This window comes from Desulfovibrio desulfuricans, assembly GCF_004801255.1.
GTDB classification, from domain to species: domain Bacteria; phylum Desulfobacterota; class Desulfovibrionia; order Desulfovibrionales; family Desulfovibrionaceae; genus Desulfovibrio; species Desulfovibrio desulfuricans_C.
The window spans coordinates 2,899,045-3,251,440 of sequence record NZ_CP036295.1; the positions used below are offsets into that span (position 1 = coordinate 2,899,045).

Annotated in this window: 299 protein-coding genes, 9 tRNA genes, 3 pseudogenes and 1 riboswitch (1 of these 312 cut by a window edge); of the genes and pseudogenes, 161 read left to right on the plus strand and 150 right to left on the minus strand. The window is 58.8% G+C overall.

What is annotated here, in order from left to right; all coding sequences use genetic code 11:
• The 3 genes in view from DDIC_RS12185 to DDIC_RS12195 are tightly spaced (at most 15 nt apart) and all read left to right on the plus strand, a layout consistent with a single transcriptional unit that may run on beyond the window.
• Positions 1 to 970, plus strand: the 3' portion of a protein-coding gene (locus DDIC_RS12185; protein WP_136400693.1) for an MBOAT family O-acyltransferase. The gene continues 650 nt to the left of window position 1, outside the view; 970 of the gene's 1,620 nt are visible here — the last part of the coding sequence; the start codon falls outside the window, past its left edge; the stop codon is at positions 968 to 970.
• A 15-nt stretch (positions 971 to 985) separates the two neighbouring features.
• A complete protein-coding gene (locus DDIC_RS12190; protein WP_136400694.1) occupies positions 986 to 2,218 on the plus strand; it encodes a hypothetical protein in 1,233 nt (410 codons plus the stop codon).
• Between the two features lie 11 nt (positions 2,219 to 2,229).
• Positions 2,230 to 3,834, plus strand: a complete 1,605-nt coding sequence (locus tag DDIC_RS12195) for a tetratricopeptide repeat protein (protein ID WP_247647478.1) — start codon at positions 2,230 to 2,232, stop codon at positions 3,832 to 3,834.
• 21 nt (positions 3,835 to 3,855) lie between these two features.
• Here the strand turns inward: DDIC_RS12195 and DDIC_RS12200 are convergent, their stop codons facing one another.
• Complete coding sequence (locus DDIC_RS12200) at positions 3,856 to 4,734, minus strand: LysR family transcriptional regulator (RefSeq protein ID WP_211088879.1); 879 nt, start codon at positions 4,732 to 4,734, stop codon at positions 3,856 to 3,858.
• A 102-nt stretch (positions 4,735 to 4,836) separates the two neighbouring features.
• Here DDIC_RS12200 and DDIC_RS12205 point away from each other — a divergent pair, with 102 nt between their 5' ends.
• Entirely contained in the window at positions 4,837 to 5,859 is a 1,023-nt protein-coding gene (locus tag DDIC_RS12205) for a TDT family transporter (RefSeq protein ID WP_136400695.1), read from the plus strand.
• Positions 5,860 to 6,051: 192 nt separating this feature from the next.
• Positions 6,052 to 6,807 carry a sulfite exporter TauE/SafE family protein gene (locus DDIC_RS12210; RefSeq protein ID WP_136400696.1) on the plus strand — a complete coding sequence of 252 codons (756 nt, stop codon included), beginning with the start codon at positions 6,052 to 6,054 and terminating at the stop codon, positions 6,805 to 6,807.
• Positions 6,808 to 6,872: 65 nt separating this feature from the next.
• On the opposite strand, the gene DDIC_RS12215 is transcribed toward DDIC_RS12210, so the two are convergent.
• Complete coding sequence (locus DDIC_RS12215; protein ID WP_136400697.1) at positions 6,873 to 7,373, minus strand: AbrB family transcriptional regulator; 501 nt, start codon at positions 7,371 to 7,373, stop codon at positions 6,873 to 6,875.
• Positions 7,374 to 7,497: 124 nt separating this feature from the next.
• On the opposite strand from DDIC_RS12215, the gene ggt reads away from it, so the two are divergent.
• The 6 genes from ggt to DDIC_RS12245 all read left to right on the plus strand — a co-directional run bounded on the left by ggt (position 7,498) and on the right by DDIC_RS12245 (position 15,206).
• A complete protein-coding gene (gene ggt, locus DDIC_RS12220) occupies positions 7,498 to 9,255 on the plus strand; it encodes a gamma-glutamyltransferase (protein WP_247647479.1) in 1,758 nt (585 codons plus the stop codon).
• A 746-nt stretch (positions 9,256 to 10,001) separates the two neighbouring features.
• A complete protein-coding gene (locus DDIC_RS12225; protein WP_136400698.1) occupies positions 10,002 to 11,171 on the plus strand; it encodes an ABC transporter substrate-binding protein in 1,170 nt (389 codons plus the stop codon).
• Between the two features lie 377 nt (positions 11,172 to 11,548).
• Positions 11,549 to 12,463, plus strand: coding sequence for a branched-chain amino acid ABC transporter permease (locus tag DDIC_RS12230; RefSeq protein ID WP_136400699.1), 915 nt, complete (start codon positions 11,549 to 11,551; stop codon positions 12,461 to 12,463).
• 12 nt (positions 12,464 to 12,475) lie between these two features.
• Complete coding sequence (locus DDIC_RS12235; protein WP_136400700.1) at positions 12,476 to 13,639, plus strand: branched-chain amino acid ABC transporter permease; 1,164 nt, start codon at positions 12,476 to 12,478, stop codon at positions 13,637 to 13,639.
• A gap of 74 nt (positions 13,640 to 13,713) precedes the next feature.
• Positions 13,714 to 14,484, plus strand: coding sequence for an ABC transporter ATP-binding protein (locus tag DDIC_RS12240; protein WP_136400701.1), 771 nt, complete (start codon positions 13,714 to 13,716; stop codon positions 14,482 to 14,484).
• Positions 14,484 to 15,206 (plus strand): ABC transporter ATP-binding protein, encoded by a 723-nt coding sequence (locus DDIC_RS12245; RefSeq protein WP_136401133.1) that lies wholly within the window; start codon positions 14,484 to 14,486, stop codon positions 15,204 to 15,206. Before DDIC_RS12240 ends, DDIC_RS12245 begins: the two co-directional genes overlap by 1 nt.
• Positions 15,207 to 15,434: 228 nt before the next feature.
• Here the strand turns inward: DDIC_RS12245 and DDIC_RS12250 are convergent, their stop codons facing one another.
• Complete coding sequence (locus tag DDIC_RS12250) at positions 15,435 to 16,097, minus strand: flavodoxin family protein (RefSeq protein WP_136400702.1); 663 nt, start codon at positions 16,095 to 16,097, stop codon at positions 15,435 to 15,437.
• Between the two features lie 121 nt (positions 16,098 to 16,218).
• Here DDIC_RS12250 and DDIC_RS12255 point away from each other — a divergent pair, with 121 nt between their 5' ends.
• Positions 16,219 to 16,650, plus strand: a complete 432-nt coding sequence (locus DDIC_RS12255) for a winged helix-turn-helix transcriptional regulator (protein ID WP_136400703.1) — start codon at positions 16,219 to 16,221, stop codon at positions 16,648 to 16,650.
• Between the two features lie 15 nt (positions 16,651 to 16,665).
• Here the strand turns inward: DDIC_RS12255 and DDIC_RS12260 are convergent, their stop codons facing one another.
• Complete coding sequence (locus DDIC_RS12260; RefSeq protein ID WP_136400704.1) at positions 16,666 to 17,697, minus strand: DMT family transporter; 1,032 nt, start codon at positions 17,695 to 17,697, stop codon at positions 16,666 to 16,668.
• A gap of 152 nt (positions 17,698 to 17,849) precedes the next feature.
• Between DDIC_RS12260 and DDIC_RS12265 the strand changes: the two genes are divergently transcribed.
• Positions 17,850 to 18,767, plus strand: a complete 918-nt coding sequence (locus DDIC_RS12265; protein ID WP_136400705.1) for a LysR family transcriptional regulator — start codon at positions 17,850 to 17,852, stop codon at positions 18,765 to 18,767.
• A gap of 77 nt (positions 18,768 to 18,844) precedes the next feature.
• Positions 18,845 to 19,780, plus strand: a complete 936-nt coding sequence (locus DDIC_RS12270) for a TIGR01777 family oxidoreductase (RefSeq protein ID WP_136400706.1) — start codon at positions 18,845 to 18,847, stop codon at positions 19,778 to 19,780.
• On the opposite strand, the gene DDIC_RS12275 is transcribed toward DDIC_RS12270, so the two are convergent.
• Both DDIC_RS12275 and DDIC_RS12280 read right to left on the minus strand, forming a co-directional pair.
• The gene (locus DDIC_RS12275) at positions 19,777 to 20,550 is read right to left on the minus strand and encodes an ABC transporter permease (protein WP_136400707.1); all 774 of its coding nucleotides are present in this window, start codon (positions 20,548 to 20,550) and stop codon (positions 19,777 to 19,779) included. The two genes, DDIC_RS12270 and DDIC_RS12275, sit on opposite strands and share 4 nt — an antisense overlap.
• A 2-nt stretch (positions 20,551 to 20,552) precedes the next feature.
• Positions 20,553 to 21,176 (minus strand): ABC transporter ATP-binding protein, encoded by a 624-nt coding sequence (locus DDIC_RS12280; RefSeq protein WP_136400708.1) that lies wholly within the window; start codon positions 21,174 to 21,176, stop codon positions 20,553 to 20,555.
• 278 nt (positions 21,177 to 21,454) lie between these two features.
• Here DDIC_RS12280 and DDIC_RS12285 point away from each other — a divergent pair, with 278 nt between their 5' ends.
• Positions 21,455 to 23,323: a DEAD/DEAH box helicase gene (locus DDIC_RS12285; protein ID WP_136400709.1), complete on the plus strand. Its 1,869-nt coding sequence runs from the start codon at positions 21,455 to 21,457 to the stop codon at positions 23,321 to 23,323.
• A 529-nt stretch (positions 23,324 to 23,852) separates the two neighbouring features.
• Here the strand turns inward: DDIC_RS12285 and DDIC_RS12290 are convergent.
• Both DDIC_RS12290 and DDIC_RS12295 read right to left on the minus strand, forming a co-directional pair.
• Positions 23,853 to 23,928 (minus strand) — tRNA-Lys (locus DDIC_RS12290).
• A gap of 94 nt (positions 23,929 to 24,022) precedes the next feature.
• A complete protein-coding gene (locus tag DDIC_RS12295; RefSeq protein ID WP_136401134.1) occupies positions 24,023 to 25,741 on the minus strand; it encodes a glutamine--tRNA ligase/YqeY domain fusion protein in 1,719 nt (572 codons plus the stop codon).
• Between the two features lie 226 nt (positions 25,742 to 25,967).
• Between DDIC_RS12295 and DDIC_RS12300 the strand changes: the two genes are divergently transcribed.
• Positions 25,968 to 26,062, plus strand: a tRNA-Ser gene (locus tag DDIC_RS12300).
• A gap of 192 nt (positions 26,063 to 26,254) precedes the next feature.
• On the opposite strand, the gene DDIC_RS12305 is transcribed toward DDIC_RS12300, so the two are convergent.
• The 3 genes and pseudogenes from DDIC_RS12305 to DDIC_RS14005 all read right to left on the minus strand — a co-directional run.
• On the minus strand, positions 26,255 to 26,803 hold the full coding sequence (locus DDIC_RS12305) for a hypothetical protein (protein WP_136400710.1): 549 nt from the start codon (positions 26,801 to 26,803) through the stop codon (positions 26,255 to 26,257).
• Positions 26,804 to 27,008: 205 nt separating this feature from the next.
• On the minus strand, positions 27,009 to 27,590 hold the full coding sequence (locus DDIC_RS12310; protein ID WP_136400711.1) for a DUF4755 domain-containing protein: 582 nt from the start codon (positions 27,588 to 27,590) through the stop codon (positions 27,009 to 27,011).
• A gap of 141 nt (positions 27,591 to 27,731) precedes the next feature.
• Positions 27,732 to 28,037 (minus strand): annotated as a pseudogene (locus tag DDIC_RS14005) (transposase); the annotation flags it as partial.
• A 282-nt stretch (positions 28,038 to 28,319) separates the two neighbouring features.
• Here DDIC_RS14005 and DDIC_RS13835 point away from each other — a divergent pair.
• Positions 28,320 to 28,499: a hypothetical protein gene (locus DDIC_RS13835; protein ID WP_168732550.1), complete on the plus strand. Its 180-nt coding sequence runs from the start codon at positions 28,320 to 28,322 to the stop codon at positions 28,497 to 28,499.
• Positions 28,500 to 28,692: 193 nt separating this feature from the next.
• Positions 28,693 to 29,115 (plus strand): YbhB/YbcL family Raf kinase inhibitor-like protein, encoded by a 423-nt coding sequence (locus tag DDIC_RS12320; RefSeq protein ID WP_247647604.1) that lies wholly within the window; start codon positions 28,693 to 28,695, stop codon positions 29,113 to 29,115.
• Positions 29,116 to 29,513: 398 nt separating this feature from the next.
• Here DDIC_RS12320 and DDIC_RS12325 read toward each other — a convergent pair whose 3' ends face one another.
• The 4 genes from DDIC_RS12325 to DDIC_RS12340 form a co-directional block, all read right to left on the minus strand.
• Positions 29,514 to 31,025, minus strand: a complete 1,512-nt coding sequence (locus DDIC_RS12325) for a diguanylate cyclase (protein WP_168732552.1) — start codon at positions 31,023 to 31,025, stop codon at positions 29,514 to 29,516.
• An 853-nt stretch (positions 31,026 to 31,878) separates the two neighbouring features.
• On the minus strand, positions 31,879 to 33,501 hold the full coding sequence (locus tag DDIC_RS12330) for an ABC transporter permease (RefSeq protein ID WP_168732553.1): 1,623 nt from the start codon (positions 33,499 to 33,501) through the stop codon (positions 31,879 to 31,881).
• A gap of 32 nt (positions 33,502 to 33,533) precedes the next feature.
• Complete coding sequence (locus tag DDIC_RS12335) at positions 33,534 to 34,697, minus strand: ABC transporter ATP-binding protein (protein WP_136400715.1); 1,164 nt, start codon at positions 34,695 to 34,697, stop codon at positions 33,534 to 33,536.
• 89 nt (positions 34,698 to 34,786) lie between these two features.
• On the minus strand, positions 34,787 to 35,776 hold the full coding sequence (locus DDIC_RS12340; protein ID WP_168732554.1) for an ABC transporter substrate-binding protein: 990 nt from the start codon (positions 35,774 to 35,776) through the stop codon (positions 34,787 to 34,789).
• A gap of 675 nt (positions 35,777 to 36,451) precedes the next feature.
• Between DDIC_RS12340 and DDIC_RS12345 the strand changes: the two genes are divergently transcribed.
• A complete protein-coding gene (locus DDIC_RS12345) occupies positions 36,452 to 37,687 on the plus strand; it encodes an EAL and HDOD domain-containing protein (protein ID WP_136400717.1) in 1,236 nt (411 codons plus the stop codon).
• Between the two features lie 121 nt (positions 37,688 to 37,808).
• On the opposite strand, the gene DDIC_RS12350 is transcribed toward DDIC_RS12345, so the two are convergent.
• Positions 37,809 to 39,110, minus strand: a complete 1,302-nt coding sequence (locus tag DDIC_RS12350) for an HD-GYP domain-containing protein (protein WP_348769727.1) — start codon at positions 39,108 to 39,110, stop codon at positions 37,809 to 37,811.
• A 321-nt stretch (positions 39,111 to 39,431) separates the two neighbouring features.
• On the opposite strand from DDIC_RS12350, the gene DDIC_RS12355 reads away from it, so the two are divergent.
• A complete protein-coding gene (locus DDIC_RS12355; protein WP_136400719.1) occupies positions 39,432 to 39,890 on the plus strand; it encodes a VOC family protein in 459 nt (152 codons plus the stop codon).
• Positions 39,891 to 39,991: 101 nt separating this feature from the next.
• Here DDIC_RS12355 and DDIC_RS12360 read toward each other — a convergent pair whose 3' ends face one another.
• The gene (locus DDIC_RS12360) at positions 39,992 to 42,304 is read right to left on the minus strand and encodes a methyl-accepting chemotaxis protein (protein WP_136400720.1); all 2,313 of its coding nucleotides are present in this window, start codon (positions 42,302 to 42,304) and stop codon (positions 39,992 to 39,994) included.
• Between the two features lie 275 nt (positions 42,305 to 42,579).
• On the opposite strand from DDIC_RS12360, the gene DDIC_RS12365 reads away from it, so the two are divergent.
• Both DDIC_RS12365 and DDIC_RS12370 read left to right on the plus strand, forming a co-directional pair.
• Entirely contained in the window at positions 42,580 to 44,223 is a 1,644-nt protein-coding gene (locus DDIC_RS12365; protein ID WP_247647481.1) for a DUF6056 family protein, read from the plus strand.
• A 22-nt stretch (positions 44,224 to 44,245) separates the two neighbouring features.
• A complete protein-coding gene (locus tag DDIC_RS12370; RefSeq protein ID WP_136400721.1) occupies positions 44,246 to 45,214 on the plus strand; it encodes a glycosyltransferase family 2 protein in 969 nt (322 codons plus the stop codon).
• Positions 45,215 to 45,267: 53 nt separating this feature from the next.
• Here the strand turns inward: DDIC_RS12370 and DDIC_RS12375 are convergent, their stop codons facing one another.
• The 10 genes from DDIC_RS12375 to nifH all read right to left on the minus strand — a co-directional run bounded on the left by DDIC_RS12375 (position 45,268) and on the right by nifH (position 55,335).
• Positions 45,268 to 46,329: a DUF6765 family protein gene (locus tag DDIC_RS12375; protein WP_136400722.1), complete on the minus strand. Its 1,062-nt coding sequence runs from the start codon at positions 46,327 to 46,329 to the stop codon at positions 45,268 to 45,270.
• A gap of 197 nt (positions 46,330 to 46,526) precedes the next feature.
• Positions 46,527 to 48,101, minus strand: coding sequence for a sigma-54-dependent Fis family transcriptional regulator (locus DDIC_RS12380; RefSeq protein WP_247647482.1), 1,575 nt, complete (start codon positions 48,099 to 48,101; stop codon positions 46,527 to 46,529).
• A gap of 106 nt (positions 48,102 to 48,207) precedes the next feature.
• Positions 48,208 to 48,675 (minus strand): pyridoxamine 5'-phosphate oxidase family protein, encoded by a 468-nt coding sequence (locus DDIC_RS12385; protein WP_136400724.1) that lies wholly within the window; start codon positions 48,673 to 48,675, stop codon positions 48,208 to 48,210.
• A gap of 284 nt (positions 48,676 to 48,959) precedes the next feature.
• On the minus strand, positions 48,960 to 49,538 hold the full coding sequence (locus DDIC_RS12390) for a gamma-glutamylcyclotransferase family protein (protein WP_136400725.1): 579 nt from the start codon (positions 49,536 to 49,538) through the stop codon (positions 48,960 to 48,962).
• Positions 49,539 to 49,835: 297 nt separating this feature from the next.
• The gene (anfK, locus tag DDIC_RS12395; protein ID WP_136400726.1) at positions 49,836 to 51,224 is read right to left on the minus strand and encodes a Fe-only nitrogenase subunit beta; all 1,389 of its coding nucleotides are present in this window, start codon (positions 51,222 to 51,224) and stop codon (positions 49,836 to 49,838) included.
• A 215-nt stretch (positions 51,225 to 51,439) separates the two neighbouring features.
• On the minus strand, positions 51,440 to 51,793 hold the full coding sequence (gene anfG / locus DDIC_RS12400) for a Fe-only nitrogenase subunit delta (protein ID WP_136400727.1): 354 nt from the start codon (positions 51,791 to 51,793) through the stop codon (positions 51,440 to 51,442).
• Between the two features lie 42 nt (positions 51,794 to 51,835).
• Positions 51,836 to 53,386, minus strand: coding sequence for a nitrogenase iron-iron protein, alpha chain (anfD, locus tag DDIC_RS12405; RefSeq protein WP_136400728.1), 1,551 nt, complete (start codon positions 53,384 to 53,386; stop codon positions 51,836 to 51,838).
• A gap of 20 nt (positions 53,387 to 53,406) precedes the next feature.
• Positions 53,407 to 53,778: a P-II family nitrogen regulator gene (locus DDIC_RS12410; RefSeq protein ID WP_136400729.1), complete on the minus strand. Its 372-nt coding sequence runs from the start codon at positions 53,776 to 53,778 to the stop codon at positions 53,407 to 53,409.
• Between the two features lie 103 nt (positions 53,779 to 53,881).
• Complete coding sequence (locus DDIC_RS12415) at positions 53,882 to 54,199, minus strand: P-II family nitrogen regulator (RefSeq protein ID WP_136400730.1); 318 nt, start codon at positions 54,197 to 54,199, stop codon at positions 53,882 to 53,884.
• 308 nt (positions 54,200 to 54,507) lie between these two features.
• Positions 54,508 to 55,335 (minus strand): nitrogenase iron protein, encoded by an 828-nt coding sequence (nifH, locus tag DDIC_RS12420; RefSeq protein WP_136400731.1) that lies wholly within the window; start codon positions 55,333 to 55,335, stop codon positions 54,508 to 54,510.
• Positions 55,336 to 55,889: 554 nt separating this feature from the next.
• Between nifH and DDIC_RS12425 the strand changes: the two genes are divergently transcribed.
• Positions 55,890 to 56,594: a Fe-only nitrogenase accessory AnfO family protein gene (locus DDIC_RS12425; protein ID WP_136400732.1), complete on the plus strand. Its 705-nt coding sequence runs from the start codon at positions 55,890 to 55,892 to the stop codon at positions 56,592 to 56,594.
• Between the two features lie 52 nt (positions 56,595 to 56,646).
• Here the strand turns inward: DDIC_RS12425 and DDIC_RS12435 are convergent, their stop codons facing one another.
• A complete protein-coding gene (locus DDIC_RS12435) occupies positions 56,647 to 58,221 on the minus strand; it encodes a sigma-54-dependent transcriptional regulator (RefSeq protein ID WP_247647483.1) in 1,575 nt (524 codons plus the stop codon).
• Positions 58,218 to 59,690: a sensor histidine kinase gene (locus DDIC_RS12440; RefSeq protein WP_136400733.1), complete on the minus strand. Its 1,473-nt coding sequence runs from the start codon at positions 59,688 to 59,690 to the stop codon at positions 58,218 to 58,220. The genes DDIC_RS12435 and DDIC_RS12440 overlap by 4 nt, the downstream gene beginning before the upstream one ends.
• Before the next feature lie 259 nt (positions 59,691 to 59,949).
• Here DDIC_RS12440 and DDIC_RS12445 point away from each other — a divergent pair, with 259 nt between their 5' ends.
• From DDIC_RS12445 to DDIC_RS12455, 3 genes are all read left to right on the plus strand, one after another.
• Positions 59,950 to 60,363 (plus strand): hypothetical protein, encoded by a 414-nt coding sequence (locus DDIC_RS12445; RefSeq protein ID WP_136400734.1) that lies wholly within the window; start codon positions 59,950 to 59,952, stop codon positions 60,361 to 60,363.
• A gap of 75 nt (positions 60,364 to 60,438) precedes the next feature.
• The gene (locus DDIC_RS12450; protein ID WP_136400735.1) at positions 60,439 to 61,509 is read left to right on the plus strand and encodes a sulfite exporter TauE/SafE family protein; all 1,071 of its coding nucleotides are present in this window, start codon (positions 60,439 to 60,441) and stop codon (positions 61,507 to 61,509) included.
• A gap of 197 nt (positions 61,510 to 61,706) precedes the next feature.
• The gene (locus DDIC_RS12455; protein ID WP_136400736.1) at positions 61,707 to 63,317 is read left to right on the plus strand and encodes a diguanylate cyclase domain-containing protein; all 1,611 of its coding nucleotides are present in this window, start codon (positions 61,707 to 61,709) and stop codon (positions 63,315 to 63,317) included.
• Between the two features lie 147 nt (positions 63,318 to 63,464).
• Here the strand turns inward: DDIC_RS12455 and DDIC_RS12460 are convergent, their stop codons facing one another.
• From DDIC_RS12460 to modA, 3 genes are all read right to left on the minus strand, one after another.
• Entirely contained in the window at positions 63,465 to 64,223 is a 759-nt protein-coding gene (locus DDIC_RS12460; protein WP_136400737.1) for an ATP-binding cassette domain-containing protein, read from the minus strand.
• Positions 64,223 to 64,900: a molybdate ABC transporter permease subunit gene (gene modB / locus DDIC_RS12465; RefSeq protein ID WP_136400738.1), complete on the minus strand. Its 678-nt coding sequence runs from the start codon at positions 64,898 to 64,900 to the stop codon at positions 64,223 to 64,225. Before modB ends, DDIC_RS12460 begins: the two co-directional genes overlap by 1 nt.
• A gap of 135 nt (positions 64,901 to 65,035) precedes the next feature.
• Complete coding sequence (modA, locus tag DDIC_RS12470; protein ID WP_136400739.1) at positions 65,036 to 65,803, minus strand: molybdate ABC transporter substrate-binding protein; 768 nt, start codon at positions 65,801 to 65,803, stop codon at positions 65,036 to 65,038.
• Between the two features lie 154 nt (positions 65,804 to 65,957).
• On the opposite strand from modA, the gene DDIC_RS12475 reads away from it, so the two are divergent.
• On the plus strand, positions 65,958 to 67,082 hold the full coding sequence (locus DDIC_RS12475; RefSeq protein WP_136400740.1) for a TOBE domain-containing protein: 1,125 nt from the start codon (positions 65,958 to 65,960) through the stop codon (positions 67,080 to 67,082).
• Between the two features lie 358 nt (positions 67,083 to 67,440).
• Here DDIC_RS12475 and DDIC_RS12480 read toward each other — a convergent pair whose 3' ends face one another.
• A complete protein-coding gene (locus DDIC_RS12480) occupies positions 67,441 to 68,388 on the minus strand; it encodes a TIGR01212 family radical SAM protein (RefSeq protein WP_136400741.1) in 948 nt (315 codons plus the stop codon).
• A 226-nt stretch (positions 68,389 to 68,614) separates the two neighbouring features.
• On the opposite strand from DDIC_RS12480, the gene DDIC_RS12485 reads away from it, so the two are divergent.
• The 9 genes from DDIC_RS12485 (at position 68,615) to fumC (ending at position 78,233) form a co-directional block, all read left to right on the plus strand.
• Entirely contained in the window at positions 68,615 to 69,655 is a 1,041-nt protein-coding gene (locus DDIC_RS12485) for a rod shape-determining protein (RefSeq protein ID WP_136400742.1), read from the plus strand.
• A gap of 266 nt (positions 69,656 to 69,921) precedes the next feature.
• Positions 69,922 to 70,812: a rod shape-determining protein MreC gene (gene mreC, locus DDIC_RS12490; RefSeq protein ID WP_136400743.1), complete on the plus strand. Its 891-nt coding sequence runs from the start codon at positions 69,922 to 69,924 to the stop codon at positions 70,810 to 70,812.
• Positions 70,809 to 71,279, plus strand: coding sequence for a hypothetical protein (locus tag DDIC_RS12495; protein WP_136400744.1), 471 nt, complete (start codon positions 70,809 to 70,811; stop codon positions 71,277 to 71,279). Before mreC ends, DDIC_RS12495 begins: the two co-directional genes overlap by 4 nt.
• Complete coding sequence (gene mrdA, locus DDIC_RS12500) at positions 71,263 to 73,179, plus strand: penicillin-binding protein 2 (protein WP_136400745.1); 1,917 nt, start codon at positions 71,263 to 71,265, stop codon at positions 73,177 to 73,179. The genes DDIC_RS12495 and mrdA overlap by 17 nt, the downstream gene beginning before the upstream one ends.
• Before the next feature lie 84 nt (positions 73,180 to 73,263).
• Positions 73,264 to 74,370, plus strand: a complete 1,107-nt coding sequence (gene rodA, locus DDIC_RS12505) for a rod shape-determining protein RodA (protein ID WP_136400746.1) — start codon at positions 73,264 to 73,266, stop codon at positions 74,368 to 74,370.
• 22 nt (positions 74,371 to 74,392) lie between these two features.
• On the plus strand, positions 74,393 to 74,734 hold the full coding sequence (locus tag DDIC_RS12510) for a bactofilin family protein (protein ID WP_136400747.1): 342 nt from the start codon (positions 74,393 to 74,395) through the stop codon (positions 74,732 to 74,734).
• Positions 74,735 to 74,917: 183 nt separating this feature from the next.
• Positions 74,918 to 75,472 (plus strand): GAF domain-containing protein, encoded by a 555-nt coding sequence (locus tag DDIC_RS12515; RefSeq protein ID WP_136400748.1) that lies wholly within the window; start codon positions 74,918 to 74,920, stop codon positions 75,470 to 75,472.
• A gap of 184 nt (positions 75,473 to 75,656) precedes the next feature.
• Positions 75,657 to 76,673 (plus strand): type I glyceraldehyde-3-phosphate dehydrogenase, encoded by a 1,017-nt coding sequence (gap, locus tag DDIC_RS12520; RefSeq protein WP_136400749.1) that lies wholly within the window; start codon positions 75,657 to 75,659, stop codon positions 76,671 to 76,673.
• Between the two features lie 96 nt (positions 76,674 to 76,769).
• Positions 76,770 to 78,233: a class II fumarate hydratase gene (gene fumC, locus DDIC_RS12525; protein ID WP_136400750.1), complete on the plus strand. Its 1,464-nt coding sequence runs from the start codon at positions 76,770 to 76,772 to the stop codon at positions 78,231 to 78,233.
• 117 nt (positions 78,234 to 78,350) lie between these two features.
• Here fumC and DDIC_RS12530 read toward each other — a convergent pair whose 3' ends face one another.
• Genes DDIC_RS12530 through queA form a run of 5 tightly spaced genes read right to left on the minus strand, consistent with a single transcriptional unit; the run spans position 78,351 to position 82,156 of the window.
• Positions 78,351 to 78,893, minus strand: a complete 543-nt coding sequence (locus tag DDIC_RS12530; protein WP_136400751.1) for a 2-oxoacid:acceptor oxidoreductase family protein — start codon at positions 78,891 to 78,893, stop codon at positions 78,351 to 78,353.
• Entirely contained in the window at positions 78,886 to 79,689 is an 804-nt protein-coding gene (locus DDIC_RS12535) for a thiamine pyrophosphate-dependent enzyme (RefSeq protein WP_168732555.1), read from the minus strand. Before DDIC_RS12535 ends, DDIC_RS12530 begins: the two co-directional genes overlap by 8 nt.
• A 2-nt stretch (positions 79,690 to 79,691) precedes the next feature.
• The gene (gene vorB / locus DDIC_RS12540; RefSeq protein ID WP_136400753.1) at positions 79,692 to 80,798 is read right to left on the minus strand and encodes a 3-methyl-2-oxobutanoate dehydrogenase subunit VorB; all 1,107 of its coding nucleotides are present in this window, start codon (positions 80,796 to 80,798) and stop codon (positions 79,692 to 79,694) included.
• Entirely contained in the window at positions 80,795 to 81,019 is a 225-nt protein-coding gene (locus DDIC_RS12545; protein ID WP_136400754.1) for an indolepyruvate ferredoxin oxidoreductase subunit alpha, read from the minus strand. Before DDIC_RS12545 ends, vorB begins: the two co-directional genes overlap by 4 nt.
• 39 nt (positions 81,020 to 81,058) lie before the next feature.
• Complete coding sequence (gene queA / locus DDIC_RS12550) at positions 81,059 to 82,156, minus strand: tRNA preQ1(34) S-adenosylmethionine ribosyltransferase-isomerase QueA (RefSeq protein ID WP_136400755.1); 1,098 nt, start codon at positions 82,154 to 82,156, stop codon at positions 81,059 to 81,061.
• Positions 82,157 to 82,275: 119 nt separating this feature from the next.
• Between queA and DDIC_RS12555 the strand changes: the two genes are divergently transcribed.
• The 6 genes from DDIC_RS12555 (at position 82,276) to DDIC_RS12580 (ending at position 86,951) form a co-directional block, all read left to right on the plus strand.
• A complete protein-coding gene (locus tag DDIC_RS12555) occupies positions 82,276 to 82,896 on the plus strand; it encodes a hypothetical protein (RefSeq protein WP_136400756.1) in 621 nt (206 codons plus the stop codon).
• Positions 82,893 to 84,146 carry a bifunctional phosphopantothenoylcysteine decarboxylase/phosphopantothenate--cysteine ligase CoaBC gene (coaBC, locus tag DDIC_RS12560; protein WP_136400757.1) on the plus strand — a complete coding sequence of 418 codons (1,254 nt, stop codon included), beginning with the start codon at positions 82,893 to 82,895 and terminating at the stop codon, positions 84,144 to 84,146. Before DDIC_RS12555 ends, coaBC begins: the two co-directional genes overlap by 4 nt.
• Positions 84,128 to 85,066 carry a hypothetical protein gene (locus DDIC_RS12565; RefSeq protein ID WP_136400758.1) on the plus strand — a complete coding sequence of 313 codons (939 nt, stop codon included), beginning with the start codon at positions 84,128 to 84,130 and terminating at the stop codon, positions 85,064 to 85,066. Before coaBC ends, DDIC_RS12565 begins: the two co-directional genes overlap by 19 nt.
• Positions 85,067 to 85,161: 95 nt before the next feature.
• On the plus strand, positions 85,162 to 85,494 hold the full coding sequence (locus DDIC_RS12570) for a LysO family transporter (protein ID WP_136400759.1): 333 nt from the start codon (positions 85,162 to 85,164) through the stop codon (positions 85,492 to 85,494).
• Positions 85,491 to 86,090 carry a lysine exporter LysO family protein gene (locus tag DDIC_RS12575; protein WP_136400760.1) on the plus strand — a complete coding sequence of 200 codons (600 nt, stop codon included), beginning with the start codon at positions 85,491 to 85,493 and terminating at the stop codon, positions 86,088 to 86,090. The genes DDIC_RS12570 and DDIC_RS12575 overlap by 4 nt, the downstream gene beginning before the upstream one ends.
• A 168-nt stretch (positions 86,091 to 86,258) precedes the next feature.
• Complete coding sequence (locus DDIC_RS12580) at positions 86,259 to 86,951, plus strand: DVU0298 family protein (protein ID WP_136400761.1); 693 nt, start codon at positions 86,259 to 86,261, stop codon at positions 86,949 to 86,951.
• A gap of 174 nt (positions 86,952 to 87,125) precedes the next feature.
• Here the strand turns inward: DDIC_RS12580 and DDIC_RS12585 are convergent, their stop codons facing one another.
• Complete coding sequence (locus DDIC_RS12585; protein ID WP_247647484.1) at positions 87,126 to 88,967, minus strand: carbon starvation CstA family protein; 1,842 nt, start codon at positions 88,965 to 88,967, stop codon at positions 87,126 to 87,128.
• Between the two features lie 812 nt (positions 88,968 to 89,779).
• Here DDIC_RS12585 and thiS point away from each other — a divergent pair.
• The 4 genes from thiS (at position 89,780) to thiF (ending at position 92,734) form a co-directional block, all read left to right on the plus strand.
• Positions 89,780 to 89,980, plus strand: coding sequence for a sulfur carrier protein ThiS (gene thiS, locus DDIC_RS12590; protein ID WP_136400762.1), 201 nt, complete (start codon positions 89,780 to 89,782; stop codon positions 89,978 to 89,980).
• Between the two features lie 60 nt (positions 89,981 to 90,040).
• On the plus strand, positions 90,041 to 90,829 hold the full coding sequence (locus DDIC_RS12595; protein WP_211088880.1) for a thiazole synthase: 789 nt from the start codon (positions 90,041 to 90,043) through the stop codon (positions 90,827 to 90,829).
• A gap of 75 nt (positions 90,830 to 90,904) precedes the next feature.
• Positions 90,905 to 92,023, plus strand: a complete 1,119-nt coding sequence (gene thiH, locus DDIC_RS12600; RefSeq protein ID WP_136400764.1) for a 2-iminoacetate synthase ThiH — start codon at positions 90,905 to 90,907, stop codon at positions 92,021 to 92,023.
• Positions 92,024 to 92,119: 96 nt separating this feature from the next.
• Positions 92,120 to 92,734: a sulfur carrier protein ThiS adenylyltransferase ThiF gene (gene thiF, locus DDIC_RS12605; protein ID WP_136400765.1), complete on the plus strand. Its 615-nt coding sequence runs from the start codon at positions 92,120 to 92,122 to the stop codon at positions 92,732 to 92,734.
• A gap of 103 nt (positions 92,735 to 92,837) precedes the next feature.
• Here the strand turns inward: thiF and DDIC_RS12610 are convergent, their stop codons facing one another.
• The gene (locus tag DDIC_RS12610; RefSeq protein WP_247647485.1) at positions 92,838 to 94,376 is read right to left on the minus strand and encodes a methyl-accepting chemotaxis protein; all 1,539 of its coding nucleotides are present in this window, start codon (positions 94,374 to 94,376) and stop codon (positions 92,838 to 92,840) included.
• Between the two features lie 457 nt (positions 94,377 to 94,833).
• Between DDIC_RS12610 and rimP the strand changes: the two genes are divergently transcribed.
• The 23 genes from rimP to ureG all read left to right on the plus strand — a co-directional run bounded on the left by rimP (position 94,834) and on the right by ureG (position 120,313).
• Positions 94,834 to 95,568 carry a ribosome maturation factor RimP gene (gene rimP / locus DDIC_RS12615; protein ID WP_136400766.1) on the plus strand — a complete coding sequence of 245 codons (735 nt, stop codon included), beginning with the start codon at positions 94,834 to 94,836 and terminating at the stop codon, positions 95,566 to 95,568.
• A gap of 108 nt (positions 95,569 to 95,676) precedes the next feature.
• Complete coding sequence (gene nusA, locus DDIC_RS12620; protein ID WP_136400767.1) at positions 95,677 to 96,990, plus strand: transcription termination factor NusA; 1,314 nt, start codon at positions 95,677 to 95,679, stop codon at positions 96,988 to 96,990.
• A 49-nt stretch (positions 96,991 to 97,039) separates the two neighbouring features.
• The gene (locus tag DDIC_RS12625; protein ID WP_348769742.1) at positions 97,040 to 97,237 is read left to right on the plus strand and encodes a YlxR family protein; all 198 of its coding nucleotides are present in this window, start codon (positions 97,040 to 97,042) and stop codon (positions 97,235 to 97,237) included.
• On the plus strand, positions 97,230 to 100,214 hold the full coding sequence (gene infB / locus DDIC_RS12630) for a translation initiation factor IF-2 (RefSeq protein WP_136400769.1): 2,985 nt from the start codon (positions 97,230 to 97,232) through the stop codon (positions 100,212 to 100,214). Before DDIC_RS12625 ends, infB begins: the two co-directional genes overlap by 8 nt.
• A 201-nt stretch (positions 100,215 to 100,415) precedes the next feature.
• A complete protein-coding gene (locus tag DDIC_RS12635; RefSeq protein WP_168732590.1) occupies positions 100,416 to 100,706 on the plus strand; it encodes a DUF503 domain-containing protein in 291 nt (96 codons plus the stop codon).
• Positions 100,693 to 101,709, plus strand: a complete 1,017-nt coding sequence (locus DDIC_RS12640) for a DHH family phosphoesterase (RefSeq protein ID WP_136400771.1) — start codon at positions 100,693 to 100,695, stop codon at positions 101,707 to 101,709. Before DDIC_RS12635 ends, DDIC_RS12640 begins: the two co-directional genes overlap by 14 nt.
• A gap of 193 nt (positions 101,710 to 101,902) precedes the next feature.
• Positions 101,903 to 102,838 (plus strand): tRNA pseudouridine(55) synthase TruB, encoded by a 936-nt coding sequence (truB, locus tag DDIC_RS12645; protein WP_247647606.1) that lies wholly within the window; start codon positions 101,903 to 101,905, stop codon positions 102,836 to 102,838.
• Positions 102,839 to 102,862: 24 nt separating this feature from the next.
• Entirely contained in the window at positions 102,863 to 103,132 is a 270-nt protein-coding gene (rpsO, locus tag DDIC_RS12650; RefSeq protein WP_136400772.1) for a 30S ribosomal protein S15, read from the plus strand.
• Positions 103,133 to 103,301: 169 nt separating this feature from the next.
• On the plus strand, positions 103,302 to 105,539 hold the full coding sequence (gene pnp, locus DDIC_RS12655) for a polyribonucleotide nucleotidyltransferase (protein WP_136400773.1): 2,238 nt from the start codon (positions 103,302 to 103,304) through the stop codon (positions 105,537 to 105,539).
• Positions 105,540 to 105,606: 67 nt separating this feature from the next.
• A complete protein-coding gene (locus tag DDIC_RS12660; protein WP_136400774.1) occupies positions 105,607 to 106,590 on the plus strand; it encodes a hypothetical protein in 984 nt (327 codons plus the stop codon).
• A 360-nt stretch (positions 106,591 to 106,950) separates the two neighbouring features.
• The gene (locus tag DDIC_RS12665) at positions 106,951 to 108,519 is read left to right on the plus strand and encodes a sigma-54-dependent Fis family transcriptional regulator (protein ID WP_247647486.1); all 1,569 of its coding nucleotides are present in this window, start codon (positions 106,951 to 106,953) and stop codon (positions 108,517 to 108,519) included.
• A 357-nt stretch (positions 108,520 to 108,876) separates the two neighbouring features.
• Entirely contained in the window at positions 108,877 to 110,163 is a 1,287-nt protein-coding gene (gene urtA, locus DDIC_RS12670; protein ID WP_136400775.1) for an urea ABC transporter substrate-binding protein, read from the plus strand.
• A 114-nt stretch (positions 110,164 to 110,277) separates the two neighbouring features.
• Positions 110,278 to 111,960, plus strand: a complete 1,683-nt coding sequence (urtB, locus tag DDIC_RS12675) for an urea ABC transporter permease subunit UrtB (protein ID WP_136400776.1) — start codon at positions 110,278 to 110,280, stop codon at positions 111,958 to 111,960.
• Complete coding sequence (gene urtC, locus DDIC_RS12680; protein ID WP_136400777.1) at positions 111,961 to 113,112, plus strand: urea ABC transporter permease subunit UrtC; 1,152 nt, start codon at positions 111,961 to 111,963, stop codon at positions 113,110 to 113,112.
• Positions 113,109 to 114,005: an urea ABC transporter ATP-binding protein UrtD gene (gene urtD, locus DDIC_RS12685; protein ID WP_136400778.1), complete on the plus strand. Its 897-nt coding sequence runs from the start codon at positions 113,109 to 113,111 to the stop codon at positions 114,003 to 114,005. Before urtC ends, urtD begins: the two co-directional genes overlap by 4 nt.
• A 71-nt stretch (positions 114,006 to 114,076) precedes the next feature.
• Complete coding sequence (gene urtE / locus DDIC_RS12690; RefSeq protein ID WP_136400779.1) at positions 114,077 to 114,772, plus strand: urea ABC transporter ATP-binding subunit UrtE; 696 nt, start codon at positions 114,077 to 114,079, stop codon at positions 114,770 to 114,772.
• A 28-nt stretch (positions 114,773 to 114,800) separates the two neighbouring features.
• On the plus strand, positions 114,801 to 115,856 hold the full coding sequence (locus DDIC_RS12695; protein ID WP_136400780.1) for an urease accessory protein UreD: 1,056 nt from the start codon (positions 114,801 to 114,803) through the stop codon (positions 115,854 to 115,856).
• Between the two features lie 92 nt (positions 115,857 to 115,948).
• The gene (gene ureA / locus DDIC_RS12700) at positions 115,949 to 116,251 is read left to right on the plus strand and encodes an urease subunit gamma (RefSeq protein WP_136400781.1); all 303 of its coding nucleotides are present in this window, start codon (positions 115,949 to 115,951) and stop codon (positions 116,249 to 116,251) included.
• A gap of 60 nt (positions 116,252 to 116,311) precedes the next feature.
• Positions 116,312 to 116,653: an urease subunit beta gene (locus tag DDIC_RS12705; RefSeq protein WP_136400782.1), complete on the plus strand. Its 342-nt coding sequence runs from the start codon at positions 116,312 to 116,314 to the stop codon at positions 116,651 to 116,653.
• Positions 116,650 to 118,371, plus strand: a complete 1,722-nt coding sequence (gene ureC / locus DDIC_RS12710) for an urease subunit alpha (protein ID WP_168732556.1) — start codon at positions 116,650 to 116,652, stop codon at positions 118,369 to 118,371. The genes DDIC_RS12705 and ureC overlap by 4 nt, the downstream gene beginning before the upstream one ends.
• Before the next feature lie 20 nt (positions 118,372 to 118,391).
• Entirely contained in the window at positions 118,392 to 118,835 is a 444-nt protein-coding gene (gene ureE / locus DDIC_RS12715; RefSeq protein WP_136400783.1) for an urease accessory protein UreE, read from the plus strand.
• The gene (locus DDIC_RS12720) at positions 118,807 to 119,679 is read left to right on the plus strand and encodes an urease accessory protein UreF (RefSeq protein ID WP_168732557.1); all 873 of its coding nucleotides are present in this window, start codon (positions 118,807 to 118,809) and stop codon (positions 119,677 to 119,679) included. The genes ureE and DDIC_RS12720 overlap by 29 nt, the downstream gene beginning before the upstream one ends.
• A gap of 4 nt (positions 119,680 to 119,683) precedes the next feature.
• Positions 119,684 to 120,313 carry an urease accessory protein UreG gene (ureG, locus tag DDIC_RS12725; RefSeq protein WP_136400785.1) on the plus strand — a complete coding sequence of 210 codons (630 nt, stop codon included), beginning with the start codon at positions 119,684 to 119,686 and terminating at the stop codon, positions 120,311 to 120,313.
• A 105-nt stretch (positions 120,314 to 120,418) separates the two neighbouring features.
• Here the strand turns inward: ureG and prfA are convergent, their stop codons facing one another.
• The 3 genes from prfA to rpmE all read right to left on the minus strand — a co-directional run bounded on the left by prfA (position 120,419) and on the right by rpmE (position 122,913).
• Positions 120,419 to 121,489, minus strand: coding sequence for a peptide chain release factor 1 (gene prfA / locus DDIC_RS12730; protein WP_136400786.1), 1,071 nt, complete (start codon positions 121,487 to 121,489; stop codon positions 120,419 to 120,421).
• A 127-nt stretch (positions 121,490 to 121,616) separates the two neighbouring features.
• Entirely contained in the window at positions 121,617 to 122,531 is a 915-nt protein-coding gene (locus DDIC_RS12735; RefSeq protein WP_136401143.1) for a DUF1385 domain-containing protein, read from the minus strand.
• A gap of 169 nt (positions 122,532 to 122,700) precedes the next feature.
• On the minus strand, positions 122,701 to 122,913 hold the full coding sequence (rpmE, locus tag DDIC_RS12740) for a 50S ribosomal protein L31 (protein ID WP_136400787.1): 213 nt from the start codon (positions 122,911 to 122,913) through the stop codon (positions 122,701 to 122,703).
• 265 nt (positions 122,914 to 123,178) lie between these two features.
• Here rpmE and DDIC_RS12745 point away from each other — a divergent pair, with 265 nt between their 5' ends.
• Complete coding sequence (locus DDIC_RS12745) at positions 123,179 to 123,943, plus strand: TlyA family RNA methyltransferase (protein WP_136400788.1); 765 nt, start codon at positions 123,179 to 123,181, stop codon at positions 123,941 to 123,943.
• Between the two features lie 33 nt (positions 123,944 to 123,976).
• Here DDIC_RS12745 and DDIC_RS12750 read toward each other — a convergent pair whose 3' ends face one another.
• The 6 genes from DDIC_RS12750 to DDIC_RS12775 all read right to left on the minus strand — a co-directional run bounded on the left by DDIC_RS12750 (position 123,977) and on the right by DDIC_RS12775 (position 131,879).
• Positions 123,977 to 125,239, minus strand: a complete 1,263-nt coding sequence (locus tag DDIC_RS12750; RefSeq protein WP_136400789.1) for a DNA polymerase IV — start codon at positions 125,237 to 125,239, stop codon at positions 123,977 to 123,979.
• Between the two features lie 337 nt (positions 125,240 to 125,576).
• A complete protein-coding gene (locus DDIC_RS12755; protein ID WP_136400790.1) occupies positions 125,577 to 127,265 on the minus strand; it encodes a cation:proton antiporter in 1,689 nt (562 codons plus the stop codon).
• A gap of 57 nt (positions 127,266 to 127,322) precedes the next feature.
• Positions 127,323 to 127,736, minus strand: coding sequence for a secondary thiamine-phosphate synthase enzyme YjbQ (locus DDIC_RS12760; RefSeq protein ID WP_136400791.1), 414 nt, complete (start codon positions 127,734 to 127,736; stop codon positions 127,323 to 127,325).
• Positions 127,737 to 127,743: 7 nt separating this feature from the next.
• Positions 127,744 to 128,931 (minus strand): ATP-grasp domain-containing protein, encoded by a 1,188-nt coding sequence (locus DDIC_RS12765; RefSeq protein WP_136400792.1) that lies wholly within the window; start codon positions 128,929 to 128,931, stop codon positions 127,744 to 127,746.
• Positions 128,928 to 130,277: a homoserine dehydrogenase gene (locus DDIC_RS12770; RefSeq protein WP_136400793.1), complete on the minus strand. Its 1,350-nt coding sequence runs from the start codon at positions 130,275 to 130,277 to the stop codon at positions 128,928 to 128,930. Before DDIC_RS12770 ends, DDIC_RS12765 begins: the two co-directional genes overlap by 4 nt.
• Positions 130,278 to 130,697: 420 nt before the next feature.
• Complete coding sequence (locus DDIC_RS12775) at positions 130,698 to 131,879, minus strand: aminotransferase class I/II-fold pyridoxal phosphate-dependent enzyme (RefSeq protein WP_136400794.1); 1,182 nt, start codon at positions 131,877 to 131,879, stop codon at positions 130,698 to 130,700.
• Between the two features lie 334 nt (positions 131,880 to 132,213).
• Here DDIC_RS12775 and mtnA point away from each other — a divergent pair, with 334 nt between their 5' ends.
• From mtnA to mgtA, 4 genes are all read left to right on the plus strand, one after another.
• Positions 132,214 to 133,302 carry an S-methyl-5-thioribose-1-phosphate isomerase gene (mtnA, locus tag DDIC_RS12780; protein ID WP_136400795.1) on the plus strand — a complete coding sequence of 363 codons (1,089 nt, stop codon included), beginning with the start codon at positions 132,214 to 132,216 and terminating at the stop codon, positions 133,300 to 133,302.
• Positions 133,303 to 133,310: 8 nt separating this feature from the next.
• On the plus strand, positions 133,311 to 135,299 hold the full coding sequence (locus DDIC_RS12785; protein ID WP_136400796.1) for a TIGR04326 family surface carbohydrate biosynthesis protein: 1,989 nt from the start codon (positions 133,311 to 133,313) through the stop codon (positions 135,297 to 135,299).
• The gene (locus DDIC_RS12790; protein WP_136400797.1) at positions 135,299 to 135,772 is read left to right on the plus strand and encodes a C-GCAxxG-C-C family (seleno)protein; all 474 of its coding nucleotides are present in this window, start codon (positions 135,299 to 135,301) and stop codon (positions 135,770 to 135,772) included. The genes DDIC_RS12785 and DDIC_RS12790 overlap by 1 nt, the downstream gene beginning before the upstream one ends.
• 278 nt (positions 135,773 to 136,050) lie before the next feature.
• Positions 136,051 to 138,813, plus strand: a complete 2,763-nt coding sequence (gene mgtA / locus DDIC_RS12795) for a magnesium-translocating P-type ATPase (protein WP_211088881.1) — start codon at positions 136,051 to 136,053, stop codon at positions 138,811 to 138,813.
• A 129-nt stretch (positions 138,814 to 138,942) separates the two neighbouring features.
• Here the strand turns inward: mgtA and DDIC_RS12800 are convergent, their stop codons facing one another.
• The 6 genes from DDIC_RS12800 to DDIC_RS12825 form a co-directional block, all read right to left on the minus strand.
• A complete protein-coding gene (locus tag DDIC_RS12800) occupies positions 138,943 to 140,145 on the minus strand; it encodes an alpha/beta hydrolase family protein (protein WP_136400798.1) in 1,203 nt (400 codons plus the stop codon).
• Between the two features lie 147 nt (positions 140,146 to 140,292).
• A complete protein-coding gene (locus DDIC_RS12805; RefSeq protein WP_136400799.1) occupies positions 140,293 to 142,335 on the minus strand; it encodes a methyl-accepting chemotaxis protein in 2,043 nt (680 codons plus the stop codon).
• 442 nt (positions 142,336 to 142,777) lie between these two features.
• Positions 142,778 to 144,793, minus strand: coding sequence for a methyl-accepting chemotaxis protein (locus tag DDIC_RS12810; protein ID WP_247647487.1), 2,016 nt, complete (start codon positions 144,791 to 144,793; stop codon positions 142,778 to 142,780).
• 282 nt (positions 144,794 to 145,075) lie between these two features.
• A complete protein-coding gene (gene thrC / locus DDIC_RS12815) occupies positions 145,076 to 146,521 on the minus strand; it encodes a threonine synthase (protein WP_168732559.1) in 1,446 nt (481 codons plus the stop codon).
• Between the two features lie 157 nt (positions 146,522 to 146,678).
• Positions 146,679 to 147,293: a glycerol-3-phosphate 1-O-acyltransferase PlsY gene (gene plsY / locus DDIC_RS12820; protein ID WP_136400801.1), complete on the minus strand. Its 615-nt coding sequence runs from the start codon at positions 147,291 to 147,293 to the stop codon at positions 146,679 to 146,681.
• 158 nt (positions 147,294 to 147,451) lie between these two features.
• Positions 147,452 to 149,602 (minus strand): ribonuclease catalytic domain-containing protein, encoded by a 2,151-nt coding sequence (locus tag DDIC_RS12825; protein WP_136400802.1) that lies wholly within the window; start codon positions 149,600 to 149,602, stop codon positions 147,452 to 147,454.
• A gap of 209 nt (positions 149,603 to 149,811) precedes the next feature.
• Here DDIC_RS12825 and DDIC_RS12830 point away from each other — a divergent pair, with 209 nt between their 5' ends.
• From DDIC_RS12830 to DDIC_RS12845, 4 genes are all read left to right on the plus strand, one after another.
• Positions 149,812 to 151,653 carry a triose-phosphate isomerase gene (locus DDIC_RS12830; RefSeq protein WP_136400803.1) on the plus strand — a complete coding sequence of 614 codons (1,842 nt, stop codon included), beginning with the start codon at positions 149,812 to 149,814 and terminating at the stop codon, positions 151,651 to 151,653.
• Positions 151,654 to 151,667: 14 nt separating this feature from the next.
• The gene (gene icd / locus DDIC_RS12835) at positions 151,668 to 152,810 is read left to right on the plus strand and encodes an NADP-dependent isocitrate dehydrogenase (RefSeq protein ID WP_136400804.1); all 1,143 of its coding nucleotides are present in this window, start codon (positions 151,668 to 151,670) and stop codon (positions 152,808 to 152,810) included.
• A 266-nt stretch (positions 152,811 to 153,076) separates the two neighbouring features.
• Positions 153,077 to 153,757, plus strand: coding sequence for a LysE family translocator (locus tag DDIC_RS12840; protein ID WP_136400805.1), 681 nt, complete (start codon positions 153,077 to 153,079; stop codon positions 153,755 to 153,757).
• A 233-nt stretch (positions 153,758 to 153,990) separates the two neighbouring features.
• Complete coding sequence (locus tag DDIC_RS12845) at positions 153,991 to 156,282, plus strand: hydratase (protein ID WP_136400806.1); 2,292 nt, start codon at positions 153,991 to 153,993, stop codon at positions 156,280 to 156,282.
• 270 nt (positions 156,283 to 156,552) lie between these two features.
• Here DDIC_RS12845 and DDIC_RS12850 read toward each other — a convergent pair whose 3' ends face one another.
• The 8 genes from DDIC_RS12850 to DDIC_RS12885 all read right to left on the minus strand — a co-directional run bounded on the left by DDIC_RS12850 (position 156,553) and on the right by DDIC_RS12885 (position 163,741).
• Positions 156,553 to 157,218 carry a hypothetical protein gene (locus DDIC_RS12850; protein WP_136400807.1) on the minus strand — a complete coding sequence of 222 codons (666 nt, stop codon included), beginning with the start codon at positions 157,216 to 157,218 and terminating at the stop codon, positions 156,553 to 156,555.
• On the minus strand, positions 157,211 to 157,348 hold the full coding sequence (locus DDIC_RS12855; protein WP_136400808.1) for a CcmD family protein: 138 nt from the start codon (positions 157,346 to 157,348) through the stop codon (positions 157,211 to 157,213). The genes DDIC_RS12850 and DDIC_RS12855 overlap by 8 nt, the downstream gene beginning before the upstream one ends.
• A gap of 47 nt (positions 157,349 to 157,395) precedes the next feature.
• On the minus strand, positions 157,396 to 158,079 hold the full coding sequence (locus tag DDIC_RS12860) for a cytochrome c biogenesis protein (protein ID WP_168732560.1): 684 nt from the start codon (positions 158,077 to 158,079) through the stop codon (positions 157,396 to 157,398).
• Positions 158,079 to 158,756 carry a heme exporter protein CcmB gene (locus DDIC_RS12865; protein WP_136400809.1) on the minus strand — a complete coding sequence of 226 codons (678 nt, stop codon included), beginning with the start codon at positions 158,754 to 158,756 and terminating at the stop codon, positions 158,079 to 158,081. Before DDIC_RS12865 ends, DDIC_RS12860 begins: the two co-directional genes overlap by 1 nt.
• Complete coding sequence (locus tag DDIC_RS12870; protein WP_136400810.1) at positions 158,744 to 159,451, minus strand: ABC transporter ATP-binding protein; 708 nt, start codon at positions 159,449 to 159,451, stop codon at positions 158,744 to 158,746. The genes DDIC_RS12865 and DDIC_RS12870 overlap by 13 nt, the downstream gene beginning before the upstream one ends.
• Before the next feature lie 16 nt (positions 159,452 to 159,467).
• Positions 159,468 to 161,381, minus strand: a complete 1,914-nt coding sequence (locus DDIC_RS12875) for a heme lyase CcmF/NrfE family subunit (protein WP_136400811.1) — start codon at positions 161,379 to 161,381, stop codon at positions 159,468 to 159,470.
• A gap of 217 nt (positions 161,382 to 161,598) precedes the next feature.
• A complete protein-coding gene (locus tag DDIC_RS12880) occupies positions 161,599 to 162,009 on the minus strand; it encodes a cytochrome c maturation protein CcmE (RefSeq protein ID WP_136400812.1) in 411 nt (136 codons plus the stop codon).
• A 694-nt stretch (positions 162,010 to 162,703) separates the two neighbouring features.
• The gene (locus DDIC_RS12885; protein WP_136400813.1) at positions 162,704 to 163,741 is read right to left on the minus strand and encodes a hemolysin family protein; all 1,038 of its coding nucleotides are present in this window, start codon (positions 163,739 to 163,741) and stop codon (positions 162,704 to 162,706) included.
• A 668-nt stretch (positions 163,742 to 164,409) separates the two neighbouring features.
• Here DDIC_RS12885 and DDIC_RS12890 point away from each other — a divergent pair.
• From DDIC_RS12890 to DDIC_RS12920, 7 genes are all read left to right on the plus strand, one after another.
• A tRNA-Met gene (locus DDIC_RS12890) sits at positions 164,410 to 164,486 on the plus strand.
• A 121-nt stretch (positions 164,487 to 164,607) separates the two neighbouring features.
• A complete protein-coding gene (drt3a, locus tag DDIC_RS12895; protein ID WP_168732561.1) occupies positions 164,608 to 165,879 on the plus strand; it encodes an antiviral reverse transcriptase Drt3a in 1,272 nt (423 codons plus the stop codon).
• On the plus strand, positions 165,872 to 167,773 hold the full coding sequence (drt3b, locus tag DDIC_RS12900) for an antiviral reverse transcriptase Drt3b (RefSeq protein ID WP_136400815.1): 1,902 nt from the start codon (positions 165,872 to 165,874) through the stop codon (positions 167,771 to 167,773). The genes drt3a and drt3b overlap by 8 nt, the downstream gene beginning before the upstream one ends.
• Positions 167,774 to 168,246: 473 nt before the next feature.
• Positions 168,247 to 168,657, plus strand: coding sequence for a hypothetical protein (locus DDIC_RS12905; protein ID WP_136400816.1), 411 nt, complete (start codon positions 168,247 to 168,249; stop codon positions 168,655 to 168,657).
• Positions 168,658 to 169,104: 447 nt separating this feature from the next.
• Positions 169,105 to 169,779, plus strand: a complete 675-nt coding sequence (locus tag DDIC_RS12910) for a hypothetical protein (RefSeq protein ID WP_136400817.1) — start codon at positions 169,105 to 169,107, stop codon at positions 169,777 to 169,779.
• The gene (locus DDIC_RS12915) at positions 169,746 to 170,879 is read left to right on the plus strand and encodes a methyl-accepting chemotaxis protein (RefSeq protein WP_136400818.1); all 1,134 of its coding nucleotides are present in this window, start codon (positions 169,746 to 169,748) and stop codon (positions 170,877 to 170,879) included. Before DDIC_RS12910 ends, DDIC_RS12915 begins: the two co-directional genes overlap by 34 nt.
• A 115-nt stretch (positions 170,880 to 170,994) precedes the next feature.
• Positions 170,995 to 172,248, plus strand: coding sequence for an MFS transporter (locus DDIC_RS12920; RefSeq protein WP_247647488.1), 1,254 nt, complete (start codon positions 170,995 to 170,997; stop codon positions 172,246 to 172,248).
• A gap of 282 nt (positions 172,249 to 172,530) precedes the next feature.
• On the opposite strand, the gene DDIC_RS12925 is transcribed toward DDIC_RS12920, so the two are convergent.
• The gene (locus tag DDIC_RS12925; protein ID WP_348769728.1) at positions 172,531 to 174,057 is read right to left on the minus strand and encodes an outer membrane homotrimeric porin; all 1,527 of its coding nucleotides are present in this window, start codon (positions 174,055 to 174,057) and stop codon (positions 172,531 to 172,533) included.
• Between the two features lie 364 nt (positions 174,058 to 174,421).
• Here DDIC_RS12925 and dcuS point away from each other — a divergent pair, with 364 nt between their 5' ends.
• Both dcuS and DDIC_RS12935 read left to right on the plus strand, forming a co-directional pair.
• Entirely contained in the window at positions 174,422 to 176,056 is a 1,635-nt protein-coding gene (dcuS, locus tag DDIC_RS12930; protein ID WP_136400819.1) for a DcuS/MalK family sensor histidine kinase, read from the plus strand.
• On the plus strand, positions 176,053 to 176,733 hold the full coding sequence (locus tag DDIC_RS12935; protein ID WP_136400820.1) for a response regulator: 681 nt from the start codon (positions 176,053 to 176,055) through the stop codon (positions 176,731 to 176,733). Before dcuS ends, DDIC_RS12935 begins: the two co-directional genes overlap by 4 nt.
• Positions 176,734 to 176,779: 46 nt before the next feature.
• On the opposite strand, the gene DDIC_RS12940 is transcribed toward DDIC_RS12935, so the two are convergent.
• The 11 genes from DDIC_RS12940 to DDIC_RS12985 form a co-directional block, all read right to left on the minus strand.
• Positions 176,780 to 177,784: a triphosphoribosyl-dephospho-CoA synthase gene (locus DDIC_RS12940; RefSeq protein ID WP_136400821.1), complete on the minus strand. Its 1,005-nt coding sequence runs from the start codon at positions 177,782 to 177,784 to the stop codon at positions 176,780 to 176,782.
• Positions 177,772 to 178,413 carry a citrate lyase holo-[acyl-carrier protein] synthase gene (locus DDIC_RS12945; protein ID WP_247647607.1) on the minus strand — a complete coding sequence of 214 codons (642 nt, stop codon included), beginning with the start codon at positions 178,411 to 178,413 and terminating at the stop codon, positions 177,772 to 177,774. The genes DDIC_RS12940 and DDIC_RS12945 overlap by 13 nt, the downstream gene beginning before the upstream one ends.
• Before the next feature lie 65 nt (positions 178,414 to 178,478).
• Positions 178,479 to 179,885, minus strand: coding sequence for a citrate lyase subunit alpha (gene citF / locus DDIC_RS12950; protein ID WP_136400823.1), 1,407 nt, complete (start codon positions 179,883 to 179,885; stop codon positions 178,479 to 178,481).
• A gap of 13 nt (positions 179,886 to 179,898) precedes the next feature.
• Positions 179,899 to 180,753, minus strand: coding sequence for an HpcH/HpaI aldolase/citrate lyase family protein (locus DDIC_RS12955; RefSeq protein ID WP_136401149.1), 855 nt, complete (start codon positions 180,751 to 180,753; stop codon positions 179,899 to 179,901).
• Positions 180,753 to 181,025: a citrate lyase acyl carrier protein gene (gene citD / locus DDIC_RS12960; protein WP_136400824.1), complete on the minus strand. Its 273-nt coding sequence runs from the start codon at positions 181,023 to 181,025 to the stop codon at positions 180,753 to 180,755. Before citD ends, DDIC_RS12955 begins: the two co-directional genes overlap by 1 nt.
• 76 nt (positions 181,026 to 181,101) lie before the next feature.
• Positions 181,102 to 182,211: a [citrate (pro-3S)-lyase] ligase gene (locus tag DDIC_RS12965; RefSeq protein ID WP_136400825.1), complete on the minus strand. Its 1,110-nt coding sequence runs from the start codon at positions 182,209 to 182,211 to the stop codon at positions 181,102 to 181,104.
• Positions 182,212 to 182,315: 104 nt separating this feature from the next.
• Positions 182,316 to 183,653, minus strand: coding sequence for a 2-hydroxycarboxylate transporter family protein (locus DDIC_RS12970; RefSeq protein WP_136400826.1), 1,338 nt, complete (start codon positions 183,651 to 183,653; stop codon positions 182,316 to 182,318).
• 204 nt (positions 183,654 to 183,857) lie between these two features.
• Entirely contained in the window at positions 183,858 to 184,034 is a 177-nt protein-coding gene (locus DDIC_RS13840) for a hypothetical protein (protein WP_168732563.1), read from the minus strand.
• A complete protein-coding gene (locus DDIC_RS12975; protein WP_136400827.1) occupies positions 184,004 to 184,603 on the minus strand; it encodes a sulfite exporter TauE/SafE family protein in 600 nt (199 codons plus the stop codon). The genes DDIC_RS13840 and DDIC_RS12975 overlap by 31 nt, the downstream gene beginning before the upstream one ends.
• Before the next feature lie 215 nt (positions 184,604 to 184,818).
• Positions 184,819 to 186,198: an MFS transporter gene (locus tag DDIC_RS12980; protein ID WP_136400828.1), complete on the minus strand. Its 1,380-nt coding sequence runs from the start codon at positions 186,196 to 186,198 to the stop codon at positions 184,819 to 184,821.
• A gap of 11 nt (positions 186,199 to 186,209) precedes the next feature.
• Positions 186,210 to 187,043: an amidohydrolase family protein gene (locus DDIC_RS12985; protein WP_136400829.1), complete on the minus strand. Its 834-nt coding sequence runs from the start codon at positions 187,041 to 187,043 to the stop codon at positions 186,210 to 186,212.
• A gap of 709 nt (positions 187,044 to 187,752) precedes the next feature.
• Between DDIC_RS12985 and hpsG the strand changes: the two genes are divergently transcribed.
• The 4 genes from hpsG to DDIC_RS13005 all read left to right on the plus strand — a co-directional run bounded on the left by hpsG (position 187,753) and on the right by DDIC_RS13005 (position 193,616).
• On the plus strand, positions 187,753 to 190,248 hold the full coding sequence (gene hpsG, locus DDIC_RS12990) for a (2S)-3-sulfopropanediol dehydratase (protein ID WP_136400830.1): 2,496 nt from the start codon (positions 187,753 to 187,755) through the stop codon (positions 190,246 to 190,248).
• Positions 190,249 to 190,310: 62 nt separating this feature from the next.
• Positions 190,311 to 191,252 (plus strand): (2S)-3-sulfopropanediol dehydratase activating enzyme, encoded by a 942-nt coding sequence (hpsH, locus tag DDIC_RS12995; protein ID WP_136400831.1) that lies wholly within the window; start codon positions 190,311 to 190,313, stop codon positions 191,250 to 191,252.
• Positions 191,253 to 191,277: 25 nt separating this feature from the next.
• On the plus strand, positions 191,278 to 192,678 hold the full coding sequence (locus DDIC_RS13000; protein WP_136400832.1) for a sigma-54 interaction domain-containing protein: 1,401 nt from the start codon (positions 191,278 to 191,280) through the stop codon (positions 192,676 to 192,678).
• A gap of 212 nt (positions 192,679 to 192,890) precedes the next feature.
• On the plus strand, positions 192,891 to 193,616 hold the full coding sequence (locus DDIC_RS13005) for a DMT family transporter (protein ID WP_247647490.1): 726 nt from the start codon (positions 192,891 to 192,893) through the stop codon (positions 193,614 to 193,616).
• A gap of 77 nt (positions 193,617 to 193,693) precedes the next feature.
• On the opposite strand, the gene slyA is transcribed toward DDIC_RS13005, so the two are convergent.
• The 5 genes from slyA to DDIC_RS13030 all read right to left on the minus strand — a co-directional run bounded on the left by slyA (position 193,694) and on the right by DDIC_RS13030 (position 198,218).
• Positions 193,694 to 194,137 (minus strand): transcriptional regulator SlyA, encoded by a 444-nt coding sequence (gene slyA, locus DDIC_RS13010; RefSeq protein ID WP_136400834.1) that lies wholly within the window; start codon positions 194,135 to 194,137, stop codon positions 193,694 to 193,696.
• 348 nt (positions 194,138 to 194,485) lie between these two features.
• Positions 194,486 to 195,463 (minus strand): lipoate--protein ligase, encoded by a 978-nt coding sequence (locus tag DDIC_RS13015; protein WP_136400835.1) that lies wholly within the window; start codon positions 195,461 to 195,463, stop codon positions 194,486 to 194,488.
• A 235-nt stretch (positions 195,464 to 195,698) separates the two neighbouring features.
• Entirely contained in the window at positions 195,699 to 197,003 is a 1,305-nt protein-coding gene (gene larA / locus DDIC_RS13020) for a nickel-dependent lactate racemase (RefSeq protein WP_136400836.1), read from the minus strand.
• 145 nt (positions 197,004 to 197,148) lie between these two features.
• Positions 197,149 to 197,883: a sulfite exporter TauE/SafE family protein gene (locus tag DDIC_RS13025; RefSeq protein ID WP_136400837.1), complete on the minus strand. Its 735-nt coding sequence runs from the start codon at positions 197,881 to 197,883 to the stop codon at positions 197,149 to 197,151.
• 23 nt (positions 197,884 to 197,906) lie between these two features.
• A complete protein-coding gene (locus DDIC_RS13030) occupies positions 197,907 to 198,218 on the minus strand; it encodes an antibiotic biosynthesis monooxygenase (protein ID WP_136400838.1) in 312 nt (103 codons plus the stop codon).
• 250 nt (positions 198,219 to 198,468) lie between these two features.
• On the opposite strand from DDIC_RS13030, the gene DDIC_RS13035 reads away from it, so the two are divergent.
• Positions 198,469 to 199,173: a DUF554 domain-containing protein gene (locus DDIC_RS13035; RefSeq protein ID WP_136400839.1), complete on the plus strand. Its 705-nt coding sequence runs from the start codon at positions 198,469 to 198,471 to the stop codon at positions 199,171 to 199,173.
• A 101-nt stretch (positions 199,174 to 199,274) separates the two neighbouring features.
• Here DDIC_RS13035 and DDIC_RS13040 read toward each other — a convergent pair whose 3' ends face one another.
• Positions 199,275 to 200,273 (minus strand): Ldh family oxidoreductase, encoded by a 999-nt coding sequence (locus DDIC_RS13040; RefSeq protein WP_168732564.1) that lies wholly within the window; start codon positions 200,271 to 200,273, stop codon positions 199,275 to 199,277.
• A 435-nt stretch (positions 200,274 to 200,708) separates the two neighbouring features.
• On the opposite strand from DDIC_RS13040, the gene DDIC_RS13045 reads away from it, so the two are divergent.
• Complete coding sequence (locus DDIC_RS13045) at positions 200,709 to 201,983, plus strand: DUF4910 domain-containing protein (RefSeq protein WP_136400841.1); 1,275 nt, start codon at positions 200,709 to 200,711, stop codon at positions 201,981 to 201,983.
• A 108-nt stretch (positions 201,984 to 202,091) separates the two neighbouring features.
• On the opposite strand, the gene DDIC_RS13050 is transcribed toward DDIC_RS13045, so the two are convergent.
• Positions 202,092 to 202,868, minus strand: coding sequence for an L-2-amino-thiazoline-4-carboxylic acid hydrolase (locus tag DDIC_RS13050; RefSeq protein WP_136400842.1), 777 nt, complete (start codon positions 202,866 to 202,868; stop codon positions 202,092 to 202,094).
• A gap of 343 nt (positions 202,869 to 203,211) precedes the next feature.
• On the opposite strand from DDIC_RS13050, the gene DDIC_RS13055 reads away from it, so the two are divergent.
• The 4 genes from DDIC_RS13055 (at position 203,212) to DDIC_RS13070 (ending at position 206,480) form a co-directional block, all read left to right on the plus strand.
• On the plus strand, positions 203,212 to 203,700 hold the full coding sequence (locus tag DDIC_RS13055) for a GyrI-like domain-containing protein (RefSeq protein WP_136400843.1): 489 nt from the start codon (positions 203,212 to 203,214) through the stop codon (positions 203,698 to 203,700).
• Positions 203,701 to 204,066: 366 nt separating this feature from the next.
• Entirely contained in the window at positions 204,067 to 204,867 is an 801-nt protein-coding gene (locus DDIC_RS13060; RefSeq protein ID WP_211088883.1) for a DODA-type extradiol aromatic ring-opening family dioxygenase, read from the plus strand.
• A gap of 54 nt (positions 204,868 to 204,921) precedes the next feature.
• A tRNA-Ala gene (locus DDIC_RS13065) sits at positions 204,922 to 204,997 on the plus strand.
• A gap of 403 nt (positions 204,998 to 205,400) precedes the next feature.
• Positions 205,401 to 206,480: a DNA cytosine methyltransferase gene (locus DDIC_RS13070; protein WP_136400844.1), complete on the plus strand. Its 1,080-nt coding sequence runs from the start codon at positions 205,401 to 205,403 to the stop codon at positions 206,478 to 206,480.
• Here the strand turns inward: DDIC_RS13070 and DDIC_RS13075 are convergent.
• The 3 genes from DDIC_RS13075 to DDIC_RS13085 all read right to left on the minus strand — a co-directional run bounded on the left by DDIC_RS13075 (position 206,472) and on the right by DDIC_RS13085 (position 209,698).
• Entirely contained in the window at positions 206,472 to 207,302 is an 831-nt protein-coding gene (locus tag DDIC_RS13075) for a hypothetical protein (protein WP_136400845.1), read from the minus strand. The two genes, DDIC_RS13070 and DDIC_RS13075, sit on opposite strands and share 9 nt — an antisense overlap.
• Before the next feature lie 462 nt (positions 207,303 to 207,764).
• Positions 207,765 to 208,358 (minus strand): tyrosine-type recombinase/integrase, encoded by a 594-nt coding sequence (locus DDIC_RS13080; protein WP_136400846.1) that lies wholly within the window; start codon positions 208,356 to 208,358, stop codon positions 207,765 to 207,767.
• Between the two features lie 1,016 nt (positions 208,359 to 209,374).
• Positions 209,375 to 209,698 carry a helix-turn-helix domain-containing protein gene (locus DDIC_RS13085; protein ID WP_136400847.1) on the minus strand — a complete coding sequence of 108 codons (324 nt, stop codon included), beginning with the start codon at positions 209,696 to 209,698 and terminating at the stop codon, positions 209,375 to 209,377.
• A 196-nt stretch (positions 209,699 to 209,894) separates the two neighbouring features.
• Between DDIC_RS13085 and DDIC_RS13090 the strand changes: the two genes are divergently transcribed.
• Both DDIC_RS13090 and DDIC_RS13095 read left to right on the plus strand, forming a co-directional pair.
• Entirely contained in the window at positions 209,895 to 210,224 is a 330-nt protein-coding gene (locus DDIC_RS13090) for a hypothetical protein (protein WP_136400848.1), read from the plus strand.
• Between the two features lie 48 nt (positions 210,225 to 210,272).
• Positions 210,273 to 211,859, plus strand: a complete 1,587-nt coding sequence (locus tag DDIC_RS13095) for a DUF5906 domain-containing protein (RefSeq protein ID WP_136400849.1) — start codon at positions 210,273 to 210,275, stop codon at positions 211,857 to 211,859.
• A gap of 23 nt (positions 211,860 to 211,882) precedes the next feature.
• On the opposite strand, the gene DDIC_RS13100 is transcribed toward DDIC_RS13095, so the two are convergent.
• Together DDIC_RS13100 and DDIC_RS13105 are read right to left on the minus strand one after the other, a co-directional pair.
• Positions 211,883 to 212,905, minus strand: coding sequence for a tyrosine-type recombinase/integrase (locus DDIC_RS13100; protein ID WP_136400850.1), 1,023 nt, complete (start codon positions 212,903 to 212,905; stop codon positions 211,883 to 211,885).
• Positions 212,905 to 213,117 carry a helix-turn-helix domain-containing protein gene (locus DDIC_RS13105; protein WP_136400851.1) on the minus strand — a complete coding sequence of 71 codons (213 nt, stop codon included), beginning with the start codon at positions 213,115 to 213,117 and terminating at the stop codon, positions 212,905 to 212,907. The genes DDIC_RS13100 and DDIC_RS13105 overlap by 1 nt, the downstream gene beginning before the upstream one ends.
• Before the next feature lie 345 nt (positions 213,118 to 213,462).
• Between DDIC_RS13105 and DDIC_RS13110 the strand changes: the two genes are divergently transcribed.
• Entirely contained in the window at positions 213,463 to 214,044 is a 582-nt protein-coding gene (locus DDIC_RS13110; RefSeq protein WP_168732565.1) for a CHC2 zinc finger domain-containing protein, read from the plus strand.
• A 120-nt stretch (positions 214,045 to 214,164) separates the two neighbouring features.
• Here DDIC_RS13110 and DDIC_RS13115 read toward each other — a convergent pair whose 3' ends face one another.
• The gene (locus DDIC_RS13115) at positions 214,165 to 214,830 is read right to left on the minus strand and encodes an outer membrane protein (protein WP_136400853.1); all 666 of its coding nucleotides are present in this window, start codon (positions 214,828 to 214,830) and stop codon (positions 214,165 to 214,167) included.
• 143 nt (positions 214,831 to 214,973) lie between these two features.
• Between DDIC_RS13115 and DDIC_RS13120 the strand changes: the two genes are divergently transcribed.
• Together DDIC_RS13120 and DDIC_RS13125 are read left to right on the plus strand one after the other, a co-directional pair.
• Positions 214,974 to 215,291: a helix-turn-helix domain-containing protein gene (locus DDIC_RS13120; RefSeq protein ID WP_168732566.1), complete on the plus strand. Its 318-nt coding sequence runs from the start codon at positions 214,974 to 214,976 to the stop codon at positions 215,289 to 215,291.
• Between the two features lie 1,108 nt (positions 215,292 to 216,399).
• Entirely contained in the window at positions 216,400 to 216,993 is a 594-nt protein-coding gene (locus tag DDIC_RS13125) for a tyrosine-type recombinase/integrase (protein WP_136400846.1), read from the plus strand.
• Positions 216,994 to 217,238: 245 nt separating this feature from the next.
• Here DDIC_RS13125 and DDIC_RS13130 read toward each other — a convergent pair whose 3' ends face one another.
• The 4 genes and pseudogenes from DDIC_RS13130 to DDIC_RS13145 all read right to left on the minus strand — a co-directional run bounded on the left by DDIC_RS13130 (position 217,239) and on the right by DDIC_RS13145 (position 220,254).
• Positions 217,239 to 218,090: a reverse transcriptase family protein gene (locus DDIC_RS13130; RefSeq protein ID WP_168732567.1), complete on the minus strand. Its 852-nt coding sequence runs from the start codon at positions 218,088 to 218,090 to the stop codon at positions 217,239 to 217,241.
• Positions 218,091 to 218,094: 4 nt separating this feature from the next.
• Positions 218,095 to 218,385 (minus strand): helix-turn-helix domain-containing protein, encoded by a 291-nt coding sequence (locus tag DDIC_RS13135; RefSeq protein ID WP_136400856.1) that lies wholly within the window; start codon positions 218,383 to 218,385, stop codon positions 218,095 to 218,097.
• Between the two features lie 1,046 nt (positions 218,386 to 219,431).
• Positions 219,432 to 219,713 (minus strand): annotated as a pseudogene (locus DDIC_RS13140) (tyrosine-type recombinase/integrase); the annotation flags it as partial.
• A gap of 31 nt (positions 219,714 to 219,744) precedes the next feature.
• Positions 219,745 to 220,254 (minus strand): hypothetical protein, encoded by a 510-nt coding sequence (locus tag DDIC_RS13145; RefSeq protein WP_136400857.1) that lies wholly within the window; start codon positions 220,252 to 220,254, stop codon positions 219,745 to 219,747.
• A 260-nt stretch (positions 220,255 to 220,514) separates the two neighbouring features.
• On the opposite strand from DDIC_RS13145, the gene DDIC_RS13150 reads away from it, so the two are divergent.
• From DDIC_RS13150 to DDIC_RS13180, 6 genes are all read left to right on the plus strand, one after another.
• Positions 220,515 to 221,192, plus strand: a complete 678-nt coding sequence (locus DDIC_RS13150; RefSeq protein ID WP_136400858.1) for a hypothetical protein — start codon at positions 220,515 to 220,517, stop codon at positions 221,190 to 221,192.
• 744 nt (positions 221,193 to 221,936) lie between these two features.
• On the plus strand, positions 221,937 to 222,425 hold the full coding sequence (locus DDIC_RS13160; protein WP_136400859.1) for a hypothetical protein: 489 nt from the start codon (positions 221,937 to 221,939) through the stop codon (positions 222,423 to 222,425).
• An 8-nt stretch (positions 222,426 to 222,433) separates the two neighbouring features.
• A complete protein-coding gene (locus tag DDIC_RS13165; protein WP_136400860.1) occupies positions 222,434 to 222,814 on the plus strand; it encodes a hypothetical protein in 381 nt (126 codons plus the stop codon).
• Between the two features lie 11 nt (positions 222,815 to 222,825).
• Entirely contained in the window at positions 222,826 to 223,224 is a 399-nt protein-coding gene (locus DDIC_RS13170) for a hypothetical protein (protein WP_136400861.1), read from the plus strand.
• 655 nt (positions 223,225 to 223,879) lie between these two features.
• Entirely contained in the window at positions 223,880 to 225,352 is a 1,473-nt protein-coding gene (locus DDIC_RS13175) for a DUF1254 domain-containing protein (protein ID WP_136400862.1), read from the plus strand.
• Between the two features lie 312 nt (positions 225,353 to 225,664).
• Positions 225,665 to 226,312, plus strand: coding sequence for a L,D-transpeptidase family protein (locus DDIC_RS13180; protein WP_136400863.1), 648 nt, complete (start codon positions 225,665 to 225,667; stop codon positions 226,310 to 226,312).
• A gap of 187 nt (positions 226,313 to 226,499) precedes the next feature.
• Here the strand turns inward: DDIC_RS13180 and DDIC_RS13185 are convergent, their stop codons facing one another.
• Positions 226,500 to 226,817: a DMT family transporter gene (locus DDIC_RS13185; protein WP_136400864.1), complete on the minus strand. Its 318-nt coding sequence runs from the start codon at positions 226,815 to 226,817 to the stop codon at positions 226,500 to 226,502.
• 141 nt (positions 226,818 to 226,958) lie between these two features.
• A complete protein-coding gene (locus DDIC_RS13190) occupies positions 226,959 to 228,131 on the minus strand; it encodes an HD-GYP domain-containing protein (RefSeq protein WP_136400865.1) in 1,173 nt (390 codons plus the stop codon).
• A gap of 590 nt (positions 228,132 to 228,721) precedes the next feature.
• On the opposite strand from DDIC_RS13190, the pseudogene DDIC_RS14010 reads away from it, so the two are divergent.
• Positions 228,722 to 228,985: pseudogene (locus tag DDIC_RS14010) on the plus strand (tyrosine-type recombinase/integrase); the annotation flags it as partial.
• A 321-nt stretch (positions 228,986 to 229,306) separates the two neighbouring features.
• Here the strand turns inward: DDIC_RS14010 and DDIC_RS13200 are convergent.
• The 5 genes from DDIC_RS13200 to DDIC_RS13220 all read right to left on the minus strand — a co-directional run bounded on the left by DDIC_RS13200 (position 229,307) and on the right by DDIC_RS13220 (position 234,686).
• A complete protein-coding gene (locus DDIC_RS13200) occupies positions 229,307 to 231,241 on the minus strand; it encodes an AAA family ATPase (RefSeq protein WP_136400866.1) in 1,935 nt (644 codons plus the stop codon).
• Positions 231,238 to 231,783: a hypothetical protein gene (locus DDIC_RS13205; protein WP_136400867.1), complete on the minus strand. Its 546-nt coding sequence runs from the start codon at positions 231,781 to 231,783 to the stop codon at positions 231,238 to 231,240. Before DDIC_RS13205 ends, DDIC_RS13200 begins: the two co-directional genes overlap by 4 nt.
• Positions 231,780 to 233,024 (minus strand): dsDNA nuclease domain-containing protein, encoded by a 1,245-nt coding sequence (locus tag DDIC_RS13210; RefSeq protein WP_136400868.1) that lies wholly within the window; start codon positions 233,022 to 233,024, stop codon positions 231,780 to 231,782. The genes DDIC_RS13205 and DDIC_RS13210 overlap by 4 nt, the downstream gene beginning before the upstream one ends.
• 293 nt (positions 233,025 to 233,317) lie before the next feature.
• Positions 233,318 to 233,393: transfer RNA gene (locus tag DDIC_RS13215), tRNA-Ala, on the minus strand.
• Positions 233,394 to 233,495: 102 nt separating this feature from the next.
• On the minus strand, positions 233,496 to 234,686 hold the full coding sequence (locus tag DDIC_RS13220; RefSeq protein ID WP_136400869.1) for a pyridoxal phosphate-dependent aminotransferase: 1,191 nt from the start codon (positions 234,684 to 234,686) through the stop codon (positions 233,496 to 233,498).
• Between the two features lie 90 nt (positions 234,687 to 234,776).
• Here DDIC_RS13220 and sfsA point away from each other — a divergent pair, with 90 nt between their 5' ends.
• The gene (sfsA, locus tag DDIC_RS13225; protein ID WP_136400870.1) at positions 234,777 to 235,592 is read left to right on the plus strand and encodes a DNA/RNA nuclease SfsA; all 816 of its coding nucleotides are present in this window, start codon (positions 234,777 to 234,779) and stop codon (positions 235,590 to 235,592) included.
• Positions 235,593 to 236,257: 665 nt separating this feature from the next.
• Here the strand turns inward: sfsA and DDIC_RS13230 are convergent.
• Both DDIC_RS13230 and DDIC_RS13235 read right to left on the minus strand, forming a co-directional pair.
• Positions 236,258 to 236,776 (minus strand): methylated-DNA--[protein]-cysteine S-methyltransferase, encoded by a 519-nt coding sequence (locus DDIC_RS13230; RefSeq protein WP_136400871.1) that lies wholly within the window; start codon positions 236,774 to 236,776, stop codon positions 236,258 to 236,260.
• Positions 236,773 to 237,957: an MFS transporter gene (locus DDIC_RS13235; RefSeq protein WP_136400872.1), complete on the minus strand. Its 1,185-nt coding sequence runs from the start codon at positions 237,955 to 237,957 to the stop codon at positions 236,773 to 236,775. Before DDIC_RS13235 ends, DDIC_RS13230 begins: the two co-directional genes overlap by 4 nt.
• Positions 237,958 to 238,093: 136 nt before the next feature.
• Between DDIC_RS13235 and DDIC_RS13240 the strand changes: the two genes are divergently transcribed.
• From DDIC_RS13240 to DDIC_RS13255, 4 genes are all read left to right on the plus strand, one after another.
• Complete coding sequence (locus DDIC_RS13240; RefSeq protein ID WP_168732568.1) at positions 238,094 to 239,122, plus strand: asparaginase; 1,029 nt, start codon at positions 238,094 to 238,096, stop codon at positions 239,120 to 239,122.
• A gap of 101 nt (positions 239,123 to 239,223) precedes the next feature.
• Entirely contained in the window at positions 239,224 to 240,504 is a 1,281-nt protein-coding gene (locus DDIC_RS13245; protein ID WP_136400874.1) for a phenylacetate--CoA ligase family protein, read from the plus strand.
• Positions 240,505 to 240,506: 2 nt separating this feature from the next.
• Positions 240,507 to 240,920: a hypothetical protein gene (locus DDIC_RS13250; RefSeq protein ID WP_136400875.1), complete on the plus strand. Its 414-nt coding sequence runs from the start codon at positions 240,507 to 240,509 to the stop codon at positions 240,918 to 240,920.
• Between the two features lie 239 nt (positions 240,921 to 241,159).
• The gene (locus DDIC_RS13255; protein WP_136400876.1) at positions 241,160 to 241,735 is read left to right on the plus strand and encodes a hypothetical protein; all 576 of its coding nucleotides are present in this window, start codon (positions 241,160 to 241,162) and stop codon (positions 241,733 to 241,735) included.
• Between the two features lie 123 nt (positions 241,736 to 241,858).
• On the opposite strand, the gene DDIC_RS13260 is transcribed toward DDIC_RS13255, so the two are convergent.
• Positions 241,859 to 242,815, minus strand: coding sequence for a sirohydrochlorin cobaltochelatase (locus tag DDIC_RS13260; RefSeq protein WP_247647491.1), 957 nt, complete (start codon positions 242,813 to 242,815; stop codon positions 241,859 to 241,861).
• A gap of 31 nt (positions 242,816 to 242,846) precedes the next feature.
• Positions 242,847 to 243,063, minus strand: a riboswitch (cobalamin riboswitch).
• A gap of 215 nt (positions 243,064 to 243,278) precedes the next feature.
• On the opposite strand from DDIC_RS13260, the gene DDIC_RS13265 reads away from it, so the two are divergent.
• On the plus strand, positions 243,279 to 244,991 hold the full coding sequence (locus tag DDIC_RS13265) for a 30S ribosomal protein S1 (protein ID WP_136400877.1): 1,713 nt from the start codon (positions 243,279 to 243,281) through the stop codon (positions 244,989 to 244,991).
• Positions 244,992 to 245,229: 238 nt separating this feature from the next.
• Here the strand turns inward: DDIC_RS13265 and DDIC_RS13270 are convergent, their stop codons facing one another.
• Positions 245,230 to 246,066 carry a DMT family transporter gene (locus DDIC_RS13270; protein WP_136400878.1) on the minus strand — a complete coding sequence of 279 codons (837 nt, stop codon included), beginning with the start codon at positions 246,064 to 246,066 and terminating at the stop codon, positions 245,230 to 245,232.
• A gap of 377 nt (positions 246,067 to 246,443) precedes the next feature.
• On the opposite strand from DDIC_RS13270, the gene DDIC_RS13275 reads away from it, so the two are divergent.
• The 4 genes from DDIC_RS13275 (at position 246,444) to nspC (ending at position 251,146) form a co-directional block, all read left to right on the plus strand.
• On the plus strand, positions 246,444 to 247,550 hold the full coding sequence (locus DDIC_RS13275) for a linear amide C-N hydrolase (RefSeq protein WP_247647492.1): 1,107 nt from the start codon (positions 246,444 to 246,446) through the stop codon (positions 247,548 to 247,550).
• A gap of 29 nt (positions 247,551 to 247,579) precedes the next feature.
• Positions 247,580 to 248,371 (plus strand): hypothetical protein, encoded by a 792-nt coding sequence (locus DDIC_RS13280; protein ID WP_247647493.1) that lies wholly within the window; start codon positions 247,580 to 247,582, stop codon positions 248,369 to 248,371.
• 256 nt (positions 248,372 to 248,627) lie between these two features.
• Positions 248,628 to 249,872: a GGDEF domain-containing response regulator gene (locus DDIC_RS13285; RefSeq protein WP_168732569.1), complete on the plus strand. Its 1,245-nt coding sequence runs from the start codon at positions 248,628 to 248,630 to the stop codon at positions 249,870 to 249,872.
• 53 nt (positions 249,873 to 249,925) lie between these two features.
• Entirely contained in the window at positions 249,926 to 251,146 is a 1,221-nt protein-coding gene (nspC, locus tag DDIC_RS13290) for a carboxynorspermidine decarboxylase (protein WP_136400881.1), read from the plus strand.
• 174 nt (positions 251,147 to 251,320) lie between these two features.
• Here nspC and DDIC_RS13295 read toward each other — a convergent pair whose 3' ends face one another.
• Complete coding sequence (locus DDIC_RS13295; protein ID WP_136400882.1) at positions 251,321 to 252,355, minus strand: polysaccharide deacetylase family protein; 1,035 nt, start codon at positions 252,353 to 252,355, stop codon at positions 251,321 to 251,323.
• A gap of 306 nt (positions 252,356 to 252,661) precedes the next feature.
• Between DDIC_RS13295 and DDIC_RS13300 the strand changes: the two genes are divergently transcribed.
• Positions 252,662 to 252,737, plus strand: a tRNA-Val gene (locus DDIC_RS13300).
• A gap of 11 nt (positions 252,738 to 252,748) precedes the next feature.
• Positions 252,749 to 252,825: transfer RNA gene (locus DDIC_RS13305), tRNA-Asp, on the plus strand.
• A 183-nt stretch (positions 252,826 to 253,008) separates the two neighbouring features.
• Here DDIC_RS13305 and DDIC_RS13310 read toward each other — a convergent pair.
• Entirely contained in the window at positions 253,009 to 253,356 is a 348-nt protein-coding gene (locus DDIC_RS13310) for an ArsR/SmtB family transcription factor (RefSeq protein WP_136400883.1), read from the minus strand.
• Positions 253,357 to 253,582: 226 nt separating this feature from the next.
• On the opposite strand from DDIC_RS13310, the gene DDIC_RS13315 reads away from it, so the two are divergent.
• Together DDIC_RS13315 and DDIC_RS13320 are read left to right on the plus strand one after the other, a co-directional pair.
• On the plus strand, positions 253,583 to 254,563 hold the full coding sequence (locus DDIC_RS13315; protein WP_136401153.1) for an MBL fold metallo-hydrolase: 981 nt from the start codon (positions 253,583 to 253,585) through the stop codon (positions 254,561 to 254,563).
• 156 nt (positions 254,564 to 254,719) lie between these two features.
• Positions 254,720 to 255,316 (plus strand): adenylyl-sulfate kinase, encoded by a 597-nt coding sequence (locus tag DDIC_RS13320; protein ID WP_136400884.1) that lies wholly within the window; start codon positions 254,720 to 254,722, stop codon positions 255,314 to 255,316.
• 142 nt (positions 255,317 to 255,458) lie between these two features.
• On the opposite strand, the gene DDIC_RS13325 is transcribed toward DDIC_RS13320, so the two are convergent.
• Positions 255,459 to 256,808 carry a deoxyguanosinetriphosphate triphosphohydrolase gene (locus DDIC_RS13325; RefSeq protein ID WP_136400885.1) on the minus strand — a complete coding sequence of 450 codons (1,350 nt, stop codon included), beginning with the start codon at positions 256,806 to 256,808 and terminating at the stop codon, positions 255,459 to 255,461.
• A 158-nt stretch (positions 256,809 to 256,966) separates the two neighbouring features.
• Here DDIC_RS13325 and DDIC_RS13330 point away from each other — a divergent pair, with 158 nt between their 5' ends.
• Both DDIC_RS13330 and DDIC_RS13335 read left to right on the plus strand, forming a co-directional pair.
• Complete coding sequence (locus tag DDIC_RS13330) at positions 256,967 to 257,545, plus strand: D-sedoheptulose-7-phosphate isomerase (protein WP_136400886.1); 579 nt, start codon at positions 256,967 to 256,969, stop codon at positions 257,543 to 257,545.
• Positions 257,546 to 257,634: 89 nt separating this feature from the next.
• Positions 257,635 to 259,308 carry an acetolactate synthase large subunit gene (locus DDIC_RS13335; protein ID WP_136400887.1) on the plus strand — a complete coding sequence of 558 codons (1,674 nt, stop codon included), beginning with the start codon at positions 257,635 to 257,637 and terminating at the stop codon, positions 259,306 to 259,308.
• A gap of 90 nt (positions 259,309 to 259,398) precedes the next feature.
• On the opposite strand, the gene cysK (DDIC_RS13340) is transcribed toward DDIC_RS13335, so the two are convergent.
• From cysK (DDIC_RS13340) to DDIC_RS13355, 4 genes are all read right to left on the minus strand, one after another.
• The gene (cysK, locus tag DDIC_RS13340; protein WP_136400888.1) at positions 259,399 to 260,355 is read right to left on the minus strand and encodes a cysteine synthase A; all 957 of its coding nucleotides are present in this window, start codon (positions 260,353 to 260,355) and stop codon (positions 259,399 to 259,401) included.
• A 214-nt stretch (positions 260,356 to 260,569) separates the two neighbouring features.
• Positions 260,570 to 261,007 carry an RrF2 family transcriptional regulator gene (locus DDIC_RS13345; RefSeq protein ID WP_136400889.1) on the minus strand — a complete coding sequence of 146 codons (438 nt, stop codon included), beginning with the start codon at positions 261,005 to 261,007 and terminating at the stop codon, positions 260,570 to 260,572.
• 67 nt (positions 261,008 to 261,074) lie between these two features.
• Positions 261,075 to 261,761: a metal-dependent hydrolase gene (locus DDIC_RS13350; RefSeq protein ID WP_136400890.1), complete on the minus strand. Its 687-nt coding sequence runs from the start codon at positions 261,759 to 261,761 to the stop codon at positions 261,075 to 261,077.
• Between the two features lie 84 nt (positions 261,762 to 261,845).
• Complete coding sequence (locus DDIC_RS13355) at positions 261,846 to 262,436, minus strand: UbiX family flavin prenyltransferase (RefSeq protein ID WP_136400891.1); 591 nt, start codon at positions 262,434 to 262,436, stop codon at positions 261,846 to 261,848.
• Between the two features lie 165 nt (positions 262,437 to 262,601).
• On the opposite strand from DDIC_RS13355, the gene DDIC_RS13360 reads away from it, so the two are divergent.
• Together DDIC_RS13360 and DDIC_RS13365 are read left to right on the plus strand one after the other, a co-directional pair.
• Positions 262,602 to 262,678: transfer RNA gene (locus tag DDIC_RS13360), tRNA-Arg, on the plus strand.
• A 658-nt stretch (positions 262,679 to 263,336) separates the two neighbouring features.
• Entirely contained in the window at positions 263,337 to 263,801 is a 465-nt protein-coding gene (locus tag DDIC_RS13365) for a hypothetical protein (RefSeq protein WP_136400892.1), read from the plus strand.
• 69 nt (positions 263,802 to 263,870) lie between these two features.
• Here the strand turns inward: DDIC_RS13365 and DDIC_RS13370 are convergent, their stop codons facing one another.
• From DDIC_RS13370 to hisH, 13 genes are all read right to left on the minus strand, one after another.
• Complete coding sequence (locus DDIC_RS13370; RefSeq protein ID WP_136400893.1) at positions 263,871 to 264,107, minus strand: hypothetical protein; 237 nt, start codon at positions 264,105 to 264,107, stop codon at positions 263,871 to 263,873.
• A gap of 451 nt (positions 264,108 to 264,558) precedes the next feature.
• Positions 264,559 to 265,569 (minus strand): glycosyltransferase, encoded by a 1,011-nt coding sequence (locus DDIC_RS13375; protein ID WP_136400894.1) that lies wholly within the window; start codon positions 265,567 to 265,569, stop codon positions 264,559 to 264,561.
• Between the two features lie 118 nt (positions 265,570 to 265,687).
• Positions 265,688 to 266,863, minus strand: coding sequence for an iron-containing alcohol dehydrogenase (locus DDIC_RS13380; protein WP_136400895.1), 1,176 nt, complete (start codon positions 266,861 to 266,863; stop codon positions 265,688 to 265,690).
• 74 nt (positions 266,864 to 266,937) lie between these two features.
• A complete protein-coding gene (locus DDIC_RS13385) occupies positions 266,938 to 267,879 on the minus strand; it encodes a glycosyltransferase family 2 protein (RefSeq protein WP_136400896.1) in 942 nt (313 codons plus the stop codon).
• Complete coding sequence (locus DDIC_RS13390; protein WP_136400897.1) at positions 267,876 to 268,931, minus strand: glycosyltransferase family 10 domain-containing protein; 1,056 nt, start codon at positions 268,929 to 268,931, stop codon at positions 267,876 to 267,878. Before DDIC_RS13390 ends, DDIC_RS13385 begins: the two co-directional genes overlap by 4 nt.
• A 211-nt stretch (positions 268,932 to 269,142) precedes the next feature.
• Entirely contained in the window at positions 269,143 to 269,892 is a 750-nt protein-coding gene (locus DDIC_RS13395; protein ID WP_247647494.1) for a hypothetical protein, read from the minus strand.
• A gap of 151 nt (positions 269,893 to 270,043) precedes the next feature.
• Positions 270,044 to 272,197 (minus strand): L,D-transpeptidase family protein, encoded by a 2,154-nt coding sequence (locus DDIC_RS13400; RefSeq protein WP_136400899.1) that lies wholly within the window; start codon positions 272,195 to 272,197, stop codon positions 270,044 to 270,046.
• Positions 272,198 to 272,312: 115 nt separating this feature from the next.
• A complete protein-coding gene (pyrE, locus tag DDIC_RS13405; protein ID WP_432612321.1) occupies positions 272,313 to 272,894 on the minus strand; it encodes an orotate phosphoribosyltransferase in 582 nt (193 codons plus the stop codon).
• A gap of 9 nt (positions 272,895 to 272,903) precedes the next feature.
• Entirely contained in the window at positions 272,904 to 274,220 is a 1,317-nt protein-coding gene (gene purB, locus DDIC_RS13410) for an adenylosuccinate lyase (protein ID WP_136400900.1), read from the minus strand.
• Between the two features lie 7 nt (positions 274,221 to 274,227).
• On the minus strand, positions 274,228 to 274,611 hold the full coding sequence (locus DDIC_RS13415; RefSeq protein ID WP_136400901.1) for an FmdB family zinc ribbon protein: 384 nt from the start codon (positions 274,609 to 274,611) through the stop codon (positions 274,228 to 274,230).
• Between the two features lie 395 nt (positions 274,612 to 275,006).
• Entirely contained in the window at positions 275,007 to 275,864 is an 858-nt protein-coding gene (locus DDIC_RS13420; protein ID WP_136400902.1) for a PP-loop family protein, read from the minus strand.
• 46 nt (positions 275,865 to 275,910) lie between these two features.
• The gene (hisF, locus tag DDIC_RS13425; protein ID WP_136400903.1) at positions 275,911 to 276,690 is read right to left on the minus strand and encodes an imidazole glycerol phosphate synthase subunit HisF; all 780 of its coding nucleotides are present in this window, start codon (positions 276,688 to 276,690) and stop codon (positions 275,911 to 275,913) included.
• Entirely contained in the window at positions 276,680 to 277,318 is a 639-nt protein-coding gene (hisH, locus tag DDIC_RS13430; RefSeq protein ID WP_136400904.1) for an imidazole glycerol phosphate synthase subunit HisH, read from the minus strand. Before hisH ends, hisF begins: the two co-directional genes overlap by 11 nt.
• A gap of 267 nt (positions 277,319 to 277,585) precedes the next feature.
• Between hisH and DDIC_RS13435 the strand changes: the two genes are divergently transcribed.
• From DDIC_RS13435 to hepT, 6 genes are all read left to right on the plus strand, one after another.
• The gene (locus DDIC_RS13435; protein ID WP_136400905.1) at positions 277,586 to 278,506 is read left to right on the plus strand and encodes a sulfite exporter TauE/SafE family protein; all 921 of its coding nucleotides are present in this window, start codon (positions 277,586 to 277,588) and stop codon (positions 278,504 to 278,506) included.
• A gap of 153 nt (positions 278,507 to 278,659) precedes the next feature.
• Positions 278,660 to 279,508, plus strand: coding sequence for a glutamate racemase (gene murI / locus DDIC_RS13440; protein WP_136400906.1), 849 nt, complete (start codon positions 278,660 to 278,662; stop codon positions 279,506 to 279,508).
• 348 nt (positions 279,509 to 279,856) lie between these two features.
• Positions 279,857 to 280,132 carry an HU family DNA-binding protein gene (locus tag DDIC_RS13445; protein ID WP_022659096.1) on the plus strand — a complete coding sequence of 92 codons (276 nt, stop codon included), beginning with the start codon at positions 279,857 to 279,859 and terminating at the stop codon, positions 280,130 to 280,132.
• Between the two features lie 132 nt (positions 280,133 to 280,264).
• Positions 280,265 to 280,354: transfer RNA gene (locus tag DDIC_RS13450), tRNA-Ser, on the plus strand.
• 162 nt (positions 280,355 to 280,516) lie between these two features.
• Positions 280,517 to 280,909: a type VII toxin-antitoxin system MntA family adenylyltransferase antitoxin gene (gene mntA, locus DDIC_RS13455; RefSeq protein WP_168732570.1), complete on the plus strand. Its 393-nt coding sequence runs from the start codon at positions 280,517 to 280,519 to the stop codon at positions 280,907 to 280,909.
• A complete protein-coding gene (gene hepT, locus DDIC_RS13460; RefSeq protein WP_136400908.1) occupies positions 280,909 to 281,334 on the plus strand; it encodes a type VII toxin-antitoxin system HepT family RNase toxin in 426 nt (141 codons plus the stop codon). Before mntA ends, hepT begins: the two co-directional genes overlap by 1 nt.
• 153 nt (positions 281,335 to 281,487) lie before the next feature.
• On the opposite strand, the gene DDIC_RS13465 is transcribed toward hepT, so the two are convergent.
• The gene (locus DDIC_RS13465) at positions 281,488 to 282,972 is read right to left on the minus strand and encodes an L-serine ammonia-lyase (protein WP_247647495.1); all 1,485 of its coding nucleotides are present in this window, start codon (positions 282,970 to 282,972) and stop codon (positions 281,488 to 281,490) included.
• A gap of 17 nt (positions 282,973 to 282,989) precedes the next feature.
• Positions 282,990 to 284,738, minus strand: a complete 1,749-nt coding sequence (locus tag DDIC_RS13470; RefSeq protein WP_136400909.1) for a dipeptidase — start codon at positions 284,736 to 284,738, stop codon at positions 282,990 to 282,992.
• A gap of 338 nt (positions 284,739 to 285,076) precedes the next feature.
• On the opposite strand from DDIC_RS13470, the gene DDIC_RS13475 reads away from it, so the two are divergent.
• A complete protein-coding gene (locus tag DDIC_RS13475; protein ID WP_136400910.1) occupies positions 285,077 to 287,893 on the plus strand; it encodes an FAD-binding and (Fe-S)-binding domain-containing protein in 2,817 nt (938 codons plus the stop codon).
• Positions 287,894 to 287,979: 86 nt separating this feature from the next.
• On the opposite strand, the gene mutL is transcribed toward DDIC_RS13475, so the two are convergent.
• Positions 287,980 to 290,043 (minus strand): DNA mismatch repair endonuclease MutL, encoded by a 2,064-nt coding sequence (mutL, locus tag DDIC_RS13480; RefSeq protein ID WP_136400911.1) that lies wholly within the window; start codon positions 290,041 to 290,043, stop codon positions 287,980 to 287,982.
• A gap of 192 nt (positions 290,044 to 290,235) precedes the next feature.
• On the opposite strand from mutL, the gene DDIC_RS13485 reads away from it, so the two are divergent.
• From DDIC_RS13485 to DDIC_RS13515, 7 genes are all read left to right on the plus strand, one after another.
• On the plus strand, positions 290,236 to 290,541 hold the full coding sequence (locus DDIC_RS13485) for a hypothetical protein (RefSeq protein WP_211088884.1): 306 nt from the start codon (positions 290,236 to 290,238) through the stop codon (positions 290,539 to 290,541).
• 325 nt (positions 290,542 to 290,866) lie between these two features.
• The gene (locus tag DDIC_RS13490; RefSeq protein WP_136400912.1) at positions 290,867 to 291,637 is read left to right on the plus strand and encodes a DeoR/GlpR family DNA-binding transcription regulator; all 771 of its coding nucleotides are present in this window, start codon (positions 290,867 to 290,869) and stop codon (positions 291,635 to 291,637) included.
• A 28-nt stretch (positions 291,638 to 291,665) separates the two neighbouring features.
• Positions 291,666 to 292,997 (plus strand): four-carbon acid sugar kinase family protein, encoded by a 1,332-nt coding sequence (locus tag DDIC_RS13495; RefSeq protein ID WP_136400913.1) that lies wholly within the window; start codon positions 291,666 to 291,668, stop codon positions 292,995 to 292,997.
• Positions 292,998 to 293,043: 46 nt separating this feature from the next.
• Positions 293,044 to 294,039 (plus strand): 4-hydroxythreonine-4-phosphate dehydrogenase PdxA, encoded by a 996-nt coding sequence (gene pdxA / locus DDIC_RS13500; protein WP_136400914.1) that lies wholly within the window; start codon positions 293,044 to 293,046, stop codon positions 294,037 to 294,039.
• A gap of 149 nt (positions 294,040 to 294,188) precedes the next feature.
• The gene (locus DDIC_RS13505; RefSeq protein ID WP_211088885.1) at positions 294,189 to 295,550 is read left to right on the plus strand and encodes a gluconate:H+ symporter; all 1,362 of its coding nucleotides are present in this window, start codon (positions 294,189 to 294,191) and stop codon (positions 295,548 to 295,550) included.
• A 98-nt stretch (positions 295,551 to 295,648) separates the two neighbouring features.
• The gene (locus DDIC_RS13510; protein ID WP_136400915.1) at positions 295,649 to 296,809 is read left to right on the plus strand and encodes a glycerate kinase; all 1,161 of its coding nucleotides are present in this window, start codon (positions 295,649 to 295,651) and stop codon (positions 296,807 to 296,809) included.
• A gap of 4 nt (positions 296,810 to 296,813) precedes the next feature.
• A complete protein-coding gene (locus DDIC_RS13515; RefSeq protein WP_136400916.1) occupies positions 296,814 to 297,116 on the plus strand; it encodes a hypothetical protein in 303 nt (100 codons plus the stop codon).
• 117 nt (positions 297,117 to 297,233) lie between these two features.
• Here the strand turns inward: DDIC_RS13515 and DDIC_RS13520 are convergent, their stop codons facing one another.
• Both DDIC_RS13520 and hemW read right to left on the minus strand, forming a co-directional pair.
• Positions 297,234 to 297,917, minus strand: coding sequence for an Mpv17/PMP22 family protein (locus DDIC_RS13520; protein ID WP_136400917.1), 684 nt, complete (start codon positions 297,915 to 297,917; stop codon positions 297,234 to 297,236).
• Positions 297,918 to 298,300: 383 nt separating this feature from the next.
• Positions 298,301 to 299,590, minus strand: a complete 1,290-nt coding sequence (hemW, locus tag DDIC_RS13525; protein ID WP_136400918.1) for a radical SAM family heme chaperone HemW — start codon at positions 299,588 to 299,590, stop codon at positions 298,301 to 298,303.
• Between the two features lie 529 nt (positions 299,591 to 300,119).
• Between hemW and DDIC_RS13530 the strand changes: the two genes are divergently transcribed.
• From DDIC_RS13530 to sdhE, 7 genes are all read left to right on the plus strand, one after another.
• Positions 300,120 to 301,622, plus strand: a complete 1,503-nt coding sequence (locus tag DDIC_RS13530; RefSeq protein ID WP_136400919.1) for a leucyl aminopeptidase — start codon at positions 300,120 to 300,122, stop codon at positions 301,620 to 301,622.
• On the plus strand, positions 301,622 to 303,139 hold the full coding sequence (gene cobA, locus DDIC_RS13535) for a uroporphyrinogen-III C-methyltransferase (protein WP_136400920.1): 1,518 nt from the start codon (positions 301,622 to 301,624) through the stop codon (positions 303,137 to 303,139). Before DDIC_RS13530 ends, cobA begins: the two co-directional genes overlap by 1 nt.
• A 3-nt stretch (positions 303,140 to 303,142) precedes the next feature.
• On the plus strand, positions 303,143 to 303,817 hold the full coding sequence (gene purN / locus DDIC_RS13540) for a phosphoribosylglycinamide formyltransferase (protein ID WP_136400921.1): 675 nt from the start codon (positions 303,143 to 303,145) through the stop codon (positions 303,815 to 303,817).
• 137 nt (positions 303,818 to 303,954) lie between these two features.
• Positions 303,955 to 304,158: a hypothetical protein gene (locus DDIC_RS13545; protein WP_136400922.1), complete on the plus strand. Its 204-nt coding sequence runs from the start codon at positions 303,955 to 303,957 to the stop codon at positions 304,156 to 304,158.
• A 91-nt stretch (positions 304,159 to 304,249) separates the two neighbouring features.
• Positions 304,250 to 306,082 carry an 8-methylmenaquinol:fumarate reductase flavoprotein subunit gene (gene sdhA / locus DDIC_RS13550; RefSeq protein ID WP_136400923.1) on the plus strand — a complete coding sequence of 611 codons (1,833 nt, stop codon included), beginning with the start codon at positions 304,250 to 304,252 and terminating at the stop codon, positions 306,080 to 306,082.
• A complete protein-coding gene (locus DDIC_RS13555; RefSeq protein WP_136400924.1) occupies positions 306,082 to 307,041 on the plus strand; it encodes a succinate dehydrogenase/fumarate reductase iron-sulfur subunit in 960 nt (319 codons plus the stop codon). Before sdhA ends, DDIC_RS13555 begins: the two co-directional genes overlap by 1 nt.
• A 4-nt stretch (positions 307,042 to 307,045) precedes the next feature.
• Positions 307,046 to 307,900: an 8-methylmenaquinol:fumarate reductase membrane anchor subunit gene (sdhE, locus tag DDIC_RS13560; RefSeq protein WP_136400925.1), complete on the plus strand. Its 855-nt coding sequence runs from the start codon at positions 307,046 to 307,048 to the stop codon at positions 307,898 to 307,900.
• A 175-nt stretch (positions 307,901 to 308,075) separates the two neighbouring features.
• Here sdhE and DDIC_RS13565 read toward each other — a convergent pair whose 3' ends face one another.
• Together DDIC_RS13565 and cysK (DDIC_RS13570) are read right to left on the minus strand one after the other, a co-directional pair.
• A complete protein-coding gene (locus DDIC_RS13565; RefSeq protein ID WP_136400926.1) occupies positions 308,076 to 309,017 on the minus strand; it encodes a chemotaxis protein in 942 nt (313 codons plus the stop codon).
• Positions 309,018 to 309,208: 191 nt separating this feature from the next.
• Positions 309,209 to 310,120, minus strand: a complete 912-nt coding sequence (cysK, locus tag DDIC_RS13570) for a cysteine synthase A (protein ID WP_136400927.1) — start codon at positions 310,118 to 310,120, stop codon at positions 309,209 to 309,211.
• Between the two features lie 172 nt (positions 310,121 to 310,292).
• Between cysK (DDIC_RS13570) and DDIC_RS13575 the strand changes: the two genes are divergently transcribed.
• Complete coding sequence (locus DDIC_RS13575; RefSeq protein WP_136400928.1) at positions 310,293 to 310,748, plus strand: nuclear transport factor 2 family protein; 456 nt, start codon at positions 310,293 to 310,295, stop codon at positions 310,746 to 310,748.
• A 192-nt stretch (positions 310,749 to 310,940) separates the two neighbouring features.
• Here the strand turns inward: DDIC_RS13575 and DDIC_RS13580 are convergent, their stop codons facing one another.
• The 3 genes from DDIC_RS13580 to DDIC_RS13590 form a co-directional block, all read right to left on the minus strand.
• A complete protein-coding gene (locus DDIC_RS13580; protein ID WP_168732571.1) occupies positions 310,941 to 311,456 on the minus strand; it encodes a YceI family protein in 516 nt (171 codons plus the stop codon).
• 233 nt (positions 311,457 to 311,689) lie between these two features.
• On the minus strand, positions 311,690 to 312,172 hold the full coding sequence (locus DDIC_RS13585; protein WP_136400930.1) for a DinB family protein: 483 nt from the start codon (positions 312,170 to 312,172) through the stop codon (positions 311,690 to 311,692).
• Positions 312,173 to 312,346: 174 nt separating this feature from the next.
• Positions 312,347 to 312,856, minus strand: a complete 510-nt coding sequence (locus DDIC_RS13590) for a peptidylprolyl isomerase (protein ID WP_136400931.1) — start codon at positions 312,854 to 312,856, stop codon at positions 312,347 to 312,349.
• Between the two features lie 110 nt (positions 312,857 to 312,966).
• Here DDIC_RS13590 and mutY point away from each other — a divergent pair, with 110 nt between their 5' ends.
• Positions 312,967 to 314,196 (plus strand): A/G-specific adenine glycosylase, encoded by a 1,230-nt coding sequence (gene mutY / locus DDIC_RS13595; protein ID WP_136400932.1) that lies wholly within the window; start codon positions 312,967 to 312,969, stop codon positions 314,194 to 314,196.
• 109 nt (positions 314,197 to 314,305) lie between these two features.
• On the opposite strand, the gene DDIC_RS13600 is transcribed toward mutY, so the two are convergent.
• The 3 genes from DDIC_RS13600 to DDIC_RS13610 all read right to left on the minus strand — a co-directional run bounded on the left by DDIC_RS13600 (position 314,306) and on the right by DDIC_RS13610 (position 317,211).
• A complete protein-coding gene (locus DDIC_RS13600; RefSeq protein WP_136400933.1) occupies positions 314,306 to 314,593 on the minus strand; it encodes an HdeA/HdeB family chaperone in 288 nt (95 codons plus the stop codon).
• A gap of 671 nt (positions 314,594 to 315,264) precedes the next feature.
• Entirely contained in the window at positions 315,265 to 316,668 is a 1,404-nt protein-coding gene (locus DDIC_RS13605; RefSeq protein ID WP_136400934.1) for an L-serine ammonia-lyase, read from the minus strand.
• An 81-nt stretch (positions 316,669 to 316,749) separates the two neighbouring features.
• Positions 316,750 to 317,211 carry a MarR family winged helix-turn-helix transcriptional regulator gene (locus tag DDIC_RS13610; protein WP_136400935.1) on the minus strand — a complete coding sequence of 154 codons (462 nt, stop codon included), beginning with the start codon at positions 317,209 to 317,211 and terminating at the stop codon, positions 316,750 to 316,752.
• Positions 317,212 to 317,476: 265 nt separating this feature from the next.
• Here DDIC_RS13610 and DDIC_RS13615 point away from each other — a divergent pair, with 265 nt between their 5' ends.
• From DDIC_RS13615 to DDIC_RS13635, 5 genes are all read left to right on the plus strand, one after another.
• Positions 317,477 to 318,601, plus strand: a complete 1,125-nt coding sequence (locus DDIC_RS13615) for an MFS transporter (protein ID WP_247647496.1) — start codon at positions 317,477 to 317,479, stop codon at positions 318,599 to 318,601.
• A 104-nt stretch (positions 318,602 to 318,705) separates the two neighbouring features.
• Complete coding sequence (locus DDIC_RS13620; protein WP_136400937.1) at positions 318,706 to 319,446, plus strand: tetratricopeptide repeat protein; 741 nt, start codon at positions 318,706 to 318,708, stop codon at positions 319,444 to 319,446.
• A gap of 121 nt (positions 319,447 to 319,567) precedes the next feature.
• On the plus strand, positions 319,568 to 324,616 hold the full coding sequence (locus DDIC_RS13625) for a response regulator (protein WP_136400938.1): 5,049 nt from the start codon (positions 319,568 to 319,570) through the stop codon (positions 324,614 to 324,616).
• 30 nt (positions 324,617 to 324,646) lie between these two features.
• Positions 324,647 to 325,069 (plus strand): universal stress protein, encoded by a 423-nt coding sequence (locus DDIC_RS13630; protein ID WP_136400939.1) that lies wholly within the window; start codon positions 324,647 to 324,649, stop codon positions 325,067 to 325,069.
• A 58-nt stretch (positions 325,070 to 325,127) separates the two neighbouring features.
• Positions 325,128 to 326,591 carry a phospholipase D-like domain-containing protein gene (locus tag DDIC_RS13635; RefSeq protein WP_348769729.1) on the plus strand — a complete coding sequence of 488 codons (1,464 nt, stop codon included), beginning with the start codon at positions 325,128 to 325,130 and terminating at the stop codon, positions 326,589 to 326,591.
• A 222-nt stretch (positions 326,592 to 326,813) separates the two neighbouring features.
• Here DDIC_RS13635 and DDIC_RS13640 read toward each other — a convergent pair whose 3' ends face one another.
• The 11 genes from DDIC_RS13640 to DDIC_RS13690 form a co-directional block, all read right to left on the minus strand.
• Positions 326,814 to 327,500, minus strand: coding sequence for a cytidylyltransferase domain-containing protein (locus DDIC_RS13640; protein ID WP_136400940.1), 687 nt, complete (start codon positions 327,498 to 327,500; stop codon positions 326,814 to 326,816).
• Positions 327,501 to 327,522: 22 nt separating this feature from the next.
• On the minus strand, positions 327,523 to 329,208 hold the full coding sequence (locus DDIC_RS13645) for a cytidine 5'-phosphate N-acetylneuraminic acid synthetase (RefSeq protein WP_136400941.1): 1,686 nt from the start codon (positions 329,206 to 329,208) through the stop codon (positions 327,523 to 327,525).
• Positions 329,209 to 329,298: 90 nt separating this feature from the next.
• Entirely contained in the window at positions 329,299 to 330,486 is a 1,188-nt protein-coding gene (locus tag DDIC_RS13650) for a DegT/DnrJ/EryC1/StrS family aminotransferase (RefSeq protein WP_136400942.1), read from the minus strand.
• A gap of 96 nt (positions 330,487 to 330,582) precedes the next feature.
• Complete coding sequence (locus DDIC_RS13655) at positions 330,583 to 331,662, minus strand: iron-containing alcohol dehydrogenase family protein (protein WP_136400943.1); 1,080 nt, start codon at positions 331,660 to 331,662, stop codon at positions 330,583 to 330,585.
• Positions 331,663 to 331,803: 141 nt separating this feature from the next.
• Complete coding sequence (locus DDIC_RS13660) at positions 331,804 to 332,244, minus strand: DUF805 domain-containing protein (RefSeq protein WP_136400944.1); 441 nt, start codon at positions 332,242 to 332,244, stop codon at positions 331,804 to 331,806.
• Positions 332,245 to 332,264: 20 nt separating this feature from the next.
• Positions 332,265 to 333,122, minus strand: a complete 858-nt coding sequence (gene folD / locus DDIC_RS13665) for a bifunctional methylenetetrahydrofolate dehydrogenase/methenyltetrahydrofolate cyclohydrolase FolD (RefSeq protein WP_136400945.1) — start codon at positions 333,120 to 333,122, stop codon at positions 332,265 to 332,267.
• Between the two features lie 182 nt (positions 333,123 to 333,304).
• On the minus strand, positions 333,305 to 334,606 hold the full coding sequence (eno, locus tag DDIC_RS13670) for a phosphopyruvate hydratase (protein WP_136400946.1): 1,302 nt from the start codon (positions 334,604 to 334,606) through the stop codon (positions 333,305 to 333,307).
• A gap of 191 nt (positions 334,607 to 334,797) precedes the next feature.
• Entirely contained in the window at positions 334,798 to 335,613 is an 816-nt protein-coding gene (locus DDIC_RS13675; protein WP_136400947.1) for a type III pantothenate kinase, read from the minus strand.
• A 496-nt stretch (positions 335,614 to 336,109) separates the two neighbouring features.
• Positions 336,110 to 337,939 carry a glutamine--fructose-6-phosphate transaminase (isomerizing) gene (gene glmS / locus DDIC_RS13680; protein ID WP_136400948.1) on the minus strand — a complete coding sequence of 610 codons (1,830 nt, stop codon included), beginning with the start codon at positions 337,937 to 337,939 and terminating at the stop codon, positions 336,110 to 336,112.
• Positions 337,940 to 338,155: 216 nt separating this feature from the next.
• Positions 338,156 to 340,075, minus strand: a complete 1,920-nt coding sequence (locus DDIC_RS13685; protein ID WP_136400949.1) for a SurA N-terminal domain-containing protein — start codon at positions 340,073 to 340,075, stop codon at positions 338,156 to 338,158.
• A gap of 129 nt (positions 340,076 to 340,204) precedes the next feature.
• Positions 340,205 to 341,830, minus strand: coding sequence for a sigma-54-dependent Fis family transcriptional regulator (locus DDIC_RS13690; RefSeq protein ID WP_136400950.1), 1,626 nt, complete (start codon positions 341,828 to 341,830; stop codon positions 340,205 to 340,207).
• Between the two features lie 330 nt (positions 341,831 to 342,160).
• Between DDIC_RS13690 and DDIC_RS13695 the strand changes: the two genes are divergently transcribed.
• The 6 genes from DDIC_RS13695 to DDIC_RS13720 all read left to right on the plus strand — a co-directional run bounded on the left by DDIC_RS13695 (position 342,161) and on the right by DDIC_RS13720 (position 348,671).
• Positions 342,161 to 342,445, plus strand: a complete 285-nt coding sequence (locus DDIC_RS13695; protein ID WP_136400951.1) for a UxaA family hydrolase — start codon at positions 342,161 to 342,163, stop codon at positions 342,443 to 342,445.
• A gap of 4 nt (positions 342,446 to 342,449) precedes the next feature.
• A complete protein-coding gene (locus tag DDIC_RS13700; protein WP_136400952.1) occupies positions 342,450 to 343,610 on the plus strand; it encodes a UxaA family hydrolase in 1,161 nt (386 codons plus the stop codon).
• A gap of 120 nt (positions 343,611 to 343,730) precedes the next feature.
• On the plus strand, positions 343,731 to 345,011 hold the full coding sequence (locus DDIC_RS13705; RefSeq protein ID WP_136400953.1) for an MFS transporter: 1,281 nt from the start codon (positions 343,731 to 343,733) through the stop codon (positions 345,009 to 345,011).
• A 94-nt stretch (positions 345,012 to 345,105) separates the two neighbouring features.
• Positions 345,106 to 346,362, plus strand: coding sequence for a nickel-dependent lactate racemase (gene larA / locus DDIC_RS13710; protein WP_136400954.1), 1,257 nt, complete (start codon positions 345,106 to 345,108; stop codon positions 346,360 to 346,362).
• A gap of 211 nt (positions 346,363 to 346,573) precedes the next feature.
• Positions 346,574 to 347,908: a C4-dicarboxylate transporter DctA gene (dctA, locus tag DDIC_RS13715; RefSeq protein ID WP_136400955.1), complete on the plus strand. Its 1,335-nt coding sequence runs from the start codon at positions 346,574 to 346,576 to the stop codon at positions 347,906 to 347,908.
• Between the two features lie 91 nt (positions 347,909 to 347,999).
• On the plus strand, positions 348,000 to 348,671 hold the full coding sequence (locus DDIC_RS13720) for an RraA family protein (protein WP_136400956.1): 672 nt from the start codon (positions 348,000 to 348,002) through the stop codon (positions 348,669 to 348,671).
• 94 nt (positions 348,672 to 348,765) lie between these two features.
• On the opposite strand, the gene DDIC_RS13725 is transcribed toward DDIC_RS13720, so the two are convergent.
• The 3 genes from DDIC_RS13725 to DDIC_RS13735 form a co-directional block, all read right to left on the minus strand.
• Positions 348,766 to 350,265, minus strand: coding sequence for a sigma-54-dependent transcriptional regulator (locus DDIC_RS13725; protein WP_136400957.1), 1,500 nt, complete (start codon positions 350,263 to 350,265; stop codon positions 348,766 to 348,768).
• Between the two features lie 101 nt (positions 350,266 to 350,366).
• Entirely contained in the window at positions 350,367 to 350,591 is a 225-nt protein-coding gene (locus tag DDIC_RS13730; protein WP_136400958.1) for a hypothetical protein, read from the minus strand.
• Between the two features lie 87 nt (positions 350,592 to 350,678).
• Complete coding sequence (locus DDIC_RS13735) at positions 350,679 to 352,244, minus strand: M23 family metallopeptidase (RefSeq protein ID WP_348769731.1); 1,566 nt, start codon at positions 352,242 to 352,244, stop codon at positions 350,679 to 350,681.
• Positions 352,245 to 352,396: the final 152 nt, after the last annotated feature.

A 352,396-nucleotide genomic window follows, 5' to 3' on the forward strand; every position in this document is an offset into this window, starting at 1 on the left:
GTCAGAAAACCTGGCGCAGGGCTTTACGCTGTTTACCATCGGCATGGTCAAAAAGGTTCTGCTGGCCGACAGCATCGCCATGTATGCCGACTCTGTTTTCAATGCGGCGGAAAAGGCCTTTCCCCTCAGCGGGGCTGAAGCGTGGCTGGGGTCGCTGTGTTATACCTTCCAGCTGTATTTTGACTTTTCGGGTTATACCGACATGGCCATCGGCCTTGCCCTGATGCTGGGCCTCAAGCTGCCAGAAAACTTTGATTCCCCGTACAAATCCACCGGCATTGTGGATTTTTGGCGGCGCTGGCACATCACGCTCAGCTCGTGGCTGCGCGACTTTTTGTACATCCCCCTGGGCGGCAACCGTCAGGGGCGGCTCATGCAGTACCGCAACCTGTTTCTGACCATGCTTATCGGCGGCGCGTGGCACGGAGCGGGCTGGACATTTATTGTCTGGGGCGCGCTGCACGGCATGATGCTGAGCATCAACCACTTTTTCCGCGCCTGCATCAAGGGCAAAACCCTCGAGCGGGTTCTGGCCCTTGCGCCGTTCAGGCTGTGCTCCATCCTGTTTACGTTCTTTTGCATCAACCTCTGCTGGGTTGTGTTTCGGGCGCTGACCATCGAGGGCGCGGGGCGCATGTTCAAGGCCATGTTCACCGGGCCGTTTACGCGTGAGGCTGCCGGCCTGAGCGCGACAACCGACGGGCTCGCGGGCTTTGCCGCCCTGGCGGCCCGCTGGCTGCCCAACAACTACATTCAGGGCTGGATTCCCTTTGCCCTGCTGCTGACAAGCTTTGCGGTGGTGTGGGCGCTGCCCAACAGCCGCGAGATGCTGCACGGCAGGCGCGACGGCTCACACCCCCGGCTCAGCTGGCGGCCTACAGCCGCCTGGGCTACAGGGCTGGCTGTCATGGCCTTCCTGACCCTGATTCTGGTTTCGCGCAAGGCGACCTTTTTGTACTTCCAATTTTAACCACGCGTGAACGCCATGAACAACACCACAGAAACCGCCTTCTTGAAGCGTTATTTTCTTGTGCTGCTGGGCCTTGTCCTGGCGGGAGGCCTGCTGGCCGTTCCCTACACCGCGTGGTGGCTGCGCAGCAGCGGCGACGTGGCCGTGGAGCGCGCAGTCGCCTCGCAATCCAAGGGCAACTTTGCCGTTTTCGGCTCTGGCGTTTCGCAAGATTTTGTGGACTACAAGCTCCAGCTCTACGCCAAGGTCAAACCTGAAATCGCCGCCGTGGGCTCCTCGCGCGTCATGCAGTTCAGAGGCGCGTACTTTCGCAAGCCTTTTCTGAACGTGGGCGGCACGGCGGGCAACCTGCCCGTGCTGCGCTCCACCATCGACGCCATGCTGCGCGTCCACAAGCCCGATGCCATCATTATCGGCCTTGATTTCTGGTGGTTCATGCCGCAGTGGAATGCCGACCCCTTCAAGGAAGAGCCCCCCACCAGCGGCTCGTACAACTACGGCTTCGACAGCCTCAAAAAGCCCTGGACATGGCTGCTTGAGGGCAAAATATCGGCCAGGGACTTTATCGCTCCCCTGCTGCCCCAGTCCATGGGCGGATTCCGCGACAACCGTTACGGCATCATGGCCCAGCAGTACAACGACGGTTTCGGCACTGACGGCTCGTGGTACTACACGGGCGAAAGCACCGGCCAGAAGCGCCCCTTCGACTACCAGTTCGAGGATACGCTCAAGCAGGTGCGCTACGGCACCAAGGCCTTTTTTCACGCCAAGCCGCTGGCTGACAGCCGCGACGTGGGCGGCATAAGTTCCGCGCATCTCGACGCCTTTGCCGAAATATACTGCCGCCTCAAGGCGCGCGGTATCGCCACCTTTGTTTTTATTTCGCCCCTGTCGGTACGGGTGCTCGACGCCATACGCGAACGCGAGGGCGACTACCCGCACCTCTTCCGCCTGCGCGACGCCCTGCTGGCCCGCGGCATAGATGTTATGGACTTTACCGACCCGCGCACCTTTGCCTCCAGCGACTGCGAATTCTTTGACGGATTCCACGGCGGCGAGGTAACCTACGCCCGCCTGCTGCGCGATATGGCCGACCGCTGGCCCGCCTTGCTGGCGTATGTAAATATGGATAAGATAAACGCCACACTGCGCGACTGGCGCGGCTATGCGCTGGTTCCTGACGAGCGTCTCACGAGCCGTCCGGAAGTGGACTTTATGAACTTTAATTGCCCCAAACGTAAACCGTAAGGAACACTGACATGTTTCTTCGATGGGGCGCGGCCTGCTGCCGCGCCCATCTTGTTTCAGCATGGCGGACCGCGCTTGTGTGCTGCCTGTCTGGCGCGCTGGCGCTGCCCCATGGGCTGGCTCTTGCGGCGGCGGATTCCGTATTTGTACACGGCACCGGCGCGGCCAGTACAGCCACGCCTGCAGGACAGGCAAACCCCGGGTTTGCCGCCCCCGCGCTCGCACCCGGCGTGCAGACACCGACCGTGCAGACTCCGACGGTGCAAACGCCTGGCGTGCAGGTTCCCACTGCGCCTGCAGCGCAGCAGATCAGCCCGCTGACCATGCCGGGCGTGCCCGCACCAGCGCAAACGGCCCAGCCGAAGACCGCGCCTGTTCAGGGCGCCGCGGCAACCCCGGCCCCGGCCCAGCCCTCGCAGCCGGGTCAGCCGGTGCAACCATCCGCCGAAGCGCCCAAAAAGCCGGAAGCTCCCGCCAAGGAAAAAAACGCCAAAAGCCGCAAGGATAAAAAATCAAAAAAAGGCCGTAAGGTAGACGCCGAACAGCAGGAAAAAACCGCTCCCGCCAGTGAAGCGCCTGTGCCCATGCCCTCGGCTGCCGCCCCGCAAAAGCAGGTTCCGCCCACGCAGGCGGAGGAGGCCGCCATGGCCTACGCCAAGGGCGACTACGCCACGGCCGAGAGCATCTGGCGCAAGCATGCGGAGGCAGGCGACGGGCAGGCCATGAACAACCTTGGCGTGCTGTACGATCTGGGGCAGGGGGTGGAGCCAGACCTGGGCCGCGCCCTGCACTGGTTTGCGGAGTCGGCCAAAACCGGCCATCCTTCGGGCATGAGCAACTACGGGCGGATGCTCGAGCAGGGGCGCGGCATAGAGGCCAACCCCGAGGAGGCCGCCCGCTGGTTTGACCTGGCTGCCCGTCAGGGTCAGCCCGAGGCCCAGTACAACCTGGGCATGCTGTACGAGCTTGGCCGGGGCGTGCCGCAAGATTACAAGGCGGCAGCTGCATGGTACAGCCGTGCGGCGGCCCAGCAGCAGACCGAGGCCCTGTTTCGCCTTGGGCATTTTTACCGCATCGGGCAGGGCGTGACCAAAAACCCGGCGCGCGCGGTGCTGCTGCTCTATGCGGCGGCTATGAACGGCGACACCAACGCCATGAAGGATCTGGAAGACATGGCCCGCGCCGAACCCTCCCGCCCCGACGCGGTGCTCTTCGGCCAGCGGCTCGACAATACCGACAGAACTTCCATGCGCGCGGCCCTGCAGCAATACGGGGCCACCGCCACCCGCGAGGACAACGCCTACATCTGCGACCTCTACGACGCGTCCAAGGTCGCCCCCGGCGCGCGCCAGATGGCCATTTGCTACGGACCGGGCGACCCGGCCCCGCTGGGATTTCTTGAACTGGATTACGCCGCGCCCGACAACAGGGTCGAGGGCCTGATTCTCAAGATGGTCACAGACCGGTTTGGCACGCCTTCCGCCGGGGAGGGCGAGGACGCGCACCTGTGGAACCTCGGTTCGGTGGTGGTGGCCACACGCTATGAGCCAACGCGCGGGCAGCTCAGCCTCATGTACATGGTGCCCCGCGTGTACCACCTGACGCGCCAACGCTAGGCCGCGCCCGCAGACGCGCCGCTACTGGTTGGTCGGCGACCATTCGCGGCAAAAACGGATAAAACTGTCCATGCTGGCGGAATGGTATTTGGCTTTGTGCCAGCAGAGTGAAAACGTGCGCGAAAACGACTGCGTCAACCGGATAATGGAAAACCTGCTGCTGAAGCCCGGCAGCTCGGCTACGAGCCGCGAGGCAAAGGTAATGCCAAGCCCGCGCTCGACCGTGCCAAGCACCGCCTCGGTGGAGCTGAGGCTCAGGGCCACGCTGTAGGGCGCAATGAGCGCCCCCAGGGTATGCTCAAAATACGCCCGCGTGCCGGAATTGGGCTCGCGCAGTATCCAGCGCTGCCCGGCCAGCTCCGCAGGGGCATGTGCAACCCCGTCGGCCAGGGCATGCCCCCTGCATGCCACCACGGCCATCTCGTCCTGCAACCACTCCTCCGCCGCCATCTGGGGTCTGTGCTGCTCGCCCTCAAGCAACACCACGTCCAGTGCATACGCTTCCGCCAGTTCAAGCAGGCGGCCGGTATTGGCGATCTGCGCCCTGGGCAGCCAGCCGTACCGTCGCTCAAAATCGTGCAGCAGCTGGGGCAGCAGATAGTTGCCAATGGTCTTGCTGGCCCCCACGTTCAAAAAGCAGGCTCCGCCTGCCTGAAACAGGCGCTCGATGGCCTCTCCGCGCTGCAGCATTTCGTCCGCCAGCGGCCATAGCTGCGCGCCCTCGTGGTTCAGCCGCAAATGCGGGTGCACCCGGTCGAACAGCCGCACGCCAAGATGCCGCTCAAGCTCCTGCAATGCCTGCGAAACCGCCCCCTTGGTGAGAAACAGGGCCTCGGCGGCCTGCCCGAGATTCTGATACCGGGCCACGGCCAAAAAAACCTGCAGCTGTTTAAGCGTCATGATGTTGTTCAATTATTTTATACGTTGCGTTAAAATCATTTCGATTTTTTTAATGCCAGTTTCGTGGCAATCAGGCAAGCAGATCACCACGGGAGTATAATCATGTTGCAGAGTATTCGCAGTTTTTTCCGCGCGGTTCCCACGCCGCTTGCCGGTCTGGCCCTTGGCATCGCCAGCCTGGGCATGGGGCTTGAAAAAAGCCTGCCCCTGCACAACCTTGGCCAGGTGCTCGGAGCGCTTACCTCCATGACGCTGACCCTGCTGCTTGCGGGCAAATTTGCCTTCAACCCCGGCCTGCTGGTTGAGGAACTGCGCCACCCGGTGCTGGGCAGCATTTTGCCCACCACCGCCATGGCGCTTATGCTGCAATCCAAAAGCCTGAGCATTGTCGACGCGCGGGCGGCCCAGTACCTTTGGCTGTTTGCCGTAGCCCTGCATCTCTGCCTGCTGCTGGCTTTTGTACGCTTCAGGATCGGGCAGTTTCGCCTGCACCAGATGGTGCCCAGCTGGTTTGTGCCATTTGTGGGCATAAGCGTTGCGGCCATGACCGTTCCCGGCCCGGCATATTACAGCCTGGCTTACGGCCTGATGCTTTTTGGCATGGTCAGCTACGCCGCCCTGCTGCCCGTTATGTGGTACCGGCTCATTTTTGCCAGCCAAATCGACGACGCGTTCAAACCGACCATCGCCATCCTCGCCGCGCCCGCCAGCCTCTCGCTGGTGGCCTACCTGAGCCTCGAGCCTGCGCCTTCGCTGCTTTTGTGCAGCCTGCTGCTTGGCATTGCCGTGCTGATGACCAGCATTATCTACGTGGCTTTTTTCAAGCTGCTGCGGCTGCCTTTCAGCCCCGGGTTTGCGGCCTACACCTTTCCCATGGCCGTGGGGGCCAGCGCCCTGTACAAGGTATCGGATCTGCTGGCGGCCTACCCGGCTGCCCTCGAATACAGCCTGCAGCTCAAGTTTTTTGCCGTGCTTGAGATGATTGTGGCCACCCTCGTGGTTGCCTATGTGTGCTGCCGCTACCTGATTTTTTATGTGCGGGCGTGGGATACGCTTTCGCGCGCACAGAAGGCCGCGCGCATTCATGTTGCTTCAGCCCGCACCGCGAGGGCCGCGCACGTCTGAATTGCCCTCGGGCACGCCACGCAGCCGCGCAGATCTGAACTTGGTGGGGTTGCTTGCAAAAATCGGCTTGCGCCGTACGCCCAGCGGCGCTAGCGTGCACAAATGCATGCCGGGGGCTGTCCGCGACATGTTCGCAACTGTACCCCTTATGCCGCGACGAGCGGCCATGTCTTACAGTATTACAGGTGAGTTATGCTTGTTTTTGCCGCCATGCTTTTGTTGGGAACGCTGCTGGGCTTTGTGGGCGCGGGCGGCGCAGGGGTTATGATCACCATGCTCAGCGTGGGTTTTGACATTCCCATGCATGTGGCGCTGGGCACCTCGCTGGCGGCCATGGTTTTTACATCGCTTTCCGGCTCCATAAGCCACTTTCGCGAGGGCAACGTCAACCGCCGCCTGGGCCTGCTCATGGGCGCTTTTGGCGCTGTGGGGGCCTTTTGGGGCGCACACGTCTCGTCATCCCTGTCCTCCGCCACGCTCAAACCGCTCACCGGCGTTGTGCTGATGGTTTCGGCCCTGCTCATCTATCTGCGCGTTTTTCATCCCCAGCACCCGATGTTCAGCATGCGCTGCAGCAACACCAAGGGCGCACGCTTCTGGCTGCTCACGGTCATAGTGGGCATGTTCAACGGTCTTGTTTCCGGGGCCTGCGGCGTGGGGGCCACGCCCTTTATCCAGCTGACGCTGCTGATCATCTTTAATGTGCCGCTCTACCAGACGGTGGGAACCACCATGCTGGTCATCCTGCCCATAGCGGCGCTGGGCAGCCTGGGATTTCTGGCGGCTGGGCACCTTGACCTTACGCTGTTTGTGCAGGTGCTGGCCGGGCAGATCATCGGCGCGTACGTTGGGGCCAAGTTTACCCGCATGGCTCCGCAGCTGCTGCTCAAAAGCTGCATGGTGTTGCTGCCCGCGCTGGGCGGCATAATCCTGCTGCTGGCCCGATAAAAAAGCCCCCGCCGAATTTCGACGGAGGCTTGCTGCGCCCGTGGGCAACGCCGTGGCGTGCCGGGTTATTTAACAAAAGATTCAAGCATCTTGGCGACAAAGGGCGAAAGCAGCACAATGGCGTAGATGCGCACCAGATGGTAGACCATCACCATGGGAGCCTCCGCCCCTGTGCCGCCCGAAAGCGCGACCACCGCGTTAAAGCCGCCCGGGCTTGTGGCCAGATACGCCCCGCCCACCGAAAGCCCGCCCCAGCGCACCGCTATCCAGGTGCACAAAAGTCCCGCCATAAGGATGATGCAGGTCGAAAGCAGCATCATGGGCCATGTGTCCCGCACGGCGTCAAGCATGCCGGGGTTGTACATGTTGCCCACAATGACACCCACGCAGCCGTAAACCAAAAAGCGCACCCAGTGCGTCATGTCTGGTGCGGTGATGGAGCCGCAACTTTTAAAAATGACCACGGCAATCATGGCTCCGGTCATGGCCCCGCCGGGCAGGTGAAAGCGGTCAAAAACAAAACTTCCCGCCAGCCCCACGGCAAACAGCATTATCGTTGTACCCATGCAAATATCCTTCGCGCCGCGCCGGGCGCGGCCGCATGCTCTGTCTATCGCCGCTGCGCAGCGGCGCACCCACTGCTTACGCTTTTTTCTCCGGGCTCTCAATAAGCGCCGCCGACGCAAAATTATGGAAAAAGGGGCGTTTTTTCTGCTGTTTGACGCGCGCAAAACCTCTCGCTACTCTGCTCTGGTTACCCCTGACGTTTACCAAGAGGACACCATGCACTTTACGCCCAGCCCTTATGCGGAGACGGAATCGCGCAGCCTTGACCCCATGACCACGCGGGGGATGGTCTCCTCGCCGCACTACCTTGCCACCCAGGCAGGCGTGGACATCCTGCGCAAAGGCGGCACGGCTCTGGATGCGGCCATTGCCGTGGCCGCAGTGCTGGCCGTAGTTTATCCGCAGATGTGCAGCATCGGGGGCGACAACTTCTGGCTGGCGCACGAGGCGGCCACAGGCGCGCTGCACGGCATCAACGCCAGCGGGCGGTCGGGCGAAAAGGCCACGCTTGGATATTTTGCCCAAAAGGGCCTTGCCGCTATCCCCCTGCGTGGGCCGCTGGCGGCCTGCACTGTCCCCGGCGTAGTGTCCGGCTGGGACGCCGCCCACGCCCTCAGCCGCTTGTGGGGCAGCCAGCTTTCGCTGGCCGATCTGCTGCAGGAGGCCATAGACCTTGCTGCTGAAGGCTTTGCCGTGACGCCGTCGCTGGCTTTCTGGCTGCATGAAGACTGCAAAAAAGACAGCACGGGCTATCGCGAGCTGCAGCGCCTGCCCGGCTTTGCCCGCACCTTTTTGCCCACGGGCTCGCCTGCGCGGGCGGGCGAACGGATGCGCCTGCCCGACCTTGCCGCCACGCTGAGCCTGATTGCGCAGGAAGGCCCCCGCTCGTTTTACGAGGGCGACCTGGCCCAGCGCATGACCAGCTGGCTGCAGGCCAACGGCGGTCTGCTGACGGCAAGGGACTTTGCCGAGCACCAGGCCGAGACCGTCGAGCCGCTGCGGGTACGCTACCGAGGCCTTGAGGCGTGCAACCTGCCCCCCAATACGCAGGGCGTGGCCTCCCTGTCCATACTCAACATCCTTGAACATATGGATGTAGCCAGCCTTGGCGAGGGCAGCGCCGACCATATCCATGCCGTTGTCGAAGCCACCAAGCTGGCCTTTGCCGAGCGCGACGCCCACGTCACTGATCCCGATTTTGCCGAGATACCTGTCGAATATATGCTGTCGCCCGCGCACGGACGCGATCTGGCAGGCCGCATCGACATGCGCCGCGCGCTTGCCCCCAACGCCCCGCTGGAGCCAAAGGGCGACACCTGCTGGTTTGGCGTTGTGGATGCCGTGGGCAACGCTGTTTCGGCCATCCAGAGCATATTTCACGACTTTGGCGCGGGCATTGTAGCCGGGGATACGGGCGTATTGCTGCAGAACAGGGGCAGCTTTTTTTCGCTGGATGCCGGGCACATCAACGCGCTGGCCCCGCTCAAGCGAACCATGCATACGCTTAACCCGCCCATGCTGCGCAAGGACGGCAAGCCATGGCTTGTCTACGGCACCATGGGCGGCGAGGGACAACCCCAGACCCAGGCCGCCATTGTGACCCGCATGGTCGACTTTGGCCTCAGCCCGCACGATGCGGTTGCCGCGCCCCGCTGGCTGTACGGGCGCAGCTGGGGCCTGCCTGCCAACAACCTGCGCATCGAGGGCCGCTTTGCCCCCCAGGTGGCCGCAAGCCTGCGCCAAAGGGGGCATGACGTGCAACTTACAGGGGGATATAGCGACCTTATGGGGCATGCAGGAGCCATTTTGCGCGACCAGGGCACGGGTGTGCTGTATGGCGCAACCGACCCGCGCAGCGACGGCCTGGCCGCTGGTTATTAACACCGCAACCCACTGCCGCGCCTGCAAAACACCGTGAGGCATTTTGTGTAGCCATTGGTGTAAAATCGTGGTTATATACAGCAGGTTTTTTTGCTGGCAGGCCTCGCCCGTGCCCGCACCTGCGCCGCTGCAAAGGCGAAGTTTCTCTTTTTGTCATTCTGGGGCTTTCACCCAATACAAAAAATACAAATTCGTAGAAAATAAAAATGCTCACGAATACAGAGTGTTAATACATTTTTTTACAGCAAACAGAGCCTTGCCCGCCGCCTCCGACCAATAAATCTACAGAACAGTATATTCTGTGGAAAATTATTTTTTTGCCTTTTTAATCAGGTAGTTGTAAACATTTTTTACCTGCATGCCGTCGACTGGCTGCTGACCGTGACTGCAAAAAGATTTATTTTTTGTTGTCGTCACGTTGAACCTTTTACAATAAAGTCTTTATTTTCAGCATCTTGATTGCGCTGTGAGGCGGGCGTTGCAGACCTGCCCGTCCACGTGGTATCATATTTGACTAACGATACCGCATATGCGACAAGGTTCATGCTCTGACAACCAATTTGCTTTTCACTAAGTTGTAGAGATTATAGCTCTTAAAGCTACCAAAACGTATTTTTTACGGTCGGCAACTTTTTAAATAGTTAGTTTTTACTGATAGTTAGCAAAAAGGAATACTTCTTGCTTAATCTTGACTTACCGTAATTTGGTACACCCCTGTAACTGCACATAAAACTCGGGAGGCCTTCATGAATTTGCTGAAAGTAGCGTCAGTCTGCGCCCTGTCTCTCTTTGTGGGGCAAGCGGCCATGGCCGCGGAAGCTCCGATTAAAATCGGGTTCCCCATCCCGCTCACCGGTGAAATCCCCAAAGTGGGCGAAGGATCCAAGTACGCGGCTGAGATGCTCAAGGAAGAGATCAACGCCAAGGGCGGGCTGAAAGTGGGCGACAAAATGTACCCGCTTGAATTTATTTATGAAGACAATGAATCCAAACCCGAATCGGCCGTTAACGTTACCCTCAAGCTTATCGAGCGCGACAAGGTTATGGCCATTGTAGGCCCCCAGTCTTCGCGTCAGGCGGTGCCTGCGGGCGCTGTCGCCAATGACGAACAGGTTCCCATGATCACCCCCTGGTCCACCAACCCCGACGCCACCAAGGACCGCCCCTGGGTATTCCGCGGGGCCTTCCTTGACCCCTTCCAGGCTCCTGTGGCCGTGGACTTTACCACCAAAAAGTTCAACGCCAAAAAAGCCGCCGTACTCTTTGAAGTTTCCAACGACTACTCCAAGGGACTTGCCGACAACTTCAAGGAATCCTTTGAAAAAACTCACGGCAAGGGTTCTGTTGTGGCCATGGAATCGCACGGCCCCAAGGATCAGGATTTCTCTGCCCAGCTTACCAAAATCATCGCGGCCAAGCCCGACTTTATCTTTGTGCCTGAAAACTACAGCTTTGCGGCCCTTATCGTGCCGCAGGCCCGCGACCTTGGCTACAAGGGCCCCTTCATGGGTTCTGACGCCTGGGGTTCCGCCGAACTGTTCAACCTTTGCGGCAAAGACTGTGTAAACCAGTTCTTCTCCACCCACTACACCGCTGAAGGCGCCACCGGCAAGACCAAGGAATTCATCGACAAGTACAAGGCCAAGTACGGCTACGTGCCTGACGACGTTGCCGCCCTGACCTGGGACTCCATCAACATCGTGCTTCAGGCCATCCAGAAAAACGGCAAGATCGACCCCGACCTCAAAAAGGAACGCAAGATCATCCGCGACAACATGGCTGGCATGGAAAAGTTTGACGGCATCACCGGCAGCATGAAGTTTGACGAAAACCGCGACCCCATCAAGTGCGCCGTTATCGTGCGCGTGACGGAAACCGGCGCATTCGCCTTTGTTGAATCCGTCTGCCCCAAATAGCAGACTACAGGCTCTGCCGCGCGGCCCAACCCACAGGGGGCCGCGCGGCGGCATGCTGTTTTGACGTTTTGCAGCATGCGCTGCGTTGGCTGGCGTGTTTTGCCTCCGATCAGCCAGCCCCTGCAAATCAGTAATGGTTTTTTACGCGGCTTTGGCATATAAGCACGAGCTGCAATGTCTCGCCTGCCGCAAAGGCTGCCCGCCGGCAAGCTGCCGGGGGCATGAACAACGATTTTTTTTGCAGATCGCTTCGGCCCCGCTTGAGCCAAACATGCTCGCGACCGTACGTTTTTTGCTTTATCACCGCCCAATGGGCGGGAACGACGCCGACTGACACAGACTACGCACACTGTAACCGCCAGCTTTTGGGTAGCCCTATGGACTTTTTGCTGCAACAGACCCTCAACGCCTTGCAATGGGGCAGCTTTTACGCCCTCATCGCTCTGGGCTACACCTTGGTTTACGGGGTGTTGCGCCTCATCAACTTTGCCCACGGCGATATTTTTATGGTCGGGGCCTACATCTCCTTTTTTGTCGCCACGTACCTCTTATCTTCCGACGGGCTGGGCCTTTCGCCGCAAAACACGCTGTGGCTGACCATCGTGCTGACCATGGTGCTTACGGCGCTTGTAGGCGTGACGCTTGAGCGCATCGCCTACCGCCCCTTGCGCCGCAAGGGCGCGCACAGGCTGTACGTGGTTATTACCGCCCTGATGTGCGGCCTTATCCTCGAAAACGGCAACCTGGCGCTGCTGGGCGCAACCAAGCGCAAGTTGCCCGAGCTCATCGACAAAACGGTGTATTCCATCGGGCCGCTGGTGATAACCAACCTTAAGGTTTGGGTTATCGTGGCGGCCGTGCTGGTGTTTCTGTTCTTGCAGATCATGGTCACGCGCACCAAGGTCGGCATGGCCATGCGCGCCGTGTCGTGGGACCGCTTTGCCCTGCCGCTCATGGGCATTCCGCTTGACAGCGTCATTGTGGTCACCTTTGTGCTGGGGTCGGGCATCGCCGGTCTTGGCGGCATGCTGTTTGCCATGTGCTACCCCAACCTTGAGCCGTACATGGGCGCCATGATCGGCTGGAAGGCCTTTATCGCGGCGGTTGTGGGCGGCATCGGCGACATACGCGGCGCATTTGTGGGCGGCTTTTTGCTGGCCTTTGTCGAAATCATGGTGGTAGCCTTTTTGCCGTCCACCTACATGGATCTGTTTTCATTTACCATTCTGCTGCTCATCCTGTGGGTGCGGCCCACGGGCATTTTCGGCATGCCGCAAACGACCAAAATCTAGCCGGAGTGTCTGATGCTGCCTCTTTTTGTTCAAACGGTTCTTGTCATTCTGGGTGTGCTCTGCATCGGCTATGCCATTAAGCGCGTCATCAAGCAGAAAAAAATAGACTGTCTTGTGTTTCTGCTTGGCGGACTTGTGCTCATCTTTGCCGAATACTTTGCGTGGATCGACGGCTACTGGCTGTCGGTCATCAAGTTCATGGGCCTCAACATCATATTTGCCACCAGCCTGAACCTCGTGAACGGCTACATGGGCGAATTTTCATGTGGGCACGCGGGCTTTATGTGCGTGGGCGCATACGTGGGCGGGTTTATTTCCATCATTCTGTTTACCAAAAACAAAATGCTGGGCGCGCCTCTGCTGCCGCCCGAGCTTGCTCCGCTGCTGTTTCCCTTTGTCCTCGCTGTTGCGGGCGGGGTGGCGGCGCTGTTTGGTCTGCTGGTGGCCCTGCCCTCGTTCAAGACGCGCGACGACTACCTGGCCATCATTACCATCGCCGCCAACTACATTATTATTTCGCTCATTATTAACATCGACTTTGTGGGCGGCCCGCGCGGCCTCACGGGCATGCGCGGCGTTGTACGCGCCATGGAGGGCGTGGCAGACATACCCTGGATGATGATCTGGACACTGCTGGGCGTGATGGTCACAACCATGATGCTGTACCGGCTGGTCAACAGCACCCTGGGCAAGGGCATACCCGCCGTATGTCAGAACGAAGTGGCCGCGGAGATCATGAGCGTCAACACCAAGAAGGTAAAACTTGTGGCCTTTATGGTCTCGGCGGGCATTGCGGGCGTGGCGGGCGCGCTGTACGCGCACATGTTCAGCTCCATCTACGCCAACAGCTTTGGCATCATGAAGTCCACTGAAGCCATGGTCATGGTCTATCTGGGAGGCATGGGCTCGCTCTCCGGCTCGGTGCTCGCAGCGATCATGTTTACCCTGCTCATCGAACTTTTGCGCTTTGCTCTGCCTGCCATGAACGACCTGGCGCACATGCTGCCCTTTGTGCCCAATTCATTCAATATCAGCCAGGAATGGAAGTGGGTCATCATCCCGCTTATTCTTATCCTGCTCATGCAGTTCAGACCCGAGGGCCTGCTGGGCAACCGGGAACTGACCGACGCCTTTCCCAAACTGAAACGGCTGATAAGCTTCGGCAAGCGGCCCTAGAACGGCTGCCCCAGGACGGCGCGTCCCAAATGCGCCATTGATGCAGATACAACCAGAACGAGTGGGGGCTGACCTTGGCACTGCTTGAAATGAAAGAAGTCACGCAACGCTTCGGCGGGCTGATTGCGTTAACGGATTTTTCCATCGCTGTGGACGACCACACGCTGGTGGGGCTAATCGGCCCCAACGGCGCGGGCAAAACCACGGTTTTTAATCTGGCTTCGGGCTTTTACCATGCCACAGAAGGGCAGATTATCTTTAACGGGCAGACATACGACAAGAGTCTTGAACCGCACCAGGTCACGACCATGGGCATGGCCCGCACATTTCAGAACATCCGCCTGTGGAACGACATGACCGTGCTCGACAATATCTGCGTGTCGCAATACCACAGGCTGGGCTATGGCCTGATTGACGCGTGGCTTTGCAACGAGCGCTACAGCCGCGAAGAAAAGCGTGTACGCCAAAAGGCCGCAAAGATTCTTGAAATCATGGAACTGGGCGACGTGGCCAACGAGTTTCCCAAAAACCTGCCCTACGGCCTGCAACGCCGGGTAGAGCTGGCCCGCGCCCTGTCCACCGACCCCAAGCTGCTGCTGCTCGACGAGCCCGCCGCCGGTCTGAACTCTTCAGACGTGGACGGCCTGATCAAGCACATCCGCTGGATATTTGACGAATTTAAAATCGCCATCTGGATGATCGAGCACCAGATGAAGGTGGTCATGTCGCTGTGTCAGCACATTACCGTGGTTGAATTTGGCAAAACCATTGCCAAGGGCACACCGCAGGAAATTCAGTCCAACCCCGATGTCATCAAGGCCTACTTGGGCGACGAGAACGTGTGATGCTACTGGAAGTTGAAAATCTCTACGCCGGCTATGGCAAGATTGAAGCCCTTCACGGCATTTCATTTCACGTGAACAAGGGCGAAATAGTCACCCTCATCGGGGCCAACGGCGCGGGCAAGTCCACCACGCTCAAGGCCGTCATGCGCCTTACGCCGCCGGAATCGCCCACGGTCATCAGCGGCGACATCCGCTTTAACGGCGAATCCATCCTCAAGACCGAGCCGCACCATGTTGTGGCCCGCCTCAAGATGGATCTGGTGCCCGAAGGCCGCCATATTTTTGGCAACCTCACGGTGAGCGAAAATCTCAAGCTGGCCACCTGGACCCGCAAGGACAACAATATCCAAAAAGACGTGGACAAGGTCTTTGAACTTTTTCCGCGCCTCAAGGAGCGCATGCACCAGCGCAGCGACACGCTCTCTGGCGGCGAGCAGCAGATGCTGGCCGTGGGGCGGGCGCTCATGACCAACTGCTCGGTGCTGCTGCTGGACGAACCTTCCATGGGCCTTTCGCCCCTGCTGATGTACGACATGTTCCGCACGCTCAAGCAGCTCAACAGCGACGGCCTGACCGTTGTGGTTGTGGAGCAGAACGCCCGTCTGGCCCTGCAGGTGGCAGACCGGGGCTACGTGCTCGACACCGGAGCCATTGTGGCCGAGGGCACAGCCGCGCAGCTGGCCGACACGCCGGAAATCAAGGCGGCCTACCTCGGCGCGTAACCGCCGCAGTGCCGTAACCCGCAATACCGATGCAAGGCAAAGCCCCCGTTGAAAAACGGGGGCTTTGTAGTACCTGCGAGGGCCGTATTGCTGCAGCGGCTGAGGCGCGTGGGGCTGCTTCCACGGGCAAGGAGGGGATGCCCGCGTTTTGTCCGCAATTTCACGCCAGCATTTCCCTGTCGGCAGCTATCTGGTAGCAGCTATCTGGCCTCAGTTATCTGGCCGCAGTTATCTGCCAGCTGTCACCATGGACTCGCCCATAAGCCGGGCCGCTTCCATATCTTTGGGGAACTGCGCGGCGCGGTAAACGGCTTTTTCCGATTCCGAAAACCGTTCGCACTTGTACTTGCTGTAGTCCTCGAACTGGTAGGTATTGAAGGCGTGCAGCACCTGAGGCTCCCCAAACAGACGGCCCGCAAACATTTCCATGCCCTGGAGGTTCTGGCGGTAGCCATGCTGCTGCATCTCTGCAGCGGTCACGTTCATGGTGTAGATAAAGCCCGTGGGCATGCGCTTGGGGGCCAGCGAGCTGTAATTGGCGTCGTAGACAAAGTAGGCGAACATCAGGCGCTCAAAAAAGCTGCGCAGCTTGCCCGTGATATTGCCAAAATAAATGGGGCTGCCAAAGATTACGCCGTCGGCCTGCGACAGTTTTTCCAGCACCGGAGCCAAATCGTCCTTTGCCGCGCAGTGGCCGTAACTTTTACCGCCGATTTTTTTGCAGGCAAAACAGCTCACGCAGCCATTGTAGGCAAGATCATACAGATGAATCATCTCTGTTTCCACGGGTTCGCCGCAGGGGGCGGCGGCTGCGCCGTCCAGCGCCGCCTGCAACAGCTGCGCGGTATTGTGCTTCTTTCTGGGACCGCCGTTTATGGCAAAAATTTTCATTGTATTCTCCTTGAGTAGGGTTGGTGGCAGTGGGAACCTCTTGACCACCATGTATACCTGCTATAAAAATATTTTCGCAAGTACGCATATTTTTCTTCCCTACTTTTTTTGCGAGCGCCCCATGACAAAATCCCCCGCCTGCGCATCCAGCGGTCTGTACGACGACAAAAGCCAGTGCCCCATACTGCATGTTTTCAAACGCATAGGCGGCAAGTGGAAGCTGCCCATACTGTGGCATCTGGCAGACCGGGAAACCGTGCGCTACAACGAGCTCAAACGCAGCGTGCGGGGCGTCACCAACATGATGCTGACCAAGTGCCTGCGCGAGCTTGAAGACTACGGGCTTGTGCACCGCAGGCAGTACAACGAGGTTCCCCCACGGGTGGAATACTCCCTCTCCGAGCGCGGCAAAAAGCTGCTCCCGGCACTGGAAGCGCTTTACGCCTGGGGCCGGGAGCAGCTGGATTTTGAAAAAAAAGCGGGAAATGAGGACGCCACGGGCTGCGACAGCCGGCCGCCTGACCGGCTGTTGCCTGACCGGGCTGCTGTCTGACCGGGCTGTGACCGGTCAACGGGCTGACGGACCGGAATCCTGCTCTGCGGACAGAGCTGCAGCCAGAGCTGCAGCCTGGGCTGCAGCTGGGGGTGTAGCCTGACAAGGGGGCATGGCGTCTGGCTCCCGTTGCCCGGAGCTGCGCCTGTTTTCGGCCACGATGCCGCTGATGATCAGCACCCCGCCCAGCAGTGTGGCCAGGGTCATCCGCTCGTCCAGCAAGGCCGCGCCAAACAGCACCGCCGCCAGCGGATTAAGAGCGATAAAAACCCCCGCGCGGGCCACGCCGATCTTTTGTATGCCGTCGTAATACCAGATATAGGCCACGGCAGACCCCACAATACCCAGATAGAGCAGGCTGGATACCTCCCAGGCGCTGAAGCGCAGCACGGCGTCGACATCGAGCACGCCAGAGGCGGCGGCATAGGCCACAAGCATGACGGTTCCCGCATAGATGGAATAGGTCACCGTGTGCAGCGGCCCCAGCTGGCGCACCACTGACTTGCAAAATACGCTGTAGGCGCTCCAGCTCAGCACGCAGCCGCCAATAAGCGCCTCGCCGACCCAGCCGGGCGCGCCCGTAGCGCTCCCCGCGCGCTGCGGATCGCCCCCGCCCACCACCAGCGCCACGCCGCAAAAGCACAGCGCGATGCCCAGCACCTTGAGGGACGTCACGTGCTCCCGGTAAAACAGGTAGGCGATAAGCGTCATCACTGCCGGGTTGAGCGCCACAATCAGGGCCGCCCGCGAGGCGCTGATGTGCTGCAGCCCGCTGAAAAAGAAAAAGCTGTACGAAAATATGCCGCAAAAGCCCAACAGGCTTACCACCAGCGCCTGTCTGGCCGTCACCCGCCTGAACCCCTTGCCCGAAATAACAAGGAACAGACTCAGCGCCGCCGAGGCCAGCAAAAAACGCAGACAGGCCGAAAACATGGGCGCAACCCCGGCCAGGCTTCTGCCCGCGATAAAGGTTCCGCCCCAGGCCACAGCCACCAGCGCCAGCCTGGCATAGACCGCCGTATCCTTTCCACCCTTATTCATTGCCATTGTGCCCTGCCTGATTGCGCTTGCGTTTTGCGACCCTGCGCCGGGACATACCCGGGGCGCGGGCCGCGCCATTGCCCTTGCGAGCATACAGGCATATATTTACGCCCATGTTTATTCATGGTGAAATGAGCAAATACTCATGGTAAAACCCAATGACGCTTAGCCAGCTTGAAATATTTTCTGCCGTTGCCGCGTGCCGGGGCTTTACAGCCGCCGCCATGCAGCTGGGCATTTCGCAGTCGGGGGTGTCGCACGCCATCGAGTCTCTGGAACAGGAATTTGGCGTCAGCCTGCTGCGCAGGGGCAAATACCCGGAGCTGACCGATGTGGGCGCGCGCCTGCTGCGCCAGGCGCAGGCCATGCTGGGGCTGGCCGAATCCATGCGGCAGGAGGCCTCGGACGCGCGCGGCATGAAGCGCGGCACGCTGCGCATAGGCTCCTTTGGTCCCACTGCTTCGCTGCGCCTGCTGCCCCCGGTGCTTGAAAAATACCGGGCGGCCTTTCCCGGCATTGAAATTCATGTGGACGAAGGCCCCGACGGCGAGGTTGCCCAGTGGATTGCTGATTACCGCGTGGACGTGGGTTTTGTAACCCTGCCCAACGACCGGTTTGAGACCTTTGCCCTCATGCGGGACCAGCTGGTGGCCCTGCTGCCCCAGGGGCATGCTCTGGCGGGCAAACGCGCAGTGACGCTGGCCGAGCTGTGCGCCAGCCCCTTTGCCATGACAAGGGCGGGGTCGGAGGACATCATCCGCCAGCTGTTTCAGGCGGCGCACGTGCAGCCCAATATCCGCTGCCGCTCGCTGCAGCTGGTGAGCACCATCGCCGCCGTGACGCGGGGCGATGCCGTCAGTATTGTGGCGGAATCAGCCCTGCCGCCCGAAGGTACGCCCGCCTATGTAAAAAAGCCCCTGCGCCCGGCAGCCGTGCGGGAGGTGGCGCTGGCCGTGCCCGACCGCGCACGCATATCCCCGGCCACGCGTGAATTCATACGCATTGCGCAGCAGGTATTTGCCCCGGCGAGCAACCACAAGGGCAAAGCCACACAAAAATTGCCTATTGGCGGATAATCGGTATAGTCTGAATCAGACGAAGGATACGCACTTAAGGTTCGCACAACCGTTTCGCACATCAGAGGGGGCTTAGCATGCATGTTCTCATTCTGGGCGGCACTGGCTTTGTGGGGCGATATCTTGCCGGAGCGCTCCTGCGCGAAAACCATACGGTCAGCGTCGCGTCGCGCAGCGCGGGCAAGGGGGGCAACGGTCCCCGGCGCGTGGTGTGGAACGGCTGGGACGGAGCGGCTCTGGCGGGCCTGCTGGACAGCGTGGACGCCATTGTGAATCTGCAGGGCGAAAATATCGGCGGCGGCCGCTGGACCGCCGAGCGCAAGCAGGCCATCGTCAGCAGCAGGGTTGAAACCGGGCAGGCGCTGTGCGTTGCCCTGCGCATGCGCAGGGAGCAGGGCCATACCCTGCCCGCAACGCTTTTGCAGGCGTCCGCCAGCGGTTACTATGGCCTGTGGCGCGAGACCGCGCCGCCCTGCGACGAGGGCGCTGCCTCCGGTCAGGGATTTCTGGCGGATACCTGCCGCCAGTGGGAGCAAAGCACCGTACCCGTTGAGGCCCTTGGCCTGCGCCGCTGCGTGCTGCGCTTTGCGCCCGTGCTGGGCAAAAAGGCCAACGGCACGCCAGGCGGATTTATCGAACGCATGCTGCCGCCCTTCCGCATGCATGTGGGCGGCCCGCTGGGTTCAGGCCGCCAGCCGTTTTGCTGGACGCACCTTGAGGACGTAGCCGGGGCCGCGTCCCTGCTGCTGCAGCGCACGGACCTTGCGGGGGCTTTTAACATCTGCGCCCCGCGTACCCCAAGCATGAGCGAATTTACCCGCGCCCTTGGCAGGGTTTGCGGCAGCCCCTCGTGGCTGCCCGTGCCAGGTCCCCTGCTGCGTCTGCTGCTGGGGCAGATGGCAGACGAGCTGTTGCTGGCCGGGCAAAACCCCACGCCGCTGCGACTGCAGGCTGCAGGTTACGCCTTTCGCCAGCCGGAGCTGGAGCAGGCCCTGCAAAGCGTGCTCGCCTAGAAGGTCAGCTGCTTCTGGGTATTCCACAAGGTTCTGTAGCCGAAATACAGCGAGCAGAAACAGCACAGGCACACGCAGGCGCAAATGGCCACCATGATGGTTATCTGGTACAAAATGGCCGTGGTGGGCGCTGTGCCGGAGAGTATCTGACCGGTCATCATGCCGGGCAGCACCACTATGCCCATGCCCAGCATGGAGTTGAGCGTGGGCACAAGGGCTGTTTCCAGCGCCTGACACACAAAGGGAAAGAGCACCTTTTCCGGGGTTGCGCCGATGTTGAGCAAGGCCTCCACGCGCGCACGCTGCCCTTCAAGGCCGTTCCAGAACGACTTGAGCCCCAGCGAAACGCCGGTCAGCGCATTGCCCATGAGCATGCCGCTGATTGGTATCATGTACTGCGGGTCAAACAGGCTCTGCCCCACAATGCAGGTCACAAAAAACACAATAACGCCCAGTCCGCAACAGGCGATGGATACGGATACTACCAGCCTGAAACGCGGGTTAAGCCTTTTGTTGCGCGACAGCACCAGATAAATGGTAAAAAACACCAGTATGGTCAGATAACCCATGGTGAGCAGGGGGTGCGGATGCTCAAAAAGAAAGGTCAGGGCATAACCCGCAGCAATGAGCTGCAGGGTCATGCGCGCGCTGGCCAGCACCAGCAGCTTTGTCTGGTTGATGCGGCACTTTTTCATGACGGCCAGCACCAACAGCAGCAGCACATAGACGAGCAAAAACGAGCCTAACTGGATCTGGGCAACGCCGTTCATAGCTATTCCGCCTCTGCCCGCAGGCTGATGATGTTTTGCGCGTGCCGCGCGGTAAGGGCCGGGTCATGGCTCACGGCCACAACGGTCATGCCGCGCTCGCGGCAATAGGCCAGCACCTGCGACATGAAGCGCTCGGCCGTGTCCTGATCGAGCGCCGAGGTTGGCTCGTCCAGCAGCAGCACCCTGGGCAAAAACGAAAGACAGACGGCAAGGAACACGCGTTGACGCTCGCCGCCTGAGAGGTGCACGCAAGGGGCGTCCAGCGGAAAGTTGGCGCAGCACAGACGCAAAAACGTCTGCTTGTCCTCGGCGGACAGCGGCGCGGATTCTCTGGCCTCGCAGTAGGCGTCAAAGTTGTCGCCCACGCTGCCGTCAAAAAGAAACACAGACTGCCCGGCCAGCAGCACCTCGCGCCGCAGCGCTATACTGTCGAGACCGGCCGTGTCCTGCCCGTTGTAAAGAACCGTGCCCGCCGTAGGCGCAAGGGTTTTATTGAACAGCCGCAGCAGGGTGCTTTTGCCGCTGCCGCTGGCTCCGCTGATAAAGGTGGCCCTGCCGCCCTCGATGTCCAGGTCGTTGTAAACAATCTGGCCGTAGGCAAGGCCGCGCGTCTGTATGCAGGACATGGTTTTTCCCCGTTGCTGGCAAAGTGCTGGCCGATCTGGCTTGCGACATACTACAGGCGTTTGCTGTCAGGTCAACCGCTGGCGCGGTCAATACGCGGCCATGCGGAAATTTTTTTATTTGTCTGCCGCCAAGCGAGCCCTTGCACGGGGCCGCTTGCGGCCATGATTTTTTCCTTTCAACCGCCGCTGGCCGACATCTGGGGCTACAGAGGCATTGTGCATTGGCGTGTATGAGGCTATGGTACGCTACCAAGTAATTTTTTATGTACAGGAACAGCATGTCTCCATCGTTCGAAGATTTTAATTTGTCCCCGGAATTGTTGCAGGGCGTCAAGGATATGGGCTTTGAAGAGCCCTCTCCCATTCAGGTTCTTGCCGTGCCCTTTTTGCTGACCGGCCGCGATGCGGTAGGCCAGGCCCAGACAGGCACAGGCAAAACAGCCGCCTTCGGCATGCCCATTCTGGAAAAGCTCACCCCCGCAAAGGCGGTGCAGGCGCTGGTGCTTTGCCCCACGCGCGAGCTTGCCATTCAGGTTGCCGAAGAACTCAGCAAACTTGCGGCCCGCAAGCGTGGCGTGGCCATTTTGCCCATCTACGGCGGTCAGGCCATTGAACGGCAGCTGCGCGCCCTGGAGCGCGGCGTGCAGGTGGTGGTGGGCACCCCCGGCCGCTTGATGGACCATCTGCAGCGCGGAACCCTGCGCCTCAACGCCGCCACCACCGTTGTGCTCGACGAAGCAGACGAAATGCTCGATATGGGCTTTCGCGAAGATATAGAAGCCATTCTGGAGCGTATGCCCGCCGACTGCCAGCGCGTGCTTTTTTCGGCCACCATGCCCCCGGCCATCCTGCAGCTGAGCAAGCGCTTTCTGCGTGACCCGGAGATGCTGGCCATCGCGCAAAAAACCCTGACCGTGCCCGCCATTGAGCAGGTCTATTACGAGGTGCGCCCGCACCAGAAGATGGACGCGCTCTGCCGGGTGCTGGACGCGCAGGGCTTTCGCAAGGCGCTGGTTTTTTGCTCCACCAAACGCAGTGTGGACGAAGTAACGGCCCACCTGCAGCAGCGCGGTTACCAGAGCGACGGTCTGCACGGCGATCTGGCCCAGTCGCAGCGCGACAGGGTCATGCAGCGCTTTCGCGGCGAGGGGCTCGATATTTTGATCGCCACCGACGTGGCCGCGCGCGGCATTGACGTGGACGACGTGGACGCCGTGGTCAACTACGACATTCCCCACGACGCAGAGCGCTACGTGCACCGCATAGGCCGCACGGGCCGGGCTGGCCGCGTGGGCAAGGCCTTTACCTTTGTGACCCTGCGCGAGCAGCACAAGCTGCGCGACATCATCCGCCACACCAAGGCCCGCATCCAGCAGGAGCGGCTGCCCTCGCTGCGCGATGTGGCCAATATCCGCACCTCGCGGCTGCTGGATGAAGTGCGCGCCACCCTGACTGCCGGCGCCCTCGAAGCCTGCATGCAAATGGTTGAGGACTTTCTGTCCGAGCAGTTTGCCGACGATGTCATCACCAGCCGCGACGTGGCCGCCGCCCTGCTCAAGCTGCTGATGCAGCGCGACTTTGGCGACGCCAGCAACGTGCCCGATGAAGACCCGCTGTCCGACGCGCCACGCCGTCCCAGCCGCGATGGCCGAGACGGCCGAGACGGCCGAGACGGATTCCGCCAGGGCGACCGCGACGGGGGCCGCCCCCGCCGCAACGACGCCCCCATGACGCGCCTGCACATCAATGTGGGCCACGCCCACAAGGTTTCGCCCGGTGAAATGGTGGGCGCCATCACGGGCGAGTGCGGCATCCCTGGCCGCAGCATCGGGGCCATCAGCATCCAGAATCACTTCAGCCTTGTGGAAGTGCAGAGCGACCTGGCCGACGACGTGCTGACCGTGCTCAACCGTGGGGTGTTTATCGCCGGGACACGGGTGACCGCCAAGCAGGATTCCGGCGCAGGCGGCCCCTTCCAGCGCAAAAGCTTTGGCCCCGGCGCACGCGCGCCCCGCGGCCCCCGCCCCGGCTACCCCGCCCGCAACCCGCGCGAAGGCGGCAACGCCGCAGCCGGCGGCAAGCGTTTTTCGCACCCTGACAAATGGGGCAGAAAGCCTCGCGGCGCGGAAGACGACAGGGAATCATAACCAACCGCCATCGTTTATACAGCGGCCCGCCCGGCTACCCAGCCGGACGGGCCGTTTTGGTTACAACGCCTGTCTGAGCCACTGCCCCCACTGCACGCATCCATGTGCACGCCGCCCGGCTGCATCCTGACGCGTCGCTGACGCCTGACCCTACTATACACTGCCGTGCGGCCTCCATATGGAGGGCCGGTGGAATCCTATTGCGGAGCGCCCACGGCCCCGTCTTTGGTGTAGAGCCAGGCTTGCCCCCGTCTTTGAGGTAGAGCCGTTTTGTGCTGCTGAAATGGCTGGGGAATAGATCAGAAACCTGTCGGAAAAACTGCCCGCTGAAGGGGCTTGCCCCCGTCTTTGGTGTAGAGCCCAAAAATGTTGGTACCAGCTTTCAGGATACGAAAGATACCAACAGATATACCAACACTATGTTGGTATGTACAGGTAGGGAGTGAGAACTAGTGAGAAGTCGAAATGGCGGAAAAGCTAAGCCCCGCAAGGCTTTTAAGGCTTTGCGGGGCTTTATGAGAAAAAAATTTGGTGGGTCGTGCGGGGATCGAACCTGCGACTCTCTGCTTAAAAGGCAGATACTCTACCTACTGAGTTAACGACCCGTAGAGACGCGGAATATAGCGACAGCCCCGGCGACTGTCAAGCGCGTCATGCGGCAAAATACCGATCAAACCTCAATTTTTTTGCCCCAAAAAGCTACGCGCCCTTTTTTTCCAGCTTGGCCCAGGTGTCGCGCAGGGTTGTGGTACGGTTAAACACAGGGCGCGCATCGGTGCTGTCCTTGTCCTTGCAGAAGTAGCCAAGGCGTTCAAACTGCATCTTGTCGCCAGCCTTAAAGGTTGCCAGCGCCGGTTCAAGCTGGGCCTGCACAACCTTGAGCGAGTCGGGGTTAAGGTAGTCCAGAAAGGTCTTGCCGTCGGCGGCGGCATTGGGGTTTTCCGCCGCGAAAAGCTGCTCGTACAGCCGCACCTCGGCGGGCACGGCGTGCGCCGCCGAGACCCAGTGGATGGTTCCCTTGACCTTGCGGCCATCGGGGCTCTGCCCGCCCTTGCTTGCGGGATCGTATACGCAGCGCAGCTCGACCACATTGCCCGCGTCGTCCAGCACGGCCTCGCGGCAGGTGATAAAATAGGCGTAGCGCAGGCGCACTTCCGCACCGGGAGCCAGCCGGTGGTACTTTTTGGGCGGCTCAAGGCGAAAGTCGTCCCTGTCGATATACAGCTCGCGCGAAAACGGAACTTTGCGGCTGCCAAACGAGGCGTCCTCGGGGTGGTAGGGCATGTCGAACTCTTCCACCTGCCCTTCGGGATAATTTTCAATCACCACCTTCACCGGGTCCAGCACGGCCATGACGCGGGGGGTGTGATCGTTGAGGTATTCGCGCACGCAAAATTCGAGCATGGAGTAATCCACGGTGGAATCAGCGCGGGCAAGACCGATGCGGGCGCAAAACTCGCGCAGGGCCTCCGGCGGAATGCCCCGGCGGCGCATGCCGCTCAGGGTGGGCATGCGGGGATCGTCCCAGCCTGTGACGTGGCCTTCCTTGACCAGCTGGATGAGCTTGCGCTTTGACAGCACCGTGTAGGTGACGTTGAGGCGCGCAAATTCGATCTGCTGCGGGCGGTACGCGCCCAGGGTTTCTAGCACCCAGTCGTACAGCTCGCGGTTGTTGATAAATTCAAGCGTGCACAGCGAGTGGGTGATGCCCTCGATAGAGTCTGACAGGCAGTGCGTGTAGTCGTACATGGGGTATATGCACCACTTGTTGCCTGTGCGGTGGTGCTCTGCATGGCGGATGCGGTACAGCGTGGGGTCGCGCATGACCACATTGGGCGAGGCCATGTCGATCTTGGCGCGCAGTACCTTTTGACCATCGGCAAATTCGCCCGCGCGCATGCGCCGGAACAGGTCGAGGTTTTCCTCCACGCTGCGGTTGCGACAGGGGCTCTCACGGCCGGGCTGGGTCAGCGTGCCTCGGTACTCGCGTATCTCTTCGGCCGAGAGGTCGTCCACATAGGCCTTGCCCATGCTGATGAGCTGCTCGGCGTAGGTATAGAGCTTCTCAAAGTAGTCGGAAGCGTAAAATTCGCGGTCATCCCACACGCCGCCGAGCCAATGCACGTCTTCGCGGATGGAATCGACGTATTCCGTCTCTTCCTTGGTGGGGTTGGTATCGTCAAAGCGCAGGTTGCACTGGCCGCCAAATTCTTTGGCAACGCCAAAGTTGAGGCAGATGGATTTGGCATGCCCCAGATGCAGATACCCGTTTGGCTCAGGGGGAAAACGCGTGTGCACGAGGCCGCCAAAACGGCCCGAGGCGTTGTCTTCGGTAATGCGGGTGCGGATAAAGTCGAGACCGACTTTTGCTGCTTCGCCAGTGGGTTCGCCTTCTGCTGCCAGAGGGGCGGCGGGCATCGTATCTTTTTCGGGGGCCATAATGCGCTCCAATAGTTCCATTTAATGGGTAGTCCATAAAATTACGCCAAGGCGCGGGCATGGTCAATGTGTGGATGCTCTTGCTGGTCAGCCTTGAATAAAGAACATTTACGCAATACGGCAGAACATTCTTGACAGGTGCCCCTGTCTGGGCTAGCTTGCTTTTCTGCATTTGGGTTAGCTATCTGGCAGACCTGATGCACGCGGAGAGGTGTCCGAGCCGGCCGAAGGAGCTCGCCTGCTAAGCGAGTATACGGGCTTAAACCTGTATCGAGAGTTCAAATCTCTCCCTCTCCGCCACATACGCAAGTAAAACGGCGAGTTACTGTCAAAGGTAACTCGCCGTTTTTGCGTTCTAGCGGGGTAAAATTCTGGGCGGCGCGGGTTGGCGTGCATACCGCCATACATACTTTTGGGGAATCTGCGGGGAAATTTCTGGCACCCAAAGGCACCCACAGACCTTCAACTATCCAAGCAGAATTCAGCATGCACCTAATATGCTGGTGGATTTTTCAATCGTGGGATTGCATACTTGACGAAATCATTACAAATTTTATCGCCATCCTGGCGCACTATCTGCTCAATTTGCTTTAAATCGGCTGGCATGTCTGCGCTTTGCGTATCAAACGTTTTTATATATCTATTCGCAAACGCATCATCAAATTCAGGATTTATTCCTGCCTTTTCAGCATCTGCACGCATCTTATCAATATATACAAGTGAAACAGTATTGCGACCGTTTTCACGCGTGATGCGTGCTGCGACACCAGGATCTTTTTGGTGATATGGGCCTTGAACAGTGTATTCACCTGAATATGCTATCTGAGGGAATTTTCCCTTGACCTTGCAGCTATATTGCAAGCCAGCATTTTTTTTGGGAGCGGCGAACAAGACTTTTCCGTCAAAAGTCATATAAACATTTTCGTCATTAACCATCTTAAAAACTTCTGGCAGGTTTCCTCCAGGGCGCGAAGCGTGAACGGGCGACAGCCATGCCCCCAATAGTAATAAAAAGATGACACCAGAAATCAAAGGTTTCATGAGTCCTCCTTACCGCAACTATAACAATAGCAATCCGTATACCTTTTTGCCAAATCCAATACGTTGTGATAATTTTTATATGGTTGCCCTCGCCATGACCAATAATTATGAAAGTGGTGAAGGAAATCCATTGCTAACCCCAATAAAGGGCCAATATTTTAAACCGCGTTGCTATTAAGCGCTTGCTAATCATATTGGCTAATTTTCATCCCCTATTTACCGCCTGTTGCATAATTTCCATCCACCTCTCTAGTTCAATCTTCAAATCTTTTTTTTCTTGAAATTTTACAAACCACACAGGGAAGTCTATATCGGCAACTGACACCCAAAAGCCGGTCTTTTCCCTTGTGATCACTTCATTCGCTGTTTCAACGGCCACACTTGCAAGCCGATTATCACGCCCATATTTCTGAACGGAATGTAATTCATAGCCCCACTCTCTAACATCAGAAAGACAATATGACTTCGATTCTTGTTTATCAGAAAAATAACCAGCTAAAAATATTTTGTTATTTTGAAGGTCGACAGCAATACCAGTGCCATCCCATGCATAACTATAATCTTTATTCTGTATTGAATTTAACCAGTCATCCATGGGCACTCGCCCAACATTAGAAAGTTTTCCGACAAAAAAAACCAGTAGAGCAACGCCTATAACTAATGAAAGTATACCTGCCACTATTGATTGATTTAAAAGTGCAATAAATATTGCACCCACAAAGACTGCAATCGTACCAATATACATAGATACACCTTCAATAGCTGCCCTTCCCCCGACACTTTTCATATGCCCTCCTAGTGTCTAATACAATACATGATTTTTTATTTGATCTCATGACTGCAAGCCTTCGTCAATTTTTTTTTTAATAATACTTAAATGATAATATTTGCATTCTATAACTAGATAGTGTTGTCGAATTGTTTTCGACCACAGTGAAATGTTCCTGATTTGAACTGCGGCAAGAAATGAACTGTTCCGCTTCGCATAGCGCGTTGCAGTCCATCGCAATCGCTTGAGATGTAGAAATGCATTCTCAACAAGATGCCGTCATTTGTACACATACTTGTCATACTCGCGCTGGACTTTACGGTTCTTTATGGGTGAAATAATAGCCTTCATCGCCGCGTTGACAGCCATTTAAACGATTTCATCAGGAGCATACCCGCGATCCGCTAAAAATGCTTCCGCGCGCAACCCATCAATCAAGGCACGGGCTTCTTTGCAATCAGACCTGGCACATTCTTGTCCCCCCCCCCATTAAACGCAAAAAAGCGAGCTGCCGTAAAGCAACCCGCCCCTTCTCCTCACACAGCCAAGCCTACCCTTCCACCTCAGTCCCGTCCCTGTGGATAGCTACATCCCCAACCACCCCTTCAATGACCCCGGCTAAGCGGTCAAGGTTGGGGGCAACACTACGCAGGTAAATATCCGTTGTGGTGGGCCTCTGGTGGCCCAAAAGCGGATGTCCGTTATCTGCGATTTGACCAGACTGACGGCAAAATAGTGGCGTATGGCATGGAACCCGAATGGGGCTACCCCCGCCTTTTCGCAAAGCCGTTTCAGCATCAGTTTCACGGGGGCTTCCACCTGCCGCATTACATGCAACAGGGCAACCACGCCCAGTGTAACGCTGGCATTGATGCATCCCTGATCTTTGACCGTAAAGAGGCCTGGCTTGGGGCGATTTTGCACTAGCTGGGCTGCTGTCGATGCTTGCGCCTGCTAGCAATGCTGGCCGATGGCATCTTGTTGCCTTGCGAAAACAACAAACATAAATATCTATTATACGATAAAGTTAACAACTCACAGTGCTTCAACTCATTGACCCGCAATGGAATCGAACGTATATATAGTAACCTTTTATAACCTACACAGGAATGGTGAAGTGATGAAAAAATGGAGCATGCATTGTTTTGCAGTATTTTTTTGCGCATCCATCATGCTCTCGCTAGGATGCGTTAAAAAAGCTGACAATTATCAGCAGTTTGCTGTAAATTTTGAGTGGGCAGGCGGGGGGCTTAGTTCTCCCAATCCCGAGATCATAATTACTAATCCTCCCGCAGGAACAGGCTTTTTCAAGGTCCAGATGACTGATCTGGATATGACCAGTTTTGACCATGGCGGGGGCATTGTACCGTGCACCGTCAAAAACGGCACAGCGACCATCGCGCAAGGCTCTCTCAAGGGATACCGCGGCCCAGAACCGCCAATGTCGCAACGCCATCAGTACATGATAAAAGTTTTTGCTCTGAACATGGACCAAACGTTGGTGCTTGGAGAGGGCAAAGCTGTTCGCAGCTACCCCCACTAGCACAGCATCCTGCAGCACATTCGATCAGCAACTTTGAAAAAGGTTGCTGATCTTTTTTGTGTATTGTCGCGAGGATGTCTACGCGTGAGCCGATTCTGGAATGATTGCTTGCCCTCACACGACTGAAGGCTATCGGCCGTTCGAACCCCTGCATGCCGCATACATTCTTTGTCGATTTACATGAACCGACTGCGGAGTATGCGGGCTTAAACCTGCAGCGAGGGTCCAAATCTCTCCCACACCGCACCATGCGCAAACACGGCGAGTTACTGTTAAAGGTAACCCGCCGTTTCTTGCGTCTGAGTGGGGTGAAATTCGGGGCGGCGCGTGGTGGCGTGCATACCGGCATCAGGCCTTTGCGGGATCAGCCAAAAGCCGCCCACTGCGTCCTGTGCCACTTACTGTGAAGAGGCCTCAATTCCCTTTAAAAAAGCAAAATATTTACCGTCTTCCTTAACCATGTGGTTCAGCACAAGGTCGTGTATTATGCATTGCAGCATCTGCACTGAAGACACGGGATTTTCAGCATTCTGCCCGAGCAGGCCCGCGCACTTTTGCAGCAGTTCTTTGTGCCGGGCTGCATGCTCGTCGACCTCCGGGTATCCGCTGTTGCGCAGCACCGCTTCTTCGTCATTAAAATGCTTTTCCACAATATGGCACACGTCGTTAAACCGGGAATTGAGGTCAAGGGCATCTCCCTCTGCAAGTACACGCTCAAGCAGGCCGTTCACGATTGAAACCAGCTCAATGTGTTGCCCGTCAAGCTCCGCGTTGCCAGAAGCGTGCTCGCTGTTCCATACAACTTTCAGTCCCCAGCTGTTCCCGCTATGCATCTGAACATACAGGCCGTCGTCATCTGACCGGAATTTAACGCAGTTGCGGCCTTCATTCTTTGCCAGATAAAGCTGCTCATCCGCGCGCTGCACAATCAGCTCTGGAGTAGTGGACTCCTGACAGGTGCATGACACCACCCCGATACTGACCGTCACCACGCTGGCAGCCCTCGATGCCGCATGGGGAATCCCGCACTGCATGACCGCCTTGCGTATGCTCTCGGCCAGGCTCACCGCACCAAGAACATCGGTATCGGGCAGCAGGCAGACAAACTCCTCTCCACCGTATCGCGCTGCCAGATCTGTAGGGCGCTTAAGACAGTGCGCCACGGTCTGCGCAACAGCCTGAAGACATTCATCACCCTTCACATGGCCGTACGTGTCATTGTATTTTTTGAAAAAATCTATGTCCAACATGATGAGCGAAAGCGTTGCCCCGGAGCGGGCATGACGATTGCGCTCATAGGCGAGCATGGCGTCAAAATGCCGCCTGTTGGAAATCTTTGTCAGGCCATCCTCGTTGGTCATCAACTCGAGTTTGTGGTTGGATTCCGCAAGGGCAATCTCTGCAAGCTTACGCTCCGTGATGTCTTCGTGCGCTACCACAACCATGCGCGGCCCCTCGCCGCGAAAAGGATTGACCCTGCCCAAAAACCAGCGCTTGCGCTCTGGCGAATGACAGCCATACTCCATTGAGAACGTCTCAAGCTTGCCGTCAAGAACATCCCTTATGCCCTGCGCAAATGAATTGGCTTCCCCAGCATTATCAACGCACACGCCTTCACAGACACGCAGATAGTTTACCCCTTCAGAAACAAATTCCTGCGAAATGCCATTCGTACCAGCAAATTCGCGCCAGGCCTGATTGACCAGCACTATCTCGCCCGCGGCGTTGATAAGAGCGATATTGGCAGAAAGGCCGTTGAGCGTGGACTCAAGAAACAGCGTGGATGAGCGCAACTGGTCGGACAGCCTCTGGCTCACCAGCATGATGAGCCCAATTGTCAAAAAGGTGCTGGTGGTCATAAGAAGAAAATACGTTGCCGCCAGAGGCGAAGGGCTTGTAAACATGGGCATTCCCGGCCCTCCCCACCAGGGAAGAACGGCGAAAACAAAAAGCCACAACGTATTAAAGATAAATACGTATTTTAAAAATCTGGCAGGCAGCGCATGCTTACAGTTGCCACCGGAAACTGTAATGGCTGCAAACAGCGAAAGTATGGAGCATGAAAAAGAAAGGAGTGTACGCCGTAAAAAGATACTGCCATCAATAAACACCAGATAGCTCAGCGCAATCAGGGTAATGCCAACTATAAACAGCACTGGCCGCAGCAGTTTTCTGTTTTCTACAAATTCCGCTAGGCCAATGTAGATGCACAAAAAGCAAAGTAAAAAAGAAGCAGTATAAATAAAAATCACTATGCCGGATAGTGACTCTACACTTCTGAACGCGTTCATGAAAAAGCCAAAAACCATCAAGACGCTGCCCAGTATCCACCACTGTATCCCCTGCCCGACCTTGTTAATCCGGTATTGCAGCAGAAAGGCAACAAGCTGGGTGCAACAGCACAAACCATAGCAAATAACTAATGTTTTTATCTCAACAAAATCAGCCATATTGATGCACTCGCGGTTGAGGGATCACCCACTTCGACGCGCATACATCAACACAGGGCTGCCTGATTGTAAACAGCATTGTTTGCACGCACAGACAAGGCAAATGGCATGGAGCTTCACTAACCGACTGTGGCAGGATGAATTTTTTCAGCTAACTGACGGGGATCGCCTGCCAAGAGAACATACAGGCTCAAACCCGCGTTGGGCCAAACAAGGCAAAGCCGCCCGGCATCATAGTGCGGAGCGGCTTTGCCAAACGCCCTTAAACTGGGCATCCGTAACCCGATGCAAAAGCGTGGAATTTGCGTATGCGCTAAAGCGCGGTGGTCAGATCCCGCCCCAGAAACCTGCTCAGCAGAAACAGCGGGGCCAGTACGGAAACGATCAAAATAGCACCGTAGGCAGAGGCAGGGCCAAAATCTCCGCTGCCAATATACTGAAAAACCTGAACGGTCATGGTGCTCCACGGGCCATAGTACAACACGATGGTAGAGCTCAGCTCCGCCAGTGTTGTAACCCACATGATGATGGCCCCGGCCACCACCCCCGGCAGCATGGAGGGCACAACCACCTTGAGGAACGTCGTAAACGGCGGAACGCCCAGACTGATGGAAGCTTCTTCCACCGACACTTCAATCTGGTGCAGCAGGGCCGAGGTTGTTTTGACGGAAAACGGCGTCTTGCGGATAAAATAGGCCAGCACAATAATCATCCATGTGCCGGTGAGCACCACTGGCCCTTTATTATATGACGCGGCCAGCGCAATACCCAACACAGAACCGGCTATGACCAGCGGCAGCATCATGGCCAGATCAAGAACATAGCCAGCCACCCCGCCTTTGCGCACCACCAGATAGCTTACGGCCAGACCAAATACCATACCGATAACCGTGGCCGTTGTGGATAGAAAGAACGAATTGAGAATAGGCCGCGGCGCCACCTGAAGGGCAATCAGCAGGTTATCGAGTGTAAACTGCCCGTAGTACATGACCGGCCCGTTTGTTTTCGTAACAGCAGCCACCATGACCACGGCAAACGGCGCCAACGAGATAAAGACAATACCGGCGCAGAACGCCCAGGCCAGCTTTTTGCCCAGGGGAGACAGGGTTTTTATTTCAGGGGGCCGCAGTGACGACATGGCATAGTTTTTTCGCTCTACCCACACTTTTTGCAGTACGGTCAGAATCAGCGTCACGACCACCAGCACCGTACTGAGCGTGCCCGCCATTGAGGGGTTGCCCCCCATTTCGCTGACAAACTCGCTATATGCCTGCTCAGCCAGCACCTTATAATCATTGCCGATAATAGTTGGCACACCAAAGTTTTCAATAGACATGCAAAAAACAATCAAGGCCCCGGATGCAATGGCGGGGGTAACCACCGGCAGCGTTACCGTACGAAAAACCCGCCATGGCGATGCCCCAAGATTGCGGGCAGCTTCTTCCAGCGACCTGTCCACAGAATTGATCGCTGCGGAAACCATCAGAAATACAAAGGGGAAAAACTGCAGGGTAAAAACCAGCACAACCCCCTGCCAGCCGTAAATACTGGGGATATGCAGGCCAAATTCCGCAAGCTGGCGGGTGACGATGCCATTGCGGCCAAGTAATAGCAGCCACGCTTCCGCCCCAATAAAGGTCGGCAGAATAAGGGGCAGCGTGGCCAGCGTGCGCAGCGTGGTAGCGCCGGGCAGCCTGTAGCGCGTGGTAAAAAAGGCAAACGGCACGCCGATAAGCACGCTAAATACCGTGGAAAGGCCACTCATGAACAGGCTATTGCCCAGACAGCGCCGATAAAAGGGGGTGCTGAAAACGCTGGCATAATTATTCCACGTAAACACGCCAGTGTCAGGGTCAAGCAAGCTGGCCTGAAAAATGGCGGACATGGGGTAAACTACGAGCAAAACAAGCGTCAGCAGGGCAAGCAGCAGAACCATGTTCCATGCGGAAAAAAGTTTTCGCAAGCACATCACACGCCCACCTTGACCGGACTGGTCGGCGAAAAGCAGAGCGTAATGGCATCGCCAACTTTTTTGAAATCTCCGCAGTGCAGCGCGGGAACATCCACCCGCAGCAGCGTGCCAAGAGCGGCAACCTGATACACCACCACTGTGCCCAAAAACATGACCTCATGAACATGCCCGGTAAAAACATTCTGCGCAGCAGAACCGGGCGTTACCTCGTGTATCCAGTCCGGGCGCAGCATTACGCTCATTGGCTCATGCAGCCGGGGTTGCACAGGGGCTTGGTCCTGCAACTCTCCATGGCTGACGCCATGGAAATTGCGCATGCCCACTTCAAACTCCTCCCCGCCGCAGAGCATACGGGCTAGGCCCTGAGCGGCATTCCAGGACAATGGCGTCATTTCCAGAATATTGCAGGAACCCATGAATTCTGCCGTAAACCTGTTGGCAGGCGAAAAATATATACCCTGCGGATCAGCCACCTGCTGCAGGCTACCGCCATAAAAAATGGCCACCCTGTCTGATACGGCCATGGCTTCTTCCTGGTCATGCGTCACATATATGGTCGTTATACCAAGGTGTTGCTGAATATGGCGTATTTCTTCACGCATGGTGACGCGCAGCTTGGCATCAAGGTTGGACAGGGGTTCGTCCATCAACAGCACGTCAGGGCGAATAACCAGGGCACGGGCCAGGGCCACGCGCTGCTGCTGCCCGCCGGAGAGCTGGCGGGGGTATCTGCCGCGTAGATCAAGCAGCTGTACAGAGTCAAGAATATCCATGACCCGCTTGTTGATAGTATCGCGCGGCAGTTTTCTGGCCTGCATGCCATAGGCCACATTGTCAAAAACCGTCATATGCGGAAACAGGGCATAGTTCTGAAAAACCATGCCCGTATTGCGACGGTGGGCAGGCAGCGAAAGAACGGACTTGCCCCCAAAAACGATATCCCCGCTGTCGGGGTCGTTAAACCCGGCAATCATGCGCAGCAACGTAGTTTTACCACAACCGCTGGGCCCCAGCAGGGTAAAAAACTCACCGTCGTCAATGGTCAGATTGACCTTGTCCACAACCGTGAGAGAGCCAAACTGCTTTACAATATCAATAAGTTCTATACGCACAAAAATATCCTTGTCTGCAAGGTCAACCTGCTTGCTGCCGCCAGCCATGGAGCAACCAGACCCAGGCGGGCAACAAAGCCTTACGGCAAGTCTCCGGCCATAAAAAAGGCGCGGAAGGGACCGCGCCTGAATGATCGCTACTGCTTTTGCAAAACCAGCTTTTTCCACTTGGCGAGCATGTCTTTTTCCAGAGCGTTGGCTTCAGCAGGATCAAAATCCTTGAGCATATTGAGCTCTTTCAGCGAGGGCATGCCCTCTACCGCTGTTGCGTCGGGCCGTGCAGGGCGACGAAAATACTTCTGGAATATGGCCTCCACCACAGGCCGGGAAAGCAAATAGTCCGTGAGGACCTTGGCTTCTTCGGGATGCTTGCAGCCGGCTACTATGGCGACTCCTTCAGGAGCGGCAATGACGCCGTCGGCGGGATAAATAACCCGCACGTTCTGCGCGCCGCCAGCCACATAGCGGTGAGCGGCGTATTCCATGGTTATGCCAAGGGCAAATTCGCCTTCGGCGGTTCCTTTGTAGACAAGGCTTGAGCTATCAAGGATTTTAACATTGTTAATGAGTTTTGTCAGACCTTCCCAGCCGTACAGCTTGTACAGGCCATACACCTGCGCATAGGCAGACCCGGATTTGAGCGGATTGGCCATGACCACCTTGTCCTTCCACTTGGGATCAAGCAGGTCGCTCCATGTTTTGGGCAACTCTGCAGCAGGCACAAGCTGGGTATTGGCCATGACGACCATCAGATGCATGTTGGCCGCCGTCCACTTGTGGTCCTTTTCGATGAATGAGACTGGCAGGCTGGCGGCTTCCGGCGAGGTGTAGGGCATGAAGTTGGCTTTGGCGTTGTCCAAAACGGCCACATCCCCACTCCAGAACACATCGCACAGGGGGTTGGCTTTTTCGGCTTCAATACGCTTCATGGCTTCGCCGGTGCCCATGCGGACCACGGTGAGCTTGATGCCCGTTTTGCTTTCAAAGTCCTGCGAAATGGCGTCCAGCATGTCCGGCTGGTTGGAAGAATACAACACCACTTCTTTTGCAGAGGCACGCATCGACGTGCCCAAAAATATGGCAAACAACACCAGTACAAAACACAGACGTTTGAGACAGGCCTTCATACTTCCCCCAACATGCAGCGATTCAACAAATAAACGTGCCGTCAACCACACCCTATCCTCAATCATGCCAGGACGGTATCCCCCCGCTGGCTGGTGGTCAAGGCAGGCAGACGGTTGCTTTGTCCGCCACGGTGCTGGCTGTGGCCCTTTTTGGACATGATCGCGGCAAGAGCGAGGCGACGCAGGAACCATATCAGGGACGGTAACGGTTCAATGGCGTACTTTCCAGGGGGGAGGCAGCAGGCCTTTGTCTACATGGGCGCTCATTGGCCCAACTTCGTTCCATTGGCGGCATGGTTGCATGGAATGGACTCAGGCGCCAAATTTTATGACGCGAAACGTCTATCCTGCAACTCGACTTTTTGCGGGGTTTCATCTGCCGTGCAGCGCAAAAAAACTTGTTCACATTGGAAGCAATTCAAGCCATGATTTTATCAACTCGTATATAGAACCATGCTCTGCATTTCTCTTCAAGCCACTAGGTATTCGCCGCACAAATCCTCTTGCGGCTGAGAACCATTAAATACCCTAAAAGCCATTTTTTATACAACACCAGAATTTTGCTGAATAAAATCCTTCAGCCCTTGCTATTGACTATGGACACTGATAACTTATGCAGTAGGTCGATGCACCTACTCGATCAATCCTCAGACAGACTTGGCCGCAAGGAAAAGCATGCTCAACAATTTTTTTGTAGCAAGACAGCCCATCTTTGATAAAAAGGGCAAGCTTTGGGGCTTCGAGCTGCTTTTTCGCACGGGGCTTTCTGAAAACTCGGCCACCATCAACGACCCTGATGCGGCGACGCTGCTTGTTGCCTCCAACGGCTTTTTGCGGGCAACCGCCGGCCTGCCCGACGACGTCAAAATATTTATCAATTTTACGGAAGACCTGATTTTCAAGCGCTTTCCGCTGGCGCTGCCGCCCCGGAACACGGTTGTGGAAATACTGGAAAACATCCCGGTCAGCCCGCAGCTCATAGAGCGCCTCAAGGAACTGAAGTCCGAAGGCTACGTCATTGCTCTTGACGACTTTGTGGGCGACACCGCATACAAGGACATCTTTCCCTACATCGACATCATCAAGCTTGACTGTCTGGGCCGTAGTATCCCCGAGATACTTGAAATCAAAAAAAACTTTTCCAATACGCCCTGCCTCTTTCTGGCCGAAAAAGTCGAGTCCGAGGCCGCGTTTCTGGCCTTTAGGGAACAAAAGATATCCTTTTTTCAGGGCTACTATTTTGCAAAGCCCCAGATTCTCTCAGGAAAGGAGCTTACCAGCTCCACAGCCTCGCGGCTCAAAATAGCTGCGGAGATCGAAAAAGAAGACCTGAATACCGCAACAATACTTGAAGCCGTGCAAACTGACGTTTCGCTCAGTTACAGGCTGCTGCAGTACATCAATTCTGCCGCATTTTCGTTCAAGGAAAAAATCACGTCCATCCGCCAGGCTTTGGGCCTGCTGGGCACAGTCAAAACCCGGCACTGGCTGCGCCTGGTGCTCTATTCTGACATGCTCAGCCCCGAGTCCAATCGCGAGGCGCTCCGCATGGCGCTGCAGCGTGCGCATTTTCTGGATGCGCTGGGCAAGGCGACAAAAATCTCCGCAGCAGAAAACGAAAGCCTCTTCCTCGTGGGCATGCTTTCACTGCTTGAAGTCATACTGAATATCCCGATGGAAAAAATTCTCAAGGAACTGCCCCTGAGCAATGAAATAAAAACCTCGCTCCAGGGAGAAGGCGGTATTTATTCAGATTACATCGCGCTTGCCAAATCCATAGAAAATCTTGAATTTGAGCGTGCCAAGAGCCTGTCCACATCGCTGAACATCCCCGAAGACGTAGTGTCGGAGTCTTTGCAGCATGCCATTGAAATGTCAGACAAAGCCATGAACCAGATTGCCACCGTATAGGGGCGTCCCTACGGCCAGAATCTACGTCAGGGGCAGGCCGCCACTGACCAGAAGCAAAAACTGCGCGTTGCCACAGGGCGACGCGCAGTTTTTGCTTGCAGCAGTCAGCTGTTTTAAAAAATCAGCACCAGGTTTCTGGCTTGTATTCGTTCAAAATATTTTCGTGGCATTGATGCACGATGGCATCAATCTGCTGCTTGTGTTGCGCAATGACATCAAACATTTCTGTAGAAATTTTTGCGGCAATCCTGTCGCGCAGTATTTCAAAAGCCGTGTCTATGGACAGGCTTTTTCTGTATGGCCTGTCTTCCATAAGCGCGGCAATCACGTCCGAAAAGGCAACAATCTTGCAACCCAGATCAAGGTTTTCGCTTTGCAGCGCATAGGGATACCCCGAGCCGTCCGCTTTTTCATGATGGTTCTGGGCCCAGGGCACAATTTCGTTAAACCATTCCGAGTTGCTGAGGCTGCTTAAAATCTGCCCGGTGTAGTAGGTATGCAGTTTTACCAGATCAAATTCGTCATCGGTGAGAGGGCCGTTTTTTTCTATCAGGCCGGGGTCTATGCCTATTTTGCCTATGTCATGCAGGTAGCCGCTGATCTTCAGCTTAAGGCAGCGCTCGGGCGAAAAGCCAAATATTTTGCCCAGCTCATAGGCAATATTGGCAACGGTATACGAGTGGGAGGCTGTAAAATGGCTTCTGAAATCGATAATACGCGAAATGGTCAGGGCAAACTCAAGGATATTGTCCAGACTGAGAATAAAATTCAGCGACGAATCGACCCGCCTGAAGAGCATATCAATCTCAAGATTGTTGATTTCTATCCAGAAGATGTCGGGGATGCAGGCCGCCGCAAAGGCGTCAAAAACCTTGGGGTGAAAAATACTGCCCACGTTTGACCGTATTTTTTCTACAACGGTCGCCTTTTGCTTTAAAATAAAAACATCGGGATTGATGACCACATCCACCCTGTCGGCAAGGTGCAGGATATGGCTTTCTAGCGGAACCTCGCCTTCTGCCATGCCCAAAAAATCGTCATAATGGATGTGGTGATATTTGATAACGCGGGCAACACCCTCAAACGGCCCGAATGAAGACAACATTCGGGAGCCCATTTCGCAGTGGGGACGAGGGGTGAGCACGTCCTCCTTGATGAGGGAATCGCGCTCCTGAACAGACAGGGCCCCGACATCGTGAATGGCGGCGGAAATGACCAGCCTGAAAAGCTGATCCTGCTCCAGACCCATTTTTTTACCAATGTGATAGGCAATAACAGCTGTTCGCCGATGATGCGACTTTAACAGATAATTACAACTATCGATGGCCTTTATGATCGGAACAGCCAATTCTTTTAACGACAGCTTTTCCATAGTGGCGACCCTGCGTTTAAAAGGCAAAGATAGCTGATTCAAACAGAGCATGAGCTTAACAAGATAGCCAGCACATGAAAAGAATATATTTTCAAATGCTGCTTTGCACAGGTTAATGCCAACAGGTTTTATTTCGTCCGCAATTTTCTGTATATTTTTTTTGATAGCTGCACCACTGAATTTCTCAAGCCCTGCCGCCGTGGAGGGCGCTCTGCCGTATCCGGGGCAGCACGCCCTCGGTGCACAGCGCGGTTGAAAAGTAGCGCGCGCGAGCCTAAAATCAGTTTGTACGCCGTCTGGGGTGCACGTAGGCCATGAGGCCCCCGCAGCTTCAGCGCCCCGCGCACGCACCCTCCAACGTCAGGAGCCCGCATGCTTCGTTATGTACACACCAACATTATTGCCCGCGATGCCGCACGGCTCATAACCTTTTACAAACAGGTACTGGGCTGCAAAAGCATCGGGCAGGCGCGCGACCTGCGCGGCCCGTGGCTGGACCGCCTCACCGGTTTGCCCGATGCCCACATCACTGGCGAGCACCTGCTGCTGCCCGGCTACGGCGAATCCCACCCGACGCTTGAAATATTTTCGTACGACGGCCCGCACAGTTCGCTGCCGCCGCAAATCAACCGCCCCGGCTTTGCCCACATCGCTTTTGAAGTGGACGATGTGAAAAAAAACCTGGCCGAAGTGCTCGCCGCTGGCGGCGGACAGGTGGGAGAAGTTGTTACCGCCGCCTATCCTGACGGGATGGAAGCGGTTTTTGTATACGCCAGCGACCCCGAGGGCAACATCATAGAGCTGCAAAGCTGGCGAAAAACCCGCGCATAAGGGTTTCCCCAAGTCCTCCCACACGCAAGGCAGCCCCTGTCGCTCCCTGTGGAGCGGCAGGGGCTGCCGCAAAAAAACACCGCCCTTTGCGGGCAAGCCAGTTAGCTTGTGCGCAGGGCCGCTATGAGCTGTTCAAGCTTTTTGGTCTGCTCTACCAGGGCGTCCACTGCTTCGGTGGACTGGGCCATGGCGCTGTCGGTTTCAGACGCAATCGCGCTGATGGAGCTTACCGCCCGGTTGATTTCCTCTGACGTGGCGGACTGCTGCTCGGCCGCGGTGGCGATGGAACGCACCTGGTCGCCCGCCAATTCGACCATATCCACAATTTCAGACAGCGCCTCTCCCGAGCGCTGCGCAAGCACCATGGCTGCAGCCACACGGTCTGCGGCGGCATCCATCTGTGCAGCGGCAGTGTTGGTTCCGCCCTGTATGCCGCTTATGGCCGTGCGCACCTCAGTGGTGGCGTGGGCGGTTTTTTCCGCCAGCTTACGTACTTCGTCAGCCACCACGGCAAAACCGCGCCCGGCGTCTCCGGCCCGTGCAGCCTCAATGGCCGCGTTGAGCGCCAGCAGGTTGGTCTGGTCGGCAATGTCGGAAATAACGCCCATGATGGCTCCGATGCCATGGGCCTGCTCGCCCAGACCACGCATGCTGTCGGTCATCTGCCCGGCTTCGTCGCGTATGCTCTGCACTGCTGCGCCCACTTCTTCCACCAGCCGGGCTCCGTCCTGAGCCTTCTGCTTGGCTTTTTCCGCATTTTCAGAAGTGGAGGAGGCGCTTCTGGCCACCTCAAGAATTGTGGCGTTCATCTCTTCCACGGCATTTGCCGTGTCGCTGACGCGCCCGCTTTGGTCGCGCGCGCCCTGGCTGGAATGCGCAATCTGGCGCGAAAGCTGCTGCGAGGCGGCGGAGATGTTTTCAGCCACCTGCGAAACCTCAACCGCAGTTTGGGCAATGGCGGCGTTTTGCGCTTCAATGCGGGTCTTCTGCCCGTAGATTTCCGACAGGTCTGTCCAGAAGGTTATGGAGCCCAACAGGCCGCCGTCCAGATCGTAAAAAGGCGTCGTCTGCACGGTCACGCGCAGTTGCTTGCCCGACTGCGCAGCAAAATCGTATTCGCGGCTCAGGGCCTTGCCCTCATTGATGGAGGTGTCGGAGAGCGTTTCGTGGTTGGCATCGCCGCGCGTAAACTGACCGGAGCGCAAACCAAGATAACTTTCCTTGGGGCCGGGCTTGCCCAGCAGGCCGCACATCTGATCATTGAGCCAGGTGACCTTAAAGTCGCTGTCAATGATAAAGCATGGCGTGGGAATACCGTTGAGTACGCCCTGCGCAAAACCCAGGCGTTTTTTCAGCTCGTCCACCATGGTGCACAGGTTGCTGGCAAAGCGCTGCATTTCCGCGCGGTATCTGCCCGCAAGCTCGGCTTTGAAGTTGCCTCCGGCCACTGCCTCGGTAAAATCGGAGAGACGCTGCAAGGGGCCAAAAACAAGGCGGGCGTTGACAAACCTGATAACCAGGGTCAGCAGAATAACCGCGCACACGCCCACCAGATACAACACCGTACGCTGGTCGGCAGCAGGGGCCGTAAGCTCGGCATCGTATGCGCTCATGCACACCAGCCAGCCCGTGAGGGGAATCCTGGCCACAGACATAAACTTGTCTTCGCCCCGCCACTCATAGCGAAACGTGCCGTTGCCCGTGGCAAGCGCGTCCTGGATAAATTTTTCTTTGGAATAATCCTGCAGCAGCAACTTTTTGTCCATGCTGTGGGAGATAAAGCGCCCCTCCTTGTCGAGGGTAAAGCCATAGCCGCGCCGCCCGAGCCGGATGGGGTCAATGGTTTTAGCGGTAAAGTCCGTCCAGCGGGGGCACACGGCCACAGCGCCAAGCAAAGCGCCGTCCTTGCCGCGCACGGCCCTGGCCGCCACATATATGAGCACGTCGCCGGTTGCGGCCTTCATCACGTTTTCACTCAGGGCCACATCCTTGCCGCTGAAAATCTGCTTGGCGTAATCCCTGTCGCCCCGCTCGCCCCCGGTCAGGTCGCCCATGTCGGCATTCACCCCGGCCAGAATACGCCCCTTGAGGTCAAAAAGTAGAAAGGACCAATACCCCGGCAGCACCTTTACATAACCGCGCATCAACTCCTGCGCGGCTTGCGGATGACCGGAAAAAGCCTCGAGAACCGCGTCCTGACGGGCAAGCATGCTGGCCACGTCAATGGATTGGTTGATGTATATCTCGGCCGAACGCGCCACAATTTTGCTGGCCTCGTCTAGGGCTTCCGTCTGCACGCCTGCCACCATGCGGTACGACGAGGTAGACACATAAATGACAAGCACGGTGATCACTGCAACGATGGCGGCCGTTACAGACAGGGTGCAGATGCTGTTGATGCTGACTTGACGCATGTGGGGTACTCCGATGGCAAACGTGAACCGGCTTACGGCAGCGAGGTGTTGGCGCTGAAAAACCCTTTATATTCAATCCCTACCAGTATTGCTGCTTAACGACAATACTGGCGCAAGCATTAGGGGGTTTTGTCCATATCAGACAAACAATAATGACCGCAGCCCCGCATAAGGCCGTTGACACCGCAATATTTTTGCTCATAGATATCTGCTGCAGAAATATAGTAAAATGTTTGTCACCAATCCCCCCAGTATCCGCCGCAGGATTTTACGTAATGAAACACCCAAGCTCCAGTTCCGCACCCCGCCAGGCATCCCGTTGCGCCGCTCTGCGGCGCAACCGCATCATGCTCGCAAGCATTGTCATCCTGGCGGTGATGTCGTGGTTTTGCGCCATGACGCCATGGGTCAGCGACGATTATGCTTTTTCAAAAAACGAGGCTGGCCTGTGGGCAACCCAGGCCAAGGAATATATGGAGTGGAGCGGCAAGTTTGTTGGGCACTTTATGGCCCGCGTGCTGCTTTCCGGCCCCGAATGGGTACACCCGGTGCTCACCCCCATCATGTTCATGCTGCTTGTTGCGGGCGGCGCACTGCTGGCGCTGGGGGCGCAGTGGCGCGAGCGGCTCTGCGCATGGCACCTTGTGGTGGTGGCCGGTCTTGTCTGGATAGCCTTACCCGCCTTTGGCACAGTTTTTTTCTGGCGCACGGGTACGCCCGATTACGGCTACAGCCTGGTCTGGGCCACGCTGTTTCTTGTGCCCTACCGCATGTGGGCCGACCGGGCTGACTTTCGCCTGCCGGGCGGCGCGCTCTTTGTTTTTTCCGGAATCCTGGCGGGCTGGAGCAACGAAAATGTGGGCATGCTGGCCCTGCTTGGGGCTGCGGGCGTGACGCTGTACCGCTGGCGCACGTCGGGCCGCACGGCACTGTGGGCCATGGCCGGCATGGCGGGCGCGGCGCTGGGCTGGGTCATGATGATGGCCTCGCCTGGCAATGCCATTCGGCTGGCAGCCGTGGGCGGCGCAGAAAAAATACCGCTGCTGTCCACAAAGGCACTGCTGCGCTTTTTGCAGTTTTGGGGCACGGAACAGATTGAAATGCTTCCTTATTTTGCGGCGGCCCTTGTGCTTGCGTGGATGCTGCGCCGACGCGGACGGTTAAACCCCGCCGCATGGATCCCCGCTGTGGTCTTTTTTCTTATGGCGCAGGCCAGCCTGGCGGCCTTTGTCATGAGCCCCTCAACGCCCTACAGGGCCATGAGCGCCACCCTTTTTTTCGCCGCGCTGTGCCCTTTTTGCCTGCTTGCGGCCCTCAACCCCGCAAGCTTCAAGGCCAGGGCTCTGTTTATCTTTTTTTGCGGGCTGCTGCTCTCAAGCGTACTGCTTGAGGCACGTGTTTTTCTTATGGCGCGGCCCATGTTTGCCGAACAGCCAAGTCAATCCCTGCGCGACATGGACTACCCCGAAACCGACAAGTATTTCTTTCCCGGTTATGACATCCGGCAGGTGAACCTTTTTTCACCTGTTTGGCGCAGCAACGTACCCTGGAATGAATCCCAGACCCTGCGCATTTACGGCGCGCCCGATGTCCGGGCGCTGGTGGCGTGCAATATCGTGTTTCTGGACAACCTGCCCCAGGGCGAGGTGCATGTGGCCGCGCGGGTGCGCACCGCCACTGCCGCGAGCTGGCTGCAGCAGGCCGCACGCGCCCTGACCCCCGCCGATCAGGGCGTTGTTTCCGCCCAGGCAGTGGGCCTGCGGTACTTTTCCGCTTCGGCCGAGGTGACCGACGACGGCAAGGCTGCCGTGTTTATCCCCGGCATCAAATCAGTGGACGACATCGCCTGCATAGCAGTAAAACAGGGCGACGCGCCGCTGGTCTGGCGCAGTGTAACCGTCTCCCGATCACAGAACTGAGCCCGCCTTGCGCAGGCTCCGCATGGAGGAAGCAGCATTGTCCCGTCCCGCCCCACTGTTGGCCCTGGTGGTTCCCTGCTACAACGAAGAGGAAACCCTGCCGCGCACGCTTGACGCCCTTGCCGGCCTGCTGAACGACCTCAAACAGCAGGGACGCGTGCACGCCGACAGCTTTGCCCTGTACGTCAACGACGGCAGCCGCGACCGTACCTGGGAAATTCTGGAGCAGCGCCACGCCGCAGATCCCTTTTGCCGGGCAGTGGGCTTTGCGGCCAACGCCGGGCACCAGAACGCCGTATGGGCGGGCATGATAACTGCCCGCGACTGGGGCGTGGACTGCATCATCAGCCTTGACGCCGACCTGCAGGACGACATCGCCGCCATCCCCGAAATGATCGCCAGCTATGCCGCAGGCAACGAAATTGTCTACGGCGTGCGCAACGACCGCAGTACCGATACGGCCTTCAAACGCCGCACGGCCCACATGTTTTACGGTTTTATGCGCTGGCTCAAGGTTCCGCTTATTCCCGACCATGCAGATTACCGGCTGGTGGCCCGTCCCGTGCTGGAGGCTCTGGACGGCATTCAGGAGCAAAGCCTGTTTTTGCGCGGGCTGTTCCCGGCCATGGGCTTCAAGAGCGCGCAGGTCTACTACGTGCGCCAAAGCCGCATGGCGGGCGAGAGCAAGTATCCCTTCTGGAAGATGGTTTCATTCGCATGGAAGGGCATCACCGCCTGCAGTGCTGCGCCATTGCGCATCGCGGGCCTCATGAGCATGCTCTGCATGGTGGCGGCGCTGTCCTTCAGCGGCGTTTCACTGCTCAAATACGCCATGGGCGAAACCATTCAGGGCTGGACATCACTGATCATTGTGGTGCTGCTGCTGGGGGCGGTGCAACTTTTCTGTCTGGCGCTGGTGGGCGAATATCTGGCCAAGGTTTTTACCGAAGTGCGCCACAGGCCGCGCTACATCATCGCCAAAAAACTGTAGACGCAAGCAACACGAAAAATTCCTGTCACTTGCGCCTCATATATCAATATACATCAATATACAGCGATTCCGCGACTTGGAAGCATGTCTTTCAATACGTGATATCGATGGTACGCGGCGGCTTGGTGAAACCTGTAGGCGTGTGTTGCTATTCCATCGCTCGACGAATTTCTATATACGAATCTTTTTTTATCATTCTCCCATTCCTCCGGGTCGTAGTCAGCAACCCCGGCAGTCAGGCCTGACGCCTTCCAGTAGGCTTCGCGCTCTTCAAGCTCTCCTTTATACTGCAGCAACCCAACAAGCTCAGTCCGCATTTCTTCAAAAGGAATCAGGCACTTTGCCCCATAATATTTGTCGGCAAACTGCATGAAATAGCCATATACTTTTTCGCAATATTCCAGGTAGGTTTCGTAATTTTTCCTACTGCTATCCGAGTCTCTGCTCGGACAATCTACCTCATAGGAAAAACTCCATTCTTCAAAGGGCCTGTCAGGCAAATCTGACACTGGTCCATGACCGAGAGCATCCGTAAATTTTTCTGCGCCTCCCCCAATTATGCAGTCTTTTACAACGTCATAGGCATGAGACAGTGTGGAAAGTATACCTTTTTTGGAGGCATATTGCTCACCCAGAGAATCCTGGTCTACCCGATTATACGGGGAGCACATTCCCGAAAATCCGTAGTGCGAAAAAGTATCCGCATACACATGCGACGAAATTCCTAACAGTTCCAGGCAATAATCTTTAGTTAAGGCGACAGAAAGATTGTTTTTGAACATTTCGTTTGCAAGATCACCGTTCTTAACGCATATGATTTTTTCTCGAAAAGTCGTGCCCTTCCCGCCAGGAAAAAAGTGGAAGGGAACCCAAACCTTCCGCTGATCTTCAAACTTCGAAAGATGATCACGAGGGCTCCTAACTAGCGCCTCTAGTGGAGAATGCGCTGTTGTTATGCCAAACAGCAATCCTCCATCTTCATGTACTTTGCTATCATACCTTGTAGAATCATCAACAAATTGAGATGCATAGGCGACGGTATTTGCATCGACAGCGGGAATCCCCGATGCCCGTGCCATCGCAAATGTGCAAAAATAGTGCATATCTTTTTGCATTTTTCACCCCCCGGTGTTTTGCACACGTTACATCATGCCGTCTTTTCAAGATAGTATTATTTATATAATAGCAGTTTGCTATTTTTTTATACGCAAATACCTCATAAATTCCGTATAAATTCAAAATGCCCCCGGAATAATCCAGAGGCACAATGGAAAATATTTGGTGAACAAGGGGGTTAGGAGAAGCTTAAGTCTTACCCCTCTCCCCGAAACTGCCTGAAGGTCAGGTTGAACTTTTTCATGCGCAGGCCCATGCTGCGGCGGGTCAGACCGAGGCCTTCGGCTGCCTTGCTGGTATTGCCGTGGCAGCGGCGCAGGGTCTCGACCAGCATGTCGTACTCCATGGCTGCCAACCGGGCCTCCAGACCCGCCGGTTGCGCCGCCTGCGGAGTCTCCGCCTGCTGCAGGCCCAACGGCAGGTCATACACGTGCACAACGCGGCCCTCGGCCAGAATCACGGCCCGGTGGATGACGTTTTCAAGCTCGCGCACGTTGCCCGGCCAGCTGTGCCGCATGAGCAGATCCATGGCCGCGGGTGAAATGCCCGAAAGGTTCTTTTCCGTTTCCGCCGCGTAGTGGGCCACAAAATGCTCGGCCAGGGCCACCATGTCGTCGCCCCTCTCGCGCAACGGGGGAATCAGGATGGGGAACACGTTGAGCCGGTAAAACAGGTCCTCTCTGAATGCGCCGGCTGCCGCCATCTCTGCAAGATCCCTGTTGGTGGCGGCGATAATGCGTATATTTACGGCGATGCTGCGGTTGCCGCCCACGCGCTCAAAGCGGCGCTCCTGCAACAGCCGCAGCAGCTTGGCCTGTACGCCCAGGGGCAGCTCGCCCACCTCGTCCAGAAATATTGTGCCGCCGTCGGCCTCTTCAAAACGCCCTTTGCGAAAAGACGCGCCGGTAAACGAGCCTTTTTCGTGACCAAAAAGCTCGCTCTCCACTATGCTTTCGGGCAGGGCTGCGCAGTTGCACTTGATAAACGGCCCGCCCGGCGCAAGCCCGCCGTAGTGCAGGGCGTTGGCCACCATCTCCTTGCCCACGCCGCTCTCGCCCAACAACAGCACTGTGGTGCGCGTGGGCGAAACCTTACGGATAAGCTCGTACACCTCCTGCATGGAGCGAGAAATGCCGATCATGTTGGAGGGGTGGAACCGTTCCTTGAGATCGCTGAGCAGCAGACGGGTGCGTTTTTCCCATTCCACCTTGTCGACGTTTTCCACAAGGTACAGCTCCACCGCATGGGCAAGTATCTGCGCCATGACGCTGAGCACGTCGACATGCTGCTGCAGGGCAGACTCCGTACTGTAAAGGCGGCTGGCGCTTATGGCCCCCAGCACCTTGCGGCCATGGCGGATGGGCACGCAGAGAAACGACATATCCTTGTCACGCTCAAGGGCCAGACTGCCCGTGCGGTTCAAAAAAGCCGGTTCGCTGCCTATTCTGCGCACAATGATGGGTTCGGCGCTTTCCACCACCCTGCCAGTGATGCCCTCGCCCACATGGTAGACGCCCCTGTCCTGCTCGGACGGGGTCATGCCCAGGCTGCGGTACACAAACACATGCCCCGATTCGCGGTGCAGCAGGCTTATCATGCCCCGCGCCATGCCCATCTCCCGGCGCATGTAGTCCAAAAGGCAATCCAGCGCGGCTACGATGTCGTTTTTTTCAGAAAGCAACCTGCCCACATGGAGCAAGAGCGCAATAATCCTGCCCCGGCAGGGTTCGGCTTCGCACTCGTGCAACAGGTCTGCGGCATTGGAATTCATGGGGAACCAAACCATTGTTCAGAATCTGCACCGGCTGCGCCGGCAGGGACAGCCCGGCTATGCGCCGGGCAAAAATCCCTGATTCCAATCTACCCCATGCGCCTGCTCACGCATAGTATTTCCCGGTGATTTCATGAATGGTGATTTCAACCACAGCCGTCATTTTGAGCATGTTGGCGGGATACCCCGCCCCGCTATGCCGCGGGGTATACTTGGCCACGATTGCGTCCAGGGCGGCGGTCTTGGCGGCCTCGTCCTCCACCACAGCAGCGCTGCCCAGGATGATCACGCTCTGGTAGGCCGTATTGGTGTCGCAAGGTTTGTCGGCCTGGATAAACGAATGCGGGCCGGTCACCTCAAAACAGACCTTGGGGTTGGCGCGCAGGTTTTTCAGCTTTTGCCCCGCCGCAAGACCGTGAAAATACACGCGGTCATTCATGTGCGCAAAGTGCAGGGGGGTGACGTAGGGGAAGCCGTTGTCGCCCTGCGTGGCCAGATGCCCCACCTGGGCTGCGCCCAGCAGGCAATTGATCTGTTCAGCGGTCAGGGGATGTTCTTTCATACGGGCCTGCATGGCTCCTCCTTGGGTATGCGGATACGGTACATGGTCTGCAAAAAAGGCACAGATGCGCCTGGCTGTCATGGGTCGCCATTATTGCCCGGCGGCCAGCGCACTGAAAAAACGCGGGTTACGGCGTTTTCCATAACACCTTTTTATTTCATCCATGCATTATTTCAAAGTAAAATTATGAGAGCACCACGGTTTTTGGCTTCGCGTCGGCCGGGTGCAGAAATAACCGCCGGGCGCAAACGGCCTGCCCAATGAGGGCGCGCCGGACAGAACCGGACCATCCGGCCCTATCCGGCGCACTCTGCGCAGGTAGACTCGTGCAACACGCCCCTGAGCAGCGCCTCCCTGCTGGGTACGGGATAACGCGCGGGCGCGCTCTGCAAATTTTTGAGCCAGTCCACATAGGCGGCGGGCAGGTTGTTGGCCGCCGCGCCTGCAAGTATGCGGGCGAGGTATTCGCTGCTGGGCGGCACGGCATGCCCCAGCACGTCTTTTTTGTACAGCACCGCCGTATGCTCGCGGCCCCCGGCATCCTGCACCAGCACAGGATAGTGAAAATACGCCCCTCCGCCGTCCAGCCGCGCGCCGCACCACATATCAAGGCTGGCCGCGTCGCTGAAGGCAAGCTCGTACAGCACGCCCCACGTATCTTGCCCCGAGGCCTGCACCACGGTTTCCATACCGCCGTCCCACATGCGGTTGCGACCGTAAAATGCCAGCCTGTGCCCGCGCAGGCAGGCCGCGCACACCACTCGGGGGACAGCGCACCGCTCGCCAATCTGTTCGGGATGCATGTTGGAGCCGTAGGCAAAATAATATTGCCGGTCCTTGCGCCCGTAGTGATCAAACCCGGTAGTGATGTTCATGACGCATGCCTTTTGCAAAAAAACGTTGGTTCGTTAACCGCTGGCAACAGCGCTCCGCCTCCCCCCATGCCGCCGGAGGCCTGCCGCGTTTTTTGTTTCCGGCAAGAAAGGCGGGTATCATGCCGGGGGGGGGCGTACGCGCCCTGGCCGCCGCAGCAGGGAGCCTTGCTGGCGCATCTTCAAGCTCTGCGGGTAAAGGCTGCATGGCCAGATACTGACAACGACCACGGAGCGTATGCCGCTTGACCGGAATAAAAAGGCTGGCCTGACGCCGCCGGAAGCAAAAACCGCACAGCGCTACCAGACGTTAAGTATCCATTCCTTGTTTTTCTTGTATTCCATGTCGGCAAACAGGGTATTGGCCATGTTCTCAGCCAGCCACATGGCCCCGGCGTACCCCATGACCGGGTAGCGGTAGAGCCCCGCCCGGTCGTAGGTGGGAAAGCCCACGCGCAGCATGGGTATGTTGTTGTCCATGGCGGCCCAGCGGCCCTTGGAGTGCCCAAGGATAAGGTCCAGCTCAATTTCCTTGCGCTTCAGGCGACCGTCGAGATCCCACAGGTCGGCGTTGGTGACCACTTCCATCTTCCAGTTGACCTTTTCGACCATTTCCGTGAGGCGCGGGTCCGCGGCATAGCGTTGGTTGTCGTCGCCAAGCAGCAGGAGCTGGGGCTTCATTTCAAGGTCGATGCAAAACTGCGCCAGGCCAATGGCCAGGTCGGGGTTGCCGTAGATAGCCACCTTTTTGTCCGCCAGAAACATGTGCGCCACGTCGGTGATGGCGTCCAGGGCAATGCCGCGCTCGTGCACCAGCTCCTTGGTAAGGGGCTTGCCCGTGAGCTGTGAGACCTGCTTGAGAAAGATATCCGTATTGCGGATACCGATGGGCGAGGGGCCTACAATTGTGGGGATGTCAAATTCCTTATGCAGATATTCCGCAGCCTTGCCCCCCTCATAGCGGTTCAGGGCAATGGTGCCCAGGGCGTTGGCGGTGTCCTTGAGGTCGGCAATGGTGGTGCTGCCGTGCGACTTGCCCGTGCCGTCGGGCAGCAGCGGCGAATCGAAGCTCTCAATCTCAAACAGCACGTTGGCGTCCACATCCATGAGCTTGAGCAGGTGCTTGAGCTCCTTGACGTCGCCGGGGTTCACCCAGCCGGTAAAGAGATTGAGCCTGCCGTTTGGTTCGCCCTTTTCGGCGAAGTGGGTGATGATGTCGCGTACCGCCACGTCGTAGCCGCTGATCATGCTGCCCACAAAGCTGGGCGTGTGGATGGCGACAAGGTGCACCTCGCGGCCCGCGTATTTTTCCTTGAGCAGGCCGTTGTTGAGCTTGGTGACCACGCCGTCGATGTCGTCGCCGATAACCTCGGTGGAGCAGGTGGAGATGATGGGCACCACCTTTACCTCGGGGTAGCGCATCAGCAGAACGTCCACGGCTTCTTCCACGCGGTTGGTCGCGCCAAAGACCGCGCCGTCCTCGTGCACCGACGAAGAGGCGATTTCAAAATTGTCCTTGAAATGCTGCGAAAAAAGCAACCGCACGAACATGACGCAACCCTGACCGCCATGAACAATGGCTATGCAGTCCTTAATGCCTATGCTCGCGTACTGCGCACCGCAGGGCTGACAGGTGAATATGGGATTGATGACCCCTGCCCTTTCTTTTTCCATTATTTCGCAAGACATGGCATTTCCTTTTCTGAGGCCGGGCTGTGCGCTGCCGCAGGCTCCGGCGCTTGGGCTGTTTGTAAAAGCAGTCGTTACACTCCTGACAAGGAACATGCCCTTTCAGGCCACCCCGCATGTTGCCGCCAGCAATGCCGTAACCGGCCTTGCGCGCCGCGCTGGCGCCCCCTGCGCCCGGCAGACATGCTCGTCGGGCCGGACGCGAGGGCGCACGTCTAATACTTGGGGTCCGTCAGCTCCAGGTTCAGCGAACCGTGGATAGTCAAAAAGTCCAGCCTGGTTTTGGCTGCGGTCATAAGCTCGCGGATGTCATCCTTGCCCATGGCGGCAAGCCAGGGATTTTCGCTGGTCAGGCCACGGGCCATCATTACGGCGTCCACCCAGTAGCAGCGGTTTTCGGGCGATTCGACATCCGGCTGCTCGCCGCAGAGAATCTGCGTGGTCTGGGTCATGATGCCCTGGTTTTGCCGTTCCCTGTCCCATGCGCGGGAGTGGAACTGCCAGAGGCATTTTTTCATGATATAGTCGATGACGGCTTCTACATTTTCGCTCAGGGTTCCGGCACTCATGCTGCTCCTCCGCAATATAGGTCTTGGGCTGCGCCTCGGGGGCTATACCGCCTGCAGAAGCGGCTCGGGATAGGGCGGATATTCCTTGCTGCGCAAATGGGTTACGCAGTCGTACCCGCCGGAGTATTCGCGCTGGCCTTCCTCGTCCCTGATGTCGCGCCCGCAGACCATCTCCTGGGTCATAAAGCCACGGTCCAGCGAAAACTCGTCCCTGGTGATGTCGATTTTTGCCAGCTGGTGGATGGGCGAATACACCGCGTTGTAAATATCGCGGGCAAAGCGCACCCATCCTTCAAAGCCTTTCCATGGCCCGTTGTGGTAGGCGTGGGCGTTGAGGTAGGGAACCAGCACCTTTTTGGCCACCTCGCCGGGGCGCTTGCCGGTAAAGATGATGTCGGCCTTCCAGTCTTCCATGGCCTCCAGGCCTTCCAGCTCGTTGGGATCGTCGATGGCGAGCGTGCCCACCTTGACGCGGGCTATGCCCTTTTCAAAGTCGCCCTGGTGGCCGAACTTGGAGTAGATGGAAACAACATCCAGGCCCATTTCCTTTTCAATAATATGCGCCCAGTGCCACAGTTTTGAGCCGCCGGGCCACAAGCAGACCTTCACGCCCTTGAGACGCCTGGCATACCAGTCGAGCTCGGGCCGCCAGCGGGCGGTTTCTTCATCAATGATGGCCTGGGCCTCTTTTTCCAGCCCAAAGAACAGCCCTATCTTGAGCAGCGATTCGCTCACCATCTCGTGGCCGAAGCCGTCGATGTCCAGACGCGGCGTGCCATAGCGCACGCGCAGCTCGTTGCAGATGTATTCCGCCGAGCGGGCGCACTCGAGCACGTTGAGCTGGGCCTTGTGCATGGCGCGCAGGTCGTCGTACTTGCCGTTGCCGGTAAAGACCGAGAGCACCTGAATGCCCATGCGCCGAAAGTAGTCGCACATGATCTCCACATCGCCCTGGATGTTGTAGTCGCCCACGTAGTTGATGACGTAGCGGCTCTTGATTTCGGGCTCGACGGTGCCCACCTTCTGGTTGATCCAGGCGATGTTGATCTTGTGGTGCCCGCCCGACTGGCTGGGGCCGGCAAAACCGGGCGAGTTGCACACAAAGATGTCCACATCGGGCATTTCTTCCATGATTTCCTGGGCCAGAGCGTTGATGTCGTCGCCGATGAGGGCCGAGGCGCAGGTCTGGTAGATGGTCATGCGCTTGATGTGCGGAAAAGCCTTGAAGGCCTCCTTGATGCTGTTGCGCAGCTGGTCTTCCGCGCCAAAGACCACGTGCTTTTCCTTCATGTCCGTAGCAAAGGTGTACTTGAGCTGAAAGTTGCCGTCGTCGCTGATGTAGCGTTTGGTCTGCCAGGTGTCGTAGGTGCAGCCCACCGGGCCGTGGCTCAGGTGGATCACGTCCTTCATGGGCGTGCCGATCACGTGCTTGGCCCCGCAAAAGGCGCAGCCGCGCTCGGAGATGCTGCCGGGGATGGTGTTGAGGTACCCGAGGGGCAGGCAGGTGGAAAGGTCGTCGTTTTCACCCTTGACCACGGCGTGCTTTTCCCGCTCGGGGATACATTCGCTGCATTTAAAAAGATGGTATGGCATGTCAGTATCCTTTACGCGGCTTACAGAATGGCCGCCGTGCCCTTTTCGCCGGTGCGCACGCGCAGGGCCTGTTCAACCGGACAAACAATAATTTTGCCATCGCCGATGCCGCCCGTCTGGTTGATCTTGACGATGGTGTTTACAACCCTGTCCAGCATGTTGGCGGGCACCACAATGGAAAGCAGCCGCTTGGGCACGTACATCATGCCCTTGTAGCTGCCCATGCCGCGCACGATGGGGCTTATCTCCACCGAGACCTCATCGGCGATGCCCTTTTGCTTGCCCCGCCCAAAAACGGGGATGACGCTCATGCCCGGAAAGCCCATGCGATCAAGGGCTTTTTTTGTAGCCGTCACCTTGTTGGGGCGAATGATGGCGATAATCTCCTTCATGGCGAGCTCCTAAGCGTGTAGCCTCATAGTGTGTACATGCCGCCCGTAGCGGCGCAAAAGCAGCGCCTCTCAACTCTGCCCAGGGCCAGGCGGGCGGTTGCGCCTAAATGCCGTTCTGCCCGGTGCGGATGGTCAGCACACGCTCAACCGGCGTGACAAAGACCTTGCCGTCGCCAAAGTTGCCCGTCTTGGCATAGTCTTGCACCAGATGCAGCACCTGATCCACGTGCTCGTCCTCTACCACCATCATGAGCAGATTTTTGGGCAGCTCGTCGTAGTGGACGCTGCCGCTGTCCAGCCCTTTCTGTTTGCCGCGACCAAAGGCCTGAATCTTGGTCAGGGCCACAAAACCGGATGCGGCAAGCCCTTCCACCACGTTTTCGGTGCTCTCTGGGCGAACAATGGCTCGTACCATTTTCATTGGCGGCTCCTTTGGAGTTGTTGAAACTGTCGTTTACGCTCAAATTTTCTCATGTCCCTTGCAGGAAAATGTCCGTCTTGCTCTTCAGACCGCGTTGGGCATTTGATCTTGCCAAAAGCGTATTTTGTTTCCTGGCAAAGAAAATGTCCGCTTCAGGCTTCAGGCCGCGTTGGGCATTTGATGCATTTTTGCTTTCCTGCAAGGATGGCGAGCCTTTTATGCAGGGAGTGTACTCTCATGGTACTCGACCGGAATAAAAGGCGAGCCAGACGCAGCAGGGAACGAAAAGGCGCGAATGCCCGCGCGGCCTAGTCGGAGATGCCGTACTTGACCACCATCGCCTCCAACTGGTCCATGGACAGCGGCTGGGGAATGACAAAGTTCTGGTTGTTGATGATCTTTTCTGCCAGCGCGCTGTATTCCTTGGCCTGGTTCTGGGTTTCGTCGTATTCGGTAACGGTCTTTTTGTTGAACTCGGCCTTCTGCACGATGTTGTCGCGGGGCACAAAATGGATCATCTGCGTGCCGATGGAAGCCGTAAATTCTTCAAGGAATTCCTTTTCCCTGTCCACGTTGCGGCTGTTGCAGATGATGCCGCCAAGGCGCACGCCGCTCTGCTTGGCGTACTTGAGCAGGCCCTTGCAGATGTTGTTGGCGGCGTAAATGGCCATCATTTCACCAGAGGCCACGATGTAGACTTCCTGCGCCTTGCCGTCGCGGATGGGCATGGCAAAGCCGCCGCACACCACGTCGCCCAGCACGTCAAAAAACACAAAGTCCAGATCGTCGGTGTAGGCCCCCTGATTTTCCATCAGGTCAATGGCGGTGATAACGCCGCGCCCGGCACAGCCCACGCCCGGCTCGGGGCCGCCCGATTCCACGCAGAGGATGTCGTGAAAGCCCTTGCGCACCACCTTGTCGAGGGTCACCTTTTCCGCACCCACGGCGCGCAGGGTATCCATGAGCGATTCCTGCGGCTTGCCGCCCAGAATCAGGCGGGTGGAGTCGGCCTTGGGATCGCAGCCGTGGATGAAAATCTTTTTGCCGTGAAAATGGGCCATGGCCGCAGCCGTGTTCTGGGTTGTGGTGGACTTGCCGATGCCGCCCTTTCCGTAAATGGCTATCTTACGAGGCATAACGCATTCTCCCGCCGGTCTTCCGGCTGTTTTGACCAGGGACAAGGCGTCTCTGGCAACGTGTATGCCTCCCCTTGTGCATCGGCCGTGCCATTGCTGGGAAAAACTACTTTTTTCTTTTAAAACAGATAATTATAAAATAAATCTATCCTCACGCTTTTGCCAAAGCGTACACAAGCGTACAAAACACCGATTTTTTGAACATTTTGGTACATTTTTCAATTAAACAAATAATTACGGTATATTATAAAATCACTCTTTTCTGTTTTCTCGTGACTCCATAAAAAGATAAATTCATTAACACTATGATTTATTTATGTTTATAAAATACTGATAATTTATCCCGTTTATTTTTCAGGACACCACTGTGTACGTTTGCGTCACGCGCAGCGCCTTACTCGCCCCTCCCCACAGGCTCAGCGGCTGGATACTGAATAATATTTCAATAAAAACAGTATAATATATAAATAGCCGCGCAAGCGCATGGATATTGCAGACGCTGCTCCATCAAGGCAGCGCCGCTTGCAGGCCCTGCCGCAACAGACGGAGCGCGTATGCAAGGGTTACTCGACGGGTCGCGGATTGCGGTGTTTCATGATGCTCAGGGGGCGCTGGCCGCGCCAACTGCGGCCAGCGCCGTGGCCGTATATGTGCGGAGCGAAAACGACTGGAGCGAGGACAAAAGGCACGTATTCAGCCTGACCGACGGCGGGGGCCTTGCCCAGCTGCGCGAGCAGATGCACGCGCTGGCCGAAAATCTGGGGGCCTGCCGCATTGTGGTGGGGGCCGAGGATCACGGCGCGCCCTACGGCGTGCTCGACAAGCTGGGCTTTTACATCTGCATGATGGACAGGTTTGAGCCAATGGCGCTGGAGGGCGTGCGCAAGGGCGTGCTGGCGGCGGTGCAGCAGACGACAAAGCCCCAGTGCGGCATGCTGCCCGGCAGCAGACCGCGCGAGATCGCGCCGGGGCGTTTCTTTTTGGACATGTGCGAGGCCAAGATCACCGACCCCCTGTTTACAGCCAGGGAGTCCATACTGGTGTTTGTGGAAACCAAGCCCTTTGTGCAGCTGCAGGTCAGGTGCGAGCACGAACCGCGCTGGCTACCCAGTTTTGCGCTGGTAACAGGGCTGGAAATTACCAGGGAAGAGCTGGAATCGGGCCTCAAACTGATAACGGTACGCCAGCCCGCCGACCGCGATGCCGACGCCCTGCTGGGGCAAAAGTGGTTTGACGGCACGGGCTGTTCCTGCGGTTAGGGCAACCTGGCCGCTACGGGCCGCCAGCCCGGCAAACCTGAAGACTCAGGGGCTAGACGCCGTATTCCCGCAGTTTGCGCCACAGGGATGAACGGCTGATGCCCAGCATGTCTGCCGCCAGGGTGCGGTTGTCGCCCGCCAGCTCAAGGGCATGCAGGATATGCTGCTTCTCCATCTCGGCCAAGGGCACGAGGTGCGCGGACGCATCCTGGCCCGCTGCATGCCCTGCTGCCAGAGGTTGTGCCGTTATCTGCGTCGTTGTTTGGAGCTGCCCGCCAGCCTGCGGTTGCGACGTGGCAAGGGCCTCCTGCGGGTCTGTGCCCATGGCCACGGGTGGTGCCTGGCGAGGGGGATTTTCGCGTACTTCTGGCGGCAGGTGCGCAAGGCCGATGCTGCCGCCCGGCGGGCAGAACACCGCCGCCCGCTCCAGAATATTGGCCAGCTCGCGCACATTGCCGGGGAAGGGATACCGCCTCAGGGCATCCAGGGCGCTGTCGTCAAGGTCAAGCGGCACGCCGCCGCCCTGCTCCGCCAGTCGCGCCAGAAAGAACCGCGCCAGCAGGGGCACGTCCTCGGCGCGGCTGCGCAGGGGCGGCAGCTCCTGCGTGACCACGGCCACGCGGTAATACAGGTCGCGGCGAAATCGCCCGGCCTCCACCTCTTCCTTGAGGTAGCGGTTAGTGGCGGCAATGATGCGCACGTCCACGGGGATGTCCACAGTGCCTCCCACGCGGCGCAGGTTCTGCTCCTGCAGCACGCGCAGCAGTTTGACCTGCATGCCTTGCGGCATCTCGCCTATCTCGTCCAAAAACAGCGTGCCGCCGCTGGCGGCCTCAAAAAGCCCTTCCTTGCGGCGCACCGCGCCGGAAAAAGCCCCCTGCTCGTGACCAAACAGCTCGCTTTCGAGCAGTTCGGGCGACAGAGCGCCGCAGTTGACCGCCAAAAAACGCCGCCGGGCACGCTGGCTCTGGGCGTGCATGGTGCGTGCGGCCAGCTCCTTGCCCGTGCCCGTCTCGCCCTGCAGCAGCACGGCCACATCGGTGGGGGCAAGGCGCATGAGGGCCTGACGCAGACCGCACATGGCGGGCGATGCGCCCACCATCTCGGGCACGGAGCCGCTGGCCTCAAGCTGGGCGCGCATCTGGACGACCTGCTGCCGCAGGCGTCGCTTTTCCAGCGCACGAGCCACCAGCATGCGGGCCTCCTCCAGCGAATAGGGCTTGGCCAGATAATGGAACGCCCCGAGCCGCATGGCCTCCACGGCGCTTTCAATCATGGGGTAGCCGGTGACCATGATCACTTCCACATCAGGCTTGCTGCCGCGCACGGCCTTGAGCACTTCCATGCCGTTCATGCCCGCCATGGCGATGTCGGTGATGACCACGTCAAAATCCTGCTCGGCCAGCAGCTTCAGGCCTTCCTCGCCGCTGCCCGCCTGGGCCGACTCGTGCCCGCCGCGTTCCAGCGCCCGCGCCAGATTGGCCCGGGCCATGCGCTCGTCGTCAATGATCAGCAACCGACCGCCCTTGCGCGGCGCGGCCTCGCGATCGCGCCACTCCAGGGGCTTGGCACCGGAATCCGCGTCTGTCGCGGGCTGATCTGCAAGACGAAAGCGATCTGTCGTCATACATCCGCTCCTGAAACATCGGCAGCCTGTCGCGCCGCCAGGGGCAAGCGCACGGTAAAACAGGCCCCTTCTCCGGGTTTGCTCTGCACTTCAAGGGTTCCGCTGTGCTTGCCCACAATGCCAAAGGCGATGGACAGCCCAAGCCCGGTACCCTCGCCCACAGGCTTGAGGCTAAAAAACGGGTCAAAAATGCGGCCAATATACTGCGCCTCAATGCCCTTGCCGCTGTCGCTCACGCGCAGCTCGACCATACCGGCAGGCTTGTCCGCGTGCGCCGTTATGCGCACCAGCCCTTCGCCGTTCATGGCCTGCGCGGCGTTGAGCAACAGGTTGATGAGCACCTCCTGCATACGCTGGGCGTCCATGGGCAGCCGCAGGCCCTCTGGCACGTCTACCTCTATGCGCACGCCCGCGCCCATGTCGTGCCGCACCAGGGCCACAGCCCTGCGCACCACCCCGCCAAGCTCATGCAGTGCCACGCTGAACGGCCGGTCGCGGGCAAAATCAAGCAGGCCGCGCACGATATCGCGGGCGCGCACCACCTCGGCCTGAATTTCATTGAGCTGCGCGGTTACGTCGTCCGCCGTGGGCATGGGACGCACGCCCTGGCGCGCGTCGTTGACGTCCTCGCCCAGCAGCTGACAGCCCATGGAAATATTGTTCAGCGGATTATTGAGCTGGTGAGCCACACCGGAGGTCAGCACGCCAAGCGAGGCCAGCTTTTTTTCCTGCAGCAGCAGGGAGTGGCGTTTTTCAAGCTCGGTCGCCATGCCGTCCAGGGTCTGGAGCACATGGCGGGCCTCCGCCTCCAGCTGCGGCGGCGGCGACGGCAGCGGAATGCCCGCGCCCACATTGCGGGCGGCGCTTTCGATGGCGCCGAGCGCGCGCATGATGTGCCTGCCGATCTGCCAGGCAAAGGCCACGCCGCAGGCCAGCAGGGCCGCAATGGCCGCCAGCAGCTGGGTGCGCAGGTCGCCCACGGCGGTAAAGATGCCCTGCCGCATGCGCCGCACCGCCGAATCGGCCAGCTCGCTCAGCCGCTGCCCCTGATCGGTCAGAGCCGCGCCGTCGGAGGGCGCGTCTTCAAGCAGGGCCTCGTAGGTTCCGATGCCTTCAAGCAGCAGGTCGAGGGTACGGTGCGCCCCGTCGCCCACGCGGCGGCCCATGGCGGCATTATACCCCTGCCCGACCGACGTGGCCCGCTCCCGCGCAAGCTCCACAAAGCTGCGCAGAGCAGCCAGGTCGCCCTGTCTGCCGGGGAAAAGCTGCAGGTTTTTTTCGTACCTGCGCATTTCAAGCACGTCGCTGCGCAGGTCGTCCACCATATCAATAAGGCGGGCCGCCCTGTCGATGCGCCCCAGATCGTAACAGGCAATACCGCCCAACAGCAGCAGCATGGCCAAAAACAGGCCCGTGCCGATGGCGATTTTGCCGCGTATTGTATGCCAGACAAAAAAATGCGGAAGCATGCTCCACCCCCGCAGGCGCAAGGATTCAATCCCGCGCCCGTCTCTGTTTCAATTTGCAACAGCGTACAGAAATAGAACATCGCTGACAAGGCTTGCCCAGCAACAATTTGCGACCCCATGCCTGGGCGTACATGTCATAATGCAACAGTCGAGGGACGGAGGACATGCGCCGGTCTAAAAAATATATTATTAAAAAACGGCATGTTATCATTTGATCTTTTTGGCACAATAGTTGTAACTGCCCGAGCAGGAGGCCGACATGAACACCCTGCAAAAAACAATGGAAAACTGGTTTACAGCAGTTGCTTATGCCGATGCCGGACAGCCCGGCTGGACGGACGACTTATGGACGGTCAGCGGCAAGGCACAGAGTCCGGCGCTCAGGCAAACCCTGCAGTACGGCGCTGGCAGCATCATCATTTACGTGCTGGCGTTTTCCAACACCGACGCCTTTGCCGCCTTGTGCGCAAAGGGCGGGTTGTGGACGGCCCTGCCCATCGCCTCGGTACTGCTGCTCTCGTATGTGCACGGGCATTTTGCCGGTGCGCTCTGGGAGCTGTGCGGCATCACCGGCGTGCAAAAGCAGGCCGCCAAGGCCGTTCAAAAGCCCGCCGTACGCAAGACGTCCGCGCCTGCGCCCAGGCTGGACGCCACAGCTGCGGCTCACGGCTAGACCCGTATTTTTTGCAGGGCCGGGCCGCGTGCCCGGCCCGCGCACGCCAGACATAATGTCCGTCGGAGGTAACCAATGGATCTGCTCAGTCTTGACCCGTCGCAGTTTATAACACTCACGCCCGTATCCGTGGCCTTTTTGCTGGCCGTGGGGTTTGTGGGCGGGCTTGTGAGCGGTTTTATCGGCTCCGGCGGCGCTTTTATTCTCACACCGGGCATGATGGGCCTCGGCGTACCAGGCGCGGTGGCCGTGGCCAGCAACATGTGCCACAAATTCCCCAAGGCCATGGTGGGCGCCATCAAGCGTTACCGCTTTGGTCAGGTGGATATCAAGATGGGCATGGTCATTGCCGCCAGCGCAGGCGTGGGGGTGCAGATCGGCATACGCATCCAGCGTTTTGTTTTGGAAAACTGGGGGCAGGCAGGGTCCGACCTGTATGTCAGCGTTTCCTTTGTGGCAGTGCTGGTTGTGGTGGGCAGCTACATTCTCAAGGACGCCCTGCGCTCCAGCCATGCGGGCCTGGAGGATGATGAAGCCACGCCGCCTCTGGCCAAAAAACTGCAATCCATCAATCTGCCGCCCATGATGTCGTTTCCCAAGTCCGGCCTGCGCATCTCGCTGTGGTTTACGCTGCCCGTGGGCATCGCCACCGGCATGCTGGCCGCCACCATTGCCGTGGGCGGATTTGTGGGCGTGCCGGGGCTCATCTACGTCATCGGCGTACCGGGGCTGATCGCCTCCGGCACCGAGCTTGTAACCGCCTTTGCCATGGGCCTGTGCGGCTCGGTCAACTGGGCCATGCACGGCATGATAGACATCCGCCTGGTTTTCATCATCCTGGCCGGATCCCTGCTGGGCGTGCAGCTGGGAGCCATCGGCACCACCTACGTCAAGCCGATCATGATCAAATACGTCATGGCGGCCATCATGCTCATCGTGGCGGGCAGCCGCATCGTCGCCCTGCCGGGCTACCTCACCGCCCTGGGGATTATCCAGATGGGGCCGGGCATGCTTTATATTTGCAAGGTGGTCAGTTTTGTGACCATGTGCGCCGGTCTGCTCGTGGGTGCAGGCATGATTCTTGGCGCCATGTGGCGCGGCCAGCAGCGCGCCCGCAAGGCTACGGCGCTGGGCAGCGCGGCCTAACTAAATCTCTTCTCCTCAAACCCTATAGCCAAGGGGGGGGTGCATTGCGTCTGCACCCCCCTTTTTTACGGTCAACCGCTGACTACCAAGCCGGAAAAAACCCATCGCCCATTGCATATTTTTCACATTCCTGTATTTATCCATAATCGACACAAAGAACCATTGTCTTTTTTCGTCATGCACCCGCAGGAGGCGTCATGCGCATGTTCACGCGCAGCCTCAAGGCGCAATTCATTGAGGCCTTCACGCTGCTCATCCTGCTTTCCTCCTGTTTTCTTGCGGCCATAACTGGGCGCGAGGCCAGTAGCGAAGCCCGCTATGAACGCGGCCTACTTCTGACCAACCGCGTGCAGTCGCTGGCTAAGGCTCTTGACCAGTCCATGTGGTTTTGGATCAAGGAAGTGGACACCCTGCGGCATACCGTGGGCCTGCTCGGCCCGGACATGAACAAAATTTCAGTGGCAATCAACCGCCTGCAGGACACCATGCCCACCTTTGCCTGGATCGGGCTCATGGACTCCAAGGGCTATGTTGTGTCCGCCACAGACGGGGTGCTGCAAGGCACAGACCTTTCTATCTGCGCCATTTTTCGCCAGGGCAAAAACGGCCTGTTTGTGGGCGATGTGCGCAGGGCCAACCTGCTGGGACAGCTGCTGCCCCACCCGGAGGGTATCCCCCTCAAGTTCGTGGACATAAGCATGCCCATTGGCCAAGGCGAACTTAAGGACTGGGTTATTGTAGCCCATCTCAGCTGGACCTGGGCCAGAGAGGTGGAGGAATTTATCCTGTCCGGCGAGGGCTCGGACACAAACACAAAAATCACGGTCCTCAGCGAGGACGGAATCCCCATCCTTGGCGGCGACAGCACTACGGAACCGCTGGCCCTGCCTCTGCTGCAACAGCTGGAGAACTCCCCTTCGGCATGGGCGGTAGAGCCGTGGCCCGATGGCACTTCCTACCTGACCGCCGCTGTAAGATGCAGCGGTTTCAAGGATTATGACGGTCTTCAGTGGAGCGTGGTGGCCCAGCAATCGCTTGAAGCCGCCTACGCACCCGTGCGCAGGCTTGTAACCCGTATTCTGGTGGCAGGGCTGGCGCTGGCCGTGCTGTTTGCGCTGGTTGCCAGCTACATTGCCCAGCGGGTCATTGCGCCGCTCAAAGCCCTGAGCGTTGCGGCCGACAAGCTGAGCAAGGGCGAACGAGTGTCCATCCCGCGCAAGCAGGACATACGAGAAATCGAAGTGCTTTCCACATCGTTGTCGACCCTGGTTGACAACCTCACCCGCACGGAAAAAGACCGCAACCGCATACAGCATACTGCGGAACGCGACGCCCTCACCGGCCTGCTCAACCGGCACGGGCTTGCTGCGCGCATTGAAGAGGCCATGCCTGATCTGCAGCAGCATCATGGTATTGTTGAACTGTTGTATATGGATCTTGACGGCTTCAAGCCGGTCAACGACACCTACGGGCATCATGTGGGCGACTCGGTGCTGACCATTCTGGGGCAGCGCCTCTCGGGCTGTCTGCGCAAGGACGACGTGCTTGTGCGCCTTGGCGGCGATGAATTTTTGGCGCTGCTGAGCCACCGTAACGGAACGCCCGACATATTGCGCACAGTACGGCGCATCCGCGAGACAGTAGGCGCGCCCATCTCTACCGAGGGGCTGCTGCTGCACATCGACATCAGCATTGGGCACGCCACATGGCACTGCACGCAGGAATCTGTTGAAGACGCCCTGAAAAGGGCCGACGGGGCGCTGTACATGGCCAAGAAAACCGCAAAAGGCCCTTCAGACGCGCCCTGACCAGCCCGCGTCATGCGGTGCACGCAGGCGGGATTCTGCCGCGCCTGTCAATGTCAGCCCGTGTGCGGACACCCTCCAAGGCAATAGCAGAATACCCCCACTCCTTGCCAGACCTTGCACCACTGATCGCTGCCCGGCAAAAACGGCTCAGGCTTCTGCCTGCCCGCCCTGCTCCTGCAGGTAGCGCAGGCACTTGCCCGCAGTGGCAAAACCGCTGCGCAGCCCGGCATAGTCGGCAACCGTCCGGGCGCCGCCCTTGTCGTACAGCACAAGCCCCCCGGCAAAGGTATCCACATCGTCCGGGTCGTGGCTGATAATCACCGCAGGGATGGTCAGGTCGCTGATAAGTTCAAGCAGTTCTTGGCGCAGCCGCTCGCGCAGCAAAGGATCAAGGGCCGAAAAAGGCTCGTCGAGCAACAGCAGCAGAGGGTCGGCGTTGAGCGCCCTGGCCAGCGCTGCGCGTTGCCGCTGACCGCCCGAAATCTGCGAGGGCAGGTGCGCGGCCAGATGCCCTATGCCCAGCCTCTCCAACATGGCCTGCGCCTTGTGGCGCTCGTCTCCGCACACTCGCCAGGGCCAGCAGCCGGTGCGGGGGTAAGCGACATTCTGCAGCAGGTTTAAATGCGGAAACAGCGCGTAATCCTGAAACATGTAGCCGATGCGCCTTTTTTGCACAGAGACGGAGACGTTTTGCGCACTGTCGTACAGCGTGCAGCCGCCCACGCGGATGTACCCCGCATCGGGGCGGATCAGACCCGCCAGACACTGCATGGTCAGGGACTTGCCGGAGCCGGAAGGCCCGAAAAGCACGGCGCACTTGTGCTCGTCGCCAATGTCGTAGCGCACGTCGAGGGTGAACGGCGTTACCCCGTTACGGAACTTTTTTTCCAGACGCAACGAGATCATCAGCGCCGCCTCTTGAGTTTTACAAGCAGCTCGGCCGCCATCAGCAGGCCCACGCACACGGCGGAGGTAACCGCCACAAGCCACGAGGCCTGAAGGTCGTTGCCCGCCTGAAAGGCGTCGTAAATGGCCAGGGCCAGCGTCTGCGTCTTGCCAGGGATATTGCCCGCTATCATCAGCGTTGCGCCAAATTCGCCCATGCCGCGCGCAAAGGCCAGCATTATGCCGGCAAAAATGCCCTTCCAGGCCAGCGGCAGCGAGACGCTTATGAACACCCGCCATTCCGACGCGCCCAGCGTGCGGGCTGCATCCTCCAGGTGTTTGTCCACCTGTTCAAGCGCGGCGCGCGCCGATTTGTAGATGAGCGGAAACACCACCACCGTGGCCGCCACCACGGCTCCCTGCCACGAAAATATCAGGTTGATGCCAAGCTCAGCCAGCCCCGGCCCCAGCACGCCGCGCCGCCCCACCAGCAGTATGAGGTAATACCCCAGCACTGTGGGGGGCATCACCAGAGGCAACGAGCATAGAGCGTCAAGCAGGGCTGGCATGGGGCCCCTTTTGCGGGCCAGCCGCCAGGCCGCCAGCGTCGCCACGATGAAGGAGATGGCCGTTGCCGCACCGGCAACGCGCAACGAAAGCTCCAGGGGGCTCCAGATAAACGCAACATCAAAATCCATATCCATCCCCCCTGCCGACTGACGCCTCGCTTCTGCAAAATCCAGGCGGTTGCCGTCTCTGCCAAAACGGCAACCGCCTTTTAATTCACGCCCGCTCCACTCGTCCTTTTGGGGCGAGTGCCGGGCCAGCCCAGGTTACGGCTTGGAAAAACCGTACTTGGCAAGCACTGCCTGCCCCTCGGGGGACAGCACAAAGTTCAAAAATTCCTGCCCCATCTTGGCGTCCTTGCCGGTGGTTGCCACAGCAATGGGGTAGCTCACGGGGTCGTGGCCTTCAACTATCATAACCACGTCCACCTTGTCGGCAAGCTGCTTGGCGTCGGTACGGTACACAAAACCGGCGTCGACCTCGCCGCGCGCCACATAGTCCAGCACCTGCCGCACGCTGTTGCCGAGGATAAGCTGGGGCTGCACGCCCTCCCAGAGTTTGGCCGTATTGAGCGCATCCTTGGTGTAGCGCCCGGCGGGCACTGAATCGGGGTTGCCGGTGGCAATGCGCTTGTAGGCCTTGATGTCCTCAAGCTTGGCCGGTTTTTTGGCCCCGGCGGGCACGATGAGCACCAGATCGTTGAGGGCAAAGTTTTTGCGGGTAGCAGGGTCGACAACCTTGGCGGCCACTGCCTTATCCATGGTGGCCTGGTCGGCGGAGGCAAAAACGTCCACCGGCGCGCCTTCCTGAATCTGCTTGAGCAGCGGGTTGGAAGCCGCATAATTTGTGTTCACCGTCAGCCCGGCGTGCTTTTTTTCAAACAGGCCCTTGATCTCGGTAAAGGCGTTGGTGAGGCTGGCAGCTGCGGAAACGGTCATTTCCGCAGCCTGGACAGGAAGGCTGAACAGGGTCGCGCAGGCCAGTGCCAGTACCATGCGGCCCAATGCCCCACGAGCATATGCAGTCGTTTTCATGAAGTTCCTCCGTGCGCCAGAAGCGCTGTTTGTACGTTCACAGTACAGAAGCCGCCCATGCGAGCAATGCAGTCGCGTTTTTTTGTAAAACCGTGAACACTGTACAACAAAGGAGTTTTATTTGTATAAGATCAGAAAACTGACGGGAAGAAGCATGGAAAAAAACAAAAACCGTGAGGAAATGGCCGCGCTTTTGCGCTCGCTCTCTTCTGCAGACAGAGCATGGCTGCGTCAGCGGCTTATGCGCCGCGACTCGGCGGCGCTGCTGCAGGACACAGGGCGCATCAGCCCGCGCGAGCTTCTGGCCGCAGAAACATGGCTGTGGGAGCGGGCCAGCGCCGCCCGCGGCCCGCGCGAAAAACGCCCTCGCCTGCGCATGTGGCTCATCTTCATGCTGCTGCGCTATGCGGCCCTGCGGCTTGTGGAAATTTTTGACATCATGCCCTCGCATCTCGATTTCCAGGAGGGCGTCATCCACGTACCCGGCACCAATGACAATCCCGGACGCGAGGTTCCTCTGCCGCTTACCATCAGCCGCCGCCTCAAACGGGTGCTTGAAGACCCGACGCTGTTTCCCGAAACGCGCGAGCTTATGCGCTGCGACGCGAGCTACGTACGCCGCTGCCTGCAGCAGGTAGGCGCGGCCTGCGGCCTGCCCAAGGGTCTGCTGAGCGCGCGTGCGCTACGTCACACCCGCGCCCTCGAGCTGGGTCGGCAGGGGCTGCCGCTGCCGGTGGTGGATATTTTTTTGGGCAGGCGCTCGGCGCCGGGCCAGAGCGGCATTGTCCGCTGCGACCCGCAGGAGGCCAAGCGCCTGCTGCGCGAACAATTACAAAGGGAGCGACCCATGAAAACCAGTGCCCGAAATGTTTTTCAGGGACGCATCACCTCATTGCGCCAAAGCGGCCTGCTGGTGGAGGTAGTACTGCGCACCGCAGGCGGATTGCGCGTTTCTTCGCTTATTACGGACGAAAGCTACAAAACCCTGGGTCTCAATGAGGGCAAACTGGTTAATGCCAGCATCAAGGCCCCCTGGGTGCTGGTGCAGGCCGGGGAGATGTCGCCCAAAAGCTCGCCCCCGGCGGAAAACTGCTTTACCGGCGTGGTCGAGCGCGTGCGCGAAGACGAAATGGTGGCCGAAATTCTGGTGGCTCTGGGCGAAGGCAGTCAGGTGTGCGCCCTGCGCAACCGTGGGCCCGAAAACCCCATCAACCTGACCGCCGGGCAGACGGTTACGGTATTTTTCAAGGCTTTTTCCGTTATTCTTACCGTGGACTAGGCCCCGCAGGGGCTACCAGATGCACGGCAAAAAGCCGCGCCGATCGCAAATACGGATCGGCGCGGCTTTTTGCATGGTTGCCCTGTCAGCGTAATTTTTGACCACGCGGAGCCCTCCCAGCGAGGTTCAGGCCCAGCGGGCACGGTTTGCTCCATAAACAGCGGCAATAACCTCAATGGCCCGTGCGATGTCCGGGAGCCCGCCCCACTGCAGGTTGTCAGCCGCAGATGATCATTGCCCATACCCCTGACCAGCAGGCCCAGAGGCGCGAGCTGCTGCCCGAACCACCCAGACGGCATGCCCGAAGCGCTTATGCCAAACATGACGATATTGGTCTGCGCTGGCGTCAGCTAACTCGTCATGGGCCGCCAGCGCCCAAAAAGACCGCCGGACACGCCACAGGGCAATCACAGGCCTTGCCCTGCCACAAATCCCGCGCGCCCAACGCCCGGCGCAAATCGCCCAGCAGGCCGCGCTTGTCGCTGGCCCAGGCCGGGGCAAGCAGCTCGCGGGGGGCGGGGTCGCTTTGCAGGCGATGGATGACGATGTTTGAGGGAATACACGGCAGGGCGGCGCAGAGCATATCCACATACTCGTCGCGCCAGAGGGGGTGGTACTGCCCGGAGGCGTAAAGCCCGGCCAGCGCAGTGCCCCTGGGAACGTACACATTGTGCAGCTTGAGACCGCGTATGGGCAGGGAAAGCGCCCAGTCGACGCTCTGCATGAAATGGCGCTCGTCTTCGCCGGGCAGCCCGACCATCAGGTGGGCGCATACGGCTATGCCGCGCTCGGCAGCCATGCGGACAGATTTTTCTGACGCGGATGCATTGTGTCCACGGTTTATGAGGGTTAGGGTTGCGTTATGGACGGTTTGCAGGCCCAGCTCCAGCCACAGGTCGCAGTCAAGAGCCGCAAGCAGATCAAGCTTTGGGGCATCCAGACAGTCGGGGCGGGTTGCCACGGCCACGCCAAAGCAGTCGGGCAGGCCGCGCGCGGTCTGGAGCAGTTGTTGCAAGCGTTTCTGTGGGCCATAGGTATTAGAGAAAGATTGCAGATACGCAATAAAGCGCGTATTGGGGTCGTCCCGCAGATAAACGGCACGCTTGGCATTCCACTGCTGCAACAGGGAATCGCCCAGTTTTGCACGCCCGGAGCCCGAACCGTCGGCATTGCAAAACGTGCAGCCAGAACGCGAAATCGTGCCGTCGCGGTTGGGGCAGGAAGCCCCGGCATCAAGTGGAATTTTTTGCACCCGGCAGCCGTACAGATGATTATAATGTGCGGCCAGAGTATGCCAACGCTGCATGTTTACATGCCTTGGGGGCTTATATCCGCGCCTGCGGACGGGACAAATATTTTAACCCTGCGTCCACCGTCTTGACTTCATGCCGGTTTTAGCAGAACAGTTTTCAGCCTGACGTTACCAATTCCAACAGCGCCCCCGCTCCAGGCCTCTTCGCCTCGCCGGGCGTGGATGCTGTTTCAACATGACGGTAAGGTAGCACACCAGCACAGCGAGGCAAGTTAGAGTAATGTCCAAAATTCTGGATTTCGCACTAGGATTGTTTTCCAATGACCTGGCCATCGACTTGGGCACGGCCAATACCTGCGTCTACGTAAAAGGACAGGGAATTGTGCTGCGCGAGCCCTCTGTGGTTGCGGTCAAAAAAGACCCGCGCGGCAACAACGTGGTTTTGGCCGTTGGGCATGACGCCAAGCGCATGCTGGGCAGAACCCCCGGCAATATCTGGGCTATCCGTCCCATGAAAGACGGCGTTATCGCCGACTTTGAAGTTACCGAGGCCATGCTGCGTCACTTTATCGCCAAGGTTCACAACTCGCGGCGTCTTGTGCGCCCGCGCATCATGATCTGCGTGCCCACGGGCATCACCCAGGTGGAAAAACGCGCGGTGAAAGAATCGGCCCAGTCCGCCGGTGCGCGTGAGGTTTACCTCATCGAGGAGCCCATGGCGGCGGCCATCGGCGCCGACCTGCCCATTCAGGAGCCTACCTCCAACATGGTGGTGGACATCGGCGGCGGCACCACAGAAGTGGCGGTCATCTCCCTTTCGGGCATTGTGTACTCGCGCTCTGTGCGCGTGGGCGGCGACAAGATGGACGAAGCCATCATGACCCACGTCAAGCGCAAGTATAACATGCTCATAGGCGAATCGTCCGCTGAAGAAATCAAGATCAAGATCGCTTCTGCCTATCCGCTTGATCCGGAGCAGCAGATCGAGGTCAAGGGCCGCGACCTTGTGACGGGTATTCCGCAAAATATCATCATTACCTCCGAAGAAGTGCGCAAGGCCATTTCCGAGCAGGTAGACAGCATTGTACAGGCTGTGCGCATCGCCCTGGAACAGACCCCGCCGGAACTGGCGGCGGATATTGTGGACAGGGGCATTGTGCTGACGGGCGGCGGCGCGCTGCTCAAGGGTCTTGACCAGTTGCTGCGTGAAGAAACCTCGCTGCCCATCACGGTTGTGGACGATCCCTTGTCCACGGTTGTCATGGGCACCGGCAAGGCGCTGGACAATCTGCACATTCTCAAAGAAGTGTGCATCGACTAGAACCGACTGTCCTCGCGCCCCTGTGCGGTTGACGCAATGCCGGAACTCGGTTCCGGCTCTGCGTCTCCGGCGCAGGGGCGCGGTTTATTATGCACCGCTTTAAGAGCGTTGCGCACGTTAAAACGCCCCGGCAGGGCTGCGCGAGCCGCCTTGCGCCACGTAACCCCAAGGCTCGGCATCCGCGCGGCCTGACGGCGAAGTGAGCGTGACTTTCACCTCTGAACGTGCAACGCTTCATAGGTAATCTGCTCTAGGAGCTTCGGCCAGTGACATTGCGGCGTCTTCTCCTCCTCGCGGGCACTTTGCTCATCCTGTTTCTGGGTATGTATTCCTGGAACCAGCGGACGCGTTTTCTGGACGATTTGGCCGCAAAACTGGGGCTGGAAATCACCGGCGCGGTGCTCACCCCCATCCGCTCCGCGCAGGACACTGCAGAAAGCATGTGGGACCGCTATTTTGACCTGGTGAGCGTGCGCGAAGAAAACGAGGCCCTCAAGCAAAATGTAGCCGAGCTCGAAGCCCGCCTGCTCGCCAACGGCGAGGATCTGGCCGAGCTCAAACGCCTGCGCGCCCTGGTGCAGTTGCCTGTAGACCAGACCTGGCGTCCGCTTGGCGCGCGCGTACTCTCGGGCCGCATGGGGCCCAACGCCGTTCTTGACAGCATCACCATCAGCCGTGGCTACAGCACGGGCGGGCGGCCCGGCACACCGCTGGTCACCCATCTGGGCCTTGTGGGCCGCGTGCTCAAGGCCAGCGCCCACAGCTCCATCGTGCTGCTGCTCACCGACCCCAGCAGCCGCATTGCCGTTTTTTCGCAGGAGACCCGCGCTCCCGGCATCCTGGTTGGCATGGGCACAGGCCAGAAGCTTGAAGTCAACTTTGTGCAGCGCGACGCCAAGGTAAAACCCGGCGAGATCCTCATCACTTCCGGCCTGGACGGCAAGTATCCCAAGGGCATACCCGTGGCCAAGGTTCTCAAGGTCGCCCCCTCGGACTACACCCAGTTTATGGCCATCAAGGCCGACCCGCTGGTCGATCTGCAGCACCTTGAAGAAGTGCTGCTGCTGGAACCCACCGGCGCGCCGCGTCCGCTGGACCTGGGCGACGCGCCCAAAGAATTCGTCGGGCCGCCCGCGCCCAAAAGCGCCACGCCATGAACAAGTTCAGCAGCACTGCATGGTGGCTTTGTTTTATGGCCGGGGCCATTATTTTGCAGGCGGCCGTGCCGGGGCTTGATGTGCTCACGGTGGGGCTGATCATCCTGCTGCAGGAGCGCGACTACAAAAACATGCTCTGGCTGCTGCCCCTGTTTATCCTGCTGCAGGAGGGCATGGGCACGCGCCCGTTTGGCGCGGTCATCGTCTGGTATGCGGCGGTGATAGTGCTGTTCAAGATGGGCCGCTGGCTTTTTGAAGTGGAAAACTTCATCTTTGTCTTTTTACTTTCCGCCTGTCTGGGCGCTGCATACTACGCGGTGGCCTGGCTTATGGCCCCCTTGCAAAACCTGCCCCTCGACGTGCAGGGAACCCTGGACCGAAGCCTGATTCAGGCTATCTTTGTGCCTTTCGCCTGGCGGCTGTTGGTGGCCACCCGCCACTGGAACCCCCATGATCAGGAAAACTGACAACACCTCCCTGCTCGCGCACAGCGACAAAGGCTCGCACAAGGGCATACGTTCCTGGCTCAAAATTCAGGTTGAGAGCGAGGGCTATCAGCCGCCGCGCGCTGGCGCCATCCTGCTGCAGGTCATGGTGGGACTGATGTTTTTTGTGCTGGTGGTGCGCTTTTGGTATCTGCAGGTGCACCGGGGCGAGGAGTTTGCCCGTCAGGCGCAGGACAACCGCCTGCGCATCGAGCGCATTTTTGCCCCGCGCGGGCGTATCCTGGACGACAAAAGCAGGGTGCTGGCCGACAACCGCACGGCCTACGGCCTTTCCATCGTGCGCGAAGACTGCCACGACATACCCGCCACGCTGGCCCAGATCAGCGAGTGGTCGGGCATACCCCTGCAGCAGATCTGGGACAAGTTCCGCCAGGACCGCTTTAAAGTTAAGCCTTTTGAACCGCTGTTGCTCATCACCGACATTGATTTTGATCTGGTGGCGCGCATCGAATCCGAAATCCACGAGTGGCCGGGGCTGGAAATTGTGGTGCGCACCAAGCGCAGTTACCCCGAGCGCGAGCTTTTTGCCCATATTCTGGGCTACGTGGCAGAAGCCAACGAACAGGAAATGGCCGCAGACAGCGCCCTGGCCATGGGCGACCTGGTAGGCAAGCAAGGGCTGGAACTCGAGCTGGAAAAACAGCTGCGGGGCCGCAAGGGCCTGTATGATGTGGAGGTGGACGCCCACGCCCGAGTGCTTGGCAAAACCCTGCGCGAAGAACCGCGCGGCGGCCACGAAATACACCTTTCGCTCGACGACGGGCTGCAAAAGGCCGCATGGGACGCCCTGGGCGGCGAGGCTGGTTGCATCGTGGTCATGGAACCCGACAGCGGCAAGCTGCGGGCGCTGGTAACCTCGCCCGCCTACGACAACAACCTTTTTGCCGCCGGCATCTCGCAACGCGACTGGGACGCCCTGCGCACCAACAACCGGTTTCCGCTGCAGAACCGCGTCATCCAGAGCGTTTACCCCCCGGGCTCGGTCTGGAAGCTGATTATGGCCACCATGCTGCTGGAAAAAGGCGTCAACGCGCGCGAAAGCGTGTTCTGCCCCGGTCAGGTCAAACTGGGCAACCAGATATTCCGCTGCTGGAAAAAAGGCGGGCACGGGTCAGAAGACCTGGTGCACGCGCTCATAGACTCGTGCGACGTCTACTTCTACCAGATGGGCGACCGTCTGGGCATTGACAAGATCGAGGAATTCGCCAAGGCTTGCGGTTTCGGGCGGCCCACGGGCATTGACCTGCCGCACGAAAAATCTGGCCTCGTGCCCTCGCGCGACTGGAAGCGGCGGCGCTTTGGCCGCCCCTGGACGCGCGGCGAAACCTACAACGTGTCCATCGGCCAGGGCTACACCCTGGTTACCCCGGTGCAGGTGGCCGTGTTTGTGTCGGCCCTGCTCAACGGCGGGGAGCTGCTCAAACCCCAGCTGGTCGACGACGCCACCCGCGAGGTGCGCGGACGGGTTCCCGCCAAGCCGGAGACGCTCAAATTTGTGGTCGAAGCCATGCGCCGCACCGCCAACGGCGGCACGGCCAAGGTCGTGGGCCGCAAGGACGCCGACATTGGCGGCAAAACCGGCACGGCCCAGGTGGTCAAGCTCAAGATGACCACTGGCGACCGCCGCCTGAAAACCTCGGAGATGGAATACGCCCAGCGCGACCACGCCTGGATAGCCACCTGGGGCTCCAAGGAAGGCAAGACCTATGTGGTTATCGTCATGGTGGAGCACGGCGGCGGCGGTTCAAGCGTGGCCGGTCCTATAGCCCGCAAGGTGTACGATTATCTTTTTGGCCCGGACCCCAACGCGCCCATGCTCGCCATGCCTGCCCCCCCCCCGGCGGTCGATCACCCCGAATAGCCGGCAAGGCGACGGCCCCGCCGCATCAGGCAATATTTACTATGAAACCTGCAACCACACAGCATCAGCAAGCGAACACGCAGCATGGATAACCGTCTGTACAGCTATATTAACTGGGGCCTTCTGGCCTGCATGATGCTGCTCTATCTTGTGGGCGTGGGCAATCTGTATTCCGCCAGCGGCACGCGGGTCGAGTCGGGCCTTGCCTTCAACTCGTTTTACCAGCGCCAGCTGGTATGGGGCCTGTGCGGCGTGGCGTGCATGCTGCTGGCCATGCTGTTTGACTACCGCCAGCTGCGCAACCTTGCCTGGCCGTTCTTTCTCATAACCGTATTTTTACTGCTGCTTGTGCCCATTGCCGGCAAAACGGTTTACGGGGCCAAACGCTGGATATCGCTTGGCTTCATGAGCCTGCAGCCCTCGGAGATGGCCAAGCTTTCGGTGCTTGTGCTGGTGGCCCGCCTGCTGGCCCGCGACAGCCGCCCCCTGGGTTGGAAGCACTTTTTCAGCGTGCTCTGCGTCGGGCTCATACCGTGCGGGCTTATCGTCATCCAGCCCGACCTTGGCACTACCCTGCTGATACTGCTGATCATGGGCGGCATGATCCTGTTCCACGGGCTCAAGGGCTATGTGCTCAAAACATGCCTGCTGGCCGCGCCTGCCGCGGTGGCCCTCATGTGGGTTGTGGGCATGCACGATTACCAGCGGCAGCGCATCCTGACATTTCTTGATCCGGGCAACGACCCGCGCGGCACGGGCTACCACATCATCCAGTCGCGTATTGCCATCGGCTCGGGCGAGCTGTGGGGCAAGGGATTTCGCGAGGGCACGCAAAGCCAGCTGCGCTTTTTGCCCGAACGCCATTCGGACTTTGCCGTGGCCGTTTTTGGCGAAGAATGGGGATTTGTGGGCTGCGTGGCGCTCGTTACCCTTTTCTGTCTGTTTCTGCTCTCCATCTTTTCTTCGGCGGTGCAGGCCAAAGACCGTTTTGGCAGCACCCTGGTGGTGGGCGTATTTTTTTACTTTTTCTGGCAGATATTCATCAACATGGGCATGGTGATCGGCCTTATGCCGGTGGTGGGCATTCCCTTGCCCTTCATCAGCTACGGCGGCAGCGCCACGGTGGTCAACTTCACCCTGTTGGGCATAGTTCTTAACGTGTCCATGCGCCGATTCATGTTTAAGAGCTGACAGCAAGTCAAAGGGGAACAACGTGGCAAAGGACGAAATCGCCTACCTCGGCTCCGACACCGTGTATGAAGGCAAGCTTCACTTCAAGGGTACCGTGCGTATCGAAGGCCGCTACACCGGTGAAATTGTCAGCGACGGAACCCTCAACGTGGGCAAGGACGCCCAGGTGCAGGGCACCCTTGATGTGGGCGAGCTGCTGCTTTCCGGCCGCTTTAGCGGCGAGGTGACCGCCAAGCGCCGCGTGGTGGTGTACAGTTCCGGCGTACTCGAAGGCCAGCTGGCCACCCCCAACCTGCTGACGGAAGAAGGCGGCATCATCGAGGGACAGATCAGCATGAAAGGTCCGGCCAAGCCCAAGGCCTGACAACAGCGCCAGACAGACCCTCCCCGGCATGCGTGCCCGCTGCCGGGCCATTGGGGGGGGCCATATTTGCCTGATGCAGGAAAATAGCGCATAGTTGGTCTTGGAATACGTGTTACAAACCAGATCAACAACACTGCGCGACAGGCCTGAAAACCTGTTGAGCGCTTTCCTCAGGAGGCACCTATGGCACACGATTATTTCCGTGCGCTCAGGGATGTGGCGCTGGTTATCAATTCCAGCCTTGAGCCCCGCGAAGTTCTGCACAAAATCACCGAGCAAACCGCTGCAACCATGGGCTGCAAGGCAAGCACAATACGCCTGCTTGACAGCACGGGCCGTTTTTTGCTGCCCAGCGCCGCTTACGGCCTTTCCTCCACCTACATGCGCAAAGGCCCTGTGGAAGTAAAACGCAGCGGTCTTGACGGCGAAGTACTCTCCGGCAAAACCATCCATCTCAAAGACGCCACCGCCGACGGACGTTTTCAGTATCCCGAGTCCGCCAAATCCGAGGGTCTGGTCTCCGTGCTTTCGTCGCCCCTTATGGCCGACGGCAAGGCCATTGGCCTTATCCGCGTGTATTCGGACGTGGAGCGCGAATTCAGCGCCGACGAAGAAACCTTTATGGAAGCCGTGGCGGCCATCTCTGCCCTGGCCATCGAGAACTCGCGCCTGCACGAAGCCCTGCGCAACAACTACGAGCTGATGGCCAAACACGCCTACTCGCTTTACGAAGACTAGGACGCGTCTTCAGACGGTTTTACCGCTTCCGGCCTGTGCTGCAGGCCTGTGCTGCAGGCCGTGCGCCGCAGACGGCGCGGCGCAACTCGCTGGCGCATCCGCAGGCCGCTCCCGCAGACAGCGCCCCATTACGCCTGAAGGTCAGTCATCCGCCATTTCCCTCTACGTTATGAGGATCTTGCATATGAACAAAATCAAAGTTGGCATTAACGGTTTCGGCCGCATCGGCCGGCAGGTTTTCCGCGCCCTGCACCAGAGCTACCGCGACCGTGTGGAAGTGGTCGCCATCAACGATCTCTTCGACGCGGAATCCAATTTTCATCTGCTGGAGTACGACTCAGTCTATGGCCGCGCCTACCTCGACGCCAAGGTCGAGGGACAGGACGCCAGCGTGGGCGACTGGAACATCCACTGCTTTGCGGAGCGCGACCCCAAACAGCTGACCTGGGGCGCGTACGATGTAGACATCGTGGTGGAAAGCACGGGCATCTTCCGCTCTGCCACCCAGGCCGCCGTGCATATTGAAAACGGCGCCAAAAAGGTCATCATCACCGCCCCGGCCAAGGAAGAAGACATTACCATCGTCATGGGCGTAAACCACGAGCAGTACGACCCGGCCAAGCACCATGTGGTCTCCAACGCCTCGTGCACCACCAACTGCCTTGCGCCCGTGGCGCTTGTGCTGCAGCGCAAGTTTGGCATCGAGATGGGCAACATGACCACCATCCACTCCTACACCAACGACCAGCGCATTCTCGACATGGCCCACAAGGACCCGCGCCGCGCCCGCGCCGCCGCCTGCAACATCATCCCCACGTCAACGGGCGCCGCCCAGGCCGTGGCCAAGGTTATCCCCGAGCTCAAGGGCAAATTTACCGGCTACTCGCTGCGCGTGCCCACGCCCACAGTTTCGGTGGTGGATTTTTCCGCCATCCTGGAAAAATCCACTGATACCGAAGGCCTGCTCGGCGAGCTCAGGCAGGCTTCGGAAACCTACCTCAAAGGCATCCTGGCCTACAACGAAAAGCCGCTGGTCTCCATGGACTTCAAGGGCGACCCGCATTCCTCCATCCTTGAGGCTCCCTACACCACGGTGCAGGAAGGCCGCCTGGTCAAGATCGTGGCCTGGTACGACAACGAATGGGGCTACTCCAACCGCGTGTGCGACCTCGCCTGCCTCATGGGGGCCAAGGGGTTTTAGCCTCGCCGTCTGACAACGGATAAAACCGATCAGGCCCCCGGTTTACGCTCCGCACGGTGCGTACCGGGGGCCTTTGTCGCAACAGGGAGCGTGTTTATGGGCGGTTCGGCACAGGGCAAAGCCCCGCACATTCTGGACGTGCCGGTGGGCATGGACGCCGTGGGCGAAAGGGAAGAATTTGACAGCATGGGGCGGGTCATGGTGCCCGCCGACCGATACTGGGGAGCGCAAACACAGCGCTCGCTCGAGCATTTTGCCATCGGCGATGACAGAATGCCCATGGAGATCTGCCGCGCGCTCTGCCTGATAAAAAAGGCCAGCGCGCTGGTCAATGCCCGTATGGGCAAACTGCCTCCATGGAAGGCGCAGGCCATAGACCGCGCCGCGCAGGAAGGCATGGACGGTCTGCTGGACGGGCATTTTCCCCTTTTTGTCTGGCAGACGGGTTCGGGCACGCAGACCAACATGAACGTCAACGAGGTTTTGTCCAACCGCGCCATACAGTTGCTGGGCGGCGTCATGGGCAGCCAGAAACCCGTAGGCCCCAACGACGACGTCAACATGAGCCAGTCGTCCAACGACGCCTTTCCCACGGCCATGCATCTGGCTGCCGTGCTGAGCTGCGACGCCAGGCTGCTGCCGGAGGTGGAGGCGCTGGCCCAGGCAGTTGAGCTCAAGGCTGCCCAGTGGATGGATGTGGTAAAGATAGGCCGCACCCACCTGCAGGACGCCGTTCCCCTGAGCGTGGGGCAGGAGTGGTCGGGCTACGCCGCCCAGCTGCGCGCCTGCATGGAGTACCTGTGCGCGGCCCGCAACGGTCTTTACCCGCTGGCCCTGGGCGGAACAGCCGTGGGCACGGGCCTCAACGCGCCTGCGGGCTTCAGCGAGGCAGTCGCGCACGAGCTGGCGGTTATTACGGGCAAGCCCTTTGTCACGGCCCCCAACAAGTTTATGGCGCTGGCGTCGCAAGACGCGGTGGTGCGCTTCAGCGCCGCCCTGCGCGGGCTGGCCGTGGCGCTCATCAAGATAGCCAACGACATGCGCTGGCTTGCGGCAGGGCCGCGTTGCGGGCTGGCCGAGCTGCAGCTGCCGGAGAACGAACCCGGCTCATCCATCATGCCCGGCAAGGTTAACCCTACCCAGTGCGAGGCCCTGATCATGATCGCCATACAGGTCATGGGCAACGACAGCGCCGTTGCCCTGGCCGGAAGTCAGGGCAACTTTGAACTCAACGTCATGCGCCCGGTCGCGATCAAAAACGTCCTGCACTCCATAACCATTCTGGCCGACGGCTGCCGCAAGTTCCGCCAGCATTCCGTGCAAGGCACCGAGCTCAACAGGACCAGAATAGACTTTTTTGTCAACAACTCCCTCATGCTGGTTACGGCGCTTTCACCGGTTATCGGCTACCAGCAGGCGGCAAAAATTGCGGAAAAAGCCTCCGCAGAGGGCCTTACCCTCAAAGAGGCAGCCCTGGCGCTGGGCGCGGTAACTGCGGAGCAGTTTGACAGCATCGTGCGGCCAGAAACCATGATCGGGCACGGCCTGGCCGGGGCCTGACAGACTGGCCGCGCAGCTGGCCCCCTCAGGTCGACAGCTGAAAAATCCGGCAGGGGAGCAACCCCTGCCGGATTTTTCAGCTGTACCAATCCGCGTTCCGCCGCCAGGCGGGCCGCGCTAGGCGAAGTTGTAGCCCTGCTCCAGCGCCTTGGCGTTGGCAGCGATCAGCTTGGCGTAGTGCGCGCTGACCACGTGGTTCAGGGCTTCCTGCACCACGTTGAGGGGCAGAGCGCCGGTGGCCTTGAGCCACGCGCCCAGCGCCACCATGTTGGCCATCTTAACATTGCCCAGCTCGTGCGCCATGTCGTTGACGGGGATATACACCGTGCGTTTGGCGGCATCGAGCAGGTTTTCGTCCACCAGCGAGGCGTTGACAATCTGCACGCCGTCCGCAGCCAGCCGGGGCTGGAACTTGTCGAGCGAAGGCCCGTTGAGAATGATGGTGGACATGGGCTCGCGAACCAGGGGCGAACCGATGGGGTGCTCGTCGAGCACCACCGTGCAGTTGGCCGTACCGCCGCGCATCTCCGCCCCGTACACGGGGATAAAGCTCACTTCAAGCCCGTGCTCCATGCCCGCCTGGGCCAGCAGGTTGCCAATAAGCATAACGCCCTGGCCGCCAAACCCGGCCATGATCACATCCTGATATACGCTAGGCATGGTCGGCCTCCCCATTGGCGGTCATGTCCTTGTACACCCCAAGGGGAAATACGGGTATCATGGCCTCGGCAATGCGTTTGTTGGCGGCAATGGGGTCCAGGTGCCAGTTGGTGGGGCAGCCCGAGAGCAGCTCGATAAAGCCAAAGCCCAGACCCTGCAACTGCACCTCAAAGGCCTTGCGCAACGCCTTTTTGGACTCGCGCACGTGCTTGACCGAATCCAGCGAGCAACGGGCGGAGTATGCCACACCGTCCAGCTGGGCCATAATTTCGGCCATACGGATAGGCCCGCCCTCGTTGCTGACCGAGCGCCCCTGCCGCGAAGTGGTGGTCTTTTGCCCCACCAGCGTGGTGGGGGCCATCTGACCGCCGGTCATGCCGTACACCGTGTTGTTGATGAAGACGGCGGTGATCTTTTCGCCACGGTTGGCCGCGTGCATCGATTCGGCCATGCCGATGGCGGCCATGTCGCCATCGCCCTGATAGGTGAACACCACAGAGTCCGGACGGGCGCGGCGCACCCCTGTGGCCACGGCGCAGGCGCGGCCATGCGGGGCCTCAAGGCCGTCCACGTTAAAGTAGTCGTAGGTAAAGGTGGCGCAGCCCACAGAGGCCACCAGAATGGTGCGCTCGGCCACGCCCAGCTCGTGCAGCACCTCGGTCACCAGCCTGTGGGCAATGCCGTGGTGGCAGCCGGGGCAATAGTGGGTGGGGCGCTCGTTGAGCACGGGGTTGGTATCAAAAACCAGGCTTTCGCCCTCGGCGGGACGCAGGGCGTCCAGTTCCTGAGCTTGCATGATCAGTTCTCCTTGAGGGCCTGCAGCATGGGGTCGCGCAGGGCATCAGCGCCGATGAACAGCCCCGGCATAACGCCGTGCCACAGCACGGATGCGGGCGATACCCCCGGCTGGCCGAAAAGGGACAGGCGGACGTCTTCCACCATCTGCCCCGTGTTCTGCTCCATAACCAGAAAACGCCGTCCAGGCGCAAGGGCGCGCAGGGCTTCTTCCGGAAAGGGAAACAGCGTAATGGGCCGGAACAGACCAATCTTGTGCCCTTCGGCACGCAACTGGCGTATGGCGCTGCGGGCGATGCGGGCAATGGAGCCAAAGGCCACCACGATGAGTTCCGCATCGTCGGTGTCCACGCATTCAAAGGCGCAGTCGGCCTTCATGGATTCGTACTTGCGCATGAGCATGCGGTTGCGCTCGGCCAGCGCGCCTTCGGCCAGATATACCGACTTGAGCAGTCGCGGCGCGGCATTGGGGCCGCGACGGCCAAAGCCCTCCATGCGCCAGGGCGCGGCAAGGGCGGCCAGATCTTCGGCGGGCACGGCGTCCTTGGGCGGCACGCGGCGCACGGGTTCCTTGATCTGGCCAACAATGGCGTCGCCCAGCACCATGACCGGGTTGGCGTATTTGAACGCCAGGGCAAAGGCCCTGAACATGAAGTCGTAGCACTCCTGGGCTGTGGAGGGGGCAATCACCAGATTGCGGTGGTCGCCGTGGCCGCCGCCCTTGACGGCCTGAAAATAATCGCCCTGCGAGGGGCCGATGTCGCCAAGGCCCGGCCCGCCGCGCTGCATGTTGACGATGACGCCGGGTATCTGGCTGCCCGCCATGTACGAAATACCCTCCTGCATCAGCGAGATGCCGCAGCTGGAGGACGACGTAAGCGCGGGTATGCCGCAGGCGGCTGCGCCCAGCACCATGTTGATGGCGCTCACCTCGCTCTCGGCCTGCACAAACTGCCCGCCGTTTTCGGGCAGCAGTGAGGAGAGGGCCTCGGGCACTTCGTTTTGCGGGGTGATGGGATAACCAAAATAGCAACGGCAGCCCGCGTCAATGGCGCCAAAGGCCACAGCCTCGTTGCCCTTGATGAGCATGCGTTCAGTAGTGGCGCTCATGCCTTGTCCTCCCTGGTTTTCGCGCTTTTAAACACGCGTATGGCCACATCGGGACACATGACCGCGCACGAAGTGCAGCCCGTACATTGGCCGTCCATTTCCATCACTTCATAACCGTGACGGTTAAACCGGCCCGAAGGTTTAAGGATGTGCACCGGGCAGACTTCCACACACAGGCGGCAGCCTTTGCAGCGCTCTTCCATGAATACAACTCTTGACATTTCAGCTCCTTGGAATTCCATACCCGCCTTGTGAAACACTCAGCGAATAAGCATGGCATCCCCATATGAAAAGAACCGGTATCCCCTTTTCACGGCCTCGGCGTATGCCGCAAGCACACGCTTGCGCCCCGCCAGGGCAGAAACCAGCATGATCAGGGAAGATTCAGGCAAATGGAAATTGGTCAGCAGACCGTCAACAACGCGAAAGGGCCTGCCGGGATACAGGAATATGTCTGTCCAGCCGGTAAAGGGTTGCACCCTGCCGCACAGTTCGGCCACGCCTTCCAGAGAGCGCAGGCTTGTGGTGCCCACGGCAATCACGGGCCGTCCCTGTTGCTTGGCCTCGGCAATGGCCCGCGCCGTCGCCTCGGGAATTTCCACATATTCCCTGTGCATGCGGTGCCCGCGTATGTCGGCGCTGCGCACAGGGCTAAAGGTTCCGTACCCCACATACAGGGTTACGTCTGCCCACTGAAAGCCTCTGGCTTTCAGAATTTCACGCATTTCGGGGGTAAAGTGCAGCCCAGCCGTGGGCGCGGCCACAGACCCCGTCTTGTCTTCGCGGGAATAGATGGTCTGGTAGCGGCTCAGGTCTTCCTCCGCATCAGACCGCTTGATGTAGGGCGGCAGCGGTATGTGCCCGGTGGCGGCAAAGGCCCTGGAAAGGTCGCCGTCCCAGGCCAGGCGCACGCGGCGGTGGCCAAATTCGCCCGATTCAAGCACGGTTACGCTTATGCCCGCGCCAAATTCAAGGTGCTCGCCGTCGCGTATGCTGCCGCCCGAACGGATGAGCCCTTCGACCTCGGCGCTGTAACCGCCAAGTTTGTCAGGCCGTGCCCGCTCAAGCACGAGCGGCAGCGGCGTGAGCAGCAAAAACTCCACCTTGCCGCCGGTAGAGCGCGTGCCCAGCAGCCGCGCCTGCAATACGCGCGAGTTGTTGGCCACCAGCAGCGCCCCCTTGGGCAGGCAGTCGGGCAGGTCGCTGAACTGCCGGTGCTCAAGGTCAAGCGCGCCCTCGCGCGGCATGACCAGCAGGCGGGAAGCCCCGCGTTCCTCTGGCGGAAACTGGGCTATCTGTGATTCCGGCAGTTCAAAATTATAGCTTTCGAGAAAAAAATCCGCTTCCTCAGTGGGCATGATACATGGGCCTCGTTAATGCACCCCCCGTACCGCGGGCTTGTCAGCATGCGGTTGAGGGGCTAGTGTACTTGGGTTGCTTCCGGGGCGTTACGCGCCGGGAGGAGGAGATTATAGCCATGCAACGCCCGCTTGTCATCCTTGCAGTAAGCCTGCTTGCCGCCCTGATAGCGGGCTGTACCTCTATGGAAATAAGCAATCCCTTTTCCAACGACCCCCTTACGGGCGGAGTCGATACGGGCAAAAGCCAGCTTTTGGGAGTATCCATTCCTGCTGGCATGCAGAAGTTTCCCACCCACGGCTACCAGACCTCCGGCGCCGGTGGCGCACAGGGGCTTGAAATATTTCGCGGCGATGCCGACATGGGCTTTGTAGCCCAGATCATGTTTACCGGCCTGCAAGGCCAAGGCTGGCATCTGCGCATGGCCCAGCGCAAGGGCGTGCGCGCCGTATACGTGTACGAACGCGGCTCTACCCTCGCCACCCTGACAGTGGAGAGGGAGGCCGTGGGCACGGTGCTGGCCATCTGGGTTGCAGACCGCATGCCCGACGGGGCCACCCTGCCCATGCAGGAAAACACCGGTTCCAGCGGCTACGGCGGCAGCAACGGCAGCAGTGGAGGCACGGGCGGCTACAGCGAAAGCACGGGCGGCGGAGGCATGAACACCACCCCAAAACCCGGTTTTACCGAAACCTGGGGGGGCGGCAACAAGGGCGGCCTGCAGGAGCGCAACCTATGAGTGAAGCAAAAAGTGGTCTGAACACCCCCTTTGACCAGAGCACCCACTTTGAACGCAAGCGCCTGCACCTTGGCGTGTGCGGTTCCATTGCCTGCTACAAGGCCGCCGACCTGCTGCGCGCCTGGACGGGAATGGGCATCCATGTTTCCGCCACGCTCACGCCCGGCGCACGCCGTTTTGTGACGCCCCTGCTGTTTGAGTCGCTGGGCGCCCTGCCCGTATACGAAGACATGTTTTCGCCGGGGCAGGATGTTTTTTCGCACCTTGAGCCGGGGCAGCACGCCGAGGCCATGGTAGTTGCCCCGGCCTCGGCCGACGCGCTTTTTCGTCTGGCGCACGGCGCTGCCAGCGACATGCTGGCGGCGCAGGCTCTGGCCTTTGACGGGCCGCTGATCATCGCCCCGGCCATGAACCCCCGCATGTGGAGCAACCCTGCAACCCAGGCCAACATAGACATTTTGCGCCAGCGCGGCGCACGCGTCGTGACCCCGGCCTGCGGCGGCACGGCCTGCGGCGAGCAGGGCGAGGGACGGCTGGCCCCCCTGCACGACATTTTTCTTGCCGCCTTGCGCGCGCTTGCCCCGCAGGACATGGCCGGCAAGCGCGTCATGGTCACGCTGGGCCCCACCCGCGAGGCCTGGGACGGCGTGCGCTTTTGGTCAAACCCCTCTACCGGCCTTATGGGCGCGGCGCTGGCGGTATGCGCGTGGCTGCGCGGCGCGGAGGCGACGGTTGTCAGCGGCCCCGGCGTGCGCGTGCGCCTGCCGCGCGAGATAGCGCGCGTGGACGTGGTAAGCGCACGCGACATGTTCGAGGCGGCCTCCGGCCTTTGGCCCAACATGGATATGGGCATGTTTACCGCTGCGGTGGCGGATTTTTCGCCCCAGCCCTTTGGCCCGCACAAATTCAAAAAAATCGATGCCCCCGACGGCCTCACTGTGGCCTTTACGCCCAACCCCGATATTTTGCGCACCCTCGCCCATGGCCGCAAACCCGGACAAAAAGTGCTGGGCTTCGCCGCCGAGACGGCCCCCGACATGAAGGCCCTGCTGCCGCTGGCCCATGCCAAGCTACAAGGCAAAAAGGCCGATGTGCTGGCCGCCAACCGCATTAATTCCACCGACAGCGGCTTTGGCACGCCCACCAACGCCATGGCCGTCGTGGACGCCGCAGGGCATGAAGAAATCTGGCCCACCCAAAGCAAGGCCGATGTGGCCTGGGAACTGTGCTCATGGCTTTTGCGTTCGTAAACCCTATCAGCGCACTGTGGCAGCGCCGGGGGCTTACCACCCTGCTCATGCCCGAAGGCTACAACGCCTTTGCCGCCCCACAGCAGGAACACGCCCGCGCCGTGCACGCCAACGGTCAGGCCGCGCCGCGCCCAGGGCAAGCGTATTCGGCGCAACCGCGCGCGGGCCAGCCCGTGCGCGAGCGTCAGCCGTGGCCGCAAAGCGCCCCGCAATCCGCAGCGGGAATGCACGGCGGAGCCAATCAGGACACGCCGCCCCGGCAGCGGCCCCAGACCGCAGGGCAACCCGCCCCGCAGGCGGCTGCGTCGCAACATGCCGCCCAAAAGCCGGACCAGCGGAGCGCCGTACAGCCCCAGAGCAATGAACCCCGTCAAAGCGCGGACCAGCCTGCTGGTTCTTCGTGGCTGCCGCTGCCGCCTCACGTGTGGCCAGCGCCCTGGCAGACGCGGCTCACGCAAACCCGCCCCGGCCCCGTGCTGTGGACATACTGGAACCTGGGCCCCGACCTGTGCGACCCGCAGACCCCCGGCAGGCTTGAACGCCGACTTTTTTTGCAGCGCCTGCTGCAGGATCTGGGGCACCCGGCGGGCACGCATACCTTTTGGCCTTCGTGCCTGCCGCCGGATCCCGCCGCTTTGCCCGCACCAGATGCGGCCGGAGTGGATCAGCCCTATGCGGCCAACCCCGATGTTTTCTGGTCCGGAGCCATGCAGCTCAAAGCCAGGGGCGTTGTGGTCATGGGTTCCGCAGCGGCCAACGCGGTGGCGCTGCCCGGCGGGCTTCGCCCCCCGCAGCAGATCCGTCACAGGGGCAAGCTTGTGTGGGTGCTGTGGGACGTGGACAACCTGCTGCGGTCTGACCAGCGCTACGCCTCCATGCTGGCCCTGTTGCGCGAAGCCCTGCGCCATATTTTGCGCTAGCTGACGCCTCACCTTTATGCGCCGCGCGCCAGCCGCAAACGCTGACGCCAGATTCCGCCGCGCCATGGACGCGGTGCTCAGGAGAATGTTCTCTCATGTTTATCGCGCTTGGACTGACCTTTCTTGGTATGGCCCTGGGCTTTTTGCTGCGCGGGCAGCCATGGATTACCTGGCTGATCCGTTGCGTCACCCCCGCCATCATGCTGCTGCTTTTTGCCCTGGGCATCTCTGTGGGCGGCAATGAAACGCTCATGCAGTCCCTGCCCCGCCTTGGCGGCGCCGCCCTTGCCCTCACGGCGGCGAGCATCCTGGGCTCCTTTGCCTGCATGGCGCTCGTAAACCGCTTTTTTCCCCAGTCTCCAGCCCCCGCGCCGCTGACGGGCAAGCCTGATGCCAGCAAGAGCACCAAACCGGAGCAGCAGGCATGAAGGGCAGCCTCATTATCCTGTTTTTTTTCTGCTCCGGCGCGGTGCTGTCCCGTCTGGGGCTGATACCGGCATATCTGCTGGAGCACGACTGCACGGTGTACGCCCTGTGGCTGCTCATGCTGCTTGTGGGCATTTCAATCGGTTCAGACCGCAGGCTGGGCGAGATTTTGCGCACCCTGCGCCCGCGTGTGCTGCTGCTGCCCCTGGCCACCACGGCAGGAACCTTTGCGGGCACGGCCCTGGCGAGCCTGTTTCTGACATACAGCGTGAGCGAATGCATGGCCGTTGGGGCCGGTTTTGCCTACTATTCGCTGTCGTCCATCTTCATCTCGCAGTACAAGGGCGCGGAGCTTGGCACCATCGCGCTTATCAGCAACATCGCCCGGGAGCTCGCCACCCTGCTGCTCACGCCGCTGCTGGCGCGTTACCTTGGCCCGCTCATGCCCATCGCCTGCGGCGGGGCGTCCACCATGGATACCACGCTGCCTGTCATTACCCGTTACTGCGGCAAGGAATGGATATTTGTTTCCATTGTCCATGCCATGATACTTGATTTCAGCGTGCCCTTCTGGGTGATTTTTTTCTGTACGCTTTAGGATGCCAGATCCGCGCTGCGGCAAAGCCGCACCTGCCCCTCCACCCGTGCCCATCCTGCTGCGCGCGGGCGGACGAGACCCCGCCCATCGGCGCAATACCTTGCCAGATCGGCCAAAAGCGCTCACTATGAACGCAAGCCTGAAAACAGACCGTTGGAGGAACTGCTCATGGCTCGCATGCGCTCAGCAAAACAAAAACTCAGAGAATGTCTTTTAAGCCAGCAATGGCGCGAACACCTTGACGAAATTTCCCAAGGCGGCCTTGAAAACGTGGGCCCGCTCTTCTCCTTTTTGCTGCTCGGCCCACTGACCATGCACCGCGCCGCCGTCGCCCTCGGGCAGATAACGGCGCTGTTGGCCAAGGATCAGCCGGAAACGGCCAAGAACATCGTCCGCCGCCTCATGTGGCACCTCAATGAAGAATCCGGCAACATAGGTTGGGGCATACCCGAGGCCTTTGCCGAAATTCTCGCCGCCAGCGAACCCCTGGCCAAGGATTTTCACCGCATCCTTATCAGCTACATCATTGATTTGGGCCGCGACGACAACTATTGCGACAACGACACCCTGCGCCGCTCCTGTTACTGGGCCATTGGCCGTCTGGCTCAGGCCCGACCGCAGTTGTGCCTCTCCGCCCGGCAGTGGCTTCTCAAGGGGCTGGAAGACGTGGATATGGTCTGCCGGGGCATGGCCGCATGGGCGCTTGCCCAGCTGCCGCCCGACCTCATGGACGCTCCGGCCTTGCGCCGCCTGGCCGAATCGGGCAACACCGCACCCTGCGAACTGTTTGACGGTGAGGAAGTCTACGAAAAAACCGCCTGTCAGATCGCTGCCGAAGCCCTGGCCCGCAGCCAGAAATAGCGCCAGGCCTCTGCGCTCCGCAAACCCCGGCGCGCAGCTGTCGCACACGGGCCGTGCCCGTACCGCAGAAGCTGCGACGCAGACGACATTGACAACATTTGAAAAACAAAGCTCCCCCGGAATCACGATTCCGGGGGAGCTTTGTTATGTCAGCCGCCAGAGGCAGCCGGTCAGTTACTCTTCGGCCAGAGCGCGCACGGGGTCGCCGTAGGCGTCCTTAACCAGTTCCTTGGTGTTCATGAGTTCGATCCAGCGACGGATGGTGCCCACAAGCACAAAGACCATCAGCACCATGACCAGGCAGGCCAGGAAGGCAAGCAGATACTTGCCGCCGGGGACGTAGGTCTGGGTGACCTGCAGATAGCCGGCCCAGAAGGTCACGGCGGTCAAAAACACGCCGGGGATGGCCGTAACAAGGCTGAGCTTGCCACGGTTCATGCGCAGCAGCATGGACGTGCAGACGATCAGGGCGCAGCCGGCAAGCAGCTGGTTGCTCAGACCGAACAGAGGCCAAATGTTGCTGATGTTGCCTGTGTACATCAGGTAGCCCCACATGGACGTGAAGATAAAGCTGGTGATGTACACGCCGGGGGTCCAGTTCTTGTCGCCAAAGGGCGCGTAAACCTTGCCCAGCATTTCCTGCAGGAAGAAGCGGCCCACGCGGGTACCGGCGTCGATGGCGGTCAGGATGAAGACGGCTTCAAACATGACGGCAAAGTTGTACCAGTACGCCATCAGGTGGTCCATGTAAGGGATCTTGTGGAAAATGTGGGCCATGCCCACGGCCAGGGAGACCGCGCCGCCGGGACGGGCGTGCAGGTTCAGGCCGATCTTTTCTTCAAAGAAGCCCAGGTCCACGGTGTTCAGCGCGGGGTGCGCGGCAACCAGCGCGCTGAACTTTTCGGGGGTGGCGTTGATGGCAAAATAGTCGCCGGGCATCAGGGTGCAGGCGGCGATCAGGGCCATGATGGCCACAAAGCCTTCGGTAAGCATTGCGCCGTAACCGACAAAAAGGATGTCGCGCTCGTTGCCGATCATTTTAGGCGTGGTGCCGGTGCCGATGATGGCGTGGAAGCCGGACATGGCGCCGCAGGCAATGGTAATAAAGATAAAGGGCATGGCCGGGCCGCCGATCACTGGGCCGCCGCCGTTGAAAAAGGGCGTAACGGTGGGCATGAGCAGGGTGGGCTGTACAAAAACGATGCCCACGGCCAGCATGAGGATGGTGCCGATCTTAAGGTAGGTCGACAGGTAGTCGCGCGGAACCAGCAGGAACCACACGGGCAGAACGGAAGCCAGGAAGCCGTAACCGGCAATGGCCAGGGCCACGGTGTTGCGGTTCCAGTCAAAGGCCCAGCCGAGCACATCCTTTTGCATGAGGTCATGGCCGCTCAGAATGCCGACAACCAGCAGCACCAGACCCACAAGGCTGGCCAGCAACACGCTGTTCTGCTTGAAGCGCATGATCAAACCCATGATCATGGCGATAGGCATGGTGATGACCACGATAAACAGCGACCAGGGCGCGTTGTGCATGGCGCTGATGCAGGCCAGCGAAAGACCGGCCAGAGTCAGAATAAGAATACACAGAACGGCGATGCCCGCCACGGTACCCGTAACGGGGCCCACTTCGCGCTGGGCGATGGACGAAAGGCTCTGCCCCTTGTGGCGCACAGAGGCAAACAGCACCACCATGTCGTGCACGGCGCCGCCGAGCACGCAACCGATCAAAATCCACAGAGCGCCGGGCAGGTAGCCAAACTGCGCGGCGAGCACGGGACCCACCAGCGGGCCGGCGGCGGCGATGGCGGCAAAATGGTGGCCGTAAAGCACAAATTCGTTGGTTTTAACGTAGTCGTGGCCGTCAGCAAAACGCACGGCCGGTGTAATGCGGCCAGCATCCAGTTTAAGTACCTTGTTTGCCAAAAAGATGCCGTACACGCGGTAGGCGATGGCAAATATGCACAATGCCGCAAATACAAGCGTCAGGGCATTAATGTGCTCCAAACTTTCCATCGTTTTTCTCCCTGTTTTGTTCTTCGGGCCGCAGCCAGACAGCCCGTTCCAGAGTCACTCAGCTGCTGCCTCCGACAAATTCTGCTGAATTTAGTAGGACGACGCACAGTCTGCTTCCTCCTTGCCAATGCGTCGCGCAGTAACAAAGGCGACCGACCAGCAACCCCCTGTTTGCTGGTCAACATTGCTAATCATAGGTTTTCCTACTTCTCGAACTACCTCGAATACACCCCTGTGTCCATACAAATGTCCCCAAGAGGGTCGCGTCACGTTTCCTGTAAAATAGCAATCCGTAAAAATTCTGCGTGGTTTACACAAAGGCAGTTCTACCCCGGTGCCATTATGCAGTGTAATCCGCAACTATCGAAGAACGCCGACATTCATTCACTGCCCCCCAGCAGCGATGTGAAAATTTTCACTCTTTTCGTGAATTCACGCAAGTGTTTTTGTTGTGTGTGCACACAACCGGCAATCCGTTTTTTTGCGCACAAAAACGCGGGGCACGGCGCCGTTTTACTTGCATTCCTTTGGGACAGGGCCTACTCTATAAAAACCGGCTGGGGGAGCCTTCAAAGGCTGAGAAAGGGTGAAAGCGCCCTGACCCCTAGGATCGCACAGAAAAATGCGATTCTGCACCTGACGCGGATAGTACCGACGAAGGGAAGCTGGCCAACCTGCTTTGTTGCAGGATTGTGCTCGCCCGCAGCCGTAATGGTTTTGCGGGTATTTTTTTGCCGTTTGGCATCCCCGCAAATCCATTACAACCTCAAACTTGGAAAACGCCCCTTGGGTGTTTTCTTCTGGAGGCGCGTATGGAAGTCACAATCAACGGGGAAACAGAATCCTTTGCCAAGCCGTGCAGCGTAGCCGACATGCTGGCCGCGCGCGGGCATGACGCCCAAAGGGTTGTCGTCGAGCGCAACGGCAGCATTCTGCCACGCGAGCTTTTTTCCCAAACCGTGCTCTGCCAGGGCGACAGCCTGGAAATAGTGCACTTTGTGGGCGGCGGTTAACCGCGTCCCACACTTGACGGCGCACCATTTATTATCAGCACATTCCAGATGGAGAGCACAATGAACGATTCTTTCATTCTCGGCGGCGTTACCCTTGCGAGCCGTCTTTTTATCGGCACAGGCAAATACGGCACAGACAGTCTTATCCCCGCCGTGGCTGAGGCCAGCGGCGCGGAGGTCATCACTGTGGCCATGCGCCGCGTGGACAAGCAGGCCGGCGAGCAGCAGACGGCCCAGGGCATCATGGGGCACATCCCCTCGCATATGCGCCTTTTGCCCAATACATCCGGCGCTCGCACGGCTGACGAAGCCGTGCGTCTGGCCCGCCTGGCCCGCGCTGCCGGGTGCGGCGACTGGATCAAGATTGAAGTCATCTCCGATACCCGCCACCTGCTGCCCGACGGCTACGAAACCGCCAAGGCAACGGAAATTCTGGTCAAAGAGGGTTTTACCGTGCTGCCCTACATCAACCCCGACCTGTACGTGGCGCGCGCCTGCGCGGCGGCTGGCGCAGCCGCGATCATGCCGCTTGGCGCGCCCATAGGCACCAACCGGGGCCTGCGCACCACGGAGATGGTAGGCATCCTGATTGAAGAGATCGAGCTGCCCATTATAGTAGACGCAGGCATTGGCCGTCCCTCGCAAGCCTGCGAGGCCATGGAAATGGGCGCGGCCGCCTGCCTTGTCAACACGGCCATCGCTTCGTCCAGCGACCCGGTTGCCATGGCCCGCGCCTTTGGCGCTGCGGTCCGGGCCGGGCGCGATGCATGGCTTGCCGGGCCGGGCGCGGTACGGGCGCAGGCCCAGGGGGCCGAGGCATCCTCGCCGCTGACGGGGTTTCTCCGTTAACGTTCGCAATACATAGCCATGTTGACAGCCAGCCTTGCCGCTGGCAAGCCGACCGCTTATTTATAAGGATTACACATGGAAACTTTTCAGGAATATCTGCAGGCCTGGCCGTCAGCCCGCAGGGCCGAGGGAGCCGCGCGCGCCACTGAGGACGACGTGCTGGCCGTGCTGCAAAAAGAACTTCTGCAGCCCGCCGACTTGCTCACCCTGCTCTCGCCGGCCGCTGCGCCGCACCTTGAGGCCATGGCCCGCCGCGCGCGCGATCTGACCCTGCGTTTTTTTGGCAGGGCGGTGAACATCTTCACGCCGCTCTATATCTCCGATGTCTGCACCAACCAGTGCCGCTACTGCGGCTTTAGCGCCAAAAACAAGCAACCCCGCCGCCATCTGAGCATAGACGAGGCCGCCGCCGAAGCCGATGCCATTGCGGACAAGGGTTTTCAGCACATTCTGCTGCTCACTGGCGACGCGCGGCATTTGTCCTCGCCGCAATATATCGCCGACGCGGCTCACCGCATCAAGCCCCGCTTTGCCTCGGTGGGCGTTGAGGTGTACTCCCTCACTACCGAAGAATATCAGCTGCTTGTAAAGTCCGGCGTTGACAGCATGACCATGTTTCAGGAGACCTACAACCCGGACCTCTACGCATGGCTGCACCCGGTCGGCCCCAAGCACGACTACGGTTTCAGGCTCAACGCACCGCAGCGTGCGGCAGAAGGCGGCATACGCTCCATCGGCGTGGGTGCGCTGCTTGGGCTTGAATCGTTCGAGCAGGATGCCTTTGCCACCGGCCTGCATGCATGGTGGCTGCAAAGACGCTACCCCGGCGTGGACATAAGCGTTTCCATACCGCGCATCTGTCCGCACGAGGGCAATTTTGACGTGCAGCACGCCGTGGACGACCGCCATCTGGTGCAATACGTGACAGCCATGCGCTGCTTTTTGCCGCGTGCGTGCATCACCTGTTCCAGCCGCGAAAGCGCGTTCATGCGCGACCATCTCGTCCCCATCGGCGTAACAAGGGTTTCCGCAGGGGTTTCCACGGCCGTGGGCGGCCGCGCCACGCAGGACATGCACAACCCCGGCCAGTTTGAAATCACCGACCACCGCAGCCTGGAAGAAATGACGGCGTCCCTGTCGGGCATCGGCTATCAGGCCGTACTCAAGGACTGGGAACACCCGGTAGCCGTTTAGCCTGTCCCCCCGCCACGCGGCCCGCCGGAGCAAACCCGGCCCGCCGCGTGGCGGGGGCTGGCACGTCCGCAACAGTCGCGATACAGAGGTATCCGTATGCAAAACGCACTTCATACCGGGCTTGCCCGCTATCTCAGCCCCGCCCAGCTGGAGACGCTGCACGCCGCGCGCATCGGCGTTGCTGGCGCAGGCGGTCTTGGCTCCAATGCCGCGTTGATGCTTGCCCGCTGCGGCATCGGCAACCTGCTGCTGGTGGACGACGACGTGGTGGACGCCTCGAACCTCAACCGCCAGCAATACTGGCCCAGGCATGTGGGCCGTCCCAAGGTCGAAGCCCTTGCCGAACTGCTGCTGGAACTCAACCCCGATATGACTGTCGAAACCCGGCGCATGCGTCTTGACCAGCGCAACATACCCACGGTGCTCTCCGCGTGCCCCATCTGGGTAGAGGCCTTTGACGGCCCGGACGACAAAACCCTGCTGGTTGAGGCCGCCCTGCTCGGGGGCTACCGCATCGCCAGCGCTTCGGGCCTGGGCGGATGGGGCGGCAAGGCGATGAGCAAACGTCAGCTTGGCAACCTTGTGCTTGTGGGCGACTTCAGCACCGATGTACTGCTGGCCCCGCCTCTCGCCCCCCGCGTTACCGAGGCTGCGGCCCTGCTGGCCGACGCCGTGCTTGAAATGGTGCTTGGCGCGCAAGAGACGGTCTGAGCAGCGCATTGCTGCACCGACAAAAAAAACAGTTCCGGCCTGACGGCGGCGCAGTCTGCGCCCTGCCAGGCCGGAACTGTTTGTGCGGATGCCCGCAACCGCGCTACACTTTCAGTTGCGCGGTCAGATCTTCAAGCTTGCCGGTCAGCTCCTGCAGCTTGCCGGTTTCCATATTGGCCTGGCCCATGGATCCGGCGGCATCAGCCACCATGCTGTTGACCTGATCAATAGTGTGGGTAATCTCCTCGCTGGCGGCGGACTGCTCATCGCTGGCGGCGGCAATGGCCTTGACCTGCCCCACGGTATCTTTCACCGTGCCCACGATATCATCAAGAGCTTCGCCCGACTGTTTGGCGTAATCGGTAGCCTGCACGACCTGCTGCACGGCATTGTCCATGGAAGACATGCTTTTGGCTGCGCTTTGCTGGATGGCATCGATGGCGCGGCCCACATCGGTGGTGGAGGCCATGGTCTTTTCAGCCAGTTTGCGCACCTCGTCGGCCACCACGGCAAAACCCCGACCGGCCTCGCCAGCGCGGGCCGCTTCAATGGCGGCATTGAGGGCCAGCAGGTTGGTCTGGTCGGCAATATCCGAAATGACGTTCATGATTTCGGTAATGGCGCGGGCGTGCGATTCGAGCTGGGCCATGTCCTGACGCAGGTCGAGAGAAACCTTGTGTACGTTTTCGATGCCGTGCAGGGCGTTTTGCACCACTTCCGCGCCGGTGGTAGCCTTGGTCATGGTATGGGCGGAGGCTCCGGCGGCCTTGTCGGCGCTGATGGCCACTTCCTGCACCCTGGCGTTCATGTGCCCCATGGCCGAGGCCGCCTCGCCAAGCTGGCCGGCTGCCAGCGCGGCATTTTTGTCAGACTGCCGGATGCTGCCGGTGAGGGCCTCAACAATTTTGGCCAGCTCGTCCATGGTGTCTTCCAGCGCCTGGGCCACACCGGCCATGCGCTGGTTCTTTTCGGTAATTTCGCGCTGGGCGTTGTTAAGGGCGGTCATGTCAACATACACGCACATGCCGCCGATGCATTCACCCTCGGAGTTGTAGATGGGAAACACATTGGCCAGCACATTGACCTTGCCGCCCTTGTGCCCGCCGATGGTCACCTCGAGGTTTCTAAAACACTCGCCCGTGGACATGCTTTTGCCCACAGCGGTCTTGCGGGTGGGGTCATTGTAAAACAGTTCGGCCAGGGTTTTGCCAAGACAGGACTCAATGCTGCCGTCTATTTCAAGCATATTGAGGCATTCCCTGTTGGTGCTGAGCGCACGCTCTTTGGGGTCGACCAGCAAAAAAGGCATGGGCAGGCCGCGCAGGATGCCCTGCTTGTACTCCTTGTCGTATTTGTAGACCTGCCGCAGGTCGTCAAGGCTTGCAAACAGGGGGGCAAGGGCCGGATCCACCGATTGCACTGCGCTGCCCGGTTTGGCAGCAATGGCGCATGCAGCGTCAATCGATTCACGCACCGCTCCGCTCCAGAGCACTCGCCCGGCGGCAAAAGCCCCCAGAGCTGCTGCGAGGCCGCATACCGCCAGGCCCAACACCAGCAAACCGCTTAACTGCGCTGCGCCAAAACCCAAACACGCGGCAAGCAGCGCCGCCAGGCAACAGTACAAAAGAAACTTGAGATTCACAGAACTACCTCTCTTTCAAACATATTCAAGCCGTGCACGCAGGCGGCCCTGCGGCTGCCTGCCAACATCTGCAAAACTGACGCAACAGGTAGAAGAAAAAGCTGCGTCAACATTACTATCTCAGTCTGTACTTCGGCAGTTTTTATAAAAAAATTAGATTTCCGAAAAAGATTGCGTCTTTTTTGTCATTTTACGATATCAATACTCCATCAATCAAGCTGCGGCAACGCACCCTTGCCATATATTGCCAGTATCTCACAAACATCTTGACAATTTTTTGGGGCCAAGATACTGAAACCCATTCAAAGCAGTTGGCGTTCGCGTCGCTGCTACATCCTGATGCGGAACGCAGTTCCTGCGGGGTGGCCTGAATGGGCCCCCTTTTTTTTGTCCTTACGACAGGGCGAACCCGCCAGGTAAGCGCACCTGAAGCGCAAAGGAATGCTCTAAGAAACGAATGACCGACGACGCACTCAAAGAAACCATCGCTCGCCTCGCCGAACCCTTGGCAACCTCACTGGGTCTGGTTATCTGGGGGGTGGAGATCGTCCGCGCCGGACGCACCTTGGTTCGGCTTTTTGTGGACGTGCCGTTCAACACGACGCCTGACCCGCAGGCCGACACCGCCCTCAGCGCGAACGACGACACCGATGCGCCTGCCCTGGTCGCGCTTTCCGCCACGCTGGACCAGTGCGAAGAAATTTCGCGTCATATTGGTCTTGCCCTTGAGGTGGAAGACACCATTCCTGAAGCATATGTGCTGGAGGTTTCCACCCCCGGCCTCACGCGCCTTTTTTTCAGCCTTGACCAGATGCGCCACTACATGGGCGATGTCGTTGAAGCCCGCCTGCTCAGGGCTGTGGCCATCAACGAGAGCTCGCCGGAAGGTCCCAACCCCTCGCACGGCGGCCCCCGCCGTCTGTGGCGGGGCGAACTGCTTGCAGTGGAAGACGCGTCGTTTACCCTGGCCCCTGCCATCATCTCGGCGGAGGGCGAGGTAACCCCCGAAGCCCTGCCCCCGGTGTGCATTCCCTGGGACGCGGTACGCAGGGCCAGCCGCATGTATATTTTCAGGCAGCCGCAAAAACCGGGCAAGAGCCGCGCCAACACCCCTGCCAGCAAGGGCAAGGCAGCAGACAAACCCGGCAAGACAAAAAAATCAAAATCCAGTGGTTCTGAAGAGAACCCGTAAAACCTGACGCAACTGCACGCTCGCTCGATGAGGTCAGAGGCCCTGACCCCCCGCGAAAAGCAGAAACCAGAGATATTTACGCCGCAGCGCCAGCAGCCGGAGGCACCCATGAATCTTGAACTCAAAAAGGCCATTGACCAGATCAGCAAAGACAAGGGCCTTGACCGCAATATGCTCATCGACACGCTCGAAGACGCCGTGCGCACCTCGGTGCTGCGCCGCTTCAGCGAAGATATGGACGTTGAAGTAACCTACAATGACGAAACGGGCGACATTGAGGTCTATCAGTTCAAAATCGTCATGGACGACGACGACGTTGCCAACCCCGACACGCAGATCGAGTATTCCGAAGCGATCAAGCACGATCCTTCCGTGCAGGTCGACGACGAAATGGGCTTCCGCGTCAAGGTGGAAGACCTGGGCCGCATTGCCGCCCAGTCGGCCAAACAGGTGATCATCCAGCGCATGCGCGATGCAGAGCAGGAGATCATCTATACGGAATACAAGGACCGCGTGGGCGAGATCGTCTCCGGCATCGTGCAACGCCGCGACAAGGGCGGCTGGGTAGTGAACCTGGGCCGTACCGAAGCCATTTTACCCCGCGAGGAGCAGATTCCCCGCGAGCACTACAAGCGCGGCGACCGCGTGCAGGCCCTCATCATCGAGGTGCGCCAGGAAGGGCGCGGCCCGCAGGTGGTTGTCTCCCGCTCGCACCGCGACTACATGGCGGCGCTCTTCCGCCGCGAGGTGCCCGAAGTGGACGACGGCGTGGTGCAGATCATGGGCGTCGCCCGCGACCCCGGCTCCCGCGCCAAGGTCGCCGTGCTCTCGCGCGAGCGCGATGTGGACCCCGTGGGAGCGTGCGTCGGCGTGCGCGGCTCGCGCATCCAAAATATTGTGCAGGAGCTGCACGGCGAGCGCATCGACATCGTCGTCTGGAGCCCCGACATAGCCACCTATGCCCGCAACGCCCTGGCCCCGGCCCTGGTTTCGCGCATTGTGGTGGATGAAGAAGAAAACCTTCTGGAAGTCATCGTGCCGGACGACCAGCTTACCAACGCCATTGGCCGCAAGGGCCAAAACGTCAAGCTGGCCGCCCGTCTGCTGGGCTGGAAGGTCGATATATTTACAGAGACCCGCTACAACGAGGCCAATGCCATCGGTCACGGCCTTGAGCAGGTGGCCAGCGTGGCGGAAGTTTCCATCGAGGCGCTTCTGGCTGCGGGCTACAGCTCGCTGGACAATCTGCGCGAGGCCACGGACCAGGAACTCTCCGACAAGCTCACCATCAGCGCGGCCCGCATTGCCGACCTGCGCTCGGCCATCAACTTCCTGGCCCCGATTGTAGAAAGCACCCCCGAGTCCTCGGCGGTGGAGCTGGCTAAGCCCACCGCTACGGAAAGCGGAGATGCAAAAGAATAACGCTGCGCCCGTTGAAGGCGGGGAGCAGGCCTGTGATGGGCCGGAGCGCATGTGCGTCATCTGCCGCCGCCGCTTTCCCAAGGCCGACCTCGACCGTCATGTGCTGGCGGAGCAGGGAATTTTGACTTTAGACGCAGAAAAAACCAGACCGGGCAGAGGCTGGTATATATGTTCCGATCCTGAATGCGCGGCAAAGTTCGCCAAATTCAGACCCGGAACACGGCGCAAGGGGGGAAAACATGTCTGATGATAAGATAAAAATTAAGGATCTTTGCGGGGATATCTCGCAGGACTCCAAGGATGTACTGCGTGCCGCGCGTGAGCTCGGCCTGCCGGTAAAATCCGCTACCGGTTCCGTCACCTCAGAGGAGGCCACTCGCTTGCGCGATTACTTTGCCGAACAAAAACAGGTTGATGCGGAGCGCACCGGTTCGCACCCCAGCGTTATAGTACGCCGCCGCCGCAAGGACTCCCCGCAGGAAGCGGAATCCGCAGCGCAGGCGGCCCCCGCTGCCGCGCCGGTCAAGCCTGACGCCCCCAAGGAAAATACCTCCGTGGCCGAGCCCGTGGCCGAAGCCGCCCTCGCCGCTCCGGTGGAAAAGCCCGTTGCGCCCAGGGCGCAGGTTGCAGAAGCACAGGCCGCCCCCGCTGCCGAGCCCAAGGCGCGCATCGTCAAACCTGCCAAGGTTATTTCGCCCGCCCGCGTCATCAGCCGCCCCAGCGACCGCACAGAAGCCGAGGCCGAAGCCCCGGTCGCGCCTGCTGCCCCGGTTGTCGAAGCCCCCGCGGCTGCACCGGCCGCCGTTGCGGAAACCCCGGTGGAAAAATCCCAGGCCGACAAGGCTGAACAGCAGGACAAGGCCGCCAAGGCCGCCCGCGTGGCGCGCCCCGACGCCTCGGCCATGCCCGAAGGTTCCTCCGCGCCCACGCTGCCGCAGCGCGCGCCCGAGTCCCGCGTTACCGAAGCTGGCAACAGCGACGACGGCGCGGTTGTCCGTCGCGCTCCGCGCGGCGAGGCCCCCTCGGCCCCGCAGGTTCGCATCATTTCCCGCCCTGTGCCCGGCGCCGCTCCCCAGCAGGAAGCCCGCCCCGCACGCACGGGCGACAGCCGCCCCGGCGGCTATGGCGCGCCCAGAGACGGCGCAGGCAGACCGCCCCGTCCCGGCGGCTTCCGTCCCGGCGGCGATGGACGCCCCGGCGGCGCTCCGCGTCCGGCTGGCGGCCCCCGTCCCGCTGGTCCTGCTGGCGGCTTTGGGCAGCAGGCTGCGCCTGCCTCGCCCTCTGACACCCGCGACGGACAGAGCAAAAAGAAACGCCTCAAGGGTCGCCGCACCGTTGATTTTCAGCAGGGTGATTTCGGTCGCCGCACCGACGACGACGACAGCGGTCGTTTGAACAGGGGCAAGGGGCGTCGCAAGACCGGCCGTTCGGCGGTCGTGCCGCAGTCCACCCAGCCCCTCAAGGCGGCCAAGCGCAAGATCCGCATTACCGAAGCCATCCGTGTCGCCGACATGGCCCACCAGATGGGCCTTAAGGCCAACGAGATCATCAAGGTCCTGTTTGGTCTCGGCATCATGGCCACCATCAACCAGACCCTGGATATCGACACCGCCACGCTTGTGGCCGCCGAGTTTGGGTACGAAGTTGAAAAAATCGGCTTTTCTGAAGACGATTATCTGGTGCCCAAGGAAGTGGACGCGCCCGAAAGCCTCAAACCGCGTCCGCCTGTGGTCACCATCATGGGTCACGTTGACCACGGCAAAACCTCGCTGCTCGACGCCATACGCAAGTCCAACGTCACCAGCGGCGAAGCCGGCGGCATCACCCAGCACATCGGCGCATACCACGTAAAGACCAAGCGCGGCGAAATCGTGTTTCTTGACACTCCCGGCCACGAAGCCTTCACGGCCATGCGCGCCCGTGGCGCTCAGGTGACAGACCTTGTTATTCTTGTGGTTGCCGCCGACGACGGCGTCATGGAGCAGACCCGCGAAGCCATCAACCACTCCCGCGCCGCCAATGTGCCTATCATGGTGGCCGTGAACAAAATGGACAAACCCGGCGCCGACCCTGACCGCGTGCTGCGCGAGCTGGCCGAGCTGGGCCTGCAGGCCGAAGAATGGGGCGGCGACACCATTGTGGCCAAGGTTTCGGCCAAGAGCCGCATGGGTCTCGACGAGCTGCTCGAAATGGTTGCCCTGCAGTCCGAAATCATGGAACTCAAGGCAAACCCCGACAAGCCCGCCCGTGGTCACATTGTGGAAGCCAAGCTCGACAAGGGCCGGGGACCCATCGCCACGGTGCTCATTCAGGAAGGTACGTTGCGCCAGGGCGACAGCTTTGTGTGCGGCACCTTCTCTGGCCGCGTGCGCGCGCTCATGAGCGACCAGGGCAAAAAGGTCAAGGATGCAGGCCCCTCGCTGCCTGTTGAAGTGCAGGGTTTTGAAGGCGTGCCTGAAGCCGGTGAGGAATTCTTTGTGGTCACCGACGAAAAGGTCGCCCGCCGCATCGCCGATTCGCGCGCCGTCAAGCAGCGCGAACGCGACCTTGCCTCCGAGTCGCGCGTCACCCTTGAGACCTTCCTGTCGCAGCGCAAGTCCGATCAGGAGACCCTGACCCTCAACCTTGTGGTCAAAGCCGACGTGCAGGGCAGTCTCGAAGCCATTACCGAGGCCCTCAACAAGCAGAGCACCGACAAGGTGCGCATCAACGTGGTGCACGGCGGCACAGGCGCTATCACGGAATCCGACATTCTGCTGGCCTCCGCCTCGCAGGCCATCATCATCGGCTTCAACGTGCGGCCCACCTCCAAGATCAAGGATGTGGCCGACCACGAAAACGTGGATATCCGCTTTTACGAAATCATTTACAAGCTCGTGGACGATATCAAAAGCGCCATGGCGGGCATGCTTGCCCCTGTGCAGCGCGAGGTGTACCTGGGTCAGGCCGAAGTGCGCGATACCTTCAGCGTGCCCAAAGTGGGGCTTATCGCCGGTTCGTATGTGGCCGACGGCAAAATCGCCCGCAATGCCGGTGTACGCCTGCTGCGCGACGGCGTGGTTGTCTACACGGGCAAGATCTCGTCGCTCAAGCGCTTCAAGGATGACGCCAAGGAAGTCGTCAAGGGCAACGAATGCGGCGTGGGTCTTGAGAACTTTAACGACGTAAAGATCGGCGACATCATCGAAGCCTTTGAAACTGTCGAAGAGGCCGCCACTCTCTAACACCGAGATATACGGAAGGGAGGCCGCACCCCCGGCCTCCCTTCCTCTTTTGGCAGCCTGCCCGCCGGCAACGTCAGGCATGGCCCAAGTATCTGCATCTGGCCGCGCTCGGCTACGGTTTCAAGGCACTGTCGCCGCCTCCCCCCGCAGCGCGACAATCCTGCAAACGCCTGCCGCCCGGCGGGAATCCAGCCTATGACCATGTTTATGGCGGTTCTTACCGTAGAATTCAGCCTGAACGGCAACGACAACCTCAAGGCAAAACGCCGCGTTGCCAACAGCCTGAAACAGAAAACAAGAAACAAATTTAATGTCGCCATTGCCGAAGCGGGAACAGAAGACAGCCTGACCCTGCTGCGCTTGGCGGTAGTGTCCATTTCAAACAGCGAAACGCATCTGCGCAGCCGCATGGACAAGTGCGCGCTCATGATGGAAGCGGTTTGCCCCGAAGAAATGGTTGACAGCCAGGTGGAGATATATGCAGCCGACTGAACTTATTCCCCAGTGCTTCCGCCAGGGAGCGGAGCGTATGGCCAGGGCCTTTGGCGAGCTGGATCAGGTCATTGTGGCCGCCCATGTGAATCCCGACGGCGACGCCGCTGGGGCCGTGGCGGCTGCATGCCATGTGCTGCGCTCCATGGGCAAGGAAATAATGGCCTACGCACAGCCCGGACTGCCCGGCTACCTCGATTTTTTCCCCATGCCCGTCGTGGTGCACACCACGCTGGAGCACCCGCCCTTCACGCCCCGCTGCGCCCTGCTGCTTGACTGCGGCGAGCCCGACCGCCTTGGCCGCGAGCTGGCGGCGCGACTGCCCGGGCTTGTGACCGTGAACATCGACCACCATCTCGGCAGCGACGGCATGGGCAGCGCGGCCAACTGGGTTGAACCCCGCGCGGCGGCAACTGCCCAGCTTATGGCCTACGTGGCCCTTGCCGCTGGCCTGCCCCTCACGGGCGACCTGGCCACAGCGGTGGCGCTGGGCATCATTACCGACACCGGCGGGTTTTGCCACGGCAACACCAGCGCCGACGTACTCTACCTTACGGCCCACATGGTTGAACACGGCTGCGATATCGCCCTGCTGCGCGAACGCCTTGAAAACACCTGGAGCCGAGGCCGCCTGACCCTTTGGGGGCAGCTGCTGCAACGGGCGCGCCTTGAGCGCGGCGGCAGCGTGTGCTTTTGCCCCGTGTATCTTGAAGACCTGCGCAAATGCGGGGCCCTCAAGGAAGACCTTGAAGGCTTTGTGGAACAGCTGCGCCGCCTGCGCGGCGTGCATGTGGCGGCCGTTCTGCGCGAGGATTCGCCCGGCAGCTGCAAGTTCAGCCTGCGCTCATACGGCTCGGTGGATGTACGCGCGGCGGCGGCCCGGCTGGGCGGCGGCGGCCACCGCAACGCCGCTGGCGGCACGGTGCGCTCGCCCATGGATGCTGCAAGCGTGCATCTGCTGGACGCCATTGCCGCCGAGCTGGACGAAGAAGGCGTGGCCTGACCAGCCGGATAACGGACAATTGCCCGCATGGCGTTTTTGGGGTCTGCCCAGAAAGCTTTGACGACGATATTTTTTTGACTTATGCCCGCTCTGCGGCTAAGGTAAGAACTTGCGTATGAGTATGACCAAAGCGGCTGTTGCCGCACCCAGCACCACAGACCGGCAGCCGGAAAAACGCTCCGGGGCGGCCCAGTTGCCCCAGCAGCACGGCATCCTGGTGTTGCGCAAGCCCTCCGGGCCCTCGTCGGCCCGCTGTCTCACCGCCATCAAGCGCCTGGGACAAAAAAAAATAGGGCATGCGGGCACGCTCGACCCTTTGGCGTCGGGCGTACTGCTGGTTCTGCTTGGGCAGGCCACCAAGCTTTCCGGCCATTTGCTGGCCGGGGGCGGCAAGGTGTACAGCGGTACCCTGCGGCTGGGCCAGACCACCGACACCTGGGATATTGAGGGCAAGGTGGTGGCCGAAGCGCCGTGGCAGCATGTGAGCGAGGCTGACGTGCGCCGTGAGATAGCTGCATGGCTTGCGCTTACCGAACAGCCCGTTCCGCCGTATTCGGCGGCCAAGCATGAGGGGCAGCCGCTGTACAAACTGGCGCGCAAGGGCGTGGACGCCCCTGCCAAGGTCAAACGCATGCAAATTTCACTGGCGGAAACCCTCGATGTGAGGCTTCCGCTTGTGAGCTTTCGGGTCGCTTGTAGTTCTGGCACCTATATACGCTCCCTGGCCCACAGCTTGGGGACGCGCTTAGGGTGCGGAGCCGTGCTCACAGAACTGACCCGGGAGTATAGTCACCCCTTCGGCCTCGACGTGGCCCGCGACCCTGCGGACTTCACGGCTGACCCCGCCCTGTTGCCAGGTTGCGTGCGCCCCATTGCAGAGGCGCTGCCCCACTGGCGCAAGGTTGAGCTCACGCCGGATGAAGCGGCTCGCGTGCGCAATGGCATTGCCGTGCCCTGCCGCCCCGATGCGCCCGCCAACGCGGATGCACCGGAGCAAGGCGCAACGGCTGCCGAGCCTGTGGAAGGCTTTGCGCTGCTGCTGGAACAGGGCACTGCCCTGGCCCTGGCGCAGCTCGAAGCCACGCCTGCGGGACCATGTTGGACCGTGTTGCGGGGACTTTGGAACTAACCCCGACTATCAAGGAGTACTGCTGTGGTAATGGATGCCAGCGACAAGAAAGCCGTTATTGATGCCCACGCCAAACACGAGGGCGATACCGGTTCTCCGGAAGTTCAGGTGGCCCTGCTCACCGCCCGTATTGAAGACCTTACCGGTCACTTCAAAGAACACAAAAAGGACTTCCACTCGCGCACCGGCCTGCTCAAGCTGGTTGGTCGCCGCCGTAACATTCTGAACTATCTGAAGAAAAAAGACGTTCAGCGTTACCGCGCTCTTATCGAAAAGCTCGGTCTGCGCAAGTAAGACTGTGTCGCGCAAGGGGGAGCCAGCGCTCCCCCTTGTTGCTTGAATCAACACCCCCAAAGGGTACAAACGCGAAGAAGGGGGGTCCGGGAAAATCAGGCAGAGGCCAAAGGCCGAGGATCTGCCCGCTTTTGCCGGAATCCCCTTCGCACTACGCAAAGGAATTTTTATGTATCAAGATATTTTTACTCCCACTAGGGTTACCGCCCAGGTCGGCGGCAAGGAAGTCATCCTTGAAACAGGCCGCATGGCCAACCAGGCCCACGGCGCAGTATGGATCCAGTGCGGCGGGACTGTGGTGCTGGTCACCGTATGCTCGCAGCCGCTCGAATTCGACAAGGGTTTCTTTCCCCTTACCGTTGAGTACTCCGAAAAGATGTACGCCGCCGGTCGCATCCCCGGCAGCTTTTTTCGCCGCGAGATCGGCCGTCCCTCCGAGCGCGAGACCCTGGTTTCGCGCCTGATCGACCGCCCCCTCCGCCCGCTGTTCCCCAAAAAGGGCCTGAACGAAGATGTGCAGGTGCTGGCCAGCGTTATCTCCGCCGACCAGGAAAACGACTCGGACGTGCTGGCGCTTACGGGCGCTTCGGCAGCAGTCATGCTGTCGCCCCTGCCTTTTGACGGCCCGGTGGCCGGTGGCCGTATCGGCCGCGTCAACGGTCAGTTTGTGCTCAACCCCACCTTTGAGCAGCAGGCGCAGAGCGACCTCAACATCGTGTTTGCCGCCTCTGCCGACGCCCTCACCATGGTCGAAGGCGAAGCCACCTTTGTGCCCGAAGAAGTCATCATCGACGCGCTTGAATGGGGCCGCCAGCAGATTCAGCCTCTGGTCGCCGCCCAGCTCAAGCTGCGCGAACTGGCCGGCAAGCCCAAGATGGAATTTACGCCTCACGCCGAAGACCAGGTCTTGGCTGCCCGCGTAAAAGAACTGGCCCTTGCCGCCGGTCTGGAAGATGCCCTGCGCGTGCCTGAAAAGATGGCCCGCAAGGACGCCCGCAAGGCCGTTAAAGAAAAGGTCATGGAAAACCTCAAGAACGACCCCGCCTGGGCCGAAAACGACGCCCTCAAAAGCGTGGGCGACATGCTGGGCGACCTAGAAAAGAAGCTGGTGCGCGCCCGCATCGTCAACGAAGGCACGCGCATCGACGGCCGCGACACCACGACCGTGCGTCCCATCCAGATCCAGACCGGCCTGCTGCCCCGCGCCCACGGTTCGGCCCTGTTCCGCCGCGGCGAAACCAAGTCCATGGTGGTAACCACCCTTGGTTCGTCCACCGACGAGCAGCGCATGGATTCGCTGACCGGCGACGTGACCAAGCGCTTTATGCTGCACTACAACTTTCCGCCCTTCTCTGTGGGCGAGGTCAAGCCCGTGCGCGTGTCGCGCCGCGAAATCGGCCACGGCGCGCTGGCGGAAAAGTCGCTGCGCCCCGTGCTGCCCGCTGACGCCGCGTTTCCCTTTACGCTGCGCGTAGTGTCCGAAACCCTCGAGTCCAACGGTTCTTCTTCCATGGCTGCCGTGTGCGGCGGTTCGCTGTCGCTCATGGACGCGGGCGTGCCCATCAGCGCTCCCGTGGCTGGCGTGGCCATGGGTCTGATCAAGGAAGGCGACAAGTTTATCGTGCTCACCGACATCCTCGGCGACGAAGACGCCCTCGGCGACATGGACTTCAAGATTGCCGGTACTGCGGAAGGCGTGACCGGCGTGCAGATGGACATCAAGATCACCGGCCTCACCACCGAGATCATGCGCGCCGCCATGAAGCAGGCCCACGAAGGCCGTCTGCATATTCTGGACGAAATGGCCAAGGCCATCGCCGAACCGCGCAAGGAGCTTTCGCGCTTTGCCCCGCAGCACGCCGAAGTGTTCGTGAACCCGGACATCATCCGCCTCATCATCGGCCCCGGCGGCAAGAACATCAAAGCCATCACCGCAGCCACGGGCGCCTCGGTGGACATCGAAGACTCCGGCCGCGTTTCCATCTTTGCCCCCACGGCAGAAGCTCTGGAAAAAGCCCGCGAAATGGTTTCGTACTACGACCAGCGTCCCGACCTGGGCAAAAACTATCTGGCCAAAGTGCGCAAGATCATGGAAATCGGTGCCATTGTGGAAGTGCTGCCCAATGTGGAAGCCCTTGTGCACGTTTCGCAGCTTGACATCAACCGCGTGGAACAGCCCGGCGACGTGGCTCGCCTTGGCGAAGACATGATGGTCAAGGTCATCGAAATCAACGGCGACCGCATCCGCGCCAGCCGCAAGGCCGTGCTGCTTGAAGAACAGGGCCACCCCTGGAACCCCGAAGAAACCGCCCGTCCCCCCCGTTCCGACCGGGGCGACCGCGGCGACAGAAACGGCCGTGGAGACCGTGGCGGACGTGACCGCCGCGACCGTGGCGACAGGCGCTAATATGTTTTGCATGCCGGTCGGAGGCTCTCCGGCTGGCATGCCGACCGCGCGATGAAAGGACTATTTCATGGCCAAAAAAGCTGAAAACAAAATTCCAACCCCCGAACACGAATCCGAAGAGTGGGTTCGCGTGGACAGCAACGGCAAACCTCTGGCCGACCAGGCTCCTTCCGCCGAAGAGCTGGAGGCCCAGCTGGCTGGCGCCAACCGCGCCCACACCGAGACCCTCGGCGACGCTTGGGCTGTGCTTACGGGGCAGAACCCGGCCGCCATCATGGGGCAGATCGCCGCTACGGTCATGCACGAGGGCGGCACGCGTCCCGCGTGGCAGTGGAAGCGCGGCGGCAAGGACCACATCCTGCTGGCCTGGCCGCAGGAGCAGCCCGTGAGGGCTGGCGTGCTTGTGGCAGGCGTTGAGGGCGAAAAGCTCGCCCCCGTCACGGCCACCCCCCTGCTTGAGGGCCTGCCCAACGACCTTACGGTTGAAGAGGTGCACCCCTGGCAGACCGGCGTGGAAGCCAACGTGGCCGTCAGCATGCTTGAGGGCAAAAGGCCCATGTGGTTTTACGACCCGCTCTACAGCCGCGACAAGGACGACCTTACCCCCGGCATCACGCATACGTTTTTGCTGGCCGGTCTGGCCTTTGGCCTGCGCAAGGCCCTGCTTGACGAGATCACCATCACCCAGGGCGCGCGCTACGAGGCCTACGCGGAAGCCTGGCTTGCCGACAACCCCGGCACGACGCGCCTGGACGTCCCCCCCCTCAAGGTGAATGTGAGCAACCGCCACATGATCATGCCTGGCCGCAACTTTTGCGAATACCAGATGCGCGCCACCATTGAGGAAGTGCAGGACTGCCAGCTTGAAAAAATGCCGGTAAAAGTGCTGTACGTGAGTTTTCCGTTTGACGACCGCGAGCCATTGCGCCTGCCGGTGTACGTCTCCAAAATGGTTTTGGGCGATTATGAGCCTGAAGTCGGGCACGAGGTCGATGCCTATGTGTGGCTGCAAGGCCGCATCATTGACATGGACCAGGGTCCGCAGCAATAATATAAAGAAGGGCCGCGCCCCCCGCGCGGCCCTTCATCTTCTGCCGCCAGTCCGTCCTGCCGCCAGCATTTGCGGCGGCCTGCGGCAGAAAGCCCTACGGGGCAAACGGCACTGTTGTACAGGCAACAACCTTGCAGCTGCCACACAGGTTCAGGCCTGATCAATCTCTCCCCCCTCAGTCTGCACCCGCGCGTATCATCCGCCGTGATGTTTCAGCTTTGCCGCCTTGCCGGTCAGAGCGCGGCACTTAACGGCATTATCGTCCATATCAGGCAGCATCCGGCTGCATGCAGCTATGGACAAAGCCCGGCAACTTAGCAAAACTAGCGCCGTACCAACACCGCGTTGAGCAGAGGACATATGCAAGAAGCCCACTTTGCAGCGCCCTTCATGGGCACGGGGCAGTGCCTTGATACCCTTAACCGGGTCTTGGCCGCCCTATCGCCGGGCCATTCGTTTCACGATTCGTTGCGCGAACTGCTGGCGGCACTGGCTGAAGACATGCACTTTGACCGCCCCCACATCGTGGTGCAGGACCCGGAAAGCGGCGAACTCAAACTCTCGCTCTCTTATGGCCCGGCAGACGCGCCCGAGGCGGCCTACGAGCCGGGTTCGGGCATTACGGGGCAGGTTTTTGCCGAGGGCAGACCCATTATTGTTTCCTGTATGCAGGGACGCCCCGACTTCCAAAACCGCCTGTTTGGCCGCAGTCAGGAAGAAATGTCGCGGCTGGCGTTTATCAGCGTGCCCGTGCGCGTTGAAAACGCCGACCAGAGCGAGGTTATCGGCACGCTGAGCGCCGACACCCCCACAGCGCCCGATACGGAGCTCGACCTGCGCTGCCGGTTTCTTGAAACCGTGGCAACCCTTGTGGGGCGTCAGGTGGCGCGCCTGCAGGAAGAAATGGCCCGACAGCACTTTTGCATGCTGCCCGACGAACCCCTCGTCAGCGGCATGCCCGCCTCGGTTATCGCCACTTCCAAAAGCCTGCGTCACGTGCTGCGCCGCCTCACTCAGGCCGGGGCCAGCCGGGCCACAGTACTTTTGCGCGGCGAGTCGGGCGTAGGCAAAGAGCTGATGGCCCAGGCCCTGCATTCCGCAAGCCCACGGCGCTCGCAGCCTCTGGTCATGCTCAACTGCGCCGCCCTGCCCTCAGAACTCATCGAAAGCGAGCTTTTTGGCTGGCGCAAGGGCGCATTTACCGGCGCGGTACAAAACCGTGCAGGGCTCTTCCGCCAGGCGGACAAGGGCACGCTGTTTCTGGATGAAATCGGCGACCTCTCCACAACAGCGCAGGCAAAGGTGCTGCGCGCCCTGCAGGAAGGCGAAATACAGCCTCTGGGCGACGAACGGCGCTACAAGGTGGACGTGCGCCTGGTCTGCGCCACCAACCGCCCGCTCGAAGAACTGGTGGAGCAGGGGTTGTTTCGCGAGGACCTGTACTACCGTATCAACGTCTTCCCCGTGTTTATCCCGCCGCTGCGCGAGCGGCCGGAGGACATTCTGCCCCTCACCGAGCATTTTTTGGGCATGTTCAGCAAGGAATACGACCGCCCGGTGCGGCGCATCTCCACGCCCGCCATCGACCTTTTGCTGCAGTACCACTGGCCCGGCAACGTGCGCGAGCTTAAAAACGTCATGGAACGCGCCGTGCTCATCTGCGAGGATGCAGTGCTGCGGGCTCACCACCTGCCAAGCACCCTGCAAAGCGCCGAGAGCAGCAGCACAGGCCCCACCGGCGGCGGTCTGGGCTTTAACGAAACCATCGCCCGCGTGGAACAGGAATTTATCGTGGACGCCCTCAAAAACGCCCGGGGCAACATCCATCAGGCGGCGCGTGACCTTGGTATAACATACCGTATTATTTATTATAAAATGAAAAAATACGGTATTGACCATCGCCGTTTCGCGCCCTCCTCGCCAACCTAGCAATCCACGGCCCACGCCGGGCTATAGGCATTGTCCCCCAATATAAAGACCCCGGTCAGACAGCTGCAAACCTGTCTGGCCGGGGTCTTTTTTCTGTTGTTTTTAGCAGCAACGCCCGCAAATACCGCCTTCGGCAGAGCAATTATACAAAATTGTTTTAAAAATACGGCAATTTTACAAAATTGTTTTATAGACAACCGGGGCCTGCAATTTTTAATAAATAATTATAATGATTTATATACAAACGCCCTCTGGTACGGCTCTTGCTTATCTGTGAAGTGAAGCAAGTAGCGCGCGGCAACCATGGGGGTGCGCCGCGTGAAAGACAAATGACAGAACGGTCCAAGGAGGCTTTACATGTTCAAGAAAACATTGGCGGCGTTTGCTCTCATGCTCGTCACCCTGTGCGGCGCGGTACACGCCAAGGCAGCGGACGACACCATCAAGGTCGGCATTCTGCATTCGCTCTCCGGAACAATGGCCATCAGCGAAACCACGCTGAAAGACGTCATGCTCATGCTCATTGACGAGCAGAACAAAAAAGGCGGCCTGCTGGGCAAAAAGCTGGAGCCCGTGGTGGTGGATCCCGCCTCCAACTGGCCCCTGTTTGCCGAAAAAGCCCGCGAGCTGCTGAGCAAGGACAAGGTCGCCGCCGTTTTTGGCTGCTGGACCTCGGTTTCGCGTAAATCCGTGCTGCCTGTGTTTGAAGAACTCAACGGCCTCCTTTTTTACCCCGTGCAGTACGAGGGTGAGGAATCCTCGCGCAACGTCATCTACACCGGCGCGGCCCCGAACCAGCAGGCCATCCCCGCTGTGGACTACCTGATGAACGACCTCGGCGTTAAACGCTGGGTTCTGGCCGGTACGGACTACGTGTTCCCCCGCACCGCCAACAAGATCATCGAAGCCTACCTGATTTCCAAGGGCGTGAAAAAGGAAGACATCCTTATCAACTACACCCCCTTTGGCCATTCCGACTGGCAGTCCATCGTTGCTGAAATCAAAAAGTTCGGCAATGCGGGCAAAAAGACCGCCGTGGTCTCCACCCTCAACGGCGACGCCAACGTGCCTTTTTACAAGGAACTTGCCAACCAGGGCATCACTGCCGCCGACATCCCGGTCATGGCTTTCTCCGTGGGCGAAGAAGAACTCTCCGGCATAGACACCAAGCCTCTGGTGGGCCATCTGGCCGCCTGGAACTACTTTATGAGCGTGGACAACCCTGCCAACAAGGCCTTTATCAAAAAGTGGCACGACTTTACCAAAAACCCCAAGCGCACGACCAACGACCCCATGGAAGCCCACTACATTGGCTTTAACCTGTGGGTGAAGGCTGTGGAAAAGGCCCAGAGCACCGACGTGAACAAGGTTCTGAAGGCCATTGTGGGCCTTGAAACCCCCAACCTCACCGGCGGCATGGCCAAGGTTCTGCCCAACCACCACATCACCAAGCCCGTGCTGATTGGCGAAATCCAGGCCGACGGACAGTTCCAGGTTGTCTGGGAAACCCCCTCCGTGGTTCCCGGCGAGGCATGGTCGCACTACCTGCCCGAATCCAAGGACCTGATCGGCGACTGGACCGACCCCATCAACTGCGGCAACTACAACACCAAGACCAAGAAGTGCGGCGGCGCTTCCAAATAGCCGCCACCGTCTGAACCTGTCGCGGGGGCCCGCGTGGCCCCCGCAATTCCCCCCACGGCAGGCCTTTCGGGTCAGCGGCAGCGACCCGGCAGACCAGAAAAAAAGGATATGCTCATGCGCACGGCGCTTTTGCTCTGCAGCCTCATACTGTTCAGCCTGCCTTCGGCAGTGCTGGCGTCCGGCCCGGAACCGGACGAGAATGCCGGGGGCGCGGTTTCGACTCCTTCCGCGTCCCCGGAGCAAATTTTATCATCCATCCTCCCTGCCGATCTGCTCAAGGTGCTGGTAAGCCCCAAGGTTCTGGACAGGGATGCGGCCATTGCCGCGCTGGAAAAGGATGACAGCAGTATTGCCGCGCCACTGCGCGAAAAACTGCTGGAGGCCCTGCTACGCAATACCCTGCTGGCCGACGCCGCCGCCGGAACGCTCTTTGTGGGCGACGATGCCGGTCAGGCGCGCCAGCTTGACGCCACCGGCAACCTGGGCGCGGCCCGGCCTGCCGACAGCCTGCGCAAAGTGGGCACGAGCAACCGCCAGCGCCAGCGCATTACGGACATCCTCAACGCCCAGGCCCTTACCTCCACAGACACGGCAAAGCGCCGTCTTGCCTCTGCGGCCCTGATGGAAGGCGCAACCCCGCCGCTCAAGGCCGAGGCCCTGCACACGCTGCTGGCTGCGGAAAAGGACGAGGCCGTGCGCGCCAACCTTGAGGCGGCCCTGGCCCTCTACGTAGCTGCCGACCCCGCCGCCGTGCGCTCCGACCAGCTTGCAGCCGTAAACGCCCTGAACCGCAACGGCAGCCCCGCCGCCCTCAACGCCCTGCGCGGCCTTGCGGGCACGCCGGACAGCGCCGTGGCCAAGGCTGCGGACGACGCCCTGTATGCACAGCGCGTTTCCGCCCAGTGGGGGCAATTTTTTGAAATGCTCTTCTTCGGCATGAGCCTGGGGTCCATTCTTGTACTGGCGGCCATTGGCCTTGCCATCACCTTTGGCGTCATGGGCGTCATCAACATGGCGCACGGCGAGCTGATCATGCTTGGGGCCTACACGGCCTGGGGCATGCAGCAGCTTTTGCCGGGGCAGCCGGGGCTTGCCCTTATTCTTGCCGTGCCCGCCGCCTTTCTGGTGAGCGGCGGCATGGGCGTGCTGCTCGAAAAAACCGTCATCCGCTTTCTCTATGGCCGTCCGCTCGAAACACTGCTGGCCACCTTTGGCATCAGCCTTGTGCTGCAACAGGCCGTGCGCACGGTTTTCTCTCCCCTCAACCGCGCCGTGCAAAACCCCGACTTTATGAGCGGCGTGTGGCAGATTACCCAGCATTTCAGCCTGACCTGCAACCGCGTGTACATCATCCTGTTCTGTCTTGCCGTGTTTGCCCTCATCCACATGGCCATGCACCGCACCCGTCTGGGGCTTGAGGTGCGCGCCGTGTCGCAAAACAGGGCCATCGCCCGTTGCATGGGCGTGCGCGCCTCGCGCGTGGACGCGCTGACATTTGGCCTTGGCTCGGGTGTCGCCGGCATGGCTGGCGTTGCCCTGAGCCAGGTTTCCAACGTGGGGCCCAACCTGGGCCAGACCTACATTGTGGATTCGTTCATGGTGGTGGTGTTTGGCGGCGTGGGCAACCTGTGGGGCACGCTTACCGGCGGTCTGGCGCTGGGCATTGCCAACAAGTTTCTGGAGCCCGCCAGCGGGGCCATGCTCTCCAAGATCATCATTCTGGTCTGCCTTATCCTGTTCATCCAAAAGCGCCCGCGCGGATTGTTTCCGCAAAAGGGCCGCGCGGTGGAGGCGTAAATGGCGACCGACATCTTTGAACGCGAAAGGCTGCTCAACGCGCCCACACGCAATTTTCTGGCTGTCACGGCGGTGCTCTCTCTGGCAATTGTTGCCGGCAGCCTGCTGCCCGCAACCAACGCCCTGCACGTACCGGGCTACATGGTAACCCTGCTGGGCAAATATCTTACCTATGCCCTGCTGGCGCTTTCCGTTGATCTCGTCTGGGGTTTTATGGGCGTGCTCAGCCTTGGACACGGGGCCTTCTTTGCCTTGGGCGGCTACGGTTTTGGCATGTACCTTATGCGGCAGATCGGCGCGCGCGGCGTGTACGGCAACGCCAATCTGCCGGACTTCATGGTGTTTTTAAACTGGAAGGAACTGCCGTGGTTCTGGCTGGGCAGCGAGCATTTTGTGGTGGCCCTGCTGCTGGTGGTTTTGCTGCCGGGGCTGCTGGCCTATGTTTTTGGCAGGCTGGCCTTTGGCTCGCGGGTTTCGGGCGTGTATTTTTCCATCATGAGCCAGGCCATGACCTACGCCCTCATGCTGGCCTTTTTTCGCAACGAAATGGGCTTTGGCGGCAACAACGGTCTTACGGATTTCAAGACCCTGCTGGGTTTTGAACTGCAGAACGACGGCATGCGCACAACGCTGTTTGCCTGCTCGTCCATCGCGCTCATGGCGGGCTACTGCCTGTGCCGGGCAGTGACGGCATCGCGCCTTGGCCGCGTGTGCGTGGCCGTGCGCGATGCGGAAAGCCGCGTGCGCTTTATCGGCTACCGGGTGGAGAGGTATCAGGTGGCGGTGTTCACGCTGTCGGCCATACTGGCGGGCATTGGCGGCGCTCTGTATGTGCCGCAGGTGGGCATCATCAACCCCGGCGAATTTTCACCCCTCAACTCCATTGAAATTGTGGTCTGCGTGGCCCTTGGCGGGCGCGGACGGCTGTACGGAGCCGTGCTTGGCGCGTTTGCGGTCAATGCCTTCAAAACCTGGTTTACGGCTGTGCTGCCCGAAGCCTGGCTGTTTGCCCTGGGCGGCATGTTTGTGCTGGTGACCATCTTTTTGCCGCAAGGGCTGGCCGGGCTGCCCGACCAGTGGCGCAACCGCGCCTCACGCGGCGCCGCGCCAGATTCCCCAGCCGGTTCCGCAAACGAAGGAGGCGCGGCATGAAGACCCAGCAGGATATTTTGCATGGCCGCAGCCTTGAGGACGTAGCCGAAGCCGCGCGCGCCTATGAAGAATCGCACTCCCCCTTTGACAAGCGCCCCATGAAGATGCGCGCACGCCCACCGCGCAACATGATGTCCAAGCCCGACATCGCGCTGTACCTCGAAAAAATCAGCGTGAGCTTTGACGGCTTCAAGGCGCTCAACGACCTGACATTCTATGTGGACAAGGGCGAACTGCGCTGCGTCATCGGCCCCAACGGGGCGGGCAAAACCACCATGATGGACGTCATCACCGGCAAAACCCGGCCCGATACCGGCTCTGCCTGGTTTGGCCGCACCTGCAACCTGCTGCAGATGGACGAGGTGGCCATTGCCCAGGCGGGCATAGGACGCAAATTTCAAAAGCCCTCGGTCTTCGAGGCGCTCAGCGTGCTGCAAAACCTTGAGCTGGCGCTGGCTGGCGACAAGCGGGTATGGCCCACCTTCCGCGCCAGGCTTTCTGGCGGCGACAAGACATTTATCGAAGAAGTGCTGCAACGCATCCGTCTTACGGAGCTGGCCCGCATGCAGGCGGGCAAACTCTCGCACGGGCAAAAGCAGTGGCTCGAAATCGGCATGCTGCTCATGCAGAAGCCCCAGTTGCTGCTGCTGGACGAGCCCGTCGCGGGCATGACCCCGGAGGAAATGGACCGCACCATCGAGCTGCTGCACGACCTTGAGGGCGAGCAGAGCATCATGGTAGTGGAGCACGACATGGAATTTGTGCGGGCCATTGCCCACAAGGTCACCGTGCTGCATCAGGGCAGCGTGCTGGCCGAGGGAACCATGGACGAAATGCAAAACCATCCCGCCGTGGTCGAGGCCTATCTGGGCGAACCCCTGGACGCGGCCTAGCAACGGCCAGACCACTGGCAAGACAGCCGCAACCAGCCAATTTTCGAGCCACATGCTCCAGGAGGAGCGTAATGCTGCAAATTACAGGTCTCAACCAGTTTTACGGCGAAAGCCATATCCTGCGCGACGTCAACCTTGAGGTAAAGGCCGGTTCGTGCGCCTGCCTCATGGGGCGCAACGGCGTGGGCAAAACCACGCTTTTGCAATGCATCATGGGCGTGCTGCCGTCGCGCTCGGGGCATATCTTTTTGGAAAAAACAGATTTGCTTCCGCTGCCTGTGGAGCAACGCGCGGCCCTGGGCGTGGGTTACGTCCCGCAGGGCCGCCAAATATTCCCCCTGCTGACCGTGCGTGAAAACATGGAGCTGTCGCTGCCCATGCGCAAGGACAAGGCCGGGGCAATCCCCTCATTCATCTTTGACTTTTTTCCCGTGCTGGGCGAAATGATGCATCGGAGGGGCGGGGATCTTTCGGGCGGGCAGCAGCAACAGCTGGCCATCGCCCGCGCCCTTGCGCTTGAGCCGCGTCTGCTCATCCTGGATGAACCCACCGAGGGCATCCAGCCCAACATTGTGCGCGATATCGCCACAACTATCCGCAGGCTCAACGAAGAAATGGGCCTCACCGTGCTGCTGGTGGAGCAAAAGGTTCCCTTTGCCCGCCGCATGGCCGATACCTATATGATCATGGATCGCGGGCATATCGTTTCGCAGGGCGACATGCACGGCCTGGACGACGCCACGGTCAAGGCTTTTTTGAGCGTCTAGCATACACCGCAGCCCAACGGGAAACAGCATGTCCAACGCCCCCGTCCACAACGCCGCTCAGGCTCTCCACGGCCACTGCTTTACGCCTGACCGGCGCTGGAGCGCGCGCATGGAGCTCGCCTTTGCGGTGCGGCAGGGGCGCACCACGCTTACAAAAATGCGGTTCAACGGGCCGCTGCGCGTGCAGCGGCCCTTCTACCCAGAGGCCGCGCCCGCCAGCGCGCCGGGCAGGGGCGCACCATCCCAGCCCTGCCACTGTTGCCTGCTGCACCCGCCGGGTGGACTTGTGAGCGGCGACGACCTGTGCCTTGACGTGCGGCTGGAGCAAGGAACGCATGCCCTGCTTACCGCTCCCTCGGCCTCCAAATTTTACGCAGCCGATTCGTGCAACGTGGCCCAACGCCAGACCAATAACCTGCGGGTTGAGGGCGGCGTGCTTGAATGGCTGCCGCGCGAAACCATCATCTACGACGGCGCGCGGGCCGAAATGCGCACCACAGTTGACCTGGATGCCGCCAGCGCCTGCATCGGATGGGAAATGATCTGCCTGGGCCGCCCTGCAGCGGGTGAAACCTTTGCCGGGGGCAGCGTACGCCAGAGCCTCAACCTGAGCCGTCAGGGCGCGCCCCTGCTGCACGAGCTGCTGCGGCTTGATGGCGGCGACGCCCTGCAGAACGGGGCTTGCGGGCTGGGGGCGCAGCCGGTATCGGCCACGCTGTTTGCCGTCGGGCGCGGGGCGGATGCCGACGGCTCCACAGAGCAGGCCGGGCGCGATCTTGAGGCGCTCGACGCCTGCTGCGCAACCCTGCAAGACATGCTTTCGCCCAACCGTGATTTTGACGATGCGCCTGAGGGACAACCCCCCGCCGCAAGTGCCGTTTCTGCCCAGGCGGCAGTTGCCCTGCCCGCCCACATGGGGCAGCGCGCCGGGGCTACCGTGCGCGGCGGCGTGCTTGTGGTGCGCTATCTCGGGCCGGATATGGAAGAAGCCCGCAGCCTGCTGCTCACAGCCTGGGGCCTGCTGCGCCCTGCCCTTGTTGGCTGCCCGCCGCACATGCCGCGCATCTGGTACGGGGCTTTTTAAGGGTATTTGCGCAGCCATGGATCTTTGCAGCCAAGCTGTAACCATAGTGTTTTAAGGAAATATTGCGGCATACCGCACACACTGGAGGCATCATGGAACTTTTGCCCAGAGAAAAAGACAAACTGCTGCTTTTTACCGCCGGCCTGCTGGCCGAGCGGCGCAAGGCGCGCGGCCTCAAGCTCAATTATCCCGAGGCCGTGGCCTACATCAGTCTGGCGGTTCTGGAAGGCGCACGCGACGGGCAGACCGTGGCCGAGCTCATGGGGTCGTGCCGCAACCTGCTCACGCGCGAGGACGTCATGGATGGCGTGCCCGAGATGGTTCATGAGGTACAGGTTGAGGCGACATTTCCCGACGGCACAAAGCTTGTGACCGTTCACGACCCCATCCTGTAGCCCGCGCTGGACGCGGACACCCCACACTTGGCAACCGTTGCGCAAACGCAAGGGGGACGCATGATTCCCGGTGAATATCACATCGCGGAGGGCGACATAGCCCTCAACGCGCTTTCTGAAGGGCAAGAAGTGGTGCTGGAAGTTTCCAACACGGGCGACAGGCCCATCCAGGTGGGCTCGCACTACCATTTTTATGAAGTAAATCCCGCCCTGACCTTTGCCCGCGAATCCGCACGCGGCATGCGCCTGGACATACCAGCCGGAACCGCCGTGCGCTTTGAGCCGGGGCAAAAACGCGAAGTGCGCCTTGTGCCCTACGTGGGCTCGCGCCGCGTGTTCGGCTTTCGCGGTCAGATCATGGGCCCGCTGGACGCCAGCGCCCCAAGGGAGGAAAAAGCATGATCCGCATTCCCAGAAGCCAGTATGCCGAGCTTTACGGCCCCACCACGGGCGACCGCATCCGCCTTGCCGATACGGAGCTGTGGATTGAGATCGAACGCGACCACACCGTCTACGGCGACGAGGTCTGCTTTGGCGGCGGCAAGGTCATCCGCGACGGCATGGGCCAGAGCCAGATCAGCAACGCCGACGGCGCCATGGATACGGTCATCACCAATGCCGTCATCATGGATGCGGCGCTCGGCATCATCAAGGCCGACCTTGGCATCCGCGACGGGCGCATTGCCGCCATCGGCAAGGCCGGCAACCCCGACGTGCAGCCCGATGTGGACGTGATCATCGGCCCCGGCACAGAAATTATCGCGGGCGAGGGCAGCCTGCTTACTGCTGGCGGCATGGATTCGCACATCCATTTTATCTGCCCGCAGCAGGTGGAGGAGGCCCTTGCCAGCGGCATCACCACCATGCTTGGCGGCGGCACCGGCCCGGCCACGGGTACCAACGCCACCACCTGCACCCCTGGCCCCTGGCATCTGGAGCGCATGCTGGCGGCAACCGACTCTCTGCCCATGAATTTTGGCTTTTTGGGCAAGGGCAACGCCGCTATGCCCGACGCCCTGCGCGAACAGCTCGAGGCCGGGGCCTGCGGTCTTAAACTGCACGAAGACTGGGGCACCACTCCGGCCGCCATTGATACCTGCCTCAGCGTTGCGGACGAATACGACGTGCAGGTGGCCATCCATACCGACACGCTCAACGAGGGCGGCTTTGTGGAAGACACTCTGGCCGCCTTCCGGGGCCGCACCATCCACACCTACCACACCGAAGGCGCTGGCGGCGGCCATGCCCCCGATATTCTGCGGGCCTGCTCCCTGCCCAACGTACTGCCCTCGTCGACCAACCCCACCCGGCCCTACACGGTCAACACCGTGGACGAGCATCTGGACATGCTCATGGTCTGCCACCACCTCAACCCCTCCCTGCCCGAGGACGCGGCCTTTGCCGACTCGCGCATCCGGCGCGAAACCATCGCAGCAGAGGATATTTTGCAGGACATGGGCGTTATTTCCATGATTTCGTCCGACTCGCAGGCCATGGGCCGCGTGGGCGAGGTCATTATCCGCGCATGGCAGACCGCCCACAAAATGAAGGTGCAGCGCGGCCCCCTGCCCGAAGACCGGGGACACGGCAACGACAACTTCCGCGTGCGGCGCTACCTGGCCAAGTACACCTGCAACCCTGCGGTCACGCACGGTCTTTCTCACGCCATCGGCGCTGTGGCTCCCGGCCTTTTGGCCGACCTTGTACTGTGGAAGCCCGCCTTTTTTGGCGTCAAGCCTTCGCTGGTCATCAAGGGCGGACAGATTGCCGCCGCCCCCATGGGCGACGCCAACGCCTCCATCCCCACGCCCCAGCCCATGCACTACCGGCCCATGTTCGGCGCGCTGGGTCAGGCGGCTGCGGCGGCCAGCCTGAGCTTTGTTTCCCGCGCCTTCATGGAAAACGGCGGCGAGGGACGCCTGCGCGAGCTGGGCCTGCTGCGGGGGCTCTCGTCCTGCCGGGGCACGCGCACCCTGTGCAAGAGCGACCTGCTGCTCAACAGCGCAACTCCGGCTATTTCCGTAAATCCGCAAACGTACGAGGTCCGCGCCGACGGCGAAATTCTTACCTGCGCCCCGGCGGAGGTGCTGCCGCTGGCGCAGCGGTACTTTCTCTTTTAGGCAAAACCCAAGGAGCGGCCATGCTGGAATTTACCGAAAACATGGGACAGCGCACCAATCTGGAGCCTGCGGCCACCCTCACCCTCACATGGGAGCAGCGCGGCAAATGCCGCCAGCGGTTGCGTCTGGATAACGGCGAAGAGGCCGGGCTGTTTCTCACACGCGGGCAGGTTCTGCACGACGGCGATATTCTGCGGGCTGGCGACGTGCTGGCCGTGGTGCGCAACTGCGCGGAACCCGTGATAACGGGCATTGCCCCCAACTGGGAGACCCTGGCCCGCGCCTGCTACCATCTTGGCAACCGGCATGCCGCCCTGCAGCTGGGGCATAAGTGGCTGCGCTTCATGCCTGACCATGTGCTTGAAGAACTGGCGGAGAACCTTGGCCTGCGACTGCGCCGCGAAACCCTGCCCTTTGAGCCTGAAGGCGGAGCCTATGGCGGGCACGGCCACAGCCATGGCTGAACAGCAAGAGCCTTCAGCAGCGGCCCCGGCAGCGTGTCCCGCGCAGATGCAAGCGGACAGGGCCTCTTTTGTCGAGGCAGCCGCAACCTTGCAGCCCGGGGGCCGCGCCTGCAGCGCCGCCTCATGGCACGGGCCTGACTTTGGCCTGACGGCCCTGCTCTATCTTGCTGGGCAATCACTGCCGGTGGGCGGGTTTGCCTGGTCGCAGGGGCTGGCGGCCGCTGTGGAACGCGGACACGCGGGCACAGCCGAAGGCGTGCGGTGCTGGCTGTGGGGCGTGCTGCGGCTGGGGCTTGCCCGCAATGATCTGCCTCTCCTGCTGCGCATGCACGCCGCGGCTAGCAGCGCCGATGCCGAGGCGCTGACCCGCTGGAACGCCCTTATGCTGGCCGGGCGCGAGAGCCGCGAGCTGTGGCAGGAAGAACTGCAGATGGGCCGCGCCCTGCGCCGCGTTTTGCATGATCAGAACATGCTGCTCGCCTGGCCGCTGCCGCAGGACGCGGGCTACACGGCCTGCTTTGCGGTTGCCGCCGTCATGCTTGACCAGCACGCCCGCAGCATGCAGCCCTTTTGCGACCCTGCCGCCCAACTGCGCGCCGGGGCGGATGCGGCCTGCGCCTATGTGTGGAGCTGGCTGCAAAACCAGGTGGCCGTGGCCTGCAAAACCGTGCCGTTGGGGCAGACTGCGGCGCAAAAACTGCTGCTTGAATTTATGCCCGCAGTGCCGCAGATTGTGGCGCAGGCGGCGGCCCTGCCCGATGACGAAGTGGGCTCAAGCCTGCCGGGCCTGGCCCTGTGCAGCGCAGGGCACGAACGGCAATATACCCGACTTTTCAGGAGTTGAAGTCATGACCAACAGACCCTGCCTGCGAGTGGGCGTCGGCGGCCCTGTGGGCTCCGGCAAAACGGCCCTCTTGCGCCACCTGTGCATGCGCCTGCGCAAGCACTACAACATGGCCGTCGTCACCAACGACATTTACACCCGCGAAGATGCGGAATTTTTGCTGCGGCACAACGCCCTTGAGGCCGACCGCATCATCGGCGTGGAGACGGGCGGCTGCCCGCACACCGCCATACGCGAAGACGCCTCCATGAACATACAGGCCATCGAGGAACTTCAGGCCCGCCATCCCGGCCTTGAGCTGGTGCTGGTGGAGAGCGGCGGCGACAACCTTTCCGCTACTTTCAGCCCGGAGCTGGCCGACCTGACCATCTACGTCATCGACGTGAGCGGCGGCGACAAGATTCCGCGCAAGGGCGGCCCCGGCATCACCAAGTCTGATCTGCTCATCATCAACAAGGTTGACCTTGCGCCCATGGTGCACGCCTCGCTGGACGTGATGGAGCGCGATACCCGCCGCATGCGCGGCGAACGGCCCTATGTGCTCACCGAAATGCTTTCGGGCGCTGGCATCGAGGCCGTCATTGCCTTTATCATCCGCGAGGGCATGCTGCGCCAGCCGGAAAAGACCGTGTAGCACCGCTTACGGCGCGGCTGGGCCGACTGGACCGGCTGCCGACGCAAAAAGCCCGCATGACAATTTCATGCGGGCTTTTTTACTGATGTATACTTTTGCAGGCTGCTAGTCTGTGGCCTGGGCTTTGAGGGCATCCGCCTGGGCGGCGGTGCTCAGCGCCACCACCAGAGACTCGATTTCGCCTTCCATGATGCGGTCCAGAGAATACAGGGTCAGGTTGATGCGGTGATCCGTGCAGCGCCCCTGTGGAAAATTGTAGGTGCGGATACGCTCGGAGCGGTCGCCCGAACCCACCTGCGACTTGCGGTCAGCTGATATTACGGAATCGTGCCGTTCACGCTCTGCGGCCAGGATGCGCGAGACCAGCACCTTCATGGCGCGGGCCTTGTTTTTGTGCTGCGAGCGTTCGTCCTGACAGGTCACCACGGTGTTGGTGGGCAGGTGCGTGATGCGCACGGCCGATTCCGTCTTGTTGACGTGCTGGCCGCCAGCGCCGGAAGCGCGGTAAATATCGATGCGCAGGTCATCAGGGCGTATCTCCACGTCCACTTCTTCCGCCTCGGGCATAACGGCCACGGTGGCGGCGGAGGTGTGGATGCGGCCCTGCGCCTCGGTGGCGGGCACACGCTGCACGCGGTGAGTGCCTGCCTCAAACTTGAGGTGGCTGTACACCCTGTTGCCGCTGATAAGGCAGATGACTTCCTTGAGGCCGCCCGATTCGGAGGCCGACTCGCTCAACATTTCCACCTTCCAGCCCTTAATTTCAGCATAGCGCGTATACATGCGGAAAAGGTCGGCGGCAAACAGGGCCGCTTCTTCGCCGCCTGTGCCAGCGCGAATTTCAAGGATGGTGTTTTTTTCGTCCAGCGGGTCCTTGGGCAGCAGCAGGAGCTTGAGCTCCTGCTCAACCTCCGGCAGTTCGGCTTCGATACGGCGCAGATCTTCCTGCGCCAGTTCGCGCATTTCGGGGTCTTCGTCGCGCAGCAGCAGCTTGTTTTCAGCCTGCTCCTGCATCAATGCCCGGTGGCGGCGAAACATTTCCACTATTTCACGCAGATCGGCATGGGCCTTGGTGAGCTTGCGGTAGTGTTCCTGATCGTTGAACACATCCGGCTCGGCCAGAGCGTGCTCCAGCTCCATGAACTTTTTTTCCAGACCTTCCAATTTGGCGAACATATGGTGTCTCCAACACGCTGTGGACGGAAAACGAAAAAAGACGCGTCGCTGTCAGCCCAAAAGGCCGCCCGACGTGGCCGCACTGCCGCAAGCAGCGCCGCCGGGAGCGCTCAGCAGGACGGCTGCGCTATTGCGCGGTGTAGGCTACGGTGTGCACCCTTGCGCCGTCGTCGGGACCAAGGGCCTCGCGCAGGGCCACTACCGCCACCTCAAGCTGGCTTTCGTCAGGCTCGTAGGTGGTCAGCCGTTGCAGGGCAAGCCCGGGCGCACGCAAAATGGTCGCCCAAAAACCCTCGCGCAGCCTGGCCGCATAGCGGATAAGCTCGTAGGCCAGCGCACTGATGGGCACCATCAGCAGCAGCTTGACCGCAATGGTCAGGGCGTGCTTGGCCACCTCGCCCTGCGGCGTGTAGAAGTGCAGCATCAGGGGAACCAGCACCGCGTGCAGCAATATGGAAATGCTGATCACAAACAGCAAAAACGTGGTTCCGCAACGCGGGTGCAGGCGGCTTTTGCCCATGGCATTTGCGGCATCCACATCGCCACCGGCCTCGTAGGCATGGATGGTTTTGTGCTCTGCCCCATGGTACTGAAAAACACGGCGGATATCAGGCACATACGAGATAGCCTTGATATACCCCATGAAGATGCAGCACTTGAAAAAGCCGTCCCAGAGATGGAACGAAAGCCCTTCCACATCTCCGCCCACTCGCAGCCACATCATGCCCAGCGAAAGCAGATGCGGCACGACGACAAAAAGTCCCACCGCCATCAGCAGGGCCATGACCAGCGTCAGCACCAGATGCCAGCCGGAGATTTCCTCCTGCTCGCTCTGGGCCGCCGCCTCAACCGAGCGGTTGAGCGCCTTGATGCCGTTGACGAGGGTTTCGAGCAGCACAGGAAACCCGCGCAAAAAAGGTTTTTTGAGCAGCGGGTTGCTCGTGAGCGAAAACCACGGGCAACGCATGGCGCGAATGCCGCCGTCGGCCTGGCGCACCGCCAGCCCGTAGACGTCCCCGTGGCGCATCATCACGCCTTCCATGACGGCCTGACCGCCCACCGGGGCGCACTCCGCAGTCAAAAGAGCGAGGGCAAGCCGCAGCACACCGCTGGCGCACATGGTGCGTGGCGCGATTTGCCGCAAGCCTGCCCGCCGCGAACTTTCGGGCGTCATGCCAGAGCTGGAATCCCGGTAAAGGCCCGACCCTTGCTTACTTCTGGTCAAACTTAGCGTACTTCTTGCGGAAGCGGTCGATACGACCAGCGGTATCAAGAAAACGCTGCTTGCCGGTGAAGAAAGGATGGCAAGCGGAGCAAACTTCCACGTTGACCTGTTCGCCCTTGGTGGAGAGCACGTGCTCTTCATTGCCGCAAGCGCAGGTAATGGTGGCGTTGAACACTTTGGGATGGATATCGTTTTTCATGACAGCTACCTCGTGAACGCGGCATAATCCGGCTTGTTGAGCATTTCGGACGCCCGCGCGTTTTACCCTTGGCGCGACATAGTGCCGCACAAGGGCAAGCTATATAGCGCTCTTTTACTTCTTTGGCAAGTGCGGCGCACAGGCTTGGGCATAAAACGGTTTTGCGGGCTTGCCGCAATTTTTTTGCGGCCCCGTCGCACTCCCTGCGGGGACGTCTCACCATACCCTTCTTGTGGTTGCGCCGCCAAGCAGATATAAGACCTCCATGCCAAAATCACCCAGACAACGCGCCGACCAGCTCGTCTTTGAGCAGGGTCTTGCCGAAAGCCGCGAGCAGGCCCGCCGCCTTATCATGGCGGGCAAAATCATTCTTGAGCAAACCGTGCCCGGCGCGCCGCCGCAGGTTGTTCCCAAGCCTGGGCATCCTTTTGCCGCCGACACGGTCTTTGCCCTGCTGGAGCCGGAGCGCTACGTGAGCCGGGGAGCCTACAAGCTTTTGACCATCCTTGAACACTTCAGGCTGGATGTGTCCGGCTTTGTGTGCCTCGACGCCGGGGCCTCCACCGGGGGCTTTACCGACTGCCTGCTGCAAAGGGGCGCTGCACGGGTCTACGCTGTGGACGTGGGCAAAAACCAGCTGCACGAACGCCTGCGCGCCGACGGGCGGGTGATCAACCTTGAGGGCGTCAACCTGCGCCACGCGGACCAAAGCCTCATACCCGAGATGGTCGATCTGGTGGTTGCGGATGTTTCCTTTATTTCGCTCACCCTGGTGCTGCCCTCGTGCATGCCCTGGCTCAAGCCCGGCGGCATGCTGGCCACGCTCATCAAACCGCAGTTCGAGCTTGGGCCCGGCGAGACCGTCAAGGGCGTTGTGCGCGACGAGGCCGCCCGGCAGCGCGCGGTGGACAAGATACTGCTGTTTACCCAGGCCAATCTGGGCCTTGCCTGTCAGGGGGTGCTGCCCGCAGCCATCAAGGGCCCCAAGGGCAATCAGGAATACATGGCCCTGTTTGCGCGGCAGGGCTAGCGCAGGGGAGCGACTCGCCGCCCGCAGGGCAGGCTAATCATTATCCGTCAGAGGGTCGCTGTCTGACGCGGCGCCGTCCTCTTCATCAGGCTGGGCGGGCGTGGCGACGCTTTTTTTTACCGCAGGCGTAAACAGCCGCCCGCGCTGCACGGCCTTGCTGCCAAACCTGCCGCGCAAATCGTCCAGGGCCGCGTCCAGCTTTTGCCGCCGGGCTTCAACCTGCGGGTCCAGCCCCTGCGTGGCGGGCTTGACCGCGCCCGGCAAAAGCAGCTGGGCCACCGGCGCGTCAAAGCCGGAAACCCCAAGCCCGATGAGCCGCACCGGCTGGGGCAGCTGCAGCTCGCGCAGCAGTGCGCAACCAACATCAAAGATGGTTTCCGTGGCGTTTATGCCTTCCGGCAGGCTACGCGAGCGGGTGATCTGCCTGAAATCCGCAAACTTGACCTTGAGCGTCACCGTGCGCCCCCTATACCCGTGCCGCCGCAGCGAGGCCCCCACACGTTCGGCATGCGCCAGCAGCATGCGTTGCAAAAACTTGCGGTCGCGCGTGTCCTCCGTAAAGGTGCACTCCGCGCTTTCGCTCTTGGCGGTCCGCTCCGTCTCCACCCCGCGCGGATCGCGCCCGTGCACGCGTTCATACAGCACCCCGCCCCACTTGCCGTATTTGCGCACCATAAAATCCTGACTGTAGCGGCGCAGCTGCCCCACAGTACGCACGCCCAGCCCTTGCAGGCTCTGCACCATGCGCTTGCCCACGCCGGGTATTTTGCCCACCGGCAGGGTAAACAAAAAATCGTCCACATCCTCCTGCCGCAAAATATACACGCCGTCGGGCTTGTTGATGTCCGAGCATATCTTGGCCAGAAACTTTACCGGGGCCACCCCGGCGGAGCAGGTCAGCCCGCCCGTGACCTCGCGCACGCGAGCCTTCATGCGCAAAACAAGCTCCTCCAGCGAGCCAAAAAGGCGCTCAAGCCCTTTGCCGTCCACATAGGCCTCGTCCACGCTGGCCTGCTCCACAAGAGGCGAAAACTCCCCCAGCGCGGCCATGATGGCCCGCGAGAGCTCTGCATAGCGCTCATAACGGCCACGCACCACGATGGCCTGCGGGCAGAGCCTGCGGGCCGTGGCCATGGGCATGGCCGAATGCACGCCAAAGACCCGCGCCTCGTACGAACAGGTGGAAACCACGCCCCGCTGCTCACCCCCCACAATCACGGGCTTGCCGCGCAGGGACGGTTCGTCCATCTGCTCTACCGATGCAAAAAAGGCATCCATGTCTATGTGGATGATCATGGCAATATTCCAGGGCTGGCTTCACTGCGAGGTAAGGCGAGCTTTTACAGGCTACTTTTTTATTTCGTCAATACAGGTTTAAAAGATGGATTTTGCCCTCCGGCAAGGGAAAGGCCCGTTTCAGGACAGCAACCCGCAATGATGGCAGTCGCAGCTCACCTAAGAGAGATTTTGCCCTCCGGCAAGGAAGAACTGTTTTTTACGCAATGAGTGTACTCGCGTTAGTCGTTGCGACGCAGGAAGCTACGAATAAAGACAGCAACGATTTATGGTACACTCCTCGCAAAACACCGTTCTGACGCAGCCGGAGAACAAAAGAGCCTTATGTGAACCGCGACTAGTCGAGCTTTTCGCGCACGCGTGCCAACTCAGACTGCACATAAACCTCAGGCGCGCCCGCCGTGCGCAGCAAGTGTTCCGCCATGGCCAGCGCCACCTCGCGCTCGCCGCTGAACACGGCGTCCACGCCCTGCCCGCGCAGCGACCGGGCCTCGCTCACAAAGGCCGTGTGGGCCAGTACGGGCACGTGCGGGTTTACGGAGCGGGCAATGTGGGTCACTTCGCCCGCAGCAATACTGACGGAGGTCAGCAACAGGGCCTCGGCCTTTTCCAGACCCGCCTTGCGCAGCACCTCGGCCTGCATGGCGTCGCCGTGCACCACGGGCAGCCCTTCGCCCAGCAGCTGCCGCACGGTGTCGATGTTCATCTCCACCACCACAGGCAGCATGCCGCCGTGCCGCAAGATGCTGCAACAGCTACGCCCCACCGGGCCGTAGCCCACTACCACCACCAGCGCGCGGTCGCCCTCGCCCGGCGCAACCAGACAGGCGTCATGCTCGGCATGGTCGCCGTGCTTGCGGTTTTCCCATTTTTGGGCCAGCTCCTTGGCCTTGCGGTAGAGCATGGGGTTGAACGTGATGGAAATGATGGCCGCCGGAATAAGGGCGTTGTTCACCCGCTGGTCAAAAACCCCCAGGCTGATACCAAGCCCGGCAAGAATGAACGAAAACTCGCCCACCTGCGCCAGCGATGCGGCAACGGGCAGTCCCAGTCTGGCGGGTTTGCGAAACAGGTTTGTCATCAGCAGCGCCCCGAGAGGCTTGACCACCATAATCACCAGCAGGGTTACCAGCATGAGGGGCCAGTCTTGCAACAGCGAGGCAGGGTCAAACAGCATGCCCACAGAAACAAAAAACAGCACGGCAAAGGCGTCGCGCAGGGGCAGGGCCTCGGCGGCGGCGCGAGCGCTGAACTCGGACTGCCCCACCACCATGCCCGCCAAAAACGCGCCAAGCGCCATGGACGCCCCAAAAAACTGGGCTGCCGCCACGGCGATGCCCAGGGCCAGAGCCAGAACCGCCAGGGTAAACAGGTCGCGGGTTCCCGTGCGGGCCACATAGCCCAGAAAAAGCGGAATCAGCTTTTGCCCGGCCACCAGCGTAAAGACCGAGAGCGCCCCCAACTTGAGCAGGGTCATGCCCAACGCGCTCCAGAACTGACCGCCGGGCGACAGCACCGAGGGCAGCAACACCAGCAGCAGGATGGTAAAAATGTCTTCCACCACCAGCCAGCCAAGAGCCACATGCCCCGTGGGATTGTGCAGGTCGTGGTTGTCTGCCAGCACGCGGGTGAGCACAACGGTGCTGGCGACGGCGATGGCCATGCCGTACACCGCGCCCGACAGCAAATCAAAACCCAAAAGATGCAACAGCCCCATGCTGGCCGCGGTAGCCATGGAAATCTGCACCACGGCTCCGCCGGTCGCAATGAAGCCCACGGCCAGCAGGTCCTTGAGGTGAAAATGCAGACCCACGCCGAACATCAGCAGGATAACGCCAATCTCGGCGCACTGGGCCGCTGTGGAGGCGTCGGCCACAAAACCGGGCGAATGCGGCCCCACGATGATGCCCGCCAGCAGATAGCCCACCAGGGGCGAGAGGCGCAGTTTCTGGGTGATAAAACCAAGAACCAGAGCGGCGGAAAGCCCTCCGGCAAGCGTAAGGATAAGATTTACGTCATGGGGCATGGATGGTGCTCCTTTGGGGCCATGCAAAGGCAGGCCGCAAGCAGCTGAACGCCCTCGCTACTCGTCGGACTTCAGCCACTGCAGCCACAGGGTGCGGCGGCGGGGGCCATCCCCCTCGCACAGATAAACAGACTGCCACGTGCCAAGGCGCAGCTCGCCCTTTTCCACAATCAGCAAGAGGGACGGCCCGTGCAGCGTGGTTTTGATGTGTGCGTCGCTGTTGCCCTCGGCATGGCGGTAATCGCCGTGCTCCGGCGCAAGGCGGCTAAAGAAGGACAACATGTCGCGCTTTACGTCGGGGTCGGCCCCCTCGTTGACCGTAAGGCCGCAGGTGGTGTGCGGGCAAAACAGGGCCAAGGCCCCGCTCTGCCAGTGACCGCCGGTTGTCTTGCCGCGTACCAGGGCGCGCAGCTCGGCGGTGATGTCGATCATTTCACAACGGCTGCGTGTGGTTATTTCAAGATGTTCCACAACTGCCTCAGCGTGTAAATTCCAGCAGGTCCGAGCTTGCTATGCGGTCCAGCTCCTGCCGCGCATTTTCTGGTGTTTCGGTAAACAGAAAACCAAACAGGCCGTAGCGCGTAAAGTCGCTTTTGCGCACGTGCAGCACGCGGGCAAAACCCTGGCTCAGCGCGTCGTAGTCAAAACTGCGCACGGGCGGGCAGTTTTCGGGCTTGTTGAGCACAATGAGGGTGTACAGTTTGCCCTCGCGCCCGGCCAGGGCCTTATCCCAGTCTGGCCGCCGCCCCTCCAGAAAACAGCCGTAGGTGTGGAACCCCCAGGCAAACAGGGTCACGTCGGTGCAGCACCAGCCCGCAAAGCGCAGGGCGTTGAATTCAATGGGCCGGATGCGTCCATGGGCGTCGCGGCGCAGCTCCACGTGCGTGGGAAAGTTCCGCAGGCCCAGCAGGGCGTTGACCCGGTTGAACCAGCCTTCAAATTCCGCAAGATGCGCGCGCACGACCAAAGCGCCCGTGTAGTACAGGCGGTCGCTCACGTCCGAGGCCGAGGCAAACTCGTGCCGCAAAACATTGCAGATAACTGCCTGCCCCTGCTCGTCAAAATACACGTCCACGGCAAATTCGTCGCCGTCGATGTATTCTTCAATAAGCCAGTCTTCACTGTCCACCACGCTGTCGGGGTACTGATCGCGCCAGTGGACGGCCTCCTGTTCAATGGCGGCCAGCGCGGCGAGCCAGTCGGCCCGGTCGCGCACAATGCGCACGCCAAGGCTGAAAAAACCCACCGCAGGTTTGACCACGCAGGGCAGGCGCAGCTCTTCAAAGGGCAGATGCCGCAGGGCGTCAAGGCTGAGCCTGCGGTAAAAATAGTCGTCGTAAAGAGGCCGCAGCAGCTCGCGGGTCAAGGCTTTGTTTTTGAGTTTTTCGATGCTGCCCACAAGCTGGGGGTTGTCCACATGGGCGCTGACCCAGGCCAGTGAATTTTCTGAGCAGGTGTAGATGCGCGGGGGCGCGCCGCCCGCTGCGTCCGCCCGGCACAGTGCGGCAAAGTCGGCCTCCGCAACCAGATTCAGGGGCGCGGCCCCTGAAAGAGCGCGGGCGCGGGACAAGTCCCGCGCCACGGCATTGTCGAGCACCGGTTCCCGCCGGGCTGCCGCGTATTCCTGCAGCTCCGGCGAGACATATGGTTCGTCAAAAATTATCATGCGCCTCCCAACACGCGGAAGTACACCGCGGATTCTTTGAGCAGCCCCGCGTCCATGGTGCGCTGCAGGGCGTCGCTCATGGCGCGGGCCGTGGTTTCGTGGGTCATGAAGACCAGGGGCACGCCGTTGCCCTCGTCGCTCTTCTGGATAACCTGGGCCATGCTGATGCCCTCTGCGGCCATGCAGCCCGAGAGGTCGCGCAACACGCCGGGGGCGTCCTGCACCATGACGCGCACATAGTAGCACGAGCGCCATTCTTCGGGCGGCACAATGGAGGCCTTGGGCAGCTCCTTGCAGACAAAGCCGGTATTGTTGGGCCGCTCGTCGCGGGCAACGGCCAGCAGGTCGCCCAGCACGGCCCCTGCGGTGGGCAGGTCGCCCGCGCCGCGCCCGTGGAAAAACAACGGGCCGGAGGCGTTGGCGTCCACACGCACGGCGTTGTACACGCCGCCCACGCGGGCCAGCAAAAACTTGTGGTACACAAGGGCGGGGAACACCCCGGCCTCAAGCCGGATATTGCCCTCGCCGCAGCTGTCGTCGCCCTGTTTGTCCTCGGGGCAGGGCACCTCGCGCACCTGACCAATGAGCTTGATACGGTAGCCAAACTCGCGCGCAAGGCGGATATCCATGCCGGAAAGCCCGCGAATGCCGCGCACCGAGAGCGCCGTATAGGGATAATGCACCCCATAGGCCAGACGGATGAGCAAAATAAGTTTGTGGGCGGCGTCGTGGCCGTCGATGTCCAGCGTAGGGTCGGCCTCGGCGTAGCCCAGCTGTTGGGCCTGCTTGAGCGCAACGTCAAAATCCATGGCGTTGCTGGTCATTTCAGACAGAATATAGTTGCTCGTGCCGTTCAAAATACCCATGAGCGACTCGATACGGTTGCCCGTGAGGCTTTCTTTCAGCGTTTCGACAATGGGGATGGCCCCGGCCACGCTGGCCTCGTAGCGCAGGATGCGCTTTTTGCGGTCGGCCTTCTGGAACAGGGCAAGGCCTTCTTCGGCCAGCAGGGCCTTGTTGGCGGTGACAATGTGTTTGCCCTGGTCAAGAGCGCGGTCGATGATGGTGCGGGCGTTGTCGATGCCGCCGATAAGCTCCACCAGCACGTCGATTTCGGGGTCGTCCGTAAGGGCGCGATAGTCGGTGGTCAGCTCGGTTCCTGCGGGCAGCTGGGCGCTGCGGGCCTTGGTGGCGTTGCGCACCAGAACCTTTTTGAGCACGATGCCGCGCCCGCAGCGGCGGCGGATAAGATCGGCATTTTCGTCAAGCAACCGCACAAGGCCGCCGCCAACGGTACCAAAGCCCGCAAGGCCTACCACCAGGGGTTTGTCGCTGTTCTTTGTCATGTCGTCTCCCAATCTGCTGCCTAACCCCGGTGTGTCCGCCGCGGGCCTGCGCGGTTGTTGGCCATGTGCGGCCTTATGGTTGCGGCGGCGGGGCCGGAACTAGTCCCGACCCCGCCGATTTCAGTTATTCTGGCCTCGTCTCATCCCGTCCGAAAACCGGTTTTTGAAAGCGAGCTTTTGTTCCCTGGCAAGAAAACGGCCCGTTTCAGGCCAAGGATAGTAAGCTGGTGCATACCTGGACTGAAACGGGCCGTTGACGCTGTCCAGGGGGCAAAAGATGCTTGCAAAACCTGCTTTCCATCCTGCGAATTTTTGCTTTCCGGCAAGGGCGGCGGGCTTTTTATGCAGGAAGTGTACTCTTACGACTCCACCGGAATAAAAAGACCGTCTGACGCCGCCGGAAGCAAAAAGGCGCGGAGGCTAGTCGGAGACTCCCGACAACAGCCGCCGCATGCTGCTGATAGCCTGCCGCGTGCGGTGCTCGTTTTCAATCAGGGCAAAGCGCACAAATTCGTCACCGTACGAGCCAAAGCCCAGACCCGGCGACACGGCCACGTGGGCCTCCTGCAGCAGCAACTTGGAAAATTCCACGGAGCCCATCTTGCGGAAGGGTTCGGGAATATGCGCCCACACAAACATGGTTGCCTTGGGCGAGGGGGTTTCCCAGCCGATGCGGTTCAGGCCTTCAATGAGGCGGTCGCGCCGTTCCTGGTACACGTCGCGGATGTGGTGCACGCAGTCTTCCGGGCCGTTGAGGGCCACGGTAGAGGCGATCTGGATGGGCTGGAACATGCCGTAGTCAAGGTAGCTCTTGATGCGGGCAAGGGCGTGGATAAGGTTTTTGTTGCCCACGCCAAAACCCACGCGCCAGCCGGGCATGGAGTAGCTCTTGGACAGGGAGTAAAATTCCACGCCCACTTCCTTGGCGCCCTTGGCCTGCAAAAAGCTGGGGGCCTTGTAGCCGTCAAAGACCAGATCGGCGTAAGCCAGATCGTGCACGACCCAGATTTTGTTTTCTTTGGCGAACTCGACGATCCTCTGGAAAAATTCCAGGTCCGTCACTTCCGTGGTGGGGTTGTGCGGATAGCAGAGAAACAGAACCTTGGGCTTGGGCCATGCCTGACGCATGGCTGCCTCAAGGTCTTCAAAAAAGTTGCGGCCATGACCGATGGGCACGCTGCGCACATCTGCGCCGGCAATGATAGGCGCATACTTATGGATGGGGTAGGTCGGGTCGGGGGCAAGCACCACGTCGCCGGGCTCAAGAATGGCCAGCGAAAGGTGGGCGAGGCCTTCCTTGGAACCCAGGGTCACAATGGCTTCGCTGTCGGGGTCGAGCTGCACGCCGTAGTGGCGGGCATAGCGATCACATATGGCTTTGCGCAGGTTCGGAATACCGCGCGAAAGCGAGTAGCGGTGATTCACCGGCTTTTGTGCTGCCTCAACAAGCTTGTCGACGATGGGTGCGGGCGTTGCTATGTCCGGATTGCCCATGCTGAAGTCCACGATGTCGATATTCTGCCGACGCAGCCGCATTTTCAGGTCTCCCACCACCGCAAAAACGTAGGGGGGGAGGCGGCGAATCCGCGAAAACTCTTCCATGTCTGATAGCTCCTCATTTGATCGACATGCAGTCTTTCCTGCAGTGCCGCGACAAGGTCACGCCCGCACCGTGCGGGCATGGACTCCGCCCTGCCGCGCAGCCTCACAGGAAGCCAGTGCGCCCTCAACGCGCTCACAACACGTTGAAGACGATTTTGTCATACCACAGCATAGCCAGCCGTGCGCATGTTTGTAAAGCATTGCGGGGCATCGAACTCCTTGGCGCGGCATGTTTTTTGTGCCGTTATCGGCGCAAGGGCGCTTGTCGCGCTTTGCCTTCATGGCGTACTCGTGTATCTTCGAAAAATACATTGCACTTATGCGGAGGAACCCCATGGAAGACCACATTCGCTTTGACAGGCAAAATATCGCGCTGCATCTGCTTGACCAGCGCCTCTTGCCGGAACAAGAAGCGGACGTGGTTTGCCGCAGCACAGACGACATCGTGCACGCGCTGCAAACCATGGTTGTGCGCGGAGCGCCCGCCATAGGCGTCACCGCCGCCTGGGGCTGCGCGCTGGCCCTCAACGAAACCAGCGGGCCAGACTGGGCCACCCAGCTTGAGGAACTCCTCGACCGACTGGCAAACGCCCGCCCCACCGCCGTAAACCTGCGCTGGGCCGTGGACCGCATGCGCAAATGCTGGTGGAGGGCCATAAACAACGGCGGCGGCAACCGCGAATCGCTGCTGACGGTTTTTCTTGACGAGGCGGCCAGAATGCAGGCCGAAGACGTGGAAGCCTGCAAAACCCTGGGCCGCTTTGGCGCGGACTGCCTCAAGGACGGCGACACCGTGCTTACCCACTGCAACGCCGGGGCCCTGGCCACGGCGGGCTACGGCACGGCGCTGGGCGTTATCCGCGGGGCCGTCGAGCAGGGCAAACGCATCAAGGTGATTGCCGATGAAACGCGCCCCTTTTTGCAGGGCGCCCGCCTGACCGCCTGGGAACTGCACAAGGACAACATCCCCGTTACCGTGGCCTGCGACAACGCCTGCGCCCTGCTGATGAGCAAGGGCCTTGTGCAGCGCGTGGTGGTAGGCGCGGACCGCATTGCTGCCAACGGCGACGCGGCCAACAAAATCGGCACATATGGCGTGGCTCTGCTGGCCAGGCATTTCAATATTCCTTTTTACGTGGCCGCGCCGCTCTCCACCATCGACCCAAGCACCCCTGACGGCAGCGGCATCCCCATCGAGCAGCGCCCCGAGCGCGAGGTCACCCATGTGGGCGACAAGCGCCTTACCCCTGTGGATGTGCCCGTGTACAATTTTGCCTTTGACGTGACCCCTGCGGCGCTCATCACCGGCATCATCACCGAAAAAGGCGTGCTGCAGCCGCCCTACGGCCTTGCCATCTGGGCGGCCCTCAACGAGGCCAGCGCAGCGTCCGAAGCCGAAAACTCCGCAACCGAGGAGCGTTAGGGGCCTGTATGAAGGAGCTTGTTCTTGTCATAGGCCCGGCCCTGCCCGAAGCTGCGCGAGCCCTGTGCACCGCGCCCGGTTACGGGTCCGGCGGCAAGCCGGAATCCGCAACCGGCGGCCCCCTGCCCGAGCGCGTCGTCGCGCATTGGGACGGCTGGGAGGCCCCTGCGGGCGAAATTTCGCTTTCGGCCCGACTGCGCGGCGAGCTCAAGGCCATCCGCGCCGAGCATGTGACCTGGGGCCACGATATGGGCCGTCTGCCCATCGCGGGCCGCGAAGTGCAACACTGGCTCCGGGGCGGCGAAAGGCTTTCCATGTGGTGGTGCTCGCTCCTGTACGAGCGTCACCCCAAGATGACCCCCGGCCTCTACACTGTTTACAAACTGCGCGCTCTTGAACGCCTGATGGATGAAGGCTGCTTTGCGTCCCTGCGGGTTTTTGGCGGGGACGACGCCCTCAGACGTGCGCTGGCGCAGATGTGCCGCACCGGCCACCGCCTGTACGCGCAAAGCTGCGACGCCCCCACGCCGCCAGCCCCGGCCAAAAGCCTGTTGCGCAGGCTCTACGAGGCCACGCCCCCGCCCCTGCGCGCGCTGGCCCGCTACGCCCACTGGTGGTGGACAGTACGCCGCCTCCTGCCGCAGACGGCTACCCGGCAGGCGCTGCCGCCCGTTACAGGGCAGGCGGCCACCATTGTGACCTACTTTCCCAATGTGGACATGAAGGCGGCGGAAAATGGCCGCTACCGCAGCCGCTACTGGGAGAATCTGCACGACGCCCTCAACCAGACCGCCCAGGCGGAAACTGGGGCCCGGAGCGGCGGCGGGCATTTTGTGCGCTGGCTTTTTATACGCTTTCCCGCGCCGCAGCTCAGCCTGCCCCAGTGCATTGCCCTACGCGACCGTTTTCGGCACGAAGGCAAGGACGGCGCAAGCTTTCATTACCTTGAAGAATTTTTGACCACAGGCGATCTTGTCGCCGCGCTGTTCCGCTACGCGCGCCTGAGCCTGACCAGCCTACGCATCGAAAAGCAGGCCCGCGCGGGTTTTCACTTTTCCGGCTCGCATCTTGATTTCTGGCCGTATCTTGGCCCCTACTGGGCGGAATCGTTCCGTGGCTGGCGCTGCCTTGAGCGCTGCCTGCAGCAGCAGGCCTTCAAGCGCTATGAGGCGCTGGCCGGGCCGCAGCGCTGGACGCTGTTTCCTCTGGAAAACTGCCCCTGGGAGCGCATGCTCACCCAGGCCGTCCACGCGGCGGGCAACGGCCCGGTCATCGGGGCCCAGCACTCGACCATACGGCCCACGGACTTTCGCTTTTTTGACGATCCGCGCACCTTTACGGGCGAGCTGGCGGCCTTTCAGCCCGATGCCGTGCGCGGCAACGGCGAGTCGGCCTGCGTGCAGTGGCGCGAGGCAGGGGTTCCTGCCGACAGGCTGGACGGGGTCGAGGCCCTGCGCTACCTCTACCTTGTGGACAACAGCGCGCAACCGCCGCAAGCCAGCGACGCCGCGCACCGGCAGCTGCTGGTTGTGACCAGTTTTTTTGCGGACGAAACCGAAGCCCATCTGGCCCTGCTTGCCCGCTCGCTGCACGCGGGCCTGCTTGAGGGCTGGAGCATCCGGGTCAAGCCGCACCCCTATCTGCCAGTGCAGGAGCGGCTTAACTCCCTGCTGGGCCGCCGCGCAAGCGAGGTAATGGTTGTGGACGGCCCCATTGCCGACCAGCTCGTGCCGGGCGTGGTGGTGTGGGCCTCCAACTCCACCACGGTCACGCTGGAGGCTGCCATCAAGGGGCTGCCCGTTATTGCCATGCTGCCCACAGACGACTTTGATCTTTGCCCCCTGCAAGACGTAGACAGCCTGCCGCGCACCGGCGGCGTGGACGATGTGGCCCGCGCCCTGCAGACAGCAGCGCCGCTGCGCCTTGCGCCAGCATATTTGGACCTGGACGTAGATCTGCCCAAATGGAAAACACTTTTGCACCTGAGAGACAAGTAATGAATACGCACGACAGAATGGCCGCCCTTGTGCGCCACTATTACTGGGACAGGGATCTCAACTGCGCGCGCACCACGCTGCGCTGCCTTGAAAGCATGCTGCAGGAACCTCTGCACCCGCAGGTGTACGCCGCCGCTGTGGGCTGCCACGGCGCTGGCGGCACGGGCGGCCAGTGCGGCCTGATGGAAGGCGGCTTGCTGCTGATCGGGCTGCGCGGCGCAGAGCTTGGCAAGGATGAAGGAGATATCGTTGATCTGTGCGCCCGCTACGCGGCCCTTTTTACCGAGCGTTTTTCCAGCCTTGCCTGCAAGGATCTGCGCCCCGGCGGCATCCACCCCAACGACCCGCCCCATCTGTGCGAATCCATTTCTGTAGACGCCATATGTCTTTTGCATGACTTTCTTGACGCGATGGCGCTCTCGGCTGAGCCCAATCGCAGAATTTCGGCTTCTGAAGCCGGTGGCGGAGAATAAGGGGGGCATAATGCCCCACTTTGACAAGACCGCCCGTAACGAATAGGTTGCGCCCAGGCATGGTTTGCAACAGCCCTGCCCATGCAACACGCCTGCCGCCTGGCGGGCTTTCACCCTCAACCCTAGTGGAAGGAGCATCCTTCATGTCGTCCGACAGTTGCCACAGTTCCCCTTCGGAACCTGACAGTTTACGTCGCACCACTCTTTCCACGCCCGCCCGTTCCCGCCGCTGATAATCTTCCTGCGGGCAACGCCGCGTGCGTGCCCCAGGAGATTTTATGGTTCTGCGCTCTTCTTTGCCGCATGGCATGACCGCGCCGTTTGGCCGGTTTTTTTCCTCCCGTAAAGGGCACGGCGTCGCTTCGCCGTCTGTCGCGGATCTGGTGCGCCAGGCCGCAGTCCGCATGCTTGACGCCGCACGTGTTGATCCCGACGAGGCGCTGCAGTCGTTCAGTTCTTCGCCTGACGGGCTCTCGCGGCATCAGGTGCATGGCATGCGCCACAAGTTCGGCGCCAACATCATCGCATCCAAGGGCAAGGACAGCCTGCCCAAACGCCTGGTTACCTCGTTTATCAACCCCTTCAGCGTTGTACTGCTGCTGTTGGCCTGCATCTCGTTTTTTACCGATTACCTGCTGGTCGCCGCGGATGAAAAAGACCTCACCGCCGTCATCATTGTGGCGGTCATGGTCTGCATCAGCGGCGTGCTGCATTTTGTGCAGGAATCCCGCTCAGGCAACGCCGTGGCCCGCCTTGAATCGTTGGTCAAGACAACCATAGAGGTCGTGCGCGAGGGCGAGGGCAAGGAGCTGCCCATCACCTCGCTGGTGGTGGGCGACGTGGTGCGCCTGGCCGCAGGCGACATGATACCTGCCGACATGCGCATTTTGCGGGCCAAAGACCTTTTTGTCAGCCAGTCGTCACTCACGGGCGAGAGCGAACCGGTGGAAAAATTTCCCCACGCCCTGCCTGCCGACGTGGCGGCAACTTCGCCGCTGGACTGCAACAACCTGGCCTTCATGGGCAGCAACGTGGTCAGCGGCGCAGCTTACGGTCTTGTGCTGGCTGTGGGCGGCGCAACGCTTTTTGGCTCGCTGGCCCGCCAGATCGCCGCCACCTCCGCGCCCACCAGCTTTGAAAAAGGGGTCAACTCCGTTTCGTGGCTGCTGCTGCGCTTTATGGCCTGCATGACTCCGGTGGTTCTGTTCGTCAACGGCTTTTCCAAGGGCGACTGGGTGGAGGCGGGGCTTTTTGCCCTTTCCGTGGCTGTGGGGCTGACCCCCGAAATGCTGCCCACGGTGGTCTCGGCCAATCTGGTGCGCGGCGCCGTGTTTATGGCCCGCAAAAAGGTCATTGCCCGCAGGCTTAACGCCATCCAGAATCTGGGCGCCATGGACGTGCTGTGCACCGACAAGACGGGCACGCTCACCCAGGACAGGATTGTGCTCGAATATTCGCTCGACATCCACGGCACGGAAGACGCCCGCGTGCTGCGACACGCCTTTTTGAACAGCTGGTTTCAGACCGGCCTCAAAAACCTGCTGGACGCGGCCATTGTCAATCACGCCGACGAGCTGAGCATGCAGCCCCTGCGCAAGGAATACCGGCTGGTGGACGAAATACCCTTTGATTTCAGCCGCCGCCGCATGAGCGTGGTTGTGGCCGACACCACGGGTAAAACCCAGATCATCACCAAGGGCGCGCTGGAAGAAATGCTGACCGTCTGCGCCTATGCCGAATACCACGGGCAGGTGGAGCCGCTCACCCCTGAGCTGCAGAGCGAAATACTGGAGCGCGTGCGCCGCTACAACAGCGACGGCCTGCGCGTGGTGGGCGTGGCGCACAAAACCATGTCCGCGCCGGGCGGCGTTTTTTCTGTAGCGGACGAAAAAGACATGGTGCTGCTTGGCTATCTGGCTTTTCTTGATCCGCCCAAGGATTCTGCCTCAAGGGCTCTGGCCGCCCTCAGCGAGCACGGCGTACGCGTCAAGGTGCTCACCGGCGACAACGACGCCGTGACCCGCAGCGTGTGCCGTCAGGTGGGCCTGCCCGGCAAAAACATTCTGCTGGGTGCGGACATTGAGGGCATGGACGATGCGGCGCTCAAGGAAGCGGTGGAAAAAGCCGACATCTTCGCCAAACTGAGCCCGCGCCAGAAGGCCCGCATAGTGACCTGCCTGCGCGGCAACGGTCATGTGGTAGGATTCATGGGCGACGGCATCAACGACGCCCCGGCCATGAAAAACGCTGACGTGGGTATTTCGGTCGATTCCGCCGTGGACGTGGCCCGCGAATCAGCCGGGGTCATTTTGCTGGAAAAAGACCTCACCGTACTTGAGGCCGGGGTTATGGAAGGTCGCCGCACCTATGCCAATATTATAAAATATATTAAGATTACTGTAAGTTCCAACTTCGGCAACATGTTTTCGGTGCTGGCGGCCAGCGTGTTCTTGCCGTTTTTGCCCATGACGCCGCTGCAGATTCTGGTGCTCAACCTGCTGTACGATGTTTCGTGCACGGCCATGCCCTGGGACAACGTGGACGAGGACTTTTTGCGCAGCCCCCGCACATGGGACACGGACAGCATACGGCGCTTCATGTTCTGGCTGGGACCCACCAGTTCGATCTTTGACCTCGCAACCTTTGCCCTGCTGTTCTGGGTTATCTGCCCGGCGGTGGTTGCCATGCCCGCAGGCGGCTGGCACGCCATGAGCGGAGCCGATCAGGCCAGCTTTGCCGCCCTGTTTCAGGCGGGCTGGTTTGTGGAATCACTGTGGACGCAGACCATGGTCATCCACATGCTGCGCACGCCCGGCATCCCCCTGCTGCAAAGCCGCGCCGCATGGCAGGTAACCCTGCTCACGGGCCTTGGCGTTGCGGTGGGTACGGCCATTCCCTTTACCAGGCTGGGTCAGGGGCTGGATATGGGCGCGCTGCCCGCCGCCTATTTTCCCTGGCTGGCCGCCGTGCTGGCGGGCTACCTGGCCCTTGCCACGCTGGTCAAGCGACTGTTTATGCGCCGCTACAACACCTGGCTGTAGAAGCGCGGGCGGTCAGGGGCAACACCCCTGACCGCCTGTTGCGAAAACCTGTCCGCCAAGTTCGCTACGCCCGTTCACCGGCATATCCGCCTGATGCAGGCGGCTGCGGCCATGGAACAAACACAACTGTCAGCGCGCGCTGTCAAAAAAATCCTTCTGGTCCCGCACTCCGTAAAGAAACGCGCCCCGGTGGTCTGCGGCGTCGCCAGCATACACGGCCTCGGCCTTGGCGCCTCCGACAGCCTCGGTGTAGCCCACGGCAAGCGTGGACACATAGGGCGGCATGACCTCATCCACCTTGCCGTAATAATAGCGGCAGGGCGTCACCGAGCGCCACATGAAGGCCTGATTGTCGCGCAATCTGCTGAAAAACGCGTTCACGCCCGCCGATGACTGGGCCATGACATCCTCTTGCACCAGGTCGGCGATTTTGGCGGGTATCTGCGCCTGCAATTGCTGCCAGCCGATTTTGTTCTCGTAAAAATTGCGGCAGGCGGCCTCGTATTCCGGCTTGATGACGGTTTGCGGCAGGCCGTGCATATCATAGTAATAGGCGTACGAGTAGGTAAACAGGATGACGCTGCCCGCAAGCCACGTGGCGTCAAGCGGCGTGGGTTTGTTTATCCAGCGGGTCAGCAGCAGATAGAGGTCGGCTGGCGTGGCGGCGGTGGCGGCGGCCTTGACCGGGATGTTGAACGTCTCCAGCCTATGCCGCAACTGCTGGGTGCTCCAGCTGCCCTGCGACCAGCCGCTGAGATAGAGTCCGTCCTCCTCAATGCCCAGATCGGCCAGCACTGCGCGCGCGGCAAACAGCATGTCCACGCAGGCCTGCACCGTGGCCTCGCGCACCATGTAACTGTCTGGTTCGGTTGAATCGCCTTTGCCGATGTAGTCTGCGGCGATAACTACATAGCCGTTACCGGCCAGACGGGCGGAGACAATGCGTGTTTCGTCCGATTCTTCTGGCCGCGAGGGCACGGCCGTGCGCGTAAATACCGTGCCGTGCTGGTACGAAACCACCGGCAGTTTTTTTTGCACCGTCTCCGGTACGACCACCAGACCGGAGGCCAGCGTGGGCCTGTTGCCCTGCTCGGGGATCACGGTTGCATACTGCACCTTATAAAGGCGCACGCCGTTTTTTGCCTTGGGGTACTGCACCGCAAAATTGCTGAAAGCCGCTACCTCCGCCGACAAAATTTTATCCAGCCGGTCAGCGCTGTAATCGCCGATGTGCGTGTAGCGCACGCCCGAAGCGACCGCCTTGTAGTCCGCCGCATTGGCGTTGAAGGCCAGCAAGATGAACAAAATGACAATGCTTGTGGTCTGCCGCATGGAGCCTCCGGGTTGGGTGGTTCTTTGCTCCACACTACCTGTGCGGCCGACATTTGCAAGCCCGCCCCGGCAGCGCAGACCGGGCGGCTGCAAAAAAAAGGACCCCGCCAAAAGGAGGGGTCCTGAACAGGAGCAGCGATGCCGGGCTTAGCGCCCGGACTTCATGCTGGCGATCAGCCCGCGCAGCACCTGCGCCTGCTGGGCCATTTCGGCAACTGCCACAGCGGAATGCTGCATGGCCGAGCTTGTCTCGAGCGAAATGCGGTTAACGTCCTCAATGGAGTGGTTGATCTCTTCGCTGGTGGCGGACTGTTCCTCCGCCGCCGTGGCGATGGACTGCACCTGCTGGGCCGTGGCGTCCACCAGCTGCACAATTTCGCGCAGCGCCTCGCCCGATGTGCCCGCAAGGCTTGTGGTGCTGTCGATCATGCCCACCACCTGATCCACATTGCCCACATTGTTGCGGGTTCCAGTCTGGATATCGCGGATGGCGTCGCCCACTTCCTTGGTGGCGGTCATGGTTTTTTCCGCCAGTTTGCGCACCTCGTCGGCAACCACGGCAAAACCGCGCCCGGCCTCGCCCGCACGTGCGGCTTCAATGGCCGCATTGAGCGCCAGCAGGTTGGTCTGATCGGCAATGTCCGAAATAACGCCCAAAATCTGCCCCGTACTCTCGGCCTGCTGGCCCAGAGAGGTCATCTCTTTTTTCAGCTCCATGGCCTGGGCCTGGATGCGGCTGATGTCCGCAACCACACGCTCCACAACTTGCGCGCCGCTCTCGGCCTTGCCCTTGGCGTTTTTGGCCGAGTCCGCTGCCTGCCCGGCATTGCGCGCCACCTCAAGCACGGTGGCGTTCATTTCTTCCATGGCGGTGGCGGTTTCGCCCACGCGGGTCGTCTGGCTTTCCGCCCCGCGACTGGCCTGCTCCACCTGGGCGGAGAGCTCCTCGGACGCGGTGGTGACGGCTTCCACCACTCCCTCAAGCTGGGTGGCGGCGTGCAGCATACCCTCGGCCTTGGCCTGCTCTGCGGCCAGGCGTGCGGCCTCGGCCTCTTCCGTCGCTCTGGCCGCGCGGTCCGATTCTTCCCTCGCGATGCGGCTTTTTTCATCGGCTTCGGCAATTTTGCCCTTGAGGCTGCCCACCATGCTGCGCAGGCTGTCCGCCAGCTTGCCGATTTCATTGCGCCGCACGAGCGTCAGGCTGCGGTCAAGGTTGCCGGCCGCCACTGACCGGGCGTAGGCCTCCAGCTCTTGCAGGGGTTTGACGATGATTTTGTCCAAAGCCACAAGGGTAATGCCCACGAGCAGAAAAATGGCGACAACACCCGCGCCGACCATGATATTGCGCTGGTGGTTGGCCGAGGCTTCAATCTCATTGCGGTCCATGGTGATGACGACTTTCCAGTTCCAGCCTGGCACTGGGGCCCAGGCCAGCATCTTTTCCACGCCATTGCGGGTAAACACCTCCGCTCCGGAGGGCGTAGCCAGAACGCGGGCCATGCCCGCTTCCTTTGAGACGTCCTGCAGCACCCGCCCGCTATCTGGATGCCCCACCATTACGCCCGTAGGGGCCACAATAAAGGGATATCCGGTTTTGCCCAGCCGGATGTCGTTGATATATTTTTCCATCAGACCGTCGATGGAATAGGCCATGCCCACGCCGCCGACCACCTTGCCCGACTCGTCCGTGACGGCGTCGGCAACGCCCACGATGGCTTTGCCCGTAATGGCGCTCTTGGACGGGGTATCGCTGAGGCCCGGCTTGCCCTTGAAGGTTTCACGCACGTACTCGCGGTGCGCAAAATTTTTGAGGCTGCCTTCCTTGCCGTGCACGCGGTTGATGATCTGGGTGCCCTCGGTATCAAACAGAAAAAAAGAATTTACCTCGCCAGCGGAAAGCGACATGGCCGCAAGCACGCCAGCTGCCTCGCCGTTGTCGAGCCGGGTACGCAAAAACTGCTTGAGCGCCGGTTGCTGCACCGTGCCGTGCAGCACCATTTGCTGCTGCTCGCCGAAGTCGCCCAGAGACTTGGCAATGGTGCCCGCCAAAAGCCGCATTTGATCAACACTTGACGTCAGACTGGCCTCATGGCTGTACCGGGCTACCACAACTATCAGGGCAGACTGCACCGCAAAAACAACGCTGCCCACAAGAAGCATCATTGCCAGTCTGATGCTGCGTACCGACATAACTTAGCCTCCTCACTGCAAAACAGATTACTTGCTATCAGGCCGTTCACTGCCGTTTGCTCGGAAACCACATTGGTTATCTAAAATATGGAAATGAAGAGCCATTGCAATATACATTCCATTATATCAATTCCCGAAATTTATATATTATATATTGAAATAACATAATATTTCAAATTATCTGACTTTTAATTTTCATGCCCGCTCGGCTGCGTGTTGCCCATGCGTTAACATTGGCTTTCAGATAATTAACGCCGTGGTTCTGACCGGACGCACCCTGGCCGCGCGGCAAACACTGGCGTACCCCCCAAAAGACAAGCGGCCCCCGTCTGCACGGAGGCCGCTTGTCGTCACGCTTATCGGCATGGTCGTTTACTGTATGACAACCGGTTAAATAAACCGGCAGCACGAGGTTTGCCGCTGCAATCCTCGCTTACGGAGCTTAGCGCCCGGACTTCATGCTGGCGATCAGCCCGCGCAGCACCTGCGCCTGCTGGGCCATTTCTGCAACTGCCGTAGCGGAATGCTGCATGGCCGAGCTTGTCTCGAGCGAAATGCGGTTAACGTCCTCAATGGAGTGGTTGATCTCTTCGCTGGTGGCGGACTGTTCCTCCGCCGCAGTGGCGATGGACTGCACCTGCTGGGCCGTGGCGTCCACCAGCTGCACAATTTCGCGCAGCGCCTCGCCCGATGTGCCCGCAAGGCTTGTGGTGCTGTCGATCATGCCCACCACCTGATCCACATTGCCCACATTGTTGCGGGTTCCAGTCTGGATATCGCGGATGGCGTCGCCCACTTCCTTGGTGGCGGTCATGGTTTTTTCCGCCAGTTTGCGCACCTCGTCGGCAACCACGGCAAAACCGCGCCCGGCCTCGCCCGCACGTGCGGCTTCAATGGCCGCATTGAGCGCCAGCAGGTTGGTCTGGTCGGCAATGTCCGAAATAACGCCCAAAATCTGCCCCGTGCTCTCGGCCTGCTGGCCCAGTGAGGTCATCTCTTTTTTCAGTTCCATGGCCTGGGTCTGGATGCGACTGATGTCCGCAACCACACGCTCCACAACTTCCGCGCCGCTCTCGGCCTTGCCCTTGGCGTTTTTGGCCGAGTCCGCTGCCTGCCCGGCATTGCGCGCCACCTCAAGCACGGTGGCGTTCATTTCTTCCATGGCGGTGGCGGTTTCGCCCACGCGGGTCGTCTGCCGTTCAGAGCCGCGACTGGCCTGCTCCACCTGGGCGGAGAGATCCTCAGACGCGGTGGTGACGGCTTCCACCACTCCCTCAAGCTGGGTGGCGGCGTGCAGCATGCCCTCGGCCTTGGCGTTTTCGGCGGCCAGGCGTGCGGCCTCCGCCTCTTCCTTTGCCTTGGCCGCGCGCGCGGATTCTTCCTGAGCGTGCACGCTCTTTTCGTCCGCTTCGGCTATTTTAGCCTTGAGGCTGCCGACCATCACCCGCAGGCTTTCGGCCAGATTGCCTATTTCATTACGCAGACTGATGGAAAGGATGGAATCAAGATGGCCGCCCGCCACGCCTGAGGCAAAATTCTGCAGCTGCCGCAAGGGGCTGACCACGACTCGCTCCAGGGCAAAAAGGCAAATGCCCACCAGCGCCAGAATGGTCACCAGGCCGACCAGCAGCATGGCGTTGCGCTGCTCGATGGCTGGGGCCTCAATTTCGTCGCGGCCAACACTTACGCCCACGCGCCAGTTCCAGTGCGGGGCCACATCCCAGGCGAGCATGCGTTTTTCGCCAGCGCGCGAAAATTCCACGCCGCTGCCGGTCGACGCCTTGACCATGTCACGGATGCCCGCCTCGTCCGACATGTCCTTGAGGATAAATTCGCTGTTCTCATGGCTGATGACGACGCCCTGAGGAGAAACAACCGTGACGCGCCCCGTTTTGCCGAGGGTGATGCCCTTCAGGTTGTTTGTCAGGCTGTCGATGTCGTAGGACATGCCCACGCCGCCCACGGCCCTGCCCGCGTCGTCAAAAATTGGGGCGGTAACGCTGACGATAAGTTTGCCCGTGGCGATGCTCTTGGTCGGCGCTGAGCTGAAGCCTGGCTTACCTGCCAGGGCGGCCTTGATATACTCCCGGTCGGAAAGATCGCTGAGTTTGCCGGCCTTGCCCTGCGCGCAGGTGATAAGCTGCTTGCCCGAGGCGTCAAAGAGGTACATCGTGTTTATCTCAGCGCCTGCCTGCGACATGGCGGCAAGAAAAACCTCCGCGCCTTTTTTGTCCTCGCCGGTAAGCAAAAACTCGCGCAGGCGCGGCGGCTTGGTAACACCGTTGACAAACATGCTGAGCTGGGCTCCAAAATCGCCCAGCGACTTGGCCACCGTGTCGGCGGTGAGGTCCATCTCATGAGTGCGCGCGACAAGATTGGCCTCATCCCCCATGCGCGTTACCACCACCACAAGCGCAGACTGCACCGCAAGCACCACAAGGCTGATTACGAGCAACATTGCTGTTCTGATACTGCGAAAGACCATATAGCGTCCCTTCCGTAAAAAAGCCCTCAATCATAAAGCGTCTCAACCAGCATTGGCTGGCTTGGCAGATCGTTCTCCCTTACGGGAGATCAATAACCAGGAGCGCGTGCCGGGGCAGGTGCAGCATCCGCAATATATATGGGCCGATGCGCGAATTTTTGGCCTGGAGCGGCATTGCCAAAGCAAAAACAGTGACGGCGGCGCAACAGACTTGCGCCGCCGCCACTCATATTATCGGCTAATGGAAGAGTAACTTTATTTCTTTTGCAAAGAAAGTCTCTCAACAACGGCAGCCGCGCCCATGCGGGCAAACTCGGCCACCTCGCGCCCCTTGCGGGCGCTTTCGGGCAGCAGCAGCTCCGGCTTGTTGGCCAGGCTTTTGTCCGGCGCAACGCCGTATTCGGGCGGGAAGGAATCGTTGAAATACATATCCTGAAACCCTGCGAACTTGAGCGCATGGGCTGTGGCGTCGAGCACCGCGTGCTCCTTGGCGCTGATGAGGCCAAGAGCCTTGGCGTTCAAAAGGCCCGCAAGGCATTCGCCGCCCTGGGTGCAGGCAATGTGGCCGTGACGGTTGGCTATGATCATGGCGTCCATGATCTGCTGCTCGGTCACGCGCACAACCTGAAAGGCCGCCTCGCCGCCCTTTTCGATGAACATTTCCGCCAGCTTGCGCACGCGCGGGAAGGACACCGGGTTGCCGATCATGGCGGCCTGCGCAACGCTGGGCGTTACGGTGACGGGTTGCCAGTGGCGGGTCTCCCTGGGAGCGTCGTAGTAGCGCCACACGGGGTCGGCATGCTCGGATTGCACGCCAAACACGCGCGGCAACGAGCTGATGATGCCAAGCTCAAGCATTTTCAAAAAGCCGCACATGATGGCCGTAATGTTGCCCGCATTGCCGATGGGCACAAAGAGGCACAGGTCTGTCATGTCCCAGCCGTACCACTGGGCGGTCTCGTAGGCATAAGATTCCTGCCCGAGGATGCGCCAGCTGTTTTTGGAGTTGAGCAGGGCCACGCGATAGTTTTCGGCCAGCAGCTCCACCACCTTCATGCAGTCGTCAAACACGCCGGGCAGCTCAAGCACGGTGGCTCCGCTGCCCAGAGGCTGCGAAAGCTGCTGGGGCGTCACCTTGCCGTGGGGCAGCAGCACCACGCTCTTGAGGGGCGCGCCCACATACGAGGCATACAGGGCCGCAGCGGCAGAGGTATCGCCCGTAGAGGCGCACACGGTGAGCACTTCGTCCCACTTGTTGCGGCGGCACAGCCACTTGAGATAGCTGAAGGCGCAGGCCATGCCGCGATCCTTGAAGGAGGCGCTGGGGTTCTGGCCGTCGTTCTTGTAGGCAAAGGGCACGCCCACGCGGTCACGCAGGGCCGGGGCGGCCTCGATGATGGGCGTGATGCCCTCGCCCAGATAGACGATGTCGTCCTCGTCCAGCAAAGGCGCAAGCAGCTCGTAAAAGCGGAAGATCCCCCGAAGCGCGGTGCTGCGGCTGGCGGAGCGGGCATCGAACAGTTCGCGCCACTCAGCGCCGCTGCGCTCTTTCAGTTTGTCAAAATCGAGGTTTTCCAGCAAAAACACGCCGCCGCACTGGGGGCAGGTGTACAGCAGGCTGTCGCCGGGGTGACGAGCGCCGCAGTCAAGACAAACATACTCCATGCGGCCGCGATAGGCCGGAAAATCCGCATGCGCCATGAGAGAAACTCCTTGATAAGTGCGTCAGGCAAACAACCGTTGCCAACGGCGTGTTGCCCTGCCCCCGGATTGCAAGTCACTGTGCTGCAGGGGGCACATTCTGGCAGGTGCGACGGCAACAGTCCTGCTGCCGCCAAATTACCAAAGGGCGCCGGAGCTAACCCTTGTCTTCCTGTTTATCCGCGTGCTTGCCCTTGAGCCAGCTTTTTTCAGTGCCCGCGCGCAGGCGGGCGATGTTTTCCTTGTGCTTCCACACCACCACGGCGCAGACGCAGAGCGCAAGGGGCAGCCACGTCCACAGGCTTGTAACCGCCAGGGACACCGCCAGGGCCGTTACCAGGGTCAGCGAGCCAAGAGAAACAAAACCGCTGCGCCAGATAACCAGGCAGCACAAGGCCGAAGCCGCCAGCAGCTGCCAGAAGGCCAGGGGAATAAACACGCCGATGCTTGTGGCTACGGCCTTGCCGCCCTTGAACTTCATAAAGCAGGAAAAAACATGCCCCAGCACGCAGGCCAGGCCCACGGCGCTGACAAAGACCGGCGAGGCATTGATGCGAAACGCCAGCCAGACCGGCACAGCCCCCTTGCACACATCGCAGGCCAGCGTCGCCACACCCCAGCCAAAACCGCACAGGCGGGCCACGTTGGTGGCCCCGGTGTTGCGGCTGCCGCTCTCACGCGGGTCTATGCGGCAAAAGGTTTTGGCAATCACCAGGCCCCACGGCACGGACCCCAGCACATAGGCCAGAGCAATCCACAATACTTCCAGCATATTCGTCTCCGCTGCAAGCCCTATAATATTCCGGACATCCTGCTGTCCGTCACCTCAAAAACACCCGGGCCCGCATTGCGCGTGGCCGTGTCGCCCACGCATTGCGGCAGGCCGGCATCAACCGGCTCAGGCATGACCGCGCGCAGGCGCGCGCGGCGCTACTCGGCCGGGACAGCTTCCAAAATCATTATTTCGTTGTACAGCGGCTGCACCTTGCCTATGCGCACGTCCACCGCAAGGCCGGGATGCGCCCGCTCATCAAACAGCCTCCGCTTGCCGCGCACAAACATGCCCTGATCGGGCAGGCTCACGGTTACAAAAGCGTCGTTTTCTTCTGTAATAACGCCGTGCCACCAGACCTTGTCGCCCTTCTGGCGGAAAAACAGCAGCTTCCAGTACCGGGGGCGGAAGCGTTGCACCTGCCCCGCCGCATCCAGCGCGGGCGAAAGCACGTTGAGCAGGTCGGTCAGTTCGGCCTCTGTCCAGCGCGGCTGCCCGGTACGAAAATAATGCACCAGCTGCTCTTCGTTCACCAGATCGGGATACCGCCTGAGCGGCGAGGTCACGGGCGTATACCGCGCAAGCCCCAAGGCCGCATGCGGACGGGCCTGCACCTCAAGCCCCGATGGGGTCAGCGCGCGCATGATGCGCGTCATGTCCTGAGGCGTTGTCCATACGCCGGCGTATTCTTTGGGCAGGGCCACGTCCTGCACCCGGTGCAGCATGGCAACGCCCCGGTCCGCAGCCCACTGGGCCACAGCGGCGCTGGCAAGAATCATCATTTCCGCCACCAGCATCTGCGCGTCCGGAGCCTGATAATCCAGCCCCACTTCCACGCGCACGTCCGCGCCTTCGCCTTCAAGGTGAATAACCGGGTCAGGGCGGTCCATGATCACAGCCCCGTCGGCAATACGGGCGGTCTGCCGTTGCCGGGCCAGGGCAAGGCCCAGGCGCAGCTGCTCCGCGTAGGGAGCCGACGCGTTCTGCGGCAAGGGGTCGCCTGCGGCCAGAGCGTCCAGCACCGCCTGACTGTCGCTGTACGTCAGGTTGGCGGCCAGCCGCGACTGCACCACAGAGACCTCGCAGTCGCCCAGTCCGCCGTCAGCCGCCACGTGCACCAGCACCTTCAGGGCGGGGCGCGCCTGTCCGGCCAGCAGCGAGTACGCCTCCGTGCCCAGCGCTTCGGGCAGCATGTGGCAGTCGCCTTCCGGCAGGTAAATGCTTGTGCCCCGGCGCAGCACCAGCTTGTCCAGCGGCCCGCCAAAATTCCAGAACAGCGCCGGGCAGGCCAGCATGAGCGTCACCGCCCAGCCCTCGCCCTCGGTCTGCACGTTAAAGGCGTCGTCCACGTCGCGCGTGGTTGCACTGTCTATGCTGATGCAGGGCTGGTCGCAGTTTTCAAAAACGCCTTCCAGACCCCGCCGGGCAAAGGCGTCAAGCGGCTCGCGGCCAGCTGCTGCCAGGGCATGGACCTCGTCGGCGCACTCGCTCCACCATGTATCGCCCGAAGCGTAGCCCGCGCGGTCCAGCCAAAAATTGTAGTGGGCCGGCACCTTGCCCCAGGCGACCAGCAGCTGCAGGGGCAGATGCGGCACATCGGGCAGACCTTTGCACAGGGTGCGCCAGATGGTTTCGTACTCCTGACTTTCAGGATCAACCATGCGGGAAAAAAGAACTTCTGCAAGCTGATCGGCCACTTCCTGCGAGGGCCACTCGCCAAGCGTCGCGCCCTCTCGCGGGGGCTGCGGCAGCTCGCGCTTGCGGCAGGCAACCTCCCACAGCAGACGCAAAAAGGCGGCTCCACCGGCGATGAGCGATTCGCGCTCAAGGCGGGCTTTTTCTTCCACCAGACGTTTTTCAACCATATCGGCTGAAAAAACCTGAAAATCCGGGGGCTGAAAGCGAAAATGGCTTTTGCAGGCCAGCAGGGCCCGGCCATAGGCGGAGATGTGATCGGCGCCGGGGTCGCTTTCAAAAAGTTCGGCAAACCAGCTGGCGGGGGCTATTTCCACCTCGCCCTGGGCCAGTTCCCACACGTCCATGACGGGCACCTGGGCGGCCAGGTCCTCGCGCGATTTTTTGTGCGCCTCAAGCAGGCGCACGGCGTCTTCACGCCCCAGATCCACCCCGTGCAACGGCCCAAGCCAGGGCAGCAGACGCGAAGAATTGAGGCGGGTCTCCCGCCTGTTAGGCAAGAGCAGCCGCAAGCGCCCGCCGGCCTCTTCAGTGACCAGGGCAATCTGTACGGCATTGCCTTCCATATATTCCACAACGCAACCCGGCGCAGGGTAGCGTACACAATCAGACATGCCCGCTCCTTCAGAAAAAAGCGCGTCCGTTCCCCTATAGACCGCCGCGCTCTTGCAACAAAGGACAATCCTTTATTTTTGGCCTTCTGGCAAGTACCGCCGGGAACGGGGCGCTGCGCATACTGGACGCAGGGGCTGTAACCCGCTATATTAGCCGCTTACGGCAACAATCTTTACCGCGCGCATCGCGCGAGCAGGGCGGACACCCGATGAGCAACATTATTCACCAAACTGGAGGCAGCCGTACCCTGGTCATGCAGGAGCCGGAAAAACCGCAGCTCTACCGTGAGCTTTTTCCCTACACCAGCATTTGCCGCACCTCTTTTGACGAGGTACTGCTGTCGCCCAGACCGCCAGAGCAGATGTGCATCACCGACACGACCTTTCGCGACGGCCAGCAAGCCCGCCCCCCCTATACGGTCAAGCAAGTCGCCAAAATGTTCGATTTTCTGCATAGACTGGGCGGAAAAACCGGACTGATCACGGCTTCGGAATTTTTTCTGTACTCGGCCAAAGACCGCAAGTGCATCGATGTCTGCCGCGCCAGAGGCTACCGTTTTCCACGTGTGACCGCCTGGATACGCGCCACCAAGGACGACCTCAAACTCGCCCGCGATATGGAATTTGACGAAACCGGCATGCTCACCAGCGTGTCAGACTATCATATTTTTCTCAAACTGGGCAAAACCCGCCAGCAGGCCATGGACATGTACGTGGGTATGGCCGAACAGGCGCTGGAGTGGGGCATCATACCCCGCTGCCACTTTGAAGACGTAACCAGAGCCGACATTTACGGTTTTTGCCTGCCCCTGGCCCAGCGTCTCATGGACCTCTCGCGCCAGAGCGGCATGCCGGTCAAAATACGCCTCTGCGATACCATGGGCTATGGCGTTCCTTATCCCGGCGCGGCGCTGCCCCGCTCGGTGCAGCGCATCGTGCGCTGCTTCACAGACGAGGCTGGCGTTCCCGGTCAGTGGCTTGAGTGGCACGGACATAACGACTTTCACAAGGTGCTGGTCAACGGCGTTACCGCATGGCTCTACGGCTGCGGCGCGGTCAACGGCACGCTGTTTGGTTTTGGCGAGCGCACGGGCAACACGCCGCTGGAGGCCCTGCTCGTCGAGTACATTTCGCTCACGGGCGACGATGCCGCCGCCGACACCACCATTTTGAGCGAAGTTGCCGAGTTTTTTGAAAAAGAACTGCACTACCGCATCCCCAACAACTATCCCTTTGTGGGCCGCGACTTCAACGCCACCAGCGCGGGCGTGCACGCCGACGGACTGGCCAAGAACGAAGAAATTTACAACATCTTCGACACCAACCATCTGCTTGGCCGCCCCGTGCCCATCATCATTACCGACAAGACCGGCCGCGCGGGCGTCGCCTACTGGATCAACGCCAACCTCAGCCTGCGCAGCGACCAGCTGGTCTCCAAAAAACACCCCGCCGTGGGGCAGATCTACGACGCCATCATGTCCGTGTACGAAGAAACGGGCCGCACGACGAGCTTCTCGCACGAAGAGATGGAAGCCCTGGTGCAGCGCTTTATGCCCGAGCTCTTCGCCTCCGAATACGACCACATGAAGCAGCTGGCTGGCGAGCTCTCGGCCAACATCATCATCCGCCTTGCCCGCAGCAAGGACCTGCTGGACTTCAGCAAGCATGCCTGCGGACGGCTGGACGAGTTTGTGCGCGAGTATCCCTTTATCCAGTACTGCTATCTTACTGACGACCAGGGCAAGCTGCGCTGCTCGGCCATCACCGACCCCGTTTACCGCGAAACCTACGAGGCCCTGCCCATCGGCTACGATTTTTCGGAGCGCGAATGGTTCAAGATGCCCATGAAAACCGGCGACCTGCACATCATGGACGTGTACCAGTCGCACTTTACGAGCAAGCTCATCATTACCGTTTCATGCGCGGTTACTGATGAAAAAGACAACATCGTGGGCGTCATTGGCGTGGATATCCAGCTTGAACAGCTCCTCAAACGCGCACGCGCTCTCCAGCAGGAAGTGGCGGCAGCAGACGACAGCGACAACGATTAAGGTAAGGAAATTTCATGAACAAGAGAATCTACTGGATCGAAGGCGACGGCATCGGCCCCGAAATCTGGAAGGCCGCGCGCCCTGTCATTGAAGCTGCCCTGGCCGCGGAACATACCGGCATAAATCTGGAATGGACCGAGCTGCTGGCTGGCGACAAGGCCGTCAGGGAAACCGGCTCTCCCCTGCCCGAGGCAACCCTGCAGACCCTGCGCACCGCCGAGCTGGCCATGAAGGGCCCCCTGGGCACCCCCGTGGGCACGGGCATACGCAGCCTCAACGTGGCCCTGCGCCAGGGGCTTGACCTCTACGCCTGCATCCGCCCGGTGCGCCACTTTGAAGGGCTTGAAACCCCGGTCAAGCACCCCGAGCGGGTCAACATGGTCATCTTTCGCGAGAACACCGAGGACGTCTACGCCGGTGTGGAATTTGCCGCCGGAACCCCCGAAGCCCGCAAGCTTATCACCTTTTTGCGTGAAGAGCTGGGCGTAAACAAGGTGGACGAAACCGCCGCCGTGGGCATCAAGCCCATGACCGAGGCTGGTTCCAAACGCCTGGTGCGCCGCGCCCTGCGCTTTGCCCTTGACCAGAAGCAGCAGAGTCTCACCCTGGTGCACAAGGGCAATATCATGAAGTTTACCGAAGGCGCCTTTCGCCAGTGGGGCTACGACGTGGCCGCGCAGGAATTTGGCGACCTCACCTGCACGGAAAAAGAACCCGTGGCTGGCCGCCTTGTGGTCAAGGACCGCATTGCCGACGCCATGTTTCAGGAGGCGCTGCTGCGCCCCGAGCAGTACCAGATACTCGCCACCCCCAACCTCAACGGCGACTATATCTCCGACGCCCTTGCGGCGCAGGTGGGCGGCCTTGGCCTGGCCCCAGGCGTAAACATGTCGGACACGCTGGCCTTTTACGAAGCCACCCACGGCACTGCCCCCACCATTGCGGGCAAGGACAAGGCCAACCCCGGCAGCGTCATCCTGTGCGGCGCACTCATGCTTGAGCACATCGGCGCGCCCAAGGCCGCCGAGCGCATCCGCAACGCCGTGAGCAAGGCCATTGCGGGCAAGGCGGTGACCGAAGATCTGGCCGCTCAGGTTCCCGGTTCGCGCACCGTGGGCTGCGTCGAATTTGGCGAAATCATCGGCGCAAACCTGTAGCACGCACGGCCCTGCGCCAGCCCGGCCCGTTGCGGCAGCAAGGACGCCCAAGACGCACGGCCTGACGTGTCTGACTGTTTGCTGATCAGTTGCAGGAGCTGACGGAAAAAAGGAGTGTTATTACGGCACACTCCCGGCGGTCCCGATCGACCGCCGGGCGCAACCGCAAGGCACTCCTTTTCTCCAGTCCGCCCAATGCCGCAAGGGGCGGCAGGGAGCTGCCCCGGCGACGCCGTTTGGCTTTTGCCTCAATGAAGGAATGTACCATGATCTCGCTGGAGACCCTGCTGCTGTTCATCCCGCTGGCAGCCATACTGGTTATGCTGCCGGGGCCGGATTTTGCGCTTATTGCAAAAATTTCACTCATGAATGGCCGCCCGCAGGGGCAGGCCGCCGCCGTGGGCGTGGCCCTTGGCATCTGCGTGCACACCACTGCGGCCATGCTGGGCATTTCGGCCATTATCGCCCAGTCGGTGCTGTGGTTCAGCATTCTCAAATACGTGGGCGCGGCCTATCTGGTGTGGCTGGGCATCCAGGCCCTGCGCGCCGGGCAGAACGCCGGCCAGCCTGTGAGCGCGGCGGTGGTCAAAACGGCGCAGCCCGGTGCCGCCCGCCCCGCGCAACGCCTGGGCCTGCGCCAATGGCTGCACTTTTTTGGCCAGGGGTTTTTGACCAATGTGCTCAACCCCAAGGCCGTGTTGATTTTTTTGACGTTTCTCCCCCAGTTCATGGACCCGCAAGCGCCGCTTGCCCCGCAGTTTCTTACTCTGGGCAGCATCCTGTCGGGTCTGTGTCTGTTCTGGTATGTGCCGCTGGCCTACATGCTGGGCCGCATACGGCACATTTTTGAAAACAGCCGCTTCCAAAAGTGGATGCAGCGCTGTACGGGCCTCGTGTTTATTGCCTTTGGCCTCAAACTGGCCACGGCGCAAGCTGGAGCAGATTAACTTTGAGAATATGCATTCGCAAAGTTTAAGACACGCACGTTCCGGCGCTTGACCGCGCAAACAAGTTGCGTTGCGGTCTTCAACCGTAAGGCTCACAAGTTCGCCAACGGCTGAAGCTGCGTTACGCCTACACGGCGGGCGTCTGCTCACGCAGACGCCAGAGCATTTCAACCTTGAAATACTCTTGCTAACCCGCGTCGCGCCAGCGACCCGCAAACCCCTGAAGGTCTGCCATGATCGAAATCGTAAACAATTCCGTTGTGATTGACGCCAACGGCATATCCATGGCCGAAGAAGCCCGCGCCAAGGGCGTGGACATTGAAGCCGCCCGCAAAAACAGTCTTTCCGCGCGCATTCTGGCCGCGCACAATACCGGCGACGATGCCGACGTGCTGCGCATCCGCTTTGACGCCATGGCCTCGCACGACATTACCTATGTGGGCATCATCCAGACGGCCCGCGCCAGCGGCCTCAAGGAATTTCCCGTCCCCTACGCGCTGACCAACTGTCACAACAGCCTGTGCGCCGTGGGCGGCACCATCAACGAGGACGACCACCTCTTCGGCCTTTCCGCCGCGCGCAAGTACGGCGGCATTTTTGTGCCCCCGCATCTGGCGGTCATCCACCAGTACGTGCGCGAAATGATGACCCGGTGCGGCGGCATGATCCTCGGCTCCGACAGCCATACCCGCTACGGCGCGCTGGGCGTCATGGCCATAGGCGAGGGCGGGCCCGAGCTGGTCAAGCAGCTGCTGGGCAAAACCTACGATGTGACCAATCCGCAAAAGGTTGTGGTGTGGCTCGAGGGCACGCCCCGCCCCGGCGTCGGCCCGCAGGACGTGGCCCTGGCCATCATCGGCGCGGTGTTCAAAAACGGCTTTGTCAAAAACAAGGTTATGGAATTCATGGGCCCCGGCGTGGCGGGTCTTTCTGTCGAATACCGCTGCGGCATCGACGTCATGACCACCGAAACCACCTGTCTGTCCTCCATCTGGACCACGGACGAAAAGGTGCGCGACTACATGACCGTGCATGGCCGTGCAAACGACTACGCCGAGCTGCGCCTTGAAGGCCCCGCCTGCTACGACGGACTTATCCGCGTTGACCTGAGCCGCATCGTGCCCATGATCGCCCTGCCCTTCCACCCCAGCAACGTGTACCCCGTGGCCGAAGTGGCCAAACACGGGGCAGAGCTGCTGGCCGAGGTGGAGGCCGAGGCCCAGCGCCAGTTTGGCGACGCGGCCAAAGGCCTGAACATGCGCGCCAAGGTGCGCGACGGCGGCGTGTGGGTTGACCAGGGCATCATTGCTGGCTGCGCGGGCGGCAACTTTGAAAACATCGCTCTTGCCGCCGCCATCCTTGACGGCAAAACCACGGGCAATCAGGCCTTCAACCTGGCCGTCTACCCCGCCAGCGAGCCGCAGGGCCTGGCGCTGGTCAAAAACGGCGCAGCCGCCAAGCTCATGCTGGCTGGCGCAGTGATGAAAACCGCCTTCTGCGGCCCCTGCTTCGGCGCTGGCGACACTCCGGCGCACGGCGCGCTCTCCATCCGGCATACCACCCGCAACTTCCCCAACCGCGAGGGCTCCAAGCCTTCCAACGGGCAGGTCTCCACCGTGGCGCTCATGGACGCCCGCTCCATCGCGGCCACGGCCGCCAACGGCGGCCGCCTAACCCCAGCCACCGAGATTGACTGGTCCGCGCCCGCCCTGGCCCATGCCGACCTTTCGTACAGCTTTGAGCCGCTCATCTACCACAGCCGCGTGTACAACGGCTTTGGCAAGGCAGAACCGCAGGCCGAGCTTGTGCGCGGCCCCAACATCGCCGACTGGCCGAGCATGAGCCCCCTGCCCGAGCACCTGCTGCTGCAGGTGGTGAGCGTCATCACCGACCCTGTCACCACCACGGACGAGCTGATCCCCTCGGGCGAGACCTCGTCCCTGCGCTCCAACCCGCTCAAACTGGCGGAATACACGCTTTCGCGCAAAGACCCCGGTTACGTGGGCCGCGCCAAGGACGTGCACGCTCTGGAAACTGCCCGCCTGGCCAACCCCGGCAACGCCGACCTGCTGGCCAAGGCGCGCGGCCTTTTTGCCGTGTGCGGGCTGGATACGCTGCAGGGTGCCGCCGACCTCAGACAAGTAGGCATGGGTTCCACCATCTTTGCCGTAAAACCCGGCGACGGTTCTGCCCGCGAGCAGGCGGCCTCGTGCCAGAAGGTGCTGGGCGGCTGGGCCAACATGGCCGTGGAATACGCCACCAAGCGCTACCGCTCCAACCTCATCAACTGGGGCATGCTGCCCTTTATCGTTGACCCCTCGCTGGCCGAAGCCCTCAAGGTCGGCGACTGGCTCGTGGTGCCCAACGTGCGCAGCGCCGTGCAGAACGCCGCCCCCAGCTTTACCGGCTACGTGGCGGGCGAAGACGGACAGGCAAAGAAGATCAGCCTTGCCCTCAAGGAACTGACCAGCGACGAACGCAAGATCATCCTCGACGGCTGCCTGATCAACTTCTACAATAGCTAGGCTAGGGTTTTGCGGGGGAGGGACCTTTTTGAAGCCACCCGAAGGGCGCACCGGAGGGGTGTTTTTCTTGGCCGCGTAGCGGGCTAGAAAAATGGACAGCAGAGCTAAAGGTCCCTCTCCCGCACCCCCACCACCAAAAAACTTTATTCTGGTTTTTTGTAATTGCAGAAATCCTGCGCGAAGCGAACGGAAACCCCGAATATCAACGGCCTCTGTGGAACTACTCCACAGAGGCCGTTTTTAATTAAGAATACGCTGGCAAAGAGCTGTTTACTTGGCGGGTTTCTTGTCTGCCTTTTTGTCAGCTTTCTTGTCCGCCTTGTCGTCCGTTTTGGCGGTCGCGGGCTGCGCTTCTTCCGCCACGGGGTTTTTCTCCAGCTCCTGCTGTATGGCCGCCTTCAGCTCCGGGTTTGCCGTCGCGTCATTGAGGCCGGCGCGTAGATGCTCCACCCCGCGCTTGGCGTCGTTGAGAAAATAGATATACAGCACGCCAAGGCTGTAGCGCACGGAGGCCTCGTCCTTGATGACCAGCACCTTTTCAAGCGCCTCGGCGGCTTCCTTGTGCCTGCCCTGACTGTGCTGGATAATGCCAAGCAGATACAGCGGCTTGGGGTTGCTCACATCCATGGTTACCGCGCGCTGGGCAAAGGTCTCTGCCGCGTCCCAGTTCTGGGCGGTCACCAGATGCTCGATAAGATGGATAAGAGCGCCGAGATCCTGCGGATTTTCGGCCACCTGCCGCATAAGTTTGCCCACGGTCTGGGCATCCTCGCCAGCCTCGCCCCCGGCCATTGCCTGCTGGGGGCGGGCCGCTACGGTAATGTGCGGGTTTTGAAACCGCGCCTTGAGCGAGATAAAAAGCATGAGAGCCAGGGCCAGAGCCAGCAGAATAATAAGCATGCGGGCGGCCAGCCCGCCCTTATAGGTCTCAGTCATGATTGAGCATCTCCATCTGGGCAAGACGGGCGGCCAGCGAGCGCTGACGCGCAGCCAAAAAGGCCATGTACGCGCCTATGCCAAGCCATACGGCGGCATTGGCCATGATAACCCAGGTCAGTGTATCCATTGTTCCTCCAGCTGGAGCGAATATTTTTTTGCAAAGGCCGGGCAAACTCAGGCGTCAAGCCCGTTTTGCGCAAGGGCGTCAAGGCGGTCCCTGAGGTCGAGCTGGCGTTTGCGCAGCCACACCAGCGCCGCCCACAGCAGACCAAAACAGGCCACGCAGGCCATAACAGTGACGCGCATTTCCGGCTCCAGACCGCCGCCCTTGCTGCCGAACACAGCGGGGTGGATGGAGCGCCAGATACGCGCCGACATAAAGACCAGCGGCACATCCAAAAAGGCCACCACGCCCACCACGGCGCACACCGTGTTGCGGCGCTGCGGCGGCAGGTCAAGCCCGCGCAAGACCAGATAACCGGCGTAGACAAACCACATGATCAGGGTCGTAGTCAGGCGCGGATCCCACGTCCACCACACGCCCCACGAGCGGCGCGCCCACAGCATGCCCGTAACCAGCGCAAGGCCGCCCAGCAGCACGCCCACCTCGGCGGCAGCCGCAGCCAGACGGTCCGCCGCAGGGTTGCGACGCCACAGATAGGCCACGGAAGCCCCAAAAACTACCAAAAAGCTCACCAGCGCCCACCACGACATGGGCAGGTGGATGTAAAATATCTTTTGCGCCAGCCCCAGGGTAACTTCCTCAGGAGCGTAGGCAAACACCAGCCACTGACAGGCGGCAAAGGCCACGCCGCCAAGCAGGGCCAGAATTTGCGGCAGCGCCGAACACTTGGGCATTACTCGTCCCCCGCGTAGATGTATCCAAACAGCAACAGCCCAGCGCCCAGAAACACGGCGTCAAAGGCGGCGGCAACACCAAGCCAGGCTCCCGGCCCGTCTGGATTAGCCGCACCAAGGGCCTGCGCCCCCACGCTGATGCCCGCCAGCAACAGCGGCGTCAGCAGCGGAAACAGCACAATGCTCAGCAACGATTCGCGGGCGGCCTGCCCCTGCGCCAGCGCCCCCAGCAAGGAACCAAGGGCGCACATGCCAATATCTGTCAGCAGCAGAGCCAGCAGGGCTTCGGGCAGCGGGCCGCTGAGATCCTGCCCCAAAAAAACCACGGCGGCGGGCAAAAAGACAAGCTGCGCCAGCAGCAGCAGCGCCAGCCCGGCGCAACCCTTGCCAAGCCACACGGCCTGCACGGGCGCGGGGCACAGCAAAAGCCCGAGGCGTGAATTGTTGACCTCTTCCAGCGCGTACAGCTGATTAAAAATAAGCACCTGACAAAAAGCGGAGCTTATCCAGAACACCGCCGCAGCGCCCTGCGGGGCCATGCGCTCGCCAATGCCCTGCGAGAGGCTGAACACAAACAGCAGCAGCAGACCCAGCAGCAGGGCCTGCACCAGACCGCTGCCCCGCGCCAGCGTAAGGGCCAGATCCTTGCGGGCCATGGCAAACATCAGGCGCAGCATGCGGGGCCTCCCTGAGAATGGGCCGTTGCGCCTGCGGCGTCGCCCTCCAGCGTTTTTGTCAGGCCAAAGCCGCCAAAGCCCGACGGGATGCCGTCGTAGGCCAGCTTGCGGTGTTCCAGCGCCAGCAACCGGTCGGCCAGCGGCGCATCGCCCGCCAGATCATGGCTGATGAGCACCACGCAAGCCCCGCGCTGCCGGGCGGCGACAACCTCGCGCCGCAACAGGGCCAGCGAGGCCGCATCAAGGCCTGTGCCCGGCTCGTCCAGCAAGAGCACGTCGGGGGCCTGCATGAGCACCCGCGCCAGATTGAGGCGCTGGGCCATGCCGCGTGAAAACACGCCCGCCCGCTCGTGGGCGTGGGCCTCAAGCCCCACGCGGGCGAGCCCGGCCATAAGGTCGTCGTGCGTCAGTTTGAGGCCGTATGCGTCGCGCCAGAAGGCCAGATTTTCCACCGCGCTGAGGCCAGGGTACAAAAAGGTGGCGTGCCCGAGATAGCCCACGCGCGCATGGTCGGCCACCCTGGCAGCGCCAGCGCTGGGGCGCGAAAGCCCGGCCATGATGCGCATGAGGGTGCTTTTGCCCGCGCCGTTGCCGCCCACCAGCAGCGAGACGCTGCCCGCAGCAAACGCGCAGCTGACGTCTTTAAAGACGACCTTGACGCCATAGACCTTGGCGACGCGCACAAGTTCCAGCAAGAGGGGCCCCCTGCGGCTAGGCCGCGCTGTTGTCGTCCGACTCCGGCGCGGAATTTTTGCGGCGACGCAGACCGGCCAGCGGCACCAGGCACATGATCGTGCCGCCGATCCACAGCCAGTTGACCAGCGGCTCTACGCTGATCTTGACCACAACCCTGGAATTTTCGTCCAGCCCCAGCAGCGAAGCATAGATTTCGTTGCCAAGACCGGGAATCACGTCCACTTCCGAAAACTGCATGCTGCCAAACTTGTCGTACAGGCGGCGTTCCGGCGCTACAATGCCCAGCGGCTTGCCGTCCTTGAAGACCTGCAGCCGCGCGGCGATATATTCGTGGTCGGCGCGGCGGCCCTCGCCCAGCTCAAGCAGGGTGGCCGTATAGCTGCCCACAGTGCCGGTTTCGCCCTTTGCGAGCAACATTTCGCGGTCTGTAGTGTACGGGCCGGAAAAGGCAATGCCAATGGCCACCAGGGCCATGCCCATATGCGCACCCAGCGCGCCCACGGTAACGGGATGGGAACGGTTGGCCTTGTCGGCCAGCAGCATGACGGCCCCAAGCACAATACCCACGGCGGCGGAAGCGCCCACCAGCGCCGTAGGCTGGCGGTAGCCCAGCGCCCAGATGACCGAGGCGCTGACCACAAAGCCGCCGATCACCACAAAAAAGCCCTTTTTGTTGCGCAGGCCGCCACTCCAGCCAAGCCACGGACAGGCGGCCATCATGACCACCAGCAGCGCGCCCAGGGGCAGACACACGCGGTTGTAAAAACGGGCGTCAAGGCCGCGCGGCGCGGTGGACCACAGCTTGCTGATGACAGGCCACATGGTGGCCACCAGAATAATTACGGCCAGCGCCAGTAAAACCCAGGCCACAAGGGTAAGAAAACCCTCGCGGCTCTCAAGCCCGGCAAGGGGCTTGCCCGTCTTGGGTGCGGTAAAGGGAACCCACAGGGCAATGACAAGCCCGCTGAGCACAAAAATGGTCAGGGGCGTGCCCACGCTGCCGTCGCCAAAGGCGTGCACCGAATCAATAATGCCGCTGCGCACCAGATAGGTGGCAAAAAAGGCCGAAACCGTGGTGAGCGCCATCATGGTGACGTTGACGCGCCCGAGCTTGCCCCGGCGGTCTTCAACAATCAGGGTGTGCAGCGAGGCCGTGCCGATGAGCCACGGAACCAGCGAGGCGTTTTCCACCGGGTCCCATGCCCAGTAGCCGCCCCAGCCCAGCTCCATGTAGGCCCACCACGCGCCCAGCACTATGCCTGCGGTAAGAAACAGCCATGCCAGAATGATAAAGGGCCGCGAAAGGCGAAACCACGCCCCCTCGCTGCTGCCTTGCCCCGAAAGGCTCTGCGCCAGCGCGAGACAGGCGGGCACGGCAAAACCGCCGTAACCGAGGAACAGCAGCGGCGGGTGAAAAATCATGCCGGGGTTTTGCAGCAGGGGGTTCAGGCCGTTGCCGTCTGCGGGCACGGGCGTCTGCAGCACAAAGGGGTTGCTCCAGCTGGTGAGGATAAGGGCAAAAAAGCCCATGATGATGTAAAAAAAGCTCCAGTACCACAGGCGAGTGGGACGGCTGAGGCTTTTGTAGGCCCGCGTGAGGGCAAAGACGCTGCCGCTCAGGCCCACGGCCAGCCCCCAGAAGAGCATGGAGCCGGGCTGCCCGGCCCAGAAGGCCGTAAGGCGGTAAAACACCGGTAAAACGCGGTCGGTATAGCTGGCCACGTATGCAAGGCTGAAGTCATTCCAGAACAGGGCGTGCAGCAGCAGGGCCGAGGCCAGCAGCAGCGCGCCGCTGATGACAAGGTGGGCTTTTTCCACCACGGGCAGGGAGTCTTCCCGGTTTTGCCACAATTGCAGAAGGGCCAGACCGCCGCCGCCAAGCGCGGCCAGCAGGGCTATCAGTTGAAGACCAAAGGCAAAAACGTACATAGGACTCCTTATCCCGCTAGGGGGGCGGCCCGCCGCTGGGCGGGGAGTGGCTGTCGTGCGTGCATCAAACTGCCGCCTGCGCCCAGCGGCTCGGGGCCGAACAGGCGGACAGGTCAACCGGGCAAAAACAAAAGCCGCAATCGCCGCCCGCAACCGATGGCAGGGCGAAAGGCCAGAGGCCGGTCGCTCCCGGCTGACGGCAACCCGGCCTCAACGGCTAGCTGCGATTCTCTTTCTGGTATTTGGAGGGGCACTTGGTCATGAGCGTCTTGGCCTGAAAACGGCCCTCCGCACCCATGCCGCCTTCAACAATCACTTCCGCCCCGGCCTTGAAGGTATCCGGCACAGCGCCGGAATAGCTTATTTCAATAGTCTGGCTGGCGTTGTCCTTGTCTTCAAGGCGAAAGCTCACACCGGGCGCGCCCCGGTGCTTTTCAATGCCCTCTTCGGCAACAGTGCCAAACAGCCGCGCGGCCACGAGCTTTTCGGGCGTAGAGGCCTTGGCTTCCGACACATTCAGAAAGTACACGCTGTTTTCAGAAAAGCCGGAATATGCAAGATAGCCCACCCCGCCCAAAAAGAGCAGCAGCGCGGCTATGTAGATGCCTGTGTTTTTTTTACGGGCCATGCGTTTCTCCTGAAACATTGGGCCATGTTTGTGCTGCCCGAAAGGGGCCATGGCCTGCGGCCTGCCCTGCCGCTGCGGGCAGAAAAACCGCGTCTGCCGGGCTGGGGCGTTTGCCCTGGCTATCCGGCTTTGATTTGCCGAAACCCTACGCTATTTTGTACCCGCTGACAAGATAGGAATTATTTTTAATAGAACATTCAGCCATTGAAAATGGCTGTCTGCCCGGCCAGGTTTTTTGCAAAAGTGCGCGTTAAACGCCTGCGCGGCGGGCATGCTCCGGTTGCGCAAACATGCTGGATAAAATTCTTTAAAACAGTACTCCAGCATGGGGCGGGGCTTCTGTGACTGCAGTCACATTACGGGCAGAATTTGTGCGCAGGGGCAGGCGCAGTTGTGGCCGGGGCAGCCGGGTTGCAGGGCGGATGCCGCAACTGACGGCGGCCCGGCCCGCCAGCATGCTGGCCCGTCTGCATGCTGGCGCGGCGTGCGCATGGGGCGGCACTGGTCTGGCGCTGGCCCCTGGCCACGCTGGATGCTGTTGGGCGAAGGCCAAACCTGAGGCAGAGATGCGACCGCACCCGTAGCCAGATTTGGGTCTCGTCTTAACATACTACTCTAATAAGATTATCGCCACAAGGTCAAAAAAAATATTCAGCCTCTGTTGGCGCGTCGCGACGTACTGCGGAGCTGGCGCTTACCCCTGACGGCCAGCGCTCACCTCGCGCCGCCGCTGGCGGGCCAGGGCGCGCAGGTCGTCCACATTGTCGCTTTCGTCCACAATTTCGCTGCCGAGTATTTCTTCGAGCACGTCTTCAAGCGAGACCACGCCCGCAAGGCCCCCGTATTCGTCCAGCACCACAAAAAGGTGCACCCTGGCCTTGAGCAGATCGTGCAGCAGCACGTCAAGAGTTTGATTTTCAATGATAAAATGTGCAGGGCGCATAATCTTGCCCAGGGCTACATTCTTGCGCCCCTCGTTGACGCAGCGGCCAAGGGTGCGCCGCTCCACCACGCCCACGATGTCTTCATTATTGTCGCCGTAGACGGGTATGCGGCTGAAGTGCCATGTGCGCTGATCGGTGTAGGCCTGCTCGACCGTCATGTCGTCCGCCAGCTCAAACACCACGGTGCGCGGGGTCATTATTTCGCGCACGCGCTTTTGGTCCAGCGCCAGCACATTACGGATAAAGGCTTCTTCGTAGGGTTTAATGCGGCCCGCCTGACGCGAAAGGCTGGTGACGGCGCGGATGTCGTCTTCTGAAATAACCGGCCCGGCGGGCGGCGGGGCCACAAGCCGCGTGATCATGCTGGTGACCCACAGCAGGGGCGTCATCACCTTGACCATGATGGCAAGGGGGCGGGCCAGCAGCACGGCAATGGGCTCCGCCTTGGATACGCCGAGGTTTTTGGGCAAAATTTCGCCCATGGTGAGGATAAGCACCGTAAAGCCCACGGCAAAAACAGACATGTATTCCGACCCGTACACGGACAAAAAAGCCGCGCCCGCCACGGTTGCCCCGGCGGTGTTGGCAATGGTGTTGAGGGTAAGGATGGCGGCTATGGGTTTGTCCACCTGCGTGCGCAGGCTGTACAGCAGCTCGCCTGCCTTGCTGCCTGATTTGCGCAACCGCTCGATGGTCGACCAGGAGAGGGAATAGAGCACCGTTTCAAGCAGCGAACAGGTAAAGGAAACGGCAACAGCAATAACAACAGCCAGAACAAGGGTGAGCATGGCGAAACATCCGAAAGATTAGGTGCGCGTGCCGCCGTGCAAAACGCAAGGCGACGCTGACTGCCGAAGTTTAGCCTCGCCCGCCCATGTTTGCAATTGGTGCGCAAGGGCAAGGGTATGAGGTACGGGCCGGGCACAGGTTGCAACCCGAACGATGCGGCTGGACGGGGAGATAATCAGGGACCGCAGCCAGGGGGTTCAAGCCGGGACTGGATGAATGCGCGCACGGCGGCTATCGTCAAACGCAATCCCGGTAAAAAACCGCCGCAAACAAAATGTAATCCTATAAATCAGCAAAGTTACGACGCAAAAATACCTGCCAAAACGCCATGCCGACACAATTTTTTTGAATATTGATAAAAAAATTCATATGCCGCGTATTTACTGCAAGCAAGATTAAGCGTACTATATATTACAGTATATTATATTGGTGCTGGCCATGAAAAAAACTGTCCAGCCAGCGTGTACGCGCAGATGGCAAAAATACGCTGCGCGGGCAAAAATAATTTCATTATTTACAAACGGCGCAAAACAGCGCCCATGGCTGATTTACGGCAAGGATGCACAGATATGAACGTTGCTGCCATAAAGAATTTTACAAATTTTCTTGACAGCCAGAGGCACAGCGTTTACATATCTGTTCTCGCAGCGAGAAACGCTGCACGTGTCGCGGGGTGGAGCAGCTCGGTAGCTCGTCGGGCTCATAACCCGAAGGTCGTAGGTTCAAATCCTGCCCCCGCAACCAGATAATTCAAGCCCTTACGTTGAACAAACGTAAGGGCTTTTTTGTTAGTCTTCCCTATTCCTACCCCTGCTTCAAATTCATCTAAATTTGCGATTTTATGAGGCTGACGGAGGACGACAAGATGCCCCTATTCAGGCAAACATTCGAAGCAAGCACCCTCAGAAAATTCATTCGAAGGAGCGACTTCTGGAAAAAGAATAATTTTTGTGATGATCGATCAGAGTTGGATTGCGTCCTCTCCCAACTATGCGAAAGGATATGGGACATTCATTACAAGATTGAAACAAAATTTTTCACAAATCAAAACCAGAAAAGAGTTTACGTCATAAATGACTATGATGATTCGATTGTTTTACGAAAAATTGCATCCGACATTAAACGCATTTATCAACTGTTCCCTCCCTCGCGTAATGAGATCGTTGAACAAGTAATTTCATTACTCAAAGATGGCTCCAGCTATTCTATTCTTCGAACAGATATAAAAAGTTTTTTTGAAAGCATTCCGCTTGAAAAGATCATTAGTAAACTTAGCGACGATGGACTCCTATCGCCAAAATCACTGTCAATAATAAAAAATTTATACAGAAATGAGGACGGCACCACTTCTTTTAAAAGAGGATTTAGCACTAGCTCTATTTTATCTGAATTATATATGAGAAGTTTTGATAGAAAAATAAAAGAAATTGATGGAGTATATTATTACAATAGATTTGTTGATGACATTGTCATATTTACAACAAAAGACACAAAGCACTTACTAACTATAATAGCTACGCTTTTAGGCGAAAATCTAAAATTAAACGAAAAAAAAACATCTATAACAATCCTTCCGTGCGAAAAATACCAAACAAAAGGTTACTACAAGCACAAAAAATGCAATGAATCTGAACAATGCAAATACAATAATAAATCATTTAACTATCTTGGATACAATTTTACGATACCATGCTTACCCAATAAAGACACTAAAGAGAGGGAGATTGAAGTTCGACTTTCAAAGAACAAACTAAATAAATATAAAACTAGAATAACAAAATCATTTCTCAAATATGCAAAAGACAGAAATTTTGATTTACTCATAGATCGAATTAGCTTTTTGACTGACAACAGTAAAATACCATCTGAACGAAATATTGGAAAGATAATGACAGGCATATACTACACCTACCCATTCTTATCCAATCCAGACAATGAGCTCTGTGAGCTTGATAAATATCTTTTAAATTGCATCCACTGTTCCCATAATGCATTTAACGGACAAATTAGGTTTACAAGGGAACAACTCAAAGCAATAAAAAAATACACATTTGTGAATGGGTTTAAAAAACAGATTTCGCATTCTGTCACATACGTCAAATTAGCTCAAATTTGTGAGTGCTGGAAACATGCCTAAACTAAAAAGCATAAAAATAGGAAAATATAGATGTATTCTAAGTGATACGCTGCCGTACGAGACACTAATCATTTTTTCAAATGTTGGTTTATTCAGCTATCTGACTACAGCGCAGCATGAAATATGGATAGACCAGCTGCTTGGAATTCAATCAAAAATCATGTTTACCAAGCCATACAACTACAACATAAGACATAAACCAACACGCGATAGACTGATCAGCATAATTCACCCCTCTGTACAGATTCAAATCGCTGACTTTTACGACAAATATTCAAAAAATGTTCTGTATCTTTGTTCCAAGAGTAAACTCAGCTTGCGTGCACCAACTGAAGTAGCAACTAAGTTTTACACAAGGGCATTACCTCACATTGATATGACAAACCCGGACCAGTTCGAGGATGAGACAGCTAGCACATATTTCGTCAACAAAAAATACAATTTCATTTATAAATTCTTTACTTCATATGATTTTTTTAATCTTGAAAAAAAATACTTAAGCTATTCAACAATAGACATACAAAATTGTTTTCCAAGCATATACACACATTCAATAGCTTGGGCTGTGAAAGGAAAAGAATTTTCTAAGCGAAACATCACAGCAGCGACATTTGAAAGTGCGATCGACAATTTAGCACAACAATCTAATTATCGTGAAACTCACGGCATATTGGTTGGATCAGAATTTTCAAGAATTTTTGCAGAAATCATACTCCAACGAATTGATTGCAATATCGTACAAAAACTTAAAGAAGAAAATATTATCCTAGATGTACACTATTCAATTAAGAGATATGTTGATGACTATTTTATTTTCTTTAACGACTGCGATATAAACAAAAAAATTAACGATGTTATTATTAATGAACTGCAAGAATATAAATTATTTATCAATGAATCAAAGACTTCGTCATTTTCTCGTCCTTTTATTACAAATGAAAGCATTGCCAAAATAAAAATTTCTGAATTTATGACAGATGCCTTTGCTATTGATAAAGATTTTTTTAATCAAAAAAAATCGCTACCAATACTTAAGCAATCAATTATTTCAAAATTTAAAATGATCATAAAAGAATGTAATGTAGACTTACATAAAATTTGCGGATTTGCATTATTAAAAATTCTTTTAAATTTTTCTTTAATCATACAAAAGATTCCAAAAGATCAGCAACTTTACAAAGAAAATATTCTCAGATTGATAGAATCAACTGTTGATTTTTCTTTTTTTATTTTTGCAATGCATCCAGACAACATTTCTAGCATCAGAATATGCAAATTAATCACACTAATTGTTCAAACAACAAAGCACTTCACCCTTCAAGAAGCTGAAATAATTAAATACTATATTTATACAGTATTCATTTCTACCGTTAAAAATTTTAGTATTAAAAAAAATACCCCCTCGGTAGAACTATTTAACATTCTTATAACATTTTCGCACTGCGACTTACTAAAATTTTTTGGATCACCCCAACTTATGCGCTGCTTTGGCATCAAGTCACCTCAAATTGATACAACAAGATCTGTTCCCATGGATTATTTTTCGCTCACAACTTTAATATATTTGCTGCAAAATCTCGAGAACGAGCTAGGACTTAAAATAAAAAAGGACATTGAGCATGCAGTTGCGAACTTTGAAGTACCCAATAACTTTTATGAATCATCAGAAAGTGTAATGCTTTTTTTTGACATAGTATCCTGCCCCTATTTAAATATCACCAGTCGATTGAATTTTTTTAAACGCCACTGCACGGCGATGCAAACACCACCGTCGAGCAGGGGTATCCTACACTCTTTTAATTTCGTTAGCACTAAATGCTGGTTTATTGAATGGAGTTCACAAACGGACATTTCTGTTATATTGGCCAAGAAAGACATTAAAACACCATACTGAATTTGGGGGAAATGGGTTAGCTTGGGCTGTATACACCCTGTAGGTCTTTCTGAAAACGCTTAGACCGGTGGTGTCCCTTCACACTCCTTATTAGTCACCGGATTGCATGCAAGTCCGTCGACTAATCATGGAAGATTCCTACGATTATTTCGTGGGACACACACGATCAAGTTGGCCCATTTTCTCCAATAACTTTTCTGAGATAACTTCTTATTACTTAATTATAACAGAATACTATGCGAATATATTGACCTTACCCCACTGGCAGCTTGGTACTTGACATTATTAAAACTAAGATCGCGTGCCGCTCACGATGAAAACCTGCCAAAGGTAAGGCGAGTTTGTATGGGCGTCGCAATCTGACTCTCACCCCCGACTGCTACGTGGAGGACATGGCCCTTACTTTATACAGCGCCCATGCATCCTCCCCCCCACGGCTGGAAGCTTGCCGGGCATAGCTGTATAGCTTACGCATGATACCCTGCGCCCGTTGTATTCTGCTGAATCTGTATCACATTCTTGTGGACGGCCTGTTTGATACCGTGCCTTTTGTGTTGTCCTTTATGGCGCTGGCCTACGGCAGGGACGAAACCGACGTGGGGCTTGTTGTTTCGCTGCTGGGCACGGGCCTGAGCATCGTGGCCGGGCTGGGCACTGGCTGGGTATCGCGTCGGTTTGGTTTTTCCGGCTCTGTGGCCCTGCTCACCGGTATTGCCGGGGTGGGGTTTGCGGGTGCGGCGCTGTCAGCGCCATACGCGGCAGAGATGGCATGGCCCCCAAGTTTCAGGCGGCAAAACACTCCGCGCCAGCCAGCACAAACAAAACGCCGCCCAGCAGGCACAACCGACTCCAGTAGGCCAACCAATCCTTGCCGGGTGGTCTGATGCCGCAAAAATCACGGGCTGCAATCATGCCGCAGCGGTAATACCCCCTGCGTCGCACAGGGCTTTGAGCGCGGGCCTGTTCAGCATGCGTATGGTCTGGGCGGCAGATGCCCCGCCCAGCTGGCAGGGGGTTCTGCCCTGCTGCTGGCGTTGCTACGGGATAAAAACTTTCAGCTTCGGTCGTGGTGACATCCATAAGGTCAGCCAGCAGCAGCGGTGGCGGCGCATGGACGGTCAAGGGAGGTCAGGGCAGCATAAAACCGCCAGGGCGCTAGGTTGGCATATCGCCTGTTATATCAAAATATACACAACCGGGCAGAGTAAGCGCGAACGCAACTGACAAGCATTCGCCCAGCCACTGCCGCACCCTATTGTTTTCCTCTGCGCGTCCGTTTAGAACTGAGCAGAATATTGGCATACTTTTATACCAATGCAGGGAGCGCGACGATGCTTAAAAATATCTCTGTTGCCAGAAAGTTTGTCATCCTTATCGTTTTAGTATTCGTTGGCATGACTGGGCTTTTCTCCATCTCAACATATACGATAACAAAATCATCAATTGGATCTGCCACATATCAGTCTATAGACCGCAGCAAGGATCTGCTCGCAGATATTTTGCCGCCGCCGCTCTATGTAATAGAAACATATCTTGATGCTCTGCAACTCATCAGCACCCATGACGCGGATGTTCAGGAAAAGCTGTACGGCTCCATTGCCCAGCACAATAAAGACTTTTTACAGCAGTACAACCGCTGGCATGCCAGTGACATTGATCCGCAGATCAAACTGATTCTTGATCAGGAGCTCTACCCCACCGGCAGCGCCGTATTTGAGATCATTGAGAGCAAAGTCAAACCCGCTGTTAAGGGCAACAACAGGTCAGAGGCCGAAACCGTCACTGACAGCCAGCTTACCCCTGCCTACCATAAACACCGCGAGGTCGTGGTCAAACTGGCAACCCTGCTTGACGTCTATTCCCATAAAGTAGCCGAGGAAGGCCGCAACGTTGTGGAAGCAGGACGCATTTTATTTACCGCCATATTTATCTTTGGCCTGGGATCATCACGCTCATCTCGCTGGGTATTGCCATGGGCGTTATCAAACCGCTCAGAGAATGCATAAAATTTGCAAAAGACATTACCAGAGGTGAGCTCGACTCTCAGATATCGCTGCAACGCAGAGACGACTTTGGCACGCTGGCAAACAGCCTCAGCGCCATGCTGGCCGAACTGAAGCTCAAAATGTCGCTGGCCGAAGAAAAAAACCAGCTTGCAGCACAAGAGGTCGCCAGGGCCACCCATGCCATGCAGGCCGCGCAAGAAGCGCGCGAAAAGGCAGATGCCAACCGCAACAAGATCATTCAGGCAGTACAAAGCCTTGAAGCTGTGGTAGATGTGGTAGCCACGGCGTCTGAAGAACTCTCAAGTCAGGTAGAGCAATCAAGCCGAGGCGCGGACGAACAGTCTGGACGGGTGCGCGAAACCGCAACCGCCATGGAAGAAATGAATGCCACCGTACTTGAGGTGGCCAGAAACTCCCAACGGGCAGCCGATGCCTCAAGCCACACCAGGGGGCAAGCGCAGGAAGGAGCGTCTATCGTTGATAGCGCGGTAAAGGGCATCGAAAGCGTACGGGCGCAGTCGCTTGCCATAAGCGAAGACATGGCCGTTCTGGGCAAGCAGGCCGATGGCATCGGCGAGGTTATGGGCATTATTGCCGACATTGCCGACCAGACCAACCTGCTGGCGCTCAATGCCGCCATTGAGGCAGCACGGGCGGGCGACGCGGGGCGCGGTTTTGCCGTTGTGGCCGATGAGGTGCGCAAGCTGGCAGAAAAAACCATGACCGCCACGCAGGACGTGGGACGTGCAGTTTGCGAAATTCAGGAGGGAACCAGAAAAAACATCTCCAGTGTGGAAACCGTGGTCGCCGCCGTTGAAAAGGCTGCGTCCCTTTCCATACACTCTGGCGAATCGCTGAAGAACATCCTTGAATTTGTCGATCAGGTGAACGATCAGGTGCAGTCCATTGCCACGGCCAGCGAGCAGCAATCAGCCACCAGCGAAGAAATAAACAAGTCTGTAGAACAGATTGCAACCATTTCTGCCGAAACAGCGCAGGCCATGGAGCACGCCGCCAAGTCGGTGACGGATCTCATACAGCAAACCCATGTGCTGCATGACCTTATACAGGATATGAAGACCCAGAGCCAGGCGGGCTAGAGACTGCCGCCGCGCGCTGCATGACCTGACGCGCACGCGGTTGCCGGGCTTGTGGCTGGACGCAGACTCTCCCTAACGGTATAGCTTGCGCATGATACCCCGCGCCCGCTATATCATGCTGAATCTGTATCACATTCTTGTGGACGGCCTGTTTGACACCGTGCCTGTGGTATTGTCCTTTATGGCGCTGGCCTACGGCAGCGGCGAGACCGACGTGGGGCTGGTTGTTTCGCTGGGCACGGCCCTGAGCACTGCGGCCGGGCTGGGCACTGGCTGGGTATCGCGCCGGTTTGGTTTTTCCGGCGCTGTGGCCCTGCTCACGGGTATTGCCGGGGTTGGTTTTGCGGGTGCGGCGCTGGCGGGCGGCATGGTTGCCGCCGGGGCATGCCTCATGCTGCCCATGGCGGGTTTTGCCACCTTTCACAATCTTTCCTTTTCGTACCTGACGTCCAATACCGAGCGACGCCGCCTTGGCCGGGTTATGAGCGACTTTACCGCTCTGGGCGATGTGGGGCGCATCCCGCTGGTGTCGTTTGCGGCCTTTGCGGCGGCCTATTCCCTTGGGTCGCTGCCGGGCTGGCGGGCCGTTTGCCTGGCCTACGCCGCCCTTGCCCTGTGCGCCGCCCTGTGGCTCTTTTGCGCAAAGAGCACCTTTGACGCGCCAGCCGCCCCCGCTACGGAAGCGAGCGGCCCGGCCCCCAACGCAGATGCCGCACAGGCCGAGCCATCCCCCGCCGCGCAACAGGCCCCTGAGCAGCGGCCCGCAAGGCGCAACCCCTTTGCCGCCTTTGCCATACTGAAAAACCGCGCGGTTTTTCTGGCCATGCTGGCAAGCATGCTCAATGCCTTCAGCAATGACAGAATATTTACCTTTCTGCCCCTGCTGCTGGTGGCCAAAGGCATCGACGCCAAAACCATAGGCTCGTTTGCGCTGGGTTTTACCCTTGGCTCCTTTGCGGGCAAGATGGCCTGCGGTCGTCTTATCGATATTTTTGGCACGCGAAAAATATTCATCTTCGCCGGGCTTACCCTCACCCTGCTGCTCGGCGCGCTGCTCCACTCAGACAATCTGGCGCTGACCATACTGGCGGCGCTGGCCATCGGCATTGTCACCAAGGGCACCGTGCCCGTCATCCAGACCATCATCACAGAGCCGGTACAGGGGGCGCAGGCCTACGAAGCCATCTTTTCGGTCAATTCCTTTGGCCGGGGCGTCACCAACATCCTTACCCCGACGTTGTTTGGCGGCATGGCCTCCCTGTGGGGCATGGATGCGGTGTACATGCTGATGGCGGCGGTCGCGGCGCTCAGCATTGTGCCCGTCATGCTTATGGGCAGGCCGGGCAGAACCGAGGCCGACGCGCCGTAACGCCGCTACCCGCGCCACCAGCAGGCAAACCGCCGCACTGCGGCAAGCTCGGCAACCGGACAGGCGGCAATACCGGCCACCGGCCCCGCCGCCCATTCCATTGCATACTGGCCGCTGCGCACGGGCCGCTGCGGCTCGCAGGACACAAACCGGCCACACACGCATCGCCACCACACCCCGGCACACAACGCGCTGCACGCTACTCACGGCACGCAAAAAGCGCCCATGATAACCATGGGCGCTTTGCGGTAACGTAAGGCGGCAATGCCGCAGTTGCACGGTCTAGAACTGGTACACAAAGGTAACGGCGGTGTTCCAGGCGTCGGCGCTGCGGTCGCTCTTGCCGTTCATGAGGCTGTTGCCCCACACTGAGGAGCTTTTGTCGAGGAACAGGGCGTCATAGTTGGCTTCGATGTACACGGTAAAGTTGTCGTACATCTTGTACTTGGTGCTCAGACCAAATTCCACCAGGCTGTCGTTGCGGGTCAGATACAGACCTTCGCGCCCTGCGACGGTGTTGTCGTTGGGGGCCATCCAGCTGCCGTTGGCGTTATTGAGCTTTTTCAGTATCGCGGGATCGTTGGTGCCGCCGATGTAGTTGATGCGGAAGGTGTGGCTGAGGTTGTCCACAAAGCTCATGTCCTTAAGCCTCACGCCAATGCCCCAGGTACCGGTCATGGATTTGCCCACAATGCTGTCGCGTCCCACAATGGGGTCGCCGTGGAAGGCAAATTCCGAAAAATCGTTGGGGTTGTTGGGGTGGATGTTGGGCATGCGCTCCGACCCGTTGCCGAGGTTGTCGTCGTCGCCCGAGGTATACCAGCCGTACAGGCCGGGGGTGCTCCAGTCGAGCTTGTATTCGAGCAGCAGCGTAGCCAGCCAGCCGGAGCGGTTCATGGCCGAATCGTCGTACTGCACCGAGCCGTACACCACGTCCCACGCAATGCGGAAGGGATCAAACAGCGTGATCTGACCGGGCAGCCCCACCCAGCCGGCATTGCCGTATTCCGTCAGCCTACTCTTGTGAAAGCCGCCGTACAGGGGCAGCATACCGGCCCTGGGGCCGCCTGCCGAGGCAGAGCTGACGTAGGTGGTTATCTGGGAATTGTTGACGTTGTTGTAGTTGAGGGCGGGGCCAATACCGGCGTACATGCCCCAGGGCGTAAGGTTAACGCCGTTAAACGTCAGGGGCAGGGTCAGGCCCACGGCGTCAAAGTTGTCCATGTAGCCGGGGTTGCGGCTGTTGGTGGCCGTGGAGTTGTCGTTAAACAGACGCGCCCAGAAGGCCGTTACGCCCACGTTTTCGTTAAAGGCGTAAGAAGCGGTGATGCCTGCCACGTCGTCGGCGAGCACCTGGCTGTTGTTGATGTAGTCGGGCAGCTGCATGGGCTGAATACCCATGCGCACCTTGAGGTCGGTCTGCGGCACGGTCCAGTCAAGAAAGGAGTTCTTAACCTTTATCCAGGTGCCGTCAGCGCCCAGGGCCGAGCCGTTGCCGCTGGCGCCCCAGTACTGCATCATGCCGCGGTTGTAGCCGCCGATTTCAAAGTGCACCGTGCCGGAAAGATTTTCAGAAGCCCTGGCGTCCAGCTGCAGACGTATCTGCTGGGCGGCTTCAAATTCGTCTTCAGTGGCGCTGTACCCCGTTCTGCCCCCACCCTCCGTAAAATTGCCGTGCTGACCGTAGCTGAAGTTGTATGCCCAGCGGCCCTTGGCCGAAAAATCAATGGCGCTTGCACTTCCTGAAAGTGCACACAACATCCCGGCCGCCAGAACTAACACTGCAATTTTTTTCATCCCCGGCTCCATCTTCGTTTCCTGGTTCAGTACCCAATAACCAACACAACGCGGCTTCCACTTTTACGCATACAGGGGGGGTCGTCTTTCCTAACTCCATATGTGATATTTTTCCACCTTCTTTTTGCGTTATCCGTGGTTCTTGCGGCCCAAAAAGGCTCTGGGGCGCGGGGTTACGAAAATTTGCGTTCACGGGGCGCTGTTTGCGGCTTGCCCAAAACAGGCACACAGGCAAGGTCACGTGAGGGCTGCGGTCATTTGCGGGCCATGGGCGCACCTGCTACACTGGGGCGTACACTCACAGGCGCGCACCCCAGCACGGGCCAGCCGCCGCAATCCGGTCTGCCCGCCAGCACGACCGCCGCACCGATCCGCCATGCTGCAAGCACTTAAAAACTCAAGCCTGTTCGTCAAACTCGTCATCATGGTCAGCCTGGCGCTCTGCCCGCCCATGCTGTTCAGCCATCTGGCGGAATCGTACTTTATCAGCAAATATGGTTACGAAGAGGCGGAAAAAACCGTTTCAAACGTGGCCCGCCTGTCGGCGGAATCGTCCACCGTCATCGAGGGCATGCGCTCGGACAAACCCGAGGCCCGCAAACAGATGACAGACTTTGTAGAGATGCTTACCCATGTTTCCAACGTAAAGTTTATTGTGCTCATCGACATGCAGGGCATACGCCTCTACCACCCCGAAGCATGGAAGATCGGCGGGCACATCGAGGGCGGCGACGAGGGCGAATCGCTGCATGGGCACGCCTACATTTCGTCCGCGCGCGGCTCCTTCGGCTTTTCGCTGCGGGCGTTCCGGCCCATTTACGACGAGCAGGGCAAGCAGCTGGGCGCTGTGGCCGTAGGCATCATGTCCAAGGATATAGAGGCCAACATGGCCCGGCTCAACGGCCCGCTTTCATGGCTGTTTGCGCTTTCGCTGGCCATAGGCATCGGGCTGGCGGTGCTGCTTTCGCGCACCATAAAAAAGATTCTTTTCGGGCTCGAGCCGCACCAGATCGCGCGCATGCTTGAAGAACGCAACGCCATCCTGCGCACCGTGCGCGAGGGCATTATTGCCGTCAACAAAGAGGGCACCCTGGTGCTCGTCAACGAAATGGCCGAAAAAATACTGCGCTCGGCAGGCGTAACCGGCCCGCTGGAGGGCCAGCCCGTACAGGACACGGTCCCCGCTACCCGTCTGGACGCCATAATCAAGGAGGGCAAGCCCGAATACGATATGGAGCAGAACATCAACGGCAGCATCATCATGACCAACCGCGCGCCCATCACCCTTCAGGGCAAGGTTATCGGCGCGGTGGCGACCTTTCGCGACATGACCGAAGTACGCGTTCAGGCCGAGCGGCTCACGGGCCTCAGCAATTATGCCGAGGCGCTGCGCTCGCGCTCGCACGAATACCTCAACAAGATGCACGTTATCTCCGGCCTGCTGCGCAACAAGCGTTATGGCGAGCTTGAGGAATACCTTGAGCACATCATCGGCAGCAAAAAACGCGAGACGTCCTCCATAGCCGCCCTGGTCAAAGACCCCATCGTGGCGGGCTTTCTTGAGAGCAAATACAGCCGCGCCCACGAGCTGGGCGTCACCCTGCATATTGAGGGCGCAGGCGAGCTGCCGCAGCTGTCGTCCAAGGGGTCGCACGCCCTGGTGACCATTGTGGGCAATCTTATAGACAACGCCTTTGACGCGGTTACCTATGCGGGCGAAAAGCGCATCACCCTGCATATCGAAAGCGATTTTGCCAGCGCTGGGGGCAACGGCCAGCTTGTTATCAGCGTGGCCGACACCGGGCGCGGCATCGCCGAGGAGCATCAGGAAAAAATCTTTACCAAGGGCTTTTCCACCAAGGGTTCCAACCGGGGCATCGGCCTGTACATGCTGCTGCTCACGCTGGACGAAGTGGACGGATCGGTGGAGATTGATTCACGGCTTGGACACGGCTCGACCTTTACCGTCCGCTTTCCTGCAACTACTCTGGCTGAAGGAGCAAACCCATGATTCGCGTCATCATCATTGAAGACGACCCCATGGTGGCAGATCTCGCTGCCGGATACCTGGACGGCATAGACGGGTTCAGGCTTGAGCACACGGCCCACTCCGGCGAGGAAGGGCTTGAACTGCTGCGCTCGAACCATGTTGATCTGGTGCTGCTGGACGTGTTCATGCCCGGCATGGACGGCATGGAGCTGCTGCGCATCATCAAGGCGCAGTTTTTCCACACGGACGTCATCATGATAACCGCCGCGCAAAACAGCGACGACATCCTCAACGCCCTGCGCATGGGCGTGGCGGACTACATCGTCAAGCCCTTCACCTTTGAGCGCTTTCGCGAATCTCTGCTCCAGTTTCGCGAAAAGCGCCAGCTGCTCATCTCGCCCGAGGTGCACATCACCCAGGAGATGCTCGACCGGCGCATATTCATAAAAAAAGAGCGCCCCGCGCCAGAATCGGGCACGCCCAAGGGCATTGACGCGCGCACGCTCAAAACCGTCATGCAGGTGCTGCAGCAGTACGAAGGGCCGTTCAGCCTCAAGGATATTGAACCGCTGACGGGGATTTCGCGCATTTCGCTAAAAAAATATTTTGACTATCTCATAGATACAGGCAGGCTTGGCAGCGTCAAGGATTACGGCGGCCCTGGCCGCCCCGTGACCCTGTACAACTGGATTGCCTGAGGCTGACCGCACGCAATACGGCCTCGTGCAAAGGGACGTTGCGCGCTCAGCTCATGGCGTGGCCGCGCAGCAGCCGCACAAAAACGCTCACGGCCAAAATATCGGCGCAGCCGCCGGGGCTCAGCCCTCTGCGGGCAAAATCGGCGCTCATGCGGCGTAGAGCGGCCCGCCCCGCTTCTGTACGCAACCCGCCTTCATCCAGAGCCGCCCGCGAGGCAATGGCCGCATGCCGCAGCCCCTGCAGCCCGCCGCGCCACAGCAGGTTGGTGTCGTCCATGGCCTGCATCAGCTCCAGCAGACAGTGCGCCATGGCCGTGTTGAGATCATGCCCCGCGCCGTGCGCCTCCAGCGCCCGCAGGGCCAGCCCCACATGCGGAAAGCCCCGCTCGGCCTCGCCCCTGATGCCCGTAATGCCGTAGAGCAAAAACATGACTTCGCCCGCGCTGAGCCTACGCCCCAGCCGCGCCTCCAGCTCTGGCCGCGCGTCGCGGGGGCTGAGGCTGTCGGCAATGCCGCAGCGCAGCGACTCCCTCAGGGCCGCCAGCGGGGCAAAGTCCTGCGCGACGCCGCCCGCCAATGAGGCCGCCTCCTGCCGCAACGCTGCCGCGGACGCGGTCTGTCCGCTCAGCCGCCCTGCGGCCACGCAAAACAGCCCCATGGAAAATATAAGACCTTTGTGGGTATTTACACCGCCTGTAGCCCGCAGCATGCGCTGCTCCGCCCCTATGCCCAGAGGGCGCAAATGCGCAAACACCCGCTGCGGCGCAAACCCGCGCAGGGCTTCGCCCAGGGCGTGAGCCTCGGCAAAATAGGGGCGCAGGGTCCGGGCGCTGCGTACAAAAAGGGGATAATCCATATCGCTGTGCGCGCCGTTGCCGTCAATGCACACCAGCCCCGGCTTGGGGCTGACGGCGGCCTCAAGTATGGCCGCGCGCGCGGCAAGCTCCGCCACTCGCTCAGAGGACAGACACAGCGGCAGGCAATCCTGCCCCGCCTGCCGCTGGTTTGCGGCGCACTGTTGCCCGTCGGTCATGGCAATTACGGCCGACATGCGCGGCCCTGCTTTGCAGACTGCTCCGAAGCCCGTTCCGCAAGTCGCAGCAAGCCGCGCACGGCGGCGAGCAGGTCTTCCAGGCTGTGCCTCTGCTCGCGACGGCACAGGCTGGCGGGTTGGGAACACAAAAAACACCGGCGCGGCGCATACGCGGCCTGATCAGACCCACGGCCCTGACTGTCCGGACTGTCAGGGCTGTCAGGGCGTTCCTTGCCCGGCAATATTTCCCTCGTCCCGTCCCCCGCAGCCAGATGGGCGCGGTTAACGGGCTGCCCCTGCGCATCCATGACGTCCGCGTCGGCCAGCCTGCCCAGCACGTGACTTTCTTCCACGGCAACCGCCGCTCTTTTGAGGTCAAGGGCGTCCATACGCACGGCGGCCACCCAGCCGGGGCCGTCAGGGCCGGAAAGTCTGCATTCGTCCACCAGGCTTCCCCCGGCCTTGTCCACCGCGCAGCACAGAGCCGTGCGCAACTGGCTCAGGGCGGCGTCCGCGCCGGGCAGATTTTTGCTTGGCCCGGGGATGTTCAGCGTCAGCGAGAGCACCGGGCAATTGTACATGCCAGCCAGGGACAAACGTTTGTTCCAACGGCGTTCGCGTTCGGCAAGCAGCTGGCAAAGGTCCATCACAGATTCTCCCGTGTACGGCGCGGCGAAGGGGCCTGCCCCTTCGCCGCGCTTGCGTGCGCCGCTTATTTTGTGGCGTATATCTTGTCTACAATGGCGCCGTCACGGTACTCCACAAGACCAACGACCTTTTCGCCGTGCTCGAAGGTCAGTGGTTTGCCGGTCATCTTCATGGCGGCCTCGTGCAGCTCGGCAATGTCGCACACGGGCAGCCGGGCGTCGCGCAGACGGTCGGCCAGCTCCCTGCGGGCAGGGTTTACGGCAATGCCGCGCTCGGTCACCAGCACATCGACGGTTTCGCCCCTGGTGGTGAGTGTGGTGCACTTGTCCACCACGATGGGCAGACGCGCCCGCACCAGCGGAGCCACAATGATGGTCAGCTTGGCCCCGGCCGCGGCATCGTTGTGCCCGCCCGAACCGCCGATAATGTTGCCGTTGGAGTCGGTGGTGACGTTGACGTTAAAGTTCAGGTCCACCTCGGTGGCTCCCAGCAGCGCGGCATCCAGATAATCCACGCAGGCGCTCTTGCTGGCAGGGTTGGCGTAGGTGTCCGCCGATATTTCCACATGGCGCGGGTTCTGCGCAATGGACTTCACGCTGCTGAGGTCAAAGCACTGCACGTCAAACACGTTGTCGAACAGGCCTTCCTCCAGCATTTCGACCATGTACCTGGTGATGCCCCCCAGCAGAAAACCGCCGTGCAGCTTGAGGGCGCGCATGTCCTCCTGCAAAAATATGGAGGCCGCCAGCGAAGCGCCGCCAGCGCCAGTCTGGTAGTTGAAGCCGTTTTTGAGCAGCCCCGACGCGCGGATGACGGCCTGCGCGCTGCGGGCGATGGCCAGGGCCACAGGGTCGCGGGTCAGGCTGATGGAGCCGGAAACAATGCCTGCGGGGTCGCCGATCTTGTCCACCACGACCACGTGGTCCACCTGATCGTGGGGTATGCTCACGCGGCCAAGCCCGCCCTGCACCAGATGGTCGGTAACGGCAATGACATGCGCGGCGCGTCTGGCGTCGGGCATGGCGTAGCCAAGCGAGCCGCAGGCCGACGGGCCTTCGGTGCCGTTGATGTTGCCCAGCGCGTCCACCGCCGGTGCGGCGATGACGGCGATGTCGATCTTGAGCGAACCTTCGCCGATGGCGCGGGGCCTGCCGCCGTGCGAGCGAAACATGACCGGCGTGGGCAGCAGGCCGTCGGTAACGGCGCGGGCCAGCGGGCCGCTCATGTAATCGGTATCAATGCCGGTGATGACGCCGCTTTTGACATACTGCACAAGGTGTTCGTGCACGGGAAACAACGACGAACAGGCCAGGGTGATGTTTTTGACGCCCAACGAAGCCACGGCATCCATGGTCATGTTGACCACATGGTCGCCGTTGCGCAGGTGGTGGTGGAACGACAGCGTCATGCCGTCGGCAAGGCCGCACTGGCGCAAGGCATCAGCTATTGTTGCAATAAACTTGTTTTTCATGGCTGCGCCCCCTTTAGACATCGGCCAAAAGCAGTATGCGTTCCGCCCGTTTGATAATGGGCAGGTCAATCATCATGCCATCCAGTGAAACCGCGCCCTTGCCCTCGGCCTCGGCCAGCTTTGCCGCCGCCATGACGCGCCTGGCCCAGTTGATTTTTTCCTGCGCGGGCACAAAGGCGTGGTTTACCCGGTGCACATGATGGGGCGAGATGACGGCCTTGCCGTCAAAACCGAGCTGCACGGCCAGAGCCGCGTCTTTTTCCAGCCCTGCAAGGTCGGATACAAAGGGAAAGGGCGTATCAATGGCCAGCACGCCCGCAGCCTTGCAGGCCGTGAGCAGGCGGGAGCGGGCATAGGCTATCTCTGCCCCTTCGGCGGTGCGCTGCGCGCCCATGGCCGCCGTAAAATCTTCCGCGCCCAGCAGTATGCCCCGCAGCTCGGGGCTTGCAGAGGCAATGGCGTACACGTTTTCAAGCCCCAGAGGCGTTTCGACAATAACCAGGGCCTGCACCTTCTCGCTCACGCCAAACTTGCGGCGGGCAGCCTCGATGGCTTGCGCTATCTGCAGCACTTCTTCGGCGCGCTCGATTTTGGGAACCATCACAAAGTTGGTGCGCGCTTCGACAACGGCTTCCATATCCGCCTGCCAGAAGGGCGTATCCAGCCCGTTGATGCGCACGGTTATGCCCACGCCCTGCGGCCGCAGCTCCTTGAGCGCGTGGCTCACAAGGTTGCGCGCCGCGTCTTTTTCCTGCCGGGCCACGGCGTCTTCAAGGTCAAAAATAACCACATCCGCGCCCAGGCACTGAGCGCTGGCAAGCATGCCCGGGTTGTTGCCGGGCATGAAAAGAAACGTGCGGTTGCGCATCACATTTTCTCCTTGTAGCGAGCGATGGCCGTTTCCATGCGGGCCTTGATGGTGCATTCCAGCGCGCCCTTGTCCTGAGCGGTCACCTCCACGCCCGAAAGCCCCGACGAGGCCAGGCACTGGTCAATAACAGCCCGGATGGCCGGCCCAAACTGGTTGATGACAATGCTTGACAGGCTGACGCTGTTGGCGCCGCCGTCAACGCTGCTGATGGTGATAAGAATGTCGTTTGATTCCAGTGTACCTGCCAGGGCGCTTATGCGTGCGCTCATATATCGTCTCCTCCGGCGGCATGGCCGCCTGCATGAAATCAACGGACAAATTGCCCCAAACCGTGCTGCCGCCCTCTCAGTGGCGGCCCTCATGACTGGTCAGCCGACGCCGCAGCTCGACCCCTTGCCCGGACCGCAAAAAATTATAGGTGGCCGGGGGCAGCAGGGTCTGGAGTTCACGCCAGTCATCCTCGCTGGCCCAGCCGTGCAGCAGGGCGCGCACGCGCGAGGCGCTTACCGCCGCTCCGGCTGATTCCAGACGGGGCACCTCCCGCAGGGTCAGCCCGCTGCGGGCAAACTGCTGCGTCATCACGGCATTGTACTGGCGGGTTACGGGGTCGTAAGGCTCTGTGCCCACAAAACGGATGGAGATGCCCAGATCGGGTGCGATGCGGGTGGCAAAAATGGCGCAGTCAAGGCCCGCGTGCACGCTGCCGCGCGTTGCATCGGCAGTGAAATAGGCGGGAAAACTGGCGCGCGAAACCATGTACGGACCAGACGGCAGCACCAGCACGTTGGGCAAATGGGCCAGTCCCTCACGCACAAGGTTAAAGCGCACGTCAAAAGGCACTACAGAGACGTCTTCCTCCACCACAAACACGAGCAGCCGGTGGCAGGCCGCTGCTGCCGTGCGTGCCAGATATTCATGCCCCCGGGTAAAGGGGTTGGCGTTCATGACAATGGCCCCAAGGTTCGGGGCCGTCTGCCCGTAGCGGGCATTTGCGCCGGGCGTCGCATCGGGGGCTGCGCCAGCGCCGGACCCCGCCGCCGCAAATGCCGCCACCTGACTGCGCGTTGCTGCCAGCCAATGCGCATAGTCGGGCTGGCCCTGCTCCAGCAGGGCCGCCTGCCCGCTGCTGGCAACCAGCGTAAACCCGGCTGCCGCAAACTTTTCCGCTTCGCTGGCCTTGGTAAAAATAAAAAAATGGCCCAGGCCGCGCTCTTTGCCGTGCAGCACCAGGCGGCTCAAAATAGCCGTGGAAACTCCGCCGCCCTGCGCCTGAGGCGCTACGCAAAAACCGCACAGCACCGCGCCCGCCAAAAACCCGCAGGCGACCATGACCCCGTCTTCGTAATATCCAAGGCCATAGTCGCACCCGGCGGGCATGCCCAGCCCGACGGAGGCCAGCAGCCTTTGGGCCTCGGCCAGTTCCGTGTCGATCAGTATTTCGCGGTACTCCTGCATGCGCTTTCCCCATGGGCATGCGCCCGATCGGTGCTGCTGTTCAAGACAGGCAGTCCCCGAAAGGCGCAAGCGCGCCTTTCGGGGAAGCCTGATCGCGTGCGCTGCTAGCCAGCGTAAAATACGCGCATGAGGATAACGGCAATGACCACCATGGATGCGCCGCCGATACGCGTGGATATCTGCGCAAAGGGCATGAGCTCCATGCGGGACGAGGCCGACAGAATGGCCACGTCGCCCGTGCCGCCAAGGCCGCTATGGCAGGCGGTAACCAGGGCCGCCTCAACGGGGTACATGTTCAGGAAGCGGGCGGTAAGAAAACCGCACGAAATCATGGAAAGCACGGTCGCCATGACGGTGATGACGTAGCTGGGCTGGATAACGGCCACCACGTCCTGCCAGGGGGTGTAGCACACGCCGATGCCCACCAGCAGCGCCCAGGTGAGGTTTTTGGAAACAAACAGGTAAAACTGCTTGGCGCTTTTTTCGACAATGGCCGGCATGATGCCCAAGGCCTTAACGATGGCGGCGGACAAAATCATGATGATGGGCGCGGGGATGGGAATGATCATGTTTACCAGCATGCCGAACAGGTAAAAACAGCAGGCGGTAAGCAGACCCATGCCCAGAATGGTCACGTCGATGACTTCTTTTTCCTCGGTGGGCAGCAGGGTGTCGTCGCCCATGCGCACCAGCTTGCCGTTGCCGGTGCTTTCAGGGTGTTTGATGGCGTAGCGGCGCAGCATGCCCGCGCAGATGATGGCGGTTACGTTGCCAAGCATGGCAGCCGGGGCCACCATGGCAATAAACTTGCCGGGGTCGACGCCCTGAATTTCGGCATACCCGGCGGAGAGGGGCAATATGCCCTCGCCTACGCCGCCCGAAATGATGGGAATAACAATGTAGAAAAAGCTTTCAAACACGCCGTGCCCCAGCAGCGTGCCCACGCCGGTACCCACGATGCAGCTGGCCAGCGTGCCCAGAATGAGCGGCACAAACATGCGCAAAAAGCCCTGGATGAGCACCTGCCGGAGCATGCCCAGGATGCTGCCCGTCACCAGGCTGGCGATGTAAAAATACAAAAAGTTCGCGCCGCCGCCCTTGCCGCCGGTAAAGTGGAAGATGGCGTCCTTGGCAGGGCCGTCCAGGATGCCGTAAAAAACCAGCACGGAAGGCACAAAAATGGAAAGGATGGCAGGCCCGCCAATATCTTTGAGCACGGGCAGCCGCAAGCCCATGTCGCCCAGCAGGATACCCAGGATCAGCATCATGGCGAAACCGCCAATCATGTCCTTGGGCAGCTTGCCGTAATGTGCGGCCAAAAAGACCACCGCGGCAAAGAACACATAGACCGGCAGCGGCACTGTACCGATCTTGAAATTGAGCAGCTTGTCCCAAAGCCCTTCGGAACCGGCTTCAGAATGGTTGTTTTCTGCGGTTTGCATGACATTGACCCTCCGTGGAGTATTTGATCTTTGTCTATGCCGCCGCCGCAGATAAATCTTTTTATGTAAGTTATAAAAAAGTTTCGTAAGTTATGTAACTTTGCCGTGGTTTTTTATGCCGTCCAGACGGATGCCGGGCGTGGCGCGACAGCCCCGCAGTGCCCTGCCCGGCCTGCGTCTGGCCCAGTGCCTATAGCCCAGCGCCTAGCCCAGCGCCCGCCATGCTATGAATACGCCTATGGCCATGCACAGCCCGCTGACCATGCGCTTGAGCAGTCGCACCGGCACGCGATGGGCTATGTGCGCGCCCACGCCGATGCCCACAAGCTCGCAGGCCGTAATCCACCAGACTATGGAGTAGGAAATAAAACCGTTGCCCATATGCTTGCCGAGCCGGAAACGGAAATGACCATCTGCAAAACCTGGCTGGTGGCAATGCACTGCAGCGGCGCATAACTGAAAAGCAGCATCACCGGCACGGAAACAATGCCCCCGCCAGCGCCGGTCATGCCGCACAAAAAGCCCGTAAACAGGCCGATGCCAAAGAGCAGCAACGTATTGCCCCTGGGGCTGAGCCGCTGGGCTAGCCCCGTGCCCTGCCCTGCAGGCAGCATGGAATACAGGCTGGAAAAAACGATCAGCGCGGCCAGCACCATATTGAGCGCCTGCGCCGGAATATACGCCCCCACATGCGCGCCCGCGTAGCCGGACAAAAAACTGCCAGCCACAACCGGCAAAGTGACGCGCCAGTCGATAGTGCCGTAACGCTGATAGCTTGCCGTGGCCACTATGCCCGCAAACAGAAAGCTGAACAGCGCCGTGGCCATGGCCTCGTGCGTACCAAGCCCGCCAAAATACATGATGGCCGGTATAAGCAGCACGCCGCCGACGCCTGTTGCGCCGATAAGCGTACCCACAAGAAAGGACGAAACAGCAAGTGCCGCCAGCATGAGAAACTCCTTCCGGCGGCTGCGGCATGCGGCAGCGTGCCGGGCTGAGGGTTTGCCCGGCACGCGCTCGCCGTGTCCGGGCGGGCCGCCCTTCTCCGCCGCTTGCAGACAAAACGCCGCCCCGCTGTTTGGGGCAGGGCGGCGCAAGACTGAAAAGGGCGGGGTCCGGCATAAGACCCCGCCCAGGGGAGGAGGGTGTTTCAGCCCTAAGGAAACTAAACCGCCGCGTCGGTCACGGTGGCGGCATCATTCGCGACGACCGTCTTGCTGGCCGTGGCGGGCTTCAGCAGGTCGGTGCGTTCACGCAGGGTTCCGAGCCAGATGGTCGAAATCGTGCTGAGAATGCCCGCCGCCAGCAGATAGCCGCACAGGTACCAGGGCTGCGAGCCGTTGGCCTGCACCAGCATGGTGGCGATCATGGGCGTGAGGCCCGAGGCGAATATGCCCGAGAACTGGTACACAAACGAGATGCTCGAGTAACGCACAGTGGGGTCAAAACTGTCGGAGAACAGGCTGGCCATGCTGGCGTAGGCAGCGGCGTACACAATGCCGAAGGGCACGATGATGGCAAGGTAGACAAAGAACAGGTTGGTTGTGGCGTAGTTGTGCAGCACCCAGAACACGGGGTAGGACGTAACGCCAAGCAGCAGCGCGGCAGTGCCGAAAATACGGCCCTTGCTGGTGCGGTCGGCCATGGCGCCCCAGAGGGGAATAAACACGGCCATCACGGCCGAGGCCACAACCACGGCCATCAGGGCTACCGTACGGCTAACGCCGCAGGTATTGGTAAGATAGGTGAGAGAAAACACGCCAAACACGTTAAAGGCAATACCTTCAACAACACGCGCGCCCACGCAGGCCAGCAGTGTTTTGGGGTAACGCTTGAAGGCGTCGAGCATGGGGTAGCGGATTTTTTCCACATGCTCCTTGTGCGAGGCAAAGTCCTGGGTTTCCTGCACTGAAGTACGGATGTACGCGCCAACCAGCACCAGCACGGCGCTCAGCACAAAAGCCAGACGCCAACCCCAGGCGATGAATGCCTCGTCGGGCAGCAGCCACGAGAGCATGCCGATCACGCCAGATGCCAGCATAAGCCCGATCGAGAGGCCTACCTGAGGCAGGCTGCCGTAAAAGGCGCGCTTGTTGGCCGGGGCTGATTCAAAGGCCATCAGCACCGCGCCGCCCCATTCGCCGCCAAGGCCTATGCCCTGGGCAAGGCGGCAGGTCACCAGCAGTATGGGCGCCCAGATGCCGATGCTGTCGTAAGAGGGAATGCAGCCGATAAGCACGGTGGCCACACCCATGATCTCAAGGGTGAGGATAAGCATTTTTTTGCGGCCGATCTTGTCGCCAAAATGGCCAAAAACAAAACCGCCAAGCGGACGGGCTACAAAGCCCACGGCAAAGGTGGCAAAGGCCAGAATGGTGCCTACGCCGGGCGAAAACGAAGGGAAGAACAGCTTGTTGAACACAAGCCCGGCCACCACGCCATAAAGAAAAAAGTCATACCATTCGATGACCGCGCCCATCAGCGAGGAAATAACCACGCGGCGCAGGTTTGACTTGGCATGTGCGTCATTAACGGCATTGCTCATGTGTTTTCTCCTTATGACAGGCCCAGCACGCGGCGGGCGTTTTCATACATGACCTTGCGGCGGACTTCTTCAGAAAGTTCGAAGTGCCTGTAGGCGTCAAGGGCGTCGGCCAGTTCCACAAAGGGGTGGGCGCTGGCAAAAAGAACCTTGTCGGGAATAAGATCGTTCATGGCGCGTACATACACGTCGACCATGGGCGCGCGCTCATATTCCGAAATATCCATGTACACGTTGGCGTTGCGCAGGCATGTGTAGATGGCCTCGTTTACAAATGGGTACCCGCCGTGGCTCATGATGATGGTCAGCTCGGGAAAATCCCTGGCAACCTTGTCCACGTCGCGCGGATCCGCGTATTCCAGAATGGCTCCCGGCACCTGCGGCGGCGGGGCCATGGTGATGAAGACCGGGATATTCAGCTCGCAGCACTTGGCGTACAGCGGGTAAAACCGGGCCTCCGAAGCGGGGATGTGCGCAAGGTACGGGTCGATGGCAATGCCCTTCATGCCGTAGTCGGCCACCACGCGCTCAACTTCGCGCACCGCGTCCATTTTCTTGTGCGGATCAATGCCCCAAAACCCCACAAACTTTTCGGGATAAGCCCGGCAAAACTCCAGCACGCTGTTGTTGTTGGCCGGAAACCCGTACGTGGTTTCGCAGTCACGACCGGTAATGACCCCAAGTGCCACGCCAAGATTGTTCAGGTCGGCCACAATCTCGTCAAGGGGCTGCGGCTTGCGGGCGTCAAAGCCTATGGCCTTGCAAGCGGCCTTGAACATGGAACTGTTTTTGATGCCGTTGATAATCTCTGGCGTATTTGGGCGAAAGCGAAAATCAATCACGTTCATAATGCGGTTCTCCTGAACCCGCTTGGGGGGTTGTGCGGCGCTGGCGGCAAATTCTTTTGCCAGATCCGCGCGGGCTGCCGTGCCGGGCCGCCCGTGCGGGAAACAAACGGTTTCCCATCTCTCTTCTCCAGGCGTTGCTATTTATAAGCCGTTCAGGTCGCCTCCAACCCGCACGACTTGTGATTTTTTTCGTTTTGCATGATGTGTGCCAGCCCACAAACCACAATTTTTCGTTTCTTCTATTATAAAAATCAATAATTCTAGCTAGATATATATTTTAATTACATAGTAATTAAGTATACTTATACGCTGCGTCGCAAATTTGCAACAAGCAGGAATGGTTGTCTACTAAGGCAAAACAGCACTTTGTGAAAATAGAAACATGATGATTTTGCTCATGTTAGGAGGGGGTCGTCGCAGCCTCAAACGGGTGGTGTCGCAAACTTGCGTCGCAATAAATGCCCCTTTTACTGCAAGCCGCTCCTGAGTGGTGCAAATTTGCGACCGGGGCTTGTCCAAAAGCGCACTTCCGGCGGCAAACCGAAACTTTTTTTATAAAAGTATAATAATATCAAATAATTATAAATTGTGGCATATCGCATGCAGAGGGGCAGAACAACCGAGGATTGCCACACCCTTTCGGCGTTCTCCGTGCGGCGGCAACGCGATTGTCCCGCATGCCCCATATTCATATTTCAGGAGTATCGTGATGAGCACCACCACTTGCGAATGCCGCTCCCCCCAGGAACAGCGTTTGTACGACAAGATCGAGGGCAAGGAAGACAAGTTCCGCAAAACCCACACCCGCGTTTTCAAGCTGCTGGATCGTTTTGAAGGTCAGAAGCCGCGCATCGACATCGAGCGCGCGCTGTTCTTCACCCAGTCCATGCAGGAAACAGACGGCCAGCCGCTGGTGCTGCGCTGGGCCAAGGCCCTCATGCACATTGCGAAAAACATGACCGTCTACGTGCAGGATGACCAGCTGCTGCTGGGCCGCGCAGGCTGCGACGGCCGTTATGGCATCCTGTACCCCGAGCTGGACGGCGACTTTCTTGATATCGCGGTGCGCGACCTGCCCACCCGCAAGACCTCGCCCGCCACAATCACGCCCGAAGACGCCAAACGCGTTGTTGAAGAGATTGCCCCCTACTGGAAGGGCAAGACCTACCACGAGGCGCTCAACGCCGCTTTGCCCGCCGAGATCCACAAACTTACCTATGATGACCCCATGGGGCTCATCTCGCGCTTTATCGTCAACGAAACTTCGTCCTTCCGCTCGTCCATCCAGTGGGTGCACGACTACGAAAAAATTCTGAAGCGCGGCTTTAACAGCATCAAGCAGGAAGCCCAGGAAAAGCTGGACGCCCTTGACCCCATGAGCTGCAAGGACACCTGCGAAAAGCGCCCCTTCCTCGAAGCCGTTGTCATTGTGTGCGACGCCATCGTGCTGTGGGCCAAGCGGCACGCCGTGCTTGCCCGCGAAATGGCCGCCAAGGAGACCAACCCCACCCGCAAGGCCGAGCTGCTGCGCATGGCCGACAACGCCGACCATGTGCCCGGCGAGCCCGCCCGCGACTTTTGGGAGGCTTGCCAGAGCCAGTGGTTTACCCAGATGTTCTCGCGCATCGAGCAAAAGACCGGCACCACCATTTCCAACGGCCGCATGGACCAGTATTTCTTCCCCTTCTACGCCAAGGACCGCGCCGAAGGTAAGATTACCGACGCTCAGGCCACCGAACTGCTGGAATGCATGTGGGTGGGCATGGCCGAATTTATCGACATGTACATCTCGCCCACCGGCGGCGCGTTCAACGAAGGCTACGCCCACTGGGAGGCCGTGACCGTGGGCGGCCAGACCACCGACGGACGCGACGCCAGCAACGCGCTGACCTACCTTATCCTCAAGTCCAAGCGTGAGTTTCCGCTGCACTACCCCGACCTTGCGGCCCGCATCCACTCCCGCGCGCCCGAGCGCTATCTGTGGGACGTGGCCGAAACCATCAAGTACGGTTCGGGCTTTCCCAAACTTATCAATGACGAAGAAATCGTGCCTCTGTATGTTTCCAAGGGCGCTACCTTTGAGGAAGCCCTGGACTACGCTGTTTCGGGCTGCACCGAGGCCCGCATGCCCAACCGCGACACCTACACCTCGGGCGGCGCGTACATCAACTTTGCCGCCGCCGTGGAAATGGTGCTGCGCAATGGCCGCATGAAGAAATACGGCGACCAGCAGCTGGGCGTCGAAACCGGCGATCCGCGCAAATTCAAAACCTGGGACGAATTCTGGAACGCCTACGTGCAGCAGCACCTGCTGTTCCTCAAGGCGGCCTTTACCCAGCAGTACATCATCAACAAGCTGCGCGCCCAGCACTTTGCCCAGCCCATGGGTTCGGCCATGCACGACCTGTGCATGAAGCACTGCATCGATCTGCATCAGGAGCAGATCCCCGAAGGCATCAACCTGGGCTACTTTGAATACATGGGCCTTGGCACGGTGGTGGACTCCCTGGCCGCCGTGAAAAAGCTGGTGTTTGAAGAAAAAAAGCTGAGCATGGACAAGCTGCTTGCGGCCATAAACGCCAACTTTGAAGGCTATGACGATGTGCGCGCCATGCTGCGCTCCGCCCCCTGCTACGGCAACAACGACGAGTACGCCGACGCCATTGGCCGCGAGATCGACAAGATTTCCGTGGAATACGGCGGCAAGTACTCCATGAAGGATCTGGGCATCCACAACGACGTGCGCTACGTGCCGTTTACCTCGCACGTGCCCTTTGGCAAGGTGGTTTCGGCCACGCCCAACGGCCGCACCGACGGGTTCCCGCTTTCAGACGGCTCCTCCGCTTCGCACGGCGCCGACGTCAACGGCCCCACGGCGGTTCTGCTCTCCAACTACCACACCAAGAACATGGGCATGCGCGACCGCGCCGCCCGCATGCTCAACATCAAGTTCACGCCCAAGTGCGTCGAAGGCGAGCAGGGCACCGAAAAGCTGGTGTCCTTTATCCGCACCTTCTGCGACCTCAAGCTGTGGCATGTGCAGTTCAACGTGGTCAACAAGCAGACCCTGCTGGCTGCGCAAAAAGACCCGCAGAAGTACCGCAACCTTATCGTGCGCATTGCCGGTTACAGCGCCTACTTTGTGGACCTGTCGCCCGACCTGCAGAACGACCTGATTGCCCGTACCGAACACGACGTGATGTAACAGCCCCGGACGCGGCTGGCCAACCGGCCGGCCGCGTCCGCTTTTTATAAAAGGATGGTCTTATGTGTCTGGATGACTGCCAACGCCAAGGCATGGTTTTTAACATACAGAAGTATTCGGTTCATGACGGCCCCGGCATAAGAACCATTGTTTTTTTGAAGGGTTGCGCACTTTCATGCCGTTGGTGCAGCAACCCGGAATCGCAGCGCCGCGAGCCGGAGCTGGCCTTTAACGCCGGGCGCTGCCTGGGCGTCTCCAAATGCGGCCACTGCATTGTGGCCTGTCCCTACGGCTCCATCACCCTGGGCGACGACGACAGGCTCAACATAAACCGCAACCACTGCGCCGCGTGCCACATGCCCTGCGCGGCGGCCTGCCCGGCCCAGGGTTTGCTGGTTTACGGCAAAGAGCGTACAGTAGACGATGTATTGAATGTGGTGGAACAGGATATGGCCTTTTATGCCCGTTCGGGCGGAGGCCTGACGCTCTCGGGCGGCGAACCCCTGCTGCAGGGCGAATTTGCCCTGGCGCTGCTGCGCGAGGCGCGGGCGCGGCGCATCAAGACCGCCGTGGAAACCTGCGGCATGGTCTCCGCTGAAACCATCCGCGCGGCTGCGGAATACCTGAACTATGTGCTCTTTGACATCAAGCACATGGACAGCGCCGCGCACGAAGCGCAAACAGGTCTGCCCAATACGCGCATCCTCGAAAACTTTCGCATTCTGGCGGAGGGGTTTCCCGATCTGCCCATTCTGGCGCGCACGCCGGTCATCCCCGGCTTTAACGACAACGAAGAAACCGTGGCGGCCATTGCCAATTTTCTCAAGCCGTTTGAACGCGTAGAATACGAAATGCTGCCCTATCACCGTCTGGGCACGCAAAAATACCAGTTTCTCGACAGACCTGTGCCCATGGGCGAGGTAAAACTGGCCGCGGAACACATGAACAGACTCCAGGCAGTGGCGCAGAGCATTCTGGGCCAGAGGGTCCGTATTCCGCACTAACACTTCTACCCCCCCCAGCAGAACTATGGCATGCAGATCTTCCGAGCTTCTTTCAAAACATGTGGAACGCATACTCGACGCCCTGCCCGAAGGCGTTTTTATCAGTGACGCCGCAGGCACAAGCCTGCGCGTCAACCGCATGTACGAGCAGCTTACAGGCCTCACCCAGGAGCAGATACGCGGCAAAAATGTGCGGGATCTGGTTCAGGAAGGCACGTTTGACTGCATCCTGAACCCGGAAATCGTGCGCACGGGCAGGCCCACCACCCATGTGCAGCAGCTCAAAGACGGCAAAAAACTGGTGCTTACGGGCTTTCCTGTTTTTGACGGCAAGGGCGATCTGTGCCTGGTGGTGACCTTTGCGCGCGATGTAACCCTGCTGGCGCAGCTGCAGGACCAGGTCGCCGGGCAGTGCAAGCTCATCGACCAGATCAACGACCAGCTGGCCTACATAGCGCAGGGCGCCGCCAAATCGCGCGAGCCGGTGTACGCCGGCAGAGCCATGGGCGACGTGATCTCGCTGCTGGGGCGGTTTGCCCACACCGACGCCACGGTGCTCATCCTTGGCGAGACAGGCGCGGGCAAGGACGTCTTTGCCCGCTACACCCACTCGCAGTCGGCCCGCAGCGATAAAATTCTGCTCAAGGTGGACTGCGGCGGCATATCAGAGTCGCTCACCGAGTCGGAGCTGTTCGGCTACATGCCGGGGGCGTTTACCGGGGCATCCAGCAAGGGCAAGGCAGGCTACTTTGAAATAGCCGACGGCAGCACCATTTTTCTGGACGAAGTGGGCGAGCTGCCGCTCTCCATGCAGACGCGCCTGCTGCGCGTGCTGCAGGACGGAGAGATCATGCGGGTTGGGGCCTCCAGCCCCCGCAAGGTGGACGTGCGCATCATCGCCGCCACCAACCGCGACCTGGCCCAAAGCGTTGAGGCAGGAACCTTCCGCCGCGACCTGTATTACCGCCTCAATGTTGCTACCGTGCGCATACCGCCCCTGCGCGAGCGGCAAGAAGACGTGCGCGCCCTGGCGGAGCACTACCTTGCCCAGTACACCGCCAAGTACCACAAGGCCATGGCCTTTATGGACGTGACCCTCGACATCATGTCGGCCTACGCATGGCCGGGCAACGTACGCGAGCTGCAAAATCTTGTGCACAGCCTGGTCATCACGCTCACCGGCCCGCTCATTTCGCCGCGCGACCTGCCCCCGCAGATATCGGGGGCAACCCGCGAGCCCTCGTGCTATTCCGAAGACATCCTCGCCGCACGCCGCCCCCTGCGCGACATCATGGCCGAGATGGAACGGGATTTTCTGCTCAAGGCCCTGGAGGTGCACGGCTCGGTGCAGCGCGTGGCTGAACTTTTTCAGATCAACCGCAGCACGGTGTTCCGCAAGTTGCAGGGCGCAAGGCGGCAGGACTGATGCGGCCGGGCGACATGGCTGGCGGGATTGCTGACGGCCCTGCTGATCGCCCCGGGGTTTCGCCCTGGCTTGTGGCTGTGCTTACAACGCTGGTCATGACGCTTTTTGCTGCCAACTCCCTGCTGTGCCGCTTTGCCCTTGCTCAGGGGGCGACCTCACAACCTCTTGATCCTGCAGTATATACTGGGCTCCGTGTCCTTTCCGGGGCCGGTATGCTCTGGCTGCTTCAACGGCGGCGCGGCGGCAATGCGCTACGCGCGGGCAGCTGGGGCGCAGCGCTGGCGCTGTTTGGCTATATGGCGTGTTTTTCGTGGGCCTATGTGCGGCTTTCTGCCGGCGCCGGAGCGCTGATCATCGCGGTTGCGGTGCAGGCGGGCATGCTTGCCGCCGGGCTGCTGCTGGGACAACGACCCGGCAGGGCGCAAAGCCTGGGCATTGGCATTGCCATGGCGGGCCTTGTCTATCTGCTGCTGCCGGGGCTGGACGCCCCCCCGGCGGGAGCGGCCACGGTCATATTCTGCTCCGGCCTGTGCTGGGCGGTCTATACCATCTGCGGCAGGGGGGGCAACGACGCGACAGCGGCCACTGCGGGCAATTTTATCCGCTGCGTGCCGCTGGCCCTTGCACTGCTTGTCTGGGGAGCCTTTTTCAATACCTTGGGCGCGCCCGCAGCCTGGTCTGGCGCGGGGGTCGCCTGCGCGCTGGCCGCTGGCGCGCTGGCCTCGGCCCTGGGCTATGTGCTGTGGTATGCGGTGCTGCGCTGGCTCAGCGTGCCCTCCGCCGCCGTGGTGCAGCTGAGCGTGCCGCTCATTACCGCCGTCGGCGGCGCGCTGCTTATGGACGAGGGCCTGAGCCTGCGCCTGCTGGTAAGCGCCCTGGCCATACTTGGCGGCATTTTTTGCGCCACCGTCCTGCCCCAGCTACGGCGCAGGCTGTAACGCCCCTGCAGGTTCAACCGGGGCGCGGGCGGCGAAAGCGGCCTGAAACCGGGGCTCCCGCACTGCGTTAACGCACGCTATTTTGACGGCGCTGCGGCCAGATTGGCCATAATTGTCTCCAGCACCCGGTAAAAACTCTCGATCTCGGCGTCAGTAATGCCGAGCAGGGCTTCAGCGCGCAGGTTCGCACCTATGCGCATGATATCGCTTATGACGCCATCGGCCCTGGCGGTAAGGCACACGCGCCGCGCGCGGCGGTCTCCCTCCACGCCCAGGCGCTGCACAAGGCCCAGACGCTCAAGGCCGTCCAGCACGCGCACGAGGGTCGGGCCCTCCACCCCCACAGAGGCGGCAAGCTCCTTTTGCGGCGCTTCGCCGCCCATGCGCGAAAGGTGCATCAGCACCAGCCAGCGCGCCTGGGTCAGCCCCAGCGGCGACAGGCGCTCGTCAAGCTTGTTTCGCCACATGCGGGCCGTGCGGCCAAGGGTCATACCGACTATTTCTCTCGTGGAAGCGCTCATGCTGCCCTCATAGGTGTATGGCTAAACAGTAGTAGTTATCTATTTGTCAAAGGGTAAAATGTTTGTACATTTTGCAAAATATCCAGCGGCGGCGCCCATGCCGGCTCGTAATACTAACGACATGTAAGTATTTACACGCATGCGGCATACAATTGAGGGCGCCCGGCTTTTGACCGGCGTGTTCATACAGGCCGACAGGCTCCTCTCGACAGGCGCACCAGAGCGCCGCGCAACCAGATGCGCAAAACTTACGAAGTATACTGGCGAAAGACAATGCAGAATGCGCCCAAGGGGCCGCAAGATTCGGTGCTGGGGCGGCAAAAGTCCCTTTGCCGCCAAGGCCAGAGGCTAAAAAAGACAGTCCAGAAAAATGCGCTCGCCCACTCCCTGGATGTAGGCTTCGATATGCACCAGGGCCAGACGCCGCTCAAGGGCCGACCGTTCATGACGGCAGCCGCAAAGCATGTCCTCAAGCTCCACCACGTCGCGCACGCCAAAATAGTCGCCGAACAGCCGAATGTCGACAATAATGCCCTCGCGCACGTCCATATGCACTTCAAGCACGCCGCCCGGCGTTTTTGCACTGCGCTCAAAGGCATAATTGGGCGAATAGCCAAAATTCCAGTACCATGAGCGGTAACGTTCTTCGGCCAAGGCATCAATGGCCGTTATTTCGTCCGGCCTCAGACAGGTGCTGCCGCCGGGCTGGTCGCTGGCAACAAATCGCATGAGATAGTCGATGAACGCCTCAATGGGCATGGGCTGGGGCAAAAAATCCACGATATTGCGCACGCGACCGCGCACGCTTTTGACAGACTTGTCGGTGTATTTGGCCGGGCTGGGCCTGAGCGCGGAGGAGACGGAATCAAGGTTGGCGGAATACAGCAGGGTGCCGTGGTGCAACAGGCGGTCGCGGTGCGAATGCTGCGCATTGCCCGAAATTTTGCTCTCTCCCACCACCATATCGTTGCGCCCGTTAAACTTGCAGGGGACCCCAAGAGAATTCAGCGCCTCGATGATGGGCCCCGCAAACCGCCTGAAGTCCAGCAACCCCGCCTGGTTGTTGAGGCTGATAAAGGTAAAGTTGATGTTGCCCAGATCGTGAAAAACCGCTCCGCCGCCCGTAAGCCTGCGCACCACGGGAATATGGTTTTCGCGCACGTAGTCCGCGTTGATTTCGGAATACGTGTTCTGGTTGCGGCCGACGACAACAGCCGAGGCATTGCGCCACAACATAAAGACGTCGGCATCAGAGTTATGCAGCAGCCAGTCTTCTGCCGCAAGATTGAAAGGCGCGTCTGTACACGTGTTATAGATAATGCGCATTGAACCCCCGCAATTTGCATTGATAGGGAATATCGTATTTTCTACACATTTCCAAGTAATCAGTTCATCCTTTCGCAATGGGCCTGTGTACTCGTGATGCAGTCTATGAAATTTTACCCCGTTTTCTGTCGCTTATTATCTGGGAACAAATACAAAGGCTTTGGATGCGGGCAGCGTTATCTGCGCCACCAGCATCCAAAGCCTTGAAGTTTCTGGCAAAACAACCGTGCAAACCCTACGCGCGGGCCTGAAGCTTGGGCAGGGTATTGGCCCCGTGCGGCAGCAGCGTTGCGCGCAGCTCGCGGCCTCCATTACATTTTTTTGCAAGCTCCAGAGCTTCATCCAGCGTTTTGGTGATGTGAATTTTTGTTTTGGCAAAGTCAGCCGGGTCCATGGCGCTGACCATGATCAGGTTGTGCTTTTCGGCCGATTCCGCAAACAGAAAGCCCACGTAGCTGCCTATGGAAAAGTTTTCGCGCAGGTCTTTTTCGCGCGCCTGCATATTGTCAAAATCGCAGATCTGGCGCTGCGTGTCCGGGCTGCCAAAGCCTTCGGTACAGGCGGAAAGTATGATGATGGTGCCGCCGGGGCTTACCACGGCAAGGGCATTGGCCAGCGTTTTGATGGTCTGATAAAAATTGATGTCCTTGGGCGCGCCGCCAGCGCTGGCGATAACCATGGGAGTACGCTCGCTTACGTCAACGCCGTCAATGGCGTCGACAAGCGCGCAGGCCTCGCGGTGGGCCTGCACCATATCGCCCGCCACTGCCTTGATGATGTTGTAGTTGTCGTCCACCACCACGTTGAGCAAAAAGCTGGGCTTGGCCAGCAGGGCCGCTTCTTCCAGATCGGCATGAAAAACATTGCTGTTTTCCATATTTGCGCTGCGCACGGCGGCGTTGGTTCCACTGCCAAAGCCGTTGTTCAGGGCCAGGTTGTGGTGCCGCTGGATGGTCTCGTAACTGGCTATGCCCGGCAGCAGATACTTGGGACCGCCGCCGTACCCGGCCAGAAAATGGTACACCACCCCGCCTGTGAGGATAATATGGTCGCTCTCCATGGCGACGCGGTTAAACCACACCTCGGTTCCCCGGCTGGTCACGCCAGCCTTGACCATGTCGGCCGATTCCCGGCACTTGTGGTCGATGACCGTAATGCGGTTGTAAATATCCTCGGACACGATGGCGATGTGCTCCTCGCGCGACATGGACCGGTGCGTGCCGGTGGCCGTAAGAATACGGATATCCGCATCGCGTATGCCGCACTTGTTCAGTCGGGCCACGACCGCAGGCACGTAGACGCTGGGCGACTGCCACAACCGGGTAGAATCGGGCACCACAAGGCATACGGTCTGGCCGGGCTTGAGCATTGCCTCCAGCCGGGGACTGCCGATGGGGTTGTCCAGGGCCTCGTTGATATGTTCAAGGGCGCTTTTGCGGGGCAGGGCAACCAGGTTTGAATGCAGTTCCGCTGCGATAAGACCATTGCCGAGCTGCACGGAAAATTCCTTGTCGCCGTATTTCATGTAATGCTGTGCCATGGATCGTGTCCCTGTTTTTTTGCTGTACCGCAATGCAGCGTCTTGACGTTGTGCTGCGGATACCTGCGCCGCGCACTTCTTCAGGGGTCTGTTATGCCTCATACGAACTTTTGTGAAGGGGGCGCAATTTGCCCGATTTTGCTTGCTACCGTGCCAGGCAAAACAGCGCGTTGCCAGTCATGGCAAGGCCCGCGCAGGCCAGCATCAGATCAATAAGCAGGCGAAATGTAGCCTCGGACATGCCAAGTACAAAGCGCTTGCCCGCAAACGTGCCCAGCGCCAGCGCTGCCCCTACCACAAGGCCGTTGCACAGCACGGGCAGGGGCAGCCCCCCCACAGCCCCAAAGGCAAGCGCCTTGGCCAGGTACACGGCAATGGAAGCCGCCGCCTCTGTGGCGAGCAGCGCCCCCTTGGCCAGGCCAAAACCGGCAAAAATGGGGATGGTCAGCGGCCCGGTGGAATAGACGACGCCCGTAAGGTACCCCACAATCCCGCCAGCCAGCGCCATCTGCCGTGGCCCAAGCCGCATGGCGCGTGTGCGGCTGGCCCGGCGCAAAACGATGAGCACAAAAAAGAACAGGCCGATACACAGGTTGGAAACGTCCGGGGGCATGATCCATAGCGTACGCACGCCCAGCACCGCCGCAGGCACAGCGGCGACCGTATACCAGGCAAAAGCCCTTACGTTGATCTGTCGCCGCCAGGCCAGCACGCGCGACGCATTGCCCGCTATGGAGGCCACGGCCATGATGGGGATGGCCGCCTTGGGGCCAAAGGCCAGGCTCAGCACCGGCAGCAGGATGATGGACGAGCCCGTGCCCACAACGCCGCTTATGGCGCCGGCCGCAATGCCGCAAAGGCCTATGAGTATGTATATCACCCGCTCTCCCGATCAACCCGTCGCTACAGCGGCTCCATATGATCCACCTGATGGTGAAACACGTAGGGATCGGGCACCAGCTCAAAGCGCTCGTCGTCCGGATAGTGCACCGCCAGCTGGTAATCCTCGCCCGCGAAGGCTTTTACAGCCTCAAGCGATGTCCACCATGTGGCAAAGAAAAAATGCTCCCAGCCCCGAAAATTCATGCGTCTGACGGCCACTCCCAGGTTGCCCGGCACGCTTTTGGCGTGGTCCTCGCCTGTTTTGCGCAGGTGCTCGGCAAAAGCCGCGCCGCGCGCCTCGGGAACGCAGCCGTGCCATGTGCGAACAATCATGTCTTCTCCTTTTTTTGTTTCGGATCCTGCCTTGGCGGGCGTGTTGTAAACCCCAAGGCCCTGTGTTACCCAACCGTCATTCAAAATCCATTTTAGTGAATGTTTTGGCTCGCAGGCGGCCCAACGCCTGCGCGTTTTTTTATTGTTGGGCAAACACCTTGGCATCAGCACATCGCTCCACTCCGGCCTGCAGATACGCCAGTCCTGTCCGCCTTTCAGAACGATTTATGCCAGCATGCGGAGTACGCACATGATAGGACCCATTGTGGACAGTGGAGGTCTGTTTGTCGGCGGCATTATCGGCGTCGTCTTTGCCGATATTTTTCCTGAGCGGCTGAAAAAGGCGCTGCCCTCCATCTTTGGCGTAATAACCCTGTGCCTCGGCACAACCCTTGTGGGCAAGTCCTCGGCACTGCCAGCCGTGACGGTGGCGCTTATCCTCGGCACCATGCTGGGCGAAATACTTTGTGCCGAAGCACTGCTGCAAAAAGCCCTGCGGGCCATATTCGGCCTGCTGAAAAGCAAACGCATGGGCGACGAAAACTTTTTTCTGATGGTCATAACCCTGGTGGCGGCCTTCTGCTTTGGCAGCATGGGCTTTTTGGGGGCCTTTCATGAGGGGCTCACCGGCAAGCCCGACATCCTGCTGACCAAGGCCGCTCTGGACATGTTTACCGGCGTGGTTTTCGGCTCCATAATGGGGTTTTCCGTCAGTCTTATCGCCCTGCCGCAGTTTGCCATTCTGGCGCTCATCTACATGGGAGCCACAACCATCGCCCCGCTCATGACCCCGGCCATGCTCAACGACTTTACCGCCTGCGGCGGCGTCATCTTTGTGGCCACGGGCCTGCGCATGTGCGAAATAAAAATATTCCCGGTCATCAACATGCTGCCCGCGATGGCCATCATTCTGCCGCTCTCGCACCTGTGGGAGCTGTACTTTCCCTTTAAATAACTGGCCCCGGCAGCCCACCCCCCACGCTCCCGCGGGCTGCCGCCATGACGGGCTGCCAACGGGGATGCCGGCGACAAAACCAGCCGCAACAACTGCTGCGGCTAGCACATGCCCCGCAGCTGGGCCAGCAGGTCGTCGGGCAGGTCAATGCTGTTGCTCTGCCGTGCAGACTGGCTCAGACCGATGCGGCGGTCGCCGGGCAGGCGCGCGCCCGGCTGTCCGGTAATAAAGGCAAGCAGGTGCTCCACGCGGTCCACAAAATTTGCCCCTGCCGTGGCTGCCGGGTCCATTAGCACAAAGCTCTGCCCAAGACGCGGCGGGGGGCCGTCGGGCGTAAACAGCGATGAGGATTCGATGGCCAGCGACGCGCCGGTAAGCCCGGCCGCCATGATCTCAACCATCAGCGCAAGCGCGTAGCCCTTGGGGCCGCCAAAGGGCAACAACGCTCCCTCAAAAGCCTTGACCGGGTCGCGCGTGGGATTGCCCTGCGCGTCCACTGCCGCGCCCTCGGGTATAAGCTCTCCCTTTTTGGCCGCCTGCAAAATTTTGCCCCGCGCCAGCAGCCCCATGGAAAGGTCTATGACCAGCGGCGGCGCGTCCTTGCGGGGGCAGGCCATGGCCAGGGGATTGGTGCCAAAGGTCACCACTGTGCCGCCGTAAGGCGCGAGCGCCGCCGGGCTGTTGGCAAAACCCAGAGCTACCAGACCCTGCTCCGCCAGATCCGCCACAGGGAACCCCAACACCCCGGCATGGTGCGAATTGCGCACGGCAAGCAGGGCCACGCCCTCTTCTTTTGCAGCCTGGGCCGCCACGGGCAGACCGTCGGCAAACGCGCTGAAGGCAAATCCGCAGCAGGCGTCCACAGTGACCACGCCGGGTTTTGGCCTTTGCACAACGGGTACTGCGTGACCGTCAACCTTGCCGGCGGCCGACTGCGCGGCATAATACGGGATGCGCGAAAACCCGTGCGAGGGCAGGCCTTCCATCTCAGCCCGAAGCAGCGAGGCGATGGTCAGCTCGGCGTTGCGCTGCCCTACATTGTGCGCTTTCAGGATATTTTCGCCCAGACTTTGTGCTTCTGTAAGTGAAACGGCAGACATATTATCTCCAATTCTGGCTGTTTTTACGTACGGTTGCTTGCATTGCACCAGCACTTTTTGCATACCAGCATAGGGGGCTGAGGCAAAGGAAATTTAGTGCGCCAGATTCAGGGCTTTTCTATGCGCGATCTATATGGTATTGTTTAAAAGGCACGCTGGCTCCCGCCAGACCGGCACTGCCTGTTGAGGCCCGTTGCCAGCGATCATGAATGGCAGTCTTGATCAGCGCAACAACGGGAAACAATACGCCCTGTGTGGGAGATTGCGGGCATCTTTTTCCTTTATGCGGGAAATTGCTGCTTGACGGCGCGGCCTAGTAGCCATAAGCAAGCTCGCGAAAGGCATTGCTGCCGACGCTCCCCAGGAATACGGCAATCAGGGCTGCCGCCCCCCATGGGAAATGCTGCCTCACGCAATGCACCACAAGGAAGGATAATGACGAGCTTCCACGACTTTCTCCGCAGGCTTTTCCCCATATGCCGCAGCATAACGGGCGACGGGGTGCGGCAGACGTTGCGCATACTGCAGGAAGAATTGCCCAATTTGCGCACATTTGAAGTGCCCTCAGGCTCCAAGGTTTTTGACTGGACTGTTCCGGACGAATGGAACATCGCCGGAGCGCGCCTCACCGGTCCCTCGGGCGAAGTCATCGCCGACTTTGCCGACACCAACCTGCACGTCATGGGCTATTCCGAACCGGTGGACTGCACAATTTCGCTTGACGATCTGCAAAACCACCTGCATTCGCTGCCCGAAATGCCCAAGGCCATCCCCTACGTCACATCGTACTACGCCCGGCGCTGGGGATTCTGCATCTCCCACGAGCAGCGGCAAAAGCTTGCCCCCGGCATGTATCGCGCGGTTATCGATTCCACGCTTGCACCGGGGCACCTGACCTACGGCGAGCTTGTCATCCCCGGCCAGTGCGAAAAAGAAATTTTTCTTTCCACCTACATCTGCCATCCCTCCATGGCCAACAACGAGCTTTCCGGCCCGGTGGTGGCCACGGCTCTGGCCCAGTGGGCGGCGCAGCAGCCCCGTCGCTACACGTACCGCTTTGTCTTTGTGCCCGAGACCATCGGCTCCATCACCTACCTGAGCCGTAATTACGAGGCCCTGCGCCGCAATGTGGCAGCGGGCTTCAACCTTACCTGCATGGGCGACGAGCGCGCGTATTCGTACCTGCCCAGCCGCCGAGGCGACACCCTGGCAGACAGGGCGGCCCTGCACGTGCTGCGACATTTTGCGCCCGATTTCAAAAGCTACACGTTTTTGAACCGCGAGAGCGACGAGCGCCAGTACTGCTCGCCCGGCATTGATCTGCCCCTGTGCAGCGTCATGCGCAGCAAGTACCACGCCTACCCCGAGTACCACACCTCGCTGGACGACTGCTCGCTGGTAACGCAAAAAGGCCTTGAGGGCAGCGTAAACATCATGACCCGCATACTTGAGGCGCTGGAAGAAAACGTCACCTACGAGCCGCGCGTGCTGTGCGAGCCGCAGCTGGGCAAACGGGGCCTGTACCCCACGCTGAGCACCAAGTCGTCCTGTACCGAGCAGGTTGATCTGATGATGGATCTGCTTGCCTACGCCGACGGCAACACCTCTCTGCTCGAAGAGGCCGACATCGTGGGGCGGGATATCTTTCGCTGTGCGGAAACCATGCGCAAGCTGGTTGAAAAGGACGTGCTGGCGGTCAAAAAATGCTGATCCGCTAAAGCGGCAAATACAGCGCGGCAGGGGTTTGGGCCTCTGCCGCGCTTTTGTTTTGGCGCATCTGCCATGTCGCGTCCATCTGGGCGCGCCCCGTGGCGTTTTCTACAGATCCCACCCCTGGGTCACTTCCCCGCCCTGCTTGTAGCGGAAGTCGCACACCTTGCCGCCGCTGGCCAGCGTGGTGGTGCGCGCAAGCCCCGTGCCCTCGGCCCGCGCGGTAGGAAAATCGATCTGACAGGGATAGGGGGCCAGCTCCGGCACGCCCTGGGCGGCAAAATACTTCATCAGCCCGCATTCGGTGTAGTCCACGCCAATATCAAACCCGATGCCGTCCCCCCTAAAGACAGTCTGCACCCAGTCAAGGGGATAGCGCCGCTGCTGGCTGCGCTGGGCCCAGGCCTGCAGCAGGGCAAAATACTGCGGCAAAAAAAATCGCTGCCCGTTGGCGCGGTACAGCTCCTTTTGCTCCGCGATGCTATACCCGGCCAGGTCATACACGAGCTTGCCCACATCCCTCGCGCTGAAGCCGTGGGGCCGCATGGCCGCATACAGCGCCACATACTGCGGCCCCACCAAAAAGCTGGGGTAGGTCAGGTTTTCCGGCCCGCCGATGTCAGGCAGGGGCAGCAGGCGCGCGTGAACTTTTTTTGCCTCGGCAAACATGGCGCTCAGGTCCTGCGCCGGGCGCTGACCGGCCAGCATCTGCTGCGCGCCGTCGCACATACCGGCAAACTCGGCGTTGAGGGCCTCGTCGCTCACAGGTTTGCCAATACCCTGAGCAATGGACGCCATGCAGGGGCAAGGCAGCAACAGGGCGGCGCACGCTCCCAATGCAAAAGAACAGAACTCGCGGCGGGTAAACCTGGCTGTGCGGTGCATGACGGCTCCTTTGGCGCAAGGCGGTGCGGTTGCGGCTTACGGTATGATCTGCTTATAGCGGCAGCCGCAACGGCTGTCCATGTGGGCTACTGCGGCGAGGCCGGGTTTGCGCCCGGGCAAAATATTTTTTAATTTTATTATATTATATATAAAACATAACTAGTGTTTGTTAATTCAGCAAGATAGCCTATACGGTTCTACTATCATACTAGCATACCATATTGACACTTTTGCATAACTGGTTCATGCAGTTCTGCTGAGATGCGAAAGACAGGCAATGCAGTGACCGTTGCAAGGCCATTATTACCTGTTGCCCTTATGATAAGCCCGCCGAGGAACAATCATGCCAGTGCCCTTTGCTGTCACGGTGCTGCAGTACCAACAAGTGCGCCTTGTTGGCGTGAGTATACACACGACCCTGCACAAAGCCCCCGTCGACTGCCCCCGTTTGTGGAGCGATGTTTTTGCCCACCGCATGCCGGAGTTGAGCGGCAAGGCCCAGAACGCATATCAGGGGCCATCGTACGGGGTTTCTGTCTTTACCGACCACAAGGGGCTGGCCTTCAACTATTGGGCGGCCATGGAAGCACCGGACATTGCCGAGCCGCCCATGGGCATGAGCGAAGTTATTCTGCCGGGGGGCTTGTACGCATGCTGCCGTATACCGGCTCCGGGCATGCTCCGCGAGGCCTACGACTATATGTATGATGTATGGCCGCAAACGGCCGAGGGCTTTCCCGTACAGGTCGACAAACCCTGCTTTGAACGCTACGACAGCCGCTTTTTCCAGTCTGGCACGCACGATGTGTACGTACCCATTCTGCCCCGCTGAGCTTGCCTCTGGTTTTCGCATAATCATTTTTCGACCCGCCGTCTGACCAGCACGGCGGACAGGCCTGCCGTGGCCAGCCAATCCGCGCCCTGCCTGCAGGAAAAACTGAGCCTGCGCTTCTGTGGCAGCGTGCTTTGCGGCAAAATAACGGCGCACAATAGCCCGGCATACAAAGGCGAAACCCTGGCCGCAGAGCGGGGCTGGGGCCATACGGAATAGCGGCTTTTTCGCCCCCGCCAGCCTTGCGCCATGCGCCCGCCCTTGCGCGGCACTTGGCCTCGCCGCCGATTGACGCTAGACTTGCAGTACGGTTGCGTATCAGCATAAGCGCAGCCGTCGCTACCCCACCAGCAAGCGAGGCGACCCATGATCATGCCCGCATTTTACATCCCCCACGGCGGCGGCCCCTGTTTTTTTATGGACTGGTCACCGCCGGACACATGGAAGGCCCTTGGCGACTGGATGCGTAGCATCCCCGCCGCGCTGCCCGCCCAGCCCAAGGCGCTGCTTGTTTTTTCCGCCCACTGGGAGCAACCGCAGTTTACGCTGCTCTCCACGCGCGATCCCGCGCTGTATTATGATTACTACGACTTTCCGCCGCATACCTATGAATTGCAGTGGCCAGCGCCGCCAGCGCCGGAGTTTTTTGACCGGGTGCGGCAGTGCGTGCGGGCAGCGGGCATGACGCTGGCAGAGGACAGCACCCGCGACTTTGACCACGGCGTATTTGTGCCCGGCCTGCTGATGTACCCGCAGGCGCAGATGCCCACGCTGCAGATCTCGCTGCGGCGCGGGCTCGACCCGCAGGAGCATCTGGCCCTTGGCCGCGCGCTGGCCCCACTGCGCAGCGAGGGGGTGCTGTTTGTGGGCAGCGGCATGAGCTTTCACAATATGGGGGCCTTCCACTACAGAGACAACACGTCCATTGAGGGCGCGACGATTTTTGACGACTGGCTGACAAAAACCGTGTGTAACCCGGACGCCGCCTTGCGCAACGCCGCCCTTGCGGAGTGGCAAAAAGCCCCCGGCGCACACTTTGCCCACCCGCGCGAGGAGCACCTTATCCCCCTGATGGTGATTGCCGGGGCCGCAGGTGCGGCGCAGGGCAAGCTTGCCTGGCACGGCAGGGCCATGGGTGCGCCGCTCTCCGCATTTTCTTTTGACTAAGTGCAATAAATACTTGCGCCTCGCAGCCAAAAGGTATAACTGATTTCTCCTCATGGGGCTGTAGCTCAGTTGGGAGAGCGCTTGAATGGCATTCAAGAGGTCAAGAGTTCAATTCTCTTCAGCTCCACCAGATAGGTAAATAGGAACCCCCGATCATCGAAAGATGGTCGGGGGTTTTTTCGTTTTTAGGGGAATGCATGGAGGAATGGGTTCGTTTTCAGAAGTTCGCATTGTTTTCATATCTGCAACCGACTGATAACAACAAATTTCTGATGCGACCGCTAGGTCAAACTCTCATGGCGCAAAAGAATTTTTTATTCGGTGTGGTATAAAAAATACTTGTAAATTAGCGATTTAATTAAATTTATAGAGGCCGTCTTGCCTTATCCTCCAGGGTGAGTTAATATATTTCGCTCTTCCCACAACTAATGACCGTCGTCCAGCTTTTTTGAATAGGTGACACACACATTCCTGCTAAACGCTGACAGACCTCGGCTGTGTACAACAACCTGAAATATTGATATATTTTACAGATGAATACAAAATTGCGTGCAATATCTCTCTTTGCTGGCTGCGGCGGAATGGACTTTGGTGCTGAAAAAGCTGGTATTGATATTATATGGGCAAATGAAATTGAGCACGATGCAGCAGAAACTTTGAGACAAAATTTTAAAAATGCAGAAATTGCTGAAGGCGACATAAAAAAAATTAAGTCGTTTCCTGAAGTTGATATAGTGATTGGTGGGTATCCCTGTCAGTCCTTTTCAATGGGCGGCAATCGCAATCCAGAGAATGATAAGCGGACTTATCTTTATCTAGAATTTTTGCGATGCTTAAACAATACCTCACCTAAATTTTTTGTTGCTGAAAACGTTTCTGGACTAAAGAAAATTGACAATGGCTCTTTTTTGCATGAACAAATACGCGTATTCAACGATGCTGGAAAATTTGGATATGATGTTTATTTTAAAGTTGTTGATGCAAAAGACTATGGCGTCCCTCAGTCGAGAAAAAGACTCTTTATTGTTGGGATAAGAAAAGATTTAAAATTGCAGTTTAGTTTTCCCGAACCAAGTCATGGAAAAGTAGGATCCGGGTTGTTAGCGTATGAATCGCATGGGCACGCAATCAAAGGTTTGCCTTCATGGCCTGAAGGCGAATTCTATGAGCGCCCACACGATCCAGAGGGGCATATGTCATGGTACTACATGTCACGCAACCGCAGAGCACCTTGGGTTGGCCCTTCATTTACGATAGTTGCGAACTGGCGGCATGTTACTTTGCACCCGGCTTCCCCTGTAATGAAGCTTACATGGTCAAATTTAAGTGATGGATGGAAACAACGGTGGGACTTTACCGATGAACACGATGCTGCGCTAGCGCAGCATCAAATTATACCTCTCGACACACCGCGTAGGCTTTCATGGAGAGAATGTGCCCGCATTCAAACTTTTCCCGCTAATTTTGAGCCATTTGGGAAGGTTGAATCCAAATTTACCCAGATTGGGAACGCTGTCCCTCCGCTACTCGCTGAAAAAATCCTAAAACACCTTGTAAGCGGTCGCGGGCTGCAAGAGCAAAAAGTTCCGCCTCAGCAACTTGCATTAATCTGACCCCCATTTGGCAGGCCAATATGTTTTTGCCCTATCAGAAGGGGTATAAACGGGAGGCTGCTCTAAATAAAAAATTGGTGATTTATAAATCGCCTCTGATGCCCTTGGGTAGTATTTTAGTTGTCCCCCAGAAAGGCCGTACCAATCAAAGACAACTTCTCTTGGATTACTGCTATCATAACCGCGTAAACATTTTTCAGAAGAAAACTCCCATATTAACCCTGTTGGCAGACTTAAAGAAAAGGAATGTACTTGGTATGAACGTACACCATCTTTAATTTTACTACTAACTGTAATATACTTACTACTCGCGATATCTAATTTTTTTCCAGGATTGTTATTTTCGTATTTTTGTTTTGCCTCTGTGTGCCATTGTGTTACAGTTGCTATGATGCACTCACCAACACTTTTAGCTACACTCTGTCTTTTTTCACGAAAAACATTCTCGGTAAGTTGCAACTTTTGAACTATTGGTTCCCATAGTTTTGCAGGTGAATTGCACAGCTCCATATACACACGCCCCGCATTTTCCAAATCTTCAAGGGCACTAGCCCGTGACAATTCTTTAGATTTTAAGGAAATTCCATAAGTGTTATTTATATGTGCTGTTGAACTGACGACAACATCAAAAATTTCCTTATTCTCGTTTGCATAGCCAGCAAGAATATCTGCAAAGATTCTCTCAAAATCACGCCAACCCGGCCTTGACGAATTATCACTTTCTCTCTCTTGACCGCTTCCATCGCGAAACACACTCATTGACAAACGTAAACGCTCAAGTTCTCGCGAGTTAGGCTTACGTGTCAAAAAAGGAATAGACATTTAATTTCCTCCATTAGTTGTGGGAAGAGCGAAATATATTAACTCACCCTGGAGGATAAGGCAAGACGGCCTCTATAAATTTAATTAAATCGCTAATTTACAAGTATTTTTTATACCACACCGAATAAAAAATTCTTTTGCGCCATGAGAGTTTGACCTAGCGGTCGCATCAGAAATTTGTTGTTATCAGTCGGTTGCAGATATGAAAACAATGCGAACTTCTGAAAACGAACCCATTCCTCCATGCATTCCCCTAAAAACGAAAAAACCCCCGACCATCTTTCGATGATCGGGGGTTCCTATTTACCTATCTGGTGGAGCTGAAGAGAATTGAACTCTTGACCTCTTGAATGCCATACTAAGGCATGATGCCCCAAACCTTACACCGTCAATGAAATCAGGCTATTAAATGTATATTTCCCGTCCGTTTTGATACATTTTGATACATTTTGTATATCCCAATCAGATTTCATGTGTAAGGATTTCAAGCACCTCCTTGTCCTCAATGCCCAGGTACCTCATGGTGACACTAGGGGATGAATGGTTGAACCTTTTGCAGATCAGCTCAAAACCCACACCAAATTTTGTCCTCTGAATGTATCCGAAGGTTTTTCTAAGGGAATGTGCGCCGTAATTGCCTTCAAGGTTTATGGTTTTGCACCATTCCTTAATCATGCGGTTTACGGTCATAATCGTAAGAGGCTTCTGGTGGCCTCTTCGGGATTGGAATAGGTAATCATCATCATAATGGTTAGATGCCTCCAGATGCCCTCTGAGGGCCTTGTAGACCTCCCTGTTTATATAAAGGGTGTTGGTCTTTCCGGTCTTGGATTCTCTGATTTGTATGGCTTGTCCGGGTTTGGCATATTTGACGTGTGAAATTTTGAGTTTAAGCAAATCACCAGTTCGGATTCCGTTGTTGATGCCAAGCGTGAAAAGCAGCAAATCACGGGGCCGTGATGCAAGCAGCTTTTTAATGGATTGAATATGGGACAATTCTCTGATTGGTTGAACGAGTGTTGATGATCCGTTTTTGGGGTGATTGGGGTTATTCATGGCATTGCCTCAATGTTAAATTAATATGTAAAATCAGTATATTACTTAACATTGTATGTACACTGCCACTAAATGAAATGAATAATAGATTAAAATGATTAGATAAAATGACAGAAGTTAAGTTTTATAAAGAACTTATCCTGAAATTTCCGATAGTTATGTGTAATTTTTCGATTCAGGGAACTTGAAAAAGTTAGCATTGGGAATGAGAAAATATCCACGCATTTGAATCTACATGTTGAATAAGTGATTGAATGTTCAATCAAATAACTAGCATGATTTAAAAAAATGTAGATTGGAAAAAAATTGAATTTATTTTGCAAATTTTTTGATTTTAAGTGATTTTGGAAACTGGTTTTCGATAAATTATATTCAAGAAAACGGATATATATAAATTTGAATATGGACATATAAGAATAGAATGAAATTATTTTGTAGAAAATAGTGATAACTGAGAATTTGAAAAACTTGTTTTTCAAATTTGAAGTTAATCCCGAAGGGATTTAATGCAAATGAGAAATAGAATGGAAATATGAATTGAATGGATTAAATTCAGATTTTGATTTGATTAATTTGTTTGATTAGAAATCCCGGAGCGGGATTTAACTTCGAAGTTGAAAAACTTGTTTTTCAACTTCTCAGTTGCAATTTTTATTTTGAAAAGACATTTTAAATGATTTTATACTATTCCATTCTTCTTAAAGAAGAATTATATACGATTTCTTGTATATAATTTATTGGAAACTGGTTTCCGAAATCATAGTTTTGAATAAAAAAGTGATATTTTTTTAAATTTATTTTTGTTTTTATTTAGAAGCAATATTAATAATGTGTATTTTATAGATTTAGTGCTGTTTAGAAGCTAAAAAAATTTGAATAGAGCATGAAAAGTAGCAAAAATGACGAAAAATTATTTTTAAATTTCAAGCAGATAACCACATTTCCACTAAAAAGGGGAGGCTTTATACCTCCCCAAAATTCTGAAAATCCCCATTCCAGCCGCATGCGATAAGCAATCATTTGATTTTGAGCTTTGCCTTGATCTGCGTTTCAAGCTCACGAAGAACGTCAACAGGAGCGGCTTGAAGCAGCTTTTTAATCTTGTTGATTTGTTGACGGTGCTCACGGTCAGTCTTGGCAAAAATCTGGGCTGGCGTGAAGTTCAGCACCTGCCCAATCTTTTCATAAAAATTGATGGTTGCATCCGGCGAACCCTCTTCGATTTTTCGAAGTTCAGCAATGGGAATTTCTGCTTTCTCGGCAAGTTGCTCCTGAGTAAGCTTCTTTGCTTCCCGCAGATTCACGATCTTTGCCCCAACGATTTTGAAAGACTCCATCATAAGTCATGCTCCTGTATGATTTTTTTAAAAAATATACAGGGTTATCGGGAAGTACACAGTTATTTTACGGGAAAGGCGGTCACAATGACCGCCTTTTTTTGCGTGTTTATTTCGTGGAAGGTTAACAATTCAAAAAACCATCGTAAAATCGGCGTAGCTTTCAAAATTTGTATAACCTTTAACTCAGGAGTTGGACATGAAAAAGATTGATATTAACGATTTTTGTGATTGCATTGCAGCTAACATGCCTTATGAGGACATTAAGGACATGTTTAATATCAAAACAAAGGAGCAATTTAAAAGATATTTGTATGATGCTTCTGCCAAAAAAGGCGAAATTATTAAATATGAATTTCCAAAAAATAGTAATTCACGCGATATTAGCTATTTAAAAGATGGCAGTATCAAAATTAATGCTAATTTTGTAAATCAGTCACTTAAAAAAATAATGGCAAGTAATGATGATGTAAACTTTAATATTAGTTTTGAATGTGAATCAAAACGAATTGTCATTGAATTTTGCTAAAACAAAACTGAAATATTCAAAATATAAATTTATAATAAGGAGTTTAATATGTGCTCAAAATCTTGGATTGATACATCTACATTGGATATGCGTAGTGAGGGAATAAAGCAAATCGTAAATGAAACAAATATAGCACTTGATGTGTTTAATGAAAATCATTTCGCTTGCGAAGAAGGAGGCAAATTTTTTATTTATACAGAAACAAAGGATGAAGATGGTAATTTTAAATTGACTCGTCTTTCATATAAAGATTTTGCATTCAGATATAACTGTAATGATATATATGTTCCTTCAGGAAAAAATGGCAATCCCTTCATCAAAAAGGGAATCGGTTCTTACTGGATGAGTTGCCCACAAAAAAGAACATATAATGGGATTATATTTAATCCAAAGTCCACTAATAGTGATTTTTATAATTTATGGACAGGATTTAAGATTGATTCAAGCAGTGATGGTGCTTTTCCTCATATAGAGAAACATCTCAAAGAAGTTTGGTGCAATGGAGATGAGGAATACTATGCATACCTCATAAAGTGGTTTGCTCATTTGGTTCAATATCCATATGAAAAGCCAGGTGTTGCTCTTGTAATAAAAGGGGAAAAAGGCACAGGAAAAACAGGCTTTATCTCCAAGTTGGCGGATATGATTCTAAAGGAACATTACATGTTGGTGAGTTCTTCTCGTGATATCTATGGTCATTTTAATGCCCAGCAGTATGGAAAGCTATTAATCACTTTTGATGAAGCGATTTGGAACGGTGACAAGGGGATGGAAGGAAGGCTGAAATCTTTGATCACTGATCTGAATATCCTTGTTGAAAAAAAGGGCATGGATGCAGAAATCACAAAAAACTATGCTCGCTATATTTTGCTGACAAATGAGAAGTTTACAGTTCCTGCAACATATGATGAGAGGAGGTTTTGCGCGTTAAGAATAAGCAATAAATACAAGCAAGATACTGAATATTTTTCAGAATTATATGATGCAATGGATCAGGGAGAAATCGCTTCATTTTTTGGATTTCTATCACGCCACAAGTTTAACAAAAATGATGTTTTTACTCCACCAGCAACTAGAGCATTATTTGAAGATGTGCTTGAAAATATGGATTTTTTTGACAACTGGCTTTTTAATTTAATTGACGATTACGCAATTAAATACAAAACTTCTGAGCTAATTTATGATATAGGATCTGTTGAAACTATTTCATTTGGAAGATTTGTCAGAACAAAAACATTATTTGAGAATTTTAGAGACGCAAAAGAGCGTTCTGGGCGATATTCATCAATTTTTACACAGACAAAATTTACTCAAAAATTGACAAACAAAAAAGATGGTTCTTATAATTTTCAATATGGAAAACATGAAGGGCATAATTGCATATTTTTGCCTACCATTGAGGATGCAAAAAGAATTTTTGAAAAAAAATATACTTGCATTGTAGATTGGACAGAATTTAATGAAAAAGGCAATATTCCAGAATATGATACTTTTATAAAAATGCTAAAAGAAAATTTTAGAAGCAGAAGTTGCAAGAAAAATGCTATAAAAACAGCACATAGCATGTATAAAGATAAACAATTTACAGAAGAATTTGGGCATATGCTTGGCATAGACAATTCAAATGTTGCCTAGCAAAAGAAAATACTCATTTTTATTTAAAATAGATGGGGTTTAACACTCAAGGCACGCTCCTTTTCTCCTTGGAGTTCATGGTAATATGTATCCGCCGTCATTCTGGTGGAGCTATGTCCTAGGAGTTTGGAAACGGCCTTGAGGTCTCCTCCATTTGCAAGCATGGTCGAGGCAAAAAGGTGCCGAATGTCATAGAGCCTTACGGGATAGTCAATCTCGGCTTTTTCGAGGGCGCTTTTAAATGACTTTCGGCATTGCTTTATGCCTCGACCATTTTTTTCAATCACATAGGGTGATTGAGCTGTTTTGCGTTTTGAAAGCAGCCTTTCTCGGAAATTGGGTGTCATGGGAATCGTTCTGTCTGACCCTGCCGTTTTGGTTCCCCGTATGTGAATTGTGCCCTGGTTGAAGTCTATGTCCTGCCAAAGCAATGAAAATAGCTCTGAGTTGCCGGGCCGCATTCCAAGCTCCCACTCAACCTCAATGATCCACCTGAGATGGTCAGGTGCAGCAGCATAAATTTTTGCGAGGTCTTTGATCGTTAGGCGCATGTCACGCCGTAATTCACGCTTCTTTTGCCAATTCGACATGGGGTCATTGGTGGTCAACTCATGTCGAATACCAAACCGGAATATGGCATGTAGGCTGTCCATATACCGGTTTTGGGTAGCTGGGGATTTATTTGTGAACCGTGCTGCAACAGCCAGAATGTCCTTGAAGGATATTTGGTCAACAGGAAGATGGCAAAGGCAGGGCAGAAAATGCTCGTTTAGCAAAAACTTGAGTGTGCCAATCCAAGAAGTTGTCTTGTCTTTGACTTTGAGAAAATCAAGGTAGCATTGTCCTAAATCATCAAGGTATATTTGTCGAGAATTTGAAAGGGCCGCAACCGTGTATATATGCCCTGATTTGATTTCCATTTCTCTGTTCAAGGCCAATTCTTGCGCTTCTGACTCGTTTCCGAAATAATCCTTCTTAGGGCTGACAAGCCCTGGCACCCGGTACTGGACATACCAGTTGCCAGACTTGGTTTGGCTGACGGCCATTAAACAACCCTCCTAAATCCAGAACGAATTTCTGCATCTATGTTTGCAAAAACTTCTGGATTTTTCATCCATGCCTCAAGGTCAAGAACTCTGATTCTGTTTTTATTTGGTCCATATTTGGGTATTTTATACTGTTCCATGATTCTACCGAAATAAGCAGCATTATAACTACAATATGCTGCTGCCTGTTTAATGGTTAAATATTCGCACATTTTTTTGCCTCATTTATATAAATATGTATAAATATGTACACAAACATCTTGAATATGTACATAAATATTTATAAAAATGGAGATTTAAAAATATGGAAAATGAATTAATGAACAAATACTTGATTGATGAAGATTCAAATAAGAATTTTATGGATTGAATTATACGAAAAGCAACATTTGAAAAAGACCCAAAGAAACAGTTTATAATGACTTCATGCTTCGATTTTTTGAATGCTGTAAAAGCTTCATCTAATGAAAAGTGAATTCGTCAAGCACAAAGTGTTGTAGGACAATTTGTTAAAAACTTGTAACTTCAATATAGGCGAGGATTAGATGGATGTGACTGTGAATTTTGAAGATGTGCTCATACAAGCAAATTGTGATATTTCGGCAAAAAGAGGCAATATAAAATGCCCTTTTTGTAACACATGGTCATTTAAAATTTATCCAGAGCAATTAGCCAAATGCCATAATGCTTCTTGTGGTTGGCATGGGGATGCAATCAAGTTTTATACAGAGTTTAAAAATATTGATAAAAATGAGGCTATTAAAGAACTCGCTGTTAAGTTAGATTTAAAAAAGTCTATTGTTGGGAAAAAAGAGCAGACACTTAAGGAAGCAAAAATTGCACTAGCTAAGGATTTAGAATTTTTGTCATGGTGCAGACTATATTTTGCATTTTATAAAAACGATGTGGTTGAGCAAAAAATATATGCTGAAAAATGTGGGCTATCAAAATCGGCTTTTAGTAGAATATTAAATGGGAATATGGGGAATGCACTTACATGGAGAAAGACGCTTAATGTTTTGAGACAAGAGATTAATATTGAGAGATTAAAGAAGGATATTAAAAAAGGTGCCAAATATTTTTTAGAGGACATTCCTTTAGAATATGTGACAAAATATAGGATTAAAAAAAGAACTTAGAAATCTCGTCCCTTAAGCTAGCTTTGACATGACGAGTTTCCTTTGACCATTAAAATGTGCAGGCAAAAAAATGGGGATAGCATGAAAGCTATCCCCATTTTTTCAATTTATAACAGCTAATTAGAATGTAAGGCGAAGTCCAAGACTGACTTCATTCATTGCCGGATTGGTGGTTATGCTGTCGTCATTGTACGAAGTTTTGTTTTTGCCAAGACCAACGTATCTGTAGGCAAGATCCGCAGAAACATTGTCCGTGAACGCATATGAGCAGCCCGCGCCAACATTCCATGCGAAGACGGTATTCATAGACGATGCCGACATGCTTTCGCCGTTTCGTCCATGAATGTCATAATTGCTGTTGATAAAGCCCATGCCGAGACCACCGCCAATATAGGGGGTGAACTTGCTGCTATTATGAAAATCCCAGTAGGCATTTGCAAAAAGGGTATTCACATTCCATGTGGCATCAATTGAACCAGTACGAGTGTTCTTCGTGCCGGACCATTCTGTGCGTGCGCTGCTCCTCATGTCGTACTCGACTTCGACACGAAATGGGGCATTGAACTTGGGGTAAAAGTCGTAACCCGCAAAAACGCCACCGCCTACGGTATTCTGGCCATAGGTATCAATGCCGAAGTAGTCGAAGTTTTTGGAATGTGAGGTGGCTCCTGTCGATTGGATCGAGTCAAGGAATTTAAGCCCCCCATAAACGCCGTTAACCTCTGCCATTGCTGGGGCGCTGAGGGCAAAAATCAGAGCAATAGCAAATACCATTCGCTTAAACATAGAATCCTCCCATTTGTAAGCCAGTTATAGGTATTATTGGCTTTATAAAAATAACCTATAAACGGCATTCTAGCCCAAGTAAACACTTTTAGTGGGTTTATAGCCATAAAATGTCACTTATAATTGGCTTTAAGGGGCAAATTATGACTTTTGCTATTCGATTGGGCCAGAGGCTTAAGCAGGTGAGGCGTCTAGGTGGAATGTCACAAGACCAAGCTGCTGAGCTTGCGGGTATCAGCGGGAAATATCTCGGAGAGATTGAGCGCGGCGAAGCAAATGCCACGGTAATCGTTTTGGCAAAGCTTGCTGACGCCTTGCAAATAGAACTGCCGGAGTTGTTAAGCTTTGGTCATGTAGACACACGTGAAAATTTAATCAAAAAAATCAGCTTGTTAATTGAAGGCGTTTCAGATGAAGAACTGGCAAAAATCTATCGGGCTATTGTTGCTATAATCAAGTGATTGTTTGTCAGTTTAGTGTGTTTAGTGGATTTCAGGGGAATTTAGGGGAGGTATGAAGCCTCTCTTTTTATTTGGCTGGGCACTTTTGGTAGTTTGGGCACTTTTTTGGTGAATTGGAGCGAAGGAGAGATGCTTTAATAAAATTATATATTACGTTAAAACTGGAAATGTGGTTATCTGCTTGAAATTTAAAAATAATTTTTCGTCATTTTTGCTACTTTTCATGCTCTATTCAAATTTTTTTAGCTTCTAAACAGCACTAAATCTATAAAATACACATTATTAATATTGCTTCTAAATAAAAACAAAAATAAATTTAAAAAAATATCACTTTTTTATTCAAAACTATGATTTCGGAAACCAGTTTCCAATAAATTATATACAAGAAATCGTATATAATTCTTCTTTAAGAAGAATGGAATAGTATAAAATCATTTAAAATGTCTTTTCAAAATAAAAATTGCAACTGAGAAGTTGAAAAACAAGTTTTTCAACTTCGAAGTTAAATCCCGCTCCGGGATTTCTAATCAAACAAATTAATCAAATCAAAATCTGAATTTAATCCATTCAATTCATATTTCCATTCTATTTCTCATTTGCATTAAATCCCTTCGGGATTAACTTCAAATTTGAAAAACAAGTTTTTCAAATTCTCAGTTATCACTATTTTCTACAAAATAATTTCATTCTATTCTTATATGTCCATATTCAAATTTATATATATCCGTTTTCTTGAATATAATTTATCGAAAACCAGTTTCCAAAATCACTTAAAATCAAAAAATTTGCAAAATAAATTCAATTTTTTTCCAATCTACATTTTTTTAAATCATGCTAGTTATTTGATTGAACATTCAATCACTTATTCAACATGTAGATTCAAATGCGTGGATATTTTCTCATTCCCAATGCTAACTTTTTCAAGTTCCCTGAATCGAAAAATTACACATAACTATCGGAAATTTCAGGATAAGTTCTTTATAAAACTTAACTTCTGTCATTTTATCTAATCATTTTAATCTATTATTCATTTCATTTAGTGGCAGTGTACATACAATGTTAAGTAATATACTGATTTTACATATTAATTTAACATTGAGGCAATGCCATGAATAACCCCAATCACCCCAAAAACGGATCATCAACACTCGTTCAACCAATCAGAGAATTGTCCCATATTCAATCCATTAAAAAGCTGCTTGCATCACGGCCCCGTGATTTGCTGCTTTTCACGCTTGGCATCAACAACGGAATCCGAACTGGTGATTTGCTTAAACTCAAAATTTCACACGTCAAATATGCCAAACCCGGACAAGCCATACAAATCAGAGAATCCAAGACCGGAAAGACCAACACCCTTTATATAAACAGGGAGGTCTACAAGGCCCTCAGAGGGCATCTGGAGGCATCTAACCATTATGATGATGATTACCTATTCCAATCCCGAAGAGGCCACCAGAAGCCTCTTACGATTATGACCGTAAACCGCATGATTAAGGAATGGTGCAAAACCATAAACCTTGAAGGCAATTACGGCGCACATTCCCTTAGAAAAACCTTCGGATACATTCAGAGGACAAAATTTGGTGTGGGTTTTGAGCTGATCTGCAAAAGGTTCAACCATTCATCCCCTAGTGTCACCATGAGGTACCTGGGCATTGAGGACAAGGAGGTGCTTGAAATCCTTACACATGAAATCTGATTGGGATATACAAAATGTATCAAAATGTATCAAAACGGACGGGAAATATACATTTAATAGCCTGATTTCATTGACGGTGTAAGGTTTGGGGCATCATGCCTTAGTATGGCATTCAAGAGGTCAAGAGTTCAATTCTCTTCAGCTCCACCAGATAGGTAATTAAAACCCCCGATCATTGAAAAATGGTCGGGGGTTTTTTGCGTTTAACTTCTCACTAGCTTTGATTGACTTATTCTATGCACGAGCTACCCTTCAATGGCTTTGATATATTGCTTTTTCCCTAATATAGAAAGATTTAAAGACTTCAAAGCATCTTTTGCCATAGTCGTCTTATCTTGTCTTTGTAAATTATATTCTGCCGCGCGCAAGTTTTTCTTGTACTGGCGAGGAACAATTGGTTTTACACTATCTGTATTTAACCCGGTTACAATTCCTGCAGAATGTCCAGTATTGAATGTTTCTTTTTTCATATTCAAGAAAAATGCATTGCGTGTAACAATTTGTCTGAGATTTGCCCTCGTTTTCTCAGAAATAAAACTGCCTGATATAGTTATATCATCTATATATCGAGAATATCTTAAACCTTTTGGGTAAACATACTCATAAATATTTTTATCAAGTGGAATGCAAAGAATATTAACAAGTGCTGCACTTGTAGGAAAACCTTGGGCCAATTCATAGTTGAATGTGGTCAAATTGGTGAGTGTTTGGGCGACAATAGGGCTACATCCAAGTATCTCTTCGTATAGTCGTCTGATTCGTGATGAAGGTACATTGGGGAAGCAAGATTTTAAGTCCATGCAGAATTTATATTGTCGCCCGCAGTGGACAGCCGCATTTGTTTTAGCGGAATGCTTTGGAACAGCCCCATGCGCGTAAGGACTGATAGGAATCCTATACAATAAATTATGCAATATCTTGTGTTGGATGGCTTTTAATTCGCTTTTTGCATTTGCTATAAGCCTTCTCTTTCCAGGTTTAGTTTCCTTTTCACGCAAAGAACAATACTTATCCATATTTGAAGCAACACGAATAAGTATTTCTTGTTTTACCTTTATTCTAAGGCAAAGGTGCGTGATTGTCTTAATATTGAGCATATCCTTAAGTATCAAGTAGAATAATCTGCATAGCATTTTTTTTCATATTCAAAAATATTTTCTTATCATCATCTTGCAGCTCTAAAGGGGTATCACACCCAGCAATAAGTAATATCTCATTTGAAATTCCAAGCTTATCTGCAAAATCTCTAAGTTTTGTGATACTTACATCTCTTTTATTATTTTCAACTTGGGATAAAAAATTTTGCGTGACGCCCAGCATTTTTGCCATGTCACCTTGAGAAATGCCCCTATGGACTCTAATCAGCTTTAAAACGGCCCCAACTGAACTCATATGTATACCCCATCAGGGATTGTTTGCTTGGCACTTTGGTCTATATCCATTCTACTGATTGCGGTGTATGTCATTCATTTTTTCAATCTTTGCCATAAATATAGCAAGTAAGATTTAATGACAGGCCATATCAACGCAAACAAAGGAAAGGAAACGTGGGATTCAGAGATTGTAATTTTACGCAGCCTCAGCCTAAGAGCACTTTTTGCGATGCTCAACCTTAAGTCTACTTCTTTTTTGTGCATGCTATTCTCCTGCACGTTTTATGGTTTTCACAACAAAACGTGCAAGGAGTACATGACGTAACTCCTTGCACGTGATTAGCCGAAGGGTTCTTTCCCACTTCGACCGTTGTGCCAGTATTATCTAGCCAAAAAACGAAATTGCAGTATCAGACAGAGCAGCACATAGTGTATTCCGCCGAGTATGCCGACCACAGCCGGGTTCCGAGCTGGGGGCATAGCGCCTTCGTGTACCCCTAAAGAAAGGGGGAGCCGTACAAAGTCGGCTCATAGTCCTCTTACGAGGAATAAGTTGGCTAACCACGCTAATTACAAGGAGTAATCAAATCTCTGATTGTCAAAGAACACTGCGGCGAATCACCGCCTTCCTCTTTTCTATATATGGGCAAGGTTTTGCTGTCAATCTTTTTTGCTTTAAAAGCAAATTTTTTTGACTGAAGCTTAAATCCAAAATCACTACCAAATCATACACAAAATGTTAGTTCAGATTCGATGCTGTAGAGATAAGATGATGGACATCCGCCGTCGCCTATTGGATCACGCATCACATAAGTATCTCTGGTGCGCAGATGTGAGCCGAGCAAAGCTAGTGAGAAGTTAAACGCAAAAAACCCCCGACCATTTTTCAATGATCGGGGGTTTTAATTACCTATCTGGTGGAGCTGAAGAGAATTGAACTCTTGACCTCTTGAATGCCATACTAAGGCATCATGCCCCAAGCCTTACACCGCCAATAAAATCAGGCTATTAAATGTATATTTTTCGTCCGTTTTGATACATTTCGATACATTTTGTATATCCCAATCAGATTTCATGCGTAAGGATTTCAAGCACTTCTTTGTCCTCAATGCCCAGGTATCGCATGGTGACACTAGGGGATGAATGGTTGAACCTTTTGCAGATCAGCTCAAAACCCACACCCAATTTTGTCCTCTGAATATAGCCGAAGGTTTTTCTAAGGGAATGTGCGCCATAATTGCCTTCAAGGTTTATGGTTTTGCACCACTCCTTAATCATGCGGTTAACGGTCATAATCGCAAGAGGCTTCTGGTGGCCTCTTCGGGATTGAAATAGGTAATCATCATCAGGGGACGCCATGCCTCGCCCTTGTGAAGGCCTAGTTGAACGGCAGCCCAAGAACAGCCAGAAGCAACCAGCAGAATATAAAGGCATGATACAGAGCGGCGATCATAAACATCAGGCAAAGGGGAACCTTGATTAACAGCCTGGCATTGCCTTGCAGCCTGAATACAAACAGATACAGCAACAATAAACAGATAAATGAGAATATAGCCCCTTGTATGGAAATGAGCAGTGTGCCGGCGGTCCATCGTGGCAGCCATCCAAGACCAGCCATATCGATGAGATACCGATCATCAACAACTGTATCGGCGCAACATAAAAGCAGGGTTACAACATACAGCCACAAGTTCTTTTCCATTTTAAACAGCGTCAGGCAAACAATCATTCCAACAGCGCCCACGGCCATGACAATAGCGGAGGTGTGCTCCTGCACAAAAAGCAACCAGCCCAGACATGCAAAAAGCAGCGTAATAACAACAGGCCAGTGTGCCTGCCAACAGGCTGAAATTTTGGCTTTTATACTTGCAGATGTTGGGCGTGTCATTATTTATCCTGAATTTAGGATGCTTGCTGAGCGTGGCAGCAAACAAAAAAGGGCCGAAATCTTAATTTTGGGGGAAAGCGGTATTTATGTCTTTATGCCGCCCATGTGCGCAGCACTTAATAGGCTGAAAAGTATACAATTTAAAATGGAAACGAGATCTATTCTTGGTCCACCAGGGCACAAAAGACTACTGAAGCCTTTCAGTCTTACATAATCATCAGCTTCTGCTATATTTCCGCCAAAACATCCAAGGAGGAAATATGCCAGGGAATAATTTCAGTTTCCAGCACAGGGGGCAGGAGGTTTCAAACCAACCGCGCTTGAGCAATGGGCAGTTCACCTTTTCAGATTCCGTGACCGCAACGAGTGTGGCTTCCCAAGGGCAGCAAGCACTTGAGGCAGTCATGCCCGTTCATCGGAATGCACCGCTTGAGCAACGCATGTACCCATCCAGCATTGCTGACATTGTAAAAAAACATGCCCATGGCGATCATTCAACCTTGCAGCCGTATTCTGAAGACCCTGAAGCAAAAGTTCCTTACTATCGTATGGGAGTGAGACCGCTTGAATCTCGCGCTCTATCACGTCGATACGGAGAAAGAGTCCCTGGGGCTGACCTTCATGTTGAACACATGCACTTTGTTGGCAGTGACGGCAGCAATTTTGGGCTGACATTTGGTGGTATATTTTCTGAATCGATGCAAGATTTAACAAACTATCAGGTCGAAGCCCCAAAGTATCGTAAGGAATACATAGACAGGGCAAAGATTGAAGTCTACCGAAAATGGGAAGAAAGAAAAATTTTAGAGCGATTCAGCCAGGATTATAACCCCTTTACATACAACATACTGACGCATAACTGCCAACAGTACTTTGCGGAAGTTCTCCAGCAAGCACAGGAATATGATACACCCGCAAAGCCGCTCGTTCTGTACTGAAGAAATGAACATCCTGCAGACCTTAATCGGTCAGCGCTGTCCGAGGAAATCTAGCCAACTCCCCCTTGCAGGGCAATGAAAATATCTATTTTAGCATGACGCAAAACACGTAATACGCCAAAAACCCCCGACCATTTTTCAATGATCGGGGGTTTTGATTACCTATCTGGTGGAGCTGAAGAGAATTGAACTGACGACCTCTTGAATGCCATACTAAGGCATCATGCCCCAAACCTTACACCGCCAATAAAATCAGGCTATTAAATGTATATTTTTTGTCCGTTTTGATACATTTCGATACATTTTGTATATCCCAATCAGATTTCATGTGTAAGGATTTCAAGCACTTCCTTGTCCTCAATGCCCAGGAGGTAACGCATGGCGGCAACAGGGGATGCAAGGTTTAACCTTCTGCAGATCAGCTCAAAACCCACGCCCAATTTGTCCTCTCAATGTACCCGCAGGTTTTTCCTGGTGAGCGTGCGCCTGACGACCTTTACAGTTCAGGTTTTGCACCACGCCTTGCTTCTGCTGTTTACGGTCACAACCAAACACAAAAGTGCAAGGGGCTTGCCCCGCGTCCGCATTATGCGGCATTTTGCAAAAATCGTTAAATATCAGACCCATATTTACACATATTAATTTACTATGTCTCTTTTTTATTGCAAAAGCTCGACTTGCTGTCGCACATGCTATATATCGAGCATGTTTTAAAATATGTGCGTTTTTAAAAGGAAAGCAATAATGAACAAATATAACATCGCGCTCGCAATGGTTTTTTTGCTGCTCACTGCCTGCGGCGTCATGGAAACATTCTATTCAGACACCATGTGGGCGCCCAAATCCGCGCCGAGCATGGGCGGCCACTATCCCGAAATGCGGGACAATGCCCGACGCTGCAATAATGGATTTTATACCGGCATGAGTGCCAAAAATATTGACCCACGCATGAGCCAACGCTGTGAAAAGCTGGATGACGGCAACTCTTTATGCGCAGTTGAAGCCGTCGATACGCGCTATGAAACAGAACGGCGGCAAGAGTATGACTCCGTTGAAAAGAAGTACGTCACGAGGTATGTTACTGTAACACATTACTATGTATTTATGATAAACACATACATCAACGACAAGGGCATCATCTACGACTGCCGGGCAGAGAACGCGCAGTACTGGTGGTCCAAGCCAGAAAGCCCCAAGCCGGGCTCCCTGGCCGACAGACTGCCCAAGAATTAGGGGGAGTGATGCGTTATCCTTTTTTTGCATGCCTGCTGATTCTGCTGCTGTTGCCCGCCTGCGTCTATCTGCAGCGGCCCCTGTGGCGGCCTGAAGCTCTCAGCCCCATAGAGGCCACGCACGAGCAGGGCGTCAACATGCTAAACACCTGCACGTCGCACGGGTACAAGGGGCAGGCTTTCGCCTCGCTGGCAGAAAGCAAAAACGCCCAGTGTCAGCCCAGTGGTTCAGGGCAGGAGTGCGCCCTGCTGGTGGTGTACCCCGAAAGCCGCATCTTTTCTTTTGCTGATGCCCGCCGGTACACCGCCACGGTGCAGGCCAAAACATTGTTCAACATGATGGTGGATGGCGCTGGCAACATAAAGCAGTGCAGAGCTGAAACGGAATAGGGGAAAATACCATGCTCAAATACCTTGTAATGGCGGCGCTGTTTTGCATGTTGCCCGGCTGCGTTGAAAGTACCCTGCCGCCCCCGCCGCCCCCCATGCCTTTTACTGTGGTGTGGGCTCCGGATGAAGCCCCTGCCGTGCAGGTTGCGGCAAAGGCCCTGCAGCCCCTGATCGCCGACTGCAACGGCGGAAGGCTTGAAGGCAAAAAAATCAGGGACACCAGCTTGCCGCAAATGACCTTTTTCAGCAAAACGCTGGAAAATGGCAAAACCCTGCAGGCTGCAAAGCTGTATTATTTGGAGCAGACCGACGTGGAATTTACCACGGCGGCCATGTTCAACCTGACTGTGGCCAAAAACGGCGAAATTCTGGATTGTTCGGCTGAAAAGGTCATTTATCGCAGCAAATAGCCGGGTACGTTCAGCATCTTGCGTGGCAGCGGTCACGAGCCTGCGCTGCTGAACGGCTCGCAACCTGCCGCAAAAACTGCCCGCCAAGCGGCCTTGCCCCGTAATGGTGCGGGGCCGCAAGAGCCATCGCACGTTTCCACAAGCTCCCCAAACGCAAAACCCCCGATCATCGCGAGATGGACGGGGGTTTTGCGTATCTGCTGGAGCTGAAGAAAATTGAACTCCTGCCATCCTGACTGCCATTCTACCTTCGCCCCCCGCCGCGTTTCGCTTCTGCCTGGCCTTGCGGGGTGCGCCGTTCGCGGATTTTTTTCACATTACAGCCGCTGGCAATCACGCGTTGAGCGACTTTTACGATGCGCGCAAAATGCCGCGCGTCAGCATTTTTCCACCCGCCGCGCAAATACGCTTGCCTATCCGCTGCGGTAAAAGTAATTATATTGCTTAAGGATACCGCACATGCTTGCGGCATCATCCTTGCCAGCGGGGGCCAGCGTATCCGCGTGGGTCGTTTGTTGTGTCGTACACTGACAACCCCGACGCGGTGCTTGCCGCTGTCATTGCCGTTTTTTGCAGCGTTTGCTGTCGCAGTCGTGCGCTGCCACCGCACTGTGCGGATTCCCTGTGTTGATGTGCAACCGAAACCGGGGGCAAGATGCAAAAAATTCGTCTTATAACCGCGTGCATGCTGCTGGCGCTTGTGTGTCAGCCCGCTTTGGGGCAGGAACCGCCCGCTCCTCTGGCGCAGACCGCCATACCCGGCCCCGCCGCCGGTACGCTCATGACGCCAGCATACGTGCAGGCGATCGGGCGGTTGTCCTACCTTTTTGGCTATCCGCTGGTTAACGTCTACAACCGCTACAGAAAACTGGAGAGCGTCGCTGCCAAGTCGGGCGGCAAAACGTTTTGGGCCGAGGGGGTTCGCCCCACCGCACCGATAAACCACCTGTGCATGCTGACAGACTACATCAAGCCCACGGCCAATACCGTGTCATGCCCCAATCAGGATGTTGTTTACGGCGCGGGGTACTTTGGCCTGACCGACGGGGCCGTGGTGCTGCAGATTCCCGACTTTGGCGACCGCTTCTGGATATACGCCCTGTACGACGCCCGTACGGATGAGTTTGGCGCGCTGGGCAAGCCCTACGGCACGAAGCCCGGTTTTTACCTCATTGCGGGGCCCGGCTGGCACGGCGAACCCCCTGCGGGCATCACGGCCGTGCTGCGCTCGCCGACAGAGCAGGGCTTTGTGCTGCCGCGTATTTTTAAAGAAGACTCGGCGGACGACACAAAAGCCGTGCAGCCGCTGCTCAACCAGATCATGATGTACCCCTTGCTGGAGTATACCGGCAAGATGCAGACCACCGACTGGAGCAAAACCCCATCCACGCTGCCGGCCACTGTGCCGGGGCCGGCGGGGGAAGCACCCCACGTTGATCCACTGCATTTTTACGAGCAACTGCCCGCAGCGCTCAGGCTTGTTCCCCCTCTGCCGGGCGAGGAGAGCCTCTACGCGCTCATAGACTCGGTTTTTCAGGCAGCCGCAGAGCAGCCTGATGTCAAGGAAGCCCTGGTGGCCTCGTTTGTCTGCGCAAACAAGGAACTTATAGAGCCTTTGCTGCAGTGGAAGTATAACGGCAGACCGACCGAAAACGGCTGGAATTCGCCTGTCAACGGGGCGGCCTGGGGTACGGATTACCTCATGCGCGCGGCCACGGCCAAATCAAATATCTACGAAAACAGATCAGCCGAGACAAAGTACTTTTTTCGCGATCTGGACAGCAACGGCAAAACGCTGCACGGCGGCAACCAGTACAGCCTCACCTTTGCCAAGGGGCAGCTGCCGCCCACCAGGGGCTTTTGGTCCATAACCCTGTACAACAAGTATCACCTGTTTAACGCCAATGCCCTCAACCGCTTTTCACTGGGCACAAAAAGCCGGGACATGCAGTTTAACGCCGACGGCTCGCTGACAATATACTTCGGCAGCCAGTCGCCCGGCCCGGAGCATGAGAGCAACTGGCTGCCCGCGCCTGCGGGGCCGTTTTCGCTCTACATCCGCACCTACTGGCCGGAGCAGACGATTCTTGACGGCGTCTGGTCGCCCCCGGCGGTGAAAAAACTGTAACGCGCCCTTGTGTGCGCAGATATGGATGCCAAAGGGGGCCGGGGCTGCATGGCTTCGGCCCCCCCCGCGACCGTGCAGCGTGCGCGGCAACAGTGCTGCGGCGAACGTGCGGCGTGCGCGGCGGCAGTGCGGCGGCTGTGCGGGGGGGCGTCAGGGCGGCTTGCCTGCGGCGTAATCCGCAAGGCCGCGCCGGGGTGCGATTGCCGAAAGGCTATAATGTTGATGCGAAACCTGATATAGCCCGTGGATGCTTTTTAGGACGCTCCATCAATTGGGCAAAACTTTTGTTCACGCAAATTTTGCAGAGGCCACATGCGCAAAATATTTTTCCCTCTCTGTCTGTTATTGTTAATGATCATCTGCGGCTGCAACAGCAAGAGCGACTGGCAGGACGCGCCGACACAGATTGAGGTGGTGGCGTCGGGCACCACGGGCACGCTCGTGGTGTATGCCAATGCCAACGGCAAGCGCGAAGAGCTGCTGCGCACAGATGCCTATGTGGGCAAAAACGGCTGCAGTACAGAAAAACGCGAAGGCGACGGCAAAACCCCCGTAGGCGTGTACGAGATACGGCGTGGCTTTGGCCTGGCCATGCCCCCCGCCGTAAACATAGCCTACACCCAGCTGACGGGCGGCGAGCAGTGGGTGGATGACGCAGCCTCTACCCGCTACAACCAGTGGGTAACAAAAGATACCACCCCTGTGGACTGGAACTCAGCCGAGGATCTGCCCAAGGAGACCGTCGCCTACAGGTATGTTGCCGTTGTTGAGTACAATACCGCCAATATCGTCAAGGGCGCGGGCTCGGCAATTTTTCTGCACTGCTCGCTGGGCAGGCCCACCTCTGGCTGCATAAGCGTTTCAGAAGAATCCATGAGCAAAATTCTGGGGCTGATAAAGCCCGGTACGCGCATAGCCATTGCCCGGTCTGACGCCGAGCTGAAAAGCATTGCAAAGTAGCCTGCGGGCGGCCCGCAAGCCCCGCTGACGGGCCTGACAGCTGGCCCAACGCCGGGCATGGTCGCTCGTAAACGGCGCGGCCAGGGCCTTACCTGACGCATCCATGCAATAACAAGGCGGGGTGCTGACGCGGCAAATGCCTTGCGTCAGTACCCCGCCTTATGTTGACCGCAGCCCGCAGGCGCGATCAGGCAAATTTCAGCCCGATGACCCCGGCGATGATCAGCCCGGCGGAGACCATGCGCATGGGCGTAGCCGCATCGCCAAAGGCCGCAATGCCCACCACAAACGTGCCTACCGCGCCTATGCCCGTCCACACCGCATAGGCCGTGCCCATGGGAATTTCGCGTTGCGCCATAAGCAGCAGCAACCCGCTGCACAAGATGCAGGCGATGGCAAAAAAGAGCCACAACGCGCGGATGCCCTCTTCCGTCCAGCCCAGTTTAAGGCCGATGGGCCAGCCAATTTCAAGAAAGCCCGCCAGAACAAGGTACACCCACGCCATAACTTTCAGCCTTTTTACGGGTTAACTGTCACAAGCCGCAACGGGCTGCCGCCGCCAGTTTGCCGCCGCAACTCACACCGCCCAGCCGCATGCGGCGGCATGGCGCAAGGTTAATGCCCTGAGGCGTGGCGCTTGCGGGCGCTACTGCACTTCTTCGTCAGTGGCGGAATCAAGCAGCGTGGCGATATCCCAGTATGCTGTCTCCGATTTGGAAAGCGACCTGTTGACGGTGACGGTTTTTTGCCGCGCCAGATCAAACATGCGCAGAGGCTTGACGCCGTGCTCGCAGTCGCGCACCAGCAACACGCGCGGCAGCGAGGGCGCGAGCGGGTCAGAATGGCACACAATGCCTTTTTGCCCGTTGGAGAGCACCACCGCCGTACCAATGGGAAAAATGCCCACCATCTTGATAAAATGCTCGGCATAGCCTGGGGCCCAGGCGTTTTCGCCCATTTTAAACAGCGTGCCCAGGGCGTGCTTGGGGTGGATGGCGTCTTTGTACACCCGCTTGGAGGCCAGCGCGTCATAAACATCGCAGATGGAAATAATGCGCCCGTGCAGCCCGATCTGGTCGCCGGACAGGCCAAAGGGATACCCTGTGCCGTCGTGCCTTTCGTGGTGCTGCAAAATGGCGGCAAGTACCTCATGCGAAAATTTGCCCGAGCCTTTCAGCTTTTCGTAACCGAGCACCACATGCGTATGCATGATTTCCATTTCGCCCGGGCTGAGCCTGCGCGGCGCATTGAGAATGTTTGTCGGCAACAGCGCCTTGCCGTAGTCGTGAAACAGCGCGGCAAGACCGATCTGCCGCAGTTCATCGCCTTCCATGCCCAGATACTGCGCAAACGCCACAGAAAAAATGGCCACATTTACGCTGTGGCGGTACATGTAGTCGTCCAGACTCTTTAAATTTGCAAGCAAAAGCAACGCGTTGCGGTTACGGGCAACGCTTTTCATGATTGCGTTGAGGCAGGGCTCCACAGCTGTAACCTCAACCTTGCCGCTGGCCGCTCCCTGCATAAACGACTTTACATGCCCGTATGCGGATGAAAAAGCCCCGCGCGCGGCGTAAATTTCGTCCGAAAGCGGCGTCTGGGGAGTGGGCAGTTCCACCGCCTGGCACTGAAACTGCGAGCGAAGGGGATCGTAGTAGGCCTCGGCAAAGCCCTGACGGGCTATATCCCTGATTTCGGCCTGCGAGGTGATCAGGCCTTCCCGCTGGTAGAGGTTGGGTTCTTCAATCCAGGAAATGCCGTAGTTTACTACAAACATTCCGGGCTTGAGGCGGGCTATGGAAATGCGCACTGATGCCATGCCGGTTGTCGCTTCACATATAAGGTTATGGGCAATAAACGCTCATGCAGGGCGCAGCAGCAGTATAAAAACGCACGCGCGCAGCAGCTGTCGGCAAACCAGAGACCATGAGCTAGTAACCAACAAAATCAATTATCACTATTGTTGTCAATACGCTCAAAAATCAATGCATTTTCGCGGGCTGCAGGCCCCCCGGCCGAAAGGGGCCAAAATCTTTTGCTCCAGAGCCAAAATGCCGCCTGCGGTGCGCATGCGCGCGGCGGGCAACAGGGCAAAAATACGGGCGGGGCGCTTCGATCACAATGGATGTCGGCAGCCCCGCGCGCGGGGCCACGGTTTCCTTTTGCCACGCGGCCCGTGATTTGCTGCTTTTCACACCTGGCATCAACAACGGAATCCGCACTGGCGATTTGCGTAAACGCAAAATCTCCCGCGTCAAATATCCAAGCCGGGACAAGCCATCCAAATCAATGAATCCAGGACCGGAAAGACCAACACCCTTTATATAAACAGAGCGGTCTACAAGGCCCCCAGAGAACATCTGTAGGCATCTGGAGGCATCTAACCATTATGAATGAGATTACCTATTCCAATCCCGAAGAGGCCACCAGAAGCCTCTTACGATCATGACCGTAAATCGCATGATTAAGGAGTGGTGCAAAACCATAAACCTTGAAGGCAATTATGGCGCACATTCCCTTAGAAAAACCTTCGGATACATTCAGAGGACAAAATTTGGTGTGGGTTTTGAGCTAATCTGCAAAAGGTTCAACCATTCATCCCCTAGTGTCACCATGCGATACCTGGGCATTGAGGATAAGGAAGTGCTTGAAATCCTTACCCATGAAATCTGATTGGGATATACAAAATGTATCGAAATGTATCAAAATGGACGAAAAATATACATTTAATAGCCTGATTTTGTTGGCTGTGTAAGGTTTGGCGCATGATGCCTTAGTATGGCATTCAAGAGGTCAAGAGTTCAATTCTCTTCAGCTCCACCAGATAGGTAATCAAAACCCCCGATCATTGAAAAATGGTCGGGGGTTTTTTTTGCGTGCTTGTCCGCTGTTTATCTTTTGCGCATCTGTAATTGGGGAAAGTTTTTGTAGCATTTTTATCGCTGACACATTGATCAAAATGAGTTTTAAAATATACATTTGAATACAGGGAAGTTATGGCCCTTCATAATAAGAAATTAGACTTGGCTCATTTTGAGTCCCTGCCATCCTGCGCACCACAAAATCTTCCAAATATTTTTCAGGATTAACCAGATCAGAATCCACAAGGATAAGCTGTAATTTGCCTGCACATTGTTTTGCTATTCTGTAAATTTCTGAATACAATGAAGCAACTAGCTTTGGATCTTCATACTCACTAATATTTTTCGTTGGACCATCAATAATCAAAACATTAGGGACTGGGAGGTTATTTCTAATTGCGATTATATGAAGAGACAACGCATAACAAACATTAAAAAGTGTTTTTTTTCCTAAGCTTCCACATTCCCAAAAGCTCCATTCAATATCGCCATGATATACGTATGGTTTCCATGTTCTTGTATCTATTGAAACTGTATCACCTTCCGAAACTCCAGGAAAATTTACAGCTAACAATATGCGTTTAAATTCATTTGCTATTGCAATTGTGTTCATATCTGCATGATTTAATGCCTCCCTTTCTTTTTTGACTGAAAATTTTAAAGCATCAATATATTTTTCCAGCCTATTTGCCTCTTCTTCGAGACTATTAACATCTGAAGAAAGTTTTAAAAACTTATTTAAATTGTTAATCCGTTCTTTTAATGTCGCAATGTTTCTTTCAGCAATCTTCATCGCCTCAACAAGTGATGTGTCATATTGATCAAGATCATGTTGGAGTTGCGCATCAAGCAAACGCTTTTGCTCAGTTTTAATTTTTAAAGACCTGTGAAGTTTCTTTAAAATTATGTCACGCTCCTTGATTAATTCACCTATTTGATCAATCCTATCATTAAGATCTCGCCGTACGCATTCAATCTCTTGAGATTCCATTTCATTGTACTGCGCGGTTGAGATCTGCCCACAAAGCACGCACTGGTCAGTACTTTCTCGGGCAGGCAAAGCCTCTCCACATTTTGGACAGCGCATGAAATCTACATCATTGAGGACAGCACTCGCTATCTCAAGTCGATGCGCTTTGGTTTTTGTCATAATTAATTCAGCCCGAAGAGCTTTCTGTTCTTCGATTGCTCTCCCGAGGTCAAGAATCGCAGTTCGAGTTGATTCAACCTCATCTCCGAGACGTCTTAGTTTTACGCGTAAGGAGTCTGTTGGATGTTTTTGGACAGTTCTATTTATTTCAAGATTTTTAAGGGTATTACCTTCAAGCAATAGTGCTTTCTTTGACTTATCAATTTCATTTAACAGGTCATCCGAGGAGCCAAACTCAAATCCCTGCATGAAATTTCGAATTTCATTTGCAGTATTTCTTTTTGTTCGCTGCTCATCAACAGCAGAAAAAAGTTCGTTCTCAGCTTTAGTAAGCCGTTCTGAATATAAACCAGTAAAAAATTTTAACGCATCCTTACTTTTCCTTTCTTTAAATGGGTGCCCAAATCTAAAAAATGAGGAATCTAAATCTGACTGATTTAAATAACAATACCACCATATATCTCTAAAGCTCAATCTAATTAACGGAGAGTCAGGATCACGACTTCTTTTTTTTACCTTTATTGGTGTAATGTCACACAAGTAAAAAAGTAAATCACTAAGATTATAAACATCAGCATCAATTATTTTTATCTCAGAAGGACTTATTGGGGCCAATACGGATTCGCGTGTCTCATTAGATCTGTTCCAAGTAATTCTTACATACTCCTTATCAAAAGCAGATCTTTCAATAACACAATTATAACTGCCGATATCAACAAAGAGTTCTGTAGAAATAAATTCCTGTTGAATTGCAGGTGTTCTCTCTAAATCTCCCCCGAAACAATAGTCTATAAGTCGTAAAACAGTAGATTTTCCCTTTGATATTGGGCCATATATAAACGTCAATGTTTTTCCAAAGATCACACTTTCGGTTGTTTTCTTGGTTCTAATAAGTAGCTGTTTAATCTTAATATTCATATTGTGATCTCTGCGTTGTGCTTAAACGATAAAATTTCTGGAAAAATTTCAAATAAAAATTTAGTCAGATTGGCGCTAGTATAGTTAAAATTTTTGCAGACCAACTCTGATCTAATTTTATAGGGTAAAAACTCTTCATACCGTGAAAAACTTGCTGCCGTCTCCATACCCAAGGGAGTGCACATAATAACAACTTTTTTCTCGTTAGTTAAAACTGATACTAACCCTTTGGCGATCAGTACATTGAGAAAATTTCTATACCTATGATCCCAAGGGCCGAATCGATATCGAACCATAGCTGATTCGACACATTGCTTCTCATAATCTTCAATGTGTAAGTGCTTTGAAGATTTGCCTCTGACGAGCAACGCTTTCGCCAATAATGTTGGATAGCGCACAAAAAAATCTAATTTTGCAAGCTTAGATAGCCCGTCAATTCTCTCAGATTGCTTTTCAAACTCTGCTATAAGAATTATCAATCTAGCCAAATGAAGGCTATATGCTGACTCTATATCTACAACTTTCTTTACGATATCTATCATTCGTCTTTCCAGGGTGTTTCATTGCTCCATTGGACTTTGCATCTTGCAGTTAATGAATAGGCAAAACCTTCCAAATGTTCTTGCGAGCACTCACACAACGTAGAATGATCCTCACGCCGTTTTCGAAAATTTTTTCGCAACGAATCAAGCATTTCTTTGCCAAATTTTTTGTCGCTATTTTTTGTTTCTTCAAAAGCGGAAGCGGCATCTGACAGTACTAAAGTTTGAATATGGTCATATTTATCAATCCCCTTCTCATCTCCGTACTTTTTCGACCAAACAATCCCTAGATACTCGGCCTTATCCCTTAGGTTTAAAGCTGAATTTCTAGACACTGCCGAGAAGCCGCCTGCATCAAGTTTTTTACACAATAAATCATCGTTTCCTGCGTAAAAGCCCTCAAAACAATTTTTGTCACCAGCAAGCAAAAGAGGTGCATTCATAGAACTGTTGAGAAGATCGAGTAATTTTTCTTTTGTGATCCTCTTGCCTTCAATTCTTCGTTTGGCCATCTCTTCTTTCGCTTCAATTCCAGATAGATATGAAAATGAATCGCTTTCACTGACTAGAGTTGATGCTTCCATACAGTAATTAATTAAGCACTTTGCAGCAGTTTGAACCACAGCGTATGAACACTCATTTGCTTCTGCCCACGTATGAGTCAAACTTGCAACTAATTTAAGATCTATGTCATTTAATTTAGGAAGGGAATCTTCAGCTTTTGTTTTTTGTAAGGTTATAAATGCGGATTCAGAAGGTACATTTGCAATTCCAGCAATTTTATCGACAAAAGTTTTCGAAGTCTTTTTTAATTCATAATACGTTCTACTATGCGAAATATCGTCTAGAACATATACAATATTTTTACCGTTCTTATTATTTTGCTGAAATATATGATTAGTTAAAAATAGAAATTGAATAAAGAAATCTTGAAATTTAATATCCAGTTGAACAAATCGCACACATGACTTTATGAATTGTTCGTCCTGAGTAGTCCAAGCAGGCTGAGTTGAAGCCCTCGTCTTGACTTGAACTCCAGTAAACAACCCACTTACATGCTTTATGAGCGTATCTTCATGCTGTTCACAAAATACTTCCAAAAAATCGCGCGTGTCATCTAACAGAGAGCATGCTAAAATTGCTGAGTAGGTCCACTGATACCGGTAGCGATGCCCTGTTTCATCCCCGGGGTCATTGCTTGATACGACTTGGTCTGGGGGAAGCGCCTTGGATTTCGGCATATTCGTCACTTAGGGTTTGTTTTATGGAAATGACAAAACTCAATTTTTTTATATATGGCGATAAATATTTATCATTCCGCAAATAACAATTCAAGTAATTGTCAATCTGATTGGCCTCATAAGATTTGTCCTAATTTCCTCCTAACCCTCGACTCATTTTGATCAATGTGTCAGCGATAAAAATGCTACAAAAACTTTCCCCAATTACAGATGCGCAAAAGATAAACAGCGGACAAGCACGCAAAAAAAACCCCCGACCATTTTTCAATGATCGGGGGTTTTGATTACCTATCTGGTGGAGCTGAAGAGAATTGAACTCTTGACCTCTTGAATGCCATTCAAGCGCTCTCCCAACTGAGCTACAGCCCCACGGCGAAAAGCAGAATGACCAAAAAGGGCCTAACTGTCAATACAATTTTGCAATTTTTTTTTCAGCGGCCATTTTTTGCGGCATTTGCGCCGCTGTTTTTGCTATTTCGGCTCCGCAGCCAGTTTGGCCAGTTCCGCGCCAATGTTCTGCAGCGCGCCCTTGAGCACCTCGTCGCCCACGGCGTACGAAAAGCGGATACACTTGTCGTCGCCAAAGGCCGCGCCCGGCACAACGGCCACATGGGCCTTGTCGAGCAGCAGGGTGCACAGCTCGGTCGAGTTTTTCACGCTGCCGCCGTAGCATCTGGACACGTCCAAAAAGAGATAGAACGCGCCGTCGGGCTTGGGGCAGATGGCAAAGGGCCAGCCCTCAATGATCTTCATGGCCAGGTCGCGCCGCCGCACAAAGGCCTCGCGCATTTTGTCCACGCACTCCATGGAGCCGGTCAGGGCGGCAAGGCCCGCCTTTTGCGCGATGGAGCAGATGTTTGACGTGCTGTGCCCCTGCATGGCCGAGATCTTTTTGATCAGGGTGGGGTGCGCGGCCAAAAAGCCCACGCGCCAGCCCGTCATGGCGTAGCTTTTGGACAGTCCGTTGAGCACGGCCACCTGCTCGGGATACCTGGCAAACCAGCTGATGGCGCTGGTCATCTTGGCCGGGGCGAAAACAAGCTGGTCGTAAATTTCGTCAGAGAGCACAAACAGCCCGCGCGCGATGGCCCAATCCATAATGGCCGTAAACTCGGCCTCGGTGTAGACCGCGCCGGTGGGGTTGCTGGGCGAGTTAAGGATAAGCAGTTTGGTCTTGTCGGTGGTGTGCGCCTCAAGCATGGCGGGCGTCACTTTAAAGCCCTGCTCCGGCCCGGCCAGCACCGGCACGGGGGTTGCGCCGGTCAGCATGACCATGTCGGGGTAGCTGAGCCAGTATGGGGCAGGCACAAGAACCTCGTCGCCGGGGTTGAGCGTGGCCTGCATGAAATTATAGAGGCAGTGCTTGCCGCCCGCGCCGATGACAATGGATTCCATGGCGACCGGCACGCCGTAAGTTTTTTCAAAATACGCGCCCGCAGCCTTGCGTAGTTCGGGAATGCCCGGCACGGCGGTATAACGGCAAAAATTGTCGTCAATGGCCGCTTTGGCCGCATCGCAAACATGTTTGGGCGTCGGAAAGTCCGGTTCGCCCACGGCAAGACTGGTTACGGCAATGCCCTGGGCCTTGAGCTCAAGGGCGCGACTGTTGACACTGAGTGTCAGAGAAGGTTTGATGCTGCTCAGACGGTCTGAAATCTGCATGAGGGGGCTCCTTGGCGTATGCAACGCACCCGTAAACGGCAGGTGGACTCACAAACTGGCTGTTTTTAGCAGCTTCATACCGGGGTGTAAATGCGCTCTGACAGCAAACATGCGGGTTTTACCCCGCCCGCCGCAACCACGCCAGCCCCGCTGCTGCCCTTGCCGCCCTGCTGCATTACGGCGGCCTTTGTGCAGCGCCGCAAACGCTTCAGCGTGCTTTTGCAGCACGAGAGCGCAGACCTGTGGGTGCACAGCAACAATTCGGGCAGCATGCTTGGGCTGTGCCTGCCGGGCGCGCCTGTGCTCGCATCCCCGGCCAGCAACCCCGCCCGCAAGCTCAAATATACGCAGGAATGCGTGTGGCTGGCCCACCGGGCCGTGCCGCAATCCTCGCCTGCGGCCCGCGCTGGCGGCTTTTGGGTGGGGGTAAACACCAGCACGCCCAACCGCATGCTTGAGGCGGCCTTTCACGCTGGCCGTCTGCCCTTTGCGCAGGGCTACACCACACTTGCGCGCGAGGCCAAACGCGGCCAAAGCCGTCTGGACGGCCTGCTCACCGGCCCCGGCCTGCCGCCCCTGTGGGTCGAGTGCAAAAACGTCACCATGGTCGAGGACGATGCCGCGTGCTTTCCTGATGCGGCCAGCGAGCGCGGGCAAAAACACCTGCGCGAGCTTATGGATGTTGTGGCCTGCGGCGAGCGGGCAGCCATGTTCTATCTGGTGCAGCGGCCCGACGGCGCGTGCTTTGCCCCGGCGGATTTTATCGACCCCGCATACGCCGGTCTGTTTTATCAGGCACTGCACGCCGGGGTGGAGATGTACCCCTTCCGCGCCCTGGTCAGCCCGGCGGGCATTGATCTGGGGGCGCTGCTGCCCGTGCGGCCCCAGCCGCCAGCGTTGCCCTGAGCGCAACAACGCCCATGTGCGTTACGCACACTTCGCTCAATAATTTTATACTATAATTACAGCATTATATATTAATTACGCACATTTTCGCACCCGCATGCGGGCGTGACTTTGCGGCAGCGGCAGGATGGCACAGCTCCACCCTGCCGCTGCCGTTTTTTGCCTGCTGCAACCAGACTTTCCCCATAACCATAAGCTGGCCCAAAGCTGGCCAACATCAGGCCCGGGCCAAACCAAGTACAGGCCCAGTGCAGACCCAGTACCGGCCAGTGCAGAGCCAGTGCAAACTGGCCGAACGCTGGCGCTGGCACAGCAAAAAACCTGCGCACGGACAAGGCCAGCCGCCGCACCGTAACTTGTTCAAAACAAATTCAAAAACAACAGCTAGTTATTCAAGTTGCGCACAATAGCAACGTGCCCATTTTTTGTTTGCGCACAGTGGCGACAGTGCGCAGGCATCCCCGCCCTGACGGACGCAAGCATTGGCAAACCTCAACATACGCACACGCAGCATCAATGATTATTTTTTATTTTAAGCATGTTATCTTATTTATGCACATTGCGCCCAAGGCTTAGCGCACACGCACGCACACAAGTGACGCGGACGCAAAAAAAGGCCGCCCAGTGGACGGCCTCAAATGACGACAGTCAGATATTTCAGGCGGCTACAGGCAGCCCTCCAGCTTCAACAGGGCTTCCTTTATGGGCAGCCCGCCGCCGTAGCCCACCATACTGCCGTCCGCGCCGACAACACGGTGACAGGGAATAAACACGGCAATAGGGTTGCGGTTGTTGGCCATGCCCACAGCGCGAAACCCCCTGGGGCTGTCGACGGCCTCGGCAATCTGCCGGTAGCTGCGGGTCTGACCGTAAGGGATCTGCAACAGGGCATCCCACACCTTGCGCTGAAAGGGCGTGCCCTCCGGAGCAAGGGGCAGGTCAAAACTTTCGCGCGTTCCTGCCAGATATTCTTCCAGTTGCTTGAAGGCCCGCTGCAAAAGTGGGGTCTGCTGCTCTACGGCCCCCCCCAGCGGTTCAAGGGGGGCCTTTGGCCCCAGATCAAGCCGCACGAGGCTCTGCCCGCGCTCCACAATGCGCACCGTGCCTATCAGCGAAACCTCGCACGTCAGCGCATACGCGGGCGGGTCCACATGCGGAGGTTCGGCCTTTTGTCTGCTGCTCATGCTTTCCCTTCCTTCTTAACGGTCACGGGCTTCAACGCGTAGGCAAAAATCGCACCCACTACGGAAAGCGCCGCCAGCGACTGAAAGGTGGCGGCCATGCCGTAGTTGTCGGCGATCCAGCCGAGCAGGGGCGCCACCACACCGCCAAGGCTTGTGGCCAGCCCAAGGGTAATGCCCGAGGCAAAGCCGATGTTTTTGGCCAGATACTGCTGGCCCAGCACCACCTGCGCGCTGAAGGGCGCGTACAGCACAAAGCCCAGCAGGGGCAGCAAGGCCCAGGCCGCGTACAGATTCTGGCTCAGGCTAAAGCCCGCCACCACCGGCGGCATGAGGGCAAACACCACGCGGATGACGGTGCGGTAGCCAAATTTGTCAGAAAGCATGCCGCCAAAAACGTTGCTGACAACCCCGCACACGCTAAAAAATGTCAGCGCAATCGCCCCCGTAGCCGTGGACTGCCCAAAGGCGCTCACCCAGTAGAGCGGAATAAACGTGTTAAAGCCCACAAAGGTGATGGAACGGGTCACTATGGAAACCGTCAGCTTTAAAAATTCGCGCCAGTTGTTTTCAGCGGGGGTTTCGCCCTCCGCTCCCAGGGCAAGCCCGGCCTTGCCTGCGGCAGCGGTCTTTTTGGTCGCCCCCATGCGGGCGATGGACCACACGAGCGTACCCGCCGTCATGACGGCCAGCACGGCAAAAATGGTTGTTCCCGGCAGGCCGAAGGCCCCAAGGCAGGCGGTAGCCAGCAGCGGCCCCAGCACAAAGCCCCCGTTGCCGCCAATGGAAAACAGGCTCATGCCCGTGCCCTTGTTCTGCCCCGAAACCGCGTTGGCAAAGCGCGCGCCTTCAGGGTGAAACAGCGCCGCGCCCACGCCGCTGAGACCGATGGCCGCAAAAATGCCCCAGTAGCCGGGCATCCAGCCAATGGCGGCGAGGCCGCAGCCAGCCAGCAGCACGCCCACGGGGATAAACCAGGGTTTGGAAAGCCGGTCTGAAAGCAGGCCGAACAGCGGCTGAATCATGGAAGACAGGCAGGCATAGGCAAACATGAGCCCGCCTGTGGCCTGATAACTCAGGTCGTATGCCGCCCGCAAAAACGGCAGTATGGCGGGCAGCGCCCCGCCGTTGATGTCGCACGACAAATGCCCCAACGACACGAGGAGTATTTTCTTTTTGTCCATTGCGGCACGCTACACCAATGTTTTGCCAAATCCAAGCCGCGCGCGGGGGTGCGCAACTGCGACTCTTCATTTTTTTGCCGCCTTGCGCTACGTTGCGCACATCGCAGCCTGCTGCGCACTTTTTTCAGGAACAGCCATGACGACATCCCCTTCCCATACGTTGCCCAAGGTGGCGCTTATCGCCACTGGCGGCACTATTGCGGGCGTGGCCCCCACGCCGCTCGAACAGATCAGCTATCAGGCTGGCGTACTCACCGTCGACCGCATGCTTGAGACCCTGCCCGGCATCGAGGGCGTGGCCCGCATCGCCAGCGTGCAGTGCGGCAACCTGCCCAGTGAAAACATCACCCCCGAGCATTGGGCCCTGCTGGGCAGGCAGTGCGCGCAGGTGCTGCAAGACCCCGAAATCTGCGGCGTAGTGCTGACCCACGGCACAGATACGCTTGAAGAATCAGCCTTCTACCTGCACCTTACCCTTGCCAGCCAAAAGCCCGTTGTGCTCACCGGCTCCATGCGCCCGTCCACCTCGCTGAGCGCCGACGGCCCCATCAATATCCGCGATGCCGTGGCCGTGGCGGCCTGCCCCCAGGCGCAGGGACGCGGCGCGCTGCTGGTCATGAACAGCCGCGTGCTGTCGGCCCGCACGGCGGTTAAGGTTGCCACCCTTGATGTGGAGGCCTTTCGCGCGCTGGAATCGGGCTGCCTTGGCCGCGTTATCAACGGCGAGCCGCAGTTCTATTACGGCGGGGAGGAAACCCCCGCCCTCGCCGGTACGTTTGCCGGGCTGGCGGGCGTCAGCGATCTGCCGCGCGTGGATGTTGTTTACGGTTGCGCGGGCATGCCCGTTGATCTTGTGTGCTACTCCATGCAGCGCAGCGCGGGCATTGTGCTGGCAGGCATGGGCAACGGCTCCATGCCCGATGCCGTGCGTCACGAGCTGCGGCAGGCCATTGCCGGGGGCATACCCGTCATACGCTGCAGCCGCACCGGCTCCGGCCCGGTGACGCCCCTTGACGAATATGAGGGCTTTGTGCCCGGCGGCATGCTTTCGCCCGCCAAGGCCCGCGTGCTGCTCATGCTGGCCCTGGAGCAGCAAAAAGACTCCGAGTCCGCGCAGCGCATGCTTGCGGTGCGCGAAGTTTTTGCCCTTGGGGGCAAGCTGTAGGCTGGCCGCCCTTTGGGCTTGCCTGCGGCGCAAAAAAACCGCAGTGTGGTTTTTATTTTTCTTTTTCACGTCCATGATCGCCATGGAATCAGGAGAGCTTCATGTCGTACCGCTTTATTCCCCAGCTCACCGATGAGGAAATCCACCGCAAGCAGCTTGAAGGCCTGCGCTACACCGTGCGCCAGGCCTGGAATTCGCCCCAGTACCGGGCAAAGCTGGAGGCCTGCGGCGTAAAGCCCGACGACATCACAAGCCTGGACGACCTGCGCCGCCTGCCCACCTGCGATGTGGAAGACCTGCGCGAAGGGTATCCCCTGCCCCTTTTGTGCGTGCCCCCGCGTGACGTGGCGCGCATCCACGCCTCCAGCGGCACCACCGGCAAGCGCAAAATTCTTGCCTACACCCAGCGCGACATTGATACGTTCAGCCTGCAGATTGCCCGCTGCTTCGAGCTGGCGGGTTTTACCCCCGAAGACCGCATGCAGCTGGCCGTGGGTTACGGTCTGTGGACCGCCGGTGCGGGGTTTCAGGCTGGCAGCGAAAGGCTCGGCATGCTGACCGTGCCAGTGGGCCCCGGCAACCTTGAGATGCACCTGCAGCTTTTGGAAGATCTGGGTTCCACCGGCTTTACGGCCACGGCCTCCATGGCCCTGCTGCTGGCCGAAGAAGTGGAACGCGCGGGCCTGCGCAACAAGATCAAGCTCAGGCGCATGGTCTGCGGTTCTGAAACCCGCAGCGAAAAAATGCGTCTGGCCATCGAGAGCAAACTGGGGCTTGAAGGCTGTTACGACATCGGCGGCATGACCGAAATGTACGGCCCCGGCACAGCCATAGACTGCGACGCCCACGAGGGCCTGCACTACTGGGCCGACCTCTTCATCATCGAAGTGCTCGACCCGGCCACCATGCAGCCCGTTGCCGAGGGCGAAGTGGGCGAAATGGTGGTCACCAGCCTGTGCAAGGAGGCTGTGCCCCTGCTGCGCTACCGCACCCACGACCTTTCGCGTCTGCTGCCGGGCAAGTGCTCGTGCGGGCTCGACATGCCCCGGCATGACCGCATCCTTGGCCGCTCGGACGACATGATCATTTACCGCGGCGTCAACATTTACCCCGGCCAGATCATGGAAGTCATCGGCCAGTTTGCGGAGCTTGGCGGCGAATATCAGGTGGAGCTGACCCGCGACGAGCGCGCCCTCGACCATCTGACCCTCACCGTAGAACGCGGTCAGAACCACGCCGCAGGCAACGACGAAGCCCTGGCCCGCGAGCTGGAACACCGGCTGCACAAGGCCATCATGGCCCGGGTTTCTGTCAGCGTGGCCGAGTACGCCAGCCTGCCGCGCACATTCAGCAAGTCCAAACGCGTCGTCGACAAGCGCTGACCATGAAACGCCATGCCAACCGCACCGGCAAGGGCCTGAGGGCCCACGTCAGCAGGCTGCGAGTCGCCGCAGCCCGCCTTGCCGGCATTGTTGCCCTTTGCCTTGCTGCGGCATGCCTGACGCCTGCCCTGGCGCAGGCCAACGAGCTGGCCAAGGTGGACAGCGCCGCATGGTGCGTCATCCACGCTCCGGGCCAGAAGCAGGCGTGCCTCAGGGCCGAGAGCGAATGCCGGGCCGCGCTGCCGGACATGCCCTCTGCGGGCGGCTGCCCTGACCGGCAGCTTGAGGCCTGCGTGGTCAGTCAGGGAGCCAACGGCTCGTTGTGCGCCATACTGTGCTGCTTTGACCCGGACAATCCGGCCTGCAGGTCTGCCATGGCCAGCATGCCCAACGTCATTGTCCTGCCCGACCCTTAGGGAAGGTCTGCCCCCCAGCGGCCCCTCTCCCCAAAACCGCACGTCATAAAAACCTGTCCGCCCTGTCCGCTGGCGGATCCTCCGGTCGCGCACGTCCAGCCACTGACAATCGGCCCTTTCGGGTATAGGACGCTCGCGATCCTCCTGAGCGCATAGACCTTTGTCTTCTTTTGGCATATCCTCAAACGCAGGCGTTCTTCCGTTGTGCACGCCTGATAAACGCCGACACAGGAGCCTGCATGCCCCTTGCCGTCACACCTGCATCTCTTTTCTTTCTGGTCGGCTACGTAATGCTGGCCGGGGGATCGTTTGCGCTTGTGAAACCGGGCCTGGGGCTGCTGATCGTACCCGTGCCGCTTCTGGCTATCCCCCTGCATCTCTTTGCACGCCGCATTGGCGACTTTGCGGGCGTGGCGCATTCCCGCTGGCTAATGCGTACATTTGGGCTTTTTTTGCTGCTTTTTCTCGCCCTTGTGGCAATCTTTTTTGCGCTCGGCGCAAGCTGCACCGACGGCCCGGCCCTGGACCGGCTGGAAACCATCGGCAACGCCTACAATGCGGGCACGGTGAACCTGTACGCCTCGCTGGCCGGGCTGTGGGACATTGAAAAGTTGCGTCCCTTCACCCTGGGGGCTTCGGTATGGGCTGGTCTGGCGCTGTTGTGGCCCCTCAAACGGGCCATACAGGGCATGCTGGCTCTGGCCGGAGGCATCGCGCCCAAGGCCCTGACGCTCTCATGGCGCTGCTGCGCGCTGCTGGGGGCGCTTGCGGCACAGGGGGGCATGCTGGCGTGGCTGCTGGTGCGCCAGGGCTGACGCAGCCCCGGTAATTCCCCTCCCCGCAACAAAACCGGGGCCGCAAAAAAGGCCGCGCAAGCCGGACGCGCTGTCCCGGCTCATGCGGCCCGTTTACAAAAAACGTGCAGCTGGCGGTTGCCGCTACTGCTTTTTGGGTTCCTTTGTCAGGTCGTCGGCGCTTTCACTCGCGTGGCGCACCAGAATGGCGCGGGCTCCCGCGATCTGGCCCAGGCCCTTGAGGTTGGTCTCAACCTTGTACCCTGCAGCCTTGAGTCTGGAGACCCACGAGTCGTCTTCGGATCCGGCCATGTCGTTGTGGGCGTGGTCGCCCGCCACCAGCATAAGCGGTTCAATCACGACCTTTTTGACCTTGGCGTTTTTAAGCTCGGCCAGCAGGTCGTCCACGCTGCGCGCGCCCTCGACCGTAGCCATAAACACGCGCTTGTCCGCATCGTGAAACACGGCGCGCGTGCCTTCAAAGGTCAGATCGGCCCGGCCATGGCTCTGTCCGTGACCCATGAGCACCAGGGCCGCATCCTTGCCGCGCAGGGGCTTTACGTCGTCAGTGATGGCCCGGATAAGTTCCTGCGCGTCTTTTTGGGATTCCAGCATGGGTCTGCCGAGAAACACCGCGTCAAAACGTCCGGGGTTTTTCTGCAGGTCGATGAGCACGGCCCGCTCAAGCTCGCTGAACTCTTCGCCCGCCATGACATGCAGCGACTGCACGCGCACGACCTTTACGCCGTCGCTGGCAAGCTGCGCCAGGCCGTCGCTGATGCCGCCCACAGGATGCCCCTGCGCGGCGATCTTTTTGCGGATGATCTGCGAGGTATAGGCCCACACCACCGGCTGGCCGGGAAAAGCCGCCTTAAATTCTTCGTCCACGGCCTTCATGGAAACGAGGGCTTCGGGCACGCTGGTGCCAAAGGCTACCAGCAGCACGCCAGCCTTGCCCTGAGGCACGGCGGCGGGGGCTTTGGCCGCAGGCTCGCCGGCGACGACGGCAACAGGCGCGCCCATTACGGCGCACAACAGCAACAGGGGCAACAGGGTGCGGGTGAAAAAATGCAAAATGGAATGCGGCGCGTTACGCAGCATGGCAACCTCCTCAATGGCGCGTTGGCAGGTTGAAGTGTATGAAATGCCGGTGGATATTCGGACTCGAGGGCCATGGGGGCCTGCGCCCCGCGCCTAGACTTCGCCTTCGCCGCTTGCGCGACTGGCCTGTACGCTCCGCCCGTGGCGGAACAGTGAAGCTTCGTTCCCTCTTACCGCAGCGCGACTGTTTCCGATTTGCACGGAATTCCCCGCCGACTTTTTAAAAACACTGCATGCGCCCGCAAAAGTCAAGCGCTCCAAACCCTGCGGCCCCCGTCTGGCAGGGGCTGGCAGCCGACCCCTTCGGCGGCCCCCGCCCAGTGCCGCTTCGGGGACCTGTCCAAATTCCGTTTTTTCGGCGACAATCGCCGATTTGGCGCTTCTTTTTTCTTGTTCTTTTGCTTAAATCCTGATAATAAGTCACCTCCCTGTTATGGGGAAATTATGTTTGGAGGCTGGACATATGGCAGGTTTTGAAACCGGGCACGACACCGAAATTAATTTCGAAAGCGCCCTTGAAAACTACCTCAATCCCGATTTCGGCGATCTTGAGGAAGGCTCTATCACGAAGGGCGAAATCGTCCGCGTGGATGACGACAATGTGCTTGTAGACGTGAATTTCAAGTCCGAAGGGCAGATTCCCGCGGCCGAATTCCGCGACCCCGCCGGCAACATTTGCGTCAAAGTTGGCGATCGTGTTGACGTTTACGTCGTTCGCAAGAACGAAAACGACGGCACCATCACCCTTTCTTTCGAGAAAGCCAAGCGCATGCAGGTGTTCGACCAGCTCGAAGACGTGCAGGAAAACAACCGGGTCATCAAGGGCCACATTGTCCGCCGCATCAAGGGTGGCTACACCGTGGACATCGGCGGTGTGGAAGCATTTTTGCCCGGTTCGCATGTGGATTTGCGCCCCGTGCCGGATATGGATGCCCTGGTCAACCAGGAATTCGAATTCCGCGTGCTCAAGATCAACCGCCGCCGCAGCAACGTCATCGTTTCTCGCCGCGTGCTGCTTGAAGAGGAGCGCGATTCCAAGCGTCAGGATCTGCTGCGCACCCTTGAAGAAAACCAGATTGTTACCGGTAAGGCCAAAAACATCACCGAGTACGGCGTGTTTGTTGACCTTGGCGGCCTCGACGGCCTGCTGCACATCACCGACATGAGCTGGAAGCGCATTCGCCACCCCAAGGAAATGATCACCATCGGTCAGGAACTGACCCTGAAGGTGCTCTCCTTCGACCGCGACAACAACAAGGTCTCCCTGGGCCTCAAGCAGCTTGTGCCTGATCCGTGGCAGGATATTTCCGCCCGCTTCCCCGAGGGCGCCAAGTGCAGCGGCAAGGTCACCAACCTTGTCGACTACGGCGCGTTTGTGGAACTGGAACCCGGCGTTGAAGGTCTGGTGCACATTTCTGAAATGTCCTGGACCCGCAAGCTGCGTCATCCTTCCCAGATGGTTCACACCGGCGACGAAGTCGACGTGGTCATCCTGGGCGTGGACGGCGACAAAAAGCGCATCAGCCTCGGCATGAAGCAGGTTCGTCCCAACCCCTGGGAACTGGTTGCTGAAAAGTACCCCGAAGGCACCATCCTTGAAGGCGTCATCAAGAACATCACCGAATTCGGCATGTTCATCGGCATCGAGGACGGCATCGACGGTCTTATCCATGTTTCCGACATTTCCTGGACCAAGAAGGTGCGTCACCCCAACGAACTGTACAAGGTGGGCGACACCGTGCAGGCCAAGGTGCTGACCGTGGATCAGGAAAACGAAAAGTTCACCCTCGGCGTCAAGCAGCTGGTGGACGATCCGTGGGGCCACGTGCCCAACACCTACCCCGTGGGTTGCACCATCAAGGGCACCGTGACCAACATCACCGACTTCGGCCTCTTTGTTGAAGTGGAAGAAGGCATTGAAGGCCTGGTGCACGTGTCCGAACTTTCCAGCAAGAAAGTGAAGACCCCCGCCGAGATCTACAAGGAAGGCCAGGAAATCCAGGCCAAGGTCATCCACGTCAGCGCTGAAGAGCGCCGTCTGGGCCTGTCCATCAAGCAGATCAAGGACGAGGAAGAACGCCGCAAGCCCAAGGAATTCCATTCCGGCCCGCAAGAAGCCGGTCAGAGCCTGGGCGATCTGCTCAAGCAGAAGTTTGAAGAAAGCGAAAACAACTAGTCTGTTTTTGCTTCAGGATACAAAAGGGCGCTCCCGCAAGGGAGCGCCCTTTTTCGTTGCCGGATCGACAGACGCCGCCGCGTTCGCCTGCGCCGACGGCGAGACGCGCAGCCTGCAAACGGCGGGCGCGGACAGACCGCGCTGGCTGCAGCCAGGACGCGGCAATACGGATATACGAAAAAAGCGACGCCAGGCCATGCGGCGGCAGGGGCAGCGTGCAGCGGCGTGCGGCGTGCTCTCAGGCCAGTTTGAGCAGCACGGCCCCTGCCACGACCATAAGCACGGAAAACCCGCGCTGCAGGGTAAAGCGCTCGCGCAGCAGCCAAACGGCCAGCAGCATGCCAAAAATTACCGAAGTTTCGCGCAGGGCCGCCACCACGGCAATGGGGGCAAGCGTCATGGCCCACAGGGCAATGCCGTACGATCCCATGCTGGCAAATCCGCCCAGCGTGCCAACGACCAGCCGCTTGCGGGCATACTTTACATAGCTCAGGCCGTACCGCCACAAAATGTAGACATGCACTGGCAGCGCATTAATCAAAAAAATCCAGGTGGTGTAGGTAGCGGCGTTGCCGCTTTCACGGGCGCCCAGACCGTCTGCCAGCGTATAGCCCATGATGACGCACGAGGTGCGCAGGGAGATAAAAACTTCGCTCCAGCCGTAGCCTCGGCGCATATTGTCGGAGGCGAGGAACAGAATGCCCGCGCAGAGGGTCAACACGCCGCACCACGCGCCAAGGCTCATGCCCACGCCTGCGGCCAGCAGGGCCAGCGACGTCAGCAAGGGCGCGCTGCCGCGCATGACCGTGTAGGCAAAGGACATGTCCACCCGCTCGTATGCGGCGGAGATGCAGAGGTAATAGCCCAGATGGCAGGTGCACGATATTACCAGGTAGGGCCAGGCGGCCTGCGGCAGAGGCGGCAAAAAAGGCAAAAAGCACAGCGCGCCACAAAAGCCGCCAAAAGCGTTCAAACCTGTTTCAAAAAGCTTGTTGCCGCCGCTTTTGACAATGATGTTCCAAAGCGCGTGCAAAAAAGCGGCAAACAGTATTGCCAGCAATACAAATGGTGACATGCTTTTTGCTACGCCTATTTACGCTCATTGCCAAGTTTTACCACAGGTTGTCCCGCTTACGCCAAGCCAGAAAAAACCATCAGAATAACTATATTGATTACATGCACTGCATAAGAGTCAAAACACAATGTTCAACGATGCCCATTTACTGCACTGCGCTGCAAAACATATGTGTCGAAAGTCATCCTGGCCTTGCATTGCGATAGTCATTGCCGTATTTTTTTAGCAACCACATATATAGACTTGCATGATTCCACAACGGTTCACTGAACCGTCGACGCAAGCCACGCCGCAGCTCCTGCAACAGGGCTGCGCAAAAAGCAGGGAGACAGAAAGTTATCAATGACGTGCTAAACCCGTAACAAAGGCTGGTTGCCATGCTGCCAAGAGTCGTTTTTTCGCTGCTTCTTTTCATCGCGCTGGTGTCAAACGGAGCTTCACTATCGCAGGCCTGCACAAGTCTGCGCGTAAAAACAACAGACGGCGGCATTTTTTACGCCCGCACCATGGAATTTCCCACTTCTCCACAGGCAGTAGTGGCTGTTTTTCCCAGAGGCACAGCCATGCGCGGAACCCTGCCGGACGGCAAGGACGGCGGTCTGGCCTGGACGGTAAAGTACGGCTTTGTAGGCATGCGCGACTACGCGCCGCCCATCGTCAGCGACGGCATGAACGAAAAAGGCCTTGTGGTCGGCATGCTGCTGTTTCCCGGTTTTGCGGGCTACCAGCCTTTTGAGCAGACGCTTGCGGCAAAAACCATCGCCAACTTTGACGTGGCCAACTGGATGCTGGCCAGCTTTGCCAGCGTGGACGAAGTGCGCGAGGGCCTCAAGGGGGTTCGCGTGTGCGATGCGCCGCTGCCCCTGCCCGGCGCAGGATCGCTGCCCCTGCATTATGTCGTGCACGACGCCAAAGGCGGCTGCCTTGTGGTTGAATATACCGATGGTCAGCTCAAGGTGTATGACAACCCTCTGGGCGTCATGACCAATTCTCCGCCTTTCGACTGGATGCTTATCAACCTCGCCAATTATGTGAACCTCTCCGCCACGGGCGTTCCCAAGCTCGATCTTGCGGGCTTTTCCATCCACCAGACAGGCCAGGGTTCAGGCATGCTGGGCCTGCCGGGGGACTTTAGCCCGCCCCACAGATTTGTGCGCATGGTGGCGCTTACGCAGGCATCGCTGCCGGTAACCGGGCCGGATGCGGGCACAGCCCTTGCCATGACCCTGATCGACAGCGTCGACATCCCCAAGGGCGCTGTGCGCGAAGCCACACCCCACGGCGACAATTATGATGTGACCATATGGTCTGTGGTGGGCGATACCCAGCGCCTGCGCTATTACTTTCGCACCTATGACAACAAAAACTGGTTTATGGTGGACGTAGCCCGAGCCCTGGCCGATGCCAAGGGGCCGGCATCAATACCTGTGGGGATGCAGCCCTCGTACGCTGACGTGACCGGCACAGCACGGCCCGCGCAGTAGCCCAGACATTTTGACGCAAGGAGATGAGCATGACCCGCAAACTGTGCCGTGCGATACTTGTTTTGCTGTGTCTGGCCTGCGCCGCGCCCGGAGGCGTACCGGCGACGGCAGGCGAAAGCGCCGCCGACGACGACCTCAAGCTTGTTGTGGTTCCCTACGGCTGGATCACGGGGTTTACCGGCAAATTTGGCGCCAGAGGGTACGAAACCAATGTCTCCAACCACTTTGCCCAGCTTGAAAAATATCTGAACTTTGCCGCCATGGCCCACATGGAAATGATCTACCGCGATACCGTGGGCCTGCTTGCCGAATTCAACTACGTCAAGCTCGGCGACCAGACCTCGCGCAGGGGAGTGGCCCTTGACGGTCAGATGACGTTTACCATGAGCGATCTGGCAGCTTTTTACCGACTGGGAACCTTTGCCCTTGGCCAGCAGGGCAGCTCAGCCAGTTTTGATCTGCTGGCCGGCGCGCGCATCTGGACCCTGGATATGAAACTGAGCGCGGAATACATGCAGATGGGCGATTCGGTGCATATGCAAAAAAGCTGGGTCGACCCGATTGTTGGCGCGCGCACCAACATCCGCTTCAACGACAAGTGGTACGCCGAACTGCGCGGCGGCGTGGGCGGCTTTGGCGCAAGCTCCACCTATACATGGGACGCCATGGCGCTCATCGGCTACAATTTTTGGAAAAACGCCACCGTGCTTGCAGGCTACCGCGCCGTGGGGCTGAACTATGAAAGCGGCAGCGGCAGGGACAACTTCAAGGCAAACGCCACACTGCACGGCCCCATTGTCGGTCTGGCGCTTACATTCTAAACTGATTGCCAATCATAATACCCCCATACTACAGAGCGGAGCTGCCATGGGCATTTGCCAGACAGCTCCGCTCCTTTATTTTACTCCTTGCGGCGCACCACTACGTAACTGCAATAGCCAAAATGTTGCGCCAGTTTTGACTGTCAGGACAAAAAAGAATATCTTCAAAAAGCCATCAGGCACGCGGGTCAGCCACACTACAAATGCGGCTGACCGTTCTTTCTGCCCCAACCCCACGCGCCATGCGGAAGCAGTCATGCAAAAAGTTCTTATCGTTGAAGACAGCCGAACAACCGCGCGTTTTATGGCGCACAATCTCAAGGAACAACTGGGGCTTGCACACGACTGCGCCGAAAACCGCAAGACCGCGCTTGCCCTGCTGGATACAGACGCCTCACCGTATTTTCTCGCCCTGTGCGACCTCAATCTGCCTGACGCCCCCAATGGCGAAATCGTGTCCGAGATACTTGCCCGTAATATCCCCGTGGTCGTAGTCAGCGCCCATTTTGACGAGGATATCTACAAGCGTCTTATGTTGCAGGGAGTTACCGACTATATTGTCAAACGCACCCCCGACGACATGATGTACCTTATGCGAGTGGTGCGCCGCCTGCGCGCCAACAGCGGCGTTGAGGCGTTGATCGTGGACGACTCAAACCTCTGGTGCATGCAGGTTTCCGAGCTCCTGAGGCGGCAGCGCATCATGGCCTATACAGCAAACAACGGCATCCAGGCCCTGCGGCTGCTCAGGAAGCATCCGGGCATACGCATTGTGCTGGCCGACCACTACATGCCCGGCATGGACGGCATTGAGCTGACCGCCGCCATCCGCAAAACCCACACCATGGACGAGCTGTCCATCATCGTTATTTCCGTGGGTACGGACGCGGGTGCGCGCTTTCTCCGCTCCGGCGCCAACGACTACGTGTTCAAGACCTCCTCGTTTGAAGAGCTGCTCTGCCGCATCTCCATGAACCTCGACATTCAGGACCTTATCCGCAACAACCGCGCCCTGGCCGAGCGCGACGCCCTCACCAACCTGCTTGTGCGCCGCCATTTTTTTACCGTGGCGCAAGAGGCCGTAGCCGAGGCCAGAAAAAAACGCACACCCCTGTGCGCGGCCATGATCGACGTGGACTACTTCAAGCAGGTCAATGACCGCTATGGGCACCTGGCGGGCGACATTGCCCTGCGCCAGCTTGGGGCCATGCTGCGCGAGGAGTTTCCCGCGCCCTACATCTGCGGCCGCTACGGCGGCGAAGAGTTTTGCGTGGTCGCCCCCGGCATGGATAAAAATGATTTTGCCCACAAACTTGAGAGCTTTCGCACCACGGTGAGCTCAAAACCCGTACAGATCGGCGCGCTCAGCATTGTTATTTCCGTCTCTATCGGCATGGCCGAGCTCAAGGCCAACGACCTTGAAACGCTCATCAGCGCGGCGGACGCCCAGCTGTACACGGCCAAACGCGAAGGACGCGACCGCTTTGTCTGGCAGCCGTAGCCAAGTGCATTACGGACAACAGTCAAAAATATTTTCTGCGTAAAGGATCACCCATGCACTGCCAGAATCTTCTGTTCGACCCGGCCCGCATTCCGTCTCCCTGCTTTGTGCTGGATGAAGCCCAGTTGCTGGCCAACGCCGCAGTGCTCAACACGGTGCAGGAACGCACGGGGGCAAAAATTCTGCTTGCGCTCAAGGGCTACGCCGCCTGGGCTACGTTTCCGCTGCTTTCGCGCGTCAAGGGGCACGGCCCCCTGTGGGGAGCCTGCGCAAGTTCTGTGGACGAGGCGCGTCTGGCGCGTGAAGACTTTGGCGGCGAGGTGCACGCTTTCGCCGCAGCCTGGAACCGGCGCGAGATGGCCGAGCTGCTCACCCTGGCGGACCACATCGTGTTCAACTCCTTTGCCCAGTGGCGCGAGTTTGCCCCGGCCGTGGCCATGCAGAACAAGAGCCGCTGCCCAGACCGCCAGATACAGTGCGGTCTGCGCATCAATCCCGAGCACTCCGAAGGCGCAACGGCCATCTACAATCCCTGCTCGCCCGGCTCACGCCTGGGCATACGCCCCCGGCACTTTGAATCCGACGCGCTGGAGGGCATCTCTGGGCTGCATTTCCATACCCTGTGCGAACAGGGGGCCGATGCGCTGGAGCGCACGCTGACCGCCGTTGAACGTCATTTTGGCCAATGGCTGCCCCAATGCCGCTGGATAAACATGGGCGGCGGGCACCACATTACCAAGCCGGGTTACGACCTGGACCTGCTCTGCCGCTGCCTGACCGGCTGGCGCGACCGCTACGGAGCGCAAATATACCTTGAGCCCGGCGAAGCCGTTGCCCTTGACGCGGGCTGGCTTGTGGCCACGGTGCTTGATGTGGTGCAGGCCGACGTGCCTGTGGCCATCCTTGACATCGGCGTGCCCTGCCACATGCCCGATGTGATCGAAATGCCCTACCGCCCCCGCGTGCGTTATGAATCGGACGGCGTGGCCGAGCTGGCGGGCGAGGCGGGCGAAAGGCCCTGGACCTGCCGCCTGGCGGGCAAGTCGTGCCTGGCGGGCGACGTGGCGGGCGAATACTCGTTTGACGCGCCGCTTGTGCCGGGTCAGAGGCTGGTTTTTGAAGACATGGCCATTTACAGCATGGTCAAAACGACCACCTTCAACGGCTTGCGGCTACCCTCCATCGGCATTTGCGAGGCAGACGCTGCGGGCGCAAGCCGCTTCCGCATGATACGCGAATTTGGCTACGAGAATTTCAGGTCGCGGCTTTCGTAGACCACCGCCCGCGGCGGATACACGCAGAAAGGCCCGAAGCAATGTGCTCCGGGCCTTTCATTTGTACTTCCCTGTGGGGGGAGGACAGTGGAAAATCTGTCTCAAGCGGCCATTGCCGCCTTAAGGAAATTACACTCCTTTAACGTGGCAATGTCAAAGCAAACGTTTTAATACTTACGAGGCCGGTGTCTGCGGCGCGGGAAGCGCGGAACCGTCGCGGGACTGGGCGGCTCCGTTGCTCACGGGCCTGGCGCGCTCCTGCTCAGGCTGGGCCGTAGCGCCGGGCAGAGCTGCCTGCCCGCCCATGTCCGCAGCGGGGGCTTCGTTCAGCTGCCAGGGGGTGCTGCTGCGGGCCAGGGGGATCTCGCTGGATCCGGCGGGAAAACTGTGCGGGGGCAGCTCTTCCGACTGGTGCACGCCCTCAACCTGATGCCTGGCAACCATGGAAGGCTCCTCTGCTCCGGGCCCGCCGCGCTTGATGCGGGTCATGAGCAGTCCCGGTTCGGGATCCATAAGCCCAGCAAGGTAGTCGCTTACCGTCACAAAACGCTGGCAACCGCCAGCCCGCAGGTCGCGGATGATGCGCGGCAGGTCGTCGACCGTGCGCTTGTGCGAATCGTGAAACAGAAAGATGCCGCGCAGGGTTCCCGGCGCATAGACCGTGCCGCGATTGTTGCGCAGTGTGGCGTAGTTATCCGGCAGGCGCTGCCAGTCGCGGCTGTCCATTGACCACAGTATCACGGTCAGGCCCAGACCCTCGGCGATTTTTTCAGTACTGGCGTCGTACGAGCCGTAGGGCGGACGTATAAAGGTAGGGGTAGCCCCCAGATTGCGCAAAATGGTATCGGTGCGGCGCAGCTCGTCTTCTTTGCGGGCAGGGCTGACGACGCGCAGGTTGGGATGCGAGTAGGAGTGGTTGCCCACCTCGTGTCCCTCGGCAAGGACGCGTCGTACAATGTCAGGATGGCGCTCGGCCTGGTTGCCCAGCATGAAGAACGTGGCGGGTATGCCGTATTCTTCAAGCATGTCCAGCAGGTGCGGCGTGTTTATCGAAGGGCCGTCGTCAAAGGTGAGGGCGCACAGATTTTCGCGCATGGGTTGATCCATGATGACGTTGCCTTCCACCACGCGCGCCTGTGCTGGCAGGGCCGCAACGCCGACCGCAAGGCAAAAAGCCGCAAGCCATATCCGCCTGAAAAAAACTCTCATTTTCTAGTGCCTCAGCATCGAATTGCCCAGAACAGAAAACCGCCTCCCCCGGCGGCGCATCCCCGGCTGCCCTATCGCGCCGCAAGCGCGAAAACAGCGGAATTCAGCGATCTGCAATGTGCTACAGGAGGTCTAGCACTCCCAAAGAGGCTCCGCAACAACACCATTGCGCCATTTTTTGGACACCCTTACGCTTTTCTTTTAAAATCGGATGGTTAAAGAGACGAGTTATGTAAAAAATTTTTTACTTCAAAAATTTCACTTGACTCCGGGGGGGTGTTTGCGTAGAACTCGAATTCGCCGGGAGGGCAGTTAGCTCAGCTGGTAGAGCACCGCCTTCACACGGCGGGGGCCACAGGTTCAAGTCCTGTACTGCCCACCATCCCCAAAAACGGAGCGGTAGTTAAGTCGGTTATAACGCCGGCCTGTCACGCCGGAGGCCGAGGGTTCGAGTCCCTTCCGCTCCGCCAGAAGTCACCGGGAGGTCAGATCACTGACCTCCCGTTTCTTCATTTTATAGCCCGCGCACAATTTCAGGGCCGCCCGCAACTGCGGGCGGCCCTGTTGGTTTTCAAGACCGTATCCTGCCAGCCCCTGCCAGACTATAGAGCTGCCGTATGCAGCATTCAACAGTGCGGCTTCGTTTGCCGGCTCTATGCGTCTGCACTTTTTTTGCCATACTCCTCGGCGTAGGCGGCCAGAATTTCAGCGATCATCCGCCCAAACCTGGGCTGCAATTCCTGACAGCGGGGGGTATTTTTTAACGCAACCCCGCTCCTTTCGCTGCGGATCAGGCCAGCCTCGCGCAATATCCTGAAGTGCTGCGAGAGAGTAGACTTGGGGATGGCCCTGTCTGGCATGTTCAAAAAGTCAGAGCACATTTTTGGCGAATTTGAGCGTATGATTTCTTTGAGTATCTGCACGCGCACAGGGTCAGACAACGCGTGCAGTATGCCTTCGACCGTAACATCTTCCACGGCCGGATGGTGCAGGGTTTTCATCGTTTTTTCCTTACATGCGACAGAAGGGCGGCGCTGTGTACGTCGTGCAGATTGCACCATGTATTGACAGGCGTTCCAATAGTTCATAAAAACGGAACTAACGAACTTAAGGACCAGCCCAAGCTCCCGCTTCTGCCCGGCACATAGCATATACTGGGCACACCCGGCCTACAAGCGGACAAACCGCCTGCAGACCGCAACCTTCCCGCAACAAAACGGAGGCCATATGAACAGGCGTCAATTTCTTCAGCAAGCCGCTGTCGCATCCATAGTTCTGCCGGGCACTGCGCTGCAGCCGCAGCCTGCCCATGCCGCCACGCCGACCGCCGGCCGCCCTGGCAGGCAGGCAGGATACTATTGGCTGCAGCTGGGCAACGTACAGGTGGCGGCAGTGTCCGACGGTACGTTGCGCGGCAGCGCCAGGTTGCTCAGCGAGCATCAGGACAAGGTCGCGGATGCCCTTAAAAATGCCTACGTAACCTCGCCCCGATCTACCTCGGTCAATGCTTTTCTGATTCTTGCCAGCGACCGCCGCATCCTCGTAGACGCGGGATCGGGAAAACTGCTCGGCCCCTCGGTCAACAAAATCGTGCGCAGCCTGCAAAACGGCGGGTTTGGACCTGCCGACATTACGGATATTCTGCTCACGCACATCCACGGCGATCACTCGGGCGGGCTCACTGTGGAGGGCAAAGGGGTTTTCCCCGCCGCCACTGTACATGTAAACCGCGTCGAGGCCGACTTTTGGCTGAGCCAGACAAACATGGACAATTCACCAGAATATTTCAGGCCCATGTTTGTGAAAGGGCGGGAATCGCTGGCCCCCTACCTCAGCGCGGGCAAGGTCTCCACGTTTGAGGCGGGGCAGACGGTACTGCCCGGCATAACCGCCGTTGCTGCTCCGGGCCACACCCCCGGGCACACCTGCTATCTGCTTGAGAGCCAGGGGGAAAAGCTGCTGTTCTGGGGCGACACCGTACATGTGGCGGAGGCACAGTTTCCCCTGCCCGACACCGCCATCGAGTACGACCTTGACCCGCAGGCGGCCATCAGCCAGCGGCAGCAGCTTTTTGCTCAGGCTGCCGAAAAGGGACACCTTGTGGCCGGGGCGCACATCTCCTTTCCCGGCATCGGTCACGTGGGCAAGGTTGCTCAGGGCTACCAGTGGTTTCCCATCCCCTACGTCAACGATGCCGTGGATCAGTAACGCGGCTGGAGCACTGTCAAAATTGCCGCACAGTTCAATTATCGGCTATCTTTAACAATACAAAATTGTTAAAAAAATTAACAATGGCCGCAAAATTGCATCCACACTTGCAGGTTAGCAGCGCTCACAAGCGCACAGAATGCAAGCGAGGATAGCATGACACCGATCATCTGGTTAATGGGGCTTTCCGGCAGTGGAAAAACCACACTTGGCTCACTGCTGCGCCTGTACCTCGATGGACAGGGCATTGACGCCGAATTCATTGACGCCGACAACTTTTGCCGCAGCAGATGCCTGAGCACGGAAACCCCCCAGCAGCGCGTGCGCAATACAGATACCTTGCGCGACTACGCCCTGGGCCTGCAGGCCGGTGGAAAAACATGCGTGGTGGCAGCCGCCACCCCCTACGAGGGCATGAGGCAGGCCAACAGGGCGCTGCTGCCCAACTACCGCGAGGTATGGGTGCGCTGCTCGCTGCAAACCCTGGTGCAGCGCGATACCAAGGGGCTGTATGCCAAGGCCGAACGCGGCGACCTGCAGGCGCTTGATTCTGTTTTTGACGCCTTTGACGAACCCCGCTGCCCGCACGCCATCATTGAAACCGACGTGTATTCACTGGTGGAATGTTACGAACAGCTGCGCGACCTCGCGCTTCACTCCCTCATGACCGAACGGGACTGGCATGAAGAGGCGAGCCGCATGCTGCCCCAGACCGCAAGGGGAATATTTTCCAATGCCGCCATAGCCCTTTAACGGGGCGCACCTGACAACCTGCATAAGCCAGGTTCGGCGAAAGATGCCGCGCAGCACATGCCCGAGGGCGCACGCTGCGCGGCATCCTACATTGCGGGGGTCGGCCCGCGCCCAGGCCAGCGAGCCGCCGGGCCTGAACGCCCTACCGTCCCGAAGTTCCAGAAAACTGCTGCGAAATAAACGTGGCGTAATCGTCCGTCATGCCCGAAACAAAATCCAGCACCCGCAGATAGGCCATATACAGTCCGTCTTCCCTGCCCGGAGCGCTGGCCCCCATGAGGGTCAGGGCGCGGGTTTCCTGATAGCTCATGCCGTTGCCCTTGGTGTAGTTGAAGCAGGCGGGTATAAACACGTCCAGCAGGCGCCGGTAGAGCGTATAGGTGCCGATCTCCAGCGCAGTCTTCTGCGGATTGTTCATGATTTTGCTGTTAAAGACCCTGCCCGCCTCGCGCATAAACCCGGCCACGTCCTCGCGGGCGTGGTTCAGCAGGCTGCCCTCAAGGCGGCCCTCCATGATGGCCTCGTAATTATCCATAAATGTCTGGGTAAGGGACGGAATCATGCGTCCCATGGCCGTGGTGCGCAGCATGCTGGTGCGCCTGCGGTCAGAATCCATGGAATCAAGGCGCGGATCGTCGAGGCACTCGGCATCCAGCAGGGGAGCCATGGCCTCCTTGAAGTCGGCATAGGAGATGATGCGCAGCTCGCGGGCGTCTTCCATGTCGATGATGCGGTAGCAGATGTCGTCCGCCGCCTCCAGCAGGTATGAGAGCGGATGCCTGCGGTATTCTGCGCCGCTGGCAAGGCCCATGGCTGTAAATATCTCGGCAAAAAGCGCCCTCTCCGCCGTATAAAAATTGAATTTGACCTTGCCCCGGCTCTCTCCCTGCGCCGCGTACGCGGAGCGCGGATACTTTACCAGTGCGGCGATGACAGGGAAGGTCAGCCGGAACCCGCCGCGATCCTTGTTGTTTTCAAGAGCGTTGATAACGCGAAACCCCTGGGCGTTGCCGTCAAATGCCGTAAAATCGGCCCATTCCGCTGGCTCCAGGTCTTTGAAATACTGTTCCTTGTTTCCGGAATCCTTGAACCAGTCGCGTATGGCCTCCTCGCCAGCATGACCAAAGGGCGGGTTGCCAATATCATGTGCCAGGCAGGAGGCCTGGATAACCTGTCCGAGGTGATCGGGCGTATAGTCTGCCGGCAGGTCGCCGCGCCGCCGCAGGGCCGCGCCCACGCCAAGCCCCAGCGACCGGCCCACGCAGCTTACCTCAAGCGAATGGGTAAGGCGGTTGTGGATATGGTCGTTGCGCACCAGCGGGTGAACCTGCGTTTTTCGCGCCAACCGGCGAAAAGAACTGGAAAAAATTATCCGGTCGTAATCCGCCAAAAAAGGATTGCGCCCGTCCACCAGCGGGTCAGGCCTGATCTCGCCGCTGGTTTTACGGTTGGGGGCCAGCAGCAATGCCCACTGCTCCATGAATGTGCTCATAACGCCTCCTCTTCTGCATGTACGGCATGCGCGGCACGCCCGCAAGCGCGGACGGCGGACGCTTTTCTTTTACAGCTTGCCTTGCTAGTCTTTATGGACGTTTTTTACAGACCTTTTCCCCAGACAGGGGAAAACAAACCGAGCAGCAAGGCCAGGCCATGACGAACTCGCTTTTTGACGCGTCCCTCTCCGCCCATCTTGAGCTTTTCAGCATATTGCAGAGCCTGCGCCCAGCGGTGGAAGCCGCAGCCGCGCGGATCAACGCCGCCCTCGGGGCAGGCGGCAAGGTGCTTATTGCCGGCAACGGCGGCTCGGCGGCCGACGCCCAGCATTTTGCCGCCGAGCTTGTGGGGCGCTTTCAGTGCAACCGCAAGGCGCTGGCCTGCGTAGCCCTGACCACGGACACGTCCAACCTTACGGCCATCGGCAACGACTACGGCTTCAGCGATGTATTTTCACGTCAGGTCGAGGCTCTTGCCCGCCCCGGAGACGTATTTGTGGGCATTTCCACCTCCGGCAATTCGGGCAACATCATTGCGGCCGTCAACGAGGCCCGCGCCCAGGGCATAGCCTCCATCGCCCTGCTGGGGCGCGACGGCGGCAAGCTTGAAGCCCTGGCCGACATGGCCGTTACAGTACCGCACGACGTCACGGCCCGCATCCAGGAAGCCCATATTTTCATTCTGCACCACTGGGCGGACGTGCTTGAACGCGCAGTGGCGCAAGGCAAGGCCTGAAGCAGCCCGCCCACGGCATTTGCAGCCCCTTCCGCCAATCACCACGCCGGGGCCGACGCCCTGGCTCAAAGCCCGTAACGAGGTTAGCCATGGATCAGCAAAACGTCGCCCAGTTCCTTGTTTCGTGCCTCAGGGCCGAGGGCGTTAAATACGTCTTTGGCATTCCCGGCGAGGAAAACATCAAGTTTGTACGGGCCGTGGAGGCCTCGGGCGACATACGCTTTATTTTGGCCCGACACGAGCAGGGCGCGGCCTTTATGGCCGATATTTATGGCCGCCTGACGGGCAAGGCGGGCGTGTGCACCGCCACGCTTGGGCCAGGGGCCATCAACCTGCTGCTGGGTGCGGCCGACGCCCAGACCAACTCCAGCCCGCTGGTGGCCATTTCGGCCCAGGTGGGGCTAAAGCGCATTTACAAGGAATCGCACCAGATCATCGACCTCGTGGGTATGTTCAAGCCCGTTACCAAGTGGGCCGACACGGTGCTGACGCCTCAGGCCGTGCCCGAGATGGTGCGCAACGCCTTTCAGGTCGCGCAGGAGGAGCGCCCCGGCGCGACCTACCTTGCCATACCTGAAGATGTGGAAGCGGCCCCCATGCCCCAAGCCGCTCCCCTCAAAGCCATGGTCTGCGCCAAGGCCATTCCCTCGCCCGCCGCTGTGGCTGAGGCCGCAGCCGTTTTGCGCAGCGCCCGCAAGCCCGTGATCATGGCCGGGCACGGCGTCGCCCGCACTGGCAATGCCGCAGTGCTGGCCGCCTTTGCCGAGCGCTACAACATCCCCGTGGCCACAACATTTATGGGCAAGGGCGTCGTCAGCGACCGCAGCCCCCAGTCGCTTGGGGTTATCGGTTTTATGCGGCACGATTACGAAAACTGCGCCTTTGACCAGGCAGACGTGATCCTCTCCATCGGCTACGAGCTGCAGGAATTCACGCCCATGCGCATTAACCCGCGCTCCGACAAGCGCATCATCCACATCAACACCTTTATGCCTGATGTGGACGCCCACTATAACCCCGAAGTGAGCATCATGGCCGATGTGGGTCTTGCCCTTGCGGCGCTGGCCAAGGCGCTGGGGGCCGAGCCGCTGCTCTCCGCCGGGCGCGGGGCCAGAATACGCGAGCTGGTGGAGGCCGAGCTGGCCAAGGGACGGCAGAGCGACGCGTTTCCCCTCAAGCCGCAGCGCATCGTCAACGACATACGCGAGGCCATGGGCGATGAAGATATCGTGCTGGCCGACACAGGGGCCATCAAGATGTGGATGGCCCGCCTGTACCCCACCTACGCGCCACTGACCTGCATTGTTTCCAACGGCCTTTCCACCATGGCTTTTTCGCTGCCTGGGGCCATCGGCGCGCATCTGGCCCACCCCGACCGCAAGGTGCTGGCCGTCATGGGCGACGGCAGCTTCCTTATGAATTCGCAAGAAATGGAAACCGCCGTGCGCGAAAATATCCCGCTCAAAATCCTGATCTGGGTGGACGACAGCTACGGCCTTATCAAGTGGAAAATGGACATGGATTCAGGCTCGCACGACTGCGTCGATTTTGGCAACCCCGACTTTGTGGCCTACGCCGAAAGTTTTGGGGCCAAAGGCTACAGCGTAAAAAGTGCGGCGGAGCTTTTGCCGACCCTGCGGCAGGCCCTGAACGAACCGGGCGTGTCGCTGGTGGCCTGCCCGGTGGACTACAGCGAGAACATGGCCCTGATTAACAGCCTTGGGGAGTTGACGCCTGCGCTTTGCGCGCTGGACGAGCTGTAAGCAGCACCTCCCCCACCCCGATCCGCGCGTTTCGGGCAGGCCTTCTCCTTAGGGAGCAAGCGCCTGCCCGTTTCCGCCATTGCAGTCTGGCTATTCGCCAATGCCCTCGTACAGGGCGGAAGACAAATAGCGCTCGCCCGCATCGGGCAGAATAACCACAATGGTCTTGCCCTCAAACTCCGGCAGCACGGAAAGCCGCGCAGCAGCAGCCGCCGCCGCGCCGGATGAAATACCGGCAAGGATGCCCTCCTCGCGGGCAAGGCGACGGGCAAACTCGATAGCCTCGTCGTTGCCAACGGCTTCCACGCGATCCAGCAGCCCCACCTCAAGAGTCTCGGGGATAAACCCCGCGCCGATGCCCTGAATCTTGTGCGGCCCCGGCTGCAGGGGCTTGCCCGCAAGGTGCTGGCTGATCACCGGGCTTGATGCCGGCTCCACCGCCACCGAAACGATATTCTTGCCCCGTGTGCGTTTGAGATAACGCGAAATACCCGTAATGGTGCCGCCAGTGCCCACGCCCGCCACGATGGCGTCGACCTGGCCGTCTGTGTCGTTCCAGATTTCCGGGCCGGTTGTGGCCTCATGTATGGCGGGGTTGGCCGGGTTTTTGAATTGCTGGGGCATGAAATACGCACCGGGATTGGATGCGGCCAGCTCCTCGGCCTTCTTAATAGCGCCGGGCATACCCTCGGCGCCCGGGGTGAGCACAAGCTTTGCTCCCAGCATGGCCACCACCCGGCGGCGTTCCAGGCTCATGGTTTCGGGCATGGTGAGGGTGAGCTCATAGCCCTTGGCGGCCGCCACATAGGCCAGGGCAATGCCGGTGTTGCCGCTGGTGGGCTCCACAATGCCCACGCCGGGGCGCAGCAGGCCGCGACGTTCAGCATCGTCTATCATGGCCGCGCCGATGCGGCACTTTACGGAATATGAAGGATTGCGCCCCTCAATCTTGGCAAGCACCGTAGCCTTGGGACCGACCACGCGGTTGAGGCGCACCAGGGGAGTGTTGCCAATGGACTGTGGATTATTCTGATAAATTCTGGACATCTGCGTACTCCTTGCCCGCCTTGGCGATGCTTTGTGCAATTCCAGATTATATGGTTCTGCCGTGTCTGGCAGAGGTTTTCCTCTTGGCCTGGCAATAATATTACTAACTCGACCAACAAAGTGATAATAACGACCCGCCCAAAAGACAAGACGTTGGCGCAAAAAAATTTATGGTTTGGCATCCTGGGCTGTCGGCCAGCGCCTGCAGGCCGCATCAAATGGTAAAATCTGGAATATTTGCCGCCTGGGCGTCCAGCAGATCCTGCAGCGTGGTGCTGCCGTACACGCCTTCCAGAGCCTGCCGCGCACGTTGCCACAGCGGCATAAATACGCAGTCCGGCCCCAGCGTGCACTTGCGGACAGGGTTTTCGCCCTCGCAGTCAAACGGATGCACCGGGCCGTCAAGAAACCGGATGATGTCCAGGGCGGTCACCTGCCCGGCCGGGCGCGCCAGCACGAACCCCCCGGCCTTGCCCCGCCTGCTTTCCACAAAACCGCCGCGCCGCAGCTGGTTGAGGATATTCTCGAGAAAGCGCGGCGGTATGGCCTGAGCCTCGGCTATTTCCTGAATACGCGTCGGGCCGTTGCCCGCCCGGCGGGCCAGTTCAAACAGGGCGCGCAGGCCATACTGACACTTGAGTGAAACGCTCATGGGCAAATCCTTGCGACAGGCAAAAAGCAGCGGCGGCACAGGGCGTGCCGCCGCAAAAAAACTGCACTCAGTTGAAGCTGACTGTTTTGCCGGGGTGCATCTCAACACAGCGGCAGGGCAGCTGCAGCCGCTCCAGCTCCGCCTTAAAGCCAGCCGTGCTCTGGGCCAGCAAGGGGAACGTGCCCCAGTGCATGGGCACAACAGCCTTGCAACGCAGCAGCTTGCAGGCAAGGGCCGCCTGACGCGCGTCCATGGTAAACACACCGCCCACCGGCAACAGGGCCACGTCGATGCCGTACAGCTGCCCCCAAAGCTCCATACCACTGAAAATGCCTGTATCTCCGGCATGGTATACTGTGAATCCGTCGGGCATCCGCACGATGTACCCCGCCGGAGCGCCGGACTCGCTGGAATGGTAAGCCTGGGTCATGGTGATGCTCACGCCCTTGACCGTCACCGTACCCCCGATATTGAACCCGACGCCGTTAATAATCTGCGCCTGCGGCACGCCTGCCTCGGCAAGTTTGCCCGCAGTGCCCACAATGGCCCCCAACAGCGCGCCCGTACGCTGGCACAGGGCTACGGCGTCGCCCACGTGGTCGGAGTGGTCGTGAGTTACCAGCACAATGTCCGCGTTATCCGCAGCGGATGGGGCAACGCCTGCTGACGGAGCAAAAAACGGGTCAATAACAACCTGCACGTCAGGCGCGCCGATCTTGAATGCCGAGTGTCCGAACCAGGTGATGTCGCTCATGCCGCCTCCAACGTAAGGCTTGGGATGGTGTGGAAAAATTACGAAGTCTGATCAAGGGGAGTACGTTCAGAAAAGGGCCCCGGCCTAGGCATCGGGCGCTGTCTGCCCTGTCCAGCGGGCAATGTTGTGCGCAAGCCCCACCTGATCAAGGATGCGGCCGCAGAACTGCTCCAGCATGGCCTCAAGGCTCAAGGGCCTGAGATAAAAACCCGGAGAAAACGGCATGACCACCGCGCCAGCCTTGCGCAGGGTCAGCATATTGCGCAGATGTATGGCAGAGAGCGGGCTCTCGCGCGTCACCAGCACCAGCGGCAGGCGCTCCTTGAGCGCCACATCCGCAGCGCGGTGCACCAGATTGCGCGTGGCCCCGCTGGCTATTGCGCCCGCTGTCCCCATGGAGCACGGCACAAGCAGCATGGCGGCGGGTTCGCTGCCACGTCGCCACCATGAGCCGCTGGCCGGGCCAGCGCCAAGGTCGCTGGCGGCATATGTTGCGTGCGCCAGCGATGTGAGCAGCTCGGCCTCCGCGCCGCATTCGGCGCGCAATACAGCGCGCGCGCCGTCAGAGACCACGCAGTGGGTACGCACTTCAGGCATGGCCGCCAACAACCGCATGAGACACAAAGCCAGGGGCATGCCGCTGGCGCCGCTTACGCCGACAAGAACATCGCGCATGCATTCTCCGCCGTAATAAATCCTTGGGGCGCATGACCCCTCTGAATCATTTTTACCCCACATTGCAGCGGCGCGCAAACCCGCCTGCCAACACCGCGAGCAGGGCTGCGCCAGCCGCGTGCTCTTGACAGCCGCCAGCACAAAGCATATCAAAAATGCTCTTATGCGCTCGTAGCTCAGTTGGATAGAGCGTTGGCCTCCGGAGCCAAAGGCCGCGCGTTCGAATCGCGCCGGGCGCACCATAAAGAATTCAAGCGGTTAGCTGTAAAAAGCTAGCCGCTTTTTTCGTGGGCTTTGTCAGTTTGTGCCACCTGTGTGCCACACAATAAGATTTTACTTCGTGAAAGGTCGTGAATCTGGCATATTCAGATAAGGAGCAAATCATATGACACGCTTTGAGCATTCAACCCTACCCGACAATATTACAATCTCGATGACCTCAAATACACAAACTGAGGAAAGCCTTACACGTTGCGGAAATATTTTGATGGATATCCTCCGCACTTTAGGACGCACATAAATCTAACTTGCTTAGATGTGGTTACAGTCGCAACAGACTACGATTCAGCACTAAATAACATTGACAGAGGGTTTACGACATCACAAGCGATAGAAAGGACAAAAACTGAATACGCTGCTGGTGTTGCGATGGTTGTCTCCGTAATGAGAAATGGGCTAATAAAATTTCACATTGCAATTGTTGAAGATATAATTATTGATTTATGCTCTGAAAATTCAAGCTTACAGCAAGAAGGACTTGGCCTCATTGCCCATGAATGCTCTCATGTAGAATTATATACAATTCTAAATGAATCCATTCCATGATTTTTCCCTATCCTCAAAAAGACATTTTTTGATCAATTTGCTCAAGATATGTGGGACGAGTATGCCGCCTGCGCAATGAGTGCCGTATTTGCCCCCAATCGTTTAAAACAGTTTTACATTACAAACTGCATAAATTCATTAACAAATGCAGTACAAAATACGAACAACACAATATCTGAATATAAGACATCACTAGACGTTGTTAAATTTTCCAACGGGTTAAGATTAAATGCATGGGCACCTCTTAAATATGCAGCATATTTGATGGGGCATTTAGATGGAACATACGATGCAGCAAGTATTTTAGACATATTGCCTGCTTCTAAAGATAAAGAATTTTTCGAACCATACATTACAAAATCGCTCCAAATACTCCGTGAAATGTTTGAAACCTGTAATGACTGGAAAGACACTTCACCATTTGACCCTTTGCGGTTACTTGGTAAAGAAATATGGAGAGACTTTGGAGTGCATTCCATAGAATTTAACGGGAAGTTATATTTTCAAGTTATCCAACAACATTTTTCTGTCTCACCTTGAGTGCAAAAAATCCCGGCCCATGTACTGAGTCGGGATTTTCGTTTTAGGCGGTCAGGCGGCTACTGTGGGCTATTCTCTGGCCTTCTCAAGCTCATTCTGGCACTGTTCCACATAATTGCCCAAGGTGTGCGCGGCGTGGGCAATGAGGTTCAGCCCGGCGTACAGCCCATGTTCGGCGGTTTTGTCGTTAACCATCTCCCCTTGGTCAAGAAATTCTTCCCGCAAGCTAAGCGCCATGAGTTCAATGGATTCAGACAGCATGATTGCATTGCCATGGTCGCGTATGGTCAAGGGGGTACTATTCATGGCTTCCCCCTTCCTGCAAGGCAAGAGTAGGCACGGCCTGAGATTCAAGTACGCTCCCGGCGATTGGGGCAGCGGGTACGCCAAGCCCTCTGCATAGGGCCCCCTCGGTAGTTGATTGCAATCCCAATTGCCAGCGCCATGTTTTGCATTGCTCTATTTGTTTCCGTGTATGCGTCATAGCCCGGAGCGTCCCAGAGCTCAAATATTGCGTTGGATGAAAGCCCCTCGGTATCACCCCCGGCAATCTGTTTCAGCACGGCAGGGTAAAGCCCCTGGGTAAGTCGATCAAGGTCGTGATGATTGACCCTCCCCCCGAAAAATATGCCTTTGAAAAGTTAGTGTTCCTGACATAAGAGCACAAGAATGAAACGCAGCAGATTCACTGAAGAGCAGATTATTGGGATATTGCGGCAAGCTGAGGCTGGAGTTCTCGTCGGCATCCCGCGCACGCTCAGCCACGTTTGCTGACAATGGCCTCCAGCCTGGCGCGTGCACTGCTTTCGGTCTCCAGCCGCTGCTGCAGCTCCATGATGGTGGTTTGAGCTTTTTTAATGGTGCCGTAGAATCCGCCAAGCAGTGAAAACGCCCCGCCCTCAAGAAACCCGGCGTTTTCCACAGGCCCCGCATAGGGGCTGCCGCCAAGACGCTGCCACCGGGCATAGTCCCGCTGCCATTCAGGAAAACAGGTCGCGGTGAGGCCGTCATTCCACAGCTTGTACGCGCCAAAGGCGTGCACCACCGGGGCAAGGGACGCCGCCGGGTTGCGCGGATGGGCATTGAAGCCCTGCGGCAGTTGAAAAACGCTCTGCGGATACTGTCGCAGCAGCATCTGCGCCAGAAGGTTAAAGGCCGCCTGATCTGGATAGCGCAACATTGCGCCGTGGCGGCACACAAATTCCAGGCAGCCCTGGCGCAGGGCATCCGGCGCTGGTAAATCATTGCGAAATACAATGACGCCCGAATTCAGGTTGTCTGCGGCTCCGTCAAATCCCTCAATGGGTCCGTGCAGATTTATCCGCGCGGGCTTGACCCCCGCCGGGTCGGAAAACTCCGGGTCTTCCAGCGCCAACCCCAGCGGCCCGCAGTCAAACAGCCCCTCCAGCGAATCCTGAATCAATATGTCTGAATCAAGCCAGACCACCGAGACATATTTTTGCAGCAGGTCAAAGCAATCAAACTTGGCCAGACTGAGCGGCGAAAACGCCGCCGCCGCCTCCTGGGTCAGCTGGGCGGGAACGGGCGTAAAGGGCACCAGCTGCGCGCCAATATCCCGCAGAATGCGGGCGTCGTCCGGCAGCAGGGAGCTGTCGCAAAATACAATAATGTCCGCCGCCAGCGCCGGGTTATGCCGCCGCAGCGCCAGCAGCACCGTGCCTGCGGCAAAGGCCCAGTTGCCGGTTATGCCCATGACCACCGCGCGCTCGTTGCGCACCGTAAGGCGGCCCTCAAAATCTCTCTGCATGGTGGCTCCTGTATTGCCGCGCGGCTCCGGGGTTTGCCTTGCACGGTCGTCGCCTGGTTTCTCCGCAGCCAGAGGATGCGCCGTCTGCCTGCAGTGAACCGCGCAACCTGCTGAAGACCTAGCGGGCCGCCATAAGGATGGCGGCGATATCCGGCTGCAGCAGTTTTTTTACGCTGCCGATATGGGCTTTGCCCACCAGTGCCTTGCGGGCCATTTCCTCTATCTGGTCGCCGCTGGGCGCGAGATTCAGCTCCTTCAGCGAAACCGGCATGCGCAATGAGCGGAAAAAGGCCTCCACCGCCTCAATGCCCCGCAGACCGGTGACGGTGTTCGACTCTGCCCGCGCAACGCCCATGACCCGCTCGGCAAACAGGGCAAAGCGGTCGGGGCGCTCGGGCAGCACGTGCCGCGCCCAGCTGCCCCAGATAGCCGAAAGCCCCGCTCCGTGGGCCACGTCAAACATGCCGCTCAGCTCGTGCTCTATCATGTGCGTGGCCCAGTCGCCGCCGTCCGAGCCGCAGCCCGTCAGGCCGTTGTGCGACAGGCTGCCCGCCCACATGATCTCCGCCCGAGATTCGTAATTGGCGGGGTCGTCGCGCAGCGCCGAGGCGTGATGCATGACCACGCGCAGCAGCCCCTCGCTGATGCTGTCGGTGATGTCCATGTTTGAGCCGTGCCCAAAGTAGCGCTCCATGGTGTGCATGAGAATATCCACGCAACCGCAGGCCGTCTGAAAGGCGGGCAGGGTCAGGGTCAGCTCCGGATTCATGACGGCAAAGACCGGACGTGCCATGTCTGTCTTGAAGCTGCGTTTAAAGCCGCTTTCTTCGTTGGTCACAACGGTGGAGCTGCTCATCTCGCTGCCTGCGGCGGCAATGGTGACCACGCAGCCGATGGGCAGGCAGGCGTCTGGCTTGCGCAGGGACATATAAAAATCCCACACGTCGCCCCCGTTGGCTGCGCCGTAGGCTATGGCCTTGGCGGAATCGATAACGCTGCCGCCGCCCACAGCCAGCACAAAGTCCACCTCTGCGCTGCGGGCCAATTCAATGCCCTGGCGAATCAGCGAAAGCCGGGGGTTGGGAACAACGCCCCCAAGGGTGACAAACGACAGGCCCTCCGCCGTGAGCGAAGCCTTGATTCTGTCTACCAGACCTGAGCGCAGGGCGCTTTGTCCGCCGTAATGGATCAGTACCTTGCCGCAATTGCGGGCCTTGATCAGGCCGCCGCACTGCTGCTCTGTATTTTTGCCAAAAATGATTCTGGTGGGCGTGTAGTAGACAAAATCGTGCATGGTGCCTCCAGCTGTAAAAAAACGCGCATACAGCGCGGAATAACTAACTGCAATATATGCAAAGGATGACGTTTTTACATCAGCATGGCAATGGAAAGCTCCCGCAGAGCCCTTGCGGCGCTGTCGGCCTTTTGCGGCTCAACCGCCGCTTCGCGCAATATGCGGGCGGTAAACACCGCCATGTGGCGGCGCATGTGCGCATCCTGCCCGTAGCGCGCCGTCCAGGTCTGCCAGAGAGTGTCAAGCCAGCGCAGAGCGGCTGCGGGGTCTGCCACCCCGCCGTACACAAGCCCGGCATGCAGGGCCGCCTGTGCGCCGCTGGCGCTGATGCCCAACGGCGGAAACACATGCCCCAGCAGCGCGCGGATGTGCCACTGCCGGGCCTGCGGGGCTGGCGCATAGCGATAGCGCAGCAAGGGGGTTTGCAGACTGGTTGCCTGCATGCCCGCCCCCAGCAGGGCGTCGGCCCAAAAGGCCAAATCCTCCGCCCGCGCCAGAGCGGCATCATAATGTAAGCCTAAGCCGCGCACCGCGTCCAGCCGCAGCATGGCGCAGCCGTTGGCCACAGGCGCGCCAAACAGGGCCGCAGCCCGCGCCGCCTCCGGCTGCTCCGCAAACATCTCCAGCACGTCCGAATGTCCGAAATACTCAACCCCCGCGCCGCATACGTGCAGGTGCGCCCGCGCCTCAAGGCAGGCGTGCTGCAGTTCAAGCCGCCGGGGCAGGGAAATATCGTCGGCGTCCATCCAGGCAAGATAGCGGCCTCGCGCCCGGCCCAGGGCCATGTTGCGTGCGGTAGCCCGCCCCTTGTTGGCGGGCAGCCTTTCAACCCGCACCCGCTTGTCATTGGTGGAACATGCCAGCGCGTACGTGTCGTCAGTGGAGCCGTCGTCCACCACCAGCAGCTCAAAATCCTCAAAGGTCTGCGACAGGATGGACCCCATTGCCTCCTGCAGATGCACGGCAGCGTTATAGGCGGGCATGGCCACGGTTATTTCTGGTCTGGAGGCGCTCATACGTTCCCCGCCCGGCCCAACCGATACAGCGCGGCCACGTCGTCCCTGCCGACGCCGAATATGGCCTCGGGCCGCGTCAGCGCGGGCTGCCTGCGGCAATACTGCGGCGCGGTCTGCAGCATGCGGGCCGCCTGGGCAAAGACGTTGGTGGTTTCCATCATCCAGTTACGGCACTGGGCCAGCTCGGCCTGACGCCCGTCCCACAGCCGGGCTTCCAGCGCTTGCACGACAGCCTGCACGCAGGACTCCGGCGCGCCTGCCGACAACTCGGCTGGAGACGGCGCGGGCAGCGGGACAAAACCAGCGGCAGGGCAGACCTCGCCAAGGTTGGGCGCGCCAAGATACAGGGGCAGCGACCAGCCAAGCCATGCGTCGGACAGCTTTTCTGTCCAGAAGTTGGGCAGGTAGTTGTTTTCGAGCACCACATGATACCTGTAGGGCGCAATGGCCGCCATTTTGTCGTCCACGGGGTTGAACCCGCGCCCGTACACATGCAGCGCGTCCCCCAGCCGGTTCTTGAGCAGGTTGACCAAAACCAGACGGGCGCGCTGAGCCGCTGTTGCGGTTTTGTTGGAGCAGACCACCGAGATCAGGCCTGTTTTGGCCGGCATGGGCATGTCGCGCAGCTCGCCCAGGTTGGCGAACCTGCTGGCGTAACCGGTTGGCGTGCGGCTTACGCCAAAATGCCAGTTGAGACAGGGATTGCTGATGACCATGCTGCGCCGCTCTACGCTGCGAAAGTCGTAAGGCGACACAACTGTGCCGAACTGGCCAAGGTATGAGCGGGGATATTTTTTTATTTCAGGCGGTTCAGTAACAAACAGGATGCGCCGCTCGCGGGGGGTCGTGGTGCAAAAGCCCGCAGGGGCCTCGTCAAAAACCACCAGCCAGACCTCGGCGTTGGCCGGGGCCATCAGGGCGGAATCAGGCTGCGCCGCGAGGGCAAACCGCACAGGACCAAAAGAGCCCTGCCCATCCTGGGTTTGCCGCAGCCAGGGCCAGCCCTCATGTATGGTGGCAAATTGACAAAAATATGCGGGATTTTCAGCCAAGGCAGCCTCCGCAGAGCTGGGACTCCACCCCTCCAGCCTTGCGCATGGTCGGGGCGGACAATGCCATGCGGGGCGAAACTGCTGCAAGATGTCGCCGGTAAATCGTACGCGTTTGCACACCTGCAGCACTCTGTCTGCGCAGCCAGTTGCCGCCGCAGTGCGCGCCATGGCTCAGGCCCGTGCCGGGCCTCTGCGGTGCGCCAAAACCTGTCTAGTGCTCCACAGCATAGATATTGCGAAACACCACGGCATCTTCCTGCCCGCGCACTTCAAGAATGACCTGCGCGTTGACGAGGCTCATCTGCTTTTCGGCAGAGGCAACCATAACCGCGCGCTTGAAACGGCTGATACGAAAATTGCCCACGTCTTCCTGATCGAACCGCAGGGGATAGGTTTTGCCGTCGGCGGTCAGCAGGGTTCCGCTCACCACGCCCGAGAGTATCTTCTGGTTGTCGGCATTGCGCAGGTCGAGCGCTATGCGCAGCTTGCCGCCGCGTATTTCGCGCACCTGCACGTTGCCCACCTTGACGTAATCAAGATCAATGGCGGGGAAGACCTCGTGTCCGGGACCATCCGCGCTGCGCGCGCCGTCGCCTGCCCCGCCCTGCTGTTTTTCGGCGGGTGCGGGGTTTGGACCGGCAACTGCGGGGCCTTCGCCGGGAGCCTCTGCAGCCGTGCCGCCGGAACCAAGCCTGCGCAGCACCAGCTCGCGCCCGGGGATGTTTTCTTCGCGCAGCAGCTCGTCCAGATTTTCCAGCCGCTCGGCGCTGGCCTGGGCGGTCTGGTAGTCGCTCTCAAAACGCAGCACGTTGTCGCGCAGCTGCACGTTTTGCTGCCACAAAACCCAGCACAGCCACCCCAGCGCGACGCAAAGCACCGGCATGCAGGCCATCACCCCAAGGGCCGCCCAAAAACGCCCCCTGCGCACGCGATAGCTGCGCCGGGGACCGTTGTCCCGCATCAGGATTATACTGAGATTTTCGCGGTACTTCAAACGGGCCTCGCAAACAATGATGTTTGAAACTATGAGGTGGCCGCACACAACCTGTTGGGAGATACCTCGCCGTCAGAGCCGCTCTTCAAGCCCGGTCCCCGGAGGGGCCGTGACAGAATCACTGTTGGTCGGCAGCTCCGATGGGGGCTGCAGGCGCGCCCAGCAAAGCCCAGTCTTCACGGGCAATGCGCCAGTTTTTGCCGTCATACCGCAGCAACAGGGTCTTGGTGCCACGGTCGGTATGCCCCGAGCTGTCCGCGTACACCTGGTTCATGTCGGCGCGGATGCCCTGCCTGTCGGCCACCAGACGCAGGCCGGTGATCTGCACAAGCGTGGGCTTTACGCGTTGCCAGAGCAGCTCTTTCTGCTTCTGGATGTTCTTGGCGCCCCACCGACCCTGCTGAATGGCATCGTCGGCATAGTACTCTATGTATTCGTCAATCCGCCCGGCTTCCCAGGCTTTGCGCCATTTTTCGATCATGGCGCTGGCGTCGTCGCTGATCTGATCCAGATAATCCGCAGCAAGGCCCAGCTCTTCAGACTTGAACTGCGAGGCGACAATGCGGAAGTCGCCCTTGTCGTCCCTGTTCCACCACAGTGAGCGTACGCCCTGCTCCATGCCGTTGGGCGCTACAACAAGCTGGTCGCAGTGGCTCACAGCCAGCGTGCCCTGCACTTCAAACCGGGGCTTGCGGCTTATGAGGCGCAGCCACGGTACGGCGAACCTGCGCTCAAGCTCGCGTATGGTCGAATTGTACGAATATCCGCGCGGTGTTCCGGCCTCGCGATTGTAGCGGGCCGGATCGTACAGCGATGCAATGTCAGTCGAGCGGGCGGCAAAATCGGCGTTCCAGGCTTTAACGGCTTTTTCCAGCCCGGCCTGAACTTCCGGCGTCAGGGCCATCTGCGCCGCAACCGCCGGTTTGGCGGGCTGCGCGGGCGTCTGCACGGCTGCCGCCGCAGGCGCGGCAACAGGAGCCTGAACAGTCGCGGGCGGCGGCAACTGCCCAGCAGCAGCGGGTTCCGCAGGCTTGGCGGCCTGTTCCCCAGGCTTGGCGGCCGCGCCCTTCTGGGTGGCCTCAGCGTCGTTGCGAGCCGTTTCTTCCATACTGGGGCGCGCGCCCCAGTTTACTTCCGCAGGGGGCGGCGTGGCGGCACGACGGGCAATCAGCGGGTCGTTGGCGGCCATAAGCTTGTCGGCCTGGCCCGCCTTGGCGGCAGCGGCCTTGTCCTGCGAGGGTTGCGGCGCGACAAGCGCCACTGGTTCAGATTTTTCGGGCGCGGCCTCCGGCATATCCAGCCGGGGCGGCTGCGGCGCTTCGGAAGAAGCATCGCTGACCTGCTGCAAAGGCGCTTCGGCCACCAGCTGGCCCTTTTGAAAATCGGCGCGCATGCCCAGATCGCGAGGCGTCCACTCCATACCAACGATGCGAAACTTCTGGTCCGCGCCGCGCTGCCAGTACAGCCTGCGCACGCCCTCTGTAGAAAGATTGGAGGCCGTATACAGCTGTTCAGACCAGGTTACCCAGTAACCGGGACCTTCAAGCACATTGATTTTACGATTGAAAATTTTGATGAACTGCAGGGCTTTGAAAAGACGTTCTTTGTTTTGCCTGAAAGCCCCAAAGTTTTCTGTCATGGCTTTGGAATAGGCATCGGGATTGTAAAAATCGAACATCTTCACAGAGCGGGACGCCCAGGCGTTGCTCCAGTTCTGCATCAGACGGCGCAGCTCCTGTGCGGTGCCGCTGTCGGGCCGTGGCTGTGCGGTCTCGTCCAGCTTATCGGCCAGCACCACCGCCGTGCCCGGGGTCAGCTGCGGGCCAACCTCGTCTATCTCTTTGAGGCCGATGGCGACGCAGCCGCGGGTTGCAAGGGGTTCGATGCCAAAGCCCTTGCTGTGTATCCAGATGCCGTGCCCGGTTTTGCCGCGCAGCCTGTCCACCGGGTTAGGATAGTTCAGCGTGTAGGCGATGCCGCCGTATTCCTTAAAATCCAGACCGCTGGCGATTTTGTATTCCACAAAATAGACGCCTTCGGGCGTGCGCAGGTCGTTGAGCGACTGTTTGTCGCCGGGCAGCTGGCCCGTGGTGCAGGGGTATGTGTATTTGAGCCTGAGAGGACTTTTTTTCTCAAAAAACATGAAGGTCTGGCGCTTTTTGTCCACAGCGACCAGATGCGTCGGCAACCCCTCGTTGTACAGCGTGGCCTGCCATTCTTCAGCAAGGGCCAGGTGGGGCGCGGCAAGCGGGCAACCAATGCCAAAGGCCATCAGCAATCCGCAGGCCAGACACCGAACCAGCCCATGGGCCAGATATCCGGCCGCCGAGCTGATCAAATATTGCGCGCGCGGCCCCCTGGACGCCGCACAGGGGACATGGGCGGCCTTAACGCGCAAGGGCCACCAATTCCGCACGGGTAAAGAGCGCAAGCAGGTCATATCCCGCCTCACGGAGCTTTTCCCGGCCTCCTTCCTCCCGATCCAGGATGGCGCACACCGCCACAATGGACAGGCCAGCGTCACGCACGCGATCGCAGGCCTTCAGCAGAGAACCGCCGGTGGTAACAACATCTTCAAGCATCGCCACGCGGTCGCCCGTGTGGAAGTTGCCCAAGCCTTCAACAAACTGTCCTGTACCATGGCCCTTTGCTTCCTTACGAATCAGCAGGCCGTCGAGAGGTCTTTTCTGCTCATGTGAAATGACCGTGGTTGCGGCAACCAGGGGATCCGCGCCCAAGGTCATGCCGCCAACGCCCTTTATATCCATCTCGCGGAGCATGTTGTTGAACAGTGTTCCGATAAGCCACGATCCTTCGGCATGCAGTGCCGTGACGCGACAGTCAAAATAGTAATCGCTTCTGCGGCCTGATGCCAGCACAAAATCTCCCTCGCGGTAAGATTTTTCTACCAGCAGCCGGGCCAGCCGACGCTTCAGTTCCAGCAGTTCGTCAGGAGAAAATGTTTGCATGATGTATCCTTACGCCTTGTTGGCCGAAGCGTTTTTGAACACGCGGGCAAAAATTTCGTCTTCGTGCTGCAGATAATAAGCGGGGTCAAAAAGTTCGGCAAGGGTGGCCGCGCCCAGACGTCCGCTGATGTCGGCATCGTTGCGCACCAGATCGGGGAAGGGCGTGCGGCTCTCCCAGCTTTGCATGGCCAGCCGCTGCACGGCCTCGTAGGCCTTTTGGCGGGGCAGCCCCGTGGCGATGAGGGCGGTGAGCACGCGCTGTGAAAAATAGAGGCCGTACGAGCGTTCCATGTTTTCGCGCATGCGCTCGGGCTTGACCACCAGGCCGTCAAGCAGCTTGGTCAGGCGGGTCAGCACGTAGTCGGCCAGAATGGTGGAGTCGGGCATGATAACCCGCTCCACAGACGAGTGGCTGATGTCGCGCTCGTGCCACAGTGCCTGATTTTCAAGCGAGGCAAGGGCATTGGTGCGCAGCAGGCGCGAGAGACCGCTCATGTTTTCGGCCGAGATGGGGTTTTTTTTGTGGGGCATGGCCGAGGAACCCTTTTGGCCCTTGGCAAAACCCTCTTCCACCTCAAGCACCTCTGTGCGCTGCAGGTGGCGCAGCTCTACGCACAGGCGCTCCACGCCGCCCGCCAGAATGGCCAGCGAGGTAAAAAAGTGCGCATAGCGGTCGCGCTGGATGATCTGGGTAGAGTGCGGGTCAACCCCAAGCTCAAGATAATCCAGGGCGCGCTGCTCAAGCTCGGGCGACAGAAAGGCGTACGTGCCCACCGCGCCGGAAATTTTGCCCACGCGTATGCTTTCCATACCGGCTTCGACCCGTGCGAGGTGGCGCTCAAACTCGGCGTAAAATCCCGCCATCTTGAGCCCGAAGCTGGTGGGTTCTGCGTGGATGCCGTGGGTGCGGCCCATGCACAGCACGCCTTTGTGGCGTTTGGCCAGCGTTTCGATAGAGGCCAGAAGCCCGCGAATGTCCTTGAGTATCAGCCTGCCCGCCTGCACGAGCAGCAGGGCGTTGGCCGTGTCCACGATGTCGGACGAGGTGCAGCCAAGATGGATGTAGCGCGCGTCTTCCGCGCCCACCTTTTCTTCCAGCGAGGTCAAAAAGGCGATGACGTCGTGACGGGTCACTTCCTCGATGGCCAGGATGCGGTCCACGTCAATGGCGGCCTTGGCCCGGATGTTGTCGACCGCCTGGGCGGGGATGCGACCCATGTCGCTCCAGGCCCGGCAAACAGCCACTTCAACATCAAGCCATGCCTGATAGCGATTTTCAAGGGTCCAGATGCGGCCCATTTCCTTACGGGTATAGCGATCAATCATGGCTGCCTCATGAAGCCGCGCTGGCGGCCTTGGTAGGAGCCGACGCTGCGGCCCCAGTGGTTGGCGAGGGGGCAGGAGCCGCCTTGGCGGCGCTGTTTCCAGAATCCGCGGCTGCGGGCGCGCTGGCGGCCTTGTCATCGGATGCGGCGGAGGCGCCGGAGCCGCCGGACGAGGTCGCGGATGCCGCGCCCTCTTCCTTAACGCCCTTGCGGTAACCGTAGTCGCTTACATACCAGCCGCCGCCTTTGAGCACAAACGACGTATGCGACATGATGCGGGGCGAAGGCTCGCCACACTTGGGGCAGGGTTCCTGCCCGTGACATTCCGATGCCTTGACCCATTCCTCAAACGTATGCTGACACTTGGGGCACTGATATTCGTAGATAGGCATGGTAACACTAAAAAGGCCATGACACGGCGTGCCGCCGCGCTGACCGCTGCTGCTGGTTTGCGCCCCGCGCGGCTGCCCCAAAGGCAGCCGAGCTGAGCACCATATGTGACGGCGCGTGACGTCGCAGCCGTCGGAATGCCGGTTTCCCGTGCAAAAAGCCTAGGCTTTTGCGGCCTTGGCTTCGTGTACGCGCTGCTTGAGGCGCTCTTCACGGCGCTTACGACGGCGAGCCAGTTCTTTCTTACGCTCGATTTTCTTATGTGCCATAATTTCCTCCAGGGGCGAGCCCCATTGATATAAGTGGGTATTCATAGGCCCTTTTATTGGCAAAGTCCAGCCCCGAGGCGCACCGCAGGCCGAAAACCGTCACTGCGGACCTAAAAACATAAAATGCATTATGCATTGCGACCCGCGCCGCCAGCATCATAAAAGCCGCTTATGCCGCCGCCGGTTTCGATTCCGCAGGGCCAGAACCCGTGGCTTTGCAGAATATTTTGCACCTCCGGCTCCAGATTTTTGGGCATCTTTTCCGCCTGCAGCACAGGCTCGGGCGTAAGCCGCAGGCGAAAGTCGCCAAGCGCCCCCGCAGAGGCCCCGTCCCTGCCCACCTGCCCGCCGCACAGCGCGGCAAGCGCGCCTTCTGCGGCAGCCAGCCGCGCAAGCACGGCGGCATCGGGGCGCAGGCCGTAGGCCAGGCGCGTCAGCAGGCAGGGCCGTGCCCGCTGCTCCGGCCTGTCCAAACCTGTGGCGCGGGCGGCCTCACGTACGGCGGGCTTTGACAGCCCGGCCTCGGCCAGGGGCGAGCGCACGCGGCCTTCTTTCAGCGCCTGCAGGCCCGGTCTGTAGGCCTGCAGATCGTCGGCATTGGTGCCGTCGCACAGCACGCGGCCATCCTGCGCCATGGCGGCAAGCTCGCTGCGCAGCAGGGCCACAAGCCCGGCCTTGCAGCCGTAGCACCGGCGGGGGCTGTTGTTCTCCACCTCCGGCAAAGTCAGGGGGTCAAACCGGGTCAGGCGCAGGGCAAGACCGCGCTGTTGCGCCCAGGCCTCAGCCTCGGCGCTCTCCTGCGGGGGAATGTGCGGGCCGCAAACATGCACGGCCAGCACATCGCAACCGCACAACAGGGCCGCGTGACACAAAAAGCGGCTGTCCAGCCCGCCAGAATAGGCAACCGCCACGCGCGGCAACTGGCGCAGCACCACAGCCAGCCCCGCTGGCACGCGATCCGCGCCGCTTACAAACTCATGGCTCATAACTGTCGCTACAATGGGGTCGCAGTCCCCCGGTTTTTTGCGCCCGCTACCAGGTGGTGCGCACCTTGGCCCCGTGCTGCGCCATATATTCCTTGCACTGGCGGATAGAATACTGCCCGTAGTGCACGATGGAGGCGATGAGCGCGGCGGAGGCTCCGCCCCTGGTGACCGCCTCGAGCATATGCCTGGGTTCGCCCGCGCCGCCGGAAGCAATGACGGGGATGGATACGGCGTCGACAATGGCGCGGGTCAGTTTGAGTTCGTAGCCGTCCTTGGTGCCGTCCGCATCAATGGAGTTGACGCACAGTTCGCCAGCGCCCAGGTCCTGGCAGCGCCGCGCCCAGGCAAGGGCGTCCAGACCCATGCGCTTGCGACCGCCGTGGATGACAATTTCGTAACCAGAGGGGATTTCGGCGCTGACGGGCACGGCCAGCACGTCCATGCCCACCACGATGGCCTGCGAACCAAAGGCTTCGGCCCCCTCGCTGATGATGTACGGATCTTTGACCGCTGCTGAATTAACCGAGACTTTTTCCGCCCCGGCCAGCAGCACTGCCCGCATGTCGGCCACGCTGGAAATGCCGCCCCCCACCGAAAAAGGAATGAAAATCTGCTCGGCGACGCGCTCCACCACATCTATAAAGATACCCCGCGCCTCAGCCGAGGCGGTGATGTCGTAAAAAACGATTTCGTCAGCGCCTTCTTCATAGTAGCGGCGCGCAGTTTCCACCGGGTCGCCGATGTCTTCGTTGCCCGCAAATTTAACGCCCTTGGTCAGCCGTCCGTTTCGCACGTCCAGGCAGGGAATCACTCGCTTACTGAGCATGACGCGCCTCGCAGTAATCGTAGAAGTTGCGCAAGATGGTCAGCCCCGGCCTGCCGCTCTTTTCGGGGTGAAACTGCGTAGCCCACAGGCCGTCGCGCCCGTAAACCGAGCAGAATTTTTTGCCGTAGGTGGTGGTGGCAATAACAAAAGTGGGGTCGGGCTCCACATAGTAACTGTGCACAAAGTAAAACTCGGCCCCGGGTTCAACGCCCTCAAGCAGGGGGCAGGGGGCGGTTGCCTGCAGGCTGTTCCAGCCCATGTGCGGGATGGGGGCAGGGGTGCCGTCCTCTTCAAGCATGTTGTCATCAAACCGGCGGCACAACCCGGGCACGACGCCAAGGGTTGTGGTGTCGTTTTCTTCACTGCGGTCAAGCAGAACCTGACAGCCAAGACAAATGCCCAGCAGGGGCTGGCCGCGTTTGACGGCGTCGCGCAGCAGCACGTCGAGCCCTGCGGCGTGCAGGGTGCGCATGGCCTGCCCCGCCGCGCCGACACCTGGAAAAATGATGCCGTGTGCACTGGCGAGCGTTGCCGGGTCTGCCGTGATGGCGCAAGGTATTCCCAAATGCTCAAGAGCGCGGCGCACGCTTGTTTGGTTGCCTGCCTTATAATCCAGAATGGCCAGCATTGTGCATCCTCTGCTTGTTGTTGCCGTGGGGGGAATGGCGGCTAGTGGCGTTAAAAAAATAAGTATATCTTTTTGCCGGTGCGCAGGCAACGCGCGCGATGGGCAGGCCCCGCCCGGGCTGACAAGGAAATCAAGCAAACCGCTAGGGAATGACGTGACAAATCCAATGTTCACGGTTAATATAAAAACCGTGAACATTGTAATTCACAACATCCTGTAAAAACTATTTTTTTAATAGACATCGTGCAGCAATCGCAGGAGGCCCGCATGTACTTTCCCACTGCTGGTATTGAGTGCAACCCGGTTGTTCCCTTTGTCGTAGCGCTTGGCATCTCCTTTATTACCTCCATGGGCGGCATCTCCGGCGCATTTTTGCTGCTGCCATTTCAGATGAGCGTGCTTGGGTACACCAACCCCAGCGTCAGCGCCACCAACCAGTTCTTTAACGTGCTGGCCTGTCCCTCGGGCATATGGCGGTACTGGCACGAGGGGCGGCTTGTGTGGCCGCTGGCCCTTACCATTGCCGTGGGCACGCTGCCCGGCGTTTTTATCGGGGCCCTCGTGCGTATCAATCTGTTGCCAAACCCACAGAGTTTTAAAATATTTGCCGGTCTTGTGCTGCTGTACATCGGCGGGCGCATGGCCCTGACCACCTGGCAGGGCCGGGCGTCGTTGTGGTCGCGCAAGGAAAAGAAAGAAAACATGCCCGTGTGCGAGGACAAAAACGGCAGGCTCATGTGCTGCCATGTGCTCTACTGGAACATGAAGGAAGTGGCCTTTGTCTTTCAGGAAACCAAGTACGTGGTCGCCACCCGCGCCCTGGTGCTGCTGAGCCTTGTGGTAGGGCTTGTGGGCGGCATTTACGGCATCGGGGGCGGGGCCATCATGGCGCCCTTTCTCGTTTCCTTTTTTGGCCTGCCCGTCTATGTGGTGGCTGGCTCCACGCTGTTTGCCACCTTTGTAACCTCGGTGGCGGGCGTTTCATTTTACGCGCTGCTTGCGCCGCTGTACCCGGCCATGGCGGTTGCGCCCGACTGGCGCATGGGCGTGCTGGTGGGCCTGGGGGGCATGTGCGGCATGTATGCCGGGGCCCGCTGCCAGAAGTATGTGCCCTCTATTGCGCTGAAAGCGCTTCTGACCGTAGTTTTGCTCTTTACAGCCATGCGCTATTTGGGCCAAGGTTTCTAGCGCCGCTGCCGCCCGGATTGCTTCTGGACTCCTTATTGGCCAAATTTCTGGCCGGAGCGCTTCTGGATCAGCCGCAAGGCAGCCGGAGGCGCTCCGGCTGTTTTGGGGACAGCGCAAAATTTCAGGTTTGCTCTGTACTGTAAAGGAAATGCAATGAACGATTCCTCGCGGTTGCCCATTGGTCTTTTTGATTCCGGCATGGGCGGCCTCACGGTTTTTAAGGCGCTGGCAGAGCGCCTGCCCGGCGAAGACCTGCTCTATCTTGGCGACACCGCCCGGCTGCCCTACGGCACCAAGGGGCGCGATACCATCATACGCTACACGCTCAAGGCCGCCCAAAAACTGGTGGACATGGGCGTTAAAATGCTGGTTATCGCCTGCAATACGGCCACATCCGCCGCGCTGGTCACCCTGCGCGAGCACTTTGCCCCGCTGCCCGTCATGGGCGTGGTAGACCCCGGCGCGCAGGCGGCAGCCGCAGCAAGCGTCAACGGACATATCGTGGTGGTAGCCACAGAGGCCACCATTGCAGGCGGCGCATACCAGCAGGCCATTGCCCGCATTCGCCCCGACGCCTTTGTGACTGGCCGGGCCTGCACCCTCTTTGTACCTCTGGCCGAAGAAGGCTGGATGAACGGCCCTATTGTGGAAGGCGTCGCCAGGCGCTATCTGGCCGACATTTTTTCACTTGAGGGCGGCCGCGCGCCTGACGCCCGCACCCCCGCGCCCGACACCCTGCTGCTGGGGTGCACGCACTTTCCCCTCTTGCAGGAGGCCCTGCGGAACGTCGTGGGCCCCGGGGTTCGCATTGTGGACTCCGCAGCCACCACGGCCCAGCGCGTGGCGGAAGAACTGCGGGCCACAAACCTGCTGCGTCAGGGCGACGGGCCCGCCCACTACAGTTTTTTGACCACGGACAACACCGCCCGCTTTGCCCGTACTGGCAGCCTTTTTCTGGGCAGAAACCTGCCCGACGACCAGGTCAGCCTGGTCGATCTGTAGCGAGCCAACACATTCCTTGTATTTTACCGGGATAACAAGTGAAATAGGGAACAGCCCAATTTATCAGGATACTGTTCACCCAAACCATATTTCTTGAAAACCCAGAGCAGACGCGGGATTCTGCGGATTTTCGTTGACAGGGAACGGCCCCTAACGTAAGGAAACAAAAGTTCTGACCGCAGCGAAAGCGGTTTTGCTTACGATTCCCCCATGACGCGAAAAAGCCTTGGCGGTTTTTTGGCGACAGTTTCATTTGAGTGCGGCGAATCGGGCCACATCTTCAGACCACTGGAGCCGTGCCCGATCCGGCTTGCAGGGAATAACCGAAATCCTTTATGGAGTAGCATCATGACCAAAGCTGAGCTCGTAGAAAAAATCCATGCCAAAGCCGGCCTGCCCACCAAAGCCAAAGCCGAAGAAGCTCTTGACGCCGTGGTGGCCTCGTTGCGCGAAGCCCTTGCCTCTGGCGAATCTGTGACCTTCACCGGTTTCGGCAGCTTCAAAGTGGTTGAGCGCGCTGCCCGCAAGGGTCGCAACCCCCGCACCGGCAAGGAAATCACCATTCCTGCCAGCAAGGTTGCCAAGTTCACGCCCGGCAAGGGCCTGAAAGACGCCATCAAGTAAGTGGCGTAGCGGCACAATTTTTTTCGGCGGCGCTATTGCCTTGCAAGCAGGGTAATCGCGCCGTCGACATTTTCTCCCGGCATGGATGCGGCCTTGGCCGCCACTGCATGCCTTTGGAGACTGCACCTCTGCGGAGGGGTGGCAGAGCGGTTGATCGCGGCGGTCTTGAAAACCGTTGAAGGTGTGAGCCTTCCGGGGGTTCAAATCCCTCCCCCTCCGCCAGTTTTTGCTGCAAAGTTTAAGGAGCTGAAATCCTGCATGGATTTCAGCTCCTTTGTTTTTGGCAGCGCGGCCGCAGTTGCTTGTGCGCAGGCAAAAGCCCGCGCTGGTCAACATACATATTGGTTGCTATGCTGCAGTCAATCACGGCAGCAGGATTCGCACATGTCTACAGCCATAGCACAGCAAATAGCCCGTACACTTGCCCAGCATGCAGAAATTGAGCTGGCCTTTGTGTTTGGCTCCGCCGCCCGAGGCGCGCTGCGCCCCGACAGCGATGTGGACGTGGCCGTGCTGGCTGCCCGGCAGCTCTCGCCCGAGGCGCGGCTTGCTCTCATGGCCGAGCTAAGCCTGGCGCTCAGGCGCGAGGTTGACCTTGTAGACCTGTATAACGCCTGGGGGCTGATTTTACATCAGGTTCTCACCACCGGCACGCTGGCGCTCAAACGCTCAGACACCGCTTATGCCGCGCTGCTCAAGCGCATGCTGCTTGATCAGGCCGACATGGAACCTCTGCGCCAAAGAATCATTGAAAAGAGTCTGGAACGGGGGTTTTGATGGATACCGATGTCATCAAGGCGAAACTTGTTTCGCTGCAACGCTGCATGCAACGCATCCGAGAAAAAACACCCGGTACTTCCCAGCAGCTGGCAACGGATTTTGACCTTCAGGATATTCTCATCCTGAACCTGCAACGCGCCGTGCAGATCAGCACCGACATTGCCACCACCATTCTTGCCGAATCTTCATCCGTACCTTCCACCATGGCTGAGGCTTTTTTGCTGCTGCACAGGCAGGGCGTGCTTTCCGAGGGCGTGGCGCGCAAGCTGGCCAAAAGCGTAGGTCTGCGCAACATCGCCGTGCATGAATACACAAGTCTGAACTGGGATGTGGTCTACACTGTCGCGCATACGCACATTGAAGACTTTGCGGAATTTGGCCGCGAGATCAGTGCTTGGGTGAAGGCGGGGACGCACTATTGACTCACCTTTCCTTTTGCATTGTGTCACAAGGATAAATTTTGTTCTCTGGCAAGAAAACGGCCCGTTTCTGGGCAGGGATAGCACTCTTATGTGCAGACCTGCGCAGAAACGGGCCGTTGACGCTGCCCAGAGGGCAAAAGACTCCTTGAGACGCTAGCAGCCCTGCGTATAGAACAAAGCCAGCCCGCCCCTTGCGGTTTCGCGGTAGTCGTCCTTCATGTCGCGGCCGGTCTGGTTCATGGTGCGTATGCACAGGTCAAGCCCAACCGGGTGTTTGGTCCCCTGCCCGGTGCGGGCCATCATCCAGGCGTTCCAAGACTTTACGGAACTCATGGCGTTGCGCGAAATACAGGGAATCTGCACATAGCCGCCCACAGGATCGCAGGTCATGCCAAGGTGATGCTCCAGCGCAAATTCCGCAGCGTTTTCGACCACATCCGGCGTTTCACCCATCACCTGCGCCAGCATGCCCGCAGCCATGCTTGAGGCGGAGCCTATCTCGCCCTGACAGCCCACATCCGCGCCAGCCACGCTGGCGTGCCGCTTGATGAGCGTGCCCACCATGGAGGCCACCATCAGGCCGTCCACCAGGTCGGCCTCGGTTTTGCCGCGCTCCTTGATAAGCATGTGCACAACCGCCGGCATAACGCCCGCCGAGCCAGCCGTGGGCGCGGTGACGATGGGGTGGCCCATGGCGTTTTCTTCCGACCCGGCCTGCCCGTAGGCAGACAGCCGCGCAGCAAAGGCGTCGGCCGGTTCCGGCGAGCTGGCGGCCTGCTCCAGCATGAGCTTGGCGCGGCGCTCAAGGCCAAAGGGCCCCTTGAGTTTGCCCTCCAGCCCAAGGCCCGTGGCGGCGCAGCTGTCCATAACATGGATGATGTGCTGCGCGCCCTGCCGGATGTGCTGCTCCGTCTGCCCGGTGATGGCCATCTCGTTTTCGAGCATGATCAGCGGAATGCTCTTGCCCGTGGTCTTCACGATTTCCAGAAGGCCGTTCATGGAATCAAAGGCGTGCACGGGCTTGCCTTTTTCCGGAGCTTTCCAGCCCTTCCACTGCAAAAATCCGCCGCCCACCGAATAGTACTCACGCGAGGCCAGCGGTTTGCCCTTGCCCAGCAGCTCAATGACCAGCACGTTGCTGAACGGGGCCTCAATGGCGCCCTGTTCAAAAATGACGTCCGAATCCCTGAGCGGAATTTTGGCCGGGCCAAGCACCACGGTGCGCGTGTCGTCCGGTTTGATGAAAAGATTGTCCAGAAACTCGGCTTTGCAGTCCTCTGGCTTTTGCCCAAGCAGGCCCGCCGCCACGGCGCGGTCGGTGCCGTGCCCCTTGCCCGTGGCCGAAAGGCTGCCGTACAGGTGCACCTTGACGGCATCGGCCTGGGCCAGCTGATCCTGCGGCAGTTTGGAGCACAGGCCGATAAAGTCGTTGCCCGCCGCCATGGGCGCGATGGTGTGCGAGCTTGAGGGGCCGGGGCCGATCTTGAACATTTCAAACACGGTCACGTCAATGGGGTTGGCGCAGGCGCTCCCCGGTTTCCACAGGGGGTCAAACCCCGCCCAGGAAAATGACGGCAGGCACAGGCCAGCGCCCGTCACAGCCATGGATTGCAGAAAACGACGACGGTTGCACTGCATACAGCATTCCTCCTGACTTATCTGGCAGATTGCGAAGCCGACTGCCGGGGCTTTTGGTAGGAAACAGGGCCGGTGGAGTAGTTGGTTCGGCGCAGCCATGCGTCGGAATACCCGGCCTTTTGGGTCATTTTGTCAGGGCTGTTGATAAATCCCTGACAGTACCGGGCCACCAGCTGGGGAAAAAACTCGCGCCAGTCGCGCACTGCGGCCTCGGCCTGCGCGCGCAGCGCCTTGGCAAAGACGGCTTGCGTCTGCGCCGGGGCAGAGGCAACCTTGGGGGCAAGCTCGGTTTGCAGCGCCGCCACGCGGGCGGCAAAGGTTTTTTCCATGCCTGCAGCCTTGTCGGCAATATCCTTTGAAACAGCGTCATAGCGGGTGTTGGCGTATTCGCTCACCAGGGCATAGGCCCACCAGGCGGAATCATTGGCAAACCGGCGGGTGTCGCCCTGCTCGTAGCCCGCAGGCATGGGCGCGACGGCCAGCGGCACAAATACCGATTCCGCCGCCGGGGCCAGCGCAACCCAGCACACCAGCGAGAGCGGCTCGGGCACGCCGGGGCGGTACTGCGCAATGGTGGTGTAGCCGGTGTAGAACATGCCCATGGGGCGCTCCCATGCGCCTTCAAGCTTTGAGGCCGGGGTTACGTCGCCGCTGGGATCCTTGGGGCCGATAAAACGGTTGGGATTGCCGAACGGCCCTGCGGCCACGCCCTTGGTAAGGTCAAATTCCGTGCCTTCGTAGTGATCGCGGTGCATGCGTTTGAGGTCGTCCAGGCTCAGCGGGCTGTCGGGCTTGACGGAAAATGGATAGGCGCGGGTTGTGCCGCTCTCGACCCAGGCGGGCAGCTTGAGCGACGGGGCCGCCATGGAAAACGCCCGCCACACCCGCCGCAGCGAGTAGTAGGGATGATTGTATTCGCCGTCGCTCACGGTGGTCAGCCAGTCGAGGGGCTTTGAGGCGTCCCTGGGGCTGCGCATGTTGTAGCGCTCCACCGTGGCAAACAGGGTTTTGCCGTACATCTGGTCAGGGTTGCCGGGCGTGATGTCGCGGATGCGAAACTCATTGGCCGCCACAAAAAACTGCCCGTCCGGCACGCGCTGGGCCACCCACAGGCCGCCGGTTCCCGCCGGGGAGGGGGCCATTTCCATAACCCAGGCTTCATTTTTGTCGGCCACGGGCAGGGTTTCACCCGTGCCGTAATAGCCGTACTGCTCGATAAGCGCGCCCATCAGTTCAATAGCCTCGCGGGCCGTCTTGCAGCGTTCGAGGGCCACGCGCGCCAGCTCGGACGAGTAAAAAATACGCTTGCCCGGCTCTGCCGTGCAGGTATTGTGCGCCCCGTCGGTGCACTCGCCAAACATGAGGCCGTGCTCGTTCATGACGGCGTAATTGCCGTCGATATAGGCAAAGGTGTGCCGCACCTGCGGGATAAAGCCAAGGGGAACGGTGTGCGGCGTGGCGGGATGGTTGTAACCCGGCGCACGTTTGGGATCAGAAAGCCGCGGAACAAGAAAGGTATTGGTGGCGGGGTTTTCCTGCACGGCCACTGCGGAATCGTAAACCGGGCGCTGCGCGCCCTCGGGCCAGTCGCGGGCGGGAACAAACACAAGGGACTGGTCGCCAAGGTCGTTGTCGTCCGAATGGCTGACCATCACCGAGCCGTCGGCGCTGGCTCCTTTGGTAACGATGGTTGTGGTGCAGGCAAGGGCTGCAGATGGCAGCAGCAGGGCCAAAGAAACACAGCAAGCAGCAGTCAGCAACTTCATGCAACCTCCCTGGTAAATCAGGCCGTCATCAACTCCGTCCCCAAACTGATCAGTCTGCCGCCCGTTTTTGCGTCAGGCAGGCTGTTTACCATCAGCAAACTGTTCCTTTTGTACCGCAGGGGTGCATACGGCACAAGAACTGTCTGATCTCTACGCTTTTGTGCTGGCAAACAGTAGCCTTCCGTTCCGACAACTGTTATCGTTAACCCAATGCCCTCTCCATATCTGACCGGCAGCAATCCACAAAATGCCCAGCCCATATCAGGTATTAACGGCAACTTTCCCTCGCCAGCGCTCCATAAGCGCCCACTCAACGGCATCGCCACGGAGGTTTGTCCATGCTTGCATCTCCCTACAAGGAATTTAAAGAAGCCCTTTTGGACTTTATTTCTAAAGACCGCATCCACACAGACCCGCTGCGCATGCTGGCCTATGGCACGGACGCCAGCGTGTACCGCCTGACGCCCAAGATCGTGGTGGACGTGCTGGACGAGACCGAAGTTGTGCAGCTGGTGGCACTGGCCGACCGCATGCGCGTGCCTGTCACTTTTCGCGCCGCAGGCACCAGCCTGTCGGGCCAGGCTGTGTCTGATTCCGTACTGGTGCGCATAGGCAAGGGCTGGCGCAACTGGCGGGTGGGCGCGGGGGCCGAGCGCATCACCTTGCAGCCCGGCATCATCGGCTCCGGAGCCAATAAAATTCTGGCCGAATTTGGCAAAAAAATCGGGCCGGATCCGGCCTCCATCGACAGCTGTTTTATCGGCGGCATTTTTGCCAACAATGCCAGCGGCATGTGCTGCGGCACATCGGACAATTCGTACAAGACCGTTATTTCTTCGCGCATGGTGCTGGCCGACGGCACGCTGCTGGATACGGCCGACGCCAAAAGCCGCGCCGCCTTTGCCCGCACCCACGCCCACATCCTCAACGGGCTGGCCGACCTGCGCAAACAGATCATGGACAACCCGGAGCTGGCCGACCGCATCCGCCGCAAATTCAAGATCAAAAACACCACGGGCTACAGCCTCAACGCCCTGGTGGATTACGAAGACCCCTTTGAAATCTTGCAGCACGTCATGGTCGGCTCAGAGGGCACGCTGGGCTTCATAGCCGAGGTGACCTACCGCACGGTGGAGGAGGCCCCCTTCAAGGCCTCGGCCCTGTTGCTGCTGCCCACGGTCAAGGCCGCCTGCGATCTGGCCACGGCTGTGGCAACCCTGCCCGTGGCCGCGGCAGAGCTTATGGACCGCGCCTCGTTGCGCTCGGTTGAGGGAACCCCCGGCCTGCCCGAGGGGCTGGAAACCCTGGACGACAACGTGTGCTCCCTGCTGGTGGAAACCCGCGCCGCCAGCCGCGAACAGCTTGAAAAGGACATCGCCGCCATCGACGCGGCCTTTGCCGGCGTAACCTTTGTGCGGCCCTACGCCTTTACCGACAAGCCCGAGGAATTCACCAAACTGTGGCTCATACGCAAAGGTATTCTGGCCTCGGTGGGCGGCATGCGGCCTGTAGGCACGTCCATTGTGATTGAAGACGTGGCCTTTACCCTCGACAGACTGGGCGAGGCCGCCACCGACCTGCAGGAGCTTTTTGCCCGCCACGGCTACACTGTGGCCCCGCTCTTTGGCCACGCGCGCGACGGCAACCTGCACTTTGTCTTTTGGCAGGATTTTGGCGCACCGGCAGAGGTGACCCGCTACAAGGGCTTTATGGAAGACTTCTGCAAGCTGGTTACAGAAAAATACGACGGTTCGCTCAAGGCGGAGCACGGCACGGGCCGCAATATTGCGCCCTTTGTGGAGCTGGAGTGGGGCAGCCAGGCCTATGCCATCATGAAGGAGATCAAAAGCCTGCTCGACCCCAAGAACATCCTCAACCCCGGCGTGCTGCTCAACAGCGATTCGCAGGGGCACCTTAAAAACCTCAAGCCCCTGCACCCCGCCGACGAGCTGGTGGACAAGTGCATGGAATGCGGTTTTTGCGAATCTGTCTGTCCCTCGCGCGATCTTACGCTCACGCCGCGACAGCGCATCACCGTGTACCGCGAAATATGCCGCCTGCGCGCGGCCGACCCCGAAAGCAGCGAGCTGAAAAAGCTGGAAAAGGGCTATGAATACATGGGCAAGGCCACCTGCGCCACAGACAGCCTGTGCCGCCCCCGCTGCCCCGCTGGCGTGGATACGGGCGTATTCATTAAAAGCCTGCGCAAAAAGGACGCCGGTTCGCTCAGCAAAAGCATTGCCGGAAGCATTGCCGACCACTTTGCGGGAACGTGCAAGGCCATGTCCATCGCCCTCAACAGCGTGGACACCCTGCACCGCATGCTTGGCACAAGCATCATGCGCGACGGCTCGCGCCTGTTGCGCTGCCTGACCTTCAACAAGGCGCCGCTGTGGAACAAAAACATGCCCAAGGGCGGGGGGTCGGTCTATATGCCCTCGCCTTACACCAGCAATGCCAAAAAGGTTGTCTACTTCCCCAGCTGCATAGCCCGCAACATGGGCCCCGGCGAGGAGCACAGCGACCGCCGTACAGAGCCGGAAGCCGTCATCAGCGTGCTGCTCAAGGGCGGGTACGACGTCATTCTGCCCAACAATCTGGACAAGCTGTGCTGCGGCATGGCCTTTGCCAGCAAGGGCCTTGCCGACGCGGCCCATAAAAAGGAACAGGAGCTGGAAAAAGTGCTGCGCGAGGCCACCAATAATGGTGAATACCCCGTGCTGTGCGAAACAAGCCCCTGCCTCCTGCACATGAAACAGACCCTCGACCCCAGCATCAAACTGATGGAGCCTGTGCAGTTTATCCTCGAGAACCTCATGGACACGCTCAAGCTCAAAAAGCTGCCCAAAACCGTGGCCCTGCACGCCACCTGCTCCATGCGCAAGATGGGCCTTGAGGGCAAGCTTGAAGAACTGGCCCGCAAGTGCGCCCAAACCGTCGTCGTACCCGACGGCATCAACTGCTGCGGCTGGGCGGGCGACCGTGGCTTTACCCACCCAGAGCTCAACGAGGCCGCGCTCAAGGGCCTGCGCATGCAGGTAAGCACCTGCGAGGTGGGCTATTCCTCCAGCCGCACCTGCCAGATCGGCCTCTCGCTGCACGGCGGCATACCCTACTACTCCATAGTCTATCTGGTTGACGAAGCCAGCGACTAGCAAAACGCGGGCGGCTCTCAAATGAAGGCCGCCCGCAGTGCTTTTGCCGTGCGCGTGGTCAAGGACGCGCTTCATGCCAATACTGTTTACGACTGCTTTCGCTTGAACATCTTTTCCAGTTCGGCGGCGTCCCAGCGCAGCACGCAGGGGCGGCCATGGGGGCAGTATTCCCGGTCGGGGGTTTCCAGCCACTGCTGCAGCAGCCCGGCGGCCTCGTCGTCGGCAAGCCGCTGCCCGGCCTTGATGGCCCCCTTGCAGGACATGGATATGAACATGTCAGCCAGATCGTCCTTGCGACCGGCCAGCGCCTCGCGCAAAAAGTCCCTGGCCTCGGCGCGAGAGAGCACCGGGGGCATGGCGTTGACGCGCAGGTTGCCGCCGCTGGCCTCCAGAGCAAAGCCCAGTGATTCCAGCCGGGGCCGCAATTCAAAAAAACGTTCCATTTCCGCCGGGTGCAGGGGCAGATCCAGCGGCAGGGCCAGCAGCTGGCCAGAACCAGCGAAGCCCCCGCGCCGCAGGCGGGCGTACAGCACGCGCTCGTGCGCCGCGTGCTGGTCTAGCAGCAGCAGCGCGCCCGAAGCATCGCGCAACACCAGATAGGTCAACGCCACCTGCCCAAGATAGGTAAACGATCCCACTGTCAGGGGCTGACGCTCCTGCCCGTGCGCAAAAAACGCATTCTCCGCACCCATGGCTACACCTGGGTCGCCAGCGCCGTCGACGCCTGCATCCGCAAATGCAGCGCCGCCTGTCGCGGATACGTATTCCTCGCCGCACCCTGTCTGCGGGGTCTGCGCGTAGCTGGACGCACCCTCCGCAAGGCCCGAAGGCTCCGCCGGGGCCTCAACAAACAGCGCCTCCGGCTTCTGGCCCGGCATTGCCGCCGCCTGCGCCGTGGGGGCAGCCAGCCCGGCCCGCTCCGCGCTGCCGGGGGCCGCGACGCCCCATGCGCCAGTCGGTTCGCTGGCCTGCCACGGAGTGTCCTCGTCCTGCGTTTTTTCACGCTCCTGCGGCTGAATGAGAGGCGGGTTGTCCAGCCTGCCCCAAAAGCCCTGCGGACGGGGGGCCGACGCCCCGTCGGCCTTTTCCGTTTCTGGCTGTCCGGCGGCTGCCTGCGGCCAGATATTTTCGGCCACATCAAAGGAGGTGACCAACGCCCCCTGCACGGCGTGCAGCACGGCGGAAAACAGCGCCGATTCGTCCCTGAAGCGCACCTCTGACTTGGCCGGGTGCACGTTCACGTCAACCTCGGCCGGGTCCATCTCGACAAACAGGGCCACCTGCGGAAAGTCCCGGCTGGTCATGCGGCCCTTGTAGGCCTCGCGCACGGCGGCCATCAGGCGCTTGTCCGTAACCGAACGCCCGTTGACGTAAAACAGCATGCGGTCGCCGCGCGGCTGGCTCACGTTGGGCAGGGCGGCAAGCCCCCGCGCGCGGATGCCGTGCCGGGTCGCGTCAAAGGGGCGCAAGGCGTCCACAATAAGCTTGGGCCAAAGCACGGCCAGACGTTCGGCCAGGCTCTGCCCCGGCAAAAAACGCAAGGCCTCGCGTTCGCCCGCGCTGAGGCTCAACCCTACAGCGGGCCGGGCCAGAGCCAGCCGCGCCAGCCAGTCCTGCGCGCGTTTGAACTCGGTGGAGGGGGTCTTTAAAAATTTCAAGCGTGCTGGTATGTTGGAAAAAAGGTCGCGCACTTCCACCCGCGTGCCCCGGTGCAGGGCGGCAGGAGCCGAAACCCTCAGCACGCCGTGCTCCACTTCAACCTTGTGGGCCTGCGACTGTCCGTCGGGGCCGGTCACGGCCGAGGTAATGGAAAAACGCGAGACAGAGGCAATGCTTGGCAGCGCCTCGCCCCTGAAGCCGTACGAGCTGATGTGCTCAAGATCTGCCAGACTGGCGATTTTGCTTGTAGCGTGACGGGTCACAGCCAGCTCAAGGTCGTCCGCAGCAATGCCGCAGCCGTCGTCCTGTACGCTGATCAGGCTCTGACCGCCGTTTTCGAGGCAAACATCAATCTGCGCGGCGTCGGCGTCAAGGCTGTTTTCCACCAGTTCCTTAAGCACGCTGGCAGGGCGCTCTACCACTTCGCCAGCGGCGATCTGGTTGCGCAACTCAGGCGGGAGCAAACGTATATGACGGTGTTTTTCAGACATGCCCGCAGTGTATTCGGCTGCGCTCAGCAAGGCAAGCGGCCCTGCCTGCGCCGCATGCGCGCCTGCGCGTGGCGAACAAATTCCGGCGGCGGGGCTTGCCTCGGCGCACGCTGTGCTTATGTATGTAAGGCTAGGCTGCGAATGCGCGCCGCCAAACTTCTGGCAGCGCGTAAAGCACGCAGGGAGGTTTTTATGCAAAGCAACACCATGAAAGCCATTGCCGAGCCCCTGCGCGGCACTCCCGTGCCCACAGGTTACGACCCGGAAATGCTCTATGTAGAATGCGCACGCTGCGGCTCCCCCGTCATGTGGGAGCAGGGCAAGGCCACACATATTCTCCATATGGCCGGTATCGATCCCCTTGAGCTCGATTCGTCCTGCATGCTGGTTACAGACGGCTGCCCCATGTGCAGCGGCAAAGACCAGTACACGGTACAGATATTCCGGGTCAGCGGCGAAGCCAAGACGCGCCGACCCCCATTTTTCGGCAACGCGTAGTAGCCAGCGCGGGTCTACCCCGCCCGCGTACACCCCAGCAAAAGGCCGCCGGTTCATGTGCCCGGCGGCCTTTTTGCGTCTTGGACCATACGTGCGTCGGCATCGTCTCAGCCTTTCAGCCCCGGACATTCAGTCTCCGGGGTTTTTTATTTACCGCCCGGCCCCCTGCAACAAAAAACAACATTTTCTGGCACAATAAAAAATAAATATTGGTTGATTAACCAACATATCAACAGCCCGCTTGACGATATTATTCACGAGGAGCATAACACAAAGCAACAAACTTGAAATAAAATTAACACTCAACCGTCACGCCGGAGCCGCCATGTTGCCAGCAGAACGCCGCAGAGAAATGGCCCGCCTCATCAAGAACAAGGGCGCGGTCAACACGCGCGAACTGGCCGAAGCGCTGGGCATTTCCACCATGACGGTCAGGCGCGACCTCAAGATGCTTGAAGAGCGCAACCAGCTTGAGCTTACCTGGGGCGGCGCTGTACCCCTCAACTTTGAGGCCAACGACATCCCCCGCGCCCGCAAGGCCGTGTCCATGCTTGACGCCAAGCTGGCCATCGCCCGCGCTGCCAGCCTGTATATTAAAAACGAAGACTTCATCGCCCTGGATGCGGGCACCACCAGCCTTGAGCTGGCCCGCCTGCTCCCGACCCTGCCGCTTACCAGCCTTGGCGTGGTTACCCCTGACCTTGAAATTGCACTGCTGCTTTCCGGCTGCGAGCATATTTCGGTTTTTCTTTCGGGCGGGCGCATCGACCCGGTCAGCCGCGCCTGCAACGACAGCGACGCCGTGGCCTATCTGCGCGGGCTGCGTCTCACCATGGCCTTTGTGGGCACCAACGTATGGGATATCCACCACGGCGTAACCACCAGCACCCCGGCCAAGACGCACTACAAGCGCCAGCTCATGGTCAGCGCCGACAAAACCTTTTTGCTGGCTGACTCATCCAAATACGCCAAATTCAGCCCCTGGCTGGTGGCCGAACTGCAACGCTTTGACCACATCATCACCGACGGCGGCCTGCCCGCTGAAGCCCAGGCCGCCCTGAACGACGCAGGCGCGCGCCTGTGCGTTGCAAACTAGACCGTCACAACTACCGGAAGGTTACCGTATGATCATAGCCGTTATTGCCGACGATTTTACAGGTGCGAACGACAATGGCGCGCTGCTTGCCGCCAAGGGCTTTTCCAGCGCCACCTGCCTGGGCCTTGCCCACTGGAACCCCAAGGAGTTTACGCAGTGCGACGCCGTTTGCCTCAATGCCGAAAGCCGCCTGCTGCACCGCCAGGACGCCTGGAAGTCCGTGTACGACGCCGTGCGGGCGTTTAATCTTGAAAAACCCGCCCTTGTCTCCAAACGCATAGATTCCACCCTGCGGGGCAATGTGGGGGCGGAGCTTGAAGCCGTGATCAAGGCCATGGACGACAGCCACGGTCACAACGAAACCCTTGCGGTGATGGTATCGTCCTACCCGCATTCGGGCCGCATCTGCGTGGGCGGCTACCAGATTGTGCATGGCGTGCCGCTGGAGCGCTCGCCCATTGCCAAGGACGCTGCCACCCCCGTGCACCACACCGCCGTGCTCAAAATCATTGCCGACCAGACCTCGCTACCCTGCGGCTTTGTGTCGCTGGAAAAGGTGCTCGCAGGCCCCGCCCCCGTGCGCGAGGCCATTGAGGCCGCTCGCGCCAGGGGCTGCCGCGCCGTGGTCTGCGACGCCGTGTCCGACGACGACATTGCCGTTATCGCCCAGTCGCTGGCCGATGCGCCCTATCCGCTGGTATCGCTCGATCCCGGTCCGTTTACCGCCGAGCTTGCCGCCGCGCGCATCGAGGCCCCGCGCGCGGAGTTTGAAAACCGCATCTTTCTGACCGTGGGCAGCACCAGCGAGCTCACCCGCGTGCAGATGGAGGCCTTGCGCCTCGCTCACCCCTGCCACATCGTGCCCATGGACGTACGCAAGGTGCTGGCGGGCGAGGCGGAATCGCAGGCCGAGTGCCGCCGCGTGCTGGACGCCGTATTTGCCGCGCCCGAAGACACCAAGGTTCTTGGCGTGTGCACCGCCACCAGCAAGGAAGACGTTTTCCCCATGCAGGAGATGTCGCAGCGCCTCGGCATTGCGCCAAGCGAAATTTCGCGCCGTATCAACATGGCCCTGGCCCAGGTGGCCCAGAAAACCCTGCAAAACGACAACCTGCGCATCGGCGGCCTGTACACCTCGGGCGGCGAGGTTACGGTTTCGGTCATGCGCAAGCTCAAGGCGGGCGGGTTTTCCGTGCGGGTCATGGTGCTGCCCCTTGCCGTTTACGGCCACATTATCGGCGGCGAGCACCCCGACCTGCCCATGATCACCAAGGGCGGCTTTGTGGGCGACAAGGACAGCCTTGTGGAATGCGTGGAATACCTGTTCACCAAAATTTCAACCCGCAAACGGCCTGCCTAGACCGCAGCCTCGCAAATCAACCTGTTTAAATACAAGGATTTTATAGATGAAACCCCTGATTTGCGCCCCCATGGGCGACCCCGCCGGCGTGGGACCGGAAATTCTGGCCGCCTCGCTGGCGGACCCTGCCGTTGCCGACATGGCCACGGTGCTGGTGGTGGGCAATACCGAAATCATGCGCCGGGCAGCCGACATCATGAAGGTCAACCTCGACTTCAACGAGGTGGACGCCAACCTCAACGGCTGGCACGAGGGCGCGGCCAACATCATCAGTCTGGACAACGTGGACATGGCCAGCTTTGCCTACGGCAAGGTGCAGGCCCAGTGCGGCAAAGCGGCCTTTGAGTACATCAAGACCTCCATCGAGCTGACCATGGCGGGCAAAACGGCGGCAGTGGCCACCACGCCCATCAACAAGGAATCGCTCAAGGCGGGCGGCGTGCCCTACATTGGACACACCGAAATATTTGGCGACCTGACCGGCACAAAAGATCCCCTGACCATGTTTCAGGTGCACAACCTGCGCGTATTCTTTCTCACCCGCCACCTCTCGCTCATCGACGCCTGCCGCGCCGTAAAAAAGGAACGCGTGCTCGACTACATCAGCCGCTGCACCAGCGCCCTCAAGCTGCTGGGGCTGAAAAACCCCAGCATGGTGGTGGCGGGCCTCAACCCCCACTGCGGCGAGCACGGCCTGTTTGGCAACGAGGAAAATGCCGAGGTCGTCCCGGCCATTGAAGAAGCCCGCCGCCAGGGCTTGAACGTTTTCGGCCCCAACCCGGCGGATTCCGTTTTTCATTTTGCCCTCAAGGGAGCCTGGGACGCCGTGCTTTCGCTCTACCACGACCAGGGGCACATAGCGACCAAGATGGTGGACTTTGAGCGCACCATCTCGCTTACGCTGGGCATGCCCATTTTGCGTACCTCGGTGGACCACGGCACGGCCTTTGACATTGCCGGCACAGGCAAGGTCAGCCCTGTCAGCATGGTGGAGGCCATACGTCTGGCTGCGGAATACGCCCCCAATTTCAAAAGGGCCTGATTTCAGGGCAGAGGATGTGATTTGCGCACCGCAGCCGGAGGGTGGCAGAGCAAAAAAAGAACCTACCGTCGCACCGTCAACCATTCCCCCAACCCTTACCGGCGCGGGCAAGCCCCCACCGTATCGCAACCACATCCACGGAGGTTGAGATGACTGCCGTCCAATCGTTCGGCATCGGCTATTCAATGACCATGCTGTGCATTTCCATCGCCATCGTCATTGTGCTGTGCATTTGCTTCAAAATACACGCCTTTGTTTCCCTGACTGCGGCCAGCCTGTTTCTGGCGCTGACGCACAACATGGAACTGGCCAAGATTGTCATGGCCTTTGAAGGCGGCCTTGGCAAAACCCTGGGTTTTCTTGCGCCCATCCTGGCCCTCGGGGCCATACTTGGCAAACTGATGGAAGTCTCCGGCGCGGCAGAACGGCTGGCGCGGACGCTCATCAACATCCTCGGCCAGTCAAAAGCGCACTGGGCCATGATGGTTGTGGGCTATATCTGCGGCATCCCGGTTTTTCTGCAGGTGGGCATCATCCTGCTGACGCCGCTCATGTTCTCCATCGTCAAGGAATCCAAGCTGCCCCTCATTCAGGTAGGTATGGCCCTTGTGGTGGCCCTGACCACGGTGCACTGCATCGTGCCGCCGCACCCGGCCGCCATGGCCGTTACCGACCTGCTCAAGGCTGACGTGGGCAAGGTTATCTTTTTTGGCCTGCTGGTGGGCCTGCCCGCCGCCAGCATCGCCGGCCCCATCTACGGCAAGTTTATTGCCAAGCGCCTGCCCGCCGTGCCCCTTACCGGCGTGTACGCCAATACCGAGCCGCGCAAGGAAGCCGAGCTGCCCCCCTTTGGCAGCTCGCTGGTCGTCATGCTGCTGCCCCTGCTGCTCATGATCGCCAAGACAGTGGTTGAGCTGACCATCGACAAGCATAACCCGCCCGCGTACATGCCCTATGTCAACTTTGTGGGCACGCCCATGATCGCCCTGTTCATCTCCGCCGTGGTGGCCTACGTGGTTTTTGGTCTCAAGCGGGGCTTCAGCTGGGATCAGCTGGGTCGCTTCAGCGAGCAGGGCATGGCCCCGCTGGCCTCCATCATGCTGGTTATCGGCGCGGCTGGCGCGCTTAACCAGATTATCACCGACAGCGGCGTGGGCATTGTGCTCAAGCAGGTGCTCACCAGCATCCACATCAGCCCCCTCATCCTGGCCTGGATCATCGCCATTGCCCTGCGCTTTGCCCTGGGCAGCGCCACCGTGTCCATGATGACCGCCGCCGGGCTTATCCTGCCCGTGCTCAGCAGCAACCCCGGCATTGACCCGGCCCTTATGGCCATTGTCATCGGCGCGGGCGCAACGGGCGCTTCGCACGTGACCGACTCCGGCTTCTGGTTTGTCAAGGAATCCCTTGGCATACCCATGGGTTCCATGTACGCGACCTATACGGCGGGCACGACCATTGCGGCCGTGCTGGGCCTTATCGGCACGCTGCTGCTCTCCATGTTCCTGTAATGAGCAAAGCGCCGGGGTCTGGTGTTTCGCAGGCCCCGGCGCTATCATGGAACACGTAGTCTCTCTGCCACCGCAAGCCCACCATCAAGGAACCTGCAATGAAGATCGTCATCGCTCCCGACTCGTACAAGGAATGCCTGACGGCCCTGCAAGTGGCCGCTTCCATCGAATCCGGCTTCCGCGAGGTTTTTCCTGACGCGGTCTACGTCAAGGTTCCTGTGGCCGACGGCGGCGAGGGCACCGTTGAAGCCATGGTCGAAGCCACGGCTGGCCGCCGTGTTTCCGCAACCGTGCGCGGGCCCCTGGGCAACCCGGTGGAGGCTGTTTACGGTCTGACCGGCGACGGCGCAACCGCCGTCATCGAAATGGCCGCCGCAAGCGGTCTGGGGCTTGTGCCGCCGCAAAAGCGCAACCCCCTCAACACCACAAGCTACGGCACAGGGCAGCTCATACGCTCGGCGCTGGACGCCGGAGCGCGCAAATTCATTCTGGGCATTGGCGGCAGCGCCACCAATGAGGGCGGGGCAGGCATGCTTCAGGCCCTGGGCGTGCGCCTGCTGGAAGAAAACGGGCACGAAATCGAACCCACCGGCCTTGGGCTCGGCAGGCTGGCGCGCATCGACATGTCGGCCTTTGACGCCCGCCTTGCCGACTGCACCATTGACGTGGCCTGCGATGTGGATAACCCCCTGTGCGGTCCACGCGGCGCGTCGGCCATTTTTGGCCCGCAAAAAGGCGCCGACCCGGAGATGGTGCGGCAGCTCGACGGGTATTTGCAAAATTTTGCGGCCATTGCGCGCCGCGACCTTGGCGTGGATATGGCCGACCTGCCCGGCGCGGGCGCGGCCGGAGGCATGGGCGCGGCCATGTACGCTTTTTTGAAGGGGCGGCTGCGCCCCGGCAGCGAAATCGTTACCGAAGCTGTGGGTCTGGACGCGCATGTGCGCGATGCCGATATCGTTGTCACCGGCGAGGGCCGCATTGACGGCCAGACGGCCTTTGGCAAAACCCCCGTGGGCGTGGCCCGCGTGGCCAAGCGTCACAACAAGCCTGTGATCGCCATCGGCGGCTCGCTGCGCAACGACGTGGACGCCGTGTTTGCCCACGGCATAGATGCCGTTTCAAGCGTGCTGTACCGCCCCTGCACCATTGACGAGGCCCTCACCGAGGGCAACGAAAACCTGCGCATGGCCGCGCGCAACATTGCCGCCATACTTGCCATGGGTCTTGAGCTTGGCGCAAACGGCGCGGGTAAATAACAGCATGCTTACCGACTACCGCCAGAGCTGGCGCACGCACCCCGGCTTTAACATCCTCTTTGTCTGCGCCATGGCGGCAGCCTGGGGCATCTACGCCGTGCTGTACGCCGCAGCCCTGCCATGGGCCTCGCAGCAGGCCAATGTGCTGGTTTTTGTGGTGGCGGCCCTGTGCCTCATATTCATCTTTGTCACCCCGCGTTACGGCTTCAAACCCACGGCGGTGCACTACGCAATCATGGCGGCGACCTTGCTGCCGTCGTTGCCCAACGGGCAGGAAATCATCCGGCAGAGCGGCCTGCTCTTCTGATTTGCGCCGCCCGCATCTGGCGCTGACAGAATGCAAAAACGGCCGCACAGTAACGTGCGGCCGTTTTTATCATTACACGCCTGCGGCGGCTGAGCCACGCAAGCGTTCAACGCATGCTTACGCCTTTTTGGCGCGCAGGCCCGCGAAAGCCAGAATCACGCCCAGGGCGATGCCCAGCGCCGCCGCAAACAGCACCTGAAAGTGCGCGGGCAGCATAAAGGTGATGGTGTGCGCGGGTATCCAGAAAAAGGGAATGGTCTTTTTGAGCACAAAGCTCCACATGGAGTTCCAGTCGATGCCGCGGAACAGCGAAGCCACGTCGGGCATGGTGCAGAGGCCGCCGAGCGTGCCGCCGGTGCCCGCTATGTGCAGATCGGTGAGTTTGTGGGTGATCATCAGCACCGGGGCAAACAGCACGTTGATGAGCACGCTGATGGAAAAAGACATGAGCAGCTTGGCGCCAAAGCTTGTCGGAGCGCCCGAGAGCAGACCCATCTCGTTGAGCAGCTTGAACGTACCCGCGCCGTAAACGGTAAAGGCAATCTTGATGCCGATGCCGAGAAAGCCCCAGATGACGGCCTTGGGCAAAATGCCGAAGCCAGCCCTGTTATAGCCGCCCGTGGTGATGCGCAGTGCAATGCACTCGCCAAGCGTCGCCAAAATGGCAAATTTGATAAAACTCATGCCAAAAGGATACTGGGCGGTCAGGCTGATAAAGCCCTCAAGCGCTCCGGGCCCAAACCCCAGCCATCCGAACGCCGCCACACAAACGCCAAAAACCACCAAATCCTTTTGCCGCATACCCTCTCTCCGTATTCTCGTTGACGCTCAGGGGCTGTTGACTCAATGAGAAATTTTGTTTCCTGCCAAGGCAGGGAACCTTTTTATGAAAGGCGTGTACTACGTTGGGTACTCAACTGTAATAAAAAGGCGTCCTGACGCAAGCAGGGGCAAATGAGCCATAGAGTGAACAGGCCATCGTCGGTTGGTCCCGCGCTGCGCGTTGCCGCCTGCAGCTGGGAAGGATCAGCCATGGCCGCGCAAACGCGCGGCCAGTCGCATCAGCCGTCAGACGGAGGGGGGAAACCGTCAATACCGGCTGCCGCATACTAGTTGCATTTTGGCTCCGCGTAAACACCCGGCATGCACAAACTTGCGAGCACGAGGGGGGGGATCAGGCAAAATCAGGCGCTGGGCCAACGCACAGGGCGGACTTCGGGGCTGTCCTCCTGCAGCGAGCCTTGCGGCCCCGCCTCGGCATAAGCCTCTACCGCCTGCGGCTTGAGGCCGCCGGTAAGCGCGGCCTGCCTGAGCACCTCGCGCGTGCGCGCAAACAGGTTGCTGAGAATGGAATTGGAAACCAGCATGCCGCTGCGGGTCAGCCGCATATAGCCCTGCCGGATGCGTATGAGGGAGTTTTCGTGCAGGGCCTGCACCAGCCGCTGATGGTCGCGCACAAAGTCGCGCCCGGTCATTTCGCGGTATTCCTTGATGCGCAGCCCGCGCGCCGTGCGCAGACGCAGCATGAGCAGCTCGAGCACGCGCGTTTCGGGCGTGAGCTCTTCCACCTCTTGCCCCAGCTTGCCCTCGCGCGTGCGCGCATTCCAGGCGGCCTGACTTGAGGGGTTGGTCCAGCGGCGGTTGTTGATGGTGGACGTGGCCGAGGGGCCTATGCCCAGATAATCCTGCCCTTCCCAGTAGCCCATATTGTGGCGGCACTGAAAGCCCATGCGGGCGAAGTTGGAAATTTCATAGTGCAGATAGCCCTGCTGCTCAAGCATGGCCGCGCCTTCCATAAACATGATGTTCTGGTCGCGCTCCGGCGGCAGCGTGAGGCGGCCTTCCTCCACATCCAGCTCGATGGGGGTGCCCGGCTCAAGCGTCAGCCCGTAGGCGGAAATATGATCGGGCGCCATGCGTATGACATCCTTGAGCGTCTGCAGCCACTGGCGCACGCTCTGCCCCGGCAGGCCCCACATGAGGTCAAGGTTTATGTTGGCGCAGCCCGCCTCGCGCGCCAGAAAGGCCACATGCAGGCTGTCCTGCGCCTTGTGCGGACGGCCCAGCAGACGCAGCATGCCCTCGTCCATGCTCTGCACGCCTATGGAGAGCCTGTTGATGCCCGCATCCAGATACTGGGCCGCGCGGTGGCCGCCGCGCAGCGATTCCGGGTTGGCTTCAAGGGTTACCTCGGCCTTGGGCGCGAGCTTAAAATACTTGCGTATGCGTTCCATGGTCAGGCCGATGATGCGCGGCGAGAGCAGGCTGGGCGTGCCCCCGCCAAAAAACACCGTCTGCACCTCGCTGCCGCCAAGCTCGTCGCCCCAGTGAGCCAGCTCAAGAAACATGGTATCCACATAGTCGCGCACAGCCGGAGAGGAGGCCGCATCCACGCCGCGTCCCAGCGGGATGGAATGAAAGGCGCAGTACCGGCAGCGCGTGGAGCAAAATGGAACATGAACGTACAAAAGCATAGACAATCCTGTGAGTGACAAAAAAACGACGCCCGATAAGCCCGTAACACCCCGCGAAACAATGAAAAAGCAGAAGCGCAACAGGCAGGCAACAATCCAGCTCAAAGTGTTGCAAGGAATATGCCCGTACCCGCCTGCCTGCCTGAAATTCCGCCTGCGGGCGGCTGGCCGCCCTTGGCAAAACGGCCACGCCGAAGTATATTCACCTATTGGAACGCGGCGCAAGCGTCAGGCAACAGCCCCTCGCCCGCCACAGAACCCATGCGCCGCGCGGGCATCGCACTCAGAGCATTTCAGCTTTGAAATACTCTGGCGTCTGCTCACGCAGACACCCGCCATGCAGGCGTAAGCGCTGCTTCAGCCGTTGGCGAGTCTTCGGGCCTTGCGGCAGCCGTTTGCCGCAGAAGCGGCATTACGGATGAAGACAGCTCCGCTATTTATTTGCGCTGTTAAGCGCCGGAACGTGCGCGCCTTAAACGTTGAGAATGCACATTCTCAACGTTAATCTGCTCTAGGAGAACGCAACTCTATGGATATACGCTTTCAGAATCTTGGGCCGGAACAATGGAAGGGAGATGTTTTGCTGGCTCCCGCCTGCCAGGGCGAGGCCCTGCTTGACCAGTTCCCCGAGCTGGACAAGGTCGCTCCCTGGCTGGTCATAGCCCCTGCCCTGCGCGACTTCAAGGGCAAACAGGGCGAGCTGGCCCTGCTGCACGGTCACCCCGACCTTGCCGTGCCCCGCGTGCTGGCCGTAGGCCTTGGCCCACGTGAAAAAGTAACCACCGACATCATCCGCAAGGCCGTGGCCGCAGCGGTACAGCTGTGCCGCAAGCAGGGCTATACCTCCATGGTGCTGCCCGAACCGGCGCTGGCAAGGCTGCCAGGGGGCCGCGAGCGGCTGGTTGAAGAATGCGTATGCGCCGCGCTGCTGGCCCTTTACAGCTTTACGGCCCTTAAAAAGGCCGACGCCGACGAGCTCCCCGCCCCGCAATGGCTGGCCGTGGCCTTTGACGGGCAGGAAGTGCCCGACGCCGCCCACGCCGCCGCCCGCAGGGGCGAAAACGCCGCCTGGGCCGTCAGCCTTGCCCGCGACCTGGCCACCACCCCCTCCAATATGCTCTACCCTGACCTGCTGGCCCAGAAGGCCCAGGAGCTGGCGCGCGAAAAAGGCTTTGCCTGCACCGTGCTTGACGAGACCGAGCTGGAAAAAGAAGGCATGGGCTGCCTGATGGCCGTGGGCCAGGGCTCGGGCCGTCCGCCCCGGCTCATCGTGCTTGAGCACGCCCCGCAAGGGCACGAGCAGGATAAACCCCTGGTGCTGGTAGGCAAGGGCATCACCTTTGACTCGGGCGGCATCAGCCTCAAGCCCGCCGCCAACATGCACCAGATGAAGGCCGACATGACCGGCGCGGCCACAGTGCTGGCCACGGTGGCCGCCCTTGCGCAGGAGGACGCGCCCCGCCGCGTGGTGGGGCTGCTGGCCTGCGCCGAAAACATGCCCGGAGGCCGCGCCGTGCGCCCCGGTGATGTGGTGCGCGCAGCCAACGGCGACACGGTTGAAATTCAGAATACCGACGCGGAAGGCCGCCTTGCCCTGTGCGATGCGCTGGCCTATGCCCAGAAAAACTGGGTCCCCGCCGCAGTGATAGACATAGCCACGCTCACAGGGGCCTGCGCAGTTGCCCTGGGAACCCAGCTGGCGGGCCTGTTCAGCGACGACGCCGACCTTGCCGAGCGCATACGCGCGGCTGGCGGCGCTTGCGGCGAAGAATACTGGCCCCTGCCCCTGTGGAAGCCCTATACGGAAAATCTCAAGAGCGAAGTAGCCGACATCTGCCACATGGGCCCACGCGAAGGCGGCGCCATCAATGCCGCGCTCTTTTTGCAACACTTTATTCAGGAGGGCGTGCGCTGGGCGCATCTGGACATAGCTGGCGTAGACTGGGCCGCCAAGGCCACGCCGCTTGTTCCGGTCGGTCCCACGGCCTTTGGCGCGCGTACGCTGCTCGATCTCGCCAGGGGAGGCGTGTAATGAAGGTATTTCTCATCGGAGCCGGTCCCGGCGATCCGGGCCTGTTGACCCTCAAGGGGCGCGATGCCCTGGCCGCCGCCGATGTGGTGGTGTACGACGCCCTGGCCAACGACAGCCTGCTTTGCCACGCCCGCCCCGACGCGGAAAAAATCTACGTGGGCAAGGTGGCGGGCAACCACGCCCTGCCGCAGGACCAGATCAACGCCCTGCTGGTGCGCAAGGCCAAGGAAGGCAAGATAGTGGCCCGCCTCAAGGGCGGCGACCCTTACATCTTTGGTCGCGGCGGCGAAGAGGCCGAAGAGCTTGTGGCCGCTGGCGTGCCTTTTGAAGAAGTGCCGGGCATCAGCAGCACCATCGCCGCTCCGGCTTACGCGGGCATTCCCGTGACGCACAGGGATTTTTCCTCCTCGGTGACCATCATCACCGGGCACGAAAACCCCAACAAGCCCGGCTCTGTGCACAACTGGCGCGCCCTGGCAGCCAGCGCCTCCACCCTGGTTTTTGTCATGGGCATGAAAAACCTGCCCGACATCGCCCGCAATCTGCTTGAAGCCGGCATGGACCCGCAAACTCCCGCCGCCCTTATCTATCGCGGCACCACGCCCTACCAGCGCAGTCTGGTGGACACGCTGGCGCGCCTGCCGCAGGCGGCTGTGGACGCCAAGTTTACCAACCCTTCGGTTATTCTGGTGGGCAAGGTGGCAGGCCTGCGCGACACTCTTGGCTGGTTTGAAAAAAAGCCCCTGTACAGCCGCAGCGTGGTTGTCACCCGCGCCCGCGAGCAGGCCAGCGGTCTGGCGCAAAGCCTTGTGGATCTGGGGGCCGAGGTCATCCAGTGCCCCACCATTGAAATCAGCCCGCTGGCCGACTATGCCGAGCTTGACGCGGCGCTGGCCAGTCTGGCCTCATACGGCTGGGTTATCTTTACCTCGGTCAACGGCGTAAAGCACTTCTGGCTGCGTCTGGCCAAGGCGGGCAAGGACAGCCGCGCCCTTGGCCAGTGCAAGGTTGCGGCCATCGGCCCCGCCACGGCGGACGCTCTCGCAGAGCGCGGCATCACCCCCGACTTTATCCCCGAGCGCTACGTGGCCGAGGGCGTGCTTGAAGGCCTGCTGGCCCTTGAGGGCGGCAACGTGGCCGGCAAGCGCTTTTTACTGCCCCGCGCCGCCAAGGCCCGCGAAGTGCTGCCCGACGAGCTGCGCAAGGCGGGCGCTGTAGTGGACGTTATTGCCGCGTACGAAACCGTGCCCACCGCCCACAAAAGGGACGATGTGCTTGAGTGCATCAACGCAGGCACGCTGAGCTGCGTGACCTTTGGCTCTTCGTCCACGGTGGAAAACTTCCTTGCGCTTATCCCTGCGGCGACGCTCAAGGCCCACCCGGAAGTCAAGCTGGCGGCCATTGGCCCTGTCACGGCAGAAACACTGCAAAAGCATGGCCTTACATGCAACATCATGCCCATGGATTATACCATTCCGGCACTGGTGGACGCCCTGAAAACGTACTTTGCGAGATAATCAATGCCCCTGAAAATTGCCATTCTGGCCTCCGGCAGCGGCACAAACGCCCAGGCCATGATCGACAAGGCCGCCCAGGGCGTGCTTGATGTCAGCATTGCCCTGATCGTCTGCAACCGGCCCGGCGCGGGCGTTGTTGCCCGTGCGGAAAAGGCGGGCATTCCCTGCCTGGTGCTGGATCACAAGACCTTTGCCGACCGCGAGGGCTTTGACGCCCGCATGGTTGAGGCGCTGCGCGAGGTCGGGGCCGAGCTGGTGGTGCTGGCGGGCTATATGCGCCTGCTGACGCCCGTGTTTCTTGAGGCTTTTGCGGGCAGGGTCATCAACATTCACCCCGCCCTGCTGCCGAGCTTTCCCGGCGTGCACGGCGGCGCGGATGCCGTAAGCTATGGCGTCAAGGTATCAGGCTGCACCGTGCACTTTGTGGAAGAAAAGGTGGACAGCGGCCCGGTGCTTATTCAGGCTGTTGTGCCGGTCAACGCGGGCGAAAGCGCTGACGACCTCATGAGCCGCATCCATGTGATGGAGCACCGCATCTACCCTCAGGCCATACAGTGGCTGGCGCAGGGGCGCATTGAAGTGCAGGAGCGGCAGGTGCACCTCAAGCCAGCCAGCACACCCCGCGCACCGCGCGACGGCGACTGGCTGGTGTGGCCGCCGCTTGAGCAGGGATTCTGACCCAAGGTGCGCATAGCGCGAATTATGGAGAGACCCCCGCAAGGGGTCTCTTTTTGCTGCGGCGGGCCGCCCGGCAAACGCAAAGCATCTGGGGCCACGAGGTACCGTGCAAAAAAATATGGGGCAAACCAGTAAAAATGAGTTTTGTAACCGGCCAAGCCCCTGCCGTTGCCAGCTTTGCTGAACAGTTGCCGTGGGATGGCGTGCCGTATTTCCGCCCAGGCAGCCAATCTCACGCCGCCGCTTACATTACTTACAAAACTTACAAATCTCAGATGACCGTTGAAAAGCGGCTTTTTCCTGTGCTAGATTTCACTATCTTTGAAGGACACATCCATTGATTGTGCACTCAATCAGCATTACTGTCCTGCTGCCAGCGGTAAAAACGCTGGCGCTCATGACAGCCCATTACCAATCATTGAGGAAACCCTTATGACGCAGCAGTTTACACGCAGAAAATTTCTGCAATCGGCCTGCATCACCATCAGCGCGCTGACGGTGAACATGAGCGGCATTGAAAAAGCCCTTGCCGCAGCTGCCGGAGTCGGCCCCATGGCCACCTGCGACGTCCTGATCATCGGATCGGGCGGCGCTGGCCTGAGAGCCGCCGTAGCAGCCATGAAAAAGAACCCCAAACTCAACGTGGTTGTGGTCAGCAAATGCATGCCATCACGCAGCGCCACCTGTATGGCCGAGGGCGGCATCAACGGCGTCACCGATTTCAGCAAGGGCGACTCGTACGAGCTGCACTGCTTTGATACGGTCAAGGGCGGCGACTACCTTGTGGATCAGGACTCCACCCTCAAGTTCTGCGAACAGGCCGGCCCGGCCATTCTTGAGCTGGACTACCTTGGCATGCCCTTTTCGCGTACGGCCGAGGGCAAGGTCAAGGCGCGGCCCTTTGGCGGCGCTTCCAAGGTGCGCTGCAATTACTCCGCCGACAAGACCGGCCACATTGTCGCCCATACCTGTCTGGACGACGCCCTGAACAACGGCGTCAAATTCCTTATGGATCATGAGTTGCTGGATGTGGCCGTGGACAATGGCCGCTGCGAGGGCGCGGTGCTGCGCAACATCCGCACGGGCGAAATCGCCCCTGTGCGCGCCAAGGCCGTGGTGCTTGCCACAGGCGGCTACACCCGCATTTTCTGGAACCGCACCTCCACCCCCTACATTGCCACCGGCGACGGCGTGGCGGCAGCCCTGCGGGCTGGCGTGCCCTTTAAAGACCCGGAGATGGTGCAGTTTCACCCCACCGGCGTGGTGCACGGCGGCGTGCTGATTACCGAGGCCGCGCGCGGCGAGGGCGGCTACCTGCTCAACAACAAGGGCGAGCGATTCATGAAGGCCTACGCCCCCTCCAAGATGGAACTTGGCCCCCGCGACATCGTCGCCCGCGCCATCGAGACGGAAATCCGCGAAGGACGCGGCTACGGGCAGGGTCTGGAATCCTACGTGCTGCTCGACCTGAGGCATCTGGGCAGGGATAAGATTGTGAATGACCTTCCGCAGATCCGTCACGTGGGCAAGCTGTTTGAAAATATCGACCTGGTGGATCAGCCCATGGTCATCCGCCCCACGGCCCACTACTCCATGGGCGGTATTGAAGTGAACAGGTTTGACGACATGTCCACCGTTGTGCCCGGCCTGTTTACCGCTGGCGAGGCTTCGTGCGTGTCCATCCACGGCGCCAACCGCCTGGGCGGCAACTCGCTGGCCGACGCAGTGGTCACCGGCAAGATCGCGGGCGACGGCGCCGCGACCTTTGCCAGCCAGGCCGACTTTGCCGCTGGCAAACGTCTTGCCGACATCACCGCACGCTGGCAGAGCCGCTTCCGCGATGCCACAAACGGCGGCGATGCCAAGCAGCTGTATGCCATCCGCGAAGAAATGGGCGCGCAGCTCTGGGACAACATGGGCATTTTCCGCACCCAGGCCAAGCTCGACGCCCTGACCGGCACGCTGAACGACCTGCGCTCGCGCTACGACGCCCTGCGCGTGCCCAACGCCAACCCCGTCTACAATACGGTATTCACCGAATATGTGGAGCTGGGCAACATGCTGCAACTAGCCCAGGCCGCCTGCCTTGCCGCCTCCGAGCGCAAGGAATCACGCGGCGCGCACACCCGCGAGGATTTCCCCAAGCGCGACGACGCAAACTTTCTCAAGCACAGCATGGTCACCATGGACGACAGCGGCAAGATGCGCATGGGCTGGAAAGACGTGGAAATCACCAAATTCAAGCCTGAGGAGCGGAAATACTAATGGCCACCATCATCATTGACCGCTTTGACGGCAAAAACAGGTTTGAGCAGAGCTACAAGCTGGATGCGGCGGACGTAGCCGGCAAAACCGTGCTCAATACCCTGCTGTTCATCAAGCAGACCCAGGACCCCACGCTCAACTTCACCGCCTCCTGCCGCTGCGCCATCTGCGGCGCGTGCGCCGTGCGCGTAAACGGGCATGCGATGCTGGCCTGCGACACCAAGATGGACGACCTTATCCAGACCTACGGCTCGGATACGTTCCGTATTGCGCCGCTGGCCAACTTCAAGGTCATCTCCGACCTTGTGGTGGACTGGGAACCCGCCATGGAAAACCTGCGCAAAATCCATCCCGGCATGGTGGCAAAGTCCGAATTTTCCATGAAGGAAGGCTGCCGCCAAAACCAGAAAGATTTTGACCGCATTATCAAGCAGTGGGACTGCATCCTCTGCGGCGCCTGCGCCTCCGAGTGCAACAAGCTCAGCGCCGACAACCGCGACTACATGGAACCCTTTGTCTTTACCCACGCATGGCGCGCGGCCAACGACTCGCGCTCCAAAGACCCCCTGCTGCACGGCAAACCCGCAGTGGCTGGCGGTCTGTGGAACTGCGTGCACTGTCAGGAATGCGCCAACCGCTGCCCCAAGGGCATCAGCGCAGCCGACGACATCGCCGGGCTGCGGGGCATGGTCATGGCCAAGGGTATGACCGAGGGCGTCGGCCCGGCCCACGCCAAGTCGTTTTACACCGATCTGGTGGAAGACTCTGGCCGCCTCAACGAAGTGCGGCTTGCCCTGCGCACCGAGGGCATCAGCACCATTGCCCGCGCGGGCATGGCTGTTACCCTGCTGCGTCAGGGCAAAATGAATCCGCTTGAGGCCTTTGGCGGCGAAACCATTGAAGGGCACGACGCCCTGGTGAAGATGATTCAGGCGGCCCACGCCGCGGAAAAGGAGTAGCCGTATGCAGACCGAATTCGCCTTTTTTCCCGGCTGCGTGCTGACTCAGGCCGCCAAGGAATCCAGGATGGCTCTTGAGGCCGTAGCCCCCAAGCTCGGCATTACGCTTAAAGAAATACCCGGCTGGAGCTGCTGCGGCGCTTCACAGGCGCAGGATGTGGACCCCGTGGCAACCCTGGTCGCCAACGCCCGCAACCTTGCCCTGGCCGAAAAAATGGGCCTGCCCGTGCTGACCTCGTGCAGCACCTGCCTGCTTATGCTGCGCCGGGCCAAGGCCGAGCTCGACGGCGGCAAGAAGGACCGCATCAATACCTTTCTTGCCAAGGGCAATATGTCCTACGCGGGCACAAGCGAAGTAACCAGCCTGCTCTGGGTGCTGGCCCAAAATGCCCAGATGCTCAAATCCAGGGTGGTCAGACCGCTCGCGGGCCTCAAGGTTGCGGCGTTTTACGGCTGCCACAGCCTGCGTCCCGAGCACGCCCTTGGCTTTGAAAGCGCCGTAAACCCCTCGAGCTTTGAAACCGTGGTGGCCGCCCTTGGCGCGCAGACCGTCCCCTTTACCAAAAGGCTCGATTGCTGCGGCTTCCACGCCGTGTACCCGGCGGAAAAATCCGTCATGCGCATGACCGGCCAGATTGTGGACAGCGCGGCGGCCTCCGGCGCCACCTGTCTTGTAACCCCCTGCCCGCTCTGCCAGATGCAGCTCGACATTTATCAGGAAGCGGCGCAGGATATCTCCAGGTCCAAGGCCCGCATGCCCGTGCTGCACCTTTCGCAGCTGGTTGGCCTTGCGCTGGGTGTCCCGGCCAAGGCTCTGGGCCTCGACTACAACGTCGTTGACGCAACCAAGGTGGCCTAACAGCCTCTGACATATCAACAACGGGCGACCATTACCCCTTGGTCGCCCAGTGCGCGCCCCCTCTTGAACCCTACCCAAGAGGGGGTTGCGCGTTGCAATAGCAAAGCGCCCGGCCAAGACGACCGGGCGCTTTTTATCTGTAAAACTGGACTGGCTGCGGGCGGACGTTGAACGTCTACCCCCAGGCCTGGGTCACCAGATCGTACAGCTTGACCGAAAGCACCTTGAGGTCAGGCTTGGTGTACTGCACGTCAGCTCCCACAACGGCGCATTTTTTGGCCAGGGCGTCGTTGATCATGGACGAGAATATGGCCACCGGCAAGTTTTGGAGAATCTTGTCGTCCTTGACGTGTTTGCACAGGGCAAGGCCGTCCATGCCGGGCATTTCGATGTCTGTAATAATGCCGTGCACAAAGTCGGAGATGGGGCGTTCTTCCTTTTCGCACCGGTCGCGCAGCCCCTTGAGGTAATCCCACGCCTCCTGGCCGTTGACCTTCTGCGTCACGGTAAAACGGCCTTCCTTGTTGAGCAGATCAAGCAGAAGGCTGCGGATGCTGCTCGAGTCGTCCACATGCAGGATATTGTATGTTTTTTCGCCGCTGTGCTTCATGTCCGACGCGTCAAAGCGTATGGCCATGGCGGGGTGCAGCTCGGCAACAATGGCCTCGAGGTCGAGCAAAAAGATCACCCTTTCTTCCAGGCGCACCACGCCAGTTACCGAACTGCGGCTCACATTCTGCAAAAACTGCCCCGGCGCTTCCACATCCGTCCAGCTGAGCCGGTAGATGCGGTTGACCCCAGACACCAGAAAGCCCGTGCACACGCCGTTGAACTCGGTGACGATGACCTTGGCGTCCTCATTTTCAATGGGGCCGCTGCCCAAAAACTGGGCCATATCAATCAGCGGAACCACACGCCCGTTGCGGTGCAAAAACGCGCCCAAAAGAGCCTTGTGGCGCATTTCCGGCATGGCCGTTACCGGCTGACGACGGCCAATTTCAACAACCTTGGCCACGTTAAGCCCGTAGTGGGCCTCGTAGCCGTCCTGGTTGACGAAAAATTCAACAATTTCCAGCTCATTGGTGCCGGTTTCCAGCAGGATGTTGGTCTGCGCCATGGAAAAGCTCTCCGTTGGGCCAAGGCCCGTTAATGTCGGACGGCAGATCTGTACCTGTTGCTGCCAGCCGGTGAGCAAAGCTTACGCTGCCTTTCTTATCGGTAGCCTGATGCAAACATTTAGCCATAAGACCTCCGTAAGCGATTTTTTTTCGCGCTTTGCAAGGAGGCATCCTAAACATTCATCATACGCTACATATCAAGAAAAAGCCGCGTGGACATGTAACGCTCGCCCGTATCGCAGGCAAACGTGACAATATTTTTGCCCTGCATCTCGGGCCGGGCCGCCAGTTCGAGCGCCGCACGCACGTTGGAACCTGTGGATATGCCGACCATAAGCCCCTGCGCCATGAGCTGACGCGCAGTTTTTATGGCTTGCTCGCCGTCCATCTGGATAATTTCGTCCAGCAGGCCCCGGTCAAGGATGGGCGGCACAAAATCCGCGCCGATACCCTGGATGAGATGCGGCCCGGCCTTGCCGCCCGAAAGCACCGGCGAAGCCGCAGGCTCCACGGCAACAACCTTGAAGCCGGGGATATGCTCTTTAAGAAAACGCCCCGTGCCGGTAATGGACGAGCCGGAACCCACGCCCGCCACAAGCACGTCCATTTTGCCCACGCTGTCCTTGAAAATTTCCGGCCCAGTGGTTTTATAGTGGGCAATCACGGCCTGCGGGTTGGTAAACTGCCCAAGCACAAAGCCATCCTGCTCTTCGGCAATGCGTTTTGCTGCGGCCACGGCCCCGCTCATGCCCTGCGCGGCCGGTGTAAGCACCAGCTCCGCACCCAGCGCCCGCAGCAGATTGCGGCGCTCGACGCTCATGGATTCGGGCATGGTCAACACGCAGCGCAGGCCGCGCATGGGGGCAACCAGGGCCATGCCTATGCCCATGTTGCCGCTGGTGGCTTCAACCAGCAGCCCGCCGGGTTCAATACGGCCTTCATCCAGAGCCTCTTCAATGAGGTAAAAGGCCACCCTGTCTTTGATGGAACCGCCAGGGTTGCGGTTTTCAAGCTTCAGCCAGACCGTGCCGGGCAGATCGTGCGAAAGGTCAAGACGAAGCAGGGGAGTATTGCCGATGGTTTGCAAGACACTGGTCAACATGTAAACACTTGCCTCTCGTTAAAAAAAAGCCAGGAAATTCGTATTGATGGCAGATATTCGCTTTACAACAGAAAGATTTTGCTTAACTGTTGAGACATAATCATAGAAGAAAGCGTTTGCATTGGCAATTTTTGGACGCACTGGCGTAAACAGACCACATTGGGAGGACACCATGAAGATTCTTGCCGCATTGTTCGCTGCCCTTGTGATTACACTTTCCGGCGGCCTTGCCCAGGCAAAGCCCGATACCGTAGAGCTATACACTGAAGCCGTTATGATCGGCGACGTTCCCGCGCTCGAGACGCTGCTGGCCCCAAACTACTGGCACATCAACGCCAACGGCCATATTGAGGACAAGGAACACTTTATCAATACCATAAAAAACAAGGAACTGGTCATCGACCGGCTTACCTTTACCAACGCCCGTACTGCCATGATAGGCGACTCAAAGCTTATCACAGGCACTGGCTATCTCAAGGCCAAGGCAACGCCCGCTCTCCCCGTGGGCCTTATGCGCATCACCGTGGTGGTGGTTTCCAACAAGGGCCGCGAGCAGGTTGTGCTGTTCCAGGGCACGCCTGTTATCTCCACCGAAGACTGCAACGACGGCAACTGCAAGATACAGTAGCCGCGCAATACATGCAGCCCCGCTCTGTCCGTCAGGCGGGGCTGCATGCCGGGAGCTCAGGCTCCCGGCCTGTGTTTTCAGGGACACTACCTCGCTCGTCCATGCAGACGCAAAAAGCCGCCCCTGATGGCAGGGGCGGCTTTTTGCCATACTGCGGGGTATGGCGTCCCGCAGTACGCGTGGAGGATAAACCTAGACCGGCGAAACTTCAAAACTGGCGGCAACCCGTACCCGATCGCCCACTATGGCGGCGGGTATGTTGGTCCCGATGCCAAAATCGCTACGGTTCAGCTCGCCTGTAATGCTGAACGACTGTGTTTCCTTGTTGTTGATGGGGTTGGTGATCCTGTCGCTGGCTGTAATGTTGAAGGTCACCTCGCGGGAGGTGCCGCGCATGGATAGAAGCCCGGAAATGGTACCGGTCTTGTCCGCGCCCAGCAGCACGGCTGTGCTCTGGAAGGTCAGCTCGGGGTACCTTGCCACGTCAAAAAAATCCGCCGTGCGCAAATGCTCGTCTCGCGCATGCACATGGGTATCAATACCGGCGGCCTTGGCGGTCATGGAAAATACGGCGTCCGAAAGGTCGCTGTTGCCCACTTCAAGATCAATATCCACATCCGCAAAGCGGCCGTTAATGTCCGTAATCATGAGATGCCGCACCACAAAACCCAGATGCGAATGGTCGGGATCGTTCTTCCAGCTAGCCATAACAACCTCCTGCAACATGCAGGTTGTACTCAAAATGTATTGGCTGTTTTTGCGGCAACATCTGCCAGCAAAAACATACTTTCACGCTATGAAATAAAAATAAGGTTCCACTCCGCAGAGTCAAGCGGCGCAAGCCGGTTTTTATGAAATAACCCAGGGACCCAACAAACACTGGCGGCCCGCCGGCATCGGCGGCGGCAGCGGCGACCACAAAGCCGCCGCTGCGCCCTGCCCTAAAACACGCCAGGCAAGCCGTGATCGCGCAGGGCCGCGTCGCACGAGCCGATATGATAGGTGGTGTGCGAGGCCAACATGACCATCATGGCCGCATAGCTGAGGTCCCGGCCAATCTTTTTGCTCACCCTTTCCTGCAGTTTGGTAAGATCGGCATCGGCCAGAGCGGCTATCCGAGCGTCCACCGCGCCTTTGACATCGTCGCCATAGGCTTTCATGGCAGTCCTGCTCACCAGATGCCGCCCCTGCTCCCTGAGCATCAGCACGCCTATTTCGTCGGGCGCGGGCAAAAAGGTATCAGAGTCGTTTTCGAGTATAAAAAAATTCAGAACGGCAATGGCATGCGCCACCTGCTGCCATACAGGCCAGCCGCCGTTGGTTTCGGCCCAGATGTTGTCGGGGCAGACATCCATAAACTGGGCCAGAAGGTCCCAGGCACGCTGGAAGGGGGCATCAAGAGCTGTAACTATCTCTCTGGACATGGGACATTACCTCACTCTGTAAAAGTTTGAGGATACCGGTCGCGACTGCGCAGGCAGCCTGGGCAGGCATCGGGGCGCAAGCCCCCTGACAAGCCAAAAACCGCCGCAGCTCCGCGATAGCGGGCGTACGGCGGTTCAGCATGGCACAGGGCAGGCAAGGCCTGTCGCTACGGACTATTCGAAGCGGCTTGCCCCGGTGATAAGCACCATGTCGGTGGGCACATTTTCATGAAAGCCCACGGTCTTGGTCTTTACCTTGGCAATTTTATCCACAACTTCAAGACCTTCGGTCACCTTGCCAAAAACGCAGTAGCCCCAGCCGTCAAGGGTGGGAGAGCTGTGGTTAAGAAAATCATTGTCCACCAGGTTGATGAAAAACTGGCCGGTGGCGCTGTGCGGGTCGCGGGTGCGGGCCATGGCAAGCGTGCCGCGCTCGTTTTTCAGGCCGTTGTCGGCTTCGTTGGTTACGGGCTCACGGGTGGGCTTTTCGTCCATACGCGCGCCAAGACCGCCGCCCTGAATCATGAAACCGGGGATAACGCGGTGAAAAATGGTGTTGGCGTAAAAGCCGTCATCCACATATTTCAAAAAATTGGCAACGGTTTGGGGGGCCTTGTCGGCAAAAAGCTCCACCAGAATGTCGCCGGAGGAGGTCTCCAGCAAAACCGTAGGATTGTCGGACATGGGTGCTCCTTGAATGATTGTTCTGCACAGCGGGCGCTCCCCGCTATTGCCGGAATATAGGGCAAGGAAGCCCGGATGACAATGCCCGTTTAGCGGTATAGGCTGCAAGCATGAACCGCAAGCTTGCCAAACCCCAACCCGCCGCGCTGCCGGGTCTGCCCATAAAGGACGACATTCAGCCCGACCACCTGCCGCCGCAGAATCACCGCGCGGAGCTGCAACAGGCCCTGCTGCACTGGTTTGCCCAAAACCAGCGTAGCCTGCCCTGGCGGGCAAACTACACGCCTTACGAGGTCTGGATATCCGAGGTCATGCTGCAGCAAACCCAGATGGAGCGCGGCGTGAGCTATTTCAACAGCTGGATGCGGCGCTTCCCCGACATCGCCAGCCTGGCCGCCGCCAGCGAGGAAGAAGTGCTGCGCCAGTGGGAGGGCCTGGGCTATTACTCGCGTGCGCGGTATATCCTCAAGGCCGCCCGCAAGATCATGACCGAACACGACGGCGTTTTTCCCTCCGACCTCGCCGCCATACGGGCGCTGCCCGGCGTCGGCCCATACACGGCGGGCGCGGTGGCCAGCATTGCCTTTGGCGAAAAACTGCCCTGCGTGGACGCCAATGTGGAAAGGGTCATTGCCAGGGTTTTTGATGTGGACAGCCCCGTCAAGCAAGACCCCGCTGCGGGCGTCATCCACCGCTGGGCGTTGCGCCTTGTGCCCGAAGGGCTGGCGCGTGAGCACAACCAGGCCATGATGGAACTTGGCGCGCTTGTGTGCCGCAAAAAACCCCGCTGCGGCGTCTGCCCCCTGGCGCGCTACTGCATCAGCCTGCATCTGGGCATTACCGACCAGCGCCCGGTACCGGGCAAACGGGCCGCCATCACGCCCGTGCTTGCCGTCACCGGCGTGCTGCGCTGCGGCGACAGGGTATTTGTGCAAAAACGCCCGCCTTCCGGCGTGTGGGGCAACCTGTGGGAGTTCCCCGGCGGCAGGGTCGAGGCAGATGAAAGTGCGGATCAAGCCGCCGTGCGTGAATTTATGGAAGAAACGGGCTTTGCCGTGCGGGTGGCCCAACGCTACGGCATCATCCGGCACGGGTACACCACCTATCGGCTGACCCTGCACTGCTTTGGACTGGAGCTTGCCGCTGGCGCTGAGACGCCGCCCAAACCGCCGCTGCTCTCCGCTGCCACAGAGGCCCGCTGGGTTGCGCCGCAGGAACTCAACGACCTTGCCATGCCCGCAGCCCATCGCAAACTGGCGGACAAACTTTTTGGCGCCCCGGATGCGGAGGGTGCGGCCGAGCCGCAACAGGCCCCGCTGCCGTCTGAACCATTACAATAAACGGTGCGGCAAATGCGCTTGCGCACCGGCAATGCCGGGCAAAAATAAAGGGCGGACTCGCAGGAGCCCGCCCTTTGTTTTTTTCAGGACATTTTGGTCAGTGAACGAATTAATCCGCCACAACCGAAAGCACGGTCTTTTTGGGGTTCTGTTTGCAGACCTTCATAATCTGGGTCAGGTTGTTTTCCACAGCACCGGCGTCCAGGGTCGTGTCGCCGGTTTTGGCGCTGGCGTAGCCATCAAGCCAGAAATAAAACATGGTCATGGTCTGGGCGTCCAACTGCACAAACGCACTGCAGGGCAGTTTGCCAAAATCGATTTTGTCGCCCTTGGCCGAGGCAGTCATGGGCAAGGCAAACAGGGCCGCCAGCACGATTGCAAAACACAGTTTTTTCATTTTGCACTTCCGGTGTTACAGATTTTGGGACGTACAGAATGCGCACAAAGAGCGACGTGAAACATGATCAACCTTGTTGCAACATACTCGGTTGCAGCAATACATCACTACGATTGCAGTATTTATGATGCTGCCAAAGCATGGGTGCAAAAAACACCGGAGAGAACGAAAAACCGAAACTCTCCGCAAAGGCATATCCCCGCATAGCCCACGATGCCACGCATTACATCGCAAATACTCTCTTATTTTTTTGTCTTTGTCGATACTCAAGGCCTGAATACCTTTTTTTAAAAATCAGGTAGTTTGCAGAATCTTTTTTGCGCACATGACATATACAGCACAATATTTTGCCAGTATTTGCAATTTATGTCTGCAACTGCATTTCTGCAACGCGCAGCATGATTACTGCGCCATAATAATGCTCATTGCATGACAGATCTTCATTGTATTTTTTATTGAGGCCACCGCAGCGCTCCGCCAAATACACATAAAAATTTCTGATTATCAAAACACGTCTGCAAAATATAAAAGATGCGGCTCACGGGCCGGGTTGCGGAGGCGGCAGTACCGCAGTCGCCCATCGGGCGGGACGGCGCAAAAAAAGAAGCAGGCGCAATCCATTTGCTTCTGCTTCTTTTTATGTTCGTTTTGACCTGCCGCGCTGTGCGGGCTTACTTGCCGGGCCCGACAGCGGCATTTTTTTTGCGCTCCATGACCTTGGCCACGGCCTCGGCCAGACCGCCGAGCGAGGTTTCCTTGTAACGCGACTGCAAATCCAGCCCGGTGCGGTACATGACCCCGATAATTTCATCCAGCGAAATAACGCGCTGACGCCCGTCTTCGAGCCGCGACAGCTGGGCGCAGTTGACCGCGCGCTCCGCCGCAACGCCGTTGCGCTCGATGCAGGGAATCTGCACCAGCCCTCCAACAGGGTCGCAGGTGAGGCCAAGGTTGTGCTCCATGCCGATTTCCGCCGCCACTTCCACCTGTTTGACATTGCCGCCGGTAACGGCGCAGTAAGCGCCCGCCGCCATGGAGCAGGCCACGCCCACCTCGCCCTGACAACCGACCTCCGCGCCCGAAATGGACGCATTGAGCTTGTAAAACAGGCCAATGGCCCCGGCAGTGAACAAAAAGTCGCGCGCCCCTTCGTCGGTGACATGGGGGTAAAAATTCAGATAATACAGCAGCACCGCAGGCACAATGCCCGCCGCTCCGTTGGTGGGGGCAGTGACAATGCGCCCGCCTGAAGCGTTTTCTTCCGCTACGGCAAAGGCGTAGAGCATTGGCCACAAGCTCAGGTCGCGTCGCCCTGCAGCCTGCAGGGCGCTCACCTTGCGGAGCAGGTTGGGCGCGCGCCTGCGCACGTTGTAGCCGCCGGGCAGTACCCCATCCGTATAACAACCGCGCTCCACGGCCTCGCGCATTGCGTCCGTGATAGCGGCCACGCGATCATGAACCTCGCTCTCGGACCGCCAAAACACCTCGTTGGCCATGACTATCTGCGCGATGGTCTTGTTTTCGCGGGCGCAGATTTCAAACAGCTCCGTGGCGTTTTCATAGGGATAAGGCGGCGTTGCGTACAGCTCGCGCGGGCGGTCAAAGTCGTCGTCGGTGCGGATAAATCCGCCGCCGATGGAGTAATAATTTTTGGTGTACAGCGGCTGGTCGGCGACGGTGAAGACCGAAAGCGTCATGGCGTTTGAGTGGCGGGGCAAAAAAAGGCCCTTGTGCTCGCACACGTCGCGCTGAAAATTGAAAGGAACGGCATAGGCGCACATGAGCACAAGGTCGGCGTTGTTTTTTAGCTCTGCCGTACGGCGGGCCATCTGCGCAATGTCCACCTCTTGCGGTTCCTCGCCCTCAAGTCCCGCCAGCAGGGCTCCAAGGGTTCCGTGCCCTTCGCCGGTGAGCGCCAGCGAGCCGTACAGCTCTATCTTTACCCGCCCCACCAGCGGCAGCAGGCCGAGCACGGCGAGCTCGCCGGCAAAGGCCTTGCCCGCCACCATGGGGCCAACGGTATGAGAACTGGAAGGTCCGATACCTATCTTGAACAGGTCAAAAACGCTGAGCATGACGCTCCTCCCGCAAATCGCATGGCGAGGCGCAAGGCCTCTGCCGCAACATATCCCGCAAAGGTCACCGGACACAAGCGGTTAGCGGATACGCTTCTGCTTTGTCAGCGCTGCAAACGTCGCCCCGCGCAGCTCTGCCGCCCGGTCGGCCACACGTTGCATGAAGTCGAGCAGACTTTTCTTTTCCCGCTCCGAAAGCACCCCCGTGACGGCATCGTCCCAGGCCTCGATCACAGCCAGAATCTGCGGGTACAGCTCATGGGCGCGGGCCGTGGGAAAAACCGTGGCAGTGCGCTTGTCGCCGGGGTTGACCTTGCGGAGGATGAGCCCCTTTTTTTCAAGCTGCGCAAGCGTGCGGGCCACGTTGCTTTTGTTGATGCAGATGCGCTCGGGCAGTCTGTCCTGGGTGATGCCCGGCTCGCGGCAAAGATAGATGATAAACAGGTACTGGCTGCTGTTGAGTCCAAATTGGGCCAGCGCCCGGTTGAGGTAGAGATAATAGTGTCGGTTGGCCAGTGTAATCCATCTGTAGGCAGGTTCCATGGCACGTTCCTGCGGCATGTTGGCTGCCGCCGCTCTGCAGGGTACAATCGACCTCTGGTCTGCGCCCTTGCGCAAACATGGCCGCAAGCTCGCGCCTTGACAAAGCGTCCCAGGCGGGGGCATAGATCGTTGCGTACGCAACGATCTATGCCCTACCATAAGCACGAGGTCAACCATGCCCATAAAACGAAGCCGCACCCGCGTAGCCCATCGGACGGATTCAGATTTTTGCGAGGCGCTTTCAGCCATTTGCAGGGGCAATTTTATGGTTGTTACCTGCATCAACCTGCTGCTGATGACAGATTATTATCTGATCTTTGTCACCGGGGCGGCCTATGCACAAAAAACCTTTGACGTCAGCCTCAGCCTGGCCGGGCTTTCATCCGGCGTCATGGTGATCGGCTGCCTGGTGGGCCGATTTGTTACCGGCAACCAGCTGTCGTCCATAGGGGGCAGGCCGTGCCTGCTGGCGGGCCTGCTGCTGTTTACGGCGAGCATTGGCGGCCTGTTGCTGGTGCATTCGCTGCCGCAGCTTTTTTTACAGCGCTTTGCCGCCGGGGTCGGCATCGGGGTGGCGGGCACTGCCACCGGAGCCATTGTGGCCTATGTGGTGCCCGTGCGCTTTCATGGTCTGGGCATCGGGCTTTTTAGCATGAGCGCGGCATTGGCGCTGGCTCTCGGCCCTTTTTTGGGCATCAGCATTTCTCAACGATACGGGCATGAAGCCCTGATGCTGGTTAATGGCGTCGCGTGCCTGCTGTGCCTGGTCATTTTTTTCTTTTTGCGCAACCTGCCGCTCATGCGCCAGCATGTGCGCCCGACCTTCAGCCTGTACAGTTATATAGACCCGCGCGTGGTGCGGTTTTCACTGGTGGCTCTTGTCATCTGCCCAAGTTACGGCTGCATCCAGGCTTTTTTGCCATCCTTTGCCGCGCAAAACGGCCTGACCTCCGCTGCCAGCTTTTTTTTTCTTATATACGCTGGCGCTGCCATACTCACGCGGCCCCAGACTGGCAGGCTTTTTGATAAATACGGCGAGCATGTGGTCATGTACCCCGCGCTGCTGCTTACGGCCATGGCCCTGTGCGTTCTCTCCCAGGCCGACAGCACCGCCGGGCTGCTGGTCGCCGGGCTGCTGCTGGGCATGGGTTTTGCCAATTTTCAGTCCGTGGGGCAGGCGGTATCGCTCTCGCTGGTCTCGCGGTCGCGCTATGCGCAGGCCACCACCACCTTCTATATCTTTTTTGACCTTGGCATTGGCCTTGGGCCGTACATTTTTGGATTTTTCATCCCCGTTGTCGGCTACAGCGGCATGTACCTTCTGCTGGGCATGGTGGCTCTGACAGCCGTTGCCGTTTACCGACTTGTGCACGGCAACCGGGCGCGCTGACAACGCCAGTAATGGCCGGTTGTGCGCAGGCTGCGGGCTTGCCTCTTTTTTCCTCCGGTTGTAGGCTGATGGATAAAGATATTTTCCGAAGCCAAGAGGAATCCATGGCCAGTCAGAAGTCCCCCAAAGAATCCGAAGACACCGCGCCGGCAGCGCAGCCCGCTACGCCCGCCGACGCCAAATCCACCAGCGCACAAACCTTGCAGGCCGCTTCTGAAGCAGCGCAGGCAGAACAACACAAAGGGTTGAGCAAAGTCAGCAAGGGCGCCTTTTTTGTAGGCATTGCCCTGGCTCTTGTGCTGGGCATCTATGTGGGCAGCCTTGTGCCGTCCATGTTTGCGCCCGCCGCGACCGCGCAGCAGGCCGCCCCGGCTCAGGCCCAGGCCCCAACCCAGACCCGGCAGGATAACCAGCCCCCCATGCCACCCGAGCTTGCGGCCAAAATCGCCGCCATGGAGCAGAACGTTCTTGCCAACCCCAAGAGCGCGGAAAACTGGACGGAACTGGGCAACCTCTATTTTGACACCGGCCAGTCGCGCAAGGCGGCCGAGGCGTACGAACGTTCGCTGGCGCTGGCCCCCGATAGCGCAGACGTGCTCACCGACCTTGGCATCATGTATCGCGAACTCGGCGAGTTTGATAAGGCCGTGGCAAGTTTTCGCCGCGCCTCAAGCGTAAATCCCCGCCACGAAAACGCCATGTTTAACGAAGGCGTGGTGCTGTACTTTGATCTCAAGCGCAAGGACGACGCCATGAAGGCATGGCAGCGCCTGCTGGCGATCAACCCCGGCGCGCGTGCCCCCGACGGGCAGACTGTTTCGGATGTGATCAGGAATTTGCGCTAGCTGCGGCAACCGCAAAAACCGTCATACGGCAAACCGCCCCCTGCCGCGGAATCGGAGGCGCTTTTGTGCCTGAAGGGGGAAAGCATATAGATATACCGGCGAACTTACAGGCGGAACAACCATGACTGTCTTTTTCTCTGGCATTTCGCGTGCCCTGCTGCGCACGTGCGCTCTGTTTTTGTGCATTGCCTGCGCAAGTTTCGGCGCACCTTCCATAGCGCACAGCGGCATGATTCCGCCCGTGATGCGCGCCTCAAGCGTGCCTCTGTTGCCGGATCTTCAGTATTTTATCGATGTTACAGGAACCATGGATGTAGAGGAGGCTGCTGCCCCCGCCAACAGCCAGATGTTCAAACCGCTGGACGTCAAGGCCCTGCCCCGCGTGGCCGGGGTCATGTGGCTGCGCTTTACCCTGGCTCCCCTGCCCGCTGGCGGTCGTTCGCAGGCAATGCTGCTGGACCTGGGGGCAGACATTCCGGCCGACCCGGTGCTCTACGAACCTGCGCCAAACCCCCTTGGCGACGGAGTGGAGTGGCGCGAAATTCTGCCCGCCCACCGCAATGTTTTGCTGTTGCCGGAGCCGGGGCCAGAGGCTGTTGCCTGCTATATACGCCTTGACGGCCTGCCGGGTCTCTGGTTTTCGCCCATGCTGCGTACACCGCAGGACGCCGCCACCAACCTGGGCAGCCTTTCGGGCACTGCGGCGCTTTTGGCCCTTGGGGTTGTCATGCTGCTGTGCCTGCTGCGCGGCCTCTCCGAGAGGGGCCAGTGGCGCGTCTGGACAGCCCTGTATGTGGGCGTGGCGCTGCTGCAGGGCGTGTTGGGCATGCCCGCCTACGGGTCGGGACACATTACGCTCACACAGGCGCTGGCCGTGCTTGCGCCGGGTCTGGCCCTCATGCTTTTGCCCCACGTGGGGCGTCACCTCATGCGCACGCGGGGTCGCTCGCCCCTGCTGGACGCGCAGTTTGTGCTGCTTTCGCTGCCTGGCGCGGCTCTGGCCCTGTTGCCGCTTCTTCCCGGTTTTGGCTGGAGCATACGTTATCTCTCCCTTTGGCCCGCGTGTACGGCCATTTTTTCGCTGAGCGCACTTGGCGGCGCAGTTATGGGCCTTGGCGGCGCCCGCCGCTTTTTGCTGGGCTGCCTTGTGCCGCCCCTGTTTGTGGTTGCGGGCGTCATGGGCCTTGATTACGGCTACGCGGCCAACCTGCTGGCCTCCGCGCCCCTGTGGGGCACGGCGCTGAGCGCCCTGCTTATTGCGGGAACAGGACTGCCGCGAGACATGGCGCAGACAGAAGCCCCATCCAAGACGGGCAAGGGCGCGTCCAGCAAACGAGAACCCGCAACATCCACCCGCAAAAGCATCGCCGGGCTGGATGCTGCCCTGGTAAGCTCGGGCCTGGACGATGGCCCCATCAACCTGGAAGCTCCGCTTGACGACCCCAATCTGCGTCTGCTGCCGCCCTCTGCAACGGCCAAAACAGCAGCGGACTTTTCCGCCCTGCCGGTAGACATATCTGACAACGCCGAGCCAGCCCCCCATGCCGCGCGTGCAAAAAATCAAAAAACCACAGCCGCCAGCGCCGACCCCGGCATGTGGGAAAATATGCTGCGCCCGCCGCTTGACCGCCTCATGCGCGAGGGGGCCGCGCTCAGCCACTGCTCGCTGCCGCCCGCCGTACGCCAGTATGCGGAAAATATGCTCGGCGCTGCGGGCGACATGGCCAAGATTATCGACAACCCGGGCCAGACGCTGGAGCAGTCCAGCGTCGGCGAACCGCGCACGCCCTTCAACCTGCAGCATCTGGTGCGCGCGGCCCACGACGGCGTAGCCGCAGCCGCCGAAAATGCGGGCATCGGCCTTGCATGGTACATGCCTCCCCTGCTTGGGCATATGTATGAGGGCCAGGCGCGCGCCCTGCGCGAAACTTTGGGCATGCTGCTTGAAAGCGCCGTGCGCGCCACCACGCGGGGGGCCGTGCACCTTTCGGTGCGGCGTGTTCCCGAAACAGTCGACCCCGGACACCTGCTCTTTACCGTGGCGGACACGGGAGCGGGCATTCCGCCGCGCGACAGGTCTTCACTGGCGCTCACCCGCGCCTGGGAGCTGGCTGGCTCCAACAACGGCTACCTCAATGTGGAGTACGGCCCGCAGGGATCCTCCATCGCCTTTACCCTGCGCCTTAAGCCCCTTGAACTCGCCGAAAACGCCGAGCCAGCCGCACCGCAGGCCCGCACCCCCCATATTGCTGTAGTGGCCGAAAGCGCCGTGAACCGTCAGGCGCTGGCCCACATGATCGACAACCTGGGCTGCAACAGCACCGAATCGCGCAGCATGCACGAGGCCCTGCAGTGCAACCGCGAGGCTCCGGCCTTTATGCTGGTGACCCAGTATCCTCAGCACGGCGCGGCCGAGGCCGATGCCCTGGGCCGCTTTGAGGCGGAGGCGCTCGAATCGGGCCTGCCCGTATTCAAGGCTATGGCCATCACCAAGGACGATAAAGACTGGGACTCGCTGGCGGAAACAGGCTATACCCACGCCCTGCTTGAACCTGTCGACGCCGAGGCCTTTGCCGCAACCCTGCGCGAAGTACTGGACGAAGCGGGCTTTTCCGGCAAACAACCAGCCAATCCCTCGGCGGAAGCCATGTCTGCCATGCCAACAGACACAATGACGGCAGATGCTGGCGAGACTTTGGCCATGCAGCCTCTTGACGATCTGGCCCTCGCCGCGCGGCAGGATTCTCTGCCTGACGATGCCTTGCGCATGGACGCCCGCCCCGCGCAGCAACCGGAGCAGAACCCTCTGCCCGACCTTTTTGGGCAGGACGCCCCGGCGGGGGATATGCCGCTGCTTGACCTGCAGCAGGCCGATTCGGCACCCGTGGCCGCCGACGCACTCCAGATGGCCGGCCCTGAGGCTCCGCTTTCTTTCAGCGCGCACGAACAACCGGAACTGACCCGCCCGCTTACCGACCAAGGCGAAATACTGCTGCCGTTGATGTCAGACGCCGCCGCGGCAGCCGACGACCAGGCCCCCATTGAACTTACCGACCTCTTGCCCGCTGAAAACGCCGGGGAGGACGCAGGTCTGCGGCTCTCCCTGCAGGACGATGCCCCCACCGACACGGTTGCGGCGGAAGCGGCTGTTGATCAGCCTGAACAGGCAGCAGCCCCCCAATCCGGCCTTGCTGCGACAACCTCGGCAGCCCCTGCACCGGAACTTACGCCAGACGTAGCGGCAGATCTGGCGGCAGATCTGGCGGCACTTGCCCCGACAGCCTCGCAGCCAGATGCCCGATTGGATATTCGGGCCGACGCCAGTCATGATGTTCAGCCGGAGAATGAGCCCGCCATTGCGCCGGAAACACCGGAAGCCCTGCCCGAGGAGCTGCCAGAGGAGCTGCCAGAGGAGCTGCCAACGCAGGCGGAGAACGCCGCCGCGCAGGCAAGCGCAGGCAGCGCGGATGAATTTTTGGCTTCGGCCGGGCTTGAAGGCCCCCACTGGGCCGCTGAATTTCCGTCGACGGATGCCGCTGCCTCAGAGGGCCCGGCTGATCTTGCAGCCCTCGCCGACGGGGCGGCAGAGGTATTGACGCCAGCACCGGTAGACGCCGCGACGGCTCAGGCTGCGGCTGAAGCCAGCTCCGCGCCGGAGCTGCCAGCCAGCCAGACCGCCAGCCAGACCGCCAACCAGTCGGGCAACCCCTTTGCCCATGGATATGCCAGCGGCCCGACGGAGGAGCAACCCCCTGCGCCCGTTGCCCATAACGCCACGGCTGACACGGCTGACATGGCCGAGCCTGCCGCAGAGTTCGCCGGGGCCGTCGGACTGGACGCCATTGAATGGCCCGACCCCGGCGCGCAGACCAATCAGCAGGACAAGCAGCAGACCAGCCCGTTTGCGCCCCTCAAAGGCGGGGTAACACCTGCGGAATTTATTGAAGCGGCTCTGCCCGCGCAGCCGGGCATGCCTGCGGTGCCTGAGGCGGAACAGCCGGAACCCCCACTGCCCGCACCGGCTGGGCAGACTGAGACAGAAAATACGGACTCTCTCCGGGCTATGACCGGCAGGGCTGGCGAAGCCACGCTCTCGCCCGTCAATGCAACCGGCGGCACGGCTGCCCGCAAAGAGGACTTTGACGTGCCTGCGCCCGCAGGCAGGGGCGCGTGGGACAACTACAGCCTGCACGAAGAATGGGTGGGGGAACCCATGCCCCTCGGCACGCCGGTGCCAACCGCCCGGGTGCTGCCCGAGCGGGCCGACCGTGGAGCTGCACAGGCCGTTGGCAAGCCCGTTACCGAACCCCCTGCACGGGCCGCAGCCACCGTTGCTCAGGCGCGGGAGACCCAAAAGACGTACGTGAGTCCAAGCCTTGCGCATCCCGGTGAATGGGTGGGCGAGCCCATGCCCATGACTAAACCCGCGAAGCAGGAAGAAGAACCGGCCCCGCAACAGGCTGACGACCGCCGCAACCGCCCGGTCGAAATGCCGCGCACCGCCACAGGCAGGCTTATTCTCAAGCTGCTGGGCAGCGCAGGCGACAGACCGGCTGCGGAAGGGCAGGACCAGACCAGCGACAAGCCCGACCTGATGGCCGATCTTGCGGCCATGCCCGAACAGAACACGCCTGCGCCTTCAACCCAGGCGGCTGCCGAGCCCGCCGCGCCAGCGGAACCCCGGCGTACCGCAACCCAGCTCAAGGCCAGCGGCGCGGCCAATTCCATTATGAACTTTATCGCCGGAGCCGCCGAGGCCCTGCGCCACACAAACCACGAAGGCCAGCCAGAGGCGGACAGCCCCACAGGCGCAGCACCAGCCCCCGCGCAGCAGCCTTTTGCGCCCGCCGCGGCGCCCTCTGCGGCGCTGGTTGCCCCCAATGCGCCGCGAGAGACAGACCAAACAATTCCGCAGCTTGTGGCGCGGCTCGACTCCGCCATGGACGACGCGCAGCAGGGCTTTAAAAACCGGCGCTGCGCGGTGGTGGGCGATGCGGCCAACCGTATTGCCACCGAGTCCGACGCCTTTGGTTTTCGCGTGCTGGCACGCATGGCCCGTTGCGTTGAACGGGCAGCCAAAGCCAACGACATGAACGCCCTGCGCGATCTGTTGCCCGAGCTGGCCGTGGCGGTCGAGCGCAACCGCATCGGGCTTACCCCGCGCCGCTAGCCGACACTTTACTGCAGACAAAGGGAACCCATGTACAAAACCATACTTATCCCCGTAAGCGACAAAAACGGCCTTGGCCGCGCAAAAGCCGCGCTTGCCCATGCCCGCAACTTTTCGGGCGCGGAGATTGTGCTGCTGCACGTTTTTGAGCCCCTGCCGCAGATCGTAGGGGGCGCAGCCCACGCGGAGCTGCTCGCGGAGCAGAAAGCCAAGGGACAAACCCTGCTCAATACGGTTGTTGCCGAATCCCAGCTGCCCGGCGAGCATGTACGCTGCCGGGTTGACGAGGGCACCACGGCCGAAACGATCATCCGCGTCGCGCATGAGGAAGACGCCGACCTGATCGTCATGTTCACCGACGGACGCGACGGCCTGCAGGACCTGCTCCTCGGATCCGTGACCGAACGCGTGCTGCGCAATACCGACACGACCCTGCTGGTTATACGCCGCTGACATTCCGGGGCGGCCTGCGGGCCTGCCCTCAACCCGCCCCCTTCACCTGCAAGGGAGCATGCAATGGCGCTGGCCCACTGCTGACGCGCAATCACTGTGGGGATACATGCTGTTATTTTTTGAAACCCTGGGCATACTGGCTGTTCATATTGTCTCGTGGGTTGCGGTCTGCCACGCCCTGCTGACCAAACACGATCCCCGGGCGGCCCTCGGCTGGACAGTGACAGCGCTGTTGCTGCCGCTGGTGGGACCCATGTTGTATGCCTGCTTTGGCATCAGCCGCGCGGAGAGCCGGGCCAGCCGCATTATGCGCCGCCAGCAGCCCCTTGAGCCGGATTACGCCCACCCTCCGTTTTCCAAGGTTCCCCCGGAAAACGTGCCCGACAGCATTGCCCGCATGGAGCACATTGGCCGCGTGCTTACCGAGCAGCACCTCAGCAGCGGCAATGCCGTCACGCCCCTGTGCAACGGCGACCAGGCCTACCCGGCCATGCTTGAGGCCATAGAAAAGGCCAGAGACCACGTTTTTTTGTGCACCTACATATTCAACGCGGGCAAGGTGGCAACGGCCTTTGGCGAGGCGCTGGCCCACGCGGCTGAGCGCGGCGTGGACGTGCGCCTGCTGGTGGACGGCATAGGCATGCTGTATTCACTGCGCAAGCCATGGAAAAAACTTGCGGCCCATGGCGTGCAGGTGGCCATGTTTCTGCCCCCGCGCCTGTTTCCGCCCAATTTCAGCATCAACCTGCGCAACCACCGCAAAATGCTGGTGTGCGACAGCGTGGCCTTTACCGGCGGCATGAACATAGCCGACGACAACCTGGCTGCAGGCAAGGCCAAGTACGTGCAGGACGTGCACTTCAGGTGCGAGGGCCCCATTGTGGATCAGCTGCGGCGGGCCTTTTTGCTCAACTGGGGTTTTTGCACCAACAACTATCCGGCCCTGCCGTCAACCACCACGCTGCCCCGCGGCGAGAGCCGCTGCCGCATCATCATGGACGGCCCCGGCTCCGAGGCCGATATCCTCAACGACGTTTACTGCGCCATCATCAACGCGGCCCGGCGCTCTGTGCGCATCATGACGCCCTATTTTCTGCCTTCGCACGGTCTGGTCTCGGCCCTGCGATCGGCCGGTCAGCGCGGCGTAAACGTGCGCATTGTGCTGCCCGCCAAAAACAACCTGTTTTACGTCCACTGGGCGCAATACCGCCTGCTGCCAACCCTGCTCGAGGCGGGCGTTCGCGTATGGTACCAGCAGCCCCCCTTTGCCCACACCAAGCTGCTGGCCGTGGACGGTTACTACGCCCAGATAGGCTCGGCCAACCTTGACGCCCGCAGCCTGCGGTTGAACTTTGAGCTGAATATGGAAGTATTTGATCCCGATCTGCACGACCAGATCGCCAACCACATCGACAGGGCCATCATGACCGGCAAGGAGATCACCCAGACGGATCTTGCCGCCCTGCCCCTGATCTACAAGCTGCGCAACGCCGCCTGCTGGATTTTTTCACCCTATCTTTAGACCAGCAAACCCTCCGCGTGCGCCCTGTCAAAAAACACCCGTACGCTGCGTATGCACGCATTTATGCCAGGCGCCTTGCCCGGTCTGCAAATACGGGTTTAACGCCTTACAGCGCCGCTGGCGTCCCCAAAAGGCCCACAACGCCGCAGCCCCCGCATGCCCATCAGCCCGCAAGGGCAGACAGGGCACCCGGGGGCTGCCAGATATACGGGTCAAAACCCGTTAGCCAAATACGCGCACTATGTCGCTTGCGTCCATGTCGGGATGGATGGGCTTGAGAGCCAGACGGCAAAAGTCGTCAGCCCTGTCCATATCCAGCTTGAGGTCTGGGCGGCGCAGCCAGTCTTCTGCTGGGTCAAAGGTGCCAATTTTGAAACTGGCGGCGTTGTCCCAGATGTAGTTGAGGCAGTGCTCGCGCTGCGAAGTCTGTGTGGCCTTGGCGTCCAGCTCTTCCAGCAGGTCGCGCGAGAGAATCTCGGCTCCCAGGCCATCGGGCCAAAGGTTGTTGCGCGGGATATGGTTGTAGGCGTAGTCCCAGTTGCCCTGGTTGTAAAAATCCACCAGGCGGTCAATGGCCCCGGCCCAGATAAGCGGATTGTCCGCGCAGACGCGCACCACGCGCCCTGCGTCCGCCGTGCGGGCCGCCAGACAAAACCGGGCCAGCACGTCGTCTTCCGACCCTGCCACGCAGGGCACGCCGCGTCTTTGCAGATGTTCGAGCAGCACGCGGTCAAGCGGCGTATCGGGCACGGCAACCATGATGCCGTCAAGCTTTGCCGCCTGCGCCAGGCGGCGCGTAACCCAGTCGATAACCGGCACGTCGCGCAGACAAAGCAGCGATTTCATGGGAAGCCGCGTGGAGCCGAGGCGGGCCTGAATAATGGCTATGACCTTGCCGTTGTTGCGCATGGGTGTTCCTTTGTGGAGCAGGTTATGCGTGCTGTGGTTGAGCTTGGGCGACAGGTTCCGCCGTCTGCTGGGCGACGCCTTCCTGCAGGATGTTTTGCATCAGGCCCACCACGCGGCCCTTGTTGGCCGTAAAATTGAGGGCGTTCTGGCGGTCCCAGAAGCGCTTGCGCCGCGGATTTTTGAGCATGGCCAAAAAAACGTTGCGGATCTTGGCGTCGCTGACCCTGTCCATGATGCCCACAAAGGCAAAGCCGTTGCGGGGGCGGGCAAAGGTGTGCCGCGCTTCGCGCTCGTGGTGGGCCAGCACCATTGACGGAATGCGCATGTGGGCCAGCTCGTACACGGTTCGCCCGGCGGAGCAGATGGCAAGGTCAGCCCCCTCCATCATGCGGCTCATGACGTTGGTGGCCCAGGTAAATTCCACCAGCGGGTTGTCAAGCCTCGCCAGATGCGCCTCCATGGCGTCCTTGTGGGCATAGCCCGGCCCGGCCACCAGGCGGATGCAAATGCCGTAGGCGCGGCATATGGGCTCGATAATGTCCAGCACCCGGCGCGAGCAGTCGTTGAGATCCGTGCCGCCAAACGTGATGAGCACGGTTTTGAGCTCGGGCCTGAAGGGATTGCGGGCCGCGCCCAAAAATTCGTCGCGCAGGCAAAAATAGTCCGGCCCGTAACGCAAGCGCTCGTTGCTGTCCCTGTCTTCATACAGGGCGTTGATGACCAGCCGCGCCCAGTCCGCGCCGGGGCCTTCGTCCTCAAAATTGACGCAGCGCACGCCCGCGGTGGTCAGCCGCGCCATGTAGGCCGAGGGGGTGTTCAGGATGTCGTTGACCACCAGGTCGGGGCGCAGGCGCAGCACGGTGTCGGCCAGATCCTCGTTGCCCTGACGCACGATTTTGTAGTCCTTGCGGGCCACGCTCTCCACCGCCAGCTCGCTCTCGCGCGTGCAGACAAAGCTGACCTTGTGGTTGGTTATCTCGTGGGCCAGCATCAGCGCGCGGTACACGTGCCCCATGCCGATGGCGGGCCAGCCGGCCACCACAAAGACCACATGCCGCCGCTGCAGCAGGTGCTCGCATATCCACCAGTCCTGATACCCCTGAATTTCGATGGCCCTGTCGTTGAGAAAATACGGCACTATCTTGCCGCGCCCGGTCATGCCGCCGTTGGCCGCCTGCAGCAGGGCAAGGCGCAGAATGATAAGAGCGCGGCTTTCCACCACCAGCATTTTTTCGCTGTCGTGTCCGGCGTCCTCATCCAGCAGGCTTTCCAGCCCTTCGCCCTGCACGTTCCAGATGCGCTGGCGCATGCTTTTGACCGTCACCAGGCTGTCGGCCTGCGCCTCGCTGTAGCGCTTCCAGGCGTCTTCCACATCCACCCAGGTCAGCAGCGGACAGGAGGCCCGCAAAATCAGGCAGTGCTCGTACTCCCGCGCAAGCTCGGCCAGCAGCCCGCGCATCTCGGCCACGATGTCCAGACTGGTAAAGCGCAGGTCCTTGTTCCAGTGATGCCGCACCCCAGCCCGCTCGCAGATCAGCGCAATCTCCTGGCTGTCGGTCAGCACCATGATGTCGTCGCCGGGCAGCACGCTGCGCGCGGTATTGATGGCCCTTTCCACAAGCGTGACCCCGGCCAGCTTTTTTACCAGCTGGTCAGGTATGACGGCATTTTTTTTGACGGCAGGTATGACGATGCAGCGTTCTTTCACTTTTTGTCTCTGCTGAGCGAGAAGGGGCGGGCTTGAAGCCCCCCGTCGACGCGGCCAAGGCCGTACCGGCAGGGGGCGTGACAGGCCGCGTTAGCGCAGGCTGGCCAGAACCTCGCGGGTGGAGGCCAGCATGTAGGCAAACTCCTCCTCGCTCATCCAGTGCTGGAAGGGGAAGGAAATCATGGCGTCAAAAAAGGCGTCGGCATTGGGGCAGTCGGCCTTGCCCATGCCAAGACGGCGATAATAGTCGTAGCGGTCCAGCGGTATGTACTGCACCACGCACTTTACGCCCTTGTCGTTAAACATGGCCCGCATAAACCGGTCGCGCTTTTCAACACCCGTGGTCATGCGCGCGACCAGCAGGTGATAGTTGTGACGGCGCGAATCCTCCCGGTGGAATTCCAGCTCGGGAAAATCGGCCAGCGCGTCGATAAAGCGCAGGGCGCGGGCGCGTTTTTCGTCGTTGATGCTGTCGATGCGCTCAAGCAGCTTCGCGCCGAGGGCGCATTCCACTTCGCCCAGGCAGTAGTTGTTGGGCTGCAGCACGTCATTGTCCAGCATGGGCAGATCCACGTTGCCCATGGCGGGCTTCCAGTAGTCGGGCCGCTCAAAGTCATAACCGCAGTGCCCGTTGTGGCGCAGTGTGGGCACCAGCGCCGCCAGCTTGGGATCGCGCACGTAGAGCATGCCGCCCTCGCCAAGCGTCGTGAGGTTTTTGTGCGAATGGAACGAAAACACGGCCATGTCGCCAAAGCTGCCGGCCTTTTTGCCGTCAAGCTCGGAGCCGATGGACTGGGCCGCGTCTTCAATGAGAATCAGCCCGCGCTCCTTGCACAGGGCCGCGATGGCGGGCATGTCGGCCACGTAGCCGTACAGGTGCACCACCACAACGGCCTTGGTGCGGGGCGTAATGGCTTTTTTGATGCTTTCGGCCGTCACTACGCGGGTGAGCAGGTCAACGTCCGCCCAGGCCAGCGTGGCGCCTTTTTTGATGTAAGGGTATGCCGAAGCCGTAAAGGTGTGCGAGGGCATGACCACTTCGTCGCCGGGCTTGAAGCGGCAGAGCTGGGCCGAAAGCTCCAGCGCCGAAACACCGTTCATGGTCACAAAGCAGCTGCCCTGGGCCACGCCCTGATAGGCGGCAAACTTGCTTTCAAATTCGCGCATATGCACGCCCTGGGTGAGCGGGTCGGCATTGCGCATGGCCTCGACGACCACGGCGATTTCTTCTTCCGTGTAGCGGATGGCGCGGCCGCTGAAATTTACTTTAAGGTCCATAAGGACTCCTTGTGGCAAATGCGCCGCCGGAAGGCCCGACGGCGCACAATATGCGGTTATCACATCCTGCGGCAGCGCGTCTTGCGCCGTGCGCGGCTACATGCGCTTGAAGCGCTCGATAACGTTTTCCTTGGTGAGGATCTTTTTAAAATCCGGTCCAAGACGGTTGGAGAGCGGCTTTTCGTGCACAATGCTGGCCTCGTACAGGGCGTCGAACTGCGCGTCTGTGAGGCCCTTGCAGATGCCCTTGGGCAGGTCGATGCCCTGGCGTTCGATCATGGACATAAAGTCTTTGTATTCGTTGGGGTAAATGTCTTCAAGCACGGTGATGGCGTGGCAGTTGGCAATGCCGTGGTGCATGTGCAGCACCATGCTGAGCCCGGCCGACAGGGGATGCACCACGCCCACGAAACCGGCGGCCATGCCGCCCATAAACGAGGCGATCATGAGCTTTTCGCGGTTTTCGTCGCTCATCATGTCGCTGGAATGGTAGACCTGCTTGCTGAGGTCGATGGCTTTTTCGGCCAGCGAATCGACCACCACGTTGCGGTAAGAGCCGGTGATGCTCTCAAAGCAGTGCATGTAGGTGTCGATACCCGTGTAAAAATACTGGTTGCGCGGCACGCTGGCGGTCAGGTCCGGGTCGAGCAGCACCTGCTCGAACATGGTAAAGTCGCTGTTCATGCCCAGCTTGATGTTCTTGGCCTCGTTGCAGATGATGCCCGTGCGCGAGGTTTCCGAACCGGTGCCGGAGAGCGTGGGAACGGCGATTTTATAGGGAGCGGGGTTTTTGACCAGTTCCCAGCCCTGATAGTTTTCAGCCTTGCCGGGGTTGGTCAGGAGGTTGCCCACGCACTTGCAGGTATCAAGCACGCAGCCGCCGCCAAAGGCCACCATAGCGCAAGGAACGACGCCGTTAAGGTAGGCCTTGACCTTGTCGGAATAGCCGTCGATGCTGTCCGTGGTGGGCTCGTCGGTGGAGTCTACGTAGACAACCATGTCCTTGCTTTCCACAGGCAGTTTGGCAATCAGATCCTTGCCTTCAAAAAAATGATCCAGAAAAAATACGGCGGGGCCCTTTACTGCGGCGCGACGTGCGCCAAGCAAATCGCCAAGCTGGCTGAGGCTGCCCGAACCGATCATATAATAACCGACATTTTTCGCGTTGCGATACATAGTTTGCCCTCTCAGTAATGGCAGATGATGACCGGGCCATACGCTATAGCCAAACGTCTGGCAAGCTGGCCTGCAATGGGCCAGCGGCGCGGATTTTCGCCTGTTGCCGCCACGGGCGGCTCAACCTTTATATGTTGGCCCTCAGACCGCAGTTCCGTCAAGAGGATCAGGGCCGAAACGGTTGGGGCCGCACGTGCCCTTGAGCGCGTACAGCACCATCAGCGCCAGGCTGACAAGGCCCGCTGCGGCGGCGGAGCACGCCAACAGCCAGGTGGCGTCAAGCGCCGCCCCCGCGATGCCCGGCAGCACCAGCAACAGCGGCAGGGCCTGCCACCAGCCGGAAAAATCGCGGTCGTGCAACCTGCGCGTTGTCACCCCCACCGTCGGCAACAGGAGCCACAGCCCCTGCCCGGCACTGACTATGGAGGCCAGCGCCGGGGCAAGCGCCCCCAGCACGGCCACAAGAATACTCAGGATAGTGGAAAAAAGACAGAACCACCAGAATTCAGACCGGCTGGCCCGCCCTTTAAACCGGCAGTAGTTACGGGTCAGGCAGACTTTTACGGCCTCTCTGAATTCCATGGGCTTCTCCGCGGGCAGGGTCAGGCCCTGTGCTTGCGCCAGCTCTGCACGGTATTGCTCAGCAGCATGGCAATGGTCATGGGCCCCACCCCGCCGGGCACCGGCGTAATGGCGCTGGCCTTCTGGCTCACGCTGGCAAAGTCGGCATCGCCGCACAGGCCCTCGGGCGTGCGGTTGATGCCCACATCGATGACCACAGCGCCCTCGCGCACCATGTCGCCCGTGATGCAGCGGGGCCGGCCCATGGCCAGAAACAGAAAATCAGCCTGGCGGCACTGCTCGGCAAGGTCGGGCGTGCGCGAATGGCATACGGTGACCGTGGCGTCGCCAAAGCGCCCGGAGCGGGCCAGCAGCATGGCCAGCGGCTTGCCCACAATGTTTGAACGGCCCACAACCACGGCTTTTTTGCCGCTGGTGGGCAGGTCGTAGCGTCGCAACAGCTCCATGACCCCGGCTGGCGTACAGGAAACATAGCCCGGCAGGCCGAGCGAAAGCCGCCCCACACTCACGGGATGAAAGCCGTCCACGTCTTTTTCAGGATCAATGGCCAGCAGGCATTCCTGCGCATCCAGCCCCTTGGGCAGCGGCAACTGCAGCAAAATGCCGTCCACCTCGGGGTTGGCGTTGCATTGGGCAATGAGTTTCAGCAGGTCCTGCTGGCTCGTGGAGGCGGGCAGATGGTGGGGAAAGGACACGATGCAGGCCTCGGCGCAGGCGCGCTCCTTGTTGCGCACATATACCTGCGAGGCGGGGTCTTCACCCACAAGAATAACTGCCAGGCCCGGAGCGCGCTGCCCCCTGGCGCGGGCGGCGGCCACTTCCGCGCCAAGTTCCGCGCGGATGTCGGCGGCGGTTTTTTTGCCGTCAATCAAAATCATGTTGAGCTCCGAAAGTATGATGGCCGCCCTAAACAGGGCGACCGCCGCTCCCGGCCGGTGCGGCGGTCGCTGGTAAACCCGCGCCCATCCATTTGCGGTTGCACGCGGGTTGGAGGTCCATACGAGATCAGCGGTGTCAAGGCCCGCAGGCCGGTCAACAACCAGCCTGCGGGCGTGTGGAATTAGTCTTCTTCGTCAAGCTGCAGATAATATTCGGCCATGATCGGGCCAAAGAAATCCGCGTCGTCGCCCAGTTCTTCTTCAATGCGCAGCAGCTGGTTGTACTTGGCCATGCGTTCGGAACGGCAGAGCGAGCCGGTCTTGATCTGCCCGGCGTTAACGCCTACAGCCAGATCGGCGATAAAGCTGTCTTCCGTTTCGCCCGAGCGGTGCGAAACAACGGTGCTGTACGAGGCTTCCTTGGCCATTTCGATGGTGTCCAGGGTCTCCGTGACAGTGCCGATCTGGTTGAGCTTGATGAGGATGGAGTTGGCCACGCCCTGATCAATGCCCTCGGCCAGAATGCCGGGGTTGGTCACAAATACGTCGTCGCCCACCAGCTGCACGTGATCGCCCAGAGCGGCGGTAAGCATGCCCCAACCGTCCCAGTCGCTTTCGGCCATGCCGTCTTCGATGGAGATAAGGGGGTACTTCTGGGTAAATTCGGCCAGCCAGTCGCTCATCTCGGCATTGTTAAAGCTCTTGCCTTCGCCGCCCAGAACGTACTTGCCGTCCTTGTAAAATTCGCTGGCGGCGGCGTCGATGGCCAGGGCCACTTCCGCGCCGGGGTTGTAGCCCGCTTCTTCAATGGCCTTGATGATGTAGCCAAAGGCTTCGTCGTGGTTTTTGAGGTTGGGGGCAAAACCGCCCTCGTCGCCCACGCTGGTCACGTGGCCGTCCTTTTTGAGGATGGCCTGGAGCATATGGAAAATTTCCGCGCCGATGCGCAGCGAATCGCGGAAGGTCATGGCCCCCACGGGCATGATCATGAATTCCTGGATGTCGAGGTTGTTGGGGGCGTGCGCGCCGCCGTTGATGATGTTCATCATGGGCACGGGCAGCACCTTGGCGTTGATGCCGCCAAGATACTTGTACAGCGGCAGGCCCAGAAATTCGGAAGCCACGCGCGCGCAGGCCATGGAAACGCCCAGCATGGCGTTGGCGCCAAGGCGGGACTTGTTGTCCGTGCCATCCAGATCGATAAGGGTGTTGTCGATCTGCACCTGACGCAGCACATCCATGTCCACAATGGCCTCGGCGATCTCGCCGTTGACGTTTTCAACGGCCTTGGTCACGCCCTTGCCGCCAAAACGGCTTTTGTCGCCATCACGCATTTCCAGGGCTTCGCGGCTGCCCGTGGAGGCTCCCGAAGGCACCGCCGCACGGGCGCTGTGACCGGATTCCAGCGTCACTTCCACTTCAACGGTGGGGTTGCCGCGCGAATCGAGAATCTCACGGCCATAAACAGAAGCAATGCTGCTCATTGTCTACTCCTTTTACCCTGGCGGGCTTGTTTGCAAAGATGCTTGCCGCGCCAAAAGCGACGGCTGCAAATACTGACGGACTAAAGAGCTGCTCTCCAGCGTCGGCATCAGGGTGATGTACGGAGCACGCCGCGCCGCATCAGCCGCGAAACGCACTGTACGCTAACGCGCACGTAAAAATGCCCGGCCTGTTAATCAGCCGCGCCGCGTTCTTCTTCAACCGCGCCGCGCTCTTCATAGTACAAGCGGCGCAGGCCCTCAAGCAGCAGCATGGGCAGTACCTGATCAAACACAGGGCTTACCCTTGCAATGGAGGAGGCAAAGCCCCCGGTGCCAAGCACCTTGACCGGGCCGGACATCTGCCGCCTGAGCCGCTGGGTCAGCCCCTCGACCATGCAGGCAAAGCCAAAAACCAGGCCGTGCTGGATGCTGGTGGTGGTGTTGCGCCCCGGCGTGGGCTCGTCGGCGCGCACGTCCAGGTTTACCCTGGGCAGCTTGGCGGCCTCGCGCGAGAGGGCGGTCAGGGCCGTACGCGGCCCGGGAAAAATCAGGCCGCCCATGTAGGCGTCGCCGCTGACGCAGTCGATGGTCACAGCCGTGCCAAAATCAACCACGAGCAGGGAGGGTATTTCGGGATACATACGGCGTGCCGCGTACGCGCCCACCAGGCGGTCTGCGCCCACTTCGGCGGGCCGTTCATAACGGTTTTCAAGCGGGACGGGCAACTCCTTGCCCACGCGCTGCAGCGGACAGCCCACATAACGGGCCACAGCCTCTCGCAGCAGGGGGTCAAACCCCGGAGCAACCGACGAGACAATGCAGGCCTTGAGCTGCGCGGCGACAACGCCCGCATGCTGCAAGAGCGTAAGGAGCGTAAGGCCAAAATTGTCCGCCGTCTGGGCGGTGTCGGTGCGCAGAGTGTACGAGGTCAGCACATGCCGCTCGTTGCCCAACCCAATTTTAATGGATGTATTGCCTATGTCGAAAAGCAGAATCTCGGGCTGCATGTATGCCTCCGCAAAGGCCTGAAAGGTTACAGATACAGATTATGCCCAATTTGGCTCGGCTAGGCAAGCCACAGGGATCAGGCGTCCGTGTTTTGTCGCCCAGGGAGGCCGCATGAACGCAACCGCGCATTGCCGACAGGTTTTTCCTTCGGGCAGGTTTCCAACCCCTCACGCGCCGGTTACTGGATGAGGGAAAGATCAACCTTGCCGTCAAACAGGTCTTTGAGCGCAAAGCTGTATTCCTTTACCGGATGATCGGGGTTGGCCATGCGCAGATGCAACGTTCCGCTGCCGTCGGGCGTCTGCCCTGACAGGGGCGGCCAGCAGAACCAGCACGCAAAGCAAGTGCATAACTGTTGTCATAGCAGCGACCCCATTGTTAATGGGCCTCTGGCCCGCAAAAAAAACGCCGCCCCAGCGAAAAACTCTGCCGATGGCGGCGCTATGCGCATACCTTGACGCGGGGAGTCGTTTCCACCGGGCCTGAAGATCTGGCTTATTCCACAGTAACGCTCTTGGCCAGGTTGCGGGGCTGGTCAACGTCCTTGCCGAGGTAGTCGGCGGTTTCGTAGCTGAACAGCTGCAGCGCGGGCAGAGCCATAAAACCGGCCAACGGCGCGGGGAGCTTGGGGATAACCCAGGTATCCTCGGCCCCAAGGTCAAAGCCCTCGTTGGTCAGGGCGATAACCTTGCCCTGACGGGCCTGCACCTCGACCATGTTGGACTTCACCTTGGGCAGCAGCACATCGTCCAGCGCCAGCGCAAATGTGGGAAAAGAGGGGTCGATCAGGGCGATGGGGCCGTGCTTCATCTCGCCAGCAGCATAGCCCTCGGCATGAATGTACGAAAGTTCCTTGAGTTTCAGCGCGCCCTCAAGGGCCAACGGGTAGCAGTGGCCGCGTCCAAGATAAAAAAAGTTGCGGGCCTGCGAATACTTGCGCGAAAGCTCACGGGCTTTTTTGTGCATGGCGGGCAGCGCGGCGTCAAGCTGGGCTGGCAGGCTTTCGAGCATGGCAATGATCTTGCGGCGCTCGTCGGCGGGCAGGGTGCCGTTGCGTTTGCTCCAGTACAGGGCCATAAGCGCCAGCATGAGCATCTGGCTGCACATGGCCTTGGTGGAGGCCACGCTTATCTCCGGCCCGGCCTGGGTATAGAGCACAGCCGAGGCGTCGCGCGCAATGGACGAGCCCACCACGTTGCACAGGCCAAGCACGGTGATGCCGCGCTCGCGGGCAATGCGCAGGGCGGCAAGCGTGTCGGCGGTTTCGCCGCTCTGGCTGATGACCAGCACCATGTCTTCCTTGTCGAGCAGCAGCGAATCGCGGTAGCGGAACTCGGAGGCTATCTCCACCTGCACGGGCACGTGCGCCCAGTGCTCCAGCAGATGCCGCCCCCACATGCCCGAATGGTACGACGTGCCGCAGGCCACAATGTGCAGACGGCGCGGCACAGGCAGGCTGTCCAGCTCCGCCAGGCGCACGTCGCCGTGGTCGCCTTCCACCCGGCCGGTGAGGCCGTCTGTGACGACGCGGGGCTGCTCAAAAATCTCCTTGAGCATAAAATGGCGGTAGCCGCCCTTTTGCGCAGCCTGCATGTCCCACTGGATGGTCTGCGGCTCGTGATGCACCGGGCTCAGGTCCTTGAGGCGCATGATGGCGTATTCTGAAGCCGTGGCGCGCACAAGCTCGCCGTCTTCAAGAAAAACCACCTGCCGGGTGTAGGGCAGAAAGGCCGGAATGTCGGAGGCCACAAAATTTTCGCCAGTGCCCTGACCAAAAATGAGCGGAGCCGACATGCGCGCGGCATAGATCACGCCTGGCTCGTCCTTGTCCATAAGGCAGACGGCATACGCGCCGTGGGCCTCGCGCAGGGCTGCGGCAAAGGCGTGCAGCAGGTCGGGCTCGGTCTTGCGACGCTCGGAAACAAGGTTCACCAGCACTTCGGTGTCGGTCTCGGAGCTGAAGGTATAGCCTTTGGCCGCGAGGTCGGCCTTTATTTCCTGATAATTTTCAATGATGCCGTTATGCACAATGGCAAGAGCGCCGTCGTTGGAACGGTGAGGATGGGCGTTGCGCTCGGCGGGCACGCCGTGGGTGGCCCAGCGGGTGTGCCCCATGGCGCTGGTGGGCGTGGCGATGCCTTCTTCGTGGGCGAGCTTTTCTTCCAGCGCGGCCAGCTTGCCGGTGGCGCGCACCACATGCAGGCTGCCCTGACGGGCAAAGGCAACGCCGGCAGAGTCGTATCCGCGGTATTCGAGACGGCGCAGGCCTTCAACCACAACGGGAACCGCAGGTCTGTGACCTGCATAACCGATAATGCCGCACATAAAGTGCCTCCTTTCATCGCCGGGCAAAGCCCGGTCACAGACCAGCTGGTCGATCTATGAAATATAGGTAGGTATGTCGTTTTGTAAACATCCCGGCCGTCAGAACGGAAAGGGAATGTGGGGGAAATACACAAGGCCGGAACCGCGTACGCGGTTCCGGTCCATACTGCGGCTGTCTTGTCTGCGGCCTGCGGGCGGGGTTTTACGCCGTGCGGGCTACATGTTTTTTCTGTCTACGATGTCCATATTGTGCACTTCGACCTTGGCGGTCGAAAGCAGGCGCTGCATAAAGGTTTCGTACAGCCCCTGCACGCGCTCGCGCTCCACGGCGTTGGCCATGATATCCTTGACCATGTCCCACTCGGCAGGGTCGGAGGGCTGCACCGCGCCCACGTGCACAAGCACCGCGCCCTGTCCGTCCTTGGGGCTGCTGACCGCAAAGGCGGCGGGCAGCCACTGGCCGATCTTGACGCTGAACACGGCGGCTGCAAGCTCCGGATCCGGGCCGAAGTCCGCCAGTGTTCCACTGCGGTCCATGGGCTTGGCAGTCTTGATGTTCATGCCCGTTTTGAGCGTGGGGTTGATGGCTCCGTCCACAAGGCCCTTGCGGCGCTCGGTCGCCGCGCGCATGGCTTCGGTCAGGGCTTTTTCGCCCTGCAGACGGGTGGTGATTTTTTCTTTAACAGCTTCAAGCGGTTCGCTGGAGGCGGGCTGGGCATTAAGCACGCGGGCAACCACGTAGGCGTCGCCAGCTTCCAGCGCGCGGTCCACCGGCGAATTGGCCGGAGTTTTTTCAAGCACGGCGGCCGATTCAGCCGTAATGCCCATCTTTTGCTGCAGGTCATGTGCAGAGGCAAGGCCCGTCTGCTGCGCCTCCAGGCCAAGGGCCTGGGCGCTCTTTTCGAGGGGTTTGCCGAGGATGTTGTCTTCAATAAGGTTGTCAAGAACATCGCGCAGCTTGTCAGCGCCCTGCTCCTTGGCCATGGCCTTGCGCACTTCGGCGGCCACGGCGGCAAAAGGCTGCGTGCCGCCGCCCTTCTTTTCTTCAACTTTGATGATATGCAGGCCAAACTGGCTGCGCACCGGCGCGGAGACCTTGCCCGCATCAAGGGCAAAGGCGGCGTCTTCAAAAGGCTTGACCGTGGAGCCGCGCTTGATCCAGCCAAGCTCGCCGCCGGGGCCGGCGGCATTGGGGCCGTTGTGGGCGTTGGCTACATCGGCAAAACTTTTGCCGCTTTTGAGCTCGGCCTGGATGGCTGCCACGGTTTCCTGAGCTTTTTTGACATCGGCCTCGGAGGCATCCTCGGCCAGAGGCACGAGGATGTGGGCCGCCTTGACTTCTTCCTGCTGGTTAAACCGGGAGGCGTTGGCATCGTACCACTTGCGGGCGTCGGCCTCGCTGACGGATTCGGGCTTGATCAGGTTTTCTGGCGAAATACGGATATAGGCCACGTCCACCTTGGGCGGAATGGCAAACTCGCCCTTGTGGCTGTCGTAGTAGGCGGCCACCTCCGCATCAGTGGGCTTGGCCCCGGCCATGAAGTCGGCGGCGGGAACAAAGATGTAGTCGGGCACGCGCTGCTCGCGCAAAAAGTTGTAGCGGTTCTGGGCTTCAGCGGGGTCGTGCCAGGCGGCTGCGGTGACCAGGGCAAAAAGCTTTTGCCGCAGCAGGTCTTCGCCCATGTCGTGCTCGTACTGGGCAGGCGTGATGCGCTGCATCTGCAGCACGCGCTTGTATGATTCGGGGTCAAACTGCCCCTTGGCGTTCTGGAAAGCGGGGATCTGCCCCACAGCCATGCGCAGCTCGAGGGGAGTCACCGTAATGCCCGTGCGGGCCGCCTCCTGCCGCAGCAGGGTCTGGCTCACGAGGTCGCGCAGCACCTGACGCCCCAGGCCCTGACGGACCAGGTCGCGCGAGACGCCGGGGTTGTTGCGCATCACGGATTCTTCCGCGTTGCGGTAGGCCATTTCAAAATCCCGTGCGGTGATGGGGTCGCCGTTGACCACGGCCACGAGGTTGCCCGTGCCGCTATCCTTCATGCTGCCCACGCCCCAGAAAATGAAGACGAGAATAATCAGGCCAAAGGCCAGCTTGACGCCGAGAGACTGTGAATTTGAACGGATATACTCAAGCATGCTTACTCCGAGATGCGGTATTTCCAAAAGATAAGGAGGCATCATATGCGTAAACGGCAGGAAACTCAACAACAGGAACGCCACGCGGGAAAATACCTGCGTATGGGCCCTGCATGTGCGCGGGCGCGGTTAGCCCTGGCCGCCTATACCAAGTTTGCGCATTCTGTGCTGCAGCGTTGAGCGCGGCACCCCCAGCAGGGCGGCGGCCCCGCGCGGGCCGGAAATACGCCCGCCCGCGCGTTGCAGGGCGCGCGTTATGTGCTCGCGTTCGTTTTCTTCAAGGGTGGAGATGCGGGCGGTTGCCCAGTCGGCAGGCTTTGCCGCGACGGCATCAACGGCGGCAGGCGCGGCCCCGCCGGCGGCCAAGGCTGGCTGAGGGGCGTCGTCGTTTTCGGGCGACCAGAGGTGCAGGGTCTCCACGACAAAGTCTTCCGTTACGGCAGAGTCGAGCGAATGCAGCAAGATACGGCTTACCACATTGCGCAGTTCGCGGATATTGCCGGGCCATGAATGCCCGGAAAGGGCCTGCACCACAGTGCGGCTCAGGCGGGGAGGGCGGATCTCGTACGTTTTGGCAAACTGGTGGATAAAATGGTCGACAAACAGGGGAATATCATTTTTGCGCTCGCGCAGCGAGGGCATGCGCACAACTACCGAGCCCAGGCGGTAATAGAGGTCGCGCCGCAACCGCCCCTGGGCCATGGCCTGGGCAAGATCAATATTGGTAGCCGATATGACGCGGATGTCCACCCCCACAGACTCTGCCTCGCCCACACGCTCAAACGAATTTTCTTCCATAACCAGCAAGAGCTTGCTCTGCATCTCGGGGGCCAGCTCGCCAATTTCGTCCAGAAACAGCGTGCCGTGCTGCGCCAGCTCAATACGCCCTATGCGCTTGGCCGTAGCGCCCGTAAAGGCCCCCTTGGCGTAGCCGAACATTTCGCTTTCAAACAGGGTGGGAGCGATGGAAGGGCAGTTGACCTTGACGAAGTTTTCGTCGCGGCGGGGGCTGTGCCGGTGCAGCCACCGGGCCAGCATGCTTTTGCCCGTGCCGGTTTCGCCCGTGATAAGCACAGGGATGTTCAGCTTTGAAACCTTGCGCGCAACCGCCATTATGCGGGTCATGGGCGGCGTTTCAAGCAGCTTGGTCTCAAGCAGAATGGTGCTTGAATCGTCAATCATCTTGTCCGTACGGTCCGGCACGGGCCTGCTTTTTGCCATGCGCTCCTCAGCCAGCACGGCAAACAGAAACGTGGTCAGCACGGGCGTAAGCTCAATTAAAAAATTGAGAATTTCAACTATGTTGTCTGGCTGTTTGACAAACGAAACGTGCAGCGTGCCGATAACCTCGCGGTTGATGATCAGCGGCACGGCAATGGTGGCGTTGAGCCCCACCGAAGACAGCGGTATGGGCCCGTCGCCCAGATTGTACGAAGAAAGATCGTTGATAACCACCGGCTTGCGCGAGGAGATGGCCAGGTCGGCAACGGTGTTGCGGGCTATGCGGGTGTTGGAAAGCGACTCCACAACGGTTCCGTCAGCCGCCGTAAACAGGTTGAGAAACTCGCGCTCGGAGTCATACAGGTTGATGCAGAAGCGGTCATAGTGAAACAACACACGAAGCTGTTTTGAGAGCAGCTGAAAAAACGCGTTTCTGTCGATCTTTCCTGCCACAATGCGCGCCAGATGGTGAACTACCTGCCCAACAGTGAGGGAGGGCGTGTTGAGACCTTCGGCTGTAATTTTGTATTCCATGGTGACCGCCAATATTTGGGTAATTTTGTGCCCAAATATCATCATTACTGCCTAAATATCAAGCCATTAGTTGAGCGTTCAATCAAGATTGTGAAAAAAATCCATATTTCCCGCCGCATAATTCGGCTCGCTAAAATTGGCACACGTATTGCTATATCCCTCTCAGCAAGACTTAATGGCAAAAAAAAGACTGGTATTTACATGCGGTAAACAAATATACCACAGGTAAACTATCAAATTTTTGCGGGCGTGATTCTTATTTTGCTCTCAATGCCATTAAGTTTTTTGCCTAAACACATTTCTATACCATTGTTAGTCAAGGAGAGCTGTATGGTAACCCACTTTGTGGTTCACGAACCCGGCGATTGCGTCGGTGTGGTCGTTGTCGAAGGCGTCAAGAAAGGCGATAAGCTCAATGGCTGGGTTATGGACGGCAACCAGAGCATTGAATTTGAAACCCTGAGCGATATCCCGATCGGCCACAAAATTGCCCTCAAGGATCTGGCTGTGGGCGACACCGTCATCAAGTACGGCACCGACATCGGCAAGGTTGTGCAGCCCATCAAGCGCGGCGAACACCTGCATGTCCAGAACGTCAAAACCAAGAGGTGGTAATCCTATGCAAAAGACTTTTATGGGCTATCGCCGCGAAAATGGCCGCGTAGGTATCCGCAACCATGTTGTTATCCTGCCCCTGGACGACCTGTCCAACGCCGCCTGCGAAGCAGTGGGCAACAACGTCAAGGGCACCCTGGCCCTGCCGCACGCCTATGGCCGCCTGCAGTTTGGCGATGACCTTGACCTGCATTTTCGCACGCTGATCGGCGTGGGCTCCAACCCCAACGTTGCCGCCGTTATCGTTATCGGTATCGAACCCCAGTGGACCAAGCGCGTCGTCGACGGCATTGCCAAAACCGGCAAACCCGTGGAAGGCTTTGCCATCGAACAGCACGGCGACCTTGAGACCATCTGCTCCGCTTCGCGCAAGGCCAAGGAATTCGTGCACTTTGCCACCGAGCTGCAGCGCACCGAATGCAAGGTCAACGAGCTGTGGGTCTCCACCAAGTGCGGCGAGTCCGACACCACCTCCGGCATCGCGGCCAACCCCACCGTTGGCAACGCTTTTGACAAGCTGTGGGAAAACGGCGCCACCACCCTGTTTGGTGAAACCACCGAAATCACCGGCGGCGAGCACCTGGTTATGGAGCGTTGCGCCACCCCCGACGTGCGTGCCAAGTTCAAGTTCTTCTTTGACCGCTACGCCAAGGTTGTGGACGACCACAAAACCAACGACCTCAGCGATTCCCAGCCCACCAAGGGCAACATCGAAGGCGGCCTGACCACCATCGAAGAAAAAGCCCTGGGCAACATCCAGAAAATTGGCCGCAAGGCTCCCGTGATCGGCTGCCTCGACAAGGCCGAAATGCCCACCGGCCCCGGCCTGTGGTTTATGGACTCTTCGTCCGCTGCAGCCGAAATGGTCACGCTTTGCGCCGCCTCCGGCTTTGTGGCCCACTTCTTCCCCACTGGTCAGGGCAACATCATCGGCAACCCCATCCTGCCGGTGATCAAGCTGTCGGCCAACCCCCGCACCATCCGCACCATGAGCGAACACATCGACGTGGACGTTTCAGGCATACTGCGCCGTGAAATGAACCTTGACGCCGCTGGCGACAAGCTGCTTGAAATGTTGTTCCGCACCTGCAATGGTCGCAATACCTCTGCTGAAGTGCTGGGTCACAGAGAATTTATCATGACCCGCCTGTACGAAAGCGCGTAGACAAAAAAAAGGCCTGCCGCACGGTGCAATGCATCTGCGGCAGGCCAATAGAAGCACTACAGTATGAGATATTAATGCACGCTATTTCTTGATGAATTACGGCTGTGCAAGGAGTTGTTTATGGAACAATATTCCTCAACTCGCTACAGAGCGTGGATCGTCTTTTTGCTGTTCAGCGGCACCCTTATCAATGCCTTTGACCGGGCAAGCCTTTCGATCAGCGCTCCCACACTTATTAAAGAACTGGGCATGACCCCTACCGAAATGGGCGTGGTGCTCTCATCCTTTTTCTGGCCCTACCTTATCTGCAACATCTTTGCCGGCAGCTGGGCGGACAAATTTGGCGCAAAGCGCGTCATGGGCTGGGCGGCCTTTATCTGGTCGGTTTTTTCAGCACTGACGGGGCTTGCCCACGATAAAATCCACCTCATCATCGCCCGTATTGGCGTTGGCGCAGGCGAATCCGCCAGTTTTCCCGTCAATGCAAAAGTTGTGAACAACAGCTTTCCCTCTGAACAGCGCGGCGTTGTTACGGGCATATACACCGCCGGTCTGCGCATGGGTTTTGCCGTATGCCCGCTCATGATGGCCTTTTTGCTCACGCACTGGGGCTGGCGCTTTGCCTTTATCACCACAGGTATTGCCAGCCTTGTGTGGGTTGCCATGTGGTTTTTTTCGTACAAGGAAAGCAAATCCGAAGCGCAAAAAAAGGGCCCCGCGCAAAAAGTGCCCTGGGGCCGGCTGCTGCGCCAGCGCGGCATGTACGGCCTTTTGCTGGCAAAATTCTTTCAGGATTATCTGCTGTACTTTTTTGTGACGTGGCTGCCGGGCTACCTGATTATTGAGCACGGCTTCACCACCATGCAGATGGGCACCTACGACTCCGTCATGTGGCTCTGCGGTTTTGCCAGCCAGCCGCTCATCGGCATGTTTTCAGATTATCTCATTCGCCGGGGCGTTTCTATAACCGCCGCACGCAAGGGCTGCATCGTAGTGATGATGCTCATGGCTTCGCTGGTTATCGGCGTTGGTTTCACCAAGTCTTTTACCATCTGCATCTCATTGCTGATAGTTGCAGTGGCTTGCGAATCGGCGGGCACAACCATGCTCTGGACCATTTGCACCGAACTCGCGCCCAGAAAATTCGCTGGCCGCATCGCGGGCGTCATGAACGCCGCCGGGGCCCTGGCCGGTATTTGCGCGCCCCTGATTACGGGCGCCATCCTGCATGTAACCGGTTCGTTCAGCAAGGCGCTCATCACTGCCGGCGGCATGGTGCTGCTGGCCGCCTGCACTGTCATGTTCGTCATACCCAAGCTTGAGCCCATGGACCTGGGCGAAGCGTATGCCGACGATGGCGGGGATGCGGAAGACGACGCAATGCTGCGAGCTGGTCATTAATCATTGGCCATCGGGTCCCGGCTTCCCTCAGCCGGGACCCAGAGGTCATGGCAGCCTCACGGGCGGCCAACAGCACCAGGTGGAGTATACATAAATGCTGTATTCAGTAAAATACGGGCATCAGAAGCTCTCGCTTGCAATACCCGATACCTGTCCTACAGATGTCATTGAACCCATTACTGTTTTGCCTCTGGAAGCTCCGCTTGAGGCTTTTGAAGCAGCACTGGATTCTCCCCTGGGGCATCCGCCGCTCTCTGCGTTGCCGCAACCGGCATCCGTGGCCATAGCCGTACCAGACGAAACGCGCCCGTTCCCCGTCAGGGATCTGCTGCCGCCTTTGCTTGAACGAATATTTGCCGCCTTTCCCAAGCTTGATCACCGCAGGATAACCATTGTCGTTGGCGGTGGTCTGCACGAACCACCGGATCAGGCCCAGCTTGACCGCGTATTGCCCGCCGACCTGCACGGCTGCACCGTGGTCAGCCACGATGCCCGCAATTCGCCCATTTGCCGTATGGGCGTGACCAGCAGGGGAACGCCCGTTGAAATCAACGCGGCCTATGCCTGCGCGGAACTCAAAATAGTCATGGGCATGGTCGACGCGCATCAGTTTGCCGGGTTTACCGGCGGCGCCAAGGGCGTGGTGGTAGGCTGCGCATCCGCCGCCATGATCGCCCACAACCACAGCCTGCTCAGCCATGCGCAGGCCTTTGCGGGCAACCTTGAAGGCAACCCCGTACGCGAGGACCTTAACGAATCTGGCGTTATTGCAGGGGTCAACATTGCCATCAATGTGGCCCTTACTGCCGAAAAAAAAATTGCCGCGCTCTTTGTCGGCGATCCCCAGCTTGTCTTGCGGCGTGCCGCCCAAGAAACCCGCGCCCTCTACGGCCACAGGCTGCACAAAAAGTACGACGTTGTTATTGCCTCGTGCGGCGGGCTGCCCAAGGACATCTGCCTGTATCAGGCCCAAAAAGCTCTGGATGCCGCCCGCCACTGCGCCGCGCCCCAGGGCAAGATTCTGCTGGTTGCCGAATGCTCCCAGGGCATCGGCGACGATGTGTACGAGGATTACGTCAGCCGCTTTACCAGCCAGCAGGACCTGCTCAAGGACTTTACGCAACACGAATTCAAAATGGGCGCGCACAAGGCTTTTCTTTTTGGCCGGGTGGCGGTCGCGCACGAACTGGTGCTGCACACGGAACTTTCTGAACGCGACACCAGCCGCTGCCTGCTGCGCAAGGGTGACGCCCAGCAAACGCTGGATGCCTGGTTTGGCATGAATCCTCATGCCGAGACAGCCGTGATCACCTATGCAAATTCAACATTCTTTTACACACCAGAAGCATAACCCGCACTGGGCTGCGCATACCCGTAACCGTTCCGCCAGCTGGCGGCTGCGGCGGGGTTGCATCCTCCGGACAGGGTACACGCAAAAAAGGTCGACCAGTTTTTAGGGCTGACCTTTTTTGGAGGCAAGTAAAGTACAAATTTCACAAAAATAATGTAAAAAGAGTATGTTTAAACAAAAACGGATAAAAATATCCTTGTGAGGCAAATATATGTCTAAAAAAATCTTTTCATCGCTATATTTTAAAGTTCTTGTCGGCATTGCACTCGGTATAGCATTTGGTTTTATCTCACCAGATGTTGCTGTAAAGTTAAAACCGCTCGGCGATGCATTTATCAACCTTATAAAGATGATCATTACACCGGTTATTTTTTGTACGGTTGTTGTCGGTATAGCTCGCATGGACAGCCTTAAGGCTGTGGGTAGGGTTGGCGGTAAGACCCTGCTTTATTTTGAAGTTGTCACAACGATTGCCCTTTTTATCGGTTTGGTTGTCGTGCACTTTGTGCAACCTGGCGCAGGTATCCACGCCGACCCAGCAACCATGGACGCATCCTCTCTGGGCAAGCTTGCCCACGCCAAGGCGCAGACCACCATGGACTTTGTCATGGGCATCATTCCGCACAGCGTCATTGGCGCTTTTGCCGACGGCAACCTGCTGCAGGTGCTGCTGTTTTCCGTGCTGTTTGGCATGAGCCTTTCGCACATGAGCGGCAAACCCAAGGATGCCATCCTTGGCACGCTTGAGCGCTTCGGCAACGCCCTGCTGGGCGTGGTCAATCTGATCATGAAGCTTGCGCCGGTGGGCGCGTTTGGCGCCATTACCTTTACCATCGGCAAGTACGGCATCGGCGCTCTGGCCTCGCTGGGCAAGCTTGTGCTCTGCCTGTACACCACCAGCGCCCTGTTTGTTATCGTGGTGCTCGGCCTGATCTGCAAGGTATCGGGCATCAACCTGTGGCAGCTCATCTGCTATATGAAGGAAGAAATCTTCATCACCCTGGGCACAGCCAGCACAGAGGCCGTGCTGCCCCGCAGCATGGAAAAAATGGAAGCTCTTGGCATCCAGAAATCAGTGGTTGGTCTTGTATTTCCCACGGGTTATTCGTTCAATCTCGACGGCGCGGCCATTTACCTGACCATGGCGGCCTCGTTTATTGCCCAGGCCATGGATATTCACCTCGACACAACTCACCAGCTCACCCTCATGCTTATCCTGCTGCTCACTTCAAAGGGCGGGGCCGGCGTTGCGGGCGCGGCCCTCATCGCTCTTGCGGCCACGCTTTCCGCCACCAACATTATCCCCGTGGTGGGCATGACCCTGGTTATCGGCATTGACCGCATACTCAACGAAATGCGCGCGGTGGTTAACCTTATCGGCAACTGCGTTGCCACGGTGGCCATTGGCCGCTGGGAAAAAGCCGTCGATCTTGAGCGTGCCAACAGCGTGCTGCGGGGCGAAATAGATATTGACCACGCCCTCAACAATGCCGACGCCCGCAACGACCTGACCGAAGCCATGGTTGAAACCCAGCCCTGCAAATAATCTCCTCCACCCCCTGTAGCGCGCCTGCTCTCCCCATTGCCGGGAGGGCAGGCGCAATGCCATACCGCGCCCCGCGCCACGGACACTGCCCATGCGTTACGCCATCAACTGCCAGTTTGAACGCCTGCCTGCGGAAATAATAAACCAGTATTCAACCCTTGCGGTTGCCGACATCTGCGACGCCCTTGGCCGCAACGCCGCCCTGCCGTCGGCCCTCAAACCCCTGGGCGCGAGCCGCATGCTTGGTACAGCCTATACCGTAAACCTGCCCGCCAGTGAAAACCTGCTGCTGTACTACGCGGTGGACAACGCCAGACCGGGCGACGTGCTTGTAGTCTCCTGCGCCGGATACACCGAAAGGGCCGTGGCCGGCGAAATTGTGGCAAATCTGGCCAAGGCGCGGGGGCTTGCGGGCTTTGTCGTCGACGGCGCGGTGCGCGACGCCGAAGCCCTGCGGCAACTGGACTTTCCCGTCTATGCGCGGGCAGTGTCGCCCAACGGGCCATACAAGGACGCCTGCGGCGAAATCAACGTGCCCATTAGCATGGGCAACGTCGTTGTTCACCCTGGCGACCTCATCGCGGCCGACGCCGACGGCATTGTGGCCATCCGGCGGCAGGAGGCCCCCTGCGTAGCCGAACAGGCCCAAAAAATAACCGACGCAGGTCTTAAAAAACTGCGCTCCATCGGCCAGAACGGCTCCATGGACATGACCTGGCTGTACGACAAGCTGTCCAAAACCTGCTGCGACATCCACAGCTAGACGGCGCTTGCGCGGTACGCCAAACAAAAACGCCCGCAGCATGCGGGCGTTTTTGTTTGCCAATCTGGGCGAGGCTGGCGCAGAGATGCATAAATCAGTCTATGGGATGCCCCGCAGCGCGGTATTCATTAAGCTTGTTGCGTAGGGTGCGCACGGATATGCCCAGCAGATCCGCAGCCTGCGTGCGGTTGCCGGAGGTAACCTCCAGCCCTTTGAGAATCATGATGCGTTCCATCTCGTGCAGGGGAATGACGGGGCCCTGCATGCGGCTATCCACAACCTGCGCGGCAGGAGCTGCCGCAGCGTCGGGGGGGCGGGGCGCTTCGGCGGTCTGAGCGGCTGCCGCTGGCGCGGCTGGCGGCTTGTCTTCGCCTTCCTGCTGGGCGCACGCCGGGGCGGCATCTTCTTCAAACAGCGGCCAGTCGTCATTTTCAAGCAAAAAGTGGCAGGGTTCCACCGGTCTGCCGTTGGCCAGCAGCACGGCTCGTTCCATCAGATTTTGCAGCTCGCGCACGTTGCCGGGAAAGTCGTACTGCTGCAGCCAGGCCACGGCGCTGTCAGAAAGCGGCGCAGCGGGCAGCTGATACTCGCGCGTATACATGCCCATAAAAAATTTGGCCAACTGCAGCACGTCGTCGCCGCGCTCGCGCAGCGAGGGCAGCCGCAAGGGGATGACATTAAGCCTGAAGTACAGATCCTGCCGAAACTTGCCCTGCTTGACCCAACCCTCAAGATCGCGGTTGGTGGTGGCAAGCACGCGCACGTCGACCTTGATGGTTTCCGTGCCGCCCACGCGGTCTATCTCACCTTCCTGCAGCACGCGCAGCAGTTTGGCCTGCAGGGCCATGTCCATTTCAGAAATTTCGTCCAGCAGCAGGGTGCCGCCGTCGGCCAGCTCAAACTTGCCGGGCTTGCGGGCTATGGCTCCGGTAAAAGCGCCTTTTTCGTGCCCAAAAAGTTCGCTCTCAAGCAGATGCTCGGGCAGGGCGGCGCAGTTGACGGCCACAAAGGGCTGGTCGGCGCGTTTGCTCATGGCGTGCAGATAGCGGGCAAACATTTCTTTGCCTGTGCCCGACTCGCCGGTAATCAGCACCGTAGCGCGCGAACCGGCAACCTGTCGCGCCAGCTGCAGCACGCGAGCTATGGCCGGGTGCTCGCCCACTATGCGCGGGCCCGTGCCTTCGCCAGGGCGGGGTTTGTGGCCCCCAAGGGTAGAAACCGCAGGTACAGCCGCAGCCTTGCGTTTTTGCCCGGCTACGGCGGCAATGCGCTCCACATCAAGGGGTTCAAGCCAGTAGTCGCGCGCCCCAAGGCTCAGCAACTTTTCTGCTTCTTCAGCGCTGCCTTTGTCTGTGATAACTATGACGGGAGGAAAATTGGGGTCTTCCGCGCCCACGGCAAGCAGGTCTTCAACCCGAAAACCGGGTAATGATGGACGCGAAAAAATAACATCAGGGCCGGATTTTTTTATAAATACGGACGCGCCCTTAAGATTTTCTGCAATGCCAAGCTCAAAACCCGCGTTGCGCAACGCAGGAAAGACGGCAGTAACAGCCGGAGCGGGGGTAAGAAAAAGCAAGCGGCGCGGTGACATAAGAATTTGTGTATCTTTTCGTGCTCCACAATGCAACCGCTTAAGCCCCAAAACAGGCTGTCTTCGGCCACTTGCGCTTTACATGAAACCCTGCGGCCTGCCTACGCCCAGCCGCTTGCAATGGCGCTCATGCCCAGCAGGTTTTCGGCCGAGAGCCGCCACTGGGTCTGCATGAACGACTTGGCGCTATCCTCCTGCAGCAGGGCGTCGGCGGAAGCCGTGCTGTCATCAAGAATGGAAGGATAATACGTAATAAAGCCGGGGTTATCGGGCATGCCGGGAATCACCACAAGAGTCAGACCGGACCCAGGCTCATAATAGGTCATGATACGCCTCCTGCACGAAAAATACTGCCATTATGCACTCTGCCTGGCGTTAAACCAGACAAAAAATACACCGCTCTGGTAACCACGTCAGTTTTTGTGCTTCCTTTTATGTTTTTCGGCTTTTTTTGCTGGCTCCGGGGTTTTTTCCTGCTGCGGTTGCTCCATCTGATCGGGCACGATGCTGTCCACAGTATATTCGGAAAACGCCTGCTCGCCCTTGAGCAGAGCCAGCTCCTGCGCCATAACCTTTTCAAAGGCGGGCATGGCGCCTCTGCTGACCGGCTCGCCCCGCGGGTTGATGGCCTTGGCCGGGTTGATAAACCTGCCGCCCTGACGCAACCTGAAATCCAGATGCGGCCCCGTGGCCAGGCCTGTCATGCCCACAAAACCAATGACCTGCCCCTGACGTACCTTCTGGCCGTTTTTAAGCCCTCTGGCGTAACCAGAGAGGTGCGAATACAACGATTCAAGACCCCCGCCATGGCGCACGATAATCTGGTTGCCGTACCCCCCGGACCAGCCGCGCTCCGTCACCACGCCCTCGCCTACGGCCTTGACCGGCGTACCTGTGGGGGCGGCGTAATCCACGCCTTCATGCGGCCTGCTATAGCCCAATATGGGGTGCAGCCTGCTGTTTGTAAAGCGCGAGGTCACGCGCGTAAACGCCAGGGGAGCCTGAAGCAGCGACTTGCGGACATTTTCGCCCTTGCGGTTGTAATAACTGGCGGCCCTGTTGCCCTCGCGGAACAGATAGGCCTCAAACATCTTGCCCTTGTTGGTAAAGTGCGCCGCTATGATGCGCCCATAGCCCTTGTATTCGCCATCGCGGTAGCGCTTTTCGACCAGTACCGAAAAAGAGTCGCCTTCCTGCAGATCGCGGATAAAGTTGATCTCCGAGCCAAACAGCTCCGCCAGCCGCAGGGCCAGCTGCGGATTTTCACCGGCGTCGGCCACAGCCTGAAACAGATTGTCGTCGATGGCGGCGCTCACGCTGCTGAGCAGGGTAATATACTCGATGGCCTCTACCCGGGCCACCGGCTGCTCCGTGCCCTCGACCACCAGCCTGCGGCGGCTGTCTATCTCGTATTCAAAACGTTTTACCTTGCCCGTGGCCGCCTCGGTAACCACCACATAGGGTTGACCGTCGCGAAAAGCGCGCATGGAAAAAACCCGGCGGGCAGCGGTTATGTAATCCTGCACTGTCTGGCTGTCCGCGCCAGCAAGAATTTTGGTGACGGTGTCGCCTTTTTCCACAGTGCCCCTGACCACTTCTTCGCCTGGGGCGGCGCCTTCCTCATCCTGGGCAGTTGCGCCGGAGGCTTCCGCTCCCTCCGCAGACGGGTTTGCAGAGGCTGACGGTGCGGCGCTGTCGCCATTTGCGCCCGACTGCGCGGCAGGGTTCGCGGAACCAGCAACCGTGCCGCTGGCGTCGCCTGCGGTCGAAGCTTCGGAGCTTGTCTGGGACGTTGCGTCGGTCTGCCGCTCTCCAAACGGCGGCAGCAGCCCCTTGTGCCAGGCAAACAAACCCGCAAAAAGCAAAACAAGGACCGCACCGACCAGACATAGTTTTTTTATCTGCAAAGACATGCCAAACATATACCTGCCGCGCTGTTCCTTGTCCAGCAAGCAGACTTGCGCGTGCAGGTTTTTCACAATTTTTCACAGGTAATGCGGCTCATTAGAGCGCCTATGCCGACGAGTGAGGCAGCGGAGCATCCCTGACCGCCAAATGCAACTTTTCTGACCGGCGTTTTATGCCGGGTCACACCCTGCGGCTTGCGGCACTTGTCTCATTTTAAGCTTTA

Excerpts from the sequence above, each read along its gene's own strand:
- DDIC_RS12190 (WP_136400694.1), top strand. The coding sequence starts at position 986 with ATGAACAACACCACAGAAACCGCCTTCTTGAAGCGTTATTTTCTTGTG.
- DDIC_RS12195 (WP_247647478.1), top strand. The coding sequence starts at position 2,230 with ATGTTTCTTCGATGGGGCGCGGCCTGCTGCCGCGCCCATCTTGTTTCA.
- DDIC_RS12200 (WP_211088879.1), bottom strand. The coding sequence starts at position 4,734 with ATGACGCTTAAACAGCTGCAGGTTTTTTTGGCCGTGGCCCGGTATCAG.
- DDIC_RS12205 (WP_136400695.1), top strand. The coding sequence starts at position 4,837 with ATGTTGCAGAGTATTCGCAGTTTTTTCCGCGCGGTTCCCACGCCGCTT.
- DDIC_RS12210 (WP_136400696.1), top strand. The coding sequence starts at position 6,052 with ATGCTTGTTTTTGCCGCCATGCTTTTGTTGGGAACGCTGCTGGGCTTT.
- DDIC_RS12215 (WP_136400697.1), bottom strand. The coding sequence starts at position 7,373 with ATGGGTACAACGATAATGCTGTTTGCCGTGGGGCTGGCGGGAAGTTTT.
- ggt (WP_247647479.1), top strand. The coding sequence starts at position 7,498 with ATGGAAAAAGGGGCGTTTTTTCTGCTGTTTGACGCGCGCAAAACCTCT.
- DDIC_RS12225 (WP_136400698.1), top strand. The coding sequence starts at position 10,002 with ATGAATTTGCTGAAAGTAGCGTCAGTCTGCGCCCTGTCTCTCTTTGTG.
- DDIC_RS12230 (WP_136400699.1), top strand. The coding sequence starts at position 11,549 with ATGGACTTTTTGCTGCAACAGACCCTCAACGCCTTGCAATGGGGCAGC.
- DDIC_RS12235 (WP_136400700.1), top strand. The coding sequence starts at position 12,476 with ATGCTGCCTCTTTTTGTTCAAACGGTTCTTGTCATTCTGGGTGTGCTC.
- DDIC_RS12245 (WP_136401133.1), top strand. The coding sequence starts at position 14,484 with ATGCTACTGGAAGTTGAAAATCTCTACGCCGGCTATGGCAAGATTGAA.
- DDIC_RS12250 (WP_136400702.1), bottom strand. The coding sequence starts at position 16,097 with ATGAAAATTTTTGCCATAAACGGCGGTCCCAGAAAGAAGCACAATACC.
- DDIC_RS12255 (WP_136400703.1), top strand. The coding sequence starts at position 16,219 with ATGACAAAATCCCCCGCCTGCGCATCCAGCGGTCTGTACGACGACAAA.
- DDIC_RS12260 (WP_136400704.1), bottom strand. The coding sequence starts at position 17,697 with ATGGCAATGAATAAGGGTGGAAAGGATACGGCGGTCTATGCCAGGCTG.
- DDIC_RS12265 (WP_136400705.1), top strand. The coding sequence starts at position 17,850 with ATGACGCTTAGCCAGCTTGAAATATTTTCTGCCGTTGCCGCGTGCCGG.
- DDIC_RS12270 (WP_136400706.1), top strand. The coding sequence starts at position 18,845 with ATGCATGTTCTCATTCTGGGCGGCACTGGCTTTGTGGGGCGATATCTT.
- DDIC_RS12275 (WP_136400707.1), bottom strand. The coding sequence starts at position 20,550 with ATGAACGGCGTTGCCCAGATCCAGTTAGGCTCGTTTTTGCTCGTCTAT.
- DDIC_RS12280 (WP_136400708.1), bottom strand. The coding sequence starts at position 21,176 with ATGTCCTGCATACAGACGCGCGGCCTTGCCTACGGCCAGATTGTTTAC.
- DDIC_RS12285 (WP_136400709.1), top strand. The coding sequence starts at position 21,455 with ATGTCTCCATCGTTCGAAGATTTTAATTTGTCCCCGGAATTGTTGCAG.
- DDIC_RS12295 (WP_136401134.1), bottom strand. The coding sequence starts at position 25,741 with ATGCCCGCCGCCCCTCTGGCAGCAGAAGGCGAACCCACTGGCGAAGCA.
- DDIC_RS12305 (WP_136400710.1), bottom strand. The coding sequence starts at position 26,803 with ATGAAACCTTTGATTTCTGGTGTCATCTTTTTATTACTATTGGGGGCA.
- DDIC_RS12310 (WP_136400711.1), bottom strand. The coding sequence starts at position 27,590 with ATGAAAAGTGTCGGGGGAAGGGCAGCTATTGAAGGTGTATCTATGTAT.
- DDIC_RS13835 (WP_168732550.1), top strand. The coding sequence starts at position 28,320 with ATGGAACCCGAATGGGGCTACCCCCGCCTTTTCGCAAAGCCGTTTCAG.
- DDIC_RS12320 (WP_247647604.1), top strand. The coding sequence starts at position 28,693 with ATGAAAAAATGGAGCATGCATTGTTTTGCAGTATTTTTTTGCGCATCC.
- DDIC_RS12325 (WP_168732552.1), bottom strand. The coding sequence starts at position 31,025 with ATGCCCATGTTTACAAGCCCTTCGCCTCTGGCGGCAACGTATTTTCTT.
- DDIC_RS12330 (WP_168732553.1), bottom strand. The coding sequence starts at position 33,501 with ATGGTTCTGCTGCTTGCCCTGCTGACGCTTGTTTTGCTCGTAGTTTAC.
- DDIC_RS12335 (WP_136400715.1), bottom strand. The coding sequence starts at position 34,697 with ATGGCTGGCGGCAGCAAGCAGGTTGACCTTGCAGACAAGGATATTTTT.
- DDIC_RS12340 (WP_168732554.1), bottom strand. The coding sequence starts at position 35,776 with ATGAAGGCCTGTCTCAAACGTCTGTGTTTTGTACTGGTGTTGTTTGCC.
- DDIC_RS12345 (WP_136400717.1), top strand. The coding sequence starts at position 36,452 with ATGCTCAACAATTTTTTTGTAGCAAGACAGCCCATCTTTGATAAAAAG.
- DDIC_RS12350 (WP_348769727.1), bottom strand. The coding sequence starts at position 39,110 with ATGCTCTGTTTGAATCAGCTATCTTTGCCTTTTAAACGCAGGGTCGCC.
- DDIC_RS12355 (WP_136400719.1), top strand. The coding sequence starts at position 39,432 with ATGCTTCGTTATGTACACACCAACATTATTGCCCGCGATGCCGCACGG.
- DDIC_RS12360 (WP_136400720.1), bottom strand. The coding sequence starts at position 42,304 with ATGCGTCAAGTCAGCATCAACAGCATCTGCACCCTGTCTGTAACGGCC.
- DDIC_RS12365 (WP_247647481.1), top strand. The coding sequence starts at position 42,580 with ATGAAACACCCAAGCTCCAGTTCCGCACCCCGCCAGGCATCCCGTTGC.
- DDIC_RS12370 (WP_136400721.1), top strand. The coding sequence starts at position 44,246 with ATGGAGGAAGCAGCATTGTCCCGTCCCGCCCCACTGTTGGCCCTGGTG.
- DDIC_RS12375 (WP_136400722.1), bottom strand. The coding sequence starts at position 46,329 with ATGCAAAAAGATATGCACTATTTTTGCACATTTGCGATGGCACGGGCA.
- DDIC_RS12380 (WP_247647482.1), bottom strand. The coding sequence starts at position 48,101 with ATGAATTCCAATGCCGCAGACCTGTTGCACGAGTGCGAAGCCGAACCC.
- DDIC_RS12385 (WP_136400724.1), bottom strand. The coding sequence starts at position 48,675 with ATGCAGGCCCGTATGAAAGAACATCCCCTGACCGCTGAACAGATCAAT.
- DDIC_RS12390 (WP_136400725.1), bottom strand. The coding sequence starts at position 49,538 with ATGAACATCACTACCGGGTTTGATCACTACGGGCGCAAGGACCGGCAA.
- anfK (WP_136400726.1), bottom strand. The coding sequence starts at position 51,224 with ATGTCTTGCGAAATAATGGAAAAAGAAAGGGCAGGGGTCATCAATCCC.
- anfG (WP_136400727.1), bottom strand. The coding sequence starts at position 51,793 with ATGAGTGCCGGAACCCTGAGCGAAAATGTAGAAGCCGTCATCGACTAT.
- anfD (WP_136400728.1), bottom strand. The coding sequence starts at position 53,386 with ATGCCATACCATCTTTTTAAATGCAGCGAATGTATCCCCGAGCGGGAA.
- DDIC_RS12410 (WP_136400729.1), bottom strand. The coding sequence starts at position 53,778 with ATGAAGGAGATTATCGCCATCATTCGCCCCAACAAGGTGACGGCTACA.
- DDIC_RS12415 (WP_136400730.1), bottom strand. The coding sequence starts at position 54,199 with ATGAAAATGGTACGAGCCATTGTTCGCCCAGAGAGCACCGAAAACGTG.
- nifH (WP_136400731.1), bottom strand. The coding sequence starts at position 55,335 with ATGCCTCGTAAGATAGCCATTTACGGAAAGGGCGGCATCGGCAAGTCC.
- DDIC_RS12425 (WP_136400732.1), top strand. The coding sequence starts at position 55,890 with ATGCAAGGGTTACTCGACGGGTCGCGGATTGCGGTGTTTCATGATGCT.
- DDIC_RS12435 (WP_247647483.1), bottom strand. The coding sequence starts at position 58,221 with ATGACGACAGATCGCTTTCGTCTTGCAGATCAGCCCGCGACAGACGCG.
- DDIC_RS12440 (WP_136400733.1), bottom strand. The coding sequence starts at position 59,690 with ATGCTTCCGCATTTTTTTGTCTGGCATACAATACGCGGCAAAATCGCC.
- DDIC_RS12445 (WP_136400734.1), top strand. The coding sequence starts at position 59,950 with ATGAACACCCTGCAAAAAACAATGGAAAACTGGTTTACAGCAGTTGCT.
- DDIC_RS12450 (WP_136400735.1), top strand. The coding sequence starts at position 60,439 with ATGGATCTGCTCAGTCTTGACCCGTCGCAGTTTATAACACTCACGCCC.
- DDIC_RS12455 (WP_136400736.1), top strand. The coding sequence starts at position 61,707 with ATGCGCATGTTCACGCGCAGCCTCAAGGCGCAATTCATTGAGGCCTTC.
- DDIC_RS12460 (WP_136400737.1), bottom strand. The coding sequence starts at position 64,223 with ATGATCTCGTTGCGTCTGGAAAAAAAGTTCCGTAACGGGGTAACGCCG.
- modB (WP_136400738.1), bottom strand. The coding sequence starts at position 64,900 with ATGGATTTTGATGTTGCGTTTATCTGGAGCCCCCTGGAGCTTTCGTTG.
- modA (WP_136400739.1), bottom strand. The coding sequence starts at position 65,803 with ATGAAAACGACTGCATATGCTCGTGGGGCATTGGGCCGCATGGTACTG.
- DDIC_RS12475 (WP_136400740.1), top strand. The coding sequence starts at position 65,958 with ATGGAAAAAAACAAAAACCGTGAGGAAATGGCCGCGCTTTTGCGCTCG.
- DDIC_RS12480 (WP_136400741.1), bottom strand. The coding sequence starts at position 68,388 with ATGCAGCGTTGGCATACTCTGGCCGCACATTATAATCATCTGTACGGC.
- DDIC_RS12485 (WP_136400742.1), top strand. The coding sequence starts at position 68,615 with ATGTCCAAAATTCTGGATTTCGCACTAGGATTGTTTTCCAATGACCTG.
- DDIC_RS12495 (WP_136400744.1), top strand. The coding sequence starts at position 70,809 with ATGAACAAGTTCAGCAGCACTGCATGGTGGCTTTGTTTTATGGCCGGG.
- mrdA (WP_136400745.1), top strand. The coding sequence starts at position 71,263 with ATGATCAGGAAAACTGACAACACCTCCCTGCTCGCGCACAGCGACAAA.
- rodA (WP_136400746.1), top strand. The coding sequence starts at position 73,264 with ATGGATAACCGTCTGTACAGCTATATTAACTGGGGCCTTCTGGCCTGC.
- DDIC_RS12515 (WP_136400748.1), top strand. The coding sequence starts at position 74,918 with ATGGCACACGATTATTTCCGTGCGCTCAGGGATGTGGCGCTGGTTATC.
- gap (WP_136400749.1), top strand. The coding sequence starts at position 75,657 with ATGAACAAAATCAAAGTTGGCATTAACGGTTTCGGCCGCATCGGCCGG.
- fumC (WP_136400750.1), top strand. The coding sequence starts at position 76,770 with ATGGGCGGTTCGGCACAGGGCAAAGCCCCGCACATTCTGGACGTGCCG.
- DDIC_RS12530 (WP_136400751.1), bottom strand. The coding sequence starts at position 78,893 with ATGCCTAGCGTATATCAGGATGTGATCATGGCCGGGTTTGGCGGCCAG.
- DDIC_RS12535 (WP_168732555.1), bottom strand. The coding sequence starts at position 79,689 with ATGCAAGCTCAGGAACTGGACGCCCTGCGTCCCGCCGAGGGCGAAAGC.
- vorB (WP_136400753.1), bottom strand. The coding sequence starts at position 80,798 with ATGAGCGCCACTACTGAACGCATGCTCATCAAGGGCAACGAGGCTGTG.
- DDIC_RS12545 (WP_136400754.1), bottom strand. The coding sequence starts at position 81,019 with ATGTCAAGAGTTGTATTCATGGAAGAGCGCTGCAAAGGCTGCCGCCTG.
- queA (WP_136400755.1), bottom strand. The coding sequence starts at position 82,156 with ATGCCCACTGAGGAAGCGGATTTTTTTCTCGAAAGCTATAATTTTGAA.
- DDIC_RS12555 (WP_136400756.1), top strand. The coding sequence starts at position 82,276 with ATGCAACGCCCGCTTGTCATCCTTGCAGTAAGCCTGCTTGCCGCCCTG.
- coaBC (WP_136400757.1), top strand. The coding sequence starts at position 82,893 with ATGAGTGAAGCAAAAAGTGGTCTGAACACCCCCTTTGACCAGAGCACC.
- DDIC_RS12565 (WP_136400758.1), top strand. The coding sequence starts at position 84,128 with ATGGCTTTTGCGTTCGTAAACCCTATCAGCGCACTGTGGCAGCGCCGG.
- DDIC_RS12570 (WP_136400759.1), top strand. The coding sequence starts at position 85,162 with ATGTTTATCGCGCTTGGACTGACCTTTCTTGGTATGGCCCTGGGCTTT.
- DDIC_RS12575 (WP_136400760.1), top strand. The coding sequence starts at position 85,491 with ATGAAGGGCAGCCTCATTATCCTGTTTTTTTTCTGCTCCGGCGCGGTG.
- DDIC_RS12580 (WP_136400761.1), top strand. The coding sequence starts at position 86,259 with ATGGCTCGCATGCGCTCAGCAAAACAAAAACTCAGAGAATGTCTTTTA.
- DDIC_RS12585 (WP_247647484.1), bottom strand. The coding sequence starts at position 88,967 with ATGGAAAGTTTGGAGCACATTAATGCCCTGACGCTTGTATTTGCGGCA.
- thiS (WP_136400762.1), top strand. The coding sequence starts at position 89,780 with ATGGAAGTCACAATCAACGGGGAAACAGAATCCTTTGCCAAGCCGTGC.
- DDIC_RS12595 (WP_211088880.1), top strand. The coding sequence starts at position 90,041 with ATGAACGATTCTTTCATTCTCGGCGGCGTTACCCTTGCGAGCCGTCTT.
- thiH (WP_136400764.1), top strand. The coding sequence starts at position 90,905 with ATGGAAACTTTTCAGGAATATCTGCAGGCCTGGCCGTCAGCCCGCAGG.
- thiF (WP_136400765.1), top strand. The coding sequence starts at position 92,120 with ATGCAAAACGCACTTCATACCGGGCTTGCCCGCTATCTCAGCCCCGCC.
- rimP (WP_136400766.1), top strand. The coding sequence starts at position 94,834 with ATGACCGACGACGCACTCAAAGAAACCATCGCTCGCCTCGCCGAACCC.
- nusA (WP_136400767.1), top strand. The coding sequence starts at position 95,677 with ATGAATCTTGAACTCAAAAAGGCCATTGACCAGATCAGCAAAGACAAG.
- DDIC_RS12625 (WP_348769742.1), top strand. The coding sequence starts at position 97,040 with ATGTGCGTCATCTGCCGCCGCCGCTTTCCCAAGGCCGACCTCGACCGT.
- infB (WP_136400769.1), top strand. The coding sequence starts at position 97,230 with ATGTCTGATGATAAGATAAAAATTAAGGATCTTTGCGGGGATATCTCG.
- DDIC_RS12635 (WP_168732590.1), top strand. The coding sequence starts at position 100,416 with ATGTTTATGGCGGTTCTTACCGTAGAATTCAGCCTGAACGGCAACGAC.
- DDIC_RS12640 (WP_136400771.1), top strand. The coding sequence starts at position 100,693 with ATGCAGCCGACTGAACTTATTCCCCAGTGCTTCCGCCAGGGAGCGGAG.
- pnp (WP_136400773.1), top strand. The coding sequence starts at position 103,302 with ATGTATCAAGATATTTTTACTCCCACTAGGGTTACCGCCCAGGTCGGC.
- DDIC_RS12660 (WP_136400774.1), top strand. The coding sequence starts at position 105,607 with ATGGCCAAAAAAGCTGAAAACAAAATTCCAACCCCCGAACACGAATCC.
- DDIC_RS12665 (WP_247647486.1), top strand. The coding sequence starts at position 106,951 with ATGCAAGAAGCCCACTTTGCAGCGCCCTTCATGGGCACGGGGCAGTGC.
- urtA (WP_136400775.1), top strand. The coding sequence starts at position 108,877 with ATGTTCAAGAAAACATTGGCGGCGTTTGCTCTCATGCTCGTCACCCTG.
- urtB (WP_136400776.1), top strand. The coding sequence starts at position 110,278 with ATGCGCACGGCGCTTTTGCTCTGCAGCCTCATACTGTTCAGCCTGCCT.
- urtC (WP_136400777.1), top strand. The coding sequence starts at position 111,961 with ATGGCGACCGACATCTTTGAACGCGAAAGGCTGCTCAACGCGCCCACA.
- urtD (WP_136400778.1), top strand. The coding sequence starts at position 113,109 with ATGAAGACCCAGCAGGATATTTTGCATGGCCGCAGCCTTGAGGACGTA.
- urtE (WP_136400779.1), top strand. The coding sequence starts at position 114,077 with ATGCTGCAAATTACAGGTCTCAACCAGTTTTACGGCGAAAGCCATATC.
- DDIC_RS12695 (WP_136400780.1), top strand. The coding sequence starts at position 114,801 with ATGTCCAACGCCCCCGTCCACAACGCCGCTCAGGCTCTCCACGGCCAC.
- ureA (WP_136400781.1), top strand. The coding sequence starts at position 115,949 with ATGGAACTTTTGCCCAGAGAAAAAGACAAACTGCTGCTTTTTACCGCC.
- DDIC_RS12705 (WP_136400782.1), top strand. The coding sequence starts at position 116,312 with ATGATTCCCGGTGAATATCACATCGCGGAGGGCGACATAGCCCTCAAC.
- ureC (WP_168732556.1), top strand. The coding sequence starts at position 116,650 with ATGATCCGCATTCCCAGAAGCCAGTATGCCGAGCTTTACGGCCCCACC.
- ureE (WP_136400783.1), top strand. The coding sequence starts at position 118,392 with ATGCTGGAATTTACCGAAAACATGGGACAGCGCACCAATCTGGAGCCT.
- DDIC_RS12720 (WP_168732557.1), top strand. The coding sequence starts at position 118,807 with ATGGCGGGCACGGCCACAGCCATGGCTGAACAGCAAGAGCCTTCAGCA.
- ureG (WP_136400785.1), top strand. The coding sequence starts at position 119,684 with ATGACCAACAGACCCTGCCTGCGAGTGGGCGTCGGCGGCCCTGTGGGC.
- prfA (WP_136400786.1), bottom strand. The coding sequence starts at position 121,489 with ATGTTCGCCAAATTGGAAGGTCTGGAAAAAAAGTTCATGGAGCTGGAG.
- DDIC_RS12735 (WP_136401143.1), bottom strand. The coding sequence starts at position 122,531 with ATGGAAGGCGTGATGATGCGCCACGGGGACGTCTACGGGCTGGCGGTG.
- rpmE (WP_136400787.1), bottom strand. The coding sequence starts at position 122,913 with ATGAAAAACGATATCCATCCCAAAGTGTTCAACGCCACCATTACCTGC.
- DDIC_RS12745 (WP_136400788.1), top strand. The coding sequence starts at position 123,179 with ATGCCAAAATCACCCAGACAACGCGCCGACCAGCTCGTCTTTGAGCAG.
- DDIC_RS12750 (WP_136400789.1), bottom strand. The coding sequence starts at position 125,239 with ATGATCATCCACATAGACATGGATGCCTTTTTTGCATCGGTAGAGCAG.
- DDIC_RS12755 (WP_136400790.1), bottom strand. The coding sequence starts at position 127,265 with ATGCCCCATGACGTAAATCTTATCCTTACGCTTGCCGGAGGGCTTTCC.
- DDIC_RS12765 (WP_136400792.1), bottom strand. The coding sequence starts at position 128,931 with ATGATAATTTTTGACGAACCATATGTCTCGCCGGAGCTGCAGGAATAC.
- DDIC_RS12770 (WP_136400793.1), bottom strand. The coding sequence starts at position 130,277 with ATGACAAAGAACAGCGACAAACCCCTGGTGGTAGGCCTTGCGGGCTTT.
- DDIC_RS12775 (WP_136400794.1), bottom strand. The coding sequence starts at position 131,879 with ATGGAAGAGTTTTCGCGGATTCGCCGCCTCCCCCCCTACGTTTTTGCG.
- mtnA (WP_136400795.1), top strand. The coding sequence starts at position 132,214 with ATGGAAGACCACATTCGCTTTGACAGGCAAAATATCGCGCTGCATCTG.
- DDIC_RS12785 (WP_136400796.1), top strand. The coding sequence starts at position 133,311 with ATGAAGGAGCTTGTTCTTGTCATAGGCCCGGCCCTGCCCGAAGCTGCG.
- DDIC_RS12790 (WP_136400797.1), top strand. The coding sequence starts at position 135,299 with ATGAATACGCACGACAGAATGGCCGCCCTTGTGCGCCACTATTACTGG.
- mgtA (WP_211088881.1), top strand. The coding sequence starts at position 136,051 with ATGGTTCTGCGCTCTTCTTTGCCGCATGGCATGACCGCGCCGTTTGGC.
- DDIC_RS12800 (WP_136400798.1), bottom strand. The coding sequence starts at position 140,145 with ATGCGGCAGACCACAAGCATTGTCATTTTGTTCATCTTGCTGGCCTTC.
- DDIC_RS12805 (WP_136400799.1), bottom strand. The coding sequence starts at position 142,335 with ATGTCGGTACGCAGCATCAGACTGGCAATGATGCTTCTTGTGGGCAGC.
- DDIC_RS12810 (WP_247647487.1), bottom strand. The coding sequence starts at position 144,793 with ATGTTGCTCGTAATCAGCCTTGTGGTGCTTGCGGTGCAGTCTGCGCTT.
- thrC (WP_168732559.1), bottom strand. The coding sequence starts at position 146,521 with ATGGCGCATGCGGATTTTCCGGCCTATCGCGGCCGCATGGAGTATGTT.
- plsY (WP_136400801.1), bottom strand. The coding sequence starts at position 147,293 with ATGCTGGAAGTATTGTGGATTGCTCTGGCCTATGTGCTGGGGTCCGTG.
- DDIC_RS12825 (WP_136400802.1), bottom strand. The coding sequence starts at position 149,602 with ATGTCTGATTGTGTACGCTACCCTGCGCCGGGTTGCGTTGTGGAATAT.
- DDIC_RS12830 (WP_136400803.1), top strand. The coding sequence starts at position 149,812 with ATGAGCAACATTATTCACCAAACTGGAGGCAGCCGTACCCTGGTCATG.
- icd (WP_136400804.1), top strand. The coding sequence starts at position 151,668 with ATGAACAAGAGAATCTACTGGATCGAAGGCGACGGCATCGGCCCCGAA.
- DDIC_RS12840 (WP_136400805.1), top strand. The coding sequence starts at position 153,077 with ATGATCTCGCTGGAGACCCTGCTGCTGTTCATCCCGCTGGCAGCCATA.
- DDIC_RS12845 (WP_136400806.1), top strand. The coding sequence starts at position 153,991 with ATGATCGAAATCGTAAACAATTCCGTTGTGATTGACGCCAACGGCATA.
- DDIC_RS12850 (WP_136400807.1), bottom strand. The coding sequence starts at position 157,218 with ATGACTGAGACCTATAAGGGCGGGCTGGCCGCCCGCATGCTTATTATT.
- DDIC_RS12855 (WP_136400808.1), bottom strand. The coding sequence starts at position 157,348 with ATGGATACACTGACCTGGGTTATCATGGCCAATGCCGCCGTATGGCTT.
- DDIC_RS12860 (WP_168732560.1), bottom strand. The coding sequence starts at position 158,079 with ATGCCCAAGTGTTCGGCGCTGCCGCAAATTCTGGCCCTGCTTGGCGGC.
- DDIC_RS12865 (WP_136400809.1), bottom strand. The coding sequence starts at position 158,756 with ATGCTGCGCCTGATGTTTGCCATGGCCCGCAAGGATCTGGCCCTTACG.
- DDIC_RS12875 (WP_136400811.1), bottom strand. The coding sequence starts at position 161,381 with ATGTACGTTTTTGCCTTTGGTCTTCAACTGATAGCCCTGCTGGCCGCG.
- DDIC_RS12880 (WP_136400812.1), bottom strand. The coding sequence starts at position 162,009 with ATGGCCCGTAAAAAAAACACAGGCATCTACATAGCCGCGCTGCTGCTC.
- DDIC_RS12885 (WP_136400813.1), bottom strand. The coding sequence starts at position 163,741 with ATGCTCACCCTTGTTCTGGCTGTTGTTATTGCTGTTGCCGTTTCCTTT.
- drt3a (WP_168732561.1), top strand. The coding sequence starts at position 164,608 with ATGCCCCTATTCAGGCAAACATTCGAAGCAAGCACCCTCAGAAAATTC.
- drt3b (WP_136400815.1), top strand. The coding sequence starts at position 165,872 with ATGCCTAAACTAAAAAGCATAAAAATAGGAAAATATAGATGTATTCTA.
- DDIC_RS12905 (WP_136400816.1), top strand. The coding sequence starts at position 168,247 with ATGATACCCTGCGCCCGTTGTATTCTGCTGAATCTGTATCACATTCTT.
- DDIC_RS12910 (WP_136400817.1), top strand. The coding sequence starts at position 169,105 with ATGCTTAAAAATATCTCTGTTGCCAGAAAGTTTGTCATCCTTATCGTT.
- DDIC_RS12915 (WP_136400818.1), top strand. The coding sequence starts at position 169,746 with ATGGGCGTTATCAAACCGCTCAGAGAATGCATAAAATTTGCAAAAGAC.
- DDIC_RS12920 (WP_247647488.1), top strand. The coding sequence starts at position 170,995 with ATGCTGAATCTGTATCACATTCTTGTGGACGGCCTGTTTGACACCGTG.
- DDIC_RS12925 (WP_348769728.1), bottom strand. The coding sequence starts at position 174,057 with ATGGAGCCGGGGATGAAAAAAATTGCAGTGTTAGTTCTGGCGGCCGGG.
- dcuS (WP_136400819.1), top strand. The coding sequence starts at position 174,422 with ATGCTGCAAGCACTTAAAAACTCAAGCCTGTTCGTCAAACTCGTCATC.
- DDIC_RS12935 (WP_136400820.1), top strand. The coding sequence starts at position 176,053 with ATGATTCGCGTCATCATCATTGAAGACGACCCCATGGTGGCAGATCTC.
- DDIC_RS12940 (WP_136400821.1), bottom strand. The coding sequence starts at position 177,784 with ATGTCGGCCGTAATTGCCATGACCGACGGGCAACAGTGCGCCGCAAAC.
- DDIC_RS12945 (WP_247647607.1), bottom strand. The coding sequence starts at position 178,413 with ATGGACCTTTGCCAGCTGCTTGCCGAACGCGAACGCCGTTGGAACAAA.
- citF (WP_136400823.1), bottom strand. The coding sequence starts at position 179,885 with ATGAAAAACAAGTTTATTGCAACAATAGCTGATGCCTTGCGCCAGTGC.
- DDIC_RS12955 (WP_136401149.1), bottom strand. The coding sequence starts at position 180,753 with ATGCGCAACCGCACGTTTCTTTTCATGCCCGGCAACAACCCGGGCATG.
- citD (WP_136400824.1), bottom strand. The coding sequence starts at position 181,025 with ATGAGCGCACGCATAAGCGCCCTGGCAGGTACACTGGAATCAAACGAC.
- DDIC_RS12965 (WP_136400825.1), bottom strand. The coding sequence starts at position 182,211 with ATGCAGGAGTACCGCGAAATACTGATCGACACGGAACTGGCCGAGGCC.
- DDIC_RS12970 (WP_136400826.1), bottom strand. The coding sequence starts at position 183,653 with ATGCAAACCGCAGAAAACAACCATTCTGAAGCCGGTTCCGAAGGGCTT.
- DDIC_RS13840 (WP_168732563.1), bottom strand. The coding sequence starts at position 184,034 with ATGGGCAACGGTTTTATTTCCTACTCCATAGTCTGGTGGATTACGGCC.
- DDIC_RS12975 (WP_136400827.1), bottom strand. The coding sequence starts at position 184,603 with ATGCTGGCGGCACTTGCTGTTTCGTCCTTTCTTGTGGGTACGCTTATC.
- DDIC_RS12980 (WP_136400828.1), bottom strand. The coding sequence starts at position 186,198 with ATGAGCAATGCCGTTAATGACGCACATGCCAAGTCAAACCTGCGCCGC.
- DDIC_RS12985 (WP_136400829.1), bottom strand. The coding sequence starts at position 187,043 with ATGAACGTGATTGATTTTCGCTTTCGCCCAAATACGCCAGAGATTATC.
- hpsG (WP_136400830.1), top strand. The coding sequence starts at position 187,753 with ATGAGCACCACCACTTGCGAATGCCGCTCCCCCCAGGAACAGCGTTTG.
- hpsH (WP_136400831.1), top strand. The coding sequence starts at position 190,311 with ATGTGTCTGGATGACTGCCAACGCCAAGGCATGGTTTTTAACATACAG.
- DDIC_RS13000 (WP_136400832.1), top strand. The coding sequence starts at position 191,278 with ATGGCATGCAGATCTTCCGAGCTTCTTTCAAAACATGTGGAACGCATA.
- DDIC_RS13005 (WP_247647490.1), top strand. The coding sequence starts at position 192,891 with ATGCTCTGGCTGCTTCAACGGCGGCGCGGCGGCAATGCGCTACGCGCG.
- slyA (WP_136400834.1), bottom strand. The coding sequence starts at position 194,137 with ATGAGCGCTTCCACGAGAGAAATAGTCGGTATGACCCTTGGCCGCACG.
- DDIC_RS13015 (WP_136400835.1), bottom strand. The coding sequence starts at position 195,463 with ATGCGCATTATCTATAACACGTGTACAGACGCGCCTTTCAATCTTGCG.
- larA (WP_136400836.1), bottom strand. The coding sequence starts at position 197,003 with ATGGCACAGCATTACATGAAATACGGCGACAAGGAATTTTCCGTGCAG.
- DDIC_RS13030 (WP_136400838.1), bottom strand. The coding sequence starts at position 198,218 with ATGATTGTTCGCACATGGCACGGCTGCGTTCCCGAGGCGCGCGGCGCG.
- DDIC_RS13035 (WP_136400839.1), top strand. The coding sequence starts at position 198,469 with ATGATAGGACCCATTGTGGACAGTGGAGGTCTGTTTGTCGGCGGCATT.
- DDIC_RS13040 (WP_168732564.1), bottom strand. The coding sequence starts at position 200,273 with ATGTCTGCCGTTTCACTTACAGAAGCACAAAGTCTGGGCGAAAATATC.
- DDIC_RS13045 (WP_136400841.1), top strand. The coding sequence starts at position 200,709 with ATGACGAGCTTCCACGACTTTCTCCGCAGGCTTTTCCCCATATGCCGC.
- DDIC_RS13050 (WP_136400842.1), bottom strand. The coding sequence starts at position 202,868 with ATGCACCGCACAGCCAGGTTTACCCGCCGCGAGTTCTGTTCTTTTGCA.
- DDIC_RS13055 (WP_136400843.1), top strand. The coding sequence starts at position 203,212 with ATGCCAGTGCCCTTTGCTGTCACGGTGCTGCAGTACCAACAAGTGCGC.
- DDIC_RS13060 (WP_211088883.1), top strand. The coding sequence starts at position 204,067 with ATGATCATGCCCGCATTTTACATCCCCCACGGCGGCGGCCCCTGTTTT.
- DDIC_RS13070 (WP_136400844.1), top strand. The coding sequence starts at position 205,401 with ATGAATACAAAATTGCGTGCAATATCTCTCTTTGCTGGCTGCGGCGGA.
- DDIC_RS13075 (WP_136400845.1), bottom strand. The coding sequence starts at position 207,302 with ATGTCTATTCCTTTTTTGACACGTAAGCCTAACTCGCGAGAACTTGAG.
- DDIC_RS13080 (WP_136400846.1), bottom strand. The coding sequence starts at position 208,358 with ATGAATAACCCCAATCACCCCAAAAACGGATCATCAACACTCGTTCAA.
- DDIC_RS13085 (WP_136400847.1), bottom strand. The coding sequence starts at position 209,698 with ATGATGGAGTCTTTCAAAATCGTTGGGGCAAAGATCGTGAATCTGCGG.
- DDIC_RS13090 (WP_136400848.1), top strand. The coding sequence starts at position 209,895 with ATGAAAAAGATTGATATTAACGATTTTTGTGATTGCATTGCAGCTAAC.
- DDIC_RS13095 (WP_136400849.1), top strand. The coding sequence starts at position 210,273 with ATGTGCTCAAAATCTTGGATTGATACATCTACATTGGATATGCGTAGT.
- DDIC_RS13100 (WP_136400850.1), bottom strand. The coding sequence starts at position 212,905 with ATGGCCGTCAGCCAAACCAAGTCTGGCAACTGGTATGTCCAGTACCGG.
- DDIC_RS13105 (WP_136400851.1), bottom strand. The coding sequence starts at position 213,117 with ATGTGCGAATATTTAACCATTAAACAGGCAGCAGCATATTGTAGTTAT.
- DDIC_RS13115 (WP_136400853.1), bottom strand. The coding sequence starts at position 214,830 with ATGTTTAAGCGAATGGTATTTGCTATTGCTCTGATTTTTGCCCTCAGC.
- DDIC_RS13120 (WP_168732566.1), top strand. The coding sequence starts at position 214,974 with ATGACTTTTGCTATTCGATTGGGCCAGAGGCTTAAGCAGGTGAGGCGT.
- DDIC_RS13125 (WP_136400846.1), top strand. The coding sequence starts at position 216,400 with ATGAATAACCCCAATCACCCCAAAAACGGATCATCAACACTCGTTCAA.
- DDIC_RS13130 (WP_168732567.1), bottom strand. The coding sequence starts at position 218,090 with ATGCTCAATATTAAGACAATCACGCACCTTTGCCTTAGAATAAAGGTA.
- DDIC_RS13135 (WP_136400856.1), bottom strand. The coding sequence starts at position 218,385 with ATGAGTTCAGTTGGGGCCGTTTTAAAGCTGATTAGAGTCCATAGGGGC.
- DDIC_RS13145 (WP_136400857.1), bottom strand. The coding sequence starts at position 220,254 with ATGACACGCCCAACATCTGCAAGTATAAAAGCCAAAATTTCAGCCTGT.
- DDIC_RS13150 (WP_136400858.1), top strand. The coding sequence starts at position 220,515 with ATGCCAGGGAATAATTTCAGTTTCCAGCACAGGGGGCAGGAGGTTTCA.
- DDIC_RS13160 (WP_136400859.1), top strand. The coding sequence starts at position 221,937 with ATGAACAAATATAACATCGCGCTCGCAATGGTTTTTTTGCTGCTCACT.
- DDIC_RS13165 (WP_136400860.1), top strand. The coding sequence starts at position 222,434 with ATGCGTTATCCTTTTTTTGCATGCCTGCTGATTCTGCTGCTGTTGCCC.
- DDIC_RS13170 (WP_136400861.1), top strand. The coding sequence starts at position 222,826 with ATGCTCAAATACCTTGTAATGGCGGCGCTGTTTTGCATGTTGCCCGGC.
- DDIC_RS13175 (WP_136400862.1), top strand. The coding sequence starts at position 223,880 with ATGCAAAAAATTCGTCTTATAACCGCGTGCATGCTGCTGGCGCTTGTG.
- DDIC_RS13180 (WP_136400863.1), top strand. The coding sequence starts at position 225,665 with ATGCGCAAAATATTTTTCCCTCTCTGTCTGTTATTGTTAATGATCATC.
- DDIC_RS13185 (WP_136400864.1), bottom strand. The coding sequence starts at position 226,817 with ATGGCGTGGGTGTACCTTGTTCTGGCGGGCTTTCTTGAAATTGGCTGG.
- DDIC_RS13190 (WP_136400865.1), bottom strand. The coding sequence starts at position 228,131 with ATGGCATCAGTGCGCATTTCCATAGCCCGCCTCAAGCCCGGAATGTTT.
- DDIC_RS13200 (WP_136400866.1), bottom strand. The coding sequence starts at position 231,241 with ATGAATATTAAGATTAAACAGCTACTTATTAGAACCAAGAAAACAACC.
- DDIC_RS13205 (WP_136400867.1), bottom strand. The coding sequence starts at position 231,783 with ATGATAGATATCGTAAAGAAAGTTGTAGATATAGAGTCAGCATATAGC.
- DDIC_RS13210 (WP_136400868.1), bottom strand. The coding sequence starts at position 233,024 with ATGCCGAAATCCAAGGCGCTTCCCCCAGACCAAGTCGTATCAAGCAAT.
- DDIC_RS13220 (WP_136400869.1), bottom strand. The coding sequence starts at position 234,686 with ATGCAGATTTCAGACCGTCTGAGCAGCATCAAACCTTCTCTGACACTC.
- sfsA (WP_136400870.1), top strand. The coding sequence starts at position 234,777 with ATGCGCTCTGACAGCAAACATGCGGGTTTTACCCCGCCCGCCGCAACC.
- DDIC_RS13230 (WP_136400871.1), bottom strand. The coding sequence starts at position 236,776 with ATGAGCAGCAGACAAAAGGCCGAACCTCCGCATGTGGACCCGCCCGCG.
- DDIC_RS13235 (WP_136400872.1), bottom strand. The coding sequence starts at position 237,957 with ATGGACAAAAAGAAAATACTCCTCGTGTCGTTGGGGCATTTGTCGTGC.
- DDIC_RS13240 (WP_168732568.1), top strand. The coding sequence starts at position 238,094 with ATGACGACATCCCCTTCCCATACGTTGCCCAAGGTGGCGCTTATCGCC.
- DDIC_RS13245 (WP_136400874.1), top strand. The coding sequence starts at position 239,224 with ATGTCGTACCGCTTTATTCCCCAGCTCACCGATGAGGAAATCCACCGC.
- DDIC_RS13250 (WP_136400875.1), top strand. The coding sequence starts at position 240,507 with ATGAAACGCCATGCCAACCGCACCGGCAAGGGCCTGAGGGCCCACGTC.
- DDIC_RS13255 (WP_136400876.1), top strand. The coding sequence starts at position 241,160 with ATGCCCCTTGCCGTCACACCTGCATCTCTTTTCTTTCTGGTCGGCTAC.
- DDIC_RS13260 (WP_247647491.1), bottom strand. The coding sequence starts at position 242,815 with ATGCTGCGTAACGCGCCGCATTCCATTTTGCATTTTTTCACCCGCACC.
- DDIC_RS13265 (WP_136400877.1), top strand. The coding sequence starts at position 243,279 with ATGGCAGGTTTTGAAACCGGGCACGACACCGAAATTAATTTCGAAAGC.
- DDIC_RS13270 (WP_136400878.1), bottom strand. The coding sequence starts at position 246,066 with ATGTCACCATTTGTATTGCTGGCAATACTGTTTGCCGCTTTTTTGCAC.
- DDIC_RS13275 (WP_247647492.1), top strand. The coding sequence starts at position 246,444 with ATGCTGCCAAGAGTCGTTTTTTCGCTGCTTCTTTTCATCGCGCTGGTG.
- DDIC_RS13280 (WP_247647493.1), top strand. The coding sequence starts at position 247,580 with ATGACCCGCAAACTGTGCCGTGCGATACTTGTTTTGCTGTGTCTGGCC.
- DDIC_RS13285 (WP_168732569.1), top strand. The coding sequence starts at position 248,628 with ATGCAAAAAGTTCTTATCGTTGAAGACAGCCGAACAACCGCGCGTTTT.
- nspC (WP_136400881.1), top strand. The coding sequence starts at position 249,926 with ATGCACTGCCAGAATCTTCTGTTCGACCCGGCCCGCATTCCGTCTCCC.
- DDIC_RS13295 (WP_136400882.1), bottom strand. The coding sequence starts at position 252,355 with ATGAGAGTTTTTTTCAGGCGGATATGGCTTGCGGCTTTTTGCCTTGCG.
- DDIC_RS13310 (WP_136400883.1), bottom strand. The coding sequence starts at position 253,356 with ATGAAAACCCTGCACCATCCGGCCGTGGAAGATGTTACGGTCGAAGGC.
- DDIC_RS13315 (WP_136401153.1), top strand. The coding sequence starts at position 253,583 with ATGAACAGGCGTCAATTTCTTCAGCAAGCCGCTGTCGCATCCATAGTT.
- DDIC_RS13320 (WP_136400884.1), top strand. The coding sequence starts at position 254,720 with ATGACACCGATCATCTGGTTAATGGGGCTTTCCGGCAGTGGAAAAACC.
- DDIC_RS13325 (WP_136400885.1), bottom strand. The coding sequence starts at position 256,808 with ATGAGCACATTCATGGAGCAGTGGGCATTGCTGCTGGCCCCCAACCGT.
- DDIC_RS13330 (WP_136400886.1), top strand. The coding sequence starts at position 256,967 with ATGACGAACTCGCTTTTTGACGCGTCCCTCTCCGCCCATCTTGAGCTT.
- DDIC_RS13335 (WP_136400887.1), top strand. The coding sequence starts at position 257,635 with ATGGATCAGCAAAACGTCGCCCAGTTCCTTGTTTCGTGCCTCAGGGCC.
- cysK (WP_136400888.1), bottom strand. The coding sequence starts at position 260,355 with ATGTCCAGAATTTATCAGAATAATCCACAGTCCATTGGCAACACTCCC.
- DDIC_RS13345 (WP_136400889.1), bottom strand. The coding sequence starts at position 261,007 with ATGAGCGTTTCACTCAAGTGTCAGTATGGCCTGCGCGCCCTGTTTGAA.
- DDIC_RS13350 (WP_136400890.1), bottom strand. The coding sequence starts at position 261,761 with ATGAGCGACATCACCTGGTTCGGACACTCGGCATTCAAGATCGGCGCG.
- DDIC_RS13355 (WP_136400891.1), bottom strand. The coding sequence starts at position 262,436 with ATGCGCGATGTTCTTGTCGGCGTAAGCGGCGCCAGCGGCATGCCCCTG.
- DDIC_RS13365 (WP_136400892.1), top strand. The coding sequence starts at position 263,337 with ATGAGTGCCGTATTTGCCCCCAATCGTTTAAAACAGTTTTACATTACA.
- DDIC_RS13370 (WP_136400893.1), bottom strand. The coding sequence starts at position 264,107 with ATGAATAGTACCCCCTTGACCATACGCGACCATGGCAATGCAATCATG.
- DDIC_RS13375 (WP_136400894.1), bottom strand. The coding sequence starts at position 265,569 with ATGCAGAGAGATTTTGAGGGCCGCCTTACGGTGCGCAACGAGCGCGCG.
- DDIC_RS13380 (WP_136400895.1), bottom strand. The coding sequence starts at position 266,863 with ATGCACGATTTTGTCTACTACACGCCCACCAGAATCATTTTTGGCAAA.
- DDIC_RS13385 (WP_136400896.1), bottom strand. The coding sequence starts at position 267,879 with ATGAGCGCCTCCAGACCAGAAATAACCGTGGCCATGCCCGCCTATAAC.
- DDIC_RS13395 (WP_247647494.1), bottom strand. The coding sequence starts at position 269,892 with ATGCGGGACAACGGTCCCCGGCGCAGCTATCGCGTGCGCAGGGGGCGT.
- DDIC_RS13400 (WP_136400899.1), bottom strand. The coding sequence starts at position 272,197 with ATGGCCTTTGGCATTGGTTGCCCGCTTGCCGCGCCCCACCTGGCCCTT.
- pyrE (WP_432612321.1), bottom strand. The coding sequence starts at position 272,894 with ATGCAAACATTTTCTCCTGACGAACTGCTGGAACTGAAGCGTCGGCTG.
- purB (WP_136400900.1), bottom strand. The coding sequence starts at position 274,220 with ATGATTGATCGCTATACCCGTAAGGAAATGGGCCGCATCTGGACCCTT.
- DDIC_RS13415 (WP_136400901.1), bottom strand. The coding sequence starts at position 274,611 with ATGCCTATCTACGAATATCAGTGCCCCAAGTGTCAGCATACGTTTGAG.
- DDIC_RS13420 (WP_136400902.1), bottom strand. The coding sequence starts at position 275,864 with ATGAGCCATGAGTTTGTAAGCGGCGCGGATCGCGTGCCAGCGGGGCTG.
- hisF (WP_136400903.1), bottom strand. The coding sequence starts at position 276,690 with ATGCTCAGTAAGCGAGTGATTCCCTGCCTGGACGTGCGAAACGGACGG.
- hisH (WP_136400904.1), bottom strand. The coding sequence starts at position 277,318 with ATGCTGGCCATTCTGGATTATAAGGCAGGCAACCAAACAAGCGTGCGC.
- DDIC_RS13435 (WP_136400905.1), top strand. The coding sequence starts at position 277,586 with ATGTACTTTCCCACTGCTGGTATTGAGTGCAACCCGGTTGTTCCCTTT.
- murI (WP_136400906.1), top strand. The coding sequence starts at position 278,660 with ATGAACGATTCCTCGCGGTTGCCCATTGGTCTTTTTGATTCCGGCATG.
- DDIC_RS13445 (WP_022659096.1), top strand. The coding sequence starts at position 279,857 with ATGACCAAAGCTGAGCTCGTAGAAAAAATCCATGCCAAAGCCGGCCTG.
- mntA (WP_168732570.1), top strand. The coding sequence starts at position 280,517 with ATGTCTACAGCCATAGCACAGCAAATAGCCCGTACACTTGCCCAGCAT.
- hepT (WP_136400908.1), top strand. The coding sequence starts at position 280,909 with ATGGATACCGATGTCATCAAGGCGAAACTTGTTTCGCTGCAACGCTGC.
- DDIC_RS13465 (WP_247647495.1), bottom strand. The coding sequence starts at position 282,972 with ATGCAGTGCAACCGTCGTCGTTTTCTGCAATCCATGGCTGTGACGGGC.
- DDIC_RS13470 (WP_136400909.1), bottom strand. The coding sequence starts at position 284,738 with ATGAAGTTGCTGACTGCTGCTTGCTGTGTTTCTTTGGCCCTGCTGCTG.
- DDIC_RS13475 (WP_136400910.1), top strand. The coding sequence starts at position 285,077 with ATGCTTGCATCTCCCTACAAGGAATTTAAAGAAGCCCTTTTGGACTTT.
- mutL (WP_136400911.1), bottom strand. The coding sequence starts at position 290,043 with ATGTCTGAAAAACACCGTCATATACGTTTGCTCCCGCCTGAGTTGCGC.
- DDIC_RS13485 (WP_211088884.1), top strand. The coding sequence starts at position 290,236 with ATGCAAAGCAACACCATGAAAGCCATTGCCGAGCCCCTGCGCGGCACT.
- DDIC_RS13490 (WP_136400912.1), top strand. The coding sequence starts at position 290,867 with ATGTTGCCAGCAGAACGCCGCAGAGAAATGGCCCGCCTCATCAAGAAC.
- DDIC_RS13495 (WP_136400913.1), top strand. The coding sequence starts at position 291,666 with ATGATCATAGCCGTTATTGCCGACGATTTTACAGGTGCGAACGACAAT.
- pdxA (WP_136400914.1), top strand. The coding sequence starts at position 293,044 with ATGAAACCCCTGATTTGCGCCCCCATGGGCGACCCCGCCGGCGTGGGA.
- DDIC_RS13505 (WP_211088885.1), top strand. The coding sequence starts at position 294,189 with ATGACTGCCGTCCAATCGTTCGGCATCGGCTATTCAATGACCATGCTG.
- DDIC_RS13510 (WP_136400915.1), top strand. The coding sequence starts at position 295,649 with ATGAAGATCGTCATCGCTCCCGACTCGTACAAGGAATGCCTGACGGCC.
- DDIC_RS13515 (WP_136400916.1), top strand. The coding sequence starts at position 296,814 with ATGCTTACCGACTACCGCCAGAGCTGGCGCACGCACCCCGGCTTTAAC.
- DDIC_RS13520 (WP_136400917.1), bottom strand. The coding sequence starts at position 297,917 with ATGCGGCAAAAGGATTTGGTGGTTTTTGGCGTTTGTGTGGCGGCGTTC.
- hemW (WP_136400918.1), bottom strand. The coding sequence starts at position 299,590 with ATGCTTTTGTACGTTCATGTTCCATTTTGCTCCACGCGCTGCCGGTAC.
- DDIC_RS13530 (WP_136400919.1), top strand. The coding sequence starts at position 300,120 with ATGGATATACGCTTTCAGAATCTTGGGCCGGAACAATGGAAGGGAGAT.
- cobA (WP_136400920.1), top strand. The coding sequence starts at position 301,622 with ATGAAGGTATTTCTCATCGGAGCCGGTCCCGGCGATCCGGGCCTGTTG.
- purN (WP_136400921.1), top strand. The coding sequence starts at position 303,143 with ATGCCCCTGAAAATTGCCATTCTGGCCTCCGGCAGCGGCACAAACGCC.
- DDIC_RS13545 (WP_136400922.1), top strand. The coding sequence starts at position 303,955 with ATGAGTTTTGTAACCGGCCAAGCCCCTGCCGTTGCCAGCTTTGCTGAA.
- sdhA (WP_136400923.1), top strand. The coding sequence starts at position 304,250 with ATGACGCAGCAGTTTACACGCAGAAAATTTCTGCAATCGGCCTGCATC.
- DDIC_RS13555 (WP_136400924.1), top strand. The coding sequence starts at position 306,082 with ATGGCCACCATCATCATTGACCGCTTTGACGGCAAAAACAGGTTTGAG.
- sdhE (WP_136400925.1), top strand. The coding sequence starts at position 307,046 with ATGCAGACCGAATTCGCCTTTTTTCCCGGCTGCGTGCTGACTCAGGCC.
- DDIC_RS13565 (WP_136400926.1), bottom strand. The coding sequence starts at position 309,017 with ATGGCGCAGACCAACATCCTGCTGGAAACCGGCACCAATGAGCTGGAA.
- cysK (WP_136400927.1), bottom strand. The coding sequence starts at position 310,120 with ATGTTGACCAGTGTCTTGCAAACCATCGGCAATACTCCCCTGCTTCGT.
- DDIC_RS13575 (WP_136400928.1), top strand. The coding sequence starts at position 310,293 with ATGAAGATTCTTGCCGCATTGTTCGCTGCCCTTGTGATTACACTTTCC.
- DDIC_RS13580 (WP_168732571.1), bottom strand. The coding sequence starts at position 311,456 with ATGGCTAGCTGGAAGAACGATCCCGACCATTCGCATCTGGGTTTTGTG.
- DDIC_RS13585 (WP_136400930.1), bottom strand. The coding sequence starts at position 312,172 with ATGTCCAGAGAGATAGTTACAGCTCTTGATGCCCCCTTCCAGCGTGCC.
- DDIC_RS13590 (WP_136400931.1), bottom strand. The coding sequence starts at position 312,856 with ATGTCCGACAATCCTACGGTTTTGCTGGAGACCTCCTCCGGCGACATT.
- mutY (WP_136400932.1), top strand. The coding sequence starts at position 312,967 with ATGAACCGCAAGCTTGCCAAACCCCAACCCGCCGCGCTGCCGGGTCTG.
- DDIC_RS13600 (WP_136400933.1), bottom strand. The coding sequence starts at position 314,593 with ATGAAAAAACTGTGTTTTGCAATCGTGCTGGCGGCCCTGTTTGCCTTG.
- DDIC_RS13605 (WP_136400934.1), bottom strand. The coding sequence starts at position 316,668 with ATGCTCAGCGTTTTTGACCTGTTCAAGATAGGTATCGGACCTTCCAGT.
- DDIC_RS13610 (WP_136400935.1), bottom strand. The coding sequence starts at position 317,211 with ATGGAACCTGCCTACAGATGGATTACACTGGCCAACCGACACTATTAT.
- DDIC_RS13615 (WP_247647496.1), top strand. The coding sequence starts at position 317,477 with ATGGTTGTTACCTGCATCAACCTGCTGCTGATGACAGATTATTATCTG.
- DDIC_RS13620 (WP_136400937.1), top strand. The coding sequence starts at position 318,706 with ATGGCCAGTCAGAAGTCCCCCAAAGAATCCGAAGACACCGCGCCGGCA.
- DDIC_RS13625 (WP_136400938.1), top strand. The coding sequence starts at position 319,568 with ATGACTGTCTTTTTCTCTGGCATTTCGCGTGCCCTGCTGCGCACGTGC.
- DDIC_RS13630 (WP_136400939.1), top strand. The coding sequence starts at position 324,647 with ATGTACAAAACCATACTTATCCCCGTAAGCGACAAAAACGGCCTTGGC.
- DDIC_RS13635 (WP_348769729.1), top strand. The coding sequence starts at position 325,128 with ATGCAATGGCGCTGGCCCACTGCTGACGCGCAATCACTGTGGGGATAC.
- DDIC_RS13640 (WP_136400940.1), bottom strand. The coding sequence starts at position 327,500 with ATGCGCAACAACGGCAAGGTCATAGCCATTATTCAGGCCCGCCTCGGC.
- DDIC_RS13650 (WP_136400942.1), bottom strand. The coding sequence starts at position 330,486 with ATGGACCTTAAAGTAAATTTCAGCGGCCGCGCCATCCGCTACACGGAA.
- DDIC_RS13655 (WP_136400943.1), bottom strand. The coding sequence starts at position 331,662 with ATGTATCGCAACGCGAAAAATGTCGGTTATTATATGATCGGTTCGGGC.
- DDIC_RS13660 (WP_136400944.1), bottom strand. The coding sequence starts at position 332,244 with ATGGAATTCAGAGAGGCCGTAAAAGTCTGCCTGACCCGTAACTACTGC.
- folD (WP_136400945.1), bottom strand. The coding sequence starts at position 333,122 with ATGATTTTGATTGACGGCAAAAAAACCGCCGCCGACATCCGCGCGGAA.
- eno (WP_136400946.1), bottom strand. The coding sequence starts at position 334,606 with ATGAGCAGCATTGCTTCTGTTTATGGCCGTGAGATTCTCGATTCGCGC.
- DDIC_RS13675 (WP_136400947.1), bottom strand. The coding sequence starts at position 335,613 with ATGCAGCCCGAGATTCTGCTTTTCGACATAGGCAATACATCCATTAAA.
- glmS (WP_136400948.1), bottom strand. The coding sequence starts at position 337,939 with ATGTGCGGCATTATCGGTTATGCAGGTCACAGACCTGCGGTTCCCGTT.
- DDIC_RS13685 (WP_136400949.1), bottom strand. The coding sequence starts at position 340,075 with ATGCTTGAGTATATCCGTTCAAATTCACAGTCTCTCGGCGTCAAGCTG.
- DDIC_RS13690 (WP_136400950.1), bottom strand. The coding sequence starts at position 341,830 with ATGGAATACAAAATTACAGCCGAAGGTCTCAACACGCCCTCCCTCACT.
- DDIC_RS13695 (WP_136400951.1), top strand. The coding sequence starts at position 342,161 with ATGGTAACCCACTTTGTGGTTCACGAACCCGGCGATTGCGTCGGTGTG.
- DDIC_RS13700 (WP_136400952.1), top strand. The coding sequence starts at position 342,450 with ATGCAAAAGACTTTTATGGGCTATCGCCGCGAAAATGGCCGCGTAGGT.
- DDIC_RS13705 (WP_136400953.1), top strand. The coding sequence starts at position 343,731 with ATGGAACAATATTCCTCAACTCGCTACAGAGCGTGGATCGTCTTTTTG.
- larA (WP_136400954.1), top strand. The coding sequence starts at position 345,106 with ATGCTGTATTCAGTAAAATACGGGCATCAGAAGCTCTCGCTTGCAATA.
- dctA (WP_136400955.1), top strand. The coding sequence starts at position 346,574 with ATGTCTAAAAAAATCTTTTCATCGCTATATTTTAAAGTTCTTGTCGGC.
- DDIC_RS13720 (WP_136400956.1), top strand. The coding sequence starts at position 348,000 with ATGCGTTACGCCATCAACTGCCAGTTTGAACGCCTGCCTGCGGAAATA.
- DDIC_RS13725 (WP_136400957.1), bottom strand. The coding sequence starts at position 350,265 with ATGTCACCGCGCCGCTTGCTTTTTCTTACCCCCGCTCCGGCTGTTACT.
- DDIC_RS13730 (WP_136400958.1), bottom strand. The coding sequence starts at position 350,591 with ATGACCTATTATGAGCCTGGGTCCGGTCTGACTCTTGTGGTGATTCCC.